A 453,354-nucleotide genomic window follows, 5' to 3' on the forward strand; every position below is an offset into this window, starting at 1 on the left:
ACGCTCCGGACGTGACGCCGATCGTCGTCACGCCGTCGAGCCACGCGGGATCGATGTCGCCGGCGTAGTCGACGAGGTGGGCGGCATCGGAGCCGGCGCCCAGCGCCACCTCGACGAGGCGGACCGAGTTCGACGAGTTGCGCGAGCCCACGACGATCACCAGCTCGCACTCCGGCGCCATCGCCTTGACCGCGACCTGGCGGTTCTGGGTGGCGTAGCAGATGTCGTCGCTGGGCGGATCCTGCAGCGTGGGGAACTTCTCGCGCAGCCGGCGCACGGTCTCCATCGTCTCGTCGACGCTCAGCGTGGTCTGCGACAGCCAGATGACCTTGCTCTCGTCGCGCACGGTCACGTCGTCGACCGCGTCAGGGCCGTCGACGAGCTGAACATGGTCGGGTGCCTCCCCCGCGGTGCCGATGACCTCCTCGTGGCCCTCGTGGCCGATCAGCAGGATGTCGTAGTCGTCGCGGGCGAACCGCTTGGCCTCGTTGTGCACCTTGGTCACCAGCGGGCAGGTGGCGTCGATGACCTTGAGGTCACGTTCCTTGGCGTTGACGTGCACCGTCGGCGCGACCCCGTGGGCGGAGAACACCACGATCGCGCCCTCGGGCACCTCGTCGGTCTCGTCGACGAAGATGGCGCCCGCCTCGGCCAGCGTCTCGACGACGTGGCGGTTGTGCACGATCTCGTGGCGCACGTAGACCGGGGCGCCGTGCTTCTCCAGCGCGCGCTCCACGGTCTCGACGGCACGGTCCACCCCGGCGCAGTACCCGCGCGGCTCGGCGAGCAGCACCCGTTTGCCGGTGACACCCCCGGTGACCGAGCTGGAGGCGCCCGGGATCCCCATGTTGATAGTCGGCGGCATGACTCCCAGGGTACGCACAGTGCCGTTCCTCGGCCCTGCCGTACCAGCGCAGAGGCCGCCCGTAGGCTGGGGCCCATGGCTACTGCACCGTATGGGGTCCGTCTGCTGGTTGGCGCGGCGGTGACCGCCATCGAGGAAACCCGCAAGCTTCCGCAGACCATCCTGATGTATCCGATGACCATCGCCAGTCAGGTCGCGCACCTCGTGATGAAGATGCAGCAGGACGTCGCCGACCTGGTCATCAAGGGCGACGAGACGCTCGAGGCGTTGTTCCCGCCGAAAGACGAGCAGCCCGAGTGGGCCACCTTCGACGAGGACCTCGACGGCGGTGCGTCCGTGACGCCGATCGGCGAGGGCGAGCGCATGACCGAGGGCCGCTTCGCGCTCTTCAGCAACGGCGAGCCGGCGGCCCCCGCCGAGCGCCAGGACGACGACGCCCCCGCCGTTTCCGAGACGCCCGAGATCGTCACCGAGTTGGACTACGAGTCGCTCACGCTGGCTCAGCTGCGGGCGCGGCTGAACACGCTGCGGGTCGCAGACCTCGAAGCGCTGTTGGCCTACGAAGAGGCCACCAAGCAACGCGCGCCGTTTCAGACGCTGCTCGCCAACAGGATCACCCGCGCGTCGGCGAAGTGACGACCCCGGCGGGCCGGGCAGATGACTGACGTGGAGCCGGGCAAGTCCCCGGACAACCCCTGGCCGGTGCGGGCCGTCGCCACCCGCGTCGCGAAGTACATCGACCGGCTCGGCACCGTGTGGGTGGAGGGTCAGCTGACCGAGCTGAAGCTGCGCCAGTCCACCGCATGGATGGTGCTGCGCGACCCCGCCGCCGATATGTCGCTGTCGGTGAGCTGTCCGCGCGATCTGGTCGCCAACGCGCCCGTCCCGCTGACCGAGGGCACGCAGGTGCTCATGCACGGCAAGCCGCAGTTCTACACCCGTAACGGCTCGTTCAGCCTGCGCATCTACGAGATCCGCGCCGTCGGGCTCGGTGAGCTGCTGGCCCGCATCGAGCGGCTGCGCCGCCTGCTCGACGCCGAGGGCCTGTTCGACCCACGGCTCAAGCGGCCGCTGCCCTTCCTCCCGCGCACCGTCGGGCTGATCACCGGCCGCGCCAGTCACGCCGAACACGACGTCGTCACGGTCGCTCGAGATCGCTGGCCCGCAGTGCATTTCGCGATACGCAACACCGCGGTGCAGGGCGCCAACACCGTCGCGCAGGTGGTCGAGGCGCTGCGCGAGCTCGACGGCGACCCCGAGGTGGACGTCATCGTGATCGCCCGCGGTGGGGGCAGTGTCGAGGACCTGTTGCCGTTCTCCGACGAGACGCTGTGCCGGGAGATCGCCAAGTGCACCACCCCGGTGGTCAGCGCGATCGGCCACGAGCCGGACAACCCGTTATGCGATCTCGTCGCCGATCTGCGCGCCGCGACACCGACGGACGCCGCGAAGCGGATCGTGCCCGACGCGGCGGCCGAGCAGGCGTTGATCACCGACTTGTGCCGGCGCGGCGGCCGCGCGCTGCGCAACTGGGTGCACCGCGAGGAACGCATCATCGACCAGTTGCGCACCAGGCCGGTGCTGGCCCAGCCATTGACCGCGATCGCCGCGCGGTCCGAGGAGATCCACCGCGCCCGCGCCGCGACCCGACGCGACATCACCCGGTTGGTGGCCGTCGAGACCGACCGCATCGGCCATCTGTCGGCCCGGTTGTCCACACTGGGGCCGGCGGCGACCCTCGCGAGGGGCTACGCCGTGGTGCAGACCATGCCGACCGGGGCCGTGCTGCGTACGACGGCCGACGCCCCGGCGGGTGCCCGACTGCGGGTGCGGGTGGCCGACGGCGCAATAACGGCGGTCAGCGAGGGGCCGGAAGGAACAGCTCAGTGAAGCCCATTAGTGAATTAGGCTACGAGGAAGCACGCGACGAGCTGGTCTCCGTCGTTCAGCAGCTCGAACAGGGCGGGCTGGACCTCGATGCGTCGCTGAAACTGTGGGAGCGAGGCGAGGAACTCGCGAAACGCTGCGAAGAACACTTAGCTGGAGCCCGTAAGAGGGTCGAGGATGCGCTGGCCGCCAAGGATCCCGAAGGAAGCTGATCCGGCAACGACCTTCGCGTCAGGGGGTCGAAACTGTAACACGTTTCAGTTATGCTGCACGGCATGGGTGACTCAACGCTGACCGCCGCGCTGGGCCGGGTGCTCGTCACGGGCGGGTCCGGATTCGTCGGTGCCAACCTGGTGACGGAACTGCTCGAGCGCGGACACGAGGTGCGCTCATTCGACCGTGCCCCGTCTCCGCTGCCCGCGCATCCGCACCTCGAGGTGCTCGAGGGCGACATCTGCGATCCCGAGACGGTCGCCGCCGCGGTCGCCGGGATCGACACCGTGTTCCACACCGCCGCGATCATCGACCTCACGGGCGGGGGCGCCGTGAGCAGGGAGTCCCGGGAGCGCAGTTTCGCGGTCAACGTCACCGGGACCGAGAACCTCGTGCGGGCGGCACGGGCCGCGGGCGCGCAGCGCTTCGTCTACACCGCGTCCAACAGCGTGGTGATGGGCGGCAAGCGCATCGCGGGCGGCGACGAAACCCTGCCTTACACTGAGCGGTTCAACGACCTTTACACCGAGACCAAGGTCGTCGCCGAGAAGTTCGTGCTCTCGCAGAACGGCGTCGATGGGCTGCTGACGTGTTCGATCCGGCCCAGCGGCATCTGGGGCCGCGGCGACCAGACCATGTTCCGCAAGGTGTTCGAGAGCGTGCTCGCCGGCCACGTCAAGGTGTTGGTCGGCAGCAAGAACGTCAAGCTCGACAACTCCTACGTGCACAACCTGATCCATGGGTTCATCCTGGCCGCGCAACACCTGGTGCCCGGTGGCACTGCGCCGGGCCAGGCGTACTTCATCAACGACGGCGAGCCGATCAACATGTTCGAGTTCTCCCGGCCCGTTGTGGAGGCGTGCGGCCAGAAGTATCCGAAGATCCGGGTGCCTGGCCGGCTGGTGTGGTTCGTCATGACCGTCTGGCAGTGGCTGCACTTCCGCTTCGGCCTGCCCAAGCCGATGATCGAACCACTTGGCGTGGAACGGCTTTACCTGGACAACTACTTCTCCATCGCCAAGGCCGAGCGCGACCTGGGATACCGGCCGCTGTTCACCACCCACGAGGCGATGGACCACTGCCTGCCCTACTACGTCGACCTGTTCGATCAGATGAAGAACGCGCCGAAGGAACCCGCCGTCAGCGTCACCTCGACTCCGCCGGAGGGCTGACGTTCAGCGTCGCAACTCGACCGGCTGATGTGTGGTCTGCTCGATACGCGAGGACGCGCGCTGGAGCAGTTCGGCGCCGAGCGCGATCAACCCCCTTGCGGCGGCGATCTCCTCGCCGACCAGCGGCTGCACCGAATCCTTGGGGTTGCGGTAGGCGTCGCCCAGCGCGGTCACCGTTTCACCGTTGTCGCGGGTGGCCCGCACCGTCGCGTGGGTGTGCGTGTCATCCTCGGCGAACTCGACGTCGATGTGCCAGATGTTGTCCAGAACCTTGTCGTACATTAATCTCTCCAGCCGTCAGCTCCTAGCTACCAGCGTCCTCCTCATGCCGATGCTTCGCACGGGTTTCACAGCCAACGGTGACGCACGCCTGCACTACCTCGACTCCGGCGGCGACGACCGCGGCGCACCGGTCGTCTTCGTGCCCGGCATGACCGACCTCGCCGACGACTACGCCGAGATCCTGCCGTTGTTCGGCCGGCGGACGGTTGTCGTCGAGCTGCGTGGACACGGGCGCAGCAGTGCACCCGAAAGCGGTTACGACTCAACGACGTTAGGCCGTGACGTCGGTGCCGTGATCGATGCGGTCACCGACGGTCCGGTGCACATCGTGACCTTCTCGCGCGGCACGGCCTATGCGCTGACGTGGGCGCTGGAGCACCGGGCCCGGGTCCGCTCGATCTCGATCGGCGACTACGTTCCGCAGGAGATCACGCTGCCGGAGGAGATCTTCGTTCGTCTGCTGGACGGGCGCTGGCGCGGCACCCCGGTGCACGAGCGGCTCGACCGCGCCGCCGGTGTCGCCACCTTCCTGGCCGCGCGCTCGCAGTCGTTCTGGGAACCGCTCGCGCGCTGGCAGCCTCCGCTGCTGGTGGTACGCAGCCCGACCAGCCCGCTGATCGACGACGCCGCGTGGGCCCGCTACCACCGCCTGTTCCCGGCGGCGCGGCTGCACGTGTTCGCCGACTCGCCCCACGACATCTTCCGGCCCGACCGGGGCCGCTTCCCGGCACTGGTGCGCGAGCACGTCGACGCGGTCGACGACGTCAGGGCAACATCGCCAGCGGGGTGACTTGTCCTGTGGCGCTGTTGATCAACGCCGCGTGGTCCATCCGAACCCGCAGCGGCAGCACATCCATCACGGCCGCAGCCACCGCAGGCAACTGCGCCAGGGTCGCTCGCGGAGCCAGCGAGCAGTGCGGCAACCAGATGCCCGGCCGGTAGTGCTTGTGCAGGTCGGCGCCCGCGGCGGTGACGGCCTCGACGACGCGCTGCTGGCGCGCCACGAACTGAGCGCTGACGCCGGCGACGAGCCAGACCCGGCCGCGCCGGAACAGACCCATACCGTCGAAGGTCAACTCGACCGGATCGCCGCCGTCGATGCCGGCAAGTGCATCGGCGACCGCCGCGTCGTCCCATTCGCGCAGCACCGCATACGACAGGTGCGGCAGGTGGCTGCCGTGGGTGTGCGAGCGCAGGCTCGGCACGCCTGCGTCCTCGAGCCGGTCCCACAGCGCTCGAACGGCCCGCTCGGATCGGCGGTCGAAGAGCAGGCAGACGGCGAGTGCCATGGTTCGACTGTATTGCCGTGGTTCGCCGTCGAGATCTGCACAGCGGTCGTGAAATCGGCGCAGTGACGACCCCGGTGCAGAAGTCGGCGCAAGTAGACGTCAGCCGGATTCGGCGGCCTTCTTGATCGCCGCGAGGGTGGCCGGGATTCCGCTCCTCGCGGCGTCGCGACGCTTGTCGATCTCGGCACCAGCCTGATCGCCGAACCGCTCGCGGAAGCCGTCGATGCCCTTCGGCAGGAACTTCCACGTCTCGGTGAGCCGGGTGCCGCCGTCCACCGGTTCGAACGTGTAGCCCCAGTACACCCGGCCGTCGTTGACCTCCCACGCGAACTCACGGCCGGGGTCGGACGCGACGACCTGCGAGCGGGTTTCCCACGTCCGCTCCGGTGTCTCGTTGCGTCCGGTGAACCAGGCGCCGACGCGCGGCCCGTCGCCCTCGTCCCACCAGCACGCCCGGCAGATCGGGCTCCACTCGCCCATGCGGGTCACATCGGACACCATCGCGTACACCTCGTCGGGGGAAGCCGCGACGAGGACCGACTCGGACATCGTCAAATCGCTCACCGGTCGAGTGTGCCAAAGCGCTAGGTTGTAACGCGTTCTACTTCGCCGTCGAAGGGCTCACCGGATGGACAACAGTAGCGGCCGCCACGCCGTCGTCATCGGCGCGGCGTCGGGCATCGGCTGGGCGACCGCCAGGGCGCTGGCCGCCGAGGGCGACCGGGTGACGCTCGCCGACCGCAACGCCGACGGCGCCCAGGAGCGCGCCGCCGAACTCGGCGATCCGCACACCGCGGCCGAGGTCGACGTCACCGACGAGGCATCCGTGCAGCGCCTGTTCACCGAGACGGGCCCACTCGACATCGTGGTCAACTGCGCCGGTTTCGGCAGCCTCGGCCTGATCACCGACCTGGCGGTCGCGGAGTTCCGGTCTGTCGTCGACGTCTGCCTGAACGGAGCGTTCATCGTCGCCAAGTACGCGGGCCAGGTGCTACGCCGAGGCGGGTCGCTGGTATCCATCAGCTCCCTGAACGGACGCCAACCGGCGGTGGGGATGAGCGCCTACTGCTCGGCCAAGGCCGGGCTGTCGATGCTGACCCAGGTCGCCGCGCTCGAGATGGGCCCCCGCGGCATCCGGGTCAACGCCGTCTCTCCCGGTTTCGTCGAGACGCCACTGACGGAGGGTTCGTCGCTCATCCCGGGCCTCGTCGAGGACTACGTCGACAACACCGCCCTCGGTCGTGCGGGACAACCGGAGGAGATCGCCGACGCGGTGGTGTTCCTGTGCTCGCCGAAGGCCGGTTGGCTGACCGGTGAGGTGCTCGACCTCAACGGCGGCGCACATTTGAAGAAATACCCCGACGTGCTGGGCCATGTGATGAAACTGGCGGACACGCAGTGACTTTCGACGGTAAGCAGGCGATCGTGACCGGTGCCGGCTCGGGCATCGGCGCCGCGCTGTGCCGCGCACTGGTGGCGGCGGGCGCCGACGTGGTGTGCACCGACATCGACGGTGACGCCGCCGCACGCACGGCGGCCGCCCTCGGCGCCAGGGCCCGTGCGGCACGCCTCGACGTCACGGATGCGGCCGCGGTGCAGGCCGTCGTCGACGACGTGGTCAACCGCAGCGGCCGACTCGATGTGATGTTCAACAACGCCGGGATCGTCTGGGGCGGCGATACCGAACTGCTGACGCTGGACCAGTGGAACGCCATCATCGACGTCAACATCCGCGGCGTGGTGCACGGAGTGGCCGCCGCCTACCCGCTGATGGTGCGCCAGGGGCACGGCCACATCGTGAACACCGCATCCATGGCCGGGCTCACCGCCGCCGGACAGGTCACCAGCTACGTGATGACCAAGCACGCCGTCGTCGGGCTGTCGATGGCACTGCGGTCCGAGGCCGCCGCCCGCGGGGTGGGCGTGCTCGTCGTCTGCCCGGCCGCCGTGGAAACACCGATCCTGGACAAGGGCGCGATCGGCGGGTTCGTCGGCCGCGACTACTTCCTGCCCGCCCAGGGCGGCAAGCCCTACGACGCCGACCGGCTCGCCGACGACATCCTGCGCGCCGTCGAGAAGAACAAGGCGATTCTGGTGAAGCCGCGCATCGCCCATGCCCAGTGGGTGTTCGCCCGCCTCGCGCCGAAACTGATGAACCGGGTCTCCATGCGCTTCGTCGCCGACCAGAGGGCCAAACAAGCGCAGCCGAGGGCCGGCACGCTGTAGACATAGCGGCGATGGATACCGAATTCACTCTGACCCAGAAGCGTGCGCTGGCGATCGCGACCGTGGTCGCCATCCTGTTCGGCGCGTACTTCCTGCGCGGCTACTTCATCCTGGTGGTGGTCGCCGCGGTGTTCGCCTACCTGTTCTCCCCGCTGTACCGGCAGCTGAACACGCGGATGGGCACCGGCTTGTCGGCCACGTTGACGCTGCTGGCCGCGGTCGCCGCGGTGATCGTGCCGCTGAGCCTGTTCGTCTTCCTGGCGGTCGTGCAGATCACCACCATGGTCGAGCGGGTAGCCGACTGGGTCGCGCGCACCGACCTGTCGGCGCTGGGCAATCGGGCGCTGCAGTTCGTCAACGAGCTGCTGGCCCGGGTCCCCTACGTCGACACGACCGTCACCCCGGAGTCGCTGCAGGGCACGATGACGAGGGTCGCCCAGGAGGCCGGCCAGTGGCTGCTCGGACTGCTGCAGGGCGCCGCGGGCGGGGCGTTCGGTGTGATCACGGCGCTGATTCTGTTTCTGTACGTGTTCATCTCGCTGCTGGTCAACCGCGAGCGCGTGGTCACGCTGATTCGTCAGCTCAACCCTCTCGGCGAGGAGGTCACCGACCTCTACATGGGCAAGATGGGCGCGATGGTCAAGGGCACCGTGTTCGGCCAGTTCGTCATCGCCGTGTGCCAGGGCGTCGCAGGCGCGGCGTCGATCTACATCGCCGGCTTCCACCAAGGCTTCTTCCTGTTCGCGGTGCTGCTGTCCGCGCTGTCGGTCATCCCGCTCGGCAGCGGCATCATCACGATCCCGTTCGGGATCGGAATGATCCTGTTCGGCAACGTGTTCGGCGGCGTGTTCGTGATCGTCTTCCACATCATCGTGGTCACCAACATCGATAATTTCCTGCGGCCCATCCTGGTGCCGCGCGAAGCGCGCCTGGACTCGGCGCTGATGCTGCTCGCGGTGTTCGCCGGAATCAGCATGTTCGGCGCGTGGGGCATCGTGATCGGCCCGGTGTTGATGATCGTCATCGTGACCACGATCAGCGTCTACCTGTCCGTCTACAAGGGGGTGCCGATGCAGCGGCACGACGCAGGCGACGAGAAGCCCAAGAAGCGAAACCCGTTCTGGTGGTTGGGCCGTCGCATCAAGGAGGCGCGCGAGGAGAAGGCGGACAAGCCGCAGTCCGAAGAAACCGAGGACGAACCTACGTCAGCCGCTCCCTGAGAAAAGCCACGACGCGTTTGAGTGCGACGTCGGTGGGATGGCCCTCCCGCTCGCGCAGTTCGAGGGTCAACACCGAGTGGGCCATCTTGGTGAACCCGTGCTCGTTGCCCTTGCGCGAGTCGATCTCGATGACCTCGAACGCGTCGCCGAGCCGGTCCTTGAGCGTCTGGAACCGCTGCGCCGGAACCAACGGGTCTTCGGTGAACCGCAGGCCCAGCGCGCACAGCCCGCCGCCCTCGGCGCGACGCTCGACGATCTTCAACTCGGCGTCGGACAGCCCCGGATCCCGGCGCTGCCCGGGGGTCAGCGGCAACGGCAGCGACGGCTGGCTCAGCACCGGTGCGAGCACGCTGTCGTCGACGGCCGCGGCCAGCGCGAAACCGCCGGTGAAGCACTGCCCGATCACCCCGACGCCCTTGCCCGGCGTCTGCTCGTTCAGGTCGCGGGCCAGCGCCCGCAGATAATGCGCGACCGGCCTGTCGGCGTTCGTCGCGAACGCCGCGAATTCCCTTGCCACACAGCCACGCAGCATCACCGGCACCGCTCCTGGCCGCATTGCTGGTGCGCCCGGCGTGCCGAACAGTGACGGGATGGCGACGGTGAACCCGTTGGCCACGAGATGATTGCCGAGCGCCAGCACACCGGGATGCGCTCCTGGCATCTCGGGAATGAGGACGACGCCGGGGCCCTCACCCTTGCGATAGACGTCGTGGGTGTAGCCGGAGGCGGAGAACGGCGCCACGGTCCATCCGCTGAGGTCGGCTTCCGGAGCCGCGCGGCCGGCGACGTTGGGGTCGGGCACGGTCATGGCACCTCTCGTCGTTACTCGACGGGCAGCGGCGAGGCGGTCTGCGTCGCCGTCGCCAGCGTACGGTACTCGTCGGTACCCGCGGCACCGGTCAACGCGATCTGGGCCGGTCCGGTCGGGCCGGCCAGCCGCGTCGTCCACACCGGTTCGGCCGGCCTGCCCTCGTCGTCGCCGCCCTCGTAGACCACCCACCGGACCCCGCCGATGTCCTGGACGCCGGTCGGCACCACGTCGGGGTTGAGCGAGCCGACCAACTTGTCCTCGTCGGCGTTGCTCTGCGTCAGGCCCAGGTACATCCCGCCGGGCGTCAGGTAGCCGACGGTGGAGCTGACCGCGCGCTGAGCCTGACCCGACGCGGGGTCGGTGCGGCCACCGTCGATGCCCTTGCGGCTGCCCGAATTGGACCGCCATCCGTCGGGGAGTTTCGGCACCCGGATCGGGATCTTCAGCGCGTCCGCGTCGGCCTGCAGCGCCGCCGGGGCGTCGTAGTCCGGTGGAGGGCCCTCGCCCGGCCCGGTGGCCTGAAACGAGCACATGCCCAGCAGCCCGGCCAGCACGATGCAGGCCAGCACCAGCGGTGCCATCGACCAGAACATGTCGCGGCCGTCCTGCAGCAGCCGCGACTTGGCGGGCCTGGGAGCGGGCTGGGGTTCCGTCGTCACATCGCCAGTATCCCAGCTCCCGCAGGCGGGCCCGCTAGTGGGACAATCTGCCCATGACGCCGAGCCGCGGGGAAGCTCCCGACCGAAATCTCGCCCTTGAACTGGTCAGAGTCACCGAAGCCGGTGCCATGGCGGCCGGCCGCTGGGTAGGCCGCGGCGATAAGGAGGGCGGCGACGGCGCGGCCGTCGACGCCATGCGCGAGCTGGTGAACTCGGTGTCGATGCGCGGCGTCGTGGTGATCGGCGAGGGCGAGAAGGACAACGCGCCGATGCTCTACAACGGCGAGGAAGTCGGCAACGGCGACGGGCCGGAGTGCGACTTCGCCGTCGACCCGATTGACGGCACCACGCTGATGAGCAAGGGCCTGTCCAACGCGATCTCCGTGCTGGCCGTCTCGGAACGCGGCACCATGTACGACCCGTCCGCGGTGTTCTACATGAACAAGATCGCCGTGGGTCCCGACGCCGTGGACGCCATCGACATCACCGCCCCGATCGGCGAGAACATCCGCCGGGTCGCCAAGGCCAAGAACGTCTCGGTGGCCGATCTGACCGTTTGTGTCCTGGACCGGCCCCGCCACGAGCAGCTGATCCGCGACGTGCGCGAAGCCGGCGCCCGATGCCGGCTGATCTCCGACGGCGATGTGGCCGGCGCCATCTCGGCATGCCGGCCGAACACCAGCACCGATCTGCTCGTCGGCATCGGCGGCACCCCCGAGGGCATCATCGCCGCGGCCGCGATCCGCTGCATGGGCGGCGCCATCCAGGGCCAGCTGGCACCGAAGGACGACGAGGAGCGCCAGAAGGCGATCGACAAGGGCCTGAACCTCGACCAGGTGCTGTTCACCGAGGACCTGGTGTCCGGCGACAACGTGTTCTTCTGCGCGACCGGCGTCACCGACGGTGACCTGCTCAAGGGCGTGCACTTCTATGGCGGCGGCTGCACGACCCAGTCCATCGTCATGCGCAGCAAGTCGGGCACCGTGCGGATGATCGAGGCCTACCACCGGCTCTCGAAGCTGAACGAGTACTCCGCGATCGACTTCACCGGCGACAGCAACGCCGTCTACCCGCTGCCGTAACTCACCGAACCAACGAAGGGCGAAAATTGAGCGTCGAGTCGTCTCAGGACGTCGAGTACCGCATCGAGCACGACACCATGGGCGAGGTCCGGGTGCCGGTCAACGCGCTGTGGCGCGCGCAGACACAGCGCGCGGTCGAGAACTTCCCGATCTCCGGGCGCGGCCTCGAGCGCGCCCAGATCCGGGCGCTGGGCCTGCTGAAGGGCGCCTGCGCGCAGGTGAACAAGGACCTCGGCCTGCTCGACCCGGCCAAGGCCGACGCGATCATCGCGGCGGCCGGTGAGATCGCCGACGGCCTGCACGACGACCAGTTCCCCATCGACGTCTTCCAGACCGGTTCGGGCACCAGTTCGAACATGAACACCAACGAGGTGATCGCCGGCATCGCGGCGCGCAACGGCGTGACGGTGCACCCCAACGACGACGTCAACATGTCGCAGTCGTCCAACGACACCTTCCCCACCGCGACGCACATTGCGGCGACCGAAGCCGCGGTGCGGCAACTGATTCCGGCGCTGGAGGTACTGCACGAGTCGCTGCAGGCCAAGGCCCGCCAGTGGCGCACGGTGGTCAAATCCGGCCGCACCCACCTGATGGACGCCGTCCCGGTGACGCTGGGCCAGGAGTTCGGCGGCTACGCCCGCCAGGTCGAGGCCGGCATCGAACGGATTCGCGCGTGTCTCCCCCGGCTCGGTGAACTAGCCATCGGCGGCACCGCGGTGGGCACCGGCCTGAACGCGCCCGACGACTTCGACGAGCGCGTCGTCGCCGTGCTCACCGAACAGACCGGGGTGGCCGAACTGCGCGTCGCGGCAGACCATTTCGAGGCCCAGGCCGCTCGGGACGGGCTGGTCGAGGCGTCCGGTGCGCTGCGCACCATCGCCGTCTCGCTGACCAAGATCGCCAACGACATCCGGTGGATGGGCTCGGGCCCGCTCACCGGGCTCGGCGAGCTGCAGCTGCCGGATCTGCAGCCGGGCAGCTCGATCATGCCGGGCAAGGTCAATCCCGTCATTCCCGAAGCCGTCACGCAGGTCGCCGCGCAGGTGATCGGCAACGACGCCGCGATCGTGTGGGGCGGCGGCAACGGCGCATTCGAGCTCAACGTCTACATCCCGATGATGGCCCGCAACATCCTCGAGTCGTTCAAGATCCTGGCCAACGCCTCGAGGCTGTTCGCCGAGCGGTGCATCGACGGCCTCGTCGCGAACGAGGACCGGCTGCGCGAGCTGGCCGAGTCTTCGCCGTCGATCGTGACGCCACTGAACTCGGCGATCGGCTACGAGGAGGCCGCGGCGGTGGCCAAGCAGGCGCTCAAGGAGAAGAAGACCATCCGGCAGACGGTCATCGACCGGGGGCTGATCGGCGACAAGCTGTCGGAGGAGGAACTTGACCGGCGTCTGGACGTGCTGGCCATGGCCAAAGTCCGCGACGGAGACGTCTAGGGCGGACAGCACATCGCCATGCCCGCATATATCGCGACCCGCGCAAGGGAAGAGTCCGCGGTCGCGGAGTTCTTGGAAAGCGCATCGCAAACGCCGTCGGCCCTGGTGATCGAAGGCGATGCGGGCATCGGCAAGACCGCGTTGTGGCACACCGCCCTCGAGCGCGCACGTCGCCGTGGCTTCCGGGTCCTGTCGGCGTGGACGTCCAACGCGGAGTCCGTCCTCGCTTACTCGACCCTGGCCGACCTGCTGACCGAGGCGGATTCGGCCGCCGTGGCCGAACTTCCAGCGCCACAGCGCGTCGCGGTCCAACGGCTCCAGCGCGGCGACCGCTCCGGCGCGGCGCCCACCGGGCAGCGAGCCGTTGCGGCGGCGTCCCTGTCGATCATCGAGCGCTTGGCCGAAGCCCAGCCGGTGCTGCTGGCCATAGACGATCTGCAGTGGGTGGACCCGTCCAGCGCCCGCGTACTGTCCTACACGACACGGCGGTTGTCGACGCCGGTCGGCATCCTCGGGACCGTACGCACCGAAGCCGCCGCCGACGACGGCGCCGCGTGGCTGCAGATGCGAAGGCCCGATGCGGTGGATCGGATCACGTTGCAGCCGTTGTCGTCCCGTGACCTGCATGCCGTGCTGAAGGCGCATCTCGGCCGGCCGGTGCCACGGACCCAAATGTCGCGCATCTTCCAGATCTCCGGTGGTAACCCGTTCTACGCGATCGAACTCGCTCGCGTCGCCGACGGCAGCGTGGACAGCCCGCTGCCGCACACTCTCGCCGGCGTGGTCCAGGCGAGGATCGACGGCCTAGACCCAGAAGCGCTCGGCCCTCTACTCGCAGCCGCGTCGGTCGACGCACCGACTGTCGACTTGGTCGCCGCCGCCGTCGACCGCGAGCACGACCGGGTGATCGAACTCCTCGAGTCCGCCGAGCAGCAGGGCATCATCGGTATCGAGGGCAACCGCATTCGCTTCGCGCACCCGTTGTTGGCCACCGGCGTATACACCGGTGCCACGGCCGACCAGCGGCGCGACATGCACCGCCGGATATCCGGCTTACTGGAAGAGTCGGAGTTGCGGGCACGACATCTGGCCCTGGCGGCCGAAGCGGGCGACGGCACCACGGTGACGGCGCTCGAGAGCGCCGCGGCGGCCGCGCAGGCCCGTGGGGCGCCGACCGCAGCGGCCGAACTGATGGAAATGGCGATCGCCGTCGGCGGAACGACCGGTGAGCGCCAGATTCGCTTGGCCAAACATTGTTTCGACTCTGGTGATCCGCAACGCGCCAAAGCGGTGCTGGAGCGCGCGATCACCGAACTCCGCCCGGGTCCGCTGCGCGCCGAAACGCGCTACGCATTGGCGATGGTGCTGTTCATGGACGAGGGTTACGTCGACGGTGCGCACCTGCTGGAGCGCGGCTTGACCGAAGACCAGCCCGAGCCGGCCACCCGGGTCAGCATGCTCACCGCCGCTGCCTACGCGCTGTTCAATACCGGGGAAACCGACGCGGCTTGGGCCCGCGCCGAACAGGCAGTAGTACTCGCCGAAAAAGTCGGCACGCCAAGCCTTCTCAGTCAAGCGCTTGCCGTACGGGCGATGTTGCACTTCCTGCGCGGCAGTGGCCTGGACGAAGCCGGCCTGCGGCGCTCCGCCGAGTTGGAAGATGCCGACGAACCCGCACCGATCCTGCTGCGGCCGAGCGTGCTGCACGCCCTACAGTCCGGGTGGGTGGGCGATCTCGACGAGGCCTACTGGCGGCTGAAGGCGATCCAGCGTCATTGCCGCGACCGCGGCGAAGAGGGTGAACTGATCTTCGTCATGTTCCAGGCTGCTCTGAACCGCATCTGGCGTGCCGATTTCGGCGAAGCCGAGCGGATCTGCCGGGCGGCGGCGGATTTGGCACAGCAACTCGGCGGTGAGTTCCCGGTCATGCTGAGCCTCGTGATGCGCGCCACCCTCGCCGCCTACTGCGCCTCCGAGGACGACGCCCGCGGCGACGTCGGCGACGCGATCGACGCGAGCAAGCGTACGGACACGTCATGGCACGGCGACTGGGCGCTGACGGCACTCGGTTTCCTGGAAACCTCGTTGGGCCACTACAGCGCGGCCCTGACTGTGCTCGAACCCCTGCTCACCACGCTGACAGCCGCGCCCGATAACACCGAGATCTTTGCGGCGTCGTTCGTGCCGGACGCCGTCGAATCGCTGATCGCCTTGAACCGAGCCGACGAGGCCAAACCGCTGATCGCCGCCGTTGAGAACAACGGCCAGCGACTCGGACGGGCGTGGATGCTGGCGATCCAGGGACGGTGCCGCGCAATGGTGTCGGCATCCAGCGGTGACCTCGATGCAGCAGTGGTCGCGGCGCGGCAGGCGATGGCACACCACGACCGGCTGCCGATGCCGTTCGAGCGGGCCCGCAGCCAGCTATTGCTCGGTCAGCTGCAGCGGCGCGCGCGTGACCGGGCCGCCGCGGCCACCTTGCGCGAGGCCCTGGCCACGTTCGAACGGCTCGGCACGACGCGGTGGGCGGACCGCACGCGCGCCGAGCTCAGCGACGACGCTGCACCAGAATCGAGCGTGTTGACCGCCGCGGAGTCACGGGTCGCCGAGCTGGCAGCCTCAGGCATGACCAACCGTGACGTCGCGAGCGAACTCTTCCTCAGCGCGAAGACCGTCGAGGCCATCCTGGCGCGGGCGTACCGCAAGCTCGGCATCCGATCGCGCGCTGAGCTGGGACAACGGATGAATAACCCGCCTGTGGGGCGGGTATAGGAGGGTTAGCCGTCGTTCGGGGATGGCACGCTCGGGGATGGCATCAGTACAGCCAAACAATGATGTTTGCTGCGGGGAGCTGAGACTCTGTAGTACATGGCGGGGGAAGTCGTCGTGCACGATTCGACGCATCAGCGTGCGGTCCGGGGTTTTCTGGACTCGGTGACCGGGGGGCCATCGGCATTGCTGATCGAGGGTGAACCGGGGATAGGTAAGACCACCCTGTGGTTAGCTGCGCTGGAACGTGCGGCCGAGCGCGGGTTCCGCGTGCTGTCCACGCGCGCGGCAGCCGCCGAGTCCGTCCTGGCCTACACCGCGCTGGCCGACCTGCTCGACGAAGTCGACGCCCGCGCCTGGGCCGACCTGCCAACCCCTCAGCTTCTCGCGGTGGACCAGGTTCTGCTGCGGGCCGACAACGACGTCGTCACCGACCAGCGCGCCGTTGCTGCGGCTTTCCTGTCGGTGATCGACCGCCTGTCCGACGAAGGCCCGGTGTTGTTGGCAATCGACGACCTGCAGTGGCTCGACCCGTCGAGCCTGCATGTCCTCGCGTTCGCCGCCCGCCGGCTCGGCGGTCCGACGGGCGTGCTGGCCAGCGTCCGCGCGGAACCCGGCGAGGGCGCGGCCGCGGGCTGGTTGCAGATGCCGCGACCCGAGGCGGTCAACCGGATCCGGTTGAACCCGTTGACCCTTGCCGACCTGCACATCGCGGTGTCGTCGCGGCTAAGGCGGCCCTTCTCCCGTCCGGCCATCGGCCGCATCCACCAGGTTTCCGGCGGAAACCCCTTCTACGCAATCGAATTGGCGCGCGCCATCGACGAAAGCTCGTTGGGCACCGAGACGTCGCTGCCGCGCACCCTGACCGAGGTGGTGCGCACCAGGATCGGCAGCCTGGACACCGACGTGCACGACGCGCTGCTCGCGGCGTCGTGCCTGGCCGCGCCAACGGTCGACCTGGTGTGCAGCGCCACCAGCAGTGACGACGACCGACTCGTCGAATTGCTCGAGACCGCCGAGAGCAAAGGCATCATCGCGATCGACGGCAACCGCATCCAGTTCGCCCATCCCCTGCTGGCGCGCGGCGTCTACACCCAGGCCGCCCCCGGACGCCGGCGGTCGATGCACCGCCGGCTCGCCGAGATCGTCGACGAGCCCGAACTGCGGGCCCGGCATCTGGCGTTGGCCGCCACCCGCGGCGATCCGCTCACGCTGCGGGCGCTCGACACGGCTGCCGAATCGGCGCGGATGCGCGGTGCACCCGCGGCCGCCGCCGAACTGATGGACCTGGCGATCGGCCTCGGCGGTGACAGTCCGCAGCGCCGACTCCGTTCTGCGCTGCACCATTTCGACGCGGGCGACGCCGAGCGTGCGGCCGCGATACTGGAGGAGACGATCGAGGAGCTGCCCTCGGGCGACCTGCGTGCGGAGGCGTTGAGCCGCCTGGCGGTCGTGCGCCTCTACAGCGAGGGCTTCTTCGAGACCACCCGGTTGTTGCGCGACGCGCTGGACGAGGTGCGCGAAAACCACGCGTTGCGGGTGCAGATCCTGATCACGCTGGCCTACTCGCTGCACCACGCCAACCAGGTGGCCGAGGCCGTCACGACGGCCGAGCAGGCGGTGGCCATCGCCGGGACGCTCGACAACCCGCACCTGCTGAGCATGGCGCTGGGGATGATGGTCACCATGCGGTTCGCCGCGGGCCAGGGTTACGACGAGGACCTGCTGCACCGCGCGCTGGAGCTGGAGGATCCGGAAGCCAACACCCCGTTGGTGTTTCGTCCCAGCGTGCAGCACGCACTGCTGCTGGAGTGGACGGGCCGGTTGGACGAGGCCCGCGACGCGTTGGACAAGATCCGCGCGCGGTGCCTGGAGAAGGGTGAGGAGGGCGAGCACGTCGTCATCTGTCAGCACATCGTGATCAGCGCGATCTGGCGTGGCGACTTCCTGCGGGCCAACCTCGTCGCCGACGATGCGTTCGAGGAGGCGCGCCAACTCGGCGGTCACACCCCGCAGTTCCTCACCCAGAGTCTGCGTGCGCAGCTGACCGCTTACGCGGGCCAAGAGGCCGCCGCGCGCCACGCCATCGAGAAGGCACTCGAAAAGGGCAGGCCCACCGGCACTTTCCGGTTGGCCGAGCGGGTCCTCGCGGCGCAGGCCTTCCTCGAGGTGTCGCTGGGCAACTACGACGCCGCGCTCGCCGCGGTGCAGCCGATGCTGGCCGAGTTCGACCCGGCGTCGACGCCGACCGAACTGCCCAACGCCGCCTACCTGCCCGATGCCACGGAGGCACTGATGCAGCTCGATCGGCTCGCCGAGGCCGAGCCGCTGATCACCGCGCTGGAACGCAATGGCCGCAGGCTGAACCGCCGGTGGATGCTGGCGGTGGGCGCACGCTGCCGCGCCATGCTGCTGGCGGCCCGTGGCGACCTCGATGCCGCACACACCGCCGCGGTGCGGGCGATGGCCGCGCACGCGGACCTGCCCATGCCATTCGAGCGCGCCAGGACCCAGCTGCTGCTCGGCCAGCTCGAACGCCGGCAGCGCAAGAAGGAGTCGGCGTCGGCGCACCTGCAGGAGGCCCTGGACACCTTCGAGCGGCTCTCCATCCCGCTGTGGGCGGCCCGCGCCCGCACCGAACTGGCCCGCGCGAACGTCAGCCCCCGCCGCACCGGCGAGCTCACACCGACCGAGCGGCGGGTCGCCGAGCTCACCGCATCGGGCATGAAGAACCGCGACGTGGCCACCGCTCTGTTCATCAGCCCGAAGACGGTGGAGGCGAACCTCGCCCGCATCTACCGCAAACTCGGCATCAAGTCGCGGGCCGAGCTGGGCCGTCACATCGGGCGGGCCGAGGAGTGCCAGCCGTAGGGAAATCCCCTATTCCCCAACGGGTGCTCGGACAACTACCGTTCGAGTCGCTGCCCACTGAAACGTCATCGACAGGAGGACCGGTGCGCACCGAGCCCGCCCCCGTGACCCTGACCGACCCGAGCCCCGCTCTGGTCACGACGACCCCCAGCCAGCCGGCGCTGCGGACCGGATTCGCGGTTCTGGGTCTGGTCTCGCTGCTCGATCTTCCCAGGGGTGATCGCGCGGACAGGGTGGTCGCACTGGGCGGCGCCGCGGCCGCGGGCTGGTACCTGATGCGCGGCGGTCGCCGCGTCTAGGCGCATCGCGTGCCCGCGGCGGAGCGGCGCTCAGGGTAAAGCGCCGGGGCTGATCTCCTCCAGCATCTCGGTGACCAGGGCCGCGATCGGTGAGCGCTCGCTGCGCAACAGCGTGATGTGAGCGAACAAGGGGTGCCCCTTGAGCTTTTCGATCACCGCGGCCACCCCGTCGTGCCGGCCGACGCGCAGGTTGTCGCGCTGGGCGACGTCGTGGGTGAGCACCACGCGTGATCCGGTGCCGAGCCGTGACAGCACGGTCAGCAGCACATTGCGCTCCAGCGACTGCGCCTCGTCGACGATGACGAACGAGTCGTGCAGCGATCGCCCGCGGATGTGGGTCAGCGGCAGCACCTCGAGCATCCCGCGGGACAGCACCTCTTCGAGGACCGCGGGGCTGGCCAGTCCTTCGAGCGTGTCGAAGACGGCCTGCGCCCAGGGGCCCATCTTCTCGCTCTCGCTGCCGGGCAGGTACCCGAGGTCCTGCCCGCCGACGGCGTACAGCGGCCGGAACACCACGACCTTGCGTTGCGTGCGGCGTTCCAGCACCGCCTCCAGCCCGGCGCACAGCGCCAGCGCCGACTTGCCGGTGCCCGCCTTGCCGCCGAGCGAGACGATGCCGGCCGATTCGTCGAGCAGCAGGTCGAGCGCCACCCGCTGTTCGGCCGAGCGGCCGCGCAGCCCGAACACCTCGCGGTCACCGCGGACCAGTTGCACCCGCTTCTCGGCGTTGACCCGGCCCAGTGCGTGCGAGGTGCCCCCGAGGAGCCGAACCCCGGTGTGGCACGGCAGGTTTCGAGCGGCTTCCAGATCGATCTCACCCTCGGCGAAGAGCATGTCGATCTCGTCGGAGGAGACCTCGACTTCGTCCATGCCCGTCCATCCGGACGTGATGACGTCCTGGGCGTGGTACTCGTCGGCGGACAGGCCGACGGCGCCGGCCTTCACGCGCAGCGGGATGTCCTTGCTGACCAGCGTGACGAGCTTGCCCTCGGCGGCGAGGTTGGCCGCGACCGTCAGGATGCGCGCATCGTTGCTCTCGGTGCGGAACCCGGCCGGCAGCACCGACGGGTCGCTGTGGTTGAGCTCGACGTGCAGCGTACCGCCTTGTGTGCCAACGGAAACCGGCTGATCGAGCCGCCCGTGTTCCAGCCGCAGATCGTCGAACATCCGCAGTGCCTGCCGCGCGAACCAGCCAAGCTCGTGGTGATGCCGCTTGGCTTCCAGTTCGCTGATGACCACCAACGGGACCACGACTTCGTGTTCGGCGAACCGCGTGGCCGCCCAGGGATCGGACAGCAATACGGAGGTGTCGAGCACATAAGTACGAACCGCAGTTCCCACGGCCGAATCAGTCACGTCGCGCTCCTCGTGCTCGCGCGGCCCCGCACGAACCCTCGGCGGACACTGCGGCACTGGGACCGGGGCCGGTCCTCTCGTGATCGAAACGATCGGTACCGCCCGGATAGCAGAGCATGTCGCTAGCCATCGAAAGCGACGCTACTCCCGTCGCCGCATGTGCGCCGCGCAGGCGCGCCGTGGCTGCCAGTTACCGCGAGGTGAACTGCGCCAGCGTCGGTTCGCCGCCCAGCCCCCACGCCGCGATCCGGTCGGCGATCACCTGGCGCAGTTGGTCGGGCCCGAAGATGCCGGCCTCGGCGATGGTGGCCACCTTGTCGGCGTAGGCGTCGATGTCACCGCCGACGACGCCGAGTTCGGCGGCGCGGCGGCCGACGGCCTCGACGGTCTCGTCGCGGCTGGTGCTCAGCAGGTGCGCGACGAGGTTGGCGAAGAACTCCTCGTGCCGCTCCTCGTCGCGGGCGATGCGGCCGATGAGGCCCTTGAGGACCGGCTCGGCGATCTGTGCCTCGAGGTTGCGGCAGTACACCGCGTGGGCCCGTTCGAAGAAGGCCATGAAGACCAGCCGCTCGATCTGGCTGTAGGTGTCGGCGCGGTAGCCCTTCATCACGTGTTCGACGCGGACGTCCTCGTTGGCCGCGGGGTCGATCTCACGGGTGACGACGAGGTAGTTGCGCAGCGCGACGGCGTGCAGGTGCTCCTCGGCGGTCCAGCGGCCGATCCACCGTCCCCACTTCTCCTCGAGGATGAAGCTGAAGACGAGCTCGCGGTGGTAGCCCGCGAGGTTGTCCTTGGTGATCAGCAGGATCTCCAGTGCGTCGGTGATGTGCTTGGGCAGCGTGACCTGCGCGGGATCCCAGTCCCGACCGCCGAGGAACGCGAAGTTCTCGCCCTGGTCGAAGGGCACGTAGTCGTGCGCGTACCAGAGATCCTCGGTGTCGACGTGGCGACGCAGCTCCTGCTGCACGACCGGCTCGAGTTCGAGGATCAGCGCATTGGGTACAGGTTTCTGTGCCATGCGGTTACAGTAACTCAATTCTGTGGGAATCGTAAAATTTCGATCCCGGGCGCCGCGTGTCTACAGCGTGAGCCCCGGATACAGCGGGTTGGCGGCCAGCAGCTCGGCGGCCGCGCCGTGCACGCGCTCGGCCAAGCCGTCGGCCATCACATATTTGGCCTTGGAGGTCCCCTGCGGCTCGGTGTAGGACAGCACGTCGACGATCAGCTCGGCGACGCGGTCGAAGTCGTCGGCCCCGAATCCGCGGGTGGTCAGCGCCGGCGTGCCCAGCCGGATGCCGCTGGTGTACCAGGCGCCGTTGGGGTCGGCGGGCACGGAGTTGCGGTTGGTGACGATGCCCGCGTCGAGCAGCGCGGACTCGGCCTGCCTGCCGGTCAGCCCGAACGACGTGACGTCCAGCAGGACCAGGTGGTTGTCGGTGCCGCCGGTGACCAGCCCGGCGTCGCGCTTGAGGAAGCCGTCGGCCAGGGCTTGGGCGTTGTCGGCGACGCGCTGGGCGTAGGCGCCGAACGCGGGCTGGCGGGCCTCGGCGAGCGCGACGGCCTTGGCGGCCATGACGTGCGACAGCGGCCCGCCGAGCACCATCGGGCAGCCCTTGTCGACGGCATCGGAGTACTCCTGCTGGGCGAGCACCATGCCGCCGCGCGGACCACGCAGCGACTTGTGGGTGGTCGTCGTGGTGACGTGGGCGTGCGGCACCGGGTCCTCGTCGCCGGTGAAGACCTTGCCCGCGACCAGTCCGGCGAAGTGGGCCATGTCGACCATCAGCGTGGCGCCGACCTCGTCGGCGATCTCGCGCATCGTGGCGAAGTTGACGCGCCTCGGGTAGGCCGAGTAGCCGGCCACGATGATCAGCGGCTTGAACTCCCGCGCCGCCTGCGCGACGGCCTGGTAGTCGAGGAACCCGGTATTCGGGTCGGTGCCGTAGCTGCGCTGGTGGAACATCTTGCCGGAGATGTTGGGCCGGAAGCCGTGGGTGAGGTGCCCGCCGGCGTCCAGCGACATGCCGAGCAGCCGCTGGTTGCCGAGCTTGTTGCGCAGCGTCTCCCAGTCCGCCTCGGACAGATCGTTGACGTGTTTGGCATTGAGCGCCGCCAGTTCAGGACCTTCTATGCGGGTGGCCAGGATGGCCCAGAACGCGACGAGGTTGGCGTCGATGCCGGAGTGCGGCTGGACGTAGGCGTAGGGCGCGCCGAACAACTCGCGGGCGTGCTCGGCGGCCAGCGCCTCGACCGTGTCGACGTTCTGGCAGCCCGCGTAGAAGCGGTGCCCGATGGTGCCCTCGGCGTACTTGTCGGAGAACCAGCTGCCCATGGTGAGCAGCACCGCGGGTGAGGCGTAGTTCTCGCTGGCGATCAGCTTGAGCGAATCCCGTTGATCGGCAAGCTCTTTGCGGGTCGCCGCCGCGATGCGGGGTTCGACGGACTCGATGACCTGCAGCGCGGCCCGGTAGGCGGCGCTCGCGGTCTCGGCGTACTCCGCGCCGGGAGCAGCTGCGTTCGAGGTCACGGGGTCAGCAGTCATGGGTTCAGCCTAACCGGCACGCCAATCCTGCATTCTCGCGAGACGTACGCCAGGGCCGCTCGAAGGCCGGCCACCACGACCGTGGTGTACGTCTCGCGAACCGCACCCGGGAATCAGGTCGCCCGCAGCGACGACGGGATCAATGGCTCGTCCAGCAGTGTCCCGAATCGCTGCGTCAGGCTCACGCCGTCGGGCCGGGCGTCGAGCCAACCCCGCAGCAGCCGGTAGCCCTCGACGTAGGTGCTGGTGTAGGCCCGCCACAGCGGCGAGGACAGGAACCGCAGCATCTGGCGGGCGCGCTCGTCGTTGACCAGCAGCCACTGCTTGAGGAAGGCGACGACGTCGTCGACGTCGCGGTGCTCGTCGTGCAGCATCAGCGCCGCGTCCTGGCGCACCTCGGCCAGGGCGGCCGTCGCGGCCGACACCGCCTGCGCGCGTTCCCCGTCGAACCGTAGCCCCAGGTCGGCGTAGATCTCGGCGGCCCAGGCACCCCAGTCCGGCCCGATCGCGGCGTACAGCGCCAGATCGGCCAGCCCCTCGGCCATCAGGCACTGCGGCGTGTTGACCAGGAAGATGGTCTGCTCGGCCTGCCCCCTGCGCTCGACGAGGCCCGCCTCCTTGCGGCAGTGCTCGGTGTGGTGCCCGGGATAGGACTCGTGGGCCACCAGCCGCGGCAGATTCGACATCTGCTGTTTGAGGTCGGCGTTGACGGCGACGGTCGACTTGTAGTCACCGAGGTAGTAGTTGAACCCCGACCACGGCTTGTCGGTGACCACCTCGTAGGTGATGGTCTCGGTGTCGGGCAAGGGGAACTCGGCGCGCACCCGGTCCCGCAGCGCGCTGGAGAACGCGTGGATGCACTCCTCGAGGCGGTCGGGCGGGATCTCCTCGCCGGACCGGTAGGCCTGAACGCGGTCGGCCAGTGCGCCGGTGCCACCCACCACCTCGTCGAGCCGGCGATGCGCCTCGCGGTACTGCTCGGGGTCACCCTTGCCGATGCGCACGTCGAAGTAGGCCTCGACCTCGTCGACGAAGCCGACCTCCTCGCCGGCGAACTTGCGGCCCGCGCACGCCAGCGCCCGCAGGTGGGCGCCGACGTAGTCCGCGCGCGCCTGCTCCAGCCCGTCGACCGCGGGGAGTTCGGCCAGCAGACGCTCGGCCTGCCGGGCCAGCTCGGCCGGGTCGGGTTGGGGTTCGGCGGCCACCGCGCGGCGAAGCGCCGGATCGCCGGTGAACGAGTCTACGTAGCCGTCCTCCACCCGGTCGAAGCGCAGACCGAGCAGCAGGTACTCCCGTATCAAGGTGCTGGCGTCCATGTCGTCAACGGTAAATGCAAGACTGAGCGCATGGCGCGGCTGAGTGAACCCAGCCCATACGTGGAGTTCGACCGGAGTCAGTGGCGAAACCTCCGCATGTCGACTCCGCTCAAGCTCTCCGAGGACGAGCTGGTCAAGCTGCGCGGCATCGGCGAGAAGGTGGACCTGCTCGAGGTCGAAGAGGTCTATCTGCCGCTGGCCCGGCTGATTCACCTGCAGGTGGCGGCGCGCCAGCGGCTGTTCGCGACGACGGCGGAGTTTCTCGGTGAGCCCCAGCAGAATCCGGACCGACCGGTCCCGTTCGTCATCGGTGTCGCGGGCAGCGTGGCCGTCGGCAAGTCGACCACAGCCCGTGTGCTGCAGGCACTTCTGGCCCGCTGGGAGCACCATCCGCGGGTCGACCTGGTCACCACCGACGGGTTCCTGTACCCCAACGCCGAGCTGGTGCGCCGAAATCTGATGGGCCGCAAAGGCTTTCCGGAAAGCTACGACCGTCGCGGGCTGATGCGGTTCGTCACGGCGGTCAAGTCGGGCGCGGACAAGGTGTGCGCACCGGTCTACTCGCACCTGATCTACGACATCGTGCCGGGCGAGAAGCAGATCGTCGCGCACCCGGACATCCTGATCCTCGAGGGCCTCAACGTCCTTCAGACGGGCCCGACGCTGATGGTGTCGGACCTGTTCGACTTCTCGGTCTACGTCGACGCCCGCATCGACGACATCGAGCAGTGGTACATCGACCGGTTCCTTGGCCTGCGGTCGACGGCGTTCGCCGACCCGGCGTCGCACTTCCACCACTACGCCACGCTGACCGACGAGCAGGCCGTGTTCGCCGCCAGCGACATCTGGCACTCGATCAACCGGCCCAACCTGATCGAGAACATCCTGCCGACCCGGCCGCGGGCGACCCTGGTGCTGCGCAAGGACGCCGACCATTCGATCAACCGGTTGCGGCTGCGCAAGCTCTAATGCTTGCGGCCCGTCCGGCAGCGCCGAACGGGCCGCAGCGACAAGCGGTTACGCCTTGATGCGGCGCCACCCCTGGTACTGCAGCTCGGCCATGACCAAGGTGTACACCCCGGTGGCCAGGGTGAGCACTACACCGACGGTGGTCAGCGGGATGACGTCGGAGACGACGAGAACGACGGTGGCGACGGCGAAGACGACGTTGCCCACCGCCAGCACGATGCCGGACAGTTTCACCGACGGCATGGCGGCGAGGCCGAGCACCGCCAGCGAGAAGACGATGAAAAACGCGCTGATCGAGTACTCGAACGCTTTGGTGGTGCCCGAGATCTCGGCCAGCCAGCCCGCGAGCGGGATGCCGGCGACGCCCACCAGGCCGCTGATGGTCGCGTCGAGGCGCATGGCGAAACGCAGCAGCGAGTCGGTGGACCCGGTGAGCTTGGGTGTCGTGATGGCGGACATTGGTTGGTTCCTTTCGTGGTGGGGATGGACGACCGTTCCGGAGCCGACGCCGCAACCTCTCACGACGGCGGCTCCGGACCAGTCATGTGGAGGTCACGTCGAGACGACGCACCCCGAGGTACTGGGCGTAGGCGAAGGCGAGCGTGGCGCCGGCGAACGCGACCGTCGCGGCGACGCCGAAGGGCGTAAGCGGCAGCCAGCCCGCGACGAGCACCACCGCGACGGTCACCGCGAACGCGACGTTGCCAGCCAGCACGCCGACGCCGACGCGCCGGACGTTGCGCACCCGGGCGGCCAGATACAGCGCCGTGCCGTAGGCGACGAGCGCGGCTCCCCCGATCCACTCGCTGGTCGCCGACAGGCCGGACAGCCGCGAGAGCGGGTCGGCGGTCATCGCGATGACGAGACCGAGTGCGGCGCACAGTGTTGCGTCGGCGCGCAGGGCGAACCGCAGTAGCGAGTCGGTGTCCTCGACGGGGCGGGTGGTGACGGTGGTCATGTCGCCGACAGTGCTCGGATCCCGCTGCCAGATCGACGCCAACCGCTGCCAGTTACTGCCAGCCGCAGGTCAGCGGGCTCAGTCCTGCGCGGTCACCAGGCTGCCGCGAAGATCCGCGGCGATGAGGCGCGCCGCGGCGTTCTGCCAGTTGTGCAGCGACCGCTGCGGCACCTCGGTGACGAACCACTGCCAGGCCTGCCGGGCCACCGGGTCGAGCCCGGCGGCGGTGGCGTTCTGCGCGTAGGCCCGCACGCCCACGACGTACGGGAAGTACAGCGAGTTGTAGTACCGCCACTCCTCGGTGGTACCGAAGTCGCCGCCGTCGCGCGGCTTGAGCCGGGCGATGCGGTCGGCCAGCAGCGCCTTGAGTTCGTTCGCGCGCTCGAGTGGCTGATCGAGCGCACCGCGGGCGGCCAACCGCTCGTCGATGACCGGCAGCTTGGTCAGCGGGCTGGCCACGAGCTTGGACAGGTCGCCGTAGTGGCCGAGGGCGCGTCGGGTGAGCCGGGCGAAGGTCTCCTCGTCGACGCCGTCGAGCGGGCTGTCCCTGCGCAGCGGCAGCGCGGCCTCGGTGCTGCGCAGCGCCGCCCGGTCGGCGCGCAGCGCAGGCGAGCGGGAGAACGCCAGGCGGTCCAGCACACCCGCGAGCGGGTCGGCGAGCACGTTGACCGCGATCGCGATGCCGAGGCTGGTGAACAGCAGCACCGTCAACGCGGTGTCGTGCCCGGTGACGGCCAGCACCACCAGTGCCTGCCCGCCGAACAGCACGGCCACCACGGCCGTCGCCGCGAAGGACCGGAGCATGTCGGCACGCAGCGCCTGGCCCTCGTCGAATGCGTCGCCGATCGCGACCGCGACGCCCAGCACCGCGACGTCGAACCCGGTGCCCGCCAGCGCCAGCCAACTGGGCACCAGGCCCAACGGGATGATCAGGATTGCGTTGCCCAGCGCGAAGAACAGCGTCGCGATCACCACGAAACCGACCACCGGGCCCGGCTGCGACCGGCGTATCACCGCGTGCACCATCGCACCCAGCGTCGACAGCGAGATCGCGGCGAGCATCACCCAGTGCCCGAGGCGCAGCGGTCCGTCGACGCTCCCGGCCATCGCCGCGCCGGCGAACGCGACAGCGGCGACCACCGCGACCAAGCCGACCTCGCCCGCCCTGCTGCGCCACGTGTCGCGCGGACGCGACAGTTCGAGGAGCACGGCGAACCACGCGATGCCCGGCACGGCGACCAGGTAGATCTCGATGCGGCTCAGTGCGTCGGCCCCGCTGATCGTGCGCACGGCGTCCAGCGCGACCACCGCGGCGAAACTGGTCAGCCCGATCGCGGCGAGCACCAGGACAGGCTTGCGCGGATCACGGGCCAGCAGATACAGCCCCAACCACCAGCTCAGCGTGAAGACGACCGCCGAGAGCGCAGCCATGATCACATGCCGTATCGGCGGTGGCGCGCGGTGTAGTCGCGCAACGCGCGCAGGAAGTCGACGCGGCGGAACGCCGGCCAGTAGGCCTCGGTGAACCACATCTCCGAGTACGCGCTCTGCCACAGCAGGAAGCCCGACAGCCGCTGCTCACCCGAAGTGCGGATGACGAGGTCGGGATCGGGTTGTCCGGACGTGTAGAGGTTCTCCGAGATCGCGTCGATGGTGACGGCTTCGATGAGCTGTTCACCGGTCCTGCCGTTGGCCAACTCCTTGGCGAGCAGTTGGCGAACGGCGTCGACGATCTCCTGTCGACCGCCGTAGCCGACCGCGAGGTTGACATGGAAGGTCTGGGCACGCGCTTCCGACTGGGTCGAATCGACGGCGTCGCGCAGCCGGCGGGCCGGCTCCTCGCCGATGAGCTCGAGGTCGCCGACCGTGCGCACACTCCAGCGGTTGGCGGGGGCGCAGATCTCCTCGACGACGTCGGTGATGATCTCGATCAGCGCCGAAAGCTCCTCGGGGGCACGCTGCAGGTTCTCGGTGGACAGCAGGTAGACGGTGGCCATCTCGACGCCGGCCTCCTGACACCAGCGCAACATCTCGGCGATCTTGCGCGCGCCCATCCGATAGCCGTAGCTGACGTCGTGGTGTCCTGCGTCACGCGCCCAGCGGCGGTTGCCGTCGCACAGCACCGCGATATGCCGTGGCAGTTCGGATTTCGACCGCGCAAGTTCCTGCCGCAACCGCATCTCGTAGAGCCGGTAGGCCGGCTCCTTGAGGCGCGGGGGAATGAGCTCCACGAAGATCCAGACTACTGTGAATAGCGGCAACCCCCCGCAAATAGTGCAGGCAATAGTGGAGGTGAGATGACCCGATCCATCGACGCCACCGACTCCGACCAGACCCGTAAGCCGCACGGACCCGCCGAGGACCTGCCCGAAGCCGTCGTCGACGGTGTCGCCACATTCATCGGCAAGCCGCGCGCACGGGGCTGGATCCACGTCTACGCCGCGGTCATCGCGGCGATCTGCGGGGCGACGCTGGTGTCGGTGTCATGGTCGATGCAGTCGACAAGGGCCGGCATCGCGACGCTGATCTACACGCTGACGATCGTCGCGATGTTCGCGGTCAGCGGGGTCTATCACCGGGTGATGTGGAAGTCACAGACCGCACGCAAGTGGATGAAGCGCCTGGATCACTCGATGATCTTCGTGTTCATCGCGGGCAGCTACACGCCGTTCGCGCTGCTGGCGCTGCCGTCGACCGACGGCATGGTGTTGTTCTGGATCGTGTGGGGCGGCGCGATCGCCGGTGTGCTGCTCAAGTGCTTCTGGCCGTCGGCGCCGCGCTGGGTCGGCGTGCCCCTCTACATCCTGCTCGGTTGGGTCGCGGTGTGGTTCATCGGTCCGATCATGCACGGCGCGGGGGTGGCGGCGGTGGTACTGCTGATCGTCGGCGGCGCGCTCTACAGCATCGGCGGCGTGCTGTACGCGATGAAGTGGCCCGACCCGTGGCCGACGACGTTCGGCCACCACGAGTTCTTCCACGCCTGCACGGCGGTGGCCGCGATCTGCCACTACATCGCGATGTGGTTCGCCGTCTTCTAGAGCTGGGTGACGTTGTCCGGGCCCCAGTAGGCCTTCATCGACGCGATCCGGCCCTCGTCGTTGAACGTCATGATGCTGATGATGTCGATCGCCATCTTGTTCTCGCCGAGGTCGACGGTCAGCGTCCAGTGGAACGCCGTCTCGTTGCCGAGCGCGCGCAACGTGATGACGTCGGCCTGGGCACCGGTGGTGGGAAGGCTGTCGTAGAACCGGCGGATGGCGGGCCTGCCGATGTGCACCTCGGTGCCGACGGGATCCTCGACGGTGGCGTCGTCGGCGTACAGCTCGGCGACGTCATCGGCCTTGCCCTGCGCGGCAAGCGCCAGGTAACGGTTGACGGTCTTGGCGTTGTCTTCCGGGGTCGGCATGGGCCGAACGCTACCGGGGATCGAGCGCGGCGGCGAGATCCCCGGCGCCGGTGACCGGCAGATCGCACGTCCGGCCGCGGCAGACGTAAGCAGCATCGGCGCCCCCGATGCGATCGCGGTCGCGCAGCAACTCCGACGAATCGACCGGACCGCCGACGACGACGGCCCCACCCGGTGCGAGCCTGCGCGCGGCGGCGAGCAATTCGGAACTCGGTGCAGCGCAGGCCACCGCGATCTGCAGCGGTCCGCGCACCGCCGCCTCGGCGACCGCGAGCCAGTGCCCGCCCGACCGCGGCAGGCGGGCCAGTATCTGGGTGGCGCCGGCCAGCGTGACCTCGGCCGCCGCGCCGTAGCGCCCGGCGCGGTCCGCGGGAATCAGATGTGCCGCGACCAGCAGCGCCTCGGCGACCAGCGATGCACCCGCCGGCGTCGCACCGTCGAGCGGATCGGCGGGGCGCACCATCAGCGCCTCGGCGTCGTCGGCCGTGTCGAACCATCGGCCCTTGCGATCCGGGTCGGCGAAGTGGTCGAGCGCGATGTCGAGCAGCGCGGTCGCCGCGTCGAGCCACGAAGCCTCACCGGTCATCTGGTGCAGCGTCAGCAGCCCGGTCGCCAGCGCGGCGTGGTCTTCGAGGATGGCGGCGCTGTCGCCCACCACTCCCCCGAGGCTGGCACGACGCAGTCGCCCGCCCACCATGTGCGCGTCCAGCAGTGACCGCGCGCATTCCGTTGCGGCGCCAAGCAATTCCGGTGCCTCGAGCGCGACGGACGCCTCGGCCAGCGCGGTGATCGCCAGCCCGTTCCACGCGGTGACGACCTTGTTGTCGCGACCGGGCTGCGGCCTGGTCAGCCGGGCAGCCAGCAATGCGGCGCGCACCCGTTCGAAGCGTTGCGGATCGTCGGGGTCGCGTGGGAGCTGCAGCACCGACGTGCCGTGCTCGAACGTGCCGGCAGCGGTGACCGCGAACACCTCGGCGGCCCAACGGCCGTCGTCTCCGCCGAGGACTTCGCCCAGCTGCGCGGGGGTGAACACATACGTCAGCCCCTCGACACCGGCCGCGTCGGCGTCCAACGACGAGGCGAACATGCCATCCGCGCCGAGGTCGTCGATCATGAACCGGGCCGTTTCCCGAGCGACTCTGTGCGCCAATGGATTTCCGGTACGCCGCGCCCAGTGCGCGTAGACGCGCAGCAGCAGCGCATTGTCGTAGAGCATCTTCTCGAAATGCGGCACCACCCAGAACGCGTCGACGCTGTAGCGCGCGAAGCCGCCGGCCAACTGGTCGTAGATACCGCCACGGGCCATCGCCGTGCAGGTGCGTTCGACGGCGTCCAGCGGCGGCGCGTCACCGGTGCGTTCGTGGCTGCGCAGCAGCGCCTCCAACAACGCCGACGGCGGAAACTTGGGCGCCGCAACTTGATTCGTGATGAAGCCGCCGCGATCGACGTCCTCGTCGGCCAGCACGGCCGCGACCGCGTGGTCGCACAGCGCCGGTTGCACCGGCGGCGCCGTCATATTGCTCCTCGCGTGCGCACCGCCCGGCAGCGCCGTCGCCATCGACCGCAGCTCTTCGGTGATCCGGTCGGACGCCTCCTCGACCTCACCGCGGCGGGTCCGCCAGGTGTCGCTCACTGCGGCCAGCAGCTGCAGGAAGTTGGGCTTCGGGTAGTAGGTGCCGCAGAAGAACGGCCTGCCGTCAGGGGTGAGGAAACACGTCATCGGCCAGCCGCCCTGACCGGTCAGCGCGACGGTGGCGTTCATGTAGACCGCGTCGAGGTCGGGCCGCTCCTCACGGTCGACCTTGATGCAGACGAAGCCCTCGTTCATCGCCGCGGCCACCTGGTGGTCCTCGAACGACTCATGGGCCATCACATGGCACCAGTGACACGCCGCGTACCCGATCGACAGCAGGATCGGAACATCGCGGTCGGCCGCCTCGGCCAGCGCCTCGGTCGTCCACTGCTGCCAATGCACCGGATTGTCGGCGTGCTGGCGCAGGTACGGGCTGGTGGCCCGCCCGAGCTTGTTTTCCCGAGAGAACTCAGCCGGGCTCACGTTTGGTCCCGCCGGGGTCCGGCGTGGTCCCGTCAGCCGGCGTATCCGGGTCCGCGCCGGCGGTGCCGTCGTCGGCGGGCCGGTCCGGATCGGGACGTTCGGTGTCGAACGACTTCGGCAGTTTGCGCAGGTGCTTGTTCATCGACCAGATCAACAGGAACGTCCCGATCAGCAGCAGCACCACGACGAGCAGCCCGAACGGGCTGGCCTTGCCGAAATCCGGCCCGGTGTCCCGTGGCGGGTTCTGGGCCAGCAGATCGACGGCGAGCGCGAAGGTCATCGCTCCTCGATTCCGGTGAACAGGTCGGATTCCGGCAGCGACACCGGTACCCGCGAGCGGGCCAGCTCGTACTCCTCGGTCGGCCACAGCCGCTGCTGCCAGTCGATCGGCGCGCGGAAGAAGTCGCCGTTGGGGTCGATCTGGGTGGCATGGGCCCGCAGCGCGTCGTCGCGCACCGCGAAGTACTTCGCGCACTCGACGCGGGTGGTCACCCGCTTGGCGAAGATGTCGTGGTCCGGATCCCAGTGCTTGAGCCACTTATCGAACGGCCCGACCTCGCCGTACTTGGCGAACTCGTCCTGCAGCAACTGCATACGCTGGCGCAGGAAGCCGTGCGTGTAATACAGCTTGCGGACGTTCCACGGGTCGCCTGCGTCGGGGAACAGCCGGTAGTCGGCCGCGGCTTCGTAGGCGGCCACCGAGACCTCGTGGCAGCGGATGTGATCGGGATGCGGATAGCCGCCGTTCTCGTCGTACGTCGTCATCACGTGCGGCCGGAAGTCGCGCACCACGCGCACCAGCGCCTCGGTGGGCTCCTCGAGCGGCACCACGCCCAGGCAGCCGTCGGGCAGCGGCGGGGGTGGATCGCCCTCGGGCAGCCCGGAGTCGACGAAGCCCAGCCAGTGGTGCTCGACGCCGAGAATCTCGGCGGCCTTGGCCATCTCGTCGCGGCGGATCTGGGCCATCCGGCCGTGCACCTCGGGCAGATCCATCGCCGGGTTGAGGATGTCGCCGCGCTCGCCACCGGTGAGCGTCACCACCAGCACCCGCACGCCTTCGTCCGCGTAGCGGGCCATCGTGGCGGCGCCCTTGCTGGACTCGTCGTCCGGGTGGGCGTGCACGGCCATCAACCGCAGTTCGCTCAACCTGATCTGCCTTTACTCTTCGCTACCTGTCGCCATCGGCCCGTTCCGACACCTAACAACTCACTGGAACTTCCCAGTAGTCCCTATAGTTCCAGTTCTGTAGATCCATCCGACGAGGAGCCTGGAAAAGGGCCTAGAAAAGGGCTTCGAAACACGATGATCGAGCGTCCGGCCGCGCGCTACGGGCGCCGGCGACTGTCCGGACCGCAGCGCCGCTGGATCGCGGTCGGGCTGGCGGTACTCGTCGTCGTGGCCGGGGTGATAGTCGCGATCGTGGCATCGGGACGGTTCGGCAGCGCCGGGGTCAAGGGTGAACTCGGCGGATATCGACTGGTCGACGACCAGACCGTCGAGGTGACGATCACCGTCACCCGCGACGACCCGTCCCGGCCCGTCGCCTGCATCGTGCGGGCCCGGTCGATCGACGGCAGCGAAACCGGGCGCCGCGAGGTGCTGGTGCCGCCGTCGCCGCAGGCCACGGTGCAGGTGACGACGATCGTCAAGGCCGGTCGCAAGCCCGTCGTCGGCGACATTTACGGATGCGGCACCGACGTGCCGACGTACCTGGTGACCTCGTGAAACCACAGTGCAGCGGCGTGCGCAACAAACGCCGAACTGCGAATTCGTGAAAATCGGCTGTCCGTGCGGTGTTAGCATGGTCTGTGTACACGGTTCCCGCTGGGACCGTGTATTGCTGCTTTTAGTGCTCTGATTGGGGCCTGACGAACGCGGCAATACACGTCAAAACTCCCGGGCGCCGTACCACGAGGCTTCTTACGCGAACGAGCGCGAGAACACCGCTAGACCAAGAGGGACAGGAGCGCGACATGACCGACACACAGGTCACTTGGCTGACGCAGGAGGCGTACGACCGGCTGAAGGCCGAGCTGGACCAGCTCATCGCTCACCGCCCGGTCATCGCCGCCGAGATCAACGACCGCCGCGAAGAGGGCGACCTGCGCGAGAACGGCGGCTACCACGCCGCCCGCGAGGAGCAGGGCCAGGAAGAAGCCCGCATCCGCCAGCTGCAGGAGTTGCTGAACAACGCCAAGGTCGGCGAGGCGCCCAAGCAGTCCGGCGTCGCGCTGCCCGGTTCGGTGGTCAAGGTCTATTACGACGACGACAAGAACGACACCGAGACGTTCCTGATCGCGACCCGCCAGGAAGGGGTCAGCGACGGCAAGCTCGAGGTGTACTCGCCGAACTCGCCGCTGGGCGCGGCGCTGATCGACGCCAAGGAGGGCGAGACCCGCAGCTTCACCGTGCCCAACGGCAACACGGTCAAGGTCACGCTGGTCAAGGCGGAGCCCTACCGCGGCTGACGGCGGTTAAGGTCCGCTCATGGCGCAGATCGCCGAGGACCTGTTCCTGCTCCTGCTCGACAACGCGTCCGCGCAGCCGGCGCTGGATCGGCAACGCCGCGAGCGCGTGCTGTCGGCGGCCGTGCTGCTGGATCTGGCGCACGCCTGCCGGATCCGGCCTGCGGTCAACGGTGAGCCGGTCGAGGCGGGCCGGCTGATCGCGCTGGCCGTGCCGGGCATGCCGGACCCGGTCACCGAGCCCGCGTTCCAGCTGTTGCAGCGACGTCCGCTGCGACCCGCGACGGCAGTCAAGAAGCTGTCCAAGCACACCGAGGGTCACGTCGCCGGCTTCCTCGAGCACACCGGCCAGATCCGGCGGATTCGCCTGCCCGACAAGCCTTCCGGCCACCCATACGCCTGGCCGCTGATGAACCGGCAGCGGGTGGACACCGCGCGGGCGGCGCTGTTGTCGGCACTGTTCGACCGCAATCCGCCCGCGCCGACGACAGCGGCGATCATCTCCTTGCTGCACGCGGTGGACGGCCTCGGCGCGCTGCTCAGCCTCAACGACCGAGGCTGGCGGTGGGTGCACGCCCGGGCGGGTGAGATCGCGCTCGGCAGTTGGGTCGACGAGTACCCGACGGCGCTGCCGGAGGTGAACCTGGCCGTCACCGCTTCGGCGGTGCGTCAGGCACTGGGGTGAGCGTCAGGCGAGCGCCTGCTCGAGGTCGGCGAGCAGATCGGCGACGTCCTCGATCCCGACCGACAGGCGCACGAGATGCTCGGGCACCTCGAGCTGCGAGCCCGCCGTGGAGGCGTGTGTCATCGCGCCCGGGTGCTCGATCAGCGACTCGACACCGCCGAGCGACTCGGCGAGTATGAAGATTTCTGTGCGCGAGCACAATTCGCGAGCAGCCTGGGCTCCCCCGCGCATCCGCACCGAGATCATGCCGCCGAAGCCGGTCATCTGCCTGGCCGCGATCTCGTGGCCAGGATGCCCCGGCAGGCCGGGATAGAGCACGGTTTCGATCGCCGGGTGCCCGTCGAGAAACTCGGCGATCACCTGAGCGTTCTCACTGTGCCGCTGCATGCGCAGCACCAGGGTCTTGAGCCCGCGCATGGTCAGGTAGGCGTCGAACGGGCCGGGCACCGCGCCCGCACCGTTCTGCAGGAACCCGAACGCGGCGTCGAGATCCCCGTCATTGGTCAGCAGCGCACCGCCCACCACGTCGGAGTGCCCGCCGATGTACTTGGTGGTGGAGTGCAGCACGACGTCGGCCCCGAGCAGCAGCGGCTGCTGCAGTGCGGGCGAGGCGAACGTGTTATCCACCAACACCTTCGTATTCGCCGCGGCCAGCGCGGAGATGGCCGCGATGTCGGCGATGGACAGCAGCGGGTTGGTCGGCGTCTCGACGAGGATCAGCTTCGTGTTCGGGGTGATCGCCGCGCGCAGCGCGTCGAGGTCGGCCAGCGACACGGCGGTGTAGCCGATGCCCCACTGGGTGAACACCTTGTCGATCAGGCGGAAGGTGCCACCGTAGGCGTCGTCGGGCATGACGATGTGGTCGCCGGGTCGCAGCATCGCACGCAGTGCACAGTCGGTCGCGGCCATGCCGGACGAGAACGCCCGCGCGTAGGCGGCCTCCTCCACCGCGGCGAGCGAGGCCTCAAGCGAGGCCCGCGTCGGATTGCCGGTCCTGGCGTACTCGAACCCGCCGCGCAGACCGCCGACGCCGTCCTGGGCGAAGGTCGAGCTGGCGTAGATCGGGGCGTTCACGGCGCCGGTGGCCGGGTCGGGCGCGAATCCGGCGTGGATGGCCTTCGTGGATAGTCCGGTGGCCAAGCCGTGCCTGTCGTGTTCGGTCATCACCGCTCAGGGTAGCGAGCGGACCGACCCCTCCAACGGCCCGCACCGAACGCCGAACCGCTCGCGCACGGTGTCGAGGTTTCTGCGCATGTGCTCGCGCTCCCTGCGGTGCGTCAGCGTGAACTTGGCCAGCGCCATCATCCGGCGCGGCAGGGGATACCAGCGGTCGAAATCGAGCCCGCACTCGCTGAACACCTTCGCGGGCACGCCGTCGGAGATCAGGCTCAAGTTGTACTGCGCGAGCGTCAGCAGCGCGTACGGGAACACGGTGCGTGACTTGTGCACCAGTTCCTGGCCGTCGAGTTCGTAGAGCCCCGTATCGCGCAGGCTGTCGGTCATCAGCAGGTGCGTAAGGAAGTAACCCGCATATGAGCTCAAATGCATTGCTGCCGAGCGCAGTTGAATGGAAAGCACCCGCCCACCCGACGACAGGTAGGGCTCGTAGGGATACTCCCGGTGCGTCACATAGCCCGTGCAGTTCACGATCCAGCTGCCCGGCTGGATCGCCCTCGTCGCCCCGCTGCGCAGCACCATCTCGGTCGAGACGCCGCGGTCGACGACATCGACGAAGTGGTCCATCACGACGTCGTTCAGGCCGGCGGCTATCGTCTCGGCCTCCGCTTCGGACAGCACGCCCAACAGGTAGTTGCCGGTGGTCGCCGTCAGCCAGGTGCCGTAGGTGGCGCGGTGCCAGTCCCACACGGCCGCCTCGTTGGTCCCGTCGAAGCGGCGGGCCAGCTCCATGCCCCAGCTGCTGAGCGGTTCGCCGCCCCACCACCGCCGCAGGCCGGTCGGGAAGAACTTGTCGCGGCTGCCGAAGAAGGTGCCCGACCCGGCCACCAGGTTGACCTCGCGGCCCGGGTACTCGGCGACCAGGGTGTGCGCGGTGTCCATCGCGGTCTTGCCGCCGCCGATGATCCAGACCGGCGCCCGGCTGTCGGCGATGTCCCCGCCGCGCATGTCGCAGAAGTCCGGTGACACCGACCTCACGCGACCGCTGGAGGTTCTCAGCGGGTCGTTCGGCAGCACGCGCAGGCCGTACGCCTTGATCAGCCGCTGCGCATGCACCACCAGCTGCCTGCCGTCCGGGGCGCGGCAGTGGACCCGGACGAAGGCGTCGGTCTCCTCCTCGGATTCGGCGTCCCAGCCGAAGAACTCGTCGACGCGGACGCGCTGCCTGAGCACATCGCGACAGTGCTCGAAGTGGTCGAGCACTTCGGCCTTGGTGGCCAGGTACTCGCGCCTGCGGCCGAGAGTCCACTCGATGTTGCCCGCGGTGAACATGCCGTGGGGCTGGTGCAACCGCACGTAGGGGTACGTGTCGACCCACATGCCGCCGACGCGCTGCCTGCGGTCGATGACGATGACCCGCTGGTCGCGGGACAGGTGTCGGCTGGCGGCGAACAACGCGTTCATGCCGGCCAGACCGGCGCCGACGATGCAGACGTCACACGTCTGAGTGTCTGGCTGCGCGGATTGCTGCGGTACGGACACCGGCCGCCCCTTCCTGCTCGTCAGCGGGTCGATTCCGACGATTCGCCGTCGCCACGGAGCGGGGTAGCGTAGTCGGCTACTCGACTGTTTGCGGGGCGCCGGGGGCCGGCGGTGTAGACATGGACCCATGAGCGCTGCCACCCGCCTCGACGACCTTCTCGACCTGGACTCGCTTCTCACCCCGGAAGACGTCGAATTGCGCCAGACGGTGCGCCGGTTCGGTGAGCAACGGTTGCGCCCCTTCGTCTCGGAGTGGTTCGAGACCGGTCAGGTTCCGGTCCGTGAGCTGGCCTCCGACCTCGGCAAGCTCGGACTGCTCGGCATGCACCTGAAGGGATACGGCTGCGGCGGGTCGACGGCGACCGCCTACGGGCTGGTCTGCCAGGAACTCGAGGCGGTCGACAGCGGCCTGCGCAGCCTGGTGTCGGTGCAGGGGTCGCTGGCGATGTTCGCGATCTACCGCTGGGGCAGCGAGGACCAGCGCAACCAGTGGCTGCCCGCCATGGCCACCGGCGACGTGATCGGCTGCTTCGGGCTGACCGAACCGGACTTCGGATCCAATCCGGGCGGCATGCGCACCACCGCCAAGCCGGACGGGTCGGACTGGATCCTCAACGGCTCGAAGATGTGGATCACCAACGGCTCGGTCGCCGACGTCGCGATCGTCTGGGCCCGGATCGATGACGGCGCGCAGAAGAAGATCGCCGGATTCGTCGTGCCCGCGGGCACGGCGGGCTTCTCCGCCAGCGACATGACCCACAAGCTGTCGTTGCGGGCGTCGGTGACCTCCGAGCTGCACCTCGACGACGTCCGTCTGCCCGCCGACGCCAAACTGCCCGACGCGCACGGACTCTCGGGCCCGCTGAGCTGCCTGTCGGAGGCGCGCTTCGGCATCGTGTTCGGCAGTGTCGGTGCAGCCAGGGACTGCCTGCAGACCGCGCTCGACTACGTCGGCACCCGCGAGGTGTTCGACAAGCCGCTGGCCGCCTACCAGCTCACGCAGGCCAAGATCGCGGACATGGCGGTCGAATTGGGCAAGGCCCAGCTGCTCGCGCTGCACCTGGGCCGGCTCAAGGACGAGGGCCGGATCAAGCCCGAGCAGGTCAGCTTCGGCAAGCTCAACAATGTGCGGGAGGCGATCCAGATCGCCCGCCAGTGCCGAACCCTGCTGGGCGCCAACGGGATCACGCTGGATTATCCGGTCATCCGGCACGCCAACAACCTGGAGTCGGTGCTGACGTACGAGGGCACTTCCGAGGTGCACCAGATGGTCATCGGAGAGGCGCTGACCGGGGTCAGCGCCTTCCGATGAGCATCGTCAGTACTGCTGCGGGGTGGTCTGCGGTCCCGGCGGCAGCGGCTGCGGGTTGAGCTCGGCGACCTGGCCGCCGCTGAGCTTGCGGTAGGCGTACACCTCGATCAATGCCACCAACGGGATTGCCACGAGCAGACCGACACCGCACAGCACCGCGCCGGCGATCGCCACCACGAGCACCACGAGGAAGGTCAGCAGGACCTGGACGAAGTTGTTCTTCGCGATGTCGAAGCTCGTTTTGATCGCGTCGATCGGCGACAGGTTGCGGTCGAGCAGCGCGATGACCGTGAACATGGTGAAGATCGCCACGACCAGGCCGGGCAGGATGCACAGGGCGAACCCGATCGAGGTCAGAATTCCGACGATCAAAGTCGCGACGATCACACTGCCGACGTTGCGGGGCTTGAAGAACGACCCGATGCTCACCGGCCGGCCGTTGGCCACGTCCAGCATGCCGCTGTAGTACGCGGATTGGATGGCGCCGCCGACCACCAGCGCGACGATCCAACCGACGATCGTGACCGCGAGGCTGGCCGGGCCGGACACGTTGTACGAGAATGAGAAGCTGCTGTCGTCGGACATGTAGGTCGTCGACTCCGGCGAGACCGCGGCCGACAGGAATCCGAAGATGAACTGCAGCGCGACGACGATGAGCCCGTAGACCAGCGTAGCCACGATCATCGCTACGGCGTTGCTGCTGAACTTGCCCCACGCCCAGCTGAACGCTTCTCCGACGCTATACGACGGTGCGCCACCGAATCCCGGCCCGCCGGGCGGCGGATAGCCACCTTGCTGCTGAGGCGGGTAACCGTAACCGCCCTGCCCGGGCGGCGGGTAGCCGCCCTGTTGCGGCGGCGGCGGGTAGCCGGCGCCCGGGGGCGGCGGAGGGTAGCCGCCCTGTTGCGGAGGCGGCGGATAGCCACCCGGCGGCGGCGCAGGCGGGTAACCGCCACCCGGTGGCGGCGGATAGCCACCGCCCCCCGACGGGGGTGGCGGCGGGTAGTTGCCTCCCGGCGGAGGCGTCGGCGGGTGGTTTCCCTGCTGAGGGGGCGGTTGATCAGACATGCGACCTTCCAGGTTGACTGGTTACAGCGGGAGGCAGACGGTGCTGATGATCTTATCGGCGATCGTCTGCCGCTTGGCATCCCAGAGTGGGAACAGATAACCGATATAGCAGATGGCGGCGTCGATGATGTGCGCCAGCTGCCGCACGATGGACATACCGAAACCGATTGGCTGGCCGGTCTTTTCGCTGACCACCTTGAATTTCAGGATCGACTTGCCGATGCTCGAGCCCGTCGTGCCCTGGCGGTAGCCGTAGTTCCAGATCACGTAGGCGAGAACGAGAATGGACGTGACCGCGACCGACAGCTGGCCGACCGTGGACGCGCCCGTCGCGCAGAACTCACCGAGGTCGTACTCCGAGGTGTCGGTGAGGCACGCGGTTTCCTGGGTGCCCAGCAGCAGCGCATAGCCGATGCCCTGCAGGACGAAGATCGGGATGGAGTCGATCAGCCATGCCAGTAAGCGGGTGAACCACGAGGTGTAGGCCTCCTTCGGCAGCGCGGCCGCCGGCGCCTGTCCCGCGAATCCCGTACCGGCTTGCGGTGGAGGCGGATACGCGCCGCCCTGCGGCGGAGGCGGGTAGCCACCGGGGGGTGGCGGAGGCGGCGGATAATTCCCGGGTGGCGGTGGCGGTTGATCGGTCATGAACGCCTTCCAGTCTTTGTCTTAGCTGGGAATGAGCGTGCTTACCCTACCGGAGAAGTGGTTTTGCGCAGGGCTTTCTGAGCGGAAGTTGATCATGTGCCGCAACGTCCACGACGGTATGGCGAAGCCGGTTCGAGCCGGCCCGTTGTCCAGTCGTTCGGCAGGCTTCGTAAGTCGGGTTATCGAGGACGGCGGGTGCTGCCGTCGGACAGGAAGCCCAGTAGGTCGTGACGGGTGAGCACGCCCACCGGCTTGCCCTCCTCGACCACCATCACCGCATCGCACTCGCGCAATGTCTTGGCCGCGTTGCTCACCAGCTCGCCGGCGCCGATCAGCGGCAGCGGCGGGCTCATGTGCTGCGACACCGCGTCGGCGAGATGGGCCCTGCCCTCGAAGACCGCCGAGAGCAGTTCGCGTTCGGATACGCTGCCCGCCACCTCACCGGCCATCACCGGCGGTTCGGCGCCGACGACGGGCATCTGCGAGACGCCGTACTCGCGCAGGATGCCGATCGCGTCGCGCACGGTCTCCGACGGATGCGTGTGCACCAGGTCGGGCAGCGCGCCGGACTTGCCCCGCAGCACGTCCCCGACCGTCGACTCCTCGACCGAACCGTCGAGCCGGCTGCGCAGGAATCCGTAGGACGACATCCACGCATCGTTGAAAACCTTTGACAGGTAACCTCTTCCGCCGTCAGGCAGCAGGACCACGACGACCGAGTCGGGCCCGGCCCGCTCGGCGACCTTGATCGCCGCGACCACGGCCATCCCGCACGACCCGCCGACCAGCAGGGCCTCCTCGCGTGCCAGTCGCCGCGTCATGTCGAACGAGTCGGCGTCCGACACCGCGATGATCTCGTCGGGCACCGTCGGGTCGTAGGCCGACGGCCAGAAGTCCTCACCCACCCCCTCGACCAGATAGGGCCTGCCGGTGCCGCCGGAGTAGACCGACCCCTCCGGGTCGACGCCGACGATCTTGACGGGACCTTCCGGACGTCCACCGGACACTTCCTTGAGATAACGGCCGGCGCCGGTGATCGTGCCGCCGGTGCCGACGCCCGCGACGAAGTGGGTGACCTTGCCCTCGGTGTCGGCCCAGACCTCCGGGCCGGTGGTCTCGTAGTGGCTCGCCGGTCCCATCGGATTGGAGTACTGGTCGGGCTTCCAGGCGCCGTCGATCTCGGTGACCAGGCGGTTGGAGACGCTGTAGTAGCTGTCCGGGTGGTCGGGCGGCACGGCCGTCGGGCACACCACCACGTCGGCCCCGTACGCGCGCAGCACGTTCTGCTTGTCCTCGCTGACCTTATCGGGACAGACGAAGATGCACTTGTACCCGCGCTGCTGGGCGACCAGGGCCAGTCCGACGCCGGTGTTTCCGGAGGTCGGCTCGACGATCGTGCCGCCCGGCTTGAGTTCACCGCTGGCTTCGGCGGCGTCGATCATCTTCACGGCGATGCGGTCCTTGGCGCTGCCGCCGGGGTTGAGGTACTCGATCTTGGCCGCGACCACGCCGGCACCCTCGGGGACGACGGAGTTCAGCTGTACCAGGGGGGTATTGCCGATTAGCTCACTGACGTGCCGGGCGATCCGCATGACTCCATCGTGTCAGGCGGCGCGACGACTTACCACGTGGCCTCTCGGATGTAGTCGCCGATCTGACGCAGCGAGCGGTTCGCCTCGGGGACCGCGGGCGCGCCGAGCTGGAAGACATGCATCTGACCGGGCCAGACGTGGATCTCGACCAGTACGCCCGCCGCGGCCAGTCGTCGCGCGGCCTTGCGGGCGTCGCTGATCAGCACCTCGGACCCCGAGACGTGGATGAGCGTGCGCGGCAGGCCGGGCTCGATGTGGTCGAGCGGTTCGTAAACCGCCTCGGGCTTGCCGTCCACCAGATGCCGCCCGGCCGCTTCCCGGACGAGGTCGACCAGGGCGAAGAACGCCCGCGGGGGGAACATCGCGTCGGTGCGGATGTTCGGATGGTTCGCTCGCGCCTCGTTGTCGACCTCGAACAACGGCGACATGGTCACCATCGCGGCGGGCACCTCGCCCTGAAGGCCCTCGCGCTGCAGCCGCTCGGCGAGCGCCAGCGCGAGGTAGCCGCCCGCGGAATCACCGGCGAGCACGATCTGGTCGGGCTGATAACCCTTGAGGCGCAACCACTTGTACGCGTCGTAACAGTCGTCGAGCGCCCGGCCGACGGAGTGCTTCGGGATCATCCGGTAGTTGACGATGAGCACCGGGCAGTCGGCGTAACCCGACAGCGCCGTCACGAGTCGACCGTGCGAGTTGGTGCCGCAGGTGAGGAAGGCACCGCCGTGCAAATAGAGGACGACGGCCCGGTTGCCGTCGGCGGGCAGCACACCGGGCGCCCGCACGAGTTGCGCGGTGCAGTTCGGCAAAGAAATGGTCGCCCGTACGGTGCCGGGAGTGGGCCGGGCGACGCGGGCGACGAAATCCACCAGTCCCCACGGCCACGGCAACCTCGGTGCATAACTTCCGATAGCTAGCGTCGGACGAATAGTTAGCATGGCGGCGAGCGAAGCGAGCCGTCCCGCGATGCTCGGGCCGTCCTCGAGGACCTCGACAGGCGCTCCGTCGCTGACCGGAAACTTGCGCGGTTTACGCGCTTGAACTGCAGATATGGCGGGATATCGGGTGTTGCCCACCTTGCTCGGTGCGGTCATGACAACCACTTCCTCAGACAGTTAAGCCGTCGTGGTACGCAGTGCGCCTAATTTACTGAGCGGGACCCGTATCTTAGCTTGACACTCTACGTCCATTTCAACAATTGACGAGTCGAATTCGATACCGGTCTTGATACCGCAATGTGATCGCTCATTCGCCCTCGCCACGCGGATAACTGCGAAAATCCACTTAAACTTGCTGTTGTGGGCATACCGCGAAGGACGACCACAGTGGCGCTGGCGGCAGCGGCCACAATCGCCTCGACCGGCTCGGCGTATGTCGGGGCCCGCAACCTGCTGATCGGCCAGGCCGACCAGGCCCGACAGGTGATCCCGAAGGCGTGGGACATCCCGCCGCGGGCCGACGGCGTCTACCTGCCGGACGGCGGACCCGTCGAGCGGTGGCACCGCGGCGTGCCCTTCGACCTGCACCTGATGATCTTCGGAGACTCGACCGCCACCGGCTACGGCGCCGAGACCGCCGAGGAGGTCCCCGGAGTGCGGTTGGCCCGCGGGCTGGCCGAGGCGTCGGGCCGACGCATCCGGCTGAGCACCAAGGCGATCGTCGGCGCGACCTCCAGAGGTCTGTCCGGGCAGATCGACGCGATGTTCGTCGCCGGGCCGCCGCCGGACGCCGCGGTGATCATGATCGGCGCCAACGACATCACCAGGCCCAACGGAATCGGACCATCGGCGCGACGACTCGGTAACGCGGTGCGGCGGTTGCGCGCCGCGGGCGCCGTCGTCGTGGTCGGCACCTGCCCCGACTTCGGCGTCATCACCGCGATTCCCCAGCCGCTGCGCTGGTACACGCGCAGCCAGGGGTTGCGGCTGGCGCGGGCGCAGGCGTCGGCGGTGCGGACCGCGGGAGGCGTCCCGGTGCCGTTCTCCGACCTGCTTTCGCCGCACTTCCGCAAGACGCCGGAGGAGTTGTTCTCCTCGGACATGTTCCACCCCTCAGGCGCCGGCTATGCGCTCGCGGCCAGCCAGTTGCTGCCCGCGCTGTGTAATGCGTTGAGCGACTGGCTCGATTGCGCAGCGCCCGATTTGCCGTGGCAGTCTCGCTCGGCGGAAAACGGCACACTGCGCGCGCGGGTCGGCGGGTTGAGCAGGCTGTGGCGCCGGTCGACTGGGGTCCCCGCACCTGTGCTGGGGAGGGTGCCTGCGCCCGTCGCGGTGCCCGCCAGCTAGGTTTCTCGTATCCATCGATGCGAGGAGACGCCATGGTAGAAGCCGTCATTGTCGCCACCGCGCGGTCACCGATCGGCCGCGCCGGCAAGGGATCACTGGTCGATATGCGGCCCGACGATCTGGCCGCGCAGATGGTGCGCGCGGCGCTCGAGAAGGTGCCAGCCCTCGATCCGCACGACATCGACGACCTCATCATGGGCTGCGGGCAGCCCGGCGGCGAGGCCGGTTTCAACATCGGCAGGGCGGTGGCCGTCGAGCTGGGGTATGACTTCCTGCCCGGCACCACGGTGAACCGGTACTGTTCGTCGTCGCTGCAGACCACCCGCATGGCGTTCCACGCGATCAAGGCGGGCGAGGGCCATGCGTTCATTTCCGCTGGCGTGGAGACGGTTTCGCGGTTCCCGAAGGGCACCTCGGACGGCTGGCCGGACAGCAAGAACCCGTTGTTCGCCGACGCGATGAGCCGCTCGGACCAGGCCGCCGCCGGCGCCGAGGAATGGCACGACCCCCGCGAGGACGGGGTGCTTCCCGACGTCTACATCGCGATGGGCCAGACCGCCGAGAACGTCGCACTGCACACCGGCATCAGCCGCGAGGACCAGGACCAGTGGGGCGTGCGCAGCCAGAACCGCGCCGAGGAAGCCATCAACAACGGGTTCTTCGACCGGGAGATCGTGCCGGTGACGCTGCCCGACGGGTCGACGGTGGCCAAGGACGACGGCCCGCGCGCCGGCACGACCTACGAGAAGATCAGCCAGCTCAAGCCGGTGTTCCGGCCGAACGGCACGGTGACCGCCGGCAACGCCTGCCCATTGAACGACGGCGCCGCCGCGCTGGTGATCCTGTCGGACACCAGGGCCCGCGAGTTGGGCCTGACGCCGCTGGCGCGCGTCGTGTCGACCGGGGTGAGCGGTCTGTCGCCGGAGATCATGGGCCTGGGCCCGATCGAGGCGACGAAGAAGGCGCTGGCCAATGCCGGCATGTCGATCGACGACATCGACCTGTACGAGATCAACGAGGCGTTCGCCGTGCAGGTGCTCGGTTCGGCACGCGAGCTGGGCATGGATCTCGACAAGCTCAACGTGTCGGGCGGCGCGATCGCGCTGGGTCACCCGTTCGGCATGACGGGCGCGCGGATCACCACGACGCTGCTGAACAACCTGACGACGCACGACAAGACGTTCGGCCTCGAGACGATGTGCGTCGGCGGCGGCCAGGGCATGGCCATGGTCATCGAACGGCTGTCGTAGCTTCGGCTCGTCTAGTGTGCATTCAGATCGCAGATCCGCCTGCTACGAGGCTTTTTCGCGATCGGAATGCACACTAGCCGCCCAGGCGCGGCGCACCAGGTTGACGATGTCGGAGGGGTGGACGCCGGCGACCACCCGAATGTGCGTCCAGCCGCGGTATGCGATGAACTCCGACCGCGCGATGTCGCTGCCGAGCCGCGACGGGAGGCGATGCAGTTCGCCGTCGTACTCCACGGCGATCATCACGTCGTCCCGCCCCATGTCGAGGTAGTAGCGGGCCCGCCCGAAATCGTCGTAGACGGGTATCTGCGTCCGCGGTTGGGGGAAGCCGGCGCGAACGAGGAGCAGACGCAGCCACGTTTCGCGCGGCGACTGCGCGCCCGGGTCGCAGAGGTCTAGAACCGGTAACACCCGCGGTACGCCTGGCGACCCCCGGTGCCGTCGGACAAGATCGGCGACGGCGTCTCGATCGAAACGAGTCGCATTGCCCAGCGCGTCGAGCCGAGCCACCGCCTTGTCGCCCCGGGTCAGCCGGGCCAGGTCGAAAGCCGTCCGCTCCGGCGTCGTCACCGGTATGCCGTCCACGAACTGCCACTCGTCGCGAGCCAACCTGTCGCGGCGCGTCACGATCCCGCGGGGCGCACGCGGATTCGACCAGACGAGGTCCACCTCGGCATCCTCGGTTAGGTACTTCGATCGGTGTATCGCCGCGGCGGCCAGGCCGGCCACCACCCCGCGGCGGCGGGTCCACAGCCAGGCGGCCGTCGTTCGCTGCGCCCGAGTCGGTGTGACACCGCGGCTCAGATGGACGCCCGGATACAGCACCTGGAAACGAGTCCGCAATTGGTGCTTGTTGGCGACGAGGCCGTCGCGAAGCGCCTCACTTCCGACGAACGGCGTCTGCAAGTCCGCACTGTCGATCACCGACCCGACAACTTCGGCGATTCGAGCCGGTCGCGAGAGCCGGCCTGGGGATGGAAACGAAAAGGCCCGGCACATTTCGTGCCGGGCCTTCTCGCAAGGCTGCTAGTCGCTGTTGAAGTACGACAGCAGCCGCAGGATCTCAAGGTACAGCCAGACCAGGGTGACGGTCAGGCCGAGCGCGATGCCCCAGGCCGCCTTCTCCGGCGCGCCCGCGCGCACCATCTGATCGGCGGCGTCGAAGTCGATCAGGAAGCTGAACGCCGCCAGGCCGATGCACAGCAGCGAGAAGCCGATGGCCAGGGCGCCACCGCTGCGCAGGCCCAGTCCCTCACCGCCGCCGACACCGAACAGCGCCAGCACCAGGTTGAGCAGCATCAGCGCGACGACGCCGAACAGGCCGGCGACGATCATCCGGGTGAACTTCGGCGTGACGCGGATGGCGCCGGTCTTGTAGACCACGAGCATGCCGAAGAACACGCCCAGGGTGCCGACGATCGCCTGGGCGATCATGCCCACGCCGCCGACCGAGGCGATGTTGGCGATGATGAACGAGATCGCGCCGAGGAACAGGCCCTCCAGGGCCGCGTAGCTCAGCACGATGGCCGGGTTGTCCTGCTTGCGCGCGAACACCGCGACCAGCACGAGGGCCATGCCGCCGAGCGCGCCCACCAGGGTGAACGGCATCGCCAGGCCGAGATTCTGGCTGACGAGGTAGTACGAGACGACCGCGACGGCAGTCAGCACCGCCAGCGTCATGCCGGTCTTGGTGACGACGTCATCGATGGTCAGCGGCCGGGCGACACCCGCCTGGCGCTGCTCCGGGTACTGGGTCACATAAGGATCTGCGTGTACCGCCTGCGTACCGTAGCCGGCGGCTCCGGTACCGAATTGCGCATATCCGCCCTGCGTCTTCGGCAGGGATCGAAATACCGGGTTGCTGGATTCCCGCACCGTCGGTTCCTCTCCTGTGATGTGGTTCGTCTACTGGCGAACACACCGTCAACGTTCCGCGACACCGCTCGGTTCCCGAAGGGCCTCCCAGCGTCTTCACAGGGAACCCTACCCGGAGCCACGCCAGGTCGGACGACGATCTAGATTGCATAACCGTGGGCGAAAACGAGGATGTCCTAGTAAGTGTTGACCGCGGCGTCGGACTGATCACCCTCAACCGGCCCAAGGCCATCAACTCGCTCAACCACCCGATGGTCACCGCCATGATGCGGGTGCTCGGCGAGTGGCAGCACGACGACGACGTCACCGCCGTCGTCGTCGACGGGGCCGGCGAACGTGGCCTGTGCGCGGGCGGCGACATCGTCGCGCTCTATCGCAGCGCGAAAGCCGACGGCCCCGAAAAAGGGGTTGAAGCGCGGGCGTTCTGGTACGACGAATACCTGCTCGACGCCCAGATCGGCCGGTTCGGCAAGCCGTATGTCGCGCTGATGGACGGCATCGTCATGGGCGGCGGCGTCGGGATCAGCGCCCACGGCAGCGTGCGCGTGGTCACCGACACCACCAAGATGGCGATGCCCGAGGTGGGCATCGGCTTCATCCCCGACGTCGGCGGCACGCTGATCCTTTCGCGCGCGCCCGGCCTGCTCGGCTATCACGCCGCGCTCACGGGCGCGAACTTCGACGGCGCCGACGCGATAACGATGGGTTTCGCGGACCACTTCGTGCTCCACGACCAACTCGGCGCCTTCAAGGCCGCCGTCATCAGCGACGGGCCCGACGCCGCAGTGCAGGCCTTCGCCACCGAACCACCACCCAGTAACCTTGCCGCGCAGCGGGACTGGATCGACCACTGCTACGCGAAGGACACGGTCGCCGACATCGTCGCGGCGCTGCGCGGCCAGCACGCGGGCCCCGCCGTCGACGCGGCCAACCTGATCGCCAGCCGCTCCCCCGTCTCCGTGAGCGTCGCACTGGAAGCCCTGCGCCGCGCCGCAAAACTCGACACACTCGAAGACGTGCTGCGCCAGGAGTACCGGACATCGTGCGGATCGCTGCGCTCCCACGATTTCGTCGAGGGCATCCGCGCCCAGGTCGTCGACAAGGACCGCAACCCGAAGTGGTCGCCTGCCTCGCTGGCGGCCGTCACCACCGCCGACGTCGAGGCCTACTTCGCGCCGGCCGACCGCGAACTGGAGTTCTCATGAACTACGAAACGATTCTCGTCACCCGCGACGACCGCGTCGGCACCATCACGCTGAACCGGCCGAAGGCCCTCAACGCCCTCAACAGCCAGGTGATGGCCGAAGTCACCGGTGCGGCAGCCGAATTCGACGCCGATCCCGGTATCGGCGCAATCGTCGTCACCGGCAACGAGAAGGCCTTCGCCGCCGGCGCGGACATCAAGGAGATGGCCGACCTGTCGTTCGCCGATGTGTTCGGCAGCGACTTCTTCGCCGCCTGGGGCAAGTTCGCCGCCACCCGCACGCCGACGATCGCCGCCGTCGCCGGCTACGCCCTCGGCGGTGGATGCGAGTTGGCGATGATGTGCGATCTGCTGATCGCCGCCGACACCGCGAAGTTCGGCCAGCCCGAGATCAAGCTCGGCGTTCTGCCCGGCATGGGCGGCTCGCAACGGCTCACCCGCGCCATCGGCAAGGCCAAGGCCATGGACCTCATCCTCACCGGCCGCAACATGGACGCCGAAGAGGCCGAACGCGCCGGCCTGGTGTCGCGGGTGGTGCCCGCCGACAGCCTGCTCGACGAGGCCAACGCCGTCGCCAAGACCATCGCCGGAATGTCGCTGTCGGCATCGCGAATGGCCAAGGAAGCCGTCAACCGCGCCTTCGAGTCGACACTCGCCGAGGGACTCCTCTACGAGCGCAGGCTGTTCCACTCCGCCTTCGCCACCGACGACCAGACCGAGGGCATGAACGCGTTCACCGAGAAACGCCCCCCGAGCTTCTCGCACCGTTGATAATCTGCGGGTGACCGACACCGCCGCGCCAGCACCCGAGCGTCTCGAGCCGCGCGAGGAGTCGACGCCGGCGAGACCATGGTGGCTGCGCCACTACACCTTCACCGGCACCGCGGTCGCCCTGGTCTTCATCTGGTTCTCGCTGACCCCGTCGCTGTTGCCCCGCGGCCCGCTGTTCCAGGGCTTGGTCAGTGGTGGCGCGGGTGCGACGGGTTACGCGCTCGGCGTGTTTTCGGTATGGCTCGTCCGCTACATGCTGTCCAAGGACACCAGCCCGCCGGCACCGCGGCAGGCCTGGATCGCGCTACTGGTCATCGGCGTGATCGGCCAGGTCCTGATGATCGTCTACTTCCATGTGTGGCAGGACGAGGTCCGCGACCTCAACGGCGTGCCGCGGCTCGGGTTCTGGGATCACCCGCTGACCGCGGTGCTGTCGATCGTGACGCTGTTCGTCCTAGTCGAGATCGGCCAACTGATCCGCAAACTCGTGCTGTTCCTGATGCGTCAGCTCGAGAAGTTCGCTCCGCCAAGGGTGTCGGCGGTCGTGGCCGTCGGGTTGCTGCTCGCCTTGACCATCGCGCTGATCAACGGCGTCGTGGTCCGCGTCGCGATGGACAGCATCAACAAGACCTTCGCCGCTGTCAACGACGAGACGGACCCCGAGTTCGCCGCTCCCACATCGCCGCTGCGGTCCGGCGGCCCCCAGTCGCTGGCCAGCTGGGAGTCGCTCGGCCATCAGGGCCGGGTGTTCGTGGCGGCCGGGCCGACGGTTCAGGAGCTGTCGGAATTCAACGGCAGGCCCGCCGTCGAACCCATCCGCGCCTACGCCGGGCTGCATTCCGCCGACGGGATCAAGGCCACCGCCGCCCTGGCGGCACGCGAACTGCAGCGCACCGGGGGGTTGACCCGCGCCGTCGTCGCCGTCGCGACCACCACCGGAACCGGGTGGATCAACGAGGCGGAGGCCGCGGCCTTGGAGTACATGTACAACGGCGACACCGCGATCGTGTCGATGCAGTATTCGTTCCTGCCCAGCTGGCTGTCGTTCCTGGTGGACAAGGAGAACGCGCGCCAAGCCGGGCAGGCGCTGTTCGAAGCCGTCGACGCACTGATCCGCGAGATGCCCGAGGCGCAACGCCCACGCCTGGTCGTCTTCGGCGAGAGCCTGGGCTCGTTCGGCGGCGAGGCGCCGTTCCTGGCGCTCAACAACCTGATCGCGCGCACCGACGGCGCGCTGTTCTCCGGCCCGACATTCAACAACACGATCTGGACACAGCTCACGCGCGACCGCGACGCGGGTTCCCCGATGTGGCTGCCGATCTACGACAAGGGCGAGAACGTCCGGTTCGCCGCCCGCGCCGAGAACCTGGGGCGCCCCGACGACCCGTGGGGCACCCCGCGCGTGGTGTACCTGCAGCACGCGTCAGACCCGATCGCCTGGTTCAACCCGGATCTGGTGTTCTCCGAACCGGATTGGCTCAAAGAGCCACGGGGTTACGACGTCTCCGGCCGCATGCAGTGGATCCCCGTCGTCACCTTCCTCCAGGTATCGGCGGACATGGCGGTGGCCGTCGATGTGCCGGACGGGCACGGCCACGTCTACGTCAAGGACGTCGCCAACGCCTGGGCGGCGATCCTGCAGCCGCCGGGCTGGACGCCGCAGAAAACCGAGAAGCTGCGGCCGCTGTTGTCCAACGACGAGAACGCCTAGCCCAGAACGGCCTTCAGGGCGTGGTAGCCGCCGACGACGTCGGTTGCCCGGTGCAGGCCGAGGTCGAGCAGCGCTGCGGCGGCCAGGCTCGAGGTGTAGCCCTGCGAGCACAGCACCACCCATTCCACGTCGTCACCGACCGCCTGGGGCAGCCGCGCCTCACTCGTCGGATCGCACCGCCACTCCAGCACGTTGCGTTCGATCACCACTGCGGCACGCACCTCGCCCTCATGCGCACGCTGCGCCTGCGGCCGGATGTCGACCAGGATGGCGCCGCGGCCCAGCGCAGCGGGCACCTCCGACGCGGTCAACCTGCGCAGCCGGGCCCGGGCATCGCCGAGGACGCGGTCGATTCGGCTGAGCGAGGACATTCTCAGCCCTCCGGGACGTCGGTCAGTTCTGTGCGGGTGCGACGCAACGTGTTTCGCGATGTCACGGCGTAGTACGACATCGCGGTCAGGGGCGGCGAGTAGGCGTGCACGCTCAGCGCCGGCGTGCGGGGAGCCGACGTGTCGCGGTCGGGGGCCCACACCACGTCGTGCACCCACCCCAGCGGGAACGCGGCCTGGTCACCCGCGGCCAGCCGGCGGCGGCGCAACGCCCCGCCGTGCCACCGCGTCTCGCGCAAGCTGCCGGACAGCACCGTCAGCGCGCCGAGTGAGCCGCCGTGGTCGTGCATCTCGGTCGACCGGTCGGGCGTCCAGCTGATCAACCACAGGTCGAGTTCGTCGTCGCCGGACAGGCGGGTGTACCAACGCTCGTCGCGGGGCGGGCCGTCGGCGGGCAGCAGGTGGTCGTATCGGCCACTGAGCACGTCATCGGCACCACGGTCGGTGGCGCACAGCAGATCGGGAAGTCGCAGGCGGGTCGGCGCGGAGACCGCGGGAACGGCAGAGGACAGGACTGCAGGCGAATTCATGCAAGCTCCAGGAGAGACGAACGGACAGGGTGGGCCGCTAGGCCCGGCAACACTCGTGGGGTCCGGTCGTCATGCCGGCGAGTCTCACACGACGACGGGGGCCGTGGGCGCGACGGCCGTCGCGCGATGCGGATAACCCCTGGCCACGACGTGCCGCGCCATAGATTCACCCTGAGCCGAAGTCGGCCGTGCAGGGCGGCCGGGAACCCGACAGTGCCGGTTGCCTAGATTGACGGGCATGCGCAGGCTCTCCCGTCACGCCGTCGCGGCGACGATCGCGATCGCCTTGATGCTCACCGGATGTTCGTCGGGAGGTGAGGACGCCACTGCCCCGCCGTCACCGGAGGCTTCCAGCTCCGAAGCCACCGAGACGAGTTCGCAAACCCCGACGGCCGCACCGGGTTCGGTCGCCGTGTCGCCCGGCGGTGTCACCACCGCCGTCGGCGCCCCCGCCGAGTCGACCGAGGAGGAGTACTCCAAGGCCTGCATGACGGCCAGGGAGTGGATGGATCAGCAGGGCGGCGACCCGAAGTCGCAGATCGAGCCGTATCTCGGCATGCTGCAGTCGACTGATTCGGCAGGTCCGGGTACCTACGGCACGCCTTGGTCGCAGCTGTCGCCCGCGCGGCAGGCGGCCGTCATCGTCGCCGTCCGCGCCGCGGCCGACGCACTCTGCGGCTGACCGCCCGGGACTGGCGCACAATAACGGCATGGCTGGCAAGCGCGTCGCGCTGGCTCTGGGCAGCGGGGGTGCACGCGGATACGCGCACATCGGCGTCATCCACGAGTTGCAGGACCGCGGTTACGAGATCGTCGGCATCGCGGGCTCGTCGATGGGGGCGCTGGTCGGCGGGCTGCGGGCGGCCGGAAAGCTCGACGAGTTCGCCGACTGGGCCAAGGCGCTGACCCAGGCCGCCGTGCTGCGGCTGCTCGACCCCTCCATCACCGCGGCGGGCGTGCTGCGCGCGGCGAAGATCCTCGACGCGGTGCGTGAGATCCTCGGCGATGTCCGCATCGAGAACCTGCCGATCCCCTACACCGCGGTGGCGACCGACCTGATCGCGGGCAAGACGGTGTGGCTGCAGCGCGGACCGGTCGATGCGGCAATCCGGGCCTCCATCGCGATCCCTGGCGTGATCGCACCGCACGTGCTCGACGGCCGGCTACTCGCCGACGGCGGCATCCTCGAACCGCTGCCGATGGCACCCATCGCGGCGGTCAACGCCGACCTCACCATCGCGGTGTCGCTGGCGGGCAGCGAGTCGGGCGGGGCCGGGGAGCCCGCCGACACGGGTCCGCGCGCCACCAGTGAATGGCTGTCGCGGGTCTGGCGCAGCACCACGGCGTTGTGGGACTCGACCATCAGCCGCACCGGTCCCGACGATCCCGGTGAGGGCGGCAGCGAAGAGGAACTCATCGACGCAGGCAAGGAGGTGGCGGTGCCGAAGCTGGGCAGCTTCGAGGTGATGAACCGCACGATCGACATCGCCCAGGCCGCGCTCGCCCGTCATCAGCTGGCCGGCTATCCGCCCGACCTGCTGATCGAGGTGCCGCGCAGCGCGTGCCGCAGCCTGGAGTTCCACCGCGCCGCCGAGGTCATCGACGTCGGCCGCGAATTGGCCGCCACCGCACTCGATGCCCTCGACACGACCCGAAACACCGGCGCGCCAGCCTGAGTCAGATGTCGAGGAATTCGGCCACCGCGGCCGCGACGGACCGGCCCTGCTGCCGGCCCGCATGAGCCGACGGCGCCCGGCACGCCGGGTCCAACGGGTTGGGTCCGAACGCCGCGAGCGAGGCGTCGTCGGCGAAGACACCGAACGTAGGGTGAAGGTTCCTGCGGGCGGTGACCTCGTCGGCGGCAGCACTGCCGAACACCGACGGCGACGACAGTCCCTGCGGGATCAACGCGACCACCACCTCGCAGTCGTCGGCGAGCGCCAGGTTGACGGTGCTGCCGATGCCGCCGTCCATGAAGCGACAGCTGCCGATGGTCACCGGCGGCCACACCCCCGGCACGGCACAGCTCGCGGCGACCGCGTCGACCAGGCCCACGCCCGACGTGCGGTCGAACGCGACGAGCTCGCCGGTGGCGGTGTCGATCGCGGTGATACGCAGATCGCGCTCGGGCCAGTCGTGCGACGGCAGCCGGTGCGCGATCACCTCGCGTCGCACCGATTCGGCGACGGTGTCGGCGCTCAGCGCGACCGCGCCGATGCGCTGCAGTTTCTCGGTCGTGGATCCCGGTTGGGTCATCGCGGCCATGAACATCTCGGTGATCTCCTCGATGCCCGCGCCGGGGTTGATCTCCGTCGACGACGGTGCCGTCTGCCTCTCGTAGAGGGCCTCCAACCCCAGGCCGCTTCCCAGTTGCGCGGCCACGGCGGAGCCGGCGGAGGTGCCTATCAGCACGTCGGAGTCCACCAGCGCCCGTGCGGTCGCCGGCGACTCGTCGGCGATCCCGACCAGGACGCCCGTCTCCCACGCGATCCCCGCCAGCCCGCCGCCGGCGAGCACCAGTGCCCGTCTCGTCACAGGTGGTGAGTGTGCCAGGCGCCGTGCGAGGTTCGTCGGGGTGCTAGCCCACCGCGTAGCGTGGCGCGGCCTTCCCGCTGATCAGCGGGAGGTCGAGGTACGTCGCGATGCCGGGTTCGGCGGCGCACACGGCGGGAATCGAGTTCACGCAGTGCGCGGCGGTGCCGACGATGCCGTACTCGGGGCCCTCCCCGCCGACGGCCGACTGGAACCCCTTGACGACGATGGAGACGTCGGGGTTGCCGTGCACCTCCATCTCGTAGCGCTGCCCTTCGGGTCCGAAATCCCATGGGGGATCGAGGTTTTCCTCTCCCATCAACCAGTTCACCGTCACCCGCACCACCGGTTCGCCGTCCACCAGCGCCTCCCAGTGGAACTTGCGGCCCGCGACCTGCCCGGGCTCGATGACCCCGATGGGCGAGTCGATGGGCGCCGTCGCGACCGCGATCTCCTGTGAGGAGCGCACTTTCGGGTCGGCCCTGAAGCCGATCTCGTCGACGATCATCTTGACGGCCTGGATGAAGCCGCCGTCGAGCAGTTTCTGCATCGGCCCGCTCAGCGCCTTGTCCGGCACCTCGCCGAAGCCCATCACATGGCGGACGACATCGGGCGCCTCGTAGGTGCGCAGGTCGGAATACTCCTCGGCGCGCACGAACGTCACGCCGGTCGAGAACGCCGAGAACAGCAGCGGGAACTTCTCGCTGATGCCGCCCGGCGCGATGCCGGTGCCGTGCAGCGTCGCGTTCCCCGCGATCGCCGCCTCCCGCAGCGGGGCGGCCTGCCGCTCACCCGGGTACACCCAGCCGACGGGCGTGACGACGTTCTTGCCGGACCGCAGCAGGGCGGCCACCTCATCGGGGTTGGGCAGAAGCGGTGAATACACCACCGCGTCGGCGTCGAGGGCGAGGATCTCGTCGACGTCGTTGGTGGCGGTGACCCCCAGCGGTTCGGTGCCGACGATGTCGCCGACGTCCTTGCCCGCCTTGGCCGGCGAATGCACCCAGCAACCGACGAGTTCGAGATCGGGATGGGTGAGCACGCCCTTGATCGCCGCGACGCCGACGCCGCCGGTTGCCCATTGCACGACCCGCAGGCCCATACCGCCTCCAAAACTAGAACACGTTCTACTCATGCAGGTCTACACCACAACTCGTCGGCGGCGGGTCACAATTGCCGCGATGGGTGCGATCAAGATCGGGTTCGGTGTGCTGGGACGGCTGCAGATGGCACCAGCTTCGTCATCACCGATCTGCGCTCGGCGACGGCCACTCGATCCGCATCTGCGACCACGAGTTCACGTTCCAGATAGACCCGCGCCCGGCGTGACGCGGCATTAGGGTGTGTTCGCACCGCGTACGCACCCTTTAGGAGCACCCGATGAGCGACCCCGAGGCGGGGGGATCACGTGTGGGGTCCCAGATCGGCCCGTATCGGCTGCGTCGGCTGCTCGGCAAGGGCGGCATGGGCGAGGTGTACGAGGCCGAGGACACCGTCAAGGACCGCCTCGTCGCGCTGAAGCTGTTGCCCGAGTCGGCTTCCCACGACCCGGTGTTCCGCAAGCGGCTGCAGCGCGAGGCGCACTCGGCGGGCCGGCTGCAGGAACCGCATGTGGTGCCGATCCACGACTACGGCGAGATCGACGGCCTGCTCTACGTCGACATGCGCATGATCGACGGCACCGATCTTCGCAAGGTGCTCAAGAACTTCGGCCCGATGACCCCCGCGCGGGCGGTGGCGATCGTCAAGCAGATCGCCTCGGCGCTGGACGCCGCGCACGAAGGCGGCGTCATGCACCGCGACGTCAAGCCCGAGAACATCATCCTGACCCGCGACGACTTCGCCTATCTCGTCGACTTCGGCATCGCCAACGCGGCCACCGACGAGAAGCTGACCGAATTGGGCACCGCCGTCGGCACCTACGCCTACATGGCGCCGGAACGGTTCACCAACGACGAGGTCACCTACCGCGCCGACATCTACGCGCTGACGTGCGTGCTGCATGAATGCCTCACCGGCGCACAACCGTTCCCCGGCGACAGCGTCAGCGTGGTCATCACCGCCCACCTGATGCAGCCGATCCCCAAGCCGAGCGAGCAGCGGCCGGGCATCCCGCCGGCCGTCGACGCGGTGATCGCGCGCGGCATGGCCAAGAACCCGCAGGACCGCTACGCCAGTGCGGGGGATCTGGCGGCGGCCGCGAATCAGGCTCTGACACAACGTGATCAGGACCAGGCCGCCACGATCCTGCAGCGCAGCGCGGCCGCGACACCGTATCTTCCGCCGCCGCCACCCGCCCCGCAGGGCCCTCCGATCCATCACACGCCTCCCCCGACGCCGCCGCCCGGCGCCGGACCCGCCGCGTTCCACACCCCGGCCGGTCCGCCGAGCGGGCCGATGTGGCGCACCGCGCCGCCGCCGGGGCCGCCGGGAGTGCCGCCGCGCAAAGGCACGCCGTGGATACCGATCGCCGCCGCCGCCGGGGTGTTCGTGCTGGTGCTCGGCGCACTCGGAATCTGGTTCGCGGTCAAGCCGGACGACTCGGCGCCGTCGGGGATGGCCACCAGCACCGCCACCGAGCCGACCGAGACGTCCGAGCGCACCACCCGGCGCACCGCGCGCACCACGACGCCGACGCCTGCGCCGGACTCGTTCGGCGCCAAGCTGCTGAGCCTGCTGCCTCGCGGCTACGACGACGGTGTCTGCGAGCCGGTGAGCCCGCCCGCCGCCGGTGCGCTGGCCACGGTGGACTGCGGCCAGGCCTCCCAGCAGGGCGGTCCCGCGAGCGCCCGGTACTCGCTCTACGCCGACCAGCAGGGCCTGGACAAGGCGTTCGACGACATCACCGCCTTGTACACGCCGATGCTGCGATGCCCCGAAAGCGCCACCGACTCACCGACCACCTGGCACTTCACCGAGACGCCGGACACCGTGGCGGGCCGCATCGCCTGCGGGACCTACAAGGAGAAGTCGGGCGTGACGTGGACCAGGAACGCCGAGTTGCTACTGGGTGACGCGCTGAGCGACAACCTCGTTGACCTGCACAACTGGTGGCTGAAGTACGCCTGACCCGACGCGGAGACCGCTTCAAGAATTCTTCAAGAGCGCTCTCGGGGCCCCCGCCTCCTTTGCGGGGTCCCGGCCCGGTTCGCGCGCTGTATGTTTGTCGTGATCGCAGCGCAGCGAAAGGATTTATGGCATGACCACCGCCAGAGGTAACAAAGTGTTCGTCGTCGGCGTCGGGATGACGAAGTTCGAGAAGCCCGGCCGGCGCGAGGGCTGGGACTACCCGCAGATGGCCAGGGAGTCCGGAACCAAGGCCCTCGAGGACGCCGGCATCCACTACTCCGAGGTGCAGCAGGGCTTCGTCGGGTACTGCACCGGTGACTCGACGTCCGGCAACCGCGCGCTCTACGAGCTGGGCATGACGGGCATCCCGATCGTCAACGTCAACAACAACTGCTCCACCGGGTCGACGGCGCTGTTCCTGGCCGCGCAGACGATCCGCGGCGGGCTCGCCGACTGCACGATCGCGCTCGGTTTCGAGAAGATGCAACCCGGCTCGCTGCAGGGCGGTGCCGAGGACCGCGAGTCCCCGTTGGGCCGGCACATCAAGGCGCTGGCCGAGATCGAGGAGTTCGCCTTCCCCGTCGCGCCGTGGATGTTCGCCGCCGCGGGCCGCGAGCACATGCGCACCTATGGAAGCACTGCTGAGCACTTTGCCAAGATCGGCTACAAGAACCACAAGCACTCGGTGAACAACCCCTACGCGCAGTTCCAGGAGGAGTACACCCTCGACGACATCCTGGCCGCCCGGATGATCTCCGACCCGGTGACCAAGCTGCAGTGCTCGCCGACCTCCGACGGCTCGGGCGCGGCGATCCTGGCCAGCGAGGCGTTCGTCGACAAGCACGGCCTGGCCGGGCAGGCGGTGGAGATCGTCGGGCAGGCGATGACCACCGACTTCGAGTCGACCTTCGACGGCAGCGCCCGCAACATCATCGGGTACGACATGAATGTTCAGGCGGCGCAACAGGTTTACCAGCAGTCGGGGCTCGGCCCCACCGACTTCCAAGTCATCGAGCTGCACGACTGCTTCTCGGCCAACGAGCTGCTGCTCTACGAGGCGTTGGGACTGTGCGGCGAGGGCGAGGCGCCCAAGCTGATCGACAACAACGACACCACCTACGGCGGGCGCTGGGTGGTCAACCCCTCCGGCGGGCTGATCTCCAAGGGGCACCCGCTTGGTGCGACCGGGCTCGCTCAGTGCGCCGAGTTGACGTGGCAGCTGCGCGGTACGGCCGACAAGCGTCAGGTCGACGACGTCACCGCGGCGCTTCAGCACAACATCGGCCTCGGCGGCGCGGCCGTGGTGACCGCTTACCAGCGCGCCGAGCGCTGATGGTGGATCATTGACCTGAAAACGGGACGGGAGGTCGGCCATGCGGACGATTCGGATACTGGCCGCGGCTGCGGGTGTCTGCGGGCTGATCGCCGCCCCTGCCGCCGTGGCGTGGGCCCAGGAGGAGACCGCGGCCGAAGTCATCGAGAAGCTGCAGTCCGAGGGCTACACCGTACGGATTGACAAAATCGGCACCGCCCCCCTCCACGAGTGCGTCGTCACCAGCGTCCGCAACAAGCAGCAGTTCACTCAGCTGGTGCCGCTTCTCGGCGGGAACCAGGACGGCGTGCTCTTCCCGATGGTCATCAGCCAGCCGGTGTCGGTATCGCTGGACTGCTCCGGCCAGTAGGGATTCGGGTGCGGCCGGTCGCGCTGAGCACGACCGACCACACCCGAGTTCGTCCTACCGCGAGCAGTCGGCGGTGACGGTGATGGAACGATCGGCGACCACCTGGATGAGGTCGTCGCCGCGCCGAACGAATTCCTTTCGCTCACGGGCGTTTCGGATATCGGTGACGAAGCACTCGTCGAGCGGTGCACTCCCGATCCGGTTGACCTTGACGTCGAAACCCTGTGCCTCCAATTGGGCGATGGTGAGTTCCGCCGACTCGGCCGCCGATGCGATGGCTGCGGGCGCGGCGATCGCCCCGCAGGCCGCCGCGGCAATCCCGGCCAGTACCAACAGCGTTGCGCGCATACCCGCGCCTCCCTTCGTGTGGTGAAGGCCCGGTGGCCTTCACGCGGTACGACGGGACACCCGCGGGGAAGGTTCAAAGCAATTTCGAGAACGCCGAAACCGCAGGGAGACCGCGTTCTCTCGGTGTGAGGCGATCTCCCCGCAGTCTCGGTGCGGTGCGTCAGGCGGGGACGCGCTCCGGCGTGCGCGCGGCGTGCTCGTCGTCGACCATCGTCGACTCGTCGAACGGATCGTCGCCGCGCAGTACGGCGTCGACGCGGTCCCGGTCGACTGTCTTGGTCCACGACCCGACCAGCAGGGTGGCCACGGCGTTGCCGGAGAAGTTGGTCAGCGCACGCGCCTCGGACATGAACCGGTCGATGCCGACGATCAGGCCGACGCCGTCGAGCAGGTCGGGGCGGTGGCTCTGCAGGCCGCCGGCCAGCGTGGCCAGGCCGGCGCCGGTGACGCCCGCGGCGCCCTTGGACGCGACGATCATGAACACCAGCAGACCGATCTGCTCGGGCAGCGACAGCGGGTCGCCGAGGGCGCCCGCGATGAACAGCGACGCCATCGTCAAATAGATCGCGGTGCCGTCCAGGTTGAACGAGTAGCCGGTCGGCACCACGACCCCGACCGTGCTGCGGTCGACGCCGAGGTGCTCCATCTTGGCGATCAGCCGCGGCAGCGCGGACTCCGAGGACGAGGTGGACACGATCAGCAGGTACTCGCGGGCCAGGTACCGCACCAGCTTGAAGATCGACACGCCCGAAAACTGCCCGCAACATGACGCCCAGCACGCCGAACACGAACACCAGGCAGGTCATGTAGAACCCGAGCATCAGGCCCAGCAGCTGGGTCACCGCCGTCCAGCCGGTCTGGCCGACGACATTGGCGATCGCGCCGAACGCGCCGATCGGGGCCAGCCACAGGATCATCGCCAGGATCTTGAACACCAGCTTCTGCAGGTTCTCGATGCCGCGCAGGATGGGCTCCCCCGAGCGGCCCATCGCCTGCAGGGCGAAACCGACGAGCAGCGCGACGAACAGGGCCTGCAGCACGCTGCCCGCGGTCAGCGAGGAGAACAGCGTGTCCGGGATGATGCCCTGCACGAAGTCCATCAGCCCGCCGGCCTCGTGCGCCTTCTCCGCGAGTTCGGCGCCCTTGCCCGCCGCGCCCTCGGTGAGGTTCATGCCGGTGCCGGGGTGCAGCACGTTGCCGACGACGAGGCCGATGCCCAACGCGAAGGTCGACATGACCAGGCAGTAGACGAACGCCAAGCCGCCGACCTTGCCGACGGTGGCGGCTTTGCGCACCGACCCGATGCCCAGCACGATCGTGCAGAAGATCACCGGCGCGATCATCATCTTGATCAGGTCGACGAACATGGTGCCCAGTACGCCGACGCTCTTGCCGACCCCGGGCGCCAGGATGCCGACGGCGACACCGGCGAACACCGCCGCGATCACCGCGACGTACAGCCAGTGCGTGCGGTCACGCCTGCGGGGCGGTTCCTGCGCGGCGGGTGGGCGGTCCAGGGTGGCGGTCATGCGGCTTCCTCCAGGTCGACATCGAATGTGGCTTGCAAGTAGGTTCGGCCAGTACGTGAGCCAGGTCACGCTTTAGTTCATTACGTTCAGCGGAAGGTGCGCCGTGGTTGGAGAAAGCGCGGTCACCGCGGTGACGACGAGCGACGGGCGGCGGCTGTCCTATCTCGCGTCCGGGGATCCGCACGGGCCGTTGGTTCTTCACAACCACGGCGGTCCCAGCAGCAGATTCGAGGCCTACCTGCTGGCCGAACCCGCCGAGCGGGCCGGCATTCGGCTGGTCTGCGTCGACCGGCCCGGCATGGGCCAGTCGACCGGGCAGGAGGCGCGCACGTACGCGGGCTGGGCCGAGGACCTCGCGACGGTCGCCGATGCGTTGGGCTACCGCGAGTTCGGCGTGACCGGCTGGTCGGAGGGCGGGCCCTGGGCGCTCGCCGCCGCCGCCTATCTCAACCCGGCCCGGCTGCGCCACGTCAGCAGCATCGCCGGCGGAAGCTACGGCGCTCTTGGTGACAACTGGGCGGCCAGGCACCTGTCCAAGATCGACGCCCTGGGCGGATTCCTCGCCCTGCATTTCGAGCCGGGCTTTCGGCTGATGTACGCGACGCTCGGGCTCACCGCCGAACACTTCCGCAAGAGCTTCGCCAAGCAACTCCGCAAGTCGGTCAACGACTACGACCGTGCTGTGCTGTCGCGGCCGGGATTCGAGGACGCCTTCGCACAGACGACGGCCGAATGCTTCGCCCACGGCAGCAACGGCCTGGTGCGTGACGCTGAACTACTCTATCGCCGTTGGGCTTTCGACATCGGGTCGATCCAGAGGCCGGTGCACATGTGGCAGGGCACCGACGACACGCTCGTCCCGTACGCGATCAACAGAGAGGTCGCCGACGCGATGCCGGGAGCGGTGTGGCACGAGGTCGAGGGCGGCGGGCACTTCATCGCCGTCGGTGCCGGCGACGACGTGTTCGCCGTCGCGGCGGCGGAGCTGGCCGCGCGGTGAGCAGGTGGTGGCCGCGCTCGCTGGCCGGTCAGGCGATCGCCCTGCAGATTTTGGTGATCGCGGTGGTGGTCCTGGCGGGCAGCGGGTTGACGAGATCGCCCGCGCGATACGGGATTCCGCGCAAGGGCTGACCGCGGACGCCGTCGCCAAACAGGTCGGGGTTTCGCGGGTGACGGCGTGGCGCTACCTCGAGCGGCTCGCCGACGACGGAACGGTCACCAGGAACACCGACTACGGCAAGGCCGGCCGGCCCAAGACCCGCTACCTGTGGCGCTGACCGACGTTGCGCCGCAACGTCATCAGACCGTCGCCGGCTCCAGCTCGCGGACCCCGGAAACGACGATCGGGTCGGTGGCCATGAACTGCGAGTACAGCAGCGGCACGGTCGTGTCGATCGCGAACACCGTCACACCACCGGAGTAGTCGGCGACGTACAGACGACCGGCGTGCGCGTCGACCGCGACGCTGGACGGCTGGCTGCCCAGAGTGATGGTGCTGACGACGTCGAGCGTGAGCGCGCACAGCACCACGACGCGGTCGTAGTCGACGATGTAGGCCCGGGTCTTGTCCGCACCCATCGCGAGTTGCGTTGGTGCACCGCCGAGTTCGACCGTGCCGGTGATCCGGCCTGTCGACAGGTCGACGACGTTCACCACGCCGCCGCGGGCCCGGTCGGACGTCAGCATGTAGGCCGTGCCGTCGGCGATCGCGATGTCGCGGATCGGCGCACCGATGGGCACTGCGCGTTCGACCCGCGCGGTCTCGAGCTCGACGACGACCAGACCGCTGCCGCGGGCATCGGTGGTCGCGACGTAGAGGCGCTTACCGGTCGAGTCGACCTCGAGGGCGTCGATGCCGATGCCCGCGCCGGTCGCGATGTTGATGGTGCCGACACGCTCAGCGGTGACGTCGATGACCGCGACGTCGATGTGGCCGTCGCCGGTGCGCCCGGCGTAGACCCGCTTGCCGTCCGGGCTCGCCGCGAGCGCGGTGATGCTGAACGCCAGCGGATAGGTCCGCAGCACCGTCCTCGTCGCCGGGTCGATGACGGTGACCTCGTCCTTGTGGGTCCACGACGAGGTGCTGACGTACGCACGGTCGTCGGTCACGGCGACGGCGAACGGCTCCCCATGCACCGCGACGATCGCCTCGACCGCCAGCGTCCGCGCGTTGAGCAGCGCCACGCTGTCGTCGCCCGGATGTGTCACCAGCGTCATGCCCCGCCCGGCGGCGGCGATCTCGCCGATCGGCCCGCGCCGCACCGAAACCGCGCCCAGTGAGGCGACGACCGGATCCGCTTGCGCCCCGTTGGTCACTTGCGAATCGGAAGTACTCTGTGGCATCAGAAAATTAGCCATATTCATTCGGTCCTCCGCCGGTATGACGTTCACCGGCTGATAGATTTCACGTCAGTCTGCGCCTGCGCGGCGCGATCGCGGTCGAGTCTAGCGACGAAAACACACGCGCTACGGCGTCGCAAAGGCCAAGCGGCTCAGACGCTTCCGAAACCTCTCAGACATCGCTTAGAAAACATTCCGTTACCCGTTCGTTATCCCGGGAGAGCAACGCGGACGACGGCTATGACATGCGCCTACCCGCGTTCCGCAATCACCACCGCGTGATCTGCGCAGTAAACCTCGAAAACGGATTCTTAGCTTTGAGGACGAAAGTGAGCGGTAGATCACATGCGACACGCCGGCAATTGACGCTAGGCGGGTGTCACGAGCCGCAGAGTCGCCTTCGGGCGCGGCGTCGAACGGTTCGGGTTCGGCCGTGCGAGCGGGATGAGTCGCTCGGGATCGCACAATTCGAGCACGCGCGTCACCGCAGTGCCGGGAAGCACGGACCACGGCACCTCTGACCGCGTCAGGTGGGCATTGACGGCGTGCAGTGCCGCCACGCCGTCGAAGGCGATGAATTCCAGATCGGATAGGTCCAGGGTGACCCGTCGGGCGCCGGCAACCGCCTCACACACCGTGACGGCGAAGTCCTTGGCGTTGCAGGCGTCGATCTCACCGCTCACCGAGACGGTGATGTGCTTGGACTTTTCGCTCGCCCACGTGCTCGCGCGGACAGACAACCGCCGCCCTGGTGGGGGCGGCGGTCGGTGGATAGCCGCGACGGTCATTCTCAGACCTTCTCACCCATGCCACGCTCGCTTCCTGTGGTGTTGCTCACAGCAAACGGACGTGTTCCCCCGACGGCAGCCGGCCAAACACCCTCTATGCCGAGGTGGCGTACGGCTCCTGCGAAATGAGTGGGCAACCGTGGAACTCCAGCTCGACGCGGGTGCCGAACGGCTCGCGCTCGATGGTCGCCCGGTCGGCCAGGGCGCGCATCAACTGAATGCCGCGCCCTCGGGTGTTGGGCTTGCCGTCGGGCTGCTTCTCGAGCCAGGTGCCGTGGTCGCTGACGACCGCCACCAGCCGCCGGTCGGCCCCGTCATAACGTGCGGTCACGGTCATGGTGCCGGGCTCAGTCGACGTGACATAGGCGAACTCGGCGGCGTTGGTGAGCGCCTCGTTGACGGCGAGCAGCACGTCGTTGAAGCGCTCGGCGTCGAGTGCGAAGTTCTCGCGCAGCCACCGCGCCAAGGCGTTGCGGAACTCGGCCACGGTCTGGGCGTCAGCGGGACCGTTGCTCGAAAAACCAAGTTCCGTCGGATCGTTCATGGTGACGACTGATTACCCCGTCGGCTTCTCGATCATGCAGCGAAGTTGTCGAGCGCCACATCCAGCGAGGAGAACAGGTCGATCAGGTCGGCGATGCCGGTGATCTTCAGTGGGCGACTGGTGGCCGGACCCTCGGCGACGACAGCGAACCGGGTGTCTGTGCCGTCGGTCTGGTTGTGGGCCTCCATCAGCACCTGCATCCCGGCGGAGCCCAGAAACTCAACCTTGGTCAGGTCGACGATCAGGCCCTCAGGTTTCTTGCTCAGGGCCGCCTCGACCGCGTCTCTGAGCTGCGGAGCTGTGAGCATGTCGAGATCGCCGGACGCGGCGACCACCGCCACACGTCCCACCCAGTTCTCGGTACAAAGCTGTCCGTCCAACCCTCACCTCTTGTTCAGCAACCACCGAAGCGGCCATGACCGATCTCGCGAGGCTGCAGTCTGAACCCGGGCAACAGGGTAGCGACTTCGCCGAGCGTTTGCATCGTCGGGCACCCGTCCGCGCCGGTCATGGCAGCAAAATGTAGGACATCCCCGGCCCGTGTTTGACCTCGCGGCTACTCCACGTCGTCAGGCCGTCACCGGTGGTGTTCGCCTCGGTGATGCCGAGGAACTGGCCGTCGCGGCGATTGGACACGGTGTCGACCCAGGCCGCCCGCCCGGACGGCGGCGCCTCGTCGACGCCGGGCCGGGAATCGCTTGGCCAGTGCGCCCCACACCGCGGTGCCGGGCGCGCCGACGTTCTCCTGCGACGTCTTGCCGGCGGCGCGGGCGGGCGCGACGGGCGCGGGCGTGGTCCCCGAGCAGCGCGGGACCACCGGTGGTGGGATCCGGTGTCCAGTATCGCGTCGGTGACGAATCCCCCTTGTCGAGGCGATTCCAGATGTTGGTGGTCAACCGGTACGGGCCGCCGGAGAAGTTCTCGCCGCGAAGGCGGCTCGAGCGCCACTTCGGCGACGGGCTCGTCGGCGCCTGATCAGGGTGGCGGCGGCGGTGTCCCCGCGATGATGCGCACCAGGTCCGGCTTCATCGCCTGCAGCTGGGCGCCCCAGTAGCCCCAACTGTGGGTCCCGTCCGGCGGGAAGTTGAAGACGCCGTTGCGACCGCCGGCGGCAAGATACTTCTGCTGGAATTCCTTGTTGGTCGACAAGGTGATGTTCTCCAGGAACTGCGCGCTGTACTGGGCGCCGAAGTTGGCCCCGTCGTCGAGTTCGGACGTCGCGCCGTTGCCGCAGTAGATCCACAGCGCCGTGTTGTTGGCGACCAGCGTTGTGATGTTGACCATCGGATCGTTGCGGCGCCACGCGGGATCCGACGTCGGCCCCCACATGTTTGTCGCGCTGAAACCGCCCGCGTCCTTCATCGAGAAGCCGATCAGCGTGGGCCACAGTCCCATTGACGGGTTGAGGTAGCCCGACAGCGAACTGGCGAAGATGAACTGCGTCGGATGCCAGACGGCCAGCGTCAGCGCCGCGCTGCCCGACATCGACACGCCCACCACCGCGTTGCCGGTCGGCGCCTGACCCCGGTTCGCGGCCAGCCACGCAGGCAGTTCCTGGGTCAGGAACGTCTCCCACTTGTAGGTCACGGTCCCCGCGCTGCCCGCCGCCGGCTGGTACCAGTCGGTGTAGAAGCTGGACTGCCCGCCGACGGGCATCACCACCGAGACACCCGACCCGTGGAACCACTCGAACGCGGCGGTGTTGATGTCCCAGCCGTTGGCGTCCTCCTGCGCGCGCAGCCCGTCGAGCAGGTACACCGAATGTGCTCCACCGCCCTGGAATTGCACCCGGATGTTGCGTCCCATCGACGGCGACGGCACGTCGAGCGATTCCACCGGCAGCCCGTCACGGGAATACGCTGCTGCGGGAGGCGTTTCGGCCACCACGCCGCCGAACACCACCAGCGCAGCGGCCAGCACCGCGCACACCGTACCGATTCTCAGCTTGCCCATTGCAGCGCAAACTAACAGCGCCGCCGCACCCGCGTCCCTGCGGCGCGCGCCGGTTGATCAGCTTGTTATCTGATTGCTCAGCAGCCGAGTTCGACGACGGCGGTGCTGACGACGTCGCCGGCCCTGGGGACCGACATCCCCAGTTCGTTGCGCACCATCATCACGGAGTCCGAAGCGGGCACGCCGCTGCGGGCTGCCGCGCAGATCTCATGCCCTATCGAGATCAGCTGGTCCGCGGTCAGGAAGACGTACTGCGACTGGATCTTGCGGATGAACTCCGCCTGGTCGGCCGACGCCGGTGAGGCGAGGGCGACGGCGGCGGCCATGGCGGTCAGCAGTCCGATGAGATGACGCACGAGTACTCCTCAGGGAAGGCTTTCACCTCCGCCGCCCTGCTCGAGTTGGACGCGGAGAACGATGCAGACCGAGCGGACCCCCGTACGCTCCTGCGTCTGCGGTGACGGTCCAGCCCAACACTACCCTGTGATTAGACTGGCTATGCACGCCGAAGGTGCTGCACGGATTGAAGGATCAGAGGCCTCTGTCGTAGACGCCGCGCCAGAACTCGCATTCTTTGACCCGAAAATCGAAGACGGTGTTGTCCGTCGCGCCGATATCCAGTCGCACGGGCGCGGCGCCGGAGAAGCGGGGCCAGTCCGTGTCGTCACCGCGGTTGGGGTTGCCACTCTGCGCCATGTTGATCCAGTAGCGCTGAATGCGCTCAGCGACGGCTTGCATGAGCGGTTCGAATGATTCCGCGGTGCCGAACACGAACGGCAGCTCAGAGCCGTGCGCAGCACCCAATCCACCTCGCGAGGCCCCGATGGAGAAGTTGTACATCCACACCGGGCTTCCGGCGGCGGCCGCCCGAACAGCGGTGTCGTAGGTGGGGCAGACCAGACGCGCGTCACCGATCACACGAGCCACCGCGGCCGTCGTGGGGGTGGGCTGCCCATTCGGGAAAGCGCGCACCGGGTACATCGCCTCGATCGGCTGCACCCGCTCACCGGAGTCGGCCGACGTCTCGCCGGCACGCGGAAATGCCTCGACAAGCGCGGCCGTGTATTCGCGGGCGTCGGTTATGGGTCTGGTGAAGAACATCGTGCCTTCGTCGCTGTTGCTTCCGAGTAGATACGGCACCTTGGCGATCTCACCTCGGTCGTAGAGCGCCCGGGGCTGGTCCGGAAGGAAGACGCCGTCGACGACCGGCCCGAATACCGGCGCGGGGCTGCCGTCGTTCGGTGTTGCGAGCAGTTCGCTCACCGACTTGCCTCGCAGGCAGGCGATGTCGTCGCAGCCGAGTGCGTGGGCGAAGCCGGCCGCAGTGGCGGCGCCCTCGGCTGCGGTGGTGGTTCTCAACGTGCAACCACCACTTTGGCCGATGGCGGCACGGAAGAATGGTCGAGTGATGGGAGAAGCGACGTGGAAGCATACGTCGGTCGCTCCCGCGGATTGCCCGAAGATGGTGACTCGGTTGGGATCTCCGCCAAAGTCGGCGATGTTGTTCTTGACCCACTCGAGTGCCATCACCTGATCGAAAAGACCTTGGTTGCCCGGATTGGAGCCCCCCTCCCGGGCGAGCACCGGGTCTGCGAGGAACCCGAACACACCGAGTCGGTAGTTGACGCTAACGACGACAACGCCACTCTCCGCCAACACTTGTCCGCTGTAGAGGTAACCATCACTTGCGTACGGCACCGGTTCGGACGCCGACCAGTTCTCATTGCCGCCGCCGTGGATCCATACCATGACGGGCAGCGGTTCGGCGGGCGCCGGCTCGGGAGCCCACACATTCAAGTACAGGCAGTCCTCGTGTTCGCTCGCGGCCGACATCAGCACCGCTGAGGCACGCTGCGCACAGCGGTTGCCCCATTGCGTGGCGTCTCGTTTGCTTCGCCAGGGGTCGTTCTTCTGTGGCAGCTTGAATCGAAGATCGCCCACCGGCGGCTTGGCGAAAGGTATGCCGAGAAACTGGCGCGCACCCCCCACGACGGAGCCTTCGAGCTCACCGTCGCTAATCGTCACTCTGGCTACGATTTCCGGCGAGCTCCCGTACGTGGTGGATGCGTTGTCGGAGCAGCCCGTCAGCAACAGAGCGCAGACGAGGGCGACCGAGAGCAGACTCGTGGGCGCACTCGGGGCGCGGCAAGCCTGCGATCTGAAGCGCATGACCCATTCTGGCCGCATGATCGGCTTCACCGGGCACTCGCCCCGACTCAGAGTGGGTGGGGGGATCGCCGCTTGCTGGACTCGAAGTAGTAACGAACGCGACCGGCGGGCCCGCAGTGGCAAAAACAGCGTTCACCAGGTTGGCGCACAATTGCGCTGCCGCACCTGTGATGATTTTGGCAACGCTCGACGAACTCGCTCAATTCGAGGCCCTCGAAATCAAATGACAATGTGGTTAGCTCTCTAGACACAGAAGACCGAAAATACTGAGCCGATCAGGTCTTTCTTATCCTTTTACGTCGGCGCTAATTTTGCCGCATTCCGCTCTCGCTGGTCGCAGCCGCGTCGTAAATTCGTGCTAGCCGGCCGCGACGGCCGACGGATTGTCGGGGTGTCCTTCTACCCCTGCGCGGAGATGCGAACGTGGGTAATTCGAGAAATGCGTCGCGGCTGGGTCGCTTTACTTTGGCCGTTGGACTGGGTGTGGCAGTGACCACGGGGCACGGGGTCGCCAGCGCCGAGACTGATGCGGGGGGCTCGCCGCCAGAACCGTCGACGGAGTCAGCCACGGCGGAAGGGGGGACTCCGACATCCCGCGAGCCCGCAGAGGTCATCGCGGGCACGGGTCAAAGTAACGGCTCGCAGTCCGGCCCGGCCGCCGGCGGCAATGCCTCGGCACCGGAAACGTCGCTCTCTGCTTCCGGTGGCGCTAACACCCACACTTCCGAGGACCCGCCCGCCGACGAGTTCGAGACCGTGATCGACGATGAGCCTCCCGAGCCTGGCGCGGCGATCGACCAGCATGACGACAACGCTGAAAATCCCGACTCGTCGCTTGAAACCGCCATGACCTATGACGCACCACCCGCGGCTGACGACGATCTCACGTCGTCAACCGGAGCGGACGCCGACGTGGCGCGCAGCGATGCACCCTCCAGTCACATCGGGGCAGATACATCATATTCTGTGAATGAGATCGATTACGCTGCAGTTGGCTTCGCCTCTGCCGACCCGTCCGGACAGATGCACCTCACGGCCACGACCGCGGCAACCGAGGACCCGTCGGCCACAACCAGAATCGTAAGCGTCGCTGCGCTTTCGCCGATCGAAGCGATCCTCGCGGTGCCGGTGCGTATCGTCGCCGGCTTGCTCGCGCTCGTCGGCCTTGCCCCGGCAGCGACCGCACCCGGCACTCCAGTGTCGCCGATCTCGAGAATCCTGGAGTTGGCCTGGATCGCGGTGCGTCGCGTCAAAAGCTTCTTTTTAAATAATGCTCCGGCACCGAGTGTCGTTGTGTCCGAGCCTGATGCGGCTGGGGTGATCAGGGGCACAATCGGATCCGACCCCGACGGGGACCGGTTGAACTTCCGGCTAGTCACCCCTCCGACTCAAGGAGAGGTGACGGTCGATGAGGAGACCGGCGCCTTCAGCTATTCGCCCGGAGCTGCAGGGACTCACACGTTCCGAGTCGCCATTCAGGACCGAGGTTTTCACCTTCACGGACTCCTTGGCTTCTTCAGGCCGGACGGTGGGCACTCGACGATCGCGACCGTTAGTGTCACAGTTCCGGCGGGACCCAACGAGGCGCCGGTCTTCGAGAGTTCCGGTCCGCCGGCCGTCAACGAAATCACAGGCGTAGTGACCGGCACGGTAAAGGCTACTGACGCCGACAACGACGAGGTGACGTACTCGGTCACCCCGATCGACTCCACGCTCGGGACGGTGGCGATCAACGCTGACAGCGGGAGATGGACGTACGTGCCGTCGAATGCGGCCCGGCTGCGAGCCGCCCAAACCTCGGCAGAAGACGCGGTGTCATTCACGGTCACGGCGACCGACGGGAGATTACCTACAAGCATCGGGCTCAGCGCACCCATCACGCCCGCGGCAGCGACGGTGGTCGACAGCATCGAACTCACTGAGGTGCCCACCGAAGTGGTTGTCACGCTCGACGGCACCGTGCTCGTCACCGACCCCTCGACGCCGACGCTGACCGTCGTCGACTCCGATAAGACCGTGACGGTCGTCGATCTCGACTTCAATCCGCTCATCGTTCGCACGGAGGACAACGACACCGCGTGGGCGGTGTCGGCCGACGCTTCATACAGGATTGACCTCGACGGGGCGTTGACATCGGTGACCAGAATCGCCGACTTGCCCTCGGCACCAGAGGATCTTCTAGTCGTGCGAGGCAGTGATTACGTCCTCACGACGGGCTCCGATGGCAAGCTTACGTTCACCGACAGGACGACAGGCACGCAGACCACTGTCGAGCTGGACGGAGAACGGGTGCGGCGAGTCGCCGTCGTCACGGAGACGACCACACGCACCGAGATCGCCGGCACGACCGAAAGCGGCATCTCGCGCCTGGCGGTGTTTACCGACCTCGGCTCAGCCCGCACAATGACGACGACCGCGCCCGGTGTCGCGGTGGGGGTCACGCAAACCATCGACCTCGGCGGGCGCCCGACGGCCATCACCACCAGCGCCGACAGGCTCTACGTCACGGTCACCAACGAGCAAGGCGCCGATAGGCTGGTAGTCATCGACACGAGCGGTGGAGAAACGGGTGAAGCCGACTGGAGCGTCATGGGCTCCGTCGAGGTCGGCAGGGGTGCAGTCGGTGTGGCGGTGGACCATGATGGCGTGCGCGGCTACGTCGCGAACAAGGCCGACGGGACGGTATCGGTCGTCGAGTTGGCCACCCGCGAAATCGTCGAGACGGTCTACACCGGGTCGGCGACCAGCGTGGGCGTCTCGCTTGACGGCAGGGCGTTCGTCGCCGATCCAAGCGCATCCGCGATCCGGGTCATCGGAGACGACTTTCCCACCGTGGTCGGTGAGCCAGGTTTCACCATCGACGGACAGGACCTGGACGGGCGGGTGTTCGGATTTATCAATGTAACCGACGCAGATGATTCGGTCACGTTCCTGATCGACAGCGGTGCGGGCGAGTTCGGAACGGTGACGGTCGATTCCGTCACCGGGAAGTGGACCTTCACACCGTCGGCGGAGGCGCGCCAGGGCACCGTCCGGGAGGTCGCGTTCGACATCGCCGCGCAGGTCAACGACAGCTTCTACACAGTCGAAGTGATTGCGCCGATCATTCCGTTTCCGCAGCCTGCGCAATGCTTCATTCTGGCTGACGTGACCGACGTCGGTGCGCCCGGCACAGATGCGTCAGTGCGTTTGATCGACCTTGGCGGTGTTCACCAGGCCTCTGCCGGCTAGCTCGCTCGATCCGCATCGCGTTGCTGACCGTAGCCACGGTCGTGGCCCGACGGAGAACCTTCCGCTGTTCAGGCCGCTGCACAAATTTGGGCGTGCCCGATGGCTGGTTGACATCATCGAATCGCGCACCATCTCCACGGTCGAGTTCGGAGAGCTTCGAAGCGGCTTAATCACCGGCCTACGAACACATTACAACGTCGTCGAGCACGACGATCGAAACCGATAGGGCCGGCGGACGCCATGGCGGGTGACCCCATGCTCGGGTTCGGAGACGGTAGATGGACGGGCCGAGCTTTGAGGACAGGTCTCCACGGTGCACAAGAATGCGATGACACGACAACCGGTGCGAAGAAGAGAAGAAGAAGGAATTCAACGGACAACAACGGGTGATGAGCGTAACCGTGCTGCCCGCTGAGGCTCTTCAGTACTGAGCTCGTCCGCTAAATGTTTACCTGAAACCAGAGGACGATGTCGGAAAGCAAGGTGGCCCGCCAAGTACCGGCGGTGTGCCACTGGAAGATATTCTCACCCGGCTTGAGGATATCGGCGCGAACCACTTCCTGGATGCACCGGATTGGTGGCTCTTGGGCGCCGCTGGCCTTCCAGTTCCACACCTGAGTCCCGTTGATGAGGATCTCCAAGATCATGTCCCCGGATGTGTCGACGTCGAACATGAAGTTCAACACGGATCGCGATCCGATGTGAACATTGTCTGGAAGGGTGAATGTGATTGGGTTTGTGCCACCCATGTCAAGTTTCCACGTGTCGCGGATGATTACGTAGTCGGCGACTCTCGCCATGGCTCCTCCTTGCGTGTTTGGTGAGTGCGAAATTTTGTTCTGTCGAGTGGACGCCTCTGTATGGGGTAGTTGACTACTCCAATCCGCTCTGCCCGAGCCGCCGTTTCTCCGCAGAGAATCTGCGCGTAAACAGATCGTGGTGCGGAGCAATCTGAGCACGCCCCCGGCAGACTGGCATGGTGCCCTAGCACCGCTGGCTCTCGGCGCCATCGGTGCCGCCAGTCGGACTCGAACAGACACTGGGCGGATTTTGAGAACCGGCTCGCCACAACGGATTCGGCGGAGTCCTCGGCTCCGACGAATCTGCCGTTAGGTCACCGACACCAAGTACTCGCCGCGGAAGCGCAGGGTCCCGTCGTCGGCCTCATTTACCTCTGTGGCCCAACCGAGGTAGGTCTCGCGCACCAGCTCGTCGCCGAGTTGGGCTCGCATGGCGATCAACGGAGGAAAGCTGGCCAGCATGAAATCGGCATAGCTCTCGGGCGAGGGTTCGTCGAAATCGACGTTATGCCGCTCGAATTCAACTGAGTCACCGAGCAACTCACGCACATGCTCTTCAGTGCCCCACAGCACCGGCGGCTGGGAGCCCTCCGGCGGCGCTGGAGAAATCGCGCCGAGGCGCTTGAACATCTCGCCGATGGCGCCCCGTGGCGTCCAGCAGGCGACCGCAATGCGACCCTCGGGTCGGCACACACGGAGCAGTTCGTCCGCGGTCCGCTTGTGGTCGGGCGCGAACATGTGTCCAATCGCGGAGATGACTCGGTCGAAGCTCGTCCTCGAATGGAAGGGACTGGGCATCGCCTTCCCGCCAGTCGATCTCCACGTTGGCGTCCGCGCCGCGTTGTCGTGCAATCGCGATCAGGCCCGGGGAAAAGTCCAAGCCGCATACTCGCGCCCCCAACCTGGCCGCCGGGATGGATGCGTTGCCGGTGCCGCACGCGACGTCCAGCACGGCCATCCCCGCTTCGATGCCCGCCCGCCGAACCAGCACGTCGGCGATGGACGTCACCTTCTCTGCTACTGCCCGATAGTCGCCGGTCCCCCACATGTCATCCGTCATGGCCATCAGCCTCCGCCGATTCCGGCCGACAGGGAAGGGGCGAGCTAATTCTTGCATCGGTACGGCTCGAGGACCAGGACGGGCTGGCGGCCGATGATCTCGCGCCATGCCCAATGAAGTCAGAGGCGACAAGAATCCAGCCGTCGGTGCTCGGGCAATCTATGATGCGGTCGCAGCTGCATACAATGCCGCGTTCGCCGATAAACTTGACGCCAAGCCCCTAGACCGTGCCCTTCTGACGGCATTCGCAGATTTGGCCGGCCCGGGGCTCATCTGCGACATCGGTTGTGGGCCTGGGCATATCACTCACTTCCTAGCACAACGACACAAAGAGATCATCGGCCTCGACCTCTCTTCGGCGATGATCGAAATAGCTCGCCGGCATGCCCCCAGCTTAAGTTTCACGGTGGCTTCGATGCTGAACCTGCCGGTTGCAGACAATGCCTGGGCAGGTGCAGTGTCGCTGTGCTCGATCACATGCCACGAGTTCGCCCGCGTGATACGGCCAGGAGGATGGCTATTGCTCGTCTTTCACGTCGATAGCCCCGAGTTTGCCGCCGGCGCCGTCAACCACTTCGCGAGCTGGTTCGGCCAGTGCCGTTGAACTCGACGGGTACTTCCTTGAGCCCGACAACGTGGTCGCGCAGCTTGTGGCGGCCCGGTTCACCCTAAAGGCGCGGCTAGGGCCGCTGTGATGCGGGAATCCAGGCGGCGAAGACACATCTAACCAATTGCCGGGTAACAAGATCACAATGGCAGCGGCCGCCGTCGAAGTAGTCAGAGCGGGCGGTGCCAGGCAGGGGTGGCCACGGAAACTTATTCCGTCGCAATCCCGTAGCCCCCACGCAAGTCCATATGGGCGGCCTTCAAAACTTGGTTGCACAGGTCCACCAGCGCGTCGACGTCGAGGTCTGACACGTCGCCGAGTCTCTTGAGCCACAAGTATTCTTCTTCCTTCAGCGCACACCACTTCTCCTCACCGCTGAGGATTGCCACATCGTCTGGCGGGGCGTCGGCGGCAGTCTTGACCAGTTGCCTCTTGCAGGCATCCAGCTGAGACAACGAGTAGCCGTGCTCGCGGAATTGGCGGTCCCATTCGTCGAGCACCAATTCGGTGAGCTCGCGTACCGGCGCTGACGCATAAATCATCAGCTCGGCGATTCCGTCGTCGAGTCCCAGCCGCCCGCGGAATTCGTACAACTCTCTGAGGGCATCCACACGCCGTTGACCGGTGGTCTCTTCCGTGACTTCGGTCCCTGCGCGTGGTTCTGCTCCTCGCTTCACACGAAGGGTCGCGGAGATGAGGTTCTTCAACGCGGCCTTCTTGTCCTCGCCTGCTCGCTTCTCATAGTCGAGGACCAGTGCGTGCATTCTTTCTTCTCGCTTGGTTTTCGTGTCCAGCCGCTTCGTCCAGATGGCCACGGTCGCCGTTGACACCACTGACGCGAACGGCACGAGAGTGGTGGTCAGTACGGTCGTGACGCTCATAACGATGCTGCGATTCTTCGCGGTGTGTGCGTCGAGGCAGCTGTTGAAATAAGCAACCTGACAAGCTCGGTTTTCATGTAGCCAGTCTGCCTGACTGCGCCAGCACCCACGACGGTTTCACAGCCCGTCAATCGGGCAGGACGTCAGAGCTGCGGCTCAGCGCCGCGAACGCGTGGTTGTCCGTGAGGTGCCCTGTTAACTTGAGGCATGAGTTCGATTCCGACCTCCTCGGGAGGCGAGTCGCCCGTCGGTACCACCGCCCCGTGGCGAGCGCCCGGGCAAGCAAAGAACCCACCGGCCAGCCTGACCGGCCGTGTAGTCCGTCCCTACGATGCGGACTACAGGGCAGCGAGCACCGGCTGGGTCGAGCTTTTCACTCACAATCCGCTCGTGATCGTCTTCGCGCGAGAGACAAGGGACGTGATCAACGCACTCACGTGGGCGCGGCAGAACGACGTCTCGCTTCGGGTGCGCAGCGGTCGTCATTGCCTCGAGGGCTGGTCGAACGTGGACGATGGCATCGTGATCGACGTCAGCGAGCTGAAGTCGACAAAGATCGATGCGGGGGCCGGCACGGCCACGGTCGGCGCAGGAGTCAACCAGATGGAGGCGGTGACCGCGCTGGGCAAGGAGGGCCTCGCGGCACCGACCGGAACCGAGGGCACCGTCGGGCTGGTGGGCGCGACGCTCGGCGGCGGCTTGGGTCTCCTCACCCGTTGCCTCGGGTTGGCCAGTGACAACCTGATGGCGGCCAAGGTCGTCGTGGCGTCGGGTGCCGACGGGGCGCAGGAGATCACGGTCGACGAGAAGAACAACGCTGATCTGTTGTGGGCGCTGCGAGGGGCCGGCAACGGCAACTTCGGGATAGTCACCTCATTGACCTACAAGGTCCATCCACTGACGCGGGTAACTTATGTGACCGTGACGTGGCCGGGCCTCAACGACCTGCAGGCGGTGTTCGACGCGTGGCAGCGCTCGGCGCCGAGCACCGACAACCGCCTCACCAGTCAGCTCGAGATCCACCCCGGCAAGATCCTGCTGTTCGGGGCTCTCGCAAACGGTTCGCAGGAAGAGGCGAACGAACTGCTGAAGCCGCTACTGTCGGTTGGCAATCCGGAAGTTGTGGGAACGAGCGGTCCCTGGGCCGACACCTTTGCATCATTCCAAACGCCAATGCACGACGAGCCCGCGAACTGGAAGTTCCTCTCGCAGTTCACCACTGAACCGTTCCCAGCCGAGGCCATCAGCCTGATCGGCTCCTACATGACGAAGGCTCCCTCACCGGAATCGAATTACTTCACCAATGCCTTCGGCGGTGCGGTCAAGGAAAGCGAGCCCGCCGGCGGCTCAGCCTTCGCGCACCGCGACGCGCTCTTCTATGCCGAAATCGGCGCCGGCTGGGGCAGTCGGGACGGGATGCCTGCAAGAGTCGACCCGATCACTGAGAAAGCCCAGGCTTGGACTGCCGAGTTCAGCCAAGCAATGCGGCCCTACGTGAACGGCGCCTACGTCAACGTGCCAAACGCCGGCGCGGCCGACTGGGCCACCTCCTACTGGGGGGCCAACGTCGAGCGCTTGCGTTCCATCAAAACGAAGTACGACCCCAGCAACGTTTTTCACTTCGAGCAGAGCATTCCACCGGCATCGACCCCTTTCCTGGCGCGTCATTCGGCGTCGGCGTTCGGCATCGTGGCGCGGCTCTGGCGATTCAGATCACGGGTTCCGCGAGCTACACCCCGCCCGTCATCGTCGCGCACAGGTAACCGCAAAGCCTTTCAAGCCATACGTTCCACTCTGGCCACCCCGCGATGGCTGCGAGCGTACAGGTGCCAGCGAATTTAGTTGGGGACAAGGACCAGTAACACCCGGCAAGGAGTTCGCCCCGCCGTCCGAGGGTGGTGCATCAGTAGGACGGTCGCCAGACATGGTCGATCAGCCCGAGGGCAGGTTCAACCGTAGCGGCGCACCGCGTGGATATGCCGGCCACCCGGTGACCCGCTGATGCCCCGCCGAGCCCACGCTGGATGGCCGTTACCAGCGCCGACCGCGCCAATGTGGCTACGGCCACGCTAGTCCGCACGGGGGGCACACCCTAGTCGGCCCGGTCGCGGAGCGGAATCACGCTATTTGACGGATAGCGCGGCGTCCACGGGGAGGGCGACACCGGTGACGTATCGGCCCGATCGGCCGCAGAGGTAGATCATCGCTTCGCTAATGTCCCCGGGTTCGAGGGTGGGCACCTGTTACAGATTCCGTCCATAAGCCGCAACCTCCGGGCGCTCGGCCATAGACTGTGCCACCTGTTCATTCTCGATCATGGGAGTGGCTACGCCGCCCGGATGCACCGTGTTGACCCGGATGTTCTTCTCCGCCAGCGTGTTGGCGTAGTAACGCATCAGACCGACGACACCGTGCTTGGCGGCGGTATAGCCGGCTGCACCATGGCTTCGGGTTCGGAATGTCAGGACAACTGACTTCAGCCCCGCCCCCGAACTGGTGATCACGATGGCTCCACCCTCGCCGTGGTCCAACAATGCCGGTAGCGCCGCTTCGATCGTGAACTACACCCCATTGAGCAGCACACCGCCTGCGTCCAGATAAGCGGAGATGTCGTGCGACGGCGGGCCGAAGCTGGCCCAATTCCGGCGTTGGCGAGCACGAAATCGAGCCGTCCCAGTTTGGCCACGCCGCTATCGACCACAGACTTAAGTCGCTGGAAGTTCCGGACGTCGGCTTTTTCAGCGACGATGCGGCGTCCGGTCTTCTCGACGAGGTTCACGGTTTCGTCGAGATCCTCGCGCGTAGCCATTGGGTAACCCATGCTGACCGCTTGTTCTCCGAGGTCAACGGCGATGATGTCCGCGCCCTCTTCGGTCAATCGAACCGCATGCGAGCGGCCCTGGCCCCGTGCCGCCCCAGTGATGAACGCGCCCTTCCGTCGAACTGCATGTTGTCTCCAAACGCTCGATGCCAGCCGGTACGAAGAGGTCAGACCGATATCTGCTCATAACCCACGCCCCGTATTCCAATCGGAGACAGTCGCAGCACGGCACGAGTAAGCTACCGTCGCGTCGGGTCGCCCACACGCCGGTACTTCGCCGGTATTTTCGGCCCGTCGCGACCGTCGGCCACAAGCAGACCGCGCTTGACTGCACAATTGCGGTGCCCCCAGTCGGACTCGAACCGACACTGGGCGGATTTTAAGTCCGCTGCCTCTGCCAATTGGGCTATGGGGGCTCCGCCGATGAGCACGCTACCCAACAAGTGTCGGGTTGACCGACGCTCAGGCGCGCCGTAAACGACGCGGAACACCGCACTGGGCGCACCTCATGCACGATAGTGTCGACGTGCACGGCATTCGACTAACGAAAGCGTGATGATGCCAACGGTGACGAAATTCCGTATCGGACGACGGCTGACGATCGCCGGTGGGTTTGCGATCGCGACCGCGGCACCCATGATGGCGGCCGTCGTCGCCGCCGCCCCCGGTGTGCCGACTCAGCTCGCAGCCTGCCCGGTCGGCGAGGACAGCGATCTCTACAGCGGGACGTGCGTGCCGTACCTGGTGCCGAACACCGCCTCAGCAGTCAACAACGCCTGCCCGCCAGGAGTCAGCGGCGCGGAATGCACCGGCTCAACCGGCAATCAAGCCCCGGCGCCCACGCCGCCCCCGCCGTCGCCCGAATTGCAGGAACTCGAAGACATCGCCACGCCGGGCTACTAGCGCCCTCAGCCGGCGGCCCATTGTTTGGCGCGCTCGAGTTCATCACTACCGAACAGGGCGATCTCCCCTGGCACCATCCATGCCAGCGCATGCAGCGTATGGCTCACCCATTCCTTGTCGGTGACCACCGCGATCCGCTTGAACGCCGAATGGTGCTGGAACAGAGCGCCAAAGCCAAGCTTCAGGTCCTCGACCAGTCCACCCGGCCCGAAGCCCTCGTAGTCCGACGCGATCACCTCGACGATGCGGATCTCGCCGGTTTTCAGCGCCTCATCCATGGTCGGCTCGAACTCGCGCAGGTCGTCACCGCGTAGCCGGCCCGACACCCGGAAGCCGGTCACCTCCGCGGGCATGTCTGGCAGCACCTCAATCATCCGCTTCCCCATTCCCATTCGATCGAACACCGCGTAGCCGAGTCTTCAGCGCACTCGCCGCGGCGGGGAAGGGCCGAATGGCCCTACGCCGCGGCGGCAGACGACCGCAGGCCGTAAAGGTGCGGACGAAAGCGTCAAGAAGCCGTCAACAGCCCTCTCCGGGAACGCAACCGCGCCATAGTTTCGAGCCTGGGCCTCGCCGCTGAGGACCGAGCGCAGGCGGACCGCGATGAGCCTCGAATGGAGATGAGATGGGTGGTGTTGGGCTACGTCGTGCTGACGGTGGCGTTCCTCGCCCTGCTCGGCACGGTGCAGATGATGGTCGAGCAGTTCGCACCGCTTCAGCGGTTGGGAGACTACGACACCAGTACCGGCCCCGGCCTACCGGCCTGGACGTGTTCCTGGCGTGGCTGCGGGCGGCCGTGCACCTCACCCCCGCCGAGTGGGGCATGCTCGAGATGCTGGTCCGCAACCGCGGGAAACTCGTCGGTCGCGAGGAACTGTTCAAGAGGTGTAGGTCCCCCTACGCGAAGGAAACCGATTACCTGCGTGTGTATCTCGCGCCGGCTGTGGCGCAAGCTCGAGGATGACCTCTCGCATCCGGTGCGCCTGTACCGAGGCCGGGATGGGGTACCGCTTCCAGCAGTAGCTTTGCGCCTGCTCACCTTGTCATCAGCGAGAGAACCGCACGGTTGAGCTTGCGGCGCGGCCAGCCCCGTCGCCCGTCGCCGCCGAGTGCGGATCGCGCCGCGTTGCGACCGCATACGCCGTGCACTCCGCCGCCCGGGGAGGCGCCGGCACTGCCGAGGTAGACGTTCTCCACCGGTGTCTCGGCGCCGCCGAAACCCGGTATGGGGCGGAAGATCAACTGCTGGAACAACTGTGAGGTGCCGCCGTTGACGGCCCCGGCGTACAGGTTGGCGTCGCCGGCCTCCAGGTCCGAGGGACGCTGGATCGTCTTGCCCACAATGTGCTCGGCGAACCCGGGGGCATGCTTCTCCAGCACCATGTCCACCGCCACCGACAACTGGTCGGCCGAGGCATCGTCGGCCACCCCGCGGGGGAGATGTGTGTAGGCCCACGCACTTTCGGTCCCGGCCGGTGAACGGCTGGGGTCGGCCGTCGTCATCTGGCCGAACAGCATGAACGGATGCAGCGGCACGGTTGCGGTGTTGAGGTCAGCCATCCACCGGATCAACCCGTCGTGGTCGGCGCCGATGTGCACGGTCCCGGCCTCGCTGAGGCTCTTCGACCGCCACGGAATCGGCGCGTCGAGCGCGTAGTTGATCTTCAACACCGGTGTGTCCCAGACGAACCGGTCGATGCTGTCCACCACAGAGTTGGGCAGCGAATCCGCGGGCAGCAGGCGACGATACAGCGCCGGTGCCGACGTGTCGGCGACCACCGCGCGGCGCACCCGCACCGTGTCGCCACCAGTTGTGCGCACCGAGACGGCGCGACCACCACGCACATCGATCGCGTCGACGCGTTGTCCGCATTCGATGCGGGCCCCCGCCGATCGTGCGCGGTTCACCAGCGCCGCGGTCAGTTGACCGGCGCCACCGACGGGGACCGGGAATCCACCGTCCTGGGCCATCATGATCAGCATGTAGCCCATCACGCCGCTGCCGGGCGCGTCGATCGGCACGTCGGCATGCATCGCGTTGCCCAGCAACAACAGTCGCGCCGCCTCGCCGTCGAACAGGTTCTCGGCCATCACGCCGGCGGGCAACAGCAGCAGGTGCGCCAGGCGCAGCGCCTCGGCCGTGCCGAGCTTGCGCAACAGCCCGACCGTCCCGCGGACTGGCGGAAAGGGCGCGAACAGCGTCTCCAGCAGCGGCTCCTTGATCTGCAGCCACTGATCGAACAATTGCCGCCAGCGGGCACCGTCCCCCGCGCTCCGGCGCTCCAGGTCGTCCGCGGTGCGGTCGATGTCCCGCCAGATCACCGCCGCGTCCTCGTCCTCGGCGGAGTTGGCGTGGCCGACGACCGCGGGCGAATGGGACCACCGCAGCCCGTGATCCTCCAGGTGCAACGCCCGCAGGGCCGGTGACGTCACCGACAGCGGATAGAACGCGCTGTAGAGATCGCTGACGTAGCCGGGGAACAGCTCGGCGCTCTTCACCGCACCGCCGGGCTCGGCCTGCGCCTCGAGTACAACGACATCCCAGCCCGCATCGGCGAGTATCGCCGCGGCCACCAGGCCGTTGTGTCCTGCCCCGATCACCACGGCGTCAGCCGTAGCCGCGATGCTCACTTCGAGATCAGCCTGCTCGCACCGGCCTTGACCGAGTCCGGCAGAACCTTGTTCACCAGACCCATGGACTTCGAAAGCGGCGACGCGGCAACGACTTTCTTGTCGGCGCGCATCAACGCGTCGTAGCCCTGCTTGGCCACCTTGCCCGCGTCGTCCTTCGGCATGCGCCCGACGAGCGTGTCGAGCATGCCCGCCCGCTTGAAGAAGTTGGTCTCGGTGGGCCCCGGCATCAACGACGTGACGGTGATGTCGGTGTCGCGCAGTTCGTCCTGCAGCGCCTGGGCGAACGACTGAACGAACGACTTGGACGCGTTGTAGACCGTCTGCAGCGAGCCGGGCATCGTCGAGACCACCGAGGAGGTGAACAGGACCTTGCCGCTACCCCGCTTCGCCATGTTGCGCAGCACCAGCTTGGCCAGATGGGTCGTCGAACGCACGTTGAGGTCGACGATGTTGAGGTCCTCGTCGAGTTTTCGCTCGACGAACGGCCCGGCGCCGCCGGTGCCCGCGTTGAGGGCGACGGCATCCAGCGGGCGTCCGCTGTCGGTGGCGTTGCTGTAGAGGCGCTCGACCTCGTCGGGCTTGCGCAGGTCCACCTGAACGGCGCGGACGTCGGTGCCGCCCGCGGCGAGCTTGTCGGCGGCGGCATGGATACCGTCGTCGTCTGCCGCCACGATCAGGTCGTATCCGTCGTCGGCGAAGAGCCTGGCCAGTTCGAAACCGATCCCGCTCGAGGCGCCGGTGACGAGAGCTAATGGTCGTCCTTGGGGCATGGTGGCGGGCTACCCGACCCGGCCGCGGTCAAACGCTCGACTCGTCGACGGGACTGTCGTCGGGCAGCAGGTACCGCTGCGGATGGTGATAGTTGTTGACCCTCGCCTGGCCGTTGTCCAGCAGCGGTGGCGGGATCCATTCGGTGCGGCCATCCTTGCGTTTTCGGGTTCGCCAGCCGCCGCGCTTGACGCGGCGGTTGTCCGCCCCGCATGCCAGGGTCAGATCCGTGATGTCGGTTTGTCCGTCGTCGGCCCAGTCGGCCACGGCGTGGTGCACCTGCGAGTGATACGCCGGTGCGGTACAGCCGGGCCGGGTGCAGCCACGGTCCTTGGCGTACAGCACAATTCGCTGGGCTTTCGATGCCAGCCGTCTTGCCCGGCCGAGGTACAGCGGTTCTTCGGTGTGGTCCTTGTACACCAGCAGATAGTGGTGTGCGGCCGACGCCTGCCTGATCACCTCTGTCATCGGGATCAGCGTGCCGCCACCGCTGACGGCGTGGCCCCTGCCCGATTCCAACTCCGCGAGAGTGGTGGTGATGACCATGGTGACCGGCAGGCCGTTGTGGCTGCCCAGCGCGCCCGAGGCCAGCAGCGCACGGCCCATCGCGGTCAGCGCGTCGTGGTTGCGCTGTCCCGTCGACCGCAGGTCCCTGGAAACCGAATCCGCCGACGGCTCGCCGTCCACGCAGGGGTTTTCGTCCTCCGGATTGCACATCCCCGGCGCGCCGAGCTTCGCCAACACCGCGTCGAGCACGGCGCGGCCCTGTGGGTCAAGCCGGCCCCGCACGTCGCTCATCCCGTCGGGCTGTTGCTTGCCGATGGTCAGGTAGCGACGATTGGCACGGTCGACATCGCTGTACTCACCGTCCTGGTCGAGCAGGGTCGCGAGCCGAGTCGCCGCCTCGCGCAATTCTTCCGGGGTCAGCGTGCAGGCGATCTGGGCCAACTGCGCTTCGGCGGCTTCGCGCTCGTCGAAGCCGACCCGGCTGGGCAGCTCCTTCAAGAACCGCCGGATGACGCGGACATGTTCGTCCCCGATTTCGCCGCGCTGCTGCGCGGCCGCGGTGCCCACCAGAATCGGTTCGAGCACCTCACCCGTCATCGTCCGCCGCGGCGCCAGGTCGCGGGCCTCCTTGACCCGCCGACCGGCTTCATTCGAGGAGATGCGCAGAAGAAAAGACAGTGCCTTGGCGGCGCTGCTCTCGCCGATCTCGGCCAGGGGCGCCTGCTCGAGATTGGCGACCAGCCGATGACCCAGCGTTGCCTGCTTGCGGGTAAACGTCTCCCACTGCGCCATGAGCTTCAACAGCTCGGCGGTGCTCAACGAGTCGAACGATTCAGCCTGCAGCGCGGCGAACTCGTCGGACATATCCGCGATCCGCTTGCTGATCCGTTCGAACGACATACTCGAACACTAGTTCGATGCACCGACAAAACAGGTCGCGGTTGTGACTGGTGAAACCAAAGTGGCGCAAGGGATTCCAGGGCCTCAAGGGCCGACGATTGACTTGCCCACCACCGAACGGCAACGCAGCAGGACGCGCGATCAGCCGTCGCTGCCGCGCTGCCGTCGGGGCTACCTCCGGTTCCGCCGCTTCCACCCGGCGAGCCGCAGCTTGTTGAGCAGATCCAGGACTGAGACGCGCGGTACCGAACCGCGAGCGCAGAAGCCGTCTAAGCTTCGGTCTCCTTCGCCAATGCGATCAATGCGGCCCGCACCAAATCCGGCCGCTCGTCGATGACGAAGTGGCTCGCGTCGACGAGTTCGAGCCGGTAGTCGTCGGCGTCGGCCGTCTCGGCCGCCGCCAGCGACGGGTGAACGGCGGCGTCGCCGGTCCCGAACAGGCACCGGATCGGCACGGTGGCGTGTGGTGGCTTGGGCCCGCGGGCGGCGGCGGGCAATTCACGAAGCAGGAACGTGCGGTAGGTGTCCCGGGCCGTGCGGGCGACGAGCGGATCGCGGAACCGGTCGGCATAGACCCGCGCGGTCGACGGGTCCATCGCCGACGCCGAGTTGAAGGCGCGCACGAGGAAATCGGTGCGCCGTTGCAACGGTACGCCGATGGTGGCCAGCACGACCTGGTACCAGAACCGCCACAGGTGCGGCGCCAGCATCCCCGGGCTCACCCACGGGTGCGCCATGTTCATCACGAGGTAGCCGTCGAACCGCTGCGCCGCGGACAGCAGCATGCGATAACCGACGTACCCGCCCCAATCGTGGCCGACCAGCAGCACCCGGTCCAGACCGAGCGCGTCGAGCAGGGCGAGCACGTCGGCCGCGACGTCGTCCTTCGCCCACCGGTGCGGTGCCGGTCCGGACCACCCGTATCCGGGCAGGTCGGGTGCGATGATCCGCATTCCCGCCGGCGGGTCGGCCAACAGGTCGCGATACACCCAGTGGTGTTGCGGCCAGCCGTGCAGCGCCACCACGGGTCGTCCATCGGCCCGGCCGGCCTCGGTGACGTGGAAGCGCACCCCGCGGGCCTCGACGAAGGACCGTCGCGCACCCTCGATTGGCGGCGGACCGGCAGTCATAAACTGACTATAGAGACCGGCCGTCGCGCTACCGTGCCGGTATGGCCGGTTACCGAGAGCTGTTCGACGCCAGCATCGCCGATCCCACCTCCTTCTGGGCGGACGCCGCGGAAGTGGTGACCTGGATCCGCGAACCGCAGCGGATTCTCGACGACTCCAATCCGCCGTTCTACCGCTGGTATCCCGACGGCGAACTCAACACATGCGCGAACGCGCTGGACCGCCATGTCGAGGGCGGCCGGGCCGATCAGCCCGCGTTGATCTACGACTCCCCCGTCACCGGCACGCAACGCACCTATAGCTATCGCGAATTACTCGACGCGACAGCACGATTCGCCGGTGGGCTGCGTGCGCTCGGGGTCGACAAGGGCGACCGCGTGGTGATCTACATGCCGATGATCCCCGAGGCCGTCATCGCCATGCTCGCGTGCGCGCGGCTCGGGGCGGTGCACTCGGTGGTGTTCGGCGGATTCGCCGCACACGAACTCGCGGCGCGCATCGACGACGCGCGTCCCAGCGTGGTCGTGTCCGCGTCCTGCGGCATCGAACCGACCCGGACCGTGGACTACAAGCCGATGCTGGACGCGGCGCTCAAGATGGCCGAGCATCCCCCGCGCAACTGCGTCATCGTGCAGCGCGACAGGCACCGCTGCGAGCTGACGCCGGACCGCGACATCGACTGGCAGGACCTCACCGGCGCAGCACCCGTCGACCCGGTCCCCGTCGCGGCCACCGATCCGCTCTACGTGCTCTACACGTCGGGCACCACGGGCAAGCCCAAGGGCATCGTGCGCGACAACGGCGGGCATGCGGTGGCGCTCCTGTGGAGCATGCGCAATATCTACGACATCGCTCCCGGCGAGGTGTTCTGGGCGGCATCGGATGTCGGCTGGGTGGTCGGCCACTCGTACATCGTCTACGCGCCGCTGTTGTTGGGCGCCACGACGGTGCTCTACGAGGGCAAGCCGATCGGGACGCCGGATCCCGGCGCGTTCTGGCGGGTCGTGTCCGAACACCGGGTCAAGGCGCTGTTCTCCGCGCCGACCGCGCTGCGCGCGATCCGCAAGGAGGACCCCGACGGCTCGCACATCGGCCGCTACGACCTGTCGGCGATGAAGTATCTCTTCCAGGCCGGCGAGCGGCTCGACCCAGACACCTACGCGTGGGCGGCGCAGAAGCTCGGCATCCCGGTGGTCGACCACTGGTGGCAGACGGAGACCGGGTGGGCGATCGCGGCCAATCCCATGGGCCTGGACCCGCTGCCGATCAAAGCCGGGTCGCCGACGGTTCCGATGCCCGGCTACGACGTGCGGATCCTGCACGTCGACGGCTCACCCTGCGCGCCGGGCGAGGAAGGCGCGATCTGCATCCGGTTGCCGCTGCCGCCGGGCACCCTGCCGACGCTGTGGGGCGACGACGACCGCTACGAGGCCTCGTATCTGTGCGAGCACCCCGGGTACTACCTCACCGGCGACGGCGGCTATCTCGACGAGGACGGCTACCTGTTCGTCATGGGCCGCATCGACGACGTGATCAACGTGGCCGGGCACCGGCTGTCGACCGGCTCGATCGAAGCCGTGCTCGCGACCCATCCGGCCGTCGCCGAATGCGCCGTCATCGGGGTGGCCGACGAGATCAAAGGTCAGGTCCCGCGCGGCCTGGTGGTCCTGAAGGCGGGTGCGTCTGCGGAGGGCCTCGCCGACGAGCTGGTCGCCTTGGTCCGCAACGAGATCGGGGCCGTCGCCTGCCTGAGGCAGGTCGACATCGTCTCCGCCCTGCCGAAGACCCGCTCCGGCAAGATACTGCGCAAGGCCATGCGGGGCATCGCCCACGGAAAGGACGAGCCCGTCCCGTCGACCATCGAGGACCCGGCGGTGCTCGACGCGCTCAAACCCGTTCTGCAGCAGTGACTATGCTGCCGCGCGGTACCGGATGCCTGGTGACGACGCCCGCATAGTAGGCAACGTAGAGACGACCGCCGTCTGGGCTGACGGCCACACACGACGGTCGGGCGCCGACGGCGATCGTGTCGACGAGTTCGCCGGTCGCGATATCGAAGACGTCGACGCGGTCCTCGTCGACGAGGTAGGCACGGTCCCCGTCGCGGCCGAGCACCAGCTGTGTCGGCGACCCGCCAACCACGAACGAGCTGACGATCGTGGGTGACTCCGCATCGATGAGATGAACTACACCACCGGATCCGGGATGCCACGCCAACACGACGATCCCGCGCGGCGAGACCGCGATATCGCGAACCGGGTTACCGATCGCGACAGAGTCGAGCGGCATCGCCTCGTCGCCGTCGATGACAACCAGCTCACCATCGAACGCGTTCGACACCGCGGCGTACAGACGGCGACCGTCCAGGCTCACCCTCAGGGCGTTGATGGTGCTCGTCGCATCGGCGGCGAACGGAATCGATCCGATGTCGTCGGCGGTGGTGTCGACGACCGCGATGTCGACACCGTCGCGGCCGGACCGCGCCACGAAGACCACCTTGCCGTCCGGGTGCACGGTGAGTGCGGTGACGCTGGCTCCGACTTCGGCGAGCGGGTACGACGCGACCACGTCACCGGTTCCGGTGTCGACCGCCGCCAGCGAATCGAAGCCGACGGACGAGACGCCGACGTAGGCACGGTTCTCGCGCATTCCGACCACGAACGGCTCACCGTCGAAGACGGCCCCACCGATGACGGATGCCGTGTCTGCGGCAATGAACGACAGGCTGTGATCGGCCGGATTGGTCGCCACCAGTAGATCTGCGTCGGCCGCCAGATCGCCGATGGGACCGCGGCCGACGGCGGTGACGGCAGTGAGGACGCCGGCGGTCATCGCGACCTTGTCCGCAGCAGGAGAGTCCCCGAACTCATTCCTCGATCCGACCACTTCGCAGACCGGGACAGCAGGGGCGCATGCCCCGAGCCATAGGGGCAAAGGTCCCACGCCGCGACGAAACCCCCTGATATGCCCGTATCGGCATATGTTCGGATTCAGCCGTTACAACAGACCCGTTACAACAGAGGAGTTGGCTGCGATGCGTAAAGCTGCGAAGGCCGAGGCGGGCTGCAACTGTCACTGCCACAAGTGCGACCAGGGCCACCACTGCGGCAATCCGCCGAACTGCAGCATCAAGAAATAGCCGGCAACCAGCGTTTGTTCCCCGATTCCCCGGGTAGCCCCCGCTCACCCTCGAGGGAAAGGAACAACGATGGTCAGCGCTCATCAGCCGGGCCCCAACGCGCGCGCCCGGTACAGCACAGCCCTACAGAAGGCCGCACTCGCCGTCGGCGCGGTCTTCCTGCTCGTCGGCATCCTGGGCTTCATCCCCGGGATCACCACCGACTACGGCACCATGAAATTCGCTGGCTATGAATCGGGCGCCCACCTGCTCGGCATCTTCCACGTGTCGATCCTGCACAACGTCGTGCACCTGCTGTTCGGCATCGCCGGGTTGTTGATGGCGCGCACGTTCAGCGCGGCCAGGGCGTACCTGATCGGTGGCGGCGCCATCTACCTGGTGCTGTTCCTCTACGGCCTGGTGATCGACCGCGACAGCGCAGCCAACTTCGTCCCGGTCAACATGGCCGACAACTGGCTGCACCTGGCGCTGGCGATCGGGATGATCGGATTGGGCGTGGCGCTGTCACGCAGCGCGGTCCACGCCCACAGGCCGGTCAACGGCGACCGTCGCTGACCGATTAGCTCGCCCGGAGCCGGGGTATCACCTGCCAGTCCGTCAATAACTGGCCGGGACGGAGGCGACACCCGTGGCGAGCACCCCGAAGTACATGGCCGTGCAGGGGGCGGCGCTTCTCGTCGGCGCCGCCCTGGTCGTGCTGGGTGTCCTTGGTTTCATCCCCGGCATCACCTCCGACTACGACCGCCTGGGCTGGGCCGAGCCCGACTCCGGCGCCCGGCTGTTCGGCACGATCACGGTGTCGGTGGTGCACAACGTCGTCAACATCCTGATCGGCGGCATCGGCTTCTGGATGGCGCGCACCTACGCCGCCGCGCGGGCGTACTTCCTCGGCGGCGGGCTGGTGTACCTCGCGCTGTGGGTGTACGGGCTCACGATCGCGCACGTCAACGACTGGCTGCACCTCGGCCTGAGCATCGTGATGGTGCTGCTCGGCCTGACGCTGGCCGGTCAGCACGATCCGACCAAGCGGCGCAGACGGATTCGGGCCTGACTCGGCGGCCGTCGGTCAAAAGCCCGTCCTCACCCGTCCGGCGGCGCAATACTGCTGCGGTATGGGCAGTGAGACGACAGCGTCGGTCGCCGGGGACGTGGAGATCGTCCGCCGCATCCTGGCGCACATCGACGCCGGCACGACCGACGAAGGCGACGCGTGGCGCGAACCGGTCCGGAACTACCTGGATCCCGACCGGTTCACCGACGAGTTGACGGCGCTGCACTCGTTTCCGAGCGTGTACCTGCCATCCGCAGCGATCCCCAACGCGGGTGACCACGCCGAACGAGTCAGCTTCGGGGTGCCGATGTTCGCGGTGCGCGGCCACGACGGCCGGGCGCGGGTGTTCCGCAACTCGTGTCGGCACCGCGGGATGACGCTCGTCGAAGGCCCCGGCTGCTCGCACGCGCTGGTGTGCCGCTATCACGGCTGGACCTACCGCCTCGACGGCTCGCTCTCGCACGTGCCGCACGACGACGCCTTCTCCGATCTGGACATGCCGTCTCGGGGGCTCGTCGAGGTCGACAGCCGTGAGGTCGACGGCCTGATCGTCGTCGGGCCGTTGCGGTCACCGGCGCCGGACGCGCCCGGCCCGCGCGCCGATGCCGCATGGGCGGCCCTCTCCGACGGCAGCCCCTGGCGCGACAAGCTGCTTCCGGCGAGTCGGCTGGTGGCGGTGAGACCGACTCCGCGGCCGATGAACTGGAAGGTGCTGGTGGAGCAGTTCCTCGAGGGCTATCACATCCGCACCACGCACAAAGACACCTTCTACCCGATTCAGTACGACGACCTCAACGTCGTCGAGGCCTTCGGCCCCAACACCCGAATCACGTTCCCCTACAGGAACATCGAGCGGCTGCGTGACCGTCCCGAAGCGTCGTGGACCGTCGACCGCCGCGTGACGTACGTGTATCACCTGTTCCCGAACGTCATGCTCGCGACGTTTCCCGATCAGGTTCTGCTGATCACCGTCGACCCGGTCGACGTCGGCCACTCCACGGTCACGATCTACGCCATGGTGACACCGGCCATGACCGAACGCTTCTCACGCGATGCCGACAGCACCAAGGGGGCGCGCAGCCTGCTCGATCAGGGCGGGGTGGAGGACAACGAGATGTCGGAGGGGGTGCAGCGCGGTCTGCACTCGGGCGCGAACACGTTCCTGGAGTTCGGCCGCCACGAGAGCGCGATCGGGCGCTTCCACGCCGAACTCCGGGATCGGCTCGCCTGCACCGCGTGAGCCCGGTCAGTCGGCAATCGAGAGCGCGATGCCGTCGAGGATGTCGTGTTCGCTGACCACCAGCTCGTCGATGCCGGCGCGCTCTCCCAACGCCGCGGCGAGTTCCTCGACGATGATCGCGCCGCCGCCGATGACGTCGACGCGACCCTCGTGCATCGGCCCCAGCACCGCGCGCTGGGCCCGCGTCATTGCGATCAGCTCGTCGCACACGCCAAGCAGCTCACCGAACGGAACCTGGGACAGGTGAATGGCATCCGAGTCGTAGGTCGTCATCTTCTGCGCCAACGCCGACAGTGTGGTCATGGTGCCTGCCACGCCGACCCACGTGCGGGCGTGCTCGACGGGCACCGCGTGGAACGCCTCGGCGAGACCTTCACGGGCCACCTCACGCGCGGCGGCGATCTCCGCGGCCGTCGGCGGATCGCTGTGCAGGCACCGTTCGGTCAGCCGCACGCAGCCGATGTCGGCCGAGTGGCTGGCCTCGACGTCACCGGCGCCCAGCACCACCTCGGTCGACCCGCCGCCGAGGTCGACGACGACGAAAGGCCCTGCGGCAGGGTCGAGTTCGTCGACGGCACCGCGGAATGACAGGGCGGCCTCCTCGGTGCCGGTGATCACCTCGGCGACCGCGCCGGGCACCACCGCGCCGAGCACGTCGGCCGTCATCTCGAAGAACACGCCGCGGTTGGCGGCGTCCCTGGTCGCCGATGTCGCGACCATCCGCACCCTGGCGACGCCGTGGTCGCGCATCAGCTCGGCATACGCAATCAGGGCGGCCCGGGTGCGGGCGAGCGCATCGGGCGCGAACTGCCCTGTGGCGTCGACGCCTTGACCCAGCCGGACGATGCGCATCTCGCGATGGACGTCGTGCAGCCGACCCCCGGCCGCGTCGGCGATGAGCAACCGGATCGAGTTGGTTCCGCAATCGATGGCGCCGACCCTGTCCGTCACGCCCACCTCCCCCGCTCGAGTATTCCTGCCATCGCCGGTTCGCCGGCCAGCATCGCCAGCGCCTCGTCACCGAACGGGTTGACCCCGGGCCCCTTGGCCAACGAATGGGCGATCACCACATGCAGGCACTTCACCCGGTCCGGCATCCCACCGCCCGAAAACGTCGTGCCCAGGGGCTCGATCGCGTCCCGCTCGGCGAGATAGGACTCGTGGGCGCGGCGGTACTTCTCGGCCAGTTGCGGGTCGGCCTGCAGCCGTTCGGTCATGTCGCGCATCAGGCCGGAGGACTCCAGCCGGCTGGCCGCCGCGGTCAGCGCGGGATGGGTCAGGTAGTACAGCGTCGGAAAAGGTGTCCCGTCAGGCAGTCTCGGTGTCGTCTTCACGACGCCGGGTTCACCGTTGGGGCACCGGTAGGCGACCTCGAGCACGCCGCGGGGCTCCCGACCCAGCTGCCGCGCGACGGCGTCGAGGTCCGAGCGCTCAACCACCGGGCGGGGGCGCCGGTAGCGGCGGCGGTGCACCGGGCGGTGGTGGTGGCGACGGTGGCGGTGCGCCGGGTGGCTGGGTGGGGGAGATACCGGGTGGCTGGGTGGGGGAGATACCGGGTGGCTGGGTGGGGGAGATACCGTGCGGCTCATCGGCGATGGTGTGCCACAGCGTGGTGTACCACGGCTGGTCGGGGTGGGCCGTCGTGCCCGGCGCCGCCTCCTGCGGGCCCGGCGCGGTCGCCTCGGGCGGCAGCTGCACCTGGTACGGGATCTCACCGGGCATCACGAACCCCAGCCGCTCGCGCGCCTGCGCGGCGATGAACACCGGGTCGGCCAGCTTGACCTTCTGCTGCTCGAGTTCGGCTATCTGCGAACGCAATTGCTCCTCGGTGGCCTTCAGCTGCTTCATCTCGGTGCGCTGCGCGAAGTACGTGCGTACCGGCCCGGCGATGGTCAGGGTGAGCACACAGACCACCGCGGCGAGGATCGCGGCGCGCCGCGCGGCCGAGCCGAACCGCTGCTCGGACTGCTGCTCGGCCGACGCCTCGATCGCGCGGCGGATGACGACGCCGGTGTCGGGCGGGTCGGTCTCGGGCGCTCGTGACTCCGAAGGGCGCGGCTCACGCCGTGCCGCGCTGCGAGGACGGCCCTTGCCGGCGTCGCCCGCCCCCGACTTCCCCGGCCGGGAGGTCGGTGACCGACGCTTAGGGTCGGGCCGCTTCGCTTCGGGCACGGGCTTTACCAGACTATTTCGGGTCCACCGAGCTGTCTGCTCTTCGCGCAAGCGGCTCATCGCCGAACCGCGGGAACGCCAGGTCGCCCGCGTAGCGGGCGGCGTCGCCGAGGTTCTCCTCGATGCGCAGCAGCTGGTTGTACTTGGCGACGCGCTCGCTGCGGGCGGGCGCACCGGTCTTGATCTGGCCGCTGCCCACCGCGACGGCGAGGTCGGCGATCGTGGTGTCCTCCGTCTCGCCGCTGCGGTGGCTCATCATCGTCCGGTAGCCGCTGGCGTGGGCCAGTGCCACCGCGTCGAGCGTCTCGGTCAGCGTGCCGATCTGATTCACCTTCACCAGAAGCGCGTTGGCAGCACCCTTGTCGATGCCCTCCTCGAGCCGCTCGGGGTTGGTGACGAACAGGTCGTCGCCGACCAGCTGGACCCGGTCGCCGAGCGCGGTGGTCAGCGCCACCCAGCCGTCCCAGTCGTCCTCGGAGAGCGGGTCCTCGATCGACACCAGCGGGTAGCTGTCGAGCAGTTCGGCGTAGAACTGGCCCATCGCCTCGGCGCTGCGGACCTCGTTCTCGAACTTGTAGCCCTGGCCGTCGGTGTAGAACTCGGTCGCGGCGACGTCGAGCGCCAGCGCCACGTCGGACCCCGCCGTGAATCCGGTCGCCTCGATGGCGGACAGGATCAGGTCGAGCGCCGCCTTGGTGCCCGGGACGTCGGGGGCGAAACCGCCCTCGTCACCGAGGCCGGTGGACAGGCCTTGCTTCTTGAGCACCGACTTCAGCGAGTGGTACACCTCGGCGCCCCAGCGCAACGCCTCCTTGAACGACGCCGCACCGATCGGCGCCACCATGAACTCCTGGACGTCGACGCCGGTGTCGGCGTGTGCGCCGCCGTTGAGGATGTTCATCATCGGCACCGGCAGGATGTGGGCGTTGGGCCCGCCGAGGTAGCGGAACAGCTCCAGGTCCGCCGCCAGCGCCGCGGCCTTGGCCACCGCCAGCGAGGCGCCCAGGATCGCGTTGGCGCCCAGCCGCGACTTGTCGGGCGTGCCGTCGAGGTCGAGCAACGCCTGGTCGACGAGCCGCTGGTCGTCGGCGTTCATCCCCAGCACCGCCGGCCCGATCTCGTCGAGGACTGCCTCGACGGCCTTCTGCACGCCCTTGCCGCCGTAGCGCGAGCCGCCGTCGCGCAGTTCGACGGCCTCGTGCTCACCGGTCGATGCGCCGGACGGCACCGCGGCGCGGGCGAATGAGCCGTCCCCCAGCATCACCTCGACCTCGACCGTCGGGTTGCCACGGGAGTCGAGGATCTCGCGGGCTCCGACCTGCTCGATGATGGGCACTGGCTTCTCCTTAGTCGTGATGTGGGGTCAACCGACGAGCCTAGAGCCTCGGCAGTCGGACGGCGTGCTCAGAGGGGGTGTCCGTCGGCGTAGGCCGTCGCCCAGTCCCGCACCGTGCGGGCGTACTGGTCGGACAGGTTGTAGGCGCGCAGCGCGTTCATCCAGCCGCGCGGGGTGGCCAGGTCCTTGCCGGTCCAGCAGAGGTAGCCCGCCGCGGACAGGGCGGCGTCGTCCATGTTGTCGGCACTGATGTCGCCGTCGTTGTTGGCGTCGACGCCGTAGAGCCGCCAGGTCTCGGGGATGAACTGCATCGGCCCCATCGCGCGGGCGAACTCCGATTCGCCGTCGTTGCTCACCGCGGCGTCGTCCATGATCTCGAGGTTGCCGTTGGTGCCGTCCAGCAGGACGCCTCGGATCGGCGGGCGGACGTCGCCGTTGGGGGCGATCTTCGCGCCTCGGTAGGTGCCGTGATGGCTTTCCACCTGCCCGATGCCCGCCAGCGTCGTCCACGCCAGGTGGCAGTCCGGGTTCTCCACCTCGGCGACCCGCGCGGCGTAGGCGTACGCCTCCAGCGCGCCGACCGGTATGCCCAGCGCGGGGGCCCGCTCGGCCGCCCATTCGCGCAGTTGATCGGCTGGGCGGCCCTTGGCGTAGGTGTCGATCGCGGGCACACGATCGCCGGCGGGTGGGGGCACGCCTTCAGGGATGGGGGTGCCCAGCTGCCAGGAACAGCTCGAAGCCAAGAGCAGCGCCGTCGCTCCCAACACGGCGACAGCGCGCAGCCAACGCACCGGCGACACCAAACTCCCTCAACCAACTTCGGTTAGGCCCATGTTCCCATGCGTTCGGGGCACAGTGGATGAGCCCTGTGTGCGATTTCGGCGCGCAACCGGCCGCTGCGCGGTCGTCAGCGCGCCGAATCCGCCGTTTCGGGGGCGGGCTCGGGCGAATCCGCCGGTCCGGGCTCGGGCACGTCAACCGGCGTCGGCTCGGGAACCTCGGCCGGTCCCGGCTCGGGGATCCGGTCCGGTGCGGGTTCGGTCTCCGACGCCTCCGGTTCCACCTCGGTCTGCGCCTCGTCGGCCACATCGGCCTCAGCGTCCTCGTGGGCCTCAGCGGTCGCGTCCGTCGCTGGTGTCGGCCAGTGGGCGCGCCATTCCTCCTCGGACACCTGCCCGAGCTGGGCCACGTCGAGCTCCTCGGGCACGTCCTCACCGCGACGGCTGGCGGCGACCGCCTGCTCGACGCGGCGCACGGTGTCCATGAACTCCAGCACCGCCGACCGCAGCGAGTTCTCGGTGTCGACGCCGGTCGAGACGGTCACCGTCGTGATGGCCACGGGGATCAGGTCGACGGGCAGGCCCGCGGCGGTGACCCGCTCGATCACCTTCTGCGCCAACGCCAGAGCGGGCTGCCCGGTGGGCACATCATCCATGACCGAGAAGGCCTTCTTCGCGCGCTTCTCCAGAGCCTTGCGCTCTTCCCACTGCGCGAGTTGCTCGTCGAGCGAAATCGGTTCGCCCGCAAGCACAGCGGGCACGCGGTTGCCGAGCTTGCGCACGAGCGCGTCGGCCACGTCGTCGATGCCGAACGAATTGTGCGGTGCATCCTCGGCGATGCGGGCGTGAAAAAGCACCTGCAGCAACACATCTCCGAGTTCTTCGCGCAGCGCGTCGGCGTCGCCGCTGCGCACCGCATCGAACACCTCGTAGGTCTCCTCGAGCAGATAGCGCCGCAGCGAGTCGTGGGTCTGTTCGCTCTCCCACGGCCCGGCGGTGCGCAGTCTGTCCATCATCGTGACCGCGTCGACCAGGCGCTCGCCCGGCGCCGCCTCGGGTGCGGCGATCAACTTGTCGCCCGCCGCCAGGCGTGCCTTGACAGCGGGGTGCTCGGGGTCGGACGACAGCAGCACCGGCGCAGCGTCTTCTTCCGGTAAACCGGCATAGCAAGGCCGGGCGGCCGGCAGCGACCACGGCACCTTGATCGGCATCTCCTCGGTGTACTGGACGTCACCGGCCAGTAGGTCGATCGCGTCGACGGGGATCAACGACGGGCGGCGGGGGTCGACCAGGACGACGGTCATCGCGGTGACCTCCTTGCTGGGCACGCTGTGCGCGGACACCTCACCTGGATCCCCTGCTCTTCGCGCAAGCGCTCATCGCTGCGATTCCTGACCCGACCCCAGTCTCGTTATATCAATACTGTCCTGCGGTTTTCCATTGAGGGCCAGCACCAATCCGGCGACCATGCGGAGCAGTTCAAGATCACGGATGCGCGGCGCGCCGAGACCGTCGCCCGCCCGCGGGATCGGCACCTGCACCGTCGCGGTGGTCGCCCGGTAGTTCGCACTCGGGTGCATCCGCTTGAGCCGAAGTTGCTGGGAGTCCATCAGCGCCAGCGGCGCCAGCCGCAGCGTCGACTCCGACATCGCGCTGACTTCGGTGATGCCGTGATGCTTGAGCAGCAACCGCAACCTCGCGACGGCCACCAGCCGCTGCGCGGGTTCGGGCAGCGCGCCGTACCGGTCGACCAGCTCGTCGACAACCCGGTCGACCGAGTCCTGATCATGCGCCGAAGCCAGCCTGCGGTAGCCCTCCAGCCGGAGCCGGTCGCTGCCGATGTAGTCCGGCGGCAGGTGCGCGTCGACCGGCAGGTCGATCCGCACGTCCTTGGGTTCCTCCGGCGTCGCAACGGTTTTGCCGTCGGCGGCGGCGCGGTAGGCCTCGACCGCTTCGCCGACCAGTCGCACGTACAGGTCGAATCCGACACCGGCGACGTGACCGGACTGCTCGGCTCCCAGCACGTTGCCCGCACCGCGGATCTCGAGGTCCTTCAGCGCGACCGCCATGCCGGCGCCGAGTTCGTTGTTCTGCGCGATGGTGGCCAGCCGGTCGTAGGCCGTCTCGGTGAGGGGAACCTCCGGCGGATACAGGAAATACGCGTAGCCGCGTTCGCGGCTGCGGCCCACCCGGCCACGCAACTGATGTAGCTGGGATAGCCCGAACGTGTCGGCGCGCTCGACGATCAGCGTGTTGGCGTTCGAGATGTCCAGCCCGGTCTCGACGATCGTCGTGCAGACCAGGATGTCGTATTCGCGGTTCCAGAACCCTTCGACGGTGCGCTCGAGAAGTTCCTCGGGCATCTGGCCGTGTGCGACGACCACACGGGCCTCGGGCACCATTTCCCGGACCCGGGCGGCGGCCTGGTCGATGGTGCGGACCCGGTTGTGGATATAGAAGGCCTGCCCGTCCCGCAGAAGTTCGCGTCGCAATGCGGCCGCGATCTGCTTGTCGTCGTGCGGCCCCACGTACGTCAGCACCGGGTAGCGCTCCTCGGGCGGGGTGAGGATCGTCGACATCTCCCGGATGCCGGCCAGGCTCATCTCCAGTGTGCGCGGGATCGGGGTTGCGCTCATGGTCAGCACGTCGACGTGGGTGCGCATCGACTTGATGTGCTCCTTATGCTCGACGCCGAACCGCTGCTCCTCGTCGACGATGACCAGCCCGAGGTCCTTCCAGGTGACGCCGGTCTGCAGCAGGCGGTGCGTGCCGATCACGATGTCGACGCTGCCGTCTTTCATGCCTTCCAGCGCGGCTCTCGACGCGGCCGGGTCGGTGAACCGCGAGAGACCCTTGACCGTCACCGGGAAGCCGGCCATCCGTTCGGAGAAGGTCTGCAGGTGCTGGTCGGCCAGCAGCGTCGTCGGCACCAGCACCGCGACCTGCTTACCGTCCTGCACCGCCTTGAACGCCGCGCGCACCGCGATCTCGGTCTTGCCGTAGCCCACGTCGCCGCAGATCACCCGGTCCATCGGGACGGGCTTCTCCATGTCGCCCTTGACCTCGGTGATCGCGGTCAGCTGGTCGACGGTCTCGGTGAAGCCGAACGCATCCTCCATCTCGGCCTGCCACGGCGTGTCCGGGCCGAACGCGTGGCCCGGCGACGCCTGGCGCTTGGCGTACAGCGACACGAGTTCGGCGGCGATCTCGCGCACCGCGCGGCGGGCCTTGGTCTTGGTGTTGGTCCAGTCGCTGCCGCCGAGCCTGGACAGCGTCGGGGACTCGCCGCCGACGTAGCGCGACAGCTGGTCCAGCGAGTCCATCGGCACGAACAGCCGATCGGATCCGCCCCCGCGCTTGCTCGAGGCGTACTCCAGTACCAGGTACTCGCGCCGGGCGCCGCCGACCACGCGTTCGGTCATCTCGACGAACCGCCCGATGCCGTGCTGGTCGTGCACCACCAGATCGCCGGCGGTCAGCGCCAGCGGATCGACGACGTTGCGGCGCTTGGCGGCCAGCTTCCTGCCCTCGGTGGCGGTGGCCCGGTTGCCGGTCAGGTCGGTCTCGGTGATCACCACCAGGTTGGCGCCCGCGATCACCACGCCGTTGTGCAGCGGCCCCTTCAGCACGCCGACGACGCCGTCCTTGAGGGGTGATCCGGGGTCGAGAAGCGTTGCAGGCGTGTCGGATTCGGCCAACTGCTCGCAGATGCGCTGCGCGGTGCCGGTGCCGGGCGTGACGATGGCCGCATAGCCGCCGGTCATGACGTGGGCACGCAGCATCGCGAAGATCTCGGTGATGCCGGCCTGCGATCCGCGCGCCGACGGTGCGGGCCGGATGTCGACCTCGACGGCGGCCTCGTTGGACAGCTGACTCAACGTCCACCACGGGTGACCGCTCGCGCGGGCCGCGGCGCGGGCGTCGTCGAGTTCGACGAACCCCGACGCGCCCAGCGTCTCGAGGTCGATGGGCACATCGCCGCCGACGGCCGCGGTCGACCACGACGCCTCGAGGAATTCGCGGCCGGTCTTGATCAGGTCGGCCGCGCGGGTGCGGACCTTCTCCGGGTCGCAGATCAGCAGCGGCGTGCCCGCGGGCAGGTGATCGGACAGCACCGACAATTCGGTGCGGCGCAGCAGCGGCAGCAACGCCTCCATGCCGTCGACGGGGATGCCCTCGGCCAACTTGGCCAGCATGTCCGGCACGCTGCCGGGCAGCGTGTTCTCCTGCACGGGGTGCTCGCGGGCGAGTTCGACGGCCCGCTCGCGGACGTCGTCGGTCAGCAGCAGCTCGCGGCACGGCACGGCGATGACGGTGTCGATGTCGATCTCCGGGATGGACCGCTGGTCGGCGACGGAGAACATCCGGATCTCGGAGACTTCGTCGCCCCAGAACTCGATGCGCACCGGGTGCTCGTACGTCGGAGGGAACAGGTCGAGGATGCCGCCGCGGACCGCGAACTCGCCGCGCCTGCCGACCATGTCCACACGCGTGTAGGCCAGCTCGACGAGCCGGGCGATGACGGCGTCGAAATCCGAATCGACGCCCACGGTCAGCGTCACCGGTTCGGTCTCGGCCAGGTCGGGCGCCATCGGTTGCAGCAGCGAGCGGGCGGTGGTGACCACCACGCGCAGCGGCGGGCCGAGACGCTCGTCGTCGGGATGGGCGAGCCGGCGCAGCAGCAGCATTCGCGCGCCGACCGTGTCGACGCCCGCTGACAGCCGCTCGTGCGGCAGGGTCTCCCAGGACGGGAACATCGCGACGGACTCGCCGAGCACGCCGCGCAGTTCGGCGGTCAGGTCGTCGGCCTCGCGACCGGTCGCGGTGACGGCGACGAGCGGTCCGGCGGAGCCCCTTGCCGGCTCAGCCGGCGTCGCGAGCGCGCACGACACGAACAGCCGGGCGCTGGCCGGGCCGACGACGGTGAGATCTGCGGGTCTGTCGGCCGCGCGGCGGGTGATTTCTTCCAGCGAGGGATCGCGAAGCGCCAGCTCGACAAGGCCCGCGATCGGGGTTGGGACAGCAAGGGTCCCCGATGCGGTCATGATGAGTCCATCCTAGGGGGACCGCTAAAGGCGTTGCGGTGCCGGTCAAGTCCCGCCCGCTACCTCGGATCGGCTACGTCAGCACGCCGGTATCCGCGCGGCCGAGCCTGAAGCTCGGGTCGGGGATTCGCTCCGGGAAGCGTTCGAGCGCCACGGCGGCGAGGCCGGCCAGCTGCTCCAGCGCGTGCACCGCCTCACGAGCAGGCGCACCACGGGTGGACCAGTAGGCGCCGATCGCCCCGACGGGTGCGGGGTCGAGCATCGGCGTCATGACCAGGCTGCGCACGAACGTCGGCTGGTACGCCTCCTGCGGAATCCGCTCGTCGGTGCGGATGTCGCCGAGGACCACGGTCTCCCGGTGCATGATCGCCCAGCCGCTGATGCACGCCGACACCGGGAACCGTTGCCCCTTCCACAGCGGGCTCATCGAATCCTCGTCGGCGTAGTAGACGTGGTCGCCGTCGAGCAGGACCAAGGTCGACCCGTCCGACCCGGCGAGCCGCCGCGCCGCCGTCTTGACCACCAGCTGCACGTCCTCCAGACGTGTGCACGCCTGCAGCCGTTGCTCGATCTGAGCGAGTTCGTCTGTCATCAGGCCCCTGTCTCCGCGATGGGCCCACGATATCCACAAAGCGAACCGATGCGCTACCGATGCGTCAATAAACGGTCACTCGTCGAGCAGCAGCGGATCGTTCTCCAGGTGCATCAGGCCGTTCCAGCACAGGTTGACCAGGTGCGCGGCGACGACCTCCTTCTTCGGCTCGCGGACGTCCAGCCACCACTGCGCCGTCATCGACACCGAGCCGACCAGCGCCTGGGCGTACAGCGGGGCCATCTCGGGGTCGAGGCCGCGGCGGGAGAAGTCGCCGGCCAGGATCGACGAGACCTGGTTGACGGCCTCGTTGAGCAGGGTCGAGTAGGTGCTGCCCGACGTGATGGACGCCGGGGAGTCGCGGATCAGGATGCGGAACCCGTCGGTGCGCTCGTCGACATAGGTCAGCAGCGCCAGCGCAACGCGTTCGATGCGCAACCGGGAGCGGTTGTTGGTCATCTTGGTCAGCGACGACGTGATGCCGTCGAGCAGCGCCGACATCTCGCGGTCGACCACCACCGCGTACAGCCCCTCCTTGCCGCCGAAATGCTCGTAGACCACAGGCTTGGAGACGTTGGCCCGCTGCGCGATCTCCTCTATGGAGGTGCCCTCGTAGCCGCGTTCGGCGAACAGCGACCGCGCGACGTCGATGAGCTGGTGGCGCCGCTCGGCGCCGGTCATCCGCGCCCGCGGTGCCCGGACCTCCTTGTCGGGTGCTGCCACGGCTATCAGGGTAGTTGGTTCGACGTCGGGCGACGATCAAGTGGCGAGGGACGAGCCGCAGGGACAACCGGGGAGGAGGCCGACCGCTGGACTAGCATCACGACTTGATCGATCCGTCGTGGTGTAATCGGCAGCACCTCTGATTTTGGTTCAGATAGTTCAGGTTCGAGTCCTGGCGACGGAGCTTCAACGCAAGGATCTTTGATGGCCAACCAGCATCGCGAAGCAGCGGTCGTCGTTCTGGCGGCCGGGGCGGGTACCCGGATGCGATCCGACACCCCCAAGGTGCTGCACACGCTCGCGGGCCGCAGCATGCTGTCGCATGTACTGCACGCGATGGCCAAGGTGGCGCCACAGCACCTGGTCGTGGTGGTCGGCAAGGACCGCGACCGCGTGGCGCCAACCGTCGAGCAGCTGGCGACTGACCTGGGCCGCCCCATCGACACGGCCGTGCAGGAACAGCAGCTGGGCACCGGGCACGCCGTCGAGTGCGGGCTGGCGGCGTTGCCCGCCGACTTCGCCGGCATCGTGGTCGTCACCTCGGGTGACGTTCCCCTGCTGGACGCCGACACGCTGGCCGACCTGATCGCCACCCACGGTGCTGCACCCACCGCGGCCACCGTGCTGACCACGACGCTGCCCGACCCGACCGGCTACGGCCGCATCCTGCGCACTCAGGACGAGGAGGTCATCGGCATCGTCGAGCAGGCCGACGCGACCCCGTCGCAGCAGGCCATCACCGAGGTCAATGCCGGGGTGTACGCGTTCGACATCGCCGCGCTGCGCTCGGCGCTCTCCCGGCTGCGGTCCGACAACGCCCAGCACGAGCAGTACCTGACCGATGTCATCTCGATCGTGCGGTCCGACGGCCAGGTGGTGCGCGCCAGGCACGTCGGCGACTCCACGTTGGTGGCCGGCGTCAACGACCGCGTGCAGCTGTCGGAGTTGGGCGCCGAGCTGAACCGACGCATCGTCGCCGCGCACCAGCGCGCGGGGGTGACGATCATCGACCCGGCGACCACCTGGGTGGACGTGGACGTGACCATCGGGCGCGACACCGTCGTCCACCCCGGCACACAGTTGCTCGGCGCCACCCGCATCGGTGGTCGCTGCCAGGTCGGGCCGGACACCACGCTCACCGACGTGACCGTCGGCGACGAAGCCGTGGTGGTGCGCACCCACGGCGGCCAGTCGGTGATCGGCGCCGGCGCCGCCGTCGGGCCATTCGCCTACCTGCGGCCCGGCACCGTGCTGGGCGCGGCCGCCAAGCTGGGCGCGTTCGTGGAGACCAAGAACTCGACGATCGGCGACGGTACGAAGGTGCCGCACCTGACGTACGTCGGCGACGCGGACATCGGCGAGCACAGCAACATCGGCGCGTCCAGCGTGTTCGTCAACTACGACGGCGAAACGAAGAGCCGCACGACGATCGGCTCGCACGTGCGGACCGGGTCGGACACCATGTTCGTCGCTCCGGTCACGGTCGGCGACGGGGCGTACACCGGCGCGGGCACGGTCATCCGCGAGGACGTGCCGCCCGGTGCGTTGGCGGTGTCGGCGGGTCCGCAGCGCAACATCGAGGGCTGGGTGTCGCGCAAACGGCCGGGCTCGGCGGCCGACGAGGCGGCGCGGCGCGCCCGCGCGGAGGCCGAGGCCGAGGCCGAGGACAGCGATACGTCCTGACTGGGCTCAGACGACCTCGGCAAAGCGAACAGCCCCGGGGTCCCGCCCAGGGGCTGTTCTACTCGGCTACTCCTTACTGGCCGGAGCCATCGCCGCCCGACCCGCCGGCGCCCGCGTCCCCGGCGCCGGAGTCCCCGCCGGTATCCGGGTCGTCGGTACCGCCACCGACGACCGAGGCCTCCTGCGTCTCCTCGGAACTTCCCTCGGCATCGCTTTCGACCGTGTCGTCGTTGTCCGGTGCCGTGGCCGAGTTACCGGTTCCGGTGACCACGTTGAGCCGCGGCCCGTTGTCGTCCGTGGTGTCCGCCGGGGGGTCCGACTCAACCGGCGCGGGTGACTCCGCCACCGCCGCCGGCTCCACGGAATCGTCCAGCATCGTCTGGACCGGCTGCTGATCCTGCACGACCGGTTCGGGCTGCGGCTGCGGCGGCAGCGCACCCTGCACCACGGTCGACACCGCGGCGGCCGCACCGGGATTGGCTTCGATCGCCGGTTTTCCGACTCCGGTGAGCGCGGCCGACGTGGCGTCGCCGACTCCCTTGCTGACTGCCGTTATCATGTCGCCGGGGGCACGCAGCAGTTGGACGACGCCGGGATCCAGCGGGGCGTTGGGTGCCACGATGGACAGAACCAGTCTCACGATCTGCTCCAGTTCCTGGCTCAGCTCATCACCGATGCCCTTGCCCAACAGAGTGATGAAGTCGCCGGGAACGTAGAGCAACATCTGAGGCGTCAGAGGCGCTTTCGAGCCGAACGGCGTGGGCATGTGCATCTGGTTCAGGGTGCGGCTGTAGGTGCCGTCCGGGTTACGGACCACATCGGTGTAGCCGAGGTTGACCAGCATTTTCAATGCCGGCTCGAAGGCGTCCGCCACCGGGTTGTTGATCGACTGGCCGGTCACGAGGCTCAGCAGCTGAGTCGGAAGGCGCAGCGGTGCCAGCAGCGCCAACTGATTTGGCGCGTAGGTCACATATATCGTTCCCGCGTCTGGTTGGCCCGCGGGCACGACGTACCAGTTGACCGTGGTGCCTTCCGGAGCCGTTGTCGGGTTCGCCGGGTCGATCCCGGTGATCAGGTTCGTCAGGAAGATCGCCGACGCCAGGGAGTTGGCCCACGCGAACGGGTTTGCCGTCGCCGGGGCGTCGGACAGCAGGTCGTATTCCCATCCGGCGTCGGCCTTCAGGGTGAGAACGATCGGCTGGCCGTCGGCCGCTTCCAACTGGTCAACCACGGCAAGCAGTTCGTCGATGCTGTCGACATCACTGAAGTCGCCGTTGATCAGCTTCGCCACCAGTTCCGGATCAACACCCTCCGGCAGGACGTCCTGGCGCTCAGGCGTCACATACTGGTCCGAGAACCGGGCGTACAGACCGCCATTGGGCCGACCCGGATTGCGAAGTAACACCAACGACAGCAACGTCGCGTCGATCACGCCGCCGGGCTGAACCACCTCGACCTCCGGCTGGTCGGTCGCAGGGGGGAAGGTCAGGCTCGGGACGTCGAGCGGATTGTTGGTCACGTACACGGTGACAAGCCGCACAACGCCGTTCTCGTCCACGATGCGGATCTGCCTGGGCCCAGTCAGTGGCTGGCCCGCCTGGATCTCGCCGTTCTTGACCGCGTCGATGAAGGCTTGATAGGCCTGCCCTGTGGCAATGGCGCCGTCACCGTAAGCGATCAGGTTGACGTTGGTCAGATACGTGGTCCAGTTGAGCAACGGAGCGGTAACACCGATGTCGCCATTCTGGATCGCCCACGCGGCATAGGCGAGTTGCACCTCCAGCGGCAGGCCTTCCAGGTCGGTCGGTGACACCCATTGACCCGCGGTCGTCGTCGTCCAGTAGCCGTCCTCGGTGATCCCGAAATCGGGCACCGTGATGGTCTGCGGGATGTTCGCGACGGCTTCGAGGGCGGCGGCTTCTCCTGCGATCACCCCGGCTGCCTCGGCCTGCGAAACGTAGGTCGGATTGGTGCGGGCGGCGTTGGCCGCCGAAATCGCAGCCGCGGTCGCCTCTGCGGTGGCCTGCGCCATAGCAGCGTCTTTAGTCACTTGCAAATTCCGCAGGTACCAGGGGTACGAGTTCAGGATCTCGGTGTACCTCGTGGCTCTGACTGTGCTGAAGGTCGTGTCGTAGACCTGCTGCACGAGGTCCGCGAGTTTCTGGGCGTAGCCGGCCGCATAGGCGACGTCGTAGGCCGCGTCGTAAGCGGGCTGGTACAGCGGGTTCGTCTCCACGTGGGAGCCGGTCTGCCCGATCACTGGCAGGGTGTAGGACGGCAGCCCGTCGGGCCACACCACCCAGGCGGGCACGAGATCCACCGGATCCAAGCCCCACGCGATGAGCGGATCGCTGTCCTTGGCCGCGACGATCGCGTTCTTGATTACGTCGGGATCGGACGGCAGCGTCTGAACGCCGCTGATCGGAAGCCAGCTCGGGATGCCGACGAAGTACGTCTCCGACGACAGCGCGTTGGCCATCGGCGACGCGAAGGCCACCGCGACGGCCGTCGCAGAGGCGGCGCCCAGCAAGCCCAGCTTCTTTGCTTTGTTTCCCTTGGCCGCCGAGCGCCTCTTCGCGCGTGCACTCTCGAATCGCGGCTGATTGCCGAATTTACGCATTGGTGTGAGTTTCCTGCTGTTGGTCTTTTCCCCCGACCCGTCACCCATGGTGCGGGCGCCGCTGCGGTCCGGCACACTTTCAAAGGCCCTCGCCCGTAGGGCCGAAATACCCTGATTCAGCAAACTATCCGGCCAACGAACTACCGCTGGTTTCCCCGGTCGAGACGGTTCGAGGCGGGTGCTGGCGACGGCTTGAACGCCGTGAGCCGCGCCTCGATTGTTCATGATCTGGCAACCCGGACACGGGTTGCGTGTGGCGCTACGTACGATTAGGCCGTATCGATCCCCGACAACGAGGGCGCACCGTGGGCACCGAGTGGACCGACAACCGCAAGAATCTGATGCTGTTCTCGGGTCGGGCGCACCCCGAACTCGCTGAGCAGGTAGCCAAGGAACTCGACGTTCCCGTCACCGCGCAGACGGCGCGGGACTTCGCCAACGGGGAGATCTTCGTCCGGTTCGACGAGTCGGTGCGAGGCTGCGACGCGTTCGTGCTGCAGTCCCATCCGGCGCCGTTGAACACCTGGCTGATGGAACAGCTGCTGATGATCGACGCGCTCAAGCGCGGCAGCGCCAAGCGGATCACCGCGATCCTGCCGTTCTATCCGTACGCCCGGCAGGACAAGAAGCACCGCGGCCGCGAGCCCATCTCGGCCCGCCTGGTCGCCGATCTGCTCAAGACCGCGGGCGCCAACCGGATCCTCACCGTCGACCTGCACACCGACCAGATCCAGGGCTTCTTCGACGGCCCGGTCGACCACATGCGCGCGCAGAAGCTGCTCACCGGCTATATCGCCGACAACTACTCGGACCACGACATGGTGGTCGTCTCCCCTGACTCGGGTCGCGTGCGCGTCGCCGAGAAGTGGGCCGACTCGCTGGGCGGCGTTCCCCTGGCGTTCATTCACAAGACCCGTGATCCGCTGGTGCCCAACCAGGTGGTGTCCAACCGCGTCGTCGGCGACGTGCGCGGCAAGACGTGCGTGCTGACCGACGACATGATCGACACCGGTGGGACCATCGCCGGGGCGGTCAAGCTGCTCAAGGCCGACGGCGCGGGCGACGTCATCATCGCGGCCACCCATGGGGTGCTCTCGGATCCGGCGCGCGAGCGGCTCGCCGAGTCCGGCGCCCGCGAGGTCATCGTCACCAACACGCTGCCGATCGGCGAGGAGAAACAGTTCCCCCAGTTGACCGTGCTGTCGATCGCGCCGCTGCTGGCCAACACGATCCGCGCGGTGTTCGACAACGGTTCGGTCACCAGCCTGTTCGACGGGTCGGCATGACCGCGACCATTTATCACAACCCCAAGTGCTCCACGTCGCGCAAGACGCTGGACCTGTTGCGCGAGAACGGAATCGAGCCGACAGTCGTCCAGTACCTCAAAACACCGCCGACGCGCGCGGAGCTGGCGAAGATGATCGCCGACGCGGGGATCGACGTGCGGACCGCGGTGCGCAAGCGGGAATCGCTGTATTCCGAGCTCGGTTTGGAGTCGGCGTCCGACGACGAGTTGCTCGACGCTCTCGCCGAGCACCCGATCCTCATCGAGCGCCCGTTCGTCGTCACCCCGAAGGGCACCCGGCTCGCCCGGCCGATCGACGCGGTGCGCGAGATTCTGTGAGCCGGCGAGGCTTTCGGCTCGTCGCGGGGGCTGTCGCGCTCGTCGTCGTATCCGGCTGCGGCACGGAACCGCCCGACTACCAGTCGGTGTGGTCGACGTCGTCGTCGCCGACGACCACGACACCCACCGAAGCGGGCCGGCCCGTGCCGATCGCGGCCTACCTCGAGCAGAACGGCGTCGTCGGCGAGCCCGCGTTCCCGGAGAAGATGACGGATCTGACCGTCACCTTCCCGACACCGCCCGGGTGGCAGCCGTACTTCAACACCAACTTCGCGCCGGGCACCCGGGTGATCGCCAAGGGTGACACGTACCCGATCGCGATGTTGGTGGTGCTGAAGCTGACGGGCGACTTCGACGTCAACGAGGCGATCAAGCACGGCTACGTCGACGCTGAGATGTCGCAGAACTTCAAGAAGCTCAACGACTCGATGGACAAGTTCAACGGCTTCCCGTCGGCGATGATCGAGGGCAGCTACGACCTCAACGGCACCCGGATGCACAGCTACAACCGCATCGTCATCGCCACCGGTGCACCGCCCGCGAACCAGCGCTATCTGGTCCAGTTCACCGTGACGGGGTTCGCGGACAAGGCCGCCGCGGAGGCGCCGGAGATCGAGTCGATCATCGGCGGGCTCACCGTCGCACTGCCGAAAGCCCCGCCGAAAGCCCCGCCGCCGCGCTGACCTCTCTTTGTCGCGAAACGGCATTCCAGCAGCAAAGTTCGAGTGAAGGCCTGCTGGAATGCCATTTCGCGGGGGCGTCACTAGAGTCGGCACCATGAGCGACTGGACCGCTGCCGATCTGCCCTCCTTCGCCGGACGCACCGTCGTCGTCACCGGCGCCAACAGCGGCCTCGGGTTGGTCACGGCGCGTGAACTCGCGCGAGCCGGCGCGACGGTGATCCTCGCGGTTCGCAACACCGCGAAGGGCGACGAGGCGGCCTCGGGGATGAGCGGCGACATCGAGGTCCGCAAGCTCGACCTGCAGGACCTGTCGTCGGTGCGCGCGTTCGCCGACGGCGTCGAGACCGTCGACGTCCTGGTCAACAACGCGGGCATCATGGCGGTGCCGTACGCGCTGACGAAGGACGGCTTCGAAAGCCAGATCGGCACGAACCACCTCGGCCACTTCGCGTTGACCAACCTGCTGCTGCCGAAGATCACCGACCGCGTGGTGACGGTGTCGTCGATCATGCACATACTCGGGTGGATCAACCTCGACGACCTGAACTGGAAGGCCAGGCCCTACCTCGCGTGGCCGGCGTACGGGCAGTCGAAGCTGGCGAACCTGCTGTTCACCAAGGACCTGCAGCGCCGGCTCACCGCGGCCGGGTCACCAGTCAGGGCGATCGCCGCGCATCCCGGCTACTCGGCCACCAACCTGCAGGGGCAGACCGGCAACAAGGTGGGCACCCGGTTCTGGCTGGCCGCCAACAGGCTGACGGCGACGAGCGCGGACTTCGGCGCCCGCCAGACCCTCTACGCGGTGGCCGAAGACGTAGGGGGCGACACGTTCGTCGGCCCACGCTTCGGTGCGCGCGGCGCCACCGGACCGACGTCGTTCCGCAGCCCGCTCGCACGCAACGGCCGCACCGCGACGGCGCTGTGGGAGCTGTCCGAGCAGCTCACCGACACCAAGTTTCCGCTGTAGATTTGGGGCTGAGCAGCGTCTTCGACTACCCTGGCCGGTGATCACGGCGAGGGTGGCCAGGCTTTCGGTGAAGCCACCGTTATCGACGCGAACCTTGAGTGGTTTGAGCCCTGGCCGTGCCGAGCACACGACAGGAGCACCCACCTCATGGCCAAGACCGCCGGCCGCACCGCCAACAACCTGACCGCCTCGGTCCGCACGCAGACCGGAAAAGGCGCCTCGCGCCGCGCCCGCCGCAGCGGCAAGGTGCCCGCGGTCCTCTACGGGCACGGCACCGACCCGCGGCACCTCGAGCTCGACGCCCACGACTTTTCCGCCGTGCTGCGCCACGCTGGCACGAACGCGGTGCTGACCCTCGACATCGAGGGCAAGGAGCAGCTCGCGCTGACCAAGGCGCTCGACATCCACCCGATCCGTCGCACCATCACCCACGCCGACCTGCTGGTCGTCAAGCGCGGTGAGAAGGTCACCGTCGAGGTGAACGTCGTCGTCGAGGGCGACGCCGTGCCGGGCACGCTGGTGACCCAGGACGCCAACACGATCGAGGTCGAGGCCGACGCGCTCTCGATCCCGCAGCAGCTCACCGTGTCCATCGAGGGCGCCGAGATGGGTACCCAGTTCACGGCGGGCTCGATCGAGCTGCCGTCGGGCGTCTCGCTGGTCTCGGATCCGGAGACGCTGGTCGTCAACGTCGTCGCCGCGCCCACCGAAGAGGAGCTCGAAGCCGAGGGTGGCGGTGCGACGCTCGAGGAGCAGGGCGCCGAGGCCGCCGAGGCCGCCGAGGCCGAAGCCGCCGAGGCCGAAGGCGAGGCCGAAGAGACGCCCGCCGCAGAATCCGAGTAATCCGGCATGGCCGAACCCCAACTGGTGGTCGGCCTTGGCAACCCGGGGCCGCAATACGCCACCACCCGGCACAACCTCGGGTTCCTCGTCGCCGACGTCCTCGCCGACCGCATGGGCTCGGGGTTCAAGGTGCACAAGAAGTCGGGAGCCGAGGTGGTGACGGGCCGCCTCGGCGGGCGTTCGGTCGTGCTGGCCAAGCCTCGCTGCTACATGAACGAGTCGGGTCGTCAAGTCGGACCGCTGGCCAAGTTCTACTCGATCGCGCCCGCGGACATCATCGTGATCCACGACGAACTCGACATCGACTTCGGCCGGATCCGGCTGAAGTTCGGCGGCGGGGTGGCGGGCCACAACGGCCTGCGGTCGGTCGGGTCAGCCTTGGGCAGCCACGACTTTCAGCGCGTGCGCATCGGCATCGGCCGTCCGCCGGGCCGGATGCGCGGCGCCGACTTCGTGCTGGGGACGTTCACGTCCGCCGAGTGGAAGGACGTGCCGACCATCTGCGAGCAGGCAGCCGACGCCGTCGAGCTGCTGGTGGGCCAGGGACTCGAGCCGGCGCAGAACACCGTCCACGCCTGGGGCTGAGGCTTAGCGCCCTCCAGTTCAGTGCACGCGCCGACGCTGGAACATCCCGACGATCCACAGCAGGATCACCGCGCCCAGGACCGCGGTGAACAGCGTGAACCACCAGCCGCCGCTTGCCGTGTCGACGAAAAAGCTGAGCAGGAAACCGCCGATGAGCGCGCCGACAATGCCGATCACTATGTTCATCAGGAGGCCGGAACCGCCCCCCTTGACGATCTTGCCTGCGATCCAACCCGCGAGCGCGCCGATGATGATGTATCCGATCCAGCCGACGCTGGTCAGTGTGGACGAGCGTGCGAGAATCTCAGTAGCCGCGAGCAATTCCATCGTGATCTCCTACCCGAATGTCGGTCTACCACCCAGCGGTAACGGCTGAGTACTTGAGGTATACCGCGCGCCCATAACGGTCGAGGCGTCGATTGCGACACAATCCGGCTGCGTGGCGCTACCCCGCCCGTCCGCCGATGCCGCTGTCGACCACCTTCACCTGCTTGTGCGGAAACCGGCGCTCGGCATGTTCTTTGGCCGCCGAGTTCGGCAGCACATAAAGCGTCTCCTTCTTCTCCTGGAGCGGTTTGAGCACCAGATCCATGAAACCCTTGCGGTCGTTGAGGTACGGCTCGATGACCTCCTCGCCGGCCGGGCAAACCGCCAGGCAGTAGGCGGCCTTGTAGTTCGCCTTGAACGACAGGCTCTGCCACATCGACGCATTCTCCGAGTCGGTGACGCGGGAACGGAAGTCGGCGGCGTCGTCGCTGTCGGCGATGGTCTGCGCCCAGTCGGTGAATCCGCCCATGAACTCGCGGTAGTTGTGCGTCGAGCACGCGAAGAAGTCGAAGTCGCCGTTCTTCTTGATCGCGCCGACGGGGCACGCAGCGACACACAGCTTGCATTCCAGGCACGGTGAATAGTCCAGTGGCTCACCGTAGCTGCTGATCGGTGCTGCCACGACAATGGTGCCGAGCAGGATGAAGTTGCCGAACTTCGGGTGGATGACGTTGCGATGGATACCCATCACGCCCAGTCCGGCCGCCACGGCGACCGGTTTGTGCGCCACCACCCAGATGCGCCCGGGAAAGGGGTCCATCTCCATCGGGAACGCCATCGCGGGGTTGATCGCCCGATAGCCGGCGTCCTGCAGCAGGCGGGTGATGCGGTGAGCCGCCTCGTTCATCACCTCGCCGCTGCGATGGAACTCCTGATTGGCCACGCTGCGTGCCGTGGAACGCACGTTGTCGCGGTTCATCTTCACCACCAGCGAGAGGTAACTGCGCGCGCCGGGCAGTGCGGCATCGACGTGCTCACGCTCGGAGGCCAGTTCGGGGTTGTCGACGCTGGCGAACGCGACATCGTCCACGCCCGCGTCGAGACACACCTGGCGCAGCCAGTCGGCGTCGATGACACCCGGAGTCACCGACCGGCGCGCGCTCACCGCCCGCACCGTGGGGTGGTCGGCGAGACGGGCGGGAATCTGTCGCATGACAGCTGAGTATAGCTGACAATACTCAGCTGGACGAGGGGGCTGCTGCCGCGATCATGTCGGGAGCCGGTACGAGGAGAAGATCGGCCGCACACTTCCTCACCAGGGCGCCGGTGCTCCCGGACTGACCTCGCTGGCGCTGCGCGCCTAGCTTCCCGTCCGGCGGGCGTAGGCGCGCAGGGCGAACGGGGCGAAGATCGCCGTCAGGGCCAGCGACCACAGGACGGTCGCCAGCACCGGGTGATGCAGCGGCAGCTGAGCGCTCGCCGGGGCCGGCCCCCCGTTGCCCCACAGCTCCCGCATCGCCTGCGCCAGCGAGGACACCGGGTTCCACTCTGCGATCACGCGCAGCCAGTGCGGCATCGGCTCGGTCGGCACAAAGGTGTTGGCCAGGAACGTGATCGGGAACAGCACGGTGAACATCACCCCGTTGACGGCTTCCACACTGCGCAGCAGGGAACCGATCAGGATGCCGAACCAGATCATCCCGAAGCCGAACACCAGCACCAGCGCGAACGCCAGCACCGCCTCACCGACGCTGCCGCGTATGCGCCATCCGATCGCCAGGCCCGTCAGCGCCATCACGAGCACCCCGAGCGACGAGTGGATGAGGCTGGCGATGCTGCGCCCGATCAACACCGACGACCGCGATATCGGCAGCGACCGGAACCGGTCGATGATGCCCTTCTCGACGTCGGCGGTGATGCCCGACGCGACGACGAAGGCGGAGAACACGATGGTCTGCGCCTGGATTCCGGGCAGCAGGAACTCGCGGTAGTTGGTGCCGCCGGGGTTGACGATCGACGCCCCGAACACGAACGCGAACAGCAGCACGAACATGATCGGCTGCACCGTCACGTCGCTCAGCATCTCGGGCATCCGCTTGGTGTGGATCATGTTGCGCTTGACCATGATCCACGACTGCTGGGCGATGTTGGTGCGCCGGGTGGGCACGGGCTCGACCCGGTGGCGCGTCGATGTCACGAGGGCGGTCATGCGTCCACCTCCTCTTCTGTGCGGTGGCCGGTCAGCGAGAGGAAGACGTCGTCGAGGCTGGGCCGGGACAGCCCGATGTCGTCGACGTCGATGTTGCTGTCGCGCAGCCATCCCGCGACGCGCACCATGTCGGCTAGACCGTCGGCGGCGGCGGTGAGCTCACGTGCGCCCGCGTCGACGAACACCTCGGCCCCCGTCTTGGCGAGCAGCGCCTGCGCGGCGGGCAGATCGTCGGCCTTCGTCACGGTGACGACCAGGCTCGCGTTGCCGGCCTGCTGTTTGAGTTGCAGCGGCGAGCCCTCGGCGATGATTCGGCCCTTGTCGATCACCACGATGTCGTCGGCCAGCTGGTCGGCCTCCTCGAGGTACTGCGTGGTCAGCAACAGCGTCGTACCCTGCTCGACCAGCCCGCGCAGCGCCTCCCACAACTCGCTGCGGCTGCGCGGGTCCAGTCCGGTGGTCGGCTCGTCGAGGAACAGCACCGGCGGCGACGCGAGCAGGCTCACCGCCAGGTCCAGCCTGCGCCGCATGCCGCCCGAATACGACTTCACCACGCGATCGGCGGCGTCGGCGATCGAGAACTGTTCCAGCAGTTGGTCTCCCACCCGTTTGAGGTCCTTGGTGCGGATGCCGTAGAGCCCGCCGATCATCCGGATGTTCTCACGGCCGGTCAGCAGTTCGTCCACGGTGGCGACCTGGCCCGTCAAGCCCATGCTGCGGCGCACCATGTCCGGTTCGCGCATCACGTCGTAGCTGGCGACCCGCGCCGTGCCACTCGTCGGCTCGGTCAGCGTCGTCATCATCCGCACCGTGGTGGTCTTGCCGGCACCGTTGGGTCCGAGCAGGCCGAGCACGGTACCCGGCGGGACGGCGAAGCTGACGCCGTCGACCGCGGTGTTGTCGCCGAAGCGCTTCACCAGGTCGACGGCCTCGATGGCAGGCGGTGAGGACATGACATCGACGGTATCGACCGCCCCTGACACGCGGCCACCCGATTTTCACCGCCGCGGCGTTCACCCGGACAGCCTGAAGCCCCCCGCCGTTCCGTAGACCGCCAGCGAGATGAACAACGTGATGACCACCACCACGATGAGCGACAGGCGCACCGCGTCGCCCGTCGCGACTCCCACACCGACCGGCCCGCCCGCCGCGTGGTAGCCGTAGTAGGTGTGCACGAGCATCACCGCAATCGCCATCGCGATCGCCTGCAGGAATGACCACAACAGGTCCGTGGGGTTCAGGAACGTGTTGAAGTAGTGGTCGTACAGGCCGCGGGACTGACCGCTGATGTAGACGGTGGTGAACCGGGCGGCGAAGAACGCGGCCAGCACGGCCAGCGAATAGAGCGGGATGACGGTGACCAACCCCGCGATGATCCGCGTCGACACCAGATAGGGCACCGAGCGCACGGCCATCGCCTCGAGGGCGTCGATCTCCTCGGCGACGCGCATCGCACCGAGCTGGGCGGTGGCGCCTGCGCCGATGGTGGCGGCCAGCGCGATGCCCGCGATCACCGGGGCGATGACCCGGACGTTGAGGAAGGCGGACAGGAAACCGGTCAGCGCCTCGATGCCGATGTCGCCCAACGACGTGTAGCCCTGCACCGCGAGGATGCCACCCGAGGCCAGGGTCAGGAAGGCGGCGACGCCCACCGTCCCGCCGATGAGCATCAAAGCGCCTGTGCCCAAGGTCATCTCGGCGATCAACCGAAGCGTCTCCGTACGGTACCTGGTGGCCGCGAAGGGGACGTAGCGCAGCGAGGTCCCGTAGAACGCCGCCTGCTCGCCGAGGTGGTCGTATGCACTGACCAGTGGCTCGGCCGCTCGCCTGAGGCGCATCCGGGCGTCGTGGCTGGTCAGCACGCCGCGCCCGACCGAGGGGTACTCACGGCACCGCGTCGAGCAGGTGCTTGAGCGCCATCGGGAAAGCGTCCGCCAGTGCCCACACGTCCGGCACGAGATCCGGACACGTGATGATCCCGACGTCGAGTTTCGCGTCGTGCGACAGCACCGTGACGTTGAGCCCGGCGCCGTGGAAGATGGGGCCCAGCGGGTACATGGCCGTGATCGCCGAACCCAGGAAGTACAGCTGCATCGTCGGCCCGCGCACATTCGAGATGACCAGGTTGTGGATCGGCCGCTCACTGAGCGGGCTGTGCGCGTAGAGATACATGGCGGACACGGTCACCAAACGGTTCATCTGCTGGGTCCAGTCCATGATCAGCGTGGCGTCGATGGCCGAATTGTGTTCCTTGGCAGCCGAATCCGCCGATGCGACGGCGCGCAGTCGATCGCCGGGATCGGCGAGCTGCGTTTCGAGGCGCGAGAACAACACCGATGTCTGATTGCGGCCGGACTGGTGCGTCCTGTCGTGCACCGAGACCGGCACCGCCGCGACGAGGGAGGCCGAGGGCAGCGTGTCGTGTTCGATCAGATACTGCCGCAGCACCTCTGAGCAGAGGCCCAGCACGACGTCGTTGACTGTGACGTCGAACCGCTTTGCGATCGACTTGACGTCGGCCAGGTCCAGTTCGGCGAATCCGACGGCGCGACGACCGCTCACCGCGGCGTTGAACAGGGTCGGCGGCGCTGCGAACGGCGCCGCCATGGTTCGCCCCTCCCGCATCCGCCGGATGGTGTCGATGGCGGTCGAGGCGGTTCGCGCCACGAGCCCGGCCAGCTGCACGGGACGCTTCGCGACGTTGACGAGCCCGCCCAGCGCTAGGGGCAGTGTGCTGGCCCGGCCGGCACCGGCAACCGGTTCGGGGAGCGCGGAGTCGGGGGCCCGGCTGCACAGCCGCGACATCAGGCCGGCCGCACTGACCCCGTCGATCGCGGCGTGGTGGATCTTCGACAGCACGGCCACACGGCCACCCCGCTGGGCGTCGGTGCCGTCGAGGCCCTCGATGACCCACATCTCCCACAGTGGATGGTGGCGATCCAGGGCCGACGAGGCGAGATAACCGCAGATCTCGGCGACCTCGCGGCGGCCGCCCGGCGCGGGCACCGCCAGCCGGTGCAGATGCCGGTCGATGTCGAAGTGCTCGTCCTCGACCCACACCGGATGGTCGGGGTTGAACACGCTGTCGAACACCTTCTCGCGGAACTCCGGAAGAGCGTCGATCCGAAGGAGCAGCGCCTCGCGCAGCCGGTCGAACGTGTACCCGCCCGGCATCGTCGACGTGTCCAGCTCGAGCAGCGAGCACACGTGCATCGGCGTGGCGGCGCTCTCGACGTAGAGAAAGCTGGCGTCGAATCCGCTCAGGCGCTCCATCGTCTGCCGCCCCTTGGTCTCGAGACTTTCCTCAATAGCAGTACAGGGCGCGGCACCACGGTAGGGACGTAAGTCCCGGATGACCCGGTCGTCCGTCGACTACGTGACGAGCGAGACCGACGTCGATCGGCGCAGCTTGCCCGACGGGGTCTTCGGGATGGTGCCCGGTCCCAGCACGACGACGTTGCGCGGGCGCACGTCGACCTCGGCGACCACCTCGTGGGCGACCTGATGCTCGATGCGGCGCACCTCCGCCGGGTCCTCCCAGGCGTTGGACTCGACGGCGACCGCGAAGGTCTCGCGCGCGTGGCCCGCGTCCAGGCGCACCGCGACGGCGCAGCCGGGGCGGACACCCTCGACGCGGCAGGCCGCCCGCTCGATGTCGGTCGGGTAGATGTTGCGGCCCGCCATGATGATGACGTCCTTGACGCGGCCGCACACCACGATGTTGCCCTCCTCGGTGACGTAGCCGAGGTCGCCGGTGTCGTACCAGCCGTGCTCGTCCTGGGCCGGGATGAACCCACCCATCGTCAGGTAGCCCGGAGTCAGGCTTTCACCGCGCAGTTCGATCACGCCGACGCCGCGCGGGGGCATCACGTTGCCGTGCTCGTCGATGACGCGCGCCTCGAGGTCCTTGAGCAGCGGGCCGAGCGAGGCCAGCCGCCGGGTGTTGCCCTTGGTGGCGGGCACGGCGCGGCGCAGCGCGGCCAGCAGGTCGGCGTCGACCTCGTCGACGACCAGGCCGGCGTTGCACGGGGAGAACGACACCGCCAGCGTCGTCTCGGCCATCCCGTAGGCCGGCAGGATCGCCTCGGGCCGCAGCCCGAACGGCTTGCCCGCGTCGATCAGATCCTCGACGTCGGCGGGCTCGACCGGCTCGGCGCCCGACAGCGCGAAGCGCAGCGTGGACAGGTCGAACTCGCCCGGCTTGGCCTGCCTGCGCAGCCGCTTGGCGAACAGCGCGTAGGCGAAGTTCGGCGCCGCGGTCATGGTGCCCTTGTACTTGTCGATGAGCTTGGCCCACAGCAGGGTGTCGCGCAGGAAGTCCAACGGCGTGACCTTGACCAGCTCCGCGCCGAAGTACATCGGGATGGTGAGGAAGCCCACCATGCCCATGTCGTGGAAGCAGGGCAGCCAGCTGACCATGACGTCCTTGTCGACGTCGTACTCGGCGCCGATGAACATCGCCTCGGCGTTGGAGTAGATGTTGCGATGCGTGATCTGCACGGCTTTGGGCGATCCGGTCGAGCCCGACGTCAACTGCATCAGCGCGAGATCGTCCTCGCCGACGTCGATCGGGTCGGTGGGTTCCGACGCCAGCAGGTCGGCGACGGTCAAAACCTTGATGCCCTTCTCCTCGAGCACCGGGATCGCCACCAGGAACGGCTCGGAGACGATGACAGCCTTGGCCTCGATCATGCCGATCACGTTCATCGTGTCCTCGGCCCAGACCACGAGGTCGGTGCGCGGGGTGGGCTGGTGCAGCATCGTCAGGCTGGCGCCGCGCATCCACAGGCCCTGGGCGGTCGGGGCGATCTCGACCGGGAAGCCGGCCAGCACGCCGACGGCGTCGCCGAGGCCGATGCCGGCCGCCTTCAGGCCGCCCGCGATGCAGCGCGCGCGCTCGTGCACCTCGCCCCAGGTGTGGCGGACAGGTTCGTGCGGTTCACCGGTGACCATGCCCGTCGTGACGGTGCGGGCATTGCGGTACATCTTCTCGGTGAATCGGCTCACGACGACCTCCTCGGTTTCCGGAGCTGGGGCGCCGGCGACATCTGCGTCAGGGCAAATGTCCTTGTCTCATGCTCCGACTGTTCAGCAGCGTTTTCGCGTAGGCGTGCACACATTTGGGGAGCGGTTGTGTCTCGAATCGGTGCTGCAAAAGACGGCCGCCGGTGTCCCGAGAACCGCCCGCCGAAGTGCCCGGCGGGCGAAGAGTCCGCGTAAGTTGCTTGACCGCTAGTTTTCACCGGGGATCATCTTAAGCAACTCTTAAGTAGCCGCCAAACTGTCGCGACAAATGAGGTCTGGGTCACACCCGTTCGTGACCGATTCGTTGCCGAGCGCACAGCCTTGTACGGGTCTCGGCGGTTTTTCTGTACAAGGCTGAGCGCTCGCGGCCAGAGAAGACCGTCACACCGACGTCGACGGCGTGGGCACCACCCGCGCGCCGTGCACCGGGCCGCTGGCCACCCGGACGGTCCGGCACACGCCCGCGCCGGACAGCCGGGCGCCGACGTCGACCGCGTCGCCTGCCGACGCGCACAGGAACGCGCACGTCGGACCGGACCCCGACACGATGCCGGCGAGCGCGCCCGCCTCGGTGCCGGCGCGCAGCGTGCGGCGCAACCCGGGGTCGAGGCTCAGCGCCGCGGGTTGCAGGTCGTTGCCGAGCAGCGGCGCCAGCAGCGTCGGATCGCCGGACGCCAGCGCGGCCAGCACCGGCTCGGGATCCTCCAGTCGCGGGGGCGCCTCGCGGTCGGCGCCGGCCGTCTCGCGCAGCCGGTCGATCTCGGCGAACACCGCGGGCGTCGACAGCCCGCCGTCGGCGAAGGCGAGCACCCAGTGGAATGTGGTGCGGGCGAGCACGGTCGCCAACTCCTCACCGCGTCCGGTGCCCAGCGCCGTCCCGCCGTGCAGCGCGAACGGCACGTCGCTGCCCAACTCGGCGGCCAGCGCGTGCAGGTCCCGTCGCGGCACGCCGAGCTCCCACAGCGCGTTCATCGCGACCAGCACGGCGGCGGCGTCGGCGCTCCCGCCCGCCATCCCGCCTGCGACGGGGATCGACTTCTCGATCGAGATCGCCACGTCGGGTGCGCGCCCGACGTGAGCGGCCATCAGTTCGGCCGCGCGCCAGGCCAGGTTGCGATCGTCGGTGGGCAGGGTGTCGACGCCCTCACCGGACATCTCGAGGGTCAGCACGTCGGCGTTGCGCACGGTGATCTCGTCGAGCAGCGACACCGCGTGGAACACGGTGGTGAGCTCGTGATAGCCGTCGTCGCGCGGATCCCCCACCTCGAGGTAGAGGTTGACCTTGCCGGGCACCCGCACGGTGACCGACCCGGTGGGAACCCACTCCGAGGCGGTGTTTCCGTTCCAGCCTGGCACGGCACGACACTATCGAAAGCCGTCGTCGCGGGCAGGCGGCTCGGCGAGGCGGACCCGCCGTCGGCACTACTCTCGATGACGTGCTGTCCGCCGGGAACCGGTTCGAGGGCTACGTCGTCGAGGAAGCCCTCGGCCATGGCGGGTACGCGACCGTGTACCGGGTGCACGATGCCGCCGATCCGGACCGGGTGCTGGCGCTGAAGATCCTCGACAAACGTCATCGCCACCTGGCTCAGGTCGCGCGGCTGCGGCGCGAATTCGAGCTCGCGCACCGGCTGCACCACCGCAGCATCGTGACGGTCCACGAGCGCGGGCCGGGGTGGCTGACGATGGAACTCGTCGACGGTGGCACCGTCACCGCGCTGCCGACGATCCCGCAACGCCTCACCGCGCTCGCCCAGATCGCCGACGCGCTGGACTACATCCACAACCGCGCGATCGTGCACTGCGACGTCAAGCCCACCAACATCCTCGTGGAGCCGGACGGCCCACGCGCCGTGCTCATCGACTTCGGCGTCGCGGTCGCGATCACCGACGACATCTGCCGTCGCCCCGGCGACGAGGTCGAGGCGTCACTGCCCTATTCGGCGCCGGAGTTGATCGCCAATCGTGCGCCGACCGACGCGACCGACGAGTACGCGCTGGCGTGTACGGCAGTCGAACTGATCACCGGAGCACCGCCGTTTCGCGTGGAGTCCCGCGTGGGGCTCGTCGACGCGCACCTGCACAAGCCCCCGCCGCGGCTGTCGAGGGAGTTCTCCTGGCTGCCAAGGGCGTTCGACACGATCCTGGCCAAGGCCATGGCGAAGGCGCCGGCGGACCGCTACCAGTCGTGCCGGGAGTTCGTCGCGCTGATCACGCGGGCGCTGGCTTGACCGGCTCGACGACGTGGTCATCGGCGGTCGGCGTCTCGAAAGTGCCCGAGCGCTGCAGCAGGCGCACGAAGTCAGCGATCGAGAGCGTCTCACCGCGGCGCGACGGGTCGATGCTGGCGGCGAGCAGCCGACGGGCCGACTCGTTGCCCGAACCCGCCCACTCGGCGAACGCATTGCGCGAGGTCTTGCGGCGCTGAGCGAAGGCGATGTCGATGAGCTTGAACACCCGCCCGCGGAAGGCGTCGTCGGTGGGCCACGGCGAAGCCTCGTACCGGTCGATGCGAACCAGTCCGGAGTAGACGCGCGGGATCGGCCAGAACACCGTCGGCGACACCATGCCGTACCGCCGGACGTTGCCGAAGAAGCGGACCTTCGCGCTGGGCACGCCGTAATCCTTGCCGCCGGGTTCGGCCGCGAGCCGCTCGGCCACCTCGGCCTGCACCATCACCATTACCGTTCGGATCGATGGGAACTCGGCGAGCAGATGCAGCAGCGCAGGCACGGCGACGTTGTAGGGCAGATTCGCGACCAGGGCCGTCGGTTCGTCGGCCAGTTCGGGCTTGCGCAGTTCGAGGATGTCGCGGTTGAGCACGGTCAGCCGGTTGATCTCGCTGTGCGAATGCTCGGCGATCGTGGTCGGCAGTTGCCGCGCCAGTACCGGGTCGATCTCGACGGCGGTGACCCGTGAGCCGCGATCGAGCAGCGCGAGGGTCAGCGAGCCCAGGCCGGGACCGACTTCCAGGACGTGATCGTGGCGGTTGACGCCGGATGCGGAAACGATCCGGCGGACGGTGTTGGCGTCGTGGACGAAGTTCTGGCCGAACGATTTACGCGGCCGAAAGTCGATCTCTTTCGCCAAGTGCCTTATCTCGGTACGCCCGAGTAGTCGAATGGTCAGCGCGCACCGATCCTTCCGCTACAAGTCGGCCACGCGCCCCACCCTTGCCGCGCACGAGTGACTTCAGCAATCGCGATCTGTTCTTCTCTTGTTGCCAAATCGGCTCTCGGAGCATACCTCAGACCACCGCTGCGTTCCCATGTGTTTTGATCAAATTGGACACCACCGTAAAAACCGTTACCCGTATTGATGGCCCAATTACCTCCGGCTTCGCACCTCGCGAGGGCGTCCCAGACCGGCCCGTTGCTCACCGGCGGCACCTCCGTGCCCGGTTTCGCGCCCACGCGGATGAGCCCGTCGCGGGCCGGCGTCACGACGACATTGGCTACTGGCAACCTGCCCGTCTCCTCGCCGTTGCGCTTCGCGATGGCGAACACGACGTCCTGCGTGCCCGCCATGCCCGGGTCCTCCACGATCTGGCGGCTCTGGTTCAGCGTCGGGTCCTCGACGCGCCTCAGGACCGGCGGCAGTGGCACCCGCTGGCTGACCTTCTCGATCCGCTCACGCGTGACCAGGATCTGCATGCCGTCGACCACGGGCGACGATGCGGCGGGCACCACGGTGTCGCGCTGCTGCAGCGGCGCACCCGCCGCTTCGAGCAGGGCGCCGACATTCGGCGCGGCCAGCGTGACAGTGGCGACCGCGCCCGCGTCGTGGAGCTGGACGGTCTTCGCGCTCACCACCGGAAGCGACATGCCCGCCAACGGAACTCGGCTGCCGCGCGAAGCCGCCGCGGGCGCCTTGTCGGTCATCTGCAGCTCGGCGAGCGCCTCGTCGACCGTCGACGCGGTCGTCCAGACCTGCCTGCTGTCCCTGCCGTCGGTGGAGATCTGCAGGGGCCGGCTGCGGCGCAGCACGATGTTGTCTGACTGATGCACCGGCTGGTCGGCGGCCGGGAAGAGGTCGTCACGTTCGCCGACGTTGAACCCGTTCTCCTCGACGACGTCGATCACGCGCGACTTCATCGTCGGCACCGTCATCGACGCGCCGTCGACGGTCAGCGTCACGGTCTTGTGAGCGGCCACGGCGTATCCGCCGGCAAAGGTCAGCGCAAGCAACGTGGCGGCGACCAGAAGTCGCAGCATCGGCGAGCGCGCTTCATGGATCTTCGTAAATGTATTCAAAACCTGGTCTATCCCCGACTCTCGGACTGAGCGTGACGGCCGGACAGCCTCAGCGTTCGATCACAAGACGGTAACGAATTGGACTATGCACAGCAACTCGCGAGCCCGTACGTGTCGACGGCCGCCGAAGTGGTTTCCTCCGCGAGCACTTGCGCCGGTTTGCCGAGGATCTCGGCGAGCGCTCGCACAGTGTAGGGGAGGCAGTACGGCTCGTTCGGGGCGCCACGGTACGGGTGCGGCGTGAGGAACGGCGCATCGGTCTCGACCAGTAGTTGCCCGGCCGGGATCAGCCGGGCCGCCTCCTGCAGCGCCTTGGCGTTTCGGAAGCTCACCGTGCCGGACAGGCTCAGCATCCAGCCGTGCTCGACGCAGGTGCGGGCCATCTCCGGTCCGGACGAGAAACAGTGGAAGATCACCGTTTCGGGCGCGCCCTCGGCGGCCAGCACGTCGAGCACGGCGGCGTCGGCATCGCGGTTGTGGATCATCAGCGGTTTGCCGGTGCGCTTGGCGAGGTCGATGTGCCAGGCGAAGGCGTCGCGCTGGACCGCCGGGTCGGCGCAGCCGTCGAGCCTGCCCGGCCAGTACAGGTCCAGGCCGGTCTCCCCGACCGCGACCACACGCGGATGCGCGACCAGTCGCTCGATAAGCGCCTTGGCCTCACGGGTCAACGCGCCGGCGCGGGTGGGGTGCAACGCGACCGCGGCGTAGACCCGCGGATCGGCGTCGGCGGCCTCGGTGACCCAGCGGGCGGACTCCAGGTCGTCGGCGATGGTGACGACGGCCTGCACGCCGACGGCGGCGGCGCGGTCGACGATCGCCGTGACGCTGGCCGCGTCGGTCGCGCCGCACGCGTCGAGATGGCTGTGCGCATCGATCAGCGGGCTCAGCGGTTCCGGTGCGGGCGGCCGCTCCCTTCTGCCTGAGCTCACCGCAACACCATAAGCTGAGCCCAAATGACTGACCCCTTCTACATCACGACGGCGATCGCCTATCCGAACGGCGATCCGCACGTAGGACACGCCTACGAGTACATCGCCACCGACGCCGTCGCGCGGTTCAAGCGGCTCGACGGATTCGACGTGCGGTACCTGACGGGCACCGACGTGCACGGGCTCAAGATGGCCGAGGCCGCGGTCAGACTCGGGGTGCCGACGGCCGAACTGGCGCGGCGCAACTCCGATGTGTTCCAACGGCTGCAGGAGAAGCTGAACATCTCCTTCGACCGGTTCATCCGCACCTCGGACGCCGACCACTTCGAGGCGTCCAACGAGATCTGGCGGCGGATGAACGACGCCGGCGACATCTACCTGGATTCCTACAGGGGCTGGTATTCGGTGCGCGACGAGCGGTTCTTCACCGAGGCCGAGACCAGCGTCGGCCCCGACGACGTGCGGGTGGCCACCGAGACCGGAGCGCCGGTGACGTGGACCGAGGAGCAGACGTACTTCTTCCGGCTGTCCGCCTACACCGACAGGCTGCTTGCGCACTACGAGGCGCACCCGGAGTTCATCGAACCCGATGCGCGACGCAACGAGGTGGTCAGCTTCGTCTCCGGCGGGCTGCGCGATCTGTCGATATCCCGGACGACGTTCGACTGGGGCGTGCCGGTGCCCGGACATCCCGACCACGTGATGTACGTCTGGGTGGACGCGCTGACGAATTACCTGACGGGTGTCGGCTTTCCGGACACGTCGTCGTCGGACTTCGAGCGGTACTGGCCGGCCGACCTGCACATGATCGGCAAGGACATCATCCGGTTCCACACTGTGTACTGGCCAGCGTTCCTGATGTCGGCGGGAATCGAGTTGCCGCGCAGGGTGTTTGCCCACGGCTGGGTGCTCAACCGCGGCGAGAAGATGAGCAAGTCGATCGGCAACGTCGTCGACCCGGTCAACCTCGTCGACACCTTCGGCCTGGACCAGGTCCGCTACTTCTTCCTGCGCGAGGTGCCGTTCGGCCAGGACGGCAGCTACAGCGAGGAAGCGATCATCGGGCGCATCAACGCCGACCTCGCCAACGAGCTGGGCAACCTTGCGCAGCGCTCGCTGTCCATGGTGGCCAAGAACCTCGACGGAATCGTGCCGGAGCCAGGCGAATTCAGCGCAGATGACCAAGAGCTGCTGGCCGCCGCCGACGGGCTGCTGCAGCGGGTTCGTGGGCACTACGACGCCGTCGCGATGCATCTGGCGCTGGAGGCCATCTGGTCGGTGCTGGGCGCGGCGAACAAGTACTTCTCCGTTCAGGAACCGTGGGTACTGCGCAAATCGGAGTCGCCGGCCGACCAGCAGCGGTTCGGCACGGTGCTGTACACGACGATGGAGGTCGTGCGGATCGCCGCGCTGCTCGCGCAGCCGGTGATGCCCGACTCGACGGGCAAGCTGCTCGACCTACTCGGACAACCCGCCGACGAGCGCAAGTTCGACGCGATCGGCATCCGGCTGAAGCCCGGCACGCAGTTGCCCGCACCGACCGGCGTGTTCCCCCGCTACCAGGCGGAGTGAATGAGCGCCTTACACGAAAAGCTCTACGACATCTACGACGAGGTCGTGCGGCGCAACGCCGGTGAGACCGAGTTCCACCAGGCCGTCTACGAGATCCTGACCAGTCTCGGACCGGTGGTGGCGAAGCACCCGGAATACGCCGAAGCCGAGGTGATCCGGCGGCTCTGCGAGCCCGAGCGGCAGATCATCTTCCGGGTGCCCTGGATCGACGACCGCGGCGACGTGCAGATGAACCGCGGCTTCCGGGTGGAGTTCAACTCCGCACTCGGACCGTTCAAGGGCGGTCTGCGCTTCCATCCGTCGGTGTACCTCGGCATCGTCAAGTTCCTCGGTTTCGAGCAGATCTTCAAGAACTCGCTCACCGGCTTGCCGATCGGAGGCGCCAAGGGCGGCTCGGATTTCGACCCCAAGGGCCGGTCGAACCGCGAGGTGATGCGGTTCTGTCAGTCCTTCATGACCGAGCTGTATCGCCACATCGGCGAATACACCGACGTGCCCGCCGGCGACATCGGCGTCGGCATGCGCGAAATCGGTTACCTGTTCGGGCAATACAAGCGGATCACCAACCGCTACGAGTCCGGGGTCTTGACCGGCAAGGGTCTGACGTGGGGTGGCTCCCGGGTGCGCACCGAGGCCACCGGCTACGGCACCGTGTTCTTCGTCAGCGAGATGCTCAAGGCCGGCGGCGAGTCGTTCGAAGGCAAACGGGTGGTCGTGTCGGGGTCGGGGAACGTCGCGATCTACGCGATCGAGAAGGTCCACGAACTCGGCGGCGTGGTGGTCGCGTGTTCCGACTCCAGCGGCTACGTCGTCGATGAGGGCGGGATCGACGTCGACACCCTCAAGGCGATCAAAGAGACGCGTCGCGGCCGCATCTCCGAGTACGCCGACGTGCACGTCGGCGCGCGATTCATCGCCGACAGCGCGGTCTGGGAGGTGCCGTGCGAGATCGCGCTGCCGTGCGCCACCCAGAACGAGATCAACGGCGCGGACGCCTTGCGGCTGATCAAGTCGGGCTGTCGCATCGTGGCCGAGGGGGCCAACATGCCGTGCATGCCCGAGGCCGTCAAGTCCTTCGGCGAGGCGGGCGTGGTGTTCGCGCCGGGCAAGGCCGCCAACGCGGGCGGCGTGGCGACCAGCGCGTTGGAGATGCAGCAGAACGCGTCACGCGACAGTTGGACCTTCGAGGACACCGAAGCGCGGCTCGCCGAGATCATGGGTCGTATCCACGACACCTGCCTGGCCACCGCCGAGGAGTACGGCCAGCCCGGCAACTACGTCGCCGGCGCCAACATCGCCGGTTTCATCCGGGTTGCCGATGCGATGCTCGCACTCGGCCTCGTATAGTGACGTAGCTCACATTCCGTCACGTCCGGGCGCCCGCCGGTGTCTTGAGGGCATGACCCAAAACAAGAAGCGCACCAAGGTCGTCGTCATCGGCGGCGGCTACTCCGGAACACTGGCGGCCAATCAGCTGCGGGCGCGCGGCGACCGGCACGTCCCAGACATCACGCTGGTCAATCCCCGCCCCAAGTTCGTCGAGCGGATCCGGCTGCACCAGATGGTGGCTGGCGGGTACGACGCATGCGTCGACTACGGGACGCTGCTCGGCGAGGGCATCCGACTGGTCGTCGACACCGCGACCCGGATCGACGCCGACACCCGGACCGTGCGGCTCGCCTCGGGCCGCTCTCTGGAGTACGACTATGTCATCTATGCGGTCGGCAGCACCGCCGCAGCACCGTCCTCGGTGCCGGGCGTCGTCGAATTCGCTTACGCGGTAGCCGAATTCGAGCACGCCCAGCGACTGCGCGAGCGGCTCGACGAGCTTCACCACGACGCGCCGGTGACGGTCGTCGGCGGCGGGCTGACCGGGATCGAGGTCGCCGCCGAGCTCGCCGAGCAGGGCCGCCGGGTCACGCTGGTCTGCGGCGGGCAACTGGCGCCGACGCTGTCGGAGCCGGGCCGCCGGTCAGTCGCCAAGGTGATGCGCAGACTCGGCGTCGTCGTACTCTCCGACGATGTCGTGCGCGAGGTCCGCTCCGACGCCGTGGTGTTCGCCGACGGGGCCGTGCGGCCGAGCGCGGTGACGGTGTGGGCGGCGGGCTTCGGAGTTCCCGACCTCGCGGTCACCAGCGGCTTGCAGACTGACGAGATGGGCCGGTTGCTCACCGACGAGACGCTCACGAGCGTCGACGATCCACGCATCGTCGCGGCGGGAGACTGCGCCGCGCCGTCCGGCGAGGCGCTGCGGATGTGCTGTGCATCGGCCTCCCAGCTCGGGCCGCAGGCGGCCAACACCGTGCTGAGCAGGATCGCAGGCACCGAGCCGGCGGTGTTCCAATACGCGCTACCGGGCACGTGCACCAGCCTGGGCCGGCGCGCGGGCGTCCTGCAGCTGGCCCGCAGGGACGACACACCGATCAACGTCTACTTCGGTGGCCGTGTCGCCGCGAAACTGAAGGAGGCCATCTGCAAGGGGACGGTCTGGGGTCTTCGCCGCCAGGCCCGCAAGCCGGGTTCGGCGTTCTGGTTCAAGGGTGGGCCCCGTCCTGAGCATCCGGCGGCCGAGGTGGTCACGCGATCGTGACCACCTCAGCAGGCGAACACGCCGAGCGGTTCACCCACCTGCGACCGCTGCTGTTCACCATCGCCTACGAGATCCTCGGCTCGGCAACGGAATCCGACGACGTGCTGCAGGACAGCTATCTGCGCTGGGCCGACGTCGACCTGACGACGGTGCGGGATACGAAGTCATACCTCGCGCAGCTGGTGACCCGGGAGGCATTGAACGCATTGCGGGCCAGAACCCGTCGCCGCGAGGAGTACGTCGGCCCCTGGCTGCCCGAGCCGCTACTGCTCGACGATCGCGATGCGGCGGCCGATGTCGTTCTGGCGGAATCGGTCTCGATGGCGATGCTGGTGCTACTGGAGACGCTCACCCCCGACGAGCGTGCGGTGTTCGTGCTGCGCGAGGTGTTCGGGTTCGATTACGACGAGATCGCGGGCGCGGTCGGCAAATCCGTGGCGACGGTGCGCCAGATGGCGCACCGCGCCCGTGAGCACGTGCACGCCCGGCGCAAGAGGTTCGGGCCCGTCGACACCGAATGGACGGCGCGGATCACCGAGCAGTTCCTGACGGCGGCGCAGACCGGCGACGTCGAAAGCCTGGTGTCGCTGCTGGCACCGGACGTCACGTGGACAGCCGACAGCGGCGGCAAGGCCACCGCCGCCCGCCGCCCGATAGTGGGCGCGAGAAAGGTCGCGTTCATCTTGAAGAAGTTCTTCGAGTTCGCCCGCGACATGGCCGACGTCCGTTTCGAGATGACCACGTGCAACTTCGCGCCCGCGGTCGTCATCTATCAAGGCGACGTGTTCGAGGGCGTCTTCCTGATCGAGATCGCCGACGGTCGGATCACCAACTTCTACGCCATGCGCAACCCGGACAAGCTGACGGCGTTCGTCCCGCGGACCATCAGCCGGTAGTGACGTCGGCCACATTCGCCGATCGGATGTCACACTCCGATGGTGCGAGGTGTCTCGAGGTCAGACCGGCCCATCGGCAGATTGGCCGCCACCGGCGGCCGGCGACGAGCCGGATGACCCAAGGAGAAGTGCAATGACCGAGAGCATGCCCCAGGTCGTCGTCATCGGCGGTGGTTACGCCGGCGTGATGGCCGCCAACCGCCTCGCTCCACACACGGACGTCACCCTGATCAACCCGCGGCCCCAGTTCGTCGAGCGGATTCGGCTGCACCAGCTCGTCGCGGGAAACGACGATGCGGTCGCCGACTACGCGACGGTGCTGTCGGAGGACGTCCGGCTGGTGGTGGACGGCGCCGAGCGCATCGACGCGGCGGCGCGGCGAGTCGAACTGGCATCGGGCCGGGCACTGAGCTACGACTATCTGGTGTACGCCGTCGGAAGCACCGGAGCCGTTCCGGCCGGCGTTCCCGGTGCGCGCGAGTTCGCCTATCCGCTCAGCGAATTCGAGCAGGCGCAACGGCTGACGTCGCGGTTGGCCGACGTGCCGCTGTCCGCGCCGATCGTCGTCGTCGGCGGCGGTCTCACCGGCATCGAGACGGCAGCCGAGTTCGCCGAGGCCGGGCGTGCCGTGACGCTCGTCGGCGACGCGCTCGCTCCGTCGCTGAGCGGCCCCGGTCGCCGCTCGGTGGCCAAGCGACTGCGCAAGCTGGGCGTCACGGTGATCGAGGACTCGGTCGCGGCGGTGACCGCCGACTCGGTGGCACTCGCCTGCGGGCGGACGCTGCCGAGTGCGGCGACGGTGTGGACCGCGGGCTTCGGCGTGCCGGGGTTGGCCGCGGCCAGCGGGTTGGCCACGGACGAGGTGGGCCGGTTGCTCACCGACGAAACGCTCACCAGCATCACCGATCCGCGCATCCTGGCCGCGGGCGACGCGGCGGCGCCGTCGGGCGTTCCGTTCCGGATGAGCTGCCAGGCCGGTCTGCCGTTGGGCGCTCAGGCCGCCAACACCGTCGTCAGCCGTCTGGCGGGTGCGTCCGCGGCGACCGTGAGCGTGCCGATGACCGCACAGTGCATCAGCCTCGGCCGCGGCGCGGGCACCCTGCAGGTGCAGCGAGCCGACGACACCCCGGTCAACCTCTACATCGGCGGTAAGGCGGGCGCCCTCATCAAGGAGCAGGTGTGCCGGTGGACGGTGAAGTGGCTGGCGGGCGAGGCGCGCAAGCCGGGGTCCTACAAGTCCCTCAAGGGTCCCGACCGCGCCCCGCAACTGGCCGCGCAGGAGGCGTCGGTGCGATGAGCGTCAAGCCGGGTGACGAACACGCCGAACGGTTCACCCATCTGCGGCCGCTGCTGTTCACGATCGCTTACGAGATCCTAGGCAGCGCAACCGAATCCGACGACGTGCTGCAGGAGAGCTACCTACGCTGGGCCGAGGTCGACCTCGCGACGGTGCGCGACACCAAGGCCTACCTCGCCCAGCTCGTCACCCGGCAGGCCCTCAACGCGCTGCGGGCACAGACCCGCAGGCGGGAGGACTACATCGGCCCGTGGCTGCCCGAGCCGCTGCTGCTCGACGCCACGGATGCATCCTCCGACCTCGTTCTGGCCGAATCGGTTTCGATGGCGATGCTGGTGGTGCTCGAGACGCTGAGCCCCGACGAGCGCGCGGTGTTCGTGCTGCGCGAGGTGTTCGGCTTCGGCCACGACGAGATCGCCTCGATCGTCGGGAAGTCGGCCGCTGCCGTGCGCCAGATGGCCCATCGCGCCCGTGAGCACGTGCAGTCGCGCCGCAAGCGGTTCGAGCCCGTTGACCCGACGCTCTCGATGGAGCTCACGGCGCGGTTCTTCGCCGCGGCGTCGACCGGTGACCTCGACGGGCTGCTGGAGATGCTGACCGACGACGTCGCGTGGACCGCCGACAGCGACGGCAAGGTCAGCGCCGCCCGCAGGCCCGTCGTCGGCGCCGATCGGGTCGGCCGGGTGTTGATCGGCCTGATCCGGCAGGCCGGCGAGGCCGGGCGGGTGGAGCCCGCCTGGTACAACAACGCCCCGGCGCTGAAGCTCTACCTCGGCGACAGCTTCGAGGGCATCATCACCATCGAGATCACCGACGGCCGGATCTCGCACTTCTACGCGATGCGCAATCCCGACAAACTGGCGGGCATCGACATCCCGCGCGAGATCAGCAGGCAGGTCTGACAAGCTGGTTCGGTGCGGATCGAGCGGCTCGGCGACCTGGGCAGCGCCCCGGCGGTGCTGCGTGCCGTCGCCTACGCCGGTTCGCGATTGGGGCTGCCGCCGCCGGCCGCGCTGATCGGCGAGTGGTTCGACTCCGGGGCCGTGATCGCGCCGTCGGTGAGTGCGATGCCCGTGTCCTCGGCGTTCGACGTCGTCCCCGGCTCGGGCGGCGCCGTCGGCGGGGGCTGGTTCGGCTGTCTGTCGTATCCGGACGCGGGCGCCGACGGGGTTGGACCGCGAATCCCCGGCGCGGCCGGCGGCTGGTCGGACTGCGTGCTGCGCCAGGACCGCGACGGCCGGTGGTGGCATGAAAGCCTCAGCGGCGCAGCACTTCCCGAGTGGGTCGCCGAGGCCCTTCGAACAACTGCGGCGCCGAGGCCGGCAGCCGTGGCGTGGGGCGACGCCGACCGGGACGCGCACCGCCGCGGCGTGCTCGAGTGCCTGGAGGCCATCTCGGCGGGCGAGGTGTACCAGGCGTGTGTGTGCACGCAGTTCCGCGGGCGGCTCGACGGGTCCTCGATCGACTTCTTCGCCGACGCGGTGGCGCGCACCTCACCCGCGCGCGCGGCGTACGTCGCGGGACCCTGGGGTGCGGTGGCGTCGCTGTCGCCGGAGTTGTTCCTGCGCAGGCGTGGTGCGGCCGTGGCGTCGAGCCCGATCAAGGGCACGCTGCCGCTGTCCGCCGACCCCCTGCAGCTGCGCGCCTCGGTCAAGGACGTCGCGGAGAACATCATGATCGTCGACCTGGTCCGCAACGATCTGGGCCGGGTCGCCGACACCGGGACGGTGTCGGTGCCGGAACTGCTGACGGTGCGGCCCGCGCCCGGGGTGTGGCATCTGGTGTCGACGGTGACCGCGCGGGTCGGCGTCGACGTGCCGATGTCGGCGGTGCTCGACGCGACGTTCCCGCCGGCGTCGGTGACCGGCACACCGAAAACGCGGGCCCGCGAGCTGTTGTCGCACTGGGAGCCCCACCGCCGTGGCATCTATTGCGGCACAGTCGGGTTGGCCTCTCCCGCCGCCGGCTGCGAGCTGAACGTGGCGATCCGGACGGTCGAGTTCGACGCGGCGGGCAACGCGGTGCTCGGCGTCGGAGGCGGCATCACCGCCGATTCGGATCCCGACCGCGAGTGGGAGGAGTGCCTGCACAAGGCGGCCCCGACCATCGACGTCTCATCCCCTGGCGCGCAGAACCGCATCGTAGAGCTCACGCCGCGGCGGTGAGCCCGGATTGGCCGCGACCACCTGCGCGCAGGCGTCCTTGACCCGGACCCCGTCGTCGACCAACGCCTTCACCTGCTCGACCAGCGTCTCGAGATCCGCCCTGGGGACGGCGCCGGCCAGCACCACGGTGATCTCGCCGAGCACGCCGTCGGCCGCCCACCCGGCGAGGTCGCCCAGCGTTCCGCGGAGAACCTCCTCGTGGGTCTTGGTCAGCTCGCGGCACACGACGGCGCGGCGGCCGGCACCGAGCACGTCGACGGCGTCTTGGAGCGTGCCCGCGAGCCGTCGGGGCGACTCGAAGAACACGCAGGTGCGTTGCTCGGCGGCCAGGCCGGTCAGCCAGGCCTTGCGGGCGGCCTGCTTGCGCGGCGGAAAGCCCTCGAAGCAGAACCTCTCGGCGGGCAGTCCGGAGACCGCCAGGGCCGTCGTCACCGCCGAGGGCCCGGGCAGGCAGGTGACTGCGGCCCCGGCTTCGATGCACGCCGTCACCAGGCGGTAGCCGGGATCGCTGATCAGCGGCATGCCGGCGTCACTGACCAGCAACACCGTCGCCCCGGAGCGGATGTCGTCGAGCAGGCCGGCCACTCGCGACGCCTCGTTCTGGTCGTAGAGGCTGAGCACCCGGCCCCGCGGCGCGACCTCGAGCGACTGCGCCAACGTGCGGATGCGGCGGGTGTCCTCGGCGGCGACGACGTCGGCGGTCGTCAGCGCCTCGATCAGCCGGGCCGAGGCGTCAGACGGCCTGCCCAGCGGCGTGGCGCCGATCAGCAGTCGGCCGGTGCTCATGTGCGACAGCCTACGATCGCTGTCGTGACCGCCCCCGCCACCGAAGCGCCGCGCGCGGTCCCCGTCATCAGCCCGGCGCCGCAGGTGCCCGTCGCCGACTTCGGGCCCGTCGACCGCCTGCAGGGCTGGGCGATGACGACGGTCGTCACCGCGCTGGCCACGGCGACCCGCTTTCTCAACCTCGGGTCGCCCACCGATGCGGGCACGCCGATCTTCGACGAGAAGCACTACGCGCCGCAGGCCTGGCAGATGCTGCACAACCACGGCGTCGAGGACAACCCGGGGTACGGGCTGGTGGTACACCCGCCGCTCGGCAAGCAGCTGATCGCGATCGGCGAGGCGATCTTCGGCTACAACGGACTGGGCTGGCGGTTCTCCGGCGCCGTGTGCGGCGTGATCATGGTGTTGCTGGTGGCGCGGATCGTGCGTCGGATCAGCCGGTCGACGATCGTCGGCGGCATCGCCGGACTGCTGGTGATCGCCGACGGAGTCAGCTTCGTGACGGCCCGCACGGCGCTGCTGGACGGCTTCCTGGTCGTGTTCGTGGTTGCGGCGTTCGGCGCCCTGATCGTCGACCGGGACCAGGTGCGCGAGCGGATGCACGTCGCACTGCTGGAGGGTCGCATCGCGGAGACGCCATGGGGTCCGCGGCTGGGGGTGCGATGGTGGCGGTTCGGCGCCGGCGTACTGCTCGGAATGGCATGTGCGACAAAGTGGTCCGGGCTGTACTTCGTCGCGTTCTTCGGCGTCATGACGCTGGCGTTCGACATCGCGGCGCGCCGCCGGTACCGCGTCGGCCGACCGTGGCTGGGGGCGTTCCGGCGCGACCTCGGCCCGTCGCTCTATGCGCTGGTGCTGATTCCGTTCGGGGTCTACCTGGCCTCCTACACCCCGTGGTTCGCCTCGGAGACGGCCGTGAACCGCCACGAGGTCGGCCAGTCGATCGGTGAGAACAGCGTGCTGCCGCTGCCCGACGCGGTGCGCTCGCTCTGGCACTACACCTACAACGCCTACAAGTTTCACTCCGAACTGACCAACGCCGAGGGCAACCATCATCCGTGGGAGTCCAAGCCATGGACGTGGCCGATGTCGCTGCGGCCCGTGCTGTATGCGATCGACAACCAGGATGTGCCGGGGTGTGGCGCGCAGTCGTGCGTCAAGGCCGTGATGCTGGTGGGCACGCCCGCGATGTGGTTCCTCGCGGTGCCGGTGCTGCTGTGGGCCGTCTGGCGGACGTTCGTGCGGCGGGACTGGCGGTATGCCGTCGCGCTGACGGGCTACAGCGCGGGTTTTCTGCCGTGGTTCGCCGACATCGACCGCCAGATGTACTTCTTCTACGCGGCGACGATGGCGCCGTTCCTGGTGATGATGATCGCGTTGATCCTCGGCGACATCCTGTACAAGCCGAATCAGAATGCCGAGCGCCGGACGCTCGGGCTCATCGCGGTGAGTTGCTATGTCGCGCTGGTGCTGACGAACTTCGCCTGGATGTACCCGATTCTGACCGGCATCCCGATCTCCCAGGCGACGTGGAACATGCAGATCTGGCTGCCGTCCTGGCGGTAAGCCACGTTCGCGAAACGTACACCAGGGTCGTAGTTCGACACTTATCCACAGCCCTGGTGTACATCTCGCGAATCTGGGGTTGAGTTGTCGGCGGGCCCGACCAACATCCGGGGCATGGAACGCGCATACGTCGGCGGCGAATTGCTCGCAGGCGGACTGACTCGGAGCCAATTGCGTTGGCGCTATAAGGCCGTCCACCCTCGCATATACGTGCCACGCGGCTCTGAAAAATCTGTCCGGCTCAATGCGTATGCCGCCTGGCTCTGGACCGATCGCCGCGGCATCGTGGCCGGACGCGCCGCGGCGTCACTGCATGGAGCACTATGGGTCGATCCCGGAACGGTTATCGAGATGATCGCCCCGCGCGAGCGGAAGCGGCCGGGTGTGCTCGTACGGAATGAGCGCATCGACTGGGACGAAGTCTGCACGATCGGCGAACTCGCAGTCACCACGCCGGCGCGCACCGCGCTGGATCTGGCTCGACACCTCAAGCGCGATCTGGCCGTCAGACACCTCGATGCCCTGGCGGCGGCGACCGGCGTGACCGCTGAGGATGTCGCTCCGCTCGTCGAGCGTTATCGCGGTTGGCGGGGAATGAAGCGTGCGCGCGTCGCACTCGACCTGATGGACGGCGGTGCTCAGTCACCCAAGGAGACGTGGCTGCGCCTTCTCGTCATCGACGCAGGGTATCCGCGGCCGCGCACCCAGATTCGGGTTCATGACGGCGCCGCGGAGGCCTTCCTTGACATGGGTTGGGACGAGCCGATGATCGCCTTGGACTACGACGGTGAACAGCATCAGACGGATCGACCGCGATTTGTCCACGACATCGGACGCAACGCGCTGGTGGAGAGTCAAGGTTGGCTCGACATTCACGTGGTCAAGGAGCACAGCCGCGGCTTCATATTGCAGCGACTGCGAGAGGCCGCCGAGCGGCGCGAGTGGTTTCCGCTCGCGAGGCGTACACCAGGGTCGTGATCGCGGGTGTTCTCACAGCCCTGGTGTACGTTTCGCGAAGTAGGGCAACTAGAGCGGATCGCGGGCCGCAGGGCACGACATGCAGCGCGGGCCGCCGCGGCCGGTGCCCAATTCCGACGCCGAGATCGGCAACACCTCGATGCCGGCATCGGCCAGCCGGGCGTTCGTCTCCACGTTGCGCTCGTAGGCGACCACCACACCCGGCGCGACCGCCAACGTGTTGTTGCCGTCGTCCCACTGCTCACGCTCGGCCGTCACCGGGTCGAGACCGGTCGCGATGACGCGCAACCGCTCAATCCCCATCGCCGTCGCGGCGGCCTCCACGAACGGCACCTCGTCGTCGATCCGCACCCCACCGGACCCGTCACGGTGAATCGTGAACGCCGACAACGAATTCACGATCGCGGGATACATCACGACCGCATCGACGTCGACCATCGTGCATACGGTGTCGAGGTGCATCTGCGCGCGCTCCTGCGCGATCGGCACGGCCAGCACGGTATGCGCGAGATCGTCGTCGAACAGGCTGCGGGCCAACGCCTCCGCGCCCGCAGGGGTGGTGCGCTCCCCCACGCCGACCGCAATCACGCCGGGCGCCAGCAGCAGCACGTCGCCGCCCTCGACGGGCGCCGAGCGCGACTCGTACGCCCGTCGCACGCCGAGGAACCGCGGATGGTGCGCATAGATCACGTCGGTCAGCGACGTCTCGCGCACCCGCGCCGGTAGCGCCAGCGACGTGATCGCCACCCGCGGGCCGATCCAGAACGACGAGTCGCGCGTGAACAACAGGTTGGGCAACGGGTCGATGACGAAATCCGCGCCATGGTGCATCCGTCGCACCAGTGACAGCTCACCACCGGACAGCGGCAGCTCGTTGAAAGTCATCCCCGCCATCAGCACCCGCGCCAGCGGCGCCGGCTCGATTGTCCGCAGATACGTCGAAAGCTCCTGCGCCAGCGGCAGACCCAGCCGCCGCGGATCCACCGCCGCCGCGATGCCGTGCATCCTGGCCGCGCCGCTGTGCGACAACGCCTCGGTCAGCAGATCGGCCAGCAGCAGGACCTCGACACCACGCGAGGACAGCAGCGCCGCGAACGCGTCGTGCTCCTGCTGTGCCCGCGCCACCCACGGCAGGCCGTCGAAGAGCAGCGCGTCGTTGTTGCGGGGCGTCAACCGCTGCAGTTCGGCGCCGGGCCGATGCAGGATGACGGCACGCAACCGCCCCACCTCGGAATCGCAGCCCAACGTCACATGTAGCACCGTAACGGCAGGAAGGCGCCGGTTCGCCTCAACTATCGTTGAGGTTATGGAAACGGTCCATGAGCTGACGCCCGGCGAGTTGTCGCTCCGCAGCGGGGTTGCGGTGTCGGCGCTGCACTTCTATGAGCGTGAAGGGTTGATCCGCAGCCGGCGCACCTCGGGCAACCAGCGCCGCTACGCTCGCGAGACACTGCGGCGTGTCGCGTTCATCCGGATGTCGCAACGGCTCGGCATCCCACTGGCCCGCATTCGCGAAGCGCTGGCCACCCTTCCCACCGACCGGGTGCCGACTAGCAAGGACTGGGCCAGGCTGTCCGCCGGCTGGCGCCAGGACCTCGACGACCGCATCGTGCATCTGCAGCGCCTGCGCGACAACCTGACCGGCTGCATCGGCTGCGGCTGCCTGAGCCTGAAGACCTGTGCGCTGACCAACCCCGGCGACGTGCTCGCCGGTCAGGGACCCGGCGCCGTCAAGCTGTAGGCCTGTTCGATCGGCTCGCTCGACAGCCCGCCGGCGACAATCCGATCGAACGCCTGTGCGATAGACTCGCCGTCATGGAGCTGGCTCTGCAGAGCTCGCTGTTCGAGCACGAGGAACGACGCCACCTGGGCAACGGCGCCTGGATCGACTTCCGGTCCGGCTGGCTCGACGACGCCGATTCGCTGCTGGGCGAGCTATTCGAGGGCATCCCCTGGCGCGCCGAGCGCAGACCGATGTACGACCGCGTGGTCGACGTGCCACGGCTGGTCAGCTTCCACAACCTCGCCGACGCGCCCGCCCCGCACCCGCGGCTCAAGCAGATCCGCCGGCGGCTCAACGACGCCTATGCCGGTGAGCTCGGCGAGCCGTTCACCACCGCGGGCCTGTGCCTGTACCGGGACGGCAGCGACAGCGTCGCCTGGCACGGCGACACCGTCGGCCGCAGCAGCACCGAGGACACCATGGTGGCGATCGTCGGGCTCGGCGCGACAAGGACTTTCGCGCTGCGCCCGCGCGGCGGCGGCAAGTCGTTACGCCTCGCCCACCGGCACGGCGACCTGCTGGTGATGGGCGGCTCGTGCCAGCGCACCTGGGAACATGCGATACCGAAGACGACGCGGCCCGTCGGCCCGCGGATCAGCATTCAGTTCCGGCCGCACGACGTGCGCTAGGTCCCCCGGACGGCGGCGACGGCGGCGGCGAGCAGCTCGCGGGCGCGCTGCGTGTCGACCGGCGCGACCGGCTTGTCCGGCAGCACCAGCGGGTTGGCCGTGACGATCACCAGGAACGGCCCGAAGCTCGCCACGTAGTTGTAGAGCTCGCCGGTGCGCGGCTTCCCGTCGACCGTGGTCTGCAGCACCCGGTGTGTGCCCAGGGTCTGCGCGTCGTCGATCTTCGGCGCCTCGACCACCTCGACCAGCCCGCGCACCCCGCCGCCGGCGAAACCGACCTCGCGGCAGTTGTCCGCGGGCGCGTTGACCGTGGCCGACTCCGACGTCTCGACGGCGATCGCGATGAACCGGTTGCCTTCCCCCTCGGCCGTGGTCGCCGCCATGTTGCCCTTGGCCCCCGCGGGCACCAACTGCTGGTTCGCGAACGACGCGCAGTCGGCCGGCTCGAACGTCATCCCCTTCGGCAGCGACTGCGGGCCCAGCAGCCGCGGGTCGATCCCCGTCGGGCCGACGTCGGACACCGCGAACTCCGGACCGAAACTCGACCGGATGTCCTTGACCCGCGCGATGTCGGCCTCCGACACATCCGCCGACTGGCTGGTGCCGCATGCCGCCAGCGCACCGGCACACGCCACCGCGAGCATCGCCCTCTTCGACATCGCCGCACAATCTACCCCGCGTTATCGCGCCGCCCTCGCGCTCAACCCCGCAACGCCGACACCGTTTTCGCGAGCAACCCCGCGGCGAAGTCGGCGCCCAGTTGCGGGTTCGGCGAGCCGGGGTCGGTCACGACGGAGACGAAGGCGATGTGGTCGCCGAGGTAGGCCGTGACGGTGTCGGCGTGCGAACGGGTTTCGGTGCCGCCCTCGACGACGGTGGCGCTGGCGGTCGCCATCGCGATCGCCGTGGCGTCGACAAGTGCGGGCGCGGGCACGAGGCTGACGCGGCCTGTGGAGCGGCCACCGACGATCGTCCACTGCTCGCATTCGGCCACCACCCCCGGATCGGCTCTGCCCGGCGAGGCCGCGACGACGGCGTAGACGATGCCGCCGGGTCCTGAGGCCGACCATCCGGTCGCCGTCGCGGCGCCCGCGGGGTCGGCCAGGGCGGCGCACCGCGCGGGGTCGGCGCTCCACGGGGGGCCGTAGCCCCACAGCGCGGCCGGGCTGACGGGGCCGGTGAGGTCGGCGGTCTCGTAGCCCGCGGGCAGATCGTCGCGGACCCGGTCGATCCGCGCCGGGTTGACGCGAACCGAGCCGTCCGGCGGCGGTGCCGAACTCACCGGCGGCGACGACGGCGCGCCGCAGGCGGCCAGCCAGATCACCGCCAGAGCGGCCACGGCGGGGCCGCGGGGCCGCCGCGCCGTGGAACAGAACCGGCCCGCGCGGCGATCAACAAGTAGCAACATTCATTTCCACAGGACGGAGGCTGTCATGCGTGCTCTTTGGAGTGTGGCAGCAGCAGCGGTGGCGGCGGGCGTGATCCTGGCGCCCGCGGGAGCTGCCGCGGCGCAACCGGTGCAGCCCCGCAACCCGTACCAGACGATCGGCGAACTGGAGGCCATGGGTTACGACGTGGTCATCGACCGCCTGGGCAGCGCACCCATCAACCAGTGCATCGTGACCAGCGTGCGCAATCCGCAGGAGGTCACCCAGACCATCGCCGTCGGCAAGGGCAAGGACCGCGAATACATCACCGTCGTCGTCAGCAGGTCGATCACCGTGTCGCTGAACTGCGAGCGCTGACTTCTCAGGCGGCGTCCCGGCTCTCGGACCCCTCGGCATCGTCGGACGATTCGGCGGCATCGTCTTCGGGTTCCGGTTCGCCGGCCGTCGTCTCGGCGGCATCGGCCTGGTCGGACGCCGGCTCGTCGCCCTGCTCAGCCGAGTCGAACTCGATCGGCCCGCGGACCGTCGGCTGTTCGGGTTCGTCGCCGTCGCCGACCACTTCCTCGCCGACCACTTCCTCGCCGTCCCCGAGTCCGTCCTCGGCGCTGTCGGCAAGCGCGTCCGCAGCGTCCGACTCCGCCTCGTCGGCAGCGTCGTCGGTGCGCCCGGCGGGCGCGGACTGCAGCGTCAAGGCGTCGACCGCCTCCTTGGGCGGCGGCGGTAGGTCGGGTCCGCCGACGCCGTACGGGCTGGTGACCGGCGCGGTGCCCAACGGCCGGAACGCCGGGTCGCCGGTGGCTTCGGCGAGCGCGTCGTCGATGCCCGTCGGGATCGCCGCAATGATGTTCAGGATCGTCCGGATCGGGTCGTGGAACGGCAGCAGGCTCACCGCGGTGACGACGCCCGGGTTGACGTCCCGGCGATAGGCCCCCTCGATCGCGGCCTTCAGCGGTGCGTTCAACGCGGTGAGAATCGGCGAGGGGACGATCGCGCCGAACGGCATCAGCATCGGCAACCGCTTCGTCGGATAGAGGTAGTAGTCGGTGTCCCCGTACGAGCCCTGGTAGACGGCGTCTCCGAATGTCGCGTTCTGCGCCTCGCCGTGCAGGAAGGCGTAGCCGGCGACGGCGTTGATGATGGCCAGCAGGTTGGTGAGGCTGGCGGGAGCGTCGCCGCCGAACGGATCGTATTGCGGCGCGACGTCCACGGTCGGCATGCACGGACCCACGTCGCAACTGTCCGTCGGGGTGGCGCCGTAGAACGTCACGCCGATGATCGGGATGGTCAGCCCCTGCGGTCCGCGCGCGAGGATGCCGCCGTTGGGGCGCATGGGGTTGGCGAGAAGGAAGAACGACGCGACGGTCGGTGTCTCGCCGGGGTTCTCGATGAGGTCCCGCTTGGCCAGCGAGGCGATCACCGCGCTCTGCGAGTAGGCGAAGACGACGAACTCGTCGTCCGCGGCCGGGGGCACGCCGGGCGGTTGCGGGACGATCTGCTCGTCATCGTTGACCACACAGCCGGTCCCGCGCATGCAGCTGCTGAGGTTCTCCAGCCCGTCGCGCACCGACCGGTCGAACGTCCTCGACCCCCAGATCGGGAAGAACTCCTCGGGCGTGATCACCGCGAGCCACGGATCGGCGTCGCCGACGGTCGCGATGGCGGGGTGCCCGGTTCCCGACGGGACGGCCGCCGCGGGCTGGATGAACCCCTTCACCGCGTTCTCCAGGTACGGGTTGACGTAGGACACCGGGTCGTCGGGCGGGGTGCTCAACGGGTGGAACGTTCCGCCCATGATGAGCGCGGTCGCCGCGAGTTGCACCGCCGTCGCGGCCGTCCACGCCACCGCGAGCACCACGGTGGCGAGCAACGACAGGCCCGCCGCCACCATCGACCGGATCACCACCCGCATAACCGAACCTCCCCGGACCGCGCTAAGCACTGACGCACCGGCGAGCGACGAACAGGGACGAGCGGCACCGTCGCCGCCTCGCAGCACAACTGCATCTTGCCCCACGTTCACTGCGATATGTGGCGAAATACGGCCGGGCGACCGAGCAAATGACACGCGAGGTGCCGGCGGCAGGCGGGTGCACACCGACGCGCCGCAATTCCACCCGCATGCGGTGACCGCCGACCGTAGGCTACGGCGCAACGTCAATCGACAGGAGACGCAATGAGCAGTTCCGTGCGGGCCGGCGTCATCGCGATCGCGGCCCTCGCGCTCGCCATCGGCTTGAGCGGCTGCGGGTCGGACAGCGAGACCGAGGCTACCGACACGGCGGAGACCAGCACCTCGGAAAACGCCGCAGAGGCCACTCCCAGCGAGGCCGCTCCGAGCACGCCGGGACAGCCGGCGGCGGCCAACTACACCATCGCCGACTACATCCGCGAGAACAGCATCGTCGAGACCCCCGTCAAGCGGGGTGACCCCGGCAGCCCCGCCATCAACGTGCCGGTGCCACCGGGCTGGGCGGACGCCGGCGCGCAGGCGCCCCCGTGGGCCTATCTGGCGATGGCGCCCACCGACCCGGAGATGGTGGGCGGCGGCGAGCCGCCGAGCATCATCGCGCTGGTGTCCAAGCTGACCGGCAACGTCGATCCCGCAAAGATCCTCGAGTTCGCTCCCGGCGAGCTGAACAACATGCCGGGTTACGAGGGCGCGCAGACCGGCAGCCCGAGCAAGCTCGGCGGCTTCGACGCGGTACAACTCGGCGGCACCTACACCAAGGACGGCGTCACGCGGGCGATCGCGCAGAAGACGGTGGTGATCCCGGGCCAGGACGGGCTGTTCGTCCTGCAACTCAACGCCGACGGCCGCGAGGATCAGATGCCCACGCTGATGGACGCCACGACGGTCATCGACGAGGAGACCACCATCACCCCGTAACGTCAGGCCCGCGACACGGCAGAGGCGGCCGCGACCTGTTCGTCCGTCGGCCGCACGCCCGTGTAGCGCTCGAACTGCTCGGCGGCTTGCAGGGCGATCACCGCAGCGCCCGTGATCACCTCGACCCCTGCGCTGCGCGCCGCCTTGATGAGCGGGGTCTCCGACGGCAGTGCGACGACGTCGAAGACCGTGTGCGCGTTGGCGATCGCGGCCTCGCCGAAGGAGCTGTCGTGCTCCTGCGGACCGCCCGCCATACCGATCGGCGTGATGTTGACCAGCACATCGGCGGTGGTGGTGCCTGATTCGGAGACGTACCGGTAGCCCAGCCGCTCGGCCAGCATCCGTCCGGCGTCGGCATTGCGCGCGAGAACGGTGCCGTCCTCGAAGCCGTGGTCGCGGAACGCCGCGCCGACGGCATTGGCCATCCCGCCGCTGCCGCGCAGCAGCACCGACTGCGCCGGCTGCAGTCCGTGCTCTGCGATGAGGCGTTGCACCGCAAGGTAATCGGTATTCGACGCGGTCAGCCGACCGTCATCGTTGACGATGGTGTTCACCGCCTGGATCGAGCGGGCGGACGGTTCCACCTCGTCGACGAGCGCGATGACGTCCTGCTTGAACGGCATCGACACCGAACAGCCGCGGATGCCCAGCGCGCGCACCCCCCCGATCGCGGCGGCGATATCCGTTGTGGTGAAGGCCTTGTAGACGAAGTCGAGGCCGAGCAGGTCGTAGAGGTAGTTGTGGAAGCGGGTCCCGATGTTGCTCGGCCGGCCGGACAGCGAGATGCACACCCGGGTGTCCTTGTTCAGCGGCACCCGCATCAGCCGACCGCCCGGACGACCTGGCGCGTCACGCCGCGGATCTCCTTCTTCAACGCCGCGGTGAACGGCGGGTTGCGGGGCCGCGGGACGTCGATGACGGTGGTGACGACACCGAGGTCGTCGCGCTCCCAGCGGGCGCCGAACCGGTCGAGGATCGCGCGCATCGGATAGTTCTCGGCCAGCACCCGCGCCGTAAAGCGTTGCACACCATGGTAATCCGCCGCTATCGCGAGGGCTCCCATGAGGAACGATCCCACCCCGCGGTTCTGGTAGGCGTCGGCGACGATGAACGCGACCTCCGCTGTCGCGGGGTCGGTCTCCTCGCGCACGAACCGCGCGTCCGCGACGACCGGACCGTCGGAGCCGTCGGTCATCACCCAGACGAAGTGATGGACGTAGTCGACCTCGAACAGGTAGCGCATCAGCGACGTGGTCGGCGCCCGCACGGATTGGAAGCGCCGGTACAGGGTCTCGCTGGAGAACTCGACGGGTCCGTGGGCGGTGCGCTCGTTGTCGCCCGGGAGCACCGGACGCAGGTCGAGCTCCGTGCCGTCTCGCAGCTGGACAGGCACCGGAGTGATGAAGGCGGCCAGACGTTGTCGAGCGGTGCGCAGCAGCCTGTCGGCCATGCCCGGGATCGCGAGCAGGGTGGCGAACGCCTCCCGGCCGCCGACCCAGCCCGACACCGCCTGCGTGGCGATGACCGTCGCCGAGCGGGTGGTGTCGCGGAGCAGGGCGATCTCCCCGACGATCATCCCGGGCGTCAGCGTCGCGACGGTGTCGTGGCCTCCGAGCTCGGTGTGGGTGACCTCCGCCTCGCCCGAGCCGATCAGCAGGAACGACACCGCGAGCTCGTCCTGCTGCATGAGCACCTGCCCGGCGGGCGCGACCAGCGGCGTCAACTGCGCGGCGAGCGGCACCAGCGCCTCAGCCGGGTACCCAGCGAAAACCTCCAGAGCGATGAGTTCGTCGGCGCGCACGCCGGCCGGGCCGGCCACGCCACGAGGCTACGGGTTGGCTGATGCGCGGAGCAAGGTTGCCGCGGGTCGATCGTGTCGCGAGCCATCCTCCGGATCGCAGGTTACCGAATGATGTGCTCAATCGATGCCGGTCCATGACCGCCCCCTCGGCACGGCACACCATCTGAACAGGTGGGCAGGTGAGCCAGGCCGTGGTCCTGCCGTACAAACCCTTCTATCGCAGCGGCCGCGTCAATTGAACGATCTGGCGGAAGAACCTGTCCCGGTTAATCTTTCAATCCTCGACTGCCGCTCGTCTTCGACTGCTCAGCGAACGCGCGAGGCAAAGGCGCAGCAGGCGCCCCGGAGTCGGCGGTGACGACCTCGACCGCCCGCGGCTGCAGCCGCCCGGACCGGTGCAGGCCGTAGAGCGCGCATGCGGAAAGCGCTCCGACGCCGGCCAACCCCACCCAGACCAGTTCCGGTGCGCCTACATCGGCGGCCTTCTGCATCAACGTCCCTGTCGCCAGGTTTCCCACCAGGATGCCGACGCCGACGATGGTGTTGTAGAAGCCGTAGTGCGTTCCGACGAGGCGGTTGTCGGCCAGGGAGACAACGGTGTTCATCTCGAACGGGAAGACCGCGGCGGATCCGACGGCCAGCACCGCGGCGGCGAGGAACAGCGCGGCCACCGCGGCCGTCGAACCGGCACGGCTGTCATCGGGAAGCACCATCATAGGTGTGAACGAGGCGGCCAGGACGAGCATGCCGATCACCAATGATCGTCCCGAGCCCCATCGTGCGGAGAACCACCGCGTGATCCTGAGCTGACCCGCGACCGCGACCAGGCCGGAGATGACGAAGATGGCTGCCACCACCGCCGATTCCGCCTGGGGGACAAGGCTCTTGGCATGCAGCGGCAGGGCCAGATAGACCTGGAACGACAGCACATACGATCCGATCATCGCCGCGGCGAACAGCAGGAACGAGCGATTGGCCAACACCGTGCGCCAGTCGTCGAGGACCGACGACTTGTCCTCTGGCGGAGCGCCGGCGCGCCGCGGCAGCGCGAAGAACTGGGCCACGGTCAGGATGGCGAACACCACTGCGGCGGCCGTCGCGGCGATGCGGAAGTCGAGCGCCATCAGCGCCAACCCGACCAGTGGCCCGGCGAGGATGCCTGCCTGATAGAAGACGTTGAACAGTGCGAACGCTTCCACGCGCCGCTCGGCCGCGTCGGCGGCCAGATAGGCGCGAACCGCGGGATTGAACAACGCACCTGCGAAACCTGTTGCCGCCGAGGCGATCAGCAGCGCGGGTAGGGAGTCGGCGAAGACCAGGAGTGCGAATCCGCCGGTACGCAGCAGGCAGCCCGCCACGATGAGCGGCTTGTAGCCGATCCGGTCGGCCAGCGTCCCGCCGACGATGAACATGCCCTGCTGGGAGAAGTTGCGTACACCCAGCACCAGGCCGATGGCCCAGGCGGCGAGCCCCAGCGGACCGGCCAGATACCCGGCGAGGTAGGGCATCAGCATGTAGAAGCCGAGGTTGATGCCGAACTGGTTGAGCATCAGCAGGCGGCTCGGCCACCCGAATGTGCGGAACTCGGTGAGGATTCCCATCACCGCACCACCACCACGGGGTTGACCACCGTGGCGCACCGTGTCCACGACGTCACCACCTGCTGCGCAGGTGTGTCGATGGTCGCAGGCTCGGTGGGCGGCGCCGCGTCGAGTAGGCCGTTGTCGCGGCAGAACTCGTCGTTGTAGACGGTGTCGAAGTACCGCTGCGGTCCGTCGGGGAAGACCGCGGCGACCGTCGCCGCGGCGGGATGGGTGCGCGCCGCCCACGCAGCGACCAACGCCACCGCCCCGACACTCCAACCCCCGCTTGCGTAATGCGTGGCGGCCAAGGTCCGGCAGGCCCACACCGCCTCGGCCGGGCCGACCCAGTGCACCTCGTTGAAGGCGCCATAGTCCACGTTGCCCGGATAGATGCTCGAGCCGAGACCGCGCATCAGCCGCGTCCCCGCGGGTTGGCCGAAGATCGTCGACCCGACGGTGTCGACTCCGATCAACCGCATGGCCGGGTTGAACTCCCGCAGCACACGCGCCACGCCTGCCGAGTGTCCGCCTGTGCCGACAGAGCACACCAACACGTCGACAGTGCCCAGCTGTGACTGCAATTCGAGCGCAAGGCCGCGGTAGGCGTCGACGTTGTCGGGATTGCCGTACTGGTCGGGAAACCAGGCGTCCCGGTCGCCGGCGAGGATCTGCTGGACCCGATCACGTCGGGCCTGCTGCCACCCGCCTACGGGATGGGGTTCGGTCACCATCTCGATCTCGGCGCCGTAGGCCGTCAGCATCCGCCGGATGATCGGCTCCATGCCCGGATCGGTCACCAGGGTGACCGGGTGGTGATAGACGGTGCCTGCCAAGGCCAGACCGAGACCCAGCGTGCCGCTGGTGGACTCGACGATACGGGCGCCCGGGCGCAGAGCACCGCGGGCCTTGGCTCGCTCCACCATGTGCATGGCCGGGCGGTCTTTCATGCCTCCGGGGTTGAATCCCTCGAGTTTGGCCCAGAAGCCGCGATCGGGTGGGGTGAAGGGAGGACCGATGCGGAGCACCGGCGTGTGGCCGACCATCCGGCCGAGGCGGTCATAGCGGCCCAGGCATCGCTGGCGTGGCGCGTGTAGTTCCAGATTACGAAGTGACAGAGCATGATTCATGGCTGAGCAGCGCTCCTGCGTCATGCCGCGAGAGTTTGCGCGGCAACCGATGAGGACAGCGGGCACCGACCCTGCCGGTTGCGGCATGGGCCTGACGCTGGCCGGTCAGCGGCGCGCGATGCAGAGCAGGGTCAGCAGGACCCGGCCGGGAGTCTCGATCGGAGCCGAGCGTGGCGGGCCCCGAACGGCGGTGGGCGCAATCTGGGGCCAGAAGGGCAGCAACGCGAGCAGTGCCGCAAGTACACCCAGGGCGAGCAACGCCGCATGTGGCCGCGGCAGAACCGCTTCGGCGGGTACGTTCGGCCCCAACGAGGTCGATCCGTCACTCAGATGCGGATGCGGCGCGACAACAGCGGCCTCGTCGAGCGCCGCCGACAGCGTGTGTGCGCCGTGGCGCGAATGGTCATCGGACGTCGTCAGCAGCCACTCGATTCCGCCGAGGACGACCAGGAACGCCAGCGCCAGCACGGCGACGGCAGTCACGGATCTCTTCGCAGAATAGCTCACGATGGTCCGACTGTAGCAGCGATCCGGGGTGCCACCGCCGGCCTGGTGACTTGACGCCATCTCGTTACCGCGTCGCGATACACCGGGTGAGGGGCATCGAGACTCCTTGTCAGGCAATCGAGTTGAATTCATCGGCCTACCACCGCGGATTGGGCATGCCCGGCGGCCGCTTGCGGGCCGGTCACCTGGTCGGCGATGGCGACCACCAGGCCGCCCAGCAGAAAAGCGAAGATGGCCGCGACCAGCACACCCGTGCTGAACGCCGGGATGAACCGACGCGCGCCGACCGTCGCGTCCGCGCCGTGGTGATATTCGTGCGTCAGCGCGTGTCCCTTGCCTTTGCGCAGCAGGTAGCGGTTCACCGGGTACGCGGCGACGAAGGCGGCGCTCAGCGCGATCATCATGCCCACCCAGAAGACGACGTTCACCAATCCGGCGTTCATGGCGCCGGGGATCACGGCCATGACGGCGTTGTCGACGACCTCCATCGTCAGGATCGACAGCGTGTCGGCGGCAAGCACCACGCTCAGCGCGGCGCCTACGGCGACGCCCGCGCGCAGCAACGGCAGGGTCGAGAAGGTGTAGCCGAACAGGAACGCCAACCCCACCGCGAGCGCAATGGTGCCGAGGTTGCTCAGTCCGAGCGCGGTTCCGATGATGAGGCCCGCGATCTCGCCGATCGCGCACCCGGTCAGGCAGTGCAGCGTCGCGCTCAGCGCCATGGCGTTGACGTTGCCGCCGTGACCGGCGTGATTGCGCTGTTCATGGTCGTGGTGCACGGTCATTCTGACCTCCCGTTGATCAGATGCATATACCCCCAGGGGGTAATCGCACTATACCCACTGGGGGTATGCGTGGCAATCCCCGAAGGCGGCTTTATCGAATCTTCACAGAAGAACTAGTTACTCCTGAGACTCGATGGAAACACTGAGATGTATGCCGACCGCGAGCGACGGGGCGGCATGAGGCGAGGAGGGAACGCAGATGCGCCACGTCGCGCGGATGGTCCGGTCGCGGCGCGCGGTCACGGCACTGGCGGTGCTGTTCGCCGCGCTGCTGCTGGCGGGCTGCGGCGGCGCGGCAGAAGCTCCGCCGCCCGCGGTGATCAGCGACAAGGGCACCCCCTACGGCGATCTCTTGGTGCCCGACCTTCGAGCGTCGGTGACCGACGGTGAGATCGACGTGGCGGTGCAGACCCCGGTGACCGTCAGCGCCGGCGGCGGCGTCCTCGGCACCGTGAAACTGCTCAACGAGGCCGGCAAACCGGTGGACGGACGGCTCAGCCCCGACGGCGTCACGTGGACCTCGGCCGAGCCGCTGGGATACAACAAGCAGTACACCCTGCGCGCCGAGGCGCTCGGGCTGGGCGGAGCGACCCGCAACAGCATGACCTTCGAGACCCAGTCACCTGAAAACCTCACGATGCCCTACGTGCTGCCCAACGACGGCGAAGTCGTGGGGGTGGGCCAGCCCATCGCGATCCGCTTCGACGAGGCCATTCCCGACCGGCTGGCCGCCCAGCGAGCCATCACCGTCAAGACCACACCGGAGGTCGAGGGCGCGTTCTACTGGCTCAACAACCGCGAAGTGCGTTGGCGCCCAGCGCAGTACTGGAAGCCGGGGACGACGGTGGAGGTACAGGTCAAGGCCTACGGCGTCGACTTCGGCGGCGGCCTGTTCGGCCAGGACGACGCGAGCACCCGCTTCACCGTCGGCGACGAGGTGGTCGCGACCGCCGACGACGCGACGAAGACGCTGACGGTGCGCCGCAACGGCGAGGTGGTCAGCACCATGCCGATCTCCATGGGTAAAGACAGGACACCGACGAACAACGGCGTCTACATCATCGGCGACCGCTACCCGTTCCTGGTCATGGACTCCTCCACCTACGGAGTCCCGGTCAACTCTGCCGACGGGTACCGCACCGAGGTCAACTGGGCGACGCAGATGTCCTACAGCGGCATCTACGTGCACTCGGCACCGTGGTCGGTCGGCAGCCAGGGCTCTACCAACGTCAGCCACGGCTGCATCAACGTCAGCCCGTCGAACGCCCGGTGGTTCTTCGACAACACCAAGCGCGGTGACATCGTGGAAGTCGTCAACACCGTCGGCTCGACACTGCCCGGCACCGACGGGCTGGGCGACTGGAACATCCCGTGGGAGCAGTGGCGGGCCGGAAACGCCACTGTCTGAGCCGCGCGGACATGGGCCGCCTGCGAGGGGCACCATGAGTGACGTGGAACGCACGACGCAGTCACCGCTGCGGGGCTATCGCGCGCTGGTGGTCGACGACGAGGCGCCGCTGGCCGAGGTGCTGGCAAGTTACCTGGAGCGGGAGCACTTCGAAGCCACCGTCGCCACCGACGGGGCCGACGCCGTCTCCGTCGCCCGCGAGCTGGACCCGGACGTGGTCATCCTGGACCTCGGCCTGCCCGGGATGGACGGTCTGGAGGTGTGCCGCCAGCTGCGGACCTTCTCGGACGCGTACGTGGTGATGCTCACCGCACGCGACACCGAGATCGACACCGTGCTCGGGCTCACCGTCGGTGCCGACGACTACGTCACCAAGCCGTTCAGTCCTCGCGAGCTCGTCGCGCGCATCCGCGCCATGTTGCGCAGGCCGCGCGCACTGCGCACCGGCGCCCCCGCGGCGACCGCCGACGTCCCTCCCCCACGTGTCTTCGGCCCGTTGCGGATCAACGTCGCCGCGCGCGAAGTGGACCTCGACGGTGAGCCGATCCTGTTGACCCGCACCGAGTTCGACATCCTCGAAACGCTCTCGGCGCGTCCGGGAATGGTGTTGAGTCGCAGGCAACTCCTCGAGACGGTGCGCAGCGGCCCGTGGGTGGGCAACGAGCATCTGGTGGATGTCCACATCGGGCACCTGCGACGCAAACTCGGCGACGACGCCGCCCAGCCGCGCTTCATCCTGACGGTGCGGGGGGTCGGCTACAGGATGGGAGCCGGAGAATGACGGTGCACACGGACGCGAGGTCGCTGCTTCGCCCGTCCTGGCGGCCGCCGGGAATCGGGTTGCGGCTGCTGCTCGCTCAGGCCATCGTGCTGGCCGCCGGGGCGGCAACGACCTGGATCATCGCCGCGATCGTGGGCCCACCGCTGTTCCGCGAACATCTGCATCAGGCCGGTGTGCCGGTGGACTCGCCCGAGGAGATCCACGCCGAGGAGGCATACGGCTACGCCACCGTGCTGGCGATGAGCGGAGCGCTGACGGTGTCGGCCGTCGCGGCCCTCGGGGTGAGCTGGTACGTCAGCCGGCGGTTACAGCGGTCGGTCGCCGAGGTCTCCGCCGCGGCAACGGCTGTCGCGGACGGCCGCTACGACAGCCGCGTCTCGCCGCCGCACTTCGGCGAGGATTTCGACAAGCTGGCCGAGGCGTTCAACCAGATGGCGGCGCGTCTGCAATCGGTGGAAGCCACTCGGCGAAGACTGTTCAGTGACCTGGCCCATGAGATCCGCACTCCCGTCGCCGTCGTGGACGCGTACGTCGAGGCACTCGAGGACGGCGTCCGGACCCTGTCCCCGCAGACCGCCGCCGTGCTGCGCGATCAGACGCGACGACTGGTGCGGTTCTCCGAGGACGTGGCAGCGCTGGCGCAGGCCGAGGAGAGTTCGACCGCGCTGACATGTGCGGAAATCGATGCCGGCCAATTGGTACGGCGATGCGCGGCCGCCATCGAGGGCCGATACGACGGCAAGGGCGTCGCGTTGCGGGCAGAGGTGAATCGCCAACCTCTTCGATTGTGGGCCGACGAACAGCGGCTGGGGCAGGTGATCGACAACCTGCTCGAAAACGCTCTGCGCCACACTGCGCCGGGGGGTCGGGTGGTGATCGGGGCGCACGCCGACGGCGGGCAGCTGGTGATCCGCGTCGCCGACAGCGGCGAAGGCATTGCACCCGAACACCTTCCGCATCTCTTCGAGAGGTTCTACCGCGCCGATTCGGCGCGCGACCGCGATCACGGCGGCGCCGGGATCGGGCTGGCGATCGCCAAGGCCTACGTCGAGGCGCACCGCGGCCACATCGCCGTGTCCAGTTCGGGGCGCGGCGCGGGGACCACGTTCACGGTCACGCTGCCGTTGCGCGCGCCAGACCCTCGGCCTGCGGTCCGATCCGTCGAGTCGATGTCACAGTGACTTGAGGAGGTCCTCCATCGTGGTGATCTCCTGCTGCTGACTGGTCACGATGGACCGCGCCATCTGCACCGCGGGTTCGAACCGGCCGCCGTCGATCTCCTGTTGCGCCATCGTGATCGCGCCGCGGTGATGCTGGATCATCTGGGTGAGGAACAACCGGCTGGCCTCGACGCCTTGGGCGTTCTGCAGCGCGGACATGTCCTGCTGGGACATCATCCCGTGCCCACCGTCCATCGGCGGCATCATGTTCCCGGGCATGTCGTGGCCGGGCATGGGCCCCGGCATGCTGCCGGTCGTCGACACTCCCCAGTCGTTCAACCAGCCCTGCATCTGCTCGATCTCCGGCCGCTGAGCCGCCTTGATGTCGTTGGCCAGCGAAACAACGCGCGGGTCGATGTCCTGCTTGGCCAACAACATGTCGCTCATTTCGATCGCCTGCTGATGGTGCGGAATCATCATCTGCGCGAACTTGACGTCGGCGTCGTCGTGCGCCTCGTTCGCCGCGGCGCCGGGAGCGCTCGTCGCGGACGCCGGCGACGTCGCCTCCGTGGCGGTGTCCGAGCTGCCGCACGCGCCGAGGAAGGCCACGGCGGCGACCCCTGCGGTGACGGCGACAAGCCGGGACGACGTGTGTGTGGTTGCGCGATGTCTGATCAGCCTCATGCCATCGAGGATCCGCCGATCACCTATGCGTCGGGTCGCCGTTCGATGAAGGTTCGATGAAGGCGGGCGCAGCGCCGCCGGCGACGGAGGACAGGACTAGACCAACGCTGCTTCTTAACATCTCGGCTGCACAGCCTTGTCCGCCTTCAACAGGTTCGAATGCAGCCTTCGGCAACCCGTCGCAACCACAACGTACGCGCAGGATCGATGCGCCCATACCCCGGCGGCGAATGGTTCGGAAATTGGCCGCAACGGGTCGCCATGCTTCGTTTTCTGTCCCGCAGAAAGATTCGTTGACGACCGTCATTGACGGTCGTCAGTAATCTGGCGTACTGTGCCGGCATGGAGTCGAAACGCGCCCCTTCCGTGGCTGACGCTGCGGTCGGTGGCGTACGGGCGGCTCGGCGACTCGAAACCCGGGCACGGCTGTTCGACGCCGCGTTGGCGGAGATCTCGCGGCGCGGACTCGCCGCCGCGGACGTCAGTGCGATCGCCGCCGCGGCGGGCGTGGTGCGCGGGACGTTCTACTTCCACTTCCCCACCAAGGAGCACGTCCTCATGGAGGTCGAGCGCAACGAGGAGACCCGGATCATCAGTGAGCTCGGAGAAGCCCGGGGCGATCTGACGTCCGTGCTCGGGCAACTCGTACGGCACGTACTCGATGCTGAAGATCGTTTGGGCTCAGTTGTTTTCCGCGACATGCTCGGACTGCACTTCTCCTCGGCGCGTCCGGGCGGAGACGAGCTGGCGCACCACCCCCTCGCGGGGTTCGTGGTGGGCGTGCTCAGCCGGGCCCAGCACGCCGGACAGGTCCGTGCGGACGTGGACGCGGGGGAACTCGGGACGTTCTTCCTGACCGGCCTGTTCGCACTGCTGGCGACCGGAGCGCACGATGCGGCGCTGCTGAGTCGTTATGTGACAACGATTGTCAAAGGAATGGAGAACCGATGAAACTCACCGGCATCGAGGGCTACCGGGACTTCCTGGCCCGGCGTGACGGCGACGCCGACCTCCTCAACAGGCGGTTGGCCAATCGCGAGCAGTTCTTCGACGAACTCGAAGCCAAGCCCGTCAGATCGGACCATCCCGCCGACCGGCCCACGTTCCTGCGTAACCTGCGTCGCCGGCGACCCGAACCCGGTTTGGACAAGAAGATGCTCTTCCTGTTGGCAACCGCCAAATTGAATCAGGCTGAACGGTTCGGCGTCGGACTCGGCGAAACCTACGGGCGCAACAGCAACGAGAACCTGCCGCCCGAGAACGTCTACCTCGGGCTCGAAGAGCACTACCACACCCGACTGCTGGCATACGCACTCGACGTCTTCGACCTGACATTCCAAGTCGTGCCACCACCTTTCGTGATGCGACAGTTCGTCAAGACGGGGGTATTCCTGCCCGAGCGGCTCAGCTTCATGTTCGTCGGGGCGGCAGAGATGGCGGGCTGCATCATGTTCGACGAACTGCGCCGAGTCGGCAGGAAGCTCTTCGCCGACGAACCCGCGGTCGCCGAGCGAATCGAACTGCTCTACAGCGAGATCCTCACCGACGAGATCGGCCACGTCGGCTACTGCGCGTCGCGCTGCACGTCCGCCGAGCGCGCCGTCATGCGCAAGGCCTACCCGCTCATCGGACGACTGTTCGCGCGCCAGACGGTCGAGATCAGCCTGCTCGTCGAGCCGCAGGCGTTGCACGCACGCCTCGACCGCCCCTTCGACGTCGAGGAACTCACCGCCGACCTCGACAACGAGACGTACCTCGTCACGCACCCGTGAGATCGGCACCCGAGTCAGAACGGTGGTGGGTCGTCGTCTCGGGCGATGCGTCGGGAGAGTAGGAGTTGCTTGCGGGCGATGCGGCCGGCGTTGTGTTGGCGTTCGGTGGCGATGCGGTAGGCACGGTCCTGGGCGCGGGTGCGCCGCCGGATCGGCATCATCGCGCCGCGTCGGTCACCGACCGGCCCGCTGGTCGGCGGCGCGACCACGATCTGCCCGGTCGGGGTGGCCAGCTGCGGAAAGAACAACGCACCACCGGGTTTGGTCTGATAAGGCGTGCCGCTCGGACTGGTCCAGAACACGGTGCCATCGGGCAGCTGCACATCCGACCAGCCCCCGACCCCGGTCCAGAACGTCTTGAGCAGATGGTGAAACACGCACAGCAGCTTCAAGTTCGACGGATGCGTCGGGTCCAGCGGATAGGGGATGGTGTGGTCGATCTGACAGACCGCGGCCGGGGCGTCGCAGCCCGGGAAGCGACACGTCAGATCCCGGCACCGCACAAATCGCGTCAACCCCGCCGAGGGCCGATACCCCGCCTCCGCACAGGGCTGCGGCAGCGGCACCGACTGCAGCTTGGCCATGGCGGCCAACTCGCGCAGCAGCGGCGCCGGGACCGGCCCGAAACCCGCCACATACCCCGGATTCTGCGCCCGCCCCTCGAGGGTGGCCTGGTCGGCCAGCACCGAGATCACCACCTGACCCAACGGCGTCGACTCACCCTGCGCCGCCTCGCAGTCGTCGTTGGCGCACCCGCACACCAACCCCGCCTGACCCGCGGCCATCGCCATCAACGCATCGGCGCGGCGCTGGCTGGTGGAGCGCGGATCATGGCGGCACACCGTGGCGACCATCTTTTCCAGACGGTCATCGAACCCGATCCCGTCGATCAACGAGACCTTGGCCGAGATCCCGGCCATCCCCGCCCCCAGCGGGCCGACATGGACATAGCGGTCCTCGGTCGGTGCCGTGGGTTCGCGCACCCCCTCGGGATCGACTTTTTCCACCCACATGTCGATGCGCTCAGTCAGTTTCGGACCTGACATCGTCATCCATTTCGGCGCATGCCGCGCGAACGCCGCATCCAACCGTGCCAACCGGTCGGGATCCTCGACGTTCTCGCTGCGCAACACCAATGCGGCCATCATGCGAAAGTCGATATCGCCGACGGCGAACACCGCCGCCACCTTCGGCAACCGCTCACGCAGCTCGATGGCATACCGCAGCCGCCCCGCCGCCCGACCCCGACTGATATTCAGCGCCGCGGAGATCTCGGCCACCACGTTGGCATGCCCATCGATCGCCCACTGGTCGCGCTCATCCTCATCGGCGGGGCAGCGTCGGGCATACAACTCACCGATCGCCAGCATTTCCCGACCACAGGCGGCGTTCTGGGCACGCCACGCCGCGGTGACGGCCTCCACCATGCCCGCGTCGTCGAGCCTCTCGAACATACGTTCGATACTGCCACGACGGTCCGACAAAACGAAGGCCCGGCTCGAAGCCGGGCCTTCTGCTCAAAATCTGTGGAGCTAAGGGGAATCGAACCCCTGACCTACTCGATGCGAACGAGTCGCGCTACCAACTGCGCCATAGCCCCTGATACCGGTAGCAGGTTACCAGCCGCGACACGACCGTTGTAAATCGACGACGCCGGGTGCCCTATTCGCCGGCCGCCCGCGGCAGGTCGAAGTGCCGCGCGAACGGGACGTAGTCCAGATGCTCGAAGACGGGGTCCTCGTCGTCGATCTCCAACACCACCGACCCCGGCCGACGCAGGCGCGAGGGCACGACGTCGAACTCGCGATCGTCGGTGTTCTCCACACCCAACCGGGACCGGGCGATGCGCTGCGCACGCCTGCGGCGCAGCCGCTCCTCGATGCGTGTCTGCCGACGCAGGTAGGCCAGGTAGATCAGCGTGGCGGCACCCACCGCGCCGCATGCCCACCAGAGCGCGGACGACAGGGTGAACGCCCCGGCGGCCGACGCCACCAGCAGCACCGCCATCAGCGTGAGCGTTCGCTTGCGGAACTTGTACTTGCGGTCGCTCACAACGGCTGCCGTCTTCGACTCGTACCGTCGCCGGCGCGCCGCGGTCAGCGAGTCGGCCATTTGCAGATCGGCCTCCGACGGAGCCTCCAGGCCCGAGGAATCGTCGACGTACTCGTACTCGTCGTCCTCTGCTTCGGCTTCCTGTTCGGGTTGCGCAGCCTCGGCGACGGCGGGCTCGTCCACGGCGGGCTCGTCCGCGATAGTCTCGTCCGCGATAGTCTCGGCGGCGACCTCCTCGCTGACGGGCTCACCGAAATCCAGTGGCAGCTCATCGGTTTCGCTCGCCTGCGACCTGTCGCTCCTGCCGACGGGCAACGCGCCGGAGTCCTCGCCCACCACATCGACGTCGAGGTAATCGGGCTCATCGTCGACGTCGCACTCGACGACGGCAGCGCGCACCACCGAGCGACCGACCGGCTCGTCCGCGATGTCCTCGTCGAGGTCGTCCTCGGACGGGCGCCAGTCCGGATCGCTGGCGTGGCCGGCCGCCGGACCGTGCCGCCTGAGCAGTCGCGCATTGCGGCCGCTGTTGAGCACTCGCGTCGCCAGCGCCACATCGCTGGTTCTGCGCACGGCGTCGCGCTTGCTGATCAGCATCGGCACGAGCACGAAGAGCCATAGGACGACGAGGGAGATCCACAGAAGTGACTGGGGGATGCTTGGCATGTCGCCTGCTCCTTTCCCCGATAAGGCTAGGTCCGTGACCTGCGCATCCGTGGGCGGCGCGCCGAGACAATTACACACCTGTAATTCCCGCCTGACAAGCACCAACAGTCACATATGTCACATTCGTAACAGCGCTTCAATGCGGTTCGACGCGAGATCCGCACCGGCGCCACGGTTTTGCTCGCGGGCGCGGCTTTCACCGAAGCGCGTGACCTGGCGCGTCGCCTATGTCCAGGTGGCGCGGCCCTGACGCACCAGCGCCCCGGCCGCCGACCCGGCAAGCTCCTCGATCGTGACGGCCACCAGCAGGTGATCCCGCCAGGCGCCGTCGACCTCGAGATACCGCCGCAGCAGGCCTTCCTCGCGGAACCCCACCTTGGCCAGCACGGCACGGCTCGCGGCGTTCTCCGGGCGCACGGTCGCCTCGACGCGGTGCAGCGAGACGGGGCCGAAGCAGTGGTCGAGCCCCAGCGCCAGCGCGGCCGTCGCGATCCCGCCGCCGATGACCGAACTGGCCACCCAATAGCCGATCCACGCCGACCGCAACGCGCCGTGGGTGACGTTGCCGATGGTGAGCTGGCCGGCGAACTGCCCGTCCAACTCGATCACGTACGGCAGCATCCGCCCCTTGCGCGCCTCGGACCGCAGCCCCGAGCACACCGACGGCCACGAGGTAATGGCATGGCGCGCTTCCCAATCCATACCGGCGGCCGGCTCCCACTGCTCCAGGTGCGCCCGGTCGGCCAGCCGGATCCGGCTCCACTGCGCCCCGTCGCGCAATCGGATCGGCCGCAGCCGCACCAGTCCCGCGGACACCCGCAGCGGACCGGCGGGCAGCGGCCACCCCGGATGCAGTGAACTCGACCCCCACATGCTGTGCCTCGACCGGGTACAGGTCAGCCGCGCTGGGCCAGGAACGCGACGTCGACGATCTCGCCCGTGCGGATCTGCTCGGCCTCGCTGGGCACGACCACCAGGCAGTTCGCCTCGGCCAATGTGGCCAGCAGATGCGACGACGCACCCGGCCCCCCGCCGAGCGCCTGCACCAGATACTCGCCGGTGTCCTGGTCGCGCATCAACTGGCCACGCAGATAGCCCTTGCGCCCGGCGACCGAGCTGATCGGCGACAGCGTGCGGGCCTGCACGACGCGCCGGTGCGCCTGACGCTTGCCCAGCGACAGCCGGATCAGCGGACGCACCATCACCTCGAACACCACCAGCGCGCTCACCGGGTTGGCGGGCAGCAGGAAGACCGGCACGGCGTCGCGGCCGATCTGACCGAAGCCCTGCACCGAACCGGGATGCATCGCGATGCGGGTCACCTCCATCTCGCCCAGCTCGGCGAGCACGCTGCGCACGCTCTCGGCGGCGGCACCACCGACCGCGCCCGCGATCACGACCACCTCCGCGCGGTTGACCTGGCCCTCGACGACTTCGCGCAGCTTCTTGGGGTCGGTGTCGACGATGCCCACCCGGTTCACCTCGGCGCCGGCATCGCGGCCCGCGGCGGCCAGGGCGTAGGAGTTGACGTCGTAGACCTGTCCGTTGCCGGGTGTCCGCGAAATGTCGACGAGCTCGCCGCCGACGGACATCACCGACAGCCGCGGCCGGGGATGCACCAGCACGCGCTCGCGGCCGACGGCGGCCAACAGTCCCACCTGGGCCGGACCGATGATGGTGCCCGACCGCACCGCCACGTCGCCGGGCTGGACGTCGTCGCCGGTCCTGCGGACGTACGCGCCGGAGCGCACCCCGCGCAACACCGTCACCCGCGCATCGCCGCCGTCGGTCCACCGCAACGGCAGCACCGCGTCGGCGAGCGTCGGCATCGGCGCGCCGGTCTGCACCCGGGCTGCCTGACGTGGCTGCAACCTGCTCGGCGTGCGGGCGCCCGCCTCGATGACGCCCATCACCGGCAGGCTCACCTCACGCTCGGCCGGTTCTTCGCCGTCGCCGTCGTCGGCGTCGCCGACGCCGAGCACGTCCACACTGCGCACGGCGTACCCGTCGATGGCGGCCTGGTCGAATCCCGGCAGCGGACGTTCGGTGACGACCTCCTCGGCGCACATCAAGCCCTGCGCCTCCGCGATCGCCACCCGAACCGGGCGCGGCGCCACCGCCGCAGCCGCCACCCGGGCCTGCTGTTCCTCGACCGAACGCACCGCTCCCCTATCTAGGCGCGAGGCCGTCAGCAGTCGACGAGCCCCAATCGCTCCACCAACCACCGCCGCAGTTCCGGCCCGTAGTCGTCGCGCTTCAACGCAAAGTCAACCGCAGCCTTGAGGTAGCCGCCGGGATTTCCGAGGTCGTGTCGAGAGCCGCGGTGCACCACCACGTGCACCGGATGGCCCTCGTTGATCAGCAGCGCGACGGCGTCGGTCAACTGGATCTCACCGCCCGCTCCGCGCGGGACGCGCTTGAGCGCGTCGAAGATCGCCCGGTCGAGCACGTAGCGTCCGGCCGCGGCGAACAGCGAGGGCGCGTCCTCGGGTTTCGGCTTCTCGTACATGCCCTTGACCCGCATCACGTTCGGGTTGTTGGTGTCGGCGACGGGTTCGACGTCGAACACGCCGTAGGCGCTGATCTCGTCGCGCGGCACCTCGATCGCGCAGAGCACCGAACCACCGCGCTTGGCGCGGACCTTCGACATGGTTTCGAGGACGCCCGTGGGCAGCACCAGGTCGTCGGGCAACAGGACCGCGATGGCGTCCTCGTCGGGCGCCAGGCGGTCCTCCACGCAGCTGACCGCGTGGCCGAGACCCAGTGGTTCGGCCTGGACGACCGATTCCACCTTGATGAGTGCCGGTGCGCGCCGGACCTTCTCCAGCATCGACTTCTTGCCGCGGGCCTCCAGCGTTCCCTCGAGGACGAGATCCTCGACGAAGTGCGCGACGACGCTGTCCTTGCCCTCGGAGGTGACGATGATCAGGCGTTGAGCGCCGGCCTCGGCCGCCTCTGCGGCGACCAGCTCGATGCCGGGGGTGTCCACCACGGGCAGCAGTTCTTTGGGAACCGTCTTGGTGGCAGGAAGGAACCGCGTCCCCAACCCCGCCGCGGGGACCACCGCTGTGTACGGAATCGGTACCTCAGGACGTGTCATCGTTCACACATTAACCTCCTTACGTCGGTTAAACGTGCCGAAGGTTGGTGTTCAGGGACGATGCGGTGAGCGGGACGAAAACCGAACTGCGCGCCGCGATCCTGGCGGCTCGTCGCACCTTGCCCGCACACGAGCACGACGCCGAGGCCCACGCGCTGGCCACACACGCGTGCGCCCTCATCGCCGACGGTGAGACGGTGTGCGCGTACGTGCCCGTGGGATCCGAGCCCGGTTCACCGGAGCTGATCGATTCTCTGCACCGCCGCAATGTCCGGGTGCTGCTGCCGGTCGCCCACCGGGACGCCGCAGGCCTGCCCGGGCCGCTCTGGTGGGGCGACTACGTCCCGGGCACCCTGGTGCGGGCGCGCTTCGGCCTGCTCGAACCCGCCGAGCCATGGTTGCCGCCCGAAGCGGTTGCCGATGCATCCCAGCTGCTGGTGCCCGCGCTGGCCGTCGACCGGCTCGGCATGCGGCTCGGCCGCGGTGCGGGGTTTTACGACCGCACACTGCCGCTGGCATCGCCGTCGGCGCGCCTGGTCGCGGTGGTCCGCGACGACGAACTCGTCGAACGACTGCCTTCCGAGCCCCACGACGTCGCGATGACCCACGCGCTGACGCCCCTCCGCGGCCTGGTACCCCTCGGACGGGAATGACCAGCGCCACGTAGCGGTTCTAGCACTTGAGCCGGTAGAGTGCTAAGAAGTTTGTCACCTCGGAGGTTTTCGTGCCTACCTATTCCTATGCGTGCACTGAATGCGGCGATCGGTTCGACGCGGTTCAGGCGTTCAGCGACGCCGCGCTGACCACCTGCAACAAGTGCAGCGGTCGCCTGCGCAAGCTCTTCGGCAACGTGGGAGTGGTCTTCAAGGGCAGCGGCTTCTACCGCACCGACAGCCGTGAGGCGAGCAAGAGCTCGTCGAACGGGTCCAGCGGCGCCGAGTCGACCGGCTCCTCCTCATCGTCGGACAAGTCGTCGGACAAGTCGTCGGACAAGTCGAGTTCCCCGTCGACGAGCGACTCCGGTTCGAGTTCGTCGTCGTCGTCCAGTTCCACCGCGGCCGCGGCCGCCTCGAGCTGACCCCGAGGTTATCCACAGGCGGACGCGCGTCCGCCCCATCGGTCGCGCCCGCTGCCTAGGTTGGCGGCATGGGCGAGTCTCTCAACGCGTCGCCGCTGCGCCGGCTCGCCGAGATCCTGCGCCCGGATTGGTCGCGCACGCTGGCAGCACGTCGCATCGCCGCGGGCGGGCTCGTCGTGCTGGCCGCCGTTGCGGCACTGCGCCCGAACCCGGGCGACGACCGCGTCGACGTGGTGGTCGCAGCCCGCGATCTCGCGCCGGGCGTCGCGCTCGGCGGTGACGACGTCCGACTGGAAACCCGAACCGCGGCAACGATTCCCGACGGCGCGCAGGCCGACCTGGCGGCGGTCGTCGGTGCGACCCTGACCAGCCCCGCCCGCCGGGGCGAAACCCTCACCGACGTGCGACTGCTGAGCCCGCGGCTGGCCGAGGCCTCGGTGGGCGCAGAAGCGCGCATCGTCCCGCTGCACCTGGAGGAGACCGCGGTGCTCGACCTGATCCGCCCCGGCGATGTGGTCGATGTGCTCGCCGCCGGCGCCGAGACCGACGCCCGCCCCGCCGTCGTCGCGACCGATGCGATCGTCGTGCTGGTCTCGCAGAGGCCGACCGGCGCCGCCAACGGCACCGACCGCGTCGTGCTGGTCGCGCTACCCGCTCGCGCCGCCAACGAGGTGGCCGCCGCGACGCTGGTGCAGGCCGTCACGCTGACCATCCACTGAATCCGTCGGGACTGTGGCGCCTCGCGACATTCCGCCCCTGTCCCGTGGCCGGTCGAACTACCCTGCGTGTCTGTCGGTCACACCGCCTGCAGAGAGGATTCGAGTCAGCATGTTGAAGGGCTTCAAGGAGTTTCTCGCCCGGGGCAACATCGTCGACCTGGCGGTCGCGGTGGTCATCGGTACCGCGTTCACGGCTCTGGTCACCAAGTTCACCGAAAGCGTCATCCAGCCGCTGATCAACCGCATCGGCGCCGGAGGCGAGGCCGAATACGGCGTCCTGCGGATCGGCATCGGCGGCGGGCAGACCATCGACCTCAACGTCCTGCTGTCGGCGGCCATCAACTTCATCCTGGTCGCCGCCGTCGTCTACTTCCTCGTCATCCTGCCGTACAACCGGTTGCGCAAGAAGGGCGAGGTCGAGCAGGCGCAGGACACGGAGTTGACGCTGCTGACCGAGATCCGCAACATTCTCGCCGAAACCAACGGGTCCTCGGGCTCCCATGCCGCACCCGGCACCGGGCCCAGCCCGGACACCGCGAAGCACACCAGCGCCGATAAGGACTGACGGGACTGACCGCGAACACGAAACAGCCCCCGGAGGATTCCGGGGGCTGTTTGCGTCGGGAGAGGCGTCAGTTCATGTTCCAGGGCTCGCCGTAGGTGGTGACGGAGTCACCGGCCGACGAGATCAGCCGGGCGAACGGACGCAGCAGCACACCACCGGCAGCACCGGTCACCGTGCCATGCGCGTTCGACACCGCCACACCGCCGGCCGGACCCGCGACATCCACCGAGAACGTCGCGACTTCCTGGATACCGGGGCCATTACCGAGGTCGGCGCTGATCGACACCCCCGGGAACAAATTCGGCGTCGTGACGAAGTTGCCCGCGGGGTAATTCAAGGGATTGAACGGCGCCTGGTCGAACAGGATGTTGGGGGTGGTGTAGCTGAAGTTGATGCCCACACCCAGCGACCACGGGAAGCCGATCTGGTAACCCAGCTCCAGGGTGCCCTCGAAATCATCGGCACCTTCGCCGGCAACGATGTACTTGGCCCGCCCCGAATGGAACCACTCGCGCGTCAGCCGGTTGCGGTCCAACGGAAACACACCGTTGAGGAACGTGTCCCACTGCTGAATGGTCAGCGTCCGATCCTGGCCATCCACCAAGCTCAGCTCGTTGTCCAGCCCTGCGTGAGAGGTGCCAGTGCTCACGAACAACGACGCGATGGCTCCCGAGATGGTCAGGACCAGCGCCATCAGCACCCGACTGAATGCCTTCATGATCTCCCTAGCTATGTCGATTCAGGGCCCCCGGCGGACCCCGCATGTGTTGTCGGTGCGAGCCTCATGTGACGCAGATAAGAGGCTTCAAGTGCGGCTCTTACGTTTTGCTCATCGTCGACACGAGGAACATATCGGCCGCGTGGCGAAGCGGCAACGCGGGGGGAGTGTTTCAAATCACTCCCGGCGTGATTGGTCAGGTTTGCTGATCCACAAGGGTTTTCGATTGACGCCTCCGTTAACACCGTTGATCGGCCGGCACCCCGATGGCACAACGCGACCACGACCACACGCCGATTGTTGCCGTTCACCGATTGGCAAAGTGGGGTTGGGGGAAACGAAAACGGCCCCCGGAGATCCGGGGGCCGATTCGTTGCCTGGGAGTGGCGGTTAGTTCATGTTCCAGGGTTCGCCGTAGGTGGTGACGGAGTCACCGGCCGACGAGATCAGCCGGGCGAACGGACGCAGCAGCACACCACCGGCAGCACCGGTCACCGTGCCATGCGCGTTCGACACCGCCACACCGCCGGCCGGACCCGCGACATCCACCGAGAACGTCGCGACTTCCTGGATACCGGGGCCATTACCGAGGTCGGCGCTGATCGACACCCCCGGGAACAGGTTCGGCGTCGTGACGAAGTTGCCCGCGGGGTAATTCAAGGGATTGAACGGCGCCTGGTCGAACAGGATGTTGGGGGTGGTGTAGCTGAAGTTGATGCCCACACCCAGCGACCACGGGAAGCCGATCTGGTAACCCAGCTCCAGGGTGCCCTCGAAATCATCGGCACCTTCGCCGGCAACGATGTACTTGGCCCGCCCCGAATGGAACCACTCGCGCGTCAGCCGGTTGCGGTCCAACGGAAACACACCGTTGAGGAACGTGTCCCACTGCTGAATGGTCAGCGTCCGATCCTGGCCATCCACCAAGCTCAGCTCGTTGTCCAGCCCTGCGTGAGAGGTGCCAGTGCTCACGAACAACGACGCGATGGCTCCCGAGATGGTCAGGACCAGCGCCATCAGCACCCGACTGATTGCCTTCATGATCTCCCTAGCTATGTCGACGGCGAACCTCCGGCCCACCGTGTTTTGTTGTTCGTGCCTGGCCCCACCGCTACACCACACACGACGCAGGAGCCTCATGTGACGCAAATGAGAGACCTCACATGCAGCTCTTACGTTTTGCTCATTCTCGAACGAGAGGAACATAACGGTCGGACATTGGCCCGGCAACGTGAGATCGCCGCCGCGTACCAGGGCGTTACGCGACCTGCCCTTTTGCTCGTTCAGGCGCGAATGGCGGGGTAACAGGGCGGTAACACGACGGCGCCGTCGGATCAGGCCGCCCGCCGGGCACACCGGGTTCAGCCGAACGCCGGCGAAGCGATCCGCCCCCACCGGCGGCCGACACCGAAACCCATGATCAGACGTGGTGTGGGGGGCGATTGTCGCGTAACCATTGGTCGTGTTCGACGTCGTCGTCGGGCGATCGGGGATCGCGCTCGTCGGCCGACACGCGGGGCAGGGTCTCGCCGAAGACGTCGTTAACTGACTCCGGCCGGTCGTCGCGCCGCTCAGCCATGGCCGCCTCCACTGTGATTAAGATCACACCTCTGCCACGCGAGGCGTGCTCAGATCTCCAAGCTGGAGAGTTGCCCGATGATCTGGACCGCCAGCGGGTTCAGCGTGGCCATCCCGTCGCGCACCGCGGCGCGGGAACCCGCGAGATTGACCACCAGGGTGCTTCCGGAGATGCCGGCGAGGCCGCGCGACACCCCGGCGTCGCCGATGCCCGCCGACAGCCCGGACGCGCGCAGCGCCTCCGAGATGCCGAGCAGCTCGCGGTCGAGGATGTCGCGGGTGGCTTCCGGGGTGACGTCGCGGGGTGTGACACCGGTGCCGCCGACGGAGACCACCAGATCGACGCCGCCGATCACCGCGGTGTTGAGTGCGTTGCGGATCTCCACCTCGTCGGACGAGACGACGACGACGCCGTCGACCACGAAGCCCGCCTCACCGAGCAGCTCGGTGACCAACGGACCGCTGTGGTCTTCCTCATCGCCGTGTGCGGTGCGGTCATCGACGACCACGACTAGTGCCCGGCCCACCAACTCCCCTGGCTGTTCCATGAGTGCAACCGTATATCCGGGGCGTGACATCGGTGCGGCCACTCTCAACGTGATCGATCCGGTCGGCGTGCTCACTGCTGCGCCTTGCCGAGAGTCACCTGCACCGTCTGCGGCTTTCCCGCGGGGTCCAGGTACGTCAGGGTCACCTGGTCGCCGGGCGCTTTCGAGCGCACGGCCGCGACGAGGGCGTCGGCGCTGTTGATGATCCTTTCGTCGACCTTGGTCACCACGACACCGCTCGGCAGCCCGGCCGCGGCCGCAGCGCCGCCGGGGGTGACCTCGACGATGCGCGCACCGTCGATGGCCGCGTCGTTGCCCACCTGGACACCCAGCGAGGCGTGTGCGGCAGAGCCGTTCTTGATCAGCTCGTCCGCGATGCGCTTGGCCTGATCGACGGGGATGGCGAAGCCCAGGCCGATCGAACCGCTCTGCGCCTGCGGACCCGCATCGCCCCCGAGCGTGGCGATCGCGGAGTTGACGCCGACTAGTTCGCCGTTCATGTTGACCAACGCGCCGCCGGAGTTGCCCGGGTTGATCGCGGCGTCGGTCTGGATCGCGTCGAGCACGGTGTTCTGGTTCTGGGCGTCACCGCCCGCGGCGACCGGCCGGTTGAGCGCGCTGATGATGCCGGTGGTGACGGTGCCCTCCAGGCCCAGAGGGGAGCCGATGGCAACCACGTCCTGGCCGACGCGCAGGTTCGACGACGAGCCGATCGTGATCGGCGTCAGGTCGGACACATTCTCGGCGCGGACAACGGCGATGTCGCTGCTCGGGTCGGTCCCGACGACGGTGAACGAGGTGGTGCGACCGTTGGCGAAGGTGACCTTGGTCTGTGCGCCCGCGGGCCGCCCGGGGCCGTCCTGCGCGGCGGACACCACGTGGTTGTTGGTCAGGATCAGGCCGTCGGAGGACATGATCACGCCGGATCCCTCCTCGGACGCCCGGCCCATGTCGGTCTCGAGCTTGACGACGCTGGGCACCACCTTGGCCGCGACCTGCTCGACCGAGCCGGCGGGCAGGCTGGCGGCAGGCACGCTCGGCGCGGCACCGGGAACCGACGACGTCGCCGACGGCCGGTCCGTCTGCACGAGCATCGCGACACCGCCGCCGATACCGGCCGACACCATTGCGACGGCAAGGGCACCGGCCGTCAGAGCGCCTGCGCGAGAACGCTTTTGCGGTACGGGCGCAACCTGGGGCGCGGGAGCACCGCGGTACGGGTCGTAGGGCGCGCGGTACGGCTGCTGCGGTTGCTGCGTCGCGTAGCGCCAGTCGTAGGGCTGCTGTTGATACGGGCTTTGACGCTGCGCACCGGGGTAGCCGGGCGTCACCTGCTCGGGGCCGGCGGGCCGACGACCTGGCGGCGGGGGCGGCGGCGGCGTGTACCTCGGGTGGTTCGTCATGTCGCTGGGGGCTCTTTCTTCAAATTCGTCGACTCGGGTCCGTCATCAGTCACAACGTCGGGCACCCGTTCACAGTGCCCAGGGGGGCTGAGAATCCACTTAGAGAACATTCGGGACATACCCAGATTAGGTTGGCCGGCCACGTCCCTACCGATCATTGTCGACGGTGAGCCCTGGTTGGGTCACCTCGGTGAGGGCGCGTGTCGGCGCCGGTCGGCGGGCACCTCGAGCGTCGGGCGCCCGGGCAGCACCAAGTGCATCGCGGTGCCGGGGGGCGTTCCGCCCGGCAGGGCGTCTTCGACGCGCAGCGTGCCGCCGTGCTTGAGCACAACCTGTTTGACGATCGCCAGCCCCAGCCCGGACCCGGGCATCGCGCGGGCGGACGTCGAGCGGTAGAAGCGCTCGAACACCAGCCCGCGTTCCTGCGGTGGAATGCCCGGACCCTGGTCGCTCACCACCAACTCGGCGTACAGGGGGTCGATCTGGGCCAGGCGCACGCCGACCCGGCCGCCGGGCGGACTCCACTTCGCCGCATTGTCGAGCAGGTTGAGCACGGCGCGGCCCAACCCGGCGCCGTCGCCGTAGACCAGCCAGGGCGTGCAGGACACGTCGAATTCGATGTCATTGCGGCGACGGCGAATTCGTTCCAGGGAGCGGTCGACGATCTCGGCTATGTCGACCGATTCGTGGATGACGATTCCCGCGTCGTCGCGGGTGAGGTCGACGAGATCACCCACCAGCGTCGACAATTCCTCGATCTGGGCGATGACGTCGGAGCGCAGTTCGGCCATCTCGTTCTCCGGCAGCCGCGGCGCGCCGGGGGCCATCGAGGCCATCAGCAGCTCGACGTTGGTGCGCAACGACGTCAACGGCGTGCGCAGCTCGTGACCGGCGTCGGTGACCAGCCGCGCCTGGCGTTCCCGGGACTCGGCGAGCGCACGCAGCATCATGTTGAACGCCTCGGTGAGCCGGGCGAGTTCGTCGCTGCCGAACACCGGGATGGGACGCAGGTCATCGGTGCGCGCCACCCGTTCGGCGGCCTGCGTCAGCCGGGCGACCGGCCGCAGTCCCGCCCGGGCGACCGCGCCGCCGGCCATGGCGGCGACCGCGACGCCAACGCCGCCGACGATGAACAACACCGTGCTGAGGCGTTTGAGCAATTGGCTGGTCGGCGCCATGCTCTTGGAGATCAGCAGGGAGCTGTCGTTGGGCAGGTGCATGGCCAGCACCCGCTGGTGGTTCACGGTGCGCAGCGACATGATCAACTCGCCGCGCAGCACCGCCTTCTCGGGTTCGCCGAGCGGCAGGGTCTGCCCCTCCTGATTGGTGGTGAAGATCGCCCGGCCGGGGATCACCAGCATCGCGTTGACGTCGGAGTACGCGGTGCCCTCGATCGCCTTGCTGGGGTCCGCCTCCAGAGATCCGCTCTCGATCAGCAACCTGGCCCTGGTGCGCAGTTGGGTGTCGACGTCGTCGTACAGCGCGCGGGAGACCACGGCCCACACCGCGACGGCCATCAGCACCACGACCATCGCCACCATCGACATGGCCAGCAGCATCACGCGCCAGCGCAGCGACACCGAACTGGTTTGCGACTGGGTTGGAAATGAATGGGGTTGTGGCACAAACCCGTAACTCATCGCCGGCATCACGGAGGTGTCTCGCGCAACACGTAACCCACCCCGCGCACGGTGTGGATCAGTCGCGGCTCTCCTTCGGCCTCGGTCTTGCGGCGCAGGTAGCCGACATAGACCTCCAGGGCATTGCCGGAGGTGGGGAAGTCGAAACCCCACACCTCCTCGAGGATGCGGCTGCGCGTCAGCACCCGTCGCGGGTTGGCGATGAGCATCTCCAGCAGCGCGAATTCGGTTCGGGTGAGGCTGATCTGGCGCTCGCCGCGCGTGACCTCGCGGGTGACGGGGTCGAGGGACAGGTCCGAGAACGTCATCGCGGGCGTGTCGGCGCCGTCGTCGGGGGTGGTGCGGCGCAGCAGCGCGCGCATCCGCGCCAGCAGTTCCTCCAGCGCGAACGGCTTCGGCAGGTAGTCGTCGGCGCCCGCGTCGAGGCCGGCCACCCGCTCGGAGACCGAATCGCGGGCGGTCAGCACGAGGATGGGCAGGTCGTCGCCGGTGCTGCGCAGCTGACGGCACACCTCGAGGCCGTCCAGTCGCGGCATCATCACGTCGAGCACCAGGGCGTCGGGCCGGTCGCTGGCGATCAGGTCGAGGGCCTCGAGGCCGTCCTGGGCGAGATCGACGGAGTACCCGTTGAATGACAGCGAGCGACGCAGTGATTCGCGCACCGCACGATCGTCGTCAACGACAAGAATGCGCACAGCCACAGTGTCGACCCCCTATCTGAGAGTGACCTGAGAGGCGCCCGGGAAGTTAGCGGCGGTCGAGGTCGATCAGGCCGAGGCGGGCGGCCTTGAGCAGCCGGCGCGGCACCTTGTGCTGCTGACCGGCGACGGTCACGCCGACGAGGTTGGGGCGCTCGGCCTTCCACTGCGCGCGGCGGCTACGGGTGTTCGCGCGCGACATCCGGCGCTTGGGCACAGCCATGGTCGAGATCTCCTCTTGAGGGGTGAGTACGTGCGCCGCGCGATCTCCGACATCGCGTGCGCGGTGCCCTTCAGGATAGCCAACGACCTGCGTAGCCTCCAAAACAGCGGCATTCCGCCACACGCCTTGACGCGATACCGCCGGTACCCGCTAACCTACCGGTTGGTTGAGGCCGCGACGAAGGGAGCCTGCGTGACCTCCTCTTCTCCCGCGCCCGGTCCGGTTCGCATCGGCAACTGCTCGGGGTTCTACGGCGACCGGCTCGCGGCGATGCGGGAGATGCTCACCGGCGGTGACCTCGACTACGTCACCGGCGACTACCTCGCCGAGCTGACCATGCTGATCCTGGCCCGTGACCGCGCGAAAGACCCCGGTCGCGGCTATGCCAAGACGTTTCTGACCCAGCTCGAGGACTGCCTCGGCCTGGCGCTCGACCGGGGCGTGCGCATCGTCGCCAACGCCGGCGGCCTCAACCCGGCGGGCCTGGCCGACGCCGTGCGCGGGCTCGCCGAGCGGCTCGGGCTGACCGTGAAGGTGGCCCACGTCGAGGGGGACGACCTGCTCGCGCGCTCCGGCGAGTTCGGCTTCGGCGCCCCGCTGGCGGCCAACGCCTACCTCGGCGCGTGGGGCATCGTCGACTGCCTCGACGCCGGCGCCGACGTCGTCGTCACCGGGCGGGTGACCGACGCGTCGGTGATCGTCGGGCCCGCCGCTGCACACCACGGCTGGGCCCGCACGGACTACGACCGGCTGGCCGGCGCGGTCGTCGCCGGCCACATCATCGAGTGCGGCACCCAGGCCACCGGCGGCAACTACTCCTTCTTCGCCCGGGATTTCCCCGATCTGACGGCCCTGACCCACCCCGGCTTCCCGCTCGCCGAGATCCACGCCGACGGCTCGTCGGTGATCACCAAACACCCCGGTACCGGCGGCGCGGTCACGCAAGACACCGTCACCGCGCAACTGCTCTACGAGATCGGCGGCGCCCGCTACGCCAATCCGGACGCCACGCTGCGCGTCGACACCGTCGAGTTGTCTGACGACGGACCGGACCGGGTGCGGATCAGCGGCGTGCGCGGCGAGCCGCCGCCACCGACGTTGAAGGTGTCGCTCAACAGCATCGGCGGGTTCCGCAACGAGATGGCGCTGGTGCTCACCGGCCTGGACATCGAGGCCAAGGCCGAGCTGGTGCGACACCAGCTGGAGGCCGCCCTGACGGTCAAGCCGGCCGAGCTGGTGTGGACGCTGGCGCGCACCGATCATCCGGACGCCGACACCGAGGAAGCCGCGAGCGCACTGCTGCGCTGCGTGGTACGCGATCCCGATCCGGCCAACGTCGGACGGCAGTTCTCTTCGGCGGCAGTGGAATTGGCGTTGGCCAGCTACCCCGGCTTCCACGCCACCAGTCCGCCAGGTCAGGGTCAGGTGTACGGAGTCTTCAAGCCGGCGTTCGTCCCGGCGACCGAGGTACCGCATGTGGCCGTGCGCCCCGACGGCAGCCGGGTGGACATCGCGCCCGCCGCGCAGACACTGGCTCTCGAACCCGTCCCGCCGTTCGCGCTGCCCGAGCCGTTACCGTTCGGCGAGACCCGGCGGGTGCCGCTCGGTGCCATCGCGGGTGCCCGCAGCGGCGACAAGGGCGGCAGCGCGAACATCGGCGTCTGGGTGCGCACGAACGAGCAGTGGCGCTGGCTGGCGAACACGCTGACCGTCCACAGGCTGCGTGAATTGCTGCCGGAGACAGCGGACCTGCCGGTCACACGACATGTGCTGCCCAACCTTCGGGCGGTCAACTTCGTCGTCGAGGACATCCTCGGCGACGGCGTCGCCTATCAGGCGCGGTTCGATCCCCAGGCCAAGGGCTTGGGCGAATGGCTGCGCAGCAGGACAATCGAGATACCCGAGGAGCTATTGCCATGAGCATCTGGCACACCCCCGAACGCGAGCAACTGCGAAAGACGGTGCGCGCGTTCGTCGAACGCGAGGTGCTTCCACACGTAGACGAGTGGGAGCGCTCCGGCGAATTGCCTCGCGAACTGCATCGCAAGGCCGGCGACGCCGGTCTGCTGAGCGCGCCGTACCCCGAGGCCGTGGGCGGCGGGGGTGGCGACGGCGCCGATGCGGTGGTGATCTGCGAGGAGATGCACTACGCCGGCGCCCCGGGCGGGGTGTTCGCGTCGCTGTTCACCTGCGGGATCGCGGTGCCGCACATGATCGCCTCGGGCGATCAGCGGTTGATCGACACCTACGTACGGCCGACGCTGACCGGCGAGAAGATCGGCTCGCTGGCGATCACCGAACCCGGCGGCGGCTCGGACGTCGGCCACCTGACCACCAAAGCGGTGCGCGACGGTGGCGATTTCATCGTCAACGGCGCCAAGACCTACATCACCTCCGGAGTGCGGGCCGACTACGTGGTGACCGCGGTACGCACCGGCGGTCCGGGCGCGGGAGGTGTCTCGCTGATCGTCGTGGATAAAGACGGACGCGGCTGCTCACCTGGTCTTCAAGTCACCCGCAAGCTCGACAAGATGGGCTGGCGCTCCTCGGACACCGCCGAACTGTCCTACACCGACGTGCGGGTGCCCGCGGCCAACCTGATCGGCGCGGAGAACAGCGGCTTCCTGCAGATCGCCGGGGCGTTCGTCTCCGAGCGGGTGGGCCTTGCGACGCAGGCGTATTCGAGCGCGCAGCGCTGCCTGGACCTGACCGTCGAGTGGTGCCGCAACCGCGAGACCTTCGGCAAGCCGCTGATCTCTCGGCAGTCCGTGCAGAACACGCTGGCCGAGATGGCCCGTCGCATCGACGTCGCACGGGTGTACACCCGTCACATCGTGGAGCGGCAACTGCTGGGCGAGAGCAACCTGATCGCCGAGGTCTGCTTCGCCAAGAACACCGCCGTGGAGGCCGGGGAGTGGGTGGCCCACCAGGCCGTGCAACTGTTCGGCGGCATGGGTTACATGGCCGAGTCAGAGGTCGAGCGCCAGTACCGCGACATGCGCATCATCGGGATCGGCGGCGGCACCACCGAGATCCTCACCTCGCTGGCGGCCAAGACGATGGGATTCCAGTGACGACACTGCGTTCCACGCTCGACCCGGCATCGACGGGTTACGGCGAGGCGGCCGCGGTGATTTCGGCCAAGATCGCCGAACTCGAGACCGAGCACGCCAAGGCGCTGGCCGGTGGTGGCCCGAAATACGTTGCACGCCATCATGATCGCGGCAAGCTCACCGCGCGAGAGCGCATCGAGTTGCTGCTCGACCCCGACTCGCCGTTCCTGGAGTTGAGCCCGCTCGCCGCGTGGGGCAGCGACTTCACCGTCGGGGCCAGCGTGGTGACCGGCATCGGTGCGGTCGAGGGTGTCGAATGCCTGATCGTCGCCAACGACCCGACGGTCAAGGGCGGCACCAGCAACCCGTGGACGCTGAAGAAGATCCTGCGTGCCAACCAGATCGCATGGGAGAACCGGCTGCCGGTGATCTCGCTGGTGGAGTCCGGCGGCGCGGACCTGCCGACGCAGAAAGAGATCTTCATCCCCGGCGGCCGGATGTTCCGCGACCTGACCCGGCTGTCGGCGGCGGGCATTCCCACCATCGCGCTGGTGTTCGGCAACTCCACCGCGGGCGGCGCCTACATCCCCGGCATGTCCGACCACGTCGTGATGATCAAGGAACGCTCCAAGGTATTCCTGGCCGGACCGCCGCTGGTGAAGATGGCCACCGGCGAGGAGGCCGACGACGAGTCGCTGGGTGGAGCCGAGATGCACGCCCGCACATCCGGTCTGGCCGACTACTTCGCCGTCGACGAAGCCGATGCCGTGCGGATCGGGCGCCGCATCGTGGCCCGGCTGAACTGGCGCAAGCAGGGACCGGCCCCCGCGCCGGTCACCGAACCGCGCTACGACGCCGAGGAACTGCTCGGCATCGTGCCCGCCGACCTGCGCATCCCGTTCGATCCCCGCGACGTCATCGCCCGCGTGGTGGACGGCTCGGAGTTCGACGAGTTCAAGCCGATGTACGGCTCGTCGCTGGTGACCGGTTGGGCGACGTTGTACGGCTATCCCATCGGCATCCTGGCCAACGCCCGCGGTGTGCTGTTCAGCGAGGAGTCGCAGAAGGCCACCCAGTTCATCCAGCTGGCCAACCGTTCCGACACGCCGTTGTTGTTCCTGCACAACACCACCGGGTACATGGTCGGCCGCAAATACGAGAAGGGCGGGATGATCAAGCACGGCTCGATGATGATCAACGCCGTCTCGAACTCGACCGTCCCGCACATCTCGCTGCTGATCGGCGCCTCCTACGGCGCGGGCCACTACGGCATGTGCGGCCGCGCATACGATCCGCGGTTCCTGTTCGCATGGCCCAGCGCCAAGTCGGCGGTGATGGGCGGCACCCAGTTGGCAGGCGTTCTGTCGATCGTGAGCCGCGCCGCCGCCGAGGCCCGCGGCCAGCAGGTCGACGAGGACGCCGATGCCGCCCTGCGTGCGGCGGTCGAGGCGCAGATCGACGCGGAGTCCCTGCCGATGTTCCTGTCCGGCCGGCTCTACGACGACGGGGTCATCGACCCCCGCGACACCCGTACCGTGCTGGGAATGTGCCTGTCCGCCATCGCCAATGGCCCGATCGAGGGGACGTCGAACTTCGGCGTCTTCCGGATGTGAGGAGCACAATGGCCGAAACTGAAGTTATGCAGGCCAGTTCCCGGTTTCTTCCTGCACAACTTCAGACTCGGCGCGGGAGAGGGACATGATCACGCGAGTTCTGGTGGCCAACCGCGGTGAGATCGCCCGCCGCGTGTTCGCGACGTGTCGGCGGCTGGGCATCGGCACCGTCGCGGTCTACACCGACCCCGATGAGCGCTCGCCCCACGTCGGCGAGGCCGACGCGCGGGTGCGCCTGCAGGGCCGCAACGGATATCTCGACGCCGGCCAGCTGATCGCCGCGGCGAAGGCGTCGGGTGCCGACGCGATCCATCCCGGCTACGGGTTCCTCTCGGAGAACGCCGAATTCGCGGGCGCGGTGATCGACGCCGGGCTGACGTGGGTGGGGCCGCCGGTCGCGGCGGTGGCCGCGATGGGCTCGAAGATCGAGGCCAAGAAGATGATGGCCGCCGCGGGTGTGCCGGTGCTCGACGAACTCGACCCCGACGCCGTCACCGAGGACCAGCTGCCGGTGCTGATCAAGGCGTCCGCGGGCGGCGGCGGCCGCGGCATGCGCGTGGTGCGCGACCTCGCCGATCTCCCCGGCCAGGTCGAGGCGGCCCGCCGCGAGGCACAGTCGGCCTTCGGCGATCCGACGGTGTTCTGCGAGCGCTACCTGGCGACCGGCCATCATGTCGAGGTGCAGGTGCTCGCCGACCAGCACGGCACCGTCTGGGCGGTCGGCGAACGCGAGTGCTCGATCCAGCGGCGCCACCAGAAGATCATCGAGGAAGCCCCGTCTCCGCTCGTCGAACGGACGGCGGGCATGCGCGCCAAGCTGTTCGACGCCGCACGGTTGGCCGCCACCGCGATCGACTACACGGGTGCGGGGACCGTCGAGTTCATGGCTTCACCTGATGGGCCAGACGCCGGCTCCTTCTTCTTCCTCGAGATGAACACGCGGCTGCAGGTCGAGCACCCCGTCACCGAGGAGACCACCGGGCTGGATCTCGTCGAACTGCAACTGCTGGTCGCCGACGGTGGCCGCCTCGACCCCGAAGCGCCGCCGTCGCGGGGCTACTCGATCGAGGCGCGCATCTACGCCGAGGATCCGGCCAAGGGCTGGCAGCCGCAGGCCGGCACCGTGCACCGGTTCGACGTTCCGCCGAATGTTCGCGTCGACTCCGGCGTCGTCGCCGGCTCGGTTGTGTCGATCTTCTACGACCCCATGCTGGCCAAGGTGATCTCCTTCGCGCCCGACCGCCGCCGGGCCGCGCTCGTCCTCGCCGACGCGCTGGCCCGCACCCGCATCCACGGGGTCCGCACCAACCGCGACCTGTTGGTCAACGTGCTGCGCCATCCCGCCTTCCTCGACGGCGCCACCGACACCGCGTTCTTCGACACCCACGGTCTGACCGAGTTGGCCGCACCGCTGACCGATGACCGCGCGGTCGCCCTGTCCGCGGTGGCCGCGGCCCTGGCCGATGCGAGCCAGAACCGTTCCAGCGCAACGGTCTTCGCGGCCGCGCCCAGCGGCTGGCGCAACCTGGCCTCGGGCTACCAGACCAAGTGCTACGCCGACGGAGCGGGCACCGAGCACGAGGTGCGCTACCGGTTCACCCGCGCCGGCCTGGACCTGCCCGGTCAGGACGACGTCTCGCTGGTAACCGCCACGCCGACGCAGGTGGTGCTGGCTGTCGATGGTGTGGACCGGCCGTTCGACGTCGCGCGCTACGCCGACACCGTGTTCGTCGACTCGCCGCTGGGCCCGGTGCAGCTCACCGCGCTGCCGCGCTTCGGCGACCCGAGCGCCGCGGTCGCTCACGGCTCGCTGCTCGCGCCGATGCCCGGTTCGGTCCTGCGCATCGCCGCGGCGGTGGGCGACACCGTCGCCGCCGGCCAACCGCTGGTGTGGCTGGAGGCGATGAAGATGGAGCACACCGTGACCGCGCCCAGCGACGGCGTGCTCACCGAACTGAACGTCGAGACCGGCCAGCAGGTCGACGCCGGCGCCATACTCGCCCGAGTGGAAAGCACAGAAGGAGCCCGCGAATGACCGCGTGCAGTTTCGTCGAGACCGAAGAGCAGCAGGCGCTGCGCAAGGCCGTGGCCGCGATGTCGGCCGAGTACGGCCAGGACTACTACCTGGAGAAGGCCCGCGCCGGGCAGCACACCGACGAGTTGTGGAGCGAGGCAGGCAAACTCGGCTTCATCGGGGTGAACCTGCCCGAGGAGTTCGGCGGCGGCGGCGCGGGCATGTACGAGCTGTCGCTGGTGATGGAGGAGATGTCGGCCGCCGGCTGCCCGCTGCTGCTGATGGTGGTCTCCCCCGCCATCAACGGCACGATCATCGCCAAGTTCGGCACCGAGGACCAGAAGAAGCACTGGCTGCCGGGCATCGCCGACGGCTCGATCACGATGGCGTTCGCGATCACCGAACCCGATGCGGGGTCCAACAGCCACCGCATCACCACCACCGCACGCCGCGACGGCAGCGACTGGATCCTGTCCGGTCAGAAGGTCTACATCTCCGGTGTCGACCAGGCGCAGGCCGTGCTCGTCGTCGGACGCACCGAAGACCATAAGACGGGCAACCTCAAGCCGGCGCTGTTCATCGTGCCGACCGACACCAGGGGTCTGAGCTGGACGAAGATCGAGATGGAACTGGTCAGCCCGGAGAACCAGTTCCAGGTGTTCCTCGACGAAGTGCGGTTGCCCGCCGACGCACTGGTCGGCTCCGAGGACGCCGCGATCGCGCAGTTGTTCGCGGGCCTGAACCCCGAACGGATCATGGGTGCGGCGAGCGCCGTCGGCATGGGCCGGTTCGCGATCAACAAGGCCGTCGACTACGTCAAGACGCGGCAGGTGTGGAAGACGCCGATCGGTGCGCACCAGGGGCTGTCACATCCGTTGGCGCAGAACCACATCGAGATCGAGTTGGCCAAGCTGATGATGCAGAAGGCGGCGTCGCTCTACGACATGGGAGACGACGTCGGCGCCGCCGAGGCCGCCAACATGGCCAAGTACGCCGCCGGTGAGGCGTCGGTGCGCGCGGTCGACCAGGCCGTGCAGTCGCTCGGCGGCAACGGGCTGACCAAGGAGTACGGCATCGCCGCCGCGGTGGTCGCCTCGAAGCTGGCCCGCATCGCGCCGGTCAGCCGGGAGATGATCCTCAACTTCGTCGCCCAGACCTCGCTCGGCCTGCCCAGGTCGTACTGATGAGCACACTGGTCCGGTACGCGGTCGACGGGCCGGTCGCCCGCCTCACGCTCGACTCGCCGCACAACCGCAACGCGCTGTCGACCGCGTTGGTGGACCAACTGCACCAGGGCTTCACCGACGCGGTGGCCGAGCGCGGCGTGCGGGCCGTCGTGCTCGATCACACCGGCGGAACATTCTGCGCCGGGGCCGATCTCGGTGAGGCGGCCGGCCGCGACCCGGGCGAACTGGCCGTCGACCGGGCCCGCGAGATGACCCGGCTGCTGCGGCGCATCCTCGAGTTGCCGATCCCGGTGATCGGCGCCGTCGACGGGCATGTCCGCGCCGGCGGACTCGGCCTGGTCGGCGCGTGCGACATCGTGGTGGCCGGGCGGGCGAGCACCTTTGCGCTCACCGAGGCGCGCATCGGGGTGGCGCCGTCGATCATCTCGCTGACGCTGCTGCCGAAGATGACCGCCCGCGCGGCGGGCCGGTACTTCGTCACCGGCGAGAAGTTCGGCGCGGCGCAGGCGGCCGAGATCGGGCTGATCAGCATCGCCTCCGACGACGTCGAGGCCGAGATCGCGACGCTGGCCGCAGCGATCGCCAAGGCCTCACCGCAGGGCCTGGCGGCCTCCAAGGCGCTGACCACGACGTCGATCCTCGAGGCGTTCGACCGTCACGCCGAGGCGCTGACCAAGCAGTCGGCCGAGCTGTTCGTCTCCGAGGAGGCGCGCGAAGGCATGCTCGCCTTCCTCGAGAAGCGCCGGCCCCGCTGGGTGGGCTGATGCCGCGCGAGGTTCTTCTCACCGGGGCGACCGGCACGCTCGGCTCCCGGGTGCTGCCCGCCGCCCTGGCCGCCGGGCACCGGGTGCGTGCGCTGAGCCGGCGGGACCGCTCGGACGACTCGGGGGTGCGCTGGCATCGCGGCGACCTGCTCGCCGGCACCGGCGTCGATGCGGCCGTCGACGGCGTGGACGTCGTCGTCAACTGCGCCACACAGCCCACCGGCGACAAGGACGTCACCGCGATGGGCAACCTCGTGACGGCCGCGCGCCGCGCCGGCGTCGGCCACATCGTGCACGTGTCGATCGTCGGCATCGACCGGATCCCGCTGCCCTACTACCGGACCAAGTTGCGCGTCGAGCAGCTGTTGCACGACTCGGGTGTCGGGCACACCGTGCAGCGCGCCACCCAGTTCCACGATTTGATCCTCACCAGCTTCACCGCGCAGCGGTACTCGCCGGTGCTGTGGACGCTGCGCGGCGTGCGGTTCCAGCCGATCGACACCGCCGACGTCGCCACACGGCTGATCGCCCTCGTCGACGCCGAGCCGGGCGGCAGGGTGCCCGACATCGGCGGCCCCGCGGTGCATTCGCACGCCGAGTTGGCGCGCATGTTTCTCACCGCCCGCGGCAGCCGTCGCAGGGTGGTCGACGTGCCGGTGCCGGGCCGCATCGCCGCGGCGTTCCGCTCCGGGTCCAACCTCACCGCGGATTGCGCATTCGGCGCCGTCGGCTTTGCCGAATTCCTCTCGGCCGCAGATAAAGTTTGACGGTCTACATGCTTCGCCGTGATCGGTCAGGCCACAGTTTGGCCAACGTACTTGCATGTGCCACGGTTCGCCGTAGGCTCGTAAACGATGAGCACTCCAGCGTCGCGAAACGGTTCGATGCGTGCTGCTGACACCGATCGGATTCAGGTGGCGCAGTTGCTCACTGATGCCGCCGCCCAGGGGCGTCTGCAGCTCACTGAGTACGAGGACCGTCTGACCAGGGCATATGCCGCCCAGACCTACGACGAACTCGACCGGCTGTCGGCCGATCTGTTGGGCGCGGTCACCCGCGGCAGGGGCGGTGGCCCGTGTCATCCCGCTCCGTCGACGCTGCTGCTGGCGATCATGAGCGGCTTCGAGCGCCGCGGCCGGTGGAACGTGCCGAGGCGGATGACGACGTTCGCGCTGTTCGGCGGAGGCGTCCTCGATTTGCGGTACGCCGACTTCACCTCACCGGAGGTGGAGATCCACTCGTACTCGATCTTCGGCGGGCAGACCATCCTGGTGCCACCGGAGGTCAACGTCGACCTGCGTGGCGTCGGGGTGATGGGCACCTTCGACCACAGTGTGCAGGGCGAGGGTTCGCCCGGTGCGCCGTGTGTGTGCATCCGCGGGTTCGCGCTGTGGGGCAGCGTCGGCGTCAAGCGCAAGAAGCGCAAGGCGGGCTAGCGCAGCCGTCCGCTCTTCGCGCAAGCGCTCATCGCCTGCGGGCGCCGTTCCGGAACGCCGGTCTTGACGTCGACGACGAGGCCGACGACGCCGACCACGATCGCCAGCGACGACACCACGAGCAGCGTGGGATCAGTCCCGCCGGTCAGCGCCCCGCCGAGAACGACCAGGGCGACCGTGCCGGGCAGCACCCCGACGACCGTGGCTATCAGGTAGGGCAACAGCCTCACCGCCGAGAGCCCGGAGCCGAAGCTCACGAGCGAGAACGGAAGCGGCGAGATCAGCCGCAGCGACCCGACGGCGAGCCAGCCGCGGTGGGCAAGACGACGTTCCACAGCGGCCAGCGCCGGGTGGGTGAGCCGCGCGGCGACCGCGTCGCGTCCGATCATGCGGGCGAGACCGAAGGCCAGCGCCGCGCTCACCGCGGTGGCGGAGACGGCGACGGCGATGCCCATGGCCGGGCCGAACAAGAGCCCCGCGCTGAGCGTGAACGGAACCCGCGGCAAGACGACGGTGGCCAGCGCATGGGCGACGAAGAACACAATCGGCAACCACAGACCCGTGGTCTGGGCCCAGGCACGGATCTGCTCGACCTCCGGAGTGGGGACCACCAGCGCGACCGCCACGACCACCGCGAGGAACACGGCGGTGCCGATCAATCTCTGCCTCATGGTGGTGCGGTCAGCGCGCCGCGGGGCGGGGGGCGGGCTGGAACAGTTCGACGAAGTTGCCTGCCGGGTCGGACAACAGGACCTGTTGTCCGCCAGGGCCGCTGAGGATGTCGTTGCGGAACGTGACACCGGCGTCCCCGAGCCGCGCAACTTCGGCGGCGATGTCGTCGACGACGAGTTGGATGCGATTCCAGCCGCCGGGCTCCGGGGTCACGCCGTCGGGCATCGGACGCCCCGCGGAGCTCGTCGGCCCGGCCAGCAGCAGCTGCAACCGGCCGCGTACCACGGCCGCGAATGCGGGTGCGGCGTCGAAATCCACGGTGAAGCCCAGGTGGGTGGTGTAGAAGTCGACGGCGGCCCGCACATCGTCGACGAGGTAGCGAACGCGGGCGAGTTCGGTCGGCGCAGTTGTCGTCATAGCCAGTTCTCCTTTTCGTTGTTAGAGCGGCAGGAACCCGATACGGGTATCGAGTTCTCTTGCGACGCTTCGGAACTCCGGATACGTCGCGCGGTCGTCGGGTCCGGCGGCGGACGGATCCGACAGGCTCCAATGGGTCGTGGCGGCCGATCCGTGGTCGCGAGGGACCTCGCGGATCTTGTCGCACAACGTGATCACGTGATCGAAGCGCCGCCCGGCCACGGCGTCCAGAGGCTGCGGCCGCCAGGGCTTGAGGTCGATGCCGTAGTCCTCACGCAAGACCCGCAGCGCGTTCGGATGCAACTCCGGTTTGGGATGACTGCCCGCGCTGGCGACATCGACCCGGCCACCGCTGCGGTCGCGCAGCAGCGCCTCCGCAATCGGGGAACGCGCACTGTTACCCGTGCACAGGAACAGCACCGAGCGGCCGCTCGGCCACCCGCGGCCCGTCGGCATCAACGCCGGGTGCAGGGCGGTGGCAGCCTCGCCGAACGCGGTCGCACAGCGAGCAAGATCGAGATGGTAGTAGGTGTCGCGGCCGTCGAAGCTGCTGCGACGCATCGTCACCAGCCCGGCCTTGCGCAACAGCCCCAGGTGGTAGGACACCAGGTTCTGCGGCTCGTCGACGGCCGCGACCAATTCGCGCACGCGGCGGTCGCTGGACGCCAGTTCGGTCATCAGCGCCCAGCGCAGCGGGTGCGCGGCCATCCGCATGACCAGGGGAACCGTCGGGCCGTCGACCATGACCCGAACAATACATCAAACAGAGTTGATGCATCAATCCTATTTGATGGAATTACCGCCTGCGCCGGGACCGCAGGTAGTCGCCGACCACCGCGGCGCCCAACCCGTCGAGATCGGGCACCACGACCCGGCCCTCGACGCGGCGGGCGACCTGGTCGATGAACCGCGCCAGCCCGGGGTCGTTGCCCAGCCGGAAGATCGTCACCTGCGCGTCGAGTGCGGCGACCTCGTCGAATCCCTTGACCGTGTGGGCAATGGTCCGCGGGTGCGGCGGGTAGTCAAAAAAGACAGCAGAACCGCGGTCGTCGTTCGCGTCTCCCTCCAGGTGTGCGGTCGGCTCGCCATCGGTGACGACCAGAACCACCGGCTGGGCGTTGGGGTGCCGACGCAGGTGCCGCGCCGCCAACGCCAATGCGTGGTGCAGGTTGGTGCCCTGCTCGTAGACCCCTTCGAGCCCGGTGAGCTCGGCGGCGGTCACGGTGCGCGCGTAGCGGCCGAACGCGATGATCTGCAGCGCATCCGAGCGGAACCGCGTGCTGACGAGATGGTTGAGCGCCAGCGCGGTGCGTTTCATCGGCAGCCACCGGTTCTCCATCACCATCGAGAACGACGTGTCCACCAGCAGCGCCACCGCCGCCTGGGTGCGCGTCTCGGTCTCGGAGACCTCGACGTCCTCGACGGTGATCCGCACCGGCATGTCCGCCACCCCAGTGCCCGCGCGGCGCAGCACCGCGTTGGTCAGCGTGCGCGTCACGTTCCACGGTTCGGTGTCGCCGAACGCCCACGGTCGCGTCGCACCGGTCAGCTCACCGGCCGCACCGGCGCGGCGGGTGTCGCGCTCACCGCGTCGCCCCGAAAGCTGTTGTGCCACATCACGTAGCGCGGTCTGGCCGAGCTGACGCATCGCCTTCGGGGAGAGCCGCCACTGCCCGTCGGAGCCGCGATCGAGGAAGCCCTGGTCCATCAGCGCGCGTTCCAGCTCCGCGAGTGTGCGCGCGTCGACGGCGGCGTCGTCACCGAGTTGGCGGGCCAGCATCTCGAGGTCGACGTCCTCCATCGTCGCGCCGGCGTAGCTCTGTGACAGCGCTTCGGCGAGCTCTTCGAGTTCGGCGATGTCGGCCATCGCCTGGGTGCCCTCGCCCATGCCGAGCGGGTTGTCGCCGGAGAAGCGCGACGAGCCCGACCAATCCTCGCCCGGTCGCGCGGACTGCAGGTGGGCGTCGAGCCGGTTGAGCGCGTTCATCAGCGACGGCGAGCCGAACGCCTGCTGCGCCAACGCATCGAGCTCCGCGCGCTGGTCCGCCGACAGGCTGTTGCGGAACCGCTGCGCCGCGGCCGCACGTTGGGCCAGCGAGTCGAGCAGCTCGTCGATGTTGCGCGGGTTCTCCGGGAAGAACTCGCCGTGCTTGTTCATGAAGTTTTGAAAATCTTCCGGGGAATCCTGTCCTTTTGCGTGCTTGTCGAGCAGGTCGTTGAGGTCGTCGAGCATCTCGTTGACGCGCTGGCGGTCCTCGTCGGTGGCGTTCTCCAACGCCTGCTTCATCCCCGCGAACCGCTGGTCGAGCATCTCGCGGCCGAGCAGATCCTTGATCTGCTCGTACTTTTCGCGGGCCTCCGGCGATCGCCAGTCGTAGTCCGAGAGCTCCTGCACGGCCTTGGCGGGTGACGGCGGCAGCGACTCGATGCGCATCTCGTTGAACCGGGCGTCGTCGTCGAGCGCGCGGGCGAGTTCCTTGCGCTCGGCCAGCACCGCCTCGTCGAGCAGCTCCTTGATCTCGGCCAACGTGCCGTCGAGGTTGTTGCGAGCCAGCAGTTCCCGACGACGGCGGTTGGCCTCGGCGGCGAGCCGGTCGGCACCGCGCATGTTCTCGGTGCCGCGGCGCAGCATCTCGGACAACGCACGCCGCGGCGAGCTGCCCTCCATCACGTCCTGGCCGATCTGCTCCAGGGCCTCACGCAGGTCGATCGGCGGCGCCAGCGGGTCGGGCCCACCGGTGTACCGCGAGTACCGCGACAACCGTTTAGCCATAGACGGTTTCGCCTTCGCCGGACACCTTGTCGATGCGCTTGGCCAGATACAGCGCCTCGAGCGCCAGCTCGACGGCCGCCGCGCGCTGGCCGTCACTCGTCGCGCCGAGCCGCCTCTGGATCTCGGCGATCGCGGGCACCTCCGGCACGGCGGTCAGCACGTCGCGCGCCGACACCCGCTCGCCGGTGGTGACCGCCGAACCGTTCTCGATCGCCACCACGAGCGGTCCGACGTCGATGCCGCCGAGTAGCCGTTGCGCGGTGTCGGCGGTGGCCCGCCGCAGCAGGTGCTCGAGCACCGCCTGTTCGCGGCCCTCCTCGCCGGACTCGAATTCGAGCTTGCCGCGCAGCACGTCGACCACGCTCGACAGGTCGACGACGCGCGCCACCGGATCCTGTTCGCCGAGGACCGCCGAGCGGTGCCGCGCGGCGGCGGCGGCGGTCTCGGCGGCGGCGATCGCGAAGCGCGCCGAGACGCCGGAGCGCTGGTCGATCGAACGCGACTCGCGCAGGTATCGGGCGAACCGCGCGAGCACATGCAGCAGGTAGCCGGGCACCTCGGCGGCCAGGTGCGACTCCTGTTTGATAACGCCGACCTCGGCCTCGAGCTCGAGCGGGTAGTGCGTGCGGATCTCGGCGCCGAACCGGTCCTTGAGCGGGGTGATGATGCGGCCGCGGTTGGTGTAGTCCTCGGGGTTGGCGCTGGCGACGACGAGCACGTCGAGCGGCAGCCGCAGCGTGTAGCCCCGGACCTGGATGTCGCGCTCCTCCATCACGTTGAGCATCGACACCTGGATGCGCTCGGCGAGGTCGGGCAGCTCGTTGACCGCGACGATGCCGCGATGCGCCCGCGGGATCAGGCCGTAGGCGATGGTCTCCGGGTCGCCGAGGCTGCGCCCCTCGGCCACCTTGATCGGGTCGATGTCGCCGACGAGGTCGGCCACGCTGGTGTCCGGGGTGGCGAGCTTCTCGGTGTAGCGCTCGCTGCGGTGCCGCCACGCCACGGGGAGGTCGTCGCCACTGTCGGCGGCGCGGCGGATCGACTCGGGGGTGATCGGGCTGTACGGGTGCTCGCCCAGCTCGGAGCCGGCGATGACCGGCGTCCACTCGTCGAGCAGGCCGGTCAGCGCGCGCAGCAGTCGCGTCTTGCCCTGCCCGCGCTCGCCGAGCAACACCACGTCGTGGCCCGCGATCAGCGCGCGCTCGAGCTGCGGGATGACGGTGTCCTCGAAGCCCAGAATGCCGGGCCAAGCATCGCGGCCCTCGGCCAGCGCGGCGAGCAGGTTCTCCCGGATCTCTTCCTTGACGCCCCGCTCGCGATGACCGGAGGCTCTCAGCTCGCCGACGGTCCGAGGCAGATCTTGAGGTGCAGTCACCACTCCACGCTACGACTGCCGTCGAACCGCGGCAGCGGTTACCCTCTGCGCGAACATGACGTCACAATCCCGACATGCCCGCGAGTGTGGACTTCTGGCACGCCTGCGGCTGATTCGCGTGCCTCAAGTCCACACTCGCCGGGCGTTGAGCTGCGCGACGCGCGCGTCGAGCCGGACGTTGCCATTGTCGGGCCGGCCCGCCGTCCGCATCGCATCCAGAACTCGAGCCAGAACCACCGCGGGCCGGTAGCGCAGCAGGTCACGGCTCACTCGGACGATGATCCACCCCTCTGCTGCCAACTCCGCGAGCCGGTCGATGTCACGCGCCCGCTGGGCGGGATCGGTCCAATGTTGGGGACCGTCGTATTCCACCGCGACCTTCCATTGCGGCCAGCCCATGTCGAGCCGTGCGATGAATCGACCAAAGCGGTCGCACACCACGAGCTGGGTCGTCGGCGGCGGAAAGCCTGCCGCAACAAGGAGCAATCGTGTCCGCGATTCCTGGGGCGACTCGGCACCACCGTCCATGAGGCGCAGCACAGCCCGCAGCTGAACGGACCCGCGGGCGCCGCGGTGTCGATGAGCGACAGCCTCGATGTCGGCGGGCTTGAGATCGGTGGCGCGCGCGAGCGCGTCGACGTGGACCACGGCCCGCACCACCTGCCCCCGCCTGCCGAGGTCGAACGCCGTACGCGCCGGAGTGCTCGTCGAGATTCCCTTGACGCGGCACACCTCGTCGTCGGCGAGCGTTGCGCGGTGCACGACGATGCCGTCAGCCGTCACCGCCTCCGCGCGGATCAACTCGGCGGGGGCGTCGGCGTCGACCCAACGCGAACCGTGCAACGCCGCCGCTGAAAGCCCCGCCACCGTGGCGGCGCGCCCCGACCACAGCCACGCCGCGACGGCCCTCGCCGCCGCCGTCATCTCGAAGTCCTTCGGCGCATACACGTTGCGGTAGAGCATGTCGTAATCGCGGCGCAGCGCCCGCTTGCTCACGCGGCCGGCCGCCCGCGCTTCAGTGCCGATGAACGGCCGGTCGAGCTCCCCCATGCGCCGACGCTGACACCGTCGTCCGACATGAATCGGCGAGTGTGGACTTGAGTCACGCCGATCTGTGGATAGCGTGCCTCAAGTCCACGCTCGCGCCAGAACGCTAGTGCGCGAAGTGCCGCGCTCCGGTCAGGTACAAGGTGATGCCCGCCTTGGCGGCGGCTTCGGTGACCTGCTCGTCGCGCACCGAGCCGCCGGGGTGCACGATCGCCTTCACGCCCGCCTCGGTCAGCGCCTCCAGCCCGTCCGGGAATGGGAAGAACGCGTCTGAGGCCGCGACCGCTCCGCGCACCCGGTCGCCGGCGCGCTGCACGGCCAGCCGCGCCGCATCGACGCGGTTGACCTGACCCATGCCGACGCCGACGGTCGCGCCGTCGGCGGCGACGACGATCGCGTTCGACTTCACCGCCCGGCAGGCCTTCCACGCGAACTTCAGATCCGACAGGGTCGCCGGGTCGGCCGGTTCCCCGGTGGCCAGCGTCCAGGCGACGGGATCGTCGCCCGCAGCGGTGAACTCGTCGCGCTGCTGAAGTAGCAACCCGCCGCTGATCTGGCGGAACTCGGTGCCACCCGGCTGCGGTTCGGAGGCCACCAGCACGCGGATGTTCTTCTTGCGCGCCAGCACTTCCACCGCGCCCGGCTCGTAGGCCGGTGCGATGATCACCTCGGTGAAGATGTCGGCGACGGTTTCGGCCATCTCGACACTCACCGTGGTGTTGGCCGCGATCACGCCGCCGAATGCCGACAGCGGATCGCACTCGTGCGCCTTGCGATGCGCGTCGGCCACCGACACCGAGGAGATCGCGATGCCGCACGGGTTGGCGTGCTTGATGATCGCCACGCAGATCTCGCTGTGGTCGAACGCGGCCCGCCACGCCGCGTCGGCGTCGGTGTAGTTGTTGTAGGACATCTCTTTTCCGTGCAGCTGCTCGGCCTGTGCCAGGCCGGGCCACGCGGCGTCGTTGCGGTACAGCGCCGCCTGCTGGTGCGGGTTCTCGCCGTAGCGCAGCACCGAGTCGCGCCGCCAGGTGGCACCGAGCCACGCCGGCAACGGCGCCGAGGCGGCGTCCTGCTCCGGCGTCAGCACGGAGCCCATCCACGACGCCACCGCGACGTCGTACTCCGCGGTGTGCCGGAATGCCAGCGCCGCCAGCTTCTTCCGCTCGTCGAGCGTGAAGCCGCCCGCGCGCACCGCGGCCAGCACACCGTCGTAACCAAGCGGGTCGACCACCACCGCGACGCTGGGGTGGTTCTTGGCGGCGGCGCGCACCATCGACGGGCCACCGATGTCGATCTGCTCGACGCACTCGTCGATGCTCGCTCCGGAGTCGACGGTCTCGGTGAAGGGGTAGAGGTTCACCACGACGAGTTCGAACGGGGCGATCTCGAGCTTCTGCAGGGCCTGCATGTGGGCGGGCAGGCGGGTGTCGGCGAGCAACCCGGCGTGGATGTGCGGGTGCAGGGTCTTCACCCGGCCGTCGAGAATCTCCGGGAAACCGGTCACGAACTCCACCGGCGTCACCGGAATGCCTTGATCGGCAATGGTTCTCGCCGTCGATCCGGTCGACACGATGTCGACGCCTGCCTCGTGCAGGCCACGCGCCAGCGGGATGAGCCCGGTCTTGTCGTACACGCTGATCAGCGCACGCCGGATCGGCCGTTTGCCAGTCATCCTATGGTTGCCTTTCGTCCCGTCCAGGTCACGCCGCGAAGCGCCACCGCGGCCAATACATCTACCAGCAGCCGCCGTTCGACGACCTTGATGCGCTCGTGCAGGGTGGCCTCGTCGTCGTCGTCGAACACCGGCACGGCCTCCTGGGCCAGCAGCGGCCCGGTGTCCGTCCCGGCGTCGACCAGATGCACGCTGCAACCCGTCACCTTGACGCCGTAGGCGAGCGCATCGGGCACCGCATGTGCGCCCGGGAAGGCCGGCAGCAACGCCGGATGGGTGTTGATGATCCGGCCCATGAACCGCGAAAGAAAATGCGGTCCAAGGATTTTCATGAAGCCAGCGGAGACGATGAGGTCAGGCTGATGTGCTGCGGTGGCCTCGGTCATCGCGGCGTCCCACGCCTCGCGGTCGGGGTGCTCGCGCAACCGTACCGTGTAGGACGGCACCGACGCGGCCGCGGCGATGTCGACGGCCGGGCAGTCGCGATCCACCCCCACCGCGACGATCGACGCGGGGTACTCACTTCCGGTGGCGTCGAGCAGCGAGCGCAGCAGCGAACCCGCGCCGGAGGCCAGCACCACCACCCGTGCAGGCACCTTCGGGGGCACACGGAGGGGTTGCTGCACGCCTGGCAGCCTAACGGGTGGCGCCCGCAGGGCCGTCGTCGTCCGCGACGAAGTGGTCCTCGGGGTCGTCGAGCGGGTCGGGGGCCGGGTCCGGTCCGCTCTCGACGACGGGGTCGGCATCGACGGCGGCCACGACGGGCTCGGGTTCCACGTCGGCGGGCGCCACGTCGGGTTGCGGTTCGACGACGGGCTTCGGCGCCCGCGGCTTGCGCGCGATGCCTCCGGACATCGCGACCGTGAGCCCGCCGATGCCGGCGAACCACAGGAAGACCGCCGGGCCGAAGGTGGCTTGGTCCACTCCGACGTCACCGAAGTTGCCCAGCCGACCGCCCCCCGCGTAGCCGAGCACCACCATCGTCAGCGCCGCCAGCGCCGCCGCGACCGCCAGCTTGCCCAGCGCGGCGGGCAGCGGGAGCGGCCGTCGCGCACACTGCTGGCCCACCGCCACACCCGAGGCCGCCGCGACGATCAGCAGCGCCACCCACACCGGGCCCAGCGGCGGCGACGGCACCGCCGCCAGCACCGGCAGCGCCGGGATGTCGCCGCCGAAGACCGTGAACGAGCTGAACGTGGCCAGCCCGATGTGGGCGCTCGACCCGACGGCAACGGCGGCGGTGCCGACCACGACGTTGGGGAGGTAGAGCACCGACAGCACCATCAGGCTGAGCTGGCCGAACATCGAGTCGGTGATCGAGAACAGGTCGTGCATCGTCGACCAGTGCACGACCATCGAGCCTGCCATCACCACACCGGACAGCCCGGCCAGCGCCAGCACGCCGGCCGCGGCGGCGCGGATCGCGTCGGGCAGCCACGCGGGCAGCGAGGTCGCGGCCAGCACCCGGCTGCCGACCCGTGACCCGACGCCCACCGCAGCGCCGGCCGCGTGCACGGCCAGCACGCTGCCGAAGGCGCGCGAGGCGTTGGGTGTCTGCAGTTCGGTGAGGACCGACGCGGCGTCGTGGACGACGGCCAGCGCTATCGCCGCGATCAGCAGCGGGCCCCCGAGCGCCGACGCGACCACCCAGCGGATGACGAACCACGAGCCCTGCGGTGAGGTCGCCGCGGCCGTCGTGCGGGCGGTGCCCCACACCATCGCGAGCACGGGCAGCAGGGGCATCACGCCGAGCTCGGCCCCGCCGATGGACACCGGCACCAGATGCACGCCCAGCCACATGCTCGCGACCGCGCCCAGCGCGCCGGTCATGTCGCTGTTGGCGATCAGCAGCTGAAGCAGCACCACGGCCGCGATGACGACCAACGCCACCACTGACGGCCCGAACGCGACCCGAAGCAGTTCGCGCGCCTGGCGGGTGCCGACTGGCCGTGGTTCCACTGGTTGGACCGCTCCTCGCGCAAACTCACGCGTGCGACGGTGACGCACGCGCGGCTCAGACTACTGGCCTCGGCTCAGGAAGGCGTCGGGCCTGACTGCGAGGAAGACGAGCCCTGCGCCGGAACCTGAGTCGTCGGCGCCGTGCTCGACGGCGGCTGGCCGTAGGTGGGGAACCCGGTCGGCGGGGTCGGCGGGCCGGCCTGCGGCTGACCGGACTGCTGCTGGCCCGGCTGGTAACCGCCGGTCGACGGCCCCGGCTGGTACCCGCCGGGATAGGTGGACGGGTATCCCGGGCGCTGCGGCTGGCCCTGCTGCGGACCGCCGTGATGCTGGCCCGGCTGGCCGTAGTAGGGGCCGGGCGCGCCGTACTGACCGTAGGACTGCTCGTACTTCGGCCGCGGGACGGGCGGGGTGATGACGCCCGAGTCGAACAGCATCACCGCCACCGCGGCGATCGCCTGGAACAGGGTGAGCGCGATGATCAGGTAGAGGCCCCAGTCGATGGTCGCGCCGCTGGGCTTGTTGAGGATCTCGGCGACCACCAACAGGAAGGCGGCGACCGCCAGCACCGCGATCACCGCCGTGGTGATTCTCTGCCTCGGCAGCAGGCTGGCTCCCGCGAACAGGCCCGCCAGAAGCGATGCGCCGACCGCGAGAACCAGTCCGAACGAGCTGCCGCTGATGCTGCCCAGGCCGGGGAAGTCGGACGCCGAGATGGTGAACAGCGGCGCGAAGCTCGAGAGGTACACGGCCAGGCCCAGCACGGCCACCGCGGCCGCCAGGTACACCGGCAGCTTGCTCGCGCCGTCGGCGGAAGACGGTCCGGGCTCGGCGACCTTGCCGAACTGCTGAGTGGGCGCGGAGAACTGATTGGACGGCTGCTGTGCGGGCGGGTATCCGGGGCTACCGGGCGGGTAGGTCATGACCTCTCCTGTGCTTCGGCGGGATAGAACCACGCTAGCGCACGGTCGATCGCGCCGAGACCGGCACGGGCCCGCCCGCGAATCCCGCTCCGACTCCGCGATTTCGCATACCAGGGCCAGCAACGCCGCTTGCCCTTCTGACTAGAACACGTTCTAATTCCAGGCATGGATTACGGGCTCGTACTGTTCACGAGCGATCGCGGCATCACGCCCGCGGCCGCCGCCAAGCTGGCCGACGATCACGGCTTCACCACGTTCTACGTGCCCGAGCACACGCACATCCCGATCAAGCGCCAGGCCGCCCACCCGACGACCGGCGACGAGTCGCTGCCCGACGACCGCTACATGCGCACCCTGGACCCGTGGGTCAGCCTGGGCACGGCGGCCGCGGTGACGTCGCGGGTGCGGCTGTCGACGGCCGTCGCGCTGCCGGTCGAACACGACCCCATCACGCTGGCCAAGTCGATCGCGACGCTGGACCACCTCTCCGGCGGCCGGGTCAGCCTGGGCGTCGGGTTCGGCTGGAACACCGACGAGCTGGCCGACCACAGCGTGCCGCCGGGGCGGCGGCGCACCATGCTGCGCGAGTACCTCGAGGCCATGCGTTCGCTGTGGACCGAAGATGAAGCCTCCTACGAGGGCGAGTTCGTCAACTTCGGCCCGAGCTGGGCGTGGCCGAAGCCGGTGCAGGCGCACATCCCGGTGCTCGTCGGCGCCGCGGGCACCGAGAAGAACTTCAAGTGGATCGCGCGGTCCGCTGACGGCTGGATCACCACGCCGCGCGACTTCGACATCGACGCCCCGGTCAAGCTGCTGCAGGACACCTGGGCCGGCGCCGGTCGCGACGGCGCCCCGCAGATCGTCGCGCTGGATTTAAAGCCGGACCCCGAAAAGCTGTCTCGCTGGGCGGATCTCGGTGTCACCGAGGTGCTGTTCGGGCTGCCCGACAAGTCTGCCGACGAGGTTTCGGCCTATGTGGAGCGGCTCGCGGGCAAGCTGGCCGCTTTGGTCTGATCGACGGCTCGCCGCCGTCGTCTAGGGTCGGCCGAAGCCCGCCTCGCCCAGCACCCGCTGCCCCGTCTCGCCGGTCACCAGGTCGACGAATCGTCTTGCGGCGCCTGGGTTTTCGGACTGCTCGAGCACGGCTACCGGATACGTGTTGACCGCATCGGCGGCTTCTGCGAACGGCACGGCGGTGACCTTGTCGCCCGCTCCCCTGGCATCGGTGACGTAGACGACGCCGGCGTCAGCCTGCCCGCTGCTGACCTTGTTGAGGACGTCGGTGACCGACGATTCCTCGCTGACCGGCGTCACGTCCACACCAGCGGCCTGCTCCACTCGCTGCGTCGCCGCCCCGCACGGAACCTGCGGTGCGCACAGCACGACGCTGAGACCCGGTCGGGTCAGGTCCCGAAAGTCAGTGATGCTCTTCGGGTTTCCAGGTGCGACCGCGATGGTCAGGGTATTGGACGCGAACGCGACGGGAGCGCCGGCCAGCAGTCCGGCCTGCGCGGCCTTGTCCATGTTCGTGGTGTCGGCCGAGGCGAACACGTCGGCCCGCGCGCCCTGCGTCAACTGGGTCACCAGATCGGCGGACCCGGCGAACGAGAACTCCACCGCGGCGCCGGGATCGTCCTTCTCGAACTGGACACCGAGTTCGGTGAACGTGCCCTTCAGCGACGCCGCCGCGAACACGACGATGGTGTCGTGCGCCGGTTCGGGACCGCACCCGGCCAGGACCAAGAGCAGCGCCGCGGCGAGCGCCCGCCTCACGCCAGGCTCGCGCGGTTGACCTTCCCGTCGCGGCGCACGGTGATCGCCGCGCCGAGCGGATCGCCGTCGGACATCAGCGCGACGAGGTCCTCATTCTCGGAGATGGCCATGAACCGCGAGTTGTCCGCGTCGGACCGGCCGATGATGACGCCGGTGCGCGCCGGCCAGTCGTAGCGCACCGAGTAGGTCTCGATGGTTCCGCGGCCCTCGGGCCACTCGGTGACCGGCACCTTCGGCAGCGCGGCGACCTCGGCGTTCAACTCGACCCCGCGGTCCGTGCGCCACTCGGCGGGCCGCGTCGAGTAGATACCGACCGAGTACTTGCTCATCGTTCCGCCGTTGGCGCCGACGAACCCGAATTGCCCTGTCTCCTCACGCATCTTGACGACCGTCTCGGCGACGGCGTGCAGCGAGTAGCTGTTGCCCGGTCCGCCGAAGTACGGCAGTCCGCCGGTCACGGTCAGGCCACGCGGGTCGTCGCCGGCGATGCCCAACGCCTCGCAGACGACGAAGACCGGGAACGGAAAGCAGCTGTAGAGGTCGAAAGTCGCGACGTCGTCGACGCCGATCTGCGCCACGCGCAGTGCTTCTCGCGCGGCATGCACCGCCGCGGGGCTCGCACCCAGATCCGCGCGGTCCAGCAGGCCCTGTTCGGTCATGTCGCAGTGCCCGTGCAGGTACACCCACTTGTCCTCGGGCACACCGAGTCTGCGTGCTGCCTCGACCGACATGAGCACCACCGCGGCACCCTGGTTGACCTGGTCGCGAGCGACCAGCAACCTCGGATACGGGTCACAGATCATCCGGTTGTCGTCGGTGACAGTGACGATCTCGTCGACGGAGCGCTCGACCGGTGACGACGAGAACGGGTTCTTCGCAGCGACTTTCGACATCGGCGCGAACAGCTCTGCCATCGCCCGGCGGTACTCGGCGACACCCGAACCGAGCCGGGCGCGACGGGCGTTGTCGAGCAGGCCGTACTGGACGGCCGCGCCGGTGAGCCCGTGATTGGCGGTGTACTCGGTGAAGTACTGATGGATCTGGTGCCCGCGGTCCTCGAGCTGGCCGTCGACATGCTCGGTGAAATCGGGCTTGGGGTCACGGTTGGCGAAGTAGCGCGCCGTCGACCCCGGTTCGGAGCCGATGATCATCGCCACGTCGCACTCGCCCGTCGCGATGCCGTTGCCGGCCTCGGTGACCAGTTTCTGCGGGCCCTGACCGCCGACCGGTTCCAGCACGACACGGGCCGGGTCGCCACCCACCCGCCGCATCACCGAGCGCGGGTAGTTGTTTGACTTGCCCAGCGTCGCGGGCATCGGGCCGGAGATCTCGAACTGACGCAGCCCGTAAACGGTGTCGATGGCCGTGGCGACCGCGTCGGCGTCGGCCCCGGTGTCGGCAAGTGCCGCGCGAACCGCCTCCGTCGCAAGATCCACCGCCGACATGCCGCGGTAGTCGGCGTCGTCGATGCGTTCGGTGAACTGGCCGACACCGACGATGACCGGGGTCCGGGGATCGACACCCATTACTGGCCCTTTCTATGCCGAGCAGACACAAATGTCCCCGACACGCCGACCGTGTGGGGACATCTGCGTCTGCTCGCGGGAAAAGTGGGCTACAGGCTCTGCAGGATCTCGCGGGCCAGGCGCGCGGTCTCCGACGGCGTCTTGCCGACCTTGACGCCCGCGGCTTCGAGCGCCTCCTTCTTGGCCTGCGCGGTGCCCGACGAGCCCGACACGATCGCGCCGGCGTGGCCCATCGTCTTGCCTTCCGGGGCGGTGAAGCCCGCGACGTAGCCGACGACCGGCTTGGACACGTTGGCCTTGATGTAGTCGGCGGCACGCTCCTCGGCGTCGCCGCCGATCTCGCCGATCATCACGATGACCTTGGTGTCGGGGTCCTTCTCGAACGCCTCGATCGCATCGATGTGCGTGGTGCCGATGACCGGGTCACCGCCGATGCCGATGGAGGTGGAGAAACCGAAGTCCCGCAGCTCGAACATCATCTGGTAGGTCAGCGTGCCCGACTTCGACACCAGGCCGACCGGTCCGGGGCCGCTGATGTTGGCCGGGGTGATGCCGGCCAGCGCCTCGCCCGGCGTGATGATGCCCGGGCAGTTGGGGCCGATGATGCGGGTCTTGTGCCCCTTCTCGATGTTGTAGGCCCACGCATATGCGGTGTCCTGCACCGGAATTCCCTCGGTGATGACGACCAGCAGCGGGATCTCGGCGTCGATGGCCTCGATGATCGCGTCCTTGGCGAACTTCGGGGGCACGAACACCACCGACACGTCCGCGCCGGTCTCCTTCATCGCCTCGGCGACGCTGCCGAACACCGGCAGCTCGACGCTCTGGCCGTCTTTGTCGACGTGCGACACCGTCGTGCCGGCCTTGCGCGCGTTGACGCCGCCGACCAGCTGGGTGCCTGCCTTGAGCATGAGCGCCGTGTGTTTGGTCCCCTCACCGCCGGTGATGCCCTGGACGATGACCTTGGAATCTTTGTTCAGAAATATGGACATGGGTCAGGTTTCCTTTGAGTCTCAGGCGCCTGCGGCCAGTTCGGCGGCTTTGTCCGCGGCTTCGTCCATCGTGCCCACCTCGGTCACCAGCGGGTGGTTCGCTTCGGCCAGGATCCGCCTGCCCTCCTCGACGTTGTTGCCGTCCAGTCGCACGACGAGCGGCTTGTTGGCCTCGTCGCCGAGGATCTTCAGCGCGTTGACGATGCCGTTGGCGACCGCGTCGCAGGCGGTGATGCCGCCGAACACGTTGACGAACACGCTCTTGACCTGGCTGTCGTGCAGGATCACGTCGAGGCCGGCGGCCATCACCTCGGCGGACGCGCCACCACCGATGTCGAGGAAGTTGGCGGGCTTCACGCCGCCGTGCTTCTCGCCGGCGTAGGCGACCACGTCCAGCGTCGACATCACCAGGCCCGCGCCGTTGCCGATGATGCCGACCGAACCGTCGAGCTTGACGTAGTTGAGGTCGTGCTCCTTGGCCTTGAGCTCCAGCGGGTCGGTGGCGTCGCGGTCCTCGAACTCGGCGTGCTCGGGATGGCGGAAGTCGGCGTTGCCGTCGAGCGTGACCTTGCCGTCCAGCGCGAGGATCTGGTCGTCGGGGGTACGCACCAGCGGGTTGACCTCGACCAGCGTGGCGTCCTCGCCGACGAACACCTCCCACAGCTTGGCGATGGTCACCGCGGCGGCGTCGAGCACCTCCTCGGGCAGGTGGCCCTTCTCGGCGATCTCGCGGGCGAACGCCTCGTCGACGCCCTTGGTGGCGTCGACGGGCACCTTGGCGAGCCGGTCCGGCTTGGTCGCGGCGACCTCTTCGATCTCCATGCCGCCCTCGACCGAGCACATCGCCAGATACGTGCGGTTGGCGCGGTCGAGCAGGAACGAGATGTAGTACTCCTCGGCGATGTCGCTGGCCTCGGACACCAGCAGCTTCTTGACGATGTGGCCCTTGATGTCGAGGCCGAGGATGTTCTGCGCGTGGGTGAACGCGTCGTCGGCGGTGGCCGCGTACTTCACGCCGCCGGCCTTGCCGCGGCCGCCGGTCTTCACCTGTGCCTTGACCATGACCGGCTTGCCGATCTCCTCGGCGATCGCCTTGGCGTCCTCGGCGGTGGTGGTTACTCGACCGGGTGTGGTCGGGACGTTGTGCTTGGCGAACAGTTCTTTCGCCTGGTACTCGAATAAATCCATGGGCTTTGAAACATCCCTGTCTCTAGCGCGTTGTCTGCGAGGGTTTTGGGCCTGTGGCTCGGGGGAACTTTATCCACACGCACAGAAATCGTTGACACCGCCCACCGCCCATGTGGTAGATCTCACCGCCGGCCGCTAGTGATAGAAGTCACAATCTCCGGCGGAATACGTCTACGGGTTGCAGCCAACATTGGGATTTGGTTAACGTGCCTCTGGTCTAGATCACGTTTCGGTCACGACTAGAAGGATTCCCAAGGTTGGCTTCCCACCGTTCGTCCAGGTCGCCCCGCGGCGCATCGACGAATCGGCAAATCATCGGTCGCGTAACCGAATCCCCCGCCGAAGTCACCGACATCATCCCGTTCAACGAGTTCGGCGACCTGGCTGACATCGACTTCCGCGAGAACAGCGCCTTCGACCGCGAAGCTCAGGTCATCCACGCTCCCGAACTCGACGACCTGCACGACACCGACGACCTCGTGCCGCTGCGACTGGCGGTACCCACCGAGTTCCAGGCCGGTCCTCGCCAGCTCCGTCGCTCGCACGCCTACCGCGAAAGCAACACCGACACCAGCGACGGCATGGCCGCCACCGACGTCATCAACATCGGCTCGCGGCGTGGAGGGGCGCACCGAAAGCAGGAAGTGCCCGTCAAGGGCCGGCTGATGGTCGCCGCGATGGCCGTCGGCGCGACGGCTGCGGGCGCGTACTCGATGGCCAACGCCACGGACGAGTCGTCGTCGGCCACCGTGCTGGCCGCCGACCAGACCGCGCTCGGCGGCGCGCCGATCAGCGGGTCGGTGGACGGCATGCAGGTCGTCGCGGTCACGCCGGCCGCCAGCACCGCGGTGCACACCGAGGAGATCCAGAAGGCCGCCGCGTTCGCCCAGGAACGCGCCGAGCGCGAGGCACGGCTGCAGCGCCCGATGTTCGTCATGCCGACCAAGGGCGTGTGGACGTCCGGCTTCGGCTACCGCTGGGGTGCGCTGCACGCCGGGATCGACATCGCGAACTCGATCGGCACGCCGATCCTGGCCGCCTCCGACGGCGTGGTCATCTCGGCGGGCCCGTACGCCGGCTACGGCAACATGGTCAAGCTGCGCCACGCCGACGGCACGGTGACGCTATACGGCCACTGCAGCTCGATCCTGGTCGACGTCGGCCAGCGGGTGTGGGCCGGCGACCAGATCGCCAAGATGGGCAACACCGGCAACTCGACGGGCCCGCATCTGCACTTCGAGGTACACCTCAACGGCACCGACCGGGTCGACCCCACCGGCTGGCTCGCCAAACGCGGGCTGTCGCCGGGCAATTAGTCTGGCTGAGTGGCCAGCGACCAGGAGCCCACGGGGGACGCCCTCGATTCGACGCGATCCACGCCGTCCGAACCGCAGACCAGCATCATCCGGCGCCACCCCACCGGCGCCATTCCCATCGCCGACGACGCCACCCAGATGGTCGGCCACCCGGACGCGACGGAGCTGATGGGCCAGCCCGAGACGGAGCTGGCGCCGTCGGAGGGACAGACCGGCTACATCCCCCGCGCGCGACCTGTCGTCGTGGCAGCCCCGCCCAGCCCGCGCTCCGCGATCGCGACGGCGGTGTTGGCCATCCTGACCGGCTGGACGACGGCCGTGATCGCCACCGACCTGATCACCGGATGGTGGCGCACCGATCGCCTGTTCTGCGTGGCGGTGGGCTTCCTGACCGCCATCTCGGCCGCCGCCCTCATCGCCGGGCTCATCGGCCTGCTGCTGCGCCGCTGGGTCAGCAGGCTGCTCGTGGTGGTGGGATCCGTTGTGGCCCTGCTGATCTTCTCGAGCCTGTTCGTTGCGGGCGCGAAGCTGCCCGCGATCGTGTACGCGATCCCGCTGCTGCCGCTGGCCGGCATAGTGCTCGCGGTGCTGCCGGCCACGGGCCGCTGGGAGCGGTCCGGTTAGAGCTTGGTGATCGGTGCGTGGTTGTGCATCAGCTTGACGCGCCCCGAGCTGCCGAAGTCGATCAGCGACATCGCCGACTCGCCGACGCCGGAGACCTCCTCCACGCGGCCCAGGCCGTACTTGTCGTGGGTGACCCGGTCGCCGGGTTCGAGCACCAGCAGCGGCCGTTTGCCCGCTCCCGACCGCGTCGGCGACGGGCGCGGCGAGCCGAACCGGCCCGCACCGCTCACCGGCGCGCTGAACGACGGTGTCGGATCGGTGCGCCGCCACTCGACGAGGTGCTGCGGGATCTCCTTGAGGAACCGTGACTCGGGGTTGAGCATCGGCTGGCCCCACGACGAGCGGACCTTGGCGCGGCTGACGTAGAGCCGTTGCCGTGCGCGGGTGATGCCGACGTAAGCCAGCCGCCGCTCCTCGGACAACTCGGTTGGATCGCCCAGCGCCCGCATGTGCGGGAACATGCCGTCCTCCCAGCCGGTGACGAAGACGACCGGGAACTCCAGGCCCTTGGCGGTGTGCAGCGTCATCATCGTGACCACACCGGCGCCGTGCTCGGGCAGCTCGTCGGCGTCGGCCACCAGCGACACCCGCTCCAGGAACTTGGCCAGCACGCCGGTGTCCGGGATGTCCTCGTCCTGCGGCTCGTCGAGCGCCTCGGCGTTGGCCAGGTCGGTACTGAATTCGTGTGCGACGCTGACCAATTCGTTGAGGTTGTCCAGCCGCGCCAGGTCCTGCGGATCGGACGACGACTCGAGTTCGGTGCGGTATCCGGTGCGATCGAGCACCGCCTCGACCAGCTCCCCCAGCTCATCGTCGAGGCGCCCGCGCAGCGCGTCGAGCATCTCGACGAAGCCCGCGATGCACTTCTCCGAGCGGGTGTTGAGCATCGGTACCTTGCCCTCGGCGGCGGCCTGCAGGGCGTCGTTGAAGCTGCACCCGGTGTTCTCGGCGTACACCGCCACGCACGCCTCAGCCCGGTCGCCGATGCCGCGCCGCGGCGTGTTGAGGATGCGCCGCATGCTCACGGAATCGCCGGGGTTGTCCAGCACCCGCAGGTAGGCGACGATGTCGCGGATCTCGCGGCGCTCGTAGAAGCGGACGCCGCCGACGACCTTGTAGGGGATGCCGGCGCGGATGAACACCTCTTCCAGGGCGCGCGACGAGTTGTTGGTGCGGTAGAACACCGCGAAGTCGTTGTACGAGTACCCGCCCTGATCCGCGAGAGCGTCGATCTCCTGCGCGACGAACCGCGCCTCGTCGTGCTCGTTGTCGGCGACGTAGCCGACGATCAACTCACCGTCGCCCTCATCGGTCCACAGCCGCTTCTCCCGACGGCCGGTGTTGCGCGAGATCACCGAGTTCGCGGCGTTGAGGATGTTCTGCGTCGAGCGGTAGTTCTGTTCCAGCAGGATCGTCGTGGCGTTGGGGAAGTCGCGCTCGAAGTCCTCGATGTTGCGGATCGTCGCACCGCGGAACGCGTAGATCGACTGGTCGGCGTCGCCCACCACGCACAGTTCGGCCGGCGTCAGCCCCTCGACCGTCTCGGTCCCCACCAACTCGCGCACCAGGACGTACTGGGCGTGGTTGGTGTCCTGGTACTCGTCGACCAGGATGTGCCGAAACCGGCGCCGGTAGTACTGGGCGATCTGCGGAAACGCCTGCAGCACAGCGACTGTCTCGCCGATCAGGTCGTCGAAGTCCAACGCGTTGGCCGCGCGCAGCCGGCGCTGGTACTCGGCGTAGACCTCGGCGATGATGCCGGGCAGTTCCTCGCCGGCCTCCGACGCCTCGGCGGCGGCCTGCTCCGGCCCGATCAACTCGTTCTTGTGGTTGGAGATGCCGTTGGACAGCAGCCGCGGCGAGTACCGCTTGGTGTCCAGGCCCATGTCCTTGCCGATCATCAGCAGCAGGCGGCGCGAGTCGTCGGCGTCGTAGATCGAGAAGTTCGAGTTCAGGCCCGGCAGCAGCGAGGCCTGGTTGCGCAGGATCCGCACGCAGGTGGAGTGGAACGTCGACACCCACATGTTGCGGGCACGCGGGCCGACCAGGGCCACGACGCGCTCGCGCATCTCGGCGGCGGCCTTGTTGGTGAACGTGATCGCCAGCACCTGACCGACGCCGACCTCACGCTCGGCGAGCAGGTAGGCGATGCGGCGGGTGAGCACCGCCGTCTTTCCGGACCCGGCCCCGGCGACGATGAGCAGCGGGGAGCCTTCATGGAGCACTGCCTCGCGCTGCTGCGGGTTGAGGCCGTCGAGCAAGTGGTCTGATTCGGTGGCGATCGACATATCGTCATCGAACTTACCGCTGGACAGGGACACTTTGCGCGGACGCGGCCGTTGGTGGCACACTCATCTCGTGCTCATGCAGCAAGGACGATTTTTTTACGGGTACCGGCCAGCGGTGCCCGTGGTCTAGCTGCTTACAAAGAGCCCCGCGGTCCGCTTCTGCGATCCGGGGCTCGTCTCTTGTGTGAGGCCCGAATGCGGATGGACCCGCGGCCCACACACAACGAGATGACGGAGAATCCCATGACGATCGAAGCCGAAACCGTGCCTGATATTGATGACCTGCGCCAGGAGATCGACCGGCTCGACGCCGAGATCCTCGAGGCCGTCAGGCGCCGCACCGAGGTGTCCAAGCTCATCGGCAAGGCGCGGATGGCCTCCGGCGGCACGCGGCTGGTGCACAGCCGCGAGATGAAGGTGATCGAGCGCTACAGCGAGCTGGGGCCCGACGGCAAGGACCTCGCGATGCTGCTGCTGCGCATGGGCCGCGGCCGCCTCGGCCACTAGCGCAGCGCGTCGGTCAGCCAGGGCGCCAGCCACTCCACCGCTTCGGGCGTCGGGTGCACGCCGTCGCTGCGGATCTTGATCCCGTCGATGCGGTTGGTGTAGCCGCCGTTCGGCCCGAGCTTGCGGTTGAGGTCCAGGATCGTCACACCCGCGCGCTTCTTGACGACACTGCGCAGCAGCGCGTTCCACTCGTCGGTGCGGTCCGGGTCGTCCTCGGGATACAGGCTGCCGTCGGGCTTCTCGGCACGCCGGTTGTACGGCTCGGTGGTCAGGACGACGCGCGCGCCGGTCGAGCCGAGGATGTCGAGCGCCCGGTTGAGTTCGCCCCGTAGATACGCGTCGTAGCCCGGCTCGCCGATGTGCGTCCAGCGCCCCTCGTTCATCCGGTCGACGACCTCCCAGCGACCGACGATCAGCAGCACGACGTCGGGCCGGTCGTGGTTGATGCGCTGAGCCCAGCGACTCGGCCATGCGTCGCACTCGGATTTCTGCTGCAGCGTCTGGCCGACGTACCGGTAGGGCCCGCCGCGCGCGATGCCGCACCCGATCGTCGTGTAGTTGGTGAAAGCCAGGCCGTCCGTCGGCGGCAGGTAGCGCATCACCGTCCACGCCACCGAGTCGCCGAACACCGCGACGGTCCGGGTGCCGGGATCGCGGGCGGTGGGCCGACGGACCTCGACCGGCACCTCCGGCGCCACCAGAGCGGCCGAGTCGATCGACGGGCCCTGCATGGGGGCGGGCTTCACCCCGACCGGCAGCACCGTCATCGTGATCACCGCGGCGGTCGCAGCCGTCGCGCCCGCCAGCGGCAGCATCGGCACGATCACCGGACGCCAGCGCCGGATCGGCTGTTCCAGCAGCCACCACGACAGCGCCGCCACCACCAGCGTCGCCGCGCACCGCAGCGCGAACAGCGACCCTCCGGTCAACCCGGTGCGTTCCCCCGACAGCGCCAGGAAGATCGGCCAGTGCCAGAGGTACACGCCGTACGAGATGGCGCCCAACCACACCAGCGGCCCCCACGCCAGCACGCGGGCGGCCGGCCCGTCCTGGTCCAGCGCCACCGCGCCGATCACGAGCACCGCGGCGAGCGCGACGATGATCAGCAGGCCGCCGCGGAAGTCGCGTGCGTCCCCGGTCGCGACATGCACGGCCACCGCGAGGACCGCGACGCCGACCACCGACAGGACGCGGGCGACCCCGCGCAGCCACCGCGTCCGGATCACCGGGCCGCCGAGGGTCACCGTGGTCCAGTCGCGCACCAGCAGGGCGGCCGCCGCGGCGCCGACCAGCAGCGCCTGCGCGCGGGTGTCGGTGCCGAAGTAGATCCGGTTCAGCGTCCCGTCGCCGGCGAACACGATGGCCGCGGTCGCCGACGCGACGGCGCCGACGGACGCCAGCGCCAGCACCGCCCACCGCAGATGAGCGCGGAACACCAACGCCACCGCGATGAGCAGCAGCGGCCACAGCAGGTAGTACTGCTCCTCGACGCCCAGTGACCAGGTGTGTTGCAGCGGCGACGGCGGCGCGCCTTGGGCGAAGTAATCGGTGCGCTGGGCGACGAACGCCCAGTTCGCCACCCAGAAGAACGAGGCGACGGCGTCGTCGCGCAGGTTGGCGATGGCCTCCGGCGCGAACAGGTCGCGGAACGCCACGACGGCGAGCACCGCCGCCAGCAGCGCGGGCAGCAACCGGCGAGCACGGCGAATCCAGAAGTCGCGCAGCGCAATCCGTCCGGTGCGGGCATGCTCGTCGAGCAGCAGCGAGGTGATCAGGAAGCCGCTGAGCACGAAGAAGACGTCGACGCCGAGGAATCCGCCGGACACCCCCGGCAGGCCGCCGTGATCGGCGAGCACCAGCGCGACGGCAACGGCCCTGATGCCGTCCAACGCGGGGATATCGCGTCGTCGGCCGGGGGTCACTGCCGAGATTCTTCCCGCGCGCGAATGCGGGGAGTCGCAAGTGCGACGGCGTGTCGAGCTACTTCGTCAGCGCGATGTACTTGATGTCGAGGTACTCGTCCATGCCCTCGAAGCCGCCCTCGCGGCCGAAGCCCGATTCCTTGACGCCGCCGAACGGGGCGGCCGGATCGGAGATGACCCCGCGGTTGATGCCGACCATGCCCGATTGGATGCCCTCGGCGACGCGCAGCGCGCGGTCCAGCGATCGGGTGTAGACGTACGCGGCCAGCCCGTACTCGGTGTTGTTGGCGGCCGCGATGCCCTCCTCCTCGGTGTCGAAACCGGTGATCGGGGCGACGGGTCCGAACACCTCCTCTTTGAGGATGCGGGCGTCGGCGGGCACATCGGTCAGCACGGTCGCCGGATAGAAGTGGCCGGGCCCGCCGGGTGCGACGCCGCCGACGGCCACCGTCGCCCCGCGCGACACCGCGTCGGAGACCAGGTCCTCGACCGTCGACACCTGCTTGGCGTTGATCAGCGGTCCCAGCGTGGCCGAGTCGTCGGTGCCCTTCCCGAGAGCGAACTCGCTCATCCGCTTGACCAGCTTCTCGGTGAACTCCTCGCGCACGGAGTTCGCGACGTGGAAGCGGTTGGCCGCAGTGCACGCCTCACCGCCGTTGCGCATCTTGGCCAGGATCGCACCGTCGACGGCCGCGTCGACGTCGGCGTCGTCGAACACCACGAACGGCGCGTTGCCGCCGAGTTCCATCGAGGTGCGCAGCAGTTTGTCGGCGGACTGCTTGACCAGGGACTTGCCGACGCCCGTCGACCCGGTGAAGGTCAGCTTGCGCAGCCGGCCGTCGTCGATCAGCGCGCCGGTGACCTCGCCGGGGTTGTTGGTCGGCAGCACCGACAGCACACCCTTGGGCAGCCCGGCCTCGCCCATCAGCCTGGCAAGCAGGAGCATGGTCAGCGGCGTCTCCTGGGCCGGCTTGACGATCATCGTGCAGCCCGCGGCGAAGGCAGGTCCCATCTTGCGGGTGCCCATCGCGAGCGGAAAGTTCCACGGCGTGATCGCATAACAGGGGCCGACGGCCTGCTTGGTGACCAGCACGCGTCCCGTGCCCGCCGGGCTCGGCGTGTAGCGGCCCGCGATGCGCACGGCCTCCTCGGCGAACCAGCGGAAGAACTCGGCGCCGTAGGTGACCTCGCCCATGCTCTCTCGCAGCACCTTGCCCATCTCGAGCGTCATCAGGGTCGCGATGTCCTCGGCGCGTTCGGTGATCTTCTCGAACACCGCGCGCAGGATCTCGCCGCGCTCGCGCGGGGCAGTCGCCGCCCATTCGGCCTGCGCCGCGCACGCCGCGTCCAGCGCCGCGATCGCGTCGTCGGCGGTCGCGTTGGCCACCGAGGTCAGCACCTGGTCGTCGGACGGGTCGAGCACGTCGAAAGTCGAGGAACCCTGGCGTTCTTCACCGCCGATCCACAGTCCGGTGGGAACTGACTTCAGCAGCGCGGTGGTGTCCATACCTCCATCATTTACACCTTTGATGTCGCCGCCGCACTAGGGTCGAAAACATGGCTGCCGATCAGATTCCCGATATCGCGTCGACTCCGGCATGGCAGGCCCTGCAGCGGCATCACGATCAGATCGGCGCAAAGCACCTCCGCGAGTTCTTCGCCGACGACCCGGCCCGCGGCACCGAATTGGCCGCCATGGTCGGCGACCTCTACGTCGACTACAGCAAGCACCGCGTCACCCGGGAGACGATCGCCCTGCTGGCCGACCTCGCCCGCGCCGCGGGCCTGGAGCAGCGCCGCGACGCGATGTTCTCCGGCGTGCACATGAACACCTCCGAGGACCGCGCCGTGCTGCACACCGCGCTGCGGTTGCCCCGCGGCTCCGAACTGTCCGTCGACGGCCAGGACGTCGTCGCCGACGTGCACGAGGTGCTGGACAAGATGGGTGAGTTCACCGACCGGTTGCGCAGCGGCGAGTGGACCGGCGCGACGGGCCAGGCCATCAAGACCGTCGTCAACATCGGCATCGGCGGCTCGGATCTCGGGCCGGCGATGGCCACGCTGGCGTTGCGCCACTACGCCGACGCGGGCATCTCGGCGCGGTTCGTCTCCAACGTCGACCCCGCGGACCTGGTGGCCAAGCTCGACGGACTCGACCCGGCCACAACGCTTTTCATCGTCGCCTCGAAGACGTTCTCCACGCTCGAGACGCTGACCAACGCGATGGCGGCGCGGCGCTGGCTGACCGAGGCGCTCGGTGACGCCGCGGTGGCCAGGCATTTCGTCGCCGTGTCGACGAACAAGAAGCTGGTCGACGACTTCGGTATCAACACCCACAACATGTTCGGCTTCTGGGACTGGGTGGGCGGGCGTTACTCCGTGGACAGTGCAATCGGTTTGAGCGTGATGGCGGTCATCGGCCGGGAGCGGTTCGCCGAGTTCCTGTCCGGATTCCACATCGTCGACGAACACTTCCGCACCGCGCCGCTGGAGTCCAACGTGCCGGCGCTGCTCGGCCTGATCGGTCTCTGGTACAACGAGTTCTTCGGCGCGGAAACCCGTGCGGTGCTGCCCTATTCGAACGACCTGGCGCGATTCGCCGCTTACCTGCAGCAGCTCACCATGGAGTCGAACGGCAAGTCGGTGCGCGCCGACGGCTCACCGGTGACCACCAGTACCGGCGAGATCTTCTGGGGTGAGCCGGGAACCAACGGCCAGCACGCGTTCTACCAACTGCTGCACCAGGGCACGCGGATGGTGCCCGCCGATTTCATCGGCTTCTCCCAGCCGACCGACGACCTGGCGACCGCCGACGGCACCGGCAGCATGCACGACCTGTTGATGAGCAACTTCTTCGCCCAGACCCAGGTGCTGGCGTTCGGCAAGACGGCCGAGGAGATCGCCGCCGAGGGCACGCCGCCGGATGTGGTGCCGCACAAGGTGATGCCGGGCAACCGGCCGACTACGTCGATTCTCGCCACCCAGCTGACGCCGTCGGTGCTCGGCCAGTTGATCGCGCTCTACGAACACCAGGTGTTCGCCGAGGGCGTGGTCTGGGCAATCGACTCGTTCGACCAGTGGGGCGTTGAGCTCGGCAAGACCCAAGCCAAGGCGCTGCTTCCGGTCATCACCAACGACGGCTCCCCCGCCGAACAGTCCGACTCCTCGACCGACGCGCTGGTGCGCCGCTACCGAGCGGAACGCGGCCGCACGGCGTAGATCGCACGCCGAATGTAACTCCATGGCGCTCTACCGGCTGAAATCCCGCCATGGCGTCACGCTCGTCGGAACCGGATTACGGGGCCGGGATGGTGATGCAGCCGATGTTGGGCAGACATCCGCTGGCGCCGCCCGGGCCGGCCGTGCCGCCGGGGCCGTTCGGAGCGAGCGATCCGCTCGCGCCGCCGAGATCGGCCTGACCCGCGGGGCCACCCGGGATCACGCCGGCGGCGCCGCCGCCGTCAGCGCTGCCGACAGGGCCACCGGGGATGTTCACGTCAGCGCCGCCGCCGGGGCCGGCGTCGACACTGCCGATGCCCGCGCACGGGGTGCCGTCGGCGTTGAGGCAGGGCGGAGGGGCCGGCTGAGCAGCGGCGATCGGGGCAACGGCGATCGAAGCTGCCGCAGCGCCCGCGAACAGGAAGGGCGTCATCGTCGTCAGTTTGATCATGGAAAATGACTACCCACGCCCGTTCGGCGCTTAAACCTCGAGAGTGGCTAAGCAAACCGTTTTGTCAGCCGCGGCGGCAACAGTCGCATCACCTGCACCAGCGGCGCCCACGGCCACCACGGCACCGCCGCGCGCCCGCTCTCGCGCTCGATGGCGTCGACCATCGCCTTGACACCGGTGTCGTTGTCCACCATCAACATCGTCGACGCCGACTTCGCGGTCATCTCGGACTCGATGTAGCCGGGCTCCAGCGTCGTCACCTTGATCGGGCCGTCGGGGTACTCGGCGCGCAACGACTCGCCCAGCGACGACACCCCCGCCTTGCTGGCGGCGTAGGCGGCCTTCACGCCCGGCACGCCCTTGTTGCCCAGCACCGAGCTGACGAGCACCAGATGGCCCCCGCCGGCCTTCTTGAACATCTCGATAGCCGTCTCGATCTGAACAAGGGCGGCAACGAGATTCGTCTCGATAGTGGCCTTGTTCGCCCACACCTTGCCCGAGCCCAGCGGGGCGCCCTTGCCGATGCCCGCGTTGACGATGATGCGGTCGATGCCGCCGAGTTCGTCGGAGAGCTCGGCGAACACCTTCGGCACCGCCTCGTGGTCGTTGACGTCGAGCGCTGCGACGGCGACGGTGATGCCGGGGTGCCGCTGCTGCAGCTCGGCCTTCAGTTCGTCGAGACGGTCGGTTCGGCGCGCACATAGCGCGAGATCGCGATTCTTGGCCGCGAATGCACGGGCCATGCCCGCCCCGAGGCCGGAACTCGCACCGGTGATGAGTATTTTCTGCCGGGTCACCCCGACAGCCTAAGCATGATGGACCGATGAGCCCCAATCGATGCGCCCCGCTGATCGCCGTCGCGCTGCTGGTCACCCTTCTCACCCCGGCCGCCGCAGCCGCCCAGCCCGTCAACCCGCTGTACCGGCTGGTCGACACCGCCGCCCAGCGGCTCGCCACCGCCGAGCCGGTCGCGGCGTCCAAGTGGATCACCGGCGGCCCGATCACCGACCCGCAGCGCGCGAATCAGGTGCTCGACTCCGTCGGCGCCGACGCAGGTGCACACGGCATCGATCCCGGGTACGTGCGGACGGTTTTCACTGATCAGATCGCCGCCACCGAGGGCATCCAGTACACCCGGTTCGGCCAGTGGAAGTTCGATCCCGCCGCCGCCCCGACCACCGGGCCCGACCTGGCCGAGTCCCGCAGCCTGATCGATGGCTACACCAAGACGATGGTCGACGAGATTGCGCTGCAATGGAATTCGTTACACAACCCCGGCTGCACACCCACCGTGACTGCCGCGACCGACGCCGTGGCGGCCGCTCGCAATCTCGACCCGCTCTACCGCCATGCGTTGCGGTCGGCGACGCGGTCGTACTGCCGGCTCACTTGAGCAGCCGCGACATCCGGCGGTCGGCGAGCACCTTCCCACCGGTCTGACATGTCGGACAGTACTGAAACGACTTGTCGGCGAAGGACACCTCGCGCACGGTGTCCCCGCACACCGGGCAGGGCAGTCCGGTGCGGGCGTGCACCCGCAGCCCGGAGCGCTTCTCTCCCTTGAGCGTTGCGGCCTGCTGCCCGACGGATCGCTGAACGGCGTCGCCGAGGACGGAGATCATCGCGTCGTGCAGCGCCGCCAACTGCGCCTCGGTGAGCTTGCCCGCCGTCGCGAAGGGGGAGATCCGCGCGACATGCAGGATCTCGTCGCTGTAGGCGTTGCCGATGCCCGCGATCACCTTCTGGTCGGTGATCACGGTCTTGATCCGCCCGCTGTTGCCCGCCAACACCGCGGCCAGGTCCTCGGGACCCAACGACAGCGCGTCCGGGCCGAGCGCGGCGATCCCGGGCACCTTGGCCGGGTCGTCGACGAGCCACACCGCGAGGCGCTTCTGGGTCCCCGCCTCGGTGAGGTCGAATCCCGCTGCCTCCCCCGGTGTCCCGAGATGTACGCGCAACGCGATCGGCCCCTTGCCGGGCCGCAGCGGCGCCGCCGCGAGCTTCTCCGACCACCGCAGCCAGCCCGCCCGCGACAGGTGAGTGATCAGGTGCAGGTCGCCGGCCTGCAGGCCGAGGTACTTGCCCCACCGGTCGGCGCCGGTGACGGTCTGGCCGTGCAGCACGCTGACCGGCGGGTCGAACGTCTTGAGCACCGAGAACGCCGACACGTCGATGCGGCCGACCCGCAGGCCGACGGCGTGGCGGCGCAGGTGGTCGGCGAGCGCTTCGACTTCTGGGAGTTCGGGCATGGATCCAGTGTGCCGCTCAGTCGCGTCGGTTGGCGCCGCCGGTGACCAGCGACAGCAGCCAGCTGACGATGGACAGCACGATCGCGGCCCAGATCGCCGTCCACCAGAAGTCGTCGATGTACAGGCCCCAATGCGTGGTGTGCTCGGTGATCCAGGACGTGATCCAGAGCATCAGCGCGTTGATGACGATGTGGAACAGGCCCAGCGTGAGGATGTAGAGCGGGATCGAGATCAACTGCACGATCGGCTTGATGACGGCGTTGACCAGACCGAAGATCACCGCGACGACGAAGATGATGCCGACCTCGGCCAGCCTCGAGTCGGCCCCGACGAAACCGATTCCCGGGACGATCAGCGTCACCACCCACAGCGCGACGCCCGTCAGCGCGGCGCGCAGCAGGAAGGCACCCATGGGCGTCAGTCTGCCGAACGCAGCAGATAGGTGTCCATGATCCAGCCGTGCCTGTCCCTGGCCTGCGCACGTGACCCCACGATCCCGGCGCCCACCTCCCCGACCGTGCCGGACACCAGCAGCTCGTCGGGCGTACCCAGGTAGGCGCCCCACCAGATCCGGGTGTCGGGCGGACACGTCAGAAACGAGCAGTCGCCGTCGAGCATCACCACCGCGCTGCCCGAGAGCCCGTGCTCGCGCAGTTGCCTGCCGGTCGTGATGAGCACCGGCTCGCCGACGTCGTTGAGCGGGATGCGGTGCCGCGCCGTGAGCGCCTGGATGGCGGTGATCCCCGGGATCACGTCGTAGTCGATGTCTACATGGGCGGCGACGGTGTCGAGGATCCGCAGCGTGCTGTCGTAGAGCGACGGGTCGCCCCAGGCCAGAAACGCCCCGGTGGCGCCGTCGGAAAGCTCGTCCGTGATCGCGTCGGCCCACAACCGGGCGCGGGCGGCGTGCCAGTCCGCAACCGCCTGCCTATAGTCGCCGTCTTTCGCCCGCGGTGGGTCGGGTAGCTCGACGAAGCGGTAGCCCGGTTCGCGGATGAAGCGCTCGCAGATCTGCCTGCGCAGCGCGACGAGCCCGTCCTTCGAGAGGCCCTTGTCCATCGCGAAGAACACATCGGTGTCGTTGAGGGCGGTGACGGCCTGGGCCGTCACGTAGTCCGGATCGCCCGCGCCGATGCCGATGACGTGGATTCGACGGGTCACGCCCGCGAGTATGCGCTAGTGCTTTCGGCCGCGGGTGAGGCGCAGCCGCTTTGCGCGCTCGAGGTCCTTCTCCTCGGCCTCGCGGTCCTTGCGCAGATTGCGGTCGTCCTTGGGCGGCAGCTGCAGTTCCTCCTCGGCGGGCAGGCCGGCCTGCAACTGGCGGCCGCGCTCGATCTCGGCGTCGACCTCGGCGCCGAACAGCAACGCGAGGTTGGTGATCCACAGCCACAGCAGGAACACGATCACTCCGGCCAGCGCACCGTAGGTCTTGTTGTAGCTGCCGAAGTTCGACACATAGAACCCGAACAACACCGAGGCAACGATCCACGCCACGATCGCGACCGCAGCACCGCCGCTGATCCACTTGAACTTCGGCTGCTTCACGTTCGGGGTGACGTAGTAGAGGATTGCCACCGCCAGGATGACGAGGACGAGGATCACCGGCCACTTGGCGATGCTCCACACCGTCACCGCAACGTCGCCGAGACCGATCACCTCCCCGACCCGCTGGGCCACCGGACCGCTGACCACCAGCATGACCGCCACCCCGGCCGCCATCACCAGTCCTGCCAGCGTCAGCAGCAGTTGCACCGGCCGCAGCTTCCACACCGGACGGCCCTCGTCGATCTCGTAGATGCGGTTCATCGCCCGGCCGAAGGCGCCGACGTAGCCCGATGCCGACCACAGCGCACCGAGAAGGCCTGCGATCAAGGCGAATCCGGCCGACGGCGAGTTGACCAGTTGCTCGATCGGCGGCCGCAGAGTGTCCATCGCCGACGCCGGTGCCACTCCTTCGACGAGGTCGAGCATCGCATCGACGGTGCTGCGGCCCTGGCCGAACACGCCCAGCAGGGAGACCACGGCGACGAGCGCCGGAAAGATCGACAGCACCGCGTAGTAGGTCAGTGCCGCCGCCAGGTCGGTGCACTGGTCGTCGGCGAACTCGCGCAGCGCCTTGCGCATCGAGTACAGCAGCGACGGCCTGGTGAGATCGGTGGGCGATTCGGGTTTGCGCGGATCGTTCGGATCCGGCGGCGTCTGCTGGCGCGCGTCAGCATCGTCAGTTCGCATATCCCCGCCGATACCCGGGCCGTTCCGGCCCAAACTCAATACCGCAAGTATCCGGTACCGCAGGTATTGACTGCGCGGCGACGACTCCCTACGTTGGGTGAACCGGACCGACAAGGGAGTCGCCGATGAGTGCACCAACCCGCAACGAGTTCTCCGCACGCCTGCTGAAGGGCTCGGTCAAGAAGTCCTACGCCCCCGTCGTCGACATCGACTGGGATGCGCCGCTGGACCCGGACAAGTTCTTCCTGCCCCCGCAGATCGTGTCGCTGTACGGCACGCCGCTGTGGGACGCGATGACCCGCGAGCAGCAGATCGAGTTGTCCCGCCAGGAACTGGTCAACACGCTGTCGGCGGGCATCTGGTTCGAGAACATCCTCAACCAGTCACTGCTGCGCAAGATGATGCACCAGGATCCGACGGCCAGCGCAACGCACTACGAGTTGACCGAGCTCGGCGACGAGACGCGTCACATGGTGATGTTCGGCAAGGCGATCGAACGGGTCGGCGCAAAACCGGTATGGCCCAACTTCTATCAACGCCTGGTCATCAACTCGCTGCCGTTCGTGTTCCAGGGCGCGGCGCTGTGGGTGGCGGCGCTGATCGGCGAGGAGATCTTCGACTCCCTGCAGCGGCGGATGATGGACGACGACGAGCTGCAGCCAGTCGTGCAGCGGCTCATGCGGATTCACGTCACCGAGGAGGCCCGCCACATCCAGTTCGCCCGCGACGGCCTGCGCAAGCGGGTCCCGCACATGCGACGCTTCCCGAAGTTCGTGCTGTCCAACGTCAACGGGCTCGGCGGGTACTTCTTCCGCTTCCTGTTCACCAACAAGGTGCAGTACCGCCGGGTGGGACTCGACGCCCGGGAGGCGCGCCGCATCGCGCGCCGCAGTCCGCACCGCCACGACACGCAGGTGACGGGTTTCGCGCCGCTCGCGGCGTTCCTCGACGAGGTCGGCCTGCTGGGCCCGATCGCGCGGCGCATGTGGCGCAGGAGCGGATTCCTGCCGCGATGACCGGCGTGTACGACGGCCCGGCCGCCATGCGCGTCGGCGACGTCGAGCATGCCGTGCGGGTGCGGCTGACCGGACACCTCGACCCCATCGACGGGCGGTACCACTGGCGCGGCATGGTGTTCGAGCTGGCATCCGATGCCGCCGCCCGGATGCCGCAACCGGTGTGCGTCTCGATCGGGCCCCGCACGGCCGCAGCGCAACTGACCGAGGTGACGCCCTGGGGCACCTACTGCGTGGCGGGCGTCGGCGCGCCGCCCTACCCGCTCGATCCTGCGGTCTGAGCCGTCCGGACGGCGACCGCCAGTACGACGACCGCGGCGACCCCGCCGGCGATCCCGGAGATCAGCAGGGGCAACCGGCCGTCGGCGCCCCACAGGAACCCGGCCCACAGCCCGGCGGCGAGGATCGCGAAACCGCTGAGCCCCTGAAACACGCCCTGGGCGCTGCCCTGCAGTTCCGGACCGACCAGCGACGAGACCCACGCCTTGCCGACGCCGTCGGTGCACGCGGTGAACAATCCGTAGACACCGATAAGGAGCCAGGCGGTCAGGGTGTCGCTGGCCAAGCCCAGTCCGGCGTACCCGACCGCGAAGAACACCAGGCCGACCCCGAACACGGCCGGTTTGCCGATGCGGTCGGCGAGCGCTCCCGCGGGATAGCTGGCCGCGGCGTACACCGTGTTGTAGGTCACGTAGGCCAGGATCACCTCGACCACCGAGAAGCCGATCTCGTTGAGCCGCAACAACAGGAGCGCGTCGGGAAAGTTCACCAGCGCGAACGCGATCAGCACCGCGGTCACCCGCCAGTACCGCCGCGGCAACTGCCCGACCGCGGCGAGTACCCGGCGCCGGTCGACGGCGGGCACGCGGATCTCGCGCGCGGTGAACACCAGCACGACGCTGAGCACCGCCGGGACGACGGCCACCCACAGCAGCGGCGCGATCTGTTGGTCGAGCAGTTGGTAGCCCAGCAGCCCGAGCAGCGGGCCCAGTACCGCGCCGAGCGTGTCCATGGCCCGGTGGAACCCGAACACCCTGCCCCGCGCGGCCTCGTCGACGTCGGCGACCAGCAGCGCATCGCGCGGTGCGCCACGGATCCCCTTGCCCAGCCGGTCGACCACCCTGCCGGCCAGCACGCCGGGCCACGCACCCGCCGCGGCCACCATGACCTTGCCGAGCGCGGCCATGCCGTACCCGGTGGCGATCAGCGGCCGGCGGGCATACCGGTCGGCCAGCGGTCCGGCCGCCAGTTTGGTCACCGACGCCGCCCCCTCGGCAGCGCCCTCGACGGCGCCGACGACGGCGGCGGGCGCGCCGAGCACAGACGTCAGGTAGATCGGCAGCAGCGGATAGAGCAGTTCGCTCGCGGTGTCCTGCAGGAACGAGACAGCGGAGAGCACCCGCACATTGCGGGTGAGCCAGGTCGACACCCGGCAATGATGCCTGGCGGGGCTAGCTCAGGTCTTCGTCGGTCAGTGCCGCGAAGCCCTTCGCCTGGCCACGGGCCAGCCCCGCACGCACCACGCCGACGAGCAACCCCTGAATCGCGGCGGCGATGAACACCTCGCGCGTCGAGCGGCTGAGGTCCTTGGGATCCGGCTCCTCGTCGTCCGGGTTCACCCGCTGCCAGATCTCGGTGAAGATCTTGCCCGCGAGGAGCCCGCCGACAACGCTGGCGACGATCGACAGGGGCTTGTACATGGTCTTGGCGGCACTCACCGCGCTGTCATTCCCTGTGCGTCATTACCTAAACCCGCGACTAGAACACGTTCTAGTATTGCGCCGTGCGATTCACCTATGCCGAGGCGATGACGGACCCGACGTACTACGTGCCGCTGGCCCGGGCCGCCGAGGCGGCGGGCTACCACGCGATGACGATCGCCGACAGCATCGCCTATCCCTTCGAATCGGACTCGAAGTATCCCTACACACCCGATGGCAGCCGCGAATTCCTCGACGGCAAGGCGTTCATCGAGGCGTTCGTGCTCGCCGGCGCGCTGTCGGCGGTGACCACCACGCTGCGGTTGAACTTCTTCGTGCTCAAGCTGCCCGTCCGGCCGCCCGCTCTGGTGGCCAAGCAGGCGGGCTCGCTGGCCGCGCTTTTCGACAACCGCCTCGGCCTGGGCGTCGGCACCAGCCCGTGGCCCGAGGACTACGAACTGCTCGGGGTTCCGTTCGCAAGGCGCGGCAAGCGAATGGACGAATGCATCGAGATCATCAAGGGCCTCACGACGGGCGAGTACTTCGAATTCCACGGCGAGTTCTACGACATTCCCAAGACGAAGATGACGCCCGCGCCCACGAAGCCGATCCCGATCCTGGTCGGGGGCCACGCCGAGGCCGCGCTGCGGCGCGCGGCGCGCCATGACGGCTGGATGCACGGCGGTGGCGATCCCGCGGAGCTCGACCGACTCATCACGCGGCTCAACCAGATCCGCGAGGAGGAATCGGAGGCGGCCCGCAACGAGCCGTTCGAGATTCACGTCATCTCCGCGGACGCCTACACGCCGGACGGCATCAAACGGCTCGAGGACAAGGGCGTGACCGATGTCATCGTCGGATTCCGGATCCCCTACATCACCGGTCAGGACACCGAGCCGCTGGACACCAAGATCCGCCATCTCGAAATGTTCGCCGAGAACGTGATCGCCAAGCTCTAGAAGGGTTACCGCACCCTCGTGCGGGTAACCGACGCGCAATGACGAGCACGAACAGCAGTCGGGTGCCGCAGGCAGTGGTCGCGGTCGGGGCTTCTGCGGTCGGGGGATGACATCGCTTTGCAGATCGACTTCGAGACGGTGGACGCCGCAACGGTGCTGCGCCCCCGCGGCGTGCTGGACAGCAGCACCTACCGGTCACTGCGCGACCGGATGATCAAGGCGGCACTCGACGAACCGAAGGCCGTCGTCGTCGACATCACCGCCCTGTCCGTCCCCGCGGAATCCGCGCTCGCGGTGTTCACCAGCGCCCGCTGGCACGTCAACGTGTGGCCGGAGGTGCCGATCGTGCTCGTGTGCGCGCACCCCGCGGGCCGCTCGGCGATCGCCCGCAACAGCGGCTCCTCCTACGTGCCGGTGTACGCGACGGTCGACGCCGCGCTGGCGCATTCGGACGACACACCCCGTCTCCGCAGGCGCGCGCGAGCCGAGCTGACCGCCACGGTGCCCAGCCTGCAGCGCGCCCGCGAACTGGTCCTGGACTGGCTGACGGCGTGGCACCGGCCCGAGATGATCCCCACCGCCAAGGTCGTGGTCACCACGCTGGTCGAAAACGTCCTGCAGCACACCGGAAGTCACCCGGAATTGCGGCTCGAGTACAACGGCGCCACCGTGACCATCGCCGTTAACGACGAGAACCACGCCCCGGCAGGACTGCGGGAGTATGCCCCGAAGGCCGGGCCATCGGGGCTGCAGATCCTCGCCGCGCTGTGCCGGGCCTGGGGCAACGCGCCCACTCCGTCGGGGAAGACGGTATGGGCGGTCATCGGGCCTGAGAACGTGCTGCGGTGAGCATGTTCGTAGATCGGGGGCCGCGGCGAGCGGATGATGGAGCCGCAGGCCTGGGGAGGTGGCCCCGGCCCGATCAGCTGCGCAGCGTGGTGTGCGGGCTCTCCCCGTAGGTGTGTCGGTAAAGCACCGCGAACCGCCCGGTGTGCGCGAACCCCCACCGGGCGGCGATGTCGGTCACCGTGTCGCTTTCCCGGTCCGCCGCCAGCAGGTCGTGATGGGCGTAGTGCAAACGCAGCCGTCGCAGGTACTGCAGCGGGGTGGTCTCGAGGTGACGGCGGAACATGTACTGCACCGCTCTCGGCGTGACATGGACCGCCTCGGCGATGTCGGCCAGGCCGATGTCGCAGTTGGCGTTGGCGTCCATGAACGCCATGGCGCGACGCAGCAGCACGGGCTTGTGGTCGGTGCGGTCCTGCGGTGTCGCCGTGGTCGTGGCGGTGTTGGGGAAGGTCCGCAACGTCACCGCGGCCAGTAACCGGCTGGCATGGCCGATCACCAATGGGGTTGCGAGCACCTCGTCGGCCAGCACGTTCTCCTTGATGTAGGCCGTCGTCTTCTTCCACAGCCGCGCCGCGGACGCGTCGACGGGGTCGAAGCTGGTGAATCGGATCGGCAGCGGAGCCTGGCTGACGGGCAGGCCGGTGGCGACGCTCGCGACCATCGCCGGATCCAGCAGTACTCCGGTCAACCGAAGGTCGTCGCACGTCGCGGAGGAGGGCAGATGAGGCTGTGCCAGCAGCGCGACGTCGCCCACCCCGGCCCGGGACTGCATCCCATCGCAGCTTCCGCTGTACCGGCCCGTGGTCGGCCAGACGACGATCACCCGGTTGAGCGGATCCGGGCGGGCCTCGAGATGGCCGGCGGCGTAGACGTCCTCGATCGCCAGCGGCCCCACCGTGGTGCGCACATGGGTCAGCAGGGGGCCCTCGCGGTGCGGGTTCGCCCCGTGCGACAGGCGCAGGGTCGCACCGTAGGCGTCCTCGAGGAATTCGTCGACATCCGCGGGGTCGCTGATCTCGACCTCTAGCCGCTCGGGCGGATGGACGTGAACGGCGATGTTGCTGATCGTGCTCACCTCGTCGGGTGATGCTGGTTGGGGTCTGTTGCTCAGTGCCCCGAATATCCCGAGCGTACCCGTCCCGGAGTCGCTCACTGCTTGCCCGACAGTAAGGAAACTCTTACCCACTTCCCGCCGAAGTCTGGCCGCGCGGCGGTTATGCGACATCCCCGCGGCGTCGAGGATGGAAGGCGTCCCTCCAGAACACGAATCTAGGAATTTCCATGCTTGCGACAGCACCCACCCGCACAGGTCACGACGAGACGGTGCGGATGTCCGCGATCGACGCGGCGACACTGCGTTTACGTTCGTCGGCACCCATCGGCCACGTCGCCAAGACGGTGCGGTTGCCCAGCATCGTCGTCGGCAACGTCGCCAACACGGTGCGGCAGCGCTATGCCGACCTGAGCACCGTCGAGCGGCGGCCCCCGGGCCTCTGGGAGATCGCGCGCATCGCGTTGGTGCTGCTGCTGTCGTCGATGCCGATCCTCGGGATCTCGGTCGACGTGTTCGGCGTGGTTTCCCAGAGCACCACGTCGGTGGCCGTGATCGCGCTGACGGCCGTGCTGGCAACGCTCGTCGCGTTCGCGCCGCACCGGACCGACATGATCGTCGGCCGCGGGCTGATCGCCGGCATGGTGGCATGCATCGTCTACGACGGCGCCCGGTTGTTCGCCGTGCACGTGCTGGGGTTGATGGGTGATTTCATCCCGGTGATGGGTTCGTGGGTGACCGGTGAGCCCGACACCGCGGGCAGCGCCGCGGTGGGCTACGTCTGGCGCTACATCGGCGACGGCGGCGGCCTGGGCGTCGCGTTCTTCGTCGTCGCATTCGCGCTCGGCATCGACCGGTGGTCGAACGTGCGGGCGGTGCTGGCCGCGGTCGCGTTCGCCGTGTTCCCGACGTGGACCGGGCTGATCGCGACGGTCGCGCTGGCCCCACGCGGCGAGGAGATGATGTTCCCGCTGACGCCCGCCTCGGTCACGGTCACCCTGGTCGGGCACCTGGTCTTCGGCTTGTTCTTGGGGCTGGCCTTCCTGAAGGCACCGCGTGGGAAACGCAGCGAATGGCCGTGGCCGCCCCTGCGTCTGGGCAGCCTGACCCCGTGACCGCCGATTCTGGGTCAGAATTGCTGCGACAGGAGGTCCGCATGTCTTCCCACCTGGAAGTCTGGAAGCCGTCGGGGCGGGAGTTGATCCCGCTCGGCGGCGACCGCGTCACGCTCGGGAAGGCCTCGACCAACGTGGTGGCCCTCGAGCACGACGAAACCGTCTCGCGGCTGCACGCCGTGATCGAGAACCTCGGATTCGCTTGGTCCATCCGGGATCTGGGTAGCCGCAACGGCACCTACCTCAACGGCGAGAAGATCACCGCCGAACGCGTGCTGCGCTCCGGCGACGAGGTGCGCGTCGGCAAGTCGCGGCTGGTCTTCTGGGAGGTGCGTAGCGGCGCCGCGCTCGACGAGGAGACGGTGTCGGCGCAACCGTCCGAACTCCCGCCGCGCCTGACCCGCCGTGAACTCGACGTGCTGATGGTGCTGTGCCGCCCGCTGGTCTCCGACGACCCGTTCCCGGAGCCGGCGTCGGTCCGGCGCATGGCCGGCGAGCTGTACGTCACCGAGGCGGCCGTCAAACAGCATCTGCAGAACCTCTACGACAAGTTCGCCATCCCGGCCGAGGGCGATCGCCGGGTGCGACTGGCCAACGAGGCCCTGCGGCGCGGGGCGGTCACCATCGCCCAGCTGCGCGACGCTACGTGAAGTCGAGGGCCTCGACGGTGGCGACGGCGCCTTCGTGAGTGGGCCGGTCGGCGCCCCCGATGCAGTACAGGGTCGAGCCGACGGCGGCGACCACCTGGCCGTGTACCGGGGTGTTGATCGGTGCGACGGTGGTCCACTTCCTGGTTGAGATGTCGTACATCTCGACCGTGGCCAGCACGCGGGTCGGCTCTTCGCCACCCACGGCCACGATCCGGCCGTCGAGGTAGGCGGCGCCGTAGCTGCCGCGAGGACTCGGCATGTCCGGCAACGTCTCCCAGTTACCGGACACCGGGTCGAAGCGTTCGAAGGCGGCCGAGTTCTCGTCGGCGGTCAGGACGCGCCCGCCCACCGTGTACACGTAGACGCCGTCGGACACCGCGGCCAGATGTTCACGCGGCGTCGGCATGTCGGCGGCAGGCGTCCAGGACTGGCCGTCGAACACCTCGGTCTGCGCCACGAGCTGCTTGTCGTCCTGCCCGCCGACGACCACGAGCTTGTCGCCGACCACCGCCGCCGCGGCCGCGGCGCGGGCGCGCTGGAGATCGGGCAGCTGCTCCCACTTGCCGTTGCGGAACGCGAAGACCTTGTTCGACGTGTCGGCGAGGTTGTCGCCGGCGCCACCGATGACCACCATCTCGTCGCGATAGCTCGCGCCCGACGCGTGGTGCAAGGGGATCGGCAGCGGCGGACGGGTCTGCCACTCGCCGGTCTGGGTGTTGTAGCTCTGGACCGTCTGCAGTGTCTCGCCTTCGCGCATCCCGCCCGCGACCCAGATCTCGTCGCCGACAACGGCCCACGCCGTCATCAACCGTGTGGTCGGCGCATCCGGCAGTGGCCGCCATTCCGGTGCGGGCTGCGGTTTGCGCGGTGCCAGCTTCAGCGACTCCGCCGACGCCGTGATCTCGTCGTCGCCGGTACCGGTGGACCCACCGATCACGTAGACGGTCTTGCCGACCCCGGCAGCGGCCATGCCATGGCGTCCGGTTCCCAAGTCCGGCAGTCCGTTCCACGATCCGGTGGCGAGGTCGAGCGCGACCACGCTCTCGAGCACCTGCCCCTGCGACATGCCTCCGGCGACCACCAGCCGGCCATCGGTGTAGGCCAGGCCGAAGTCGCTGCGCCGGCCGGGGAGCTCGGGCAGGCCCTTCCACGCGTCGGCCGCCGGGTCATAGGTCTCCACGGTCGCCAGGTCCGCGGTTCCGCTGGTGCCGCCGACGGCGTAGACCAGCTTGCCGTCCGACGCCGCGCCCAGCAGCTGTCGGGGCGTGGGGATGGGCGCGCCGGGCCTCCACGAGGTGCCGTCGAAGACCTCGGTCGTGTCGAGCAGCCTGCCCTGCGCGTCGACGCCGCCGGTGACGACGATGCGGTCGCCGACCACCGCGGCCGCCGCCGCGGCCCGCGGCTGGGACAGGGGCGGCAGTTCCGCCCAGCGGCTGTTGACCACGCGCCACACGCGGTCGGTCGCCACCTTGGTGTTGGCACCTTCGGTGCGCCAGCCGCCGAGCACCACCGGCGTGCCCTGCCACGTCACCGCCATCGCGTGCTGCACCGGCACGGGAAGGGCCTCGCCGCCCTTCCAGCTGTCGATGGCGGGGTCGTATCCCTCGTGTTGTCCGCTGACGCGGTTGTCGGCGTCCATCCCGCCGAAGACCCAGATGGTGCCGTCGGCCTCGGTGGCGGCGACCGCGTCGCGGGCAACGCGCGCGTCGGCGATCGGCCGCCATTGCGGGGGCGGCTCCGCGGTCGCCGACGCGGTGGGCGCGGCGGCGCCGCCGCCGGTGTCGCGCGACGAGGTGGCCATGTAGATCCCGCTCGCCACCAAGAGCAGCACCGCCACGATCGCGCCCGCGGCTATCAGGATGCGGTTGCGGTCGCGCTTCTTCGAAGGCTTGTTCCCCGGGCCGCCCGGCGGCGGGCCCGCCGGCGGCGGGACCGCCCACGGCAGGCTCGAGGCGCTGACCGACGCGGTGTGCGCGAACATGTTCGGCTCCGGCGGGGGCCTCATCGGTTCGGGTGAAATTGGCTCCGAGGCAAGCGAATCGGGTTCGTCGGCGACCGCCGGCATCGGCATCGCCTCGGTGCCCGGCGCCTGGTCGGGCTCGCTGAGCGCCATCGAGTCCGCCATCAGACCGTTGTGCCGCTGAGCCAACTGGAGTTCGTGGCCGAACTCCTCGGCCGACTGTTGCCGCGCGCCGGGCTCCTGCGACATCGCCTTCTCGAGCGCGTCGCAGACGTCGGCCGGGATGCCCTGGGGGCGCAGGTCCGGCAGCGGTGCCGAGGTGATCCGCAGGTAGTGCGCGATCAGGTCCTCGTCGGTCTTGCGCTCATGCGGAGGGTTCCCGGCGATCAGGGCGAACAGGGTGGCGCCCAGGGAGTACACGTCGGCCGCCACCGTCGGCGGGTTGCCGCTGAGCACCTCGGGCGCGGTGTAGGACAGGGTCCCGGTGAAGAACCCGGTCATCGTCTTGTACCCGCCGGTGATGCGCGCGGTGCCGAAATCGCTCAGTTGCGGATCGCCGTAGTCGTTGACGAGCACGTTCGCGGGCTTGATGTCGCGGTGCAGCGTGCCCGTCCGGTGCGCGGTCTCCAGTGCCCCGCACAGCTTCACGCCGATACGCAACGCCTCGGGCCACGCGATGCGGCCCTCCTGGCGTACGCGCTGAGCGAGGGATCCCCTTGCGTGGTACGGCATCACGATGAAGGGACGGTTGCTCTCGGTGACGCCGACCTGCAGGATGTTGACGATGTTCGGGTGCCCGGACAGCGCGCCCATCGCATAACCCTCGCGCAGGAAACGTTCGCGGTCGGCCTCGTCGAGATCGGAGCCGAGCACCTTGATCGCGACGGTTCGCTGCAGAGAGGTCTGCCGGCACCGGAACACCACGCCGCCGCCGCCCCGGCCGATCTCGACGGCGTCGGTGAAACCGGCGGCAGCCAGCTCGGAAGCGATCGTGCCCGCCATAGTGTCGCTCTCCCGGCTCGGCTGGTGATACGGCTCTAAAGGTACCGAGCGAAGATTCGGAAATAGTGAAATTCCGCTTCACCAGTCGATGCCAGCACACTGTCACCATGACCGTGCGCGTCGACGAACTCAAGGTCGCCGATCCTGCGGAGGCCTGGACGCGAGCAGGGTTCAGCGTCGACTCCGATGCCGTCTGCCGGGGCGGCGGTGTCCGCATCCGCCTGGTCGGGTGTGACCCGGCATGGGGACCCGTACCGGCATCGTCGGGTGGTCGCTGCGTGGCCTGCCGTGGGACGGCTGGAGCGATGACCTCGACGGCATCCCGACGACCAGGTCCGACGCGGCGCCTTCGGCGCCGGCGACGCACGCGAACGGCGTCACCGCGATCGACCACGTCGTGCTGCTGTCACCTGACCTGCATCGGACGGTCGAATCGCTGGCGGCTATCGGCGTGGACCCGCGCAGGCAACGGGAAGGGCGAACTCGGCGGACGACCCATCCGCCAGATCTTCTTCCGGTTCGGCGAGGTGATCGTCGAGGTCGTCGGTTCGCGCGCGACGGCGAGCGAGGGTCCATCGACTCTCTGGGGCATCACCTACGCCGTCGCCGACATCGACGCCACCGCCTCGTTCCTGGGTGAGCACACGGCGCCGGTCAAGGAAGCTGTGCAGCCGGGGCGGCGGATCACCACTGTGAGGCATCACGGACTCGGAATGTCGGTCCGCACGGCGATGATCTCCGCGCCTATCCTCGGCGCATGACCGACGACGTCGTGATCGTCCACACCGACGGCGGGTGCAGACCGAATCCGGGCCCCGGCGGCTGGGGAGCGGTGCTGCGCCACCGCCACCACGTCCGCGAGTTGTGCGGCGGCGAGTCCGGAGCCACCAGCAACAACCGGATGGAGTTGACGGCGCCGATCATGGCCCTCGAGGCGCTCACCCGGCCGGTGGCGGTGCACCTCTACACCGACAGCACCTATGTCCGGAACGGGATCACCAAGTGGGTCCTCGGCTGGGAACGCAACGGCTGGATGACCGCCGCGAAACTGCCGGTGAAGAACGTCGACCTCTGGCAGCGGCTACGGGCGGCCTGCACGCCGCACTGGGTCGAGTGGTTCTGGGTGAAAGGGCACTCGGGTGTCGCCGACAACGAGTTGGCCGATGCGCTGGCGACGCGGGGTCTGCAGGAAGCCCTGCGCGCTTCCTGCTGACCGTCACTCCCAGATAACCTCGGACGGTTCCTTGTCCGGGCGCAGGCCGCGCCAACTGGCCTGGCGCAGGCGGCCGTCGGAGGTGCGCTCGCTGTAGCGCACCTCGCCGACGAGTTCGGGCCGGACGAACGTCACGCCCTTCGCGTCCTGGCGCGGAAGCCCTTCGGTGAACGGCGACTCGTCGGTCTCCAGGGGTTTGAGCGTGGCCTTGAGAGTGGCCAGCGCCTTGTCGGTGAACCCGGTGCCGACCCGGCCGACGAACTGCAGGCCGCCAGTTGGATCGTCTGGGTCGGGGATGCCGAGCATCAACGCGCCGACACCGCTGGAGCGGCCGCCTTCGCCCCGTCGCCAGCCGCCGATCACCACTTCCTGTGTGCACCAGAGCTTGTCCTTGACCCACGACGACGAGCGCCGGCCCGGTTGGTAGGTCGAGTCGCGCTTCTTGGCGACCACGCCTTCCCACCGGCGCTTGCGCGCATACTCGAGAGCCTCGGGGCCGTTCTCGCCGGGAATCTGCTCCGGCACGATCAGCCCGCCCCCTTCGGCCAGCGCCTCGAGGATCCGCCGCCGGTCGGAGTACTTGGCGCGCATCAAGGATCGGCCGTCGAGGTAGAGGATGTCGAAGGCCCAGAACTCGACGCGGGTGGACCGCGCCCGGTTCTGCATTTCGGAGAAGCTCGGCACCCCGCTCTCGTCGAGGGCCACCGCTTCGCCGTCGAGGATCACGTGGTGGTCGGCGAGATCGGCTGCGACGGCTTCGAATTGGGGATACTCGCCGGTGACGTCGCGGCCCCGCCGCGATCGCACGCCCAGCCTGCCCCGGTTCGCCTCGACGATGACGCGGTAGCCGTCCCACTTGCCTTCGAAGGCCCACTGGCCGGACGTCAGCTTCGCGATGGAACCGTCGGTCGACAGCATGGGCAGCAGATCGCCCACCTGCTGATGCTTCTGGTCCTTCATGCGGTGCGCGAGCCAGTTCTTGCCGTTGGTCTGGATCAGCGCGTAGCGGCCGTCGATCTTCTTGCCGTGCAGGGTGACGATGACCTCGCCGCCCTCTTTCGAGCTGTCGGGCGCGACGTCGTTGAACTTCTCGGTCTCGTAGGTGCCGGTGTCCCAAACGAACATCTCGCCGCCGCCGTATTCGCCCTTCGGGATGGTGCCGTGGAAGGTGAGGTACTCCAACGGGTGGTCCTCGGTGTGCACGGCAAGGTGGTTGACCGACGGCGTATCGGGCAGGTTCTTGGGCACCGCCCAGCTCACCAGTACGCCGTCGCGTTCCAGGCGCAGGTCGTAGTGCAGTCGCCGGGCGTGGTGCTCCTGAATGACGAACAGGTCGTTGTTTCCCGCCGCCGGCACCTTATTCGGCACGGGCTCGGGCGTCTTGGCCGCGTCGCGCATGCTGCGGTACGTGGTCAACCGATCCGGCACCGGCACGGCCTCGTCGAGCGGCGCCAGCAGATCGCCCATCTCCTCGACGCGGTCGAGCACCTCGTCGAATCGCAGGTGCTGCAGGTCGGGGTCCTCGATCTCGTCCCAGGTGCGCGGCGCGGCGACGGTCGGGTTTTCGCGTCCGCGAAGTGAATACGGCGCGATGGTCGTCTTCGACGCGTTGTTCTGGCTCCAGTCGACGAACACCTTGCCGGTGCGCAGGCTCTTGGTCATCGTGGCGGTGACCTGCTTGGGCATCGTCTTCTCCAGCTGCTGAGCCACCCGCCGCGCGAGCACCGACGCGCCCTGCGAGCTGATCGGCTCCTCGAGCGGCACGTAGAGGTGCACCCCCTTGCTCCCGCTGGTGAGCGGGTAGGTTGTCAGCCCGATGTCGGAGATGAGGTCGCGGACCTCGTGGGCGACCGCGCACAGCTGGCGGAACGACACACCGTCGCCGGGGTCGAGGTCGAAGACGATGCGGGTGGCCGGGCCGACCCTGCCGTCGACGAACCGCCATTGCGGCACATGGACTTCCAGTGCGGCCTGCTGCGCGATCCACGCCAGCCCCTCGGCGGTGTTGATCAGCGGGTAGGTCGTCGTGCCGGACCGGTGGGTGACCGATGCGCGGTCCAGCCAGTCCGGGGCCGACGACGCCAGTTGCTTTTCGAAGAACGACGACTCCTCGACGCCGTTGGGCCAGCGCTTACGGGTGACCGCCCGGCCCGCGATGTGCGGGATCATCGCCTCCGCGATGCCGACGTAGTAGTCGAACACCTCTGCTTTAGTGACGGCCTTCGGTCGTCCGCCCGTCGCCGGGTAGAGCACCTTGTCCGGGTTGGTCAGCTTTACCCGGCCGAAACGATCCACAGTACGAACGTATACCCGCTGCTACCGTGAACTCGTGACTCGGATTCTGGCGGCCGTGCTGGTCACCGGGGCTGCTCTGCTGGCGGCGCCGCAGGCCGCCGCGGACCCGGAGGACCTGCTCCCCTACTGCTCGGGGGATCAGACGCCGATGGACAACAACTGCAGGCCGATGGCCCATCAGGAGTTCACCCACGGTTCCGGGCTGGACCCCGACCTGCCCAGCGGCCTGATGCCCGGGAACGTCCCGGCCGTCGGCGGCGGGTAGCCACCTCGGCCGGCGCGATTTCTGCACCAGGGTCGTGATCGGCGTTCATCCACAGCCCTGATGCAGAAATGGGCGATCGGACCGCCGCTATGTCGGTCGCCGTGGCCACGATCCGCCTCATGTGGCAACCATTCGTCGGCACCGAGGCACTTCGCGACGGATCGCTGACGCGAGGGCAACTGCGCTGGAACCACAACGCTGTCCTGCCGGGTGTCTACCAGCCGAAGGACAAGGAACCGACGGTCTACACGAACTCCGTGGCGGCATGGCTGTGGAGCGGGCGCAAGGGAGTCGTCGCCGGACGCGCGGCGGCCGCACTCCACGGCGCCCGGTGGGTCGACGCATCGACCCCCGTCGAAATCATCACCGCTCACACCCGCCGCAAGCGCGGCGTGATCGTCCACGAGGAGCGGATCGCCGCGGACGAGATCGTCCAGATCGGCGATATGGCGGTCACAAGCGTGGTCCGGACGGCGCTCGATTTGGCTCGCCATCTCCCACGCGACCAAGCCGTCGTTCATCTGGATGCCTTGTCCCGCGCCACGGGTTTGCAGCGCGACGACGTCGTCGCCCTCGCCGGTCGCTACCGCGGCGCGCGTGGCATTCGGCGTGCCCGTGCCGCGCTCGCCCTGATGGACGGTGGCGCTCAATCGCCCGAGGAAACCCGGTTGCGACTCGTCCTCATCGACGCCGGATTACCCGCTCCGCGAACACAGATCAGGCTCACCGACGGAAACGACGAGGCGTTCATCGACATGGGATACGACGAACCCATGGTCGGTCTCGACTACGAGGGTCTCCACCACAGCCAGAATCGCGGCCAATACGTGTACGACATCGGCCGGGCAGCATTCATCAACCGGCAAGGCTGGATCGACATACTGGTCGTCAAGGAGCACAGCCGCCGATACACCCTGCATCGGGTCTATGAGGCATTTGCTCGACGAGGTTGGACGCCGCCGAGCTAGTCGATGCGCTCGCCCGTTTCCGGGTGGAACAGGTGCACGACGCCGTCGGGATGCTTGCGCAGCCGCACCGTCTGCGCCAGCTTCGGGGCCGTCCGCGGATTCGACCGGGCTACCAGTTGCACCCCCCAGCCGGCGTGGGCGTAGACATAGGCCTCGCTGCCGAGGTCCTCGACGAGGTCGACGACCACCTCGAAGCCACCGGAGTCCGTGATGTCGAGCTGCTCGGGCCGGATGCCGACGGTGACCTCCGACAGCCCCGCCTCGGACAGCTTGCTCAGCTGCTCGCGCTCGAGCTCCAAAGAGTTGTCGCCGATGCGGACACCGTCGGAGCCGATCGGCAGCGTCATCAGGTTCATCGCCGGTGACCCGATGAATCCTGCGACAAACGCGTTGGCGGGCTTGTCGTAGAGGTCGTTCGGCGAGTCGAATTGCTGCAGCTTCCCGTCGCGCAGCACGGCGACCCGGTCCCCCATCGTCATCGCCTCCACCTGGTCGTGGGTGACGTAGACGGTCGTGGTGCCCAGCCGCCGCTGCAGCGCCGCGATCTCGGTGCGCGTCTGCACGCGCAACTTGGCGTCGAGGTTGCTCAACGGCTCGTCCATGCAGAACACCTGCGGTTCGCGCACGATGGCCCGGCCCATCGCCACCCGCTGCCGCTGACCGCCGGACAGCTTGGCCGGCTTGCGGTCCAGGAAGTCGGTCAGGTCGAGGAGTTTGGCGGCGTCCTCGACCTTGCGGCGACGCTCGTCGGCGGACACCCCGCGCAGTTTGAGCGCGAAGCCCATGTTCTCGGCAACCGTCTTGTTCGGGTACAGCGCGTAGTTCTGGAACACCATCGCGATGTCGCGGTCCTTCGACGGCACACCGGTCATGTCCTTGCCGCCGATCTCGATGCTGCCCTCGTCGATGTCCTCGAGGCCGGCCAGCATGCGCAGCGCGGTGCTCTTACCGGAACCCGACGGCCCGACCAGCACCACGAATTCGCCGTCGGCTATGTCGAGGTTCAGCGAGTCGACCGCGAGCTTGTCCGAACCCTCGTAGATGCACGAGGCGTTGCGGTAAGTGATTGTCGCCATGGGTGTTTGCTCCTTACTTGATGGCGCCGAAGGACAGACCACGAACCAGCTTGTTCTGCGCGACCCAACCCGCCAGAATTACCGGCAGCGCGGCCATCGTCGCCGCCGCGCACAGCTTGGCCCAGTACAGGCCCTGGCCGGCGATGAAGCCGACCATGTACACCGGCATCGTCTGGGCCTGCACCGCGGTCAGGCTGACCGCGAAGAAGAACTCGTTCCAGGCGAAGATCACACAGATCAGCGCGGTCGCCGCGATTCCGGGGGACACCAGCGGCAGGATCACCTCCCGTACCGAGCGCCAAGTGCTCGCACCGTCGAGGCTGGCCGCCTCCAGAAGTTCGCCAGGGACCTCGAGGAAGAAGGACCGCATCATCCACACCGCGATCGGCAGGTTCATCGCCGTGTAGAGGATGATCAGCGCCCAGATGTTGTCGAGCAGACCGATATTCGAGACGATCACGTACAGCGGGATGATCACCGCCACGATCGGCAGCATCTTGGTGCTGATGAAGAAGAACAACGCGTCCTGCGTCTTGCGCACCGGCCGCAACGACAGCGCGAAGGCCGCGGGCACCCCGAGCAGCAGCACTAGCACCGTCGAAACCGCCGTGGCGAACGCGGAATTGAGTAACGCGGTGCCCACACCCTGCTCGAAGACGGCCTTGAACTGGTCGAGCGTCGGCACGAACATGAACTTCGGCGTCGTGGTGTAGGCGTCGACTTCTTGCTTGAAGGCCGTCAGCACCATCCAGAACACGGGGAAGAAGAACCCGAGACCGACGATCCAGGCCACCGCTCCCCACGGATCGAACTTGCGGCGCTTGGACTTCGGCGCGGCCACGTCCTCGGCGCTGCGCGCTTCGGTGCTGCTGGTGGTGGTCATTACGCTGCCTCTTCCTTGCCGGTGAACGTCTTGAAGATCATCCGCAGGGCGAAGGTCGCGATCACGATGGTGAAGATCACCACGACCACACCCATCGCCGCGGCCTGGCCGATGTCGAAGCCCAAGAACGCGCGCTGGTAGATGTAGAACGGCAGGTTCGCGCTGGCCGTACCCGGCCCGCCCTGGGTCATCATGTAGATCTGGTCGAAGGTGTTGACCAGATAGATTGCGCCGAGCACGGTTCCGAGTTCGATGAAGCGCCGAAGGTGCGGGAGCGTGAGCTCACGGAAGAGCTGAAAGGCTCCCGCACCGTCGACTCGGCCGGCCTCCAGGACGTCGCGAGGCATCGACTGGAGGCCGGCGAGGATCAGCAACATCATGAACGGCGTCCACTGCCACACCAGCGCGACAATGACCGACGACAGCGGGAAGTTGCTCACGAAGTCGATGCCGGGCCCGGGCAGGATCCAGTTCACGATGCCGAACACCGGATCGAGCATCGCGGTCTTCCACATCAGCGCTCCGGCAACGGGTGTGACCAGGAACGGGGTGATCAGCAGCGTGCGCACCACCCCGCGCCCCAGGAACGCCCGGTCGAGCAGCAGGGCCAGGGCGAGTCCGAGTACCACTGAGATCAGCACGGTGAGCACGATGATGAGCACCGTGTTGACCGCCACCTGCCAGAAGACGGAGTCGTTGACGACGTCGACGTAGTTCTGCAGGCCGATGAATTCCCGCGAACCGGGACGCACCAGATTCCACGACTGCGTCGAGTAGTACAGCGTGAACAGGAAAGGGATCTGGGTGACGACGATCATGAAGATCAGCGCGGGCAGCAGCGGCCCGCGCCGCCGCCAGCCCTCGGCACGGGATACCCCTGGGTCCTGCTTGCCCTTGATGCGTGCGACGTGTTCGGCCTCGGACTCGGCCGGGCGCTCCAAAGTTGTCATGACCTCTCCTGATAGCTGCGGCCCACGACCTCGGCATACTTCTGGGACTGTTCGAGGGCGTCGGCCACCGACTTCTGGCCGGCGATCGCTGCGCTCATCTGCTGGCTCACCCGCGTACCCAAGTCCTGGAATTCGGGTATCGCGAGGAACTGGATTCCGGTGTAGGGCACCGGTTGCGCCGTGGGCTTGAGCGGGTCGGCACCCTCGATCGAGTCGAGGGTCACCTGACCGAACGCCTCCGACGCCTTCTGGTATTCGGGGATCTGATAGGTCGACAGCCTGCTGCCCGGCGGCACCCGCGCCCACCCCAGTTCCTCACCGACCAGCCTGATGTATTCCTTGGAGGTCATCCACGAGACGAACTTCCATGCGGCGTCCTTCTTGTCGCTGCTCATCGGGATGCCCAGCGACCACGTGTAGAGCCATCCCGAGTTCGGCTTCACCACCGTCGGCGCCATGGCATAGCCGACCTTGCCGACCACCGTTGAGGACTCCGGATCCTCCACCGTGGACACCGCGGAGGTCGCGTCGTACCACATGGCCGCTCGGCCCTGCGCGAACTGCGTTGCGCACTCGCCGAATCCGGCTGCGGGAGCATTCGGTTCGCCGTATTCGCGCACCGTGTTGACGTAGAACTCGACGGCGTCGCGCACCTCGGGACTGGTCAGCTGGGCGTTCCACTCCATGTCGTACCATCGCCCGCCGAACGTGTTGATGACCGTGTCGAGCGGCGCGAGCACCTCGCCCCAGCCCGGCTTGCCGCGCAGGCAGATCCCCACCATGCCGGTGTCCGGGTTGTGCAGTTTGGCCGCGGCGTCGGCGACCTGCTGCCACGTCGGTTCGGGCGGCATGGTGATGCCTGCCTGCTCCAGCAGGTCCTTGCGATACATCAGGAACGAAGACTCACCGTAGAACGGGACCGAGTACAGATCGCCCTCGTAGGACAGTGACTTACGCAGCGACGGAAAGAAGTCCTGCTCGTCGTATCCGGGGGTCTTACGGGTGTACTCGGAAAGGTTGACCAGCCAGCCGTTCTCGGCCCATTGAGGGGTCTCGTAGTTGCTGATCATGACCACGTCGAACTCGCCGCCGCCCATGGCGACGGAGGCGGTGATCTTGGCGCGCGCCTGGTTCTCCGACAGCGTGATGAAGCGCAGCTTGATGTCGGGGTTGGCCTCTTCGAACCTCGACGACAGCGCGCGTGCGTCGGTCATCTGTGAGTTCGACACCATCGCAATGGTGACGGTGTTGGCCGTCGCGCCAAGGGTCCCTGCGCCCGCGCAGCCGGTCAACGTCAAGCACACGACGGCCAGGCATGCCGCCAGTCTTCGTATCGCTTTCACTTCGACCTCACTTTCACTGGATCATTCCTGGGCCAGCAGCCAACGGGCACAATCGATGTCACACACCAGCAGCCTGGCCAGCTTGCCGCGCAACGCCCCCAGCGTGGCCTGGTGTTTGGTGGCGCCGCTGGAGATCAGCAGCGTCTTGCCGCAGTTGCGGATGTCCTCGAGCGGCACGGACACCGCGCGCTGCTGCAACTCTGTGTCGACCGGCGTCCCCTGCGCGTCGAAGAACCGTCCGCCGATCTCGCCGACGGCGCCCAGCGACATCAACTCGTCGAGCATCCGGGTGTCGAGGTAACTGCCCTCGAACAACGTGGTCGAGGTGGACACCGCGCCGACGCCGAAGAGCATCAGATCGGCTCGCCTGCCCGCCTCCAGCGTTCGCGAGATCACCGAGTCGCTGCGCATCGACACCACCGTCGACGGGTCCGCATAGAGGGGGGCCGGCAGCCGTAAGGTGGCTGCGCGCAACGTGTCCGCACACCGGCTGAGAATGAACTCGGTGCCGGTCTGGTAGGCCGCCGTCGACATGGCGCCGTCGAGTTGCACGACCGCACGGCAACTCGCCACGCCGGGCATGAGCGCGTTGGCCACCGCGACCTGTTCGGGGCCCCAGGTGAATCCGAGGACGTCGTCGGGCGCGAGCCTGCGCATCAACAGCGCGGCCGCGGCCCGACCGACGCTGGCGAACGAGGCGGGCCGCCCCGGCGCGCCGACGTCGACACCGTGTCCGGCGACCACCGCCTCGGTCAGGCCGAAGCGGCGCTCGAGTTCGCGTTCCTCGTCGGCGTGCAGGTCGTCGCGCATGTCGGAGGGAACGGCGACGTCGATGCGCACCAGGCCCTTGGCCTTCGCCCGGGCGACCAGCCGGCCCGCCGTCGGCCGCGAGACACCGAGCCGGGCCGCGATCTGCGCCTGGGTCAGCCCGTCGAGGTAGTACATCGTGGCAGCGCGCAGGGCGAGCCGAACGTCCTCGGGTGTCGAGCCACGCACCGGCCCTGCCACCTCGCCGTTCGACGTCGTTGCGGTCACGCCACTGGCCCGCCTTCCTCCTGTCGTGTGAGCATTTGCTCAGGGGTGCGAGTAGATGCTCATCACGTTAGCATGGCAGATGTGACGCACACAACACCGCCGCCCGATACCCGGATGCGGACCGCCGTACTCGTCGAGCCGGGCCGCATCGAGATGCAGGACCGGCCGGTCCCCCGGCCCGCGCCCGGTGACGTGCTGATTCGCGTGTCGTCGGTGGGCGTCTGCGGCTCGGACACCCACTACTACCGGCACGGGCGGGTCGGCGGCTTCGTCGTCGAGGCGCCGCTGGTGCTCGGCCACGAGGCGGCGGGCACGATCGTCGGGGTCGGCGAGGGGGTGGACCCGTCGCGCGTCGGCCAGCGGGTGTCGATCGAACCGCAGCGCCCCGATCCCGACAGCGAGGAGACCCGCCGCGGGCTCTACAACCTGTGCCCACACATGCGGTTCTTCGCGACGCCCCCGGTTGACGGCGCACTGTGCGACTACGTGACCATCGGCGCGGAGTTCGCCCACCCGGTACCGGCGTCGATGTCGGATGACGCCGCGGCGCTGTGCGAGCCGTTGTCCGTCGGCATCGCCGCGGTGCGCAAGGCCGGCGTCGAGGGTGGTGCGCGCGTGCTGATCGCCGGTGCCGGACCGATCGGCATCGTCGTAGCGCAGGTCGCCCGGGCCTTCGGTGCAACCGACATCGTCGTCAGCGACCCGGACGCGGCCCGACGCGAACAGGTCACGACGTTCGGGGCGACGACCGTGCTGGACCCGACGGCCGAACCGCTCGGCGAGTTGGGGGTGGACGCGTTCATCGACGCGTCGGGCGCCCCGGTCGCGGTGGCCGACGGCATCCGCGCGGTGCGGCCCGCCGGCACGGTGGTGCTCGTCGGGTCCGGCGCCGAGTCGATGGAGTTGCCCACGCAGGTGATCCAGAACCGGGAACTGGTGCTGACCGGAGTGTTCCGCTACGCCAACACCTGGCCGACGGCGATCGCGTTGGTCGACTCGGGCCGCGTCGATCTGGACGCGATGGTGACGGCCCGGTTCCCGCTGGAGGAGGCGGCCGAAGCCCTGGACTCCGACCGCACGCCGGGTAGCGTGAAGACGGTGGTGACGGTGTCATGAAGCTCGAAAACTCCACGCTGAGGCAGCTGTCGCCGGACAAGCCGACGTATGATCGCGCCGAAATATCGATCGGAATAGTGCATTTCGGCGTCGGCGGCTTTCACCGGGCGCATCAGGCGGCCTATCTCGACCGACTGCTGGAGTCGGGCCTGGCCAAGGACTGGGGCATCTGCGGCGTCGGCGTCATGCCCGCCGACCGCAAGATGGCCGAGGTGATGGCCGACCAGAACGGGCTGTACACGCTGCTGCTGGAGAAGCCGGACGGCAGCCGAGAAGCGCGCGTCATCGGTTCCATCGTCGACTACCACTACGCGCCCGACGACCCCGAGGCCGTGATCGAACTGCTGGCGGCGCCGAGCACCCGGATCGTCTCGCTGACGATCACCGAGGGCGGCTACCACATCGACAACCTCAGTGGTGTCACCGTATTCAGCCTGGTCGCCGACGCGCTGGCGCGCAGGCGCGAGCGCGGCGTCGCGTCGCCGACGATCGTGTCGTGCGACAACATCGAAGGCAACGGTGACGTCGCACGGCGGGCCTTCACCGCCTACGCCGAGCGCACCCACCCCGGCCTCGGCGAGTGGATGACCGAGCACACGAAGTTCCCCAACTCGATGGTCGACCGCATCACCCCGGTCACCACGCCGGACGTGATCGATTTGGTGGCAAGCGAATTCGGCGTCGACGATGCTTGGCCAGTGGTCGCGGAACCGTTCACCTCGTGGGTGCTCGAAGACAGCTTCTCCGACGGCCGCCCGCCGCTGGAGAAGGTGGACGTCCTGCTGGTCGACGACGTCACACCGTACGAGTTGATGAAGTTGCGACTGCTCAACGCCAGTCACCAGAGCCTGTGCTACTTCGCCTATCTGGCCGGCTACCGCCTGGTGCACGACGCCGCGGGCGACCCGCTGTTCGCCGACTTCCTGCGGGCATACATGGACGAGGAGGCCACACCGACACTCAAGCCCGTCCCCGGGATCGACCTGCCCGACTACAAGCGCACGCTGATCGAGCGATTCGCCAACCCCGGGGTCAGGGACACCGTCGCCCGGCTGTGCTTCGGCTCGTCGGACCGCATCCCGAAATGGCTGCTGCCCGTGGTGCGGGAGAACCTGCGCACGGGTGGTCCGGTTCGGCTGTCGGCCGCGACCGTGGCCAGTTGGGCCCGCTACGCCGAAGGCGTGGACGAACAGGGCGAGCCCATCGATGTGCAGGATCAGCTCGCGGACACGCTGGTGCCACTGGCGAGAAGCCAGCGCGACAACCCGACGGCGTTCATCGAGAACACCGACGTGTTCGGCGATCTGGCGAAACACGAGAGGTTCGTCGAGGCCTACGTGTGGGCGCTCGAGTCGCTGCACCGCGACGGAGCGCGGGCGACGCTTGAGACGTTGATGCGCAAGGAGAGACCGTGAGCCCGCAGCGGGCGCTGGTAATCGGCGAGGCGCTGATCGACATCGTCGAACGCGACGAGCGAGCATCGAGCACCGAGCACGTCGGCGGCAGCCCGCTCAACGTCGCGGTCGGCCTGGCCCGGCTGGGCCGCCGCGTCGACTTCCTGACCCACATCGGCACCGACGCCCGCGGTCGCCGCATCGTCGAGCACGTCGAGCACGCCGGCGTGCAACTGGTCAGGGGCAGCACCAGCGCCGAGCATACGCCCACGGCGCTGGCCACTCTCGACGAAAACGGCTCGGCCCGATATGTTTTCGACATCGACTGGCAGCTGACGGGCACACCGGAGGTGGCGCCGCCGCTCGTCTCTCACACCGGGTCGATCGCGACCGTGCTGGAACCGGGATGCCGGGCCACCGCCGCGCTGCTCGACACCTACCATCCGTCGGCCACGGTGACGTTCGACCCGAACGTGCGGCCGGCGTTGATCGACGACGACGACACCGCTCGCGGTCGCATCGACCGCCTCATCGAACGCTGCGACGTGGTCAAGGCCAGCGACGAGGACATGCGCTGGATCGACCCCGACCGCTCCCCCGAGCAGATCGCGCAGACGTGGCTGACGCTCGGCCCGTCGATCGTCGCGGTGACCATGGGTGAGCGCGGCGCGTTCGCCCTGTGCGCGGCGGGCGCGGTGAACGTACCGGCGTTCAAGGTCGATGTCGTCGACACCGTCGGTGCCGGGGATGCCTTCATGGCCGGGCTGATCGACGCGTTGTGGTCGCTGGACCTGTTGGGCGCCGAGCGACGGCGCACGCTGGCGGGCATCGGAACCGGGGCGCTGACCGACGTTGTGCGCACCGCGGCGATGTCGTCGGCGCTGACTGTTGCCCGGGCCGGCGCCGACCTGCCGGATCGCGCCACCCGCGATGCCGCGCTGAGATCAGCCATACTGGGCTGATGCGTTCCATATGGAAGGGCTCGATCGCCTTCGGCCTGGTGAACGTCCCGGTCAAGGTCTACAGCGCGACCGAGGACCACGACATCAAGTTTCACCAGGTCCACGCCAAGGACAACGGACGCATCCGGTACAAGCGTGTCTGTGAGGTCTGCGGTGAGGTCGTCGAGTACCGCGACATCGCCAAGGCCTTCGAATCCGACGACGGCCAGACGGTGGTGATCACCGACGAGGACATCGCGACGCTGCCGGAGGAGCGCAGCCGCGAGATCGAGGTCATGGAGTTCGTCCCCGCCGGCGACATCGACCCGATGATGTACGACAAGAGCTACTTCCTGGAGCCCGACGGTAAGTCGTCGAAGTCGTATGTGTTGCTGACCAAGACGCTCAAGGAGACCGACCGCGTCGCGATCGTGCACTTCGCGTTGCGCAACAAGACCCGCCTCGCCGCACTTCGCGTGCAGGACTTCAGCAAGCGCGACGTGATGATCGTCCAGACGCTGTTGTGGCCCGACGAGATCCGCGATCCCGACTTTCCGGTGCTGGACAAGGAAGTCGACATCAAGCCGGCCGAGCTGAAGATGGCGGGCCAGGTGGTCGAGTCGATGACCGACGACTTCAACCCGGACCGCTACCACGACGACTATCAGGAACAGCTGCACGAGTTGGTGCAGGCGAAACTCGAGGGCGGCGAGGCCTTCACCACCGAGGACCAACCGCAGGAACTCGACGAGACCGAGGATGTCTCCGACCTGCTGGCCAAGTTGGAGGCCAGCGTCAAGGCCCGGCGTGAGGGCCGCGGCCGCTCTGACTCCGACGAGAAGCCCGCGAAGAAGTCCGCGGCCAAGAAGGCTCCCGCGAAGAAGGCCGCATCGAAGTCATCGGCCAAGAAGACGGCGGCCAAGAAGGCTCCCGCCAAGAAGACCGAGGCCAAGAAGTAGCCGCTACCCGAGCAGCTCCTTGCGCAGCAGCAGCCGAGGTACTGCGTCGGCGAGCCACTCCTCGTAGCGATCTGCCGACCAGCCCAGGTCGACGGTGAACATCGAATAGAGGTACGGCGCCTGCACCGTGAACACGATGTCGGTCGCCTCCTCTTGGGATAGTCCGGGTCGCAACGCTCTTGGGCCCAGTTGCGCGATCAAGGCCGCGCAGCCAGCCCGGACCTGGCCAAGCAGTTTGGTGCGCATCTCCTCGAGTGTGGGATCGACGGATGCCGCCTGCTCCATGACCCTCATGAGCGGAGCCACCCGGTCGTGCATCGCACGCACGAAGTGCGCGGCGGCTGCGAAGTGCACGCCGTGGCCGTCGGACGCCTCGGCGAGCGCGGGGAGGCGCTGCGGCAACGGCGCCTCGTCGTAGTCGCCCGCGACGGCGACGTCGATGGCGCGGAACAGCACCGCCGCTTTCGAACCGTAGGTCGCATAAATGGTCTGCGGGGACACCTTGGCCGCGGTGGCTATCTGGTCGATCGTCGTCGGTCCGAAACCGTGCTCGACGAACAACGCGGTGGCCGCCTCGATGACCGTGCGTTGGCGAGCCTCCGCGTCGGCCCGGCGGCGACTGTTGTCGTACTTGCGCCGCGGTGCGGCCCCACGATCCATTGACAATGCCCCACGATTTCCATATAGTCGCTTATATCCAATATAGTCCACTATAATCAAAGTGCCACGGAGGTTGCGATGGCAACCATCACGGTGGCGGCCGCCCGGATCGCCGAACGACTCCGACACCACCTGTACCGGTTACACCTGCGATTGGCTCCGCCTCCCGTGTCGATGGTGGAACTGATCTTGGCGACATGGGTGTCGCAGGCAATCCAAGCCGCGGCTGAACTGCGTGTCGCCGATGCGCTTGCGTCAGGACCCCTGTCGCTCGACCATCTGGCACGCCGCGTCGGCGCCGATCCGGACGCGCTCGGCCGGCTACTACGCGCCCTGATCAGTCGTGGCATATTCCGTCAGGATCGCCGTGGCCGCTACGCGTTGAACCCGCTCGCCGAAACCCTGCGATCGGACGCAGACGTATCCATGGCCGCCGCGGCACGCTATTACGGTTCGCCGCAGCACCGAGAACACTGGAGCATGCTGGTCGACTCGATCCGAACGGGTCAGGCGAGCATCCCGCGCCTGCGGGGCAAAGAGTTCTTCGACTACCTGGACGACGAGCCAGAGCTCGCCGAACTCTTCAACGACACCATGACGAACATCTCCGATCTGGCAGTGAAATCCGTCGTCGACGCGTACCCGTTCAGCGGCACCGTCGTCGATGTCGGCGGCGGCTACGGTCGGCTGCTCGCAGCGGTCCTGACGGCCGCCCCCGGCACCCGCGGAGTGCTCTACGACTTGCCGCAGGTGGTTGCGAATGCGCCTGCGCTGCTGCAGAAAACCGGCGTTGCCGACCGCGTGCGTATCGACGGCGGGTCCTTCTTCGAGAGGGTTCCGGCCGACGGGGATATCTATCTGCTGAAGCATGTCATCCACGACTGGCCCGACGAGGACGCGGTGGCCATCCTGCGCAATGTCCGCGCCGCCGCCGGTCCAGACGCCAGGGTCCTGTTGGTGGAAACGGTGATACCCCGCCACGACCGCGACTTCATCGGTAAGTGGGCCGACCTCGAGATGCTGCTCGGCGGGAACGGCCGTGAGCGCGATGCCGACGAGTACCGCGCTCTGCTGCGCCGCAGCGGTTTCGAGTTGACCCGTATCGTGCCGACGGCGTCGCCGTTCAGCCTCGTGGAGGCGCGGGTCGCTCCCCTGGCCGCATGATCAATCGACCTACTGAGCTGTCAGCGCTGCGCGAGCAGGTAACAGCGACGACTGGGATATTCCACGCCGTCGAGGGGCTCTCGTTCCAGCCGCGCCTTCAGGGTGAACCCGGCCGCCACAAGCTGCGCGACCACGTCGTCGGGCTCGAGGAAGTACCCGTCGAGTTCAACGCACTCGCCGAACCAGCTCGTGAGGTGATTGACGGCGCCGACGGCGAACTCGGGGCTATCGACGTGAAAGGCGAGCAATAGCCACCCCCCGGGCCGTACCACGCGGGCGAACTCATGACATGCTGCGGAGCGCTCGGAGGGCGTCAGGTGGATGATCGAATACAGCGACACTGCACCCGCCCAGGCATTGTCTGCAACCGGCAGGTTCAACATCGAACCCACCGTGAAACTCAGGCCGGGGGCATGGCGGCGAGCTATCTCAATCATCGCCGGGGAGAGGTCCAGGCCGATGATCTCTGCGTGTCGATGCGCTAGGAAGCGAGTGATATGCCCAGGGCCACAACCGATATCGCAAATGAGCCCAGAGCCGACCAGATCTGCGAATGCGGTCAGAAGGGCACGGTCCAGGGGTTTGGCCTCCAGTTCGTCGGCGAACTCGGCGTCGTATGCAGCTGCGACCGCGTCATAAGTTGCCCGAATACCGACGGCTGGATTCCCGTCGTCTCCGACTTCACCGGGCATGGCCCGAGACTATCGGTCGGGATACGCGATTGTCGTACGCGGCGACGCTCGCCCCGACGCCTTGCCTCACGCGGCCCAACCACGCAGCCACGAGGCGCACACGAATTAGAACGTGTTCCAGAAACCGCCTCCGCGGTGAGCGCTCCCCTGTTAGCGTGTCGCCCGGCATGGAAGGAATCGGAAGGAAGCCGATCGTGATTCTCGAAAGATTCAGGCTGGACGACAAAGTCGCGGTCGTGACCGGCGCGGGCCGCGGTCTCGGCGCCGCGATGGCCGTCGCGTTCGCGGAAGCCGGTGCGGACGTGGTGATCGCGTCGCGCACGCAGTCGCAACTCGAAGAGGTGGCCGAGCGAGTCGGCGCCACCGGCCGCAAGGCGCACATCGTCGTCGCCGACCTCGCCCACCCCGAGGACACGGCCAAGCTGGCGGGTGCCGCCGTCGAGGCCTTCGGCAAACTAGACATCGTTGTGAACAACGTCGGCGGCACCATGCCCAACGCGCTGCTTGGCACGTCGACGAGGGACCTGCGCGACGCGTTCACGTTCAACGTCTCGACCGCCCACGCGCTCACCGCGGCCGCCGTCCCGCTGATGCTCGAGCATTCCGGCGGCGGCAGCATCATCAACATCACGTCGACGATGGGCCGGTTGGCCGGCCGCGGTTTCGCCGCCTACGGCACGGCCAAGGCGGCGCTCGCGCACTACACCCGACTGGCCGCGCTGGACCTGTGCCCGCGGATCCGGGTCAACGCGATCGCGCCGGGTTCCATCCTCACGTCGGCCCTCGACATCGTCGCGTCGAACGACGAGTTGCGTGAGCCGATGGAGAAGGCGACGCCGATGCGCAGGCTGGGCGAGCCCGAGGACATCGCGGCCGCCGCGGTCTATCTCGCCTCCCCGGCGGGCAGCTTCCTGACCGGCAAGACCCTCGAAGTCGACGGTGGCCTGACGATGCCGAACCTCGACATGCCCATCCCGGATCTGTGAAAGGACAGCAATGCCAATCAAAGTCGCGGCGATCGGCACCGGCAACGTCGGACGGCACGCGCTGACGCAGCTCATCACCGACCCGCAGTACGAACTGACCGCCGTCTGGGTGTCGTCGGACTCCAAGGCAGGCAGGGACGCCGGCGAGCTTGCGGGGCTTGATGTTTCGACGGGCGTGACCGCCACCACCGACCTCGACGAGGTGCTGGCCACCACGCCGCAGTGCGCGGTCTACACCGCACTGGCCGACAACCGGCTGCCCGACGCCCTGGAGGACTACCGGCGCATCCTGGCCGCCGGCGTCAACGTCGTCGGCAGCAGCGCGGTCTTCCTGCAGTACCCGTGGCAGGTGCTGCCCGACGAGCTCGTCAAGCCGATCGAGGAAGCGACCCGGACCGGGCAGTCGAGCCTCTTCGTCAACGGCATCGACCCCGGCTTCGCCAACGACCTGCTGCCGCTGGCGCTGGCGGGCACCTGCCAGAGCATCGACCAGATCCGGTGCATGGAGATCATCAACTACGACACCTACGACAGCGCCGCGGCGATGTTCGACGTCATGGGCTTCGGCAAGCCGCTCGACGAGATCCCGATGCTGCTGCAGCCCGGCGTGTTGAGCCTGGCGTGGGGTTCGGTGGTGCGCCAACTGGCCGCGGGCCTGGGCATCGAACTCGACGAGGTGACCGAAACCTATGTGCGCGATCCCGCGCCCGAGGACTTCGACATCGCGTCGGGCCACATCGCCAAGGGCACCGCCGCCGCGCTGCGCTTCGAGGTGCAGGGCCGAAAGGACGGCAAGGTCGCCGTCGTCCTCGAACACGTCACGCGACTGCGCGACGACCTGCATCCCGACTGGCCGCAGCCGGCGCAGGAGGGCGGCTCGTATCGCATCGAGATCACCGGCGAACCGTCGTACGCCCTCGATCTCTGCCTGAGCAGCCCGAACGGCGATCACAACCACGCCGGACTCGTCGCGACGGCCGCCCGCGTCGTCAACGCGATCCCCGCCGTGGTGGCTGCCGCACCGGGCATCTGCACCACCCTCGACTTACCCCTGATCACCGGAAAAGGGTTGTACGCTGAGCGTTGAGGCGGGGGTTGCCGATCACTAAGGACGTGCCTATGCGGACCACACTTCGTTATCTCGCACCGGTTATCGCGGCGGGTGGCATCGCGGCGGCGCTCGCCGCGGCACCGCTGGCCGGAGCGCAACCTGCGCCGAGTCCGGCGCCGAATCCGACGTTGCCGCAGTGCGTCGACACCGGCGGCGCGGCGGCCATCGGCGGATCCACCACCGAGTGCGCGACGCCCGGAAACGTCTCCATCAACTCCACGCCCGCCCAGCAAGAGTTCGTGGGCCCGTGGGGCGGCATGTGGGAAGGCGACGGCTTCTTCTTCCCGTAGGGGCTCTCCCACAACGTATTTCGGCCGCGACATCAGCTCCATGGCCCAAGGAGGCCAACGATGCGGTCCATCATCCGCTTTTTCACCCCGCTTCTGGCGGCCTGCGGCATCGGGGCAGTCGCCCTGCTGGCGCCGACCGCCTCGGCCGCGCCGCAGTGCACCCAGGTCGGTCCGAACACCACCCAGTGCCAGACCAACGGCAGCGCGCAGATCGTCACCTCACCGCCGGTGATCAACAACTACGGCGGCTGGCCGTACTGGGGGGGAGGCGGCCTGGTCATCAGCCTCGGCGGCTGGTGACCGTCGACCCCGCAGCGGTCAAGCCCGGAGGTTTCGGCTAACCTAACTTTTCTATTCGCTACTCCGGATAGAGGTGGGTTAGGTGATTCCGCGCGACGAGGTGCGATTGCGGCCGAGCTGGGCGCTGCTCGGCCCCGCCTTCGTCGCCGCCATCGCCTACGTCGACCCCGGTAACGTCGCCGCGAACGTCAGCGCCGGCGCGCAGTTCGGGTTCCTGCTGGTATGGGTGATCGTCTCGGCCAACGCGATGGCGTGCCTGGTGCAGTACCTCTCAGCGAAGCTGGGACTGGTCAGCGGGCTGTCCCTGCCCGAGGCGGTCGGTCGGCGGATGCGGCGGCGCAGTCGGCTGGCGTACTGGGCGCAGGCCGAATTGGTGGCCATGGCAACGGATCTCGCCGAGGTCGTCGGCGGCGCGATCGCGCTGTACCTGCTCTTCGACCTGCCGCTGCTCACCGGCGGCGTGATCACCGGCGTCGTGTCGCTGGCGTTGCTGTACGTCAAGGACCGCCGCGGCCAGATGATGTTCGAGCGCGTGATCACCGGCCTGCTGGCGGTCATCGCGCTGGGCTTCCTCACCAGCCTGTTCGTCGGACCGCCACCGGTGGACGACGTCGCCGGTGGGCTGGTCCCGATGTTCGCCGGCGCCGAGAGCGTGCTGCTCGCCGCGGCGATGCTCGGCGCGACCGTCATGCCGCACGCGGTGTACCTGCACTCGGGTCTGGCGCGGGACCGCCACGGCCACCCGGAGCCCGGACCGATTCGGCGGATGCTGTTGCGGGTGACGCGCTGGGACGTCGGCCTCGCGATGGTCGTCGCCGGCGCGGTGAACCTCTCGATGCTGCTGGTCGCCGCGACGAACCTGCAGGGTCAGGACAACACCGACTCCATCGAGGGCGCACACGCCGCGGTGCAGGCCACCCTCGGCCCGACGGTCGCGCTGCTGTTCGCGATCGGCCTGCTCGCATCGGGCCTGGCGTCGTCGTCGGTGGGCGCCTACGCCGGCGCGATGATCATGCAGGGCCTGATCCACCGTGAGATCCCGCTGTTGCTGCGCCGACTGATCACGCTGTTACCCGCGCTGGCGATCCTGGCCCTCGGCCTGGACCCCAGCCGGGCGCTGGTCCTGTCGCAGGTGGTGCTGTCGTTCGGCATCCCGTTCGCGCTGATCCCGCTGATCCGCCTGACCAGCGATCGCGCCCTGATGGGCGACGACACCAACCACCGCATCACGACCGCCCTCGGCTGGGGCGTCGCCACGTTGATTAGTCTGCTCAACGTGGTGCTCATCTATCTGACCGTCACAGGCTGAATGCGGGCCGGACACACCTACTTCGCGTACGGCTCCAACCTGTGCGTGCGACAGATGGCGCTGCGTTGCCCCGACGCGGCGAACCCGCGGCCCGCCACCCTCGCCGACCACGACTGGCTGATCAACGAGCGCGGGGTGGCCACCGTCGAACCGTTCGACGGCTCACAAGTCCACGGGGTCGTATGGGAACTGTCTGACCACGACCTGGCGACGCTGGACAGTGCCGAGGGGGTCCCGGTGCGGTACCGCCGCGACCGGCTCACCGTGCACACCGACGACGGGCCCGCCGAGGCCTGGGTGTACATCGACCACCGCGTCGACCCCGGCCCACCGCGACCCGGATACCTGGAGCGCATCATCGACGGGGCCCTGCACCACGGCCTGCCCCAGCGCTGGGTCGACTTCCTGCGGCGCTGGGATCCCACACACTGGCCCAGCCGCGCCGGGCACACGAATTCAGCTGCACCGCAATCTCTTTCGGAGCTGCTCACACATCCCGGCGTCGCCGAGACCAGCGTGCTGCGGTCCCGATTCGGCTTCCTGGCCATCCACGGCGGCGGGCTGGAGCGGATGACCGACGTGATCGCGCGCCGCGCCGCCGACGCGGCGGGCGCCTCGCTGTACGTGGTGCACCACCCCGACCACTATCCGCATCATCTGGCCTCGGCCCGCTACCGCGCGCAGGAGTCGCAGCGTCTCGCCGAGTTTCTCGACCACGTCGACGTCGCAGTGTCGCTGCACGGCTACGGACGCATCGGGCGCAGCACGCAACTGCTGGCCGGCGGGCGCAACCGCGACCTGGCGCACCACCTGGCCCGGCACCTCGAGGTGCCGGGCTACCAGGTGGTCGCCGACCTCGACGCCATCCCCGCCGAACTGCGCGGCCTGCACCCCGACAACCCGGTCAACCGCGTCCGCCACGGCGGCGCGCAACTGGAACTGTCGCCGCGGGTGCGCGGCATCAGCCCGCGCAGCCAGCTGCCCGGCGACGACGGGCTCACCCCCGCGACGTCGGCGCTCGTGCAGGGTCTGGTCGCCGCAGCGCACTCGTGGTGGTGAAAGGCGTCACCCACCCATCCGGCGGCGCCCGCGCTCCGAATCCCAGATGTGAAAGGCTCGCATCTCTACCGGACCCGGATCACGCACCTGCGGCGCGCCCCGGTTCACCATTACTTCGAGCACCAGGGCTACAGCTGGTACGTCGACATCGACCAGCTACCCGAGGTGCCGCTGTGGCTGCGTCCGTTCGCCCAGTTCGACCCGAACGACCACTTCGAGGGTGCGCCCGAGGACACGCTGCGCCAGCGTATCGACGCCTTCCTGGCCGAGCGCGGCGTCGACCTGAACGGCGGTCGCATCACCGCGCTGCTGCAGGCCCGGGTGCTCGGGTACGTGTTCAACCCGGTGAGCCTGTTCTGGTGCCACGACGCCGCCGGGGTGCTGCGCCACGTCGTGATGGAGATGCACAACACCCGCGGTAAGCGGCACGCCTACCTGTTGCCGCCGGGACCGGACCAGGTCTCGATGACGCAGAAGAAGCTGCGCGTCTCGCCGTTCAACGGGGTCGACGGCTACTACCTGGTGCGGGCGCCCTACCCCGACGACGAGCTGGACGTGACCGTCTCGCTGCACCGCGACAACGAGCCCGCGTTCATCGCGACCCTGCGCGGAACTCGCCGCCCGGCGGGCATCGGCGAGGTGCTGCGTCTGCAGGCCGTCGCTCCGCTCGCACCCCTGATGACCGCGCTCGAGTTCCGCGTCCAGAACCTCACGCTGTGGCTGCGGCACGTCCCGGTGGCCCGACACGCCGAGCGGGTGCACGAAACTCGTTCGCCCGCAGATGCTTTAGTAACCCAGACCGGTGAATCGCGATAACTATGACGCTGCTGTCGCCGGTGGCTAGGCTACCGCTCGTGACAACCGACCTCGAGGAGCTGCTCCGCCAGGTGGCTCGGCAGGACGTCGAGGCGTTCGCCACTCTGTACGACCGGACGCGGACCAGGGTGTACGGCCTGGTGACCAGGGTGCTGCGCGATCCCGGCTACAGCGAGGAAACCACGCAGGACGTCTTCCTGCAGGTGTGGCGGTCCGCGAAGGACTACGACCCCGCCGCGGGCTCGCCCATGGCCTGGCTGATGACGCTCGCGCACCGCCGCGCCGTCGACCGTGTGCGCTCCGAGCAGGCGTCGAGCCAGCGCGAGTCCCGCTACGGCGCCGCCAACGTCGACCTGCCGTCGGACCACGTCGCCGACTCAGTGATCCTGCGCGAGGAGCGCCGTCAGGTGGCCGACTGCCTGGGCTCGCTGACCGATGTGCAGCGGGAGTGCATCCAGCTGGCTTATTACGATGGGCTGACGTACGCCCAAGTGTCCGAACGATTGTCGGCCAATCTCGCGACAATCAAATCGCGGATGCGCGACGGCATCCGCGGCCTCCGCAAGTGCTTGGGGATCGCATGACCGAGCCGTTGAACACCGACCTCGTCGCGTTGGCGACGCCGTACGCGTTGCACGCGATGCCCGAATCCGAACGGGCCGACGTCGACCGCCGCATCGCGGCCGCCGCGCCTGCCGTCGCCCAAGCCTTCGCCGACGAGGTGCGGGCGGTGCGGGAGACCATGGCGGTCCTGTCGGCCGCCACAGCCGCCGAGCCACCGCACGATCTGCGCGATCGGGTGCTCGCCGAGATCGCGGCCGCCCAGCCCGCTACGGCGCCCGTCACCGAGTTGCGCCCGCGGGCCAAGCGCTGGCAGAAGGTGGCGCTGGCGGCCGCCGCGGTGCTCGCGGTCGGCGCAGGCGCTCTCGGCGTCGGACTGGCCATGCGGCCCGCGGCCACCCCGTCGACCGCCGAGGAGATCTTCGCCGCCCCCGACGTGCGGACCGTGTCCGGTGACATCCCCGGCGGCGGCACCGCGACGGTGGTGTTCTCCCGCGAGAAGGACGCCGGTGTGCTGGTGATGAACGGCGTGTCCCCGCCACAGCCCGGCACCGTGTACCAGATGTGGCTGGTCGACGCCGACGGGCCGCATTCGGCGGGCACGATGGACGCCAAGGCGGTCGCGCCGTCGACCACCGCCGTGCTGCCGGATCTCGGCGGCTCCGAGACGCTCGCGTTCACCATCGAACCGCCCGGTGGTTCCGCGCGGCCCAGCGGACAGCCGTTCGCCGCGCTGCCACTGGCTTAGGTCCCCGCCATGGTCGCCACGGTGATCTCGGCGACCACGTCGGACACCTCGTGGCGACGCCGCCACGCCCGTCGCTGCCGGATTGCGCCGTTGCCCTCCCCGCCGACCCGGTGCAGTTCGTCGAGCACGAGGTCGTAGTCGCCGGTCGCCTCCAGTGCCGGCCGGACGTGGTCGACCAGGCGGTCCAGCAGTGCCCGCGCGGGGATGCATTCGTGGCTCTCCAACAGATCGACGGCGTCGCCGTCCAGACCGTCGCGCGCCGACTTCCAGTACGCGGCCTTCAAGGCGTGCGGCGCGAGCGGCGCGACCTGGGCTCCGCGTCGCTCGTCGTCGAGGGCCGTCATCACCGCCGCGCGGGTGAGCGCGGCCAGCAGGACGGTGTCGGCGACCGTGGCCGGCACGTCGGCGACGCGCACTTCCACCGTCGGGAACTTCTTCGACGGGCGGACGTCCCAATAGACCATCCCGTCGTCGAGCATGGCGCCGGCATGGCGCAGCATCGCCACGACGGCGTCGTACTCGTCGGCCGAATCGAAGTGCGGCGGCGGCCCGGCACTCGGCCACCGGGCCCACAGCACGCTGCGCCAGCTGGCATAGCCGGTGTCGGAGTTGCGGTACACCGCGGAGTTCGCGGCCAGCGCCAGCAACGACGGCAGCCAGGGCCGCAGCCGGTTGCTGACCCGGATCGCCGCCTCGCGGCTGGGGATCGCGACGTGCACGTGGCAGCCGCAGATGCCCTGCTCGTGCGCGATCATCCCGAACTTGTCGGCGATCTCCCGGTAACGGGGGGTGTCGGTGATGGGGAACGCGTGCGGCACGGTCGGCGGCAGCCCGGCCGCCAGCAGCAGTGTCCCGCTGGCCTCGGCGGCGCCGGCGGCCACGCGCCGTAGGCGCAGCAGCTGCTCGCGCAGTTCGCGGGTGGTGCCGACGACGTCGCTGGTGGTCTCCACCTGGCACGTCGTGAGCTCGAGCTGCAGCTTGACGCCGCGCTTGGCGGCCTCCTTCGCGACGGCGGCGTTGAGCGCGACGGGTTCACCGCTCGCGGGGTCGGCGAGCAGGAACTCCTCTTCGACGCCGATCGTGGGGTGGGTAGCCATGGTCGGAATATTGATCCGGCCCGTCGGAGTCCTCTCACGACGGGCCGGATCGGCAGCAAGTCCTTCGGTGGTAGGAGCCGGCGGTCTCCCATATGGAGAAGTCGGCGGCAGAGGTATTGCCCAACGCCCGCGCGCGCCAAACCTTTTGCCGGCGATCGTGGCCAATACGATGCGAAGCGTGACGAAAGACTTCCGGTTCGGGGTCGGCCTGCAGGCCGCGCGGCGTCAGCAGTCCGTGCAGGAGTGGGCGCGCCGCGTCGAGGACATGGGCTACGACGTCGTGCACATGGCCGACCACCTGTACACCACCGCACCGTTCCCGATGATGACGGCGCTGGTGCTGGCGACGGAGAGGCTCAAGGTCGGCACGTTCGTGCTCAACGCCGGCTTCTACCGCCCGGCGCTGCTGGCCCGCGACGTCACCTCACTGCGCGATCTGAGCGGCGGACGGTTCGAGCTCGGGCTGGGCGCCGGATACGTCAAGGAGGAGTTCGAGCAGGCCGAACTGCCGTTCCCGTCGGCCGGGCAGCGGGTGGACTGGTTGCGGCACATGACCGAGCACATGGCCGAACACGCCGCCGACGTCCCGATCCTGATCGCCGGCAACGGCGACAAGCTGCTGACCCTGGCGGCGCAGCGGGCCGACATCATCGGCCTCACCGGAGGCGCCCCGATCACGCGCGAATCCGACCCGCTCGCCGACCGCATCGCGTTCGTGGCCCGGGCGGCCGGGGACCGGTTCGACGACCTCGAGCTCAACATCGCCGTGACGGCGATGCCCACCGACGACTCGGGCAGGCCCGACCTGTCGATCACCCGACAGTTCCTGCCGCATCTGTCCGACGACGAGTTGTGCAGCACGCCCGCGGTGCTGTCCGGGTCGACGAAGGAGATCGCCGACACGATCCGCGGCTACCGCGAGACCTACGGCGTCACCTATATCACCGTGCAGCAGCGGCACGCCGAGCCGTTCGCGAAGGTGATCGCCGAACTGCGGTGACGCTCAGCGCAGGCCCGGAACCGGTCCCGAGGGTGCGGGCGGGGGCGTTGCGCAGGCAAGCGGAGTTTGGCCGAGCCAGTTCGTGCCTTGGCCGCGGAACTGCGTGCTCTGGCTACCCTGCGCGTTTCCGTCACGGACATCGCCGCGGAAGTACCAGTTGTTGTTCGGCTTGTCGTGCCACAGGATATTGAAGTCGATGGCTGTCCCGAGGATCCGGCCCGACACCACGTGTCCGGAAACCTGGCCACCGTCGTCGAATCTGACCACGGCCGGGCCGCTGGCGTACTCTCCGTTCGAATTGAACGTCACCGTCCAGTTGTTGCCCCTGGCTCGAAACTCCCCGTTGAAGGCGTACTTGTCGCACCCGGATGCGAACGGGTACGCCTGCGCGGATGGCGAGACCGCGAGGAAACCGATCAGGCCTGTCGCCGTGGCGGCGGCGAACAACCGGTAGTTGCGTTTCATGCTCACTCCTGACATCGGACCCTCAGTAGAAGACGGACGTGTTGGTGCTCGTGCCGTTGTCACACGTGATCGTGCCGGTCCTGGTCTTGAACAACCGGACAGCGGGAACGAACAAGTCGAAGGAGCCGTTGGCGGGCAAGCCGAAGCTGTCTGTGTACCCCTCCGACGAGTACGTGCACTGGGACGCGACACCGCTGCGGTCCGTGACGTGGAACGTGACGCCGGTGAGTCCGGGCTCGCCGGAGACCAACGGTCCCTGTTTGGGAGCGGGCGCCTGTTGGGCCGGTGGCGCGGCGGGTGTGACGTCCTCCCACACCCTCAGGTGTGCCGTATAGGAGCCCGCATTTCCTGTCTTGCAGTCACTCTGGCTGATGATGCGCACGCCCAGGGCGTGTTTTCCGGGAGCGGCGTTGATGGTGAACGCGGGTTGCTCCCAGTTGGGCCCTACAAGGCGGCTCTGCAACCGCTGGCCATCCAGGAAGAATTCGGCTACCGCCTTGGCGCAGTCATTGCCTGGATTGCTCGGGGAGTTGCTGAATTGGACGGTCTGTGAAGCGGTTTCAGCGGCGAAGGGCAGCTGGACCATGTCGCAGTCATTGCCCCCTCGACACTTGGAGATGATGTAGTCACTGAGCAGCATCCGTTGGTCCGCGGCTGCCGGGGTGGCGAACGTGAGCACTCCCACACAGGTCGCGGTCGCGACCACCGCGGTCCGGGCAATGCACTTGCGGGTAGCAGTGGTGCTCATCGGGGCCTCCTCTTGGCGCAGCTAGCCCGGGATCACCCACGCGCTGAACGGATCGAATGGATTGACCTTGTACGCCCCCGGTGGCAACCCGGGAAGCGTCCCGGGCTTCACATATCCGTCGGTGCTGTCGCTGAGGCCCTACAACGGGATGGTGCCGGGTGCGCTGCAATAGACCGCGCCAAGTGTGAAGCCCGCGAGCATGGGGACGTAGCCGGGTTTGTAGGCGTTGCAGAGCTCATTGACGCTGACGACCCGGTCGGCGAGCGCCTGCGGGACGATGGACACGTGCGAGACCTGTCCGCCGACCGCAGCAACGGCCACGCCTGCCGCCAACAACACCCAGGGACGGCGGGCTGCGGTTTTCATCGTGGCCTCCTCCACCAAGGAATGCGTTTCGATGTGCGACTCAGTATCCGACGGCAGCCGCATGCGGACGCGAGTAGTCCACTACGCCACTTTGCCGCCAGTTAGCTCGGCTACTACCTCTGCGTACCTCTGCGTCGTTGTCGCGCACGGTAGCGGTGTCCGCCCGGCCGAGCGTCGCGTGGCCCTCGCTGGGCCCGCTAGACTCACACCCGCCGCGTCGGCAACCTCGGCGCCCTCGTAGCTCAGGGGATAGAGCACGGCTCTCCTAAAGCCGGTGTCGCAGGTTCGAATCCTGCCGGGGGCACGTATTTCGCATCGATCGTGCATCATTGACGCGCGCGTCAGGTAGACTGTGCGATGGTGCGGCGGCCGACGGCCCAAAGCTCGCTGCTGAACTACCCGGGTCACCACCGTCGGCCGCCTACGCCAGCGCACGGTGAAACGTGACCGATCTCAGCGCTGACGCTTTTCGCCGCGTTCCCACATCCACCGGAGCCAAAACGGCGCGGGCGACAATTGCCGGCGAATAGTTGCGGCCCGCCACCGGGAGGTCGTCGGCGGCGGGCCGGCAAGCAAAGAGTAGGACGAGCACACGGGGCGACGAATCCGGCGTTTCGCCACGTTCCGCGCCGCGACTATTCAACGCCAACGTCAATATCGTTGTGTTACTTCTCGTTTCGCGTGTCGATGACGCGCTGGGCGATATCGGTCAGCTTGGTGTTGCTGTCCTGCGACAACTGCTTGAGCATGTCGAACGCGCGGACGTCGTCGACGCCGTAGCGCTCCATGATGATGCCCTTGGCCTGGCCGATGCGATCCCTGGTCGACAGCGCCGACTCCAGTTGTTCGCTCTGCCGGCTGGCCAACAGTGCCGCCGCGGCATGCGCGGCGAGGATCACGCCGATGGTCTCGTCGGCAGCGGTGAAGGCCTTCGGCTTGTACGCGAACAAGTTCAGCGCACCGGCCGTACGTGAGCTGGTGTACAGCTTGAACGACAGGCCGGACAGCACACCCATCTCGACGCAGGCCGCCGCGTACTGGGGCCAGCGCGTCTCTTCCCGGAAGTCGTCGGTGCGCACGATCAGATCATCGACCGCCGCCTGCAGGCAGGGCCCCTCGTCGAATTTCACCTGGAGTTCGTCGAGTCGATGCGGAACATCGGAGGTGCCCGCGAGCGATTCGAACTTCCCTCCCCTGGCCAGCAACAGGACTCCGGCGGTGTCGACGCCGGGGATCAACTCCTGGGCCGTGGCGGTGACGTCTTCGAGGACCTCCTCGACCGTCCGGGGCGCAGCGGCGGACCTGGCCAACTCCGCCATCCGCTGAGCCAAGTCGACGTTCTGCGACTCCGTCATGCCGTGGAGTCTTCCCTATCCCGGCACGCGGTAACCGATTGTTTGCCCTTTCTAAGCAGTGGGCACTGCACTCGGCAGGCGCGCGTGGCGGTCGACCACTACGCGTGCCGAGGTCTCGTCGGTTCAGACCAAGAGCCGGCGGGGCCGACCGTGCCGGTTCGCGACAGTCACTCTCTTAGTTGTAGTAGAGTCCGCGGCATGGCCGATGCCAACGTCTGGATTCTCGGCGGGTACCAGAGCGACTTCGCTCGCAACCTCACCCGCGAGGGCCGCGACGTCGCCGGTCTGACCGCCGAGGTCGTCGAGTGCACCCTGGCGGCGGCCCGGGTCGACGCCGCGGAGGTGGACGTGGTGCACGTCGCGAACGCCTTCGGGGAACTGTTCGCCGCGCAGGCGCATCTGGGCGCCATGCCCGCCACCGTGCACGAGGGGCTGTGGGACGCGCCGGCCACTCGTCACGAGGCCGCCTGCGCATCGGGCGGCGTCGCCGTCCTGGCGGCCATCGCCGATCTGCGCTCCGGTGCATACCGGTCGGCGCTGGTTGTCGGTATCGAACTGGAGAAGACGGTGCCCGGCGACACCGCCGCCCGGTACCTCGGCGCCGCCGCATGGACCGGCCACGAGGGCGCCGACGCGACGTTCATGTGGTCGTACATGTTCGACCGAGTCGCCGACGAGTACGACCGCCGCTACGGTCTCGACGAGGCGCACCTGCGGGCCATCGCCGCGCTGAACTTCGCCAACGCCAAGGCCAACCCCAACGCGCAGACCCGCGGGTGGACCGTGCCCGACCCCCTGACCGACGACGACGCCGTCAACCCGGTGATCGAGGGCCGGTTGCGGCGGTTCGACTGCAGCCAGATGACCGACGGCGGCGCGGGGATCGTGCTGGCGACCGACGAGTTCGTGGCCGAACATCCCGGCATGCGGCCGATCGGGCGCATCGAGGGGTGGGGCCACCGCACGGTGGGCCTGGGCCTGCGGCAGAAACTCGACCGCGCCGCCGACGACCCGTACGTCCTGCCGCATGTGCGACGGGCGGTGCTCGACGCGCTCGACCGGGCGCGCGTACGCCTCGACGACATCGACGGCTTCGAGGTGCACGATTGCTTCACGCCGAGCGAGTACCTCGCGATCGACCACATCGGCCTCACCGGACCCGGCGAATCGTGGAAGGCCGTCGAGAACAACGAGATCGAGATCGGCGGCCGGCTCCCGATCAACCCCAGCGGCGGGTTGATCGGCGGCGGCCATCCCGTCGGCGCCTCCGGCATCCGGATGCTGCTCGACGCGGCCAAACAGGTCAGCGGCGGGGCAGGCGACTACCAGGTCGAGGGCGCAAAAACATTCGGCACGTTGAACTTCGGCGGCAGCACCGCCACCACCGTCAGCTTCGTCGTGCGAGGAGCAGAAGAATGACAGGCGCCAACGTCGAGATCGTCGGCAAGTTCCTCTCGACCCTGCCCGACGACGACCACCCCTACCGCACCGGACCCTGGCGGCCGCAGAACACCGAGTGGGACGCCGACGACCTCAGGCCCGTCGAGGGCGAGATCCCGACCGACCTGGACGGTGTCTATCTGCGCAACACCGAGAACCCGCTGCACCCGGCGCTGAAGTTCTATCACCCGTTCGACGGCGACGGCATGGTGCACATCGTCGGCTTCCGCGACGGTAAGGCGTTCTACCGCAACAGGTTCGTGCGCACCGACGGTCTTTTGGCCGAGAACGACGCGGGCGGGCCGCTGTGGCCGGGCCTGGCCGAGCCCGTGCAGCTCGCCCGGCGCGATTATGGCTGGGGCGCAAGAACGTTGATGAAAGACGCGTCGAGTACCGACGTCGTCGTGCACCGTGGCACCGCGCTGACCAGCTTCTATCAGTGTGGTGACCTGTACCGGGTCGACCCGTACTCCGGCGACACGCTCGGCAAGGAGGACTGGGGCGGCGGGTTCCCCGTCGACTGGGGGGTCTCGGCGCATCCCAAGGTCGACGAGCGCACCGGCGAACTGTTGTTCTTCAGCTACAGCAAGGAGGCGCCGTACCTGCGTTACGGCGTGGTCGACGACCAGAACACCCTGGTGCACCTCACCGACGTGCCGCTGCCGGGCCCGCGACTGCCGCATGACATGGCGTTCACCGAGAACTACGCGATCCTCAACGACTTCCCGATGTTCTGGGATCCCGAACTGCTGAAGGCCGACATCCATCTGCCGGGCTTCCATCCCGACATGCCGTCGCGCTTCGCGGTCCTCCCGCGCCGCGGCGGGGTCACCGACATCCGCTGGTTCGAGGCCGATCCCACCTTCGTGCTGCACTTCACCAACGCCTACGAGGACGGCGACGAGATCGTCCTCGACGGCTTCTTCGAAGGCGACCCCTCGCCCATCGACACCGGCGCAGGCAGCAAGTTGCAGAGGGCATTTCGGTTCCTGGCCCTCGACAGGCTGCAGACCCGGCTGCGACGGTGGCGGTTCAACCTGCGCACCGGTGCGACCACCGAGGAGCAGTTGACCGACACCATCACCGAGTTCGGCATGATCAACGGCGGCCACGCCGGACTCCCCTACCGCTACGCCTATGCCGCGACCGGCAAGCCGGGCTGGTTCCTGTTCGACGGCCTGGTCAGGCACGACCTGCATACCGGCACCGAAGAGCGGTTCGCCTTCCCCGACGGCGTCTACGGCAGCGAGACCGCCATGGCGCCGCGGTCTCATGTCGCCGCAGAAGACGACGGCTACCTGGTCACGCTGACCACCGACATGACCGCCGACGCCTCGTACTGCCTGGTGTTCGACGCCGCCCGGGTCGCCGACGGCCCCGTATGCAAACTGCCTCTGCCCGAGCGGATCTCCAGCGGCACCCACTCGACCTGGGCGGCCGGCTCGGAGCTGCGGCGCTGGCGTCGGACGGACTCCGCGGCGGCTGCCATCGGCCTGTAGGTGGCGTCCACGCAGCCCAACGCCGTCGCCCGCATGCTCGGGATACTGGGCGACGAGTGGACGCTGCTCGTCATCCAGCAGGCGCTGCTGGGCGCACGGCGGTTCGGCGAGTTCAAGGCGCGACTGCCCATCTCGAACTCCGTGCTGACGGCGCGGCTGCGGTCGCTGACCGACGAGGGCCTGTTCGACCGTCGGGAGTACCAACCCAGGCCGGCACGTTTCGAGTACGTCGTCACGGCGCGCGGCAGATCGCTGTGGCCGATGCTGCTGGCGATCTGGGACTGGGAACGTCGCTGGGTGCCCGAGCACGCCGAGGGACTGCCGCGGATGCACCATGCCGTCTGCGGCCGCGACTTCGCACCGCTGGTCACGTGCCGGTCCTGTCGCGTGGTCGTCAGCGAGAAAGACGTTGGCGTGCAATGGGGTCCGAGCGGCTCCTGGCCACGCTCCGTCCCGGCGGCCGCGACCCGCAGGCGCTCGGAGGCCGACCAGCAGGCCTCTGCGGGCGTGTTCCCCCAGACGATGAGCGTGCTGGGGAACCGCTGGGGGTTCGCGTTGCTGGTCGCAGCGTTCGTCGGCATGAGCCGGTTCACCGAGTTCCAGACCGAACTCGGCGCGCCACCGGGGTCGGTCGCGGACCGGCTCGCGATCCTCACCGCCAACGGGGTGTTCGCCGGCGACGGTACGCGGTACCTGCTCACCGAGAAGGGGCGCGCCCTGTTCGGAGTCGTGGTGACCGCCGCACAGTGGGCGCAGCGGTGGTACGAGGCGCCCGAAGGGCCCGCCGTGCTGCTGACCCATTCCGGCCACCCGTTCACCGCCGCGCTGACGTGCGACCAGTGCCACGAGCGCCTGCGCGGAGCAGGCGTCTCAGCCGTCGGAAACGAGTGAAAAAATTCTGGCACTCTCAGATGTCGAGTGCTAACATCGCTGGTGCACAGTGATTTGGCTGCCCGCCAGGGTGGCGGGCCCTGTTCGACGTAGGAGGTGGATTGCTGTGCTTCGCTTTGACCCGTTCAGTGATCTTGACGCTCTGACCCGAGGCCTGCTGACCAGCCAGACCGGATCGAATCGCACACCCCGGTTCATGCCGATGGACCTGTGCAAGATCGACGACCACTACGTGCTGACGGCCGACCTGCCCGGCGTCGACCCCGGCTCGGTGGACGTCAACGTCGACAACGGCACGCTGACCATCTCGGCCCACCGCACACCGCGCTCGGACGACGGCGTGCAGTGGCTGGCCAACGAGAGGTTCTTCGGCACCTACCGTAGGCAGCTGTCCCTCGGCGAAGGCATTGACGCGTCAGCCATTTCGGCGACCTACGAGAACGGTGTCCTCACCGTCACCATCCCACTGGCCGAGCGCGCCAAGCCGCGCAAGATCGACGTCGCCCATGGCGGCGGGCAGCGCTCGATCGAGACGACGACCGTCGAATCCGGCTAGCGGTCAACTGGTTCGGCCGTTGCGGTCCAACCGGAATCGCAGGTTGGACCGCACGGCCGGCCATTCGACGTCGAGGATCGAGTAGACGACGGTGTCGCGGCGCGACCCGTCGTCCAGCAGCTGGTGGCTGCGCAGGATGCCGTCCTGTTTGGCGCCCAGCCGTTCGATCGCCGCGCGGCTGGTGAAGTTGAAGAAGTGCGTGCGGAATTCTGTTGCCACGCAGTTCAACTGATCGAACGCATGGCCGAGCATCAGCAGCTTGGTCTCGGAGTTCACCCCACTGCGCCGTGCGGAAGCCACGTACCAGGTGTAGCCGATCTCGAGGCGCCGGTTGCGCGCGTCGACATTGAGGTAGCTCGACGACCCGATCAGCGCACCGTCGAGACCTCGGACCACGAACGTCAACCCGCGGTCGGGAGCCTGGGCCGCCAATCGGCCGTCGACCCACTGTTCGACGGCATCGGGCGCCGGTGCCGCGGTGAACCAGAGGCGTCCCAACTCCCCGTCGGCCGCTACGGCGGCGATCTCCGAAACATGCTCGCGGCGCAGGGGTTCCAGCGCCACCCACCGCTCACCGGCCAGGCTGACCGGGTCGACGAATCCGCTCATGCCGTTCGCGCGGCCGTCGCCCAGGCGGCCACCATCGTCCAGACCGACGCCAGCACTGCGGCCACCCCCACGGCGGCCCCGAGGTAGAGTCCGTAGCCCGCCGACACCGGTGAGTAGACGTAGAGTCGGTAGTACCACACGGTCAGCACCAACATCAGCACCGAAAGGCCCAGCGCCACAGACGAAGCCAATTTGGGCGAGAGCCCCCGCGCGGCCATCGCCCCCGCGACGATCAGCATCGATGCCAGCAGCACGATCAACTGGCCCACCCCGAACCCGGGTGCCGGCCCGCGCAGTTCGCCCACGACGCCGCCGATCGCGCTGACGCGACCGCCGCCCGCCGTCAGCCACGGCAGCCAGGCACTCACCGAGACGATCGCCCCGCAGAGCGCGACCAGCCATCCCGGATCGAGGCGCGACATGGCTCAAGCCTATCGGGTGTGCCCGGGCGATCCGATCTCTACTGTGGAGTGTCCGACACCGAAAAGGCGGTACACCGATGACCGAACTTCCGGGCTGGGCGCGTCGCCTGGACCTGGCGCCGCACCCCGAGGGCGGCTGGTACCGGGAGACCTGGCGCAGCGACCTGACCGTGCCGCAGTCCGCGTTGCCGCCCGACTACACCGGACCGCGCAGTGCGGGCACGGCCATCCTGTTCCTCCTGATGGCCGGACAGCAGTCGGCCTGGCACACGGTGCGCAGCGCCGAGCTGTGGCTATGGCATTCGGGCAGCCCGCTGCTGCTGGAGGCGGGGGCCGAACAGCACAGTGCCACAACATATCTGCTCGGCGCGGATATCCTCGCCGGCGAGCAGCCGCAGTTCGTGGTGCCGCCCGGTCACTGGCAGCGCGCCCGGCCCCGCGACGACGCGCCGAGCCTGGTCAGCTGCGTGGTGGTGCCCGGCTTCGACTTCGCCGACTTCGCGCTGGCCGCCTCTACCGACTGAGCAACTCGACGGCCGCCGACACCAGCGCCGCGTTGTCCGGCGCGGCGGAGCCGTCCGGCAATCGCAGCGTGTCCTCCAACCCGATGCGGGTCTGCACACCGCGGACGCCGGCGTGTCGCAGCAGCGGCCAACAGCTTTCGTCGAGGCCGTGCAGCAGCACGGGCGCCGGCGAGCCCGCGGCGTGCACCCGGGCCAGGAGGTCGTCGGCGGTCGCGGTGTCACCGTCGGCCTGCAACTCGACCATCACGCGCAGGCAGTGCTCGGCGATCTCCGAGGCCGCCCACGATTCGGCGGCTTCGGCGTCGAAAACGCCGGCCTCGACGCCCACACCCCTGTCGAGCAACACCTTGGCCAGCTCTTCCGCACCCGGCTCGTGCCAGTTCACCGATGCGAAGTCGGGCAGCACCCGCCACCCCTCGACGGCGCGGCGACGTTCGCGTTCGTCCGGCAGCGCCCAGTAGCCCGTCGTCACCCCGAGCGGCAGCCCCGGCAGGGCGTGGCGCACGGCCGAGACCGCGGCGTCGACCGCATCGGGTTGCAGCGAGTCCACGCCGTCGGCGGTCTTGGGATGCATGTGCACGGCCTGCGCCCCGGCCTGATGGGCTCCTATCGCGGCGGCGGCCAACTGCTGTGGGGTGACCGGGAGGCCGGGGTGCTGATCAGGGGTACGGGCGCCGTTGATGCACGCCTTGACGTAGATCCTCGCGGCCATGGGCCAATCATCGCAGCTACCGGCCAGCGCGCAGCCTGTCCAGCCGCCGGCGGTCCCGCTTCGTCGGCCTGCCCGCACCGCGCTCGCGCGCGGCGACGGGGATCACCTCCGTCGGTGCCGATCTCGGCGTCCGATCGAGAAAGCACGTCACCGCATCGGCCGCACCCACCCGCTTCTGGATCACCCGCACCACTTCGACGACGCGCGTGGTCTGGCCGACCCGGGCCCGCACCTCGTCGCCGGGCGACACCATGGTGGCCGGCTTGGCGGGGCGGCCGTTGACCCGCACGTGTCCGCCCCGGCATGCCTCGGCCGCATCCGGCCGGGTCTTCACCAACCGGACCGACCACAGCCATCGGTCCACCCGGGTCGACTCCACGCCATCGATCATGCACCCGAACACGTACCTTATTGTGACCTTATCTATGTCTTATTTTTCTTAAAAATTGGTGTACGGTGGGTTGCGGATCGCACGCGGCGCGACGGAAGGAATCCGACATGCACCAAGCACCTGAACGGATCGTCCTGGTCACCGGCGGCTCGAGGGGTGTCGGCGCGGAGGTCGCGCGACTCCTCGCCAACGACGACACCCACGTCATCGTCAGCTACCGCGAGAGGTCCGACCGCGCGGAATCGACCGCGCAGGCCATCCGTGACGCGGGCGGCCACGCGTCGACGTTCCGCGCCGACATCTCCGACGAACCCGAGTCTCGGGCGATGATCGACGCCATCGCGGCCCGCTTCGGGCGGTTGGACGCCTTGATCCTCACCGCATCGGGCGGTCTGCGACAGGGCGCCGACCCCGGTTACGCGATGCGGGTCAATCGCGATGCCCAACGGCACCTCGCGCTGATGGCCGTACCGCTGATGCCGGCCGGCGGCCACATCGTCTTCGTCACCAGCCACCAGGCCCATTTCTTCCCCGACAAGGCCGTGCCGAAGGGCTGCACCGCCGTTGCCGCGAGCAAGCGGGCCGGCGAAACCGCGCTGTACGCAATGCGTTCGGAGTTCGACCGGGCCGGTGTCCATTTCACCGTCGTCTCCGGCGACATGACCGACGGCACCTTCCCCGCAGCGGTGGTAAGCGCGGCCAACACCGCGAACCCGTCGCGCATCGTCTTCGTCGGCCGGGCCGACTATCTGATGACCGCCTAGCTCTTACGGCGAGGGATTTCTTAGTAGCCTTTGCGGGCATGCAGGGCCACATCATCGTGTGCGGCGGCGATGCGCTGGCTGTGCGCATCGCCGAGGAGTTGACCCACGCGGGCATGACGGTGGTGACGCTGCGGTCGGCCGACGAGCTCATGGCGGCGGGCGTGACCGAGGCGGAGTCGATCGTCTGCGTCGACGACGACGACGCGGTCAACCTCGAAGTCGCGTTGCTCGCGCGCCAGGCGAACCCGACGACCCGGGTGGTCGCCAGGGTCGCCAACACGGTCATCCGGCAGGCGATGGCCGAGAACAACGGCCCGGGCGCGATACTCGACGTCGCCGACCTGGCCGCGCCGTCGGTCGTCGAGGCGTGCCTCACCAGAACCACGCACACGATCCTCGGAGTGGACGGCATCGAGTTCGTCGTCTCGGGCACCGAGGCGTCGCGCGACGCCACGCTGCGCGAGCTTTACGGCGATCTGGCTCCCGTGGCCGTCATCGGCGGCGAGAACTCCGATACTCCGGGCGCGGTGACCACGTGTCCCGGCCGCGACCTCGAGGTGCGTCGCGGCGACTGGACGGCGATGATCGGGACGCTGGACGAGCTGGCCGCGCAGCACATCGACGTGCCGACAGCGTTGCCCAGCACGCACGTGCACCGCAATGTCTTCGTCCGGATGCTGGACTCGGTGCGGGCCTTCCGCGACGACGTCAACCCCACGTTCTACCGGGCGCTCGCGGCGGCGGGCGCCCTGCTGCTCGGCTCGAGCGTGATCCTGCGCTTCACCTACCAGCACCCCGGGATGGACTGGATCGACGCGCTGTACTTCTCAACCGAGACGATCGCCACGGTCGGTTACGGCGATTTCAATTTTCTCGAGCAGCCGACCTGGTTGCGGCTGTGGGGCATCGTGATGATGTTCGCGGGGCTCTTCACCACCGCGATCGTGATTGCGTTCATCGCCGACGTCCTGCTGTCGCGCCGGCTGGGACGCTCGACGAGCCGGCATAAGATCGGCCACCTGCGCAGGCACTTCGTCATCGTCGGGCTCGGGTCCTTCGGCGTCAGGGTGGCGAGCATGCTGAAAGCGGCGGGCCATGACGTCGCCGTAGTGGAACTCAACGAGGAGAACCGCTACCTCGCCGCGATTGCCGAGCAACGGATCCCGGTGATCTTCGGCGACGCCACGCTGCGCCAGACGTTGGAGTCGGCGCACGTGCGGGCGGCCCGCGCCGTCGCCGTGATGACCGACGACGACATGGTCAACATCGAGACCGGCATCGTGCTGCGGGAGGTGCTCGGCTCGGCCGAGGACGTCCCGATCGTCATGCGGGTCTTCGACCGCGCCCTCGGCGACGCCGTCGGACAGCGCTTCGGCTTCGACCTGGTCCGCTCCACGGTGGACCTCGCGACGCCGTGGTTCATCGGCGCGGCGATGGGACTGCAGGTGCTCAGCACGTTCTCCGTCGGGCAACACTCCTTCATGGTCGGCGTCGCGCGGGTCGACGCGGGGAGTGAACTCGACGGCGTGACGACGGCGGATCTGCCGCTCGAAACGCGGGTCATCGGGATCACCCGCGACCACGGGCGGCCCACCCTGTACCCGAGCCGCGACGTGCTCATCACCGCGGGCGACAGCGTCTACCTCGTCGGCCCATACCGCGAGGCGCTCGGCACCCTGCGCATGGGACAGGGTGCCGGGCGGCCCGGGTCTAGTCGTCCAGCGACGTCAGGTTGAAGCCCGCGCCCGTGCAGTCCGCGACCGCGGCGAGCCGGCCGTACGGCGTGTCCTCCGCACCGCGAAGGACGCTGCCGCCGTTGTCGAGCACCAGCTGCACGGTCTTGTCGACGTCGTCGGCACCGAGGAAAAAGGACCAGTTCGACGGCGCACCCTCGGCCAAGTCGCGGGAGCCGTCCATCAGGCCCAGTAGGGCCTTGCCGTCGAAATTAGCTGTGCTGTAACGGAACTCGTCGGTATCGGACACCGTTTCGAGCTGCCAGCCGAACACCTGGCGGTAGAAGTCGCGCGCCTTGGCGTAGTCGCCGGTGGTGAGCTGGAAGTAGACCGGCGCCCCGTGCTCGTCGACCACCTCGAACCCACGGTGCCCGGTCGGCTGCCACAGCCCGAAGAACGCACCGGCCGGGTCGGACAGCATGCCCATGAAGCCCTTGTCCTTGACCTCCATCGGCTCCGGCGGGCTCGTGCACGAAAAGGCGCCCGCCGCCATCGCCTTGTCCAGCGTGGCCGCCATGTCGGCGGTGTGCAGGTAGGTGGTCCAACCGTCCGGGCTGTTCCACTGCGGGTCGTTGTGCATCAGGCCGGCGACGGGTCTGCCGCCGGAGAAGGCGTTGAGGTAGCCGCCGTACTCGGGGCCGGCGGACTCGAACGTCCAGCCGAACACCGCGCCGTAGAAGGCCTGCGAGCGCTCGAGGTCGGAGGACGCGAGGTCGATCCAGATCGGTGCGCCCACAGGGGCGGAATTGCGGACGGGCACGACGGTCTCCTTCGTCAGGTGGGGGTCGGTCACCGAGGCAGACCGGCGTCGCCGGCAAAACTCATCGCACAACCGACCAAAGCCCCTAGCGGCCCACGTTCGCCGAGGCCGATGCTGGCGCTGGAAGGTGGTGAGGTCGATGCCTCCACATTGCGATTCGATGGATGGTCCGGTGGTGGTCGCCGCTCGGCGCGCACTCGAGTCCGCCGCCGTCGACGAGGTGCTGCCCTACGTCCACGCCGACGGCGAAGCGGAGGTGCGCGACGCGTTCGAGCGCGCGCTCAAGGTGCGCGCGCTCGGCGACGAGGCGCGCGATGTCGCGGATCGCTGGTTCTTCGAGACCGCCGTCCGCGTGCACCGCGCCGGCGAGGGCGCGCCGTTCACCGGTCTCAAACCGGCGAGTCTCGATGTCGGGCCTGTGATTCCGGCCGCCGAGCGCGCGCTGGAGTCCGGCTCCGCCGACGAGCTCGTCGACGTGCTGTGCTCGGCGGTGCGCTCCGAAGTCCAGCAGCGTCACGGTACGGCCATGGCGCTCAAGGCGCATGCGGGCGAGGGTGTCAGCGCGGCCCGGTCGTACGTCGAATCGGCGCTGGGTCTACAGGTTTGGTCGCACCACGTCTACCGCCAGGTGATGGCCGAACCGCACTCCCACGGCGCTAAGAAGTGACGCCCAGCACCCGCATCGCGTTCTGCTTGTAGATCAGCGGAACCACGGCGGGGTCGATGTCGAGCGCCTCGAAGTCGCGTCGCCATCGGTCGATCTGGATGTACGGGAAGTCGGTGCCGAACAGCACCTTCGTGCGCAGCTGACGATTGGCCGCGTGCACCAGCTGCGGCGGGAAGTACTTCGGGCTCCAGCCGGACAGGTCGATGTAGACGTTCGCCTTGTGCGTCGCGACGGCGATCTGCGAATCCACCCACGGCACGGCCGGATGCGCCATCACGATCGTCAACTCACCGAAGTCGGCGGCGACGTCGTCGAGCAGCATCGGGTCCGAGTAGCGCAGCTTGATGCGGTGCCCGCCGGGCAGCCCGGACCCCATGCCGGTCTGTCCGGTGTGGAACAGCGCCGGCACACCGGCCTCGGCGATCGCCTCGTAGATGGGATAGAACCGGCGATCGTTCGGTTCGAAGGCCTGCATGCTGGGGTGGAACTTGAATCCCTTGACCCCGTAGTCGCGGACGAGTTCGTGCACGCGGTGCACGGCGCGACGCTCATGCCACGGGTCGACGCTGCCGAACGGGATCAGCACGTCGTTGTTGCGCGCCGCGCCGGCGACGAGATCCTCGATGGAGTTCGGCGCGTGCCGCATCGCGGTGCGCGCGTCGAGGGTGAACACCACCGCGGCGGTGTTGTGCCTGCGGTACAGGTCGGCGATCGCGTCCACGCCGGCCGTCGCGCCTGGCGGCATCTTGAAGTACTTCTCGGTCGCCTCGACGAGTTCGTCGGCGTAGGCCTTGTGCCCGTGGGCGTCGATCTCGACATGGGTGTGGATGTCGATAGCCGCGATGCGGTCGAAATCGATGCCGTAGGTGTATTTCTCGCCGCGTACCGTCACCTACGTGACGGTATATGCGCTGACCCTGTTGGACATCGCAAATCGCGGCGAGTACCTCGCCTACTCGAAGCGCTCCCCTCAAGAGGTGGCCAAGCAGGCGGACTCGAAGGACGCCCTCGACGGCTGCTGCAACGACCCCGACCTCGCCGACCTGCACGCGCATCGGGAGGACGGGTCGTCGTCGTACATCTGGCACCTGTTCGACCGCCTGGACGATCTGCGGCCGCTGCTCAAGCCTGTGTGACGGGAGATCCCTGTAATCGCTTGCTTGCCATCTGCTGGAGATCACTGGACTTGATCTTGGCGGTGCCGGTGAGCGCGACCTCGTCTTCGCGGAAGAACAGCACGCGGCGCGGCACTTTGTAACTGGCCAGGCGTTGAGCCAAGAACGTGCGGATCTCCTCGGCATTTAGACTCACGCCCTCATGCGGTACGACGCAGGAGACGACGATCTCGCCCAACGTCTCGTGCGGCACACCGACAGTCTGGGTCACTTTGACCCCGGCATACTGATTCAGTGTCTCGTCGACTTCACGCGGCGAGACGTTGGCGCCACCGGTCTTGATGATGTCGGTGAGCCTGCCCTCCCAGTACAGCCGCCCCTCGTCATCGAGGTACCCACCGTCGCCGGTGCACAGGAATCCTTCGGCGTCCAGGGTCTCGTCGAGCGGCGTGCCGACGTAGCCCAGCATCAACGTCGGTCCCTTCACGCAGATCTCCCCACGCTCGCCCCGCGCGACGATGCGCCCGGTCAGGGGATCCACGATCTTGAGGGTCACCCCTGGCAGCGGCACGCCACTGCTCCCGGCGTGGACCTCCGGCGGTGTGTTCGCGGGGTAATTCGTTGTGATCGTGAAGGTTTCGGTGTTGCCGTAGGCGTGGCCCGGCTCGAACCACTTGGTCGACACCGTCGGATGGCGCGCGACCGGCGTCTTGTAGTCGACGAATCGCATGCTGCTCAGATCGACCCTCGCCCAGTTGGTCGCGCCTTCGAGCTGCGCCCACTGATGCGGCCAGGCGAACGGGAAGTTCACGCGCTCGGCGGCCATCAACTCCAGCGCCTGGTCGGCGACGAAAGTGGGTTGCAGCACGAGAGCGCCGCCGGCGGCGAGCGTGGAGCCGAGCGACATGGCGAAGTTGCCGGACCAGAAAAAGCCGTTGGCGGACCAGCAGCGCACGTTGTCCTCCGGCCCGAATCGGTAGAGGCGCCGGAATCGCCACATCTGGATGCAGACACCGCGGTGTGCGCTCAGGATGCCCTTCGGCTTGCTCGTCGATCCTGACGAGAAGAACAGCAATGCGGCATCGCTGGGCTGAACTGCCGCGGCCGTCGCCTCGACCAGCTCCCGCGGCTCGTGCGCGCCCAGCGCCAGGAAGTCGTCCCATGTGTCGATACCGGGCGCGGGCTGTCCGATCATGAAGAGCCGGCGTAGGTACGGAAACCTCGCGGATTCAAGACCTCCGGGCGTCGCGCCGGTGATCGCCGGTTCGAGGTCGGTCAGCGCGGACGCGAAATCCTTTTGCAGCACGCTCCGCTCGAACAGCAGGATCGAGACGCAGGACGCCTGGAGGAGATGATCGAGCTCTGGGGCTGTCGAGAAGGTGCTCAGGGTGACGGCCACGCCACCGGCGATCGAGATGCCGAACACCGCCGAGATCCATTCGGGCCGGTTGGTCATCAGCACCCCGACGCGGGCGCCTTTGCCTACCCCGCATGCCCGCAGCGCCCGCGCCACCTCGGTTGCGCGGTCCCAGAGTTCGTCGTAGGTCCAGCGCGTGACGCCATCGGAGTCCGGGAACGCTATCGCCTCACGGTCGCGGTACATCGTCGTCACTTCGCGCAGAAATCCCGGCAGCGTGAGCGATCCGAGCCCCGGCTCCTCGGCGAGCGGCGGACCCGAGACAAGCGAGAGTGGTCGCGAGGCTTGAGTGACTGCTTCGCCGGCCATGCCTACACCAGAGGGAGTTCGACCTCGGCCGTGCACTTCACCAGCTCCTCGCCGTTCTGGTTTGTCAGGCGCAGCTTCACCGCGACGAGCGGCACACCCCACGTCGATTCGGCTTCCTTGCCGACGATCTCGGCATCGAAGTAGGTGACGTCACCCTCGAAGGCGGGATTGCGGAAGTCGGCCTTGGTGTGACGCACCAGGCCCTCGTGACCCGCCCAGTAGGCGAGGTAATCGGTACACCAGGCGCCCATCGTCGCGCCGTAGCCGTAGGCGCGGGCCATGCCGACCTCGCTTGCGCGGTCGGCGTCGATGTGGCCGCGGGACGGGCCGACGTAGAGTCCGTCGCGCTTGCGGGGGTCGATCATCGCGTCTTCCTCGTCGAAGGCGAAGTCCTTGCCCCAGCCGGGATCCTGGTAGACCCACGGATCCTCGACGCCCTCGGGTGCGACCCAGCGGAAGGTGCCCCAGATGTTGAAGAGGAACGCGCGGTACTCCGTGGTGAAGCTCGCGATGCTGTGCGGGCCGATCACCCTGCGCGGCAACGTGTCGCCGACCTTCACCTCGTCGAACCGTGGAGCAATGCCCGTGCGGTTGGACTCCAACCACTCGCGGCGCAGCCTGTCGACTTCCTCCAGCTCCTGCTGCGTCCAGCGTTTGATCTCTCCGAGCTGGCTTTCGAACATGCCGCGCTTGATGGCCTCTTCGTAGAGGTATCGGATGGCGGTCGAACGCTCGCGGGCCACCAGGGTCCCGTGCTGATTTCTGTGCACGGTGTCACCTCGCGAAAACATCGTCGGACCCGCGAATTTTGTTTCCACCACTTTGTAGTCGTGGAAACGGCGGTCCTGGAACAACTGATCACCCGGCCGGATCGGACAACCGTAGAACCACCACTCCTCCCCGCCGAAGATCAAGTGGCTGTTGGGGATATGGCCGACGCACGCGGGCGCGGCACCGTGGCCGTAGTCGAGAGCCACCGCGATCGACTGCGGAGCGACGAGGCCGCCGTACTTCGATTCGCGTGCGAACTTCTCGTCCCAGTGCAGCGGGTTCGGGTAGTCCATCGCCATGACCCACCGGCGGATGTCGGAGGAGCTGCAGGGGTCCCACAACTGGCCGCCGCCGATCGGTTTGCCGACGCGGTGATCGACGTCGCTCAGATCCAGTTCGACGCCTTGTGATTTCGCGGATTTCGCGGCCACCTGTAACTCCTGTCAGCGATTGACGTCGACGACGATGCGCCCCCGGACCTTGCCGTCCATGAGCCGGCCCGCGGCGTCGACCACGTCCGCCAGGCCGACCTCCTCGGCGATCGAATCGAGCACGGCCGGATCCAGGTCGGCTGAGAGGCGTTCCCAGGCGGCCATTCGCGGCTCCTTGGGCGCCATCACGCTGTCGATGCCGAGCAGCGCGACACCTCGCAGGATGAACGGGGCCACGCTCGCCGGGAAGTCCATACCCTGGGCCAGGCCGCACGCCGCGACGGCCCCCCGGTACCGGGTCTGGGCGCACGCGTTGGCGAGCGTGTGGCTGCCGACCGCGTCGACGACACCCGCCCAGCGTTCCTTCTGCAGGGGCTTGCCCTTGTCGGCGAACTCGGCGCGGTCCAATACCGTAGTGGCGCCCAACTGTTGGAGATAGTCGGACTCCGAGGACTTGCCGGTCGCCGCGGCGACTTGGAAACCGGCCTTGGCCAGCAGCGCGATCGCAATGCTGCCCACACCGCCGGTGGCGCCGGTCACCAGGACTTCGCCCTGGTCCGGACGCACCCCGTTGGCGACCAGCGCGTCGACACACAGGCTCGCCGTATAGCCTGCAGTGCCGATCGCCATCGCCTGCTTGGCGGTGAACTTCGACGGCAGGGGCACGAGCCAGTCGCCGTTGAGCCGGGCGCGCTGCGCGAAACCGCCCCAGTGCGTTTCGCCGACGCCCCAGCCGTTGAGCACGACGCGGTCACCGGCCTTCCAGTCCGCGTGCGAGCTCTCGGTGACCACGCCTGCGAGGTCGATACCGGGCACCATCGGGAAATTGCGGACTACCGGCGACTTGCCGGTGATGGCGAGGCCGTCCTTGAAGTTCAGCGTCGAGTACTCGACGTCGACGGTGACGTCACCCTCGGGAAGTTGAGATTCCTCGAGACTGGTGACCCCGACGTGCTGGCCATTGTCGTCCTTCTCGATGAGAAGCGCCGAAAACATATGTGTCTAGTTTCCTTTCACGATTGAGTCGCAGCCTCCGGCGCATAGCCCAGCGCGGCCTTGACTTCCAGGAACTCGTCAAAGGCGAAGTGGCCCCATTCGCGCCCGTTGCCGCTGCGCTTGTAGCCGCCGAACGGGGCGTTCATGTCGAAGCCGTGGTTGATCGCGACCGAGCCCGCCCGGATACGGCGTGCGACAGCGCGTGCCTTGTCCAGGTCTGCACCCGAAACATAGCCCGCCAGACCGTATTCGGTGTCGTTGGCGATCTCGAGCGCCTGGTCGAGGTCGTCGTAGCCGAGGATGCACAGCACCGGCCCGAAGATCTCCTCACGGGCGATGGTCATGTCGTTGGTGACGTTGGCGAACACTGTCGGCTTGACGTAGTAGCCCTTGTCCAGGCCGTCGGGTCGTCCGCAGCCGCCGACGGCGACAGTGGCGCCCTCGTCGATGCCCTTGGCGATCAGCCCCTGGATCTTGTCGAACTGCGCCTTGGACGCGACCGGGCCGATGGCGGTCTTGTCGTTCGGGTCGCCGACCTTGACCGCCCCCGCGGTCTCGCGCGCGATCGCGATGGCCTCATCCATCCGCGAGTTCGGCACCAGCATCCGCGACGGCGCATTGCAGCTCTGGCCGCTGTTCATCATCATCACCGACACGCCCGCCGCCACGCTCTTGGCGAAGTCGTCGTCGTCGAGCACGATGTTCGGGCTCTTGCCGCCGAGTTCCTGGGTGACGCGCTTGACGGTCAGCGCGGCGTTCTTCGCCACGTCGACCCCGGCCCGCGTCGACCCGGTGAACGACACCATGTCGATGTCGGGATGACTCGACAGCGCCGCGCCCACACCCGGACCGTCGCCGTACACCAGGTTGTAGACGCCGGCGGGAACGCCTGCGGCATCGATGATCTCGGTGAAGATCTGCGCCGAGTAGGGCGCCACCTCCGACGGCTTGAGGATCATCGTGCAACCGGTCGCCAGCGCGGGGTACACCTTGCAGGCGATCTGGTTGATCGGCCAGTTCCACGGCGTGATCAGGCCGCAGACCCCGATCGGCTCCTTGACCACCAGCGTGGCGCCGTGCTGCTCTTCGAACTCGAAGTTCTTCAGAGCGTCGATGGCCGTCGCCAGGTGACCCAGGCCGAGGTTGACCTGCGGGCCCGCCGCCAGCGAAGCGGGCGCGCCCATCTCCTCGGTCACCGCGTCGGCGAGGTCGCCGGCGCGCTTGGAGTATTCGCCCATGATGGCCTGCAGCACGTCGAGGCGCTCCTCGCGCGTGGTCTGCGACCAGGTGGCGAACGCCCGGCGCGCGGCCTGCACCGCGACGTCGACGTCGGCCGCGGACCCGATCGCAATCCTGCCGGACACCTCCTCGGTGGTCGGGTTGTCGACCTCCAGGCTGTTGGGCCGGATCGGGTCGACCCACTGGCCGTCGATATAGAACTTCAGATATTCACGCATGGCTCGAGCCTTCCCTATCGACGGCCACTACTGGGTACCTTCTGCATACCAGGTCCGAAACCGGTCGTACTTGGGCATCTCCTCGGAGTTGGCCTTCGGGTCGATGCACACGTGCACCACGCCGACTTTGCCGCTCGCGTAGGCGCGGGCGATCGCCGGGCCGATCTCGTCCTCCTTCTCGACGTACTCGCCGTGGCAGCCGAAGCCCTCGGCGACCTTGTCCATCCGGACGTCCTTGCTCCAGTGCACGCCGGGTTGCGGGGACGGCTGGGTGAAGGTGCGCTTGTACACGCCGACCTCCAGGCCCCACTGGTGGTCGACGCCCACCACGCACACCAGCGGCAGGTTCTGCCGGGCCGCCGTCTCCAACTCCGCAATGTGGAACAGGAAGGCCGAGTCGCTGGTCAGCAACATGACCGGACGCTTGCCGCCCTCGGCGACCGAGGCGCCGACGGCGTACGGCAGGCCGGTGCCGAGGTGACCGAAGTTCTGGTTCCAGATCACGTCGCGCGGCTTGGACTGCGAGTACGTCCACTGGAAGATCACGGTCGCGCCGCCGTCGCGGACCATGATGCCGTCCTCGAGCTCCTTGAACGCCTTGGTCGCCTCGACGACGTAGCGCGCCGGGTGGATCGGTGAACGCCCCGACGGTGCACTCTCGGCGAGTTGCGCGAGTTCCTCGGCGTCGGCCTTGACCAGGGTCTCGAGGTTGGGCGACGAGGTGCGCGGGGTGTCGCGTAGCGCCGCCACGAGTTGCGGCACCACGCCGCGCAGGTCGCCGACCAGCGGTACGTCGAAGGTGCGGTTGACACCGATGGCCGTCGGGTCCTGCTCGACGTAAACCCATTTGCGGTTGGCATCATTGCCGGCCCAGTGCTGGGTCCGGCCGTAGTGCATGGGCTCGCCGAGCTCCGTGCCCAGTGCGACGCACAGGTCCGATTCCTCGACTGCCCGGTTGGCGGCCGGAGAGAACAGGTAGGGGAACGTGCGCTCCTCCAACCCCGGGATGAACGACGTGCCGCCGGAGGTCTGGATGACCGGGCAGGCCATCAGCTCAGCCAGCTCCTTGACCTCCTGCTGGGTGCGGGAGGTGTGCACGCCGTGGCCGACGAGCAGGATCGGACTCTGCGCCTCGCGGATCAGCTTGGCGGCCTCGGCGACCTCCCGCTCCCCAGCGCCCTGGTTGACAAGGCGATACTTGTTCGGCGGCAACACTTCCGGAAGGTCGAGCTCTTCGAGGATCACGTGCGACGGAAACTCGACATAGGCCGGGCCCGGGGTGCCGGACATCGCGCGGCGGATCGCCTCGTGGATGATCTCGTCGGTCTGGTCGGCGTACTCGATGGAGCTGCTGTACTTGACCGACGGCGCGAACAAGCCCTCCTGCTGCACGAATTGGATCCGGCCGCGACGCACCCGGCGCTCGGTGATGCGTGCCCGCTGGCCGCCGAGGAAGATCACCGGCGAGTTCTCCACCAGTGCGCACATCATCGCCCCCGCGATATTCGCAACGCCCGGTCCCAGGGTTCCGATGCACAGACCCGGCTTGCCCGTCATTCGGGACGCCGCTTCGGCCATGAAGCCGGCACTGAGCTCGTGGTGCGGGGCGACGACCGACCAGCCGCGCGCCTCGGCCTCGGTGAACATGTGCACGAAGTTGGGATCCGGAATGCCGAACAGCGTGTTGACACCCTCGGCCTCGAAGAGGTCGAGAATGCGCTTGTAAACGGGTACGCCCACTGTGAAACTCCTTGTGTTGTCTATAGATAGCGTTGTGCTAGTCGTTGGCGATGGGCTGCCGGCGATCCGAACAGCGAACGGTTGAGCGTGGCGCGCTTGAGGTAGACGTGGATGCCGCTCTCCCACGTGTAGCCGATGCCGCCGTGCAGTTGCATGGCCTTGCCCGCGATGTCGACGGCCGCGGCGCAGGTGTGCGATTTCGCCATCGACGCCGCGGTTCCGGCGTCGGAGCGGTCATCGGCGATGGCCTGTGTCGCGGCGCTCACGAGTTGCCGGGACACGGCGATGCTGACGGCCATGTCCGCGCAGGCGTGTTTGACGGCCTGGAAGGAGCCGATCGGCCTGCCGAACTGGTGGCGCACCTTGGCGTAGCCGACGGTGGCGGACAGCATCGCCTCGGCCACCCCGAGGCTGTCGCAGGCGATCGCCACCGCGGCGCGGTCGAGCAGTCGCTGCACCGAGTTGTCGTCGGCGAAGGGCAGCGTCTCGGTGACGTGCGCGTCGGGCGGCACCGCGGCCAGCACGCGGGTCTCGTCGACGACCGGTTGCGCAGTGACGGTCGGGGTGGCCAGGCCGACGCCCTCCTCGGAGACGATCAGCACCTGATCGGCACCCTCGGCGTCGGGCACGAACGCGTACGGCTCGACCGCGACGGCCAGGCGGACCGCGCCACGGGCGACGTCGGCGAGCAGCCGGTCCCGAGTCTCGCTGCGCTGCAATGCGTTCAGCGCGCCGACGGCGAGCACAGCGCTGCCCAGGAAGCTGGTGGCGCTGGCTGCGCGCCCGAGTTCTTCGCAGATGACCGCGGTCTCGGCGAACGAGGCGCCCGCGCCGCCGAACCGCTCGGGCACCTCAAGTCCGACCCAGCCGGCGTCCACCAGGACCGGCCACTCCACGGTGCGGTCCTTGGCAAGCAGATCGCCTGCGACCGAGCGTAACTCGTCGTGGAACTCGGTGAACTCCGCGCCTTCTGGGGCCATCACACACTGCTCGGTTCCCGCGGCAGGCCGAGGCCCCGCTCGCCGATGATGGTGCGCTGGATCTCGCTGGCCCCACCGGGAATCGTCCACTCCCACGAGCCGATGAAGTCCAGCACCCAGGCCCCCGACTCCCAGCCGCTCGACATCGGCTTGGCCAACTCGGTCTGCGCCGCCAGCCCCCCGACCTCGGCGCCGAAGTCGGTCATCCGCTGCAGCAGTTCGCTGTAGTACAGCTTGACGATCGAGGCGTCCGCCGGACCCGTCGACCCGTTCTCGTGGTCTTCGACCACCTTCCGGCACAGGCCTCGCAGCCCGGTGATCTCGATCTCGAACTGCGCGAGCCGGTCGGCGACGACGGGGTCGTCGACGGGGGCGCTCTGCACCAGCCACCGGAACCCGGCATTGCCGAGGCGTTCGGCGAGTTCGAGCATCGTCATTCCGCGCTCGGCGCCCAGCGTGGCCTGCGCGACCTGCCATCCGGCATTCTCCTCGCCGATCAGGTTGGCTTCGGGGATCGCCACGTCGTTGAGGAAGATCTCGCAGAAGTGCGAGTCGCCGATCGCGTTGCGGATGGGCCGCACCTCGACGCCCGGCGTGGTCATGTCGAGCAGGAAGTACGAGATGCCAGCGCTTTTCCGGGCACCTGAGCGCTTCGGCGCATTCGGGTCGGTGCGGGCCAGCAGCAGGCACCAATCGGCGTGCATGGCGCCGCTGGCCCAGAGCTTCTGGCCGTTGACGATGTAGGTGTCGCCGTCGCGGCGCGCGGTGGTGCGCAGGCTTGCCAGGTCGGACCCGGCCTCGGGTTCGGAGAACCCCTGCACCCAGATCTCGCCGTCGAGGATGGCGGGCAGGTGCCGGCGGCGCTGTTCCTCGGTGCCCGCGACCAACAGGGTCGACGCCGCGTGGTGGATGCCGACGAACGCGAGCACCAGGCGCGGCGCATCGTGCGCCGCGAGTTCCTGGTACAACACCACCTGCTCGGCCACCGGGAGACCACCGCCCCACTCGGTGGGCCAGTGCGGCACCGCGAATCCGGCGCTGTGCAGTTCGGCGAACCACGCCTTCTGGAACGCGACGAACTGCTCGTCGCTCGTGCCGGTCTGGTCGGCGCGCCAGTCCTTCGGCACATGGGCGGCACACCAGTCGCGGACGTGTAGCCGAAACTCCTCCACGCTCACGCGTGCACCGCCGTTGCCCGCAGCCGGTCCATGACCTGCGCGACGGCCACCCCGTCGTCGAACGACGGCGCGATCCGCGTGCCGGTGCGCAGCGCCTCGGCGACCTCGGCGAAGAACGTGGCCAGCGCGGGCGGTGGTGACCGCCGCGGCGGTGGCGCGAACTCGGCCGTCTCCGGGTCGGCTCCGGCCAGTCGCACCACAAGCGTGGTGTCGGCCGTCAACTCGATGGTGCCCTCACTGCCGATCAGCGTGGCCGACGGCGGTGACGGCACCGCGGCGGCGAAGCCGGTGTCGTGGGTCGCGGTGCCGCCGTTGGCCATCGCGAACCAGGCCGAGTATGCGTCTTCGGCGGTCGCGCCGGGAAGGTCGGTGCGAGTCACGCCGCCGCAGTCGGCGATCTCGCTGCCGAACAGATGGCGGGTGAAGTCGATCAGGTGCGAGCCGTAGGCGCCGATCCAGCCGCCGCCGAGTTCGCGGTCGTTGATCCAGCCGGGCTTGCGCCCGCGCAGCCCGCTGCCGAAGAAGCTCCAACTCAGGTGGCGAGGGGTGCCGATCGCGCCGGCGTCGGCCAGCTCCTTGAGCCGTGCCCACGACTCGTTGAACCGGAACTCGAAGTTCAGGAAGTTCGGGATCCCGGCGTCACGCGCCTTGTCCCGCATGGCTACGGCTTCCTCGGCGTTGCGGCCGAAAGGCTTGTCGCACAGCACCGCGCGACCGTGCTCGATCGCGCGCATCACGTGCTGGAGGTGCAGGAACGGCGGTGAGTGCACCGAAACCAGGTCGACGTCCGAGGCCAGCGCCGTCTTGACCGCGGCCTCGTCGCGAGGGCTGACCACCTCGACGTCGAAGCCGAGGCCCGCGTAGGCGGGCGCGGCCGCGTGCTGGCCGAACCCGGTTCCGATCACCGCCACCCTCATGCGTACAAACCCGTCAGCCCGGCGCTGCCCGCCCTGCGGGTCAGCTCGTCGCGGGTCGCCGACAGCCCCAGCGGAAGCCGGCGCAGCGGCTGGCTGTAGCGCGACAGCCACGACAGGGTCGTCTCATCGCAGAATCCCACGGCGCCGTGAAGTTGGTGACACACCCGGAACACGACCTCGGCCGCCTCGATCGCCGACATTCGCAGTGCCAGCGCGTCGTTGAGCGCCTCGGCGCGGCCGGAGGCGATGCTCCACAGCGAGTACTTGGCGAGAATGTCGAGCCCGCTGCGCTCGACTTCGGCATCGGTCAGCTGGAACTGCACGCCCTGGAACGACGACAGCGGCTGCCCGAACTGCTTGCGCAGGCCGACGTGCGCGACGGTCAACTCGATCGCGCGGTCGAGCATGCCGAGCAGCGTCCAGCACGGCAACGCCAGCCCGAGTGCGACGTCCGCGGCGCCGGCGTCGTCGAGGTGCGACAGTGCCAGTTCAGTGACGAAGCCCGGGCTGGTTGGACCGTCTGCCGAGGCGGTGCTGCGCACACCGTCGAGAGTGACCGCGGTCCAGCGTCTTTCGATTCCGCCGACCGCGGCGGCGGGCCGTTTGCCCGCCACGACCAGCAGACCGTCGGTGCCGAGATCGACCGGCGCGGCGAGACGCTCGGCGATGGGATAGGGCGTCGCCCAGTATCCGGCGCTGCGGCACAGCGCCGCGGCGGCTTCCAGCCCGTCGGCGTCGGTGCGGGGATCGAGCTCCCATGCGCCGAGCCCCTCGAGGACCGGACCGACCAGCGACTCCCGGTCACCGGGCTTGGCCTCGGCCTGCTGCACCAACCCGTCGCCACCGGCCGCCTCGAACGCCCGGAGTGCCTGACGCCCATATTCTTTGGCGTCGTCGGACAGGTCAAGAATCATCTCGCTCACCGTGACACCGCCAGCAGAGCGCGGGACAGCAGGATGCGCTGCATCTCGATGCTGCCCGAGGATACGGTCGAGGCCTGCGAGTACTTCCAATGGTCCTCGACCTCGCCGAGGAACCACGCCGCCCTCGGGTCCTCGTGCGACACCTCGGCGGCGATGTCCATGAGCACCTCGGCGCTGTCCTGGTCCAGCTTCGTGACCGCGATGCGGTACGCGGCCGCGTCGCCGGGCTGGATGCGACCGCTGCTCTGCAGCGACACCACGCGGTAGGCCATCAATCGTGCCCGGCGGCAGTGCGTGAGCATCCGGATCCAGCGGCCGCGCAACTCCGGGGGCAGGTCGTCCCACCGCTCGCCGAGCACCGCGGGTGCCGCGGCCAGCAGGCGTTCACACCGCGCGTAGCGGGCGATGCCGACGCGCTCGAAGGCCATCACGTCCTGCACGATCGACCAACCGCCGTCGACGGTGCCGAGCACGTCGGCCTCGGTGACGCGCAGGTCGTCGAAGAAGACCTCGTTGAGGTGGTGCGGTCCCATCATGCACCGGATCGGCCGCACCTGGATCGCCGGATCGTCCATCGGCACAAGGAAGATCGTCAGCCCGTGCTGCTTCTTCTCACCCTTCGAGGTGCGGGCCAGCAGGAAGCACCACTGCGCCATCGTCGCGTACGACGTCCAGATCTTCTGCCCGCTGACCAGCCACCCGGCCGAGCCGTCCTGGGCATGGCGGGCGCTGGTGCGCAGGGACGCGAGATCGGAGCCGGCCTCGGGTTCCGAGAACCCCTGACACCAGATCACCTCACCGCGGGCGATCGGCGGCAGATGCTTGCGCTGCTGCGCCGCCGTGCCGTGCCGCATGATGATCGGACCGACCCAGTTGACGCCCATGTACTGGGCGCCGCGCGGTTCGTGGTGCGCCCACATCTCCTCGCGCACGACGGTCTGTTCCCACACCGACGCGCCGCCCCCACCGAACTCCTCGGGCCACGACAGGCACAGCAGTTCCCGCTCGGCCAGCAACCGGCAGAACCGCTGGGCGGTCTCCAGATCCTCGGGATTGTCGGTGAAGGCGCCGAGATAGTGCTCGGGCACATTGGCTTTCACCAGGTCGCGCAACTGGTGGCGCAGCTCGTCGGCCGTGCGGCCCATCTCGAAGTCCACGGCTACACCGGCTCCGCGTTGGCCGCACCGACACTACGGTTTCCGACGGATTCAGCCGGATTTCCGTCATGGACAGTAGTCTCGGCGCGCTCGGCGGCGGCGTCGAGCCCGAGTTCGGCGAGCACGTCGTCGGTGTCGGCGCCCAGCAGCGGGGCGGGCCCGGCCACCCGGCCGGGGGTGCGCGAGAACCACGTCGGCACACCGGGAAAGCGCACCGGGCCGTACGGGCTGTCGACGGTTTCGAATAGGCCGACCGCGTTGAGGTGGGGGTTGTCGAACAGCGCGTCAGGCGTGTTCAGCGGCGCCGCGGGGATCTCGAGTTCGCCGAACAGCGCCAGCCATTCGGCCGTGGTGCGCTCCTTCATCGTCTCGGCCAGCAGTCCGTACACCGCGTCGATGTTGTGCGCCCGCCGTTCGAGCGTCGCGTAGGTCTCGCTGTTCCACGCCGGCTGCACCGCGTCGATGAATGCGTTCCAGTGCTTGTCGTTGTAGATCAGCGCGGCGATGTGGCCGTCGCTGGTGCGGTACGGCCTGCGGTTGGGCGCCACCGTGCGCGGGTACACCGCGGGACCGAGCGGAGGGTCGAACATGGCGCCGTTGGCATGTTCGACCAGCATGAAGGACGCCATCGTCTCGAACATGGCGACCTCGACCTCCTGGCCTTCGCCGGTGCGCTCACGATGGAACAACGCCATCGTGGTGGCGTAAAGAGCGGTCAGCCCGGCCACTTTGTCGGCCATGATCGTGCCGACATAATCCGCTTCCCCGGTCAGTTGTTGCTGAACGGCGGGGATTCCGCATTCGGCCTGGATGGTGTCGTCGTAGGCCGGCCGGTCGCGCTCCGGCCCGCGGCGACCGTAGCCGTAGCAGTTCGTGTAGATGATCGACGGATTGATCGCGGCGACCTCGTCGTAACCGAACCCCAGTTTCGTGATGGCCTTGGCCCGCATGGAGTGGATGAACACGTCGGCGCGCTCGATCAGCCCCCGCATCGCGGCCCTGCCCGCGTCCGTCTGCAGGTCGAGCACGATGCTGCGCTTGCCGCGGTTGACGTTGACGAACACCCCACTCATGCCGGTGGCCGGGCCGACGGAGATGAACCGGGTGTTATCTCCTTGCGGCGGTTCGACTTTGATGACGTCGGCACCCATGTCGGCCATGATCTGCGTGCAGTACGGCCCCATCACCATCGCGGTGAGGTCGACGACGCGCACCCCGCTCAGCGGACCACTAGGCATGGGCCGCCCCCTTCTTGGCCATCGCGAAGCTGTACCTGATGTGGTCGCCGTGTCCGTCGGGCACCACGGGGAACACCACGGGGTCTGTCATGTCGCGGATGGCCGCCATGTGCTCACCGACGTCTTCGATCGACCACGACGGCTGGTATACGCCGGGCGATTCGGCGACGACGGCCCGCGCGATCCGGCCTGCCAGCGCAATCAGCACTTCGCCTGTGACCGAACACGATTCGTGCGAAAGCCAACCCACGGCGGGTGCCACCAGTTCCGGACCCATCGGCGGATAGGCGGAGGTGTCGATTCCGGCCGCCATCCGCGTGACCGCGGCGGGCACGATCACGTTGCTCGTGACACCGTGCGCGGCGCCCTCCATCGCGGCCACATTGGACAGGCCGATGACACCGGCCTTCGCGACCGCATAGTTGGCGACCTCGTGGTTGCCGTAGAGGCCGCCGATCGACGACGTCAGCACGATGCGGCCGTACCCGGCGTCGCACATCAGCGGGAACGCGGGACGCACGAGGTGGAATGCGCCGCGCAGGTGGACGTCGACGACGGCCTCGAAGTCCTCGTAGGTCATCTCCCTCAGCGAGGCGCGGCGCACGATCCCGGCGTTGTGGATCAAGATGTCGAGGCGTCCGTACTGCTCGACCGCGGTGTCGATGATCGCCTTGCCACCGGCGGGGCCGGCGACCGAGTCGGTGCATGCGACGGCTTCCCCACCCGCCGAGACGATCTCGCGCACGACCTCGTTGGCCGGTGTGGCCTCGGCATCGGGCGGCGGGTGGGAGGGATCCAGGTCGCCGGTGATGCTGCCGCCGAGGTCGTTGACCACGACCTTCGCGCCGCGCTCCGCAAGCAGCAGCGCGTACGAGCGGCCCAGTCCCCTGCCGCCACCGGTGACGACCGCGACCCGGCCGTCGAATCTCATGTCAGGCATGCGACGAGGTCACGTCGTCAACTCCAGGCCATCCAGGTCACCCTTGTCGCGCCACTCGGTCAGCAGATCGTCGAACGCGTAGAACCCGGCCATGAAGTAATCGCCGAGGAACGACCTCACACCTTCGCCGAAACCGTTGCCCTCGTTGTTGTAATAGCCGGGCGTGCAGGACAGATCGAACGCCGACGTGTCCATCGCGTACTCCCGGATGGTGTTCGCCCACGACTCTTGGGCCTCCTGGCTCGGCTCGACGGTCGTCGCCTTACGCTTGACGGCCTCGGCGATGATGTAGGCGATGTGCTCGGCCTGCTGCTCGAACATCGCCGTGGTGTTGGCCGAAACGCCGCCCTGGATGAACCCGGTGTGGAACTGGTTCGGAAATCCACGGCTCGTCATGCCGTGCAGTGTCTTGTAGCCCGCCCGCCAGTGGTCGAACAGGGAGAGCCCGTCACGGCCTTCGATGGCATCGATCGCGTACCGGCGGCTGATCTCAGTGGAGATCTCGAATCCGCTGGCGAAGATCACGCAGTCGACCTCGTACTCGACTCCGTTGGCGACGATTCCGTTCTCCGTCAGCCTTTCGACGCCCTTGCACTCCGCGACGTCGACGAGCGTGACGTTCGGCCGGTTGAAGGTCGGCAGGTACTCGTCGCTGCTGCACGGCCGCTTGCACATGAACCGGTAATAGGGCTTGAGCGCTTCGGCCGTATCCGGGTCCTCGACGAGCTCGGCGACCCGGCGGCGGAGCCGCTCCATGACCTTGTAATCTTCCTCCTCCCGGATGGCCATCACCTGTTCGATCGTCAGCGATGCGGGATCCGGGCTGGCGGCGATCCGGGCGGTCGTGTTGCGGCCCAGCTCGGTCCAGAAGTCGCAGACCTGGTCGGCGGCGTCGAAGACCACCCCCTCGAACGGCGACCAGCGATGGAAGTTGCGCTTGCGCTCTTCCTGCCAGCCGGGCTGCAGGGAGGCGGCCCACCGCGGATCCGTCGGCTCGTTGCCCCGCATGTCCACCGAGGACGGGGTCCGCTGAAATACGTACAGCTGTTGGGCGTCTCGTCCCAGATGCGGGACCAGCTGCACCCCGGTCGCCCCGGTCCCGACCAGGGCGACGCGCTTGTCGTGCAGCTTGTGCAGACCACCGTTGGCGTCGCCGCCGGTGTAGTCGTAGTCCCACCGTGCCGAGTGGAAGATGTGGCCCTTGAAGTCCCTGACCCCCGGGATGCCGGGCAGCTTGGGCCGGTTGTAGGAGCCCTGTGCCATGACCACGAAGCGCGCGCGGATGTCGTCGCCGCGGTCGGTCTGCAGATGCCAGCGGTTGACCGCATCGTCCCAGCGGACCGTGCGCACCTGAGTGGAGAAGATCGCACCGTCGTACAACCCGAAGTGCTTGCCGATGTTGCGGCAGTGCTCGAAGATCTCGGCACCGTCGGCGTACTTCTTGCTCGGCATGAAATCGAGCTCTTCGAGCATCGGGATGTAACAGTATGCGTCGTTGTCGCACTGAATTCCGGGGAAGCGGTTCCAGTACCACACGCCGCCGAAGTCGCCGGCCATCTCGATGATGTGCACATCGTCGACGCCCGCCTTCTTGAGGTAGGCGCCGGCCAGCAGGCCGGCGATGCCGCCGCCGAGCACCGCCACCTCGATGTCCTCGTTGATCGGTGTGCGCGGCGTCACCGGGGTGTGCGGGTCGACCTCTGCGAACTCCGCGAAATCGCCTGTGAGTTCGAGGTATTGCGCCGACCCGTCGGTGCGCAACCGCTTCGTGCGCTCGTGCTCGTACTTCTCGCGCAGCGCGTCGATGTCGACGTCGTCGGGCGTATCGGTCGGCCCGCAGGGGGTGCTGGACACTGGATCGAGAAGAGTCACTTACGAAAGCTCCTGTGGTTCGCCGGTCCCCATGTATTTGGACAACTGGTAGTGCAGGTTTACGGTGCTGCGTTCGCGGTACGGATTGGGTTTGGTGCCGGAGAAGCCCAGCGACTTCATGCCCTGCTGCACCGCGGCCATGTTCGAGAAGTCCTGCGGCAGAACGGATAACCAGTTCGGGCTCTCCTTCGGGGTGTACTGCCACTCCGTCTGCGGCTCCTGGCCCTTCGGGTACAGCTCCAGGGTGGCGACCTCGAAGATGCACTTGTTCGGGTCGTAGCTCGGGTGCGGCCGCGCGCTGTAGCACAGCGCGCTGGTCAGGCCCTGGCCGATCTGGAAGTTCGGGAAGAGCTGCCAGGCGGTGCCGCTCTGACCGAGGATGTCCGGCGGGATCGTCGGCCAGATGACCCCGCGGGCCTCGTCGTCGCGACGCGCCGACGCCAGCCAGTGCTGCAGCACCTTGTCGGCGGGAGTGCCCTCGGGCAGTTCGTCGACCAGTCGCTTCGCCGCGTTGACCAGCGTCTCGGTGGTGGTCGCGTTGGTCTGCTCCCAGGTGTACATCTGCATCTCCGCGGTGGAGACGCGCGCGTCGTCCCCGGTGCCGAGCCGGATCTTGGACTTCGTCTCGTCCATGCCCTTGGGCGCGTCGTAGCCGATGTTGCTGTGCTTGCCCTGCGCCTTCGCCCAGCCCTTGAACTCGCCGAACTTGTTGAACTCCGGGTGGGTGGTGAACACGTGGTAGGTCTCGTTGAACGCCTCCAGCGCGACCTTCCAGTTGCAGTCGAAGTACAGCCACTTGCGCCACTTGTAGCGCATGTTCTCCAGCCCGAACGGGTCGAGGATCTTCGCGGCGGGAAAGAGGTAGTCCGCCAGCGGCTCACAGTCGGGGTCCATGTTGATGAACAACCAACCGCCCCAGGTGTCGACCTGAACGGGTACTAGGTGGGTGTTCTGCGGGGTGAGCGCGCCTTTCCAGTCGTCCTGTTCGCGGATGTGGGTGCAGGCGCCGTCCAAACCGTATGTCCAGCCGTGGAATCCGCACACCAATGACTTCCGCGCCCGTCCGACGGCGTTCTTCGCGCCGTCGGGGGTGTCGACCAGGCGGCGGCCGCGGTGCATGCACACGTTGTGATGCGCGGCGAACGCCTCCCCTGTTTCGCCGGGTCCGGTGCGCACGACGATGATCGAGTCGTCGAGGATGTCGTAGGTCAGGTAGCTGCCGACCTCGGGGATCTCCTCGACGCGGCCGACCTGCTGCCAGACCTTGCGCCACAGCTTGTCGCGCTCCGCGCGGGCGTACACCTCGGAGATGTAGGCGTCCACGCTGATCGTCATGGGCGAGGACAACTCTTCGGCAATCTCTTCCGCCGGAATCCCGGGCTTGTTTTCCAGATCGGTCATCACATTTCTCCTAGTAACGCTTGATGGCGCTGCGGAAGGTCTCGTCCTTGAGGAACAGCGAGGTGTTGTCGTCGCCGAGGTGCGTCCACTTCAGGTTCAGGCCGCCGTCGACGAGCAGCGTCTGCCCCGTGACGTAGCTCGAAAGATCGGACAGCAGAAACAGAATCGCGCCGGCCTGCTCCTCGGGGCGGCCGCGTCTGCCCATCGCGATCGCGGTGCGGTCGCGGCCGGGATCGGTGTCGACGTAGGCGCGCGAGGCCGCGGTCTCGGTGACTCCGGGTGCGACGGCGTTGACGCGGATGCCGTCCAGCGCGAGTTCCACCGCCATCGTCCTGGTCATCGCGGCCACCGCGGCCTTCGCGGTGCCGTATGCGATGTGGAACGGCGCGGTGTTCATGCCGCTGATCGACGAGAGCGACACGATCGAACCGGGGTTGCCGTGTCCCCGGATCTCGGCCGCGACGGCCTGGCTCATGAAGAACGCGGTTTCGAGGTTCGCGGTGAACAGCGACCGCCAGTCCTCGCGCGTGACCCGCGTGGAGGGCATCCACGTCGACGGCGCCGCGCCCCCCGCGATGTTGACCAGACCGTATAGGTCGCCGTCGGTGCACCGCACCTGATCCATCACCGTCGCGATGCCCTCGTCGGTCGACGCATCGGCGGCCACGGACACGACGGACAGCCCGCGCTCGGCCAACGGGCCGACGTGCTCGTCGAGGTTCTGCTTCGACCGGCTCACGGCGACGACCGTGGCACCGGCCTCTGCGGCCATCCGCGTCACGGTGGTGCCGATTCCGCCGCCACCGGCCCCCGACACCACGACGATGCGGCCGTCCAGCCTCAACAGATCGGGCATGCTATTTGTCCGGACAACATATGGTGCTCTGCATATTGCAGAACACTATTCCGCAGGCCGATTCGGCCCGTCAAGGTCCGACCCCTAGATTCTCGACGCTATTGTCTGGACTAGGACAGCTTGATAACGTCCGAGTTCATGACGCACTCCGCGACGGACGCACTGCCGCAGACCCGCTACATCGGGCCGGAACCGGTCGTTGCGCAGGGCTGGCGGCTCGAGCGTCTGACCGCGCCCAGCCGTCTGTTCGGCGCGAACGGCCTCCGCACCGGCCCCGACGGTCGCGTCTACGTCGCACAGGTGACGGGCAGCCAGATCAGCGCGCTCGACCTCAAGAGTGGCCGCCTCGAGACGGTCAGCGCCAAGGGCGGGGCGATCATCGCGCCCGACGACGTCGCGTTCGACGCGGCCGGCAACCTGTATGCCACCGAGGTGATGGACGGGCGGGTGAGCGTGCGGGACGCCGACGGCCGGACCCGGGTGCTGCGCGACGACCTGCCGTGCGCGAACGGCATCACCGTCCATCAGGACCGGTTGTTCGTCAACGAATGCCGCGAGGGCGGCCGGCTGATGGAACTCGACAGGGACAGCGGTGACTTGCGGGTGCTGGCCGACAACCTGCCGTCGCCGAACGCGATGGAGGTCGGCCCGGACGGGTTGCTGTACTACCCGCTGATGACCGCCAACGAGATCTGGCGGTTAGATCCGGACCCCAACAAGCACAGCGAACCCGAGCGGGTGACGGCCGATCTCGGCGTGCCCGACGCGGTGAAGTTCGACCCGCAGGGCCATCTGGTGTCGACGCAGGTGGCCAGCGGGCAAGTGGTGCGCGTGGACCCCCGCAGCGGCGACAAGACGATTCTGGCACAACTGAATCCGGGGCTGGACAACCTGACCTTCGTGGGCGACCGGTTGTTCGTGTCGAACTTCACCGGCGAGATCACCGAGATCCTCGGCGGTGGCGAGACCCGCACCGTGCTCGCGGGTGGGTTGAACTGGCCGCTGGACCTGGCGGTCGGCGACGACGGCATCCTCTACGTCGCCGACGGCACGTACTTCTACGCGGTCGGCGCCGACGGGTCGCTGCGGACCGTGGGCATGTTGTTCACCCCCGGGTATCCGGGCTTCCTGCGCGGACTGGCGCCCGCCGGGGCCGGCACCTGGGTGGTCGCCACCTCGGGCGGTCAGGTGGCCCGCTATCGACCCGCTGACGGCGAAACCGACTATCTGGCAGACGGATTCGACCAGCTTTACGGTGTCGCGGTCGGACCCGGCGAGGAGATCGTGTTCGCCGAACTCGGCACCGGCCGGGTGCACTCGCTGCGGTCCGGTCATGCCGAGGTCCTGGCCTCCGGCCTGCGGGAGCCCGTCGGCGTCGCGTTCGGTCCGGACGGCCCCCTGGTGGCGGAGTCGGGCGCGGGGCGGGTCGTAGCCCTGACCGGCGGAGTCCAGACCGTGGTCGACGGCCTGCACCGCCCGCAGGGCCTCGCGGTCGCCGACGGTTTGCTCTACATCGTCGACGCCGGCGCCAAGGAGGTCGTCGCGGTCGACCTGCACACCGGTTCGCGCAGCACCATCGCCTCCGGCCTGCCCGTCGGCCCGCCGCCCGGGGTGGAACCCAAGCCGCTCAAGGGAATGCCGCCGTTCTCCGGTCCGCAGGGTCCGTTCGCGGGCATCGCGGTCGGAGGTGACGGCGCGTTGTATGTGTCGGCCGACGGCGAGGGCAGCGTGCTGGCGATACGGCGATCATGACCGTCAGCCCGACCGATCACCGCTACCTGCAGGTGGCGCGCACGCTGCGCAAGGAGATCGTCGACGGGGTGTATCCGGTGGGCTCCCAATTGCCCACCGAGCAGCAGTTGTGTGAGCGGTTCGAGGTCAGCCGGTACACCATCCGCGAGGCGTTGCGCCGACTGCGCGATGACAACCTCGTCGCGTCGCGTCCCCGCGCCGGCACGCTGGTGGTGCCCCGACCCTCTGCGAATTCCTATGTGCAGGACGTGGTGTCGATCAACGACCTGCTGGCGTTCGCGTCGGGCGCCCAGCTGACCATCGAGTCCACCGCGATGGTCACCGTGGACGACGCGCTCGCCGAGCGGACCAATCTCGAGCCCGGATCGCAGTGGCTGGCCGTGCGGGGACAGCGACAGAGCGACGGCGGCGATGCGCCGGTCTGCACGACGGAGTACTACATCAACCGGGCGTTCGCCGCCGTCGGCCGGCTGCTGCAGCGCCATTCCGGGCCCATCTTCCCGCTGATCGAGGATCTGTTCGGGGTGAGCGTCGTCGAGGTACACCAGGAGATCTCGGCGATCTCGGCGTCCCCGGAACTCGCGGACGTGCTCAAGGTTCGGCCGGGCAGCGCCGCACTCGAGATGCGGCGGACCTACACGACCTCCGACGGCGAGGTCGCTCAGGTGACCATCAACACGCACCCGTCGTCGCGGTACCGGCACTCGATGACCATGCGCCGGGTGAAGGGCTAGCGCGTGCGGGTCGACGAGGTCCGTGCGGCCGACGCCTACCGCCGAGGGCTGTGGGTCTCCGAGACGCTGCCCGACTCGCTGCGCGACGCGGCGCGGGCGACTCCGGGTCGGATCATCCTGGTGGACGGCGATGTTCGCCTCGACTGCGGTGGCCTACACGACCGGGCCGTGGTGCTGGCGCAAGCCCTGATGGCGCGGATGCCCCCGGGCAGCGTGGTGTCGTTCATGTTGCCGAACTGGCACGAGGCCGCGGTCATCTATCTCGGGGCGACGCTGGCCGGCATGGTGGTGAACCCCATCCTGCCGTCGCTGCGGGATCACGAGCTGACGTTCATCCTGTCCGACGCCGACTGCCGCGCGATCTTCGTGCCGTCGGCGTTCGGCAAGCACGACTACGTCGCGATGCTCGACCGGGTCACCGCCGCCATGGCGTCCCCGCCCGAGGTCGTGGTGCTGCGCGGCGAAGTCGGTGCGCACACCCCGTACGAGTCGCTGTTCACCGGCGGGGGTACGGCGGTGCTGCCGGTGCTGAACGCCGATTCGGTGCGGATGATCCTTTACACGTCGGGGACGACCGGACGGCCCAAAGGCGTTCTGCACACGCATAACTCGATCCACGCGTTGATCCGGCAGATCGGCGCGCACTGGCGCGTCGCGCCCGGCGACCACTTCCTGGTGCCGTCACCGATCGCCCACATCGGCGGGTCGATCTACGCGTTCGAATGTCCCCTGCTCCTGGGCAGTACCGCCGTGCTGATGGAGCGCTGGGACGCCGATACCGCCGTGTCGCTGATGCTCGCCGAGCGCATCACGCACATGGCCGGGGCAACGCCGTTTCTCGACGGCCTGCTCGCCGCGGCCGAACGCGCCGGCACCCGGCTGCCGGATCTCAAGGTGTTCATCTGCGGCGGTGCCTCGGTCCCGCCATCGTTGATACGAAGGGCTGCAGGCTATTTCGAGACAGCAGCGGTTTCGCGGGTGTACGGGTCGACGGAGGTGCCGGTGACGACGGTCGGTTCGCTGGACGACGTCGAGCACGCGGCAGACACCGACGGCAGACCCGGCATCGCCGACGTCGCGGTGGTCGACGGGGAGATCCGCGCCCGCGGCCCGCAGATGCTCGTCGGCTATCTGCATCCGGATGACGAGACGACGGCCTTCGACGGCGAGGGCTTCTTCTGCACCGGCGATCTCGGGCGCTGGGTCGACGACGGATACCTGGTGGTCAGCGGGCGCGCCAAGGACATCATCATCCGCAACGGCGAGAACATCTCCCCCAAGGAGGTCGAGGACATCCTCATCGGGCATCCGGGCATCGCGGAGATCGCTGTCGTCGGGGTGCCCGACGAGCGCACCGGCGAGCGGGCCTGCGCCGTCGTCGTGCCGTGCGGACAGTCGGCGCCCGATGTGGCCGCGATGCGTGCCCTGTTGGAGGACCACGGGGTCGCACGGTTCAAGGCACCCGAGCGGGTCGAGGTCTGGGAGGCGTTACCCAAGAACGACGCAGGGAAAGTCTTGAAACATCGCATAAGGGCGACACTGATCGGGATGGATGGTTGACATGACGACCGCGGACGCGACGAGCAAGTCGACTCAGGTGGCGATCGTGACCGGTGCCAGCAGCGGCATCGGATTCGGTTGTGCGACCAAGCTGGCCGAGGCCGGCATGGCGGTGCTCGGCACGGGCCGCGACGAGGAGCGGCTCGCGGAACTGGAGAATGCGATCGGCGATCCGGCCCGGGTGGCGACGATTGCCGTCGACCTGACCGCGGACGACGCGCCGCACCGCATCGTGCAGGCCGCACTGGACCGCTGGGGCCGAATCGACTTCCTGGTCAACAACGCCGGAGTCGGTAGTCCCAAGCCGCTGCACGAGACCGACGACGAATCTCTCGACTATTTCCTGGGTTTGATGTTGCGGGCGCCGTTCCGGTTGGCGCGCGACGTGATCCCGCATATGCAGCCGGGGTCGGCGATCATCAACGTCACGTCCACGTTCGCCGTCGTCGGCGGGCTGCGTGGCGGGGCGTATTCGGCGGCCAAGGGTGGGTTGACGTCGCTCACCAGGCATATCGCCTGCCAGTACGGACCGCAGGGCATCCGGTGCAACGCCGTCGCCCCGGGGGTGACCCTCACCCCCATGGTGGCCACCCGGCTGGAAGACGAGCGGTTCCGCAAGATCAACACCGAGATGACGCCGTACCCGCGACTGGGTGAGGTCGACGACATCGCGAGCACGGTGGCGTTCCTGTGTTCGGACGGTGCGAGTTTCATCAACGGCCAGGAGATCGTGGTCGACGGCGGGTGGAGTTCGACCAAGTACCTCTCGGACTTCGCGCTCAACTCCGACTGGGTGGCGCGGCGATGAGCGCTCGCGCGAAGTGGGGGCACCTCCCGCCCGAAGGGCAGGGGGACGGAGAACAGTGAACCTGTTCGCCCTGCTCGACCAGGCCGCCAGCCGCTTCGGTGACCGTGGCGCGGTGTATCACGGCCGCCGGCAGCGGCTTACGTGGTCGGAATTGCGCGAGCGTGCATTGCGACTGGCCACCTCGCTCGGCGCGCGGGGCGCCCGGATAGCGATCGCCAGCGAGAACCGCCCGGAGATCGTCGAGCTGATGTTCGGCGTGTGGGCGGCCGAATGCGTCTACGTGCCGATCAACTACAAGCTGCACCCGCGCGAGATGGTGCAGATCCTCGAAGACTCCGGCGCGGCGCAGGTGTTCGCGTCGCCGAAGGTCGCCGAGACACTGGCACCCGAGACCGGCGTGCCGATCGAACTCATCGGCAGCGACCCCTACGAGAGCCGTTTCGCCGCACCGCCGTCGGCCCCCCCGGTGACCGATCCGGAGACGCTGGCGTGGTTGTTCTACACGAGCGGAACCACCGGGCGGTCCAAGGGCGCGATGCTGTCACACCGCAACCTGATGGCGATGACGCTCTCGCATCTGGCGGATTTCGACGCGCCCGACGAGGACTCGAGCCTGGTGCACGGTGCGCCGATGTCGCACGGCTCGGGCCTCTACATCCCGCCCTACGTGTTGCGGGGGGCGCGTCAGGTGATCCCCGAATCCGGCGCTTTCGAGCCGCAGGAGTTCCTCGACCTGTGCGAGCACCACTTCGGGTGCAGCGCGTTCCTGGCGCCGACCATGGTGCAGCGGCTCGTGCAGACGAGGCGGGCCTGCCCGCACAACCTGCGCACGATCGTCTACGGGGGCGGCCCCATGTACGTCGACAGCTTGAAGAAGGCGATGGCCGCCTTCGGCCCGGTCTTCGTCCAGCTCTACGGCCAGGGCGAGGCGCCGATGACGATCACCGGCCTGCGTCGTTCAGACCACATCGGTGCCGACGACGCGGTGCTGGGCTCCGTCGGCTACGCCCGCTCCGGGGTGGACGTCGCGGTGCTGCGTGACGACGGTACGTTCGCCGACGTGGGCGAGATCGGCGAGATCGTCTGTCGCGGCGACGTTGTCATGTCGGGCTACTGGAACAATCCCGAAGCGACCGCGGCCACGCTGCAGGACGGCTGGCTGCGCACCGGCGACATGGGGTCGTTCGACGACCGTGGCTTCCTCACGCTGCGCGACCGGTCCAAGGACGTGGTGATCAGCGGCGGCAGCAACATCTATCCGCGCGAGGTCGAGGAGGTGCTGCTCGAGCACCCGGGCGTCATCGAGGCCGGCGTGGTCGGCGCACCGGACGAGGAGTGGGGCGAGGTGGTCGTTGCGTTCGTCGTCGGCTCGGTGTCGGAGGTCGAGTTGGACGCGCACCTACTCGAGCGCATCGCCCGGTTCAAGCGGCCCAAGCGGTACGAGTTCATCGACGAGCTGCCGAAGAACAGCTACGGCAAGGTGTTGAAGCGGGAGTTGCGCGCACGCCTGCGGTAGGCGTCGTTCTGAACAGGATCCTCGGTCGCCGCCTCCAGTTCATCCGCAGGTAACCGAGTACCCATAGCGTGGGCCGGACCGCCTTCGCGAACTGGGGAGTGATCGGTGTCGTCTCTTGAAACGGGTCTACTGGCGCCTGTCGATCCCACGGCGCCGGGTGCGCTGCTCGGCCATCTCGACGAGTTGATCGATCGGCTCGAGCGGGCGGAGGTGGCGTGGTCGGACCGGCTCGCCGGAGTTGACGCCGACTACCGCGACAGCGCTCGAAACATGGTTCACTACTGGGCGATTCGGCAGAGCGACCTGCGCGGACTACAGCGCAGGCTGGCGGCTTTCGGGCTGTCCTCGCTGGGGCGCAGCGAGCCGCGCGTCGAGGCGACACTGAGACTGGTCCGCGCGGCCGTGGTCGCAATGGTCGGCGGGATCTGGGATCCCCCCGCCGTCGGCGGTGTCACCGAGACGCACGACCTGCTGCGGCGACGCGCCGACGAACTGCTCGGACCCGAGCCGGCCGACCGGGATACCCGCATCATGGTCACGCTGCCGTCATCGGCGGCGACCGATTTCGACGTGGTTCGCGACCTCGTCGCGCGCGGGATGAACCTAGCCCGCGTCAACTGCGCGCACGACGATCCCGCCGCCTGGCGTGCGATGGCGGCTCACGTACGTCGCGCCACCGAAGAGACCGGCCGAAGCTGCCTCGTCGCAATGGATCTGGCCGGCCCCAAGGTCCGCACCGGACCCATCGAGGCCGGGCCCCGGGTGCTCAAGGCGCGTCCGCGCCGCGATACCCTCGGCCGCGTCGTCGCGCCCGCCCTCGTGTGGCTCACCGCGTCCGAAGAACCCGCAGCGGCGCCCGACGCGACGATGGTCACGCTTCCGGTGCCGGGCAGGTGGCTGGCGCGGCGCCGGGACGGTGACGTCGTGAGGCTGCGCGACACCCGCGGCGCGAAGCGGGAACTCGTGCTGAGCCGACCCGACCGCGAGGCCGCCGGCCTCGTCGCGGCCGTCGACAAGACGGCCTATCTCGCCACCGGCACCGTTCTGCATGTCGTGCACGCCGACGACCCGGCCGAGGTGGGCCTGCTGCCGGAGCGGGAGCAGAGCCTGCTGCTGCGGCGGGGCGACGTGCTGACCGTGACCCGAGATTGCTCGCCGGCCCCCGCCGATGCGGACGGCGGCCCGTGGATCGGCTGCACGCTGCCCGAGGTCTTCGACTACGCGCACGTCGGCGACCGGATTCTCTTCGACGACGGGCGCATCGGCGGCGTGATCGTCGGCGCGGACCACGACGCGCTGCGGGTGCGGATCGACCGCGCCGCTTCCGGCGGGTCGCGGCTGCGGGCCGAGAAGGGCGTCAACGTCCCCGACACCCGGCTCCCGATCTCCGCGCTGACCGAAAAGGATGTCGCCGGCCTGACCGCGGTGGTCGACATCGCCGACGTCGTCCAGATGTCGTTCGTACAGGATCCGTCCGACGTTGAGCGCCTCCACGACGAGCTGCGCCGGGTCGGCGGCGACCGGCTGGGCGTGGTGCTCAAGATCGAGACGCGGCGCGCGTTCGAACACCTGCCACAGCTGCTGCTCACCGCGATGCGCCGGCCGCGCGTCGGTGTCATGATCGCCCGCGGTGATCTCGCCGTGGAGGCCGGCTACGAACGGCTCGCGGAGCTGCAGGAGGAGATCCTGTGGTTGTGCGAAGCCGCTCACCTGCCGGTCGTCTGGGCCACCCAGGTGCTCGAGCAACTGGCCAAGAGTGGGCTACCGTCGCGTGCGGAGATCAGCGACGCGGCGATGGGCGAACGCGCGGAGTGCGTCATGCTCAACAAGGGGCCGCACATCTCCGAAGCGGTCGTGGTGCTCGACGACATCCTGCGCCGGATGACCGAGCATCACTACAAGAAGACCGCCCTACTGCCACAACTGCATTCGTGGCGGCCTGACGCCTAGCGCGACGATATTCCGACCGTCGACCTGGCTGTCCACAGGCGGACTGCGCCTTCGAGAATGTCGGTGGGCCGTGGCAGTATCGAACACATGTTCGAAGAGCCGTCGGATGCGGAGCTGATCTCCTTGATCGGTGAGGAGACCCGGGAGGAGTCCGCGGCGATGGGGCGGCGCCTGGAGTTGATCGGGGAATTGTTCGCCCGCCGGCGCCGGCAATTGCGCGAGGCGCGGTTCTTCGCCACCGACCCATACGCGGCGACCGCCGCGGAGCTCTCCCCGATCCAGAACCTCAGCCATCACCGGGCGTTGAGCCAGGTCCACACCGCGGCCACCCTGCGGGAACGCTTGCCGCTGGTGGGCAAGGTGCTGCGCAGCGGGCTGATCGACTGGCGGATGCTGGCGACGATCCTCGCGCGCACCGACAACGTCGACGACGAGATCATGCCCACCGTGGACGCGGCGTTGGCCCGCAGCGTCACCCGGTGGATGAAACTGTCCGAGCCCAAATTGCGCGACCGCATCGACATGATCGTGGCCAACCACGATCCGGCCGCGGTGCGGGTCCCACCCAAGATCGAGCAGAACCGCCACGTCGACATCTATCCCAGCGACACCGCGGGCATGGCGTGGATCAACGCCCATGTGCGCGCCGAAGACGGCGCGGCGCTGGACCAACGGTTGGATGCGCTGGCCGCCACGGTGTGTCAGCACGATCCGCGCACCAGAGAGCAGCGCCGCGCCGATGCCTGCGGGCCGCTGGCACGCAGGAAAGCCACCCTGGCATGCCGCTGCGGGCGCGAAGACTGCCCAGCGGCCGCGCAACGCGACGCCGCGGCCAGTGCCGTGATCCACCTGCTCGCCGAACAAGCCACCCTCGACGGCACCGGTGACACGCCGGGGTATCTGCCCGGGTTCGGGATGCTGCCGGCCGACTCGGTGCGCGACATCGCCGAGTCCGCCCAACTCAAGCCCGTGACCATCCCCGGCGCCGACTGCCCCGCCGATCCCGGGTACCAGCCCACCGCCAAGACCAAGGAGTTCATCCAATGGCGCGATCTGACGTGCCGCTGGCCCGGCTGTGACAAACCCGCCTGGAAATCCGACATCGACCACACCACGCCCTGGCCGTGCGGGCCGACGCATCCGTCGAACAACAAGTGCTACTGCCGCATTCACCACCTGATCAAGTCATTCGTCCCCGGCTGGGCCGAACACCACCTGCCCGACGGCACCCTGCTGCTGACCTCCCCGACCGGGCACCTGTACCGGTCCGAGGCCCACGGCGCATCGCTCTTTCCGGCGCTGGGGCAGTTGACCGGTGAGCTCAACCTGCCCCCCGGCGAGCCCAACCCCGACCGCACCGCGATGGCCCCGCGACGCAAACAAACCCGCGAACAAGACCGCCGCGACCGCATCACCGCCGAACGCCGCGAACGCACCGAACTCATCGCCGATGAAGAACGCCAACGCCAAGCCTGGCTCGCCGCCAATTACCAACCACCACCCTTCTGAGCCGGCGGCCGGTCAAGCAGACGCGAAGACGCTCCTGAACCGGTCGAGAGATTCGCGGATGTCGCCCTTGAGCGCCGCCGCGACGACCATGCCAATCGGCCCGAAAAGCGCTGGGCCGCCAAGATGTACGTCGAAGGTGACCGTCGACCCGCGGGGGTCATTGCCGGACGCGGCGATCTTGCCGATCAGCTTGACCTTCACCCCGCCCACGCCCTCGCCGTTGAGCGTCATCGCCTGCGGAGGCTTGTAGTGCACGACAATCCACCGGATCCGGTTGGGCATGCCCTTGACCTCGACGATCGATTCGACGACCGTGCCCTTGTCGATGCTCTCGGGCAGCTTCGAGCGCCACACCCGGTGGATGGAGAGCCATTCCTTGTAGCGGGACAGGTCCGACGCGGCCGCCCACGCCTGCTCGGGCGGCAACGGAACGTCGACGGAGACGGAGAGCTTGGCCATCGCCTACGAAACGGGTGGTGCCGTCGGGGGTTGCTGCTGCGGCGGGTCGGCCGGTGGCGGAGTCGCGGGCGGCGGGGTGGCCGGCGGCGGCACCTGTCCGGTGCGGTTGGCGTTGTCCTGGACCGCCTTCTTCGCGGCGTCCTGCACCTTGTCGACGTGCTGGGTGTACTTGCCCTGCGTCTTCTTGTCGACCAGATCACCGGCCTTGTCGATCGCGGTGTCCACCTTGTCGGCGTTGCGGGCCAGCAGATTCTTCACCTTGTCGAGGAATGCCATGCGGTCAAGGTTACTAGGGAGCCCATAGCCGCCGTCGTTCTCCCAGAACCGCTCCCTGCACCCACCAGATCACCTCGATGGCCACGGCCGCGACAGCCCCGATCGCCAACGCGGTCACTGTGACCTTGGTGTTCGAGATGTCGAGGATGAACAGTCGCTGTGCCGCCGGGATCGAGAAGATCACCACGTAGGCAATGGCGGACACGACGACCAGGGCGACGCGCCACCACTGATACGGCCGCGCCACCACCGCCAGCACCCACACCGCCGCCACCAGCAGGGTGATCAGCGCCGCCGTCGACGCCTGCGTCTGCTCGATCGGCGTCGCTTCCCGACCCTGGTAGGCGACCAGATACGAGGTGAACGTCGCGATGCCGACCACCAGCCCCGACGGCAGCGCCGCCGTCATCACGCGCCGCACGAACCCCGGGTGCGCCCGCTCGTTGTTCGGCGCCAGCGACAGGATGAACGCCGGTATGCCGATGGTGAACCACGCCGCGATCGTGACGTGGATCGGCTGGAACGGGAACAGCAGCGGATCGCTGCCGAAGAGCTTGGACGCCAGCCCCGCCAGGCCGACGAAAACGGCCAGCAGCACCGAGTACACGGTCTTGGTCAGGAACAGGTTGGAGACCCGCTCGATGTTGCCGATCACCCGGCGGCCTTCACCGACGACGTAGGGCAACGTCGCGAACTTGTTGTCCAGCAACACAATCTGCGCGACCGCGCGCGACGCGGAACTGCCCGAGCCCATCGCGACACCGATGTCGGCGTCCTTGAGCGCCAGCACGTCGTTGACACCGTCACCCGTCATCGCCACCGTGTGGCCTCGCGACTGCAGGGCACGCACCATGGCGCGCTTCTGGTCGGGTCGCACCCGGCCGAACGTCGTGTACTGCTCCAAGGTGTCGGCAAGTTCGCCGGGGTCGTCGGGCAGGTGGCGCGCATCGAGCGTCTGCCCGTGCAGCCCCAGCGACCCGGCCACCGCTCCGACGGACACGGCGTTGTCACCCGAGATGACCTTGATCGAAACGTGTTGCGAGGCGAAGTAGTCGAGGGTGTCGTTGGCGTCCGGACGGATGCGTTGTTCGAGCACCACCAGCGCGGCGGGCGTGACACGGCCGGGCGCGTCGGGATGGTCGACCGGCAGCTCGCTGGCGCCCAGGAGCAGCACGCGCAGGCCCTGCGCGCCGATCTGCTCGGCCTGTTCGGCGACGGGTGACCCCGGTTCGAGAAGCACGTCGGGCGCGCCGATCACCCAGTTGCCGTGCTCGCCGTAGGAGGCGCCGCTCCACTTGGTGGCCGACTTGAACGGTGCGACGGCGGTGGCCGTCCAATCCGGCGGCATCTTGTATGCCTCGGCGATGGCCTGCATGCTCGCGTTCGGCCGCGCGTCGTCGAGTGCCAGCTGGGCCAGGATGTCGCCGACCGGGAACTCGTCGAGCCGGTGCAAATCCGCCACGCGCATACCGTTCTCGGTCAGCGTGCCGGTCTTGTCGGCGCACACGACGTCTACGCGCGCCAGGCCCTCGATCGCGGGCAGCTCGTTGACCAGACACTGCCTGCGCCCCAACCGGATCACGCCCACCGCGAACGCGATCGACGTCATCAGCACCAGGCCCTCGGGAACCATCGGCACCAGCGCGCCGACCATCCGCAGCACCGATTCGCGCCACCCGGCATCGGTGGTGAACAGCTGGGTGTAGATGATCAGCAGTCCCGCCGGAATCAGCAGATAAGTGATGAACTGCAGGATCTTGTTGATACCGCTGCGCAGTTCGGAGTTGACGAGCGTGAACTTGCTGGCCTCCTCGGCCAGCTTGGCGGCGTAGGCCTCCCGGCCGACCTTCGTGGCCCGGTACGCCCCAGTGCCCGCACAGACGAAGCTGCCCGACATCACCTGGTCGCCCGGATCTTTGGCGATCGGGTCGGCCTCACCGGTGAGCAGCGACTCGTCGACCTCGATGTTGGCCTCTTCGACGATCTCGCCGTCGACGACGATCTGGTCGCCGGGTCCCAGCTCGATGATGTCGTCGAGCACGATCTCGCTGGGCAGCACTGTCTTGGTCCCGGACTGCCTGCGCACCAACGGTTTCGCCTGTCCGACGATCGCGAGTTTGTCCAGCGTCTGCTTGGCCCGCAGTTCCTGGATGATGCCGATCGCACTGTTGGCGATGATCAGCAGGCCGAAGGCGCCGTTGATCACCGATCCGGTGGCCAGCACGATGATCAGCAGCACGCCGAGGATCGCGTTGATACGGGTGAACACGTTGCCCCGCACGATCTCCGACACGCTGCGCGCCGCCCTGGTCGGCACATCGTTGGTCTTGCCCTCGGCGATGCGCTGGGCGACCTCGGAGTCGGTCAGCCCGGCGGCTCCGACTTTCCCCGCAATCGTCACTTGATGAACGTCCCCTTCTTGAACGTGTCGTAATACTCGAGGATGAGCTTGTCGCCGTCAAAGGTCGCCGTCGAAACCGTTCCCGGAGGGGCGTTCTCGCTCACGAACTCGAACGTGAAAGTGTTGCCTGCCCAGTGGGTCAGCGGCACGTCGAGCTTCGATCCCAGCGCCAGCGCCAGCCGCCCGTCACGCTCGGTGACCCTCGCCGGTCCCCAGTAGTCGTTGTCGTAGCTGCCGATGTACGACACCAGCGGCGCCGGTGGCGCGGCATCGGCCGGCGGCTGCTTGCCGGCCAGAGACCCCACGGGCTCGTCCATCTCGGCGAAGATCTTGCTGTAGAGCCCGTACCAGTCCTCACGCACCTCGCCGAACTGCACCAGGTCCGCGAACTGCGCGGTGAGCGATTCGGCGACACCCGACGGGGTGGCGTTGGTGAGCGCCACGATCGCGACGTCGGCGGACGGCAGGATCAGGAAGTTCGTTCCCGCACCCAGTTCGAACGCGCCCGAGTGGCTGATCTCCGTCCGCGCCGCCGATGTCGAACCCACGTTGAAGCCGAAGCCGTAGAAGCCCGACCGCATCGCGGGTTCGGTGGCACGACTGGACACGATCTGCGGCGTGAGCGCGGGCAGCAGCGCCTTGCCGTCGACGATCTGCCTGTCGTCGTGGTCCCCCTCGGCCAGTACCATCGCCAGCCAGCGGGTCATGTCGTTGACCGACGAACTCGCCCCGCCCGCTGGGGCCTCGGCGTCGGCGTCGCGCACATAGGACGGCTCGTAGCGGTCGTCGATGCGGATGTGGCCGACGGCCCGGTTCGCCCTGGCCTCGTATTCGGTGAACCGGTAACTCGTCGCCTCCATGCCCAGCGGGTCGAACAGCACCTCGTCGGCGAGCACCTCCCACGGCTTGCCCGCATTCACTGCGACCGCCTCGGCGCCCGCGGTGAATCCGAAGTTGGTGTAGGCGTAGGAAATTCGGAACGGATCCAGCGGCAGCTGGCGGAGCCGGTCGAGCACCTGCCTGCGGTCGAAGCCGAGGTCCTCGAGCATGTCACCCGCGTGGTCGGGCAGACCGGACCGGTGCGACATCATGTCGCCAACGCTCACGATCCGGGTGACAAGCGGGTCGGACAGCGCGAACCACGGCAGTTCGGACACGATCGGGGTGTCCCACTCGACGGCGTTCACCCCGACCTGGTGAGCGACGACCGTCGACGCCAACGACTTGGACACCGACGCCAGCTGGAACACCGTGTCCGGATCGACCTTCTCGCCGGTCTTGACGTCCTTCACGCCGAATCCCCTGGCGTACACGGTCTTTCCGCCGTGCACGACGGCCACCGCCATGCCGGGGATGCCCGACTTGGCCATCAGGTCCTCGGCGATGCCGTCGAGTTTCGCAACAGCGTTGTCGACGGCGTTCTCGGGCAGCGGCATCGCCGGTACCAGCGGTGGCGGCGCATCCGACAGCGTGCTGGGCGCCGCCGACGGTTCGGGTTGGGCGGATTCGGACCCGCATCCGGCCGTTGCCACCAGTACGACTGCGAGCGCGGCGCCGAGCACGCGGTTGTTGTACACAGAACGCGAGTATGCCCTCAAACAACCGTGCGCTCGCGCTATTGCTGTTCTACAGCCGCCACCACGGGTCGACGACCGGCGCCGCCCCGTCGCCGTCCACGCGCTGGCCCGGTCTGGGGACGACGACGTGCACGCCCGCGGGGTCGGCGGCGCGCAGCAACCGCTCGACGGGTTCGGCCCAGGGATGCGGGGCGAGCCGGAAGGTCCCCCAATGGATCGGCACCAGCAGTCCGGAGTGCGCCTCGGCCACGTCGAGGTGCGCCCGCACCGCCTCTTCGGGATTCATGTGGATGTCCGGCCACGCCGGGTGATAGGCGCCGATCGGCAGCAGCGTCAGGTCGAACGGGCCGTGCTCGGAGCCGGTGTCGGCGAAGCTCTTGGTGTAGCCGGTGTCGCCGCCGAAGAAGGCGCGGTGGCGGGGCCCCTTGATCGCCCACGACGCCCACAGCGTCGTGTTGCGGGTCAACAGCCGCCCCGAGAAGTGCCTGGCCGGGGTGCACACCAGTGTCAGCTCGCCGATCGTGTGGCCTTCGTACCAGTCCAGCTCGACGATCCGGCTCTGCGGGATGCCCCACTTGCGCAGGTGGGCGCCGATACCGAGCGGCACGACGAACGGTGCGCGCTGGGTCTTGGCCAGGCCGATGATCGTGTCGATGTCCAGGTGGTCGTAGTGGTCGTGGCTGATCACCACCGCGTCCACCGCGGCCAGCGACTCGAGCGGCGCCGGGACCTCGTGCAGGCGTTCGGGCCCCACCGCCTGCGACGGCGAGCAACGCTTGCTCCACACCGGGTCGGCCAGCACGCGGTAGCCGTCGAGCTCGATCAGCACCGACGAGTGCCCGAACCAGCACACCGAGAGCGGCGCCGAGCCCGGTTCCGTCGGCGACGGCCTGACCACCGGAATCGGGCCGTTCGGCCGGGACTCCCCGCGCGAGCCGATGAGGTCCCAGATGATCTGGCGCTGTTCCTCGCGGTCGATGCTGAGCGTGGTCGCGGGTTCGAGGTTGACGAACTCGCCGTCGCGGTAGTTGGGCGAGCGCCGCGCCACCTGTTCGATCTCGACGGGCGACGCGCCCAGGGCCGCGGGGGCGCCGTGCACGGCGCGCAACACCCACCCGCCGGCCAGCAACGAAGCTGTGCCGAGACCGATGCGTGCGGCGCCGCGGATCATCAGGCCCCTCTGAAGTTGGGTGGCCGCTTCTCGATGCGTGCCACCTGCGCCTCGATGATGTCGTGGCTCGACCATGCCCGGTCGAACAGTTCCTTGTGCTCGGGCCACGGATCCTCGTAGGCGCCGTCGTCGTTGAGCACCCGCTTGGCGTGCTGGAGCGCCAGCGGCGCGAAGCCCGCGATCTCCTGCGCCCAGGCCTGCGCGTCGGCCAGCGTGCCGATGCGGTTCGCCATCCCGGTCTGCAGCGCGGCGTCGGCGGTCAGCCGTTCGGCGGCCATCAGCATGCCGCGGGCCCGGCCCGCCCCGACCAGCGTGGTCAGCCGGCGAATGCTCCAGTTGTCCAGCGCGATACCGTACTTGGCCACCGGGAACTGGAAGTACGCCTCCGGGGCGACGACGCGCAGGTCGCAGATCATCGACAGGATGACCCCCGCCCCGATCGCCGGTCCGTTGATCGCCCCGATGACCGGGACGGGCGCCTTGTCGATCGCGAAATTGAGCGCCTTGGCCTTGTCGGGCAGCTCGTCGGCGACTCCCTGGCCGCCCGAGAGGTCGGCCCCGGAGCTGAACACATGCCCCTGACCGGTGAGGACGATCACGCGGACGTCCTCGGTGGCCGCCTTCTCGATCGCTTCGCGCAGCCCGTCGACGAGTTCGGCGTTGAGCGCATTGCGACGCTCGGCGCGCTGCATCTCCAAAGTCATCACGGCGCCGTCACGGCTGACACCAATCACACCGCCAGCCTATATAGCCTGCTGATGTGAGCCGGATCGGTGCCCTCGAGCTACGCGACGCCGTGCTGGACGCCGGCTCGTTCAGCAGCTGGGACGGCCCGCCGCGCGACGTCGGCGCCGACGCCGAGTACCGGCGGGAGCTGGCCGACGCCGCCGCGAAGACCGGCCTCGACGAGTCGGTGCTCACCGGCGAGGGGACGGTGTTCGGCCGTCGCGTCGCGCTCGTGGTGTGCGAGTTCGACTTCCTGGCCGGTTCGATCGGGGTGGCCGCCGCCGAGCGGATCACCGCGGCGGTGCAGCGTGCGACGGCCGAGGGGCTGCCGCTGCTGGCGTCGCCGAGTTCGGGCGGCACCCGCATGCAGGAGGGCACGGTCGCGTTCCTGCAGATGGTCAAGATCGCCGCCGCCGTCGAACTGCACAAGCGCGCGCATCTGCCCTACCTGGTCTATCTGCGGCATCCGACCACCGGCGGGGTGTTCGCGTCGTGGGGTTCGCTCGGGCACGTGACCGCCGCCGAGCCGGGCGCCCTGATCGGGTTCCTGGGGCCGCGGGTGTACGAGCACCTCTACGGTGAGCCGTTCCCCGGGGGCATCCAGACCGCCGAGAACCTGCAGCGCCACGGCGTCATCGACGGCGTGGTGCCGCTCGAGGCGCTGCGCTCCACGCTGGACCGCACGCTGACCGTGGTCGCGGACCCGCCGGGCGCCCCGCCCGCGAGGCCGGAGTGCGGGCCGCTGCCGGACGTGCCCGCCTGGGAGTCGGTCGAGGCGTCGCGACGGCCGGACCGGCCCGGTGTCGGGTACCTGCTGCGACACGGCACCACCGAGCGGGTGCTGCTGTCGGGGACGGGCCAGGGTGAGGCGGCGACGACGCTGCTGGCCCTGGCCAGGTTCGGTGGTCAGCCCGCGGTGGTGCTGGGCCAGCAGCGGGTGGTCGGCGGGATGGTCGGGCCGGCGGCGTTGCGCGAGGCGCGGCGCGGCATGGCGCTGGCCGAAGGTCTGCAGCTGCCGCTGGTGCTGGTCATCGACACCGCGGGCCCGGCGCTCACCGTCGAGGCCGAGCAGGGAGGTCTGGCCGGCGAGATCGCGCGCTGCCTGGCCGAACTCGTCACCCTCGACACCCCGACGGTGTCGGTGCTGCTGGGCCAGGGCAGCGGCGGGCCCGCGCTGGCGATGGTGCCCGCCGACCGGGTGCTGGCCGCGCTGCACGGCTGGCTGGCCCCGCTGCCTCCCGAGGGCGCCAGCGCGATCGTGTTCCGCGACACCGACCATGCGCCGGAACTGGCTGCGGCACAGGGGATCCGGTCGGCGGACCTGCTGCGCAACGGGATCGTCGACGGGATCGTGGCCGAACAACCGGACGCGGCGGACGAGCCGCTGCTCTTCACCGAGCGGCTGTCGGCGACCATCGCCGACGAACTGCATGCGCTGCGCTCCGTTCCGGACGACGCACGGATGGCGGCCCGGCTCGAGCGGTATCGGCGAATCGGCTTGTGAAGCCGACACTGTTGTTCGTCCACAGCCCCGTGGTGGGACCGTCCACCTGGGCTGGCGTCGCAGAGATGTTGCGGCGCAAGGGTTTTGCGTGCGTCGTACCCGATCTTCGGGGTGTGCTGTCGCAAGGACCGCCGTTCTACCCCCGGCTCGCCGCGGCGGCCGCGCGGGCGGTGACGGGCAGCGGCGACGTGGTGCTCGTCGGGCACAGCGCGGCGGGATCGCTGCTTCCCGCGATCGCCGAGGCGGTGGTCGCCCCGGTGCGGGGCGTCTTCGTCGACGCGCAGCTTCCCCACCCCGGGCGCAGCTTTTTCGACGTGGCGCCGAGGGCGATGCGCAAGCAGATGCAGGCGATGGCCGAGGGCGGAGTGCTGCCGCCATGGCACGAATGGCTCCCGCCGGGTGCGCTCGAGGAGACGCTGCCCGACGCCCGGCAGCGAAGGCAGTTCGTCGCCGAGGTGCCGCGGGTGCCGCTGGCGTACTTCGAGGAGAAGGCCCCGGCCACCCGCCGCCTCGGCAGGCACTGGGCGTACCTGCGGTTCAGCGGCGTGCGCGCCGTCGCGGCGGCCAACGAACGTCGCGCCCAGCGCCGGCTCGAGCGCTACCGCATCAAGCAGCAGACCAAGGTCGCCCTCGCCGAGGCGTCGGGCCGGGCGCGGACCAACGACGCGGCCAACCGTCGTGAGATGGCCAAGGTCCTGCGTCGGCACGACGAAACCGACGCGCGCTGGCTGGACTACGAGATCGACATCGCGAAGTTGTTGGACTTCCCGCTGATGACCGACATGCGGTCACCGCTGACCGTCGCGTTCCACAAAGCCAGGAGCCATGCGGACCTGCTGCGGCCGGAGTCCGTCGACGACATCCTCGGCGACCGCAGTGCGCAGGTCGACTACCGCGACGCGGTGCACGAGTACGTGGTGGCGTTCGACGTGGCGGAAGCCGAGGCCGTCCGTCGCCGCCGCAGCGACTTCTCGGCCGAGGCGCAGGAACGACTCGACCGCGCCCAGCACCTGCTGCGGCTGGCCGCCGACGACGGGGCGACGCCCGACGAACGCAAGGCGGCCTACGCCCGTGCGCGAAAGGAACTCGACGGCCTCATCGTCCTGCCCGCGACGACGCGAGCGAGCATCGAGCGCAAGATCGTCGGCGAGATCGAGGCCTGACTATCCGCCGAGTTCGGACACCGCGGTGTCGAGCTGCGCCGCCTGCTCACTGATCTCGTGCTCGGATGGGGATTCGCCGACCCGCTGCACCAGGTCGTCGCGCGCGATCACCTCGAACGCGCCGCGGTACTCGTCGGAAGCCAGCCGGCCCGCGCCGATCACCTCCGCGCGCCCCTCGATCAGCACCAGGGTCGCGTCTTTCTCATCGGCATTCAACAGCCGGCGCACATCGTCGGCGGAGATCATGAATGGCTCCTTCCGGTCTCTTGCTGCAGCCGCATCAGCTATGCCCGCTGAGCGGTCGGTCTATGCGACCGCCAGTGCGGTGAGCATCGCCACGCAGGTGACGACGTCGAGCGGGAGACGGACCAGGCTGCGCCGGGTCCAGCGCACGGCGGCCGCCTCGTCGACCGCCGCCGGGTCCGTCTTCTCGAAGGTCACCGCCTTGGGCACCAGGTCGATCAACGACCACACTCGCATCACCGCGTGGCTCGCCAGTGCGATGAGCAGCGGCAGGCGAATTTCGGCGTCGGCCCAGGCCGCGATCAGCGCGAGGATCACCAGGACCTCGAACGCGGAGTGCGCGGGAATCCAGAAGCGGCGCCGTGATACGCCGCCGTTGTGGGCCTGGATGATGCCGGGCCGCTTCGGCCAGGCCGGGTCGACGACGACGGTTTCGTAGAGTCCGCCGCCGAGCAGGGCGCAGGCCGTGAGCGTCGCGGCGGCGATCAGGATGAGTGAGGTTGTCGAGTCGGCGTCACAACAGGCAATCGACACTTGACTAGGACATCACACCAGTCTGTGGCCGCTGAAGGCCTCGGTGGCCGCTCGCAATCGGCCAGTGGGGTGCGCGTCACGATTCAACAATTGCTTTATGCGCTTCGACTGCGGCCGCCCCACGACACGTCGATAATGAAATTCGCACCTTTCGACCAGTCTAGTCAGCTAAGCCGGCTTACCGAAGGGAGGGAAGTAGCAACGTGACACGCATCGCGACGCTCATCTCGTCACTTCTGCTTTCCGCTGGGGTGCTAACCGCGTGCGGGGGAACCAACGAATCGCCGCCGGCTTCTGCTCCGACAAGCCCAAACATGCAGTCCACAGTGACAGGAACGCCGCCGTCGACACCCCAAGCCCAACCCACCGAGAGCCAGATCGTCATTTCGAACATGGCATACACCGTGCCCACGTCTGTCAGACCCGGTGAGCAAGTGACCATCGTGAACGAAGGCGGCCCGAACCACACCGTAACCGCCGACGAGAACAACCTGTTCGATGTCCGCGTATCCGGGGGCGGCGGCATTAACTCATTCACTGCTCCGATGACCCCCGGCACCTATCCGTTTCATTGCAAGTACCACGCCGACATGCATGGAACGCTGACCGTCCAGTAGGCCGAGCTTTCGTCCCCGCCCGCATACCTGACTGGGTCGGACGGGTGTCAGGTCAAACAACCCGATGACGCTGTTCTACGGCTCGCGGATGCCGTAGGACCGCGACTCTAATTTCGCCAGCGACCTTGCGGTCGCGTCGGCGCTCGCCGACCTACAGGTTTGCGAAGCAGGAGTTCTGGTTGTTCTTGCTCCATTGGTTGTCCTGGTTGCCTTGGTCGCCCAGGGGGATCGACGTACCACGGCTCGAATAATGTGCTGCCACACCTTCATTGGTGATCTCCACGCTATCGACATGGATACCGAGCGGATACATTTCGGTGAGACGGGTGGTGAACGTGTCTAGCGCCGACTGCACCATCTCGCTGGGCAGCAACAAACCCAGCCCGGTGACATCGACCACCTGCAGTGCCACTCCTCCATCTGTCACCTGCGGCTTGGTGGTGACATTGCCCAAGTTGCCCTGCAGCTTGATGGTGCCGTCGTCCTGATTGGTCTGGACCCTGGTGACCAAGCCACGCAATGGCGTGATCGCTTCCTGGAAGCTCTGCTTCATGCCGTCGGCAGACCAGGTGATCATGGCGTCGATGGCTCCCACGGTGCCCATGCCGTCGCCATCCAGCCAGACATCGTCGATCCGCACCTCGGCCTTCATGCCTCGGGCGTTGCCGATTCGGTTGCCGGCCGTCTGGATCGAGATGTTCCTGTAGTGGCCGGTCGTGAGCTGAAGCAGGAACGGCGTCGGGCCGAATGAAACACTCGCCGTGTCCTGCACCACGCATTCCGTTGCGGCGGCCACCACGCTCTCGGCGCGGTGACGGGCGTACAGCTCACCGGCAAGCAGGCCAGCGGCTAAGCCGATCATGATCACCGAGATCATGACTACCGACAGCGGGTTGCGCATACGGACGCGGCTCAGTCCGGAATCATTCGATGTCGGAACGCCCGGCGAAGGACCGCAACCGGGCTGGACTGCTGGCGGCGGGGGATGCTCCTCCATCCCTTTATCGTGCACCCGCTCTCAGCGGTGGGCCGACTGCTGGTGGTGGGGCCGCTGCCCGACGGCATCCACCGCATCGTCGTGCCCGTCGCCGACGGGCCCGAGGAACCGTCGGCGGCACTGGTGCAGCAGATCCTCGACACCCGCGTCGCGGCCGGCGCGATGACGGTCACGGATGTGGCGTGGGGCTCCCGGTTCCGCGTGCACCATCGGGTCGCGGACAGCTTCCGCGCCGGTCGCCTGCTACTGGCCGGTGACGCCGCACATGTGCACAGCCCGGCGGGCGGGCAGGGCATGAACCTGGAAATCCAGGACGCCGTCGCACTGGCTGAGGCGCAACACCGTGATCCGGCTGGCGGGCCACGTCCCCGCGGTGCGCACGGGGCTGGCCCGTCGGCTCAGCGGTCTGGTCTATCGCTCACGCGTGCGTACTGCCCGCGGCTGCGGACGTAGAGCACCGCGGCGGCGGCCGCCACCTCGACCATGGCCAGCACCGTGGCGGCCGCCATCAGCGCCGACGCCGGGGAGGCGGCCGCCGGTGCATGGTGGTGCGCCGGTGCGGGTAGGTGTAGTCCGATCATGGCGAGGTTCATCAGCGCCACGACGACCCACGCCCGCACCGTGCCGCCGCGCCACAGGTCCACCGCGCAGTACAGGCACGCCGCGATCATCGCCGCCAGCAGTGCACCCGCGACCGGTCCGGCGGCGTGGCCCAGCATCGCCGCATGCAGGCAGGCCGACGCCGCCGCAAGCGCGGCACACGCCCGTCGTCCCAGTGCGGCCATCGAAGTCATACCCGGACAGACTCGCGCGCCGGACGAAATTCATCCGGACGACAGGCCGAGGATCTCGACACTGCGCTCGCGCATCTCGACCTTGCGGATCTTGCCCGTCACCGTCATCGGGAAGTCGTCGACGATGTGGACGTAGCGCGGGATCTTGTAGTGGGCCAACCGGCCCTCGGCGAACGCCCGCAGGGCCGCCGCGTCGAGCGGTCGACGCCCGGGCTTCATCCGGACCCAGGCGCAGATCTCCTCGCCGTACTTGGCGTCGGGAACGCCGATCACGTGGGCGTCCTCGATGTCGGGGTGCGTGTAGAGGAACTCCTCGATCTCCCGCGGATAGACGTTCTCGCCGCCGCGGATCACCATGTCCTTGATGCGGCCGACGATGTTGCAGTACCCGTCCTCGCGCATGACCGCCAGGTCGCCGGTGTGCATCCAGCCATCGGAATCGATTGCCTCGGCGGTCTTCTCGTCGTCGTTCCAGTAGCCGAGCATGACGGAGTAACCCCTTGTGCAGAACTCGCCCGGCGCACCGCGCGGTACCGCCTCGCCGGCCTCGTCGACGATCTTGATCTCGACGTGTGGATGCGCCCGGCCGATCGACGCGGTCCGGCGTTCGAGGTCGTCGTCGATGCGCGTCTGGCAGGACACCGGCGAGGTCTCCGTCATGCCGTAGGCGATGGCCACCTCACTCATGTTCATCTCGTTGACGCAGCGCTTCATCACCTCGACCGGGCACACCGCGCCCGCCATGATCCCGGTGCGCAGCGAGGACAGGTCGCGGTCGGCGAGTTGCGGATGATTCAGCATCGCGATGAACATCGTCGGCACCCCGTACACGCCGGTGCACCGTTCCTGCTCGATGGCGGCGAGCGTCGCGTCCGGGTCGAAGCCGGGCGCGGGGATCACCATCGTGGTGCCGTGGCTGGTGCACCCGAGGTTGCCCATCACCATGCCGAAGCAGTGGTAGAAGGGCACCGGGATGCACAGCCGGTCGCCGGGACCGAGGTTGATGAGCTCGGTGGTGAAGTACCCGTTGTTGAGGATATTGCGATGCGACAGCGTCGCACCCTTCGGGAAACCCGTTGTGCCTGAGGTGTATTGGATGTTGATCGGGTCCGTGTTCGACAACCCCGCCTGTCGTTGCGCCAACTCGCCGTCGGTGACACCGCCGCCCGCGGCCCGCAGCACCTCCCAGTCGGGGGTGCCGATGAACACCACGTCGGCCAACGCGGGCGTCTGCGGCCGGACCTGCTCGACCATGGTGACGTAGTCGGAGGTCTTGAACGACGTCGCCGCGATCAGCATGCGCGCGCCGGACTGGTGGAGAACGTAGGCGAGTTCGTGCGTGCGGTAGGCCGGGTTGATGTTGACCAGGATCGCGCCGATCTTGGCCAGCGCGTACTGCGCGACCGTCCACTGCGCGCAGTTGGGCGCCCACAGGCCGACCCGGTCGCCCTCGGTGATCCCGCGGGCCATCAAACCCTTTGCCACGACGTCGATCTCGGCGTCGAGCTCGGCATAGGTGTAGCGCAGGGCCTGTGCGACGTCGATCAACGCGTCGTTGTCGGGATGACCGGCGGCGATGCGTTCGAAATTCGCTCCGATGGTCTCCTCGAGAATGGGCGGGGCGGTGGGCCCCGCTTCGTATGACGTCGTTGTCACGAGATGACAGTATCGGGATGTGGCCTCGATCACCCCGTTTCGCATCGACATCTCCGACGCCGACATCGACGACCTGAGGTCGCGGCTGCACCGCACGCGGTGGCCGGAGGCCGAATGCGTCGACGACTGGAGCCAGGGCATCCCGCTGGCGTACACCCGCGAGCTGGCCGCCTACTGGGCCGACGACTACGAGTGGCGCGAGCGGGAAGCCGCGCTGAACCGTTTCGACCAGTACACGACCGAGATCGACGGGCTGGACATCCACTTCATCCACCAGCGATCGGCGCGGGCCGACGCCTTCCCCTTGCTCATCACGCACGGCTGGCCCGGCTCGATCGTCGAGTTCGCGAAGGTCATCGAGCCACTCACCGAACGCGGGTTCGACGTGGTGTGCCCGTCGCTGCCGGGATACGGCTTCTCCGGCAAGCCGACCCGCACCGGCTGGGGTGTCGAGCGGATCGCGGCGGCGTGGGAGACGCTGATGGGCCGGCTCGATTACCGGCGCTACGGGGCGCAGGGCGGCGACTGGGGCGCGGCGGTCACCACGCAGATCGGGCGCAACGAGGGCAGGTGCGTCGGCATCCATCTCAACATGCCGTTGGGCAGGCCGCCGAAGGGCTTGACCGAGTTCAACGCGGACGAGCTGGCCGCCATCGAGCGCCTCGAGTACTACCGCAAGTGGGACAACGCGTACGCGAAGGTGCAGATGACGCGGCCGCAGACGCTCGGCTACGGGCTGGTGGACTCGCCGGTCGCCCAGCTGGCCTGGATCGTCGAGAAGTTCTGGTCGTGGACGGACTGCGACGGTCATCCGGAGAACGTGCTGAGCCGCGACGAGTTGCTCGACAACGTCTCGATCTACTGGTGGACCGCCTCGGGCGCCTCGTCGGCGCGGTTGTACTGGGAGAGCTTCGGCACCTTCGGCGGCGGCGAACCGGTGCGGCTGCCGACGGGGGTGGCGTCGTTCCCGAAGGAGATCCTGCGCTCCCCGCGCGGCTGGTGCGAGGACGCCTACCACGTCACGCACTGGACGCCGATGCCGCGCGGTGGGCACTTCGCGGCCTTCGAGCAGCCCGACCTGTTCGTCGAAGACGTCTCCGCCTTTTTCGCTACGGTGCGATAGATGGGCACTCTCGAAGCCGACTATCTGGTGATCGGTGCAGGCGCGATGGGGCTGGCGTTCACCGACACCCTGGTCGCCGAGACAGATGCCAAGGTGGTGATGGTCGATCGCCACGACCAGCCGGGCGGCCACTGGACGACGGCGTACCCGTTCGTGCGGCTGCACCAGCCGTCGGCGTACTACGGCGTGAACTCGCGGGCGCTGGGCAGCGACACCATCGACCGGTTCGGCTACAACGCGGGCTTCTTCGAGCTGGCCAGTGGCGCCGAGGTGTGCGCCTACTTCGACGCGGTGATGCGCCAGCATCTGCTGCCGACGGGCCGGGTCACGTACCTGCCGATGAGCGAGTACGTCGGCGACGGCCGGGTGCGCACGTTCACCGGTGACGACATCGAGGTTTCCGCGCGGCGCGTCGTCACCAGCCACGTGGAGATCGTCGTTCCGTCGATGCGCAAGCCGTCCTACACCGTCGCGCCGGGGGTCGACTGCGTTCCTCCCAACGAGCTGCCGCGCTTCCGCGACGGGCGCGACCGTTACGTCATCGTCGGCGCGGGCAAGACCGCGATGGACGCGTGCCTGTGGTTGCTGCGGCACGGCGTCGAACCGTCGCGGCTCACGTGGCTCAAGCCGCGCGAATCGTGGGTGCTGGACCGCGCGGCGATCCAGCCTGGCCGCAAGTTCGCGGGCGCCGTGCTCGCCGACTTCGCCAACCAGCTCGCGGCCGTGCAGGAGGCGTCGTCGCTGCCGGACCTTTTCGACAGGCTCGAGACCAAGGGCTGCCTGCAACGCATCGACCGGTCGGTCGAGCCGACGATGTACCGGTGCGCGATCCTGTCGCAGGCCGAGCTCGACCAGCTGCGGCGCATCGACGACGTCGTGCGGATGGGTCATGTGCTCTCCCTGGACCCGGGCCGCATCACGCTCGAGGGCGGGGTGCGCGAGGTCGACGGAAAGGTCCTCTACATCGACTGCAGCGCAGACGGTTTGGCGCACCGCGAGCCGGCGACGGTGTTCGATGGTGAACGTATCTCGCTGCAGACCGTGCGCACGTGCCAGCCGGCGTTCAGCGCGTCGGTGATCGCCCATGTCGAGGCGGCCTACTCCGACGACGACACCCGCAACGCGTTCTGCGGTCCCGTCCCCTACCCTCGCGAGCCGATCGACTGGCTGCGAATGATGTACGCCTTCAACAAGAACCAGCTCAAATGGTTCTCCGACCCGGACATGATGGCGTGGGTGGACGCGGCCCGGCTCAACGTGCTGCACCACGTGTCGGCCGCGGTGAGCGACCGGGCCCGCGAGAGGATCATCTCGATGCTGACCTCGCAGCTGCCGACGATCAACGACAAGCTCGAAACGCTGCTGACGTCAGCCTGATCCCGCCGTCTCGTCGCATGGCATGCGGCTGAGTGCGTCCTTCGCCGATCCCACCCGTCTGTAAGGGCAGGAAGCGGTCGACCGACCACTCGGGACGAGAGGAACTCATCATGAACATGCACGCAATCGCGGCGAAGACGATCGCTGCGGCCGCCTTGGTGGGCACGCTGACCGGCATCGGAACCGGGATCGCCGCGGGCACGGCGAACGCCAAACCGCGCGCCTGCGCCGGGATGGAACGCCAGATGAACGACGCCATCTACCTGGCCCATGCCGCGCAGGATGCGGGTGAGTACGAGGACCGGGATCGCTGGTTCTATGTCGCCGAACGCATCAACAAGCGGTACGAGGCGGCCGGCTGCAGGCAGTGAGCCGACTCAGGTGCCGCATTCGCAATCCGGCGGCGGCGTGTAGTCGATCGGCATGCCACGTGCGTCCATGGAGAGCGTGCAGCACTTGTTCAGCACGCCGGCAAGCTGCTTTCGGGCGCGCTGGACCCGGGACTTCATGCCCGGCAACGTGATTCCCTCGAGCTCGGCGGCGGCCGCCTGGGTGACGCCGTCGAGGTCGGTCAGCTCGAGAGCCCGCCGGTACTCGGGCGACAGCTGCTCGAGCATGGGTCGCAGACATGCGGCCAGCTCCCGGTGCACACCGTCGTCGTCGTTGTACCCCGTGACGTCCTCGGCGAGCCGGTCACCGGGCGAAGCCTCCAGCACTTCGCGATCCGCACCGGCGCGGCGGTAGTGGTCGATGACCGCGTTGCGGGCGATGCGGAACAACCAACCCGCGAGCCGGTCGCGGTCACCGAGCGTGGGCAGGCTGCGATGCACCCGCAGCAGGATCTCGCCGACGATGTCGTCGGCGCGGTGCGGGTCCGATACGCGACGGCCGACGAACGAACGGATCTCCGCACCGAACCGGCGCCAGACCTCCTCGACCGTCGGCTCGACGTACCCAGTCACGTCAGTCGGCTCCATCGTCGGCCTCCTAGCGGCCCTCACAGGTTGTCACCGGTTCAGACGACGGTAGCGCGGAAAGGATGCAGACACGCCCGCGTGCATCCATCTCCGTTCTGTCGCGTCAGAACAGGCGAACAACACCCACGAGGAGGAACACCATGTCCAGTCAACTTCCGATCGCCGTTCTCGGAGCCGGCCCCACCGGCCTGGCGGCTGCGGCGCACCTGTCCGAACGCGGCCTTCCGTTCGTGGTTTTCGAGACGGGGGAATCGGTCGGAGCCAGCATCCGGCGCTGGGGTCACGTGCGCCTGTTCTCGCCATGGCGCACGAACATCGACCGCGCCGCGCAGCGGCTGCTGAAGGCGAACGGCTGGCGGTCGCCGGATCCGGCCGCCTATCCCACGGGCGCGGAGATCGTCGACGACTACCTGACGCCACTGGCAGAGCTGGACGTGATCGCCCCCCACCTGCGGCTCGGGCAGCGGGTCATCGGCGTCACCCGCCAGGGCGTGGACAAACTTCGTGACGACCACCGCAGCGACCGACCGTTCATCGTCACCGCCAGCGACGCAGCGGGTGTCACGAGGACACCGGCCCGCGCCGTGATCGATGCGACCGGGACCTGGCTGACGCCGAATCCAATTGGTGCCGAGGGCATTCCGGCGGTCGGCGAGGAACATGCCGCCAACCGCATCAGCTACGGCATCCCCGACGTGCTCGGGGCCCATCGTGACCGCTACGCCGGCCGGCGAGTGGCCGTCGTCGGCAGCGGGCATTCCGCCAAGCATGTGATCCGGGAGCTGTCGATTCTGGCCGCGGAGATTCCCGGCACCACCGTCACGTGGATCGTGCGCAGAGGACAGGACGATAACCTGTTCGGCAATCCGGTTGACACCCGGTTACCCGAGCGGGGACGGCTCGGCGCCGACGCACACGAATTGGTCTCGTCCGGTCGCGTGCGGCTGGAGACGGGGCTGCGGACCGATCGGGTCGACGTCGACACCTCGGGAGTCGTTCTGGCATCTGCCGAAGGTCGCACCAGCGGACCGTTCGACGAAGTCATCGCGGCCACCGGGTTCCGCCCCGACTTCTCATTCCTGCGCGAGGTACGCCTCGACCTCGACCCCTGGGTGGAAAGCACGCGGACGCTGGCTCCACTGATCGATCCCAACGTTCACTCCTGCGGGTCGGTGCCTCCGCACGGCGCGGCCGAGCTTGCCCATCCGGAGGACGGGTTCTATGCAATCGGCGCAAAGAGCTACGGTCGCGCACCCAACCTCCTGCTGGCCACCGGGTACGAACAGGCCCGCTCGGTGGTCGCCGAACTGGCCGGCGACCATGACGCCGCCGCCCGCGTCGAACTCGTTCTGCCGACCACCGGCTCGTCCTGCGGCGTGACGACCGAACCGGAACCGGAACCGGAACCGGCGACGAGCGCGTGCTGTGGCTGATGCTGCCTGGTGGGGCCCGCCGGTCCTGCGGCGGGCCACCATCGCGCTGGCGACAACGCAGCTGATCTCGTGGGGGGTGCTGTATTACACCTTCGCCGTCGTCGCTCCGGTGATGGCCGGCCAGCAGGGCTGGAGTGTTCCGGCGGTCGGCGGCGCGTTCTCGGTGGGAATCCTCGTCTCCGGGTTGTCGGCTCGTGCGGCGGCCACCTTACTGGGCCGGCTCGGGCCGCGGTCGGTGATGACGGCCGGATCGCTGCTGACCGCGGCCGGTACGACCCTGTGGGCATCGGCGTCCTCGGTCGCCATGCTGTACACGGCGTGGACGCTGATCGGGATCGCGATGGCAGCAACACTCTACGAGCCGGCCATTGTCGTTCTCGCGCAGATCGATTCGAGTCGCATGCGGCACACCATCGCGACGGTGACCGTCGCGGGCGGGCTGGCCAGCACAGTGTTCGTGCCACTGGCCCAGCAACTGGTCACCACGCTCGGGTGGCGGGGTGCAGTCACCGCGCTCGGGCTCGGTGGTGGGGCCCTCACCGCCGCACTGCATGCGCGATTCTTACCGAAGCGGCCGGCGGCGCACCGCCGTTCCCAAGCGCCGCCACGGCCGTTGCGACGTCTGCGGCTCGCCTACATGCTCGAGCAGGCGAGCGCGGTCGCCGCGACGGCCCTCGTGGTCACGATGCTGATCGACCGTGGTACCGATCCTCGAGCGGCGGGACTGGTGCTCGCATCGGGCGGGGTGGGCAAGGTCGTCGGACGCCTGGTCCTGACCGGCCGCATCGGCCGGGCGTCACCGGAGTGGCTCGCCGCGATCGCGGCGGCGTGTCACGGCATCGCCTTGTCGAGCTTGTTGGCCTCGACGTCGGCGGCGTGGCTGCTGCTGGCCGGCCTGACGTCCGGGGCCGCGGCCGGTACAAGCAGCGTCCTGCGTCCCCTCATCGTGTCTCGGCATGCGCCGCCTGACGCCTTCGCGTCGACCAATGCGCGGTTGCACGCCTTCGCCACCGTGGCGCGCGCGGCCGGCCCCCTGGGCATCGCAGGCACGGCCACGCACGTCGGATGGACCGCGGGCTGGGCGATCGTCGTCGGGGGACTCGCCGCGGCGGCAGGCACATTCGCGACGATCGGATCCCGATCGGCGCCACTCAGGCCAGCGACTCCATCCACGCCCGGTGCAGCGCCGCATAGCGGCCGTCGTCGCGGGCGATGAGGTCGGCCGGTGCGCCGTCCTCCACGATCCGGCCGTGCTCGAGCACCAGCACCCGGTCGGCGATCCGCACCGTCGACAGCCGGTGCGCGATCACCAGCGCCGTACGGTCGGCCAGCACCGTCTCCAGTGCGCGCTGCACCATCCGCTCGCTCGGGATGTCCAGCGATGAGGTCGCCTCGTCGAGGATCAGCACCGCCGGGTCGGCGAGGAACGCCCGCGCGAACGCGACCAGTTGCCGCTGCCCCGCCGACAACCGGCCGCCGCGCTTGGCGACGTCGGTGTGGTAGCCCTCGGGCAGCGCGTCGATGAACCGGTCCGCCCCGACCGCCGCGGCGGCGGCCGCCACCTGCGCATCGGTGGCATCGGGCCTGCCGAACCGGATGTTGTCGGCGATGCTGCCGTCGAACATGAAGTTCTCCTGGGTCACCATCACGACGTGGCGGCGCAGTTCGGACTGCGAAACGTCGCGCAGGTCAACGCCGTCCAGCGTCACCGCACCGGCCGTCGGGTCGTAGAAGCGCGCGATCAGCTTGGCGATCGTCGTCTTGCCCGCGCCGGTGGTCCCGACGAGTGCGACGGTCTGGCCGGCAGGCACCTGCAGCGACAGCCCGGGCAACACCGCCCTGCCGGGCACGTACTCGAACCGCACGTCGTCGAACGCGATCTCGCCGCGCACATCGGTCAGAGGAACCGGATGCGCCGGGTCCTTGATGCCGGGCCGCTCGACCAGCACCCCGGCCAGCTTCTCCAGCGCCGAGGCCGCGGACTGGAAGGTGTTGAAGAACTGCGAGATCTCCTGCATCGGCTCGAAGAACATCCGCAGGTACAGCAGAAACGCCGTCAGCGTGCCGATGGTCATCTGCCCGTTCAGGACCCGGTACCCGCCGTAGAGCAGCACCACGCCGGTGGTGATGTTGCCGACGAGCTTGACGCCGGGCATGAAGATCGCGAGCAGGCGGAAGGTGCGCTCGTTGTCCGCCTTGTACCGGTCGGCGATGTCTTCGAAGATCTCCTGGTTGCGCGGTTCGCGGCGGTAGGCCTGCACGGCCTTGATGCCGGTCATGGTCTCGACGAACTGCACGATGACCAGCGCCGCGCTCTCGCGCACCCGGCGGTACGTCCTCGCCGACTCGTTGCGGAACCACCACACCAACGCCACCAGCACCGGGAACGCGGCCAGACACATCAGGCCGAGTCGCCAGTCGAGCGTGACGAGCAGGATCGCGGTGCCGAAGAGCGTGAGCACCGCGGTGATCAGGCTGTCGAAGCCGGTCTCCAGCATGTCCTGGATCGCCTCGACGTCGTTGGTGGACCGGCTCACCACCCGGCCCGACGTGTACCGCTCGTGGAACGCGACGTCGAGCCGCTGGAAGTGCCGAAACACCCTGCGGCGCAACTCCAGGAGCACCTTCTGGCCGATACGGCCCGACCGGCGCAGGAAGAACATCCGGCTGGTGGCCTGCACGACCACCACCACCCCCAGCGCCCCGACGATCATCAGCAGCGTGTGAGCCGGTCCGCCGTCGACGATCGGCGGGATGCCACGGTCGATGCCGCGCTGAACGAGGATCGGCACCGACAGCCGCGCCGCGTTCTCCACCACGACGACGAGCGCGAGCAGCGCGACCGACACCCGGTACGGGCGCAGCAGCGACCCCAGCAGCGAGCGCGCCTCGCGGCGCCGGTCCACGCTCTCGTCGATGGGCAGGTCGTCGTCCTGCTTCTCGTCGAGCTTGCCCCGCCATTCGGTACCGGTCGACGACGATGCGGGCGAGGTACGAGCCCGAGGAGGAGTCGGCCCATGAACTGTCGTCATCGGCGCTCGGCCTCCGAGGTGACGTTGGGCCCACGCGCCAGCAGGGGACGGCGGGGCTCGCCCTCGGAGACGAGGTGCTCGAGGCGGCTGCGCTCGTCGTCGTCCTCCCACGCGCAGGAACGCTCGGCGCCGTCGTCCAACTCGTCGTCGGCGGCCAGCAGATAGCGGTACTGCGGCACGTCGGCCAGCAGTTCGGCGTGGGTGCCGACATGGGTGATGGTGCCGTTCTCCAACAACGCCACCTTGTCGGCCAGCAGCACGGTCGAAGCCCGATGTGCCACAACGATTCCGGTGACGGCATGCAGCACTCGGCGCAGCGCCTCCTCGACGACGGCCTCGGTGTGCACGTCGAGCGCCGAGAGGGTGTCGTCGAGGACCAGGATCTTCGGAGCGGCCAGGATCGCCCGGGCCAGCGACAGCCGCTGACGTTGTCCGCCCGACAGGCTCATGCCCTGCTCGCCGATGCGGGTGTCGAGGCCGAACGGCAGGTCGTAGACGAACTGCGCGGCGGCGACCTCGATCGCCTGGCGCAGCTGGGCTTCAGAAGCGTCCGGCCGACCCAGCCGCAGGTTCTCGGCGACCGACATCGAGAACAGCGTCGGATCCTCGAACGCGGTGGCCACCGTCCGCCGCAGCGCGGGCAGGGACAGCTCGCGGATGTCCTGGCCGTCGATGCGGATCGTGCCCTCGGTGATGTCGTAGAGCCGCGACATCAGCGCCGCCAGCACCGACTTCCCCGAACCCGTCGACCCGACCAGCGCCAGCGTCTCCCCCGGTTCGACGGTGACGTTGACACCACGCAGCGCCCAATCGTCCGGCTCGGCGTCGGGAAAGCGGAAACCGACGTCGACGAGTTCCAGCCGCCCGCCGCGGGGAGTCTCGCCGCGCGGTCCGTCCACGATCTCAAGTGGCGCGTCGAAGATCTCGGCGATGCGGTTGGCGGCGGTGAACGACTCCTGCGTCATCGACAGCAGGAAACCCAGCGATGCGATCGGCCATACCAGCGACAGCATCATCGTGATGAACGCGACGAGCGTGCCCATGGTGACGTGGCCGTGGCCCGCCGCGTACGCGCCGACGCCGAGCACGACGATCAGCGTCAGGTTGGGGATGATCTCCAGCAGCGTCCAGAACTTCGCCGACACCGACACCCGGTCGACCTGCGTGTCGTAGAGGTTGGTGAGCTGTTCGTCGAAGCGGTCGTAGACGTAGTCCTCGCGGCCGAAGGACTTGACGACGCGCAGTCCCAGCGCGGACTCCTCGACGTGGGTGGCGACATGGCCGGACTGGTCCTGGGCCAACCGCGAGAGCCGGGTGTAGGACTGCTGGAAGTGCAGCACGGTCAGCGTGATCGGCACGATGGAGGCCACCACGACCACCCCCAGCGGCCAGTACATCGTCAGCAGGATCGCCGTCACGACGGTGATCTGCAGGACGTTCAGCAGCAGGAAGAGCATACCGAACGACATGAACCGGCGAATGGTGCTCAGGTCGTTCATGATTCGCGACAGCAGCTGCCCCGACTGCCACCGGCCGTGGAACGACATCGGCAGGATCTGCAGCCTTGCGTAGAGGTCCTTGCGGATGTCGGCCTCCACGCCCATGGTGGCGCGGGCGGCGAGCCAGCGGCGGATGAACCACAGCACCGCCTCGGTGATGCCGACCCCCATCGCGGCCGCACCGAGCAGCCACAGGCCCTGCGGGTCCTGATGGCGAACGGGACCGTCGATGACCGCCTTGGTCATCAGCGGGATCGACACGGTGGCAACGAGGCTGGAGATCGCGACCGTCACCATCGCGATCCACCGCACCCGGTAGGGCAGCAGGTACGGCAGCATCCGCCACAGGTCCGAACTGGTGCGTCGGCGCTCCGGTGGCGGTGCGATGGCCGGCGCTGAGCGCAGGGCAGGTACTACAGGATCAACCACTTAGTCCATCTTCCCATGAGCGACAAGCGGTTAACCCGGTCATGCCGCCGTCTCCTGCCGGCCGAACTGCGTCTCGTACAGTTCGGCGTACCGGCCGCGACCGGCGAGCAGTTCGAAATGGGTGCCGCGTTCGACGATCCGGCCGTTCTCGACGACGAGGATGACATCGGCCGCGCGCACGGTCGAGAGCCGGTGTGCGATGACGATCGAGGTCCGGCCGGCCAGCGCCTCACCCAGCGCCTGCTGCACGGCGGCCTCGGACTCGGAGTCCAGCGAGGCCGTCGCCTCGTCGAGCACCACGACCCGCGACCGGCCCAACAGCAACCGGGCGATCGTCAGCCGCTGCCGCTGACCGCCGGACAGTCGGTAGCCGCGCTCGCCGACCACGGTGTCCAGGCCGTCGGGCATGTCGGCGACGACGTCGGCGAGCCGGGCCCGTTCGAGTGCCTCCCAGAGTTGGTCGTCGGTCGCATCGGGGGCGGCCAGGCGCAGGTTGGCGCGGATCGACTCGTGGAACAGGTGGCCGTCCTGGGTGACGACGCCGACGGTCTCCTTCAGCGACTCGAAGCCGACGTCGCGCACGTCGACGCCGGACAGCCGCACCGCGCCGGAATCGACGTCGTAGAGCCGTGCGATCAGCGACGCGATCGTGGATTTGCCCGCTCCGGACGAGCCGACCAAGGCCACCATCTGGCCCGGCCGCGCCGTGAACGAAATGCCGTGCAGCACTTCGTCGCCGCCGCGGACGTCGGTTTCGCTGAGCACCGCGACCTCCTCGAGCGAGGCCAGCGACACCTTGTCCGCCGATGGGTAGGAGAACCGCACCGCGTCGAACTCGACCGACACCGGTCCGTCGGGAACCTCGACGGCGCCCGGCTTCTCCTGGATCAGCGGCTCGAGGTCGAGCACCTCGAAGACCCGCTCGAAACTCACCAGCGCGCTGGCGATCTCGACGTGCGCGTTGGCCAGCGCCGTCAGCGGCGCGTACAGCCGGGTCAGCAGCAGCGCCAGCGACACGATCGCGCCGGCCTGCAGATGCCCGCCGATCGCCAGCACCCCGCCGAGCCCGTAGACCAGGGCCAGGGCCAGCGCCGACATCAGCGTCAGCGAGTTCATGAAGACCGACTGCAGCATCGCGGTCTTGACACCGATGTCGCGGACCCGGTCAGCGCGCACCTCGAACTCGCGCGATTCGGTCGCCGGACTGCCGAAGAGCTTGACCAGCGTCGCACCCGGCGCCGAAAACCGTTCGGTCATCTGGGTGTTCATCGTCGCGTTGTGGGCGGCGGCCTCGCGCGACAACCGCGCCATCGCGGCGCCGATGCGTCGGGCCGGCACGATGAACAGCGGCATGAGAACCAGTGAGAGCAGCGTGATCTGCCACGAGATCGACAGCATCACCGCCAGCGTCAGCGTCAGCGTGACGACGTTGGAGACGACGCCGGACAGGGTGTCGGAAAACGCCCGCTGCGCGCCCAGGACGTCGCTGCCGAGGCGGCTGACCAGTGCGCCGGTGCGGGTGCGGGTGAAGAACGCGACCGGCATCCGTTGCACGTGGTCGAAGACCGCGGTCCGCAGATCGAGGATGAGGCCCTCGCCGATGGTCGACGACAGCCAACGGGTCAGCAGCGACGTCGCCGCTTCCGCGACCGCCACCAGCGCGATGATCGCCGCAAGCCCGACCACGACGCCCGATGCGCCACCGCGCACGATCGCGTCGACCACCTTGCCTGCCAGCAGCGGCGTGGCGACGGCCAGCAGGGCGCCGACGACGCTGACCGCGACGAACGCGCGCAGCCGACCGTGATGGCGCGACGCGAAGCGCCAGATGCGACGCAGCAGGTCCCGGTTCAGAAGCGAGCGCAGGTCGCCGCCGCGCGCGTGTGACTGCCGGTACAGCGTCTGCCGTGCGACTGTTTCCATGCTCATGAAATCACCGTAGAACCTCAACAATTGATGAGGTCAACGGCTTCCCTGCCGCCGACCAGCGTCCCGCCGGTGGGTACCCGGGTAGGCGTGACTGCAGACCCGACTTGATCCGCACCGGCTCCGACGATGGCAAAGCCGTACCGAATGGCCGTTGGCCGCGATCGTCGTCCTGTTCCTCATCGCGTACGCAGTCGACGTGCTGGACCAGCCGCGCGGCGCGGCCGCGTTCGCGGTGGCCGTCATCGCGTGGGGCTCCGGGGCGGCTTTCGCCGCCGATTACCTGGTCCGGTTCACCATGGCCACCGAACTGCTGCACCGCGCGCTCGGCAACGCGATCCGCGGCCGGGTGGTCATCTACACCGTCTCCGGCGCCGTGCTCCTGGTCTTCGTCGCGTCGCTGGCGGTCCTCGACACCGAGCGGTATGCGCCCGGTGCCCACATCACCAGCTTCGGCCAAGCGCTGTGGTGGTCGCTCACCACGATCACCACCGTGGGCTACGGCGATCTGACCCCGGTGACCGGCACCGGACGGATGATCGCAGTGCTGCTGATGATCGGCGGAATCAGCCTGGTCGGATCGATCACCGCCACGCTGGCGTCCTGGATCGTGCAGCGCGTGGCCGACCAGCAGTCGGCCGACGAAGCGGTGACGACGGCCCACCTCGACAAGGTGCTCGGTGAGGTCCATCAGCTGCGCGCCGACCTGCGTCGACTCGGCGAAGACGCCGATCGCCACCCTTAGGGTGCGGGATCCCGCAGCCTGACCACTACATCGGGCAATATTGCCTACATGGACAGTGCAGCAGGTTCGCCCCGGGTGCTCGTGGTCGACGACGATCCCGATGTGCTCGCCTCCCTCGAGCGGGGACTGCGGCTGTCCGGGTTCGACGTGGCCACGGCGGTCGACGGCGCCGAGGCGCTGCGCAGCGCGACCGAGACCCGGCCGGACGCGATCGTGCTCGACATCAACATGCCGGTGCTCGACGGCGTCAGCGTGGTCACGGCGCTGCGCGCGATGGACAACGACGTGCCGGTCTGCGTACTGAGCGCGCGCAGTTCGGTCGACGACCGGGTCGCGGGCCTGGAGGCCGGCGCCGACGACTACCTGGTCAAACCGTTCGTCCTGGCCGAGCTCGTCGCCCGGGTGAAGGCGCTGCTGCGCAGGCGCGGCTCGACTGCGACCTTCTCGTCGGAGACCATCCAGGTCGGCCCGCTCGAGGTTGACATCCCCGGCAGGCGCGCCCGCGTCAACGGCGTCGACGTCGACCTCACCAAGCGCGAGTTCGACCTGCTCGCGGTGCTGGCCGAGCACAAGACCGCCGTGCTGTCGCGCGCGCAGCTGCTCGAGCTGGTGTGGGGTTACGACTTCGCCGCGGACACCAACGTCGTCGACGTGTTCATCGGGTACCTGCGCCGCAAGCTCGAGGCGGGCGGCGCGCCCCGGCTGCTGCACACCGTGCGCGGAGTGGGATTCGTCCTTCGGACCCAGTGATGGCCCAGTGATGTCCCTGCTGTCGCGGATATTCCGGCGCACCCCGTCGCTGCGCACCCGCGTGGCGCTGGCCACGGCGATCGGCGCGGCGATCGTCGTCATCATCGTCGGCACGGTGGTGTGGATCGGCATCACCAACGACCGCAAGGAACGGCTCGACCGTCGCCTCGACGAGGCCGCCGGCTTCGTGATCCCGCTGCTCCCCCGCGGCCTCGACGAGATCCCCAAGTCGCCGAACAACCAGGACGCCGTGGTCACCGTGCACCGCGGTTACGAGGTGACGTCCAACTCGGACGTCGTGCTTCCGCAGCTCGACCCCGGTTACGCCGACACCTACGTCGACGGCGTGCGCTACCGGGTCCGCACCGTCGACATCCCGTACTACCCGGGGCCGATGTCGGTGGCCGTCGGCGCCACCTACGACGCCACCTTCGCCGACACCAACAACCTGCACCGTCGAGTGATCATCATTTGCGTCTTCGCCGTCGGCGCGGCGACGGCCTTCGGCTGGGTGCTCGCCGCGTTCGCGGTGCGACCGTTGAAACGGCTCGCGCAGCAGACCCGCCAGATCGACGCCGGCGACGAGGATCCCGACGTCGAAGTCCGCGGCGCCACCGAGGCCGTCGAGATCGCCGAGGCCGTCAAGGGCCTGTTGAAGCGCGTCTGGAACGAACAGGACCGCACCAAGGCCGCGCTGGCGTCGGCGCGCGACTTCGCGTCGGTGTCCGCGCACGAACTGCGCACACCGCTGACGGCGATGCGGACCAATCTCGAGGTGCTGGCCACCCTCGACCTGCCGGAGGATCAGCGCAAGGAGGTGGTGGGCGACGTCATCCGCACGCAGTCGCGCATCGAGGCCACCCTCGGTGCGCTGGAGCGGCTGGCCCAGGGCGAACTGTCGACGTTCGACGACCACGTGCCCGTCGACATCACCGAACTGCTGGACCGCGCCGCACACGACGCGATGCGCGTCTACCCCGACCTGGACGTGTCGCTGGTGCCTGCGCCGACGGTGATCATCGTCGGCCTGCCCGCGGGTCTGCGGCTGGCGGTGGACAACGCGATCGCCAACGCGGTCAAGCACGGCGGAGCGACGCGCGTGCAGCTGTCGGCGGTTCCGTCGCGCGCCGGCGTGGAGATCGCGATCGATGACGACGGCGTCGGCGTGCCGGAGGAAGAGCGCAAACTGGTGTTCGAGCGGTTCTCCCGCGGGTCGACCGCGTCGCACTCGGGCTCGGGGCTGGGCCTGGCGCTCGTCGCGCAGCAGGCCGAGTTGCACGGGGGCACAGCCTCGTTGGAGGAGAGCCCGTTGGGCGGCGCGCGGCTGCTGCTGAAGCTTCCCGGCGTGCGTTGAGTCAGCGCGAGCGCGGGGACTATCTCGTCCCGAGCAGGTCGATGACAAAAATCAACGTCTTGCCCGACAACCGGTGCCCGCCGCCGGCCGGACCGTAGGCCTGCTCCGGCGGGATCACCAGCTGTCGACGGCCGCCGACCTTCATACCGGGGATGCCGTCCTGCCAGCCCTGGATGAGGCCGCGCAGCGGGAACTCGATCGACTCACCGCGATTCCAGGAGCTGTCGAACTCCTCGCCGGTGTCGTACTCGACGCCGACGTAATGCACCTCGACGTTCGCGCCGGGCACCGCCTCGGGGCCTTCGCCGACCACCAGATCGGTGATCACCAGCTCACCGGGGGGCGGGCCGTCGGGGAACTCGATCTCGGGTTTCTGCGAAGAAGAGGAAGTCACCGCACTCACCGTAGTCGGGCAGACTGGGCACGTGGCGAAAGACCAAGACATTCTCGATCAGGTCAACAAGCTGGTCGCCGAGGAGCAGGAGCTGCGTTCGAAGCTGCAGCACCGCGAGAACGACGAGTCGGAAGAACTCCGCCGGCTGCGCGCCGTGGAGGTCCAGCTCGACCAGTGCTGGGATCTGTTGCGGCAGCGGCGGGCGCTGCGGGAGACCGGCGGCGATCCAAGGGCCGCGCAGGTGCGGCCGCCCGACGAGGTCGAGGGTTACCTGAGCTGAGTCCCACCCACGCCGCCGGAGCCGCCCCGGCGGCGACATTCAACGCCGGAGCCGCCCCGGCGGCGACATTAGATGTCGTCATCGTTGGCGGCGGGCACAACGCGCTGGTGGCCGCGGCCTATCTGGCCAGGGCGGGCCGCCGGGTGCGGGTGCTCGAGCGGCTGGACCATGTCGGCGGGGCGGCGGTGTCCGCGCACGCGTTCGACGGCGTCGACGCGCGGTTGTCGCGCTACTCGTATCTGGTCAGCCTGCTCCCCCGGCGGATCATCGACGATCTCGGCGCGCGGGTGCGGCTGGTGCGCCGCCGGTACTCGTCCTACACGCCGGACCCCTCGACCGACGGCCGGACGGGTCTGCTGATCGGACCGACGTCCACGTTCGCCGCGGTGGGCGCTGCCGACGACGAGGCGGGCTTCGCCGGGTTCTACCGCCGGTGCGGCGCCGTCACGTCGCCGCTGTGGCCGACGCTGCTGCAGCCGCTGGTCACGCGGAGTGCGGCGCGCCGGCTGGTGGGCGACGACGACGCGTGGCGGGCGACGGTCGACGAGCCGGTCGGGCACGCGATCACCTCGGCCGTCGGCAACGACGTGGTGCGCGGGGTGATGGCGAGCGACGCGTTGATCGGCACGTTCGCCCGGCTCGACGACCCGTCGCTGACGCAGAACGTCTGCTTTCTCTACCACCTGCTCGGCGGCGGGACCGGCGACTGGGATGTGCCGGTCGGCGGGATGGGCGCGGTCAGCGGTGCGCTGGCCGCGGCTGCGTCCGGTTATGGCGCTGAATTGGTCTGCGGTGCAGATGTTTACGCCGTCGATCCCGATGGCGAGATACGGTACCGGCGGGACGGGACCGACCACGTGGTACAGGGCCGGTACATCCTGGCGAACGTGACGCCGGCGGTGCTGGCGGAACTGCTGGGCGAGCCGACGCCAGTGACCGCGCCCGGCGCGCAGGTGAAGGTGAACCTGATGCTGCGCCGGTTGCCCCGGTTACGCGACGAAAGCGTCTCTGCTGAACAGGCTTTCGGCGGAACATTCCACATCAACGAGACGTACAGCCAACTCGCAACGGCCTATACGCGCGCCGATCACGGCGTCGTGCCCGATCCGCTGCCGTGCGAGATCTACTCTCACTCGCTGACCGACCCGTCGATCCTGTCCGACGAACTGCGCGCATCCGGCGCCCAGACGTTGACGGTCTTCGGGTTGCACATCCCCCATTCGCTGGTGTCGGCGGGCGATCCGGACCGGATGCGCGACACGTTGACGTCCGCGGTGCTGCGCTCGCTGAATTCGGTTCTCGCCGAACCGATCCAGGATGTGCTGATGGAGGATGCGGCGGGGCGGCTGTGCATCGAGACGAAGACGACCGTCGACCTGGAACACTCGCTGGGCATGACGGCCGGCAACATCTTCCACGGTGCGTTGTCGTGGCCGTTCGCCGAGGACGACGAGCCGCTGGACACGCCGGCGCGACGCTGGGGCGTGGCGACCGCACACGAGCGGGTCATGTTGTGCGGGTCGGGGTCTCGACGCGGCGGGGCGGTGTCGGGGATCGGCGGACACAACGCGGCGATGGCGGTGCTGGACAGCTAGGGCGCTATTTCGGCGACAGCTTGGCGAGCAGCTTCTGCAGGGTCTTCAGGTCGTCGGCGTCGAGTGCGGTCAGCATGTCGGGCGCGGGGTCGTCGACCGCGTCGATTCTGGCGGCCATCGCGCGCCATATCTCATCTGTTGGCCGCGCAAGCAGCACTTTGGTGACCTGCCTCTCACGCGAGCGCACAGCCATGTACGCAATGCGCGGCGTTTTGCGTACAAGAGTGCGCGCTCGCGCAGAGGAGAAGTGAAGTCAGCGGCCGTCCACGGAAACGTAGTCACGTTCGGTGTAGCCGGTGTAGATCTGGCGTGGGCGGCCGATCTTGCCGCTGCCCTCGTCGTGCATCTCGCGCCAGTGCGCGATCCAGCCGGGCAGCCGGCCGAGCGCGAACAGCACGGTGAACATCCGCGTCGGGAAGCCCATCGCGCGGTAGATCACGCCGGTGTAGAAGTCGACGTTCGGGTAGAGCTTGCGCTCGATGAAGAAGTCGTCGGTGAGCGCGGCCTCCTCGAGTGTCCGCGCGATGTCGAGCATCTCGTCGTCGCCGCCGAGCTTGCCGAGGATCTTGTCGGCCTGCTCCTTGACGATGCGGGCGCGCGGGTCGTAGTTCTTGTAGACCCGGTGGCCGAAGCCCATCAGCTTGACGCCGTCTTCGCGGTTCTTCACCTTCTTGATGAACTCGTGGACGTCGAAGTCGGCCTGGCGGATCTTCTCCAGCATCTCCAACACGGCCTGGTTGGCGCCGCCGTGAAGCGGGCCCCACAGCGCGTTGATGCCACCGGAGATCGAGGTGAACAGGTTGGCCTGCGACGAGCCGACCAGCCGCACCGTCGAAGTCGAGCAGTTCTGCTCGTGGTCGGCGTGCAGGATGAACAGCATGTCCAGGGCCCGGACGATCTCGGGGTCGACCTCGTAGGGCTCGGCCGGGAAACCGAACGTCATCCGCAGGAAGTTCTCGACCAGCGTCAGCGAGTTGTCCGGATACAGGAACGGCTGGCCCGCCGACTTCTTGTAGGCATAGGCGGCGATGGTCGGCAGCTTGGCCAGCAACCGGATCGTGGACAGCTCGACCTGGTTGTCGTCGAACGGATCCAGCGAGTCCTCGTAGTAGGTCGACAGCGCGTTGACGGCGCTGGAGAGCACCGGCATCGGGTGCGCGTTGCGGGGGAAGCCGTCGAAGAACCGCTTGAGGTCCTCGTGCAGCAGCGTGTGGCGCTGGATCTGCGTGGTGAACTTGTCGAGCTGCTCCTTGGTGGGCAGCTCACCGTAGATGAGCAGGTAGCTGACCTCGATGAAGTTCGACTTCTCGGCGAGCTGCTCGATCGGGTAGCCGCGGTAGCGCAGGATGCCGGCCTCGCCGTCGATGTAGCAGATCGCGCTCTTGGTGGACGCGGTGTTGACGAAGCCTTCGTCGAAAGTGGTGTAGCCGGACTTGGCCAGCAGCGAACCCAGCGCGATGCCGTCGGCGCCATCGGTGGCGGAGACGATGTCCAGGTCGAGCGTGCCACCCGGGTAGGAGAGGGTGGCCTGCTCTGCCCCACTCTTTTCTTCGGCCACGAGTTTCCCTTCGTCGCTGCTGGGGTTGTCGAACGTGCTCTACAAAAGTAGTCCCATTCGGACCGTCGTGCCCCGCGGGGGGCGGTCCGTCGCTCACACCGGCTGAGGCAGACCTGCCGTGAGGCCGGTGAACTGGTTGTATGTCCTCTGCAACCGGGCGATCACGTCGTCGATGGTCGGCGCGGACCCGTCCATGTCTGCGGCGACGTCGGTCAGCGCCGTCATGAGCACCGAACCCCAGACCGCCGACACCAGCCTGGGGCCGCGGTCGTGAACCGAGACGCCCATCCGCTCGGCGATGGCGCGTTCGATCGCATTCGCCCGGTACTCCAGGGACGACTGCCGTAAAGCGGGCGAGGACAGCACGATCCGCACGATGCACATCACCCGCTCGGCGGTGAGCTCCCCGGCCGACGCCCGCTTGGAGGCCTCGGCCATCGCGAGGTAGGCGCGCAGGATCGCCTCGAAGTGGTTCAGGTCGGCCGGTTGGCGGGCCAGTTCGACGGCCGTCCGGTCCAGCACCTCGTCGACGAGGGCCAGCGCGATGGCATCCTTCGTCGCGAAGTACCGGCTGAACGTCCGCGGCGAGACGTCGGCGATCGCGGCGATCTGGTCGACCGTGGTGTTGTCGAAACCCTGCCGCTCACACAGCTCCAGAGCCGCGTTGATGAGGGTCGCGCGGGTGCGCAGCTTCTTGCGCTCGCGCAAGCCGAGCGTCGGCTCCCCCCTGCCATCGGACACGAAGGGCATCCTAACTGTGGAACTTGAGAATCGGCTTAGAAATTGGCGTCGTCAGCCACTTGGCTCGGTCAGACTCTCTCGGCCGCTAGGGCTGCAACCGCTCTATGCGGTTCCCCTGGACGCGGATCCTGTTGTGTACGCGGTTCTCTCGGCCCTGCCAGAACTCGACGACCTCGGGCGCGATCAGATAGCCGCCCCAGTGCGGCGGAACCGGGACCTCGTCGTCGGCGAAGCGCTGCGTCACGTCGGCCAGCTGCTGCAGCAACGCGGCACGTGACGGGATCGGTTTCGACTGCTGCGACGCCCACGCGCCCAGTTGCGAGCCGCGTGGACGCTTGGACCAGTAGTCGGCGGTCTCCTCGGGTGACACCTTGGTCACCGGACCGCGGACATGCGCCTGACGGCCCAACTGGTACCAGGGGAAGGTCGCCGACGCGTACGGCGTGCCGGCCAGCTGCTCCCCCTTGTCGGACTCGTAGTTGGTGTAGAAGGAGATCCCGGTGTCGTCCACGCTCTTGCACAACACGGTGCGCGTGACCGGCCTGCCTTCCACGTCGACCGTGCCGACGACCATCGCGTTGGGCTCGGCGACGCCGGCCCGTTCGGCGTCGGCTAACCACCTGCGCAGCAGCGCAACCCAACCCTCGGCCAGCCAGTCGACGTCCAGGTCGGGGCTGCCGTCCTTTTCCACCGAGCCGTATTCGGTCCGCATCTTCGCCAAATACTCCGGGTTTTCCGGGTCGCCTGCCGCCACGCGACAACGCTACGCCCCGCGTGACTGGTTACCGACCGGTAGATAGCGGCCCCGGCGGGGGTGCAAGAATCTGCCCCATGACTAGCGTGTCCAAGGTGCCTGAGGACTTCGTACCCGGACTCGAGGGCGTCGTGGCCTTCACCACCGAGATCGCCGAACCCGACAAGGACGGCGGCGCGTTGCGGTACCGCGGCGTCGATATCGAGGACCTGGTCAACCAGCGCGTGACGTTCGGCGACGTGTGGTCGCTGCTGGTCGACGGGAGGTTCGGCAACGGGCTGGCGCCCGCCGAACCGTTCCCGTTGCCGATCCACAGCGGCGACGTGCGCGTCGACGTGCAGGCGGGGCTGGCCATGCTCGCCCCGATCTGGGGCTACAAGCCGCTGCTCGACATCGACGACGCGACCGCGCGCGACCAGCTCGCCCGCGCGTCGGTGATGGCGCTGTCGTACGTCGCGCAATCCGCGAGGGGTATTCACCAGCCCGCTGTCCCGCAGCGCACCATCGACGAATGCGCTACCGTCACAGCGCGTTTCATGACCCGCTGGCAGGGTGAGCCGGATCCGCGGCACGTCGAGGCGATCGACGCGTACTGGGTGAGCGCCGCCGAGCACGGCATGAATGCATCCACGTTCACCGCCCGGGTGATCGCGTCGACCGGTGCCGACGTGGCCGCCTCGCTGTCGGGCGCGGTCGGCGCGATGAGCGGACCCCTGCACGGCGGCGCCCCGGCGCGCGTCATCCCGATGATCGAGGAGGCCGAGCAGAGCGGCGACGCGCGGGCGGTGGTCAAGGGCATCCTCGACCGCAAGGAGAAGCTGATGGGCTTCGGCCACCGGGTGTACCGGGCCGAGGATCCGCGGGCGCGGGTGCTGCGCGCCACGGCCAAGCGGCTCGAGGCGCCGCGCTACGAGGTGGCCGCCGCCCTCGAGCAGGCGGCGCTCACCGAACTGCGGGAGCGCCGCCCCGATCGGGCCATCGAGACGAACGTCGAGTTCTGGGCCGCGGTGATCCTGGACTTCGCGCAGGTGCCGACGAGGATGATGCCCGCGATGTTCACCTGCGGCCGCACCGCGGGCTGGTGCGCGCACATTCTCGAACAGAAGCGGCTCGGCAAGCTGGTGCGCCCGTCGGCGATCTACGTCGGCCCCGGCCCGCGCAGCCCGGAGTCCGTCGAGGGTTGGGACCGCGTCGTCAGGCCGTGAGCATGACGGCGTTCGCGGCCGCGGCACACAGTTTCGCGGGCCTGGTGCGCGAGGTTCCCACCGGGGCGTGGGACGGCCCCGGCCTGGGCGAGTGGGATCTGCGCGCACTCGTCGGCCACACCTCCCGCTCACTGACGACCGTGAGCGGCTACCTCGCCACCCCCGCGGAGCATGAAGACATCGCCACACCGCAGGACTATTACGCCCGGGTGACCCCGGCGGCGCTGGGCATCGCCCCCGCCGATGTCGCCGAGCGCGGCCGGCGAGCGGGCAGGGACCTCGGCGACGATCCAGCCGGCGCCGTCGCCGCCCTGGTGTCGCGCGTACTGGCCGAATTGGAGCCCGTCGACGACCCGCTGATCGCGGTGATCGGCGGGCTGGGCATCCGGCTGCGCACCTACCTGCCGACCCGCACCTTCGAGCTCACCGTGCACAGCTTGGATATCGCTGCAGCCCTTGGGGTTTCGTATTCACCTCCGCCCGAGGCACTGGAGGAGGCGCTGGCGTTGGCGGGCCGGATCGCCGCGCGTACCGGCCGGGGTGAGACGGCGCTGCTGGCGCTGACGGGCCGCCGACCGCTGCCTGACTCGTTCTCGATCGTCTGACCGGCCGCACTTGTCGGTGCCCGGGTGTTACATGGCGGAGTGCCGATGAGTTCGGCGGACTAGCCGAGTCGGTACCGATGACAGACCGAACACACAGACGAGGAGCTTGCGAAATGGCAATCGAGTTTCAGCCGACGGTGTCGCCGATGCTGACGGTCAGCGACGGTGCGGCGGCGATCGATTTCTACGTCAAGGCTTTTGACGCCGAGGAGCTGGGCAGGGTGCCCGGGCCCGACGGCAAGCGACTATTTCACGCCGCGCTGCGGATCAACGGGGCGGTGGTGATGCTCAACGACGACTTCCCGGAGATGAACGAGGGTAAGTCCGCAACGCCCGAGGCGCTGGGCGGCTCCCCGGTCACCATCCATCTGACGGTCACCGACGTCGACCAGAAGTTCCAGCGGGCGGTCGACGCCGGCGCGACCGTCGTGATGCCGCTCGACGACATGTTCTGGGGTGACCGCTACGGCGAACTACGGGATCCGTTCGGCCATCTGTGGTCGATGGGACAGCCGATCCGCGAGGTCAGCCCCGAGGAGATCGAGCGGGCGGTCCAGCAGCACTAGCCCGCCGTCAGACCGTCGCGCCCGGGATGTGGGCCAGCAGCACCCACAGCGGCAGCGAGTTCGACCCCGCGATGGCGCTGATGGTGTCGATGCTGGCCGGCTTCGGCGTGCGCTCGAGCTCGGGTGTCGACGGATCGGACCCGTAGAGACCGAACTGCAGGTGATAGCCCTCGGACCACTCCAGGTTGTCGACGAACGACCAGTAGGTGTAGCCGCGGATGTCCGTGCCGTGCGCGACCAGGTCCTGTACGACGGCGATGTGGTTGGCGATGTAGGACGGTCGCTTGGTGTCCTCATCGTCGGCGATGCCGTTCTCGGTGACCCACAACGGCTTCCCGTAGGACGCCGCCACCTCGAGCACCTCACGGAAGCCGCCCGGGTCGATCGGCTGGTTGAAGTCGCTGCAGGTCGGCGAGGTAGCGGCACACCGCACGGGCAGCCCGCGCAGGAACGGCAGCCCCGGGATCGGCGCCAGCCCGAAGCCCTGCATGGGTTGCGAGCCGTAGTACTGCACACCCATGAAGTCGACCTTGTCGGCGAACTCCGGATGGACCTCGTCGGCGGTCTTGATCCCGTCGAGGTTGGCGTCGACCCAGCCGTCGATCACGGCGTTGGGGAACCAGCGGTTGAAGGCCCGGTTCCATGCATCCGCGGCCTGCACGTCGAGCGGGTTCACCGGGTTGGCCGGCCGCGCCGGGACCATGTTGTTGGTGAACCCAACGAACGCCTCGGGCCGGCCGTCCGTCGCCGACGTGTTGTCCCATTCGTGGATCGCGTCGTAGGCCGCCACGTGCGCCTTGGCCTGGTTGACCAGGAACGTCGATGCCAGATCGGGCCTGATGAGGCCGGGCGGCCAGGCGGGCACGACGCCCGGCAGGGCGAAGAACTGCGTCAGCACCGGCGGGAACGGCTCGTTGAGCGTCGCCCAGTTGTCGACCTGGCCGCCGTACTTCCATGCCAGGTACGCCGCGTACTTCTCGAACTCGACGGGCGTGGCAGGCGAGAGCCAGCCCGCGGCCGGTGCGGGCAGTCCCAGCTGGGCCAGGATCCGCGTCGTGGCCGGGTCGTGCACCCAGGCCGGCAGGGTGAAGTGGGTGACCGTGACCATGGGCTCCAGCCCGTGGGCGCGCAACGACGCCAGCACATCGCGGTAGTGGTCGACCTCGTCCTGGTTGGCCAGCGCGTCGAGCGCCTGCAGGTCGGCGAGGCTCACGACGCCGCCCTCATCCGAAATATTTACTGAGGCAGTCGATTTCGAGAAGATGCGGCTCCACTCGATGCCGATCCGGAACGTGTTCATGTCGAGCTCGTCGCGGGCTAGTTGGGCGTCCTCGTCGTATCGGACGTAGGCGCCGGGGCCGTTCTCCGGCACGCCCTTGGTCAGGCCGAGGAGCTGGTTGAGCGGGTCGTGCACCCACTTGTACCAGTCGGAGTTGGGGTCCACGGGTGAACCGGGACCGCCCTCGGCCTGGAACCCGGAATGGGCCACGCCCCAATGGAAGTCGTCGGGCAACGACAGGTCGACTCCCTCGACGGCGGTCACGGTGACCCTGATGGTGCGCGCCACCCGGTGGCCACCACCCGGAATGATCAGGTTGCCGACAATGGGCACGAACTGCAGCAGCCCGAGCGGCCCGTTGAGGTGGAAGCCCGCGGCCTCGTCGTCGACGACGACGACGAACTCGTCGGTCCCGCCGACCGCCGCCATCGCGTTCATCGGCCGGTAGGTGAAGGTGCCGTCGTCGGCCACCTCGACCACACCGCCGTTGAGCGGCCTGCCGATCACGGTGTAGGTCAACGGGTCGCCGTCCGCGTCGGCCGCACCGATGCTGCCGGTGATAACGACGTCACCGTCCTCGTCGAGGCCCTGGCTGTTGCCCACCGGGTTGTAGGCGATGGTCGGCGAGGAGTTGAAGAACTCGCGGCGGACCCAGGCCAGCAGGGTCCACAGCGTCGGCGGGCCACTCGGCGGCGCGGGCAGGCCCGCGGCGAACGGGCTCAGCACCGCGTTGACGAGGCTCGACACGATGTCCACCACATAGGTGATCGCCGTGACCGGGTCGTAGGCGGTGGGCCACGGCCGCAGCGAGGGGACGGTCGGCGGTGTCAGCGCGGCCGTCGTGACCACGGGGACGGACGTCGTCGTAAACGTCTGTGGGACAGCGGGGTCGACCGGTACGGTGTCCGTCGCCGGTGCGGCGGCAGGTTCCGCGTCGACACGCACCTGCGTCGCGTCGAGCGTCGACTCCGGCGGGTCGGGCGGGGCGTCGGCGCCGGACTCGGGTTCGGGTTCGGATTCGCCCGCCGCGGGCGGTCCGTCTGCTGCCGTCGGCTCGGGCTCCTCGGTCGGCTCGGGCTCCTCGGTCGGCTCGGGCTCCTCGGTCGGCTCGGGCTCCTCGGTCGGCTCGGGCTCGTCCGTCGGCTCGGGCTCGTCGGCCGGGTCGGCGTCATCGGTTGACGACGGCTCCGGCGCCGAGTCCGCGCCGGGGGATTCCGCGGACGCCGGGGCGTCGCTCGCATCCGACGGCGACGAGTCCGACGACGGCGTCTCGGCCCATGCGGGGCCGCACCCGTACCCGGTGATCACCGCCGCCCCGATTCCCAGAGCGACGGCCAGCCGACCGACCCGACCTACACACGCTGCGCCCTTCACGGGTCTGGGTTTACTACTCTGTGCTGCGCCCCGTGGCGGATTGCGCGACTTCGGTCGGGCGAGCGATCACCGGCGCAGCCCCGCCAGCAGGCGTTGCCGGATCGGCGGTGCCGGCGCGCTCGCGGCGGCGACCAGCATGTCGGCGACCCTGGTGAACTTCTCGCGCGGCCGGTCGTCGCCGCCACGGGCGATCTCGGCGGCGTCGATGGCCTTCCACCCCTCGGCGTCCACCACGTCCCGCCGGCGGCTCCGCACCAACTTCTCCAGCGCGCCGGGCCCACTGGTCGGGTTGCTCAGCAGACCGTCGTTGTAGTCGGCGACCAGGTTGCTCACGGTCTGCGCCGCGCACGACTTGTTGGTGCCGATGAACCCCGTCGGTCCGCGCTTGATCCAGCCGGCGACATAGCCGCCGCGCACCGGCGCGCCCGTCTGCGGGTCGACCACCCGGCCGCCGTCGTTCGGCACGACAGCGGCCGCATCGTCGAACGGAAGATCGCGAATCGGCTTGCCGCGGTACCCGATCGACGTCAGCACCAGCCCGGCGTCGAATCGGCGCACCTCGTCGGTGCCCGACACGGTGAACTCGATGCCCTCGGCGCGGCCGTCGCCGACGACCCGTCCCGGGGTCAGGTGGTAGGCCAACCGGATGCGGGGCCCGCTCACCGGCGCCGAGGCGTCGCCGAGCTTGCTGAGGATCTCGAGCTTGCTGCGCGTCAACGGATCCTCGACCGCCGCGAGATCGCTGATCACCATGTCGTGGTCGTCCGCGTCGAGCACGACCTCGCACGCCGACGTCAACCCGATCAACTCCGGCAGCGTGAACGCCGAGTGCGCGGGCCCGCGCCGGGCGGCGATCACGACCTCGGCCACCGTCGATCGCCGCAGCGCGGCCAGTGCGTGGTCGGCGATGTCCGTGCGGGCCAGACGGTCCGGGTCGGTGGTCAGGATGCGCGCCACGTCGAGCGCGACGTTGCCGTTGCCGACGATCATCACCCGCTCGTGATCGAGATCGACTGACAGGTCGGTGAATTCGGGGTGTCCGTTGATCCAGGCCACCATCTCGGTGGCGGTTCCGGTGCCCAGCATACCCATGCCGTCGATATCTAGGCGCCGATCGTTGGGCGCGCCGACGGCGTACAGCACGGCGTGGTGATGGGCCAGCAGTTCGGCGTGCGTCAGATCGGATCCGACGTCGACGTTGAGGTAGAACGAGAAACCGGGCACCCGCGTAATGCGGTCGAACAGCCTCGTCACCCGCTTGGTGCTCTGATGGTCGGGCGCCACACCGGCGCGCACCAGGCCGTACGGGGTGGGAAGGCGTTCGAAGACGTTGACCCGCACGCCGGTCTGGGTGAGCAGCTCGTCGGCGGCATACATCGCGGCCGGTCCGGACCCGACGATCGCAACCGTCAGCGGACCGCCGGAGCGGGGATGCACGTGCGGGGCCTCGAGGACCGGCGCCAGCTTCGACGTCGGCGGCAGCTTCCCGTCGGGCTTCGGATAGAACGCGGCGTTCAGCTCGACGAACGGAAGCTGCTCGGGCTGCAGGCGCGTGTCCGGCGCGATCGCCCCGACCGGACAGGCCGATACGCACGCCCCGCAGTCCACGCACGACGCCGGGTCGATGTAGAGCATCTCGGCGGTGGCGAACCCCGGCTCGTCCGGCGAAGGATGGATGCAGTTCACCGGGCAGGCGTAGACACAGGACCCGTCACTGCAACACGACTGGGTGATCACATGGGGCACGAAGTCTCCAACGGTCCTAGGCGGCGGCGACCACGTGCCGGCGGGCCGGCTCGCTGCGGTAGCGGCTCGGCGGGCCGTCGATCTTGCAGATCCGCCACATCAGCCGCGCGAGCGGGTTCATCAGACCGGTGTCGTGGCAGAGCATGCGCACGTCGCCGAACATGTCACGTAGCCACTGCCGCGATGCCGGCGAGCGGAAGAACAACTCTCTCTTCACGGACTTCGGGATGTCGAACTCCCGCCAGAACGACTTCGGCGGGACGACGATCGCCTGGCACAGGATGCGCATCACGACCGGCACGTACAGCGACAGTCCGAACCGCTGCCGGCGCGACAGGTGCGGCAGGCGCCTGCGCAGGTACTCATGGGCGAACGAGATGTGTCGCGCCTCCTCGGCCACGTGAATGGCCATGACGCGCTCCATGATCGGGTGCAGCGCTCGCCCGTTCCCGCCCTCGCGCAAGATGCTCTTCTGCGTGTGGTCGATGGGCTCCTCGCCGGCGAGCACGCCGAAGAAGAACGGGATCGGCAGCGGGCCCGCGACCAGCGGGATGAACGGCGACAGCCACCGCAACATCCGCGGCATGCCGGGCACGTCGGCGCCGATGCGGTTCACCATCTCCTGGAACATCATGGTGTGGTTGCACTCTTCGACCGACTCGTGCATGCAGTACCGGTACTCCGGCGAGCCGTTGGGCACCCAGAACGCGTAGTTGGTCAGGCCGCGGATCAGGATGATCTCGAACTGCAGGCCGACCTTGGCGACGTTGGCCTGACGCCACATGCCGATCTCGATCTGGCGCTGCAGCGGCTGGGACTGGTACCAGGGGTGCCCGCCCAACGGATCGGTGCCGGGCAACACCCAGCGCTCGTCGTCGCGGGTGACGGCGAACTCGGGTGAGTTCCACTCGATGTCGGTATAGGGGTTGAAATTGCGCCGCACCGACCCCTCGGACAGAGTGGCGAGCGTGCCGGTGTACTCCCGGTCTTCCGGGCCGTCGCCGATCTCCATGTTGTGTCGCCAACGCCTGACCATGCGCGTCCGGGCCATCTGATGCCTCCCCTGTGAGGTTTACCGTCGTGCCTGCGTTGTCCGAGACGGTACCGCAGGTATCGCATACCGGGAATACCCCGTAACCGCGATGTGTCACACGGGCCTTGTCCGATGGAAATGTGACGGAGGACACACCTGATGGGCGGTGGCGACCCGTGATCAGCGGCCCAGGGTGGCGCCGTTGGGCCCGCGTGGTGTCGGGATCAGCGGGTTCGACGGCCCGATCTGTCCCGGGTCGAGAATCGGCGGGATGGTCGTCTGTTCCGGTGACCGCGGCACATTCTGTGCCTCCGGTACCGGTGCCACGCACTTGCCATCCGCACCGGCCCAGTCTCCGCCGGACTTGATGCAGCAATACTGCAGAACCGCCTGCCATTGGTCAGACGTGGTCGGGTCCTTGGACTGCTCCGCCAAGCACGAGTCGTATACCCCGATGTCCCAGACGGCTTCGGCGCCCGCGGTCACGGTGGCTCCTGCGGCGAGGCCGCCCGCGACCGTCGTTGAAGCGAGGCACCGGCCGAGGCGAGCGGCAAGGGTGCCGCGGTGTGTCGATGGCATTTCGTGTCCTTCGTCGATCCTGGATGTCTGGTCGCGGCCCACTCGGGACGGTGGCTATCCCAACGTGCCGCTGTGGGACCCACGCGGCGTCGGAACAAGTGGGTGGGCCGGGCCGGTCTGTTGCGGCGGGTTCTGCAGTACCGGTGGCGTCCCGGTCTGCTCCGGTTCTCCCGCGTCCAATGGCGCGGGCGCCACGCACTTGTAGTTCTCGGCGTCCCACTCCCCGTCGCTGTACATGCAGCACTTGTAGGCGCTCAGGGTGCCGATCGCCATGCACTCGTCGTACACCCCGATGTCCCATTCACGACTTGGAGCTGGATGCGGATCGGTGGGTTCAGCGCCGGCGACCGCGGAATATCCGAATCCGCTCACGATCGCGGCCGCGAAGAGCAAGCCCGTCGAAAAGGTTGTCCCCATGATGTTTCCTCACTGTGTGCTCGACCGAATATGCAGTGCCGCAATGTCTTACGGATTCGGAGCCAGAGCCGTCGGCAGCGGGTTTGCGACGCCCGGGCGCGAAGGAATCGGCCCACCCGGATCGGCTACAGGCGGGGAATCGCCCGGGGCTTGCGGACCGGCGCCGAGAGGGGCCGGCGCTTCGCACTTGCCCTCCTTGGCATTCCACTCCCCGCCGGACAACGCACAGCAGGTGGGTGCCCTGACGTCGCCGTTGACGAAGATGCACTCGTCGTAATGTCCGATGTCCCACTCGCGACCGGGGGCGGGATGTGGGTTGGTCGGTTCGGCACCGGCGACCGCGGGATGTCCGAGTCCGATCGCAACCGAGGCCGCGAGGAGGGCAGCGGGCGCGACCTGTCGCACCCGGGCCGAAATGGTCCTCATGATGCTGTCGTTCCGCCCGAAGGAGCGGGCGACGCCTGTCGTGTGTTCCGTCGATTTCATCGGGGGTCCTTCGCGTGTCGATGCCTCGACACTGGCCCGGTGCCGTTGCCCGCGCATGGGGCATTTGCCTCAATTCCCCCTCGGCTGCGCCGCCGGCCGCCTTCGCGACGGTGCCCGGAGCGTGGTTCGCGCGCTCCCGCTCCCGCAGTTGATTCGCGGCTCACTACCCTTGGGGCCATGGCCGACCTGACGATCCCCGCCGACCTGAAACCACGCGACGGCCGTTTCGGCTGCGGACCCTCCAAAGTCCGGCCCGAGCAGCTGGCCGCACTCGCGGCGGCCGTCGACCTGTTCGGGACGTCGCACCGGCAGGCGCCGGTGAAGAACCTCGTCGGACGGGTGCGCGACGGGATGCGCGAGCTCTTCTCGCTCCCGGACGGCTACGAGGTGATCCTCGGCAACGGCGGCGCCACAGCGTTCTGGGACGCCGCGGCGTTCGGATTGATCGACAAGCGGTCACTGCACCTGAGCTACGGCGAGTTCAGCTCGAAGTTCGCCTCGGCGGTGGCCAAGAACCCGTTCGTCGGCGACCCCGTCGTCATCAAGGCCGACGCGGGCAGCGCACCCCAGCCGCAGTCCGATCCGTCGGTCGATCTCGTCGGCTGGGCGCACAACGAGACGTCGACGGGCGTGGCGGTCGGCGTGCGGCGGCCCGACGGCGACGCATTGGTGGCGATCGACGCGACGTCCGCGGCGGGGGGCCTGCCGGTCGACATCCGCGAGACCGACGTCTACTACTTCGCCCCGCAGAAGAACTTCGCCAGCGACGGCGGGCTCTGGCTGGCGATCATGTCCCCCGCGGCACTGGCCCGCGTGGAGGCGATCGCCGGCTCGGGCCGCTGGACGCCGGAGTTCCTGTCGCTGCCGATCGCGATCGACAACAGCCTGAAGAACCAGACGTACAACACCCCGGCCATCGGCACGCTGGTGCTGTTGGCCGAACAGCTGGACTGGATGCTGACCAACGGCGGTCTGGACTGGGCCGTCAAGCGCACCGCGGATTCGTCGCAGCGGCTCTACGGCTGGGCCGAGGCATCGCCGTTCGCCACCCCGTTCGTCACCGACCCCGAGTTGCGCTCCCAGGTCGTCGGCACCGTCGACCTCTCCGACGCCGTCGATGCGGCCGCGGTGGCCAAGACGCTGCGGGCCAACGGCATCGTCGACACCGAGCCGTACCGCAAGCTCGGCCGCAACCAGCTACGCATCGGGATGTTCCCGGCCGTCGACCCCGACGACGTCAGCGCGCTGACCGCGTGCGTCGACTGGGTGGTCGAACGCCTCTGATCTGGCGTGTCCTACCAGGTAACAGGCGGATAACGCAGTAGTGTCCGAATGATCGGGCTGGGCACTAGCCCGGAGGAGGTCGGCATGCGGGAACTCAAAGTCGTCGGACTCGATGTGGACGGCAAACGAATCATCTGCGAGGTCGACGGCTCCGGCGAGAAGTTCCTGCTGCGACCCGACGACCGGTTGCGGGCTGCCGTGCGCGGCGACAAGGTGAGCTCGAGCCCAACACGAAGTGAGGCCGAGGTTTCAAACGTGCTGCCCCCCAAAGAAATTCAGTCCAGGATCCGCGCGGGCGCGTCCGTCGAGCAGGTCGCCGAGGCGGCCGGGGTCGACGTGGCACGGGTTGAGCGGTTCGCCTATCCGGTGTTGCTGGAGCGGTCGCGGGCCGCCGAGCTGGCAACCGCGGCGCATCCCGTGCTCGCCGACGGTCCCGCCGTGCTGACCCTGCTCGAGACGGTGACGACGGCGCTCATCGCCCGCGGGCTCGATCCCGAGGGCACCAACTGGGACGCCTGGCGCAACGAAGACGGTCGTTGGACCGTTCAGCTGGCGTGGAAAGCGGGCATGTCGGACAACACCGCGCACTTCCGGTACACCCCGGGCTCGCACGGCGGCACGGTGACGGCGTTCGACGACGCGGCGTGCGAGCTCATCGATCCCGACTTCGCGCGTCCGCCGCGACTGGTGGCCGCGCTGCCCGAACCGGAACCGCAAACCGGACCCGCGCTCGAAGAGCCGACCCTGCCGATCGACCCGCCGGTGCAGGCGCCCGAACCCGAGCCCGAGCCGGCCCCCGCCGCCAAGCCGCCGAGGGCACGTAAGGGCAAGGCCAGGCCGGCGGTACCCGCCTGGGAGGACGTGCTGCTGGGCGTGCGGTCCGGCGGCCAGCGCTAGGCGCCGACACCCACGGCGATCAGGATCACCCATGCGGTGGCCACCCCGACGCCGGTACCCAGCACGAACCACCGCCACACCGGCAGCTTGCGCCAGCCCCACACCGTCGGGGCCAGGCCACCGACCGCGACCAGGTTGAGCCCGACCGCCAGCAGGGTGTGCACCCGCATCAGCCCCAGGCTCAGCACCACGACGGCAGCCGCGGTGACCGCGGCGACGAACGCCGCCACCGTCAACCCCATCGCCCACGGCGTCGAGTCGTCGGTCATCTCACTGTCCCCGATCGCTTCGCTCCAGCCCGCCGGAGCCCAATCTAACCCGCTCGTAGAAGGCCAGCGCGGCGGCCGTGGCGACATTGAGCGAGTCCGTGCCTCGCGACATCGGGATGCGCACCCGCAGGTCGGCGGCACGCATCGTGCGTTCGGTCAGTCCCGGACCTTCCGCGCCGACCAGGATCGCGACCTTGTCGCCCGCGACGCTCGTCATCGCATCGGCCAGGGTCGGCACCGTCGCGGTCGGCGTCATCGCGAGCAGGCGAAAGCCGCTGTCGCGCAACAACTCCAGATCAGCGGGCCACGCCTGCGCCCACGCGTAGGGCACCAGCAGCGCGTGGCCCATCGACACCCGCACCGCGCGCCGGTACAGCGGGTCGGCGCACCCGCTGCCGAACACCACCGCATCCACGCCGAGGCCGGCCGCGTTGCGGAAGATCGAGCCGAGGTTCTCGTGGTCGTTGACGCCTTCGAGCACCGCGACGGTGTGCGCGCCGTCGAGCACGGACGCCACCGACAGCTCGGGCGGCCGTGACGCCGACCCGAGCACGCCGCGGTTGAGATGGAAGCCGACGACCTCGGCCATCACGTCGGCCGGCACCCGGTAGTACGGGGCCGCGACGCCGTGCAGGTCGGCCTCGAGTTCGCGCAGGCGCCGGTCGGTGCCCATGAACGCGCGCGGAGTGAACCGCGACGCCAGCATCCGCTGCACCACCAGCACACCCTCGGCGATCACCAGCCCCTTGCCGGTCGGCAGGTCGGGCCTGCGGTCCACGCTGTTGAGGTCGCGAAAGTCGTCCAGCCGCGGATCGGACGGGTCGGCGACGTCGACGAGATTCAGGCTCACGCGCTTTCGTCGACGATGGCGGTCATCAGGTCGGCGGCCATAAGCAGGGTCTCGCGTTGGTCGGCGTCGAGGCCCGCCAATCGCTTCGTCAGCCACTCCTGGCTGGCGCGCCGCTCGGCCTCGATGAGGTCCAGGCCCGCGGGCGCCACCGACACCAGCACCTGGCGCCCGTCTCCCGGGTGCGCCGAGCGCACCACAAGCCCCAGCTCGGACAGCGACGAGATCACCCGCGTCATCGACGGCGGCCGCACCCTCTCCCGCACAGCTAACGCGCCTGGGGTCATGGCACCTTCTTTAGCAAGAGTGGTGAGCGCCGAGAGTTGCGACAGCGAAACCGGGGAATCCGGACGCCGGAAGCGTAATTGACGCGCGAGACGAATAACGGCCAGCGACAAATCGTTCGCCAGCCGACCGTCCCCGTCCCTCACACAGCAAATTGTAACGAGCGTCGAACAACCGCGGACCGCAAATGGGCTACGTTTCATATCGATGACCCCGCAACCGCCGACGCTGCCCGCCATTCTGCTCAAGCCGTGGCCGGTCATCGTCGCGATCGCCGCGGCATGGGCGGTCGCGGCGGTTCTGGCGTTCACGGTGGCCTCGCTGCACGAGTGGCGACCGTACACCCTGGCCGGCCTCGGCGTCGGTGTGCTCGGCACGTCGATCTGGTTGGTGCAACGGCGGGCCGCACGGCGCGGTTCGCGGGGGGCTCAGAGCGGGCTCGACTGAACACGACGACAGGAGGCGAACAATGGCAGCACCGCTGCTGCAGGCGCAGATCGATATCGATGCCCCGGTGGCCAAAGTGTGGGACTTGGTGTCCGATCTCAAGTTGATGCCGCAATGGAGCCCGCAATGCCGGCTGATGAAAGCGTTCGGCCCGGTGCGCGCGGGTGCCCGGACGATCAATCTGAACCGGCGCAAATTCCTGTTCTGGCCCACCACCAGTCAGATCACCGAGTTCATTCCGGAGAAGAAGTTCGCGTTCCGGGTGAACGAGAACGGCACGGTGTGGAGCTACGAACTCGAGCCCACCGACACCGGCACCAGGCTGGTCGAGACGCGTCATGCCGAGAACGGGGTTAAGCCCTTCTCCACCATCACGGTCAACGCGTTGATGGGTGGGGTGCCCAGCTTCGAGCAGGAACTCGTCGACGGCATGAACGCCTCGCTCGCGCGGATCAAGGCCGCCGCCGAAAGCTAGTCGGTCGGCTCGGTCAGGTCCAGCACACCGTCGTCGAACGGGTCGTAGAGCGGGGAACCGCTGCCGGGCGGCTGCGGGGTGTCCGAGTGTGCGCCGCAACCGTATTCGGCGTCGACGATGTGGCCGTCGGCGGAGAACTCATTGGCGCACACCCCGAACATCGTGCCCAGCGATCCGGACAGCGGCAGGTAGAAGCCGCAGTCACGGCACACGCGCCGGGTCGAGCGCGCCATGGCCGATCCGGGTCCGTGGTCCCCGTCGTGCCACCGCTGCGCCGCGTCGGCGCGGCCCCACGGGCCGAGCACCTGCCTGCGGCCGAAGCCGACCTCGGCGGCGACCTCGTCGACCTGGGGATCGCCGCTGGCCACGTAGCCGGGTACCAGGCGAGGGTCGTCGGAGGGCGGGGCGAGCAGGTCGCCGGGACTCAGATCGCCGGGCCGGACCCGCTGGTTCCACGGCACCCACTTGGGGGCCAGCAAAGCTGTGGGCCCGGGGACCAACACGACCTCGCTGATCGTGGCGTGGTCGGCGCCGGGCCACGCCGCGACGACGACGGCCCACTGCCAGCCGCGGTAACCGGGCATGTCGGCGAGGAAGCGGTGCGTGGCCGCGGTCGGGTCATCGAAGCTGGCGCCGAGGTACTCGCCGACGGTGTCCTCGCCGCTGAACTCGACGATCGCTGCGCGGGCATCGTCGACGGCGCCCAGGAGCACCGCCTCCAGGTCGGGGCGCTCGGGTGAGTCCGCGCCGTGCTCGGCAGATTCGGTCACGCTGTCCATCGCCACTAATAGTGCCTGACCGGCGAACCGGTAGCCACACCGGTTGGCTGCACGCCCGCTACCGCTGCGATGGTGGAGAATCGAGGTCGTGACCGGACCGCGGCGTGACCACTGGGACCCCACGGCGCGCCGCGACCCCCGCTACTACCCGCCGCGGCCGCCCGCCGACGACGCAGAGCATCCTGGAATGGCGAACTACCCCAGCGACGGCAGTTACCGCCGTCCGCGCCGGAGCGGACCGACGCCGAGCGCGAACCGCTGGCTGCCACCGCTGGACGATCCCGCCCGCGAGTTCGTCTCCGATCCGCCGCCGCGCACCATCGGTGGCGCGGCTGGCGAGAGGGTCACCGTGACCCGGGCGGCCGCGCAGCGCAGCCGCGAGATGGGTTCGAAGATGTACGGCCTGGTGCACCGGGCGGCCACCGCCGACGGCGCCGACAAGTCCGGGCTGACCGCGCTGACGTGGCCGGTGGTCGCGAACTTCGCCGTCGACGCGGCGATGGCCGTGGCACTGGCCAACACGCTGTTCTTCGCCGCCGCCTCGGGAGAGAGCAAGGCCAAGGTCGCGCTCTACCTGCTGATCACCATCGCGCCGTTCGCGGTCATCGCGCCGTTGATCGGCCCGGCGCTGGACCGCCTGCAGCACGGCCGCCGCGTCGCACTGGCCACGTCGTTCGTGTTGCGCACGGTGCTGGCGGTGGTGCTGATCGCCAACTACGACAGCGCCACGGGCAGCTTCCCCTCGTGGGTGCTCTACCCCTGTGCGCTCGGAATGATGGTGCTGTCCAAATCTTTCAGCGTGCTGCGCTCCGCGGTCACCCCGCGGGTGCTGCCGCCGACCATCGATCTGGTCCGGGTGAATTCGCGGTTGACGACGTTCGGACTGCTGGGCGGGACCATGGTGGGCGGCGGCGTCGCCGTGGGGGCGGAGTACTTCTTCAAGCTGTTCGGTATGCCGGGGGCGCTGTACGTCATCGTCGCGGTCAGCATCGCGGGCGCGGTGCTGGCGATGCGGATCCCGAAGTGGGTCGAGGTGACCGCGGGTGAGGTTCCCGCGACGCTGAGCTACCACGGCCGCACCGGCGAACTGCGCCGCCATCCCGAGCAGCTGCCGTCGAAGGATGCGCGACAGCCGTTGGGCCGCAACACCATCACCGCGCTGTGGGGTAACTGCACGATCAAGGTGATGGTCGGTTTCCTGTTCCTTTATCCGGCGTTCGTCGCCAAATCGCACGACGCCGGCGGTTGGGAACAGTTGCAGATCCTCGGCCTGATCGGCGCGGCGGCGGCGATCGGCAACTTCGCGGGCAACTTCACCAGCGCCCGGATGGCACTCGGCCACCCGGCGCAGGTGGTGGTGCGCTGCACCGTGGTGGTCACCGTCGCCGCACTGGCGGCCGCGCTGACCGGCAACCTGCTGGTGGCGGCGATCGCCACGCTGCTCACCTCCGGGGCGAGCGCGATCGGGAAGGCGTCGCTGGACGCCTCGCTGCAGGACGACCTGCCGGAGAGGTCCCGCGCGTCGGCGTTCGGGCGCTCGGAGTCGTTGCTGCAGTTGGCCTGGGTCGCCGGCGGCGCGGTCGGCGTGCTGATCTACACCGAACTGTGGGTCGGGTTCACCGGCATCACCGCGGTGCTGATCCTCGGGCTGGCTCAGACGGTCGTGAGCTACCGCGGCGAGTCGCTGGTCCCAGGCTTCGGCGGCAATCGCCCGGTGCTCGCCGAGCAAGAGGGTGGCCGACCGGACACCGCGGCGGTGGCGCCGGAGTGAAACGCATGCTCGCCGCGCTGGCGGCCGTGGTCGTCGTCGCGTCGGTCGGCACCGGTCTGCTGATCTGGCAGCTCAGCGGGGACGAAGCACCGAAATACCCTGAGATCAGCGCGTATTCGCAGGGAGATACGGTCCGGGTGGGGCCGTACCGCTACTGCGAGGTGCTCAACCCCACCAAGTGCGAGGTGTTCGAGGATCAGGGCGAGTTGTCGGTCACCGAACGCGCCGCTGTGCAACTGTCGGTACCACCGCAGATCGCCAGGGCGCCATGGGTGTTGTTGCGCCAGTACGAGGATTCCGACGTCGTCGAGGAATTCCGGCCCGACACGAGGCTGGCGGTGACCATCCCCACGGTCGACCCGCGGCTCGGCAAGCTGACCGGCCTGGCGGTGCTACTGCCCACCCTGGTGCGGATCGACGGTGAAGAGGTGCCCGCACCGCACGCCGAGTGGTCGGTGCGCACCGTCTGGTCCTAAACGCTGTGCCCCTCCGGCACCCGCTCGCCCTCACGCGTCGGCCCCGGCGCTGTGCCGTCGCCGAACGGTCTGCCCCCCAACGCTTCCCGGCCATGCGGGGTGAGCCAGTTTGACAGGTCCGGCCCCTTCGGCACCACTTTGGTCGGGTTGATGTCGGTGTGCACGATGTAGTAGTGCTGCTTGATCTGCACGAAATCGATGGTGTCGCCGAAGCCTGGCGTCTGGAACAGGTCGCGGGCGTACGCCCACAACACCGGCATCTCGGCGAGCTTGCAGCGGTTGCACTTGAAGTGCCCGTGATAGACGGGGTCGAAGCGGGCGAGAGTGGTGAACACTCGCACGTCGGCCTCGGTGATGGTGTCGCCCACCAGGTAGCGCCTGCTCTCCAGGCGCTCGGAGAGCCAGTCGAGCGCGGTGAACAACCGGTCGTAGGCCCGTTCGTAGGCCTTCTGGGACCCGGCGAAGCCGCAGCGGTACACGCCGTTGTTGATCTCGGTGTAGATCCGCTGGGCGACCTCGTCGATCTCGTCGCGCAACTTCTCCGGGTATAGGTCGGGGGCGCCGTCGCGGTGATACCGCGTCCACTCGGTGGAGAAGTCGAGCGTGATCTGACCGAAATCGTTGGTGACGACCTCCCCGGTCGGCACATCGACGACGGCGGGCACCGTGATGCCCTTCTCGTAGTCCGGAAACCTCTCGAGGTAGGCGTCCTTGAGTCGCGGGATCTTCAGGACGGGGTCGACGCCGCCGGGGTCGAGGTCGAACGTCCAGCTGTCCTCGTCGTGGGTCGGGCCGCAGAAGCCAATGGACAGAACGTCTTCCAGGCCGAGCAGCCGACGGACGATGATCGTGCGGTTGGCCCACGGGCAGGCCCTCGCCACGACGAGCCGGTACCGGCCGGGCTCGACGGGATAGCCGTCGCGGCCGTCCGCCGTGATGCGGGTGGTGATGTAGTCGGTGTCGCGGTTGAACTCGCCTTGCGACTTGGTTGTATCGGCGACATAAGCCATGACGATGATTCTTCCCCGCCGAAACTGAACTTATGCAGGGGATGAGGGCGAATTTCCTGCACAGCCTCAGATTCGCCGAGGGGAACCGGAGGCGCGCCGACGGCGTCGTACCGGCATGGACTGGCCATTCGTCGGCACCGAGGCCGTGGCGGCCGGCGCCGTCACCCGTCATCAACTCGCCACGCGGTATGAGGCGATTTATCGCAACGTCTACCTCGCGCGGGGCGAGCAGGCGACCCCCAGGCAGAAGGCGTACGCAGCCTCGTTGTGGTCACGACGACGGGCGACGATCGTCGGCGTATCGGCCGCAGCGATTCACGGGTCGAAGTGGATCGACCAGCGGTTGCCCGCCGAGCTGAACCGGTGCAATCAGCACAAGACCAGGGGCATCGTGCTGCACAACGACACGCTCGCCGATGACGACGTCGTGATGCGTGACGGCATCCCGGTGACGACGCCGGCGCGCACCGCTTTCGACCTCGGCCGCCGGTACGGGCGCACGCTGGCGGTCATTCGCGTCGATGCCCTATTGCAGGCAACCGGCGTGAAGTTGGCCGATGTCGATGGGTTGATCGACCGCCATCGTGGCACCCGCGGGGTCGTCCAGCTTCGCGACGTGATCGATCTCGCCGACGGCGGAGCGGAGTCGCCACAGGAGACACGAACGCGTCTGGTGCTGACCGATGCCGGACTCCGGCCGACTCACACCCAGATCGAGGTGTTCGATCGCTACAACAGTCAGGTCGGCCGCATCGACATGGGTTATCCCCGATACAAAGTCGGCGTGGAGTACGACGGCGGCCAACATTGGACGGTCCCGGCCATCCGCGCGCGCGACATCGACCGACAGGCCGAGCTCGAAGCGCTGGGCTGGCGACTCATCCGGGTCAGCGCCGACATGCTGCGCTACCGGCCCTACACCATCGTCGAGCGCACCCGGACCGCATTACGCGCGGCCGGCGCAGCGGTCTGACCGCCGAAACTGAGGTTGTACAGGTCAAATGCGCGAAATAGCCTGCACAAGTTCAGTTTCGGCGCAAAGAGAGCGTCAGGCGTCGAGCTCGCGGGCGACCGCCCGCACCACCTCGGACACCCGCCGTGCGGCCTTGCGGTCCGGATAGCGACCCTTGCGCAGCTCGGGCTGCACCGCGCTCTCCAGCAGCGTGATCATGTCCTCGATCATCCCGTGCAGTTCGTCCGGGGAATGCTTGCGTTCGGCGGCCGCCGCCTCGCGACGGGTCCGCGTCAGGCTCGGCGGCGGCTCGAGCACCTTCAGGCTCAGCGCCTGCGGGCCGCGGCGCCCCGCCGCGACACCGAACTCGACCCGCTGCCCGGCCTTGAGGGTCTCGACACCAGAGGGCAGCGCCGAGGACCGGACGTAGACGTCCTCACCGTCCTCCTGCGACAAAAAGCCGAAGCCCTTTTCGGCGTCGTACCACTTAACCCGGCCGGTCGGCACTGGTCTCACCTGCTTGTCCTGGTCACCACATATCGAACATAAGGAAAGCGCCCCGAATGCGCCGGGACGCGTTGCTGTCCGATCCTACTCGGACCTCGGCCTCGCCAGCACCCCCTTATCGGTAGGCTGAGACCACCGCTGGAGGAGAAGAAGCGCCTGATATGCGATTGATACTGAACATCATCTGGTTGGTCTTCGGCGGCCTGTGGCTGGCCCTGGGGTACCTGCTGGCGGCGCTGCTGTGCTTCGTCCTCATCATCACGATCCCGTTCGGATTCGCCGCCCTGCGCATCGCGGTGTTCGCGCTGTGGCCCTTCGGCCGCACCGTCGTCGACAAGCCCGGGCCGCGGCCCGGCGCGCTCGTCGGCAACATCATCTGGATCATCCTGTTCGGCATCTGGCTGGCCATCGGCCATGTCCTCACCGCGATTGCGATGGCGATCACGATCGTCGGCATCCCGCTCGCGCTGGCCAACCTCAAGCTGATCCCCGTCTCGCTGATGCCGCTGGGCAAGGACATCGTGCCCGTTGATTCGGTCGCCAACCCCGAGCGAGCGTTCGCATGACGGTCGTCGGCCTCGGGCTGCCCACGGTCGCGTCGGCCGCGCCCGCCGCGCCGGCCCCCGCCGACGGGCCGCTCATCGACACGTTCGGCCGTGTCGCCACCGACCTGAGGGTCTCGCTGACCGACCGCTGCAACCTGCGCTGCACCTACTGCATGCCCGAGGACGGCCTCGACTGGCTGCCGGCCGACCGGCTGCTGCGGCCCGACGAGCTGACCCGATTGCTGCGCATCGCCGTGACGAGGCTGGGCATCACCAGCGTGCGCTTCACCGGCGGTGAGCCGTTGGTGGCCAGGCACCTCGAGGACGTCATCGCGGCGACGGCGTCACTGCGGCCCCGCCCGGAGATCACCTTGACCACCAACGGCATCGGCCTCGCGCGGCGCGCGGCGAAGCTGCGCGCCGCGGGCCTGGACCGCATCAACGTCTCGCTGGACACCGTCGACTCGCAGCGCTTCGCCGCGATCACCCGCCGCGACCGGCTCCCCGACGTGCTCGACGGCCTGCGGGCGGCGAAGGCGGCGGGCCTGGACCCGGTGAAGGTCAACGCCGTCCTCGATCCGGTCACCGGACTCGACGACGCGGTCGCGCTGCTGCGGTTCTGCCTCGGCCACTCCTATCAGCTGCGCATCATCGAACAGATGCCGCTCGACGCCGGCCACCAGTGGCAGCGGGGCCGGGCGGTCAGCGCCGGCGACATCCTGGCCACGCTGCGGCAGCACTTCGACCTCACCCCCGACGCGGCCCCGCGCGGGTCGGCGCCCGCCGAGCTGTGGCGCGTCGACGGCGGTCCCGCCAAGGTCGGCATCATCGCCTCGGTCTCGCACGCGTTCTGCGCCGCGTGCGACCGGACCCGGCTCACCGCCGACGGCCAGGTGCGCAATTGCCTGTTCGCCCGGCAGGAGACCGATCTGCGCGGGCTGATGCGCGCGGGTGCCGGCGACGCCACGGTCGAAGCGGCGTGGCGCACCGCGATGTGGGCCAAGGCGGCGGGCCACGGCATCAACGATCCCGACTTCGTCCAACCCGACCGGCCGATGAGCGCGATCGGCGGGTGAGAATGCAGGTGACCGTTCGCTACTTCGCGGCCGCACGGGCCGCCGCGGGTAACGATGAGGAGACGATCCGGCTACAGCCCTCGACGACGGTCGCCGAACTCGTGGCGCAACTAGGCGCACGAGACGAGAATCTGGCGAAAGTCCTGCTGCGCTGCTCTTTTCTGTGCGACGGCATCGCGGTGCGCGACGACGCGACGGTATTGGGCGACGCTCAAACGGTCGATGTTCTTCCCCCGTTCGCCGGCGGATAGTCGTGATTTGCATCACATAACGAAATGGTCACGGACTGGCTACGGAGCGGTGGAGCCTCGTCGAGTCCTGCGGAAACGCGTTGAATTGCTGGGCTTTTAGAGCCCTTTTAGGATTTGCCGCGCCCTGAAACGCCGTTACCGGCAAAAGATGACGAGCCGTTTGAGAGCCGTTACGGTTCAGTCCCAAGCCGGTCGACCCTAATCGCCTGGCCCGCCGTGCCCAATCGCGCCGAGCTCCATCCGTTGGCGCACGGACAACCGACGAACAACTTGGATGGAGGCGGGGGACCCACCGGTCCGCCGAGCACTAGCGGACCAGGAGCCATTTCGGTTCCTCGGGGTGAAGCCGTCGTCGCATGAGCGACGCGGCCGGGCGACCTCTCCAGCCCGAACCCGACAGCTGACCTCGCGGGCGCCGAAGAGAGGAAACTGGCGCACCTATGAGTGGACGGCACCGCAAGCCCACTACATCTGCCGTAAACGTCGCGAAAGTCGCCTTCACCGGCGCAGTCCTCGGCACCGGAGGCCTCGCCCTCGCCGGGCACGCCAACGCCGCGACCGACGGCGAATGGGATCAGGTCGCCAAGTGCGAATCCGGCGGCAACTGGGCGATCAACACCGGCAACGGCTACCAGGGCGGCCTTCAGTTCTCGCCCAGCACCTGGAGTGGTCACGGCGGCGGCGAGTACGCACCCGCCGCGCACCTGGCCACCAAGGAAGAGCAGATCGCCGTCGCCGAGCGCGTGCTCGGCAGCCAGGGCAAGGGCGCATGGCCGTCGTGCGGTGGCCCGCTGTCGTCGTCGACCCCGCGCAACGTCGTCGACGACGCCGTCCAGGCGGTCCAGAACCTGCTGCCTCCGCCTCCGCCGCCGTTCGACCCCTTCGCACCGCCTCCGCCGCCCGCGCCGGCTCCGATCGACGCCTTGGCCGCTCCGGTGCCGCCTCCTCCTGCCCCTGCGCCGCTGCCGCCTCCGCCGCCGCCCGCACCCGCTCCGGTCGACGCGCTGGCCGCCCCGCTGCCCGACGCACCACCGCCGCCTCCTGCCCCTGCGCCGCCACCGCCGCCGCCGGCACCCGCTCCGTTCGATGCGCTGGCCGCCCCGGTGCCGCCTCCGCCGGCACCGGTCGATCCGCTCGCGCCTGCCCCCGCCCCGCCGATCGACGCGCAGCCCGTCGCGAACTGGGACGTCGCACCCGATGCGCCGGTGCCCGGTGAGCAGCCCGCCCTGTGGGCGCTGCACGCCGACGCACCGCTTCAGCCCGCGCCGCCGCTCCCGCCGGTTCCGCCGGTTCCGGCACCCCCGGCACCGCCCGCGCCGGGGGTCCCGGCGGCGCCTGCCGATTCACTCGCGGCGCCCGCGCCCGGGCCGGACGGCACTCCGCATCTCGTCAGCCCGGAGAATCTGCCGCCGGGAACGACCGTCGATCGCGCCCAGTTCACCGACGACAGCCCGAACGTCTCCTACCTCAAGGAGATCTGGCACGCGATCCAGACGCAGGACATCACCGGCAAGGACGCCCTGCTGGCGCTGACCCAGCGTCCGCTGACCACGCCGGACACCCCGGGTGGTGCGGCGCCGAACCTTCCGGGTGCGCCGGTCGACCCGGCCGCCCCGGTTCCGCCTCCTCCGCCCGCGCCGCTGCCTCCGGTTCCGCCGGCCTAGGCGGAGTTCACCCACTCCTCGGAGCCGTCGGCGAAGAACTGGTGCTTCCACACCGGGAGCCGCTCCTTGACGACGTCGACCAGGCGCGCGCACGTCTGAAACGCCGCGGCGCGATGGTCGGCGGCGACGGCGGCGACCAGGGCGGCGTCCCCGATCCGCAAGTCACCGATGCGATGGCTGACCGCGATGGCCCGCACGCCCTCGGCTTGCGCGGCGATCTCCGCGGCGACGTCGGCCAGTGTCTGCGCCGCAGAGGGGTGTGCCGAATACTCAAGGCGCACAACGTCTTTCCCGCCGTCATGGTTGCGCACCACCCCGGCAAAGCTCACCACCGCCCCGGCTGCGGCGTCGGCGACCAGCGCCTCGTGCTCGCCGACCTCGATGGTCTGCTCGGTCAGCTCGGCGCGCAGCACGACGGTGGTCATCGCGGGTGCTCCTCTCCGCCGAGTTGATCCAGCGCATGGTCGAGCACGCCGGCCAGCACGCCGAGGCCGTCCTTCACCCCGCCCGGCGATCCGGGCAGGTTCACGATCAGCGTGCGGCCCTTGACTCCGCACACGCCGCGCGAGAGCACCGACGTCGGCACCTTGTCCTCGCCGGCGCGGCGGATCGCGTCGGCGAGTCCGGGGATCTGGTAGTCGACGATCCCGGCGGTCGCCTCGGCGGTGCGATCGGTCGGCGAGATGCCGGTGCCGCCCGAGGTGATGACCACGTCGACGCGTTCGGCCACCGCGGCCGCGATCGCGTCGGCCACCGGGCCACCGTCGGACACGACGACGGGCGCCGGGGCGGCGATGTCACGGCCGGCGAGCCAGTCGACGATGATCGGCCCGGTGCGGTCCTCGTACACCCCGGCGGCCGCACGGGTCGAGGCGATGACGACGCGGCCGGATCTCATGATTGTCTGTTCTTCGCGCAGAGGCTCATCACCGTTGTCTGTTCTTCGCGCCGACGCTCATCACCGGGTCCAGGGCCCTGTTTTGCCGCCGTCTTTGCGCAACACCCGGATGCCCTCGATGTGCGCCGCGGGGTCGACGGCCTTGATCATGTCGTAGAGCGTCAGCGCGGCGACGCTCACTGCCGTCAGCGCCTCCATCTCGACACCGGTGCGGTCGGTGCTGCGCACGGTCGCGGTGATCGTCACCACCGCGTCGCCGATCTCGAAGTCGACGTCGATGCCGGTCAGCGCCAACTGGTGGCACAGCGGGATCAGGTCGCTGGTTCGCTTGGCGGCGAGGATGCCCGCCACCCGCGCGGTGGCCAGGGCGTCGCCCTTAGGCAGTCCGCGGGACGCGATCATCGCGACGACGTCCGCGGTGGTGTGCAGCGAGCCCGCGGCCACGGCGGTGCGCTTGCTGACGTCCTTGGCGGTCACGTCGACCATGTGCGCCGCTCCCGACTCGTCGAGATGCGACAGCCTGGCCCCGGCCGAGCCGGGAAGTCCAGCTGAGCGCTCGGCCACCTACTTGTTGACGACCGTCACCGGATGCAGGTACGGGAGGTCACCCGAGGGCAGCGGAAAGGTCAGCTCCCCGAAGGGCGACAGCGCGCCGGTACGGTCGGCGGCCAGCTCGCTGATCGGGTGGTCGTCCTCGCCGTCGGTCGCCGGCCAGCCGGGGTCGATGTATCGCTTCTTTCCCTTGTTGTCTGCCACATCCACATTGTGGCAAATGCCTCGGCCGCTGGCGACACCGCCGTGCTCCTTTAGGCTGGTCAGCAATGACCCAGAACGCGCCGGAGGGCGGCAGCGGAGCGACCCGGGATTCGGAAAGGGCCGTCCCGTTGGGCGCCTGGTTGGCCGAACTTCCCGACGACCGGCTCGTGCGCCTGCTGCAGTTGCGGCCCGACCTGACTCAACCGCCGCCGGGCACGATCGCCGCGCTGGCGGCCCGCGCGCAAGCCCGCCAGTCGGTCAAGGCGGCCACCGACGACCTCGACTACCTGCGGCTGGCCGTCCTCGACGCGCTGCTCGTGCTGCACGCCGACGCCGCGGCCGTCCCGCTGACCAAACTCGTGGAGCTGACCGGCGACCGCGCACCGGAGGCCGCGATCACCGAAGCCGTCGACGACCTGCGCGAGCGGGCCCTGGTCTGGGGTGACACCGCGGTGCGGGTGGCCGCCGAGGCGCCCGCGGGCCTGCCCTGGTATCCCGGCCAGGTCACGGTCGAGGCGACCGCCGAATCCGCCGACGAGATCGCCGCGCGGCTGGAGCGCCTCGACGAGGCGCAGGCCGACCTGCTGCAGAAGCTGCTCGAGGGCTCCCCGGTGGGCCGCACCCGCGACGCCGCCCCCGGCACCCCCGCCGACCGCCCGGTGCAGCGCCTGCTCGCCGCCGGCCTGCTGCGCCAGGTGGACGACGAGACGGTGATCCTGCCCCGGCTCGTAGGTCAGGTGCTGCGCGGCGAGTTACCCGGCCCGACCCGGATGTCCGCACCCCACCCGGTGGTGTCGACCACGACGGCGGCCGACGCGGACGCGGTCGCCGCGGGCGCGGCGCTCGACCTGCTGCGCGAAGTCGAGGTGGTGCTCGAGACCCTGGGCACCGCGCCGGTTCCCGAGTTGCGCAGCGGCGGGCTGGGCGTGCGCGACGTCAAGCGCCTGACGAAGAACACCGGCATCGACGAACGCCGACTGGGTCTGATCGTCGAGGTCTGCGCGGCTGCCGGCCTCATCTCGGCGGGCATGCCCGAACCCGAACCCGACGACGGCTCGGGCCCGTACTGGGCGCCGACGGTGTCGGCGGACCGCTTCGTCGAATCACCGACCGCCGTCAAATGGCATCTGCTGGCGTCGACCTGGCTGGATCTGCACGGCAGGCCGAGCCTGATCGGCTCTCGCGGTCCCGACGGCAAACCGTATGCGGCGCTGTCGGATTCGCTGTTCTCCACTGCCGCCCCGCTGGACCGGCGGTTGCTGCTCGCCGTGCTGGCCGAACTCCCGCCGGGCGCGGGGGCGGATGCGACGACGGCATCGCAGGCGATGATCTGGCGCAGGCCGCGGTGGGCGGTGCGACTGCAACCGGGACCGGTCGGCGACCTGCTGACGGAGGCGCACGCCATGGGATTGGTGGGCCGCGGCGCGCTCGCGACGCCGGCGCGCGCCCTCCTGTCGGGCGACCCACCCGACGACGTCGTCAAGGCGATGGACAAGGTACTGCCCGCGCCGATCGACCACTTCCTGGTGCAGGCCGACCTCACGGTCGTCGTCCCCGGTCCGCTGCAACGCGACCTCGCCGAGCAGTTGGCCGCCGTCGCGAATGTCGAGTCGGCGGGCGCGGCGATGGTGTACCGCATCAGCGAGGCCTCGATCCGGCGGGCGCTCGACACCGGCCGCACCGCAGGCGAACTGCACGCGATGTTCGCCCGTCACTCCAGAACGCCTGTGCCGCAGGGGTTGACGTACCTCATCGACGACGTGGCCCGCAGGCACGGGCAGCTGCGGGTCGGGATGGCGGCGTCGTTCGTGCGCTGCGAGGACGCGGCCCTGCTGGCGCAGGCCGTCGCCGCACCGGCGGCCGAAGCGCTGGAGATGCGCTTGCTCGCGCCGACTGTCGCGGTGTCCCAGGCCCCGATCTCCGAGGTGCTCGGCGCGCTGCGGAGCGCCGGCTTCGCGCCGGCGGCCGAGGACTCGACCGGCACCATCGTCGACATCCGCGCCCGCGGCGCCCGCGTGCCCACGCCGCCGGGACGACGCCGGACGTACCGACCCGCACCGGTGCCGACGAACCAGACGCTCAGCGCGATCGTGGCGGTGCTGCGCAAGGTGGCGGCCGCGCCGTCGGGCAACATGCGCCTGGACCCCGCGGTCGCGATTTCGCAGTTACACGAGGCCGCCCACCAGCAGGCGTCGGTGGTGATCGGGTACGTCGACCCCGCCGGCGTGGCCACCCAGCGGGTGGTGGCACCGATCAACGTGCGCGGCGGCCAGCTCACCGCCTACGACCCGGCATCGGGCCGGGTGCGCGACTTCGCGATCCACCGGATCACCTCGGTGGTGTCCGCCGACGAGGGTTGACCTCCCCTTTTTGCGCCGAGCGTGCCTGTCTGTAGACGACCCGCCGCCGGATCGCAGCAGTTTGCGCACGCTCGCCGACCACCCGTGTCGCGGGCTTCTGGATAATGGACAAAATGACCGACGGCCCCCTGATCGTGCAGTCCGACAAGACGGTGCTGCTCGAAGTCGACCACGAGCAGGCGGGCGCCGCGCGCGCCGCGATCGCCCCGTTCGCCGAGCTCGAACGTGCGCCCGAGCACATCCACACCTACCGCATCACCCCGCTCGCGCTGTGGAACGCCCGCGCGGCCGGCCACGACGCCGAACAGGTCGTCGACGCGCTGGTGACCTTCTCGCGCTACGCGGTGCCGCAGCCGCTGCTCGTCGACATCGTCGACACCATGGGCCGCTACGGGCGGCTGCAACTGGTCAAGCACCCCGCGCACGGCCTGACGCTGTTGAGCCTCGACCGGGCGGTGCTCGAAGAGGTGTTGCGCAACAAGAAGATCGCCCCGATGCTGGGCGCGCGCATCGACGACGACACCGTCGTGGTGCACAACAGCGAACGCGGCCGCGTCAAGCAGATGCTGCTCAAGATCGGTTGGCCCGCCGAGGATCTCGCCGGCTATGTGGACGGCGAGGCACATCCGATCAGCCTCGCGCAGGACGGCTGGCACCTGCGCGACTACCAGGAGATGGCATGCGAGTCGTTCTGGGAGGGCGGATCGGGTGTCGTCGTGCTGCCGTGCGGCGCGGGCAAGACACTCGTCGGCGCCGCGGCGATGGCCAAGGCGTCGGCCACCACGCTGATCCTGGTGACCAACACGGTCGCGGGCAGGCAGTGGAAGCGCGAGCTGATCAACCGGACGTCGTTGACGGAGAACGAGATCGGCGAGTACTCCGGTGAGAAGAAGGAGATCCGACCGGTCACCATCGCCACGTATCAGGTGATCACCCGGCGCACCAAGGGCGAGTACCGGCACCTGGAGTTGTTCGACAGCCGCGACTGGGGGCTGGTCATCTACGACGAGGTGCACCTGCTGCCCGCGCCGGTGTTCCGGATGACCGCGGACCTGCAGTCGCGCCGCCGGCTCGGCCTGACCGCCACCCTGATCCGCGAGGACGGCCGCGAGGGCGACGTGTTCTCGTTGATCGGGCCGAAGCGCTACGACGCGCCGTGGAAGGACATCGAGGCCCAGGGCTGGATCGCCCCGGCGGAATGCGTCGAGGTGCGGGTGACGATGACCGACAACGAGCGGATGCTCTACGCCGTCGCCGAGCCCGACGAGCGGTACAAGCTGTGCTCGACGGTGCACACCAAGATCGCTGTGGTGAAGTCGATCCTGGAGAAGCACAAGGGCGAGCAGACGCTGGTGATCGGCGCCTATCTCGACCAGTTGGAGGAGCTCGGGCAGGAGCTGGACGCGCCCGTCATCCAGGGGTCGACGAAGACCGCCGAGCGCGAGGATCTGTTCGACCGGTTCCGTCGCGGCGAGATCTCGACACTGGTGGTGTCCAAGGTCGCCAACTTTTCCATCGATCTACCGGAAGCATCTGTGGCAGTGCAGGTTTCGGGAACCTTCGGGTCCCGCCAAGAGGAGGCGCAGCGGCTGGGCCGGCTGCTGCGGCCGAAGGCCGACGGCGGCGGCGCGATCTTCTACTCGGTGGTCTCCCGCGACAGCCTGGACGCCGAATACGCCGCGCACCGGCAGCGGTTCCTGGCCGAGCAGGGTTACGGCTACGTCATCAGGGACGCCGACGACCTACTCGGGCCGGCGATCTGAAGCGGACGAAACGGTCAGGGCGCGCAACCGGCCGGACGCGGTTCACGCTCGATCTGCACCGTGCTGCCGGGGTTCTGCGGCGAAGAGGACACCCACACGCTCAGGTAGTCCGATTCATCACCCCAACTCCAGGTCGTGCTCTCCTCGCCCGTGTCGGATTCGGCACACCACGCCAATCCGTCGTAGACCCGACCGATCGGTAGCTGTGACCGCAGCGCGTCGACGGTGTCGGCGAAGGGCCGGGTGACGTCAAAGACCTCCTGCGACTTGTAATCTCGCTTGGTGGTGCCCTCGGGTAGCTGCAGTTCGGGAATCAATGTCGAACGGGCGGGCGAGGCCGACGGCGATGCGGGGGCCCGGTCCTCGGGCATGGGCGGACCGGAGTTGAACACGAGGACGCCGACGACGACAGCCAGCACGACGCAGACCCCGGCCGCCACCGCCGCCCACACCCATTTCGGTGTGCCGCGGTTCGGTCGCGGGCTGGTCCGCTCGGTCCAGCGGGATCCGTCGTAGTACCGCAGGCTGGGCTCTCCGCTGGGCTCCGGGTACCAGCCCGGCGGTGTGGCGTTCATCGGTCTCCTTCGGGGTCGGAGGAGTACCGGGTGGAAAAGACGCGTGCGGCGGTCGCGGCGGCCTGCTCCGGTGTGGGCATGTCCAGCTCGCGGATCAGACTGTCCCGCATGGCGGCCGGATCGTCACCCATCATGCGCACACCCTCGATGAGAAAGGCATGCAGCTCTGAGCGGGCGCGCTGGCGCGCGAGTTCGGCGATGACGCGCACCTCTTCGGCCAGTTCCCGTTCCGTCATCTGCGCGACGGCCGGCGCCAGCTCGACATTGTGGATCCGCCCGTTGAGGTAGACCGTGACCGAAACGGTGCCCGGCGGGTTGGTCACAGTGTACAGCGGCGACGTGAGCTCCTGCTCCGCGCCTTCCGCCAGGTCCGGAACGAAATCGTCGAAGGCTTCCAGCCCCGACCCGCCGAAGTGGCCCTCGACGTCGTCGTGTTCGTCGTCGTCCCACGGACGCCATGGACCGTCCACGTCAGCCCGGCGGCATCTGCTGGTCGAGTTTCGCTTTCTCCGCCGCGTCGGTGGCCGCGTACGTCTGCGCCGCGGTGCGAAGTTTCCCGGCCAGTTCGGTGCTGATGCCGGCGGTCTTGGTGCCCGCGGAATTGCGTGCGCCCTCTGCGCCCGTCACCGCCTCGCTGGTCACGGCGCAGATGAAGCCGTCCGTGCGGGCGACGTTGGCGCCGACACCCTGGACCACCAGCGTCGCGTCCGTAATGCCTGTCGCGGCGTTCTCCTGCCCGGTCGCAAGCGCCGAGATGGTCGGCCCGGAGATCTTGAGGTCCTCGCCGGCGGAGGCGGGGGCGTTGAAGTCGCCGGTGGAATCCTGTTGCACCGCACCGTCGGCCACCGACTGGTACCGCCCATCCGCGTCGCGGACGTCTGCGGCGTTGGTGTTGGCGTCGTCCTGCATGTCCAACATCTGGCTGCCCGCCTCCTTGAGCGCCATGCCCACCGCGAGCAACTCGGCCTCCATCTGAATGCCCTTACCCACCACCGGAATGACGCCCAGCGTCTGCGTGTACGTGCCGTACTCCGCGAGCCAGTTGTGCAGGTTGTCCAGGATGCGCCGGGTCTCGTTGAGCTGGTCGACCTCTCGGCTGATGACCAGGGCGACGTCGGAGTCGGCGCCACTGAGGACCGACAAGCGGTCCTCCTGGTCCTTGACGCGTCGTTCATAGGCCGCCGACGCCGACCCGCCCTCCCAGTTCGAGTCCGGATGCAGTTTCTGCTGCAGTTCCAGTTGATCGCGGAAATCGCCCGCCCCGGTGGCGAAGGCCTCGCCCGACTCGGTTCCCTCGGCGTCGTCGCCGGTGGCCCATCGCATCGCTTCGATGGCCCTCTGCCCGCCCTGGAGGATGGGTGTCGGCGCGATGGCCAGCGGCCCGGCGTACCTCTTGAGCGCCTTACCGAAGTCCACCAGCTTCTCGAGACCGGCTCGTATGGCGATCGTCTCGATGACCTGACCGGCCTGATTGATCTTGCCCGCAGCGTCCTTGACGAAGTCGAACACCTTGTCGGTGAATTCGAACAACCCCATGCGACGGCGCCCTTCCCTCGAGAAAAGACCCTAACAGCGGGCAAGTACGGTGCTGTGCACCAATTCGCTCGAGGTCGGTGGCGCCGACTTAGACGTGCGGCCCGACCGGATTCGACACCGTCAGCAGCACCGCCGAGTCCTCGATCGCCTGCAGGCCGTGCCGGGAGTTCGGCACGACGAGGTGATCGCCCGCGCTTCCCTCCCAATTGGTGGTCTGGTTGGTCAGTCGCACCCGGCCGTGCAACACCTGCAGGGTCGCTTCGCCGTTGGTTTCGTGCTCGTCGAGTGCCGAGCCTGCCGTCAGCGCGATGAGGGTCTGGCGCAGCGAATGCTCGTGTCCGCCGTAGACGGTGTGCGCGCTGCGACCGCTGCTGGCGGCGCGGGCCGTCTCGAGTTGTTCGCGTGCGAGTGCGGTCAGTGAGGTCTTGTTCATCGCAAGGCGTCCTTCCCGGACGATTCGAGGGCTGTCGATTCGCGGTGTGGCAGCGTCCACAATCCTCGCACGCGGCCAGCCCGGCAAGGCCGACGAGTTCGCCCGTGCCCACGCGGTTCCGGCCGGCAACCGTTAGCCTCCTTACCCATGACCCCACACCGTCGTCAGCGCGCGATCTCAGCCGGGAGGGCCGCCAAGATCGCCGTGGCGGGCGTCGCGGTCGGCCTGGGAACGTTGGTGCCCGCGGGCACGGCGAGCGCCCAACCCGCGGTTCCTCCCTTGCCGACGCCCGTCCCCGGCGCGCCCGCACCACCGCCCGGGCAGCCGTACGCGGTCGGTGTGGAGCAGGCGGCGCCGCCGCCCGCACCGCCGCCGGTCGGGCCGCCGCCGGTGCCGGAGATCGCGAACCCGCAGTACGGGCAGGGCTCGAGCCCGGGGCCGCTGGGGTTCCTGCGGGACGCCTGGCATCAGGCTCAGGACCCGTACGGCTTCACCAGCATGCCGCCCGGCCAGTTGCCCGCGGGCGCCCCGCCCCCACCCGGGGCCGGCCCGGCGCCGCAGCTGCCCCCCGGCTACACCTCGCTGACCGCCCCCGAGTCGAATGGCCCGCCGGTGGCGCCCAAGACGGAGACCGGCCCGCCGCTGCCGCCCGGCTACTACCCGCTCGACGGGCCGCCCCCGCCCGGGTATTTCGACGCGCCGCCACCGGCACCGCCCCCTGCGCCCGCGCCACCACCGATGATCTACGCGGGCCCGACCCCGACGCCATAGCGCGAACGCGTCGCATAGCGGGACCGCTCAACTCAGCGCGGGGATCACCTTCTGCTCGAACAACTCGATACCGGACCGGTCGTAGGCCGCTTCCGGGAAGTAGAGGATCGCGTACTCGCAGCCGAGATCGCGCATTCTGGTCAGCTTCTCGATGACCTGCTCCGGTGTGCCGCTGGCTGATTCGGGCGCGGTGACGGTGCTCAGCATGGCGTCGACGGCGGCTTCGTCGGCCTTGGCGACCTGCCGGTCCCGCACCCGGGCCACCCGGTCGGAGACCTCGGCCTCGGACTCGCCCATCACCGCGTTGAAGTTGGCCGACCGCACGATCGCGTCGTAGTCGGTGCCGGCGTCGCGGCAGTGGCCGGCGAGCACGTTCGACTTATGCGCGAAGCCGTCGGGTGCGGAGGTGAAATTGGTGTATTGGGCGTACTTCGCGGCGATCCGCAACGTCACCTTCTCACCGCCGCCGGCAATCCACAGCGGAATGCCGTTGCGCTGCAGCGGCTTCGGCTCGACGATCGCTCCGTCGACCTGATAGTGCCTGCCCTGCAGGCTGACCCTGCCGTCGCGCCAGGCGTCGCGCATGATCTGCACGCCCTCGTCGAGTCGCGCCAATCGCACACCGGCCGAGGGAAACCCGTAACCGTAGGCGCGCCACTCGTGCTCGTACCACCCACCGCCGATGCCCATCTGGATCCGGCCGCCGGAGATGACGTCGGTTGTGGCGGCCACCTTCGCCAGGTAGACGGGGTTGCGGTAGCTCATCGCGGTGCACATCTGCCCGAGTTTGATCCGCGACGTCGTCGCCGCATATGCCGACATCAGCGACCACGCTTCGTGGGTGGCCTCGGTGGTGGGCACCGGCACGGTGTGGAAGTGGTCGTAGACCCACAACGAATCCCAGGCGCTGCCGTCGACATAGGTGGCGAGGTCGCGCATCACGGGCCAGTGTTGCTCGGCTGGAATGTCCACCAGGTCGAGTCGCCAGCCCTGCGGGATGAACAATCCGAAGCGCATGGGAACCAACTCTAGGCGACGGCGACCCCACTAGTTAGCTGTTCTCGGCATAGTCATCAAGCAGGACATAGCCTTTCGGGCGTCGGCACCCGCCACGGACATCGCGCGATCCGCTTCGCTGACCAGCCACGGGTGTTATATGGTGTGGCTCACACAGATGAGTTGATGTGATCCACACCACACAGGAGGCGGCCGTGACCCGTGACCCGATTACGGGATTGGAAACGCACCCCATCCGTGCCGGCGGCGCGATCCATGTTCGCCGGTTCTACGTCCTCCTGCTCGCGGTCATCGCGATCGCCGCGATCGCCGGCATCGTCAGCACCGCCGCGATGGGGCAGACGCCGATCGCCATCGCGATCGGCATCGTCTCGCTCGCCTTCTTCTCCAGAATCGGCTGCTGAGGCTCGTTCTCGGACGATGACGGTGACCGGGACTAACCTGGCGGCATGGCCCTGTCCAAAGAAGAACGCGAACAGTTTCTGGCAGAACCCCACATCGCCGCGCTGTCCGTCAGTGCCGGCGACAAGCGCGGTCCGCTGACCGTACCCATCTGGTACCAGTACACCCCGGGCGGTGAGCCGTGGGTGCTCACCGGTGACGGCTCCCGCAAGCATCGGCTCATCGAGGCGCAGGGCGAATTCACGTTGATGGTCGAGCGTGTCGAGCCCTCCGTGCGCTACGTCGCCGTCGACGGGCCGGTGAGCCGCATCGAGGCCGCCACCGATGAGCACCTGGTCGAGTTGACCAAGCGCTATCTGGCCCCCGAGAAGGTCGACGCCTACCTCGAGTACGCCCGGCGCGAGCATGGCGAGAGCGTGGTGGTGTTCATGAGGCCGCAGCACTGGCTGTCATCCGACCTCGGATCGATCTGATCGACTTCTACCGGTTCGCGCTCTGCTCGTAAAGCGCTGCGACGGCGGGCAGGCTGACCTTCAGCGCCGGATTACGCGGCAACTCGTCGACGACCGCGAACGCGACGGGAACGGCGTACACGGGCAGCGAGCGGCGGATCAGTTCGGCGAGTTCGTCATCCGACGGGACCGGCGAACCGGGCGTCACCTCGATCGCCGCGAACGGTACCTCGCCGAGGCGCACGTCGGGCACCCCGACGACGCACGCGTCACGCACGGCGGGATGCGAGATCAGCACGTGCCGAACGGTTTCGGGCAGGATCTTGAACCCGCCGCGGTTGATCGCCCCGTCGGCGCGGCCGTGCAGGGTGACGAAGCCGTCCGCGTCGATCGAAGCGACGTCGGTGGTGCGGATCCAGTCGGGACCGATCGGTGCGACCTTCGCCTCGAGCAGGCCCTGCTCGCCGGCCGGCAACTCGACGCCGGTCTCGGCGTCGACGATGCGCAGTTGGGTGTCGGGAAGGGCACGACCGACGCTGTTCCGCTTGGCCGCCCCGAACTCCCGCTGCAGATCGGGCGTCCACGCGCACAGCGAACCGGCGAATTCCGTTGCACCGTAGGCCAATACGATCGGCACGCCGTACTTCGCCTCGAACTCGTCACGGGTATCGGGGTCCAACGGCCCCGAGGCACTGATCAGGAAGTCCAGCGACGCCAGGTCCTCCCTGGCGACGTCGGCGTCCAGCAACATCCGAATGACGGCGGGCTGCACCCCGGATCGGGTGATCCGGTGCTTCTTGACCGCGTTGACGTAGCCGTCGACGGTGAACCGCTCCAGCATCACGATGCGCCGCGCGTTGTAGACGCCGGCGATCAGTTGGCACACACCGATTCCACCGAACTGCCAGTACGCCATCTCGGGAGGGGCATCGGCGGGAGCGGATTCCCCACTGGTGACGCTGTATACGGTGCGCCGTAGCACCGGCGTCGGGATGGACTGGCGCTTCGGCGGGCCGGTGGTACCGCTGGTCAGGATCTGCAGTGCCACATCGGGTTCCACGACGGCGTGGCGGCGCGACCGGTCACGGCGTTCCAGCCCGGGCACCGCCGCGACGGTGGGCGATCGCAGCGAGATCGCCACGCCCGCACTGCCGGTGCGCCGGGCGGCATCGACGACGGGCGCCGTCCAGTCCTGCACATCGGCGATGACGGCGGACAGGTCGAGCTTCTCGATGTCGCGGCCGATCGCCTCCGCCGACTGGAACGAGTAGATCATCGAGACCGCCCGTCCGGCGGCCAGGAAGCCGATGATCGCCGCGGCGTGCGGCAGCCGGTTGCGCACCACGAGGCCGACCGGCGCGTCGTCGGCCACCCCCGCCTCACGGAGCAGCCGAGCGACCGCGTGGCCGTACGCGGCCACCTCGTCACCGGAGTACCACCGCCCCTCGAACTCGATGCAGGGCGCCTCGCCGTAGCCGGCCAGCCCCGCGGCGAACTCGTCGGTGAAGCTGTCGGGCACGGCTAGACGATACGGGAACTCATCAGCGGCCGGCCCGCGCGTCCATCGCCCGAGCGACATCGACGCCGCCACGCAGGCGCGTCTGGGTGTGCCTCGTTCTGCCGCTCTGGTCGATCAGCGTGCGTTCGAACAGTTGCTCTACCCCGGCCAGCACACCCTCGATGTAGGGCAGGTTCAGCGCGTACACCGCTTCGCCGAGGATCTCCCGGAGGTGGCGGGCCCCGAATCTCTTCCGGCGTCATGCCGAAATATTCGACGTAGCTCCGGTTGGCCACGATGTTGCGCAGATCGCGATACCAGTAACCGATCAGCCCGGGCAGCCGGTCGATCAGCCGCCGCAGCCGGTGGGTGTCGCCGACGTCGCCCAGCGGCGTCTCACCAACGCCGCTGCTCTGATCCATTGTTCCCGTCCCACGGGCCCGGTCAACGTGTCGAGTATCCGAGCCCAGCAGATGGCGGGAGTGCGAGGGTCTTTCGGCCCTTCTTGACCCGGCGAACACGAAACCCCGAGACGCCGCCAAAAGCCGCTCGCGGCGACATCCAGCTGCTGTCTCGGGGGTTCGCGTACCGCTGCTAGCTGGTCAGTGAGGCGGGCGGGGTGAAGCGGTCGCCGTACTTGGCGGCCAGTTCCCTGGCGCGGGCCACGAAGGCCTCCTTGCCGACACCGCCCGCGCCCTGGTAGCCGACGATGAACTGCGCCGAACCACCGGTGTAGGGCGGGAAGCCGATGCCCATGATCGAGCCGATGTTCGCATCGGCGGTCGACATGAGCACTCCCTCGTCGAGGCACTTCTGGGTTTCCAGCGCCTCGGCGAACAGCATGCGATCGATCATGTCCTGCAACGGAATCTGCGCGCTGCCGGACTTGAACGTCTCGCGCAGGCCCGGCCACAGGCCGGTGCGCTTGCCGTCGACGTATTCGTAGAAGCCGGCGCCCTTCAGCCGCGAGGGCCGGCCGATCTCGATCATCTTCTCGACAACCGCCTCGGCCGGGTGCGGCTCGTACGTGCCGCCCGCGGACTCGACGCCCTTGCGGGTGGCGACGGCGATCTTGTGCATCAGCTCGAGGTTGAGCTCGTCGGACAGCTGCAGCGGCGCCGCCGGGTAGCCGGCCTGCGCACCCGCCGCCTCGATGCTGGCGGGCTCCACGCCCTCGCCCAGCATCGCCAGCGCCTCGTTGACGAAGGTGCCGATCACGCGGCTGGTGAAGAAGCCACGGCTGTCGTTGACGACGATCGGGGTCTTGCCGATCGCCAGCGTGTAGTCGAACACGCGGGCCAACGCTTCGTCAGAAGTCTTCTCGCCCTTGATGATCTCCACCAGCGGCATCTTGTCGACCGGTGAGAAGAAGTGGATGCCGACGAAGTCCTCCTGGCGCTTCACCCCGGCCGCCAGACCGGTGATCGGAAGCGTGGAGGTGTTCGACCCGAGCAGCGCGTTGGGCTCGACGACGTCCTCGATCTCACCGAACACCTTGTGCTTGAGGTCCTGGTCCTCGAACACCGCCTCGACGACGAAGTCGACGCCCTTGAGGTCCGCGGCGTCACCCGTCGGGGTGATGCGAGCCAACAACGCATCGGACTTCTCTTGTGTGGTGCGACCCCGCTCGAGCGCCTTGGCCTCCAGCTTCTCGGAGTAGCCCTTGCCCTTCTGCGCGGCCTCGAGACTGACGTCCTTGAGCACCACCTCGAAGCCGGCCTTGGCCGACACGTACGCGATGCCCGCGCCCATCATGCCCGCGCCCAGCACGCCGATCTTGTTGATCTTGACCGGCTCGATGCCGTCCGGGCGGCTGCCGCCGCCGTTGATGTACTGCAGGTCGAAGAAGAACGCCTGGATCATGTTCTTGGCGGTCTGCCCGGTGACCAGCTGGGTGAAGTAGCGGCTCTCGATGCGCGACGCGGTGTCGAAGTCGACCTGCGCGCCCTCGACGGCCGCGTCCAGGATCGCCCGCGGGGCCGGCATCGGCGCACCCTTGAGCTGCTTCTTCAGCAGCGCCGGGAACGACGGCAGGATGCCCGCGAGGCCCGGCGACGCGGGAGTGCCGCCAGGCATCTTGTAGCCCTTGGCATCCCACGGCTGGGTGTGGGCATCGGGGTTGGCCTTGATCCACGCCTTCGCGGCGGGCACGAGCTCGTCGACACTGCCGACGAGTTCGTCGACCAGGCCGGTCTCCTTGGCCTTGGCCGGCTTGAACCGGGTGCCCTGGCTCAGCACCTCCATGAACGCCTTCTGGATGCCGAACATCCGCACGCTACGCGTGACGCCGCCCGCGCCGGGCAGCAGGCCGAGCGTCACCTCGGGGAAACCGACGACCGCGCCGGACACGTCGGCGATGATGCGGCGGTGACACGCCAGGCAGATCTCCAGACCGCCACCGAGTGCGGCGCCGTTGATGGCCGCGACGACAGGCTTGCCGAGGGTCTCGAGGGCGCGTAGATCACGCTTGATGCCCTCGACCTCGTCGAAGAATTCGCCTGCGTTCTCCGGGCCGGCCTGGATGATGGTGTTCAGGTCGCCACCTGCGAAGAAGGTCTTCTTCGCGCTGGTGATGACGACGCCGGTGATCGAATCCTTCTCGGCGACAAGGCGTTCGACCGTCTTATGCATGGACTCGCGGTAGTGCTCGTTCATCACGTTGGCCGAACCGGTCGGGTCGTCCAGCGTCAGGGTGACGATGCCGTCGGCATCCTTGTCCCACTGAATGGTGTTCTCTGCCATTACTTTTCCTTAAACTCGCTCGATGATGGTGGCCACGCCCATGCCGCCGCCGACGCACAGCGTGATCAGCGCGCGACGGGCATTGCGACGCTCGAGCTCGTCGACCATGGTGCCGGTGATCATGGCGCCGGTGGCGCCCAGCGGGTGGCCCATCGCGATGGCGCCACCATTGACGTTGAGCTTCTCGTCGGGGATGTTCAGGTCCTTCTGGAACTTGAGCACCACCGAGGCGAAGGCTTCGTTCAGCTCGAACAGGTCGATGTCGTCGACGGTCAGGCCGGCGCGGTCGAGCACCTTGCGGGTCGCCGGCGTCGGGCCGGTCAGCATGATGACCGGATCGCTGCCGCTGGTCGCGGTCGCCACGATGCGCGCCCGTGGGGTCAGATTTTGAGCCTTCCCTGCACTTTCTGAGCCGACGAGCACCAGCGCGGCGCCGTCGACGATGCCGGAGCTGTTGCCGCCGGTGTGGACGTGGTTGATCTTCTCGATCCAGTGGTACTTCTGCAGCGCCACATCGTCGAAGCCGCCCATCGCACCGATCCCGTCGAACGCGGTCTTGAGCTTGCCGAGGCTCTCGACGGTGGTGTCGGGCCGCATGTGCTCGTCGTGGTCGAGGACGACCAGGCCGTTCTGGTCGCGCACCGGCACGACCGACTTGGCGAAGTAGCCGCCCGACCACGCCGCGGCGGCGCGCTCCTGCGACCGCGCCGCGTACGCGTCGACGTCCTCGCGCGAGAAGCCCTCGATGGTGGCGATCAGGTCGGCGCCGATGCCCTGCGGGACGAAGCCGATGGTGTAGTTGGTCTCGGGGTCGGTCGCCCAGGCGCCGCCGTCGGAGCCCATGGGCACGCGGCTCATCGACTCGACGCCGCCGGCGAGCACCAGGTCGTCCCAGCCCGAGCGCACCTTCTGCGCGGCGGTGTTGACCGCCTCCAGGCCGGATGCGCAGAACCGGTTGAGCTGCACGCCGCCGGTGGTGTCTGGCAGGCCCGCGGCCAGCACCGCGGTGCGGGCGATGTCGCCGCCCTGGTCGCCGACCGGCGAGACGACGCCGAGGATGACGTCGCTGATCAACGTCTCGTCCAGGTCGGGGTGGCGCCGCCGGATCTCGTCGATCAGGCCGGTGACCAGGTTGATCGGCTTGATCTCGTTGAGCGCACCGTTCTTGTTCTTGCCGCGTGGGGTGCGGATGGCCTCGTAGATGAAGGCTTCTTCAGACATGAAGGAATTTCCTGTTCAGCTGGGGTTACGGGATGCCTGCCCGCGTGGGCGGCGGTCCTCCGTCCGGCAGCCTAACAGTTTCGGCCAACCTGTTGGTTGGGCAGTCACCCCGCCGAGTGGCCACTTAGTCGACGCGGGGGCATCGCTCAACTGGCAACTCGGCGCTCGGCCAGCGTCGGGTAGTCGATGTAGCCGGCCGGCCCCGACGCGTAGAAGGTCGCGGGGTCCGGCTCGTTGAGCTCTGCGCCGAGGATGAGGCGGTCGACGAGGTCGGGGTTGGCCAGGAACGCCCGGCCGACCGCCACCGCGCTGACGGCTCCCCACTCGACGAAGCTGTCCAGCTGGCAGAAATCGGTGTCGGTTCCGCGGCCCGTGTTGAGCACCAGGGTGTCCGACCACAGCGCGCGGATGACGCCGAAGGTGGGATCGGTCGGGCCGATCAGCAGGTGAAGGTACGCGATGCCCAGTCCAGCGATGCGGTTCAGCAGGGCCTCGTAGGCGCTGACCTCGTCGATCTCGGACATGGCGCCCGCGGTGTTGCCGGGCGAGATGCGCAACCCGACGCGGCCGGCGCCGATCTCGTCCACCACCGCCTCGACGACCTCGGCGGTCAACCGGGCGCGGTTCTCCGGCGACCCGCCGTAGTGGTCGATGCGCCTGTTGGTCACGTCGGAGAGGAACTGGTGCAGCAGGTACCCGTTCGCGGAGTGGATCTCGACGCCGTCCATGCCCGCGTCGACGGCTCGGCGGGCGGCGGCGCGGAACTGCTCGACGATCACCGGGATCTCGCCGGTATGCAGCGCGCGCGGCACCGGCAACGGCCGCTTACCCGACGGGGTGTGCGCGCTCATCCCGGCGGCGATCGCCGACGGCGCGACGGACTCCAACCCGCTGATCTCCGGATGTGCCATTCGGCCCACATGCCACAACTGCACGAACATCCGGCCGCCTGCGGAGTGCACCGCGTCGGCGATGCCGGCCCACTTGTCCTGGTGGCGGTCGGTGTGGATGCCCGGCGTGTTCACGTACGCGCCGTTGGCGGCCGCCGACACCGCGGTGGCCTCGCTGATGATGATCCCCGCCGAAGCCCGCTGCGAGTAGTACTGGGCGGCCAGGTCGGACGGGGTGCCGTCGGCCTGCGCGCGCGAGCGGGTGAGGGGTGCCATGAAGATCCGATTGGCGGCGACGGTGTCACCGACCCGCACCGGCTCGAGGAGAGACGCGTCAAGATCGAATTTGAAGGCCACGGGCTCCTCAGCGTCGCGCAGCCCGGATTCATTCCTGGCCTACGCTCGACCACCATGACGGTGAAGCGGCTGCAGCCCTACGCGGTCACGATCTTCGCCGAGATGTCGGCGCTCGCGGCGCGCATCGGCGCGGTCAATCTCGGCCAGGGCTTCCCTGACGAGGACGGGCCGCCCGAGATGCTGAAGATAGCCGAGAACGCGATCGCCGAGGGCGTCAACCAGTATCCGCCCGGGCTGGGCATCGCGCCGCTGCGGGAGGCCATCGCCGCCCAGCGCGGGCGGACGTACGGCACCGTATACGACCCCGACACCGAGGTGCTGGTGACCGTCGGCGCCACCGAGGCGATCGCGTCGGCGGTGCTCGGCCTGATTGAGCCCGGGTCGGAGGTGCTGCTGATCGAGCCGTTCTACGACTCCTACTCCCCCGTGCTCGCGATGGCGGGTTGCGAACGGCGGGCGGTGCCGATCGTCCAGAATGGCCGTGGTTTCCGCATCGACGTCGACGGCCTGCGCGCCGCGGTGACGGCGAAGACCAGGGCGCTGATCCTCAACTCCCCGCACAACCCGACCGGCATGGTGGCCACCGACGCGGAACTGCGGGCGCTGGCCGAGTTGGCCGTCGAGACCGACCTGCTGGTGATCACCGACGAGGTGTACGAGCATCTGGTGTTCGACGGGCGGACCCACCTGCCGCTCGCGAACTATCCCGGGATGGCAGATCGCACGGTCACCATCTCCAGCGCGGCGAAGATGTTCAACGTCACCGGCTGGAAGATCGGATGGGCCTGCGGCGCAGCCGATCTCATCGCCGGCGTGCGTGCGGCCAAGCAGTATCTGACCTATGTCGGCGGGTCGCCGTTCCAGCCCGCGGTGGCGCACGCGCTGAACAACGAGCGGGCGTGGGTGGCCGCACTTCGGGATTCGCTGCAGGTCAAGCGCGACAGGTTGGGCACCGCGCTGACCGACCTGGGGTTCGAGGTGCACGACAGCGACGGCACCTACTTCCTGTGCGCCGACCCTCGCCCGCTGGGGTTCACCGACAGCGCCGCGTTCTGCGCCGAGTTGCCGCATACCGCGGGCGTGGCCGCCATCCCGATGTCAGCGTTCTGCGACACCGGCGCCGAGCACGCCGGTGCGTGGAACCACCTGGTGCGCTTCGCATTCTGCAAAAGCGATGACACCCTCGACGAAGCGATCCGCCGACTGCAGGTGCTGCGCCGACGCTAGCGCCGGGTCTGCTTCCAGCGATCGATGACGGCCGGCAGCTCAGTGAGCAGAAAAGAGTAGAAATCGCGCATCTCGGTGAGCCGGTGGTGCGCGGCGCTGCCCGGTGAGGTGGCGGCGATGCCGTCGGCGGCCGCCTGCTGAATCGCGGCGAGGATGGTGTTCTGCGTCGTGTACAGCACCGCCCAGGCGTCGTCGCGCAGCCGGTAGTGGTCGCGGCGGCTGCCCGGCGCGGGCACACGCTCGACCAACCCCACCGAAATGAGCATCTTGACCGCGCCGGATATCGCGCCCGCGCTCGCACCCAACCGGTCGGCCAACTCGCCGGCCGTCATCGTCGACTGTTCGGTGAACAGCAGTGCGGCCAGCACGCGCGACGTCATCCGCTGCAGGCCATGACTGCTCAGCACCAGTGCGAGCGCTTCCGCAGCGTCTAGCGGGTCGGGGGCCTCCGCCATGTCCATCCTTGCCGTACCGCAGTATTCACAAATTTCTGAAAGTTCAGTATAGTGCTTCGAGGTGCTCCGGGAAGTCTGGTCGGAATGAATACCCGCACGCGGGTCGGACGTGAGCCGACCCGCCGTTCCCGAAAGGTCGAGCACCACGATGAATCACCGTGGCACGTCGTCTCCGTCCGCTGAGTCCGACGTCGTCATCGGCGTCCGTGACCTGTCCTTCGCTTACCCCGGCGCCGAGCATCCGGCCGTGCGCCGGATGGACTTCGAGGTCGGACGCGGGGAGATCTTCGGCTTCCTCGGCCCCAGCGGCGCCGGAAAGTCGACGACCCAGAAGCTGCTGATCGGCCTGCTCCGCGGGCACCGCGGCGACATCGCCGTATGGGGTCGCGAACCTGCGGCATGGGGGCGGAACTACTACGAGCGCATCGGCGTCTCGTTCGAGCTGCCCAACCACTACGGGAAGCTCACCGCAGCAGAGAACCTGCGCTTCTTCGCCTCGCTCTACGAAGGACCCACCCGGGATCCGCTCGAGCTGCTGGACATGGTCGGCCTCGGCGAGGACGCCGACTCCCGGGTCAGCACCTTCTCGAAGGGCATGCAGATGCGGCTGACCTTCGCCAGGTCCCTGCTCAACGAACCCGAGCTGCTGTTCCTCGACGAACCGACGTCGGGCCTCGACCCCGTCAACGCCCGCAACGTCAAGGACATCGTGCTCGACCTGAAATCGGGGGGCCGCACGGTGTTTCTCACCACGCACGACATGGCCACCGCCAACGAGCTGTGTGACCGGGTCGCGTTCGTCGTCGACGGCGCCATCGTGGCCCTCGACACGCCGACCGAGCTGAGAATCGCCCGGAGCAAGCGGCTGCTGCGGGTCGAATATCGAGGGCTCAACGGCGATCTCGTGGCAGAGGAGTTCGCGATGGACGGGCTGGCCGACGATCCGCATTTTCACGCGGTGCTGCGCGATCACCACGTCGAGACCATCCACAGCCGCGAAGCCACCCTCGACGATGTGTTCGTGGAGCTGACCGGCAGGACGTTGGCATGACGCGACTGGTGAGCGCGGTGCGCCTGGAAGTCGTTCTCCAGAACCGCCAACGGTTCCTGCACGCCGCGATGTTCTCGGGGTTGATCTGGCTGGCCGTCCTGCTGCCGATGCCGTCGGGATTGCGTGCGGTGGCCGAACCCTATGTGCTTCTCGGTGACATCGCGATCATCGGGTTCTTCTTCATCGGCGGGTCGGTGTTCTTCGAGAAGCAGGAGCGCACGCTCAGCGCGGTGATCTCGACCCCGTTGCGGTTCGGCGAGTACCTGGCCGCCAAAGTGTCCGTGCTGTGCGCACTGTCGCTGGTGGTCGCGGTCACGGTGGTGACGATCGCCCATGGGCAGGCCTACCGGCCGGCGCCGATGCTGGCCGGAGTGCTGCTCGGCAGTGTGCTCATGCTGCTGACGGGGTTCATCACGTCGCTGCCGTTCACGTCGGCCAGCGACTGGTTTCTGTTCGGCATCGTGCCGATCGCGGTGATGAACACCCCGATCCTGCACTACTCGGGGTTGTGGCCCAATCCGGTGCTCTACGCGATCCCGACACAGGGACCGTTGATGTTGCTCGGCGCCGCGTTCGATCAGGTACACCTGGCGCCATGGCAGGTCGCTTACGCGATCGTCTACCCGCTGTTGTGCATGGCAGTACTCACCGAGGTGGCGCGGGCGATGTTCGACCGGCACGTCATCGGCAAGGCGGGCGCATGATGGCGACGACGGTTATGCGAGCGTGGAAGGCATTCGGCCGCAATGACCTTCGAGGCGCCTATCGCGATCCGCTGCTGGTGATGTTGGTGCTCGCCCCGGTGATCTGGACCACCGCGGTCGCGGTCCTCACGCCGCGTGTCACGACGATGCTCCACGAGCGCTACGACTTCGACCTGGTGCCCTACTATCCGCTGATCCTGACCGGGTTCCTGCTGCTCACCAGCATCATCATCGCAGGGGCACTGGCCGCGTTCCTGATCCTCGACGAAGTCGACGCGGGAACGCTGCTGGCGCTGCGGGTGACACCCGTCCCGCTGTCGACGTTCTTCGGCTACCGTGCAGCAACGGTGATCGCGGTGACGACCGCCTACGTCATCGCCACGCTTTCCTTCAGCGGGATACTGCGGCCGGGCTTGTACCCGGCGCTCGTCCCCATCGGAGTACTGGCCGGTTTGTCCGCGGTCGTCACCCTGCTGTTGATCGTCGCGATGGCGGGCAACAAGATTCAGGGCCTGGCCGCGGTGCGTGGGCTGGGCATGCTCATCGCCGGACTGCCCTGCCTGCCGTGGTTCGTCGACTCCCCGTGGAACCTCGCGTTCGGGGTATTGCCCCCGTACTGGGCGGCCAAGGCGTTCTGGGTCGCCGACACGGGTGGCACATGGTGGCCCTACCTGCTGGCCGGCGCTGCCTACAACGTGGCCATCGCGTGGCCGCTCTTCCGCCGCTTTCAGGCCCGCAACACATGAGCCTCACCCACTCGTGTCGCGTCGGCGGTAGCCGCCGATGCCCACGGCCGACAGCGCCGCGGCGACGGCCACGAACACCGCCGTTGCGGTCCAATTCGGCGCTGCCGCAGGGGTGGCCGCCACGTGGACGAACGGCGACGCATTCGACACCCAGTCCGGCGCGCCCACACTGTCGGCGACGACGTTCAGCAGGAATCCGCCGACGACCGGCACCGCCCCCACGGCCGTCACCGCGCCGGGCGTCCATCCGACCGCGAGCGCTGCGGCGCCGAGGGCCAGTCCGGAGACGGGTGCCGTGTTCAGTGCACCAGCGAGAGCATCGGCGAATCGCAATGGCGCACCGGTGAAGACGGTGCCCACCCACATCGCCACCGCTGCGACGGCGTGCAGTGTCAGCACACCGGCGACCGCCACGGCGATCTCCACGCCCAGCAACCGGGTCCGGGACACCGGTGCGGCGAGAACCAGTGTCGAGCGCCCATCCCGTTCGTCGGCCACCATGGCCGCCAACCGCGTCGCGGCATAGAGCCCGGCGGGAATGGCCAACAGGCCGAACAGTGCGGCGGCGAAGCCCGTCGCGGTGTCCAGCCCGCCGACTCCCGCGGCGGCGGCCAGTTCCGCGAAACGTGGGTTCTGGGCGAAGAAATCCAGGACCGAGGCGATCATCGCACCGACGACGACGAAGTAGGCGCCGATCCCGACGATCCAGCCGAGGGTCGGCCGGATGGCGCGGCGGACCGCGAAGCCACCGACGGACCCGAGCAGGTGTGTCCGCGGGGCGCGACGGCTGCGGATCGCGATCCAGCCGCCGCCCACATCGCGACCGCGCGCACCCGCCACTGCCACCGCACCGGCCGCCGCGGCGAGCAGCGCCAGCACCATCAGAGGCAGCACCCTGTTGTCCGCGTACGGCGCCGCACGCGAGATCAAGCCGAACGGCGTCAGCCATGCCGCGAATGACAGCGCATCGATGCCGTCGGCCACCATCCGCAGCAGCACCGCCACGCCGAGCACGCCGACAGCTGCCCCGACCGCCGAGGGTCTGCTCGGCATCAGTTGTGCCGCAGCCAGACCCACTGCGCCGAACGTTGCGGTGACTCCCAGCACGCCGATCGCATAGACGGCCGCGCCGGTCGGCTCCGTGCCGGCGGCGACCAGCGCCGCACCCGTCGCCAGACCGATCATCACGGCTGCGCCGACGACCGCGGCCAGGCAGCGCAACACGGCGTCGACTGTCCGTAACCGGCCGGCCAGCAGGAAATCCCATCGGCCGGCGTCCTCCTCCCCGCGGGTGATGCGGATCGCGCCGAGCATCAACCAGACGCCGGCGAGGATCATCAGCGGTGTCCCGGTGCGCCATACGGTGAAGCCGCCGGGATCGTCGAGTGCCACCGCCGGACCGAACAGCACCCGGATGGCCGGATTGCTCGCGAGGGCCTGCACGGCGCGTTCGCTCATCTCGCCCTGGAAGGCCGACTGATACTGCGCGGCAACAAGTGCCGACATTCCCGCACAGATCACGGTGACGATCAGCGCGCCCCGGCGCAACTGCCGGACGGCCAATCGGCCGACCGCACTGCCTGCCGGCGGCAGTTTACCCGCAGCCGGCGCGGCCGTCAGCGTGGCGGCGGTCATCGCACCGGCTCCCCGTAGTAATCGAGGAAGATCTCCTCGAGGGTCGGTTCCCGCATCGCCAGGGCTATGACCTCGGTCGCGGCGAGTGCTCCCAGCGCCTCGGCGGGAGCGCCGGACAGGCTGAAGCGCAACCGGTCTCCCGGCAGACGAACCATATCCGACACGCCTTCGACCGCATCCAGCGGTGGCTCGGGCCCCCGGTAGCTCACCTCCACCACGGTGCGCCGCAGCCGGCGCAGGTCGGCGATGGTGTCGATCTCGACCAGCCGTCCGGCGCGCAGGATAGCGACGCGGTCGCAGACGGCCTCCACCTCGGCCAACTGGTGCGAACTCAGGAAGATCGTCTGGCCGCGATCGCGTGCTTCATCGACACAGCGGCGAAACTCCCGCTCCATCAACGGGTCAAGACCGATGGTCGGTTCGTCGAGCACCAGCAGGGGTGCCCGGGTGGAGAACGCGGCAACGAGCGCGACCTTCTGCCGATTGCCCGTCGAGTAGGTCTTGCCCGGCCGGTCGAGGTCGAGATCGAACCGGCCCACCAAATCCGTGCGGTAGGCCGAGTCGACACCCGGTCCGATGTTGCCGAGCAACTCCAACGTCTCGGCCCCGGTCAGGTTCGGCCACAGCGCGACGTCGGCCGGTACGTAGGCCACCATGCGGTGTGCGCGCCGCACATCGCTTGCATCGCAGCCGAAGATCGCGGCTCGACCGGACGTCGGCCGGATGAGTCCGAGGATCAGCCGGATCGTCGTGGATTTTCCTGCGCCGTTGGGGCCCAGGAAGCCGAAGACCTCCCCCGCGGTAACCGTGAGTTGCAGGTCATCGACGGCGACCAGGGACCCGAAACGTTTGGTCAGGCCATCGGTCTGGATGGCGGTGACGAGAGGAGCGCGCGCAGGCGCGTTTGAATCAGGTAGCACGGTGAGCCTTTCACGAGTCGGACCATTGACCGCCGACCAGACTTCCCGGCTCACCTGCGGTCAGAATGTACTCCTCCCCCCCGTCCGGCACCAGAGGATTACTCGCCCAGCACCCGTCGCCGCAATCCCTCAGTGGCGGCGTCGATCACCGACTTACCCGCCCTTTTGATGAGGAAGTCCGGATAGAAGGAGTCGGGTTCGACGGTGATGTCGACCCGCACGACGGTGGAGGTGCCGGTGTGGTCGGGCCGCAGCCGGTACTCGACGTGCTGAGCGTACTGCTGAGAGGTCCGCTCCGCATCCCACACCAACCAGTCCGGGCCCCAACGGTATTCGAGCACCTCCTCGTCGAGCCGGCCGAGCACCTTGACCGCGATGCGAACATGGTGCGGGCGACCGTCGGCGTAGGTGTCGAGCACCTCGGCGCGCCGGTAGGCGGGGTGGTAGGTCGGCAGGGAACCGACGTCTGCCAGCGCGTCCATGATCGCGTCCGGCGGCGCCTCGATCACGATCTCTCGCGATGTTCGGACGGCCACGGCGCTCCTAGGTCGTACCGACCGCCATCACCTGTCTGCGCAGGCTCTCGGTCGCGATGTCGAGCACCATCTTCTTGGCACGGCGGATGATGAACTCGGGGATGGGCGCGGCCAGGTCGAGGACGATGTCGAAGCGTACCCGGGTGCGGTCCTCACCCACCGGGGTGAGGTTGTACTCCACATGCTGACCGCGCTGCTGCAGGGTCGCCTCGGCATCCCAGACCATCCAGTTGTCACCCCAGTGGTACTCGAGGAGTTCCTTGTCGGTGATGCCCATGATCTTGAACGTGGCCTTGACGTGGTGCGGCCGGCCGTCGGGATGCCGGTCGAGCACCTCGGTGGACTTGTGCAGTGGCGACCACGACGGCACCGCCTCGATATCGGCGAGGGCAGCCATGATCGCGTCCTTCGGCGCCTCGAAAACCACTTCCCGCGATGCCTGCACGGCCATGGGGCAAATCGTAGCTAAGCCAAAGCCCTCATGCATAGGGTTATTCAGCTAATTATCAATCCCAGTCAATATCACCGAGGGTGGTGACGGCCTGCGGGGGCGGACCCACCGGTGCTGCGGGTGTACGTGAGAACCGCGGCGCGGGTGCAGCCTGATCGACGCCGTTGGCTTGCAACAGAGTTGATCGTGCACGTAAATGCTCGTTCTGCGCGGCCTCGGTCCAAGTGAGCACCGGTGTGACACAGGCGTCGGTACCGGCGAACACCGCAGTCCACTCGTCCCGGGTCTTGCTCGCAAACCGCTGCGCAAACAGCCTGTGCATTTTTGGGAACGCCGCTTTGTCCAGTTGGTTCGGCACATCCTCGGCCGTGAGACCGAGCCCGGCCAGCAGAGGGGCGAAGAACTGCGGTTCGATGGCGCCGACGGCCATGAACTTGCCGTCGGCGGTCTCGTAGGTGCGGTAGAACGGCGCGCCGCCGTCGAGCAGAAACGACTCGCGCTCGTCGCGCAGGGTGCCCGTCGCCTTCATGGTCCACGCCATCTGCGCGAGCACCGACACCCCGTCGACCATGGCCGCGTCGATGACCTGGCCCTGACCGGAGCGCTCCCGCTCGTAGAGTGCGGCGACGATGCCGAGCAGCACGAACATCGACCCGCCCCCGAAGTCGGCGACCAGGTTGAGCGGCGCGACGGGCGGCCGGTCCCGGTAGCCGATCGCCGACAGTGCCCCGGTCTGCGACAGGTAGTTGATGTCGTGGCCGGCGGTGTGCGCCATCGGGCCGTCCTGGCCCCAGCCGGTGATCCTGGCGAAGATCAACCGTGGGTTGCGTGCCGCGCAGTCGTCCGGGCCGATGCCGAGACGTTCGCAGGTGCCCGGCCGGAACGCGTCGATCAGCACGTCGGCCCTGGCGACGAGGGCGAGCAGCGCCTGCGGGTCCTTCTTCACGTCGAGGTCGACGACCCGCTTGCCGCGGTGCAGCAGGTCGACGTTCTCGGCGGGCATCTGCAGTCCGCCGGGCCTGCGCACCCGCACCACGTCCGCGCCGAGGTCGGCGAGCACCATCGCCGCATGCGGTCCGGGGCCGATGCCGCCGAGTTCGATGACCCGCACGCCCGCCAGTGGTCCGCTCATGCGTCGTGAGAGTACTGGCGCGCGCCGGGCGAACCTCGCCTGTCGACGGCGTCAATATCGCCCCGTGTTCGCTGTTGCCCGCCATATCCTTCGCCTAAGGGGCGGCCCCGATGCCCCCGAGCGGTGATGCTGAGATGACAGTGGATGTGGTGACCTGCGGGTCGTGCGGGACTCGCCTGCGGGCGAACGCCAAGTTCTGCGACGAGTGCGGCATCCCGGCTGCGGCTCTCGTCGACACCGCCCAGTACAAGCAGGTGACCGTGCTCTTCGCCGACGTCGTGCGCTCGATGGACATCGCGGCCGCAGTGGACATGGAGCGGTTGCGCGAGATCATGACCGAGGTAGTGGAGCGGTCGGCGGCCGTGGTGCGTCGGTACGGTGGGACCGCCGAACCCAACGGTGACGGCGTGATGGCACTGTTCGGCGCTCCGGTTGCCCTGGAGGATCATGCCTATCGAGGGTGCCTGGCGGCGCTGGCCATCCAGGAGGAGGCCGACCGGTTGGCCGCCGAGATGCGACGCCTCGACGGTGTGGCCCTGAAATTGCGGGTTGGCCTCGATTCGGGTCGGGTGATCGCAGGTGAGCTCGGTTCGGGGTCCCTGGGATACGCCGCGACCGGCGAGCACGTCGGACTTGCGCAGCGGATGGAATCGGCGGCGCCACCGGGCGGGGTGATGTTGTCGGAGGCGACTGCCCACCTCGTCGAGCAGGCGGCGATGCTGGCTGAACCCGAGTGGGTGCGGATCAAAGGGAAGGACGAACCGGTTCGCGCGCATCGACTGCTGGCGATAGGCGCGCGAGACGTCGTCGGGCACGCTGATGCGCGCTTGGTCGGAAGGCGTTGGGAGATGGCGGCCCTCGAAGCTCTCTTGGACCGCGCAGTCGGTGGCCGCGGCGGTGTTGTCAATGTGCTGGGGACAGCCGGCATCGGCAAGAGTCGCGTCGCGCGCGAGATCGCGGCGCTCGCCGCCGGTCGCGGAGTCGAGGTTTTCTGGGCCTTCTGCGAGTCGCATGCCCGCGATATTCCGTTCCATGCGGTGACGCGACTGCTGCGAGCGGCCAGCGGCGTGGCCGGCGTTGACGGCGAGACCGCCCGTGCGCGGCTGCGAACCGGTGTTCCTGCCATTGCGGATGCACAGGATCTGCTGCTACTCCATGACTTGCTCGGCATCGCCGACCTCGACGTGCCGCTGCCCCAGATCGACCCCGATGCACGGCGCCGGCGATTGACTGCACTGATCAACACGATGATGCTGGCACGGACCAGGCCATCGCTGTACATCGTCGAGGATGCGCACTGGATTGATCCGTCGAGCGAGTCGATGCTGGCCGACCTGCTCTCCGTCATTCCGCGTACGCCGTCGATGGTGTTGATCACCTGCCGCCCAGAATACGACGGCGCGCTCACCCGGGTGCATGGCTCTCAGACGATAGATCTTGCAGCATTAGGCGATTCGGATACCGCGACGCTCATAGACGAGCTACTGGGGTCGGACCCCTCGGTCGCTGCGCTGGCGACGATAATCGCCGACCGAGCCGACGGGAACCCATTCTTCGGCGAAGAGATGGTGCGCGAACTCGTGCAGCGCGGCGTTCTCACCGGCGAGCACGGCGACTACGTCTGCAGGACCGATGTGGCAGAGCTCAGCGTGCCGGCGACGGTTCAGGCGGCCATCGAGGCGCGCATCGACCGGCTGGGCGCCCCGGCCAAGCAGACGTTGAACGCGGCATCGGTGATCGGGGTCCGCTTCGAGGCCGACCTGCTCGCCGCGCTGAAGATAGATGCGGTGGTCGATGAGCTACTCAGCGCGGAGCTGATCGATCAGGTGCGGTTCACCCCGCACGCCGAATACGCCTTTCGCCACGCCTTGATCCGAGCCGTGGCTTACGAATCGCAACTCAGGTCAGATCGCGCTCAGTGGCATCTGCGCTTGGCCGCTGCGATCCAAGAGCGCGCGCCGGAGTCGGTGGAAGAGAACGCGGCGCTGATCGCCGAACATCTCGAGTCCGCGAACGAACTGCATGCAGCGTATGGCTGGCAGATGCGCGCCAGCACCTGGTCGCGCAACCGTGACCTCGGCGCCGCCCGCCTCAGCTGGGAGCGCGCAAGCCGCATAGCCGACCTCTTGTCCGAGGACGACCCCGATCAGCTGTCGATGCGCATCGCCCCGCGAACCATGCTGTGCGCCACTGACTGGCTGACCAAGCCAGTCCAGAAGGGCTGGGGCCGTTTTGCGGAGTTGCGCGAGTTGTGTAACGCGGCCGGCGACAAGGTCTCGCTGGCCGTCGGTATGACCGGGCTGGCAAGTGAGCTCCTCTACACGGGACGCGCCGGCGAGGGCTCGCGCCTCGCATCCGAACAGATGGCGCTGCTCGAGTCCATCGGCGATCCGAACTTGACAACGGGATTGGCATTCTTAGCGTTCGCCAACTGGTTCAATACAGGGGAATTCGGTGAGATCCTGCGGTGGACGCAGACAGTCGTCGACCTCGCGGACGACAACCCGGACAAGGGTGGCGGGTTCGGTATCGGATCACCGCTGGCAGTCGCGCTGACGTTCCGCGGCGTAGCTCGGGCTTGGCTGGGTCGTCCCGGATGGCGGCAAGACTTGCGCGACGCAATCGCGATCGCCCGAACAAGCGACGCCACAACCCTTGCCCTCGTCGTTTCCTGGACCTGTGTGCCGGTTGTCCACGGCGTCCTTCGGGCCGACGATGCCCTGCTGCGGGCGCTCGATGAGGCGGTGCTAACCGCTCAGCGTGCCAGCGCAGATTTCGCAGTGACGGGCGCGCAGTTCGCGCTGGGTATCGCGCTGGTATACCGCGACTCCGCAGATGACGGTCGCCGTGGGCTGGAGTTGTTGGTGAAGGCCCGCGACATGTGGCTGCCCGACAGAGCCCCCTCGCTGGTGCCGGTCGCGGAGGTGTGGGCTGCCCGGGAGAGGGCGAAGAGCAGCGATATCGATGCGGCGATCCCGGTGATGCGCCAAGCCGTCGATGAGACGCACGCCGCAGGCCGGATCGGGTGGACCTTTTGCGGGATCGGCGTTCTGGTGGAGACGCTGCTCAAACGCGGCGCCGAGCGCGACCTCGCCGAAGCTCAGCAGGGCATCGACCGATTGACAGCCCTATGCGGCGGCCAGTCTTCGGCGGTTCTGGACATCACGTTACTGCGACTGCGCGCGCTGCTCGCGCGGACTCGCGGGGACAGTGCCCGCTACTCGGATCTGTTGGCCCGTTATCGCACGGTGGCAGAATCGCTTGGCTTCGAAGGGCACATCGCTTGGGCGAAGGCGATGCCGACATGATTCAGCGCCGACCTGCCCCCTCTGCAGGCCGGCGCTCAACCGAGTCAACTCATTCAGAACCTTCGGCGTCGCCACCGGATGTGTCGCTGCCGGCGCCTCTGTTACCTCTCAGTGCCCCTGACGACGCTGTGGCTGAGGGTGATTCGGGCTTCTTGGAACCGGTGGCAGCGTTTTGCGCAGTCGAGCGGACACCGTCGCAGGGACGCGACTGCTGGTCCTCACCGGCCGAACCGTGCAGGATACGCCGAGGCGTCGTGGGCTGTCCGGTCGGTTTCGCCGAAGGCTCGGGAGCACCCGCTGCCGTCGGCCGCGTCGACTCTTCGTCGGTCTGCGGTGCCACGTCCGCCGGGACTCGCTCGGCCTCTGTGGATTCGGTCGGTGTCACCCGCGCGGTTTCATCCGATGGCAGCTTCGCCGAAACATCCGCCGTCTCGGTATCCGCGGGCGGTGTGGCTTCCGGTGCTGCTGCCGAGGCGGGCAGAGCGGCAGTCGCGGGCTCGCTCGACGGCGGTTCGCTCGTCAGCGTAGGTGCTTCCTCGACCGCGGCGGCTGCTGCGAGGGGTAGCGCCGGCACCGGCAGATAGATGCCGAAGTAACTCGGGATGTAGCTCAGGAAGTTGAAGAGCGCGCATGGCGGACATGCGAGTATGACGAGCGCGATCAACGGACCGAACAAGAGCGCAATGCCGATGATGGGACCGATGACGGGAAGGGACAACAGCGGCGGCAGGATCGTGCTCAGACCGAACTCGAGGGGAGTGGCGGTCGCCGCAAGAGTTGCGGCACCCGCCCCATGCGTGTCGACCGCCGGGTCGATCGTGGGCGGAGCGGTGACAGTCGCCGCGGAGATCTCCGCCGCGCCGACATCGCCGCCTCCCGTGAACGGCACTGGGGCTTGAACCTTGAGAAGCACTTGCTCGAGAAGAGATCCCGGCGGGGCGGCGAAAGGCAGCGCAAAGTATGCGAGCTGCACCGGGTGGACTTCAGGTCTGATCGCGTCGTCCACCTCGGACGGCGCTACCACCAGGCTCAACGCGAGAATGCCGGCCGAGGCCACGGCGCCGCCAGTCGGGACGCGGGAACGAACGGACCGGAATGACAACCTCATTGCGCGACGCTCAGAGATTACCGATGCGCTTGCTCTACTCATGTCAGTGCCTTCCAAGGTGGCGGCCTCGCGCTTGGCGGGTGTGCGATCAATCGTCAGCCGGTCACGTCGCGACGGGTGCAGTAGCCCACTACTGCAATCCCGTACGAGCTGGGACACGGCACCGCTGAGCCGGTTCGACATGCCGTGACTCCTGAATGCACGACGCCAGCACCGGATGTGGAGTGCACTCGATGAACGCGTGATAACCGCGCACATGGGCCCACCGAACGGCCTGTTCGAACAACACCTTTTGGCGCAGATTGGCATACCAGTATTCGCCGTCGAGAATCGACCCATCCAGCTCGGCGCCGGTGACCGAAGAAATGACCGCGATCTCGCCGGTTCGTGGCTGCAGGCTACGAAGCGATGCGCGCACCGTCTCCCGAACCGCCTCTACATCGGCGGTATGCAACGCGAAGTCGACGGGGATCCGCTCGGCAGGCACGGCCTCTCGCTCGAGCCCGTCCATCAGTTTGCCCAGCGCAGCCGTCTCGCCGGAAACCGCGGTGGACGACGGCCCGTTGAACTGACCCGTTCCACCGACCGAGGGATCGAAACCATGCCACCGGTTCCGGCGATCTGACCGATCGCCTTGCTGCGCACTGTCACGACCCTTGCGGCGTCTCGCAACGACAGGCACCCGCGACATAGGCTGTGGCGACCTCGCCGTGCGAGTGGCCCAGGACGGCGTCCGGATGCACGCCCCGAGCTCGCCACTGCGCGGCCAGCGACATCATCACCGCGAACTGCACCGGCTGCGCCACATCGACTCGGTGCAGCGCTTCGGGCTCGACGTCGCCCCGCACGGCCTCGAGCACGGACCAGTCGACGAACTCAGCGAAAGAGTCGTCGCAGAGGCGCATTTGATGCGCGAACGCCGGTGCTGTGGCGAGGCGACCGACCCCCATCTCCGTCCAGTGCGATCCGGTGCCGGGGAAGACGAAGACGATTCCGCCAGTGGGTGTCAAAGCCTGAACATCTCTCGCGCCATTGCGGCGTCCTCGATGAACGCCTCGCGCCGGCGCGGGTAGTGGCGGGGCGCCACGAGACCCTCGGTCGGTCTGGTGCGCTCTGACGAAGCCCACAGCAATGCTCGCACGGCGGCGAAGACGCCATGAGTCTTCTCGACACGCGGCAATGACGCAGCGGCTGCAGTGCCGAAGACCACTTGCTGCTCGGTGATGAGCACGTGTGGCTGACTGCGATTCTCGGTGACTCTCTCTGGCTTCGTGGTGATAGGCAGTGGATCGGCTCGCGGTGTGATGAGATCGGACACTTCGTACCCCCTGAATCGACGCGGTGTCCGATCAATCGTCAGTCGCCGGCCGTGCGGTGGACGCAGTAGGCCGCCACTGCAGCCTGCCGGGCCCAGCCGGCCTAGTACTTAGATGCTCCTTGTCGAGGCATCAATGCGGCGAGTTCGTCCCGGCTCGTGGTCCCCGTCTTCGACATGGCGCGGTAGATATGGCTCTCGACGGTGCGCACAGACAATGTGAGCCGCTCGGCGACAGCGCGGTTGGACAGCCCCTCACTGAGCAGCATCACGATCTCTTCTTCGCGCTCGGTCAGCGGCAAGGGATCGCTGGCTCGACGAAGCGCCGGCGTGTAGGCGCCCGATCGGGCCGCGAGGCGTTCAGCACGAGCCGAGCACGCCAAGGCTGACCCTCTCTTGTCCACCCGGCGATACGCCAGGGCGGCATGGGCCGCAGCGTCAATGGCTGCGACGACATCACCTAAGCGCTCGAAGTCCTCGGCCACCGAGACCAACGCGGCTGCGTCAGCGTCGCGCATGGCCTCGGCGAATCGCGCGGCGAAGCCGACTCGTGGTCCCTCAACGAGGGATTCAAGCTCCCGCAAACGCGCTGCGCCGGTGGGGTCACCGAATTGGGTGGCCGTCTGCAAGCAGAAGACTTCTGCCGCGAATCGCCCTGCTTCTCTGGCGTTTTCGACAGCGGACCGCAGAACGGCTATCCCCTCGCCGATAGCGCCCTGGCCCGCCGACACCCAGGCCCGGGCCAGGCTCTGTTCGTGGTCCAGGGAGCGGAACCGGCGTTGCACCTGATCCAGCGCAGCCAGTTCGGCAGCGGCCTCTCGATGGGCTCCGCCCATGGCCAGCGCCGTCGCATGGGCGATCCGGTATCGGTAGCCCCAGCCGTCGGGGTGCGATACCGACAATCGTTCGACCGCACGGCTCAGCAGTTCGCACGCGATGTTCAGATCACCGGCGCCGAGCGCGGCTCGACCGGCCACGGCGGCGCCGAGTGACTGAGCGGCGCCCGGTAGATGGACCGCCTGGTCGCGGATCCGTCCGGCCACACCGAGCGCCTCCGGAATCTGGCCCGCCAACAGCAACGCGCTCACTTCCGCGTCCGCGATGTTGAACCGCATGTGGGGCGCGTCGAGGGTGCGACTGGCGACCTCGTATCCCGTACCTGCATCGGCCAGTGCCTCGGAGGTGCGGCCCGCGTCTGCCGCGATCTGGGTCATCGCCCATGCCACCTCGGCGCCGACAACGGGAAGGTCCGCCATCGCAATGTTTTTCGCGGATTTCACCGCGTTGTCGGGCTGGTCCATCGCGAACCAGTAGATCGCCAGGAAGGCGTCGATGTAGGTGCGAGCCTCCCGAGGCGTGTTCTGTGACGCCTCGTCGATGACGTCCTTGGCCCGCTGCGGCTCACCGAGCGCCCACAACAGATTGCTTGACCGCAGGAACGCGAACCTCGCACGGTCCTCGTCTGCCAGCTGCTCGGTGTCGATACCGCAGAGCACCGCCTCCGCCTCCTCACCGCGCCCCAGCCACGACAGTGCATGCGCGCGAATGAAGTCCGGTTCTGGCTGCGCGCCCGAACGGATTGCCGCTTGCGCGATCCGATCCGCTAGCGCCAAGTCTCCCAGCCACACCGCGCCATACGCCGCCCTGACAAGTAGTTCGGGGTCGGGTGCGGTGTCCGACTCGATACTCAGTGTCGCGCGGCGCACCACCACTCGGATGTCGTCGTGGTCCTTGGATTCGGCGAGCTCTCCGGCTAGTAGTCCACGCAACCGTCGCAGTCGGGTCTGGGGTGCGCGATGGCGGCGCACTTCCCCGTAGAGCGGATGTGCCACCCGAACCTCGATGCCGCCGCCCGCCGGCTCCAGGGAGATGAGCCCACGGGTTTCTGCGTCCTCGATTGCAGCCGCATCGGTGATTCGAGTCAGCACGTCGAGTTCGACGGGCTCTCCCACGGCCACCACGTCGATGACGTCCTCGACCGGCGCGGGCAGACATCCTGTTCGCGATTCGACGAGCTCGATGAGACCGCGTGGAATGACCGGCTCCCCGACCCAGCGCCAGTAGCCGTTTTCGTCGGTGAATCGGCCACTTGCAAGCTCGTGCTCGACGATGTTGCGGAGATACAGCATGTTGCCGCGAGTCAGTGACCACAGTCGTCGAGCGACATCCACGTCCACCGGGCCGCTCAGTGCCGCCGACAAGGACGCGGCGGTGTCGTCGAGCGACAGAGGCGGAAGATCCAGCCGGTCGAACTGGCCGGCCGTCCAGATCTCGCTGAGACCGGCCGGCACGGGCTCACCGTCCCGAGCGGCGAGGACCACCTTCGCCGCGCCGCTTTGAACTATCTGAAGCACGACGAATGTCGAGAGCTCATCGAGGAGGTGTACGTCATCGACACCCACGACAACTGGGTTCGGCGCCGATGAAACGGTCAGCGCTTGGACCACCCCTCGCAGCAACTGCAAGGTGTCGGTGACATTAGACGGCGCCCAAGCTGTGAACGCACCCAGTGGTATCGCGTGGGCTGACGACGTTCCCGCCGTCCAGCGAGTTTCGTATCCCCGCGATGCGGCAGCCGACAACGCCTCACGGACGACGCGACTTTTTCCGACCCCCTCCGCGCCAAAGATCAGCACACCCGAGACTTCCGGAGCCGTGATGGCGGCTTCGATCCTTCGCAATTCCTCGGTGCGGCCAATTAACGGCCACGACGATCCCACGTCGAGAGCCTAAGCAGCGGAGACGCCGACCGGCGGAAAACCAGCGACTTGGTCCGGGCTCAGCCCTTCTTGACGGTGAGCACCCGCTTGCGAAGCCCGTCGGTGGCCGTGTCCATCAGCCCCTTGGCGCCCTTCTTGATCAGGAAACCGGGCAGCGGCACCAGCGGGTCGACGGTCAGTTCGAAGTGCACCTTGGTGCGCTCACCGTCGGGGGTCAATGTGTAACGACCCCGTTGTGCACGTTGCTGTTTCGCCTTGACCAGCGTCCACCCGACGCCGTCGTCGTGCACGGTGTAGTCCAGCACCTGCTCGTCGCTGACCCCGACGATCTTCACGATCTGACGCGACTTCGTCGGGCGGCCCTGCTCGTCGCGTTCGAGAACCTCCACCTTCTGGTGGGCCGACGACCACTCGGTCAGCGACTCGACGTCGAAAAGCACGTCCATGATCTCGTCGGGCGTCGCCTCGATGACAACTTCACGGGTTTCAGTGACAGCCATGCCGATCTAGATTGCCGTCGGCGTGCGCGTCGAAACTATCTGCCGCCCTTTTTGACCTTCATCACCTGCTTGCGCAGGCCGTCGGTGGCCGATTCCAGGCCGCCCTTCATCGCACGCTTCAGGACGAAGCCGGGGATCGGCACGGCCGGGTCGACGGTGATCTCGAACCGCACTTTTGTCTTGTCTCCTTGAGGTGTGAGCGTGTACGAGGCGTTCTGGGTCTTGAGCTGGCTCGACTCCAGCAGCGTCCAGCTGGCCGTGTTCTCCGCCCAGGTGTACTGCACCACCTGCTCGTCGGAGATGCCCATGGTCTTGAGCTTGATGCGCACCTTTCCCGGCCTGCCTTCGGCGTTCCTGTCGAGCACCTCGGCGCCCTGGTGCTGCGACGACCACTCCGGCGCGGACTCGACGTCGGCGATGACGTCGAGAATCTCCTCCGGACTCGCCTCGATCACGACCTCGCGGGAATCGCTGGTAGCCATGGCGTGACCCTAGCCCGCTTACGGTTGACGGCATGCAACTTTGGGAGCTTTGCGCGCGCGAACGCATCCGGGACACGCTCGCGCGGTACAACTGGTCGGGCGACGCGCTGCGGCTCGACGAACTCGCCGAATCGTTCTGTGCGGACGGCGCGCTCGAATTGCGCGACCGCGAGCCGGTGCGCGGTCGTACGGCCATCGTCGAGTTCCTCGGCGGTTCGGTCGCCGCACCCGCCGCGGCGGCGACCTCGACGAAGCGCATCGTGCGCCACAACGTGACCAACATCCGGTTCCTCGAGCTGACGCCGGACCAAGCGCGGGTCGCCTGCTACTTCACCGTCGTCACCGAGATCGGCCTCGATCACTACGGCCGATACCGCGACGTGTTCGTCCCCGTCGGTGACGAGTGGTTGATCCGGCACCGGTTCGTCTCGACGGACTGGGCCGCGCCGAACTCGACCATGGCGCGCTGAGCTCGCGCCGATTTCTGCGTCAGGGCTGCGATTCCGACGCGAACGCGACCCTGGTGCAGCAATCGGCGACAGGAGATCGCGCACCGCAATCGTCGGTACTCTCCTCGACTATGGATGCTGTCGATCCGTCGGTCCCGCCGAGTGGCACCGGATGCGTCGAGTGTGACGCCGACGGCGGCTGGTGGGTGCACCTTCGCCGCTGCGCGGCGTGCGGACACATCGGCTGCTGCGACGACTCGCCGGCCCGGCACGCCTCGGCGCACTGGCGGGCCACCGGCCACCCTGTCATCCGGTCGTTCGAGCCGGGCGAGGACTGGTTCTGGAACTACGACACCAATACCTACTACGACGGCCCCGAACTCGCCGCGCCGGAGTCCCGCCCGCCCGACGAAACCGTTCCCGGCCCACGCGGAAGGGTGCCGAAGGACTGGATGACCCAGTTGCGCCGGCGAAAAGACTAGAACCGCGACGCGGCGGGTAACCACAGCCGGTGAGCCACGACAAGCGGGACAAGCCCGACACCGCCGCGACGGACGTCGGCCCGTCCGACGCCGACGACGACGTCCAGAGCGACCCCGCCCGACACACCGAGGGCGCCCAAGAGGGCGTCGACTGGTCCGACGAGGGCGGCGCGACGCCGGGCGGTCCCGCCGACACCGGCGATCACACCCAGTGACTCAGTACGTTGCGGCCAACGCCGAAAGCGTCTCGGCAGTGGTGTATTTCGGTCGCCAACCCAGCTGAGTTCTGGCCTTCGTCGTGTCCATCACCACCGACGTCCGGCCGACGTGCAGCCACTCCAGCACCGAGGGAACGAACGGCAGTCGGGCGATGACCTCCGAGGCGACGGTGGCCGCGACCCTGGGCACGTGCACGGGACGCGCGCCCAGCGCTCTGGCCATCTCGGACATCGACACCACCCCGTCGCCGGCGATGTTGTAGGCGCCCGGTGGCGCCGATGTCGTTGCGGCCAGCGCGATCGCGGCGGCGACATCGTCGTGGTGGACCAGTTGCAGCGGTGTCCCCGGATCGGGGAAGGGCGGCTTGAGCAGCGGCAGGGCCTGGGTGATCCGCTTGACGGGGCCGGGTAGCTGGTTCCAGGGCATGGCGTCGGCCAGTGCGGGCGCTTTCGGGCCTGCGACGATGCAGGGCCGCAGCACGTACACCTTCAACGATGTCGCGGCGGTGATCTCGGCCAGCGTCGCTTCGCATGCCGCCTTCTGCTCGGAGTAGTAGTGCTCGGGTGAGCCTCGCGGCGGCACGCTCTCGGTGATCGGCACGGGGTTGTCGGAGTGGTACCCGTAGGCGGCCACCGACGATGTGTAGACCAGTCGCTGGGGGCGCGCCGCCGCCACCGTCGCCTCGAAGATGTTGCGGGTGCCCTGCAGATTGACCCGCGCACTCTCTTCGCGCGAGCCCATGATGATGAACGCCAGGTGGATCACCACGTCGGCGTCGGCCACCAGGGCGTCGACCGCGGCGCGGTCGAGGATGTCACCCTGTAGGTACCGGGTCTTGGACCATCCGTGTGCGGCCGGATCGAACGGCCGGCGCGCCATCCCGACGATCCCCTCGACCTCGGCGATGCCCTCAAGCGCCTCGACTGCCGACATGCCGATCTCGCCCGTGGGGCCGGTCACGGCCACCGTGAGTCCCATGTACGACGCTATTCCCGCCGCGACCGGTTAGGAAACAGTGCGGCGTCAGGACAGGTCGGCCAGGGCCTGCTGCGCAGCGTTGTATCCGGGGATGAAGGTGATGCCGGGTCCGCCATGGCAGCCCGCGCTCGCGAGGTAGAGGCCGTCGATCGGAATCGGTTGATCGACATAGCCTTTGGGCCCCGGGCGGTTGGGCCCGATCTGATCGGGATGGATCAGGCCGTGGCAGTAGTCGCCGCCCGGCGCCCCGAACATCGTGCCCATGTGCCTGGGGGTGAATGTGGTGTGGCGCATGATCAGGCTTTCGAAGTTCGGCGCCAGCCGGGTGATCTTCTCGATCACGCGGCGGCCCATCTCCACCTTCATCTCGCCGTATCCGTGCTCGCCCTCCGCTCCGGCATCTCCGCTCCTCGCGTCCGCGGGCGGGAACCACAGCGAGAACGCAGACGCCGCGTGCTTCCCGGGCGGGGCCAGGCCCGGGTCGTTGACCGACGGGATCTGCAGCGCGATCGCCGGGTCGGCGGGCACGATGCCGCGCCGGCAGTCCTCCCACTGCAGCTGCAGTTCCTCAGGCGTGCTGAAGATCCCGATGTTCGACTGCATCGCGGGATCGTTGAGCATCTCGTAGGGCGCCGCGAACTCGGGAATGCCGTCCAGCGCGAAATGCATCTGCAAATAGCTGCCGCGGTGGTCGACCCGTGAGAACCGCTCGCGCACCTCCGACGGCACGGCGCCCGCGTCGACGAGGCCGTTGATCGTGAGATCGGGTGCGACGCCGGACACCACCACCGGCGCGGTGACCGCGGCGCCGTCGTCGAGACGAACGCCGGTGACCCGGCCGTCGGCGACGGTGACCTCGACGACCTTGCTGCGCAACCGCAGGTCGCCGCCGGCGGAGGCGAACACGTCGCACAGGTGCGACGTCAACGCCCCGATGCCGCCGCGCAGCTTCTTGACCAGCAGCGCGTTCTCGTCCGGGACGGCGAAGCCGTACGCCAGCGCCGCGGCCGTGCCCGGCGTGGCCGGCCCGCGATAGGTGGTGTTGCACGCCAGCAGCGACAGCATCCCGCGCAGCGCGCCGTTCTTCTCCTTGTCCGGAAGATAGCGGTCGAGCACGTCGGTGACCGAGCCGAACAGCAGGTCGGTGATCGTTGACCGCTCGAATTCGCTTGTCGCGCAGGCATACATTTCGTCGAGTGACTTCGGGGGCCGGCCCGCGTCGAACCGGCCCAGCGCCCGCGTCGGCGCCTGACACCAGGCCATCAGCCCGGCCATGCCGTTGACGGCCTCCGCGCCGTGCACCTCGTTGAGGTGGGTCAACAGCTTCATGGGGTCGGTGTAGTAGATCAGCGGTTCGTCCCCCACCCCGCGCAGCGACACCGACATCACGTCGAGGTCGACGGTGGGCAGTTCGTCCAGACCGAGTTCCCGGCTCACCACGGCCGACGTGGGAATCTGCACCGAACCGGCGATCTCGAACTTGAACCCGTCGAACAACTCGACGGTGGAGGCCATCCCGCCGGCATAGAGCTTGGCGTCCAGGCACAGCGTGCGCAGTCCCGCCTTCTGCAGCAGCACCGCCGCGGTCAACCCGTTATGCCCGGCACCGATGACAATCGCGTCGAAGTCCGCCATGGGCTGAGGCTGACACGAGCCGCAAGTTTTGTCAATAATGACGAAACTTGCCTAAGCAATGCCCTTGGCCAGCGTGTCCAGCGCCTCCCGGGTGAGCCGCGACAACTCCGGCAGCGCGCGCTCTTCGCCGTGGTGGCTGAGCATCCACACCTCCATCGCGCCGAAGACCGCCGCCGCGATGCACCGCGCCGTGACCGCGATCCGCATCCGCTCGTCGGTGCCGGGTTCGGGGGGACTGTCGCCGGTCAGGCGCTCCTCGATGGCCTCGGCGAGTTCGGCCTCCACCTGGCGCATGTGCCGCGCGATGCGGCCCGGTTCGATCTCCTGGGCGCGCAGGGCGGCGGTCTGCGCGACGGCCCAGTCGTCGTAGGGGCGCGCCATGATCGCGGCGTGCACCGATTCGATTATCGGCTCGTCGGGGTCACGGGCGGCCAGTGCGGCCCTGAACCACTGCAGGCCCGCATAGTCGGCGAACAGCAGATCGTGCTTGGACTCGAAGTGGCGATAGAAGGTGCGCAGCGAGACACCGGCGTCGGCGGCAATCTGCTCGGCCGACGTCTCCTCGACGCCCTGGGCCAGGAACCGGACAACCGCCGCCTGCCGCAACGCTTCTCGCGTGCGCTCGCTGCGGGCGGTGTGGGCGGGCCGGGGCATGTGGTGAAAGTACCCCGAAAAGGCCGCAGAACGGCGACGTCAAGTTATGTCAATATTGACAAAACTTCGGCGGGTGGCCAGACTCCGGCTATGGTCTCGCTGATCGTCCACCTCGTCCTCGGGTTCGCCACGCTGGCCGTCATTGTCAAGACGAACCCGACGATCTTCGCGCGCTATCCGTCCGGCCCCCGCGTCACCGGGCTCGAGCTGTTCTACTACGTCGCCGGCATCGCGTCGGTGATCCTCGGCTACTACTTCAACAACCAGTTCGTCGCCGAGTACGCCCCGGCCGGCGGGCTGCACAACTTCATCTGGGGCCCCGGCAGTTGGACCGAGTTCATCGTGCTCGGCTACGACAACCCCGCAGCCAGTTCGGCCAGCCAGGACTACACGATCATGAGCCTGCTGCTGTTCCCGGCGTGGCTGCTTGTCGACGGCCGCAGGCGCGGGATCAAGCACGCCTGGCTGTACCTGGGGTTCATCCTGTTTGCCAGCTCGGCGTTCGCGTGGGCGTTCTATCTGGCCACCATCGAGCGTCAGCACCGTCACCAGCAGGCACTGACCCAGCTCGAGTCGCCCGCCTGACGGCCGATACAGCCGTATTGTGAAGGTGTGACGACCGAGGCCCGCCGGACGCGCCGACCGACCGGGGTGCCCCGGTGAGGGTGCACCACCTGAACTGCGGCTCCATGCATCCGTTGGGCATCCCCCCGCTGGTGTGCCATGTGCTGCTCGTGGAGACCGACAGCGGCCTGGTTCTCGTCGACAGTGGATACGGTCTGGCGGACTGCGACGAGCGGGCCAGGCGGACCGGGCCGACCAGGCGCCTCTTCCGGCCCTACTTCGACCGCGACGAGACCGCCGTCAGCCAGGTACAGCGGCTCGGCTTCCGGCGTGAGGACGTCCGCCACATCGTCCTCACCCACTTCGACATCGACCACATCGGCGGGATATCGGATTTTCCCGACGCCGAAATCCACTGCACCGCAGCCGAAGCACTGGGTGCGATGAACGCACCCACGCGGGCGGAGCGGTTCCGGTTCCGGTCGGCGCAGTGGGAGCATGGGCCCAAGATCGTCGAACACACCCCCGACGGTGAGACGTGGCGCGGGTTCGCGGCGGCCGAGGAACTCACCGACATCTCACCCGGGATCGTGCTGCTGTCGCTGCCCGGCCACACCCGCGGCCACGCCTGCGTCGCCGTCGACGCCGGCCACCGGTGGCTGCTGCATTGCGGCGACGCCTTCTACCACCCGAGCACCATCGGCGGTCCCGGGCGGATTCCCCGGGCACTGGGCGTCTTCGAGACGATAGCGGCGTTCAACCGAACGCAGATGCGCGACAACCACTCTCGGCTCACCGAGTTGTACCGGCGGGCAGAACCCGACCTGCTGCTGCTGTGCGCACACGACCCCGGACTGCTGGCCCTGGCGCGGGAAACCGCCTAGCTATTTGGCGGCGCGCTTGCGCAGGAACGACTGCAGCCCGCCCAGCACGTCGTAGTAGCGCGTCGGCGCAATCCGGCCGAGCGCGTCAAACAGGTAGGCATCCGGCCCGACCAGGATGCGGGCCTTGCCCGCCTCCACCCCACGATGGATGATCTCAGCGGCCTTGTCCGGCTGGGTCATCGTGATGGCGGCGAACTCCTGTGCCATCTGTTGCTGGGAGCGGCCCCGGCCCTCGGGATCCTGCCGGTAGCGGGCGTTGCGCACGATGTTGGTGTTGATGCCACCGGGATGCACGTTGACCGCCGACACCCCGGTGCCGCGCAGTTCCTGACGCAGGGAGTCGGTGAATCCGCGCACCGCGAATTTGGCCGAGCAGTAGGCCGATTGGGTAGGCATGCCCACCAGGCCGAAGACGCTCGAGGTGTTGACGATGACACCTTCGTCCTGTTCGACGAGGATCGGCAGGAACGCCCGCGTGCCGTTGACCACCCCACCGAAGTTGATGTCCCACAGCCACTGGTCGTCCTCGGGTACCGCGTCGAGTACCCGGGACGCCACCGCGACGCCCGCGTTGTTGAACACCGCGCCGATGGGACGGGATGCCCAGTCGCGGACCTCGGCGGCGAAGTCGCGCTGGGCTTCGGCGTCGCGCACGTCGAGCACCCGCAGCAGCGCCGGACCGCCCAGCGAGGCCTCGGTCTCCTTGAGGCCCTGCTCGTCGACGTCGGCGATGGCCACCGGGCAGCTGTGCGCCGAAAGTCGTTGCGCCAGAGCGCGTCCGATTCCGGACGCGGCTCCGGTGATGACCGCGGTGCGGCCGCTGATGGTTCTGCGTTGCTTGCTCATACGGACTCCTTGATGGTGGCGTGGTCGGTGGTCAGGTCGGTAAGCCCTGCCGTGGTGGGTCGTCGGTACACCACGGCACGGCCGCCGCGGGCCGGCGCGGTGGCGACACCGCGGGAGTGGCGGCGCTCGCCCGGGGCATGCGTCGTGCCGAACTCGAACTCGCGCAGCAGCGTTCGCAGTGTCACGGTCATCTCCATGTTCGCGAAGGCGGCGCCGATACAGCGCCGGATGCCGCCTCCGTAGGGGATCCAGGTGTGAGCGTCCGGGGTCGAGCCGAGGAATCGGTCCGGGTTGAAGGTGGCGGGGTCGGCGAAATGCTGAGGTGACTCGTGGGACATGCCGATGCTGGCGATGACGGTATGCCCTTCGGGAACCACCCACTCCCCCAACCGAAGACGGGCCCGTGTGACCCGGATGGTCGCCTCGATCACCGGGCGGGTGCGCTGGACCTCCCATATCGTGGCCTGGGTCAGTTCGGTGCCGCCGGCGTCGACCTCGGCGGTCAGCCTCGACAGCAGGCGGGGATGCCTGCGCAGCCGCTCGATGGCCCATGCCAGCGTAGTGGCGGTCGTCTCGTGGCCCGCGGCGAGCAGGGTGAGCAGTTCGTCGGCGACGTGGCCGTCCGAGATCGGTGAACCGTCTTCGTAGCGCGCCTGCAGCAGCAGCGCCAGGACGTCGGCGCGTTGCTCGAATCCCGGATCGGCACGCGCCTCGGAGATCAGCCCGGCGATGATCTCGTCGTAGCGTCTGCGCGAACGCTGCACGCGACCCCACGGGCTCCACGGCCCGAGATCGCGACGCATCGCCTTGGGCAGCACCGCCATCCGCGACGCCAACGGCACCATGGGCGGCAGGAGTTCGCGCAGTTCGTCGAACGCGGTGCCCTGTGCGCCGAACACCGTGCGCAGGATGACGTTGAGCGTGATGCGCATCATCGGCTCGAGCGTCTCGAACTCGCGCCCTTCGGGCCAGCCGGCCGTCTCGCGCAGCACCTCGTCCTCGACGATCGCCTCGTAGCCGGCCATCCGCTTGCCGTGGAACGGCGGCACCAGCAGCTTGCGGCGTTCGCGATGCTCGGCGCCGTCGAGGCTGAACGTCGACCCCCGCCCGAGCACCGTGCCGAGGTTGGACGCGCGAGCCACCAGGTCGCTGTTGGTGGTGAACAGATCCTTGACCAGGCTGCGGTCGCTGACCACCAGGGCGCGGCCGAACATCGGCAGGTCGACGGTGAACGCGCTGCCGTACCGGCGCCCGATCGCGACCAGGGTGCGGTGCCGGGCGGCCAGGAAGGCGAGCCCGACCGCTGCCTTCGGGAGTCGCGGCCCCGGCGGTAATCGCACGGGGTCGGTCGTCGGTTCCGCCATCCCTTGCCCTCCAGGCTTACTGGTACATCAACGTACCGCCCCACGGTACGTCGTGGTACCGGTGAAGACAAGGGCAGCTCGGCGCGACGCTAACCGGGCGGTGCCGACGTGTCGGCTCCGCTCCTGCCGATCACCGCGACCACGATCGCCGCCGCGGCCGCCATGAGCGCGATGACCAGCGCCGACGAATGCATAGCGGTCACGAAGGCGCGTTGCGAGGACTCCAGGATGGGGGCCGCCTGCGGCCCCAGCCCCTCGAGGATGTGCACCGCCTTGCCGAACCCGTCGGCGATCTGCTCGCGCAGCGGTGCCGGCAGCGCCGACAGCTGAGGTGCCACCTCGGAGGTGTAGCGCTCGGCCAGCACGGACCCCGCCACGGCGATGCCCACCGCGGCACCCAACTCGCGGGTGGTGTCGTTGATCGCCGATGCGACGCCTTGCCGTTCGTCGCGCAGCGACAGCATGATCGTCGTCGTCGCCGGCGCGGTGCACAGCCCGATCCCGGAGCCGATGATCACCGTCGGGACCATCAGCGCCACGAATGACGAGCCCGGCCCCAGCAGGAGCAGGCAGCCGAAACCGGCGGAGATCACCGCCATGCCCGTCACCAGGACACGCGTGAGTCCCCAGCGGGGCGTATAGCGAAACGACAGCAACGACAACGCCACCAACGGCACCGCGAACGGCGCGAAGGCGATGGCGGCCGCCAGCGCCGAGTAGCCCAGGATCAGTTGCGCGTACTGCATGCCGAGGTAGAAGAAGCCGAACGTCGCGGCGAAGATCGCGGTGATGGTCACCGCGCTCGCAGCCACGGCCCGGTCCCTGAACAACGCCGGATCAAGCAGCGGGTTGCGTCGGCGCGCTTCGACCACCACGAAGGCCGCCGCGGCCAGCAGGCCGACGGCCAGAAGCCCCAGGGTGCTCATGTCGGTCCAGCCCCGAACGGGCGCCTCGAGGAGCGCCGTCACCACCAGAGCGACCGCCGCGGCCACGAGCACTGCGCCCAGCCAGTCGACGGGACCGGCGTCGGCGTCGCGCACCTGCCGGATGGTCGAGGTCGCGACGAGAACCAGCAAGCCGCATGCCGCGAGCGTCCAGCAGATCGCCTGCCAGTCCCAAAACCTCAGCAGCACACCGGATCCGACGAGCCCAAGTACCCCGGCACTGCCGGCCACGGCCGCCCAGATGCCGATGGCTCGGGAGCGCTGATCCGGTGGGTACGCCCGCGACAGCATGGACAGCGTCGCGGGCATGACGAAGGCGGCCCCGGCCCCGGCCAGCATGCGCGCGGCGATGATCGCCGTCGGGGTGTCGACCATCGCCGGCGCCGCCGACGCCAGCGAGAACACGGCCAGGCCGGCGAGCATCGTCGTCCGCCGGCCGTACCGGTCGCCGATGGCGCCGGCGGGAAGCAGCAGACACGCCAGCACGACGGTGTAGCCGTCGACGATCCAGTTCAGCTGAGTCTGGGTGGCCGAGGTGGCGACCGCGATATCACCCAGTGCGGTGTTGAACGCCACCATCGACCCGACCACCAGAGCCACCCCGAGGCAGCCCACCACCAGGGTCCAGAGGGACCCGCGCTCGCCGGTGATGGTGGCCGGCGAGCGCGGGGTTTCAATGTTGACCAACGGAGTTACTCGTCGCCGCCGTCGGAGTGGGCGCCCGCGTCTGCACCGCTGCCGGTGACGCCGGTGTCATCGCCCTCGTCCTGCCCGGTGTCAGCCGGCTCGTCGTCGCCGGCCTTCGCGTCACCGGTGCCGCTGGCGACGCTCGAAACGGTGCCGGGTTCGACCTTGTTGCCGTCCTTGGTGCTCACGCGGATGGCCGAGCCGCTCTCGGCCTCGTCCGCCGTGCGAGTCGACGTGACGCCGGACGTGGTCGGTGACGACGCGTACTGGAAACCGACGTTGAAGGCGCCGATGGTGTAGTCGGCGGTGTTGAAGAAGCCGATGTTGCCGGTGCCGGTGTTGCCGATGCCGATGTTGAGGTCGCCGGTGTTGCCCACGCCGAGGTTCAGGTTCCCGCTGTTGCCGAAGCCGAAGTTGCGGATCCCGTTGTTGCCGCCACCGACGTTGAACTCGCCCTCGTTGTCGAAGCCGACGTTGAAGTTCCCGGTGTTGCCGATGCCGATGTTGAAGTCACCGACGTTGTCGGCGCCGATGTTGTAGTCGCCCTCGTTGTCGACGCCTGTGTTGGCCACCCCGCTGTTGTTGATGCCGGTGTTGAAGGCGCCGTCGTTGTCGAAGCCCAGGTTCGGGGTGCCGGTGAGCAGGCTCAACTGGAGGCCCGAACCGCTCGGGACCGCCTGCGGCGCCGCGGCCGACTGCGCGGCGAGCGCCGCTGCCACCGTTGCATCCGGGTCGGCGTCGGCGGGCGCAGGAGTGATGGCGACCGCTGCCGAGGGGATGGCGTCGCCCGCGCTCGCGGCCAGCGTCGTCGATGCCGTGTCCGGATCGGGAACCGGGACGCCGGTGGAACCGGCGGCGATAACCCCTGCTCCCATCACCGACACCCCGGCGAGAAGGTACGCGCGGACACTCACCCGAGACCCGGACCTCGGCGCGTTGTGCTTGGACATGAACAGTTCCCTTCGACACGGGCGGCCCCGGCCACCCACCTTCGCTGACGTCAGTTATTCGTTGCACAATCGATGCAGGATTGGGTGAAGTCGGAATTGCCCGGAGCGCGGCTGCCGTCACGGCGAAGAGATGACTGAAGTGTGACGAATGTGCCGATCGGGCCTCCGCGACGGGCGCGACGCCGCGCTCGTGGGCAAACTGGCGACCAGCCCCGCGTGGCTTCTAAAGGAGCAGCGCAATGAATTTCACACTGTCCGACGTCGCCGCCCGACAAGGCGACGCCATCGACTCGCGCTACCACCCCTCGGCGGCGGTGCGACGACAACTGAACAAGGTCTTCCCGACGCACTGGTCGTTCCTGCTCGGCGAGATCGCCCTGTACAGCTTCATCGTGCTGCTGATCACCGGCGTGTACCTGACGCTGTTCTTCGACCCGTCGATGGCCGAGGTCACCTATGACGGCGTCTACCAGCCGCTGCGGGGCGTCACGATGTCCAAGGCCTACGAGTCGACGCTGGACATCACGTTCGAGGTGCGCGGCGGTTTGTTCGTGCGCCAGGTACACCATTGGGCCGCACTGCTGTTCGCCGCGTCGATCATGGTGCACCTCGCCCGCATCTTCTTCACCGGCGCGTTCCGCAGGCCACGCGAGGCGAACTGGGTGATCGGCTCACTGCTGCTGATCCTGGCCATGTTCGAGGGATTCTTCGGCTACTCGCTGCCCGACGACCTGCTCTCCGGCACCGGCATCCGCGCGGCGCTGTCGTCGATCACCTTGGGAATGCCCGTGATCGGCACCTGGCTGCACTGGGCGTTGTTCGGCGGCGATTTCCCCGGTGACATCCTCATCCCCCGCCTGTATGCCATCCACATCCTGATCTTCCCGGGCATCATGCTGGCCCTGATCGGCCTGCACCTGGCCATGGTGTGGTTCCAGAAGCACACGCAGTTCCCCGGGCCGGGCAGGACCGAGCACAATGTGGTCGGCGTGCGCGTCATGCCGGTGTTCGCGGTCAAGTCCGGCGCGTTCTTCGCGATGACCGTCGGCGTGCTGGGCATCATGGGCGGGGTGCTGCAGATCAACCCGATCTGGAATCTGGGCCCCTACAAGCCTTCTCAGGTCTCTGCGGGTAGCCAGCCCGACTTCTACATGATGTGGACCGACGGGCTGATCAGGCTGTGGCCCGCGTGGGAGCTCTACCTCGGCGACTACACGGTCCCCTCGGCGGTCGCCGTGGCGGTGATCATGGGCCTGGTGTTCATCCTGTTGACGATCTACCCGTTCATCGAGCAGAGGGTGACGGGTGACCGGGCGCACCACAACCTGCTGCAGCGGCCGCGGGATGTTCCGGTGCGCACCGCGGTCGGCGCGATGGCGATCGCGTTCTACATCGTGTTGACGTTCAGCGCGATGAACGACATCATCGCCTACAAGTTCGAGGTGTCACTCAATGCGACGACGTGGATCGGGCGCATCGGCATGGTGGTATTGCCCGCGATCGTCTACTACGTGACGTACCGGTGGTGCATCGCGCTGCAGCGCAGCGACCGCGCGGTGCTCGAACACGGCGTGGAAACCGGCATCATCAAGCGGCTTCCCACCGGCGCCTACCTCGAACTGCACCAGCCGCTGGGTCCCGTGGACGAGCACGGCCATCCAATTCCGCTCCCATACCAGGGCGCCCCGGTGCCCAAGCGGATGAACAAGCTCGGTTCGGCGGGCGCGCCCGGAAGCGGCAGCTTGCTGTTCGCCGACCCGGCCCACGAGCACGAGGCGCTGACCGACGCCCAACATGCCGGCGAACGCAAGGCCCTGATCGCGCTTGCCGAGCATCAGACGCGCAACGGATCGTCGAACGGTCACCGCAACGGATCGACGTGATGTCGGGTCGGGTCGAGCCGACGACGGCAGCGGCCCGCACCGCACGTCTCCCGGTGGCCGAGCCATCTCGAAGATTGCTCGCCCGATGCCTGTTTAAAAGGCGTGCAGCTAAGGTAATCTCGCACCAGTCGTCCTCCCACTGAGTGCGACTTCTCGACTCGGTCCGGCGTTGGCAGTACAGCGTGGACCAAAATTGGTGTTGCGTGTTCAAGCGCCGACCCCCGCCTTTGGCGAGAGCCCCGTGCATTGGCCCCTGCGCGATGGTTCGCCGGGCACCGGTCTGAGCTGCCGGCGTCGGTTAGCGCGACCTAGGTGAGGGAGATGGGGCAGGCTGCGTCCGCGCCCTCGCTAGGCGAGCGACGGGAGCAGCCCTGTAGTTAAGAAAGCAGCTCCGGCCCGAGTTCGCCGCCCGCAAGGGCCATTTCGCGGCCCCGACAACGTCCGGTGAGATGGCGTCCCTCAATCACTGGGCGAGCCCGCAGCTAGACATGCGCAGCTGGAGAGTGCACAGTTAGCCCCAACGACGCCAGTCGTGGTGACCTTCCGTCAATCGGGGACTTGCTCGAGGCCACAGAGCCGAACTCCCCGGGAGTACCCATGACACCACGCGTGCCCATCTATCTGCGCCGTGTCGCACTCGCCACCATGTTCGCCGGCGCAGCAGCCTTCACCGGCACCGCCGTCGGCGACCCCGCTACCGCGTGCGCCGAACCTCGAGAGTGGGATGTCGGCTCATACGACTCCTGCTTCAACGGCAGGAGTGAACTGAACGTCCTCGGAGTGATCAGCGACCAGCAATTGGTCGACGAAGCAAGGTTCTGCTGCGAGAGATCCGGTGGAGTCTGGGGCGCAGGTTTCAACAGGGAGGCTGGCTGCGTGGCGCCCCCGGCCGAGGAGGCCGAACGAGCCCCCGCTGCACCACCTGTCCTCCCACCCGAGTCGCAAGCGACACTGTGGATGCCGCCGCCCCCGCCGCCGCCGGAAGCCACGGCGCCGGGTCCCGCCAGTCGAAGCTGAAGGTCGCCGCTGTCCAGCAGTACCTGACAGCCGGAACCCACCGCGGCTACTGATGCTCGGACCAACCTGTGGATTACACAACAGCGCAAGACAACTCGCACCCGTGGGCGGTGGGCCCTTGGGCCACCTGCGGCCACCGATGACTCAAGACGTCAAGACCATCCGGGGCCAGGTGCGTGCGCAGGGGCGCCGCGTGACAGAAGGAAGCGCTGCGAACCAGCCGTCTGAGGTGGCTGGGCCGGAATCGAACCGGCGATGCAGTCTATTCGACCCGCGTGCGAGTTCCCGTGCCGAGCCGACGAAGTGGCGGGCGGAGACGTGTCCGTCCCCGCCCGCAGGCCACTCAGCGAAACGAGTTACGGCGTGTCGACTCCTCGGCGCCGGAACTCCCGTCGGTACCGCCGGTGCCGAATCACGCCGTCCCGCTGGTGCCGTCGGCCCCGGCGGCCCCATTCGGAGCGCCACCAGCGCCGCCCTCGCCGCCTGTGCCGGTTTGGCTGTCGCCGCCATCTCCACCGGTGCCCGGGGTGACAGTAGCGCTACTTTGTTCGCCAATCTCGACCGCATCACCGCCGGCACCGCCGTCGCCGCCGTCGCCCGTCTCGCTGTCGCCGCCGTCTCCCCCGTCGCCGGCGCGGTGCTCGGCTCCCGAACCGTCAATCACAGTGGTGGTGCCACCGGTTCCGCCGGTGCCACCCGTGCCACTCACGCTGTTGCCGCCGCTGCCACCATTTCCGGCTATGCCTGCGCCGCTGCCCCCGTCGGGCTTCGTGTTGTCACCGCCGTCGCCGCCGTCACCGCCCGTGCCGTCGACACTGTCGCCGCCGGCGCCGCCGGAGCCGGCAGTGGTGTTTCCCGCCGAGGAGGAGACGGATCCGCCGTCGCCTCCGTCGCCGCCATCACCGCCCACACCTGGGTCGCCGTCGACTCCCGCGATGGCGCCGGTGCCGCCGATTCCGCCTGCGCCCCCGCTCCCTGAGTCACCGCCGTCGCCGCCAGCGACGGCGTTCAAACCGTCGCTGCCTGCGGCGCCGTCGCTACCGTTGCCCCCGTCACCGCCGTCGCCGCCGTCACCGCCGTTGCCGAGGTTGCCCGCGTCTCCGTCGGTTCCGGCCAGCCCACCGGTGCCGCCGGTCCCCGCTGCGCCCCCCGTGCCCTTCAGTCCTGCCGCACCGCCGTTGCCGCCGTCACCGCCGGCCTGACCGTCTTCGCCGATGTTTCCGTCACCGCCGTCACCGACGGCAGGGGCTCCGTCGGCCCCGTCGGCTCCGTCGGCTCCGTCGGCCCCGTCGCCGCCACTGCCGCCGTCGCCACCGGCGCCGCCGTCACCATTCGTGCCAACCGCGCCGGCCACCCCGAAGAAGAACCCCGCGTTACCGCCGGCACCGGCACTACCTCCAAGACCGCCGGCACCACCGCTGCCTCCGGCCTCTCCGGCCTCGCCGTCACCGGATGCTGTGACGCCGGATCCGTCCGCGCCCGTGCCGCCGGCACCGCCGACACCGCCGACACCGCCGGCACCGCCGGATCCGCCGCTGCCGCCGAACAGGCCGCCATCCCCGCCACTTCCGCCGGCGCCGCCCGCACCACCGGCCGTCCCGGCCTCACCCGCACCACCGTCTGGTCCGGTCGTACCCGCCGCGCCATCTCCACCGGCGCCGCCGTCCCCTAGCAAGAACCCGCCCCGGCCACCGTCACCGCCGTCATCGCCCGAACCCGCGACCGCATCACCACCGGCACCGCCGGTGCCGAACAATCCGGCGTTGCCCCCATTGCCGCCGTTGGCGCCGTCGCCGCCGGAACCGATCAACCACCCGCCGTTTCCGCCGTTGCACGCCGACCCGACACAGTCGGCGGCCGCATCGGCACCGTTGCTGATGAACAGACGAATGAACGCCGACACCGGGTCGAGCCCCGCCGGGACCGCCGACGAAGCGAACAGTGCGCCCTGTATCTGCGGTGCGCCGAGCGGCGCCGACACCGACGAGCCGCTTGGACCCACCAGCAATAAGCACAACGGATCAGCACACCCGTTCACCGGCGATGCGGTGCGCGCCGAGGTCGAATGCGGTGCTGCAATGCCCGGAGCCTCAGCACCTGAATCAGCCCACGCGATGAGTGGGCACGCAATCATGCTTCCGACTCCCAGCGCCACTGCCAACCCACCGACACGCCCGATACTCCGCACAGCACTCACGGCAAACCCCTCGTCAATCGGCGACGGGCTCGCCCCGTAACACGCGTGTCAATTATCACGGCAGCACTCCCCCGGGGCGGCGGAGCAAACTACCTGTCTTTTGCGGCGTCCCGGCTGCGACTACCTAGCCACTCCGGTCGCACGACGAGCGGGCGATCAACAGTGAAGTGTGCGGATTACCTCGGCCAGCTCGGCGCGTCGAGCCACACCGGCCTTGGCACTCGCACGGTAGATGTGACCCTCCACCGTCCGCACCGACAGCGACACCGCATCGGCGATGTCGCGATTGGACATGCCTTGCGCCACCAACAGGGCGATCTCGAGTTCCCGATGAGTGAACGGGGCCGCAAAGGAGGCGGCGACTATCGCCGGACTCGTCGCGCCGCCACACGCCTCGGCCAGCCGCCGTACGCGCGCCTCGGCGGTCAGGGCACTGCCGGTCCGGCCGTCCCGACGGTGCGAGGTCGCCGCTTGAGCAGCCGCATCGGCGGCGGCCAGCAGATCACCCATCATCTCGAAGTCGGTTGACACCAGGTCTAGTCCCAGCGCGTCGTCGCGGCTCAGTGCGGCCGAGTACCGCGCCGCCACCGCAACGCGGGGACCACCGACCAGAGCCGCCAACTCGGCGAGCCGGTCAGTTCCTTGGGTGTCGTCAAATTGCGCGGCGGTCTGCAGGCACCAGGCTTCGCGAGCCAGCTGATCGTGTTCACGAGCGAATTGGGCTGCGTCTCGGGCGAGTTGGCGCGCCACGGTCAGTCGGTGGCGCGCCGCCGCGGACCAGGCCTCGGTGAGGAGTTCTGTCGACCTCACGTATTCATCGGCCGGGTGTCGATGGGCACGCGCCGTCTTGAGCGCGAGTTCGGCCGCGTCGGCCTCACCGCACCGAGCCAGCGTCTGCGCCCGCCACAAGTAATACCGCTGGAAGCTGTACGCCAGCTGGAAACGGCTGGCTTCTGCCGCATCTACGCCTAGCTGGGCGGGCAGGTGGCGCAGCGCGGCCTCGAGATCACCGGCGGCCAACAATGCCCCTCCCACGATCTCCGATATCACCGCATGTGCGGAGGCAGGGCCGGACTGCTCTTCCCGCAGATAGCCGCCGGCCACCTTGACGGCCTCATGGAGGTGCCCAGCAGCGGTCAGCGCGAAGGTGTGGCAGTCGAGTAGTAACAAGTTGAGCAGCTTGCTCTGCTCGGTCGTTGCGATCACCCTGCGGCATTCGACAGCCCGCGACACCGCCTCGTCGGGCTGCCCGATTTCGGCGAACGCCAGACACTGCACGCATAGTCCGATCGCCTTGCCGAAGGCATCTAGAAAGCGGTCCTCGACGCCGGCAATCACATCGAGCACCTCGTAAGGCCTTCCGGCCATTGATAATTGAAGAGCTCGAAAGACCAACAGTGGTTGCCGGCGCGGCCCGCGCTCAGTCAAGAGGGCCTCGTCGATGACCCGCCAAGACTCTTGCGGTGAACGCATCCACCACAGCAGGTTGGCCGCACGCAATACGACGTCGTTGAGAAAGATCGAAGACGACCTATCCTCGGCGCCGACGCCGTCCAACACCTGCGACGCCCGCTCGCTCTTGTGGGACATGAGCAGGTTGTAGGCCAGCTGCACCCGAGCCTGAGCGCCACCGTCGACGCGCGCAGCCGCCGCGAGCAGCCGTTCGGCCGATTCGAAGTCCATCAGTGACGTCGCCGCCGTGGCCGCCGACAGCAATACGTCCGGCTCGGGGGGTAAATCGGACTCCAACCAGAGCAGTCCCCGCCGTATGAGCTGCGCAGCTCCGCCTTCGCTCTTCATCGCCGCGGCGACCTCGCCCCGCAACCGCCGCAGCCGCGACGGCCCGCAACGATTCAGACGCACTTCGCCGTACAGAGGATGGCCGACATAGACGAGGTCATCCGAAGTCCAAATCAGCTCGCGCTGTTCAGCCTCTTCGATCGCGACCTGATCGGCGAGCATCCGCAGGCAATGCCAGTCGACGGGCTCAGCCACTGCGACGAGATCAACGACGTCGCGGACTTTTTCGGCGACAGTTCCGAGCTGCATATCCACCAGTTCGGCGAGGGTCCCCGGTACGGCCCTGCCCCCGACCCAGTGAATGGCGCCGTCGCGTGACATTATCCGGCCGGCGCGGTTTTCGTGTTCGAGCAACTGGCGCAGAAACAAGACGTTGCCTTGAGACAGACGCCAGAGCCGGTCGGCGGACCTCCGATCCGGTGGGGCGCCAAGCACGGCCGCCAGCAACGCGTCGGTGTCGCGCCGGGACAACGGCTCAACCTCTCGTCGGCGGATGAGGCCGTCCTTCCACAATGCGGTAACCGCTTCCGGCGGGGTCTCGCCGGCCCGGATGGTCACGATCACCTTCGCGGCCGTTGAGTGCACGAGCAGGTGAACGACCAGAGCCGATAGGTCGTCGAGAAGATGCGCGTCGTCGATGAAGACCAGGAGGCGGTCCGCGTCGGCATCCGCGATCAGCGACGCGATGACCGCGTGCGCCAGAGCCGACGGCGCACCGTAGGGCTCGTGGCTCCACTGAGCGAACGCCCCGAGCGGAATGGGGAGGCTGGTTGCGGTGGCGGCCGCCCGTCGCACGGTCCAGCCCTCGTCGGTCGCTACCCGAACCACCTCGCGTGCGAGCCGCGACTTGCCCACTCCGGGCTTGCCGGCCAACACCGTGCCGCGATAGGACTCGTCCGTGATCAGGCCGATGAGCGCGGCGATATCGGTGCTCCGCCCGATCAGCGGCCAGTGATCGAGCACCGATGAATGTTAACCAACTGATCTAGATGTTGATGCGTCAATAATAAGGTCCGCTCTCTTCGCGGCCACTATGGGTCCCGGCAGCGCCCAGCGCCGCAGTGCGGCGATACATGGTGGCCAGGGCCGGGATCGAACCGGCGACCTTCCGCTTTTCAGGCGGACGCTCGTACCAACTGAGCTACCTGGCCGGAAGGCACCGGCCTGCCGACCGTGGGTGCCTCGCCAATTGATGGCGACCCTGACGGGACTTGAACCCGCGACCTCCGCCGTGACAGGGCGGCGCGCTAACCAACTGCGCCACAGGGCCTTGCTGTGCCACCCATCGTACGGGGCGCCACGTGTACCCCCTACGGGATTCGAACCCGCGCTACCGCCTTGAAAGGGCGGCGTCCTAGGCCGCTAGACGAAGGGGGCCAGCCGAATCTCTCCGGGGTACTCGCAACGCGATGACGTTGGGAGCCTCGATAGCTTAGGGCACCGGCACCCGAATCCTCAAACGAGCCTCCGAACGGCGGAAGGCTACTTGTCGGTCGTTAATGGAATGCTCGCCAGCAGCATGGCCCGCCACACCACATTCAGATTCTGTCTGGATCCGACGACCGAGCAGCGCGACGCGCTGGCCCGGCATTCGGGCGCGGCGCGATTTGCCTACAACCAGTGCCTCCGGATGGTCAAAACCGCGTTGACCGCCCGCAAGATTGATCCAAAGCTGGTGGTGCCCTGGACCGGGTTCGACTTGGTCAACGCATTCAACCGCTGGAAGAAGACCGAAGCCGCCGGCCGGGTGTGGGCCGTCGCCAGCGACGGCGTAGTCGAGGTCGGGGCGATTGGCCTCTCCTGGCGGGGGGACGTCTGTCAGCAGGTATCCGAGGAAGCAGCTGTTGACTGTGGCCGCGCCCTGGCGGCCTGGTCGGATTCTCGCTCGGGACGACGCAAGGGAAGGCGCGTCGGATTTCCGCGATTCAAGAAGAAGGCCGCCGGATTAGGGTCGTTCCGGCTGCGAAATACGAATCGCGAGGGCCGGCGTCCAGCGATCCGCGTCGGCGACGACAGCCGGACCCGCGCGATCACCCTGCCCCGAATCGGCACGATCACTGTTCACGACGACACCCGGCGGCTGCGTCGAATGCTCGCCAACGGCCGCGCCAGGATTCTGTTCGCCACCATCAGTCATCGCGGTAGCCGCTGGTGGGTGTCCCTGAGCGTCGAGGCCGCCGACTTGCACCCGCTGCATTGCCATCCGCCTCGCGCCGACGGTGATGACGGCGGCTGGGTCGGTGTGGATCGCGGGACCGCATTTGCGGTCGCCGCAGCCGACGACGGCACCGAAGTCGCACGCTTCGATGCCGCACCCAAACCTCTCCGCTCGGCGATGGCCCGGCACCGACGACTCTCCAAGAAAGTGACACAGAAGAGGAAGGGATCTCGCCACCACCAAGAGGCTGTCTCACATCTGCGACGGCACAACTACCGTATCGCCAACATCAGGCGGCACTACCTGCATCAGGTCTCCAACTCGCTGGTCAAGACCCACGACCGGCTGGCAATCGAGAATCTGAACGTGACCGGGATGCTCGCCAATCACCGCTTGGCGCAAGCGATCTCCGACGCTGGGTGGGCCGAGTTTGCCCGCATGTTGAATTACAAGCAGGCTTGGCGCGGAGGGCAGTTGGTGCTGGTCGACCGCTACTTCCCCTCCAGCAGGACCTGTGCCGGTTGTGGTTCGATCAGCGCTGAGCTGACACTCGCAGACCGATCGTTCACATGCGAATGCGGGCACGCCGCCGACCGTGACCACAACGCGGCAGTGAACCTGGCGCGCTGGGCGCAGAAACCCTACGGCCAGAATCGATCTCCGGACCCCCAAGCAGGGGGCCGGGTCACCAATGCCCGCCGACAGGCTGACGCCGTCCAGCACCCTCGGTGTGCCGGCGACGCCAGCCTGAATGAAGCGGGAACCGGAGTTCACACCCCGCGTGAACTATTGGACGCCCGAGAAGGGCGGTGCCCACGGCTCACCCGTTTTACCGTCGGGCACGCTTCATAGCTCAGTTGGTAGACGCCGCCTACCCTCCGATAGAGTGGCTGCGCCCCCGTAGCTCACTCGGAAGAGCAGCTGACTTTTAATCAGCGGGTACGGAGATCGAAACTCCGCGGGGGCACCACACCCCTATAGGCAGCAGTTGGGATCCAGCACCACGCACAGTGCGCCGAGCGCACCACGGTGCGGGCGGTGGAAGACGTTCATGCCACGCCGATCGGACTCGACAAGCCCGGCGCGCCGGAGTTGGCTGAGATGGTGGCTCACCGTCGACTCGGACAACCCGAGGGCGGCCGCCAGGTCGCCGCTGTTCTCCTCACCCGCCGCGGAGCCGAACAGATACGACATGATTTTCACCCGCGCCGGGTCGGCGAGGGCCTTGAGCCGCAAGGCCACCGCGAGCGCATCGTCGTCGCTCATCGGGCCGGCCGCCACCGGCGCGCAGCACACCGGGGCGGACATGTCGATCATCGGAAGCGCCTTGGGCATGGAACGATCATGCCATCCTTCTTGACATATATCAAAAACGTGGCATGGTTACGGTAGCGCGCTACTTCGATATATGTCTCACAAGTATGGAGGAACCGTCATGTCCCGCGTTCAACTCGCCCTCAATGTCGACGACCTCGACGAGGCCGTCGCCTTCTACAGCAAGCTGTTCAACAGCCCGCCCGCGAAGGTCAAGGAGGGCTACGCCAACTTCGCCATCGCCGAACCGCCGCTGAAGCTGGTGCTGCTGCAGAACCCAGGTAAGGGAGGCACCATCAACCACCTCGGCGTCGAGGTCGAATCGAGCGAGACCGTGCACGCCGAGATCGCCCGCCTCGCCGGCGAGGGATTGTTCACCGACGAGGAGATCGGCACTACGTGCTGTTTCGCCAAGCAGGACAAGGTCTGGGTCACCGGACCCGCCGGCGAAAAGTGGGAGGTCTACACCGTCCTCGAAGATTCGGAGAACTTCGGCACCAGCCCGCAACGTCCCGGCGATTCGGACGGTGACGTCTGCTGCGGCGCCACGGCGACCGACGAAAGCAAAGCCGCCTGCTGCTGACCGACGCGCGTTCACCGACTGTTCGCTTGCGCGCTGATTCGATATACGTCAATATCGATGAGTGTCGAAGCCAACGGCGGTCGCCGAACCGTCCAGTTGCGTGATCGCACCGTTGGCGCGCGGGCCCCTGTCCGCCGAGCTGGCGACCAAACTCAAGGCCCTGTCCGACCCCGTTCGGCTGCGGCTGTTGAGCGTGGTCGCCAGCCACGGTGGCGGCGAGGTCTGCGTCTGCGAGCTGTCCACCGGGATCGACCTGACCCAGCCGACGATCTCCCACCACCTCAAGGTGTTGCGCACCTCGGGGCTTTTCGACAGTCAACGCCGGGGATCATGGGTGTATTACCGAGCGGTTCCCGATGCGCTGCAACAGCTTTCGTCCGTATTGAATGTCGATGGTCGCGCCGGGAGCTCACAGTGAGCGGCCCTGTCGCGCTACCGCGCCGACTGCTAGCCGAATTCACCGGCACCGCCATGCTGTCCGGCGCCCACTTCAATCCCGTTGTCTCAGCGGCGGACTGGCTGCTGGGCCGACGAGCGGGCACCGGCATCAGCGGCCGTCACGCCGCGTCCTACACGGCTGCCCAGGTGGCGGGCGGCATCGCCGGCGCGCTCATCTTCGCGCTGGCCCGCACCGGTCGGGCGGCGTTGTCCGCCGCGGCGGTCGGTGCCTACATCGGGGCGGCGTACTGGTTCACCAGCTCGACCTCCTTCGCCAACCCCGCTGTGACCGTCGGCCGGATGTTCTCCGACAGCTTCGCCGGCATCGCACCGGGCTCGGTGCCGGGGTTCGTCGCCGCCCAGATCATCGGCGCCCTCGTCGGATTAGCGCTCGTGGCCACCCTGTACCCAGACGCCGCACGCAGCGCCGACGACGTCGTCGTCCCTCATCGTGACCCTGCACCCCCGCCGAACAGAGGAGCTCCGCATGACCGACACGCCCGCCACCCATCACCTGCGCCGCGACCTGTCGATCGACCAGCAGGTCGGGCTGAAAACCGCCGCCACGCGTCTGCAGCGGGAGTTCGACGGCACGTTCGGCGTCGAGACCATCGAGAGATTCCTGCACTCCTCCTATGACCAGTTCGCCGGCCGGGCCACGGTGCCCAATTTCCTACCGCTGCTGGCCGAACGCTTCGCCCGCCAACGCCTCACCGCGCTCGCCAGGATCGAGGGCACGATGTCCGACGGAAGACCCACCGTGCTGTTCCTGTGCACTCACAACGCGGGGCGCTCGCAGATGGCGCTCGGGTACTTCACACACCTGGCCGGCGAGGACGCGGTCGCGTGGTCCGGTGGCTCCGAACCCGGCGATGAGATCAACCCGTCGGCCATCGCGGCCATGGCCGAGGTGGGCATCGACATCACCGGCGAGTTCCCGAAGCCGTGGATCGACGAAATCGTGCAGGCGGCCGACGTCGTCATCACCATGGGATGCGGCGACGCCTGCCCGATCTTCCCCGGCAAGCGCTACGAGAACTGGGAACTGCCTGACCCCGCGGGCCAGTCCGTCGACGCCGTGCGTCCGATCCGCGACGACATCGAGGAACGGGTGCGCCGCCTGCTCGCCGAGCTCGGGATCACCCCGACGTCGTGACCCACGGCGCGTTCTACACGTCCGGGCAGTAGTGGTGCGGGCTCTCCCTGGCGTCGAGCGGCGGCAGGTTGCGCGCTGGCGTGTGCACCAGCGGTGCGTCGGCGGAGATGCGTCCGCTCATCCGGTCCCAACCCGCCCGGGCGCGCGGGTGATAGCGCCGCCGCTTCGGCAACAGCTTGAAGGCGAGGTTCACGACCCGGCCAAACATCCAGTGCAGCCGCTCGTCGCGCCGCGACCAGGAGTAGCCCATCAGTTCGCGGACCGGCGGGTCGTAGAGCCCCACGGTCACCCACACCGCGAACGGCTCGAGCACCTTGAGCTGCAGACGCCACAGCCAATCCGGAATCCATTGCAGAGAAGGGTGTTTGGGCATCGTCGAGAGGTTGAGCACCTCGCGCGCTGCCCAGTTGTTCTCCAGGACGTTGCGGCACATGTGATCCCAGTAGACCTGGAAGTCCTCCCACGTCTCGGGCACGGGCCGCGTGCTCATCCCGTACATGCGGTACCAGGTGATGTGCTCGTCGAACAGCTGCCGCTTGTGCGCCTCGGTCAGCCCGTCGCCGAAATGCTCGGCGGTCAGGATCGTGCCCATGAAGAACGTCGAGTGCGCCCAGTAGAAGACGTCGGGATTCAGCGCGCTGTACCGGCGGCCAAGGTCGTCGGTGCCCTTGATGCCGATGTGGTAGTCGCGCACCTCGGCGCCGGTCTGCGGCGCACGGTCGCCGTCGAACACCACCCCGCCGATCGGGTAGAGCGACCGCAACAGCCGCGGCATCCGCTCCCGGAAGAAGATCGAGTGCTGCTCGACCGCGGCGCCCAGCTGCGGGTGCATGTTCTGCATCGAACCGGCCCACGGCCCCTGCAGCAGCCCGCGCCAGTCGCCGAACAGCTTCCAAGTCAGGGAGTCGGGGCCAAGCGGTTCCGGCGGTGCGTCGTAGCCGCCTGCGGTCACGGGGCAGCCGGACACCACCGGGGACTCGCTGGTCACCGGGCACGTCTCAGACGTATCTTGAGTCACTGATGTACTTCCATCCGGTCAGCGCGAGAGATTCTGACTACGGGTGTTGTCATCATTGGAGCTTAGGAGGAATGTGCCTTCGGGTCAACGACGGGGCCGGTGGTCCGGCGTTCCGCTGCAGGACCGCCAGGTACTGCGGCGCGACGAGCTGATCACCGCCGGCGTCGCACTCCTCGGAAGTGCCGAGGGGCCCTCGCTCACTGTGCGCGCGGTGTGCCGGGCGGCCGGGCTGACCGAACGCTACTTCTACGAGAGCTTCGCCGACCGAGACGAGTTCGTCCGCGCCGTCTACGACGACGTGTGCACCCGGGCGATGTCGACGCTGATGACGGCCGAGACACCGCGGGATGCCGTCGAGCGGTTCGTCGCCCTGATGGTCGATGACCCCACCCGCGGCCGGGTGCTGCTGCTGGCGCCCGCCGTCGAGCCCATACTGACCCGATCGGGCGCGGAGTGGATGCCCAGCTTCATCGAACTACTGCAACACAAGCTGACCCGCATCACCGATCCGGCAATGGCCACCATGGTGGCGACGGGGTTGATCGGCGCGCTGACGGCGCTGTTCACCGCCTACCTCAACGACAGGCTCACCGCCACCCGCGAGCAGTTCATCGACTACTGCGTCGAGATGCTGCTCGGGCGGGTGTCGAGCTACTGAGGGCTACTCGTCGGGCGTGGCGGCCTCGGCGAGTTCCTGCTCCTCCTGCTCGGCAGCTTCCTCCTCGGCCTTGGACTTGGCCACCCGGCCCAGTGGACTGGCGACGGATGCGCCGGGATCGGTGGCAGTCGCGTACTCGCCCGCGCAGTTCAGCGCCACCTGGATCTGAGATTCGTCCGAGGCGTCGATGCGCAGGAACGACGCGTCCCAGGCGTTGGTGACGATGCAGTCGCCTTCGTCAAGCTGGTCGCCCACCCGCGCGGCCACCACGGCCGAGCCGCCGTCTTCCTCGATCGCATCCTTCGCGTCGGAGTACGTCTGACCGACGACGTCCGGAGCGGCCGCTGCCGTACCGGTTCCGAAGAGCGCCATCGTCACCGCGGCAGACGCCACCGCACCGAGTCCCAACACCTGCATCCGCATGACAGTCCGCCTCCGTGAGTTCATCCGGGGCAGACGCAGACGAAAAGCGCTGCGGTGCAATCATCGACGCCTGCTGCCCCGGGCGTGGTATCCACGCAACTGTCACGGAGCAGTGTGAACGCAGCGGGTCGCTGAAATTACGCGCAGGTGAAATCCGCTGCGCCGGATCAACGCTGGGTTACGCGCCCGGCGTCGCGGCCAGGGCGAGCTCCTGCTCCTCCTGTTGAGCGGCCTGACGCGCAGCGCGCTTCCTGGCGGCTTCCTCTTCGTCCTGCTGCTTCGCCTCCCGCCCCAGCGGGTTGGCCACTGACAAACCCGGGTTGGTGGCTGTCGCGTATTCGCCGGCACAGTTCAGCGCGACCGACATCTCGTTGTTGTCGGCGCTTGCTATGCGCAGGAACGACGAGTCCCAGACGTTGGTGACGATGCACTTGTTCTCGTCGAGCTGGTCACCGACGCGGCTCGCGATCACCGCCTTGCCGCCGGCGTCCCTGATTTCCTTCTTGGCGTCGGAGTACGTCATGCCGACAACGTCGGGTGCGGCCGCAGCCGTGCCCGCGCCGAACACAACCGTAGCCGCGGCGACGAATGCCGAACCCAGCCCGACGACAATGACCCTCTTCACGGCCGACCTCCGGACCTCAGGCGATGACTATCGCGTTGATGGGCGAAAGCCTATTGCGTAACCACCTGTTACGCCAGCATTAAGCCGCCTAGGCGCCGGGCGTCGCCGCCTGCGCCGATTGCTCCTGGCCGGGCGCCTACTGCGCGGCCCTGGCGGCCTTGCGTTCCTGCTCGGCCTTCGCCTCGCGGCCGACCGGGCTCAGCGCGGAGTTGCCGGCCGATCCCGGCGCGGCCAACTTGCCGTTGCAGTTGAGCGCGACCAGGACGTCCCTGTTGTTGGCTATCCGGCCCCGCGAGTTCACCCGTGGATACCCCGCGTCCCAGGCATTGGTCACCAGGCAATTGGCCTCGTCTGCGCCGTTCCCGAACTTCGCGGCGATGACCGGGGTGCCACCGGAGCGCTGGATGATCTTCTTGGCGTCTTTATAGGGGCGGTCCACGACGTCCGGAACGGCGTTGGCCGACCCCGCGCCGAACAGGGCGGCGCTTGCCGCGATCGCGGCGGCCACCGCACCGGCCAGGAGATTTCGCATCTGCATTCGTGCCCGTCCTCCGAGTCTCGTGTCCTGGTTCGGGCGTGAACGCTTTGCCCGCGGGCATACTACCGCGTACGGATGGGCCGAAAGTGGCCAATGTGACATTAGGTGCGGTGGCTTGAATGTCACCGAAGTACACAGATATATTGAGTGCAACCAACAGGTACAGATAATGGGGGAGTGGCTATGCACGAGAACCTGACTGACCTGCACCTGCTCCACGAGCTGGAGCCCGTCGTCGAAAAGCTTCTGAATCGGCACATGTCGATGACGAAGGACTGGAACCCGCACGACTACATTCCGTGGTCCGACGGCAAGAACTACTACGCGCTGGGCGGCCAGGACTGGGACCCCGAGCAGTCTCAGCTGTCGGAAGTCGCCCAGGTGGCGATGGTGCAGAACCTGCTGACCGAGGACAACCTGCCCTCGTATCACCGCGAGATCGCGATGAACATGAGCATGGACGGCGCCTGGGGCCAGTGGGTCAACCGGTGGACCGCCGAGGAGAACCGGCACGGCATCTCGCTGCGCGACTACCTCGTCGTCACACGTGCCGTCGACCCCATCCAACTCGAGCAGCTGCGCATCGAGCAGATGACCCGCGGCTTCTCCCCCGGCCAGAACCAGCAGGGTGATCTGTTCGCCGAGAGCCTGTTCGACTCGGTCATCTACGTGACGTTCCAGGAGCTGGCCACCCGGGTGTCGCACCGCAACACCGGCAAGGCGTGCAACGAGGCCGTCGCCGACCAGCTGCTGGCCCGCGTCTCGGCCGACGAGAACCTGCACATGATCTTCTACCGCGACGTGTCGGACGCCGGCTTCGCGATCGCCCCCGACCAGGCGATGCACTCGCTGCACCGGGTGCTGCGCAATTTCAAGATGCCCGGATACACCGTTCCGGAGTTCCGGCGTAAGGCCGTCATCATCGCCGTCGGCGGCGTGTACGACCCCCGCATCCACCTCGATGACGTGGTCATGCCGGTGCTGAAGAAGTGGCGGATCTTCGAGCGCGAGGACTTCACCGGCGAGGCCGCGCGGATGCGCGACGATCTCGGCGTGCTCGTCGAGGAGCTCGAGGAGGCCTCGCAGAAGTTCGAGGAGTCCAAGCAGCGCCGCCTCGAGCGCGAGGCCCGCAAGGCCGAGAAGCTCACCGCGAAGAAGGTGCTCGCCTCATCAGCGGCTTCAGCGTCCTAGCCGAGGCTGTCGATCTGCGGATCGGGCCCATCGCGCTACGCAGCCCGGTCGTGCTGGCCCCGATGGCGGGCGTGACCAACGTCGCCTTCCGCACGTTGTGCCGCGAGCTGGAACTGGCCCGCGCCGGCACGGTGAGCGGGCTGTACGTGTGCGAGATGGTGACCGCGCGGGCGCTCGTGGAGCGGCACCCGGCCACCATGCACATGGTCACCTTTGCACCCGACGAGACACCGCGGTCGCTGCAGCTCTATTCCGTCGACCCGGACAACACCTACGCCGCGGCGAAGATGATCGCCGACGAGGGCCTGGCCGACCACATCGACATGAACTTCGGCTGCCCGGTGCCCAAGGTCACCCGTCGCGGCGGCGGGGCGGCGCTGCCCTACAAGCGCAGGCTGTTCGGCCAGATCGTGGCGGCCGCGGTCCGCGCCACCGAGGGCACCGGCATCCCGGTGACGGTGAAGTTCCGCATCGGGATCGACGACGCCCACCAGACGCACCTGGACGCGGGCCGGATCGCCGCGGAGGAAGGCGCGGCGGCGGTCGCCCTGCACGCCCGCACCGCGGCTCAGCGCTACTCCGGCACCGCGGACTGGGACCAGATCGCCGCGCTCAAGCAGCACGTCACCGCCGTGCCCGTGCTCGGCAACGGCGACATCTTCGAGGCCAGCGACGCCACAGCCATGATGGCCGCGACCGGCTGCGACGGCGTCGTGATCGGTCGCGGTTGCCTCGGCAGGCCCTGGTTGTTCGCCGAACTGTCGGCGGCCTTCACCGGAGCGCCGATGCCCACGCCACCCACCCTGGGCGAGGTAATGAGGATCATGGTGCGCCACGGCGAGTTGCTCGCCGAGCATTTCGGCGAGGACAAGGGCATGCGGGACATGCGCAAGCACATCGCCTGGTACCTGCACGGATTCCCGGCCGGCGCCGAGTTGCGGCGGGCCCTTGCGCTGGTCAAGACGCTGGCCGAGCTCAGGACGCTGGTAAAACAGCTCGACCCGGCAGTGCCCTTCCCCGACGCGGCGACAGGCCCGCGCGGGCGCCAGGGATCACCCGCGGGGGTCGCCCTGCCCGAGGGATGGCTGACCGATCCCGACGACTGCACGGTGCCCGCAGGCGCGGAAGTCATGCACTCGGGAGGCTGACCCAGTCCCAGGCCGTCCCCCAGTCGTCTCCGTCCTGAGACGACTCTGACATCACATCTCTCAGGATGTCTCAGTACGATATGAGTCTCGTTCGTAATGCGCTCCCCGTGCGGAGCCATCCAGGTGCTGACGCAAAGGCGCGCGGCACCGTGTGTATGTATGCGCTCAACTCGACGACGGGTCGGAGGCAGGAAGATCATGAGTGACGGCGACAACGCCACTCCTGAGTCTGCTGGCTCGTCGGGCGCTGCCGACAACAAGTGGCTTACCCGAAGTCAGCGGCCTTCGCCAGGCGCCGCGCCGTGGGAGCGCAAACCTTCACCCGATAGCGAAGAAGCCGACACCGAGACGACGACAGACCGGCCGGGCAACCACACCGACGGCGTCACCGTCGCCGACCTGATCGCCAAGGTGTCCGGCCACACCGCCGTCCCGCCGGGATTGCGCCGCCGTCGCGCCCAACACGACGACGAGCCACCCGCGCCGCCCACCGAGATCATCGCGCCCGTGCCCGCGCGGGAGGAGCCCCCGGGCGCCACCGACGACGACGAGCACGACACCGAGATCCTGCCGGTCATTCGGGCCGCCGCCTCGGAACTGCCCGACCTTGCCCTGGTCCGCAGGCCGCGCCGGGTCCCCGCGGCGCATGCGGCCTCGGGCGGCGACTTTCCGAAGCGATCGCGCCGCGGCCGGCGCAGGACGATGGTGGCCGGTCGTGCGGCGGCCGCCGTGCTGGCGGTGTTGGCGCTCGCGATGACCGGCGGGGCATGGCAGTGGCAGTCGGCCAAGAACAACATGCTGAACCGTGTCTCGGCCCTGGACCCGGACTCCCGCGACATCATCGATCCGAACGCACAGTTCGGTGACGAGAACTTCCTGATCGTCGGCGTCGACAGCCGCATCGGCGAGAACAGCGAGATCGGCGCGGGCACCACTGAGGACGCCGCCGGAGCACGTTCGGACACCGTGATGCTGGTCAACATCCCCGCCAACCGGGAACGCGTGGTTGCCGTGTCATTTCCACGCGACCTCGAGATCGAGCCGATGCAGTGCGAGCCGTGGGACCCCCAGACCGGCGAGTACGGGCCGATCACCGATCCCGAGTCACCCATGTACGGCGCCGATGAGGTCTACACCGAGTACAAGCTGAACTCGGCCTACGCCGTCGGCGGCCCCAAGTGCCTGGTGAAGGTGGTCCAGAAGATCTCCGGTCTGTCGATAAACCGTTTCATGGCAGTCGATTTCGTGGGCTTCTCCAAGATGGTCGACGCCCTCGGCGGGGTCGAGGTGTGTAGCACCACCCCGCTGGAGGACTACGAGCTCGGCACGGTGCTGCCGACCGCCGGGCGGCAGGTCGTCGACGGGCACACCGCGCTGCAGTACGTGCGCGCGCGGCAGGTGGTCACGGAGACCAACGGCGACTACGGGCGAATCAAGCGCCAGCAGCTGTTCCTTGCGTCGCTGATGCGCTCGATGATCTCCAAGGAGGTGTTCTTCTCGCTGTCCAAGCTCAACAACGTGGTCAACATGTTCATCAACGACAGCTACGTCGACAACATGGACACCAGGGACCTCGTCACGCTCGGCCAGTCGATCCAGGGCATCGCGGCCGGCCGGATCACATTCCTGACCGTCCCCACCACGGGATACATGGACGAGTTCGGCAACGAGCAACTGCGCGAAGAGGATAACGACGCGATCTTCGACGCCATCATCAACGACGATCCGCTGCCCGAGGAACGCAACGCCGACAACACCCCGGTGCCGGGCACCCCGGAGTCGACCACCAACGCGGCCGAGCCGACCCACGACGAGGCGCCGTCCAGCGAACTGGTGGACGCGGTCACCACCGATCCGCAGGACATCACGGTGCAGGTGTCCAACTCGACCGGCCAGGACGGCCTGGGGGCCACCGCCGCCGGCGAACTGCAGACCCACGGCTTCAACGTCACCACCCCCGACGACTATCCGGGCCCGCTGGATTCGACGACGGTGTTCTTCTCACCCGGCAACGAGGAGGCCGCCGCCACGGTGGCCTCGGCGTTCGCGAACCCGACCATCGAGCGGGTGTCCGGCAAGGGCGACGTCGTACAGGTAGTGCTGGGCACCGACTTCTACTCGGTCGCACCCCCCTCGCCGAGCGGCTCACCGGTGCAGGTGCACGTCGTCCACGGCACCAACAGCACGCCGACGCAGCTACCGGAGGACCTCGCGGTCACCAACGCCGCGGACACCACCTGCGAATAGACCACAGCGTTTCGGCAGGTGGCATTCACCTTTCGTTCACCCTCACCCGCATGCCGTTTCAGCCGGAATGGCCGTACGCTTGACACATGCGTACCGCCTACCATGAGCAGTTGGATGCCCTGACCAGCCAGTTGGGCGAGATGTGCGGGCTGGCCGGGGCGGCGATGGAGCGTGCGACCCAGGCGCTGCTGCAGGCGGATCTGGTACTGGCCGAGCAGGTCATCACCGACCACGAGCAGATCGCGGCCATGAGCGCCCGCGCCGAGGAGGCGGCATTCGTGCTTCTCGCGCTGCAGGCCCCCGTCGCGGGCGACCTGCGCGCCATCGTGGGCTCGATCCAGATCGTCGCCGACGTCGACCGCATGGGCGCGTTGGCGCTGCACGTTGCCAAGATCGCGCGACGCCGCCATCCGCAGCACGCCCTGCCGGAGGAGGTCAACGGCTACTTCGCCGAAATGGGCCGTCTCGCGGTGGAATTGGGCAACAGCGCGCAGGAGGTGCTGGTCACGCGCGACCCGGAGAAGGCCGCCCGGATCAGCGAGGAAGACGACGCGATGGACGACCTGCACCGCCATCTGTTCACGGTTCTGATGGACCGCGAATGGAAGCACGGCGTGGCCGCCGCCGTCGACGTGACCCTGCTGGGTCGGTTCTACGAGCGGTTCGCCGACCATGCAGTCGAGGTCGCCCGCCGGGTCATCTTCCAGGTGACCGGCAAGCATCCCGACGAGGAAGGGCTGCCGGCCTCCCGCTGAGTGCCCTCGTACGCACTGCAGTCACATCCGTCACGCGCAGATCGACGGCGCCAGCCGATAGCCGGCGCCGCGGATGGTTCGGATGATCTCGCCGTGTTCGGGGTCGTGGCCGAGCTTCTCCCGAAGCCGGCGAACATGGACCGCCACCGTGTTGGTGTCGGCGGGGTGCCCCCAGACGGCACGACTGATTTCGTCGCTGCTGGCGACCTTTCCGCGGCGCTCGATGAGGAACACCAACAGCTCGAGTTCCCGCTGCGTCAGCTGAACATCGCGACCGCGAACGCGGGTCTCGTATCCGTCCCGATTCACCTCGATCGGGCCTGCGGCGTACACCGACCCATTGCGTCGAAGCGGCGGACGCCGGCTGAGGACGAACGGCGCGATTGCGTTGATGTCGTATGGGCGACTGATGAGAGCCGAGGCTCCCGCAGCGAGCACGGTGCACGTCACCTCGTCCACGCTCGGTGCGCCGATCAAAATGGGTAGGGCCCACCTCGAGCGCACAGCTGCCGTAATACGTTCCGCGTCAACAACATTCGTCTGGGCCGCGAGAACCAGCACGTCGGGCTGCTCGACACCGATCGTCAGAAGCGCTTCGGCGCCGTCGTCACACCAGGTGGACTGGATGCCGATTGCCGCGGCGTCGTCCATCAAGATGGTGGCGACGTCCGCGTCGGTGTCGACGAGCAGAAGCCTGCCCCGCGTTGGGGAGACTGCTGCCCGCTGCCCGTCACGCTGCGCGCGGCATTCATACCGCATACGTCAGCCGAAGCGGCCCGAGATGTAATCCTCCGTTGCCTTCTGCGTCGGATTGGAGAAGATCTTCTCGGTGTCGTCGACCTCGACCAGCTTGCCCGGCTTGCCCGTCGCCTCGAGGTTGAAAAACGCCGTCTGGTCGCTGACCCGGGCGGCCTGCTGCATGTTGTGGGTGACGATCACGATCGTGTAGTCCTGCTTGAGCTCGGTGATGAGATCCTCGATCGCGAGCGTCGAGATCGGGTCGAGCGCCGAGCACGGCTCGTCCATCAGCAGCACGTCGGGCTGCACGGCGGTGGCACGGGCGATGCACAACCGCTGTTGCTGGCCGCCGGACAGGCTGCCGCCGGGCTTGTCGAGCCGGTCCTTGACCTCGTTCCACAGGTTGGCCCCTTTGAGGGACTGCTCCGCGACCTCGTCCAGCATCTTCTTGTTGCGTACGCCCTGCAGTCGCAGGCCGGCAACCACGTTGTCGCGAATTGACATGGTGGGGAAGGGATTCGGTCGCTGAAACACCATGCCGATGGTCTTACGGACGCTGACCGGGTCGACACCCGCGCCGTAGATGTCCTCACCGTCGAGCAACACCGACCCGTCGACACGTGCACCGGGAATGACTTCGTGCATGCGGTTGAGGGTGCGCAGCACCGTCGACTTGCCGCAGCCGGACGGGCCGATGAACGCGGTGACACTCCGTGGCGGCACCGCGAGACTCACCTCGGCGACGGCGTGAAAAGAGCCGTAGTAGATGTTGAGATCTTTGAGATCCAGCCGCTTGGCCATGGGAGCTCCTTAAGCCCTGTTCCGGGTCAGGTATCGGTTGACGAAGGCGGCCGCGAGATACAACGCCGCGACCAGCAAGATCAGTGTGAGTGCGGCACCCCAAACCCGGAGGACCCCGGCTTCTTCGGGATTGACCAGTTCGGTGTAGATCAGCAGCGGCAGCGATGCCATGTTGCCGTCGAATGCGTCGAAGTTGATGGACCGGCTGTACCCGACGAGCACCAGCACGGGTGCCGTCTCGCCCATCACCCGGGCGAGGGCCAGCAGGATGCCGCTGATCATTCCGGGCAGCGCCGTCGGCACCACGATCCGCACGATCGTCTTCCATTTCGGGACACCGAGCGCATACGAGGCCTCGCGCAACTCGTCGGGCACCAGCTTGAGCATTTCCTCGGTGTTGCGCACGACCACCGGCAACATGAGCAGGACCAGCGCCAGCGCCACCGCGAACGCGCTCTGCGGGAATCCCATCGTGGCGATCCACAGCGCAAAGACGAAGAGCGCCGCCACGATCGAGGGGACGCCGGCCAGGATGTCGACCATGAACGTCGTCACCTTGGCGAACTTGCCGCGGCCATACTCCACGAGGTAGACCGCGGCCATCACGCCCAGCGGGACCGACAGCACCGCGGCGATGGCCGCTTGGATGAGCGTGCCGTAGATGGCGTGGTAAACGCCGCCGGCGAACTCCTCAGGCAGCACCCCGGCCAGCGAGTTGGTCCACCACGTCGACCCGAGAATCGCCCGGAAGCCCTTCTCCACAACTGTCCACAGCAGCCAGCCCAGCGGGAGCATCGCAATCACGAACGCCGCGGTGAACAGCGTGGTCGCGAGGTTGTTCTTGATCTTGCGGCTGGCGCTGATCGGGTGGAAGGTCGGACCCTTCACCGGATGGTCGAGAGTCGTCTGCGTCATCCTCCGCTAACCCTTCCGCCCGCGGCCAACCGGGCCAGCGCATTGACCAAGAAGGTCAGCGCGAACAACACGAAACCGGCGGCGATGTAGGCCCCGGTCGGCAACGGTGCACTGAACTCCGCTGCCGCCGAGGCGATTTTGGAAGCAAACGTGTATCCGCCGTCGAACAGTGACCAGTGGCCGGCCTGCGCGGCGGTGCGCAGGATGATCAGCACCGCGATCGTCTCTCCGAGCGCACGACCGAGGCCGAGCATCGACGCCGCGATCATGCCACTGCGTCCGTACGGGAACACGGTCATGCGGATCACCTCCCATTTGGTCGCGCCGAGGGCCTGGGCGGCCTCGACGTGGCCCCGCGGGGTGAGCGCAAAGACCTCACGGGTGACCGAGGTGATGATGGGGAGGATCATCACGGCCAGCACGATGCCCGCGGTGAAGATGGTGCCTCCGCCCGCGAGCGACACATTGCCCTGGGAGAACAGGAAGAACCAGCCGAGGCGGTCGTTGAGGAAGGTCGCCACCGGCGACAGCCAGGGAGCGAGCACGAAGATGCCCCACAGACCGAACACGATCGAGGGCACCGCCGCCAGAAGATCCACCATCATGGCGAACGGGCGAGCCATTCGCTTGGGCGCGTAGTTGGTGAGAAAGGCCGCGATGCCGATGGCGACCGGCACGGCGATCACCAACGCGAAGACGGAACTGAGCACCGTCACCTGGAAGAGGTCGCGGATGCCGAAGCGGAGGTTGTCTGCGTCGTTGGTGACGAAGTCGGTACTGGTGAGGAAGTTCGCTTCGTTGGCCTGCAGTGACGGGATGGCCTTGACGAGCAGGAACAGCGCCATCAGCGCGATCGCGCCGATGATGGTCGCACCGGCGGCGATTGCCAGCGATTTGAAAATCGTGTCGCCCCAGCGGCTGTGGCTTCGATGCGGCAACGCGGTCCGGCCAGGTCGGGTTGGCATTCCGGGAGTATCGCCGATCTGCTGTGGGCCCGCCGGGTTTGCCGACGAGCCCACAGCGGTCGAATCAGGCGTGACTGCCATGATGTGGTGAGTTACCTAGTTGGTGGCGTTGATGGCATCGACGGCCTCGGTGAGCCGCTGCTTGAACGCCTCGGGCACCGGGATGTAGCCGTTCTCTTCGAGCCCTTGCTGGCCGTTGCCCAGCGCGGAGTGCATGAACGCCTTCACCGCCGTGGCCACCTCGGCATCAGGGTATTGCGAGCACACGATCTCGTACGCTGCGAGCATGATCGGGTACGACCCCGGCTCGGTGGGCATGTAGAACGATGTCGTGTCCAGCACGAGGTCGTTGCCCTCGCCCTTGAACTTCACCGCGTCGATGGCCTTGCCCGCGGACTCGACATTCAACTGGACCGGCTCCGGTCCCGCCGAGGTGACGACGTTGGCGATCGACAGACCTTGCGCCTTGGCGAACGACCATTCGTTGTAGGTGATGGAACCGGGCGTGTTCTTGATGGCCGCCGAGGTTCCCTCGTTGCCCTTGGCTCCCTCGCCGACACCGCCGGCGAACGACTTGCCCGCGCCCTTGCCCCAGGCACCGTTGGACGCGGCGTCCAAATACTTCTGGAAGTTGTCGGTGGTGCCCGACTCGTCGCTGCGGAAGATCACGTTGATCGGCTGGGCCGGCAGGGCCGCGCCCTCGTTGAGCGCCTTGATCTCGGGCGCATCCCAGGTGGTGACGGTGCCGTTGAAGATCTTGCCCAGAGTCGGGCCGTCGAGGACGAGGCCGTCGACACCCTCGAGGTTGTAGGTGATCGCGATGGGTCCGAACACCGCGGGCAGGTTCCACGCGTCACTGCCGCCACAGCGCTGCTTGGCCTTGTCGTACTCGCCCTTCTCCGCGCTGAGCGGCGAGTCCGAGCCGCCGAAGTCGGTCTGGCCGCCCAGGAACTCCGACACGCCCGCACCCGAACCGCTGGACGTGTAGTTCAGGGTGAACCCGGGGCAGTCCTTCTCGTAGGCGTTGATGAACCGCGTCATGGCGTTCGCCTGCGCACTCGAACCGCTCGCCTTGAGCGCTTCCTTCCCCCCGCAGTCGCCCGCCGGCTGAGCACCGGAGTCACCGGACCCCGACGAGGTGTTGTCGTCACTACCGCAGGCCGACAGCAGCAGGGCACCGGCGGCCAGTAGGCCGAGCGCAGCACCAGATCGTTTCGCCTTCACGAAGCTCCTTCTCCAGATCTCGGGTAGACGCTGGTATCAGCCGGCACGCCGCCGGCGACGCCCGTCGCGTCAAGCAGAGCCATTGCTGCTCGGATGTGAACCTAGGGGTGTCCCATGAATGAAGTGCCTACGGATGGTGAACGGAAAATGAACCGCCCGTACCGGCCGTGGCATGGTCGTGATTGCCCGCTACGAGCGCGAACGCGCTGCCGTGCGCGCGGCGCTCGCGGCGGAGCGATCGGCCAATCTGCGCCGCAGGGCCAAGGACACGTACACGAGCGCCACGAGAACCGGCACTTCGATGAGGGGACCGACGACCCCGGCAAGGGCCTGGCCCGAGGTCGCTCCATACGTGGCGATCGCGACCGCGATGGCTAGTTCGAAATTGTTGCCCGCGGCGGTGAAAGCCAGGGTGGTGGTGCGCTCGTATCCCAACCCGATGACGGCACCGAGGCAGTATCCGCCGCCCCACATGATGGCGAAGTAGGCCAGCAACGGCAGGGCGATGCGCACGACGTCCAGGGGCCGACTGGTGATCTGATCTCCTTGCAGCGCAAAGAGAATGACGATGGTGAAGAGCAGACCGTACAGCGCCCAGGGACCGACCACCGGGAGGAACTTCGACTCGTACCAGTCACGCCCCTTCGCTTTCTCCCCGAACCTCCGCGAGAGATAGCCCGCCAAGAGCGGGATACCGAGGAAGATCAGGACCGACTTCGCGATCTCCCACGGCGAAGTCGCGATGGTGGCCTGCTCGAGTCCCAGCCAGCCCGGCAGCACCGACAGGTAGAACCAGCCGAGAACGGCGAACATGAGCACTTGGAAGATGGAGTTGAGTGCGACGAGCACGGCAGCGGCCTCACGGTCGCCACAAGCGAGGTCGTTCCAGATGATGACCATGGCGATGCACCGCGCGAGGCCCACGATGATCAGGCCCGTCCGGTACTCCGGAAGGTCAGGCAGCAGAAGCCAGGCCAATGCGAACATCAGGGCGGGCCCGATGATCCAGTTCAGCACCAAGGAACTGGCCAGCAGCTTGCGATCGCCGGTGACGGTGTCGAGGCGGTCATAGCGGACCTTCGCCAGTACCGGATACATCATGATCAGAAGCCCGAGTGCGATGGGCAATGAGACACCGTCGACGGCCACACGCTCGAGCGCACTGTTGAGCCCTGGGACCCAGCTGCCGAGCAGCAGACCCGCGACCATTGCCAGGCCGATCCACAGCGGCAGGAATCGATCGAGGGTCGAGAGCTTGCCGACCACGTGAGGGGTATCGGCCGAGGGCTCGGTCCTGGTCACGGTTTCGATCCTGCAGTCGAGTGCAGGGCGTCTGCGGCGAACAACGTCGCCAGCCTCCGCAGGGCATCCGGCGCCACGGCGTAATACACCCACGATGCGCGGCGTTCGCACGTCAGCAATCCGGCGTCACGCAGCACTTTGAGGTGATGCGAGATGGTCGGTTGCTTGACCTCGATGCCCACCGATATGTCGCATACACATGCCTCGCCTCCGGCGCGACTCGCGATGCCGCTGAACAAGCGAAGCCGCACCGGGTCCGCAAGAGCCTTGAGCTTGGCTGCCATCTCGTCGGCCGCCTCCGGCGTCAAGGGCTCACGCAGCAGTGGACCCACGTCGCAAGCGGCCGCGGTCTGGGCGGAGGTTTGTTTCGACATACTTCGATATTGACAGTGATCGATGTCGTCGGCAACTGCGATTCAGGTCGCTGTCGCCGCTGCGTACGCGGCGTCCACCGAGTGAACCGAGAAACCCAGACGCTCATACGTTCTCACCGCCGCCGAGTTATCCGCCTCGACGTACAGCATGACGGCCGCGGGGGGGCCGGCCGACAGCCGCTCGCCGAGGTGGTGCAGCCCGATCAACGTCAGCACCCCGCCCAGTTGGCGGCCCTGCGCGGCCGGATCGACACCGACCACGTAGACCTCGCCGAGATCGGGGGCGTGCACCTTCGTCCAGTGGAAGCCCAGCAGCTTGCCGCTCTGCTCGTCGAGGGCCAGGAACAGGCCCTCGGGGTCGAACCACGGCTCGCCCCGGCGCTGGGCGATCTCGGCGGCCGTCCACCCGCCCTGTTCGGGATGCCAGGCGAAGGCGGCGTTGTTGACGCGCAGCAGTTCGGCATCGTCGCCAGGGCCGGAGTACGTCGCGATGCGGACCCCGTCGGGCACCGCGACCGGCGGTAGCCCGGTCAGCGGACGGCGCATCTGCAACAACTCGCGCACCACCGTCAGGCCCAGCGCGGCTGCCGTCGCGCGTGCCGGCTCGAGGTTGCCGTGCGCCCAGATCCGGGCGTCGTCGCCGCCTTCGGCCAGTCCGGTGCGCACCATCGCCGAGCCGATGCCGCGCCGCCTCGCCCGTGGGTGCACGACCAGTTCGGCCATCGCGGGCGCCCCGGACAGATTGAGGTAGCCGACGATGTCCTCGTCGTCGACCGCGAGCAAGTGCCGGGTGCGGTCGCCGCCGAGTTCGCGCAGCACCTGATCCCCCACCGGCGCCACCCCGTCGACCGACGTCGCCAGGGTGACCAGATCCCGGATTCGACGTTGAACGCCCTCGGAAAGCGAAGTCTGCCAGACGATTTCGGTCACGGACTGTGCAGCGGGTCGGCCAGCGCCTCCGCCACGCCCTCGGCGTCGTAGTCGCCGTCGTCGACGTCGTCGGCCAGCTCGGTGCCGGGCGCGGGCGGGCGGCCGCGTGCCGGGCGGACGGCCTTGTAGCCGACGTTGCGCACGGTGCCGATCAACGATTCGTACTCCGGACCCAGCTTGGCGCGCAGCCGCCGCACGTGCACGTCGACGGTGCGGGTGCCGCCGAAGAAGTCGTAGCCCCACACCTCCTGCAGCAGCTGCGCGCGGGTGAACACCCGGCCCGCGTGCTGCGCGAGGTACTTCAGCAGCTCGAATTCCTTGTAGGTGAGGTCGAGCGGGCGCCCGCGCAGGCGCGCGGTGTAGGTGCCCTCGTCGATGACCAGCTCGCCGAGGCTGATCTTGCCGACGTTCTCCTGATTGGCCACCCCGCCGCGCCGGCCGACGAGCAGTCGCAGCCGGGCGTCGATCTCGGCGGGTCCGGTGCTGGGCAGCAGGATCTCGTCCAGCCCCCATTCGGTGTTGACGGCCACCAGCCCGCCCTCGTTGACGACGGCCACCACGGGCACCGACGTTCCGGTGGTGCCCAGCAGACGGCACAGCCCGCGGGCGGCGGCCAGATCGGTGCGCGCGTCGACGATCGCGACGTCAGCGCTGCCGGCCTCCAGCAGCGAGGAGACCTCGGTGGGCGCGGTTCGCACATTGTGGGCGAGCAGCGACAACGACGGCAGCACAGACTCGGGTTGTGGGTCGACGGTCAGTAGCAGTAGATCCAACTGGCCCTCCAACAGCGCAGGGACCTCGCCTGGACAACGATGTCGGTCGGTGACTTCCCAGATTCATACCTGACATGTGGCCGTTACCCGGCCGATGGTCACCTAACGATAGCGCGCTACCTGCTGATTAGCTGCGCCGAACGGATCGCCCCGCCGCCCGTGGTCCAGAATGTCGGGGTGCGCAGGCTGCTGATCGGGGTGCTGGCGACCGTCGTCGCCGTGGTGGTGGGCGCCGTCGGAGCGGACTTCGGCGCGGCGATCTTCGCCGAGTATCGGCTGGCCAGGAGCGTGCGCGCCGCCGCCGACCTGCACTATGACCCCTCGGTGGCGATCCTCGGCTTCCCGTTCTCCACCCAGGCGGCCGAGCGCAGGTACGACGAGATCGAGGTCCGCGCGAATGGCGTCGATCACCCGGTCGTCGGCAAGGTCTCGCTGGAGGCGACGCTGCACGACATCGACCTCGCGGGCGCGTCCTGGCTCATCGAGCCGGATGCCCGGCTGCCCGTCGGCAAGGCCGAGAGCCGCATCATCATCGACTCCACCCATGTGGGCCGCTACATGGGCATCCCCGACCTGCTGGTGGAGGCGCCGACGCGGGAGAGCAACGACGCGACCGGCGGCACCACCGAGTCCGGCATCTCGAGCAATCGGGGTGTGGTGTTCACCGGCACACCCGAGAAGGCGGACTTCGACAAGAGGGTCAGCGTGGCCGTCGACCTCGAGGTCGCCGGACCGGACCGGACCACGCTGGTGATGACGGCCACCGGCGTGCTGACCGGGCCGAACACCGCCGACCAGGAGGTGCCCGACGACCGGACCGAAGCCGTGCTGGCCGCGTTCTCCATGAGCATGCCCGGGCAGAAGCTCCCGTTCGGGCTGGCGCCGACCGCTCAGGGCGCCCGCGGCTCGGACATCATAATCGAGGGGATCGCCGAGGGAGTAACCGTGGCCCTCGACGAGTTCAACATGAGATGAGCGTTGGCGCGACGAACGGAGGGCGGCGATGAGCTCTTCCTGGACCCTGGCCATCACGGTGCTGATCGCCGCAGTGGGCGTGGCCTTCCTCGTCGGCAGGCTGCTGACGTTGCGGGCCGGGCTGATGAAGTCCGCCGAAGCCGCCGCCGACGTCGACACCAGCGACCTCGGGCTCGCCCGGCAGGGCCCGACGGTGGTGCACTTCTCGGCGCCCTGGTGTGGCCCGTGTGAGACCGTGCGCCGGGTCGTCGACGAGGTGTGTGACGAGCTTGGCGTCGCGCACGTGGAGATCGACATGGACGCCAACCCCGAAGCGGCTCGGCGGCTTTCGGTGTTGTCGCTGCCCACGACGATCATCTTCGATGCCGCTGGACGGCCGCGTCACCGCACGCACGGCGTGCCCAGACCTGCTGACCTGCGCTCCGCACTGCAACCGCTGTTGGCTTGATCGCCCTGTCATCGCGTAAGCTGTCCGGCGTGTCCGCCCGCCTCGAGCCGATGCTCACCAAGCGCCGCGCAGTCGATCTGTGCCGCGTCGCGGGTTCTTGCTGTTGTTGTTGTAGCCGCTGAGTAGCTGCGCCGTCGTTCGCGCCGCACTCGGGACCGGCCTTCGTGGCCTGCCCCAGCCCAGCCCCATGACGCAACAGGAGCATTTCTATGTCGACACCGAAGATCGCGACACCCGACCAGGTGGACGTGCGCGGTCCGCGATTCGCCGCCTGGGTCACCACCGCCGTGCTCGCGGCGGTGATCCTGGCGTCGGCGGTCAGCACGGTCGGCGCGGGCGTGCTGCTCGCCACGCAGGCGGTGGTGTTCGCCCTCGGTGCGCGCCTCGGACCGCGCGGGCATCCCTACGGCCTGCTCTTCGGCGCTCTGGTGGCTCCGCGGCTCGGGCCGGTGACCGATAAGGAACCCGCCGCACCCCTGCGGTTCGCCCAACTCGTCGGGTTGGGCTTCGCGGTGGCCGGCGTCGCCGGCTTCGCCGCGAGCGTTCCGCTGCTCGGCCTCGTCGCCACCGGCCTGGCCCTGGTGGCGGCCTTCCTCAACGCGGCCTTCGGCATCTGCCTGGGCTGCCAGCTCTACCCGCTCGTCGCACGACTGATCCAAATACCAAGCAATCGAAAGGAATTCGTTCATGGCACGTACTGATGTGCTGGTCACCGCCGAGTGGGCCGAGAACAATCTCAACGCCCCCGACACGGTCTTCGTCGAAGTCGACGAGGATACCAGCGCCTACGACACCGGCCACATCGAAGGTGCGGTGAAGATCGACTGGAAGGCCGACCTGCAGGACCCGGTGCGCCGCGACTTCGTCGACCAGGAGCAGTTCTCCAAGCTGCTGAGTGAGCGCGGCATCGCCAACGACGACACCGTGATCCTCTACGGCGGCAACAACAACTGGTTCGCCGCGTACGCCTACTGGTACTTCAAGCTCTACGGCCACCAGAACGTCAAATTGCTCGACGGCGGCCGCAAGAAGTGGGAGCTCGACGGCCGCCCGCTGTCGACCGACACCGTCAAGCGCCCCGCGACCAGCTACACGGCCAAGGCCCCGGACACCAGCATCCGCGCGTTCCGCGACGAGGTCATCGCCGCGATCAACAACAAGAACCTCGTCGACGTGCGCTCCCCTGACGAGTTCTCCGGCAAGATCCTGGCGCCTGCGCACCTTCCGCAGGAGCAGAGCCAGCGGCCCGGGCATATCCCCGGCGCCATCAACGTTCCGTGGAGCAAGGCGGCCAACGACGACGGCACGTTCAAGTCCGACGAGGATTTGGCCAAGCTGTACGCCGAGGCCGGCTTGGACGGAGAGAAGGAGACCATCGCCTACTGCCGGATCGGCGAGCGCTCGTCGCACACCTGGTTCGTGCTGCAGGAACTGTTGGGACACAAGAACGTCAAGAACTACGACGGCAGTTGGACGGAATACGGCTCCCTGGTGGGTGCCCCGATCGAGTTGGGAAGTTGATATGTGCTCTGCACCGAAGCAAGGCCTGACGTTGCCGGCCGGCGTCGACCTCGAGAAGGAGACGGTGATCACCGGCCGCGTCGTCGACGGGTCGGGTCAGGCCGTCGGCGGGGCGTTCGTGCGGTTGCTGGACAGCTCCGACGAGTTCACCGCCGAGGTCGTCGCGTCGGCCACGGGTGACTTCCGGTTCTTCGCCGCACCCGGCACCTGGACGCTGCGCGCGCTGTCGAAGGTGGGCAACGGCGACGCCGTCGTCGCGCCGTCGGGCGCCGGCATCCACGAGGTCGACGTCAAGGTCGCCTGACGACGAAGGCGGGGTGGGCCCACGCGCAAGCTGGGGAGGACGAGCCGACGAGGAGTCAGGCAATCCAGCCTCGCCTGACCGGATCCGCTCGAACGTGAGCTTGTGTTCGACGATCCGCGAAGAACTCGCACGCGAGCTCACGTTCGACGGGCAAGGCCGACGCGCCGGGCCGTCGGCAGCCGATTAGACTCGCTGTCATGGTGCTGTTCTACGAACTCCTGCTGGTCGCCTGCACCGTGTTGATCACCTGGTTCGCGTTGTACGCGCTGTACCGGCTGATCACCGACGAATCGTGACGTCCGGCGACGAGGCAGTCGCGGCGGCGGCAGAACGCGCGAAGAGCACCGCCGCCCGCAACATTCCGGTTTTTGCCGACCTGCCCGCGCCCTCCGACACCGCCAACCTCCGCGAAGGCGCCAACCTCAACGACGCGCTGCTGGCGCTGCTGCCGCTGGTCGGCGTCTGGCGAGGCGAGGGCGAGGGCCGCGGCGCGCACGGCGACTACCGGTTCGGCCAGCAGATCATCGTGTCCCACGACGGCGGCGACTACCTGATCTGGGAGGCCCGCTCGTGGCGACTCACCGAATCCGGTGACTACGAGGCGCACACCCTGCGCGAATCGGGGTTCTGGCGGTTCGTCAACGACCCCGCCGACCCATCCGAGTCGCAGGCCATCGAGCTGCTGCTGGCGCATTCGGCCGGCTACGTCGAATTGTTCTACGGCCGTCCGCTGACCCAGTCGTCGTGGGAGTTGGTCACCGACGCGTTGGCGCGCAGCAAGTCCGGGATGCTGGTCGGCGGCGCCAAGCGGCTCTACGGCATCGTCGAGGGCGGCGATCTGGCCTACGTCGAGGAGCGCGTCGACGCCGACGGCGGCCTGGTGCCGCACCTGTCCGCCCGGCTGTCCAGGTTCGTCGGCTAGTGCGCCGGCATCGGCTCGCCGCGGCGATCGCCGCGGCCGCGCTCCTGGCGGGCTGCGCGTCGGACCCGCCCGCCGACCAACCGGGCACCACCACCTCGCAGGCGCCGACCGGCCACGGCTCGCTGGCGCAGTGTCTGAGCGATCACGGTGCGCCCGCCGCACCGGGCCCCGGGGGCGGACCTCCGCCGGGAGTGGACTCCGCGGCCTGGCAGCGGGCGATGTCCGCCTGTTCCTCGCTGGCGCCGGGACCGGCAGGCTAAGTCAGGACCGGCGCATTGCCGGCGTCGGCCAGCCAGGTGTTCTCCAGCCGCATCAGCGTGCCGTCGCCGCGCAGCGAGTCGACGACCCACGAGACGCAGCGGGTCAGGTCGCTGCCCTTGTCCAGCACGATGCCGAATTGCTCGGCGTCCTGCGACCCGTTCGGCAGCTGGCCGACGATCATGCCGCCGCGCAACTCGGAGGCGACCGCGAACGCGGTCGGCAGGTCGGCGACCAACGCGTCGATCTCACCGGAGCCCAGGGCGAGCTTGGCGTCGCCGTTGGTGTTGTAAGCCCCGACGGGAGCGTCGGCGCCGACCGCCGTCGCCGCGGTGTGGCTGGTGGTGCCGACCTGGGCGCCCAGGCGAAGCGCCTTCAGATCGGTGAGGCCTCGAACGCGCGCCGCCGGTGACGACTTGACCGTGACGACGGCCTGGCTCACGTCGAAGTACGGCGACGAGAAGTCGACCGCGGCCTTGCGTTGTTCGGTGATCGAGAACTGAGAGAGGTTGGCGTCGAACGTTTTCGGTCCGGCGGTGATGGCTTCGCTGAACGGCACGCGCACCCAGCGCACGTCTTCGGCGCCGTAGCCGAGCTTGCCCGCGACGGCATAGGCGACTGCGGACTCGAACCCCTCGCCGTTGGCGGGGTTGTCGCCCATGTACCACGGCGGGTAGACGGGCTGGTCGGTGCCGAACGTGAACACACCCGCGTACAACGTGGTCAGCCGGTCCTTGCGGCACTCCTCGGGCCGCGGCGCCGCATAGGGCTCGGCGGCCGGTGCGCACGCGGCGACGACGGCCGCGGCGACCAGCAGCACGCCGAGCGTCCTGGCGATGCCCATGTCGCGCATCATTGCGCAGCGCGGCAACCAGTGCCAGACCGGGCGGGCAACGGTTCGCTACCGATTCCGCCGTCGGAGATGGGGCGGCCCCCGAGCCGTGTGTTCGTGGCGGACAAGACCGAGGGCTCGGGGGCCGGGTGACTGCGGGGAATTCGCCAGCGCGCGCAGGGCGCGAAGAGCCGTCGACTCATTCCCCTGGCGCTGCTAGCTCGCAGCCACCTCACAAGTCCATAAGTCACTCAAAATGTCGGACCACCTCCCTTCCTGTGTACGAGCGACGGTACCCGTGCACCCGGGGAGCGACAACCGATTTCGGACCGTTTCAGCGGTCAGCGCAGCCGGGAGCCGGGTCGGCGCGCGGCCTATGACGCGAACCAAGTCACCCGTTGCGCCGCAACGGGTTCACGCTTGCCCTTGAGTTGCACATGTTCGAGGTCGCCTGCCGGCTCGTCAAGGTGACGGGCGAGCCGCTCCGACACCATCACCTCGCCACCCCGTGCGCACGACTGCAGCCGGGCCGCGGTGTTGACCACGTCACCGACGGCGGTGAAATCGCTCAGCGCGTCGGTGCCGCCGATATTCCCGACGAACACCTCGCCGTAGTCGAGCCCGATCCCCAACTCGAGCACCGCGCCGCCGGTGCCGTAGCCGACACCTTCGAGCAGACCCCGCGCGTGAGCAAGCATGACCGCGGCGACGGTGCGGCGGTCGTCGTCGGAGGGCGACCACGAGCTTCGCGCGACAAACACCGGCAGATACAACGCCATCACCTCGTCGCCGATCAGCTTGTCGATGAGGGCGTCGGGGAAGAGCACCGTTTCGGCCACCGCGTAGAAACGCTGCAGGAGAGCGCCGGCATCCTGCGGGGAGATCGCCTCCGAACGACTGGTGAACCCGCGCAGATCCGCGAACAGGACTCCCGCCTCGGTGGTCATCCCGCCCGGCGGCGAGAGTTCCACACACGTCGCGCACAGGGTCGGATTCTTGCGCGACGGAAAGTAGCCGAGCGGTCGAACCAACCGCCCGCCGAGACCGGCGAACGGTGCACCGCACATGCCGCACCGTGGGCTGGCCGGCAGCCGGCGCATCAGCCGGTGCGTGACACGCGCAGCAGGGGTGGTGCTGAAGTCGAAATAGGCCATCCAGTCGTTCGGTGAGAGCGGCTGACGGGACGACTTGCCCGCGTACCGAGCCAGGCGGCGCGATACGAGCCGTTGCCAACCCGTCATGCGCTGCTCGCCGGACCCGTCCACAGGTTCAGGATGAGGCATTTCGGTCGACTCGGATGCGACTCCGACCAATGGGGCGGTTTCGGCGGTCAGCGATCGCTGACGAGCGCGGCGTCGACGAGTCCGGCGAATTCGGCGGCCAACGGGGAGGGCCGCAGCAGCCTGCCGTCGAGCGTGTGCACCCGCGCCGCCAGTGTGATGCTCGACACCAGCCAAACTCCCTGTGCCGCAAACAGATCCGCGGGCCTCAGGGCCCGGTAGTCGCAGTCGTAGCCCTTGCTGCGGGCGACCTCGAAGAGCGCCTGTTGGGTGGTGCCGCGGAGGATCGGGAACCACGGGGGCGGCGTCAGCAGCGTCGGGGGGCCGTCCTTGCCTTCCGGCTCCGTGGCGATCACCACCGTCGAGCGCGGCCCCTCGAGGATGAGGCCGTCGGAGCCTACGAACACGACGTCGCCCGCGCCGTGGCGTTCGGCGTGCCGTAGCGCGGCCATGTTGACTGCGTACGACAGCGTCTTCGCGCCGGCCAGCAGCCACGGCATGTCGGCGGCGCCCGCGGCGGGCAGTCCTCGGGCCAGCGTCATCGCCGCCAGGCCCCTTCGGCGCACCTCGGCCACCCGGGTCGGCAGCGCGCCGATGGTCGCGAACGCCGTCGGCGGTGAGCCGCTCTCACGTCCCCTGCTGCACACCAGCCGCAGCACGCCCTCGCCGCCGCCTTCGGCGTTCCATTTCAGGACGGCGGCGGCCACCGCGGCGCGCCACTGCGGCAGATCCGGGGTGGGCAGGTCCGTCAGCCGCGCCGACTGGGTGAGCCGCGCCAGGTGCGCTTCGAGCAGACAGGGTCGGCCGTCGCGGACCAGCAGCGTCTCGAAGATCCCGTCGCCCCGGACGGCGGCCAGGTCGTCGGCGTGCAGCAGCGGCGCAGATGGGTCGTGCAGCCGTCCGTCGAGCGTGACCACAACGCCTGGTTGGCTTGCCATGGGCTGCAAGCGTAGCCCCGGGCCCACGGTCGCCGACCGTAGAGTTGACGTATGTCAGCCGTCCCCGCACCCGACACCGGACCCGACGCCGGAGCCGTCTGGCATTACGGCGACCCGCTCGGCGAGCAGCGAGCGGCAGCGGACGCGGCTGTGGTCGTCGACCGCTCGCACCGCGCCGTACTCACGCTGTCGGGAAACGACCGCAAGAGCTGGCTGCACAGCCTGACCACCCAGCACGTGAGCGACCTGCCCGACGGGTCGGTGACCCAGAACCTGAGCCTCGACGGCCAGGGCCGTGTCGAAGATCACTGGGTCCAGACCGAACTGGGCGGGCTCACCTACCTCGACACCGAACCGCGGCGCGGCGAACCGCTGCTGGCCTATCTGCGCAAGATGGTGTTCTGGGCCGACGTGGCTGTCGAACCGGCGGATCTGGCGGTGTTGTCCCTGCTCGGGCCGCGGGTGGCGGAGTCCGCGGTGCTCGGCGTGCTGGGACTCGACGCGCTGCCCGCGCCGGACACCGCGGTGGCGCTGCCCGGCGGCGGTTTCGTGCGGCGCCTCACGGGCCGCGATGTCGAACTGGACCTCGTCGTCCCCCGCGAGCACGCCGCCGACTGGCGGCAACGCCTTGTCGAGGCGGGCGTGCGGCCCGCGGGCATGTGGGCTTACGAGGCGCACCGCGTCACCGCGCGGCGGGCCCGCCTTGGCGTCGACACCGACGAGCGGACCATCCCGCACGAAGTCGGCTGGATCGGTCCTGCCGTGCACCTGGACAAGGGCTGCTACCGCGGTCAGGAGACGGTCGCGCGGGTCCACAACCTGGGCAAACCGCCGCGCATGCTGGTGCTACTGCACCTCGACGGCTCCACCGACCGGCCCGCCCCCGGCGAGCCGGTGCTGGCCGGTGGACGCGTCGTCGGCCGCCTCGGCACCGTGGTCGACCACGTCGACGAGGGCCCGATCGCGCTGGCGCTGCTCAAGCGCGGTCTGCCCGCGGACACCGCACTGACGGTCGGCGACGTGCCCGCGGTCATCGACGCGGACTCCCTGCCACCGCCCGATGTGACAGGTGCCGGGCGGCGCGCCGTGGAACAGTTGCGCGGTGGCACGCGTTAAACGCTGAGGCCTGCCAGCGCACCGCACCCAGGCACGGTAAAGTGTTGGCAGGACGATAAAGACACTCAGATCGGAGCCGCCTGCATATCGGGCCGCTCCGTTATTGCGCGAGGGGGTACCCCCATGGGCCGCGGCCGGGCTAAGGCAAAGCAGACCAAGGTTGCTCGTGAGCTCAAATACAGCTCACCGCAGACCGATTTCGAGCGGCTTCAGCGCGAGCTGGCGGGCGCCGACGACAGCCACAACGGTGCCGATCCGGTAGCCGACGAGTGGGTCGACGACGACGACTGGCGCCGCTGACCGTCTAAAAGCGCGGGTGCAGACCGACGAGCTCGGCTCGCGGGCCGTCCTTGCCGCCCTTCTTGACCGTCCCGAGCGTCCAGCAGTTCAGGTGACGAGCGGTCAGGATCGCCAACGCGCGGTCGGTGTCCTCCGGCGCGACGACGGCGACCATGCCGACGCCCATGTTGAACGTCTTCTCCATCTCCACCCGCTCGACGCGGCCGCGTTGCGCGATCATCGCGAACACGGGCGCGGGAGTCCAAGTGCCACGGTCGATTTCGGCCACAAGGCCAGGTGGGACGACGCGCTCGAGGTTGCCCGCCAGCCCACCGCCGGTGACGTGGCAGAAAGTGCGCACCTGCGTCTCGGCGGTCAGGGCCAGGCAGTCCTTGGCGTAGATCCGCGTCGGCTCCAGCAGTTCCTCGCCGAGGGTGCGGCCGAACTCCTCGACATGGCCGGCCAGGTTCATCCGGTCGATCTCCAGCAGCACCTTGCGGGCCAGTGAATAGCCGTTGGAGTGCAGGCCCGTCGAGGCCATCGCGATCAGCACGTCGCCGGGTTTGACCAGGTCGGGGCCCAGCACGTCGTCGGCCTCCACCACGCCCACCCCGGTGGCCGAGATGTCGTAGTGGTCGGGCGCCATGAGTCCCGGATGTTCGGCCGTCTCACCGCCGAGCAGCGCGCACCCGGCCATCACGCAGCCGTTGGCGATGCCGGCCACCAGTTCGCTGATCCGCTCTGGCACCGTGCGCCCGACCGCGATGTAGTCCTGCAGGAACAGCGGTTCGGCACCGCACACCACGAGGTCGTCGACGACCATCGCGACCAGGTCGATCCCCACGGTGTCGTGCTTGTCCATGGCCTGGGCGACCGCGAGCTTGGTGCCGACGCCGTCGGTCGACGAGGCCAGCACCGGTTCGCGGTAGCCGCCGCGCAGCGCGAACAGGCCCGCGAAGCCGCCGAGGCCGCCGCGCACTTCTGGCCGGGTGGCCTTCTTGGCCAGCGGTTTGAGAAGTTCGACGGCGCGGTCACCGGCCTCGATATCGACCCCGGCCGACGCATAGGAGATACCGGAAGGTTCGGCGCGTTCGGTCATCGGAACAAAGGCTACCGTCGCCTCGCGGCGCTCGGTAACCGCTTGACTCCGACGGTCATCGGTTCTCCCCAGTTCGCGACGAGAATTCTTACCGCCGGCGGTCGACGGGAGGGCCTGACGCAGATGGAATCGGGCCGGGATCTGGGCGTCGGTGATGCGCCCACGCAGCTAGGCGGCCGGCTCTGAACCGAACCATGGGTTTCGTTCTCGCGGCAGGTCGGTTTATGACAGCGTGAGCGCCGTGCAGACACCTCGTCGGTTCGTAGTCGTCGTCGCGGCGAGCCTGATCGCCTGCCTGACAGCGCCGGCCACCGCGTCGGCCACCCCGTCGGCCGGCGTCGAAGCGAGGACCCTTTCGCAGGCGACCGTCGACGGCATCGACTACGTCACCCGGGAGATCACGATCGCGCCGGGCGGCAGCACCGGTTGGCACTATCACGACGGGCGCGTGTTCGGCGTCATCAGGGAGGGCACGCTCACCCACGACGCGGCCACCTGCGCCGGCGACGGGATCTACCCGCCCGGTGCGCCCATCACCGAAGCCAGCGGGCCCGGCAACGTCCACATCGGCCGCAACCTGGGTCCCGGGCCGTTGGTGATGTGGGTGGTCTACATCCAGCCGGCGGGCACCCCCCTGGCCGTCGACGCGCCCAATCCGGGTTGTGGGTTTGCCTGAGCCGGAAACTGGCCATCCCGCTCGGATGGCTGACGCGATTCGCTGCCTGGTGACCGGTGCGACCGGTTACATCGGTGGCCGACTGATTCCCCGCCTGCTCGACCGTGGTTATTCGGTGCGGGCGCTGGCACGCAATCCCGACAAGCTATCCGGCGTCGCATGGCGGGACCGCGTCGAGGTGGCGAAGGGCGACCTCGACGACGTGGATTCGCTGCGCAGCGCGTTCGAGGGCATCGACGTCGTGTACTACCTCGTGCACTCGATGGGCATCGAGCGCAACTTCGTCGAGGCCGAGGCGCGGTCGGCGCGCAACGTCGTCGAGGCCGCCCGTCAGGCGGGGGTGAAACGGCTGGTGTACCTGGGCGGCCTGCATCCCACGGGCGCCGAACTGTCCCCACATCTGCGGTCGCGGACCGCGGTGGGCGACATCCTGGTCGACTCCGGCATCGAGACGGTGGTGCTGCAGGCCGGCATCGTGATCGGTTCGGGCTCGGCGTCGTTCGAGATGATCCGCCACCTGACGAACCGGCTGCCCGCGATGACGACGCCGAAGTGGGTGCACAACAAGATCCAGCCCATCGCGATCGACGACGTGTTGCACTACCTGACCGAGGCCGCGGCGGCGCCGGTGCCGTCGTCGCGCACCTGGGACGTCGGCGGGCCCGACGTCTTCGAGTACGGCGAGGCGATGCAGATCTACGCCGAGGTGGCCGGACTCCGGCGTCGGGTGATCGTCGTATTGCCTTGGCTCACACCGACAATCGCCAGCTGGTGGATCGGACTGGTCACCCCGATGCCCGCTGGCCTGGCCCGGCCGCTGGTGGAGTCGCTGGAGTGCGACGCCGTCATGAACGAACACGACATCGAGACCATCATCGGACCGCCCAAGGGCGGGCTGACCGGTTACCGGGACGCGGTCACCAAGGCACTCGAGCTGGGACCGCTGCCCAGCGACCCGAACTGGGCGCACGCCGGACGGCCCCCGGCGCGTTAAGGCCTGCGCAGCGCAGAGACGTTGTCGTTGTCGGCCTGCAGCGGGATGCCGCTGCGGGCCGCGGTCGCCAGCATGTGCTCGATGACGTTCTTGCCCAGCGCCGTCTCGCCGGGCAACTCGATCGGATAGCGGCCGTCGAAGCACGCCGTGCACAGCCGCGACGCGGGCTGCTCGGTCGCGGCGATCATGCCCTGCTGGCTGATGTAGCCCAGGGTGTCGGCGCCGATGGCGTGGCGCACCGCCTCGAGCATCTCGTCCTCGTCGGCCGCCTCGCTCCTGGCGTTGGCGATCAGCTCGGCCGGGGTGGCGAAGTCGATGCCGTAGAAGCAGGGCCACTTCACCGGTGGCGAGGCGATGCGGACGTGCACCTCGACGGCGCCGGCCTCGCGCAACATCCGGATCAGCGCCCGCTGGGTGTTGCCGCGCACGATGGAGTCGTCGACGACGATCAGCCGCTTGCCGCGGATCACTTCCTTGAGCGGGTTGAGCTTGAGTCGAATACCCAGCTGCCGAATGGTCTGTGACGGCTGGATGAACGTGCGTCCGACGTAGGCGTTCTTCATCAGGCCCTGGCCGAACGGGATACCTGACTCCTGCGCGTAGCCGACCGCGGCGGGCGTGCCGGACTCCGGCACGCCGATCACCAGGTCGGCCTCGACCGGCTTCTCGCGGGCCAGCCTGCGGCCGATGTCGACGCGAGCGGCGTGCACCGACCGGCCGGCGATCGTGCTGTCCGGCCGGGCGAGGTAGACGTACTCGAAGACGCAGCCCTTGGGTTCGGGGTTGGCGAAGCGGGTGGACCGCACGCCGTCGGCGTCGATCGCCAGCAGCTCGCCGGGCTCGATGTCGCGGACGAACGAGGCGCCGACGATGTCGAGTGCCGCGGTCTCCGAGGCGACCACCCACCCGCGGTCGAGCCGGCCGAGCGACAACGGCCGCACCCCGTAGGGATCGCGCGCCGCGTAGAGCGTGTTCTCGTCCATGAACGTCAGGCAGAACGCGCCCCGCACGGTCGGCAGCAGCTCGAGTGCGGCCTGCTCCAATGTCGCGTCGGCCGCACCGTGGGCCAGCAGCGCACCCAGGATGTCGGAATCGGTGGTGGCGGCGGGGGCGCCCCTGGTGCCCAGCAACCCCGCCTCGCGGGCCCGGCCGGCCAATTCGGCGGCGTTGACCAGGTTGCCGTTGTGGCCGAGCGCGACCCCCGTGCCCGCCGAGGTGTTGCGGAAGACCGGCTGGGCGTTCTCCCACGTGGTCGACCCGGAGGTCGAATACCGGCAGTGGCCGATGGCGACGTGGCCCTCCATGGCCGCCAGTGTCTGCTCGTCGAACACCTGGCTGACCAGGCCGAGATCCTTGAACACCAGCACCTGCGAGCCGTCGGCGACGGCGATGCCGGCGGCTTCCTGGCCACGGTGCTGCAGGGCGTACAAGCCGTAATAGGTGAGCTTGGCGACCTCTTCACCCGGCGCCCAGACGCCGAATACGCCACACTCTTCGCGGGGTTCTGGATCGGTCTGCGGGCCGGTCACGATAAGGCTGCTCCCATGGCGGAGTGGGTAGACGGGTCCAGTCTACGGTCATCACGGCTTGATCACGGAATTGAGCGCGGGTGTCGTGGCGTAGACAACACCTCCGCCCGGTCCGTCATTTCACGGCGTGCCCGCAATGTGGCGCAGCTAACCCTTCAGATCGACAAGAGGCAGCCAGTCGGCGATCTCCGCGGCCCGCGATCCCGACAGCGCCAGCCGGCGGTCGGCCGCCGCGTCGCGCACCGACACCTGGCCGGTGACCAGCAACAGCCAGGTGCGCGGGTCGGTTTCCACCACGTTCGGCGGGTTGCCGCGCCGGTGCGCGGGTCCCGAGATGCATTGCACGGCAACGAACGGGGGCACCCGGACCTCGACGCTGGACCCCGGCGCGACCGCGGCGAGCGTGCGGGCGCTCAGGCGCACCGCGTCGGCGAGTTCGGTGCGGGTCGGCGCGGGCTGCTGATCGTCGCGCAGCCACTCCGCCAGCGCCGCGACCGCGGCACGGGTCTTCGCCGGATCGGCCTTACGGGCCCTTTTCGGGTCGGCCATACCTTACTGTCTCAAAGTGTTTGTCGACCGCCACAATCCGCCTTACAAGGCGGCGGGGCGGTGTTGCTCGCCGTCGCCGTGGTGGCGGCGGCCCTGATCTACGCGCTGTTCCGCGGCGACCTCACGTCCACCACGCAGTTGACGTTGGTGTCGTCGCGCGCCGGACTGGTCGTCGAACCCGGCGCGAAGGTGACCTACAACGGTGTGGAGATCGGGCGGGTCAGCCGCATCGGCGCGGTCGAGGTCGACGGCGGCCAGAAGGCCCGGCTCACGCTCGACGTCAATCCCCGTTACCTCGAGCTCATTCCGGCCAACGTGGCCGCCGAGATCCGTGCCACCACGGTGTTCGGCAACAAGTAAATTTCCTTCAGCTCACCGCAAAAGGCTGTCGCGCAACGGCTTTCGACCAACGATGTGATCGATGCGTCAGCCGTCACCACCGAGTTCAACACGCTGTTCGAGACCGTCACCGCACTCGCCGAGCAGGTGGATCCGGTCAAGCTGAACCAGACGCTGGCCGCCGCCGCCGAGGCCCTCACCGGACTGGGCGGCCGGTTCGGGGAATCGCTGGCCAACGGCAACCGCATCCTCGACGACCTGAACGCCCGGATGCCGCAGATCCGCGAGGACACCGCGCTGGTGGCCGACCTGACGTTGCTGTACGCCGAGGCCTCGCCGGACCTGTTCGACGGGCTGGAGAACGCCGTGACGACCGCCCGCGCGTTCAACGAACAGCGCGACGACGTCGACGCCGCGTTGCTGGGTGCGCTCGGCTTCGCCGATACCGGCGCCGAGGTGTTCGAGCGCGCCGGACCGTACTTGGTGCGCGGCGCGGCCGACCTGGTGCCCACTGCCGAACTGCTCGACGACTACCGCGGCATGATCTTCTGCACGTTCCGCAATTTCAACGAGATCCAGGGGCGGGTGGCCGAGACGTTGGGCGGCAACGGTTACTCGCTGTCCGGCGTCGACCCCGTCGCGACCGTTGGCCGAGAAGGGCAATCGAACCCGTCCACGGCGTCGCGGTGGAAAACTGGCACACAGATGGGACCTCTAAGGAGAATCGACGGAATCGAACGGATGGACGTGATCCGGGACAACATCACCCGGCCGCGTGGCAGTGCCAGTCAATCGCCTACTCGACACATCACCATCCGAGGCGACCACCCAACCGACATCGAATCACGGCCACATATCCGGCTGCCGGCCGCGAAAGGGTAACCCTATGACGAAGCCCATGTTTCTCATTGATCCCCCGCGCTTCATGTTCTTCACCGGCAAAGGCGGCGTGGGCAAGACGTCCATCGCGTGTGCCACCGCTATCGACATGGCACGCGACGGCAAGTCAGTGCTGTTGGTTTCCACCGACCCGGCGTCCAACATCGGCCAGGTATTCGGTATGAGCATCGGCAACAAGATTACCGAAATCTCGCAAGTAACCGGCTTATCCGCGCTGGAGATCGACCCCGAGCAGGCAGCCGAGGCATACCGTGAGCGCATCCTCGGGCCCCTCCGCACGTCGCTGCCTCAAGCCGAGATCGCTTCGGTTGCCGAGCAGCTGTCCGGCTCATGCACCACCGAGATCGCCGCGTTCGACGAGTTCACGACGCTGCTGACCGAGGGCAGCGGTCGACTCGACGCTTTCAATCATGTTCTTTTTGACACGGCACCAACCGGCCACACCATTCGGCTGCTGCAGCTACCAGGAAGCTGGACATCGTTCCTCCAGACGGGCAAAGGAGACGCGTCCTGTCTGGGACCCCTCGCAGGATTGGAGAAGCAGAAGGCCACCTACGCTGCGGCCGTTGCGGCGCTTGCCGACCCGACCCGCAGCCGCCTGCTGCTTGTAGCGCGTCCCTCGCGTTCCGCTCTAGCCGAAATCGACCGCACACATCGAGAACTGGCCGCACTCGGACTGACTCGGCAGTATGTTGTGGTCAACGGTGTGTTGCCGACCCCGACCGACAACAGCGATCCTCTGGCCACCGCGATTCATCTCAGGGAACAATCGGCTCTCGCGCGTATGCCGACGGGCCTCAAGGGATTGCCGCTCGACGTTATTGAGCTGAAGGCCGCCAACATGGTCGGCCTTGCGGCCCTTGAGACACTGTTCGAACTAAGTGCACCGGATGCCGAGAACACCGCCAACACCGCTGGAGAATCGATTCCAGAGATTGCGAATCGACAGCTATTGGGCCTGGTCGATGAGATCGAGCAAGGTGGACCGTGCTTGGTGATGTGCATGGGCAAGGGTGGTGTGGGCAAGACGACCGTCGCGGCCGCCGTTGCCGTAGCGCTGGCCGAGCGAGGCCATGACGTCCACTTGTCCACAACCGACCCGGCTGCTCATCTCAGTGAAACACTTTGCGGCAGTGTTGATAACCTTGGTGTGTCGCGTATCGATCCCGTCGCAGCACGCGAGGCATACAGTGCACGTGTGATGGCGGCGAAAGGTGCTTCACTCGATGACCAGGGCCGCGCCAACCTAGCCGAGGATCTACGGTCACCATGCACTCAAGAGGTCGCCGTATTTCAAGCCTTCTCACGGGTAATACAGGAATCCCGCAAGAAATTCGTTGTCCTCGACACAGCGCCTACCGGACATTCACTGCTTCTTCTCGACGCCACCGGCTCCTATCACCGCGACATCATGCGAAACGCGGCAGCAGGTGTCCGCTACGTCACACCACTGATGCGTCTGCAAGACCGCGCCGCTACCAAGGTCTTACTGATTACGCTTGCCGAAACAACCCCGGTGCTGGAAGCTGCCGAATTACAGGTCGACCTCGTACGTGCGGGCATCCACCCTTGGGCGTGGATCGTCAATAACTCCGTTGCCGCTGCCGGCCCGATCGCACCCCTACTACGCCGTCGCGCGGCTCACGAGTTGGAGCAGATCGACAAGGTTCGCACCGAGCTGGCCGACCGATACGCGGTCATACCCCTTCTGGCCGATGAGCCCGTTGGCATCCCCGCGCTAGAAGCACTCCTGGCACCATCGCAACCGCTCCCCGTGCAATAGAAGCCGCGACTGCTAGGAGGTTACGGGCAAGCCGATGCAATGGGCCATCGCGTGAGTCTCTTGTTGGTGCAACGACCCAAGATCGCTACCGAGAGGAACACCGCGATTGCCCTCCGTTGGTGGCGTTCGTCTTGATCCGTCGTGGGTCGGCATTGGTCACGCCAGGTGTTCTAACACCGGTCAAGGCGCACCAGCGCCGACGAACGCCGATACCGGACCATCAACCCGTGACGCGTCAGGTCGGAAAGCCGAACAGTTTGACCACGCCGTGGTCGCGGCCCGCGGTGTAACCGCCGTCCACCGCGATCGCCTGGCCGGTGACGAATGAGGCGTCGGGCGAGACGAGAAACGCTGCCATCGCGGCGATTTCGTCGGGACGGCCGCGCCGCAGCAGCGCGTGCTCGGCGGTGATCGAGCGCAGCGGCTCCTCCATCCCGGCCAGCCCCATGACGCTTTCGAGCATCGGCGTGTCGATGAAACCGGGGCAGATCGCGTTGGCCCGGATTCCGCTCGGACCGTAGTCGAGCGCGATGTTCTTGGTGAGCAGCACGACCCCGCCCTTGGCCGCGTTGTAGCTGCTGCCGCCGGCCGTGCCCTCCAGACCCTCGACGCTGGCGAGGGTGACGAGCGAACCGCGCTCGCCGCTGCCGGCTGAGCCGGCGATCGGGCCACCGACGCGGGGTTGGTCGATCATCCTGGCCAGCGCGGCCTTGGCCACCAGGAACGTGCCGGTGAGGTTGATGCCGATCACGCGCTCCCACTCGGTGCGGTCGAGCAGGTGCACCGGTCCGCCGCCGGCGACGCCTGCGCAGTGCACGACACCGTCGAGCCGGCCGTCCACCGCGGCGAACACCGCGGCGACCGCGGCCTCGTCGGCGATGTCGGCGGGCACGAATCCGAAGCGCTCGCCCAGATCCTCGGGCGGTTCGGTCAGGTCTGCGCCCACCACGGTGCCGCCTTCGGCGAGCAGTCGCCTGGCGGTGGCCAACCCGATGCCCGACGCAGCCCCGGTGACGACGAAGGTGCGCGCGGACGCACGCGCTGCGGTGGTCATGGCGTGGACCCTACGCGGCGCTGCACGGCCAGGGCCGCCAACGCCGCCGCCTCGTTGGCGGCCAGATGCGCCAGCACCGGTGCGAGCAGGCTGCCGGACCGCGCGTGCAGCCAGCCGAACGCCCACCCGGCGGCGCCGGTCAGCAGGACGGTGCCCAGCACGGGGTTTCGGGTGATACGCGCATCCATGATGTGCCACAGGCCGAACGCCACGGACTGCACGAACCGACCGTCACGCGGGCCGAAGGCGTCCTCGGCGACGGTGCCCAGCGTCGCCCGATACGCGATTTCCTCGGGCCAGACGGTGCCCATCGGAATGTCGAGCAGCATCCACCGGATCGGGCGCTCCGGCAGGTCGCGCGCGGCCATCCCCTGGCGGACCGACGGGATCGCCGCCGAGGCCGCTACCCCCGCAGCGATCACCGTGCCCGCGGCCAGGCCGTGGCGCAACCCCGACCACAGCGTCGGTGGCCGCAGGCCGAGCGGCGGCCGGGCGAGCGCGTACAGACCGGTGCCCAAGGCGGCGTTGGGAATGGGATGAAACCGCACCCGCGGCGCGACGAAACTCCACCCCACGAGCGCGGCGGCGACGATGGCTGCTCGAAACTTACTGTTCTGCATCAGTATTCGGGTCCGTCCTCGCCGTCAGACTTCTGCAGCGCAATCCGGATCCGTTCGGTGTCGTCGGCGGTCCAGCCGTCGGGCGGTGCGACGGCCGCCCAGCCGTCGAGGACCAGGTCGCCGTAATTGTGGCCGTGTCCGGCAGGCGCCGAACTCGCGTTGGTCATGTCGGCGGCGACCTGCCCGAACGTGACGATCGGGTACCACCGCATCGACGCCGTGCGGTCCCGTCCCGGGGGCTCGCGCAGCCAGTCGGGCCGGGTGAACAACAACTCCTCCGAGAACCACACGATCGGGTCCGAGGCATGCTGCAGGAACAGCACGCGGGTGCCCTCCCACGGGCCGGACGTGTCGGCCACGATCTCGGCAGGGTCAGTGGCCTGGGAGAACCGCACGGTGCGGCCGTTGTCGTAGCGGGGCTGCACCTCCGGCGTACCGGGGTCGCGGCGTGCGGTGACCGCGCTCCACAGCGGGCTGGCGTTCGGCGGGCCCACCCACAGCACCGACGAGAACCCCTTCTGGGCGATGTCGGGCAGCCACGGGAACGCGCCCTGGCCGGCCATGGAGCCCAGGCTTTCCCCGTACAGCACGAGTTCGGGCCTGCGGTCCGCCGGAAGCCGTTCCCACCGTTGGTGAATCGCGTCGATCATCATCCGACCGGATTCCATCGACTTCTGCCGGTCGCCGAGGAAGGAGATCCAGCTCGGCAGGAACGAATACTGCGAGCCCACGATCGCGGTGTCGCCGTTGTACATCATCTCCAGGGCGCGTGCCGCGACGGGGTTGATCCATCCGGTGCCGGTGGTGGGGACGATCACCAGCAGCTTGCGCTCGAAGGCGCCGGTGCGCTCCAACTCGCTGAGCAGCACTGCCATTCGCTGTTCGTCGGTGTCGGCGGTCTGCAACCCGACGTAGACCCGGATCGGCTCCTTGGCCGGTGCACCGTTGAGCTCGGTCAGCTCCTCGGCGCCCGGCCCGGTGGCGACGAAGTTGCGGCCCTGAAAGCCGAGGCTGTCCCACGCGGCGAACGAGTTTGGGCTGCCGGATCTTTCGGCCTCGTCGGGCTGCACGATGCCGGCCATCGTGGTGGTGTTCTGCGGCTGGAAGAACCAGTTCGCGCCGATCAGGAAGCCTCGGAGCAGCACGCCGTTGACCAGGGTGATGGTCAACACGACGACGATCGCGGTGCCGATGAACAGCGCCACCTCGTCGTTGAGCCGCCAGCGCCGGATGAAGAACCGGGCCATCGTCTTGATCAGGTCGAGCAGCACCCGGGCGACGCCGACGCACACGCCGCCGACGAGGACGGCGACGATCAGCGTGCGCAGATAGCTCATCGTGGTGGGACCGTCGATGCCCATCACCGCCGACACCTGCCGCTGCCACGCGGTCGCGGGGATGATCATCAGCACGCTGGCCGCGGCCGACCCGGCGACGACGATGCTCTTGAGCGTCCACACCACGCGCCTCGACGGTGGCCACCAATCGCGTCTTCGTAAGATGAAGCGACGCAGCATCTTTCCCACGAACACGCCGATGCCGTAACCGATCGCAGCGTTCAGACCACCGATGATCCCCGCGAACAGCCAGTCCCTGGGCAGCAGCGACGGCGTCAGCGACAGGCAGAAGAACAGCGCACCCGTACCCACCCCGACGAAGTCGAGGCGGACCAGGCTCCACGCCCAGACATGCAGCGAGTGTCGTTGTGCGGTGCGCTCACTCACCCGAACAACCTGGGCAGCACGCTTTCTGACGTGCTGCGCAGGTCCTCCAGGGTGACGGTGAACAGGCCCTGCACCTCGACAGCGTCGCTGGCCTGGTCGACCACACCGATCCGGGTGGCGGGCAGGCCGCGCGCCTCGCACATGGCGCGGAACCGGCTCTCCTCGGTACGCGGGACGGCCACCAGCACCCGTCCCGCAGACTCCGAGAACAGGAAGGTGAAGGGGCCGGTACCGTCCTGGAATTCATCGGGAATCACGATGCGGCAACCGATTTCGCCCCGCAGCGCGCCTTCGACGACGGCCTGTGCCAGCCCACCCTCAGAGAGGTCGTGCGCGGCGGAAACCAGGCCGTCGCGCGACGCGGCGGTGAGCACATCGGCCAGCAGCTTCTCGCGAGCGAGGTCGACCTTGGGCGGCAGGCCGCCGAGGTGGTCACCGGTCACCTGCGCCCAGATGGAGCCGTCGAACTCGTCGCGGGTGTCACCGAGCAGCATCAGGGTCTCCCCCGGCTCCTCGCCGAATCCGGTCGGAATGCGCCGCCTGACATCGTCGATGACGCCGAGCACGCCGACGACGGGCGTCGGGAGGATGGCGGTGGTGCCGGTCTGGTTGTAGAAGCTCACGTTGCCGCCGGTGACCGGAATACCCAGCGCCGCACAGCCATCGGCGAGTCCGCGCACGGCCTGGCTGAACTGCCACATCACCCCGGGGTCCTCCGGTGAGCCGAAGTTCAGGCAGTTTGTCACCGCGACCGGCGTCGCACCGGTGACGGCGACGTTGCGGTACGCCTCGGCCAATGCGAGTTGTGCGCCGGTGTAGGGATCCAGAGCGGTATAGCGGCCGGATGCGTCGGTGGAGATGGCGATGCCGCGGCCGGTGGTCTCGTCGACGCGCAGCACACCGCCGTCGGCGTCCTCGGCCAGCACGGTGTTGCCGCGCACATAGCGGTCGTACTGCTCGGTGATGAACGCGCGGCTGCACAGGTGCGGACTGCCCAGCAGCGCAAGCAGAGTCGCCTTGAGCTCCTCGCCGCTGCGGGGGCGCGGCAGTTTCGCCGACGTGTCGGCGTTGAGCGCATCCTGGCTCTCGGGCCGTGTCACCGGACGCTGGTAGACCGGGCCTTCGTGGGCGACCGTCCGCGGGGGCACGTCGACGACCGTCTCGCCGTGCCAGGTGATCTGCAGGCGGTCGCCGTCGGTGACCTCACCGATGACGGTGGCCAGCACGTCCCACTTGCGGCAGACGGCCACGAATTTGTCGGCGTTGGCGGGCGTGACTACGGCGCACATGCGCTCCTGCGACTCGCTGGACAGGATCTCGGCCGGGGTCATGTTGGCGGCCCGAAGCGGCACGGTGTCCAACTCGATGCGCATGCCGCCGTCGCCTGCGGACGCGAGCTCGGATGTCGCACAGGACAATCCGGCGCCGCCGAGGTCCTGGATGCCGACCACCAGGTCGTTGGCGTACAGCTCGAGGCAGCACTCGATGAGCACCTTCTCCATGAACGGGTCGCCCACCTGGACGCTCGGCAGCTTCTTGCGTCCCGCCGAGCCACTCTCGTCACCGCCGAAGGTGTCCGACGCCAGCACCGAGACACCGCCGATGCCGTCCAGGCCGGTGCGCGCACCGAACAGGATGATCTTGTTGCCGGTCCCGGATGCGAACGCCAGGTGCAGGTCCTCCTTGCGCAGCACCCCCACGCACAGCGCGTTGACCAACGGGTTGCCGCCGTAGGACGCGTCGAACACGGTCTCCCCGCCGATGTTGGGCAGGCCCAGCGAGTTGCCATAACCGCCGATGCCGCGCACCACCCCGTCGACCACGCGGCGGGTGTCGGGCGCATCGGCGGCACCGAATCTCAATTGGTCCATCACCGCGACGGGGCGCGCGCCCATCGCCATGATGTCGCGCACGATCCCGCCGACGCCGGTCGCGGCGCCCTGATAGGGCTCGATGTAGGACGGGTGGTTGTGCGACTCCACCTTGAACGTCGCGGCCCACCCGTCACCGATGTCGACGACGCCGGCGTTCTCGCCGATGCCCGCCAGCATCGTCTTGCGCATCTCGTCGGTGGTGGTCTCGCCGAAGTACCGCAGGTGGACCTTCGACGACTTGTACGAGCAGTGCTCGCTCCACATGACCGAGTACATCGCCAGTTCCGCGTCGGTGGGCCTGCGGCCGAGGATCTCGCGGATTCGCTGGTACTCGTCATCCTTGAGGCCGAGTTCGCGGAACGGCTGCGGTTGATCGGGGGTGGCGGCGGCGCGGTCGACGGTATCTGCAGTATTTCCGGCGTGGGTAAGCTCCGACGTCACGGCGCCAGTTTAAATCCCCGAGTCGCTTCGCTCTCCGCGACTGGCGTGTGGGCCCAGCCCGCCGCACCTGGTTTGGGGTGCCTCGGCTCGGGTACCGCGACGCACATGGGCCACACCGTCGCCGATCACATCCTCCAGCGCCTACGGGAATGGCAGGTCGAACAGGTCTTCGGTTACCCCGGTGACGGCATCAACGGGCTGATCGCCGCGTTCGGCAAGGCCGGCAACCGGCCGCGTTTCATTCAGTCCCGACACGAGGAGATGTCGGCGTTCGCGGCAGTCGGGTACGCGAAGTTCTCCGGTCGGATCGGCGTCTGCATGGCGACTTCGGGACCGGGCGCGGTGCACCTGCTCAACGGGCTGTACGACGCAAAGCTCGACCATGTGCCGGTGGTGGCGCTCGTCGGGCAGACGGCGCGCAGCGCGATGGGCGGCAGCTATCAGCAGGAGGTGGACCTGCAGACGTTGTTCAAAGACGTGGCCAGCGACTACCTCGTCGAGGTGAACGTCGCCAGCCAGCTGCCCAACGCGCTGGACCGCGCGTTGCGCACCGCCCGCGCGCGGCGTGCGCCTACCGCGGTGGTGATCCCGTCCGACCTGCAAGAGGAGTCGTACGAACCGCCCGCCCACGCGTTCAAACAGGTCCCCTCGAGCGCCCCGCACGACAGCGAGCCGGTGCTGGCACCGGATCCCGGCGCGATCCAGCGCGCCGCCGAGATCCTCAACGCCGGCTCGAAGGTGGCGATCCTCGTCGGCCAGGGCGCACGCGGCGCGTCGACCCAGGTGCAGGAGGTGGCCGAGCGAACCGGTGCGGGCGTGGCGAAGGCGCTGCTCGGCAAGGATGTGCTGCCCGACGACCTGCCGTACGTGACCGGGGCCATCGGGCTGCTGGGCACGCGCCCGAGCTACGAGATGATGCGCGACTGCGACACGCTGCTCATCGTCGGCTCGAACTTCCCGTACAGCCAGTCCCTGCCCGACTTCGGCCAGGCCCGCGCCGTACAGATCGACCTGGACGGCGCCAACATCGGCATGCGCTATCCCACCGAGGTGAACATCGTCGCCGACGCGAAAGCGGCGTTGGCTCAGCTGGTTCCGCTGCTGACACCAAAGCGGGACCGGGGGTGGCGGGAGAGGATCGAGCGCGAGGTCGCGCGGTGGTGGGACGTCGTCGAACGGCAGTCGATGCTGTCGGCGAACCCGGTCAACCCGATGCGGGTGGTCTGGGAGCTGTCGAGCCGGCTGCCCGCCTACGCGATCGTCACGGGCGACTCGGGGTCGTCGACCAACTGGTACGCCCGGTGTCTGCGGTTCGGGCCGTCGGTGCGCGGGTCGCTGTCTGGAACCCTGGCGACGATGGGACCGGCGGTGCCCTACGCGATCGGGGCGAAGTTCGCCCATCCCGACCGGCCCGTGATCGCGCTGGCCGGCGACGGCGCCATGCAGATGAACGGGCTGGCCGAACTGCTGACCGTGCGCCGCTACTGGCGCGACTGGGCGGACCCGCGCCTGGTGGTGTGCGTGTTCCACAACAACGACCTGGCCCACGTCACCTGGGAACTGCGTGCCATGGGCGGGGCGCCGAAGTTCGAGGAGTCGCAGGCCGTGCCGGAGGTGTCCTACGCCGGCGTGGCTGAGGCGATGGGCTTGCGGGCGATCACCGTCGACGACCCCGAGCAGGTGGGCCCCGCCTGGGACGACGCCCTGGCGGCGGGCGAGCCGGTGGTTCTCGACGTGCGCACCGACCCCGAGGTTCCGCCCATTCCCCCGCACGCCACCTACGACCAGATGAAGTCGATGGCCGAGGCCGTCGTCAAGGGGGACCCGAACGCCTGGCGCGTCATCACCGAACTGACCAAGAACAAAGCGGCAGAACTCCTTCCGCGAATCGGTTTGCGCTCATAGCCGCGTCGGGCCGCCGGGTGCCGCACTCAGCCCCACAGCTTTGCCAGCGCGTCGGCGATGGCCGACGGGTCGAGCGAGTCGCTGTTGCAGCTGACCGCCACCGACGTGCGCCGGTCCCGGCTGATTCCGAAGTCGCTGACGTAGCCGCCCCAGGATCCGTCGTGGCCCAATGTGCCATCGGCGTACTCGTAGATCCCGGCGCCGTACCGGTCGCCCTCCCCCGTCTCGACCGCCCCGGCGAGCTGGGCGTCGAGCAGGCTACGGCCGCCGACTTCTCCGGTCAGGTAGTTGTCGGCCCACCGCACCAACTGGCTGGGTGCCGTCTGAATCGAGCCGTCGCCGACCTGCTCCCACGCGGTCCATGTCGTCGCGTATTCGCCGCCGGCCTGCGTATAGGGCACGGCGACGCCGGCGACCGGTTCGGCCGGGCGGAGCACCATCGCCAGCTCGAGCGGCCAGAAGATCCGCGCGGCCAGGAACGCCGACAGCGGTTGTCCGGCCACCCGTTCGACGATCTCGCCGAGCAGCAGGTAGTTCGAGTTGGAGTACTCGAACGCCGTTCCTGGCTCGAAGCCCAGTTCGGTGACCGCGGTCAGAGCCCGCAGGGCATCGGCATTAGTGGTGCGGTCACTCAACGAGTAACCGTCGTCCTCGAGCAGACCGATGTAGTCGGGGATCCCACTCGTCTGGTGAATCAACTGCCCGACGGTGACTGTCGCGGCCCACGCCGGCAGCTCGGCCACGTACGTCGCCAACGCTTCATCGAGCGTGAGCCGGCGTGTCTCGGCCAGCAGCAGGGTCGCGGTGGCGGTGAACTGTTTTGACACCGAAGCGATGTCGAAGGCGGTGTCCCTGGTGATCTCGGCGCCGGTGGCGATGTCGGCGATGCCGCGGGCGCCCGCCCAGACCACGGCGCCCTCGACACCCACGGCCGCCGAGCAGCCCGGCCCGTCGGGCGCGACGGCCTCGTTCAGGACGCCTTGGCTGCGGGCGGGGCGGTCGTCGGATTCGCTCGCTGTGTCGACGGAGGGCGCGGCGGGCTCGCTCGCACAGGCGTTCATCAACAGCACGGCCGCGAGTACCGCCGTCACCCGGCCACCCGGTCGCCACACGAAATCGACGCTAAAGGGGCCGAGCACGCTCGTGCGCCGGTTCGGCCGAACCCGCGGGTCAGCCTCCGGCGGCCACGCAGAACGCGTTGCCGTCCGGGTCGGCCAGCACCACCCACTGGAACTCGGTGCCGAACTCGCCGCGCCCCGTCTCGGTCGCCCCGATCCCCAGCAACCGCTCGACCTCCGCTTCCATGTCGGCGGCGGTGAAATCGATGTGCACCCTGTTCTTGCCGGGCGTCGGGTCGTCGACCTTCTGGAACGACAGCCCGGGCCCGCCCGATCGCGATACGGTCACGAAAAAGCCTGGCGCCACGGCGTTTACCGTCCCCTCGACCGCTCGAGCCCACCAGTCGGCGAGCGCGTCGGGGTCGTCACAGTCGAAGGTGATCATCTCCATGTTGAGTGCCATGACGCTGACCCTAGATCAGCCCGGTGACAAGAACGCCGCAAGCGCCGCGGAGTACGCCGCGACGTCGCCGGCGCCCATCACTTCACGCGCGGAGTGCATCGCCAGCTGCGGCGCCCCGACGTCGACCGTCGGTATGCCGGTGCGCGCGGAGGTCATCGGACCGATGGTCGACCCGCACGGCAGGTCGGCCCGGTGTTCGTAACGCTGCAGCGGCACCCCGGCCCGGGCGCATGCCAGCGCGAACGCCGCGGCGGTGCGCCCGTCGGTGGCGTAGCGCAGGTTGGGCTGCACCTTGAGCACCGGCCCGCCGTTGACCTCGATCAGATGTCCCGGCTCGTGACGCTCGGGATAGTTCGGGTGGGTGGCGTGCGCCATGTCACCGGAGGCCACCATCGACCCCGGCAGCCGGCGCAGGAACTCCTCGCGCCCCCCGCCCTGGGTCAACGTGATGCGCTCGAGGACCGTCAGCAGCAACTCGGACTGCGCACCGTGGTCGGACTGCGAGCCGACCTCCTCATGGTCGAACAACACCAGCACCGGCAGGTGGTCGCGCGGTTCGGCAGCCAGTAACGCCTCCAGCCCGGCGTAGCAGGTGGCCTGGTTGTCCAGCCGGGGCGCGCTGACCAGGTCACGGTCGGCGCCGACGAGCCGTGACGGGCTGAGGTCATGCGTCATCAGGTCGGCGCCGAGTACGTCGGCGGCGGAGACGCCGGCCCGGTCGGCGACGAAATCCAGAAACGATCGGACCCCGCTGCCGGTACCCCAGACCGCGTTGACGTGGCGCTGCGGGTCCAGTGACACCGCCTTGCGGTCGTCGGCCAGATGGATGGCCAACTGCGGCACCCGCAGGATCGGGTCGTCGATGCGTACCAGCCGGTGCTCGATGGCGTTGCCGTTGCGCACCGACAACCGGCCGCTGATGCCCAGGTCGCGGTCCAGCCAGGAATTCAGCCAGGCGCCGCCGTAGGGCTGCAGCGCGACGACCTGCCAGCCGGAGACGAAGCGGTCGGGATGCTGCTTGACGCGCAGGTTGGGGCTGTCGGTGTGGGCGCCGACGATACGAAAAGGCACTCCCGGCCCGGTGGTCCGCCAGGCAATGAGCGAACCGGCGCGCACGGTGAAGAAGCGACCTTCGGGGCCGGACTCGGACGGCCAGGGGTCGCCCTCGGCCAGCTCGGAAAAGCCTGCGGCGCGCAGCCGGTCGGCGGCGGTCTCACAGACATGGAACGGCGAGGGCGAGGAGTCGATGAACTCGCACAGGCTCTGCGGATCGGCGGCCATGGTTCCCATACTTCGTCGATCATTGCAGTCGATCTTGATCTAGATTCAGACGGTGCCCGATCCGCTGCCTCAGCCGGTCCTCGCGCCGCTGACGCCCGCCGCCGTCTTCCTGGTGGCGACGATCGATGAAGGGGATCGGGCCGCGGCCGCAATTTCACGATGCGCTGCCCGGCATCTCGGGTCTGGTGCGCGCGATCGGCTTCCGTGACCCGGCGAAGCGGTTGTCGGTGGTGACGTCGATCGGCTCCGACGCGTGGGACCGGTTGTTCTCCGGCCCGCGGCCGGCCGAACTGCACCCGTTCGTCGCCCTCGACGGCGGCCGCCACCAGGCGCCGTCCACACCGGGCGACCTGCTGTTCCACATCCGGGCCGAGTCAATGGACGTGTGCTTCGAGCTGGCCACCAAGATCGTCGAGGCGATGGGCGCGATCGCCCTCGTCGACGAGACGCACGGTTTCCGCTTCTTCGACAACCGGGACCTGCTGGGCTTCGTCGACGGCACCGAGAACCCCGACGGCCCGCTGGCGGACAGCGCCACTCGGATCGGCGAGGAGGATCCCGACTTCGCGGGTGGCTGCTATGTGCACGTACAGAAATACCTGCACGACATGGGCTCCTGGAACTCGTTGACGACCGAGGAGCAGGAACGGGTGATCGGCCGCACCAAACTCGACGACATCGAGCTCGACGACGCGGTGAAGCCCGCGAATTCCCATGTGGCGCTGAACGTGATCGAAGACGATGCGGGTAACGAGCTCAAGATCGTGCGGCACAACATGCCGTTCGGCAAGGTGGGCAGGGGCGAGTTCGGCACGTACTTCATCGGCTATTCCCGCACGGCCGCGGTGACCGAGCGGATGTTGCGCAACATGTTCATCGGCGACCCGCCCGGGAACACCGACCGGGTGCTCGACTTCTCCACCGCGGTGACCGGCTCGATGTTCTTCACCCCGATCCTCGACTTCCTCAATGACCCTCCGCCACTACCGGATTCGCGTCCCTCGGTAGTGGCTGCGTCCTCTCCCGCCGGTTATGCGGGCTCACTCGGGATCGGCAGCCTGAAAGGAACCCATCGATGAACAACCTGTACCGCGAGCTCGCGCCGATCACCGACGAGGCTTGGACCGAGATCGAGACCGAAGCGACGCGAACCTTCAAGCGGCACATCGCCGGTCGGCGAGTGGTCGACGTCAGCGAGCCGGGCGGACCGGTGGCCGCGGCCGTCAGCACCGGCTATCTGCGCGACGTCACACCGCCCGGCGAAGGGGTGGTGGCGCATCTGCGCGAGAGCCAGCCGTTGGTGCGGTTGCGGGTGCCGTTCACGGTGAGCCGGACCGCGATCGACGACGTCGAGCGTGGCTCGCAGGACTCCGATTGGGATCCGGTCAAGGCGGCGGCCAAGAAGCTGGCGTTCGTCGAGGACCGGGCGATCTTCGAGGGCTACGACGCCGCGTCGATCGACGGCATCCGGGCGTGCAGCTCGAACCCGGCGCTGACGCTGCCCGCCGATCCGCGCGAGATCCCCGACGTCATCGCCCAGGCGCTGTCGGAGCTGAGGTTGGCCGGCGTCGACGGTCCGTATTCGGTGTTGCTCTCGGCCGATGTCTACACCAAGGTCAGCGAGACCACCGAACACGGCTATCCGATCCGCGAGCACCTCAACCGGCTGGTCGACGGCGACATCATCTGGGCGCCGGCGATCGACGGAGCGTTCGTGTTGTCCACCCGCGGAGGCGATTTCGACCTGCAGCTGGGCACCGATGTGTCGATCGGCTACCTGGCGCACGACGCCGGCACGGTCGAGCTGTACCTGCAGGAGACGCTGGCGTTCCTGTGCTACACCGCAGAAGCCTCGGTGGCCCTGGCTCCGTAGCTCAGGCGCTGAGGACGCCGTCCAGCGCTGAGAGGAACAGGCCGAGGCCGTCGTCGGAGGGACCCGTCAGCGGCTCGGTGGCATGCTCGGGGTGCGGCATCAGCCCCACGACGCGGCCGTTCGCCGAGCTGATGCCCGCGATGTCGCGCATCGACCCGTTCGGGTTCTCGGCGTAGCGGAACACCACACGGCCCTCGTCCTCGAGCTCGTCGAGCACCTTCTCGGCGGCCACGTACCGGCCTTCCCCCGACTTCAGCGGCACCAGCAGTTCGGCACCCCACTCGAAACGGGAGGTCCACGACGTCGTGATCGACGACACCTGCAACCACACGTCACGGCAGACGAAGTGCAGCCCGGCGTTGCGGGTCAACGCGCCCGGCAGCAGGCCGGCCTCGCACAGGACCTGAAAACCGTTGCAAATGCCCAGCACCGGCATGCCCTGCTCAGCCGCCCGCACGACTTCGCCCATCACCGGCGCGAACTTCGCGATCGCTCCCGCACGCAGATAATCGCCGTAGGAGAAGCCACCCGGCACCACGACGGCGTCGACCTTCTTCAAGTCGGCATCGGCGTGCCAGAGGCTGACGGCCTCGGCACCGGCCAACCGAACCGCCCGCGCGGCGTCGACGTCGTCGAGCGTGCCCGGGAATGTGATCACGCCCACACGCGCGGTCACGATTGCTCCCTGCTCACCGTCCAGTCCTCGATCACCGTGTTCGCCAGCAGCGATTCGGCGATCTCGGCGAGGGTAGCGTCGTCGACGCTGTCGTCGACCTCGAGCTCAAACCGCTTGCCCTGCCGCACATCTGACACACCGTTGAAGCCGAGACGGCCCAGCGCGCCGACGATCGCCTGCCCTTGCGGGTCCAGGATCTCGGCCTTGGGCATCACGTGCACCACCACCCTTGCCACGGCGCTTACTGTACCGGTGACATGCGTCGACGCGCCTCACCGGCACGAACCCAGGTAGGCCTGACACAGCGGCGCCGTCAGCGCCTCGAGCACCCGCGCGTCCGGCACTGCCGGATACGGCACCTGGGTGGGAAGCGGCGACCACAACGCCAGCTCGACGACGGAACCGCTGGCCGGGTGAGCCAGCAGGTACTGGTGCACCACCTTCGTGCCCGCCACGCTGATGACGGCGGCGAGTCGCTCGGGCTCGGCGGTGGTCAGCGACGGCGACACCAGCGGTGCGGTCATCTGACAGTTCCGTAGCCGGGTCCGCGCGGCGTCGAGCACCGACCCGACGAGCGGGCCGTTCTGTGCGGTGTCGCCGCGCCAGTGCAGCACCTGCGCCTGCAGCTGCCACTGCCCGGCCGGGTTGATCACCGCCGCCTTGGCGGCCACCGCGTACGCCCGCGCGTCGCTCGGCACCGGCGGGGCCGCGCAGACCTCTTCGAAGACGAACCGCGGGTCCCGGGCGGTGACGGCCAGACCGGCCAGGCCCGGCCAGCGGTAGACGGCATCCAGCGGGATCTCGGCCGGCGCGATCCACGCCGCATCGGGGATGGCGTCGCAGATCGGCGGACACTGGCCCGGCACGGCGTCGGCCTCGGGCGCCACAGCCAGCCCGAACGCCGCCATCGCCACCGCGATAAGCAATCGCACGACTCAAGTACCCCCTGATACCGCCCCGCGCCGCCACAATATAGGCATGCAGCTGACACATTTCGGCCATTCGTGCTTACTGGCGGATTTCTCGGGCGATTCCGGCGACGACGCGACGATCCTGTTCGACCCGGGGACGTTCTCCCACGGTTTCGAGGGCGTCACCGGGCTGTCGGCCATCCTGATCACCCATCAGCACCCCGACCACGCCGACACCGAACGGCTGCCCGCGCTGCTGGACGCCAACCCGCAAGCGGCGCTCTACGCCGACCCGCAGACCGCCGCGCAACTGGGCGAGCCGTGGCGGGCCGTGCACGTCGGCGACGAGTTCACGGTCGGCCGCCTGACGGTGCGGGGCGTCGGCGGCAGGCACGCCGTGATCCATCCGGAAATTCCTGTCGTCGACAATATTTCGTATCTTGTCGGCGACGGCTCGCATCCCGCGAAGCTCATGCATCCCGGCGACGCGCTCTACGCGCCGGGCGAACCGGTCGACGTGCTGGCGGCCCCGGCTGCCGCGCCGTGGATGAAGATCTCCGAGGCCGTCGACTACCTGCGCGCCGTGGCGCCGACGCATGCGGTGCCGATCCACCAGGGGATCATCGACCCCAGCGCCCGCGGCATCTTCTACT

The 453,354-nt window shown here is 68.4% G+C and carries 440 protein-coding genes, 8 tRNA genes, 14 pseudogenes and 1 riboswitch (2 of these 463 cut by a window edge); of the genes and pseudogenes, 200 read left to right on the forward strand and 262 right to left on the reverse strand.

The window, feature by feature from the left end:
* Positions 1-865 carry the 5' portion of a 4-hydroxy-3-methylbut-2-enyl diphosphate reductase gene (locus ABGB19_RS05645; RefSeq protein ID WP_347684911.1) on the reverse strand. It extends 137 nt beyond the left edge of the window, so 865 of the gene's 1,002 nt are visible here — the first part of the coding sequence; its start codon is at positions 863-865; its stop codon lies beyond the left edge, outside the window.
* Between the two features lie 75 nt (positions 866-940).
* Here ABGB19_RS05645 and ABGB19_RS05650 point away from each other — a divergent pair, with 75 nt between their 5' ends.
* From ABGB19_RS05650 to ABGB19_RS05665, 4 genes are read left to right on the forward strand one after another with little or no spacing between them, the layout of a single operon-like run.
* Positions 941-1,501 carry a lipid droplet-associated protein gene (locus ABGB19_RS05650; RefSeq protein WP_347684912.1) on the forward strand — a complete coding sequence of 187 codons (561 nt, stop codon included), beginning with the start codon at positions 941-943 and terminating at the stop codon, positions 1,499-1,501.
* A gap of 21 nt (positions 1,502-1,522) precedes the next feature.
* Positions 1,523-2,755 (forward strand): exodeoxyribonuclease VII large subunit, encoded by a 1,233-nt coding sequence (gene xseA, locus ABGB19_RS05655; RefSeq protein WP_347684913.1) that lies wholly within the window; start codon positions 1,523-1,525, stop codon positions 2,753-2,755.
* Entirely contained in the window at positions 2,752-2,964 is a 213-nt protein-coding gene (locus ABGB19_RS05660; protein WP_347684914.1) for an exodeoxyribonuclease VII small subunit, read from the forward strand. The genes xseA and ABGB19_RS05660 overlap by 4 nt, the downstream gene beginning before the upstream one ends.
* Positions 2,965-3,015: 51 nt before the next feature.
* Complete coding sequence (locus tag ABGB19_RS05665; protein ID WP_347684915.1) at positions 3,016-4,137, forward strand: NAD-dependent epimerase/dehydratase family protein; 1,122 nt, start codon at positions 3,016-3,018, stop codon at positions 4,135-4,137.
* A 3-nt stretch (positions 4,138-4,140) separates the two neighbouring features.
* Here the strand turns inward: ABGB19_RS05665 and ABGB19_RS05670 are convergent, their stop codons facing one another.
* A complete protein-coding gene (locus tag ABGB19_RS05670) occupies positions 4,141-4,419 on the reverse strand; it encodes a dsRBD fold-containing protein (protein WP_347684916.1) in 279 nt (92 codons plus the stop codon).
* A gap of 49 nt (positions 4,420-4,468) precedes the next feature.
* Here ABGB19_RS05670 and ABGB19_RS05675 point away from each other — a divergent pair, with 49 nt between their 5' ends.
* The gene (locus tag ABGB19_RS05675; RefSeq protein ID WP_347685636.1) at positions 4,469-5,209 is read left to right on the forward strand and encodes an alpha/beta fold hydrolase; all 741 of its coding nucleotides are present in this window, start codon (positions 4,469-4,471) and stop codon (positions 5,207-5,209) included.
* On the opposite strand, the gene ABGB19_RS05680 is transcribed toward ABGB19_RS05675, so the two are convergent.
* Both ABGB19_RS05680 and ABGB19_RS05685 read right to left on the reverse strand, forming a co-directional pair.
* Complete coding sequence (locus ABGB19_RS05680; RefSeq protein ID WP_347684917.1) at positions 5,184-5,708, reverse strand: 2'-5' RNA ligase family protein; 525 nt, start codon at positions 5,706-5,708, stop codon at positions 5,184-5,186. The two genes, ABGB19_RS05675 and ABGB19_RS05680, sit on opposite strands and share 26 nt — an antisense overlap.
* Positions 5,709-5,807: 99 nt before the next feature.
* Entirely contained in the window at positions 5,808-6,257 is a 450-nt protein-coding gene (locus ABGB19_RS05685) for an SRPBCC family protein (RefSeq protein WP_347685637.1), read from the reverse strand.
* 79 nt (positions 6,258-6,336) lie between these two features.
* Between ABGB19_RS05685 and ABGB19_RS05690 the strand changes: the two genes are divergently transcribed.
* Genes ABGB19_RS05690 through ABGB19_RS05700 form a run of 3 tightly spaced genes read left to right on the forward strand, consistent with a single transcriptional unit; the run spans position 6,337 to position 9,154 of the window.
* Positions 6,337-7,110 carry an SDR family NAD(P)-dependent oxidoreductase gene (locus tag ABGB19_RS05690; protein ID WP_347684918.1) on the forward strand — a complete coding sequence of 258 codons (774 nt, stop codon included), beginning with the start codon at positions 6,337-6,339 and terminating at the stop codon, positions 7,108-7,110.
* Entirely contained in the window at positions 7,107-7,934 is an 828-nt protein-coding gene (locus tag ABGB19_RS05695; protein ID WP_347684919.1) for an SDR family oxidoreductase, read from the forward strand. Before ABGB19_RS05690 ends, ABGB19_RS05695 begins: the two co-directional genes overlap by 4 nt.
* Before the next feature lie 11 nt (positions 7,935-7,945).
* Positions 7,946-9,154, forward strand: a complete 1,209-nt coding sequence (locus ABGB19_RS05700) for an AI-2E family transporter (RefSeq protein WP_347684920.1) — start codon at positions 7,946-7,948, stop codon at positions 9,152-9,154.
* On the opposite strand, the gene ABGB19_RS05705 is transcribed toward ABGB19_RS05700, so the two are convergent.
* Both ABGB19_RS05705 and ABGB19_RS05710 read right to left on the reverse strand, forming a co-directional pair.
* The gene (locus ABGB19_RS05705) at positions 9,135-9,962 is read right to left on the reverse strand and encodes a dienelactone hydrolase family protein (protein WP_347684921.1); all 828 of its coding nucleotides are present in this window, start codon (positions 9,960-9,962) and stop codon (positions 9,135-9,137) included. The two genes, ABGB19_RS05700 and ABGB19_RS05705, sit on opposite strands and share 20 nt — an antisense overlap.
* 14 nt (positions 9,963-9,976) lie before the next feature.
* Positions 9,977-10,624 carry a DUF4245 domain-containing protein gene (locus ABGB19_RS05710; protein WP_347684922.1) on the reverse strand — a complete coding sequence of 216 codons (648 nt, stop codon included), beginning with the start codon at positions 10,622-10,624 and terminating at the stop codon, positions 9,977-9,979.
* A gap of 53 nt (positions 10,625-10,677) precedes the next feature.
* Between ABGB19_RS05710 and glpX the strand changes: the two genes are divergently transcribed.
* The 5 genes from glpX (at position 10,678) to ABGB19_RS05735 (ending at position 19,090) form a co-directional block, all read left to right on the forward strand.
* Positions 10,678-11,706 (forward strand): class II fructose-bisphosphatase, encoded by a 1,029-nt coding sequence (gene glpX, locus ABGB19_RS05715; protein ID WP_347684923.1) that lies wholly within the window; start codon positions 10,678-10,680, stop codon positions 11,704-11,706.
* A 26-nt stretch (positions 11,707-11,732) separates the two neighbouring features.
* Positions 11,733-13,151 carry a class II fumarate hydratase gene (locus tag ABGB19_RS05720; protein ID WP_347684924.1) on the forward strand — a complete coding sequence of 473 codons (1,419 nt, stop codon included), beginning with the start codon at positions 11,733-11,735 and terminating at the stop codon, positions 13,149-13,151.
* An 18-nt stretch (positions 13,152-13,169) separates the two neighbouring features.
* Positions 13,170-15,923: an AAA family ATPase gene (locus ABGB19_RS05725; protein WP_347684925.1), complete on the forward strand. Its 2,754-nt coding sequence runs from the start codon at positions 13,170-13,172 to the stop codon at positions 15,921-15,923.
* Positions 15,924-16,019: 96 nt separating this feature from the next.
* Positions 16,020-18,791: an AAA family ATPase gene (locus tag ABGB19_RS05730; RefSeq protein ID WP_347684926.1), complete on the forward strand. Its 2,772-nt coding sequence runs from the start codon at positions 16,020-16,022 to the stop codon at positions 18,789-18,791.
* An 83-nt stretch (positions 18,792-18,874) separates the two neighbouring features.
* The gene (locus tag ABGB19_RS05735; protein ID WP_347684927.1) at positions 18,875-19,090 is read left to right on the forward strand and encodes a hypothetical protein; all 216 of its coding nucleotides are present in this window, start codon (positions 18,875-18,877) and stop codon (positions 19,088-19,090) included.
* A 30-nt stretch (positions 19,091-19,120) separates the two neighbouring features.
* Here the strand turns inward: ABGB19_RS05735 and ABGB19_RS05740 are convergent, their stop codons facing one another.
* The 4 genes from ABGB19_RS05740 to ABGB19_RS05755 form a co-directional block, all read right to left on the reverse strand.
* On the reverse strand, positions 19,121-20,431 hold the full coding sequence (locus ABGB19_RS05740) for a PhoH family protein (RefSeq protein WP_347685638.1): 1,311 nt from the start codon (positions 20,429-20,431) through the stop codon (positions 19,121-19,123).
* Between the two features lie 205 nt (positions 20,432-20,636).
* The gene (locus ABGB19_RS05745) at positions 20,637-21,464 is read right to left on the reverse strand and encodes an acyl-ACP desaturase (RefSeq protein ID WP_347684928.1); all 828 of its coding nucleotides are present in this window, start codon (positions 21,462-21,464) and stop codon (positions 20,637-20,639) included.
* A 60-nt stretch (positions 21,465-21,524) separates the two neighbouring features.
* Entirely contained in the window at positions 21,525-22,988 is a 1,464-nt protein-coding gene (locus tag ABGB19_RS05750; protein WP_347684929.1) for a glycine hydroxymethyltransferase, read from the reverse strand.
* Between the two features lie 113 nt (positions 22,989-23,101).
* Complete coding sequence (locus tag ABGB19_RS05755) at positions 23,102-24,304, reverse strand: DUF885 domain-containing protein (RefSeq protein WP_347684930.1); 1,203 nt, start codon at positions 24,302-24,304, stop codon at positions 23,102-23,104.
* A gap of 30 nt (positions 24,305-24,334) precedes the next feature.
* On the opposite strand from ABGB19_RS05755, the gene coaA reads away from it, so the two are divergent.
* Positions 24,335-25,273: a type I pantothenate kinase gene (gene coaA / locus ABGB19_RS05760; RefSeq protein WP_347684931.1), complete on the forward strand. Its 939-nt coding sequence runs from the start codon at positions 24,335-24,337 to the stop codon at positions 25,271-25,273.
* Between the two features lie 48 nt (positions 25,274-25,321).
* Here coaA and ABGB19_RS05765 read toward each other — a convergent pair whose 3' ends face one another.
* The 4 genes from ABGB19_RS05765 to ABGB19_RS05780 form a co-directional block, all read right to left on the reverse strand.
* Positions 25,322-25,732 (reverse strand): hypothetical protein, encoded by a 411-nt coding sequence (locus tag ABGB19_RS05765; protein ID WP_347684932.1) that lies wholly within the window; start codon positions 25,730-25,732, stop codon positions 25,322-25,324.
* An 82-nt stretch (positions 25,733-25,814) separates the two neighbouring features.
* The gene (locus ABGB19_RS05770) at positions 25,815-26,231 is read right to left on the reverse strand and encodes a hypothetical protein (protein ID WP_347684933.1); all 417 of its coding nucleotides are present in this window, start codon (positions 26,229-26,231) and stop codon (positions 25,815-25,817) included.
* Between the two features lie 78 nt (positions 26,232-26,309).
* Positions 26,310-27,662, reverse strand: coding sequence for a hypothetical protein (locus ABGB19_RS05775; protein WP_347684934.1), 1,353 nt, complete (start codon positions 27,660-27,662; stop codon positions 26,310-26,312).
* A 2-nt stretch (positions 27,663-27,664) separates the two neighbouring features.
* Complete coding sequence (locus ABGB19_RS05780; protein WP_347684935.1) at positions 27,665-28,462, reverse strand: (2Z,6E)-farnesyl diphosphate synthase; 798 nt, start codon at positions 28,460-28,462, stop codon at positions 27,665-27,667.
* 66 nt (positions 28,463-28,528) lie between these two features.
* On the opposite strand from ABGB19_RS05780, the gene ABGB19_RS05785 reads away from it, so the two are divergent.
* A complete protein-coding gene (locus ABGB19_RS05785) occupies positions 28,529-29,269 on the forward strand; it encodes a hemolysin III family protein (RefSeq protein ID WP_347684936.1) in 741 nt (246 codons plus the stop codon).
* Here ABGB19_RS05785 and ABGB19_RS05790 read toward each other — a convergent pair.
* The 4 genes from ABGB19_RS05790 to mca are packed head-to-tail and all read right to left on the reverse strand — an operon-like array spanning position 29,266 to position 32,839.
* A complete protein-coding gene (locus ABGB19_RS05790) occupies positions 29,266-29,637 on the reverse strand; it encodes a nuclear transport factor 2 family protein (protein WP_347684937.1) in 372 nt (123 codons plus the stop codon). The genes ABGB19_RS05785 and ABGB19_RS05790 overlap by 4 nt on opposite strands.
* Positions 29,638-29,647: 10 nt before the next feature.
* Positions 29,648-31,693 carry a thioredoxin domain-containing protein gene (locus ABGB19_RS05795; protein ID WP_347684938.1) on the reverse strand — a complete coding sequence of 682 codons (2,046 nt, stop codon included), beginning with the start codon at positions 31,691-31,693 and terminating at the stop codon, positions 29,648-29,650.
* Positions 31,680-31,973, reverse strand: coding sequence for a hypothetical protein (locus tag ABGB19_RS05800; RefSeq protein WP_347684939.1), 294 nt, complete (start codon positions 31,971-31,973; stop codon positions 31,680-31,682). The genes ABGB19_RS05795 and ABGB19_RS05800 overlap by 14 nt, the downstream gene beginning before the upstream one ends.
* Positions 31,970-32,839 carry a mycothiol conjugate amidase Mca gene (gene mca, locus ABGB19_RS05805; protein WP_347684940.1) on the reverse strand — a complete coding sequence of 290 codons (870 nt, stop codon included), beginning with the start codon at positions 32,837-32,839 and terminating at the stop codon, positions 31,970-31,972. Before mca ends, ABGB19_RS05800 begins: the two co-directional genes overlap by 4 nt.
* Before the next feature lie 156 nt (positions 32,840-32,995).
* Between mca and ABGB19_RS05810 the strand changes: the two genes are divergently transcribed.
* The 3 genes from ABGB19_RS05810 (at position 32,996) to ABGB19_RS05820 (ending at position 34,843) form a co-directional block, all read left to right on the forward strand.
* Complete coding sequence (locus tag ABGB19_RS05810) at positions 32,996-33,418, forward strand: DUF4307 domain-containing protein (protein ID WP_347684941.1); 423 nt, start codon at positions 32,996-32,998, stop codon at positions 33,416-33,418.
* A 248-nt stretch (positions 33,419-33,666) separates the two neighbouring features.
* Positions 33,667-34,161, forward strand: a complete 495-nt coding sequence (greA, locus tag ABGB19_RS05815) for a transcription elongation factor GreA (protein ID WP_347684942.1) — start codon at positions 33,667-33,669, stop codon at positions 34,159-34,161.
* A 19-nt stretch (positions 34,162-34,180) separates the two neighbouring features.
* Positions 34,181-34,843 carry a GPP34 family phosphoprotein gene (locus tag ABGB19_RS05820; protein ID WP_347684943.1) on the forward strand — a complete coding sequence of 221 codons (663 nt, stop codon included), beginning with the start codon at positions 34,181-34,183 and terminating at the stop codon, positions 34,841-34,843.
* Between the two features lie 3 nt (positions 34,844-34,846).
* Here the strand turns inward: ABGB19_RS05820 and ABGB19_RS05825 are convergent, their stop codons facing one another.
* On the reverse strand, positions 34,847-36,007 hold the full coding sequence (locus ABGB19_RS05825) for a cystathionine gamma-synthase (RefSeq protein WP_347684944.1): 1,161 nt from the start codon (positions 36,005-36,007) through the stop codon (positions 34,847-34,849).
* 6 nt (positions 36,008-36,013) lie between these two features.
* Positions 36,014-37,501, reverse strand: coding sequence for an NAD(P)-binding protein (locus tag ABGB19_RS05830; RefSeq protein WP_347684945.1), 1,488 nt, complete (start codon positions 37,499-37,501; stop codon positions 36,014-36,016).
* A 127-nt stretch (positions 37,502-37,628) separates the two neighbouring features.
* Here ABGB19_RS05830 and ABGB19_RS05835 point away from each other — a divergent pair, with 127 nt between their 5' ends.
* On the forward strand, positions 37,629-38,813 hold the full coding sequence (locus ABGB19_RS05835) for an acyl-CoA dehydrogenase family protein (protein ID WP_347684946.1): 1,185 nt from the start codon (positions 37,629-37,631) through the stop codon (positions 38,811-38,813).
* A gap of 825 nt (positions 38,814-39,638) precedes the next feature.
* Here the strand turns inward: ABGB19_RS05835 and ABGB19_RS05840 are convergent.
* The 4 genes and pseudogenes from ABGB19_RS05840 to ABGB19_RS05855 all read right to left on the reverse strand — a co-directional run.
* Positions 39,639-39,881 (reverse strand): annotated as a pseudogene (locus ABGB19_RS05840) (hypothetical protein); the annotation flags it as partial.
* Between the two features lie 21 nt (positions 39,882-39,902).
* On the reverse strand, positions 39,903-40,526 hold the full coding sequence (locus ABGB19_RS05845) for an RDD family protein (RefSeq protein WP_347684947.1): 624 nt from the start codon (positions 40,524-40,526) through the stop codon (positions 39,903-39,905).
* A gap of 179 nt (positions 40,527-40,705) precedes the next feature.
* Positions 40,706-42,118 (reverse strand): cystathionine beta-synthase, encoded by a 1,413-nt coding sequence (locus ABGB19_RS05850; RefSeq protein WP_347684948.1) that lies wholly within the window; start codon positions 42,116-42,118, stop codon positions 40,706-40,708.
* Positions 42,119-42,147: 29 nt separating this feature from the next.
* Positions 42,148-43,209 (reverse strand): alpha/beta hydrolase, encoded by a 1,062-nt coding sequence (locus tag ABGB19_RS05855; RefSeq protein ID WP_347684949.1) that lies wholly within the window; start codon positions 43,207-43,209, stop codon positions 42,148-42,150.
* 204 nt (positions 43,210-43,413) lie between these two features.
* On the opposite strand from ABGB19_RS05855, the gene ABGB19_RS05860 reads away from it, so the two are divergent.
* On the forward strand, positions 43,414-44,400 hold the full coding sequence (locus tag ABGB19_RS05860) for an SGNH/GDSL hydrolase family protein (protein ID WP_347684950.1): 987 nt from the start codon (positions 43,414-43,416) through the stop codon (positions 44,398-44,400).
* A 32-nt stretch (positions 44,401-44,432) separates the two neighbouring features.
* Positions 44,433-45,650, forward strand: a complete 1,218-nt coding sequence (locus ABGB19_RS05865) for an acetyl-CoA C-acetyltransferase (protein WP_347684951.1) — start codon at positions 44,433-44,435, stop codon at positions 45,648-45,650.
* A gap of 42 nt (positions 45,651-45,692) precedes the next feature.
* On the opposite strand, the gene ABGB19_RS05870 is transcribed toward ABGB19_RS05865, so the two are convergent.
* Together ABGB19_RS05870 and ABGB19_RS05875 are read right to left on the reverse strand one after the other, a co-directional pair.
* Positions 45,693-46,574 carry a hypothetical protein gene (locus tag ABGB19_RS05870; RefSeq protein WP_347684952.1) on the reverse strand — a complete coding sequence of 294 codons (882 nt, stop codon included), beginning with the start codon at positions 46,572-46,574 and terminating at the stop codon, positions 45,693-45,695.
* A 102-nt stretch (positions 46,575-46,676) separates the two neighbouring features.
* On the reverse strand, positions 46,677-47,525 hold the full coding sequence (locus ABGB19_RS05875; protein WP_347684953.1) for a Bax inhibitor-1/YccA family protein: 849 nt from the start codon (positions 47,523-47,525) through the stop codon (positions 46,677-46,679).
* A gap of 155 nt (positions 47,526-47,680) precedes the next feature.
* Here ABGB19_RS05875 and ABGB19_RS05880 point away from each other — a divergent pair, with 155 nt between their 5' ends.
* Genes ABGB19_RS05880 through ABGB19_RS05890 form a run of 3 tightly spaced genes read left to right on the forward strand, consistent with a single transcriptional unit; the run spans position 47,681 to position 51,211 of the window.
* The gene (locus tag ABGB19_RS05880) at positions 47,681-48,730 is read left to right on the forward strand and encodes an enoyl-CoA hydratase/isomerase family protein (RefSeq protein ID WP_347684954.1); all 1,050 of its coding nucleotides are present in this window, start codon (positions 47,681-47,683) and stop codon (positions 48,728-48,730) included.
* Positions 48,727-49,500, forward strand: a complete 774-nt coding sequence (locus ABGB19_RS05885) for an enoyl-CoA hydratase (RefSeq protein ID WP_347684955.1) — start codon at positions 48,727-48,729, stop codon at positions 49,498-49,500. Before ABGB19_RS05880 ends, ABGB19_RS05885 begins: the two co-directional genes overlap by 4 nt.
* A gap of 10 nt (positions 49,501-49,510) precedes the next feature.
* The gene (locus tag ABGB19_RS05890; protein WP_347684956.1) at positions 49,511-51,211 is read left to right on the forward strand and encodes an alpha/beta-hydrolase family protein; all 1,701 of its coding nucleotides are present in this window, start codon (positions 49,511-49,513) and stop codon (positions 51,209-51,211) included.
* Here ABGB19_RS05890 and ABGB19_RS05895 read toward each other — a convergent pair.
* Both ABGB19_RS05895 and ABGB19_RS05900 read right to left on the reverse strand, forming a co-directional pair.
* On the reverse strand, positions 51,208-51,582 hold the full coding sequence (locus tag ABGB19_RS05895) for a rhodanese-like domain-containing protein (RefSeq protein ID WP_347684957.1): 375 nt from the start codon (positions 51,580-51,582) through the stop codon (positions 51,208-51,210). The two genes, ABGB19_RS05890 and ABGB19_RS05895, sit on opposite strands and share 4 nt — an antisense overlap.
* Before the next feature lie 2 nt (positions 51,583-51,584).
* Positions 51,585-52,130, reverse strand: a complete 546-nt coding sequence (locus tag ABGB19_RS05900) for a cysteine dioxygenase family protein (RefSeq protein ID WP_347684958.1) — start codon at positions 52,128-52,130, stop codon at positions 51,585-51,587.
* Between the two features lie 238 nt (positions 52,131-52,368).
* On the opposite strand from ABGB19_RS05900, the gene ABGB19_RS05905 reads away from it, so the two are divergent.
* The gene (locus tag ABGB19_RS05905) at positions 52,369-52,812 is read left to right on the forward strand and encodes a lipoprotein LpqV (RefSeq protein WP_347684959.1); all 444 of its coding nucleotides are present in this window, start codon (positions 52,369-52,371) and stop codon (positions 52,810-52,812) included.
* A 28-nt stretch (positions 52,813-52,840) separates the two neighbouring features.
* Positions 52,841-53,806 (forward strand): patatin-like phospholipase family protein, encoded by a 966-nt coding sequence (locus ABGB19_RS05910; protein WP_347684960.1) that lies wholly within the window; start codon positions 52,841-52,843, stop codon positions 53,804-53,806.
* 1 nt (position 53,807) lies between these two features.
* Here ABGB19_RS05910 and ABGB19_RS05915 read toward each other — a convergent pair whose 3' ends face one another.
* Both ABGB19_RS05915 and ABGB19_RS05920 read right to left on the reverse strand, forming a co-directional pair.
* The gene (locus ABGB19_RS05915) at positions 53,808-54,665 is read right to left on the reverse strand and encodes a patatin-like phospholipase family protein (RefSeq protein ID WP_347684961.1); all 858 of its coding nucleotides are present in this window, start codon (positions 54,663-54,665) and stop codon (positions 53,808-53,810) included.
* 43 nt (positions 54,666-54,708) lie between these two features.
* Positions 54,709-55,764, reverse strand: coding sequence for a dihydrodipicolinate reductase (locus ABGB19_RS05920; RefSeq protein WP_347684962.1), 1,056 nt, complete (start codon positions 55,762-55,764; stop codon positions 54,709-54,711).
* A gap of 278 nt (positions 55,765-56,042) precedes the next feature.
* Here ABGB19_RS05920 and ABGB19_RS05925 point away from each other — a divergent pair, with 278 nt between their 5' ends.
* From ABGB19_RS05925 to ABGB19_RS05935, 3 genes are all read left to right on the forward strand, one after another.
* On the forward strand, positions 56,043-57,731 hold the full coding sequence (locus ABGB19_RS05925; RefSeq protein WP_347684963.1) for a serine/threonine-protein kinase: 1,689 nt from the start codon (positions 56,043-56,045) through the stop codon (positions 57,729-57,731).
* A gap of 130 nt (positions 57,732-57,861) precedes the next feature.
* A complete protein-coding gene (locus ABGB19_RS05930; RefSeq protein ID WP_347684964.1) occupies positions 57,862-59,064 on the forward strand; it encodes a lipid-transfer protein in 1,203 nt (400 codons plus the stop codon).
* A 40-nt stretch (positions 59,065-59,104) separates the two neighbouring features.
* Entirely contained in the window at positions 59,105-59,413 is a 309-nt protein-coding gene (locus ABGB19_RS05935; protein ID WP_347684965.1) for a hypothetical protein, read from the forward strand.
* 54 nt (positions 59,414-59,467) lie between these two features.
* Here the strand turns inward: ABGB19_RS05935 and ABGB19_RS05940 are convergent, their stop codons facing one another.
* Entirely contained in the window at positions 59,468-59,761 is a 294-nt protein-coding gene (locus ABGB19_RS05940; RefSeq protein ID WP_347684966.1) for a hypothetical protein, read from the reverse strand.
* A 160-nt stretch (positions 59,762-59,921) separates the two neighbouring features.
* Positions 59,922-61,290 (reverse strand): annotated as a pseudogene (locus tag ABGB19_RS05945) (cation:dicarboxylase symporter family transporter).
* Between the two features lie 103 nt (positions 61,291-61,393).
* Between ABGB19_RS05945 and ABGB19_RS05950 the strand changes: the two are divergent.
* The 3 genes and pseudogenes from ABGB19_RS05950 to ABGB19_RS05960 all read left to right on the forward strand — a co-directional run.
* Entirely contained in the window at positions 61,394-62,290 is an 897-nt protein-coding gene (locus ABGB19_RS05950; RefSeq protein ID WP_347684967.1) for an alpha/beta hydrolase, read from the forward strand.
* The gene (locus ABGB19_RS05955; protein WP_347685685.1) at positions 62,287-62,421 is read left to right on the forward strand and encodes a hypothetical protein; all 135 of its coding nucleotides are present in this window, start codon (positions 62,287-62,289) and stop codon (positions 62,419-62,421) included. Before ABGB19_RS05950 ends, ABGB19_RS05955 begins: the two co-directional genes overlap by 4 nt.
* Positions 62,379-62,567: pseudogene (locus ABGB19_RS05960) on the forward strand (helix-turn-helix domain-containing protein); the annotation flags it as partial. The gene ABGB19_RS05955 and the pseudogene ABGB19_RS05960, both read left to right, overlap by 43 nt.
* A gap of 22 nt (positions 62,568-62,589) precedes the next feature.
* On the opposite strand, the gene ABGB19_RS05965 reads toward ABGB19_RS05960, so the two are convergent.
* The 8 genes from ABGB19_RS05965 to ABGB19_RS06000 form a co-directional block, all read right to left on the reverse strand.
* The gene (locus ABGB19_RS05965) at positions 62,590-63,606 is read right to left on the reverse strand and encodes a YncE family protein (protein ID WP_347684968.1); all 1,017 of its coding nucleotides are present in this window, start codon (positions 63,604-63,606) and stop codon (positions 62,590-62,592) included.
* A gap of 392 nt (positions 63,607-63,998) precedes the next feature.
* Positions 63,999-64,418 carry an STAS domain-containing protein gene (locus ABGB19_RS05970; RefSeq protein ID WP_347684969.1) on the reverse strand — a complete coding sequence of 140 codons (420 nt, stop codon included), beginning with the start codon at positions 64,416-64,418 and terminating at the stop codon, positions 63,999-64,001.
* Positions 64,419-64,512: 94 nt separating this feature from the next.
* Positions 64,513-64,962: an ATP-binding protein gene (locus tag ABGB19_RS05975; RefSeq protein ID WP_347684970.1), complete on the reverse strand. Its 450-nt coding sequence runs from the start codon at positions 64,960-64,962 to the stop codon at positions 64,513-64,515.
* 32 nt (positions 64,963-64,994) lie between these two features.
* Positions 64,995-65,303, reverse strand: a complete 309-nt coding sequence (locus tag ABGB19_RS05980) for an STAS domain-containing protein (protein WP_347684971.1) — start codon at positions 65,301-65,303, stop codon at positions 64,995-64,997.
* 166 nt (positions 65,304-65,469) lie between these two features.
* Positions 65,470-65,598, reverse strand: coding sequence for a hypothetical protein (locus tag ABGB19_RS05985; protein WP_347684972.1), 129 nt, complete (start codon positions 65,596-65,598; stop codon positions 65,470-65,472).
* Positions 65,599-65,937: 339 nt separating this feature from the next.
* Positions 65,938-66,915: an alpha/beta hydrolase family protein gene (locus ABGB19_RS05990; RefSeq protein WP_347684973.1), complete on the reverse strand. Its 978-nt coding sequence runs from the start codon at positions 66,913-66,915 to the stop codon at positions 65,938-65,940.
* 77 nt (positions 66,916-66,992) lie between these two features.
* Positions 66,993-67,271: a DUF732 domain-containing protein gene (locus tag ABGB19_RS05995; protein WP_347684974.1), complete on the reverse strand. Its 279-nt coding sequence runs from the start codon at positions 67,269-67,271 to the stop codon at positions 66,993-66,995.
* Between the two features lie 175 nt (positions 67,272-67,446).
* Entirely contained in the window at positions 67,447-69,114 is a 1,668-nt protein-coding gene (locus tag ABGB19_RS06000) for a carboxylesterase family protein (RefSeq protein WP_347684975.1), read from the reverse strand.
* A 453-nt stretch (positions 69,115-69,567) separates the two neighbouring features.
* Between ABGB19_RS06000 and ABGB19_RS06005 the strand changes: the two genes are divergently transcribed.
* Positions 69,568-72,315, forward strand: a complete 2,748-nt coding sequence (locus ABGB19_RS06005; RefSeq protein ID WP_347684976.1) for a VCBS domain-containing protein — start codon at positions 69,568-69,570, stop codon at positions 72,313-72,315.
* Between the two features lie 440 nt (positions 72,316-72,755).
* Here the strand turns inward: ABGB19_RS06005 and ABGB19_RS06010 are convergent, their stop codons facing one another.
* From ABGB19_RS06010 to ABGB19_RS06020, 3 genes and pseudogenes are all read right to left on the reverse strand, one after another.
* The gene (locus tag ABGB19_RS06010) at positions 72,756-73,115 is read right to left on the reverse strand and encodes a hypothetical protein (protein WP_347684977.1); all 360 of its coding nucleotides are present in this window, start codon (positions 73,113-73,115) and stop codon (positions 72,756-72,758) included.
* A gap of 309 nt (positions 73,116-73,424) precedes the next feature.
* Positions 73,425-73,913, reverse strand: coding sequence for a hypothetical protein (locus ABGB19_RS06015; RefSeq protein ID WP_347684978.1), 489 nt, complete (start codon positions 73,911-73,913; stop codon positions 73,425-73,427).
* A gap of 31 nt (positions 73,914-73,944) precedes the next feature.
* Positions 73,945-74,283, reverse strand: a pseudogene (locus tag ABGB19_RS06020) (class I SAM-dependent methyltransferase); the annotation flags it as partial.
* Between ABGB19_RS06020 and ABGB19_RS06025 the strand changes: the two are divergent.
* Entirely contained in the window at positions 74,282-74,779 is a 498-nt protein-coding gene (locus tag ABGB19_RS06025; protein WP_347684979.1) for a class I SAM-dependent methyltransferase, read from the forward strand. The pseudogene ABGB19_RS06020 and the gene ABGB19_RS06025 sit on opposite strands and share 2 nt — an antisense overlap.
* Positions 74,780-74,991: 212 nt before the next feature.
* Here ABGB19_RS06025 and ABGB19_RS06030 read toward each other — a convergent pair whose 3' ends face one another.
* Complete coding sequence (locus ABGB19_RS06030) at positions 74,992-75,663, reverse strand: hypothetical protein (protein WP_347684980.1); 672 nt, start codon at positions 75,661-75,663, stop codon at positions 74,992-74,994.
* Between the two features lie 390 nt (positions 75,664-76,053).
* On the opposite strand from ABGB19_RS06030, the gene ABGB19_RS06035 reads away from it, so the two are divergent.
* Positions 76,054-77,505, forward strand: a complete 1,452-nt coding sequence (locus ABGB19_RS06035; protein WP_347684981.1) for an FAD-binding oxidoreductase — start codon at positions 76,054-76,056, stop codon at positions 77,503-77,505.
* Positions 77,506-77,786: 281 nt separating this feature from the next.
* Here the strand turns inward: ABGB19_RS06035 and ABGB19_RS06040 are convergent.
* Positions 77,787-78,637 (reverse strand): annotated as a pseudogene (locus ABGB19_RS06040) (mycofactocin-coupled SDR family oxidoreductase).
* Between the two features lie 189 nt (positions 78,638-78,826).
* Positions 78,827-78,900, reverse strand: a tRNA-Leu gene (locus ABGB19_RS06045).
* Positions 78,901-79,051: 151 nt separating this feature from the next.
* On the opposite strand from ABGB19_RS06045, the gene ABGB19_RS06050 reads away from it, so the two are divergent.
* Positions 79,052-79,387 (forward strand): hypothetical protein, encoded by a 336-nt coding sequence (locus ABGB19_RS06050; RefSeq protein WP_347684982.1) that lies wholly within the window; start codon positions 79,052-79,054, stop codon positions 79,385-79,387.
* Positions 79,388-79,392: 5 nt separating this feature from the next.
* Here ABGB19_RS06050 and ABGB19_RS06055 read toward each other — a convergent pair whose 3' ends face one another.
* Positions 79,393-79,761: an STAS/SEC14 domain-containing protein gene (locus ABGB19_RS06055; RefSeq protein ID WP_347684983.1), complete on the reverse strand. Its 369-nt coding sequence runs from the start codon at positions 79,759-79,761 to the stop codon at positions 79,393-79,395.
* Positions 79,762-80,138: 377 nt separating this feature from the next.
* Here ABGB19_RS06055 and ABGB19_RS06060 point away from each other — a divergent pair.
* Positions 80,139-80,410 (forward strand): annotated as a pseudogene (locus ABGB19_RS06060) (helix-turn-helix domain-containing protein); the annotation flags it as partial.
* A gap of 12 nt (positions 80,411-80,422) precedes the next feature.
* Here the strand turns inward: ABGB19_RS06060 and ABGB19_RS06065 are convergent.
* The 4 genes from ABGB19_RS06065 to ABGB19_RS06080 all read right to left on the reverse strand — a co-directional run bounded on the left by ABGB19_RS06065 (position 80,423) and on the right by ABGB19_RS06080 (position 85,326).
* Positions 80,423-82,018, reverse strand: coding sequence for an NAD(P)/FAD-dependent oxidoreductase (locus ABGB19_RS06065; RefSeq protein ID WP_347684984.1), 1,596 nt, complete (start codon positions 82,016-82,018; stop codon positions 80,423-80,425).
* Positions 82,015-82,791, reverse strand: coding sequence for an SDR family NAD(P)-dependent oxidoreductase (locus ABGB19_RS06070; RefSeq protein WP_347684985.1), 777 nt, complete (start codon positions 82,789-82,791; stop codon positions 82,015-82,017). The genes ABGB19_RS06065 and ABGB19_RS06070 overlap by 4 nt, the downstream gene beginning before the upstream one ends.
* A 28-nt stretch (positions 82,792-82,819) precedes the next feature.
* Positions 82,820-84,196: an HNH endonuclease signature motif containing protein gene (locus tag ABGB19_RS06075; RefSeq protein ID WP_347684986.1), complete on the reverse strand. Its 1,377-nt coding sequence runs from the start codon at positions 84,194-84,196 to the stop codon at positions 82,820-82,822.
* A 269-nt stretch (positions 84,197-84,465) separates the two neighbouring features.
* Positions 84,466-85,326 carry an alpha/beta hydrolase gene (locus tag ABGB19_RS06080; RefSeq protein WP_347684987.1) on the reverse strand — a complete coding sequence of 287 codons (861 nt, stop codon included), beginning with the start codon at positions 85,324-85,326 and terminating at the stop codon, positions 84,466-84,468.
* Between the two features lie 41 nt (positions 85,327-85,367).
* On the opposite strand from ABGB19_RS06080, the gene ABGB19_RS06085 reads away from it, so the two are divergent.
* Positions 85,368-87,236 carry a propionyl-CoA synthetase gene (locus tag ABGB19_RS06085; RefSeq protein WP_347684988.1) on the forward strand — a complete coding sequence of 623 codons (1,869 nt, stop codon included), beginning with the start codon at positions 85,368-85,370 and terminating at the stop codon, positions 87,234-87,236.
* Here the strand turns inward: ABGB19_RS06085 and ABGB19_RS06090 are convergent.
* On the reverse strand, positions 87,214-88,158 hold the full coding sequence (locus ABGB19_RS06090) for a YncE family protein (protein ID WP_347684989.1): 945 nt from the start codon (positions 88,156-88,158) through the stop codon (positions 87,214-87,216). The two genes, ABGB19_RS06085 and ABGB19_RS06090, sit on opposite strands and share 23 nt — an antisense overlap.
* 376 nt (positions 88,159-88,534) lie before the next feature.
* Between ABGB19_RS06090 and ABGB19_RS06095 the strand changes: the two genes are divergently transcribed.
* The 3 genes from ABGB19_RS06095 to ABGB19_RS06105 all read left to right on the forward strand — a co-directional run bounded on the left by ABGB19_RS06095 (position 88,535) and on the right by ABGB19_RS06105 (position 90,756).
* Complete coding sequence (locus ABGB19_RS06095; RefSeq protein WP_347684990.1) at positions 88,535-89,020, forward strand: DUF4383 domain-containing protein; 486 nt, start codon at positions 88,535-88,537, stop codon at positions 89,018-89,020.
* A 73-nt stretch (positions 89,021-89,093) separates the two neighbouring features.
* Positions 89,094-89,516 carry a DUF4383 domain-containing protein gene (locus ABGB19_RS06100; protein ID WP_347684991.1) on the forward strand — a complete coding sequence of 141 codons (423 nt, stop codon included), beginning with the start codon at positions 89,094-89,096 and terminating at the stop codon, positions 89,514-89,516.
* A gap of 61 nt (positions 89,517-89,577) precedes the next feature.
* Positions 89,578-90,756 (forward strand): SRPBCC family protein, encoded by a 1,179-nt coding sequence (locus ABGB19_RS06105; RefSeq protein WP_347684992.1) that lies wholly within the window; start codon positions 89,578-89,580, stop codon positions 90,754-90,756.
* A 6-nt stretch (positions 90,757-90,762) separates the two neighbouring features.
* Here ABGB19_RS06105 and ABGB19_RS06110 read toward each other — a convergent pair whose 3' ends face one another.
* The 9 genes from ABGB19_RS06110 to ABGB19_RS06150 form a co-directional block, all read right to left on the reverse strand.
* A complete protein-coding gene (locus ABGB19_RS06110) occupies positions 90,763-91,713 on the reverse strand; it encodes a Ppx/GppA phosphatase family protein (RefSeq protein ID WP_347684993.1) in 951 nt (316 codons plus the stop codon).
* Positions 91,704-92,195, reverse strand: a complete 492-nt coding sequence (locus ABGB19_RS06115) for a DUF501 domain-containing protein (RefSeq protein ID WP_347684994.1) — start codon at positions 92,193-92,195, stop codon at positions 91,704-91,706. The genes ABGB19_RS06110 and ABGB19_RS06115 overlap by 10 nt, the downstream gene beginning before the upstream one ends.
* On the reverse strand, positions 92,188-92,928 hold the full coding sequence (locus ABGB19_RS06120) for a septum formation initiator family protein (RefSeq protein ID WP_347684995.1): 741 nt from the start codon (positions 92,926-92,928) through the stop codon (positions 92,188-92,190). The genes ABGB19_RS06115 and ABGB19_RS06120 overlap by 8 nt, the downstream gene beginning before the upstream one ends.
* Before the next feature lie 13 nt (positions 92,929-92,941).
* A complete protein-coding gene (gene eno, locus ABGB19_RS06125) occupies positions 92,942-94,264 on the reverse strand; it encodes a phosphopyruvate hydratase (protein ID WP_347684996.1) in 1,323 nt (440 codons plus the stop codon).
* Positions 94,265-94,332: 68 nt separating this feature from the next.
* Positions 94,333-95,064: a lytic transglycosylase domain-containing protein gene (locus tag ABGB19_RS06130; protein ID WP_347684997.1), complete on the reverse strand. Its 732-nt coding sequence runs from the start codon at positions 95,062-95,064 to the stop codon at positions 94,333-94,335.
* 107 nt (positions 95,065-95,171) lie between these two features.
* Positions 95,172-96,347, reverse strand: coding sequence for a nucleoside triphosphate pyrophosphohydrolase (locus ABGB19_RS06135; RefSeq protein ID WP_347685639.1), 1,176 nt, complete (start codon positions 96,345-96,347; stop codon positions 95,172-95,174).
* A 72-nt stretch (positions 96,348-96,419) separates the two neighbouring features.
* The gene (mfd, locus tag ABGB19_RS06140; protein ID WP_347684998.1) at positions 96,420-100,088 is read right to left on the reverse strand and encodes a transcription-repair coupling factor; all 3,669 of its coding nucleotides are present in this window, start codon (positions 100,086-100,088) and stop codon (positions 96,420-96,422) included.
* A 73-nt stretch (positions 100,089-100,161) separates the two neighbouring features.
* Positions 100,162-100,680 (reverse strand): GAF domain-containing protein, encoded by a 519-nt coding sequence (locus tag ABGB19_RS06145; protein ID WP_347684999.1) that lies wholly within the window; start codon positions 100,678-100,680, stop codon positions 100,162-100,164.
* 75 nt (positions 100,681-100,755) lie between these two features.
* Positions 100,756-101,361, reverse strand: coding sequence for a TetR/AcrR family transcriptional regulator (locus ABGB19_RS06150; protein WP_347685640.1), 606 nt, complete (start codon positions 101,359-101,361; stop codon positions 100,756-100,758).
* A gap of 154 nt (positions 101,362-101,515) precedes the next feature.
* On the opposite strand from ABGB19_RS06150, the gene ABGB19_RS06155 reads away from it, so the two are divergent.
* A tRNA-Gln gene (locus ABGB19_RS06155) sits at positions 101,516-101,587 on the forward strand.
* A gap of 20 nt (positions 101,588-101,607) precedes the next feature.
* On the forward strand, positions 101,608-103,086 hold the full coding sequence (gene glmU, locus ABGB19_RS06160) for a bifunctional UDP-N-acetylglucosamine diphosphorylase/glucosamine-1-phosphate N-acetyltransferase GlmU (protein WP_347685000.1): 1,479 nt from the start codon (positions 101,608-101,610) through the stop codon (positions 103,084-103,086).
* Positions 103,087-103,159: 73 nt separating this feature from the next.
* Here glmU and ABGB19_RS06165 read toward each other — a convergent pair whose 3' ends face one another.
* Entirely contained in the window at positions 103,160-105,706 is a 2,547-nt protein-coding gene (locus ABGB19_RS06165) for a PE-PPE domain-containing protein (protein WP_347685001.1), read from the reverse strand.
* Between the two features lie 305 nt (positions 105,707-106,011).
* Here ABGB19_RS06165 and ABGB19_RS06170 point away from each other — a divergent pair, with 305 nt between their 5' ends.
* The 6 genes from ABGB19_RS06170 to pth all read left to right on the forward strand — a co-directional run bounded on the left by ABGB19_RS06170 (position 106,012) and on the right by pth (position 110,408).
* On the forward strand, positions 106,012-106,992 hold the full coding sequence (locus ABGB19_RS06170; protein ID WP_347685002.1) for a ribose-phosphate diphosphokinase: 981 nt from the start codon (positions 106,012-106,014) through the stop codon (positions 106,990-106,992).
* Complete coding sequence (gene arsC, locus ABGB19_RS06175) at positions 106,989-107,330, forward strand: arsenate reductase (glutaredoxin) (RefSeq protein ID WP_347685003.1); 342 nt, start codon at positions 106,989-106,991, stop codon at positions 107,328-107,330. The genes ABGB19_RS06170 and arsC overlap by 4 nt, the downstream gene beginning before the upstream one ends.
* Complete coding sequence (locus tag ABGB19_RS06180) at positions 107,327-108,013, forward strand: LpqN/LpqT family lipoprotein (protein WP_347685004.1); 687 nt, start codon at positions 107,327-107,329, stop codon at positions 108,011-108,013. Before arsC ends, ABGB19_RS06180 begins: the two co-directional genes overlap by 4 nt.
* A 94-nt stretch (positions 108,014-108,107) precedes the next feature.
* Positions 108,108-108,980: an oxidoreductase gene (locus ABGB19_RS06185; RefSeq protein ID WP_347685005.1), complete on the forward strand. Its 873-nt coding sequence runs from the start codon at positions 108,108-108,110 to the stop codon at positions 108,978-108,980.
* 147 nt (positions 108,981-109,127) lie between these two features.
* Complete coding sequence (locus ABGB19_RS06190) at positions 109,128-109,823, forward strand: 50S ribosomal protein L25/general stress protein Ctc (RefSeq protein WP_347685006.1); 696 nt, start codon at positions 109,128-109,130, stop codon at positions 109,821-109,823.
* Positions 109,824-109,829: 6 nt separating this feature from the next.
* Complete coding sequence (gene pth, locus ABGB19_RS06195) at positions 109,830-110,408, forward strand: aminoacyl-tRNA hydrolase (RefSeq protein WP_347685007.1); 579 nt, start codon at positions 109,830-109,832, stop codon at positions 110,406-110,408.
* 18 nt (positions 110,409-110,426) lie between these two features.
* Here the strand turns inward: pth and ABGB19_RS06200 are convergent, their stop codons facing one another.
* The 8 genes from ABGB19_RS06200 to ABGB19_RS06235 form a co-directional block, all read right to left on the reverse strand.
* Positions 110,427-110,735 (reverse strand): GlsB/YeaQ/YmgE family stress response membrane protein, encoded by a 309-nt coding sequence (locus ABGB19_RS06200; RefSeq protein ID WP_347685008.1) that lies wholly within the window; start codon positions 110,733-110,735, stop codon positions 110,427-110,429.
* A gap of 118 nt (positions 110,736-110,853) precedes the next feature.
* Positions 110,854-111,888: a 4Fe-4S binding protein gene (locus ABGB19_RS06205; protein ID WP_347685009.1), complete on the reverse strand. Its 1,035-nt coding sequence runs from the start codon at positions 111,886-111,888 to the stop codon at positions 110,854-110,856.
* A 147-nt stretch (positions 111,889-112,035) separates the two neighbouring features.
* The gene (locus tag ABGB19_RS06210; RefSeq protein WP_347685010.1) at positions 112,036-112,884 is read right to left on the reverse strand and encodes an ABC transporter permease; all 849 of its coding nucleotides are present in this window, start codon (positions 112,882-112,884) and stop codon (positions 112,036-112,038) included.
* A complete protein-coding gene (locus tag ABGB19_RS06215; protein ID WP_347685011.1) occupies positions 112,881-113,837 on the reverse strand; it encodes an ATP-binding cassette domain-containing protein in 957 nt (318 codons plus the stop codon). The genes ABGB19_RS06210 and ABGB19_RS06215 overlap by 4 nt, the downstream gene beginning before the upstream one ends.
* A gap of 60 nt (positions 113,838-113,897) precedes the next feature.
* Positions 113,898-114,722 carry an ABC transporter permease gene (locus ABGB19_RS06220; protein WP_347685012.1) on the reverse strand — a complete coding sequence of 275 codons (825 nt, stop codon included), beginning with the start codon at positions 114,720-114,722 and terminating at the stop codon, positions 113,898-113,900.
* 46 nt (positions 114,723-114,768) lie between these two features.
* On the reverse strand, positions 114,769-116,157 hold the full coding sequence (locus ABGB19_RS06225; protein ID WP_347685013.1) for a wax ester/triacylglycerol synthase family O-acyltransferase: 1,389 nt from the start codon (positions 116,155-116,157) through the stop codon (positions 114,769-114,771).
* Positions 116,158-116,256: 99 nt separating this feature from the next.
* The gene (locus tag ABGB19_RS06230) at positions 116,257-117,891 is read right to left on the reverse strand and encodes a fatty acyl-AMP ligase (protein ID WP_347685014.1); all 1,635 of its coding nucleotides are present in this window, start codon (positions 117,889-117,891) and stop codon (positions 116,257-116,259) included.
* Positions 117,892-118,290: 399 nt separating this feature from the next.
* Positions 118,291-119,265 (reverse strand): 4-(cytidine 5'-diphospho)-2-C-methyl-D-erythritol kinase, encoded by a 975-nt coding sequence (locus tag ABGB19_RS06235; protein ID WP_347685015.1) that lies wholly within the window; start codon positions 119,263-119,265, stop codon positions 118,291-118,293.
* Between the two features lie 80 nt (positions 119,266-119,345).
* Here ABGB19_RS06235 and ABGB19_RS06240 point away from each other — a divergent pair, with 80 nt between their 5' ends.
* Complete coding sequence (locus ABGB19_RS06240) at positions 119,346-120,140, forward strand: serine/threonine-protein kinase (RefSeq protein WP_347685016.1); 795 nt, start codon at positions 119,346-119,348, stop codon at positions 120,138-120,140.
* Here ABGB19_RS06240 and rsmA read toward each other — a convergent pair.
* The 3 genes from rsmA to ABGB19_RS06255 all read right to left on the reverse strand — a co-directional run bounded on the left by rsmA (position 120,121) and on the right by ABGB19_RS06255 (position 123,091).
* Entirely contained in the window at positions 120,121-121,038 is a 918-nt protein-coding gene (gene rsmA / locus ABGB19_RS06245) for a 16S rRNA (adenine(1518)-N(6)/adenine(1519)-N(6))-dimethyltransferase RsmA (RefSeq protein ID WP_347685641.1), read from the reverse strand. The two genes, ABGB19_RS06240 and rsmA, sit on opposite strands and share 20 nt — an antisense overlap.
* The gene (locus ABGB19_RS06250; protein ID WP_347685017.1) at positions 121,035-122,162 is read right to left on the reverse strand and encodes a transglycosylase family protein; all 1,128 of its coding nucleotides are present in this window, start codon (positions 122,160-122,162) and stop codon (positions 121,035-121,037) included. Before ABGB19_RS06250 ends, rsmA begins: the two co-directional genes overlap by 4 nt.
* Before the next feature lie 83 nt (positions 122,163-122,245).
* The gene (locus ABGB19_RS06255) at positions 122,246-123,091 is read right to left on the reverse strand and encodes a TatD family hydrolase (protein WP_347685018.1); all 846 of its coding nucleotides are present in this window, start codon (positions 123,089-123,091) and stop codon (positions 122,246-122,248) included.
* Between the two features lie 24 nt (positions 123,092-123,115).
* On the opposite strand from ABGB19_RS06255, the gene metG reads away from it, so the two are divergent.
* The 7 genes from metG (at position 123,116) to ABGB19_RS06290 (ending at position 131,611) form a co-directional block, all read left to right on the forward strand.
* Positions 123,116-124,663, forward strand: a complete 1,548-nt coding sequence (metG, locus tag ABGB19_RS06260; RefSeq protein WP_347685019.1) for a methionine--tRNA ligase — start codon at positions 123,116-123,118, stop codon at positions 124,661-124,663.
* The gene (gene gdhA / locus ABGB19_RS06265; protein ID WP_347685020.1) at positions 124,664-126,010 is read left to right on the forward strand and encodes an NADP-specific glutamate dehydrogenase; all 1,347 of its coding nucleotides are present in this window, start codon (positions 124,664-124,666) and stop codon (positions 126,008-126,010) included.
* A gap of 52 nt (positions 126,011-126,062) precedes the next feature.
* Positions 126,063-127,253 (forward strand): FAD-dependent oxidoreductase, encoded by a 1,191-nt coding sequence (locus ABGB19_RS06270; RefSeq protein WP_347685021.1) that lies wholly within the window; start codon positions 126,063-126,065, stop codon positions 127,251-127,253.
* Positions 127,250-128,149, forward strand: coding sequence for an RNA polymerase sigma factor SigJ (sigJ, locus tag ABGB19_RS06275; protein ID WP_347685022.1), 900 nt, complete (start codon positions 127,250-127,252; stop codon positions 128,147-128,149). Before ABGB19_RS06270 ends, sigJ begins: the two co-directional genes overlap by 4 nt.
* A gap of 133 nt (positions 128,150-128,282) precedes the next feature.
* The gene (locus ABGB19_RS06280) at positions 128,283-129,446 is read left to right on the forward strand and encodes an FAD-dependent oxidoreductase (RefSeq protein WP_347685023.1); all 1,164 of its coding nucleotides are present in this window, start codon (positions 128,283-128,285) and stop codon (positions 129,444-129,446) included.
* Positions 129,443-130,348 (forward strand): RNA polymerase sigma-70 factor, encoded by a 906-nt coding sequence (locus ABGB19_RS06285; RefSeq protein ID WP_347685024.1) that lies wholly within the window; start codon positions 129,443-129,445, stop codon positions 130,346-130,348. Before ABGB19_RS06280 ends, ABGB19_RS06285 begins: the two co-directional genes overlap by 4 nt.
* Positions 130,349-130,360: 12 nt before the next feature.
* Positions 130,361-131,611, forward strand: a complete 1,251-nt coding sequence (locus ABGB19_RS06290; RefSeq protein WP_347685025.1) for an aminodeoxychorismate synthase component I — start codon at positions 130,361-130,363, stop codon at positions 131,609-131,611.
* Here the strand turns inward: ABGB19_RS06290 and rsmI are convergent.
* Complete coding sequence (rsmI, locus tag ABGB19_RS06295; protein WP_347685026.1) at positions 131,561-132,397, reverse strand: 16S rRNA (cytidine(1402)-2'-O)-methyltransferase; 837 nt, start codon at positions 132,395-132,397, stop codon at positions 131,561-131,563. The genes ABGB19_RS06290 and rsmI overlap by 51 nt on opposite strands.
* 24 nt (positions 132,398-132,421) lie before the next feature.
* Here rsmI and ABGB19_RS06300 point away from each other — a divergent pair, with 24 nt between their 5' ends.
* Together ABGB19_RS06300 and ABGB19_RS06305 are read left to right on the forward strand one after the other, a co-directional pair.
* Positions 132,422-133,963 (forward strand): phospholipid carrier-dependent glycosyltransferase, encoded by a 1,542-nt coding sequence (locus ABGB19_RS06300; protein ID WP_347685027.1) that lies wholly within the window; start codon positions 132,422-132,424, stop codon positions 133,961-133,963.
* Between the two features lie 114 nt (positions 133,964-134,077).
* Positions 134,078-134,941 carry a type IV toxin-antitoxin system AbiEi family antitoxin gene (locus ABGB19_RS06305; protein ID WP_347685028.1) on the forward strand — a complete coding sequence of 288 codons (864 nt, stop codon included), beginning with the start codon at positions 134,078-134,080 and terminating at the stop codon, positions 134,939-134,941.
* A 48-nt stretch (positions 134,942-134,989) separates the two neighbouring features.
* Here ABGB19_RS06305 and arcA read toward each other — a convergent pair whose 3' ends face one another.
* Positions 134,990-136,201, reverse strand: a complete 1,212-nt coding sequence (gene arcA, locus ABGB19_RS06310; protein WP_347685029.1) for an arginine deiminase — start codon at positions 136,199-136,201, stop codon at positions 134,990-134,992.
* A gap of 46 nt (positions 136,202-136,247) precedes the next feature.
* On the opposite strand from arcA, the gene soxR reads away from it, so the two are divergent.
* Positions 136,248-136,682 carry a redox-sensitive transcriptional activator SoxR gene (gene soxR / locus ABGB19_RS06315; RefSeq protein ID WP_347685030.1) on the forward strand — a complete coding sequence of 145 codons (435 nt, stop codon included), beginning with the start codon at positions 136,248-136,250 and terminating at the stop codon, positions 136,680-136,682.
* Between the two features lie 74 nt (positions 136,683-136,756).
* The gene (locus ABGB19_RS06320; RefSeq protein ID WP_347685031.1) at positions 136,757-137,353 is read left to right on the forward strand and encodes an alpha-ketoglutarate-dependent dioxygenase AlkB; all 597 of its coding nucleotides are present in this window, start codon (positions 136,757-136,759) and stop codon (positions 137,351-137,353) included.
* On the opposite strand, the gene ABGB19_RS06325 is transcribed toward ABGB19_RS06320, so the two are convergent.
* Positions 137,350-138,012, reverse strand: a complete 663-nt coding sequence (locus tag ABGB19_RS06325) for a DUF5642 family protein (RefSeq protein ID WP_347685032.1) — start codon at positions 138,010-138,012, stop codon at positions 137,350-137,352. The two genes, ABGB19_RS06320 and ABGB19_RS06325, sit on opposite strands and share 4 nt — an antisense overlap.
* Before the next feature lie 41 nt (positions 138,013-138,053).
* Positions 138,054-138,692: a DUF5642 family protein gene (locus tag ABGB19_RS06330; protein ID WP_347685033.1), complete on the reverse strand. Its 639-nt coding sequence runs from the start codon at positions 138,690-138,692 to the stop codon at positions 138,054-138,056.
* A 94-nt stretch (positions 138,693-138,786) separates the two neighbouring features.
* Between ABGB19_RS06330 and ABGB19_RS06335 the strand changes: the two genes are divergently transcribed.
* Complete coding sequence (locus tag ABGB19_RS06335) at positions 138,787-139,098, forward strand: hypothetical protein (RefSeq protein WP_347685034.1); 312 nt, start codon at positions 138,787-138,789, stop codon at positions 139,096-139,098.
* 4 nt (positions 139,099-139,102) lie between these two features.
* On the opposite strand, the gene ABGB19_RS06340 is transcribed toward ABGB19_RS06335, so the two are convergent.
* A complete protein-coding gene (locus ABGB19_RS06340; protein ID WP_347685035.1) occupies positions 139,103-140,650 on the reverse strand; it encodes a PE-PPE domain-containing protein in 1,548 nt (515 codons plus the stop codon).
* A gap of 264 nt (positions 140,651-140,914) precedes the next feature.
* Here ABGB19_RS06340 and ABGB19_RS06345 point away from each other — a divergent pair, with 264 nt between their 5' ends.
* Entirely contained in the window at positions 140,915-141,628 is a 714-nt protein-coding gene (locus tag ABGB19_RS06345) for an LpqN/LpqT family lipoprotein (RefSeq protein ID WP_347685036.1), read from the forward strand.
* 2 nt (positions 141,629-141,630) lie between these two features.
* On the opposite strand, the gene ABGB19_RS06350 is transcribed toward ABGB19_RS06345, so the two are convergent.
* From ABGB19_RS06350 to ABGB19_RS06375, 6 genes are all read right to left on the reverse strand, one after another.
* The gene (locus ABGB19_RS06350; protein ID WP_347685037.1) at positions 141,631-142,449 is read right to left on the reverse strand and encodes a shikimate 5-dehydrogenase; all 819 of its coding nucleotides are present in this window, start codon (positions 142,447-142,449) and stop codon (positions 141,631-141,633) included.
* A complete protein-coding gene (locus tag ABGB19_RS06355) occupies positions 142,449-143,447 on the reverse strand; it encodes a GNAT family N-acetyltransferase (protein ID WP_347685038.1) in 999 nt (332 codons plus the stop codon). The genes ABGB19_RS06350 and ABGB19_RS06355 overlap by 1 nt, the downstream gene beginning before the upstream one ends.
* A gap of 248 nt (positions 143,448-143,695) precedes the next feature.
* The gene (locus tag ABGB19_RS06360) at positions 143,696-145,030 is read right to left on the reverse strand and encodes an MFS transporter (RefSeq protein WP_347685642.1); all 1,335 of its coding nucleotides are present in this window, start codon (positions 145,028-145,030) and stop codon (positions 143,696-143,698) included.
* Positions 145,030-146,139: a PLP-dependent cysteine synthase family protein gene (locus tag ABGB19_RS06365; protein ID WP_347685039.1), complete on the reverse strand. Its 1,110-nt coding sequence runs from the start codon at positions 146,137-146,139 to the stop codon at positions 145,030-145,032. The genes ABGB19_RS06360 and ABGB19_RS06365 overlap by 1 nt, the downstream gene beginning before the upstream one ends.
* Positions 146,140-146,244: 105 nt before the next feature.
* Complete coding sequence (locus ABGB19_RS06370) at positions 146,245-146,622, reverse strand: hypothetical protein (protein WP_347685040.1); 378 nt, start codon at positions 146,620-146,622, stop codon at positions 146,245-146,247.
* A gap of 152 nt (positions 146,623-146,774) precedes the next feature.
* Positions 146,775-147,431, reverse strand: a complete 657-nt coding sequence (locus tag ABGB19_RS06375) for a DUF4396 domain-containing protein (RefSeq protein WP_347685041.1) — start codon at positions 147,429-147,431, stop codon at positions 146,775-146,777.
* Between the two features lie 199 nt (positions 147,432-147,630).
* Between ABGB19_RS06375 and ABGB19_RS06380 the strand changes: the two genes are divergently transcribed.
* Genes ABGB19_RS06380 through ABGB19_RS06390 form a run of 3 tightly spaced genes read left to right on the forward strand, consistent with a single transcriptional unit; the run spans position 147,631 to position 150,801 of the window.
* Positions 147,631-148,839 (forward strand): Ig-like domain-containing protein, encoded by a 1,209-nt coding sequence (locus ABGB19_RS06380; protein WP_347685042.1) that lies wholly within the window; start codon positions 147,631-147,633, stop codon positions 148,837-148,839.
* 34 nt (positions 148,840-148,873) lie between these two features.
* Entirely contained in the window at positions 148,874-149,620 is a 747-nt protein-coding gene (locus ABGB19_RS06385; RefSeq protein ID WP_347685043.1) for a response regulator transcription factor, read from the forward strand.
* A complete protein-coding gene (locus ABGB19_RS06390) occupies positions 149,617-150,801 on the forward strand; it encodes an ATP-binding protein (RefSeq protein WP_347685044.1) in 1,185 nt (394 codons plus the stop codon). Before ABGB19_RS06385 ends, ABGB19_RS06390 begins: the two co-directional genes overlap by 4 nt.
* On the opposite strand, the gene ABGB19_RS06395 is transcribed toward ABGB19_RS06390, so the two are convergent.
* The gene (locus tag ABGB19_RS06395; protein ID WP_347685045.1) at positions 150,793-151,464 is read right to left on the reverse strand and encodes a DUF305 domain-containing protein; all 672 of its coding nucleotides are present in this window, start codon (positions 151,462-151,464) and stop codon (positions 150,793-150,795) included. The two genes, ABGB19_RS06390 and ABGB19_RS06395, sit on opposite strands and share 9 nt — an antisense overlap.
* A gap of 342 nt (positions 151,465-151,806) precedes the next feature.
* On the opposite strand from ABGB19_RS06395, the gene ABGB19_RS06400 reads away from it, so the two are divergent.
* Both ABGB19_RS06400 and ABGB19_RS06405 read left to right on the forward strand, forming a co-directional pair.
* On the forward strand, positions 151,807-152,415 hold the full coding sequence (locus tag ABGB19_RS06400) for a TetR/AcrR family transcriptional regulator (protein WP_347685046.1): 609 nt from the start codon (positions 151,807-151,809) through the stop codon (positions 152,413-152,415).
* A complete protein-coding gene (locus tag ABGB19_RS06405; RefSeq protein ID WP_347685047.1) occupies positions 152,412-153,236 on the forward strand; it encodes a hypothetical protein in 825 nt (274 codons plus the stop codon). The genes ABGB19_RS06400 and ABGB19_RS06405 overlap by 4 nt, the downstream gene beginning before the upstream one ends.
* Positions 153,237-153,250: 14 nt before the next feature.
* Here ABGB19_RS06405 and ABGB19_RS06410 read toward each other — a convergent pair whose 3' ends face one another.
* The 6 genes from ABGB19_RS06410 to ABGB19_RS06435 all read right to left on the reverse strand — a co-directional run bounded on the left by ABGB19_RS06410 (position 153,251) and on the right by ABGB19_RS06435 (position 159,054).
* Positions 153,251-154,690, reverse strand: a complete 1,440-nt coding sequence (locus ABGB19_RS06410; RefSeq protein WP_347685048.1) for an HNH endonuclease signature motif containing protein — start codon at positions 154,688-154,690, stop codon at positions 153,251-153,253.
* A gap of 73 nt (positions 154,691-154,763) precedes the next feature.
* Positions 154,764-154,836: transfer RNA gene (locus ABGB19_RS06415), tRNA-Ala, on the reverse strand.
* A 62-nt stretch (positions 154,837-154,898) separates the two neighbouring features.
* Positions 154,899-155,954: a gephyrin-like molybdotransferase receptor GlpR gene (gene glpR / locus ABGB19_RS06420; protein WP_347685049.1), complete on the reverse strand. Its 1,056-nt coding sequence runs from the start codon at positions 155,952-155,954 to the stop codon at positions 154,899-154,901.
* Between the two features lie 225 nt (positions 155,955-156,179).
* Positions 156,180-156,827, reverse strand: coding sequence for a GNAT family protein (locus ABGB19_RS06425; protein ID WP_347685050.1), 648 nt, complete (start codon positions 156,825-156,827; stop codon positions 156,180-156,182).
* A gap of 23 nt (positions 156,828-156,850) precedes the next feature.
* Positions 156,851-158,116, reverse strand: a complete 1,266-nt coding sequence (gene glp, locus ABGB19_RS06430; protein ID WP_347685051.1) for a gephyrin-like molybdotransferase Glp — start codon at positions 158,114-158,116, stop codon at positions 156,851-156,853.
* A 26-nt stretch (positions 158,117-158,142) separates the two neighbouring features.
* On the reverse strand, positions 158,143-159,054 hold the full coding sequence (locus ABGB19_RS06435) for a UTP--glucose-1-phosphate uridylyltransferase (protein WP_347685052.1): 912 nt from the start codon (positions 159,052-159,054) through the stop codon (positions 158,143-158,145).
* Positions 159,055-159,119: 65 nt separating this feature from the next.
* Between ABGB19_RS06435 and ABGB19_RS06440 the strand changes: the two genes are divergently transcribed.
* The 4 genes from ABGB19_RS06440 (at position 159,120) to mscL (ending at position 161,416) form a co-directional block, all read left to right on the forward strand.
* On the forward strand, positions 159,120-159,707 hold the full coding sequence (locus ABGB19_RS06440; RefSeq protein WP_347685053.1) for a 5-formyltetrahydrofolate cyclo-ligase: 588 nt from the start codon (positions 159,120-159,122) through the stop codon (positions 159,705-159,707).
* A gap of 71 nt (positions 159,708-159,778) precedes the next feature.
* Positions 159,779-160,132: an FmdB family zinc ribbon protein gene (locus ABGB19_RS06445; RefSeq protein ID WP_347685054.1), complete on the forward strand. Its 354-nt coding sequence runs from the start codon at positions 159,779-159,781 to the stop codon at positions 160,130-160,132.
* A 68-nt stretch (positions 160,133-160,200) separates the two neighbouring features.
* Positions 160,201-160,851: an SAF domain-containing protein gene (locus ABGB19_RS06450; protein WP_347685055.1), complete on the forward strand. Its 651-nt coding sequence runs from the start codon at positions 160,201-160,203 to the stop codon at positions 160,849-160,851.
* A 109-nt stretch (positions 160,852-160,960) separates the two neighbouring features.
* Positions 160,961-161,416 carry a large-conductance mechanosensitive channel protein MscL gene (mscL, locus tag ABGB19_RS06455; RefSeq protein ID WP_347685056.1) on the forward strand — a complete coding sequence of 152 codons (456 nt, stop codon included), beginning with the start codon at positions 160,961-160,963 and terminating at the stop codon, positions 161,414-161,416.
* Positions 161,417-161,483: 67 nt separating this feature from the next.
* On the opposite strand, the gene ABGB19_RS06460 is transcribed toward mscL, so the two are convergent.
* From ABGB19_RS06460 to rpmF, 8 genes are all read right to left on the reverse strand, one after another.
* Positions 161,484-162,134 (reverse strand): MspA family porin, encoded by a 651-nt coding sequence (locus ABGB19_RS06460; protein ID WP_347685057.1) that lies wholly within the window; start codon positions 162,132-162,134, stop codon positions 161,484-161,486.
* A 390-nt stretch (positions 162,135-162,524) separates the two neighbouring features.
* On the reverse strand, positions 162,525-163,175 hold the full coding sequence (locus ABGB19_RS06465; protein WP_347685058.1) for an MspA family porin: 651 nt from the start codon (positions 163,173-163,175) through the stop codon (positions 162,525-162,527).
* Between the two features lie 379 nt (positions 163,176-163,554).
* Positions 163,555-163,713, reverse strand: coding sequence for a hypothetical protein (locus ABGB19_RS06470; protein ID WP_347685059.1), 159 nt, complete (start codon positions 163,711-163,713; stop codon positions 163,555-163,557).
* Positions 163,714-163,762: 49 nt separating this feature from the next.
* Entirely contained in the window at positions 163,763-164,308 is a 546-nt protein-coding gene (locus ABGB19_RS06475) for a MogA/MoaB family molybdenum cofactor biosynthesis protein (protein WP_347685643.1), read from the reverse strand.
* A 23-nt stretch (positions 164,309-164,331) separates the two neighbouring features.
* The gene (locus tag ABGB19_RS06480) at positions 164,332-165,663 is read right to left on the reverse strand and encodes a trypsin-like peptidase domain-containing protein (protein ID WP_347685060.1); all 1,332 of its coding nucleotides are present in this window, start codon (positions 165,661-165,663) and stop codon (positions 164,332-164,334) included.
* A gap of 182 nt (positions 165,664-165,845) precedes the next feature.
* Positions 165,846-167,303 carry a HAMP domain-containing sensor histidine kinase gene (locus tag ABGB19_RS06485; RefSeq protein WP_347685061.1) on the reverse strand — a complete coding sequence of 486 codons (1,458 nt, stop codon included), beginning with the start codon at positions 167,301-167,303 and terminating at the stop codon, positions 165,846-165,848.
* An 8-nt stretch (positions 167,304-167,311) separates the two neighbouring features.
* Entirely contained in the window at positions 167,312-167,998 is a 687-nt protein-coding gene (locus tag ABGB19_RS06490; protein ID WP_347685062.1) for a response regulator transcription factor, read from the reverse strand.
* 52 nt (positions 167,999-168,050) lie between these two features.
* Positions 168,051-168,224: a 50S ribosomal protein L32 gene (gene rpmF / locus ABGB19_RS06495; RefSeq protein ID WP_238884989.1), complete on the reverse strand. Its 174-nt coding sequence runs from the start codon at positions 168,222-168,224 to the stop codon at positions 168,051-168,053.
* Positions 168,225-168,416: 192 nt separating this feature from the next.
* Between rpmF and ABGB19_RS06500 the strand changes: the two genes are divergently transcribed.
* From ABGB19_RS06500 to ABGB19_RS06535, 8 genes are all read left to right on the forward strand, one after another.
* Positions 168,417-170,144, forward strand: a complete 1,728-nt coding sequence (locus tag ABGB19_RS06500; protein ID WP_347685063.1) for an acyclic terpene utilization AtuA family protein — start codon at positions 168,417-168,419, stop codon at positions 170,142-170,144.
* Entirely contained in the window at positions 170,141-171,298 is a 1,158-nt protein-coding gene (locus ABGB19_RS06505) for an acyl-CoA dehydrogenase family protein (protein ID WP_347685064.1), read from the forward strand. Before ABGB19_RS06500 ends, ABGB19_RS06505 begins: the two co-directional genes overlap by 4 nt.
* Positions 171,295-172,890 carry a carboxyl transferase domain-containing protein gene (locus ABGB19_RS06510; protein WP_347685065.1) on the forward strand — a complete coding sequence of 532 codons (1,596 nt, stop codon included), beginning with the start codon at positions 171,295-171,297 and terminating at the stop codon, positions 172,888-172,890. The genes ABGB19_RS06505 and ABGB19_RS06510 overlap by 4 nt, the downstream gene beginning before the upstream one ends.
* An 85-nt stretch (positions 172,891-172,975) precedes the next feature.
* On the forward strand, positions 172,976-174,925 hold the full coding sequence (locus ABGB19_RS06515; protein WP_347685066.1) for a biotin carboxylase N-terminal domain-containing protein: 1,950 nt from the start codon (positions 172,976-172,978) through the stop codon (positions 174,923-174,925).
* A complete protein-coding gene (locus ABGB19_RS06520; RefSeq protein WP_347685067.1) occupies positions 174,922-176,088 on the forward strand; it encodes an acyl-CoA dehydrogenase in 1,167 nt (388 codons plus the stop codon). Before ABGB19_RS06515 ends, ABGB19_RS06520 begins: the two co-directional genes overlap by 4 nt.
* Positions 176,088-176,855 (forward strand): enoyl-CoA hydratase family protein, encoded by a 768-nt coding sequence (locus ABGB19_RS06525; RefSeq protein WP_347685068.1) that lies wholly within the window; start codon positions 176,088-176,090, stop codon positions 176,853-176,855. The genes ABGB19_RS06520 and ABGB19_RS06525 overlap by 1 nt, the downstream gene beginning before the upstream one ends.
* Entirely contained in the window at positions 176,855-177,622 is a 768-nt protein-coding gene (locus tag ABGB19_RS06530; protein WP_347685069.1) for an NAD(P)H-binding protein, read from the forward strand. The genes ABGB19_RS06525 and ABGB19_RS06530 overlap by 1 nt, the downstream gene beginning before the upstream one ends.
* Positions 177,623-177,709: 87 nt before the next feature.
* Positions 177,710-178,291 carry a DUF1707 domain-containing protein gene (locus ABGB19_RS06535; RefSeq protein ID WP_347685070.1) on the forward strand — a complete coding sequence of 194 codons (582 nt, stop codon included), beginning with the start codon at positions 177,710-177,712 and terminating at the stop codon, positions 178,289-178,291.
* On the opposite strand, the gene ABGB19_RS06540 is transcribed toward ABGB19_RS06535, so the two are convergent.
* The 10 genes from ABGB19_RS06540 to ABGB19_RS06585 form a co-directional block, all read right to left on the reverse strand.
* Positions 178,288-178,962, reverse strand: coding sequence for a TVP38/TMEM64 family protein (locus ABGB19_RS06540; protein ID WP_347685071.1), 675 nt, complete (start codon positions 178,960-178,962; stop codon positions 178,288-178,290). The two genes, ABGB19_RS06535 and ABGB19_RS06540, sit on opposite strands and share 4 nt — an antisense overlap.
* 10 nt (positions 178,963-178,972) lie before the next feature.
* Positions 178,973-179,380 carry a VOC family protein gene (locus ABGB19_RS06545; protein ID WP_347685072.1) on the reverse strand — a complete coding sequence of 136 codons (408 nt, stop codon included), beginning with the start codon at positions 179,378-179,380 and terminating at the stop codon, positions 178,973-178,975.
* A gap of 21 nt (positions 179,381-179,401) precedes the next feature.
* Complete coding sequence (locus ABGB19_RS06550) at positions 179,402-180,124, reverse strand: ArsR family transcriptional regulator (RefSeq protein ID WP_347685073.1); 723 nt, start codon at positions 180,122-180,124, stop codon at positions 179,402-179,404.
* Positions 180,125-180,176: 52 nt separating this feature from the next.
* On the reverse strand, positions 180,177-182,153 hold the full coding sequence (locus tag ABGB19_RS06555) for a VWA domain-containing protein (protein WP_347685074.1): 1,977 nt from the start codon (positions 182,151-182,153) through the stop codon (positions 180,177-180,179).
* Entirely contained in the window at positions 182,146-183,528 is a 1,383-nt protein-coding gene (locus tag ABGB19_RS06560; RefSeq protein ID WP_347685075.1) for a sigma 54-interacting transcriptional regulator, read from the reverse strand. Before ABGB19_RS06560 ends, ABGB19_RS06555 begins: the two co-directional genes overlap by 8 nt.
* A gap of 123 nt (positions 183,529-183,651) precedes the next feature.
* Positions 183,652-184,578, reverse strand: coding sequence for a DUF559 domain-containing protein (locus ABGB19_RS06565; protein WP_347685076.1), 927 nt, complete (start codon positions 184,576-184,578; stop codon positions 183,652-183,654).
* Between the two features lie 103 nt (positions 184,579-184,681).
* Positions 184,682-186,250: a bifunctional phosphoribosylaminoimidazolecarboxamide formyltransferase/IMP cyclohydrolase gene (gene purH / locus ABGB19_RS06570; RefSeq protein ID WP_347685077.1), complete on the reverse strand. Its 1,569-nt coding sequence runs from the start codon at positions 186,248-186,250 to the stop codon at positions 184,682-184,684.
* The gene (gene purN, locus ABGB19_RS06575; RefSeq protein ID WP_347685078.1) at positions 186,247-186,876 is read right to left on the reverse strand and encodes a phosphoribosylglycinamide formyltransferase; all 630 of its coding nucleotides are present in this window, start codon (positions 186,874-186,876) and stop codon (positions 186,247-186,249) included. Before purN ends, purH begins: the two co-directional genes overlap by 4 nt.
* A 10-nt stretch (positions 186,877-186,886) precedes the next feature.
* Complete coding sequence (locus ABGB19_RS06580) at positions 186,887-188,209, reverse strand: DUF6350 family protein (protein WP_347685079.1); 1,323 nt, start codon at positions 188,207-188,209, stop codon at positions 186,887-186,889.
* 74 nt (positions 188,210-188,283) lie between these two features.
* The gene (locus ABGB19_RS06585) at positions 188,284-189,132 is read right to left on the reverse strand and encodes a DUF5336 domain-containing protein (RefSeq protein ID WP_347685080.1); all 849 of its coding nucleotides are present in this window, start codon (positions 189,130-189,132) and stop codon (positions 188,284-188,286) included.
* A gap of 165 nt (positions 189,133-189,297) precedes the next feature.
* Between ABGB19_RS06585 and ABGB19_RS06590 the strand changes: the two genes are divergently transcribed.
* Complete coding sequence (locus ABGB19_RS06590) at positions 189,298-190,146, forward strand: LLM class F420-dependent oxidoreductase (RefSeq protein ID WP_347685081.1); 849 nt, start codon at positions 189,298-189,300, stop codon at positions 190,144-190,146.
* 21 nt (positions 190,147-190,167) lie between these two features.
* On the opposite strand, the gene modA is transcribed toward ABGB19_RS06590, so the two are convergent.
* The 4 genes from modA to sucC form a co-directional block, all read right to left on the reverse strand.
* Entirely contained in the window at positions 190,168-190,881 is a 714-nt protein-coding gene (gene modA / locus ABGB19_RS06595) for a molybdate ABC transporter substrate-binding protein (RefSeq protein ID WP_347685644.1), read from the reverse strand.
* 20 nt (positions 190,882-190,901) lie between these two features.
* Positions 190,902-192,431, reverse strand: coding sequence for an acetyl-CoA acetyltransferase (locus ABGB19_RS06600; protein WP_347685082.1), 1,530 nt, complete (start codon positions 192,429-192,431; stop codon positions 190,902-190,904).
* 89 nt (positions 192,432-192,520) lie between these two features.
* On the reverse strand, positions 192,521-193,423 hold the full coding sequence (gene sucD, locus ABGB19_RS06605) for a succinate--CoA ligase subunit alpha (RefSeq protein ID WP_347685083.1): 903 nt from the start codon (positions 193,421-193,423) through the stop codon (positions 192,521-192,523).
* A gap of 21 nt (positions 193,424-193,444) precedes the next feature.
* Positions 193,445-194,611 carry an ADP-forming succinate--CoA ligase subunit beta gene (gene sucC / locus ABGB19_RS06610; RefSeq protein WP_347685084.1) on the reverse strand — a complete coding sequence of 389 codons (1,167 nt, stop codon included), beginning with the start codon at positions 194,609-194,611 and terminating at the stop codon, positions 193,445-193,447.
* A gap of 257 nt (positions 194,612-194,868) precedes the next feature.
* Here sucC and ABGB19_RS06615 point away from each other — a divergent pair, with 257 nt between their 5' ends.
* Together ABGB19_RS06615 and ABGB19_RS06620 are read left to right on the forward strand one after the other, a co-directional pair.
* Positions 194,869-195,927, forward strand: coding sequence for a M23 family metallopeptidase (locus tag ABGB19_RS06615; RefSeq protein WP_347685085.1), 1,059 nt, complete (start codon positions 194,869-194,871; stop codon positions 195,925-195,927).
* Positions 195,928-196,011: 84 nt separating this feature from the next.
* A complete protein-coding gene (locus ABGB19_RS06620) occupies positions 196,012-196,551 on the forward strand; it encodes a hypothetical protein (protein ID WP_347685645.1) in 540 nt (179 codons plus the stop codon).
* Here ABGB19_RS06620 and pcrA read toward each other — a convergent pair.
* The gene (pcrA, locus tag ABGB19_RS06625; protein ID WP_347685086.1) at positions 196,548-198,839 is read right to left on the reverse strand and encodes a DNA helicase PcrA; all 2,292 of its coding nucleotides are present in this window, start codon (positions 198,837-198,839) and stop codon (positions 196,548-196,550) included. The two genes, ABGB19_RS06620 and pcrA, sit on opposite strands and share 4 nt — an antisense overlap.
* Before the next feature lie 195 nt (positions 198,840-199,034).
* Between pcrA and ABGB19_RS06630 the strand changes: the two genes are divergently transcribed.
* Positions 199,035-199,346: a chorismate mutase gene (locus tag ABGB19_RS06630; RefSeq protein ID WP_347685087.1), complete on the forward strand. Its 312-nt coding sequence runs from the start codon at positions 199,035-199,037 to the stop codon at positions 199,344-199,346.
* Here ABGB19_RS06630 and ABGB19_RS06635 read toward each other — a convergent pair.
* Positions 199,343-201,268: an acyltransferase family protein gene (locus ABGB19_RS06635; RefSeq protein WP_347685088.1), complete on the reverse strand. Its 1,926-nt coding sequence runs from the start codon at positions 201,266-201,268 to the stop codon at positions 199,343-199,345. The genes ABGB19_RS06630 and ABGB19_RS06635 overlap by 4 nt on opposite strands.
* Positions 201,269-201,326: 58 nt before the next feature.
* Positions 201,327-202,775, reverse strand: coding sequence for an NAD-dependent succinate-semialdehyde dehydrogenase (locus tag ABGB19_RS06640; RefSeq protein ID WP_347685089.1), 1,449 nt, complete (start codon positions 202,773-202,775; stop codon positions 201,327-201,329).
* A gap of 50 nt (positions 202,776-202,825) precedes the next feature.
* Here ABGB19_RS06640 and pgi point away from each other — a divergent pair, with 50 nt between their 5' ends.
* On the forward strand, positions 202,826-204,487 hold the full coding sequence (gene pgi, locus ABGB19_RS06645; protein ID WP_347685090.1) for a glucose-6-phosphate isomerase: 1,662 nt from the start codon (positions 202,826-202,828) through the stop codon (positions 204,485-204,487).
* 76 nt (positions 204,488-204,563) lie between these two features.
* Here pgi and ABGB19_RS06650 read toward each other — a convergent pair whose 3' ends face one another.
* Both ABGB19_RS06650 and ABGB19_RS06655 read right to left on the reverse strand, forming a co-directional pair.
* Positions 204,564-204,938, reverse strand: a complete 375-nt coding sequence (locus ABGB19_RS06650) for a hypothetical protein (RefSeq protein ID WP_347685091.1) — start codon at positions 204,936-204,938, stop codon at positions 204,564-204,566.
* Between the two features lie 47 nt (positions 204,939-204,985).
* Positions 204,986-205,735 (reverse strand): SDR family oxidoreductase, encoded by a 750-nt coding sequence (locus ABGB19_RS06655; protein ID WP_347685092.1) that lies wholly within the window; start codon positions 205,733-205,735, stop codon positions 204,986-204,988.
* A gap of 26 nt (positions 205,736-205,761) precedes the next feature.
* On the opposite strand from ABGB19_RS06655, the gene ABGB19_RS06660 reads away from it, so the two are divergent.
* Positions 205,762-206,331: a chorismate mutase gene (locus tag ABGB19_RS06660; RefSeq protein ID WP_347685093.1), complete on the forward strand. Its 570-nt coding sequence runs from the start codon at positions 205,762-205,764 to the stop codon at positions 206,329-206,331.
* Here ABGB19_RS06660 and ABGB19_RS06665 read toward each other — a convergent pair.
* The 5 genes and pseudogenes from ABGB19_RS06665 to ABGB19_RS06685 all read right to left on the reverse strand — a co-directional run bounded on the left by ABGB19_RS06665 (position 206,324) and on the right by ABGB19_RS06685 (position 209,419).
* Positions 206,324-206,791, reverse strand: a complete 468-nt coding sequence (locus tag ABGB19_RS06665) for a zinc finger domain-containing protein (RefSeq protein ID WP_347685646.1) — start codon at positions 206,789-206,791, stop codon at positions 206,324-206,326. The two genes, ABGB19_RS06660 and ABGB19_RS06665, sit on opposite strands and share 8 nt — an antisense overlap.
* Before the next feature lie 153 nt (positions 206,792-206,944).
* Positions 206,945-207,187: pseudogene (locus ABGB19_RS06670) on the reverse strand (DNA-formamidopyrimidine glycosylase family protein); the annotation flags it as partial.
* A gap of 16 nt (positions 207,188-207,203) precedes the next feature.
* Positions 207,204-207,599: a phage holin family protein gene (locus ABGB19_RS06675; protein ID WP_347685094.1), complete on the reverse strand. Its 396-nt coding sequence runs from the start codon at positions 207,597-207,599 to the stop codon at positions 207,204-207,206.
* Positions 207,600-207,604: 5 nt separating this feature from the next.
* Positions 207,605-208,348 carry a precorrin-6A synthase (deacetylating) gene (gene cobF, locus ABGB19_RS06680; protein ID WP_347685095.1) on the reverse strand — a complete coding sequence of 248 codons (744 nt, stop codon included), beginning with the start codon at positions 208,346-208,348 and terminating at the stop codon, positions 207,605-207,607.
* Between the two features lie 15 nt (positions 208,349-208,363).
* Positions 208,364-209,419, reverse strand: coding sequence for a YihY/virulence factor BrkB family protein (locus tag ABGB19_RS06685; RefSeq protein ID WP_347685096.1), 1,056 nt, complete (start codon positions 209,417-209,419; stop codon positions 208,364-208,366).
* 125 nt (positions 209,420-209,544) lie between these two features.
* Here ABGB19_RS06685 and ABGB19_RS06690 point away from each other — a divergent pair, with 125 nt between their 5' ends.
* The gene (locus ABGB19_RS06690) at positions 209,545-210,435 is read left to right on the forward strand and encodes a diiron oxygenase (protein ID WP_347685097.1); all 891 of its coding nucleotides are present in this window, start codon (positions 209,545-209,547) and stop codon (positions 210,433-210,435) included.
* Positions 210,432-210,716, forward strand: coding sequence for a DUF4873 domain-containing protein (locus tag ABGB19_RS06695; RefSeq protein ID WP_347685098.1), 285 nt, complete (start codon positions 210,432-210,434; stop codon positions 210,714-210,716). Before ABGB19_RS06690 ends, ABGB19_RS06695 begins: the two co-directional genes overlap by 4 nt.
* On the opposite strand, the gene ABGB19_RS06700 is transcribed toward ABGB19_RS06695, so the two are convergent.
* Both ABGB19_RS06700 and ABGB19_RS06705 read right to left on the reverse strand, forming a co-directional pair.
* Positions 210,692-211,864: an MFS transporter gene (locus ABGB19_RS06700; RefSeq protein ID WP_347685099.1), complete on the reverse strand. Its 1,173-nt coding sequence runs from the start codon at positions 211,862-211,864 to the stop codon at positions 210,692-210,694. The two genes, ABGB19_RS06695 and ABGB19_RS06700, sit on opposite strands and share 25 nt — an antisense overlap.
* Positions 211,865-211,886: 22 nt before the next feature.
* Positions 211,887-212,153, reverse strand: coding sequence for a DUF4235 domain-containing protein (locus tag ABGB19_RS06705; protein ID WP_347685100.1), 267 nt, complete (start codon positions 212,151-212,153; stop codon positions 211,887-211,889).
* Positions 212,154-212,218: 65 nt separating this feature from the next.
* Between ABGB19_RS06705 and ABGB19_RS06710 the strand changes: the two genes are divergently transcribed.
* Together ABGB19_RS06710 and ABGB19_RS06715 are read left to right on the forward strand one after the other, a co-directional pair.
* Positions 212,219-213,094, forward strand: coding sequence for a TIGR03619 family F420-dependent LLM class oxidoreductase (locus ABGB19_RS06710; RefSeq protein ID WP_347685101.1), 876 nt, complete (start codon positions 212,219-212,221; stop codon positions 213,092-213,094).
* A 117-nt stretch (positions 213,095-213,211) separates the two neighbouring features.
* On the forward strand, positions 213,212-213,943 hold the full coding sequence (locus ABGB19_RS06715; RefSeq protein WP_347685102.1) for an STAS domain-containing protein: 732 nt from the start codon (positions 213,212-213,214) through the stop codon (positions 213,941-213,943).
* Between the two features lie 73 nt (positions 213,944-214,016).
* On the opposite strand, the gene ABGB19_RS06720 is transcribed toward ABGB19_RS06715, so the two are convergent.
* On the reverse strand, positions 214,017-215,018 hold the full coding sequence (locus ABGB19_RS06720) for a helix-turn-helix transcriptional regulator (protein WP_347685103.1): 1,002 nt from the start codon (positions 215,016-215,018) through the stop codon (positions 214,017-214,019).
* A 206-nt stretch (positions 215,019-215,224) separates the two neighbouring features.
* Between ABGB19_RS06720 and ABGB19_RS06725 the strand changes: the two genes are divergently transcribed.
* Both ABGB19_RS06725 and ABGB19_RS06730 read left to right on the forward strand, forming a co-directional pair.
* The gene (locus ABGB19_RS06725) at positions 215,225-216,109 is read left to right on the forward strand and encodes a hypothetical protein (RefSeq protein ID WP_347685104.1); all 885 of its coding nucleotides are present in this window, start codon (positions 215,225-215,227) and stop codon (positions 216,107-216,109) included.
* A gap of 41 nt (positions 216,110-216,150) precedes the next feature.
* Positions 216,151-216,759, forward strand: a complete 609-nt coding sequence (locus ABGB19_RS06730) for an FHA domain-containing protein (protein WP_347685105.1) — start codon at positions 216,151-216,153, stop codon at positions 216,757-216,759.
* Here the strand turns inward: ABGB19_RS06730 and ABGB19_RS06735 are convergent.
* Entirely contained in the window at positions 216,752-219,721 is a 2,970-nt protein-coding gene (locus ABGB19_RS06735; protein WP_347685106.1) for a kelch repeat-containing protein, read from the reverse strand. The two genes, ABGB19_RS06730 and ABGB19_RS06735, sit on opposite strands and share 8 nt — an antisense overlap.
* A 107-nt stretch (positions 219,722-219,828) precedes the next feature.
* Between ABGB19_RS06735 and ABGB19_RS06740 the strand changes: the two are divergent.
* A pseudogene (locus tag ABGB19_RS06740) lies at positions 219,829-220,482 on the forward strand (glyoxalase).
* A complete protein-coding gene (rnhA, locus tag ABGB19_RS06745; protein WP_347685107.1) occupies positions 220,479-220,934 on the forward strand; it encodes a ribonuclease HI in 456 nt (151 codons plus the stop codon). Before ABGB19_RS06740 ends, rnhA begins: the two are co-directional and overlap by 4 nt.
* 3 nt (positions 220,935-220,937) lie before the next feature.
* Here the strand turns inward: rnhA and ABGB19_RS06750 are convergent, their stop codons facing one another.
* On the reverse strand, positions 220,938-223,229 hold the full coding sequence (locus ABGB19_RS06750; protein ID WP_347685108.1) for an ATP-dependent DNA ligase: 2,292 nt from the start codon (positions 223,227-223,229) through the stop codon (positions 220,938-220,940).
* 34 nt (positions 223,230-223,263) lie between these two features.
* Between ABGB19_RS06750 and ABGB19_RS06755 the strand changes: the two genes are divergently transcribed.
* Together ABGB19_RS06755 and ABGB19_RS06760 are read left to right on the forward strand one after the other, a co-directional pair.
* Positions 223,264-223,494, forward strand: coding sequence for a hypothetical protein (locus tag ABGB19_RS06755; RefSeq protein ID WP_347685109.1), 231 nt, complete (start codon positions 223,264-223,266; stop codon positions 223,492-223,494).
* A 119-nt stretch (positions 223,495-223,613) separates the two neighbouring features.
* Entirely contained in the window at positions 223,614-224,462 is an 849-nt protein-coding gene (locus ABGB19_RS06760; protein ID WP_347685647.1) for a hypothetical protein, read from the forward strand.
* Here the strand turns inward: ABGB19_RS06760 and ugpC are convergent.
* The 5 genes from ugpC to ABGB19_RS06785 are packed head-to-tail and all read right to left on the reverse strand — an operon-like array spanning position 224,459 to position 229,710.
* On the reverse strand, positions 224,459-225,538 hold the full coding sequence (gene ugpC / locus ABGB19_RS06765; RefSeq protein ID WP_347685110.1) for a sn-glycerol-3-phosphate ABC transporter ATP-binding protein UgpC: 1,080 nt from the start codon (positions 225,536-225,538) through the stop codon (positions 224,459-224,461). The two genes, ABGB19_RS06760 and ugpC, sit on opposite strands and share 4 nt — an antisense overlap.
* A gap of 13 nt (positions 225,539-225,551) precedes the next feature.
* Entirely contained in the window at positions 225,552-226,421 is an 870-nt protein-coding gene (locus ABGB19_RS06770; RefSeq protein WP_347685111.1) for a carbohydrate ABC transporter permease, read from the reverse strand.
* Positions 226,421-227,371 carry a sugar ABC transporter permease gene (locus tag ABGB19_RS06775; protein ID WP_347685112.1) on the reverse strand — a complete coding sequence of 317 codons (951 nt, stop codon included), beginning with the start codon at positions 227,369-227,371 and terminating at the stop codon, positions 226,421-226,423. The genes ABGB19_RS06770 and ABGB19_RS06775 overlap by 1 nt, the downstream gene beginning before the upstream one ends.
* The gene (locus tag ABGB19_RS06780; protein ID WP_347685113.1) at positions 227,368-228,714 is read right to left on the reverse strand and encodes a sugar ABC transporter substrate-binding protein; all 1,347 of its coding nucleotides are present in this window, start codon (positions 228,712-228,714) and stop codon (positions 227,368-227,370) included. The genes ABGB19_RS06775 and ABGB19_RS06780 overlap by 4 nt, the downstream gene beginning before the upstream one ends.
* Before the next feature lie 21 nt (positions 228,715-228,735).
* Positions 228,736-229,710: a sugar-binding domain-containing protein gene (locus ABGB19_RS06785; protein ID WP_347685648.1), complete on the reverse strand. Its 975-nt coding sequence runs from the start codon at positions 229,708-229,710 to the stop codon at positions 228,736-228,738.
* A 153-nt stretch (positions 229,711-229,863) separates the two neighbouring features.
* Here ABGB19_RS06785 and ABGB19_RS06790 point away from each other — a divergent pair, with 153 nt between their 5' ends.
* Genes ABGB19_RS06790 through ABGB19_RS06805 form a run of 4 tightly spaced genes read left to right on the forward strand, consistent with a single transcriptional unit; the run spans position 229,864 to position 234,159 of the window.
* Positions 229,864-230,865, forward strand: a complete 1,002-nt coding sequence (locus ABGB19_RS06790; protein ID WP_347685649.1) for an NAD(P)-dependent alcohol dehydrogenase — start codon at positions 229,864-229,866, stop codon at positions 230,863-230,865.
* Positions 230,862-232,280 (forward strand): mannitol dehydrogenase family protein, encoded by a 1,419-nt coding sequence (locus ABGB19_RS06795; protein WP_347685114.1) that lies wholly within the window; start codon positions 230,862-230,864, stop codon positions 232,278-232,280. Before ABGB19_RS06790 ends, ABGB19_RS06795 begins: the two co-directional genes overlap by 4 nt.
* A complete protein-coding gene (locus ABGB19_RS06800) occupies positions 232,277-233,221 on the forward strand; it encodes a carbohydrate kinase (protein WP_347685115.1) in 945 nt (314 codons plus the stop codon). Before ABGB19_RS06795 ends, ABGB19_RS06800 begins: the two co-directional genes overlap by 4 nt.
* Positions 233,221-234,159 (forward strand): Ku protein, encoded by a 939-nt coding sequence (locus ABGB19_RS06805; protein WP_347685116.1) that lies wholly within the window; start codon positions 233,221-233,223, stop codon positions 234,157-234,159. The genes ABGB19_RS06800 and ABGB19_RS06805 overlap by 1 nt, the downstream gene beginning before the upstream one ends.
* Before the next feature lie 3 nt (positions 234,160-234,162).
* On the opposite strand, the gene ABGB19_RS06810 is transcribed toward ABGB19_RS06805, so the two are convergent.
* Positions 234,163-234,819: a TetR/AcrR family transcriptional regulator gene (locus ABGB19_RS06810; protein WP_347685117.1), complete on the reverse strand. Its 657-nt coding sequence runs from the start codon at positions 234,817-234,819 to the stop codon at positions 234,163-234,165.
* A gap of 78 nt (positions 234,820-234,897) precedes the next feature.
* Here ABGB19_RS06810 and ABGB19_RS06815 point away from each other — a divergent pair, with 78 nt between their 5' ends.
* Positions 234,898-235,983 carry a methyltransferase gene (locus ABGB19_RS06815; protein ID WP_347685118.1) on the forward strand — a complete coding sequence of 362 codons (1,086 nt, stop codon included), beginning with the start codon at positions 234,898-234,900 and terminating at the stop codon, positions 235,981-235,983.
* A gap of 20 nt (positions 235,984-236,003) precedes the next feature.
* On the opposite strand, the gene ABGB19_RS06820 is transcribed toward ABGB19_RS06815, so the two are convergent.
* The gene (locus ABGB19_RS06820) at positions 236,004-236,675 is read right to left on the reverse strand and encodes a class I SAM-dependent methyltransferase (RefSeq protein WP_347685119.1); all 672 of its coding nucleotides are present in this window, start codon (positions 236,673-236,675) and stop codon (positions 236,004-236,006) included.
* 194 nt (positions 236,676-236,869) lie between these two features.
* Between ABGB19_RS06820 and ABGB19_RS06825 the strand changes: the two genes are divergently transcribed.
* The 9 genes from ABGB19_RS06825 to ABGB19_RS06865 all read left to right on the forward strand — a co-directional run bounded on the left by ABGB19_RS06825 (position 236,870) and on the right by ABGB19_RS06865 (position 243,855).
* Positions 236,870-237,661 carry an SDR family oxidoreductase gene (locus ABGB19_RS06825; protein ID WP_347685120.1) on the forward strand — a complete coding sequence of 264 codons (792 nt, stop codon included), beginning with the start codon at positions 236,870-236,872 and terminating at the stop codon, positions 237,659-237,661.
* A 10-nt stretch (positions 237,662-237,671) separates the two neighbouring features.
* Entirely contained in the window at positions 237,672-238,748 is a 1,077-nt protein-coding gene (locus ABGB19_RS06830) for a diacylglycerol kinase (protein ID WP_347685121.1), read from the forward strand.
* A gap of 32 nt (positions 238,749-238,780) precedes the next feature.
* Positions 238,781-239,062: a hypothetical protein gene (locus ABGB19_RS06835; RefSeq protein ID WP_347685122.1), complete on the forward strand. Its 282-nt coding sequence runs from the start codon at positions 238,781-238,783 to the stop codon at positions 239,060-239,062.
* 60 nt (positions 239,063-239,122) lie between these two features.
* Complete coding sequence (locus ABGB19_RS06840; protein WP_347685123.1) at positions 239,123-239,362, forward strand: hypothetical protein; 240 nt, start codon at positions 239,123-239,125, stop codon at positions 239,360-239,362.
* 82 nt (positions 239,363-239,444) lie between these two features.
* Positions 239,445-240,671 carry an Nramp family divalent metal transporter gene (locus ABGB19_RS06845; protein ID WP_347685124.1) on the forward strand — a complete coding sequence of 409 codons (1,227 nt, stop codon included), beginning with the start codon at positions 239,445-239,447 and terminating at the stop codon, positions 240,669-240,671.
* Positions 240,672-241,730 (forward strand): poly-gamma-glutamate hydrolase family protein, encoded by a 1,059-nt coding sequence (locus ABGB19_RS06850; protein ID WP_347685125.1) that lies wholly within the window; start codon positions 240,672-240,674, stop codon positions 241,728-241,730.
* A gap of 48 nt (positions 241,731-241,778) precedes the next feature.
* On the forward strand, positions 241,779-242,546 hold the full coding sequence (locus ABGB19_RS06855) for a DUF1365 family protein (protein ID WP_347685126.1): 768 nt from the start codon (positions 241,779-241,781) through the stop codon (positions 242,544-242,546).
* Between the two features lie 2 nt (positions 242,547-242,548).
* Positions 242,549-243,130 carry a sigma-70 family RNA polymerase sigma factor gene (locus ABGB19_RS06860; protein ID WP_347685127.1) on the forward strand — a complete coding sequence of 194 codons (582 nt, stop codon included), beginning with the start codon at positions 242,549-242,551 and terminating at the stop codon, positions 243,128-243,130.
* Positions 243,127-243,855 carry an anti-sigma factor gene (locus tag ABGB19_RS06865; RefSeq protein WP_347685128.1) on the forward strand — a complete coding sequence of 243 codons (729 nt, stop codon included), beginning with the start codon at positions 243,127-243,129 and terminating at the stop codon, positions 243,853-243,855. The genes ABGB19_RS06860 and ABGB19_RS06865 overlap by 4 nt, the downstream gene beginning before the upstream one ends.
* On the opposite strand, the gene ABGB19_RS06870 is transcribed toward ABGB19_RS06865, so the two are convergent.
* A complete protein-coding gene (locus tag ABGB19_RS06870; protein WP_347685129.1) occupies positions 243,852-244,952 on the reverse strand; it encodes a glutamate--cysteine ligase in 1,101 nt (366 codons plus the stop codon). The two genes, ABGB19_RS06865 and ABGB19_RS06870, sit on opposite strands and share 4 nt — an antisense overlap.
* A 178-nt stretch (positions 244,953-245,130) precedes the next feature.
* Here ABGB19_RS06870 and ABGB19_RS06875 point away from each other — a divergent pair, with 178 nt between their 5' ends.
* Entirely contained in the window at positions 245,131-245,952 is an 822-nt protein-coding gene (locus tag ABGB19_RS06875) for a TIGR03621 family F420-dependent LLM class oxidoreductase (protein ID WP_347685130.1), read from the forward strand.
* A 3-nt stretch (positions 245,953-245,955) separates the two neighbouring features.
* Here the strand turns inward: ABGB19_RS06875 and ABGB19_RS06880 are convergent, their stop codons facing one another.
* From ABGB19_RS06880 to ABGB19_RS06890, 3 genes are all read right to left on the reverse strand, one after another.
* Positions 245,956-246,417, reverse strand: coding sequence for a hypothetical protein (locus ABGB19_RS06880; protein WP_347685131.1), 462 nt, complete (start codon positions 246,415-246,417; stop codon positions 245,956-245,958).
* 22 nt (positions 246,418-246,439) lie between these two features.
* A complete protein-coding gene (locus ABGB19_RS06885) occupies positions 246,440-247,165 on the reverse strand; it encodes a hypothetical protein (RefSeq protein WP_347685132.1) in 726 nt (241 codons plus the stop codon).
* 138 nt (positions 247,166-247,303) lie between these two features.
* Positions 247,304-247,531 (reverse strand): hypothetical protein, encoded by a 228-nt coding sequence (locus tag ABGB19_RS06890; RefSeq protein ID WP_347685133.1) that lies wholly within the window; start codon positions 247,529-247,531, stop codon positions 247,304-247,306.
* A gap of 231 nt (positions 247,532-247,762) precedes the next feature.
* Between ABGB19_RS06890 and ABGB19_RS06895 the strand changes: the two genes are divergently transcribed.
* Positions 247,763-247,835: transfer RNA gene (locus ABGB19_RS06895), tRNA-Arg, on the forward strand.
* A gap of 361 nt (positions 247,836-248,196) precedes the next feature.
* On the opposite strand, the gene ABGB19_RS06900 is transcribed toward ABGB19_RS06895, so the two are convergent.
* Positions 248,197-248,886 carry a GAF and ANTAR domain-containing protein gene (locus ABGB19_RS06900; protein ID WP_347685134.1) on the reverse strand — a complete coding sequence of 230 codons (690 nt, stop codon included), beginning with the start codon at positions 248,884-248,886 and terminating at the stop codon, positions 248,197-248,199.
* A 198-nt stretch (positions 248,887-249,084) separates the two neighbouring features.
* Between ABGB19_RS06900 and ABGB19_RS06905 the strand changes: the two genes are divergently transcribed.
* The 4 genes from ABGB19_RS06905 (at position 249,085) to ABGB19_RS06920 (ending at position 253,272) form a co-directional block, all read left to right on the forward strand.
* Positions 249,085-250,305 (forward strand): acetyl-CoA acetyltransferase, encoded by a 1,221-nt coding sequence (locus ABGB19_RS06905; protein WP_347685135.1) that lies wholly within the window; start codon positions 249,085-249,087, stop codon positions 250,303-250,305.
* Positions 250,302-251,825, forward strand: a complete 1,524-nt coding sequence (locus tag ABGB19_RS06910; RefSeq protein WP_347685136.1) for a carotenoid oxygenase family protein — start codon at positions 250,302-250,304, stop codon at positions 251,823-251,825. The genes ABGB19_RS06905 and ABGB19_RS06910 overlap by 4 nt, the downstream gene beginning before the upstream one ends.
* A 33-nt stretch (positions 251,826-251,858) precedes the next feature.
* Positions 251,859-252,716 carry a winged helix-turn-helix transcriptional regulator gene (locus tag ABGB19_RS06915; RefSeq protein ID WP_347685650.1) on the forward strand — a complete coding sequence of 286 codons (858 nt, stop codon included), beginning with the start codon at positions 251,859-251,861 and terminating at the stop codon, positions 252,714-252,716.
* A gap of 106 nt (positions 252,717-252,822) precedes the next feature.
* On the forward strand, positions 252,823-253,272 hold the full coding sequence (locus ABGB19_RS06920; protein ID WP_347685137.1) for an Hsp20/alpha crystallin family protein: 450 nt from the start codon (positions 252,823-252,825) through the stop codon (positions 253,270-253,272).
* 3 nt (positions 253,273-253,275) lie between these two features.
* On the opposite strand, the gene ABGB19_RS06925 is transcribed toward ABGB19_RS06920, so the two are convergent.
* Positions 253,276-253,881, reverse strand: a complete 606-nt coding sequence (locus ABGB19_RS06925; RefSeq protein ID WP_347685138.1) for a GNAT family N-acetyltransferase — start codon at positions 253,879-253,881, stop codon at positions 253,276-253,278.
* Positions 253,878-254,303: a hypothetical protein gene (locus tag ABGB19_RS06930; RefSeq protein ID WP_347685139.1), complete on the reverse strand. Its 426-nt coding sequence runs from the start codon at positions 254,301-254,303 to the stop codon at positions 253,878-253,880. The genes ABGB19_RS06925 and ABGB19_RS06930 overlap by 4 nt, the downstream gene beginning before the upstream one ends.
* Before the next feature lie 77 nt (positions 254,304-254,380).
* Between ABGB19_RS06930 and ABGB19_RS06935 the strand changes: the two genes are divergently transcribed.
* The gene (locus ABGB19_RS06935; protein WP_347685140.1) at positions 254,381-254,827 is read left to right on the forward strand and encodes a cupin domain-containing protein; all 447 of its coding nucleotides are present in this window, start codon (positions 254,381-254,383) and stop codon (positions 254,825-254,827) included.
* On the opposite strand, the gene ABGB19_RS06940 is transcribed toward ABGB19_RS06935, so the two are convergent.
* Together ABGB19_RS06940 and ABGB19_RS06945 are read right to left on the reverse strand one after the other, a co-directional pair.
* Complete coding sequence (locus ABGB19_RS06940; protein WP_347685141.1) at positions 254,817-255,539, reverse strand: 3-keto-5-aminohexanoate cleavage protein; 723 nt, start codon at positions 255,537-255,539, stop codon at positions 254,817-254,819. The two genes, ABGB19_RS06935 and ABGB19_RS06940, sit on opposite strands and share 11 nt — an antisense overlap.
* A gap of 16 nt (positions 255,540-255,555) precedes the next feature.
* Positions 255,556-255,930, reverse strand: coding sequence for a S4 domain-containing protein (locus ABGB19_RS06945; RefSeq protein ID WP_347685142.1), 375 nt, complete (start codon positions 255,928-255,930; stop codon positions 255,556-255,558).
* 107 nt (positions 255,931-256,037) lie between these two features.
* On the opposite strand from ABGB19_RS06945, the gene ABGB19_RS06950 reads away from it, so the two are divergent.
* Together ABGB19_RS06950 and ABGB19_RS06955 are read left to right on the forward strand one after the other, a co-directional pair.
* Complete coding sequence (locus ABGB19_RS06950) at positions 256,038-256,694, forward strand: SDR family oxidoreductase (protein ID WP_347685143.1); 657 nt, start codon at positions 256,038-256,040, stop codon at positions 256,692-256,694.
* Positions 256,695-256,732: 38 nt separating this feature from the next.
* On the forward strand, positions 256,733-258,430 hold the full coding sequence (locus tag ABGB19_RS06955; protein ID WP_347685144.1) for an NAD-binding protein: 1,698 nt from the start codon (positions 256,733-256,735) through the stop codon (positions 258,428-258,430).
* Here the strand turns inward: ABGB19_RS06955 and ABGB19_RS06960 are convergent.
* A complete protein-coding gene (locus ABGB19_RS06960) occupies positions 258,405-259,187 on the reverse strand; it encodes a VOC family protein (protein ID WP_347685651.1) in 783 nt (260 codons plus the stop codon). The two genes, ABGB19_RS06955 and ABGB19_RS06960, sit on opposite strands and share 26 nt — an antisense overlap.
* Before the next feature lie 160 nt (positions 259,188-259,347).
* On the opposite strand from ABGB19_RS06960, the gene ABGB19_RS06965 reads away from it, so the two are divergent.
* Positions 259,348-259,854 (forward strand): DUF6448 family protein, encoded by a 507-nt coding sequence (locus ABGB19_RS06965; protein WP_347685145.1) that lies wholly within the window; start codon positions 259,348-259,350, stop codon positions 259,852-259,854.
* Here the strand turns inward: ABGB19_RS06965 and ABGB19_RS06970 are convergent.
* A complete protein-coding gene (locus ABGB19_RS06970; protein ID WP_347685146.1) occupies positions 259,844-260,746 on the reverse strand; it encodes an amidohydrolase family protein in 903 nt (300 codons plus the stop codon). The genes ABGB19_RS06965 and ABGB19_RS06970 overlap by 11 nt on opposite strands.
* Positions 260,747-260,750: 4 nt before the next feature.
* Between ABGB19_RS06970 and ABGB19_RS06975 the strand changes: the two genes are divergently transcribed.
* Positions 260,751-260,990 (forward strand): DUF1330 domain-containing protein, encoded by a 240-nt coding sequence (locus ABGB19_RS06975; RefSeq protein WP_347685147.1) that lies wholly within the window; start codon positions 260,751-260,753, stop codon positions 260,988-260,990.
* On the opposite strand, the gene ABGB19_RS06980 is transcribed toward ABGB19_RS06975, so the two are convergent.
* The 15 genes from ABGB19_RS06980 to ABGB19_RS07050 are packed head-to-tail and all read right to left on the reverse strand — an operon-like array spanning position 260,977 to position 279,552.
* Positions 260,977-262,695, reverse strand: a complete 1,719-nt coding sequence (locus tag ABGB19_RS06980; protein ID WP_347685148.1) for a class I adenylate-forming enzyme family protein — start codon at positions 262,693-262,695, stop codon at positions 260,977-260,979. The genes ABGB19_RS06975 and ABGB19_RS06980 overlap by 14 nt on opposite strands.
* A gap of 2 nt (positions 262,696-262,697) precedes the next feature.
* Entirely contained in the window at positions 262,698-263,897 is a 1,200-nt protein-coding gene (locus ABGB19_RS06985) for a MaoC family dehydratase N-terminal domain-containing protein (RefSeq protein ID WP_347685149.1), read from the reverse strand.
* A gap of 12 nt (positions 263,898-263,909) precedes the next feature.
* A complete protein-coding gene (locus tag ABGB19_RS06990; RefSeq protein WP_347685150.1) occupies positions 263,910-264,893 on the reverse strand; it encodes an MDR family oxidoreductase in 984 nt (327 codons plus the stop codon).
* Between the two features lie 17 nt (positions 264,894-264,910).
* Positions 264,911-266,350 carry an aldehyde dehydrogenase family protein gene (locus ABGB19_RS06995; RefSeq protein WP_347685151.1) on the reverse strand — a complete coding sequence of 480 codons (1,440 nt, stop codon included), beginning with the start codon at positions 266,348-266,350 and terminating at the stop codon, positions 264,911-264,913.
* Between the two features lie 27 nt (positions 266,351-266,377).
* Complete coding sequence (locus tag ABGB19_RS07000) at positions 266,378-268,090, reverse strand: thiamine pyrophosphate-binding protein (RefSeq protein WP_347685152.1); 1,713 nt, start codon at positions 268,088-268,090, stop codon at positions 266,378-266,380.
* Between the two features lie 20 nt (positions 268,091-268,110).
* Positions 268,111-269,070 carry an acyl-CoA dehydrogenase family protein gene (locus tag ABGB19_RS07005; protein WP_347685153.1) on the reverse strand — a complete coding sequence of 320 codons (960 nt, stop codon included), beginning with the start codon at positions 269,068-269,070 and terminating at the stop codon, positions 268,111-268,113.
* A complete protein-coding gene (locus ABGB19_RS07010; protein WP_347685154.1) occupies positions 269,070-270,248 on the reverse strand; it encodes an acyl-CoA dehydrogenase family protein in 1,179 nt (392 codons plus the stop codon). The genes ABGB19_RS07005 and ABGB19_RS07010 overlap by 1 nt, the downstream gene beginning before the upstream one ends.
* Entirely contained in the window at positions 270,245-271,165 is a 921-nt protein-coding gene (locus tag ABGB19_RS07015; protein ID WP_347685155.1) for a Gfo/Idh/MocA family oxidoreductase, read from the reverse strand. Before ABGB19_RS07015 ends, ABGB19_RS07010 begins: the two co-directional genes overlap by 4 nt.
* Positions 271,162-272,079: an acyl-CoA dehydrogenase family protein gene (locus ABGB19_RS07020; RefSeq protein ID WP_347685156.1), complete on the reverse strand. Its 918-nt coding sequence runs from the start codon at positions 272,077-272,079 to the stop codon at positions 271,162-271,164. The genes ABGB19_RS07015 and ABGB19_RS07020 overlap by 4 nt, the downstream gene beginning before the upstream one ends.
* A 5-nt stretch (positions 272,080-272,084) precedes the next feature.
* Entirely contained in the window at positions 272,085-273,245 is a 1,161-nt protein-coding gene (locus ABGB19_RS07025) for an acyl-CoA dehydrogenase family protein (RefSeq protein WP_347685157.1), read from the reverse strand.
* Between the two features lie 2 nt (positions 273,246-273,247).
* On the reverse strand, positions 273,248-274,483 hold the full coding sequence (locus ABGB19_RS07030) for a CoA transferase (RefSeq protein ID WP_347685158.1): 1,236 nt from the start codon (positions 274,481-274,483) through the stop codon (positions 273,248-273,250).
* Complete coding sequence (locus tag ABGB19_RS07035; RefSeq protein ID WP_347685159.1) at positions 274,476-275,423, reverse strand: SDR family NAD(P)-dependent oxidoreductase; 948 nt, start codon at positions 275,421-275,423, stop codon at positions 274,476-274,478. Before ABGB19_RS07035 ends, ABGB19_RS07030 begins: the two co-directional genes overlap by 8 nt.
* A 9-nt stretch (positions 275,424-275,432) precedes the next feature.
* Positions 275,433-277,277 carry an NAD(P)/FAD-dependent oxidoreductase gene (locus ABGB19_RS07040; protein WP_347685160.1) on the reverse strand — a complete coding sequence of 615 codons (1,845 nt, stop codon included), beginning with the start codon at positions 277,275-277,277 and terminating at the stop codon, positions 275,433-275,435.
* 18 nt (positions 277,278-277,295) lie between these two features.
* Positions 277,296-278,696, reverse strand: coding sequence for an aromatic ring-hydroxylating dioxygenase subunit alpha (locus ABGB19_RS07045; protein WP_347685161.1), 1,401 nt, complete (start codon positions 278,694-278,696; stop codon positions 277,296-277,298).
* A gap of 10 nt (positions 278,697-278,706) precedes the next feature.
* Positions 278,707-279,552: an SDR family oxidoreductase gene (locus ABGB19_RS07050; protein ID WP_347685162.1), complete on the reverse strand. Its 846-nt coding sequence runs from the start codon at positions 279,550-279,552 to the stop codon at positions 278,707-278,709.
* Positions 279,553-279,690: 138 nt separating this feature from the next.
* On the opposite strand from ABGB19_RS07050, the gene ABGB19_RS07055 reads away from it, so the two are divergent.
* The 7 genes from ABGB19_RS07055 to ABGB19_RS07085 all read left to right on the forward strand — a co-directional run bounded on the left by ABGB19_RS07055 (position 279,691) and on the right by ABGB19_RS07085 (position 289,381).
* Positions 279,691-281,304, forward strand: a complete 1,614-nt coding sequence (locus ABGB19_RS07055; RefSeq protein ID WP_347685163.1) for an SMP-30/gluconolactonase/LRE family protein — start codon at positions 279,691-279,693, stop codon at positions 281,302-281,304.
* Positions 281,301-282,038: a GntR family transcriptional regulator gene (locus tag ABGB19_RS07060; RefSeq protein ID WP_347685164.1), complete on the forward strand. Its 738-nt coding sequence runs from the start codon at positions 281,301-281,303 to the stop codon at positions 282,036-282,038. The genes ABGB19_RS07055 and ABGB19_RS07060 overlap by 4 nt, the downstream gene beginning before the upstream one ends.
* Before the next feature lie 3 nt (positions 282,039-282,041).
* Positions 282,042-283,598 carry an AMP-binding protein gene (locus ABGB19_RS07065; RefSeq protein WP_347685165.1) on the forward strand — a complete coding sequence of 519 codons (1,557 nt, stop codon included), beginning with the start codon at positions 282,042-282,044 and terminating at the stop codon, positions 283,596-283,598.
* 1 nt (position 283,599) lies between these two features.
* Positions 283,600-284,406, forward strand: coding sequence for an SDR family oxidoreductase (locus ABGB19_RS07070; protein WP_347685166.1), 807 nt, complete (start codon positions 283,600-283,602; stop codon positions 284,404-284,406).
* Positions 284,407-284,461: 55 nt separating this feature from the next.
* A complete protein-coding gene (locus tag ABGB19_RS07075) occupies positions 284,462-285,922 on the forward strand; it encodes a long-chain fatty acid--CoA ligase (protein ID WP_347685167.1) in 1,461 nt (486 codons plus the stop codon).
* A gap of 105 nt (positions 285,923-286,027) precedes the next feature.
* Positions 286,028-287,872 carry a pyruvate kinase gene (locus ABGB19_RS07080; protein WP_347685168.1) on the forward strand — a complete coding sequence of 615 codons (1,845 nt, stop codon included), beginning with the start codon at positions 286,028-286,030 and terminating at the stop codon, positions 287,870-287,872.
* Positions 287,873-287,959: 87 nt separating this feature from the next.
* Positions 287,960-289,381: an HNH endonuclease signature motif containing protein gene (locus tag ABGB19_RS07085; protein WP_347685169.1), complete on the forward strand. Its 1,422-nt coding sequence runs from the start codon at positions 287,960-287,962 to the stop codon at positions 289,379-289,381.
* 12 nt (positions 289,382-289,393) lie between these two features.
* Here ABGB19_RS07085 and ABGB19_RS07090 read toward each other — a convergent pair whose 3' ends face one another.
* From ABGB19_RS07090 to ABGB19_RS07115, 6 genes are all read right to left on the reverse strand, one after another.
* On the reverse strand, positions 289,394-289,840 hold the full coding sequence (locus ABGB19_RS07090; RefSeq protein ID WP_347685170.1) for an SRPBCC family protein: 447 nt from the start codon (positions 289,838-289,840) through the stop codon (positions 289,394-289,396).
* Between the two features lie 3 nt (positions 289,841-289,843).
* Entirely contained in the window at positions 289,844-290,116 is a 273-nt protein-coding gene (locus ABGB19_RS07095) for an antitoxin (protein WP_347685171.1), read from the reverse strand.
* A gap of 13 nt (positions 290,117-290,129) precedes the next feature.
* Positions 290,130-292,511 carry a cation-translocating P-type ATPase gene (locus ABGB19_RS07100; RefSeq protein WP_347685652.1) on the reverse strand — a complete coding sequence of 794 codons (2,382 nt, stop codon included), beginning with the start codon at positions 292,509-292,511 and terminating at the stop codon, positions 290,130-290,132.
* Between the two features lie 2 nt (positions 292,512-292,513).
* A complete protein-coding gene (locus ABGB19_RS07105; RefSeq protein WP_347685653.1) occupies positions 292,514-294,079 on the reverse strand; it encodes a serine hydrolase in 1,566 nt (521 codons plus the stop codon).
* 64 nt (positions 294,080-294,143) lie between these two features.
* Positions 294,144-295,265 carry an MBL fold metallo-hydrolase gene (locus ABGB19_RS07110; RefSeq protein ID WP_347685172.1) on the reverse strand — a complete coding sequence of 374 codons (1,122 nt, stop codon included), beginning with the start codon at positions 295,263-295,265 and terminating at the stop codon, positions 294,144-294,146.
* A complete protein-coding gene (locus tag ABGB19_RS07115; protein WP_347685173.1) occupies positions 295,265-295,999 on the reverse strand; it encodes an enoyl-CoA hydratase in 735 nt (244 codons plus the stop codon). Before ABGB19_RS07115 ends, ABGB19_RS07110 begins: the two co-directional genes overlap by 1 nt.
* A gap of 26 nt (positions 296,000-296,025) precedes the next feature.
* Between ABGB19_RS07115 and ABGB19_RS07120 the strand changes: the two genes are divergently transcribed.
* A complete protein-coding gene (locus ABGB19_RS07120) occupies positions 296,026-297,495 on the forward strand; it encodes a carboxyl transferase domain-containing protein (RefSeq protein ID WP_347685174.1) in 1,470 nt (489 codons plus the stop codon).
* Between the two features lie 542 nt (positions 297,496-298,037).
* A pseudogene (locus tag ABGB19_RS07125) lies at positions 298,038-298,658 on the forward strand (hypothetical protein); the annotation flags it as partial.
* Here ABGB19_RS07125 and ABGB19_RS07130 read toward each other — a convergent pair.
* Positions 298,659-298,904: a hypothetical protein gene (locus tag ABGB19_RS07130; RefSeq protein ID WP_347685175.1), complete on the reverse strand. Its 246-nt coding sequence runs from the start codon at positions 298,902-298,904 to the stop codon at positions 298,659-298,661.
* Between the two features lie 60 nt (positions 298,905-298,964).
* Complete coding sequence (locus ABGB19_RS07135; RefSeq protein WP_347685176.1) at positions 298,965-299,435, reverse strand: hypothetical protein; 471 nt, start codon at positions 299,433-299,435, stop codon at positions 298,965-298,967.
* Positions 299,436-299,749: 314 nt separating this feature from the next.
* Here ABGB19_RS07135 and ABGB19_RS07140 point away from each other — a divergent pair, with 314 nt between their 5' ends.
* Positions 299,750-300,052, forward strand: a complete 303-nt coding sequence (locus ABGB19_RS07140) for a cupredoxin domain-containing protein (protein ID WP_347685177.1) — start codon at positions 299,750-299,752, stop codon at positions 300,050-300,052.
* Between the two features lie 151 nt (positions 300,053-300,203).
* Here the strand turns inward: ABGB19_RS07140 and ABGB19_RS07145 are convergent, their stop codons facing one another.
* Complete coding sequence (locus ABGB19_RS07145) at positions 300,204-300,953, reverse strand: DUF2993 domain-containing protein (RefSeq protein WP_347685178.1); 750 nt, start codon at positions 300,951-300,953, stop codon at positions 300,204-300,206.
* Between the two features lie 126 nt (positions 300,954-301,079).
* Between ABGB19_RS07145 and ABGB19_RS07150 the strand changes: the two are divergent.
* Positions 301,080-301,467: pseudogene (locus tag ABGB19_RS07150) on the forward strand (FAD-dependent monooxygenase); the annotation flags it as partial.
* On the opposite strand, the gene ABGB19_RS07155 reads toward ABGB19_RS07150, so the two are convergent.
* Positions 301,448-301,843, reverse strand: coding sequence for a hypothetical protein (locus tag ABGB19_RS07155; RefSeq protein WP_347685179.1), 396 nt, complete (start codon positions 301,841-301,843; stop codon positions 301,448-301,450). The pseudogene ABGB19_RS07150 and the gene ABGB19_RS07155 overlap by 20 nt on opposite strands.
* Before the next feature lie 30 nt (positions 301,844-301,873).
* Positions 301,874-303,499 (reverse strand): AMP-binding protein, encoded by a 1,626-nt coding sequence (locus tag ABGB19_RS07160; protein ID WP_347685180.1) that lies wholly within the window; start codon positions 303,497-303,499, stop codon positions 301,874-301,876.
* A gap of 19 nt (positions 303,500-303,518) precedes the next feature.
* Between ABGB19_RS07160 and ABGB19_RS07165 the strand changes: the two genes are divergently transcribed.
* The 3 genes from ABGB19_RS07165 to ABGB19_RS07175 all read left to right on the forward strand — a co-directional run bounded on the left by ABGB19_RS07165 (position 303,519) and on the right by ABGB19_RS07175 (position 306,370).
* On the forward strand, positions 303,519-304,622 hold the full coding sequence (locus ABGB19_RS07165) for an epoxide hydrolase (protein WP_347685181.1): 1,104 nt from the start codon (positions 303,519-303,521) through the stop codon (positions 304,620-304,622).
* Entirely contained in the window at positions 304,623-305,999 is a 1,377-nt protein-coding gene (locus ABGB19_RS07170) for an NAD(P)-binding protein (protein ID WP_347685182.1), read from the forward strand.
* A gap of 110 nt (positions 306,000-306,109) precedes the next feature.
* A complete protein-coding gene (locus ABGB19_RS07175) occupies positions 306,110-306,370 on the forward strand; it encodes a hypothetical protein (RefSeq protein WP_347685183.1) in 261 nt (86 codons plus the stop codon).
* A 6-nt stretch (positions 306,371-306,376) separates the two neighbouring features.
* Here ABGB19_RS07175 and ABGB19_RS07180 read toward each other — a convergent pair whose 3' ends face one another.
* Complete coding sequence (locus tag ABGB19_RS07180; protein ID WP_347685184.1) at positions 306,377-306,976, reverse strand: sigma-70 family RNA polymerase sigma factor; 600 nt, start codon at positions 306,974-306,976, stop codon at positions 306,377-306,379.
* Between the two features lie 140 nt (positions 306,977-307,116).
* Here ABGB19_RS07180 and ABGB19_RS07185 point away from each other — a divergent pair, with 140 nt between their 5' ends.
* Together ABGB19_RS07185 and ABGB19_RS07190 are read left to right on the forward strand one after the other, a co-directional pair.
* Positions 307,117-308,409 (forward strand): NAD(P)-binding domain-containing protein, encoded by a 1,293-nt coding sequence (locus ABGB19_RS07185; protein ID WP_347685185.1) that lies wholly within the window; start codon positions 307,117-307,119, stop codon positions 308,407-308,409.
* Positions 308,402-309,625 (forward strand): MFS transporter, encoded by a 1,224-nt coding sequence (locus tag ABGB19_RS07190; RefSeq protein WP_347685186.1) that lies wholly within the window; start codon positions 308,402-308,404, stop codon positions 309,623-309,625. Before ABGB19_RS07185 ends, ABGB19_RS07190 begins: the two co-directional genes overlap by 8 nt.
* On the opposite strand, the gene ABGB19_RS07195 is transcribed toward ABGB19_RS07190, so the two are convergent.
* The 3 genes from ABGB19_RS07195 to ABGB19_RS07205 are packed head-to-tail and all read right to left on the reverse strand — an operon-like array spanning position 309,561 to position 315,298.
* The gene (locus ABGB19_RS07195; protein ID WP_347685187.1) at positions 309,561-311,441 is read right to left on the reverse strand and encodes an ABC transporter ATP-binding protein; all 1,881 of its coding nucleotides are present in this window, start codon (positions 311,439-311,441) and stop codon (positions 309,561-309,563) included. The genes ABGB19_RS07190 and ABGB19_RS07195 overlap by 65 nt on opposite strands.
* Entirely contained in the window at positions 311,438-313,369 is a 1,932-nt protein-coding gene (locus ABGB19_RS07200) for an ABC transporter ATP-binding protein (RefSeq protein ID WP_347685188.1), read from the reverse strand. Before ABGB19_RS07200 ends, ABGB19_RS07195 begins: the two co-directional genes overlap by 4 nt.
* Before the next feature lie 39 nt (positions 313,370-313,408).
* Positions 313,409-315,298 carry an ABC transporter ATP-binding protein gene (locus tag ABGB19_RS07205; RefSeq protein WP_347685189.1) on the reverse strand — a complete coding sequence of 630 codons (1,890 nt, stop codon included), beginning with the start codon at positions 315,296-315,298 and terminating at the stop codon, positions 313,409-313,411.
* A 151-nt stretch (positions 315,299-315,449) separates the two neighbouring features.
* On the opposite strand from ABGB19_RS07205, the gene ABGB19_RS07210 reads away from it, so the two are divergent.
* Genes ABGB19_RS07210 through ABGB19_RS07220 form a run of 3 tightly spaced genes read left to right on the forward strand, consistent with a single transcriptional unit; the run spans position 315,450 to position 318,144 of the window.
* A complete protein-coding gene (locus ABGB19_RS07210; RefSeq protein ID WP_347685190.1) occupies positions 315,450-316,040 on the forward strand; it encodes a potassium channel family protein in 591 nt (196 codons plus the stop codon).
* Positions 316,041-316,088: 48 nt separating this feature from the next.
* Positions 316,089-316,790, forward strand: a complete 702-nt coding sequence (prrA, locus tag ABGB19_RS07215; protein WP_238950295.1) for a two-component system response regulator PrrA — start codon at positions 316,089-316,091, stop codon at positions 316,788-316,790.
* A 10-nt stretch (positions 316,791-316,800) separates the two neighbouring features.
* Positions 316,801-318,144 (forward strand): HAMP domain-containing sensor histidine kinase, encoded by a 1,344-nt coding sequence (locus tag ABGB19_RS07220; protein ID WP_347685191.1) that lies wholly within the window; start codon positions 316,801-316,803, stop codon positions 318,142-318,144.
* 19 nt (positions 318,145-318,163) lie between these two features.
* On the opposite strand, the gene ABGB19_RS07225 is transcribed toward ABGB19_RS07220, so the two are convergent.
* Positions 318,164-318,547 (reverse strand): FKBP-type peptidyl-prolyl cis-trans isomerase, encoded by a 384-nt coding sequence (locus tag ABGB19_RS07225; protein WP_347685192.1) that lies wholly within the window; start codon positions 318,545-318,547, stop codon positions 318,164-318,166.
* Between the two features lie 22 nt (positions 318,548-318,569).
* Between ABGB19_RS07225 and ABGB19_RS07230 the strand changes: the two genes are divergently transcribed.
* Together ABGB19_RS07230 and ABGB19_RS07235 are read left to right on the forward strand one after the other, a co-directional pair.
* Entirely contained in the window at positions 318,570-318,818 is a 249-nt protein-coding gene (locus ABGB19_RS07230) for a DUF2630 family protein (protein WP_347685193.1), read from the forward strand.
* 80 nt (positions 318,819-318,898) lie between these two features.
* Entirely contained in the window at positions 318,899-320,413 is a 1,515-nt protein-coding gene (locus ABGB19_RS07235; RefSeq protein ID WP_347685654.1) for an NAD(P)/FAD-dependent oxidoreductase, read from the forward strand.
* A 253-nt stretch (positions 320,414-320,666) separates the two neighbouring features.
* Here ABGB19_RS07235 and ABGB19_RS07240 read toward each other — a convergent pair whose 3' ends face one another.
* From ABGB19_RS07240 to pdxH, 3 genes are all read right to left on the reverse strand, one after another.
* The gene (locus tag ABGB19_RS07240; RefSeq protein ID WP_347685194.1) at positions 320,667-321,971 is read right to left on the reverse strand and encodes a citrate synthase; all 1,305 of its coding nucleotides are present in this window, start codon (positions 321,969-321,971) and stop codon (positions 320,667-320,669) included.
* A 93-nt stretch (positions 321,972-322,064) separates the two neighbouring features.
* Positions 322,065-322,712: a TetR family transcriptional regulator gene (locus ABGB19_RS07245; protein ID WP_347685195.1), complete on the reverse strand. Its 648-nt coding sequence runs from the start codon at positions 322,710-322,712 to the stop codon at positions 322,065-322,067.
* A gap of 85 nt (positions 322,713-322,797) precedes the next feature.
* Complete coding sequence (gene pdxH, locus ABGB19_RS07250; protein WP_347685655.1) at positions 322,798-323,424, reverse strand: pyridoxamine 5'-phosphate oxidase; 627 nt, start codon at positions 323,422-323,424, stop codon at positions 322,798-322,800.
* Positions 323,425-323,552: 128 nt separating this feature from the next.
* Between pdxH and ABGB19_RS07255 the strand changes: the two genes are divergently transcribed.
* The 3 genes from ABGB19_RS07255 (at position 323,553) to ABGB19_RS07265 (ending at position 325,842) form a co-directional block, all read left to right on the forward strand.
* The gene (locus ABGB19_RS07255; RefSeq protein ID WP_347685656.1) at positions 323,553-324,671 is read left to right on the forward strand and encodes a citrate synthase 2; all 1,119 of its coding nucleotides are present in this window, start codon (positions 323,553-323,555) and stop codon (positions 324,669-324,671) included.
* Positions 324,672-324,673: 2 nt separating this feature from the next.
* Positions 324,674-325,276 (forward strand): maleylpyruvate isomerase N-terminal domain-containing protein, encoded by a 603-nt coding sequence (locus ABGB19_RS07260; protein WP_347685196.1) that lies wholly within the window; start codon positions 324,674-324,676, stop codon positions 325,274-325,276.
* A gap of 113 nt (positions 325,277-325,389) precedes the next feature.
* Complete coding sequence (locus tag ABGB19_RS07265) at positions 325,390-325,842, forward strand: VOC family protein (protein ID WP_347685197.1); 453 nt, start codon at positions 325,390-325,392, stop codon at positions 325,840-325,842.
* A 7-nt stretch (positions 325,843-325,849) separates the two neighbouring features.
* Here ABGB19_RS07265 and ABGB19_RS07270 read toward each other — a convergent pair whose 3' ends face one another.
* The 6 genes from ABGB19_RS07270 to ABGB19_RS07295 all read right to left on the reverse strand — a co-directional run bounded on the left by ABGB19_RS07270 (position 325,850) and on the right by ABGB19_RS07295 (position 332,696).
* Complete coding sequence (locus tag ABGB19_RS07270; protein ID WP_347685198.1) at positions 325,850-328,495, reverse strand: family 1 glycosylhydrolase; 2,646 nt, start codon at positions 328,493-328,495, stop codon at positions 325,850-325,852.
* A 66-nt stretch (positions 328,496-328,561) separates the two neighbouring features.
* Positions 328,562-330,241, reverse strand: a complete 1,680-nt coding sequence (locus ABGB19_RS07275; protein WP_347685199.1) for an FAD-dependent oxidoreductase — start codon at positions 330,239-330,241, stop codon at positions 328,562-328,564.
* Between the two features lie 16 nt (positions 330,242-330,257).
* A complete protein-coding gene (locus tag ABGB19_RS07280; protein ID WP_347685200.1) occupies positions 330,258-331,292 on the reverse strand; it encodes a diiron oxygenase in 1,035 nt (344 codons plus the stop codon).
* Positions 331,293-331,454: 162 nt separating this feature from the next.
* A complete protein-coding gene (locus tag ABGB19_RS07285) occupies positions 331,455-331,853 on the reverse strand; it encodes a hypothetical protein (protein ID WP_347685201.1) in 399 nt (132 codons plus the stop codon).
* Between the two features lie 54 nt (positions 331,854-331,907).
* Positions 331,908-332,270 (reverse strand): hypothetical protein, encoded by a 363-nt coding sequence (locus ABGB19_RS07290; protein ID WP_347685202.1) that lies wholly within the window; start codon positions 332,268-332,270, stop codon positions 331,908-331,910.
* Between the two features lie 48 nt (positions 332,271-332,318).
* A complete protein-coding gene (locus ABGB19_RS07295) occupies positions 332,319-332,696 on the reverse strand; it encodes a hypothetical protein (RefSeq protein WP_347685203.1) in 378 nt (125 codons plus the stop codon).
* Between the two features lie 237 nt (positions 332,697-332,933).
* On the opposite strand from ABGB19_RS07295, the gene serC reads away from it, so the two are divergent.
* Positions 332,934-334,040, forward strand: a complete 1,107-nt coding sequence (gene serC / locus ABGB19_RS07300; protein WP_347685204.1) for a phosphoserine transaminase — start codon at positions 332,934-332,936, stop codon at positions 334,038-334,040.
* A gap of 84 nt (positions 334,041-334,124) precedes the next feature.
* Entirely contained in the window at positions 334,125-334,937 is an 813-nt protein-coding gene (gene sepH / locus ABGB19_RS07305) for a septation protein SepH (protein WP_347685205.1), read from the forward strand.
* Here sepH and ABGB19_RS07310 read toward each other — a convergent pair.
* From ABGB19_RS07310 to ABGB19_RS07320, 3 genes are read right to left on the reverse strand one after another with little or no spacing between them, the layout of a single operon-like run.
* On the reverse strand, positions 334,934-335,206 hold the full coding sequence (locus ABGB19_RS07310; RefSeq protein ID WP_347685206.1) for a DUF2537 domain-containing protein: 273 nt from the start codon (positions 335,204-335,206) through the stop codon (positions 334,934-334,936). The two genes, sepH and ABGB19_RS07310, sit on opposite strands and share 4 nt — an antisense overlap.
* Position 335,207: 1 nt before the next feature.
* A complete protein-coding gene (locus tag ABGB19_RS07315; protein ID WP_347685207.1) occupies positions 335,208-336,056 on the reverse strand; it encodes an RNA methyltransferase in 849 nt (282 codons plus the stop codon).
* Positions 336,053-336,484 (reverse strand): MarR family transcriptional regulator, encoded by a 432-nt coding sequence (locus tag ABGB19_RS07320; protein ID WP_347685208.1) that lies wholly within the window; start codon positions 336,482-336,484, stop codon positions 336,053-336,055. Before ABGB19_RS07320 ends, ABGB19_RS07315 begins: the two co-directional genes overlap by 4 nt.
* A gap of 61 nt (positions 336,485-336,545) precedes the next feature.
* Here ABGB19_RS07320 and ABGB19_RS07325 point away from each other — a divergent pair, with 61 nt between their 5' ends.
* Together ABGB19_RS07325 and ABGB19_RS07330 are read left to right on the forward strand one after the other, a co-directional pair.
* Positions 336,546-336,785, forward strand: a complete 240-nt coding sequence (locus ABGB19_RS07325; RefSeq protein WP_347685209.1) for a DUF2530 domain-containing protein — start codon at positions 336,546-336,548, stop codon at positions 336,783-336,785.
* Between the two features lie 22 nt (positions 336,786-336,807).
* Positions 336,808-337,260 (forward strand): SRPBCC family protein, encoded by a 453-nt coding sequence (locus ABGB19_RS07330; RefSeq protein ID WP_347685210.1) that lies wholly within the window; start codon positions 336,808-336,810, stop codon positions 337,258-337,260.
* Here the strand turns inward: ABGB19_RS07330 and ABGB19_RS07335 are convergent.
* A complete protein-coding gene (locus tag ABGB19_RS07335) occupies positions 337,257-338,039 on the reverse strand; it encodes a DUF3027 domain-containing protein (RefSeq protein ID WP_347685211.1) in 783 nt (260 codons plus the stop codon). The genes ABGB19_RS07330 and ABGB19_RS07335 overlap by 4 nt on opposite strands.
* A 187-nt stretch (positions 338,040-338,226) precedes the next feature.
* Here ABGB19_RS07335 and ABGB19_RS07340 point away from each other — a divergent pair, with 187 nt between their 5' ends.
* Both ABGB19_RS07340 and ABGB19_RS07345 read left to right on the forward strand, forming a co-directional pair.
* Positions 338,227-339,810, forward strand: coding sequence for an MFS transporter (locus ABGB19_RS07340; RefSeq protein ID WP_347685657.1), 1,584 nt, complete (start codon positions 338,227-338,229; stop codon positions 339,808-339,810).
* Positions 339,807-340,286: a DUF2771 domain-containing protein gene (locus ABGB19_RS07345; protein WP_347685212.1), complete on the forward strand. Its 480-nt coding sequence runs from the start codon at positions 339,807-339,809 to the stop codon at positions 340,284-340,286. The genes ABGB19_RS07340 and ABGB19_RS07345 overlap by 4 nt, the downstream gene beginning before the upstream one ends.
* Here ABGB19_RS07345 and ABGB19_RS07350 read toward each other — a convergent pair.
* Positions 340,283-341,296: a glutathione S-transferase C-terminal domain-containing protein gene (locus ABGB19_RS07350; protein ID WP_347685213.1), complete on the reverse strand. Its 1,014-nt coding sequence runs from the start codon at positions 341,294-341,296 to the stop codon at positions 340,283-340,285. The genes ABGB19_RS07345 and ABGB19_RS07350 overlap by 4 nt on opposite strands.
* A gap of 115 nt (positions 341,297-341,411) precedes the next feature.
* Here ABGB19_RS07350 and ABGB19_RS07355 point away from each other — a divergent pair, with 115 nt between their 5' ends.
* Positions 341,412-342,269: a DUF559 domain-containing protein gene (locus ABGB19_RS07355; RefSeq protein ID WP_347685214.1), complete on the forward strand. Its 858-nt coding sequence runs from the start codon at positions 341,412-341,414 to the stop codon at positions 342,267-342,269.
* Between the two features lie 75 nt (positions 342,270-342,344).
* On the opposite strand, the gene ABGB19_RS07360 is transcribed toward ABGB19_RS07355, so the two are convergent.
* Positions 342,345-342,755: a cold-shock protein gene (locus ABGB19_RS07360; protein WP_347685658.1), complete on the reverse strand. Its 411-nt coding sequence runs from the start codon at positions 342,753-342,755 to the stop codon at positions 342,345-342,347.
* Positions 342,756-342,916: 161 nt separating this feature from the next.
* On the opposite strand from ABGB19_RS07360, the gene ABGB19_RS07365 reads away from it, so the two are divergent.
* The 4 genes from ABGB19_RS07365 (at position 342,917) to ABGB19_RS07380 (ending at position 346,291) form a co-directional block, all read left to right on the forward strand.
* On the forward strand, positions 342,917-343,321 hold the full coding sequence (locus tag ABGB19_RS07365; RefSeq protein ID WP_347685215.1) for a YccF domain-containing protein: 405 nt from the start codon (positions 342,917-342,919) through the stop codon (positions 343,319-343,321).
* The gene (gene moaA, locus ABGB19_RS07370) at positions 343,318-344,376 is read left to right on the forward strand and encodes a GTP 3',8-cyclase MoaA (RefSeq protein WP_347685216.1); all 1,059 of its coding nucleotides are present in this window, start codon (positions 343,318-343,320) and stop codon (positions 344,374-344,376) included. The genes ABGB19_RS07365 and moaA overlap by 4 nt, the downstream gene beginning before the upstream one ends.
* Before the next feature lie 2 nt (positions 344,377-344,378).
* Positions 344,379-344,627: a MoaD/ThiS family protein gene (locus tag ABGB19_RS07375; protein ID WP_347685217.1), complete on the forward strand. Its 249-nt coding sequence runs from the start codon at positions 344,379-344,381 to the stop codon at positions 344,625-344,627.
* 249 nt (positions 344,628-344,876) lie between these two features.
* A riboswitch (cyclic di-AMP (ydaO/yuaA leader) is annotated at positions 344,877-345,057 on the forward strand.
* A gap of 10 nt (positions 345,058-345,067) precedes the next feature.
* Positions 345,068-346,291, forward strand: coding sequence for a transglycosylase family protein (locus ABGB19_RS07380; protein ID WP_347685218.1), 1,224 nt, complete (start codon positions 345,068-345,070; stop codon positions 346,289-346,291).
* Here ABGB19_RS07380 and ABGB19_RS07385 read toward each other — a convergent pair.
* From ABGB19_RS07385 to ABGB19_RS07400, 4 genes are read right to left on the reverse strand one after another with little or no spacing between them, the layout of a single operon-like run.
* Entirely contained in the window at positions 346,288-346,716 is a 429-nt protein-coding gene (locus ABGB19_RS07385) for a molybdenum cofactor biosynthesis protein MoaE (RefSeq protein WP_347685219.1), read from the reverse strand. The genes ABGB19_RS07380 and ABGB19_RS07385 overlap by 4 nt on opposite strands.
* Positions 346,713-347,189 carry a MogA/MoaB family molybdenum cofactor biosynthesis protein gene (locus ABGB19_RS07390; protein WP_347685220.1) on the reverse strand — a complete coding sequence of 159 codons (477 nt, stop codon included), beginning with the start codon at positions 347,187-347,189 and terminating at the stop codon, positions 346,713-346,715. The genes ABGB19_RS07385 and ABGB19_RS07390 overlap by 4 nt, the downstream gene beginning before the upstream one ends.
* Before the next feature lie 60 nt (positions 347,190-347,249).
* A complete protein-coding gene (moaC, locus tag ABGB19_RS07395) occupies positions 347,250-347,753 on the reverse strand; it encodes a cyclic pyranopterin monophosphate synthase MoaC (protein WP_347685221.1) in 504 nt (167 codons plus the stop codon).
* Positions 347,754-347,945 (reverse strand): hypothetical protein, encoded by a 192-nt coding sequence (locus tag ABGB19_RS07400; RefSeq protein WP_347685222.1) that lies wholly within the window; start codon positions 347,943-347,945, stop codon positions 347,754-347,756. It lies immediately after the preceding gene.
* Positions 347,946-348,010: 65 nt separating this feature from the next.
* Here ABGB19_RS07400 and ABGB19_RS07405 point away from each other — a divergent pair, with 65 nt between their 5' ends.
* Together ABGB19_RS07405 and ABGB19_RS07410 are read left to right on the forward strand one after the other, a co-directional pair.
* Positions 348,011-350,305, forward strand: a complete 2,295-nt coding sequence (locus ABGB19_RS07405) for a helicase-associated domain-containing protein (protein WP_347685223.1) — start codon at positions 348,011-348,013, stop codon at positions 350,303-350,305.
* A gap of 113 nt (positions 350,306-350,418) precedes the next feature.
* Positions 350,419-352,068: a DNA repair helicase XPB gene (locus ABGB19_RS07410; protein WP_347685224.1), complete on the forward strand. Its 1,650-nt coding sequence runs from the start codon at positions 350,419-350,421 to the stop codon at positions 352,066-352,068.
* A 14-nt stretch (positions 352,069-352,082) separates the two neighbouring features.
* Here the strand turns inward: ABGB19_RS07410 and ABGB19_RS07415 are convergent, their stop codons facing one another.
* The 4 genes from ABGB19_RS07415 to ABGB19_RS07430 form a co-directional block, all read right to left on the reverse strand.
* Complete coding sequence (locus tag ABGB19_RS07415) at positions 352,083-352,643, reverse strand: DUF2510 domain-containing protein (RefSeq protein WP_347685225.1); 561 nt, start codon at positions 352,641-352,643, stop codon at positions 352,083-352,085.
* Positions 352,640-353,113, reverse strand: coding sequence for a YbaB/EbfC family DNA-binding protein (locus ABGB19_RS07420; protein WP_347685226.1), 474 nt, complete (start codon positions 353,111-353,113; stop codon positions 352,640-352,642). The genes ABGB19_RS07415 and ABGB19_RS07420 overlap by 4 nt, the downstream gene beginning before the upstream one ends.
* 1 nt (position 353,114) lies before the next feature.
* The gene (locus ABGB19_RS07425) at positions 353,115-354,179 is read right to left on the reverse strand and encodes a type VII secretion target (RefSeq protein ID WP_347685227.1); all 1,065 of its coding nucleotides are present in this window, start codon (positions 354,177-354,179) and stop codon (positions 353,115-353,117) included.
* An 88-nt stretch (positions 354,180-354,267) separates the two neighbouring features.
* A complete protein-coding gene (locus tag ABGB19_RS07430) occupies positions 354,268-354,612 on the reverse strand; it encodes a LuxR family transcriptional regulator (RefSeq protein ID WP_347685228.1) in 345 nt (114 codons plus the stop codon).
* Between the two features lie 147 nt (positions 354,613-354,759).
* On the opposite strand from ABGB19_RS07430, the gene ABGB19_RS07435 reads away from it, so the two are divergent.
* Positions 354,760-355,383 (forward strand): hypothetical protein, encoded by a 624-nt coding sequence (locus ABGB19_RS07435; RefSeq protein WP_347685229.1) that lies wholly within the window; start codon positions 354,760-354,762, stop codon positions 355,381-355,383.
* A 27-nt stretch (positions 355,384-355,410) separates the two neighbouring features.
* Here the strand turns inward: ABGB19_RS07435 and ABGB19_RS07440 are convergent, their stop codons facing one another.
* Positions 355,411-356,400 carry an LLM class F420-dependent oxidoreductase gene (locus ABGB19_RS07440; RefSeq protein WP_347685230.1) on the reverse strand — a complete coding sequence of 330 codons (990 nt, stop codon included), beginning with the start codon at positions 356,398-356,400 and terminating at the stop codon, positions 355,411-355,413.
* Between the two features lie 194 nt (positions 356,401-356,594).
* On the opposite strand from ABGB19_RS07440, the gene ABGB19_RS07445 reads away from it, so the two are divergent.
* Together ABGB19_RS07445 and ABGB19_RS07450 are read left to right on the forward strand one after the other, a co-directional pair.
* Entirely contained in the window at positions 356,595-356,804 is a 210-nt protein-coding gene (locus ABGB19_RS07445; protein WP_347685231.1) for a hypothetical protein, read from the forward strand.
* 45 nt (positions 356,805-356,849) lie between these two features.
* Positions 356,850-357,275, forward strand: a complete 426-nt coding sequence (locus tag ABGB19_RS07450; RefSeq protein ID WP_347685232.1) for a pyridoxamine 5'-phosphate oxidase family protein — start codon at positions 356,850-356,852, stop codon at positions 357,273-357,275.
* A 7-nt stretch (positions 357,276-357,282) separates the two neighbouring features.
* On the opposite strand, the gene ABGB19_RS07455 is transcribed toward ABGB19_RS07450, so the two are convergent.
* The 5 genes from ABGB19_RS07455 to ABGB19_RS07475 all read right to left on the reverse strand — a co-directional run bounded on the left by ABGB19_RS07455 (position 357,283) and on the right by ABGB19_RS07475 (position 363,962).
* A complete protein-coding gene (locus ABGB19_RS07455) occupies positions 357,283-358,773 on the reverse strand; it encodes a long-chain fatty acid--CoA ligase (RefSeq protein WP_347685233.1) in 1,491 nt (496 codons plus the stop codon).
* Positions 358,774-358,795: 22 nt separating this feature from the next.
* Positions 358,796-358,960 carry a hypothetical protein gene (locus ABGB19_RS07460; RefSeq protein WP_347685234.1) on the reverse strand — a complete coding sequence of 55 codons (165 nt, stop codon included), beginning with the start codon at positions 358,958-358,960 and terminating at the stop codon, positions 358,796-358,798.
* Positions 358,961-359,346: 386 nt separating this feature from the next.
* Entirely contained in the window at positions 359,347-361,494 is a 2,148-nt protein-coding gene (locus ABGB19_RS07465) for a 3-hydroxyacyl-CoA dehydrogenase NAD-binding domain-containing protein (RefSeq protein WP_347685235.1), read from the reverse strand.
* A gap of 9 nt (positions 361,495-361,503) precedes the next feature.
* A complete protein-coding gene (locus ABGB19_RS07470; protein WP_347685236.1) occupies positions 361,504-362,715 on the reverse strand; it encodes an acetyl-CoA C-acetyltransferase in 1,212 nt (403 codons plus the stop codon).
* 146 nt (positions 362,716-362,861) lie between these two features.
* Entirely contained in the window at positions 362,862-363,962 is a 1,101-nt protein-coding gene (locus ABGB19_RS07475; RefSeq protein WP_347685237.1) for an alkene reductase, read from the reverse strand.
* A gap of 54 nt (positions 363,963-364,016) precedes the next feature.
* On the opposite strand from ABGB19_RS07475, the gene ABGB19_RS07480 reads away from it, so the two are divergent.
* Entirely contained in the window at positions 364,017-365,189 is a 1,173-nt protein-coding gene (locus tag ABGB19_RS07480) for a pyridoxal phosphate-dependent aminotransferase (protein WP_347685238.1), read from the forward strand.
* On the opposite strand, the gene ABGB19_RS07485 is transcribed toward ABGB19_RS07480, so the two are convergent.
* A complete protein-coding gene (locus tag ABGB19_RS07485; RefSeq protein WP_347685239.1) occupies positions 365,186-365,644 on the reverse strand; it encodes a MarR family transcriptional regulator in 459 nt (152 codons plus the stop codon). The genes ABGB19_RS07480 and ABGB19_RS07485 overlap by 4 nt on opposite strands.
* Positions 365,645-365,792: 148 nt before the next feature.
* Between ABGB19_RS07485 and ABGB19_RS07490 the strand changes: the two genes are divergently transcribed.
* From ABGB19_RS07490 to ABGB19_RS07500, 3 genes are read left to right on the forward strand one after another with little or no spacing between them, the layout of a single operon-like run.
* The gene (locus tag ABGB19_RS07490; protein ID WP_347685659.1) at positions 365,793-366,695 is read left to right on the forward strand and encodes an ABC transporter ATP-binding protein; all 903 of its coding nucleotides are present in this window, start codon (positions 365,793-365,795) and stop codon (positions 366,693-366,695) included.
* Entirely contained in the window at positions 366,692-367,399 is a 708-nt protein-coding gene (locus tag ABGB19_RS07495) for a fluoroquinolone transporter permease (protein ID WP_347685240.1), read from the forward strand. The genes ABGB19_RS07490 and ABGB19_RS07495 overlap by 4 nt, the downstream gene beginning before the upstream one ends.
* Entirely contained in the window at positions 367,396-368,145 is a 750-nt protein-coding gene (locus tag ABGB19_RS07500) for an ABC transporter permease (protein WP_347685241.1), read from the forward strand. Before ABGB19_RS07495 ends, ABGB19_RS07500 begins: the two co-directional genes overlap by 4 nt.
* A gap of 3 nt (positions 368,146-368,148) precedes the next feature.
* Here the strand turns inward: ABGB19_RS07500 and ABGB19_RS07505 are convergent, their stop codons facing one another.
* The 5 genes from ABGB19_RS07505 to ABGB19_RS07525 form a co-directional block, all read right to left on the reverse strand.
* Positions 368,149-369,780, reverse strand: coding sequence for a polyketide antibiotic transporter (locus tag ABGB19_RS07505; protein WP_347685242.1), 1,632 nt, complete (start codon positions 369,778-369,780; stop codon positions 368,149-368,151).
* Positions 369,777-370,700, reverse strand: a complete 924-nt coding sequence (locus tag ABGB19_RS07510) for an ABC transporter ATP-binding protein (RefSeq protein WP_347685243.1) — start codon at positions 370,698-370,700, stop codon at positions 369,777-369,779. The genes ABGB19_RS07505 and ABGB19_RS07510 overlap by 4 nt, the downstream gene beginning before the upstream one ends.
* A gap of 98 nt (positions 370,701-370,798) precedes the next feature.
* Positions 370,799-371,236: an SRPBCC family protein gene (locus ABGB19_RS07515; protein ID WP_347685244.1), complete on the reverse strand. Its 438-nt coding sequence runs from the start codon at positions 371,234-371,236 to the stop codon at positions 370,799-370,801.
* A 7-nt stretch (positions 371,237-371,243) separates the two neighbouring features.
* Positions 371,244-371,687, reverse strand: a complete 444-nt coding sequence (locus ABGB19_RS07520; protein ID WP_347685245.1) for an SRPBCC family protein — start codon at positions 371,685-371,687, stop codon at positions 371,244-371,246.
* Between the two features lie 55 nt (positions 371,688-371,742).
* Positions 371,743-372,819, reverse strand: a complete 1,077-nt coding sequence (locus ABGB19_RS07525; RefSeq protein ID WP_347685246.1) for a CaiB/BaiF CoA-transferase family protein — start codon at positions 372,817-372,819, stop codon at positions 371,743-371,745.
* Between the two features lie 134 nt (positions 372,820-372,953).
* Here ABGB19_RS07525 and ABGB19_RS07530 point away from each other — a divergent pair, with 134 nt between their 5' ends.
* Positions 372,954-376,127 (forward strand): AAA family ATPase, encoded by a 3,174-nt coding sequence (locus ABGB19_RS07530; RefSeq protein ID WP_347685247.1) that lies wholly within the window; start codon positions 372,954-372,956, stop codon positions 376,125-376,127.
* A 49-nt stretch (positions 376,128-376,176) separates the two neighbouring features.
* Here the strand turns inward: ABGB19_RS07530 and ABGB19_RS07535 are convergent, their stop codons facing one another.
* From ABGB19_RS07535 to ABGB19_RS07565, 7 genes are all read right to left on the reverse strand, one after another.
* Positions 376,177-377,184, reverse strand: a complete 1,008-nt coding sequence (locus ABGB19_RS07535; protein WP_347685248.1) for a hypothetical protein — start codon at positions 377,182-377,184, stop codon at positions 376,177-376,179.
* A gap of 181 nt (positions 377,185-377,365) precedes the next feature.
* Positions 377,366-377,917, reverse strand: coding sequence for an acyltransferase domain-containing protein (locus ABGB19_RS07540; protein WP_347685249.1), 552 nt, complete (start codon positions 377,915-377,917; stop codon positions 377,366-377,368).
* Positions 377,883-378,245, reverse strand: coding sequence for an acyltransferase domain-containing protein (locus ABGB19_RS07545; RefSeq protein ID WP_347685250.1), 363 nt, complete (start codon positions 378,243-378,245; stop codon positions 377,883-377,885). The genes ABGB19_RS07540 and ABGB19_RS07545 overlap by 35 nt, the downstream gene beginning before the upstream one ends.
* The gene (locus ABGB19_RS07550; protein ID WP_347685251.1) at positions 378,242-378,466 is read right to left on the reverse strand and encodes a hypothetical protein; all 225 of its coding nucleotides are present in this window, start codon (positions 378,464-378,466) and stop codon (positions 378,242-378,244) included. The genes ABGB19_RS07545 and ABGB19_RS07550 overlap by 4 nt, the downstream gene beginning before the upstream one ends.
* Before the next feature lie 188 nt (positions 378,467-378,654).
* Entirely contained in the window at positions 378,655-381,270 is a 2,616-nt protein-coding gene (locus tag ABGB19_RS07555) for a LuxR C-terminal-related transcriptional regulator (protein ID WP_347685252.1), read from the reverse strand.
* A gap of 59 nt (positions 381,271-381,329) precedes the next feature.
* The gene (locus ABGB19_RS07560; protein ID WP_347685253.1) at positions 381,330-381,770 is read right to left on the reverse strand and encodes an SRPBCC family protein; all 441 of its coding nucleotides are present in this window, start codon (positions 381,768-381,770) and stop codon (positions 381,330-381,332) included.
* A 35-nt stretch (positions 381,771-381,805) separates the two neighbouring features.
* Positions 381,806-382,252 carry an SRPBCC family protein gene (locus tag ABGB19_RS07565; protein ID WP_347685254.1) on the reverse strand — a complete coding sequence of 149 codons (447 nt, stop codon included), beginning with the start codon at positions 382,250-382,252 and terminating at the stop codon, positions 381,806-381,808.
* Between the two features lie 32 nt (positions 382,253-382,284).
* Between ABGB19_RS07565 and ABGB19_RS07570 the strand changes: the two genes are divergently transcribed.
* The 3 genes from ABGB19_RS07570 to ABGB19_RS07580 all read left to right on the forward strand — a co-directional run bounded on the left by ABGB19_RS07570 (position 382,285) and on the right by ABGB19_RS07580 (position 383,398).
* Positions 382,285-382,722 (forward strand): nuclear transport factor 2 family protein, encoded by a 438-nt coding sequence (locus tag ABGB19_RS07570; protein ID WP_347685255.1) that lies wholly within the window; start codon positions 382,285-382,287, stop codon positions 382,720-382,722.
* Positions 382,723-382,832: 110 nt separating this feature from the next.
* Positions 382,833-383,183, forward strand: a complete 351-nt coding sequence (locus ABGB19_RS07575) for a UBP-type zinc finger domain-containing protein (RefSeq protein WP_347685256.1) — start codon at positions 382,833-382,835, stop codon at positions 383,181-383,183.
* Positions 383,184-383,212: 29 nt separating this feature from the next.
* Positions 383,213-383,398, forward strand: coding sequence for a hypothetical protein (locus tag ABGB19_RS07580; RefSeq protein ID WP_347685257.1), 186 nt, complete (start codon positions 383,213-383,215; stop codon positions 383,396-383,398).
* A 1-nt stretch (position 383,399) separates the two neighbouring features.
* Here the strand turns inward: ABGB19_RS07580 and ABGB19_RS07585 are convergent, their stop codons facing one another.
* Genes ABGB19_RS07585 through ABGB19_RS07595 form a run of 3 tightly spaced genes read right to left on the reverse strand, consistent with a single transcriptional unit; the run spans position 383,400 to position 386,669 of the window.
* Positions 383,400-384,380, reverse strand: coding sequence for an NAD-dependent epimerase/dehydratase family protein (locus ABGB19_RS07585; RefSeq protein ID WP_347685258.1), 981 nt, complete (start codon positions 384,378-384,380; stop codon positions 383,400-383,402).
* 45 nt (positions 384,381-384,425) lie between these two features.
* Positions 384,426-386,015, reverse strand: a complete 1,590-nt coding sequence (locus ABGB19_RS07590; protein ID WP_347685259.1) for an NAD(P)/FAD-dependent oxidoreductase — start codon at positions 386,013-386,015, stop codon at positions 384,426-384,428.
* Between the two features lie 51 nt (positions 386,016-386,066).
* Positions 386,067-386,669 (reverse strand): TetR/AcrR family transcriptional regulator, encoded by a 603-nt coding sequence (locus tag ABGB19_RS07595; RefSeq protein WP_347685260.1) that lies wholly within the window; start codon positions 386,667-386,669, stop codon positions 386,067-386,069.
* Between the two features lie 90 nt (positions 386,670-386,759).
* On the opposite strand from ABGB19_RS07595, the gene ABGB19_RS07600 reads away from it, so the two are divergent.
* Positions 386,760-387,254 (forward strand): DUF2834 domain-containing protein, encoded by a 495-nt coding sequence (locus ABGB19_RS07600; RefSeq protein ID WP_347685261.1) that lies wholly within the window; start codon positions 386,760-386,762, stop codon positions 387,252-387,254.
* A gap of 74 nt (positions 387,255-387,328) precedes the next feature.
* The gene (locus ABGB19_RS07605; RefSeq protein ID WP_347685262.1) at positions 387,329-388,117 is read left to right on the forward strand and encodes an MBL fold metallo-hydrolase; all 789 of its coding nucleotides are present in this window, start codon (positions 387,329-387,331) and stop codon (positions 388,115-388,117) included.
* Here the strand turns inward: ABGB19_RS07605 and ABGB19_RS07610 are convergent, their stop codons facing one another.
* From ABGB19_RS07610 to ABGB19_RS07625, 4 genes are all read right to left on the reverse strand, one after another.
* The gene (locus ABGB19_RS07610) at positions 388,118-388,963 is read right to left on the reverse strand and encodes an SDR family NAD(P)-dependent oxidoreductase (RefSeq protein ID WP_347685263.1); all 846 of its coding nucleotides are present in this window, start codon (positions 388,961-388,963) and stop codon (positions 388,118-388,120) included.
* Positions 388,960-390,327, reverse strand: coding sequence for a cytochrome P450 (locus tag ABGB19_RS07615; protein WP_347685264.1), 1,368 nt, complete (start codon positions 390,325-390,327; stop codon positions 388,960-388,962). The genes ABGB19_RS07610 and ABGB19_RS07615 overlap by 4 nt, the downstream gene beginning before the upstream one ends.
* 89 nt (positions 390,328-390,416) lie before the next feature.
* Positions 390,417-391,958 (reverse strand): MFS transporter, encoded by a 1,542-nt coding sequence (locus tag ABGB19_RS07620; RefSeq protein WP_347685265.1) that lies wholly within the window; start codon positions 391,956-391,958, stop codon positions 390,417-390,419.
* A 5-nt stretch (positions 391,959-391,963) separates the two neighbouring features.
* Positions 391,964-392,908, reverse strand: coding sequence for a hypothetical protein (locus ABGB19_RS07625; RefSeq protein WP_347685266.1), 945 nt, complete (start codon positions 392,906-392,908; stop codon positions 391,964-391,966).
* 239 nt (positions 392,909-393,147) lie between these two features.
* Here ABGB19_RS07625 and ABGB19_RS07630 point away from each other — a divergent pair, with 239 nt between their 5' ends.
* Positions 393,148-394,791 (forward strand): cytochrome bc complex cytochrome b subunit, encoded by a 1,644-nt coding sequence (locus ABGB19_RS07630; RefSeq protein ID WP_347685267.1) that lies wholly within the window; start codon positions 393,148-393,150, stop codon positions 394,789-394,791.
* Between the two features lie 1,429 nt (positions 394,792-396,220).
* On the opposite strand, the gene ABGB19_RS07635 is transcribed toward ABGB19_RS07630, so the two are convergent.
* The 5 genes from ABGB19_RS07635 to ABGB19_RS07655 form a co-directional block, all read right to left on the reverse strand.
* Positions 396,221-397,810, reverse strand: coding sequence for a hypothetical protein (locus tag ABGB19_RS07635; RefSeq protein WP_347685268.1), 1,590 nt, complete (start codon positions 397,808-397,810; stop codon positions 396,221-396,223).
* A gap of 351 nt (positions 397,811-398,161) precedes the next feature.
* Positions 398,162-400,768 carry a LuxR C-terminal-related transcriptional regulator gene (locus ABGB19_RS07640; RefSeq protein WP_347685269.1) on the reverse strand — a complete coding sequence of 869 codons (2,607 nt, stop codon included), beginning with the start codon at positions 400,766-400,768 and terminating at the stop codon, positions 398,162-398,164.
* Between the two features lie 111 nt (positions 400,769-400,879).
* Positions 400,880-400,956, reverse strand: a tRNA-Phe gene (locus ABGB19_RS07645).
* A gap of 42 nt (positions 400,957-400,998) precedes the next feature.
* A tRNA-Asp gene (locus tag ABGB19_RS07650) sits at positions 400,999-401,075 on the reverse strand.
* Between the two features lie 34 nt (positions 401,076-401,109).
* Positions 401,110-401,182 (reverse strand) — tRNA-Glu (locus ABGB19_RS07655).
* 127 nt (positions 401,183-401,309) lie between these two features.
* Here ABGB19_RS07655 and ABGB19_RS07660 point away from each other — a divergent pair.
* Positions 401,310-402,815, forward strand: coding sequence for an RNA-guided endonuclease TnpB family protein (locus ABGB19_RS07660; RefSeq protein ID WP_347685270.1), 1,506 nt, complete (start codon positions 401,310-401,312; stop codon positions 402,813-402,815).
* Positions 402,816-402,857: 42 nt separating this feature from the next.
* Positions 402,858-402,933: transfer RNA gene (locus ABGB19_RS07665), tRNA-Lys, on the forward strand.
* 5 nt (positions 402,934-402,938) lie between these two features.
* On the opposite strand, the gene ABGB19_RS07670 is transcribed toward ABGB19_RS07665, so the two are convergent.
* Positions 402,939-403,298: an Rv2640c family ArsR-like transcriptional regulator gene (locus ABGB19_RS07670; protein ID WP_347685271.1), complete on the reverse strand. Its 360-nt coding sequence runs from the start codon at positions 403,296-403,298 to the stop codon at positions 402,939-402,941.
* 100 nt (positions 403,299-403,398) lie between these two features.
* Between ABGB19_RS07670 and ABGB19_RS07675 the strand changes: the two genes are divergently transcribed.
* The 3 genes and pseudogenes from ABGB19_RS07675 to ABGB19_RS07685 form a co-directional block, all read left to right on the forward strand.
* Positions 403,399-403,860, forward strand: a complete 462-nt coding sequence (locus ABGB19_RS07675) for an ArsI/CadI family heavy metal resistance metalloenzyme (RefSeq protein WP_347685272.1) — start codon at positions 403,399-403,401, stop codon at positions 403,858-403,860.
* A 61-nt stretch (positions 403,861-403,921) separates the two neighbouring features.
* Positions 403,922-404,278 carry a metalloregulator ArsR/SmtB family transcription factor gene (locus ABGB19_RS07680; protein WP_347685273.1) on the forward strand — a complete coding sequence of 119 codons (357 nt, stop codon included), beginning with the start codon at positions 403,922-403,924 and terminating at the stop codon, positions 404,276-404,278.
* A 53-nt stretch (positions 404,279-404,331) separates the two neighbouring features.
* Positions 404,332-404,490 (forward strand): annotated as a pseudogene (locus ABGB19_RS07685) (aquaporin); the annotation flags it as partial.
* A gap of 38 nt (positions 404,491-404,528) precedes the next feature.
* On the opposite strand, the gene ABGB19_RS07690 reads toward ABGB19_RS07685, so the two are convergent.
* Positions 404,529-404,699 carry a hypothetical protein gene (locus ABGB19_RS07690; protein ID WP_347685686.1) on the reverse strand — a complete coding sequence of 57 codons (171 nt, stop codon included), beginning with the start codon at positions 404,697-404,699 and terminating at the stop codon, positions 404,529-404,531.
* Positions 404,700-404,785: 86 nt separating this feature from the next.
* On the opposite strand from ABGB19_RS07690, the gene ABGB19_RS07695 reads away from it, so the two are divergent.
* Positions 404,786-405,454, forward strand: a complete 669-nt coding sequence (locus ABGB19_RS07695) for an arsenate reductase ArsC (RefSeq protein ID WP_347685274.1) — start codon at positions 404,786-404,788, stop codon at positions 405,452-405,454.
* A 13-nt stretch (positions 405,455-405,467) separates the two neighbouring features.
* Here the strand turns inward: ABGB19_RS07695 and ABGB19_RS07700 are convergent, their stop codons facing one another.
* The gene (locus ABGB19_RS07700; RefSeq protein ID WP_347685275.1) at positions 405,468-406,472 is read right to left on the reverse strand and encodes an oxygenase MpaB family protein; all 1,005 of its coding nucleotides are present in this window, start codon (positions 406,470-406,472) and stop codon (positions 405,468-405,470) included.
* Positions 406,473-406,545: 73 nt separating this feature from the next.
* Between ABGB19_RS07700 and ABGB19_RS07705 the strand changes: the two genes are divergently transcribed.
* Positions 406,546-407,130: a TetR/AcrR family transcriptional regulator gene (locus ABGB19_RS07705; RefSeq protein WP_347685276.1), complete on the forward strand. Its 585-nt coding sequence runs from the start codon at positions 406,546-406,548 to the stop codon at positions 407,128-407,130.
* A gap of 3 nt (positions 407,131-407,133) precedes the next feature.
* Here the strand turns inward: ABGB19_RS07705 and ABGB19_RS07710 are convergent, their stop codons facing one another.
* The 3 genes from ABGB19_RS07710 to ABGB19_RS07720 form a co-directional block, all read right to left on the reverse strand.
* Entirely contained in the window at positions 407,134-407,553 is a 420-nt protein-coding gene (locus ABGB19_RS07710; protein WP_347685277.1) for a hypothetical protein, read from the reverse strand.
* A 178-nt stretch (positions 407,554-407,731) separates the two neighbouring features.
* The gene (locus ABGB19_RS07715; protein ID WP_347685278.1) at positions 407,732-408,178 is read right to left on the reverse strand and encodes a PASTA domain-containing protein; all 447 of its coding nucleotides are present in this window, start codon (positions 408,176-408,178) and stop codon (positions 407,732-407,734) included.
* A gap of 136 nt (positions 408,179-408,314) precedes the next feature.
* A complete protein-coding gene (locus ABGB19_RS07720) occupies positions 408,315-408,710 on the reverse strand; it encodes a hypothetical protein (RefSeq protein ID WP_347685279.1) in 396 nt (131 codons plus the stop codon).
* 189 nt (positions 408,711-408,899) lie between these two features.
* Between ABGB19_RS07720 and ABGB19_RS07725 the strand changes: the two genes are divergently transcribed.
* The 4 genes from ABGB19_RS07725 to phoU all read left to right on the forward strand — a co-directional run bounded on the left by ABGB19_RS07725 (position 408,900) and on the right by phoU (position 414,057).
* The gene (locus tag ABGB19_RS07725) at positions 408,900-409,907 is read left to right on the forward strand and encodes an acyl-ACP desaturase (RefSeq protein WP_347685660.1); all 1,008 of its coding nucleotides are present in this window, start codon (positions 408,900-408,902) and stop codon (positions 409,905-409,907) included.
* Positions 409,908-409,921: 14 nt separating this feature from the next.
* Positions 409,922-411,055: a tRNA dihydrouridine synthase DusB gene (dusB, locus tag ABGB19_RS07730; RefSeq protein ID WP_347685661.1), complete on the forward strand. Its 1,134-nt coding sequence runs from the start codon at positions 409,922-409,924 to the stop codon at positions 411,053-411,055.
* Positions 411,056-411,253: 198 nt separating this feature from the next.
* A complete protein-coding gene (locus tag ABGB19_RS07735) occupies positions 411,254-413,302 on the forward strand; it encodes an LCP family protein (RefSeq protein ID WP_347685280.1) in 2,049 nt (682 codons plus the stop codon).
* 86 nt (positions 413,303-413,388) lie between these two features.
* Entirely contained in the window at positions 413,389-414,057 is a 669-nt protein-coding gene (gene phoU, locus ABGB19_RS07740) for a phosphate signaling complex protein PhoU (RefSeq protein WP_347685281.1), read from the forward strand.
* Between the two features lie 30 nt (positions 414,058-414,087).
* On the opposite strand, the gene ABGB19_RS07745 is transcribed toward phoU, so the two are convergent.
* From ABGB19_RS07745 to ABGB19_RS07785, 9 genes and pseudogenes are all read right to left on the reverse strand, one after another.
* A complete protein-coding gene (locus tag ABGB19_RS07745) occupies positions 414,088-414,816 on the reverse strand; it encodes a response regulator transcription factor (protein WP_347685282.1) in 729 nt (242 codons plus the stop codon).
* Positions 414,817-414,819: 3 nt separating this feature from the next.
* Entirely contained in the window at positions 414,820-415,596 is a 777-nt protein-coding gene (gene pstB / locus ABGB19_RS07750) for a phosphate ABC transporter ATP-binding protein PstB (protein ID WP_347685283.1), read from the reverse strand.
* Between the two features lie 9 nt (positions 415,597-415,605).
* Positions 415,606-416,511 (reverse strand): phosphate ABC transporter permease PstA, encoded by a 906-nt coding sequence (pstA, locus tag ABGB19_RS07755; protein WP_347685284.1) that lies wholly within the window; start codon positions 416,509-416,511, stop codon positions 415,606-415,608.
* Positions 416,508-417,476 (reverse strand): phosphate ABC transporter permease subunit PstC, encoded by a 969-nt coding sequence (gene pstC / locus ABGB19_RS07760; protein WP_347685285.1) that lies wholly within the window; start codon positions 417,474-417,476, stop codon positions 416,508-416,510. Before pstC ends, pstA begins: the two co-directional genes overlap by 4 nt.
* Before the next feature lie 96 nt (positions 417,477-417,572).
* Positions 417,573-418,700 (reverse strand): phosphate ABC transporter substrate-binding protein PstS, encoded by a 1,128-nt coding sequence (pstS, locus tag ABGB19_RS07765; RefSeq protein ID WP_347685286.1) that lies wholly within the window; start codon positions 418,698-418,700, stop codon positions 417,573-417,575.
* A 240-nt stretch (positions 418,701-418,940) separates the two neighbouring features.
* Positions 418,941-420,011: pseudogene (arsB, locus tag ABGB19_RS07770) on the reverse strand (ACR3 family arsenite efflux transporter); the annotation flags it as partial.
* Entirely contained in the window at positions 419,999-420,376 is a 378-nt protein-coding gene (locus ABGB19_RS07775; protein WP_347685287.1) for a metalloregulator ArsR/SmtB family transcription factor, read from the reverse strand. The gene ABGB19_RS07775 and the pseudogene arsB, both read right to left, overlap by 13 nt.
* Before the next feature lie 42 nt (positions 420,377-420,418).
* Positions 420,419-421,306 (reverse strand): mycothiol synthase, encoded by an 888-nt coding sequence (mshD, locus tag ABGB19_RS07780; protein ID WP_347685288.1) that lies wholly within the window; start codon positions 421,304-421,306, stop codon positions 420,419-420,421.
* Positions 421,303-422,079 (reverse strand): response regulator transcription factor, encoded by a 777-nt coding sequence (locus tag ABGB19_RS07785; protein WP_347685289.1) that lies wholly within the window; start codon positions 422,077-422,079, stop codon positions 421,303-421,305. Before ABGB19_RS07785 ends, mshD begins: the two co-directional genes overlap by 4 nt.
* Positions 422,080-422,256: 177 nt before the next feature.
* Between ABGB19_RS07785 and lmeA the strand changes: the two genes are divergently transcribed.
* From lmeA to ABGB19_RS07820, 7 genes are all read left to right on the forward strand, one after another.
* Positions 422,257-423,054 carry a mannan chain length control protein LmeA gene (gene lmeA, locus ABGB19_RS07790; protein WP_347685290.1) on the forward strand — a complete coding sequence of 266 codons (798 nt, stop codon included), beginning with the start codon at positions 422,257-422,259 and terminating at the stop codon, positions 423,052-423,054.
* Positions 423,055-423,082: 28 nt separating this feature from the next.
* Positions 423,083-423,502 carry a thioredoxin family protein gene (locus tag ABGB19_RS07795; protein ID WP_347685291.1) on the forward strand — a complete coding sequence of 140 codons (420 nt, stop codon included), beginning with the start codon at positions 423,083-423,085 and terminating at the stop codon, positions 423,500-423,502.
* Positions 423,503-423,711: 209 nt separating this feature from the next.
* The gene (locus ABGB19_RS07800; RefSeq protein ID WP_347685292.1) at positions 423,712-424,203 is read left to right on the forward strand and encodes a DUF4395 domain-containing protein; all 492 of its coding nucleotides are present in this window, start codon (positions 423,712-423,714) and stop codon (positions 424,201-424,203) included.
* Positions 424,190-425,023 carry a sulfurtransferase gene (locus tag ABGB19_RS07805; RefSeq protein WP_347685293.1) on the forward strand — a complete coding sequence of 278 codons (834 nt, stop codon included), beginning with the start codon at positions 424,190-424,192 and terminating at the stop codon, positions 425,021-425,023. Before ABGB19_RS07800 ends, ABGB19_RS07805 begins: the two co-directional genes overlap by 14 nt.
* Position 425,024: 1 nt before the next feature.
* Positions 425,025-425,327: a DUF1416 domain-containing protein gene (locus tag ABGB19_RS07810; RefSeq protein WP_347685294.1), complete on the forward strand. Its 303-nt coding sequence runs from the start codon at positions 425,025-425,027 to the stop codon at positions 425,325-425,327.
* A 292-nt stretch (positions 425,328-425,619) separates the two neighbouring features.
* A complete protein-coding gene (locus tag ABGB19_RS07815; protein WP_347685295.1) occupies positions 425,620-426,249 on the forward strand; it encodes an FABP family protein in 630 nt (209 codons plus the stop codon).
* Positions 426,249-426,509 carry a hypothetical protein gene (locus ABGB19_RS07820; RefSeq protein ID WP_347685296.1) on the forward strand — a complete coding sequence of 87 codons (261 nt, stop codon included), beginning with the start codon at positions 426,249-426,251 and terminating at the stop codon, positions 426,507-426,509. The genes ABGB19_RS07815 and ABGB19_RS07820 overlap by 1 nt, the downstream gene beginning before the upstream one ends.
* Here ABGB19_RS07820 and ABGB19_RS07825 read toward each other — a convergent pair.
* From ABGB19_RS07825 to ABGB19_RS07835, 3 genes are all read right to left on the reverse strand, one after another.
* Complete coding sequence (locus ABGB19_RS07825) at positions 426,506-427,351, reverse strand: ABC transporter substrate-binding protein (protein WP_347685297.1); 846 nt, start codon at positions 427,349-427,351, stop codon at positions 426,506-426,508. The two genes, ABGB19_RS07820 and ABGB19_RS07825, sit on opposite strands and share 4 nt — an antisense overlap.
* 362 nt (positions 427,352-427,713) lie before the next feature.
* A complete protein-coding gene (locus ABGB19_RS07830) occupies positions 427,714-428,604 on the reverse strand; it encodes an adenylate/guanylate cyclase domain-containing protein (protein WP_347685298.1) in 891 nt (296 codons plus the stop codon).
* A gap of 65 nt (positions 428,605-428,669) precedes the next feature.
* Positions 428,670-429,557 (reverse strand): aminodeoxychorismate lyase, encoded by an 888-nt coding sequence (locus tag ABGB19_RS07835; protein WP_347685299.1) that lies wholly within the window; start codon positions 429,555-429,557, stop codon positions 428,670-428,672.
* Positions 429,558-429,608: 51 nt separating this feature from the next.
* On the opposite strand from ABGB19_RS07835, the gene ABGB19_RS07840 reads away from it, so the two are divergent.
* Positions 429,609-430,673, forward strand: coding sequence for a folate-binding protein YgfZ (locus ABGB19_RS07840; protein ID WP_347685300.1), 1,065 nt, complete (start codon positions 429,609-429,611; stop codon positions 430,671-430,673).
* A gap of 123 nt (positions 430,674-430,796) precedes the next feature.
* Positions 430,797-430,973: a DUF3073 domain-containing protein gene (locus ABGB19_RS07845; RefSeq protein WP_347685301.1), complete on the forward strand. Its 177-nt coding sequence runs from the start codon at positions 430,797-430,799 to the stop codon at positions 430,971-430,973.
* Positions 430,974-430,977: 4 nt separating this feature from the next.
* Here the strand turns inward: ABGB19_RS07845 and purM are convergent, their stop codons facing one another.
* Positions 430,978-432,051 carry a phosphoribosylformylglycinamidine cyclo-ligase gene (gene purM / locus ABGB19_RS07850; protein ID WP_347685302.1) on the reverse strand — a complete coding sequence of 358 codons (1,074 nt, stop codon included), beginning with the start codon at positions 432,049-432,051 and terminating at the stop codon, positions 430,978-430,980.
* A 241-nt stretch (positions 432,052-432,292) separates the two neighbouring features.
* Here purM and ABGB19_RS07855 point away from each other — a divergent pair, with 241 nt between their 5' ends.
* Together ABGB19_RS07855 and ABGB19_RS07860 are read left to right on the forward strand one after the other, a co-directional pair.
* Positions 432,293-432,727, forward strand: coding sequence for a cupin (locus tag ABGB19_RS07855; protein ID WP_347685303.1), 435 nt, complete (start codon positions 432,293-432,295; stop codon positions 432,725-432,727).
* 25 nt (positions 432,728-432,752) lie between these two features.
* The gene (locus ABGB19_RS07860) at positions 432,753-433,721 is read left to right on the forward strand and encodes an NAD(P)H-binding protein (protein ID WP_347685304.1); all 969 of its coding nucleotides are present in this window, start codon (positions 432,753-432,755) and stop codon (positions 433,719-433,721) included.
* Here ABGB19_RS07860 and purF read toward each other — a convergent pair.
* Positions 433,718-435,250: an amidophosphoribosyltransferase gene (gene purF, locus ABGB19_RS07865; RefSeq protein WP_347685305.1), complete on the reverse strand. Its 1,533-nt coding sequence runs from the start codon at positions 435,248-435,250 to the stop codon at positions 433,718-433,720. The genes ABGB19_RS07860 and purF overlap by 4 nt on opposite strands.
* Positions 435,251-435,397: 147 nt before the next feature.
* Complete coding sequence (locus ABGB19_RS07870; protein ID WP_347685306.1) at positions 435,398-435,799, reverse strand: sterol carrier family protein; 402 nt, start codon at positions 435,797-435,799, stop codon at positions 435,398-435,400.
* Between the two features lie 16 nt (positions 435,800-435,815).
* On the opposite strand from ABGB19_RS07870, the pseudogene ABGB19_RS07875 reads away from it, so the two are divergent.
* Both ABGB19_RS07875 and arsA read left to right on the forward strand, forming a co-directional pair.
* Positions 435,816-436,762, forward strand: a pseudogene (locus ABGB19_RS07875) (MCE family protein); the annotation flags it as partial.
* Positions 436,763-437,024: 262 nt separating this feature from the next.
* Complete coding sequence (arsA, locus tag ABGB19_RS07880) at positions 437,025-438,821, forward strand: arsenical pump-driving ATPase (protein WP_347685307.1); 1,797 nt, start codon at positions 437,025-437,027, stop codon at positions 438,819-438,821.
* A 235-nt stretch (positions 438,822-439,056) separates the two neighbouring features.
* Here arsA and ABGB19_RS07885 read toward each other — a convergent pair whose 3' ends face one another.
* The 4 genes from ABGB19_RS07885 to purL are packed head-to-tail and all read right to left on the reverse strand — an operon-like array spanning position 439,057 to position 444,534.
* Complete coding sequence (locus ABGB19_RS07885; RefSeq protein ID WP_347685308.1) at positions 439,057-439,875, reverse strand: SDR family oxidoreductase; 819 nt, start codon at positions 439,873-439,875, stop codon at positions 439,057-439,059.
* Positions 439,872-440,495 carry a CPBP family intramembrane glutamic endopeptidase gene (locus tag ABGB19_RS07890; RefSeq protein ID WP_347685309.1) on the reverse strand — a complete coding sequence of 208 codons (624 nt, stop codon included), beginning with the start codon at positions 440,493-440,495 and terminating at the stop codon, positions 439,872-439,874. The genes ABGB19_RS07885 and ABGB19_RS07890 overlap by 4 nt, the downstream gene beginning before the upstream one ends.
* A complete protein-coding gene (locus ABGB19_RS07895) occupies positions 440,495-442,219 on the reverse strand; it encodes an alpha/beta hydrolase (protein WP_347685310.1) in 1,725 nt (574 codons plus the stop codon). The genes ABGB19_RS07890 and ABGB19_RS07895 overlap by 1 nt, the downstream gene beginning before the upstream one ends.
* Entirely contained in the window at positions 442,216-444,534 is a 2,319-nt protein-coding gene (gene purL, locus ABGB19_RS07900) for a phosphoribosylformylglycinamidine synthase subunit PurL (protein WP_347685311.1), read from the reverse strand. Before purL ends, ABGB19_RS07895 begins: the two co-directional genes overlap by 4 nt.
* Positions 444,535-444,639: 105 nt before the next feature.
* On the opposite strand from purL, the gene ABGB19_RS07905 reads away from it, so the two are divergent.
* Complete coding sequence (locus ABGB19_RS07905) at positions 444,640-446,439, forward strand: thiamine pyrophosphate-requiring protein (protein WP_347685312.1); 1,800 nt, start codon at positions 444,640-444,642, stop codon at positions 446,437-446,439.
* Positions 446,440-446,465: 26 nt separating this feature from the next.
* Here the strand turns inward: ABGB19_RS07905 and ABGB19_RS07910 are convergent, their stop codons facing one another.
* The 3 genes from ABGB19_RS07910 to ABGB19_RS07920 form a co-directional block, all read right to left on the reverse strand.
* A complete protein-coding gene (locus ABGB19_RS07910) occupies positions 446,466-447,500 on the reverse strand; it encodes a serine hydrolase domain-containing protein (protein ID WP_347685662.1) in 1,035 nt (344 codons plus the stop codon).
* Positions 447,501-447,609: 109 nt separating this feature from the next.
* The gene (locus ABGB19_RS07915) at positions 447,610-447,960 is read right to left on the reverse strand and encodes a VOC family protein (RefSeq protein WP_347685313.1); all 351 of its coding nucleotides are present in this window, start codon (positions 447,958-447,960) and stop codon (positions 447,610-447,612) included.
* 15 nt (positions 447,961-447,975) lie between these two features.
* Positions 447,976-449,241, reverse strand: a complete 1,266-nt coding sequence (locus ABGB19_RS07920; protein ID WP_347685314.1) for a M18 family aminopeptidase — start codon at positions 449,239-449,241, stop codon at positions 447,976-447,978.
* A 52-nt stretch (positions 449,242-449,293) separates the two neighbouring features.
* Between ABGB19_RS07920 and ABGB19_RS07925 the strand changes: the two are divergent.
* Both ABGB19_RS07925 and ABGB19_RS07930 read left to right on the forward strand, forming a co-directional pair.
* Positions 449,294-450,320, forward strand: a pseudogene (locus tag ABGB19_RS07925) (Dyp-type peroxidase).
* Complete coding sequence (locus tag ABGB19_RS07930; RefSeq protein ID WP_347685315.1) at positions 450,317-451,114, forward strand: family 1 encapsulin nanocompartment shell protein; 798 nt, start codon at positions 450,317-450,319, stop codon at positions 451,112-451,114. Before ABGB19_RS07925 ends, ABGB19_RS07930 begins: the two are co-directional and overlap by 4 nt.
* Position 451,115: 1 nt before the next feature.
* On the opposite strand, the gene purQ is transcribed toward ABGB19_RS07930, so the two are convergent.
* The 3 genes from purQ to ABGB19_RS07945 are packed head-to-tail and all read right to left on the reverse strand — an operon-like array spanning position 451,116 to position 452,722.
* A complete protein-coding gene (gene purQ, locus ABGB19_RS07935; protein ID WP_347685316.1) occupies positions 451,116-451,790 on the reverse strand; it encodes a phosphoribosylformylglycinamidine synthase subunit PurQ in 675 nt (224 codons plus the stop codon).
* Positions 451,787-452,026 (reverse strand): phosphoribosylformylglycinamidine synthase subunit PurS, encoded by a 240-nt coding sequence (gene purS, locus ABGB19_RS07940; protein ID WP_347685317.1) that lies wholly within the window; start codon positions 452,024-452,026, stop codon positions 451,787-451,789. The genes purQ and purS overlap by 4 nt, the downstream gene beginning before the upstream one ends.
* 36 nt (positions 452,027-452,062) lie before the next feature.
* Positions 452,063-452,722, reverse strand: coding sequence for an ATPase (locus tag ABGB19_RS07945; RefSeq protein ID WP_347685318.1), 660 nt, complete (start codon positions 452,720-452,722; stop codon positions 452,063-452,065).
* A 46-nt stretch (positions 452,723-452,768) separates the two neighbouring features.
* On the opposite strand from ABGB19_RS07945, the gene ABGB19_RS07950 reads away from it, so the two are divergent.
* A protein-coding gene (locus ABGB19_RS07950) for an MBL fold metallo-hydrolase (protein WP_347685319.1) crosses the window boundary here: on the forward strand, positions 452,769-453,354 show its 5' portion. 68 nt of this gene lie beyond the right edge of the window; 586 of the gene's 654 nt are visible here — the first part of the coding sequence; its start codon is at positions 452,769-452,771; its stop codon lies off the right edge, out of view.

Origin of the sequence: Mycobacterium sp. B14F4 (assembly GCF_039871645.1) — a bacterium.
In the GTDB taxonomy this organism is placed as follows: Bacteria; Actinomycetota; Actinomycetes; order Mycobacteriales; family Mycobacteriaceae; genus Mycobacterium.

Coding starts and splice junctions, on each gene's coding strand:
- ABGB19_RS07525 (WP_347685246.1), bottom strand. CDS start 372,819: ATGAGCGGACCACTGGCGGGCGTGCGGGTCATCGAACTCGGCGGCATC.
- ABGB19_RS06695 (WP_347685098.1), top strand. CDS start 210,432: ATGACCGGCGTGTACGACGGCCCGGCCGCCATGCGCGTCGGCGACGTC.
- ABGB19_RS06530 (WP_347685069.1), top strand. CDS start 176,855: ATGCCGCGCGAGGTTCTTCTCACCGGGGCGACCGGCACGCTCGGCTCC.
- ABGB19_RS05800 (WP_347684939.1), bottom strand. CDS start 31,973: ATGACCTTCGCGCTCGCCGTCGATCTGCTGGCCCAGAACCCGCCACGG.
- ABGB19_RS05900 (WP_347684958.1), bottom strand. CDS start 52,130: ATGAATTCGCCTGCAGTCCTGTCCTCTGCCGTTCCCGCGGTCTCCGCG.
- ABGB19_RS06365 (WP_347685039.1), bottom strand. CDS start 146,139: ATGAATCATGCTCTGTCACTTCGTAATCTGGAACTACACGCGCCACGC.
- ABGB19_RS06405 (WP_347685047.1), top strand. CDS start 152,412: ATGAAACTCACCGGCATCGAGGGCTACCGGGACTTCCTGGCCCGGCGT.
- ABGB19_RS06465 (WP_347685058.1), bottom strand. CDS start 163,175: ATGAAGGCAATCAGTCGGGTGCTGATGGCGCTGGTCCTGACCATCTCG.
- ABGB19_RS06950 (WP_347685143.1), top strand. CDS start 256,038: ATGCACCAAGCACCTGAACGGATCGTCCTGGTCACCGGCGGCTCGAGG.
- ABGB19_RS07295 (WP_347685203.1), bottom strand. CDS start 332,696: ATGAGGACCATTTCGGCCCGGGTGCGACAGGTCGCGCCCGCTGCCCTC.
- ABGB19_RS07890 (WP_347685309.1), bottom strand. CDS start 440,495: ATGCAGAACAGTAAGTTTCGAGCAGCCATCGTCGCCGCCGCGCTCGTG.
- ABGB19_RS06520 (WP_347685067.1), top strand. CDS start 174,922: ATGACCGCGTGCAGTTTCGTCGAGACCGAAGAGCAGCAGGCGCTGCGC.
- ABGB19_RS07175 (WP_347685183.1), top strand. CDS start 306,110: ATGAACATGCACGCAATCGCGGCGAAGACGATCGCTGCGGCCGCCTTG.
- ABGB19_RS07435 (WP_347685229.1), top strand. CDS start 354,760: ATGACCCCACACCGTCGTCAGCGCGCGATCTCAGCCGGGAGGGCCGCC.
- ABGB19_RS06630 (WP_347685087.1), top strand. CDS start 199,035: ATGCGGATGGACCCGCGGCCCACACACAACGAGATGACGGAGAATCCC.
- ABGB19_RS07695 (WP_347685274.1), top strand. CDS start 404,786: ATGACCGACACGCCCGCCACCCATCACCTGCGCCGCGACCTGTCGATC.
- ABGB19_RS07560 (WP_347685253.1), bottom strand. CDS start 381,770: ATGGCTGTCACTGAAACCCGTGAAGTTGTCATCGAGGCGACGCCCGAC.
- ABGB19_RS05855 (WP_347684949.1), bottom strand. CDS start 43,209: ATGACCGCACCGAGCAAGGTGGGCAACACCCGATATCCCGCCATATCT.
- ABGB19_RS07195 (WP_347685187.1), bottom strand. CDS start 311,441: ATGACGACAGTTCATGGGCCGACTCCTCCTCGGGCTCGTACCTCGCCC.
- ABGB19_RS06385 (WP_347685043.1), top strand. CDS start 148,874: ATGAGTGACGTGGAACGCACGACGCAGTCACCGCTGCGGGGCTATCGC.
- ABGB19_RS06425 (WP_347685050.1), bottom strand. CDS start 156,827: ATGTGGGGGTCGAGTTCACTGCATCCGGGGTGGCCGCTGCCCGCCGGT.
- ABGB19_RS07060 (WP_347685164.1), top strand. CDS start 281,301: ATGACCGTCAGCCCGACCGATCACCGCTACCTGCAGGTGGCGCGCACG.
- ABGB19_RS07265 (WP_347685197.1), top strand. CDS start 325,390: ATGGCAATCGAGTTTCAGCCGACGGTGTCGCCGATGCTGACGGTCAGC.
- ABGB19_RS06770 (WP_347685111.1), bottom strand. CDS start 226,421: ATGACCACCACCAGCAGCACCGAAGCGCGCAGCGCCGAGGACGTGGCC.
- ABGB19_RS06135 (WP_347685639.1), bottom strand. CDS start 96,347: ATGACCGTCGTCCTGGTCGACCCCCGCCGCCCGTCGTTGATCCCCGTC.
- pth (WP_347685007.1), top strand. CDS start 109,830: ATGGCCGAACCCCAACTGGTGGTCGGCCTTGGCAACCCGGGGCCGCAA.
- soxR (WP_347685030.1), top strand. CDS start 136,248: ATGGAAACGGTCCATGAGCTGACGCCCGGCGAGTTGTCGCTCCGCAGC.
- ABGB19_RS07180 (WP_347685184.1), bottom strand. CDS start 306,976: ATGGAGCCGACTGACGTGACTGGGTACGTCGAGCCGACGGTCGAGGAG.
- ABGB19_RS05680 (WP_347684917.1), bottom strand. CDS start 5,708: ATGGCACTCGCCGTCTGCCTGCTCTTCGACCGCCGATCCGAGCGGGCC.
- greA (WP_347684942.1), top strand. CDS start 33,667: ATGACCGACACACAGGTCACTTGGCTGACGCAGGAGGCGTACGACCGG.
- arsA (WP_347685307.1), top strand. CDS start 437,025: ATGACGAAGCCCATGTTTCTCATTGATCCCCCGCGCTTCATGTTCTTC.
- ABGB19_RS06145 (WP_347684999.1), bottom strand. CDS start 100,680: ATGACAGACGAACTCGCTCAGATCGAGCAACGGCTGCAGGCGTGCACA.
- ABGB19_RS05750 (WP_347684929.1), bottom strand. CDS start 22,988: ATGACTGCTGACCCCGTGACCTCGAACGCAGCTGCTCCCGGCGCGGAG.
- ABGB19_RS05930 (WP_347684964.1), top strand. CDS start 57,862: ATGACCACCGCCAGAGGTAACAAAGTGTTCGTCGTCGGCGTCGGGATG.
- ABGB19_RS07670 (WP_347685271.1), bottom strand. CDS start 403,298: ATGCCCAAGGCGCTTCCGATGATCGACATGTCCGCCCCGGTGTGCTGC.
- ABGB19_RS07480 (WP_347685238.1), top strand. CDS start 364,017: ATGACGGTGAAGCGGCTGCAGCCCTACGCGGTCACGATCTTCGCCGAG.
- ABGB19_RS06900 (WP_347685134.1), bottom strand. CDS start 248,886: ATGACGGAGTCGCAGAACGTCGACTTGGCTCAGCGGATGGCGGAGTTG.
- ABGB19_RS06735 (WP_347685106.1), bottom strand. CDS start 219,721: ATGGCGGGCACGATCGCTTCCGAGCTGGCTGCCGCCGGTTTCACCGAC.
- ABGB19_RS07430 (WP_347685228.1), bottom strand. CDS start 354,612: ATGAACAAGACCTCACTGACCGCACTCGCACGCGAACAACTCGAGACG.
- ABGB19_RS05920 (WP_347684962.1), bottom strand. CDS start 55,764: ATGGGCCTGCGGGTCGTGCAATGGGCAACCGGCGGCGTCGGCGTCGCG.
- ABGB19_RS06730 (WP_347685105.1), top strand. CDS start 216,151: ATGTCTTCCCACCTGGAAGTCTGGAAGCCGTCGGGGCGGGAGTTGATC.
- ABGB19_RS07220 (WP_347685191.1), top strand. CDS start 316,801: ATGTCCCTGCTGTCGCGGATATTCCGGCGCACCCCGTCGCTGCGCACC.
- ABGB19_RS06340 (WP_347685035.1), bottom strand. CDS start 140,650: ATGCGGGTGGTGATCCGGTCGATGGTGGCGGCGGGCCTGTCGTTGCTC.
- ABGB19_RS07520 (WP_347685245.1), bottom strand. CDS start 371,687: ATGGCCGTGCAGGCATCGCGGGAAGTGGTTTTCGAGGCGCCGAAGGAC.
- ABGB19_RS06585 (WP_347685080.1), bottom strand. CDS start 189,132: ATGACCTACCCGCCCGGTAGCCCCGGATACCCGCCCGCACAGCAGCCG.
- ABGB19_RS07840 (WP_347685300.1), top strand. CDS start 429,609: ATGTCAGCCGTCCCCGCACCCGACACCGGACCCGACGCCGGAGCCGTC.
- ABGB19_RS07805 (WP_347685293.1), top strand. CDS start 424,190: ATGGCACGTACTGATGTGCTGGTCACCGCCGAGTGGGCCGAGAACAAT.
- ABGB19_RS06205 (WP_347685009.1), bottom strand. CDS start 111,888: ATGCGACAGATTCCCGCCCGTCTCGCCGACCACCCCACGGTGCGGGCG.
- ABGB19_RS05670 (WP_347684916.1), bottom strand. CDS start 4,419: ATGTACGACAAGGTTCTGGACAACATCTGGCACATCGACGTCGAGTTC.
- ABGB19_RS06080 (WP_347684987.1), bottom strand. CDS start 85,326: ATGACTGCCGGTCCGCCGCCAATCGAGGGTGCGCGACGGTCCTTCGTC.
- ABGB19_RS06150 (WP_347685640.1), bottom strand. CDS start 101,361: ATGACCGGCGCCGAGCGGCGCCACCAGCTCATCGACGTCGCGCGGTCG.
- ABGB19_RS05865 (WP_347684951.1), top strand. CDS start 44,433: ATGGTAGAAGCCGTCATTGTCGCCACCGCGCGGTCACCGATCGGCCGC.
- ABGB19_RS06565 (WP_347685076.1), bottom strand. CDS start 184,578: ATGGGGGAGCTCGACCGGCCGTTCATCGGCACTGAAGCGCGGGCGGCC.
- rsmI (WP_347685026.1), bottom strand. CDS start 132,397: ATGAGCACCGGCCGACTGCTGATCGGCGCCACGCCGCTGGGCAGGCCG.
- ABGB19_RS06325 (WP_347685032.1), bottom strand. CDS start 138,012: ATGTCGAAGAGGGCGATGCTCGCGGTGGCGTGTGCCGGTGCGCTGGCG.
- ABGB19_RS06650 (WP_347685091.1), bottom strand. CDS start 204,938: ATGATCAAACTGACGACGATGACGCCCTTCCTGTTCGCGGGCGCTGCG.
- ABGB19_RS07490 (WP_347685659.1), top strand. CDS start 365,793: ATGAATCACCGTGGCACGTCGTCTCCGTCCGCTGAGTCCGACGTCGTC.
- ABGB19_RS07035 (WP_347685159.1), bottom strand. CDS start 275,423: ATGCCTGACATGAGATTCGACGGCCGGGTCGCGGTCGTCACCGGTGGC.
- ABGB19_RS05790 (WP_347684937.1), bottom strand. CDS start 29,637: ATGCCGACCCCGGAAGACAACGCCAAGACCGTCAACCGTTACCTGGCG.
- ABGB19_RS06995 (WP_347685151.1), bottom strand. CDS start 266,350: ATGCGTGAATATCTGAAGTTCTATATCGACGGCCAGTGGGTCGACCCG.
- ABGB19_RS07775 (WP_347685287.1), bottom strand. CDS start 420,376: ATGTCGAAACAAACCTCCGCCCAGACCGCGGCCGCTTGCGACGTGGGT.
- ABGB19_RS06870 (WP_347685129.1), bottom strand. CDS start 244,952: ATGGCTACCCACCCCACGATCGGCGTCGAAGAGGAGTTCCTGCTCGCC.
- ABGB19_RS05700 (WP_347684920.1), top strand. CDS start 7,946: ATGGATACCGAATTCACTCTGACCCAGAAGCGTGCGCTGGCGATCGCG.
- ABGB19_RS07845 (WP_347685301.1), top strand. CDS start 430,797: ATGGGCCGCGGCCGGGCTAAGGCAAAGCAGACCAAGGTTGCTCGTGAG.
- rpmF (WP_238884989.1), bottom strand. CDS start 168,224: ATGGCTGTGCCCAAGCGCCGGATGTCGCGCGCGAACACCCGTAGCCGC.
- ABGB19_RS07425 (WP_347685227.1), bottom strand. CDS start 354,179: ATGGGGTTGTTCGAATTCACCGACAAGGTGTTCGACTTCGTCAAGGAC.
- ABGB19_RS05975 (WP_347684970.1), bottom strand. CDS start 64,962: ATGAACGATCCGACGGAACTTGGTTTTTCGAGCAACGGTCCCGCTGAC.
- ABGB19_RS05885 (WP_347684955.1), top strand. CDS start 48,727: ATGAACTACGAAACGATTCTCGTCACCCGCGACGACCGCGTCGGCACC.
- ABGB19_RS05850 (WP_347684948.1), bottom strand. CDS start 42,118: ATGCGGATCGCCCGGCACGTCAGTGAGCTAATCGGCAATACCCCCCTG.
- ABGB19_RS06470 (WP_347685059.1), bottom strand. CDS start 163,713: ATGGCTGAGCGGCGCGACGACCGGCCGGAGTCAGTTAACGACGTCTTC.
- ABGB19_RS06375 (WP_347685041.1), bottom strand. CDS start 147,431: ATGACCGTGCACCACGACCATGAACAGCGCAATCACGCCGGTCACGGC.
- ABGB19_RS07530 (WP_347685247.1), top strand. CDS start 372,954: ATGACAGTGGATGTGGTGACCTGCGGGTCGTGCGGGACTCGCCTGCGG.
- ABGB19_RS07825 (WP_347685297.1), bottom strand. CDS start 427,351: ATGGGCATCGCCAGGACGCTCGGCGTGCTGCTGGTCGCCGCGGCCGTC.
- ABGB19_RS05755 (WP_347684930.1), bottom strand. CDS start 24,304: ATGGACGCCAGCACCTTGATACGGGAGTACCTGCTGCTCGGTCTGCGC.
- ABGB19_RS06760 (WP_347685647.1), top strand. CDS start 223,614: ATGTGGCAACCATTCGTCGGCACCGAGGCACTTCGCGACGGATCGCTG.
- ABGB19_RS06685 (WP_347685096.1), bottom strand. CDS start 209,419: ATGCGAACTGACGATGCTGACGCGCGCCAGCAGACGCCGCCGGATCCG.
- ABGB19_RS05905 (WP_347684959.1), top strand. CDS start 52,369: ATGCGCAGGCTCTCCCGTCACGCCGTCGCGGCGACGATCGCGATCGCC.
- ABGB19_RS07885 (WP_347685308.1), bottom strand. CDS start 439,875: ATGACCACCGCAGCGCGTGCGTCCGCGCGCACCTTCGTCGTCACCGGG.
- ABGB19_RS06410 (WP_347685048.1), bottom strand. CDS start 154,690: ATGTTCGAGAGGCTCGACGACGCGGGCATGGTGGAGGCCGTCACCGCG.
- ABGB19_RS05745 (WP_347684928.1), bottom strand. CDS start 21,464: ATGGCACAGAAACCTGTACCCAATGCGCTGATCCTCGAACTCGAGCCG.
- ABGB19_RS06810 (WP_347685117.1), bottom strand. CDS start 234,819: ATGGATCGTGGGGCCGCACCGCGGCGCAAGTACGACAACAGTCGCCGC.
- ABGB19_RS06775 (WP_347685112.1), bottom strand. CDS start 227,371: ATGACAACTTTGGAGCGCCCGGCCGAGTCCGAGGCCGAACACGTCGCA.
- ABGB19_RS06885 (WP_347685132.1), bottom strand. CDS start 247,165: ATGAGCACCACTGCTACCCGCAAGTGCATTGCCCGGACCGCGGTGGTC.
- ABGB19_RS06890 (WP_347685133.1), bottom strand. CDS start 247,531: ATGAAAACCGCAGCCCGCCGTCCCTGGGTGTTGTTGGCGGCAGGCGTG.
- ABGB19_RS05770 (WP_347684933.1), bottom strand. CDS start 26,231: ATGACCACCGTCACCACCCGCCCCGTCGAGGACACCGACTCGCTACTG.
- ABGB19_RS06010 (WP_347684977.1), bottom strand. CDS start 73,115: ATGGCGAGAGTCGCCGACTACGTAATCATCCGCGACACGTGGAAACTT.
- ABGB19_RS05810 (WP_347684941.1), top strand. CDS start 32,996: ATGATCGAGCGTCCGGCCGCGCGCTACGGGCGCCGGCGACTGTCCGGA.
- ABGB19_RS06725 (WP_347685104.1), top strand. CDS start 215,225: ATGCTTGCGACAGCACCCACCCGCACAGGTCACGACGAGACGGTGCGG.
- ABGB19_RS06200 (WP_347685008.1), bottom strand. CDS start 110,735: ATGGAATTGCTCGCGGCTACTGAGATTCTCGCACGCTCGTCCACACTG.
- pgi (WP_347685090.1), top strand. CDS start 202,826: ATGGCTGCCGATCAGATTCCCGATATCGCGTCGACTCCGGCATGGCAG.
- ABGB19_RS07090 (WP_347685170.1), bottom strand. CDS start 289,840: ATGGCCAAGCTCTCCGTCTCCGTCGACGTTCCGTTGCCGCCCGAGCAG.
- ABGB19_RS06940 (WP_347685141.1), bottom strand. CDS start 255,539: ATGGCCGCGAGGATCTACGTCAAGGCGTGCATCAACGGCGCCCGTACC.
- ABGB19_RS06215 (WP_347685011.1), bottom strand. CDS start 113,837: ATGTCCTCACCGCCTGCCATCGAGGCCGTCGACCTGGTGAAGCGCTTC.
- ABGB19_RS07110 (WP_347685172.1), bottom strand. CDS start 295,265: ATGATCCGCGGCGCCGCACGCATCGGTCTCGGCACAGCTTCGTTGCTG.
- metG (WP_347685019.1), top strand. CDS start 123,116: ATGACTGACCCCTTCTACATCACGACGGCGATCGCCTATCCGAACGGC.
- ABGB19_RS07380 (WP_347685218.1), top strand. CDS start 345,068: ATGAGTGGACGGCACCGCAAGCCCACTACATCTGCCGTAAACGTCGCG.
- ABGB19_RS06820 (WP_347685119.1), bottom strand. CDS start 236,675: ATGCCCGGTGAAGTCGGAGACGACGGGAATCCAGCCGTCGGTATTCGG.
- ABGB19_RS06505 (WP_347685064.1), top strand. CDS start 170,141: ATGAGCATCTGGCACACCCCCGAACGCGAGCAACTGCGAAAGACGGTG.
- ABGB19_RS06105 (WP_347684992.1), top strand. CDS start 89,578: ATGGGCAGTGAGACGACAGCGTCGGTCGCCGGGGACGTGGAGATCGTC.
- ugpC (WP_347685110.1), bottom strand. CDS start 225,538: ATGGCGACAATCACTTACCGCAACGCCTCGTGCATCTACGAGGGTTCG.
- ABGB19_RS06930 (WP_347685139.1), bottom strand. CDS start 254,303: ATGTCGCGCCTCGATCCGGGATGGCTGGTCGCGCTCTGCGGGGCGATC.
- ABGB19_RS06540 (WP_347685071.1), bottom strand. CDS start 178,962: ATGAGGCAGAGATTGATCGGCACCGCCGTGTTCCTCGCGGTGGTCGTG.
- ABGB19_RS06075 (WP_347684986.1), bottom strand. CDS start 84,196: ATGTCGTTCGAACGGATCAGCAAGCGGATCGCGGATATGTCCGACGAG.
- ABGB19_RS06555 (WP_347685074.1), bottom strand. CDS start 182,153: ATGGCTAAACGGTTGTCGCGGTACTCGCGGTACACCGGTGGGCCCGAC.
- ABGB19_RS06070 (WP_347684985.1), bottom strand. CDS start 82,791: ATGCCCCAAGGACGACCATTAGCTCTCGTCACCGGCGCCTCGAGCGGG.
- pdxH (WP_347685655.1), bottom strand. CDS start 323,424: ATGCGGACCGAATACGGCTCGGTGGAAAAGGACGGCAGCCCCGACCTG.
- ABGB19_RS06935 (WP_347685140.1), top strand. CDS start 254,381: ATGACCGAACTTCCGGGCTGGGCGCGTCGCCTGGACCTGGCGCCGCAC.
- ABGB19_RS07070 (WP_347685166.1), top strand. CDS start 283,600: ATGACGACCGCGGACGCGACGAGCAAGTCGACTCAGGTGGCGATCGTG.
- ABGB19_RS06790 (WP_347685649.1), top strand. CDS start 229,864: ATGCGGACCGCCGTACTCGTCGAGCCGGGCCGCATCGAGATGCAGGAC.
- ABGB19_RS06945 (WP_347685142.1), bottom strand. CDS start 255,930: ATGATCGATGGCGTGGAGTCGACCCGGGTGGACCGATGGCTGTGGTCG.
- ABGB19_RS05705 (WP_347684921.1), bottom strand. CDS start 9,962: ATGACCGTGCCCGACCCCAACGTCGCCGGCCGCGCGGCTCCGGAAGCC.
- serC (WP_347685204.1), top strand. CDS start 332,934: ATGGCCGACCTGACGATCCCCGCCGACCTGAAACCACGCGACGGCCGT.
- ABGB19_RS07045 (WP_347685161.1), bottom strand. CDS start 278,696: ATGACCGATCTGGAAAACAAGCCCGGGATTCCGGCGGAAGAGATTGCC.
- ABGB19_RS06390 (WP_347685044.1), top strand. CDS start 149,617: ATGACGGTGCACACGGACGCGAGGTCGCTGCTTCGCCCGTCCTGGCGG.
- ABGB19_RS06480 (WP_347685060.1), bottom strand. CDS start 165,663: ATGACGAACCACCCGAGGTACACGCCGCCGCCGCCCCCGCCGCCAGGT.
- ABGB19_RS06095 (WP_347684990.1), top strand. CDS start 88,535: ATGGTCAGCGCTCATCAGCCGGGCCCCAACGCGCGCGCCCGGTACAGC.
- ABGB19_RS07710 (WP_347685277.1), bottom strand. CDS start 407,553: ATGCGGATGCAGGTGTTGGGACTCGGTGCGGTGGCGTCTGCCGCGGTG.
- ABGB19_RS05785 (WP_347684936.1), top strand. CDS start 28,529: ATGACCCGATCCATCGACGCCACCGACTCCGACCAGACCCGTAAGCCG.
- ABGB19_RS05895 (WP_347684957.1), bottom strand. CDS start 51,582: ATGTCCTCGCTCAGCCGAATCGACCGCGTCCTCGGCGATGCCCGGGCC.
- mfd (WP_347684998.1), bottom strand. CDS start 100,088: ATGACCGCATCGGGGACCCTTGCTGTCCCAACCCCGATCGCGGGCCTT.
- ABGB19_RS07725 (WP_347685660.1), top strand. CDS start 408,900: ATGCACGAGAACCTGACTGACCTGCACCTGCTCCACGAGCTGGAGCCC.
- ABGB19_RS06350 (WP_347685037.1), bottom strand. CDS start 142,449: ATGCGGGTGCCGCTGAACAAGGACACCCGGGTGTGCATCTCGCTGTCC.
- ABGB19_RS07565 (WP_347685254.1), bottom strand. CDS start 382,252: ATGGCTACCAGCGATTCCCGCGAGGTCGTGATCGAGGCGAGTCCGGAG.
- ABGB19_RS06435 (WP_347685052.1), bottom strand. CDS start 159,054: ATGACACGTCCTGAGGTACCGATTCCGTACACAGCGGTGGTCCCCGCG.
- ABGB19_RS06830 (WP_347685121.1), top strand. CDS start 237,672: ATGCCAATCAAAGTCGCGGCGATCGGCACCGGCAACGTCGGACGGCAC.
- ABGB19_RS06550 (WP_347685073.1), bottom strand. CDS start 180,124: ATGGTCGACGGCCCGACGGTTCCCCTGGTCATGCGGATGGCCGCGCAC.
- ABGB19_RS07365 (WP_347685215.1), top strand. CDS start 342,917: ATGCGATTGATACTGAACATCATCTGGTTGGTCTTCGGCGGCCTGTGG.
- gdhA (WP_347685020.1), top strand. CDS start 124,664: ATGAGCGCCTTACACGAAAAGCTCTACGACATCTACGACGAGGTCGTG.
- ABGB19_RS07600 (WP_347685261.1), top strand. CDS start 386,760: ATGGTCTCGCTGATCGTCCACCTCGTCCTCGGGTTCGCCACGCTGGCC.
- ABGB19_RS05925 (WP_347684963.1), top strand. CDS start 56,043: ATGAGCGACCCCGAGGCGGGGGGATCACGTGTGGGGTCCCAGATCGGC.
- ABGB19_RS06210 (WP_347685010.1), bottom strand. CDS start 112,884: ATGACCGCCCTCGTGACATCGACGCGCCACCGGGTCGAGCCCGTGCCC.
- ABGB19_RS07005 (WP_347685153.1), bottom strand. CDS start 269,070: ATGGCCCCAGAAGGCGCGGAGTTCACCGAGTTCCACGACGAGTTACGC.
- ABGB19_RS07285 (WP_347685201.1), bottom strand. CDS start 331,853: ATGCCATCGACACACCGCGGCACCCTTGCCGCTCGCCTCGGCCGGTGC.
- ABGB19_RS07735 (WP_347685280.1), top strand. CDS start 411,254: ATGAGTGACGGCGACAACGCCACTCCTGAGTCTGCTGGCTCGTCGGGC.
- sepH (WP_347685205.1), top strand. CDS start 334,125: ATGCGGGAACTCAAAGTCGTCGGACTCGATGTGGACGGCAAACGAATC.
- ABGB19_RS06030 (WP_347684980.1), bottom strand. CDS start 75,663: ATGAGCGTCACGACCGTACTGACCACCACTCTCGTGCCGTTCGCGTCA.
- ABGB19_RS07325 (WP_347685209.1), top strand. CDS start 336,546: ATGACCCCGCAACCGCCGACGCTGCCCGCCATTCTGCTCAAGCCGTGG.
- ABGB19_RS05990 (WP_347684973.1), bottom strand. CDS start 66,915: ATGGGCAAGCTGAGAATCGGTACGGTGTGCGCGGTGCTGGCCGCTGCG.
- ABGB19_RS07145 (WP_347685178.1), bottom strand. CDS start 300,953: ATGCGCAACCCGCTGTCGGTAGTCATGATCTCGGTGATCATGATCGGC.
- ABGB19_RS07055 (WP_347685163.1), top strand. CDS start 279,691: ATGACGCACTCCGCGACGGACGCACTGCCGCAGACCCGCTACATCGGG.
- ABGB19_RS07595 (WP_347685260.1), bottom strand. CDS start 386,669: ATGCCCCGGCCCGCCCACACCGCCCGCAGCGAGCGCACGCGAGAAGCG.
- rnhA (WP_347685107.1), top strand. CDS start 220,479: ATGACCGACGACGTCGTGATCGTCCACACCGACGGCGGGTGCAGACCG.
- ABGB19_RS05725 (WP_347684925.1), top strand. CDS start 13,170: ATGCCCGCATATATCGCGACCCGCGCAAGGGAAGAGTCCGCGGTCGCG.
- ABGB19_RS05665 (WP_347684915.1), top strand. CDS start 3,016: ATGCTGCACGGCATGGGTGACTCAACGCTGACCGCCGCGCTGGGCCGG.
- ABGB19_RS07920 (WP_347685314.1), bottom strand. CDS start 449,241: ATGGCCGCCGATCCGCAGAGCCTGTGCGAGTTCATCGACTCCTCGCCC.
- ABGB19_RS07800 (WP_347685292.1), top strand. CDS start 423,712: ATGTCGACACCGAAGATCGCGACACCCGACCAGGTGGACGTGCGCGGT.
- ABGB19_RS07495 (WP_347685240.1), top strand. CDS start 366,692: ATGACGCGACTGGTGAGCGCGGTGCGCCTGGAAGTCGTTCTCCAGAAC.
- ABGB19_RS06660 (WP_347685093.1), top strand. CDS start 205,762: ATGAGCCCCAATCGATGCGCCCCGCTGATCGCCGTCGCGCTGCTGGTC.
- ABGB19_RS06220 (WP_347685012.1), bottom strand. CDS start 114,722: ATGCGCCTCAGGCGAGCGGCCGAGCCACTGGTCAGTGCATACGACCAC.
- ABGB19_RS07450 (WP_347685232.1), top strand. CDS start 356,850: ATGGCCCTGTCCAAAGAAGAACGCGAACAGTTTCTGGCAGAACCCCAC.
- ABGB19_RS06865 (WP_347685128.1), top strand. CDS start 243,127: ATGACCGAGCCGTTGAACACCGACCTCGTCGCGTTGGCGACGCCGTAC.
- ABGB19_RS06285 (WP_347685024.1), top strand. CDS start 129,443: ATGAGCGTCAAGCCGGGTGACGAACACGCCGAACGGTTCACCCATCTG.
- ABGB19_RS05820 (WP_347684943.1), top strand. CDS start 34,181: ATGGCGCAGATCGCCGAGGACCTGTTCCTGCTCCTGCTCGACAACGCG.
- ABGB19_RS06320 (WP_347685031.1), top strand. CDS start 136,757: ATGGAGCTGGCTCTGCAGAGCTCGCTGTTCGAGCACGAGGAACGACGC.
- ABGB19_RS06165 (WP_347685001.1), bottom strand. CDS start 105,706: ATGCGTAAATTCGGCAATCAGCCGCGATTCGAGAGTGCACGCGCGAAG.
- sucC (WP_347685084.1), bottom strand. CDS start 194,611: ATGGATTTATTCGAGTACCAGGCGAAAGAACTGTTCGCCAAGCACAAC.
- ABGB19_RS05970 (WP_347684969.1), bottom strand. CDS start 64,418: ATGACCGTCGCGGCTATCCACCGACCGCCGCCCCCACCAGGGCGGCGG.
- ABGB19_RS07020 (WP_347685156.1), bottom strand. CDS start 272,079: ATGATTCTTGACCTGTCCGACGACGCCAAAGAATATGGGCGTCAGGCA.
- coaA (WP_347684931.1), top strand. CDS start 24,335: ATGGCGCGGCTGAGTGAACCCAGCCCATACGTGGAGTTCGACCGGAGT.
- ABGB19_RS07375 (WP_347685217.1), top strand. CDS start 344,379: ATGCAGGTGACCGTTCGCTACTTCGCGGCCGCACGGGCCGCCGCGGGT.
- pcrA (WP_347685086.1), bottom strand. CDS start 198,839: ATGTCGATCGCCACCGAATCAGACCACTTGCTCGACGGCCTCAACCCG.
- ABGB19_RS06955 (WP_347685144.1), top strand. CDS start 256,733: ATGCAGGGCCACATCATCGTGTGCGGCGGCGATGCGCTGGCTGTGCGC.
- ABGB19_RS07015 (WP_347685155.1), bottom strand. CDS start 271,165: ATGAGGGTGGCGGTGATCGGAACCGGGTTCGGCCAGCACGCGGCCGCG.
- ABGB19_RS06380 (WP_347685042.1), top strand. CDS start 147,631: ATGCGCCACGTCGCGCGGATGGTCCGGTCGCGGCGCGCGGTCACGGCA.
- ABGB19_RS06280 (WP_347685023.1), top strand. CDS start 128,283: ATGACCGAGAGCATGCCCCAGGTCGTCGTCATCGGCGGTGGTTACGCC.
- ABGB19_RS07485 (WP_347685239.1), bottom strand. CDS start 365,644: ATGGCGGAGGCCCCCGACCCGCTAGACGCTGCGGAAGCGCTCGCACTG.
- ABGB19_RS07130 (WP_347685175.1), bottom strand. CDS start 298,904: ATGATCTCCGCCGACGATGTGCGCCGGCTGTTGAATGCCGATGAGAAA.
- ABGB19_RS07310 (WP_347685206.1), bottom strand. CDS start 335,206: ATGACCGACGACTCGACGCCGTGGGCGATGGGGTTGACGGTGGCGGCG.
- ABGB19_RS06915 (WP_347685650.1), top strand. CDS start 251,859: ATGCTCGGGATACTGGGCGACGAGTGGACGCTGCTCGTCATCCAGCAG.
- ABGB19_RS07795 (WP_347685291.1), top strand. CDS start 423,083: ATGAGCTCTTCCTGGACCCTGGCCATCACGGTGCTGATCGCCGCAGTG.
- ABGB19_RS07470 (WP_347685236.1), bottom strand. CDS start 362,715: ATGTCTGAAGAAGCCTTCATCTACGAGGCCATCCGCACCCCACGCGGC.
- ABGB19_RS06805 (WP_347685116.1), top strand. CDS start 233,221: ATGCGTTCCATATGGAAGGGCTCGATCGCCTTCGGCCTGGTGAACGTC.
- ABGB19_RS07385 (WP_347685219.1), bottom strand. CDS start 346,716: ATGACCACCGTCGTGCTGCGCGCCGAGCTGACCGAGCAGACCATCGAG.
- ABGB19_RS06485 (WP_347685061.1), bottom strand. CDS start 167,303: ATGAGTTACGGGTTTGTGCCACAACCCCATTCATTTCCAACCCAGTCG.
- ABGB19_RS07465 (WP_347685235.1), bottom strand. CDS start 361,494: ATGGCAGAGAACACCATTCAGTGGGACAAGGATGCCGACGGCATCGTC.
- ABGB19_RS07500 (WP_347685241.1), top strand. CDS start 367,396: ATGATGGCGACGACGGTTATGCGAGCGTGGAAGGCATTCGGCCGCAAT.
- xseA (WP_347684913.1), top strand. CDS start 1,523: ATGACTGACGTGGAGCCGGGCAAGTCCCCGGACAACCCCTGGCCGGTG.
- ABGB19_RS07280 (WP_347685200.1), bottom strand. CDS start 331,292: ATGGCCCGGACGCGCATGGTCAGGCGTTGGCGACACAACATGGAGATC.
- ABGB19_RS05765 (WP_347684932.1), bottom strand. CDS start 25,732: ATGTCCGCCATCACGACACCCAAGCTCACCGGGTCCACCGACTCGCTG.
- ABGB19_RS05685 (WP_347685637.1), bottom strand. CDS start 6,257: ATGTCCGAGTCGGTCCTCGTCGCGGCTTCCCCCGACGAGGTGTACGCG.
- ABGB19_RS07405 (WP_347685223.1), top strand. CDS start 348,011: ATGACCCAGAACGCGCCGGAGGGCGGCAGCGGAGCGACCCGGGATTCG.
- ABGB19_RS06990 (WP_347685150.1), bottom strand. CDS start 264,893: ATGTTTTCGGCGCTTCTCATCGAGAAGGACGACAATGGCCAGCACGTC.
- ABGB19_RS05775 (WP_347684934.1), bottom strand. CDS start 27,662: ATGGCTGCGCTCTCGGCGGTCGTCTTCACGCTGAGCTGGTGGTTGGGG.
- ABGB19_RS06190 (WP_347685006.1), top strand. CDS start 109,128: ATGGCCAAGACCGCCGGCCGCACCGCCAACAACCTGACCGCCTCGGTC.
- ABGB19_RS07675 (WP_347685272.1), top strand. CDS start 403,399: ATGTCCCGCGTTCAACTCGCCCTCAATGTCGACGACCTCGACGAGGCC.
- ABGB19_RS06910 (WP_347685136.1), top strand. CDS start 250,302: ATGACAGGCGCCAACGTCGAGATCGTCGGCAAGTTCCTCTCGACCCTG.
- ABGB19_RS06980 (WP_347685148.1), bottom strand. CDS start 262,695: ATGGCCGGCGAAGCAGTCACTCAAGCCTCGCGACCACTCTCGCTTGTC.
- ABGB19_RS06795 (WP_347685114.1), top strand. CDS start 230,862: ATGAAGCTCGAAAACTCCACGCTGAGGCAGCTGTCGCCGGACAAGCCG.
- ABGB19_RS07860 (WP_347685304.1), top strand. CDS start 432,753: ATGGCTGACGCGATTCGCTGCCTGGTGACCGGTGCGACCGGTTACATC.
- ABGB19_RS06460 (WP_347685057.1), bottom strand. CDS start 162,134: ATGAAGGCATTCAGTCGGGTGCTGATGGCGCTGGTCCTGACCATCTCG.
- ABGB19_RS07615 (WP_347685264.1), bottom strand. CDS start 390,327: ATGGCGGAACCGACGACCGACCCCGTGCGATTACCGCCGGGGCCGCGA.
- ABGB19_RS07155 (WP_347685179.1), bottom strand. CDS start 301,843: ATGACTTCGATGGCCGCACTGGGACGACGGGCGTGTGCCGCGCTTGCG.
- ABGB19_RS07330 (WP_347685210.1), top strand. CDS start 336,808: ATGGCAGCACCGCTGCTGCAGGCGCAGATCGATATCGATGCCCCGGTG.
- ABGB19_RS06345 (WP_347685036.1), top strand. CDS start 140,915: ATGAGCAGTTCCGTGCGGGCCGGCGTCATCGCGATCGCGGCCCTCGCG.
- ABGB19_RS06015 (WP_347684978.1), bottom strand. CDS start 73,913: ATGCCCAGTCCCTTCCATTCGAGGACGAGCTTCGACCGAGTCATCTCC.
- ABGB19_RS06835 (WP_347685122.1), top strand. CDS start 238,781: ATGCGGACCACACTTCGTTATCTCGCACCGGTTATCGCGGCGGGTGGC.
- ABGB19_RS06450 (WP_347685055.1), top strand. CDS start 160,201: ATGGGCGAGTCTCTCAACGCGTCGCCGCTGCGCCGGCTCGCCGAGATC.
- ABGB19_RS05825 (WP_347684944.1), bottom strand. CDS start 36,007: ATGACCGAACACGACAGGCACGGCTTGGCCACCGGACTATCCACGAAG.
- ABGB19_RS07625 (WP_347685266.1), bottom strand. CDS start 392,908: ATGTCCAAGCACAACGCGCCGAGGTCCGGGTCTCGGGTGAGTGTCCGC.
- ABGB19_RS07095 (WP_347685171.1), bottom strand. CDS start 290,116: ATGGCATTCCTCGACAAGGTGAAGAATCTGCTGGCCCGCAACGCCGAC.
- ABGB19_RS07720 (WP_347685279.1), bottom strand. CDS start 408,710: ATGCGAAATCTCCTGGCCGGTGCGGTGGCCGCCGCGATCGCGGCAAGC.
- pstC (WP_347685285.1), bottom strand. CDS start 417,476: ATGCCAACCCGACCTGGCCGGACCGCGTTGCCGCATCGAAGCCACAGC.
- ABGB19_RS07085 (WP_347685169.1), top strand. CDS start 287,960: ATGTTCGAAGAGCCGTCGGATGCGGAGCTGATCTCCTTGATCGGTGAG.
- moaA (WP_347685216.1), top strand. CDS start 343,318: ATGACGGTCGTCGGCCTCGGGCTGCCCACGGTCGCGTCGGCCGCGCCC.
- ABGB19_RS05730 (WP_347684926.1), top strand. CDS start 16,020: ATGGCGGGGGAAGTCGTCGTGCACGATTCGACGCATCAGCGTGCGGTC.
- ABGB19_RS07415 (WP_347685225.1), bottom strand. CDS start 352,643: ATGAACGCCACACCGCCGGGCTGGTACCCGGAGCCCAGCGGAGAGCCC.
- ABGB19_RS05650 (WP_347684912.1), top strand. CDS start 941: ATGGCTACTGCACCGTATGGGGTCCGTCTGCTGGTTGGCGCGGCGGTG.
- ABGB19_RS06400 (WP_347685046.1), top strand. CDS start 151,807: ATGGAGTCGAAACGCGCCCCTTCCGTGGCTGACGCTGCGGTCGGTGGC.
- ABGB19_RS05845 (WP_347684947.1), bottom strand. CDS start 40,526: ATGACCGATCAACCGCCACCGCCACCCGGGAATTATCCGCCGCCTCCG.
- ABGB19_RS07050 (WP_347685162.1), bottom strand. CDS start 279,552: ATGCCCGATCTGTTGAGGCTGGACGGCCGCATCGTCGTGGTGTCGGGG.
- ABGB19_RS06640 (WP_347685089.1), bottom strand. CDS start 202,775: ATGGACACCACCGCGCTGCTGAAGTCAGTTCCCACCGGACTGTGGATC.
- ABGB19_RS06185 (WP_347685005.1), top strand. CDS start 108,108: ATGAGCGACTGGACCGCTGCCGATCTGCCCTCCTTCGCCGGACGCACC.
- ABGB19_RS06515 (WP_347685066.1), top strand. CDS start 172,976: ATGATCACGCGAGTTCTGGTGGCCAACCGCGGTGAGATCGCCCGCCGC.
- ABGB19_RS06025 (WP_347684979.1), top strand. CDS start 74,282: ATGCCCAATGAAGTCAGAGGCGACAAGAATCCAGCCGTCGGTGCTCGG.
- ABGB19_RS07290 (WP_347685202.1), bottom strand. CDS start 332,270: ATGGGGACAACCTTTTCGACGGGCTTGCTCTTCGCGGCCGCGATCGTG.
- ABGB19_RS06395 (WP_347685045.1), bottom strand. CDS start 151,464: ATGAGGCTGATCAGACATCGCGCAACCACACACACGTCGTCCCGGCTT.
- ABGB19_RS06335 (WP_347685034.1), top strand. CDS start 138,787: ATGCGTGCTCTTTGGAGTGTGGCAGCAGCAGCGGTGGCGGCGGGCGTG.
- ABGB19_RS07910 (WP_347685662.1), bottom strand. CDS start 447,500: ATGAACGCCTGTGCGAGCGAGCCCGCCGCGCCCTCCGTCGACACAGCG.
- ABGB19_RS06360 (WP_347685642.1), bottom strand. CDS start 145,030: ATGGGAATCCTCACCGAGTTCCGCACATTCGGGTGGCCGAGCCGCCTG.
- ABGB19_RS05690 (WP_347684918.1), top strand. CDS start 6,337: ATGGACAACAGTAGCGGCCGCCACGCCGTCGTCATCGGCGCGGCGTCG.
- ABGB19_RS06675 (WP_347685094.1), bottom strand. CDS start 207,599: ATGGGTGCCTTCCTGCTGCGCGCCGCGCTGACGGGCGTCGCGCTGTGG.
- ABGB19_RS07205 (WP_347685189.1), bottom strand. CDS start 315,298: ATGAGCATGGAAACAGTCGCACGGCAGACGCTGTACCGGCAGTCACAC.
- glpX (WP_347684923.1), top strand. CDS start 10,678: ATGACGCCGAGCCGCGGGGAAGCTCCCGACCGAAATCTCGCCCTTGAA.
- ABGB19_RS07350 (WP_347685213.1), bottom strand. CDS start 341,296: ATGGCTTATGTCGCCGATACAACCAAGTCGCAAGGCGAGTTCAACCGC.
- ABGB19_RS07870 (WP_347685306.1), bottom strand. CDS start 435,799: ATGGCCGACCCGAAAAGGGCCCGTAAGGCCGATCCGGCGAAGACCCGT.
- ABGB19_RS06535 (WP_347685070.1), top strand. CDS start 177,710: ATGAGCACTCCAGCGTCGCGAAACGGTTCGATGCGTGCTGCTGACACC.
- ABGB19_RS06545 (WP_347685072.1), bottom strand. CDS start 179,380: ATGACGACAACTGCGCCGACCGAACTCGCCCGCGTTCGCTACCTCGTC.
- ABGB19_RS07630 (WP_347685267.1), top strand. CDS start 393,148: ATGAATTTCACACTGTCCGACGTCGCCGCCCGACAAGGCGACGCCATC.
- prrA (WP_238950295.1), top strand. CDS start 316,089: ATGGACAGTGCAGCAGGTTCGCCCCGGGTGCTCGTGGTCGACGACGAT.
- ABGB19_RS07335 (WP_347685211.1), bottom strand. CDS start 338,039: ATGGACAGCGTGACCGAATCTGCCGAGCACGGCGCGGACTCACCCGAG.
- glpR (WP_347685049.1), bottom strand. CDS start 155,954: ATGCCAAGCATCCCCCAGTCACTTCTGTGGATCTCCCTCGTCGTCCTA.
- ABGB19_RS07585 (WP_347685258.1), bottom strand. CDS start 384,380: ATGGGACTCACGGTGGCCGTGACCGGCCCCACGGGCGAGATCGGCATG.
- ABGB19_RS07660 (WP_347685270.1), top strand. CDS start 401,310: ATGCTCGCCAGCAGCATGGCCCGCCACACCACATTCAGATTCTGTCTG.
- ABGB19_RS06600 (WP_347685082.1), bottom strand. CDS start 192,431: ATGGGTGTCGATCCCCGGACCCCGGTCATCGTCGGTGTCGGCCAGTTC.
- ABGB19_RS07440 (WP_347685230.1), bottom strand. CDS start 356,400: ATGCGCTTCGGATTGTTCATCCCGCAGGGCTGGCGACTCGACCTGGTG.
- pstB (WP_347685283.1), bottom strand. CDS start 415,596: ATGGCCAAGCGGCTGGATCTCAAAGATCTCAACATCTACTACGGCTCT.
- ABGB19_RS07810 (WP_347685294.1), top strand. CDS start 425,025: ATGTGCTCTGCACCGAAGCAAGGCCTGACGTTGCCGGCCGGCGTCGAC.
- arsC (WP_347685003.1), top strand. CDS start 106,989: ATGACCGCGACCATTTATCACAACCCCAAGTGCTCCACGTCGCGCAAG.
- ABGB19_RS06225 (WP_347685013.1), bottom strand. CDS start 116,157: ATGGAGCGCCTGAGCGGATTCGACGCCAGCTTTCTCTACGTCGAGAGC.
- ABGB19_RS06590 (WP_347685081.1), top strand. CDS start 189,298: ATGGATTACGGGCTCGTACTGTTCACGAGCGATCGCGGCATCACGCCC.
- ABGB19_RS07340 (WP_347685657.1), top strand. CDS start 338,227: ATGGCGAACTACCCCAGCGACGGCAGTTACCGCCGTCCGCGCCGGAGC.
- ABGB19_RS06690 (WP_347685097.1), top strand. CDS start 209,545: ATGAGTGCACCAACCCGCAACGAGTTCTCCGCACGCCTGCTGAAGGGC.
- mscL (WP_347685056.1), top strand. CDS start 160,961: ATGTTGAAGGGCTTCAAGGAGTTTCTCGCCCGGGGCAACATCGTCGAC.
- ABGB19_RS07185 (WP_347685185.1), top strand. CDS start 307,117: ATGTCCAGTCAACTTCCGATCGCCGTTCTCGGAGCCGGCCCCACCGGC.
- ABGB19_RS06925 (WP_347685138.1), bottom strand. CDS start 253,881: ATGAGCGGATTCGTCGACCCGGTCAGCCTGGCCGGTGAGCGGTGGGTG.
- ABGB19_RS07590 (WP_347685259.1), bottom strand. CDS start 386,015: ATGGCGGACTTCGACGCGATTGTCATCGGTGCCGGGCATAACGGGTTG.
- ABGB19_RS06880 (WP_347685131.1), bottom strand. CDS start 246,417: ATGAAACGCAACTACCGGTTGTTCGCCGCCGCCACGGCGACAGGCCTG.
- sucD (WP_347685083.1), bottom strand. CDS start 193,423: ATGTCCATATTTCTGAACAAAGATTCCAAGGTCATCGTCCAGGGCATC.
- ABGB19_RS07140 (WP_347685177.1), top strand. CDS start 299,750: ATGCAGTCCACAGTGACAGGAACGCCGCCGTCGACACCCCAAGCCCAA.
- ABGB19_RS07030 (WP_347685158.1), bottom strand. CDS start 274,483: ATGCCTAGTGGTCCGCTGAGCGGGGTGCGCGTCGTCGACCTCACCGCG.
- ABGB19_RS05940 (WP_347684966.1), bottom strand. CDS start 59,761: ATGCGCGCAACGCTGTTGGTACTGGCCGGGATTGCCGCGGCGGCCTGC.
- ABGB19_RS06905 (WP_347685135.1), top strand. CDS start 249,085: ATGGCCGATGCCAACGTCTGGATTCTCGGCGGGTACCAGAGCGACTTC.
- ABGB19_RS06860 (WP_347685127.1), top strand. CDS start 242,549: ATGACGCTGCTGTCGCCGGTGGCTAGGCTACCGCTCGTGACAACCGAC.
- ABGB19_RS07570 (WP_347685255.1), top strand. CDS start 382,285: ATGCAACTTTGGGAGCTTTGCGCGCGCGAACGCATCCGGGACACGCTC.
- glmU (WP_347685000.1), top strand. CDS start 101,608: ATGGCCAACCAGCATCGCGAAGCAGCGGTCGTCGTTCTGGCGGCCGGG.
- ABGB19_RS06055 (WP_347684983.1), bottom strand. CDS start 79,761: ATGATTGAGGTGCTGCCAGACATGCCCGCGGAGGTGACCGGCTTCCGG.
- purH (WP_347685077.1), bottom strand. CDS start 186,250: ATGACTGGCAAACGGCCGATCCGGCGTGCGCTGATCAGCGTGTACGAC.
- phoU (WP_347685281.1), top strand. CDS start 413,389: ATGCGTACCGCCTACCATGAGCAGTTGGATGCCCTGACCAGCCAGTTG.
- ABGB19_RS07745 (WP_347685282.1), bottom strand. CDS start 414,816: ATGCGGTATGAATGCCGCGCGCAGCGTGACGGGCAGCGGGCAGCAGTC.
- ABGB19_RS05935 (WP_347684965.1), top strand. CDS start 59,105: ATGCGGACGATTCGGATACTGGCCGCGGCTGCGGGTGTCTGCGGGCTG.
- ABGB19_RS06270 (WP_347685021.1), top strand. CDS start 126,063: ATGACCCAAAACAAGAAGCGCACCAAGGTCGTCGTCATCGGCGGCGGC.
- ABGB19_RS07170 (WP_347685182.1), top strand. CDS start 304,623: ATGGGCACTCTCGAAGCCGACTATCTGGTGATCGGTGCAGGCGCGATG.
- ABGB19_RS06840 (WP_347685123.1), top strand. CDS start 239,123: ATGCGGTCCATCATCCGCTTTTTCACCCCGCTTCTGGCGGCCTGCGGC.
- ABGB19_RS07505 (WP_347685242.1), bottom strand. CDS start 369,780: ATGACCGCCGCCACGCTGACGGCCGCGCCGGCTGCGGGTAAACTGCCG.
- ABGB19_RS06090 (WP_347684989.1), bottom strand. CDS start 88,158: ATGACCGCCGGCGTCCTCACTGCCGTCACCGCCGTCGGCCGCGGTCCC.
- ABGB19_RS06965 (WP_347685145.1), top strand. CDS start 259,348: ATGGATGGTCCGGTGGTGGTCGCCGCTCGGCGCGCACTCGAGTCCGCC.
- pstA (WP_347685284.1), bottom strand. CDS start 416,511: ATGACGCAGACGACTCTCGACCATCCGGTGAAGGGTCCGACCTTCCAC.
- ABGB19_RS05910 (WP_347684960.1), top strand. CDS start 52,841: ATGGCTGGCAAGCGCGTCGCGCTGGCTCTGGGCAGCGGGGGTGCACGC.
- ABGB19_RS07930 (WP_347685315.1), top strand. CDS start 450,317: ATGAACAACCTGTACCGCGAGCTCGCGCCGATCACCGACGAGGCTTGG.
- ABGB19_RS07905 (WP_347685312.1), top strand. CDS start 444,640: ATGGGCCACACCGTCGCCGATCACATCCTCCAGCGCCTACGGGAATGG.
- ABGB19_RS07390 (WP_347685220.1), bottom strand. CDS start 347,189: ATGAGATCCGGCCGCGTCGTCATCGCCTCGACCCGTGCGGCCGCCGGG.
- ABGB19_RS07915 (WP_347685313.1), bottom strand. CDS start 447,960: ATGGCACTCAACATGGAGATGATCACCTTCGACTGTGACGACCCCGAC.
- ABGB19_RS06815 (WP_347685118.1), top strand. CDS start 234,898: ATGGCAACCATCACGGTGGCGGCCGCCCGGATCGCCGAACGACTCCGA.
- ABGB19_RS07355 (WP_347685214.1), top strand. CDS start 341,412: ATGGACTGGCCATTCGTCGGCACCGAGGCCGTGGCGGCCGGCGCCGTC.
- ABGB19_RS06850 (WP_347685125.1), top strand. CDS start 240,672: ATGCGGGCCGGACACACCTACTTCGCGTACGGCTCCAACCTGTGCGTG.
- purM (WP_347685302.1), bottom strand. CDS start 432,051: ATGACCGAACGCGCCGAACCTTCCGGTATCTCCTATGCGTCGGCCGGG.
- ABGB19_RS07260 (WP_347685196.1), top strand. CDS start 324,674: ATGACGGCGTTCGCGGCCGCGGCACACAGTTTCGCGGGCCTGGTGCGC.
- ABGB19_RS07610 (WP_347685263.1), bottom strand. CDS start 388,963: ATGAGCAAGCAACGCAGAACCATCAGCGGCCGCACCGCGGTCATCACC.
- ABGB19_RS06525 (WP_347685068.1), top strand. CDS start 176,088: ATGAGCACACTGGTCCGGTACGCGGTCGACGGGCCGGTCGCCCGCCTC.
- ABGB19_RS06085 (WP_347684988.1), top strand. CDS start 85,368: ATGGCCGGTTACCGAGAGCTGTTCGACGCCAGCATCGCCGATCCCACC.
- ABGB19_RS05835 (WP_347684946.1), top strand. CDS start 37,629: ATGAGCGCTGCCACCCGCCTCGACGACCTTCTCGACCTGGACTCGCTT.
- ABGB19_RS07575 (WP_347685256.1), top strand. CDS start 382,833: ATGGATGCTGTCGATCCGTCGGTCCCGCCGAGTGGCACCGGATGCGTC.
- ABGB19_RS05675 (WP_347685636.1), top strand. CDS start 4,469: ATGCTTCGCACGGGTTTCACAGCCAACGGTGACGCACGCCTGCACTAC.
- ABGB19_RS07410 (WP_347685224.1), top strand. CDS start 350,419: ATGACCGACGGCCCCCTGATCGTGCAGTCCGACAAGACGGTGCTGCTC.
- ABGB19_RS07835 (WP_347685299.1), bottom strand. CDS start 429,557: ATGGCAAGCCAACCAGGCGTTGTGGTCACGCTCGACGGACGGCTGCAC.
- ABGB19_RS06305 (WP_347685028.1), top strand. CDS start 134,078: ATGGAACGCGCATACGTCGGCGGCGAATTGCTCGCAGGCGGACTGACT.